This is a genomic window from Hoeflea sp. IMCC20628 (assembly GCF_001011155.1).
Lineage (GTDB): Bacteria > Pseudomonadota > Alphaproteobacteria > Rhizobiales > Rhizobiaceae > Hoeflea.
The window spans coordinates 3,630,807-4,092,179 of record NZ_CP011479.1; the positions used below are offsets into that span (position 1 = coordinate 3,630,807).

Consider the following 461,373-nt stretch of genomic DNA (forward strand, 5'->3'; position numbering starts at 1 on the left):
GGCGGAGTTATCGGCCGCAGAGCTGACCTTGTAGCCCGACGAAATGGCGGACTGAGTGGATTCCATGTCGGAATTGATTGAACGAAGAGTCTGCAGGGCAGACATCGCCGAAGCGTTTGTCATGATACTTGTCATAGGTTAGTCCCTTGTGATTACGCAATACTAGAGAGGGACATACCGGGCTTACTGTTTTACCGGTCACGGCGTTTCGGCATCATGCCTGTTGGAACCCGCCCGCACAACGAAGGGGTTCCGTCCCGTCGTGTTGGCAACATATTCCCAGTTCCGGCTTTCGAATATGTTAATCGACAGCGGAAATTTGATTCAAATTAAGCATGGTTAACAGTGACTTAAGTCGTTCAGACGAAGGACCGAACGAGACTGCCCACGAGCAGATTCCAGCCATCGATCAAGACAAAAAACAATATCTTGAAGGGCAGCGATATGGCTGTGGGCGGGAGCATCATCATGCCCATGGACATGGTGATGGTGGCGACGACCAGGTCAATCACCAGAAATGGCAGAACCACCAGAAAGCCGATTTCAAAGCCGCGCCGGATTTCCGAGATCATGAAGGCAGGCACGAGCACCCGCAAATCGATCTTGCCTGCGGACTCGGTGGTTTGGCCCCGCTCGGTGGCGATATCGATAAACAGAGCGACATCCTTGGGCCGGGCGTTGGCCAGCATGAACTCCCGAAACGGATCGGCGATCAGCGGGATCGCTTCCTTTTCTGTGATCTGGTTTTCGAGAAGCGGGTTGATGCCCTTGTCCCATGCCTGGTCGAAGGTCGGGGCCATGACATAAAAGGTCATGAACAGAGCAAGACTGACCAGGATCATATTGGCGGGCGTCGTCGCCAAGCCCATGCCAGAGCGCAGGATCGCAAAAGCAATGATGAAGCGCGGAAAACTGGTCACCATGATCAGGATTCCAGGCGCCACCGAGAGCACGGTCAGCAGACCGAAAGTCCGGATGATCCAGCTGGCGACAGACCCGTCCACCGGCACTTGCAGCAGGCTCGGGTCGATTGCCTGACTGTGTGCCGCGGTTGCGAATGCCATCACGGCTGCAAAGACTGTGATAAATCGAATCATTCGATTACAAAGGTCCTCAAGAGGATGTCGTTGACGCGGCCTTTCGAGCGTAGTCTCACACGTTCACCCAGGTCTTCACGCAAATACTGGAACCCGCGCGGCCCCTCAATCTGCTGAAGCGATACCGTCCGCAGATAGGCGAGAATATCCTGCTGGATCGCGTCGCCAATTTCATTGTCCGGTTCACCCTCGAAAACAAGCGACACTTCGATTCGAATCCAGTTCTCGGACGGGTATGACAGGTTTGTGGTTATCGGCTCAAGCGGAAGAAGGTTTTCCCGCAGTTTGTTTTCGTCGTTCTCACCCTTCTTTTCCTCATCACCGGCGTGAGGAGCAGCAGCGGCTGTCTCCTCCGGCTCGGCCACCTGCGGTGCAAGGATATCGCCCAGCATCCAGCCGCCGCCTGCGGCGGCGAGGCTGAGAACGGCCACAATCGCAATGGTGACGATCAGGCCTTTCTTGGATTTGCCCTTTTCCCCATCGTCGTCGTCGTCGGTGTCAGCCATGATCAGCTCATCAGATCGGGGAATAGATGTCGACGAGCTGCTGGCCGACCGGAGGCTGCTGCACTTCCGTCAATCGCCCGCGACCGCCATAGGACACCCGCGCTTCAGCGATCTTGTCATAGGCAACGGTATTGTTGTGATCGACGTCCAGTGGCCGCACGATACCGGCAACATTGAGGATCCGGAGTTCGTGGTTCACACGCACTTCCTGGCTGCCACTGATGACCAGATTGCCGTTCTGCAGGATACCGGTGACAACTGCGGCGATGCGCAACTTGAGCTGTTCGGACCGCGCAGTAGTGCCCTGCCCGTTGGTTGAGGTGTTGGAACCGAAGTTGAGATCACCCTCGCCAACCGCACCAATGGTCGGAATGTTGATTCCTGCATTTATGCCGCTCGAATTGGTGCGGCTGCGGTCGGTCTCATTGTCGAAACTCGCCTTGTCGTTGATCGCCAGATCAACGGTCAGAATGTCACCGACACTGACCGCGCGGGCATCCTGGAACAGTTTCGAGCTGCGATCGTCCCACAGCGAAAAGCTGCTGGAGCGCTGCGGCGGCTGCTTTGGATAGGCCGCCATCTGTGGCGTCTCGCCATAGGCCAGACCCGAGCCCACAGGGCTCATCTCCGGCGCCTTGCCGATTTCGTTGAATGTCTGTGAGCCGCATCCGGCCAGGGAAAGGGCGAGAGCGGTTAAGGCGATGGCCCTTATCATGACGGATCCTTTGGTTGGTCAGTTGCCGCAGCACTGGCGATTATGCCGGTCAAACCGGCGGCCTTCTTGGAATCCATCTCAGCGAGGATCGAACTGGCAAGTCGTGGGCTCAGTTTCATGATGATGGCTGCAGCGATCCCGGGCGGGACAATTTCAAGCTGTTCGGCGGCGGCGTCGGGCTTCATGTTCTTGTAGATGCTGACGAGCTGGGTTTCGGCGACGCGCATGAATTCCTCGCGCTTCTGAAGCCAATCCCGGTACTGAACCGAGCGCTCGTCGAGCCGCAAAATGCGCTCGTCAACGCCTGCTTGCAGCTCTTCAAGCTCTTTCTTCTGAATCAGATAGCGCTGATCACGCGCGGCGTCGGCAATATTGCCGCAGAACGCGCGGATCTCGTCTTCCATGGTCGGAAGCGGCGCCTGCTGCGCCAGCGCGCCGGGCGACAGCATCGCCAAAGCTAATGCAGCGACGGCGCCGAGGCCCGGAAACGCCCGTTTTGGACGGCTGGGATAATCAGAGCTCATTGCAGCACCAGTTCAGCATGCAGCGCACCGGCCGACTTGATGCCCTGGAGGATAGCGATGATGCCATCAGGCTTGACGCCAATCGAATTGAGACCGGCAACGAGTGTCCTGAGATCAGGACCATCGATAATGGCGACCTTGCCGCCATCGACACCTGCGGTGATGTCGGTCAGCGGCTCAATTGCGGTCACCCCATTGGAGAACGGGGCTGGTTGCACGACCGTCGGCGTTTCATTGATCTGAACGGTCAGGGTGCCGTGGGTGACTGCTACTCTTGAAACGCGAACATCATTGCCAATCACGATTGTGCCGGTGCGCTCGTTGATGACAACACGTGCCGGCGTATCGGTTTCGACGATCAGGCCTTCGAGCTCGGCCGTCAGGCGCGCAAGGTCGGCGGTTTTGGGTTTGCGAACCGCGACGGTCGTGGAATCCAGGGCTTCGGCGATCGAGCCGCCATAGCGCGCCTCGGCATAGGCGTTGATCACGTCAGCCATGCCAACTGCAGTGGAAAAATCAGGATTGCGAAGCTGAAAGACGAGGCCGCCGACCTCCTTGAATTTCGCAGGAATTTCGCGTTCGATAATGCCTCCGCCCGGCAACCGGCCGGCGGTGGTGATACCCTGCTGAAGGCTCGCGGCATCGCCCGCGGCAGATATCCCAGACACCACTATAGAGCCCTGTGCTACGGCATAAATCTGGCCATCGGCCCCGGACATCGAGGTCATCACCAGCGTTCCGCCGCGCAACGAGGTGGCGTCGCCCAACGACGAAGCGCTGACATCAATGCGGGATCCAAGGCTGGCGAACGGCGGCAAATTGGCAGTGACGATGACGGCCGCGACGTTGTTGGCGCGCGAGGAGCCGCCTTCGGTCGAGATGCCGAGATTTTGCAGCATGGCGCGAAGGGACTGTTCAGTGAAGGGCGAATTGCGCAAGCTGTCTCCGGTGCCCTGCAGACCGACAACCAGGCCATAACCAATCAACTGGTTGTCGCGCCCGGCCTGCAGCGACGCAATGTCCTTGATCCGCGAAGCCGCGTCAGCGCGCTGCACCAGACCTAGCCCATAGCCGGAAGCAGGACCGAAATCAGGTTGAGCCCCAGTCAGGCAGAACAAGGCGATCCAGATACCAAATATCTTTGCGATCCTGCGGATCATTTCGCTGCCACCCGCACGGTGCCGTCGCCCATAACCGTGCCCGATATCACCACTCCGGTCTCGACATTGCGGACGCGAATGAAATCACCGACGGCGGCATTTTCAAGCGGGGTTCCAACAGCGGTTATGGTCAGGCCACCGCCAGCGAAGATCAACGACACGGTGGCGCCGCGCTCAACCGCCCAGGCATCGCGCAAGGCGCCAACGGGAATGGTACGTCCCGGCAGCAGCGTGCGCGTGGTGATCTTTCCCAGAACTTCGTCGGTGACAGCGGCGTAACCGGCGCGCAGGTTCGGATTGGTGACAACCACTTCGCGCACCAGTTCGGCAAGCAGTTCCTCGCCTGGATAAATGGTTCGTTGCGGCACCACTGCGGTGCCCGGTCCGGCCTGTGCCTGGACCATGCCGCAGAGCATGCACGCGATGAAGCCCGCTGTGCGGAGAAGCCCGGGCAAAGGCGATGTGTGGCCAAACGTCATGTTCGCCAATTCCTTTGCTACCTGAGGTTTTTGGAGACGACGGAAGCCATTTCATCGGCCGCCTGGATGATTTTCGAGTTCATCTCGTAAGCACGCTGCGCCGAGATCAGGTCGGTGATTTCCTTGACCGGATCCACATTGGAGGCTTCAAGGTAGCCCTGCTGAATATGCGCGAACCCCGGATCTTCCGGAACGCCCACACTTGCGGGGCCTGAAGCCGGAGTTGCACGGAACAGATTGTCACCCAGCGGCTCAAGGCCCGCCTCGTTGACAAAATTGGCAAGCGTCAGCTGCCCCAGGTCCTGCAATTCGACTTCATTGCCTATCCGGGCAAAAACCTGACCGGTGCGGGAGATGACAACTTCGCTGGCGTCATCGGGAAAGGTCACGCCGGGAACGACGGTGTAGCCATCAATGGTGACGAGCTGGCCATCCGCATTGGTGTTGAAAGCGCCTGCCCTGGTGTACTGGGTTTCGCCATCCGGGGTTTCGATCTGGAACCAGCCGCGACCGACAAGTGCGAGGTCGAGCTTGTTGGACGTCCCCACCAATGTTCCCTGGATATGCAGATTTCGAACCGCTGATGTCTGCACACCAAGTCCGATATGCGCACCCTCAGGCACGATGGCCTGGTTGGAAGCGTTGGCAACGCCTGCGTTGCGCTCGACCTGATACAGCAAGTCGGAGAATTCGGCACGGGCCCGCTTGAAGCCGGTGGTGTTGATGTTCGCCACGTTGTTGGCGATCACTTCGAGATTGAGCTGCTGGGCGTTCATGCCGGTAGCTGCGATGGCCAATGCCTTCATGGCGAGTTCCTTAGATTTGCATACGGGCGATTTCGAGATAGGAGGTGACCAGCTTGTCTCGGATCGAGATTGCGGTCTGCAAAGACTGCTCAGCGGTCATGATGGCGTCGACGACGTCACGGGTCGGCACCTCACCGCGCACAGCCGCCAACGAGTTGGCTTCTGCGGACCGGAGATTTGACACCACACCTTCGCCAAGCGAAGCCATGACATCGGCAAAGGAATTCGAAGTGGCAGGGCCGTTTGCCGCTGGCATCTGCGGCATCGCGACGGCCGTGGCCATATCGGTTTCGCCCGCACCTGAAAGTCGCGACAGCGCCCCGGCTGCACCAATCATATCAATCATTGTGCCCTCAGCAGGTCGATCGTCATGGAGACCAGTTCGCGTGTCTGCTTGACTGTTTGTAGATTGGCTTCGTAGGTCCGGTTGGCTTCGCGCATGTCGGCCAGTTCGATCAGCACATTGACATTCGGCAGTTTGACCATGCCCTTGCTGTCGGCTGCGGGATTCCCCGGATCGTACTCAATGGCGAACTCGCTCGAGTCATAGTCGATCTTGCTGACCTTGGCGCTCGACGCGCCGATGGCGCGATCGAGTTCCCAGGAGAAGCTGATGGTTTTGCGACGATAGGCATCGGAGCCGGGCGTATCGCCCGTCGACTGGGAGTTGGCCAGGTTTTCAGACAGGATACGCATGCGTGTTTCCTGAACATCCAGTCCTGAAGAGGCAATGCGTGATGCCAATGAGAGTGGATCAACTACCATCAACGCCTCACAGTCAGAAGCATCATCTTGTGAAAGGCTTTCACCATTCCCGTGTTGAGCTCGTACATGCGCTTGATTTCTCCTGTCTTGGTCATCTCATCAGGCAGATTTACGGAATTTCCTGACGGCAGGACTTCGACATCATCACCGCTTCCGTCGCGAACCGAGCTGCGCAGTGCATCTTCCTGAATGTGACCAGGATGGGTTACGGCCATCCGTGTCGCGGTCTGATCGAGAACCGCCTGGAAGGCTGCCACTTCACGCGAGGCGTAACCAGGCGTGTTGGCATTTGCAATGTTTCCGGCGACAACGCTTTGGCGCACCGAAAGCCAGTGCGCTTGCTTGGATGTCAGTTCGAAAAGCTGAATCGGTTGCATGGCATGTCCTCGTCCTGTGCAAGATTTGAGGCTATGCGATCAATCTTGTGCGTGCCTTGCGGACGCGGACCACCGCCTGAAGCGGAGCAGGCTTCAGCGCTGGATCACTTCACCATTCGAGGTGATGATCACCCAGTTTCCGTCGCGTTCTTCCAGTGTGGCCAGGCGCGAATTGTCTGGCAGCACCGAACCGATACGGACAAGATACATGCCCGACTTGTCCTCTATGAGAGCCCGGCCGTTGGCAACGTGCAACAACCGGTAGCGTGGCTTGCCCGGGAAGGACTGACTGGCGGCTTGGAGCGCTGGGGATGTATCGCCATTTGCCGCATCACCGGACTCGGGCACGGTCGCGGTCGTGATCGGGTCAAAGGCCGAAGGCTTCGCCAATCCATCTTTTTCAGCAGGAATGGCCAGCGGTGATACATTGACCACTGCCCGGCCGTCGATTTTCGGCAGATCTCTGGTATCCGAATATCCCATTGGGGCGATACCGAAGCTCTCCTGATTGAAGAAAACATACCAAGGAAAAAATGCCGCCCCGGCGACAAGCAAGAAGCCGGTGACAGCGAACACCCGGTCCCCCAGCTTGTAACCCCGAACGGATTCCGGCGCTTCATCTTCAGTATCAGGTATGTCGATCACGGTCGGGGCCTTTCCTTGGCGGCCGGTGTGGCAGGGATACCGGCCGCTGCCTTCATTGCATCGGCAAGTTCGGCAAATGCATCAATACTGGGCGGTTGTTCAGGGGTCTGACGCAAGGTCTCGTAGATGACCGGCGCCTGTTTGATGGCCATGTCGAGCTCGGCATCCGAGCCCGCCCGGTAGCCGCCGATCAAACGCAGATCGCGGGTTTCCTCATAGCGATGGATCAGAGCCTTGAGGCGCATCACCAGTTTTTCCTCGTCGCCGCGCCAGGCCTTCCGGGCAAGGCGCGAGATTGAGGTCAGCGGATTGACAGGGGGGTAGCGTCCCTCGTCGGCCAAAGCGCGATCAAGCACCAGGTGGCCATCAAGGATGCCTCTGGCGGAATCGGCCACCGGGTCATTGTGGTTGTCGCCATCGACCAGGATCGAGACGATGGCGGTGATCGCGCCAGCCCCTTCGGGGCCTGGGCCCGCGCGTTCAAGCAGGCCGGGCAAGGCGGTGAAAACCGAAGCCGGATAACCACGGGCGACCGGAGGCTCACCGGCTGCCATGCCAATCTCACGCAGGGCGTGGGCAAAGCGGGTCAGGCTGTCGACAATCAAAAGCACGTTTTCGCCATTGTCGCGGAAATGCTCGGCGATCGACATTGCCGTCAGTGGCGCCAATTTGCGCAGCATCGGGCTTTCATCGCTGGTGGCGACAACCGCAACGGTTTTGGCCATGTTCGGGCCAAGCGTGTCCTCGATGAATTCGCGGACTTCGCGGCCGCGTTCGCCGACCAGCGCGACAACCGCCCGGTCAAAGTCGGCGGCCTTGGCGAACATCGACAGCAGGGTGGATTTTCCGACACCGGACCCGGCAAACACACCGAGCCGCTGCCCCTGACAGATAGGGGTGAACACGTCGATGACGCGGACGCCGGTTCGCAATGGTGTGCTCACTCTTTGACGCGTCATGGAAGCGGGCGGCGATCCGGTCACCGCGCGCGGGGTGGAGCCTTGTGACAAGGGTCCGAGCCCGTCGACCGGTTCGCCAAGGGAGTTGATGGTGCGGCCGCACCAGGACTTGTCGGGCGCCAACCGGAATGCGCCCTTGCGCCAGACCCGCTCACCGATAGTGGCCTGGGATGATCCATCCACAGGGCAGGCAATCAGTTCCTCCGGGCCGAGACTGATCACTTCAGCCAGTTTCTCCTCGCCGTCACGGCGAAAGGCGAGAAAGTCTCCGATCCTGACATGGCGGGACAGCCCGACAATGACGCAGCGGCCGGTGGACACTGACGTGACGGTGCCCGAAACATCGTAACCACCTTCGCGCGTGGAAAAATCGCGCACCCCTTGAGCCAGCCTGGCCAGACTTTCCCGGCCACTCACAGGGCATCCTCCGAAAGCGCAAAGTGGGTGATGTTCATAAGATCACGCGCGCCTTCAGCTACCGCTGCCCAGGGTCCGGATGGCTTCCTTGAATGTGTCTTCGGTGGCCTTCATCATCGCTGACGCATTCTCAAAGGCGCGCGACACCATGATGAGGTGGCTCATCTCCATTACAGGATTGACGTTGGAGTCCTCAATATAGCCCTGCAGCACACCGGCGCCTGCGGCATCAACCAGCGGCTCTGGCGGGATCACCGGCACAACGCCAAGGGCTGCCTGCCGCTGAAAGCCCTGGCTCAGATCGGCCTGAAACAATCCGATTGCGCCCAGCCTGACGCCGTCCTGGGTCAAGCCGCCGTCCCGTCCTGCCTTTGGCGTTCCGCCTTCCGGGTTGAGCTGGATCGGCGCGCTGCCCGGATCAAGAACCGGATAGCCGTTGATATTGACGAGTTCACCGGTCTGGGTGATCGTGAAACGGCCGTCGCGGGTCAGCATCTGTCCGGTCGGCGTTTCAATCATGAACCAGGCGTCGCCGCGAACAGCGAAATCGAGCTGGTTGCCGGTCGCGCGGAGGCCACCATTGGATGTGTTGAGGAATTCCTGGCCTTCATTGACGAAGGACACATCGGTCGTCCCGGTGTTGGCGAGGACTTCATTGAATTTGATTTCCGTCGCCCGGAAGCCTGTTGTATTGGAATTGGCGACGTTGTCGGCCAGAGTGGTCAGGCGACGCTCGAGCGCAATCTGCGATGACAATGCGACATAGAGCGAGCCCTGCATCAGCGACCTCCGAGTTTGAGTGTGTTTATCGAGATCAACAGATCCGTGGATATTCCGAAACCCGAGGACGAGCTCAGCAACAGACTGGAATCGGACGAACCAAACGATGGATTATCAAGCTCCCACAGAGCCGTAAATCGCTGCATGAACTCATTGAGCTTCACCGGATCCTTGAAGTCATCAAGGTCGAGGCGGGATTTGAGCATATCCGCCTGCTTGTCGATGTCGGATGCAGCGATCTCGGCAGGAATACCGAGCGCGGTTCGCACCACGTCGTAAAGCGCAGTGTCGGCAAGAATAGAATAGACAGAAGTGACTTCCGGCGCGGTTCGCTGGAAATACAGCGCCAGGCGCACCCCGGTGTTGTCTTCGCCGACTTCCTCTTCCAGCGAAAGCCGGAGATATTTGTCGACCGTCCCCTGTTGCGCCTTGGTGAAGATTGTCGCGGTTTCGCCGTTGCGGGCGAAATTGTAGGTCTCGGCGAATTCCTTGTACTTGGAATCTGCAAGCTGGTTGGCGAATGCACTATCGGTTTCGACGCCTTCGGTGAGCACCTTGCGCATGAACGCCTTGGCGTAATTCATGTCCTCAAGGCCATGGGCCTTCATGGCGTAATCGAACACCCGCGTGTCAGCCATGAACTCATCGATGGACTTTATCTCGGATATCCGACTGAGGTAATATTCGCTTTCCCGGGCGATTTGCGGCTGGCTGGCGATCCGCTCAATGGACTTGGGAAGATCCCGTGCGATCAGGTTGTAGCTGGTGTAAGTCGTTGTCACCGGATTTACCCTTCTCGGTCTGTCAGGGCGACTTGCCAAACCGCAATCCGGCGCAATTCTCCTGCATATGTCTCCAAATAGGCCAGCTTGCTTGCGCGAAGCTGGTTGCAGCGGGAAACCATTAATAAGGCAGACAGATTCAGCTTCACACAAGGCTCAAGCCGTAGAACTTGTATAGCGAGCAAATTTCCGCGGCGGGGCATCATGAATATCATTGTTGGTATGGTTATCACACTGGGTTGCGTGCTCGGCGGCTTCATGGCCATGGGCGGGCATATCGAAGTGCTCAACCAGCCATTCGAATTGCTGATCATCGGCGGTGCCGCGATCGGCGGTTTTGTGATGTCGAACCCGGTCAAGACCATCAAGGATACGCTGAAGGCGACCGGCGAGGCGTTCAAGGGCACAGTGCCGAAGGAACGCGAATATCTCGACACCCTGAGCATCCTTTACGCGCTGATGCGCGATTTGCGCACCAAGAGCCGCAACGAGATTGAAAGCCATATCGACAACCCCGAAGAATCCGATCTGTTTCAGTCCGCGCCGACAATCCTGAAGAACAAGGATCTGACCTCCTTCATCTGCGATTACGTGCGTCTGATCATTATCGGCAACGCCCGCCCGCATGAGATCGAGGCGTTGATGGATGAGGAAATCCAGACCATTTCCCACGACCGCCTCAAGTGCTACCACGCCATGAACACCATGTCCGACGCCTGCCCGGCGATCGGGATTATTGCCGCGGTTCTGGGCGTCATCAAAGCAATGGCCGCGATCAATGAATCACCCGCCATCCTGGGCGGGCTGATCGGCGCAGCGCTGGTTGGAACCATGCTGGGAATTTTCCTGTCCTACTGCGTCTTTGGTCCGATCGCGATCAACATCAAGATGGTCCGGACAAAGCAGAACCGGCTTTACACCATCGTCAAGCAGACGCTGCTGGCTTACATGAACGGCTCGGTTCCGCAAGTTGCGCTTGAGCACGGCCGCAAGACCATCTCTTCCTATGAGCGCCCGACCATTGATGCTGTTGAGCAGGAAATGATGAACCCGGGCGGCGGCGGCGAAGCGAAGGCGGCCTGATGCTATGAGCACCGCGACCGAAACCGAACCCACATCCGCCCTAGCGGCATTCGATCCGGGCTTGCTCGATCGCATGACCGGCACCAAGGGCGATCCGTCCGATATCGAAGTCAAGTGCAACACCCTTTTGTCCGTGCTCTGCCCCCTGCTGTCGGCCGCGCTTGAAAAGGTGACCGGCGTCGAGATCGATGTCCGTCCGGGTGCCATCCGGCAGGGACGCCGGCGCGAATTGCTTTCCCAGGTTGGCACCGAAGCGGTGTATTGCGAGGCCTCCATCGCCGGCTGGTCTGCCGACATTCCGGTTCTGTGCGGGTCCAAACTGATTATCGGCCTGGTAGAGTGCTTGCTTGGCGGCTCTGATCCGGCCGATCTGGATATTATTGCGCGGCCGTTGTCGAATATCGAACTCGACATGTCGCTGGTGGTGTTCGAGCAACTCAATGAAAACCTGCGCAAGCTGGTATCCGCGGACCCGAAGGCCAAGACCAGCCTGACCAAGCCGCGATCGGAACTGCCAGTCGAAGATGGCGACCCGGTGCCGGATTACCATGCAGCCGCCATGACGCTGGATATTGGTTTTGGCGCAGTGATGACATCGTTGACCCTGCTGTTGCCGCAGTCGCTGCTGCTCAAATCGACCATCCGGCATGCCCGGGTTGGTGAAAAGGCCGATGCAAACAACAACAGCTGGAGCGAACGGCTAAGCCACCGGGTCTCCCGGTCGGAAATCAACCTGCAGGCCACTGTTGCGCTCGAGCCGCTTCAGCTTGGCGACATCAGCCGGTTGCAAACGGGCGATCTGATTGCCTTTGCTGACAAGGGCGACATCGAGGTTACCCTGAGTGCCAATGGCCGGCCGCTTTACACCTGCGCACTGGGCAAAGCTGGCGCGCGCTACATGGTCAAGGTTGAAGGTCAGGCCGGACCAGACGAAAACTGGAAAACAGACTTTGTATGAAGACGCGCCTGGAGCTGCAAGACAGGCTCCGGGCAAGCTTGGAGCGGGATAAAGGGTCATGGCTAGCGAAGAAGCACTTGATGGCGAAGCTGATCCAATGGCACAAGATGGCGACGCGATCGATGGAGCCGTCGACGGGCTTCGCGGAATGTTGAAAAAAGATGCCGGCGAAGAGCTGGCGACTAATGAAAGCGTGGATTCCATGAGTGGCGCATCAGCCCTAGGCCTTGATACTGGCGCGGACCTCGACGATCTGGGCGGCGCACATGAAGGTGACGACCCACTCAACATGGACGGCTTCTCCGGTCTTGATGGACCAGATTTCCGCGCGGCACCTGCTGACGAGGGATCAGACGGCATGTTTGGCGCCACGGCGGATGCATCTGCCGGGCCCAAGCTTGGTGCGAGCGGAAAGTCCGGACGCATGGACCTTGTGATGAGCATCCCGGTTGACGTTCAGGTCATCCTGGGCACAAGCCGCATGGCAGTTTCCTCGCTGATGAAACTTTCCGAAGGCGCCACAATCGCACTGGATCGCAAAATCGGCGAACCGGTCGAGATCATGGTCAGCGGCAAGCTGATCGGACGCGGCGAAATCACGGTGCTGGAATCAGACGAGACCAAATTTGCCGTTCGCATAATCGAAGTGATTGGCGAACAGCAAAAGAAGGCTGGTTGATATGGCAGCCTATGATCAGACTGGTACTGAAAACTCAGGATACACCAGCAATCTTTCGCCGTCGGAAAAAGCTGCCGCCGTGCTTCTGGCGATGGGTAAACCTGTGGCAGGCAAGCTTCTGAGGTTTTTCGAGTATGAAGAACTGCAGGAAATCATCAAAAAGGCCCAGAACCTTCGGTCGATCAAACCGCAAGAACTGATTGAACTGGTCAACGAATTCGAAGACCTGTTCAGCGAAGGCGCCGGTCTGATGGACAACGCCAAGGCAATGGAAGGGATTCTTGAAGAAGGCCTCACGCCTGACGAAGTCGATGGATTGCTCGGGCGTCGCACGCAGTATCAAGCCTATGAAATGTCGGTTTGGGACCGCCTGCAGGATTCAGATCCCGTTCGGGTCAGCAAGTTCCTTCAAAACGAACACCCGCAGACTGCGGCCTATATCCTGTCGATGCTGCCTTCCGAATTCGGCAGCAAGACATTGATGCTGATGTCGGAGAAAACCCGGGTCGATATCATCCGCCGGGCGGTCGACCTCAAGAGCGTCAATCCGCAAGCGGCCAAAATCATCGAAAACCGGGTCAGGGAACTGATCACCGGCATCGAGGCCGACAAGGCCAATACCGGCTCGATCAAGGTGGCCGAAATCATGAACGAACTGTCCAAGCCGGAAGTCGAATCGCTGCTTGGAGCGCTTGGGACACTTTCCACGTCGGCAATGGAAAAAATTCGACCGCGGATCTTCCTGTTTGATGATGTTGTCCTGATGACCCTGCGCAGTCGCGTTACGCTGTTTAATGACATCTCCGGAGATATCATGACCATGGCTTTGCGTGGCGCGAACGAGGAATTGCGCGAGGCTGTGCTCTCGGCTATCGGCGCTCGCCAGCGCCGCATGATCGAGTCCGATCTCGCCTCCGGTGACGCCGGTATCAGCACACGCGATATTGCAGTCGCCCGCCGCACCATTGCCCAGGAAGCCATCAGACTGGCTGGGCTTGATCAATTGACGCTGCGCGAAACCAGTGCGCCAGCCGATGCCGAAGCGGCATGAGCCTGAGCTGACATGGCCGAAGGCGAAGACAAAGACAGCAAAACCGAAGAGCCTACCGAGAAAAAAATCCGGGATGCCGTGGACAAGGGCAACGTTCCTTTCAGCCGCGAGGTTCCTATTTTTGCCTCCACCCTGGGAATGCTGGTTTTTTTGGTGTTCTTCCTGCCTGACAGCGCTGGACGATTCACCGAATCGCTTCGTGATCTGTTCGAACAATCAGACGGCTGGCGCATCGAAAACGGCGGTGACGCCGTCGCCCTTTTTCGGCTGCTGTTTTACGAGGCAGGTGCTGTCTTGCTGCCGGCCTTTGCACTGTTGATGGGTTTCGGCATTGCAGCCTCGGTTTTGCAGAACATGCCAAGCCCTGTTCTGGACAGGATCCAGCCGAAGCTGGAGCGTATTTCCATAGCCAAGGGTTTTACCCGGATCTACGGCGCCAAGGGCATGGTGGAATTCGCCAAGAACCTGTTCAAGATCGTGGTTGTGTCGACGGTCGTGGCCACGGTGATGAAGACGGAATATTTTCGATCACTCGACTTCATGTTCATGGACCCTTCCCTGATCGCGCCTGACATGGCGCGCCTGGCGGGCAAGGTCGTGGTGGTGGTGCTGATATGCACCGCCATTCTAGCTGTCATTGATGTGCTCTGGACCAGGTACGCCTGGGGTGCTGACCTGCGGATGAGCAAGCAGGACATCAAGGAAGAAATGAAGCAATCGGATGGCGATCCGATCATGAAGGCGCGGCAGAGATCGCTGGCACGGGACCGTGCGCGCCGCCGCATGATCGCCGAGGTGCCCCGCGCCACGCTGATTATCGCCAATCCGACCCATTTTGCGGTGGCGTTGCGCTATGTCCCGGAAGAAGGCGGCGCACCGCTGGTGATCGCCAAAGGTCAGGATCTGATCGCGTTGAAAATTCGTGAAGTGGCAGAAGCCAACGGAATTCCCGTTTTCGAAGATCCGCCGCTCGCCCGCTCCATGTTTGCGCAAGTCTCAGTCGATAATTTCATTCCAGCGGTGTTCTACAAGGCCGTCGCCGAACTGGTGCACAAAATTTACTCCGAGAGATCGAAATCCAAAACTGCGGGCATGCGACAATGAAACCAAACCCACTCTCCGCCGAACGGGAAATAATCGTTGCAGACGCGATCTGTACCGTAGCCAGTGAATTGAGGCTCGTTGACGTCGCCGACCTGATCGCGATGCTCCGCTTTGAGCGTCATGGCGATCTGTCGGATCTGGTTGCCTCTGCAGCCGAGATGTTCTTCCTGCCCGGTGTCGTCAAGCTTGGTATCGGTGGGGATTATTACCTCGACTGGGGCGGGCAGCCACGTGTGGTGCTTGATCTGGAAATCAAACCCCAGGGCGTGACAATCTATGCGCGCTTGATCCTGGAACAGGACTTTGGCGGCGTCGAGATCAACCACATTGCCTTCGATGAACCGCTGGACGATCCGGATCAGAATACCATCCGCCTGAAGGACAGCCTGCGTGCTGCCGCATTTCGGCCATTCGTGCCGGCGATCCAGATTCCTCGCCCGGCAGCCTGATGCATGTCGCGTTCAAATGGGTTCATTTGAACGATGACGCACTGGCAATAGGGCATGGTGTTACAGCGCTGCGCGTCCAATTCGATGCGCGGCGTTTTTACGATGGCGATTTATGAAAGCAATGCGCGAGGGCGCATTTGTCATGCGTGTTGCCGTTGAGATCGATTGATACGGCAGTATGTGCGCAGGAGCACACCGCGCAACGGCAATGATCAGGCGACGAGGCCGAGACGGATTGCCTTGGCGATCGCCTGGATGCGATTGACGGCATTCAATTTTGTGGTCGCTGAACCCAGATAGGCATTTACCGTGTGAACCGAAAGATTGAGCCGCTCGCCGATGGCTTCACTTTTCATTCCATTGCCAACCAGTTGCAGGCATTCGATTTCACGCTCATTCATTTTTTCGGTTTCAGACGTCGATCCGAAAACCACCCGCAACTTTTCCCGCATAATGGTCAGGGATTTGCGGTGAAGATCGATCAGCAATTCATTGTTGATGGCAGTGTGAACCGCAAAGAAGACCACATATCCATTCCCCATGGCGCCGAGTTGGACCGGAAATGCCAGATCGAGTCCGACTTTGTCCACCACGTGAACCGGCTTTGCCGGCGACATTTCAGTTGTACGGTAGCCTTCGGGTGCGAAAATCAACGGACGCGGAGAAGAGTAAAGATGCGACAACAGGAACGCGGACTGCTCTTCAATCAGCTTTGCCACCATCGCATCGCTGCCAGGGCTGTGCATCTTGCATTCGATCCGGCCAGGCGTCAGCAGTGTATGGGCCTGAACCACGAGCATCGCGAACGCTTCACTGCCGCATGTTCTCTGCATGGAAACAAGCTTCGGGAACAGGTCTGCGCTGGACCCGGCATGCCCGCCTGAATCATCCTGTGCGAGCTTTTGATTCCGGTCCTGGGTGGATTGGCCACTTGGAGGTGCTCCGTATTCCATCAATATGGCTCCTTCCATTAGATGATGCGCTGCCTGACGGCAAAAGCAACCGCTTCAGAGCGTGTTTTCGCCCCGGTTTTGTTCATGATGCTGGTGATGTAATTGTTTACAGTGTTGCGCGAGATGCCAATGATCAGTGCGATCTCATCACTGGTTTTGCCTTCGCCTATCCACGACAGACACTCAACTTCACGATCGGTCAAATCCGAGAGCGTATCATTGCTGGAGATTACATCCGGAAAATGGGAGCTGTGATACGCGGCGGCCAGAGCAACGTCCCGCAGCCGGTCATGTGACAGGGATGCGTCCTTGTCAAAAAGCAAAGCGAGAACCATTCGGGCCTGGCCGGCATTGTATGGAATCAGACACACGCGCTGAGAGAAGGATTCAGACAAATTCACCGAGTGTTCGATATCCTGAAATGATGGCTCGAAAGCTTGAAGGCACCGGCGAATCTGGCTTATTCGCGCTTGCGCATCGACCAGCGCCGCGCCGAATGAACGCACCAGATCAAAAGGCCAGTTCGAAGTCACGATGAAATCATGGTGTCTGTCAGAGTAGAGATCAGTGCGGGCCAAAAGATAGCATCGGGCGCCGGCATAGGCGCAGACAAGTTCCATCCCGCTGCTTATGTGGTCGGAACTTCCTTTGGACTCCAGATCATGGATAAAGGCCTCGCGCGCGATCATCCCACGTCCTCTCTCGTGTGACGCACGCCACAGGCTACATGCCTGCAAACAACAGCCCGGCTTCCATGAACCATCAGCACACTTTCAACGCCATACAGTACGCCTCGTCCCGAAGCCACGCCGTCGTGGTCTCTTCCACGCTACGGAAATCGTCGAATCGGTTTCCCTCAATTTTCAGTTTGCCGGAACAGACCCCAAATAAATAGCCCCTCATTTTGGGGATTTACTTTTGGCAGTTCTTGTGAAGCAGTATTTTCACAGAATATCATCTGGCAGGCGCACTCCATGGAGGAAGCCCGCAACAGAAGCCCTTTAACCTTAAAATATCATCCGGCGAGATGGGGAAAATGTCTGGCACCGGCAGCAGCAGTGGAAAATACGCCGCGCACACGATTGAATCCGAACAGAACGTTCAACCTGCCTGCCGATGCAGGTAGCCACACCCGAGCAGCATATTCGTCCCACGGACGTCTATGCCGCTTCGCTTGATGCCCAGCTGCGAAGGATTTTTGCGGCACGCTCTTCGTTGATCTCGACCATTCTGGCAAGACGACGCTCAGGACCTTCCTTGACGCGGCGATTGAACGATCCCGATTCTTCCATTTCAAGTTCGGACTCGCCTTCTTCGCCAAATCCGAAGTCTGCGCCAAACCCTTCCATGGGCATGGAGGCGATATCACCCAAGGCTTCCGCAGAGAAGTCAGGCAGTTCAAGGCCATCTTCCATTGCGTTGTCATTTCGGGCAGCACCACCCACTCCTGCGCTGCGCAGTAACGGACGGAAGCCGAACATGACAATCAAGACTGCCACAGTGATAAAGGCGAGAGCGTTGATGATTGTGCCAAGTTGCGTTCTCACGGCGTCAGCGAAACCGGGCTCAGCTGCATCAGCCGTCAGCAGCTCGCTGGCGAGGAAATCCATCATGGTAACCTTGATCCGGTCACCGCGGTCGACGCTCAAACCTGAAGCCATGGAGACAACCTGCTGCAGTTCGACGAGGTAGGCGTCCACCTCTTCAGGCGTTGGCTCGCCGCCAAGCATGGCATCGATGCGCGCCTTGTTGATCACCACGGCGATCGACAATTCCTCTACATCATAGCTGTTGCGTACAGTCGAGACAGTTTTCGAGTTGATCTCGAAATTGGTCTGCTCTTCTTTTCGCTCAGACAATTCGCTGGACTGCGGGCCATCCGCGCCTGTGCCGTTGGGACCCTGATCGGGAATGTTCTGTTCCACCGTCGCGGGCGCATCGGTTGACGACTGGCTGGAGGTCTGGTTTTCCCGCGTCACCCGGACCGACCGTTCAACCCGTGATTCCGGGTCGTAAACGGTTTCCTGAATCTGCTGACTGTCGGTGTTGACCTTTGCGTTAACGCTGGCCCTGAAATTTTCAACACCCAGGAACGGGGCCAACGCCTTGTTGATGTTGGATTCGACTTCGCCCTGGACCAACTGGACGATCGACAGCGACCGGTTGAGGTTTGAATTGGAGAAATCATCGCCGGCTGCAAGCAATTGGCCGGTTGCGTCAAGAACCGTGACTTCATCAATGTTCAACCCGGGCACGGAGGATGCCACCAGATGCCGGATCGAATTGGCGGTGCGACCAGCCAGATTGTTGCCGGCACGAACCATCACGGAAGCTGATGGATTCTGGTCTCCGCGTCGGAAATTTCCGCGGTCGGGCATGACGATATGAACACGCGCCGCCGAGATTCCGTTGATCGACTGAATGGTACGGGCAATTTCGCCCTCGAGCGCCCGAACACGGGTAACTTCCTGCATGAAACTGGTCAGGCCAAGAGAACCAACCTGATCGAACAATTCGTATCCGGCAGAATTTGACGATGGCAAACCACGTTCAGCCAGAACCATTCGGGCGCGGCTGGTATTGCCTGCCTGGACACTCACCGACGCTCCATCCGCACCGATGGCGAAATTGATGTTGGATTCAGCGAGCACGAGACTGATCTGATTGACGTCATCGCCCGAAAGGCCAATGTACAGCGTTTCGTGTGTCGGCTTGTTGAGGAAAACGGCGGCGGCAATAATGAGAATCACCGACATGACGCCAACGCCGGCAAGCGCCATCAACCTTGCCTGTCCCAGTCCGGACAGGTTTTTCGTCAATTGTGACAGCTGGTTCAACAGACTCATTCTGTATCCGCGCTCAACAGGGCAAGCCGGTCAGGATAACCGGTTAGGTCACCCTAGGCGGCGAAACTTGCGCGAAAGTGGTCTGTGACGACAGGTCCCGTTTCAGAAGAACTCGAGATCCCCGGAGGCTTTCTGATAAATCTCGGTAGATGGAGCGGTGCGGGTTGACGCTTTGAGTTGCCGCTTCATGTCTTCCAGGTTCAACAGATTCAGGGCGGAGGTGATGTTGACCATGAGTTCGGCTTCGAGGCCTTCGCCGACGCTGTCGATGAAGGCTGCCAAACCACGGCTCTTCTGAACCGCAAGATCAATGCCCTGCAAGACCCGCATGTGATCGGGAGATGCGAGAAGTTCGGTGGAACCTCCATTGGACAACAGCGGCTCGAGACGCTCAATCAAATCCGCAACATCGACAAGTTCCGAACTGATCCGCGCCATCACCTCGTGTAGGGGTTCATCAGGGCCTTTGCCGGCCACATAAGGCGGTTGCTTCATGGGACGGCTCCTCAAAAAAACTCTATCGAAGATTCGGCTGGCATCGGTACGATGGTCTTTTCCGGCGCGGTCTCGAGCGCCACAGTTTTCTGCGTCTCCGCTCCGGATAGTGTCGTATGCCGGGCACGGCCGCTGACAGGGTGATACTGCAGCTTGCGCCCGACATCTCCACCTGTGTTGCTGCCAACAATCCTGATGCCCTCATGGCTCAGGAATGTATGAGCGAATTCGGCGTTCATTTCTCCAACATTGGACAAGCCGACAATTGTCTTGGCTCCACCTATGATCTTGGCCTCTAGGCGGTCGCGCCGGGCACCCATCTTCAACAGTCCGTTAATCAGCAATTCCATCAGATGCACACCATAGCGGGTTGCTTCGCCACCGGTTCCAGTGCCATGGCCAGGCAAAAGAAAGTGGTTCATGCCGCCGACCCCGGCAACCGGATCACGCATGCACGCGGCAACACAGGAGCCCAGAATGGTGGAAAGCACCACGTCGGGATCGTCAGTGACCTTGTACTCGCCCTGAATGACGTGGATCTTTCGAAAATTCCAGGCTGTTGTCACAACAACTCCCCGAATACCATTTCGATTGCCGCTTTCAGTTTTTCAATGCTGAAAGGCTTTGCCAGGACGTTGTTTGCGCCAAGTGCGGCGGCCTTTTGCACCAACGCCCTGTTACCCTGACCGGTTACCATGATGAATGCAGCCTTCTTGGTCGCAGGGTTTGTGCGAATCGAATGCAACAGGACCAAGCCATCCATTTTCGGCATGGCGTAGTCCGAAATGACCAGATGGTGGGGTTGTTGCCGCATGATCTTGGCCGCCTGCTCGCCATCGGAAGCAATCGTGATGTTTGTAAAGCCGAGTTGCAGAAGCATGTCATTGATGAGGAGACGGCTGGTCACCTGATCATCAACAACAAGAACCTTGATTTTATGTGCAATGGTCATCAGGCGACTCTATCTTTCCCGGAAGTTTCATTTGTTGCTTTGAGGATTTCCGCCCCAATCAGGCTGAGCGGTAGCTGTCTCTCGACGGCGCCCATTTCCTGGGCCACACGCGGCATCCCGTAAACCACGCAGGACCTCTCGTTCTGGCCGATTGTCACAGCGCCCGCCCGGCGCATCTTCAGAAGACCCGCTGCACCGTCAGCGCCCATTCCGGTCAGAATGACCCCGACGGCCTTGGAACCGGCAAGACTTGCAACGGACTCGAACAAGACATCCACAGACGGACGATGGCCATTGACCGGACCGTCGTCTGCCAGAACACATTGCGGTGCCCGGGCATTGGCGACTTTCATGTGGCGCTCCCCGCCCGGCGCAAGATAAATCCGCCCTATCTCAAGACGATCGCCATTCTCGGCTTCCTTGACTTGCGGCGCGCACAGGCGATGCAGCCGCTGCGCAAAACTCCGTGTAAACGCAGCAGGCATGTGTTGCGTGATCACCGTCGGCGGACAGTTGACCGGGAATCTTGTTAGAATCGAGATCAGGGCTTCGACCCCGCCGGTGGATGCACCAATGGCGATTATCCTGCGCGCCGGCTGATAATCACGCACCAAGGATGCTTCTGGCACGCCGGGCTTTGCTTGCTCAGCCGTTCCCGGATCAGGACGGTGACGCTGTGACCGCACCGCGGCCTTCACCGTCTCGGCAAGCCGGGCAAACGGGGCGGGATCGCCTGGCACCGGTTTGCCGACGCAATCAAAAGCACCGATTTCCAGCGCCGCCAGGGTTGCTTCCGCTCCTCTGTGGGTCAGAGTGGAAACCATGATGACCGGCATCGGCCGGAGCTTCATGATCTTGTCGAGAAACGCGATGCCGTTCATATTCGGCATCTCGACATCAAGGGTGATAACGTCCGGGTTGAGCTCCTTGATTGCGCTGCGGGCCTGGATGGCATCACAGGCTTCACCGACAACACAAATGTCCGGATCACTGCGAAGCACGGCCTTGATCAGGCCACGCATTGTGGGTGAATCGTCGACAACGAGTACGCGCACCGGTTGGGTCATGATCGTCAGATCCTCCCCTTGCAACGGTAGATCGTCACGGCGGTGCTCTCGAAGCGGTCCCGGGCTTCGCCGGACAAACGTTCGGAGTGACCGATGTAGAGGTGCCCGCCTGGCGGCAACAGATCCGCGTACCGGGCCCAGACCCTGTTCTGGGTGGCTTCATCGAAATAGATCACCACATTACGGCAAAAAATCACGTCAAACGGGCCTCGAAAGGGCCACAGCGCCATAAGGTTGAGTTCTCGGAAAGTGACCTGTTTCCTGACTTGATCACTGATCTGCCACCGCTTTTCGGCGGTTTGCGTGAACCATTGCTTCCGCATCCGTGGATCGACGGTTTCGATCGCCTGGGCGTCATAGATCCCGACCTGCGCCTGGGCAATAATTTTCGGATCGATATCGGTGGCGAGGATCCGGACATCCAGGCTTGCCGCATTGGGAGCCATGTCGAGAAGCGTCAAGGCTATCGAATAGGGTTCTTGCCCATCGGAACACCCGGCTGACCAAATGCGGACACGACCACCGGCATTCGCACGGGTCAACAGGCCCGGCAGGACTTCATCGCGGAGATGCTGGAAGTGGTGATTTTCGCGAAAGAAGCGCGTGAAATTTGTGGTCAGGAAGCTGAGCATTTCCCGGCGCTCATCAAAGCCTTCGGGAGAACTGACCAGTGCGCAGTACTGCTTGAAGCTGCCCAGCCCGATTTGACGCAAACGCTTGGAAAGGCGTGAATAGACCAGAGATGCCTTGGTCTCGTTGAGAGCGATTCCGGCATCGGAATAAATCATCCCCGCAATATCGGAAAGATCCTTGCGGGTGAGCGGAAATTCCGCGTTTACAAGACATTCATCCGGGCGACCGGATTGGAGAATGGCAACGGCGCTCACGCTGCCTCACTTTCAGGGGTGTCCCAAGAGGCATCGGGGTGACGCAGGCGCACCCTTGTTCCTCCTGTTGAGACAATGGCGATTGCAGGACCGGACGAACCCGGCACGGACATTACAGGCATCGGTTCGCGGTCCTCTCGCAGGAACGTGAGAACGACACAGGAGGCCTGCTCGCCGAGCGTGAACGCAGTCCGTTCGCACATGTCATGTCCCGAATTCCGCATGAGTGTTCCCGCTCCCCTACCCTGTCGCCGCGAGGGTCAATTCGGAGCCGAGCGCGTGGCCGCGCGAAGCCATGACGACGGCGTCGACATCAAGGATGAGAGCCACTCGGCCGTCGCCAAGAATTGTCGCAGCAGCGATGCCGGGCACATGGCGATAATTGGCCTCCAGGCTTTTGATGACCACTTGCCGCTGGCCCTGGATCGCATCGACCATCAGGGCGCGTTGCCCGCCACCTTCTGCTTCCACGAGGAGCACAACGCCATCGACAGGATCGGCGAGGTCAGAACGGAAATCGAGAATGTGACCGACATCGACCAGCGGGCAGAATACCTCGCGAATGGCAATCAAGCGATGGCTGGAGCCGAAGGCATGAATGTCCTTCTTCTCCGGCTGCAAGGTTTCGATGATGGCGGTGAGCGGCACCACCAGGGTCTGGCCCGCGACGGTGACAACCATGCCATCAAGCACCGCAAGAGTCAGCGGCAGACTCATGGTGAAAACCGTGCCGACGCCGGGCTTGGAATTGATCGACAGGCGCCCGCCGAGCGACTGGATGGAGCGTTTGACCACATCCATTCCGACGCCCCGCCCGGATATGCCGGTCAATTGATCAGCAGTGGAGAAGCCGGGATGGAAAATCAGGTTGTAGATCTCCTCGTCGCTCAGATTTGCATCTGCTGCGATGAGACCTTTTTCCGCGGCCTTGCTGCGGACACGCTCCCGGTTGATGCCGGCGCCATCATCTGCAATTTCGATGACAATACGGCCGGACCGGTGTTTGGCGGTCAGACGCAAATTGCCTTCCGGATCCTTGCCAAGCGCTGTCCGTTCCTCAGACGTCTCCAGACCGTGATCGATGGCGTTGCGGATCAAATGGGTCAGTGGCTCGGCGAGTTTGTCGATGAGGGTCTTGTCGACTTCGGTGTTTTCACCTTCAGTGACAAGACGCACATTCTTGCCGGTCATGTCGGCGGTTTCCCGGACGATCCTGCCCATCCGCTGGAAAACCGGTTTGACCGGCTGAGCGCGAATGGCCATCACGCTGTCCTGGATCTCCCGGGTCAACTGTTGCAGTTCATCAAGCCCGAGATTGATTGCCGAGGAGCCACCGGTGTTTGTTTCCACCACGCTTTGCGCCAGCATGGACTGGTTGATCACGAGTTCGCCGACCAGATTGATAAGCCGGTCGACACGCTCAAGATCGACCCTTATTGTCTGTGGCGCGGCAGGAACAGCGGCAACTGTCTTTTCCGTTTTCGCCACCTCGGCGGCAACCGCCTTTGCAACAGACGACAGCTCTACTGGCACCGGGTCAGGTTCCGGTGTGTCTTGGGCGAGAGCCACTGGCTCATCACCTGCCGCTGCGGGTGTTTGGGCTGCGGGAGTTGGCTGAACCGTCTCGGCGACAGCGGCGGATTGCTCTTGCAGCCCGGAAATATCAAAAGGCATCGGCGCCTTCACCTGATCTTCGGCCACTGCGACCGGGGCCTCAGACGGTTCCTGCTCTTCGCCAGCAATGACCTCCAACGCACAATCCCATTCAGCAAACTCGAACACCTGGCGAATAGCGTCCTCATTCTCGTCGGTCTCGACCCGGATCCGCCATGAAAAATAGGCGCCCTCCGGATCCAGCTGGTCGATCCGGGGCAGCGTTTCGGTTTCGCAGAACACCTGCAGATCGCCGATTTTGGCCAGATCCCGCAACAACAGAACCGCTTCATTTCCCTTTGCGTAAAGATCGGAGCGCGGCTTGAAGTGAACTGTAAACAATTTTCGCCCGGCCTGATCCCGCCTGGATGCAGTTGCCTCTGCATCATCGAACTCATCGAAATCAAACGGAACCGGCTGGAAAACGGGCTCTTCGACGGACGCAGTTTCTACCGGGGGATGAGTTTGAACAGGTTCACTGGGATTCATCACCAACCGGGGCTGGTTATCGGCGAACGCCTCAAGCGCGGCGGCCAGATTCGACGCCCTGGATTTGTCGACACTGCCGCCATCGCGCGAACATGCCGTGAGGTCCGCCAGCACATCAGCGGATTTGAGCATCACGCCGAACATCTCTGCGGATGCGACAATCGTGTTGGACCGAATGCAATCAAGCGCCGTTTCGAAGACGTGGGCGAAGGCGACCAGGTCATCAAGTCCGAAGGCGCCGGCGCCGCCCTTGATCGAATGCACGGCGCGAAAGACCGCATTGACCGTTTCGGGGTCGGTATCGCCATCCTTGAGCCGGAGCAGGCCAAATTCCAGTTCAGCGAGTTGTTCTTCGCACTCCTGGAAAAAGATTTCCCTGATTTCATTCATATCCATAGGACAGGTCCTGTCAGGCGGTTACACGTTCGATTGCCGCGATAAGCTTGGAGGGATCGAACGGCTTGACAATCCAGCCAGTCGCACCGGCTTCACGGGCCTGGTTCTTTTTCTCCGGATCGCTTTCGGTTGTCAGAACCAGAATCGGGATTGCCCGGTAGCGTTCATTTTTGCGCACGCCCGCGATAAAACCGAGACCGTCAAGCCGGGGCATGTTGATGTCGGTGACAATGACGTCCGGATCGGACTCTTCGAGCATTTCCAGCCCCTCAATGCCGTCTTCTGCCTGGACCGTGTCAAAACCCGCATTGTTCAAGGTCACCAGCAACATGTTGCGGATGGTCCGCGAGTCGTCGACCGTGAGGACTTTCTTCTTCATTTCAGCATCTCCTTTGGAAGCAGGTCTTCGTCCGAAATTCCTAATATTTCCAATGTCTTCACGAAGGCGTCCGACGACTTACCGACCCTGAAACACAAATCTTCGGCACGCCAGCTCTTGGCGGCCGACAACAGCACCTGAATGCACTGTGCGCCGACACGACAGACGTCCGATGCATCAATATCGATGTTGGCGCCCCGGTGGGCGAGGACCTGTTCATGCAGCCGACCGGCCGCATTGAGGTCCAGTACTTTCGGCAGCTTCAAAATTGTCCGTGGTGTGTCGTCAGACGGCATTCTGAGTTCCCCCGTTTTCAGCCCGGCCCAGCCAGATTGTCCTGGTCCGGACCAGGATCCGGCTCATCGTGCAAGCCTTTGCTGTGGCGGCTGACCAGCCGCGTGCCGGGCATTTCTTGTCCTGTCGGAAACTTCGACGCTCTCAAACCCGGCGTGACGATGCTCGCGGTGCAGCCTGATCTGTTCGCCAAGTTCAGTGATGACAAGTTGCAGGTCAGACCCGGTCTCGGCAATGTCGGCGATGCGCGCGCCACCGGACGCGATCAAACCGGCTGCCTGTTTGAGCGATGTCGCCGAACCGCAAAGATGGTCAGCATCGTCCTGCGCATGAGCGCCGACGCCGGCGACAGATTGAGAAGCCTTGCCAACCTGGGAAACGAAGCCTGAAATGGCTGTTCGGGTCTGATCGACCAGGTCGACGCCGCGACCGATATGATTCTTCGCGTCAGAAACCAGTTCCTTGATTTCGGCGGCGGCGCCGGCGGATCTTTGAGCCAGCGCGCGAACCTCGGTAGCAACGACGGCAAAGCCGCGGCCAGCATCGCCCGCGCGCGCAGCCTCTATACCGGCATTGAGCGCCAGCAAATTGGTCTGAAAGGCGATTTCATCGATTACCGAAATGATCTTGCCGATCTGTTCAGCCGATTGCTTGACACTGGCCATTGCACCGATGGCGTTTTCAACAACCCGGTCACCGTCTTCCGCACTTTTGCGGACATCGGCAATCAGCGTCTCGGCCGTCCGGGCGGTTTGCGCGGTCATGCGCATTCGGTCAGCCACGGTGGCCAGATTTTCATGTTCGCCGCCGAGGGTCACGCCATGGCTTTCGATCTGTGCGCGAACCGTCTCGATGTCATCGCTGAGGCGCAGAGCAAGCTGTTGGGCGTCCGAAAGCCGCGCGGCAGAACTTGAGACCAACTCATCAAGACGGCTGACTGCACCATTGAAATGGTCCGCCATGTCACGATGCTGCTCGATGCTGCCGGGGTCGACGCGCACCGACAGATCGCCCTCTGCCAATCGAGCCAGGGCCGCGCCGAAGCTGGATTGAACCTGCTCGCGTTCCTGCGCAATCATGTCCTGGTGTTGCTTGTCCAGCGTTCTGGCCTGGCTCCTGAGCCGATGGGACACCTGCATGTCGATGTCTATGAGCGCCGCCTTGACGATGTCGGCCAGGCGATCTGCAAGCAAGTCACGCTTGGCCTTGCCGGAAAATTTCTTGAAAAAGCCTGTGCTGCTCTCGTCGACGAGCCGGCGAATGATCCGGTCGAGCACCAATGCATGACCGCCGATCGACCAACCGGCATCCAAGCCGATGCGCTGACGCACATCGCCGAGAATGACCGAGCGATCCACATAGAGACTGTCAAAGCGACCATCGGACAGGATCGACCAATGGGCGACTTCGAGTTCTTCAAGCCGGTCGATCTGACGGGCCGAACTAAACAGGGAGGCAATTTCGGGAGTGTTTTGCAGACGTTCGAAGAATCCGGACAGAGCAGTTCTGGCTTCTGCCTCGACCATGGGTCGCATCGTGCGCAGGCGTTCACGGCTATCGGTGTCCAGGGCGGTGAGGTCAAGCCGCGCGTGCAGGCCGTCAGTTGCCGCTGCATCCCTCACCCTTGCTTGAACTTGACCCACGCGATCACCCCGACTGACGGCCCAGAGCCGTGTGTTGCAGTTAAGCCTGACTTTGGCCGCGACTTGCCGGTATGGCGCTTGGCATGCCGTTCATGTCTTTGGTGAAGGGCACGGTCAGCCTCTTGATACCGTGGTGCCATCTGGCCAATGAGAATTGGTTATCCGGCTCGAGCCCGGGACGACGGAACAGCTTCATGCCTTTGTGGGAGCCGATTACTGCATGCACGCACAACCCGACGAGTAGAACGATTTTTACGGGCTAATCCTTGATTGAAGGTTAATTTTTCGTATCACCTGTTAAGGAATTCTGCTTTCTGTTCAGCACTTTCCGCCGCAAGCTTCACGCAAGTTGCGTATGCCACTTCTCGCTTCGTCGATGACAATGATGTCACCAGGAAACGAGCAATGATTGTTCTAGGACTAGGCGCGGTCGCGATCGCAACCGCCACTCTCGCAAGCTTCTCTCTGCTGTTGCGCTCAGGCGAAACCCGGCTTCGTCAGAATCCGGTGTTTTAAACCCACCAAATATCGGTTGTCGGAAGTGGATCCGAGGCGCTACAGCGCCGCACTCCCAATCGAATACGCAATGGTCGCGTAATACCTTGATCTGATTGATGTGATTTGTCGTTCAAATGAATCCATTTGAACCCGATACGTATCCGCATGATCATAACCTTCAGACGTGGTCTCACGCGGGCACAAACAATCCAAACCTGTAGTTCGGGATATTTGCGCTCGTCTCCAACTCGGAAAACAGCGGGCTTTCGCGGAACTCGGCCACAATATTGTTGAGCGCGATGACTGCGCACTCCTTTTTAATCTCGCGCGCCAGCCGGTAGACATAGTCCTTGGCGTAACTGCCGAGAAAAGGATTGTTGAGGAACACATGGCTGGCTGTGGCGAGGTCTGTCACCTCTGCGCCCTGATGCCTGACATGCAAATTGCGCATTCCGAGCTGGCCCGACACACGCTCAATATGATCTGCCCGTTTGCGAACGGCCTCGACAGCGATGAATGCAGCCGGGAAAATCGCAGCGCCATAAAGCACAATGGCCCCGTAACCAGCGCCGATATCCAGGAAAATATCATCCTCGGCGAGGGAGATCGCATGGAATATTTCCCGCGCCTCCAAAAGACTTGTTCCTTCATATGTATAATTTGAAACTCCAAAATTTTTATGCAGCAAATAAAGCTCCGAAATATCTATTTCATCCGCATCCGGAATCTCAAATATTCTTGAAATCTCCGAAGCAATGCCATGCTTGTCACTACCATTGTGAAACTCACACAATATGGAAACATCTCTTTTTTCTTGCAAATCAAGCATATTTGAATTACTGTTTCTATAGTCCTAAATAGACTAACTGCGCCAACATGAAGCTAACATTTATTTGGGATACTGTCATGATTATAGTCGCATACGGAACAGCCATTGGGCAAGCTCTTGAAAATCCGAAAACATCACTTGATGAACTCAAGGTGTTGCGCGATCATGCCGTTGCCATCCTTGAGGCACAGGGTGATTTGCAGGGTGCTTTGAAAAAGCTGGAAAGTGAAATTTCCAACCGAGAACGCCGGAAATAACGATCCTCCATACCGCCTTCACCCGTCGGAATGAAAGGCCGGACCCTTGATGGACGCGCCCCTCAGGTATCGCACGCAGGATGACACGGGCTCGACAACCCCAGTTCACGTCGTTTGGGAAATCACCTTGGCCTGCAATCTGTCTTGCGGCCACTGTGGTTCCCGGGCCGGATCCCGACGGCCCAACGAACTGACGACGCTCGAGTGCTTTGATATCATCCATCAATTGCGCGACGCGGGAACACGGGAGATCACCCTGATCGGCGGCGAAGCCTATTTGCGGAAGGATTGGCTTGAAATCGCTGCCGAAATCACCAGATCCGGAATCCTCTGCGGCATGCAAACCGGTGCTCGCGGTTTGACCAGACCTCGAGTACAGGCCGCCTATGACGCCGGCATCAGGGCCATTGGTGTATCCATCGATGGCCCGAAAGACATGCATGACCGTTTGCGAGGCTTTGACGGAAGCTATGACCAGGCGATGCAAGCCATCGGATACATCGCCGAAACCGGAATACGGCCCGGCGTCAACACCCAGATCAACGTGCTGTCGGCACCCTATTTATGGGAGATTTACGGCGAAATCCTCAAAGCAGGCGCCAAATCCTGGCAAACCCAGTTAACGGTGGCGATGGGCAATGCCGTCGACAGCGCCCATATTCTGCTGCAACCATACCAAATCATCGACGTGATCGACGACCTCTACAGCATCTACGAGGACGGGTTGCTCAACGATTTCCGCCTGCTGCCGGGAAACAGCATCGGCTATTTCGGAAAATACGAGGCCCATTGGCGATCCATCACTCGGACTGCGGAAGCATGGCAGGGATGCACGGCAGGAACGACCACCCTCGGGCTCGAGGCCGATGGAACCATCAAAGGATGCCCGTCGCTCTCCAAAGACAGCTACTCTGGAGGCGTCTCGCGCGAAGTCAGCCTTGCGGAGGCGATTTCCAACCTGTCTGGCCGCACCGTCAAGCGCGATGGAAACCCAGGCCGGGGGTTCTGCAAGACCTGCTATTATTACGAATTCTGCCAGGGTGGCTGCACCTGGGTCACGCATTCGCTGACCGGCGAGCGGGGCGACAACCCCTACTGCTACTACCGGGCCAGCAAATTGCGGAAAGCGGGGCTGCGCGAGAGTATCGTCAAAACCGCCGAAGCGGCGCAAACTCCCTTCGCTATCGGCAAATTCGCGATCTTGATCGAAACCCTGGAAGGCAAGCCCGATTCGGTAACAATCGAAGACGATGCCCCGAAGCCGGATCATTCCACGCATCTTGTCATCTGCGAAAATTGCGAAGAATTCATCGGCAACAATGAGCCTGTCTGCGTTCACTGCAACACCGAAGTCAGATCCGCCGCTCAAACGCGGTTGGCTCACACCCAGGAAATCAACAATCTGGTGGCCGAAATTGAAATGCATTCACGGCAGATCCAAAGCGTCATCGATACCATCGGTGACCGGTAGGCTCTCGTGCAACCGGAAACCGGGCAGGCTCAGGCGCCTGATACCAATGTGATGTGGTTGTCCCAGGCGCGGTCATAGGTGCGGTCTGCAAAGCGGCCGGTCTCGCTGGAACTGACAAACCCGTCCGCCCGGGCCTGTATGCCGCACACGCCGCGACCCGGTTCGACATCAATCGGATTGCCCGATTGGGTATCCAGCGTGATCGTCACACCGCTCTTGGGCGAGGTGAAGGCCAGGGTTCGGCCATCCGTGCCGATGGCGACGGAGCCGACATATTTGCCAAGCCTGACGCCGACATCATCGGGCAGTTCCACCGCGTCGATGCCGGTATCCGTCCGCAGTCTTGCAAGGACCGGAACGTCCTCGGTAATGTCGCCTTCATACTGCCCGCCAATCCAGACCTGTTGGCGCGCGTCTACCGCCATATGGCGCAGGGACAGGCGGTGCAGGGCGGGCGGCAATTCGTGCTTTGACAGCAATGCCCCGTCTTCGGAAGACACGAACGCAATCGACGGCTTCATGGTCGCAAGATTGAGCTTTTCGCGACCAAAATCCGGATGGGTCTTGATGCCGCCATTGGCGACACACAGGGTTTTTGCATCGGGCATCATCAGGACCTCGTGCGGACCGACGCCAAAAGAGGCAAATTCGCCAAGTCGGGCAAAACCGTTGGTGGCGTCATAGACGCCGATGATGCCATCGCCTGTGTCAAAGGCGTTTTCGGCGGCATAGAGCAAGCGACCATCGCCGGAAAACGCGCCATGGCCGTAAAAATGCCGGTCTGCGGGGGTGTGAAACAGCACAGGCTCGGACCGACCATCCTTGCTGAATCCGATGGCAAAGTTTCCGGGACGGCGGGCAAAGGCGACGAGCCAGTTCGAATTGCCGGCATTGGCGAAGCCGTGGCCCCTGCCCGGAAGTGGATTTTCCGAGACCAGTCCGCCATCCTTGTCGAGAATGGCAACACCATAGCCGCCCGCATCCTTGTATGCTGCCGCATAGAACAGATCGGAACTGGCGAGCCGCGCCGCCGAAGCCGGCGTCAGGGCGGCAGCCCAGGCAAGACCGGCACCGATCAAAAATGACCGCCGTTCGATGAGCAACATGGTCAGTCCCCGTCGCCAAAGGAGAAGCCGGCGCTCAATCCTGCTGCGGCGGAGACTTCACCGTCGAGCCGCTGAATAACACTTCGAATGGCAACCTGCAGATATTCGAGGCGCTTACGGGTGACATCATCGGCCAGTAGGGCTTCGACGCCAGCATCAAAACTGTTGGCAGTCTTGATTGTCTGCTCGATCTCGAACCGAACTTCGCTGGCAAGCTTGGTGGCGTCATAGGTCAGTGCGCGTTCAATGCCGCTTTCGTTGAACAGACGCTCGATTGACGCCAGATTTGCGGCGATAGAAGCCATGGTGAGCCCGGCGCGCCGGTAGATCGCGGTCTTTGGCAATCCGTTCTTTTTCGCTGTTCCGAGAAAGTTTCCGATGCGCACATCGCGAACGTGTTCAAGACCATGGATCATGGTGCCGAGCAATTGCGACAGAGCCTCGTGAGAATCGCGCAGAACCGGGTTGTCCGGCCCGGGGTTCATCCAGATCGATGCGATGCCCTTGTCATCAGCCCAAGCGGCGTCGAGTTCGGCGCCGATGTTCTGAAGGTTTTGCGCAGCCAGGTCGATGTAGCGGCAGCGCGATTGCCCCTTTTGTGCGTCGGTGAGCACAGCAGAGCCATCGCCATTCAAAGCGAATTCGAGTCCGCCCAGACCCTGGATGGCGACGCTCTTGCCCTGCAAGTCCTCAAGCGTCCACCCAAGCGCCTCATCGCCGGCCAGAACCGCTTGCACCTGGCGCAATCCCGTGCCCTTGCGGTCGGGATAAAACAGCACCCGCTCAAAGCGGTTGTCAGCACTGACCGGTCCAAACCGGACAATCTCGATTGCCGACCAGGACAGGACCGTGTCGGCAAAGGCGTTGCGTGCCGCGTCGAGCGATTCGGAGCCGGGAGACTTGCAAAGCTGTTGCGCCACCTCAACCAGCCTGTCGCTCGAGGCATGGAACGCGGCATAACCGGGACGGACGAAGGAGTTGACGGTACCAGCCATGATCTCCCGCGTCTGTGACAACGGTAGATCACTCTGCGCGGCGGCTGACCCCACCATCAGCGGCGCCACGCAGATAGCTGTAGCCATCGCACATCTGCTCAGAAAGAATTTCGGTGTCATCGGGTATCCATTCTCACCGGCGTCAGCGGCTGGAGTTTCGGGTTGGTCACAACGAGTTGAGAAATGCGACGAGCGCATCCCGGTCCGCCTGCTCAAGTCCGGCAAAACCATCCCGCGCATTCTGCGCCTCGCCACCGTGCCAGAGGATGGCTTCGGTCAGATTGCGGGCGCGTCCGTCATGCAGGAAAAAGGTATGGTCGTTGACGATCTCGGTCAAACCGGTGCCCCAGAGCGGCGGGGTGCGCCATTCAGTGCCATCAGCGATGCCCACCTGCTGACCATCCGCCAGTCCTTCACCCATATCGTGCAGCAGGAAATCGGAATAGGGCCAGATCAACTGGAACCTATGCGCCGGATTGGCCGCCTTGCGCGATGTTACGTATTTCGGCACATGGCAGCTGGTGCAGCCGAGCGAATAGAACACCTGCTTGCCGGCCAGCACCTGAGCATCATCGACGCCACGACGCGCCGGCACAGCCAGATTCTGCGAATAGAAGGTCACCAGCTCCAGCACCGGGTCCGGCGCCTCACTGTCACCGAGATCGAGCTGGATGCCCACCGGCAACTCCATGCATTCGGTCTGCGACGGCATGCAATCGCCATGGCCTGCGGGCACATCGGGGGTGGAAATGCCGATGTCTCCGGCAAACGCGGTGGAAGACTGCTGGCGCACGGTGGCATTCTGCGCCTTCCAGCCGAAGCGCCCGATGGCGATATCGCCGGTGGCAGGATCCCTTGCCAGGGCAACGCGGCCTGAGACGCCATCGCCGTCGCGATCATCCGGATCAGCATGGACCAGAATATCGGCGGGATGAATGGCCTCGATCAGTCCCATGCCGGTCATCGGCGGGGTCATCCGCGCCGACAGGGTGGTTTCCGGATCGAGCGGGCCATAGCCCAGATCGGCAACGCTGTAGGACGGCTTGCGCAGCGAAACGACCGTACCGTCGTCCAGGCTGACCAGCTGTTCTTCATAGTCAATGACCATGCGGCCTTCGGACTTCAGTCCGGGAACCGCCAGGTCCTGCATCTGCCCGCCATAGACAGGGTCGGGCAGCGACGCGGCCAGATAGCTCTCCAGCGCATGGCGCTCTTCATCGGTTCTGGCTGGCCGGGCAAGCCTCAGGAACATCGAGGTGGCGTCTGCCGCCCCTTCGGGAGGATGGCCACGGCCGTCCTTGATGTGGCAGCTTTGGCAGGCGCGCGCATTGAACAATGGCCCCAAACCGTCAGACGCCAGCGTCGAGGAAGGCGAGGATACCCAGAGCTTGCGAAACAGCGCATTGCCGAGCTTGAAGGTCTCTTCTTCCTTGAAGGTCAGATTGGCGTTGAAATGCGACAGCGAATCCCGGTTGACCATTTTGGTCGAGGTACCGGCACCGCCCTGTTTGGCCTCGAATTTTTCTGCAGCTTCAAACGTGGTCGTCGGCTCGACAACCCGCTCCACCCTCTTGCGGTCCTTGCCGGAGAGATCATCACGGGTGTGCGGCAGCCCGGCAAGATCATCGGCCATCGTCGAGCCCACCAGGCTCATGACCAGACCAAGGGCCAGAATGCCACAGACCGCAGGCGGCAGCTTTTGCGCCGCAGGCGCGCCAATTTGCTGTGCCGGAATCACGCTCAATTCCGGCACCTGTCTGTCAACGGTCATTTCAGTCTCTTCGGGTTCAGGTCGCGTCGGCCGATGCGGCGTTGAGCTGACCATATTTCTGCTCCCCGAGATCGCCGAGAAGCTTGAGTTGTGTTTCGAGGAAGTCGATGTGACCTTCCTCCTCGGCAATTAGGGCCTCAAACAGGTTCTTGCTGACATAGTCGCCTTCCTTCTCGCAGACATCGCGCGATTTGGTGTAGGCGGTCCAGGCATCCTGCTCGCCAGCCAGATCACTCTCGAGCACTTCCTTGATATTCTGGCCAATTCTAAGCGGCGCGACGTTCTGCAGATTGGGAAAGCCATCGAGGAATATGATCCGCTCGATAATCTTGTCGGCATGCTGCATCTCCTCGATGCTCTCGGCGCGCTCCTTGGCAGCAAGCTTGGTATAGCCCCAATCGTCAAGAAGCCGGTAGTGAAGCCAGTACTGGTTGACGGCACCCAACTCCATGAATAGCGCTTCGTTGAGGCAATCGATGACTTTCTGACTTCGTTTCATGATCGTGCAGCTTCCTGATGGTGAAAATGACAGTCCATTTTGCACGACTAGGCCGCAACTTGCGACCTCCTTTTTCCAGCATTCTTTCTTGCCGTCTCAACACGCCGGCGTTGGTCGGCGATACGCTTGAGCAAATCGACCACGCGCGGCGCCGGGCTTTCCATCACAGCGTGATAGCGCTCGGTGGTTTCGACGATGATGTCGATGACGCCCGGAAAGCAGCCGCAACACTTGCCGCGGGCGCTGACCGCCTGAAACACCTTTCCCGGTGTAATCAATTGCCATTCATCGACATTGAGGAAATCAGTGACGACTTCCTCAATGTCTTTCCGGGAAACGATGTTGCAACTGCAAACGATCATGGCCTTTGTCTTTCCAAAACGCCGGGGACTACTGGAAGACTGCGTCCGGGCTGTCGAGGCTGTCGGACCCTTCCAGCTCGATGGTTCCCAGATCCAGTGCGGTGATGGCGCGCTCGATCGAGCGGGTCTGCTTGATCAGGCCGTCAATCGCCGCCTGAACCGTGGCGTTACCTTCGTCATTGCCGGTGGCAATCATCTGATCATAGGCCTCGACATTTTCTGCACGGTCGACCATGGCTTCCATCGCCGCGACGGTGGTGTCGAGATCAGCCGACAATTCGCCGGCAATGGCCGGATCCTTTGCCTCGACCAGATCGGCAAGCGACGGGCCGGCCAGTTCCGAACCATCGGGCCGGGTGTAAGTACCGGTGTAGGCGGTCTGGATGCCGACGGCATCATAGCGGTGTGAATTGTGGGTGTTGTCGGAAAAACAGTCATGTTCTTCTTCCGGATCACCCAGCAGCAGGCCGAGCTTCATGCGTTCACCGGCCAGTTCGCCATAAGACAGCGATCCCATGCCGGTAAGAATGGTCGAAAGCCCGCCGGCAGCGCCTTTTTCTTCAAGCGCTGTCCGTGCTGCCCCGCCGGCTTTCCAGTTGGCGGCCATCTCCTCGAGATCAGCAACCAGCAGGTCACTGGCTGAGCCGAGGTAATCACGACGGCGATCGCAATGGCCGTTGGTGCAGTACTCAAGGCTGTAGTCGGTCGCAGGACGGTTGCCCGCGCCCGGACCGTTGCCGTTGAGGTCCTGACCCCAGAGCAGGAATTCGATGGCGTGGTAGCCGGACGCGACATTGGCTTCGATGCCGCCCGCTTCCTGCAAGGTTTCCGAAATCAATTCCGGGGTGATCTTGCTGGCGTCAACCGTCTTGCCGTTGATCTTGATGGAAGGATTGGCGATGACATTGGCTGAATAGAGCGAGTTCTGATCGCTTTCCGCGCCGTAGCTTTCGTCGACATAATCGATCAGGCCCTCGTCAAGCGGCCAGGCGTTGACCCGTCCTTCCCAGTCATCGACGATGGCGTTGCCGAAACGGTAAACCTCTGTCTGCTGATAGGGAACCCGCGATGCCAGCCAGGCTTCCTTGGCTGCTTCAAGCGTTATATCATCGGGATTGGCCAGAAAAGCTTCGATGGCCGCATCCAGATCCTTTGCGGTCATCAGCGCATCATCGAATTTCGCCTCGGCGATATCGGCATAATGCGCGACCACAGCCTCAGGCGTCACATCGGCCACCGCAGCCGTCGTCAAGGCCGTGGAAGCCAAAAGGCCAATTCCGAGCAGATGTGCGAAATTCTTCATGGGTAACAATACTCCTGAGATTACAATTTCATTCAGTGAAGCGACGCACTCATGTGAGCTGCGGTCAAGGTTGAGCGGACATTGATATCGACAATGGCGCTCAGCGGAATCGGTGTGAGTTTGTGACTGTGACCAAGCAGGATCGCTGCATAGGCGCTGGCGCGGTCAACCACGTCGGCGCAGGCGTCGGTGCAGGTCAGCATTCGAGCTGATTGCACCATTGCCTGCTCGTCGCCATTCTGCGCGCCGGCGACCATGCCAAGCACAAGACATTCATCGCGGCACAGATGACCGGCGCCCGGCTTGTAGAATCGCAACGGGCAGGTGGCGCAGGCGCCAAGCTGGCGGACCAATGCCGCCATCACATCAAGCGCATGACCGCCATCAATGGCGCCAAGCGCGCTGGCATGGGCACTCCAGGCTGCGTCCCAGTAACGTGAATCGGAATGAGCCAGACCGGCCACCCAGTTGCGGTATCCGTTGACGACCAGATTTTCCGGCTTCCGGCGCAAATACGCCGCTGCCGGACAGTCACCACACGTGTCTTGTTGCATCCGCGCCATTTCAACTCCACATTCCAAACATGAGGTTTTCGGTAATGTATTTTTAAAGTGGAGTCAAACAGTATAGTTTAGAATGAATCCAAACAACGACCGTCCATTTCATCATCCTCCCAGATCCATTTCAGGCACTGAAATGACGGGACGCTTCAGGACAAAAGGGAAGAATTCCAGCCGTACTTGTCCCGGACGGGATGATCCAGCGTCACCATGTCGCGTTCGGGGTGGCCAACTTGTGCCGCGCAGATGCTACATCGACACGAGCGGCCATTCCGCATCCTGGAGACACCCTTGACTGCAGACATGACCGATCAACCGGATGCGCACCCTCATACTGACCAGCACACGCTGGATCAGTTGATCGGCGTTTCAGCGACCCAAGTGCGCATCGCCTCGGCGCTTTCGGTCGCGTCGTCGCTGATCTGGCCGGTACAGGCCTGGATTGTTGCGATGGCGATTGCCGGCCTGCTGGCGCCCGGAACTGGCCCCGGACCCGTTGGGGCCGCCGCGACTTTCATCGGACTCGGATTGCTGCGGGCACTGCTGAATTATCATGCAGAAGGGCTGCTGTTTGCCGCCGGAACGAAAATCGTGACCAATGCGCGGACCGAGATCGTGCGGCGCGAGATGCGGACAACAGGAAATGGCAACGCCGCCTCCATCGCTGCACTGGCCAGCGAAAAGCTTGATGTGCTTGCGCCCTATATCGCCCGCTACGCGCCGGCGCGTGCCCGGGTAATGAGTGTGCCGCTGGTCATTCTGGCCTTGAGTTTCTGGTTTTCCTGGGCTGTCGGAATTGTGCTGATGATCACCGGGCCGCTGATCCCGGTGTTCATGGCGCTGGTCGGAATGGCAGCCAAAGAAGCAAGTCAGCGGCAGATGGCCGACATTGGCTCACTCAATGATCTGTTGATTGAACGGCTGTCGGCGCTGGTCGACATAAGGTTGCTCGACGCCGGCGCAACAGTGATCGCGGATTTTTCCACTGCAGCTGACGGGCTCAGGGCCCGGACCATGAACGTGTTGCGGATCGCCTTCCTGTCTTCGACCGTGCTGGAACTTTTCGCCGCGATTGGCGTGGCGATGGTCGCCGTCTTTGTCGGCTTTACCTTGCTCGGGTCGCTCTCGTTCGGTTCCTATTCGGCACCGCTGACCCCTGCAGCCGGGATCTTCCTGTTGCTGCTGGCGCCCGATTTCTATCAGCCCTTGCGGGATGTGTCGGCGGCCTGGCACGACAAGGCGGCGGCCCTGGCCGTGGCCGGTGAACTGGGCGCATGGCGATCGCAGGCGCCTGCGACACTTGTCGGCCAGGGAGCAAAGGTTGGGCCACTTGCCGGACCGGTGGAGATCATTCTGCGCGGCGTTGCCGTGCGAGCCGGCAATCATCTGATCCGCTATCCGGACATGACCATCCGGACAGGCGAAACCGTCGCCCTGATGGGGGCTTCGGGTGCGGGCAAGACGACGCTGCTCAAGCTCTTGGCCGGCCTGTCGACACCGGATGAAGGCCAGATCCTCGTCTGCGGCCAAAACCTTGATGCCGGAACTGCCGATGCCTGGCGGGCCCGGTTGGGCTGGATGCCGCAGGCGCCGCATTTTCTCAACACCAGCCTGGCGCAAAATGTCAGCCTGGGCCAGGCGGGTGATCTGGACGAAGCCCTGCGTGCGGCGTCAGTCGATGATGTGGTCGCCGCGCTGCCGGGCGGGCGATCGGCTCGGCTGGGAGAAACCGGCGGCGGGTTGTCGGGCGGCGAGGCGCGGCGCCTCACCCTGGCACGGGCCATCTTTTCCCGGCCCGATGTGTTGCTGGCCGACGAACCGACGGCCGATCTCGACGCCGCCACAGCTCAGACGGTGATGGCCGGGCTGGACACGCTGACGAAGCGCGGAAGCAGCCTGATTGTCGCCACACATGACCCCGTCCTTGCTGCCCGGATGGACCGGACAATCATGATCGGCGACGCAGCATGAAGGCGTTGTGGGGCATTTTCCGCATCATCCTGCGAGACCAGAAAACCGCACTGATACGCGGCGCAGCACTCAGCCTTGTTGTTCTCGTCGCCGGCATTGCGCTTCTGGGCCTGTCGGGATGGTTCATCACCGCCGCGGCGGCCGCAGGGCTCGCCGGCATGGGGGCAACCTTCGATGTCTTCCGCCCCTCCGCCATGGTGCGCTTTCTGGCGCTCGGGCGGACTGTTGCACGCTACGGCGAAAGATTGCTGACCCATGACGCCACATTGAGGGCGCTGACTTCCATCCGGGTCCGCTTGCTGGCCGCCACCTCGTCGGCTCCGCATGACACATTGACGCGGCTGCGCGGCCCGCAGGCGCTGAACCGGCTGATGGCAGATGTCGATGCGCTGGATGGCATTTCCTTGCGACTGGTCCTGCCGATTGCTGCCGGAATTCTGGCGCAATTGCTGACATTCGCAATGCTCTGGTGGCTGGTGGATCTCAACGTCGCCCTCTGGATCGTCATCGGCTTTCTGGCCGCCTCCGGCGTGACACTTTATCGGACGTCTCGGTCCGCAGCTAGCGCATCCCGCAGGGAAGAAGCTGCGGCGCAGACCTTTCGTTCCAAGTTCATTGACCTGATCCGCGCCCGCGAAGACCTTGCGGTCTATGGGCAATTGTCGCAGCAGGGGGACACTGTGCTGGCAACGGACGCCGCGCGGCAAATTGATCGTTCCACCGTGGACCGAATTGAACGGCGTGCAGGGTTTGCGCTCTCGCTCACCGGAACCGGGGTCGCTGCCGGGGCGCTGGTGCTGGGCATGGCATTGGCCGAAACCGGATCCATCACACCGGCGCTCGCGGCGATCGGTTTTTTCGTTTCGCTGGCGCTGATGGAAACCGTCATCCCATTGCGCCGCGCGATTGCGGATCTGGGCCGCATGACGGTTGCCGCCCGGCGGGTTGGCGATAGCCTGTCGTGCACACCCGCACAAAATGTCGGTACAGCATACAGCGAGACTGCGGAATTGCGGATCAAAGCATTGACGTTTCGCCGGCCTCAAGCCGCGCATCCGGTTCTCAGCGGAGTCGGGCTGACGGTCGCCGCCGGGGAAAGCGTGGCACTGACTGGTCCGAGCGGCTCAGGAAAGAGCACGCTGCTGCTGCTGGCTGCCCGGTTGCTGCAACCGGACGGTGGGCAGATCTCTGTGGGCTCGCTGCCACTAAAAAGCTGGGATGAAAGTTGCTTGCGCGCCAAGGTGACGCTGGTTCCGCAACGCAGCACCCTGATGGCCGGCAGCATCGCCGACGCCTTGCGGCTTGGAGCACCCGAGGCCTCCGATCAAGAACTGTGGGAGGTGCTGGAAGCGATGAGACTGGCTTCGGTCATCCGCGCCAAGGGCGGACTGGATTTCTGTCTTGGGCCGATGGGGTCGGGGCTGTCAGGCGGGGAAGCGCGGCGGCTGGTGTTGGCACGCGGAGTGCTGCGGCAGCCGCGTTTGCTGCTGCTGGACGAACCCACCGAAGGGCTGGATGATGCAACCGCATTGGCGGTCCTCACGGGTATTCGCGCATATCTGCCGGAGGCCGCGATCCTCACCGCTTCCCACCGCGAGGTGGAAACATCCTGGGCGGACTGGGTGGTGGCGCTGGACCTGTCTCATTCTGCAGTGATAGGTTGCCGGTGAGCTTATCTGCCGCAGTGCAACAAAGCCGCATTCGGGATACTGACATTATGATGCAGGTCAAGGATGTCGGCTTAGCAATATCCTAGACAAGCAACCACAGGCGTATTTTCGGGGCGGCCTATGTGCCCCTGTTCCAAGGAGCACACCACATGGAATTCGGGATCGTCGAGTTGTCACGGCTGCAGTTTGCCGTGACAGTGATGTATCACTTCCTCTTCGTGCCGTTGACGTTGGGTCTTTCCGTCCTCGTTGCGATCATGGAGACCGTCTATGTCATGACCAACCGCCCGATCTGGCGGCAGATGACAAAGTTCTGGGGCCTGTTGTTCGGTATCAATTTCGCCCTCGGGGTTGCTACCGGCATCACCATGGAATTTCAGTTCGGCATGAACTGGAGCTATTTCAGCCACTATGTCGGAGACATTTTCGGTGCGCCACTGGCGCTTGAAGGCTTGATGGCGTTCTTTCTCGAGGCAACCTTTGTCGGGTTGTTCTTTTTCGGCTGGGACAAGCTGAGCAAGGTCGCGCATCTGACCGTCGCATGGCTGGTGGCGATCGGATCAAATTTCTCGGCTTTGTGGATCCTGATCGCCAATGGCTGGATGCAGAACCCTGTTGGTGCCGAGTTCAACCCGATGACCATGCGCATGGAAATGACCGATTTCTTCGCGGTGCTGTTTAATGATGTGGCGCAGGCGAAATTCGTGCACACGGTATCGGCGGGTTATGTCACGGCTGCGGTCTTCGTGCTCGGCGTTTCGGCCTGGTATCTGCTGCGCGGGCGCCATATCGAGCTGGCCCGGCGGTCAATCACTGTGGCGGCAGCGTTCGGCCTTGCATCGGCGTTTTCGGTGGTACTGCTTGGCGACGAATCCGGCTACAGCGCCACGCACAGCCAGAAAATGAAGCTGGCGGCCATCGAAGGCATGTGGGAAACCGAGCCGGCCCCGGCAGCCTTCACCGCCTTCGGATTTCCCGATCAGGAAGCCCGCGAAACCCACTATGCCATCCATATTCCCTACGTGATGGGGCTGATCGGCACGCGCTCGCTGACCACATCAATTCCGGGCATCGAAGAGCTCGAAAATCAGGCGGAAACCCGCATCCGCTCAGGCATCATCGCCTATGACGCGCTGATGCATATCCGCGAAATGCGCGACAACGCCGACCCCGCTGAACTGGCGAGGTTCGAGGCGCATTCGGCGGATCTTGGTTTCGCATTCTTGTTGCGCAAATATATCGATGATCCGCGGGAAGCCACGCCCGAGCAGATCGTGCAGGCCGCCTATGACACCATCCCGACCGTCTGGCCGTTGTTCTGGGCCTTCCGGATCATGGTAGCGTTGGGCTTCGGCTTCATCGCAACGATGGCCTATTTCTTCTGGCGCGCCTCGTTCAAGGGCATGAACTTTCCACGCCCCGCGCTGCATCTGGCCGTCTGGATGATCCCGGCGCCCTGGATCGCCGCCGAACTGGGCTGGTTTGTCGCCGAATATGGCAGGCAGCCCTGGACTGTGGACGGTGTCTTGCCGACAGCCATGTCGGTCTCGGCGCTGTCAATGACCGAGGTGGCGATGACACTTGCCGGGTTTGTCATTTTCTACACTGTTCTTTTCGTGATCGAGATGGGTCTGATGCTGAAATACATCCGCAAGGGCCCCCACCAGGATGTCGAGGAAACCGACGCCTGGGTGATCAGGCACAATGAACGGCTGACCGGACGGCGTAATGCCGACGCCATCGCCATGCCAGCGGAGTAAGAGCCATGATCCTGCACACGCTTATCGACTACGACATCCTGCGCTTGATCTGGTGGGGGCTGCTCGGCATCCTGCTGATCGGCTTCGCCCTGACTGACGGCTTTGACATGGGCGTCGGCGCGTTGCTGCCCTTCGTAGCCAAAACCGATGTCGAGCGCCGCGTGGCGATCAACACCGTGGGCCCGGTCTGGGAAGGCAACCAGGTCTGGTTCATTCTCGGCGGCGGCGCGATTTTCGCAGCCTGGCCACCACTCTACGCGGTCTCGTTTTCCGGCTTCTATCTGGCGATGTTCGTGATCCTTGCTGCGTTTATCGTACGCCCCGTGGCCTTTAAATACCGCTCCAAGCGTGATGACGTGCGCTGGCGGGCATCATGGGACTGGGCATTGTTTGCCAGTGGCGCAATCCCGGCCCTGCTGTTCGGCGTTGCTGTCGGCAATGTGATCCAGGGCGTGCCGTTCCATTTCACCGATGACCTGCACACCATCTACGAAGGTGCCTGGTACACGAAGTTTTTCGGCCTGCTGGATCCGTTCTCGCTGCTGGCCGGCGTGGTGTCGCTTTCCATGCTGGTGATGCATGGCGGCGCCTGGTTGACGTTGAAGGCCGAAGGCAAGGTTCGTGACCGGGCCCGCCGTTTTGGCTCCATCGCAGCTTTGGTCGCCGTTGCTGTTTACGCACTGGCTGGCGTCTGGATGGCTGTCGGGATCGAAGGCTATCGAATCGTTGGCGAGCATCTGACCGGCGGCCCGTCCAATCCGCTGCATTTTGAGGTTGAGAAAACCGCGAGCTGGCTGACTGCCTATTCGCTGCGTCCGTGGATCGCCATTGCTCCGGTGATGGGCATTGTTGGCGGTCTTCTGACCTTCCTGGGTCTGCGGGCCGGACGTGAAGTCTCGACGCTGCTGTTTTCCAAGATGGCAATCCTCGGGGTGATTTCATCTGTCGGGCTGACGATGTTTCCTTTCATCATGCCATCGTCCTCCGATCCGCGATCATCGCTCACCGTATGGAACAGTTCCTCGTCACACATGACCCTGTTCATCATGCTGGTGTCGACCGCGATCTTCATGCCGCTGATCCTGCTCTACACGGCATGGGTCTACAAGGTGCTGTGGGGCAAGGTCACCGAGGCCGATGTCACCGACAATTCTCACTCCGTCTACTGATCAGGAGGATCAAGATATGTGGTATTTCGCCTGGTTACTTGGCCTTCCTCTCGCTGCAATGTTCGCTGTCGTCAACGCAATGTGGCTCGAGTTGCAGGAAGATCGCCGCACGATAAATGATCGAGGCGAAAACAATCGGGACGCCGCTGCGCGCCACTGACCAGGTGGGTTTGCAGTGACACGAAGCTCGTCCGCCCCCTGCCGACAGTCTTGACAGCATCAACGCTGTCGACCGGAGTGAAGGTTTCTTCACTCCGGTCGCACCCGTTTGGCAGATGTGCCATCAGATTCAACGCCGAATAATGACCTGAATATACAATAGTCGAATGGTAACCAGAGGACGGCCATGTTTGTCTTAAGGCTGCTACTTGCGTAGCTATGAGGGAAGAGGCTGGGAGGCTTCGCCCGTTCCACTTCAGGGAGGACTTTATGTCAAAGTTTCAAATCAATCGTCGTGGGTTGATCAAATCAGGCGCCGCCATCGGCGCTGGCTTGGCCATGCCCACGATCTTTACCAGTTCGGCTCATGCCTATCTCAATGAACCCAAGGGCGGCACCGTCACCCTCGGCTTCAACGTACCGCAGACCGGTCCGTATGCTGACGAAGGCGCCGACGAACTTCGCGCCTACCAGCTTGCTGTCGAGCACCTCAACGGTGAAGGCGACGGCGGTATGCTCGGCTCCTTCACGTCGAAGGCGCTTAAGGGCAACGGCATCCTCGGCAAAAAGGTCGCCTATGTCACTGGCGACACGCAGACCAAGTCTGACGCCGCGCGCGCATCCGCCAAATCGATGATCGAAAAAGACGGCGCCATCATGATCACAGGCGGATCATCATCCGGTGTGGCCGTGGCCGTTCAGGGTCTTTGTCAGGAAGCCGGCATCATCTTCATGGCTGGTCTGACCCACTCCAATGACACCACCGGCAAGGACAAGAAGGCCAATGGCTTCCGCCATTTCTTCAATGCCTACATGTCCGGCGCAGCGCTTGCGCCCGTGCTGTCAAAGGCCTACGGCCAAGATCGTCGCGCATACCACCTGACCGCCGACTACACCTGGGGCTGGACCCAGCAGGAGTCGATTCAGGCAGCAACCGAAGGCGTGGGCTGGGAAACGGTCAACAACGTGCTGACTCCGCTGGCGACCACCGACTTCTCGTCCTACATCGCACCCGTGCTCAATTCCGGCGCAGACGTGCTGATTTTGAACCATTACGGCGGCAACATGGTCAACTCGCTGACCAACGCGGTGCAGTTCGGCCTGCGCGACAAGATGGTCAACGGCAAGCAGTTCGAAATCGTCGTTCCGCTCTACTCCGAGCTGATGGCAAAGGGTGCAGGCGAGAACATCAAGGGCGTGTTCGGCTCGACCAACTGGTCCTGGACGCTGGAAGATGCAGGCACCAAGGCCTTCGTCAAATCCTTCGGTGAAAAATACGGCTTCCCGCCATCCAACGCAGCGCAGACCTGCTACGCGCAGACCCTGCTTTATGCGGATGCGTGCGAGCGTGCCGGAACGTTTGATCCCTGCGGTATCGCTGCGGCGCTTGAGGGCGACGGCGGCGCGCTGGACGGCATCGATTCAGCTGCCAACAGCGGCTTCGTGTTCGACGGCCTTGGCAATGGCAAGACCTTGTATCGCAAGGCTGACCACCAGTGCTTCAAGGACGTGCTGGTCATGAAGGGCAAGGAAAACCCGGCCAACGAATACGACGCCCTCGAAGTCGTCGAGGTGACCCCGGTCGAGCAGGTCTGGTACGAGCCGGATCATCCGATGTTTGCCGGTGGCGATCTTGGAAAGTGCAATTCGGGTGCCTAACACCTGACGTTGCCTATGAGCTTTGTCGCGCTGGCTATCGTGCCGGCGCGACAATCATCTCTGCAGGTACAGATTTTCGCATCTGAAGCCTGAACGATTGGCTGGGACCATGGACGCAATTATCCTTCAATTTCTCAACGGGCTCGACAAGGGCAGCGCCTATGCGCTGATCGCGCTCGGGTTGACGCTTATTTTCGGCACGCTCGGCGTGGTCAACTTCGCGCATGGCGCGATGTTCATGGTCGGTGCCTTTTGCGCGGTGACGATGCAAAAGATACTGAACATCTCCACCATTACACTGGACCCGGAGAAGCTGGATTTTCTCGGCAATCCGGCGAAGATCAAGACACCACTGGTTGAATCGGTGTTTGGTCCGGGTATCGGCGAATCGATCATCAACTGGTCGGTGCCGTTGTCGATCCTGCTTGCCATCCCGGTGATGCTCGCGCTGGGCTTCATCATGGAACGCGGCCTGATCAAGCATTTCTACAAGCGTCCGCATGCCGACCAGATTCTCGTTACCTTCGGCCTGGCGATCGTGCTTCAGGAAATCATCAAATATTTCTACGGCGCCAATCCGATCCCGACCCCTGCACCGGACATGTTCAGGGGATCGATCGATTTCGGCGTGCTGATCGGATATGCCGAGAACGCCATCATCTACCCCGCCTGGCGGCTGGTGTATTTCATGTTCTCCGCGTTGATCATCGGCGCTGTCTTTGCCTTCCTGCAATTCACCACATTCGGACTGGTTGTCCGCGCAGGCATGGCCGATCGCGAGACTGTCGGCCTGCTCGGCATCAACATCGACAAGCGCTTTACCATCATGTTCGGCATTGCTGCGGCCGTCGCCGGTCTTGCGGGCGCCATGTATGCGCCGATCAACTCGCCCAATTATCACATGGGCATGGACTTCTTGGTGTTGTCCTTCGTGGTGGTTGTCGTCGGCGGCATGGGCTCTCTACCGGGCGCGGTGCTGGCCGGCTTCCTGCTTGGCGTTCTCGAGAGCTTTGCCTCGATGAACGAGGTCAAGTCAGTGATCCCCGGCATCGACCAAATCATCATTTATCTTGTTGCAATCATCATCCTTTTGACCCGCCCACGCGGTCTTATGGGTCGTAGAGGCGTGATGGAGGAATAATCCATGCTGGGACTGAGTAAGAAAGATACAAGCTTTCTCGTCATCGTTATCTTCCTGACGCTGGCGACACCGATCCTGCTTCAACCGTTCCCCGAAGGATCGGCTCTGGCGCAGTTCAATGCCGGCTATCCGGACCTGATGCAGCGGTTTGCAATCTTTGGAATATTTGCGATCGGCTTCAACATCCTGTTCGGTCTGACCGGCTACCTCTCCTTCGGCCATGCGGCGTTTCTGGGTGTCGGGTCCTACTCGGTCGTCTGGATGTACAAGCTTCTGAGCTACAATGTGCTGCCGGGCCTGATCCTTGCGGTGATCACGTCGGCGTTGTTCGCGCTGTTGATCGGGTATGTTTCGCTGCGCCGGTCGGGCATCTATTTCTCGATCCTGACGCTGGCTTTCGCGCAAATGTCGTTCAACCTGGCCTATTCGGTGCTGACGCCGCTGACCAATGGTGAAACCGGCCTGCAGGTCTACACCGATGATCCGCAGATCCTGATGGATGCAGCCAGCCCCAACAGCCCGCACTTCTTCGGCATCCTGATGATAGAAAGCACAAAGCTCGAAATCGGCGGCTGGCAGTTCACCTTCAACAATGGCTACTATTTCTGCGCCATCATCGCGATCATCGTGTTCTACCTGTCGATGCGGATCTTCCGGTCGCCCTTTGGCACCATGCTGCGGGCGATCAAGACCAACCAGACCCGGATGAACTACACCGGTCTCAATCCACGGCCCTACACGCTGGCAGCATTCGTGATTTCCGGCATGTATGCCGGCCTGGCCGGCGGTCTGCTGGCCTCAATGGATCCGCTGGCGGGTGCCGAACGCATGCAATGGACGGCATCGGGCGAAGTCGTGCTGATGACCATTCTCGGCGGCGCCGGTACGCTGATGGGGCCGGTTCTGGGCGCAGGCTTCATCAAGTATTTCGAGAACATCTTCTCGAAGATCAATGACAACATCCTGCACAGCTGGTTCTCGGCACTGCCCGACGGGCTCGAAGATTTTGTGGTTTTCGTTTTCCATCCGTTTATCGGCAAGGGCTGGTCGCTGACACTGGGCCTGCTGTTCATGATGGTTGTCATCTTCCTGCCTGGCGGACTGATCGAGGGCGGAACCCGGATCTGGAACATGGTCACCGGCAAAAACAAGAAACGCGCCGCCCCGGGCAAAGATAATGAGCATCACCCGAAGCCGACGGCACACGTCAACTGATCTGCGGAGATATCAGATATGGGAATTCTCGAAGTCTCTAACGTCAACAAGCGCTTCGGCGGCCTTCAAGCACTCGGCAATGTCAATCTCGATATTGCCGAAGGCACCGTGCATGCGATCATCGGGCCGAACGGGGCCGGCAAGTCGACATTGCTGAATGTGCTGGTCGGAAAACTGATCCCCGACACCGGAACAGTCCTGTTCAACGGCGTCTCGGTGCTCGGCCGCAAGCCTTACGAGATCAACCAGATGGGGATATCGCGGGTTTTCCAGACGCCGGAGATCTTTGGCGACCTTACTGTTCTGGAAAACGTGCTGATCCCGTGTTTCGCCAAGCGCGACGGATCATTCCGGATGCATGCGCTGGAATCGATGGCGTCCGAAAGCGGCATCATCGAGAAGGCCGAACAGATGCTTTCCGATGTCGACATGATCGACAAACGCGGCATGACGGCAAGTTCGCTGTCGCGCGGCGACAAGAGACGCCTGGAAATGGCCATGTGCCTGGTACAGGAGCCGAAACTGCTGCTGCTCGACGAACCGACGGCAGGCATGGCGCGCGCAGACACCAACAACACGATCGACCTGCTCAACCAGATTCACGAAAACCGTGACATCACCATGGTGATCATCGAGCACGACATGCATGTGGTGTTCTCGCTGGCCAAGCGGATCACGGTTCTGGCGCAGGGCACGCCGCTTGTCGAGGACACCCCTGAAAACATCAAGGGGCATCCGAAAGTCAAAGAAGCCTATCTGGGAGAGGCCGCAGCATGAGCCAGACCGAACTCGACAAGGGCAAGCCGAAATACGAGCGCCCGGATTTCTCCAAGAACGCCAACCAGGCAGCGACAGCCCCGGCGTTTCTGTCCGTCCACGACATTCACGCCTATTACGGCGAGAGCTACATCGTGCAGGGCGTCAGCTTCAATGTGCACGAAGGCGAGATTCTGGCGCTGCTCGGCCGCAATGGCGCAGGCAAGACCTCGACTCTGCGTGCCATCGCGCAGATCGGCTCGCCGGCAATGACAAGTGGCGAAGTCTGGCTCGACCACCAGCCACTGCACAGGATGAGCTCGCATGAAGCCTCCCGCGCGGGATTGTCTCTGGTTCCTGAAGACCGGAGGATCATTGCAGGGCTGACGGTTGAGGAAAACATCGAGCTTGCGCAGATCGCACCACCGATCGGCTGGTCGCTGGAGCGGATCTATGAGCTGTTTCCGCGCCTGGGCGAGCGGCGCAAACAGGAAGGCATCACGCTTTCAGGTGGTGAGCAGCAGATGCTGGCCATCGGACGGGCTCTCGCGCGCGACATCAAGGTCCTGCTTCTCGACGAGCCCTATGAAGGCCTTGCTCCGGTCATCGTCGACGAGATCGAAAAGACGCTGAACATCATCAAGCAGCAGGGCATCACCACGATCCTGGTCGAGCAGAACGCAGTGCGGGCATTGAAGCTGGCTGATCGGGCCGTGATCATGGAATCAGGCGAGGTTGTTTTCGACGGCACCGCAGAGGAAGTTCTCAACAACGAGCAACTGCGTCACGACTACCTGGCGATCTAAACCAAGCACCGGAGCGGAAATTCCAACCGGTTTCCGCTCCTCTGCCGCTCGGCCAGCGGTTGGATCACCGCTCTTGCGGGAATCTGACGGGGGCATCCCCTTCACCCCATTGCGGGTATTTTTCCATGATGCGCTCAAATCGTTCAGACGCTAGAAACGCCTCGAGCCAGCGCTGCAATTCCGGCCACGGCTGGGCATCGAACCAGTCCTTGTCGATGAAGGCGAACTGACGGACGAATGGCAGAATCGCAAAATCAGCCAGCGTCGGGTGACCAAACATCCATTGATCAATCAACCCATCGAGTTCGGACAGGAATGCGGCGGCCTTGCCGCGCTCCTCGACAGGATCAAGCTCAGGGTAGCGTTGCGCATATTTGGTCCGGTCCAGCGCCTGCTTGAACGGGCCGTCGGCACGGGCAATCCAGTCAAACCCCACATCCGGCATGTTCAGCCAGCCTTCCGGATCATTCTGTTTGAGAGCCCAGATCATTACGTCGAGACTTTCGTCAATCACGGAATCTGTGGTGACGAGACAGGGGACAGTCGCGCTCGGCGAGGCCGCAAGAAATGCCGCAGGCTTGTCGCGCAGCACGACTTCACGCAGGTCAACTTGCAGACCAGCCGACGCGACGGCCAAACGTGCCCTCATTGCGTAAGGGCACCGCCTGAATGAATAGAGAATGGGGTTGGACGTGTCGGGCAATTCAGTCGGTAAAGCCGGAGAGCGAGAGTGAAGGCTGGTCAATATTTGTCCTCGTGTTTTCATCTGCCCGCGCAGGCCTGGCAGCGATGATCCCTCTGCGAAACGTCCGATTGATATCGGTCAAGGTGACCGCTCGGCACAATGCTATTTTGTGGGTCACAGGATGAACCAATCTCATGCGCAAAACCACCCATTCGAAAGCACCCAGAAAAACCGGCGGCCCGGCGCCGATGCCGGTCTCCAAGCCGCAACCATTGCCGGTGGAAAGTGAGCCCGCCCAGCATCCCTATGCGGACATTGACCAGGCCGTGCGCGGCGCGGTGGCGCAGGCGACCGGCGGGGTCTCGCCCTTTGCGCTGGTCGAGACCTGGACCGATTGGGCGCTGCACCTGTCGCGCTCGCCGGGACGGCAACTCGAACTTGCCGAACACGCCAGAGACAACGCACTGAAGCTGATGGATTTTTCCGCCAAGTCCGTCCCCAGCTCGCCACCAGAATCGCCATTCACGCCCAAGGTTTACGATCACCGGTTCACCGATCCCGGCTGGCAAGACATGCCGTTCAGCCTGTGGCAACAAGGTTTTCTGGCAACACAGGATTGGTGGGATCATGCGACCGAGGACCTTCGCGGATTGCGCAAGCAGGATTCCGACCGGACCCGGTTTCTGGTCCGTCAGTTACTCGACACGGTTTCGCCGTCGAATTTCCCCTGGCTCAATCCCGAGATCCTTAAAGAGACAGCAACGACCGGCGGCCGCAATCTGGCCGAAGGTGCTGTGCATGCTGCGGATGACATGCTGCACACACTGAGCCAGGCGCACACTCCACCACCCGAAGGCTACCAGCTTGGCAAGGACCTGGCCTGTACGCCGGGCGAAGTGGTTTACCGCAACGACATTTTCGAACTGCTGCAATACACACCCCAAACCGGCAAGGTGCAGGCCGAGCCGGTGCTGATTGTGCCGGCCTGGATCATGAAATATTACATTCTTGATCTCTCGCCGCACAATTCGCTGATCAATTATCTGGTGGGACAGGGGTTCACCGTCTTCGCGATCTCGTGGTGCAATCCGACCGCCGAACAGCGCGATTTGTCACTTGAAGACTATCGCAAGCGCGGCGTCATGGCAGCACTCGATGCTATCAGCGCCATTGTGCCGGATCAGAAAATTCACGTTAACGGCTATTGTCTGGGTGGCACCATGATGGCCATCGCAGCGGCGACCATGGCCCGCGACGGCGATGACCGGCTTGCCAGCATTACCCTGATGGCAGCGCAGGTGGATTTTACCGAAGCCGGCGAATTGCTGCTGTTCCTCGATGAAAGCCAGGTGGCGTTTCTGGAAGACATGATGTGGGCGCAAGGCTATCTCGACCGTCCGCAAATGGCCCGCGCCTTTGCCTCGATCCGGGCCGAAGACCTGATCTATACCCGCGCGGTGCAGCGCTACTTCCTCGGCAAGGACGACCTGCCGACCGATATCGGAGTCTGGAACGCGGACACAACGCGTATGCCGGCGCGGATGCATTCGGAATATCTCCGCAGTCTGTTCCTGGAAAACCGGCTGTCTGGCGGGCGTTTTTCGGTCGAGGGCAAGGTGATTGCGCTCAAGGATATTGCCGCGCCGTTATTCGTGATCGGCACCGAAACAGACCACATCGCGCCTTGGAAATCGGTCTACAAGACCCGGCTCTTCACCGATGCCGACCTGACCTTCCTGCTGACCAAATCAGGCCATAATGGCGGCATCCTCTCCGAACCGGGTCATCCACGCCGGCACTACCGTGTCGGACACCGGGCAGAAGGCGCGCTTTATGTCGATCCTGACAGCTGGTTTGCACAAACCGAACCAAAAGAAGGGTCCTGGTGGCCGGAATGGATCAACTGGCTGAACGGGAAAAGCAGTGGAATGACGACACCGCCGCCGATGGGTGCGCCGGCAAAAGGCTATCCGCCGCTTGAACCTGCGCCGGGGGCCTACATCCACCAAAGCTAGGTTTTCGCACGTTGCCGGCATACTTACAGCGCTGCGGCAATGAACCCTGTCCCACCCGATCACAGTGCAAACTGGTGGGCCGCCGCTCACTGCTTTCACCAAACCCGAGACCGACGGCCTTGAATTATCCGTAAGGGGCCCCACATTAAGACCAACGCTTCCCCTGACGCCGGATGTACGCGCAGGGTGAGGCATCTAGGCCGGTCATTGACCGGCCTTTTCTATTTTGCCGGCAGTTTCTGCTGGTTACCCGACACAACACCAATGGCTGGCAACCGGTACTGCTCCCAGGATCGCGAGATCAGGGCCGTACCGGCTCGGCGATTTTGCAGTCAGGTTTCAGCGGGCGTCGTGATGTCTTCCTGCTTTGTCTTGCGGCGGCGGGTGACCAGAACGAAGAACAGCGGAACAAAGAGGATGCCGAGAATAGTCCCCGTGAGCGTTCCACCGAGCACGCTGGTGCCGATGGCGTTGCGGCCGCCGGAACCCGCACCCGTGCTGATGACCAGAGGCAACACACCCAGCGAGAAGGCCATCGAGGTCATGATGATCGGGCGGAAGCGCTGGCGCGCCGCCTCGCGGACCGCATCGAATAACGGTTCTCCGGCCTCGTAACGTTCACGCGCGAACTCCACGATCAAGATGGCATTCTTGCCGGTCAATCCGACCACGGTGAGCAGTCCCACCTGGAAGAACACGCCGTTCTGGTAGCCCCCGAACAGGGTCCACAAAAGCGCCCCGAGGACACCGACCGGCATGACAAGCATGACGGCGATCGGGATCGACCAGCTTTCATAAAGAGCTGCGAGGCAGAGAAATACGGCTGCAAGCGACAGCGCGTAGAGCAACGGCGCCTGGTTGCCCGACTGGCGCTCTTCCAAGGACAGGCCTGTCCATGACACGCCGTAGCCCGGCAGTTGTTCGGCCAATCGTTCGATTTCGTCCATGGCTTCGCCGGTGGTGACTCCCGGAGCCGGTGAGCCCTGGATCTGCATGGCGCTGACGGCATTGTAGCGATTGATGCCCTGCGGACCGAAAGTCCAGCTGCCTTCTGCGAAGTTGGCAAAAGGAACGAGCCCGCCGCTGGAATTGCTCACCTTCCATTTCGATAAATCGGATGGCAGCGCACGGGCATCGGCTTCGCCCTGTACGTAGACGCGCTTGATGCGATCACGGTCGATGAAATCATTGACATAGGTGCCGGCCCAGGCGACCTGCAGCAATTGTGCTACATCCGCGGCAGAGACCCCCATCGCACCGGCTGCACGCCAGTCGATGTCGAGATGATACTGGGCGGCATCTTCAAGACCGGAGGGTCGAACCGAACCGATAAGCCCACTTTGCGTGGCCATTCCCAGCAGCTGGCCGCGGGCGGCAAGCAACTGGTCATGCGACTGGCCGTCACGGGCTTCGAGATAGAAGTCGAAGCCGCTCATGATGCCGAGTTCGGGAACCGACGGCGGAACGATCGGAAACACCATGGCGTCCTTGATGCCCATGAAGGCCGGGAAGGCGCGACCAGCGATCGCCTGGGCGCTTTGTCCGGGCAATTGCCGCTCCGACCAGTCCTTCAGGCGAATGAAGGCCAGTCCCATGTTCTGACCCTGGCCGGCAAAAGAGAACCCGACGACGCCGAACATGCTGTCGACAGTGTCCTTCTCGTTCTCCATGAAGTGTTTTTCAACCTGTTGAAGAACTTTCTGGGTGCGCTCGGCGGTGGCGCCGGTCGGCGCCTGGATAAGCGCCAGGAGAATCCCCTGGTCTTCGTCAGGCAGGAAGCCGGTAGGTGTCTGGACGAAACTCCAGGCCATAAGTCCAACCAGCGCGAGATAGATGGCGCCGATGCGCAATGGTCGACGAATGATCCAGCCGACGGTGCTGCCGTAACCACTGCTGATGCCGTCAAAGATGCGGTTGAACCAGCCAGCCGGGCCTCGTTTGGCGTGGTTTGCGGCCTTGGAGGTCAACAGCGTAGCGCAGAGCGCAGGCGTCAGTGTCAGCGCCACAAGCACGGAGAGCCCCATGGCCGAAACGATGGTGATCGAGAATTGTTGGTAAATAACGCCGGTCGAGCCGCCGAAAAACGCCATCGGCACGAACACGGCCGACAGCACCAGCGCAATGCCGATCAGGGCGCCGGTGATCTGGCCCATCGATTTGCGCGTGGCCTCAACCGGACTGAGCCCTTCTTCCTCCATGATGCGCTCGACATTTTCCACCACGACAATCGCGTCATCCACCAGAAGGCCGATGGCGAGCACCATGGCCAGCATGGTCAGCGTGTTGATGGAGAACCCGGCTGCAGCCAGGATGCCGAAAGTGCCGAGCAGTACCACTGGCACTGCAAGCGTCGGAATGAGGGTGGCGCGAAAATTCTGCAGGAACAGCAGCATGACAAAGAAGACGAGCACGATGGCTTCGACCAGCGTCTTGACCACTTCCTCGATCGAGATTTCGACGAAGGGGGTGGTGTCATAGGGAATGACGTAGCTGACACCTTCGGGGAAGAAGGCCGAGGCCTCCTCGATCTTGGATTTCACCAGGTCCGCGGTTGAAAGTGCGTTTGCACCAGCTGCAAGACGGATGGCCATGCCGGTTGACGGACTGCCGTTGTAGCGGGCGATGGTCGAATAGTTCTCCGCGCCTATTTCGACACGCGCCACGTCCTTGAGCAGCACCAGACCGCCATCGGTTGCTGCGCGGATGACGATTCCTTCAAAGTCTTCGGGTGTCGTCAGCAACGATTGCGCGGTGATCGTGGCGTTGAGTTGCTGGCCTTCAACCGTCGGCAAAGTTCCAAATGCGCCTGCCGAGATTTGCGCATTTTCAGTCGATACGGCGGCCACCACATTACTGGGTGTGAGGCCATAGGCGGCAAGCTTGACCGGGTCGAGCCAGATGCGCATGGCGTATTTGGCACCGAACACCTGTACTTCGCCAACACCCTCGAGACGGCTGAACTCATCGACAAGGGTGGTGTTGAGATAGTCCGAAAGGTCGGTCTGGTCGAGCTTGCCGTCATCAGAGATGAGTCCGATAACCATGAGAAAGCTGGCAGACGATTTCTGGACAGTCACGCCCAGGCGCTGCACTGTTTCGGGCAGCAGCGAGGTGGCTTGCGATATCTTGTTCTGCACCTGCACCTGGGCAATGTCCGGATCGATGCCTGTTTCGAACGTCAAGGTAATTGAGGCCGTGCCGGCAGAGGTCGAGCTCGACGAGAAATAGCGGAGCCCGTCGAGGCCGGTCAGCCGCTGCTCGATGACCTGGGTCACCGTGTTGGCAATGGTTTGTGCTGATGCACCCGGATAGCTGGCCGAGATCGAGATCGTCGGCGGTGCGATCTGCGGATATTGCGATATCGGCAGGGTCATGATGGAAAGAACGCCCGCACCCATGATGATGATCGAAATCACCCATGCAAAGATCGGCCGGTCGATAAAGAAACGTGCCATGTCGGTCTCCGCGAGTTCAGTTCTTGGCCGGTTGTTCGGCACGTTCTTCGGGCGCGACGGGGGCGCCGACCGCAATCTTCTGCAGTCCTTCGACGATGACCTTGTCGCCTGCCGCAAGGCCTTCCGTCACGATCCAGTCAGAACCGCGATCACTGACAATCGTCAGAGTACGCTGCTCGACAATATTGTCAGCGCCGATAACCATGGCTGTCGGATTGCCGCGACGGTCGCGCGAGACCCCCTCTTGCGGGACGAGAACTGCGTCATTGATGACGCCCTGCGGCATCTCGACCTGAACATACATGCCAGGCAGCAGCATTTCGTCGGGGTTTGGGAATGTCAGACGCAGGGTTACGACCCCGGTCAATTCATCCACATGCGGTTCCGCTGCTGTGAGTTCACCAGTTTGGTCGTAGGCTGTGCGGTCAGCCAGTGTCAGCTCGACCTTGGTGTCGATATTTGCGCCAGCTGCCTTGGGACCCTTGCGCTTCCAGCGGATCAGGTCTGCAGCTGATTGGGCAACGTCGACATAGACGGGGTCGAGCTTGCGGATCACTGCCAGCGGACTGGTCTGTCCGGAAATGACGAGCGCGCCCTGGGTGGTAAGCGAAAGGCCAATGGCGCCCGAGATCTGGGCACGAATTGTGGTTCGATCCAGGTCGATATTCGCTGAAAGCAGTTGCGCCTTGGCGACCTGCAAGCCGGCATCGGCTGTGTCCCGGGTGGTAAGGGACGTATCAAGCGCCTGCTCACTCGTAACATTGCTCTTGCGCAGGGTTTCCATGCGCTTGAGGTCGCGATTGGCCGAATCGAGACTGACCTGAGCCTGATTAACCGCGGCCTGCGCCGCAACGACCTGCGCCTTGTAGGTGGCTGGATCAATCCGGTAGAGGACGTCGCCCTCCTTCACTGCCGAACCTTCTTCAAAAAGCCGATCGACGATGATGCCGTTTACCTGCGGCCGTACTTCCGCAACACCGGAAGCGACAACGCGTCCCGGAAGTGTGGAAGTGACAGTAACGGTCTGCGCCTGCACCGTGACGACAGTGACAGGTGTGGGCGGACGCTCCTGCTGCTGCGCCGAGGCGGCGGACGCCATCAAAGCCAAGAGCAGGAATGAAACGAGGGAGAAAGGCGCTAACCTCATCAAATAACTCCGTTAATAATGGAGTACCCGCTTGGCGAAGACGACCGCAGCGGGTAATATGGAAACTAGGCGGTTTTATATTTTTTTTTTCGTAGGAAGCAAGCGCAACAGCAAGCACGAAAGTGTGACTGCGAACCCGGGAGATTTGACTTGTTGCCAAAGTGCCGCAATTCCAACCGTGGCCCCGGTAGGCCGCGCCAGCTCGATTCGTCGGAACGTGAAGCAATGATAATCGACGCAGCCGAAAGGGTCATCGTGGCCCAAGGGCTCGCAGGCGCTTCGATGGCGGCGATTGCGCACGAGGCCGGCATGTCAAAGCGCACGCTTTACGAGGTGTTCGAGAGCCGTACCGCACTCTTCGCGTCTATCATCCGGCGCATGCACAACATGTTCACCCGGCCACTGACCAATGCTGAACTCGATCAACCACTCGGGCAGCGCCTGCGCCTGTTGTTGTCGCCGACCGGCAAAGAACTCGCCGATCTCCTGCCGCTGGCAATTCTCCGTGCTGTCATCGCGGAGGGCGAGAGGCAGCCGGATCTCGTGCATGAATTTCTACGGGAAGGACCTTATGCGCTCTACGCCATGATTCGCGTGGAGCTTGACCGCTCTGTTGGCCGTGGCGAGATCCGTATCAGCGACACAGAAGCCGCCGCACGTCTGTTGGCCGACATGGCGCATGAGAGCGTGCTCGAAAACCTCGTGATCGCTCAGCCGGCTCGCCGGCGACAGGAAGCGTCCGAGAGCCGGCTGGAACTCGCCATTCGCGTGTTTCTCGGTGGCATAGCGGAAACCGAATAACCGGCGCCCCGGAGAGTGTCCTGAACTCGGAGTATCGGGCCCGGTCCATGCGCCGTGCGGGTTTTGGAAATAGTCACGCGTTGAAGCGCGATTCAAGCGGTTAAACAGCACCAAGCATTGGTTTCTCTGAGAGAAAAATGGCGCCCGAAGGCAGATTGAACCACCCACACGCGGGTTTTCAATCCTGCTGTCTGGAAACCAAAGCAGGTTGACAAGGCCGGCTGAAACCCCAGTAAAAATGCCACGCACGCATGAGGCCCCCGCTTGGGCTACGCCCTCAAGGCAGTCTCATGCGTGCGAATACCGTGGCCTGGTTTTACGCCACCCATTGGTCGGGTTTTGCTCCACCGTTGACAGGCCGCCGAAAACGGCGGCCCAGTCAGGTTCTATTTGAAATCTGAAGCGGGATAGAATTTTTCCGCCACCCAGGCGCCGTCTTCGGCGCGCAGGATCTGGTAAGACCCTGCAGGCGTACCACTCTTGTCCATCGTCAGCGGCCCGGAAGCGCCTTCGAAATCGATGTCGGTGCCTGCCGCCAGCATTTCCTTTGCCTCGGCAAAGGATGCAACCGGCGTACCGCCTTCACTCACATCCCGAATGACGGAATTGAGCGCCTCGCCGGTGCATCCTTCGGATGCCTCCAGAGAAAGGGCGGCCAGCATGACCATGTCATAGGAGTTCGCAGCGAAGGGTCCTGGTGCCTTGCCGCTCGATGCCTTCATGCGTTCTGCAAAGGCCTTGTATGCAGGCAGCGAGTTATCCGGCTCGGCCAGTTCGACAAACGCCTTGCCATTGAGAATTCGCGGGTCGATCGCTTCAAAGACCTCAGGCACGGCGAGGTCTGCCGTGAGCAGCCATTCACCCTCAAATCCACCGACAGCGGCTTCCTTGAGGACGGTGATGCCCGATTCCTGACCACCCGCCAGATAGATCGCATCGGGATTGTGGGACAGGACTGAAATCAGCTCTGCCTGATAGGACGGCTGGCCCGGATTATAGACGACATAGTCGGTCAGCTCGATTCCTGCACCGGCCAGTGTCTCGCGCGCAACCTGTGCCGGCGAGATGGTGGATTCCTCGTTCTGGACAAGAAACGCCACCGACTTGTAACCGCGGTCGGTCAGCCACAGGCCCGAAGCAGCACCATCACCAAGGTCCGAAGACACCGTGCGATAGACATAATCTCCGCCGATATCATTCAGCGTGATGGTTCCGGCATAGGGCGACATCACGACAGTCTTCTTGCGCTTTGCCAGATCGACCAGAGCAACCATTTCGCCGGACGTCGGTCCGAGGATGGCAACAGCCCCTTCGCTGTCGATCATGTTGGTGGCTTCGCGGATCGCGTGTTCCGGGCTGCCGCCAGTATCAGCGATCACCGTACGCAACATCCCGCAAGATGTGCCGCCGGCTTCATTGATTTCGGTGACGCCCAGCTTGATCGCATCCGCGACGATTTCGCCGAATTCGCCCAGTTCACCGGTCAGAGGCACGAGGATGCCGATGGTGGCGTCGGCTGCCGCGACAGATGGCATAGCTGCAGCAGCGACTGCGACGAGTGCGGTCATGCCGCAAAGTCTATTCTTCAAAAGTTTCATATGGCTGTTCTCCTTGTTTATGTTGGACGGGCTTTGCCCGGTCGGCCCCCTACAGAAGCATCTCTTCGAGACGACCCGGTTGCAGCAGGTCGGCGCTCGGCAGGGTTTCACGGTTGCGCCCGGCATCAATCATCCAGGTGGTCCGCGATATGTTCAGTATTTTTTCAGGGTTCTGTTCCACGACCCAGATAACGCTCATGCCCTTGCGGGACAGTTCGCATACCCAGTCGACGATCCGGTCCACGAAGATCGGGGCCAGTCCGGCTGTCGGTTCGTCGAGGATTAGAAACTTCGGTGCACCAATCAGAGCATTCGCAATGGCCAATGTCTGGCGCTCGCCGCCGGACAATGTCGAGGCCTGCTGATTTGCCCGATCCTTCAGGATCGGAAACCGATCATAGGTATCTTCAATCCGCGGGCCGGTACCGGTAAAATTCAGCGCCGAAGCCAAAAGATTGTCGCGCACAGTCAATTCGGCGAATGTGTTGCCTTCCTGCGGGACATAGGCGATGCCCGCCCGGGTGACCTCAAGCGCGGTGGAGCCGGTGATGGCCTTGCCATCGATAGCGATTTCGCCACTGCTTACTGGAAGACGCCCCGCAATTGTCTTCATCAGCGTGCTTTTACCGGCCCCGTTGGCCCCAAGCACACAGGTGATTTCACCCGACTCAGCACAAAAATCAATTCCGTGCAGAATGGTGACCTTGCCGTAGCCGCTGTGAACCGCTTTGACTTCAAGCTTCATGTTCTGTCCCCAGATAGGCTGAAATAACTACAGGATCACGGCGGACCGCCTCGGGCTCGCCTTCCGCCAGAAGTCCGCCGTTTTGAAGCACGACAATGCGGTCTGCCAGATCGAACAGAAATGTCAGGTTGTGCTCAACCACGATCACGGTCGTTCCCGCTTGGTGCAAATCGCGAAGCAAGCTGGCGAGCTTGACCTGCAGCACAGGGTCGACGCCCGCTGTCGGCTCATCGAGCAGCAGAATGCGCGGGGCCCGATTCAATTGCCGTGCGACCTCCAGCATTCGCAGTTCACCACCCGAAAGATTGGCAACCAGATCATGGCGTCGATCGATCAGTCCGACCCGTTCAAGCGAAGCTTCGGCGCTTTCGCGCAATTCCGCGTCCCCACTGCGCCAACGGCCAAGAAGTGCAGCGATTGGGCCCTCATGCGGGTTGTGTGCACCCACCATGATATTGTCCAGGACACTGAGGGATGGAAACGCACGCGGTGTCTGGAATGTACGCCCCAGTCCCATGCCCGCAATATCCTGCGCCCGGCGCCCCGACAGATCGGTTCCGTTCAACAGGACTTTGCCCTCGGTCGGCGCCAAGACACCGGAAATCAGATTGAACGTTGTGGATTTTCCCGCCCCGTTCGGCCCGATCAATCCGAGGAAATCGCCACGTTGGACCGAAAAACTCAAGCCCTCGGCGCCACCGACAGCACGCAGTCCACTGAATTGCTTGACGACCTTTTCTACGCTCAGGATTGTGTCGGTCATGCCTTCGCCCTCCGCGACAGTTTTTCCCAAGGCTGCCAGCGCAACACGATGATGAACAGGATGCCGGTTACGACCTCTTCGACCGATGCCGCGATCTGCGCGGCACGCACGGATTCGAACGGAATGGAGCCGACCGCCTCCTGGAAGAACACAAGAGCGAGTGTGCCGAGTATGGCGCCCAGGATCGTCTTCTCCCCGCCGAGCGCAAGTGCGATCCAGACAAAGAACGTAATCTCGGCCGTGAACAGCGCCGGCGACACAAGGGTCGTGGTCATGGCGTAGAGCGCACCGGCGAACCCGATCGGGATCGCCGAGATCACGAAGACCTGCAGCCGGATCCGAGCACCGTCCTTGCCAATGGCTTGCGCCGCGATTTCATCGTCATGGATGGCATCAACAGTGCGACCGAACGGCGATTTCAGCAGCCGGTGAAAGAAGAATGCCGTCACCAGCATCAACGCCACAGCCGCCATTGCATAGGTCAGCATGTCGTTGAGTCCGATCAATGTGGGATCAGGACGTTCGACGTTGGACAGGCCGACACTTCCGTTGCCGATCCGACGCTCATTCAGGAGGAAGGAATGCAAGACTTCGGCAAAGGCGAAAGTCGTCAGCGCCAGATACTCGCCCCTCAGCCGCAGCGTCGGCCACCCTGTAACCAGAGCGAAGAGAAGCGACGCGACACCCGCTGCGAGAAAGCCCAGATACCAAGGCAATCCAAAGCCGAAGGCATATTGATCAAGACCGCTTGGCGGCTCTTGCGTGAAGATGGCGTAGGCATAGGCTCCGGCCGCGAAATAGGCGACGGTTCCAAAATTGATCATGCCGCCGCGTGCATATTGAAGGTTCAGCGACAAGGTCAGGACCGAGAACATCGCGCCAAAGGTGAGTGTCGTCAGGATAAGAGAATAGAGGGTCATCGGGATTTCTTTCCTGCTAGTCCTTCGGGACGGAACAGCAACACGAGGATCACCACTGCAAAGGCGATCAACGGCCGATAGCCGGCAGGTATCCAGAACACCGATAGATCCATCGCTACACCTACGATCAGACCTGCAGCAATCACGGCGTAAAGCGACCCAAGCCCGGCAAGAATCGCCACTGCAAGGATCTGAAGGATTTGGTGGAATGCGATATCCGTCGACAGCGTCGCCACGATGGCCAGCATTGTGCCGGAGAGCCCGGCCAGACCGGACGAAATCATCCAGGTGATCCGCGAAGTGGATTTCACGTCAATCCCGCGCGAAGCCGCCAGTTCGGGATTGGCAGAGATTGCCCGGATGGCAAGCCCCATGGATGTCTTGTTCAGGAACAGAGCCAGTGATCCGGTGGCGACAGCGGCAAAAGCCACGACCAGCATCTGGTAATCGGTGATCCGAAGCCCCCAGAAACGGTAGCTGGTGGCGAGCGGGATATCGAGCGTTCGAATACCCGTGCCGACCAGCGCATCCACTGTCCCGCCGATCGCATAGGCGACACCGACAGAGGTGATGAGCAGGACCGATGGCCCCAGCTTGCGAATGGGATCGTAGACAATGCGGCCGATGGCAAGACCCACAAGGGCGGTGAAGACGATGCCTACAACTGCGGCAGGCACGATATGCCACCCGAGAAGATTGTTCAGTCCCCATACGGTAAAAGCAGAAACGCCGAGCAACTCGGCATGGGCGATGTTGAGAAAGCCCTCGACACGGCGGGTGAATGAGAACCCTATGGTCGCCAGTATGAGAAACGATCCGGTCACAATACCGGTGAGAAAAAATTGCAGGAAGAGCGTCACGAAATCAGCCCCCTGCCAAGCGGGCGATCATTGCCCCGAGGCCTCACGCTGAGCGCGCAGTCCGTCATCTGCCATATGGGTATCATGCCGGTTCCGTTCCCCTAATTTTTTTTATACAGTATACCCCTCTTTCCTCGAGGGCAAAGTTTTTTTAATCAGGATTTTAATTAATCGACAAATTATTGATATAACACGGTTTATGCCGTATAATTGCGGCCCTACCAGCACTGAAAAGCAGGTTTCAGCCCCGTAAAGTCAGCACGCAGGGAGGCGGGCAGATCAGGTCATCGGAGCTCGACTAGCCGAATTGTTCGCCTCGATCATCCGGCACAGCGCATCCATGAAAAACCTGCGCTCTTCAGGCTTGAGCGGGGCCATCATGCGGTCCTGCGCCGCCTCCATGGCCGGGCGCATTTCGCGCACCAGCGTTGCGCCTGCAGGAGTAATCGCGACCAGTTTCATGCGCCGGTCATCCGGCGATGCCGTGCGCATCACCAAATCCTGCCGGGCCAACCGCTTGATCACGTCGGCGCCACTGGTGCGGTCGACGCCGACCGCCTTGGACAATGACAACTGATCCATTGCGGTGTGTGCAGCGAGTACCGAGAGCATTGCGTATTGAACGGGAGTCAGTCCACTGTTGGCGAACTCCTCGGCAAACAGACCTACGTGGATCTGGTGCAAACGCCGCACCAGATAGCCCGGGCGGTTCCAGAGGTCATCAAGCCGCTTGTCATCGCCCTCCATTCCCGTACGCAGCAAAGCTGGTTCAGCCGTGTGATCAATCGGTTCAGCCATGATATCGACCTCCCATCCCAAAAGTTCATTCATCCCTGAGCTGCACTGTGCGTGTTGCCAGATCCCAAGATACGAAGTATACCCCCTATTGAGAAATATCAAGTTTCGGGAGCGGTCCGAAAACGCCCCCTCACATCTCCTGACACAAGAGGGCTGAAAGATGAACACCGGCATCGGCGCACGCATTCCCCGTAAGGAAGACAGTCGGCACTTGCGCGGTGCAGCCCAGTTTGTAGGCGATATCAAGATGCACGGCAGCTGGGAGGCCGCATTCGTTCGCAGCCCCCTTGCCCATGCGCGAATTCGCTCCATCACCAAGCCGGCAGGGGCTGAAGGGCGTGTCTTCACGATCGACGACCTGACTGACCTGCTGCCAATCCGGGCAGAATCAAGCCTGCCCAGCTACAAGATTTCCGACCACCCGGCGCTCGCCCGGAACAAGGTTCGTTTTGTCGGTGAATGCATCGCTGTCTGCATCGCTCCTACGCGTGCTGAGGCGGAAGATCTCGCCGAAGCGGTGACTGTCGACCTTGAACCGCTGCCCGTGCATGTCGACGTGGAATCGGCGCTGGCGCCGGATGCCGCGCGACTGCATGAAGAATGGTCCGACAACCTGTTTCTCAGCACCACCTTTGACAGCGACCTGTCGGATGCCCGCGCAAAAGCAACAGTGGTGATCGAGCGCGAATACGCGACCGCACGCCAGTGCATGGTGCCGATGGAAGGCAAGGGTACGCTGGCCTTTTGGGACGGCAAGACCGAACAGCTGGTGGTCTACACCTCGACCCAGGTCCCGCACCTTATCCGGACCGGCATCGCCCAATGCCTGCAGCTTGATCAGGGCGATGTGCGGGTTATCGCGCCCGATGTGGGCGGCGGTTTTGGCTACAAATGCGTGCTTCAGCCCGAAGAGCTGGTCGTGTCATGGCTCGCCCGGTCTACCGGACGCCCTATTCGCTGGACCGAGGACCGGCGCGAGCACCTGACTGCGGGTGCCAACACCCGAGAGCACAAATACAAGATCACCGCCTATGCCGATGACACTGGCAGATTGCTCGGACTGGACGCAGACATTTGGGTCGATATCGGCGCCTATTCGGTCTGGCCCTTTACCGCCTGTCTCGAGGCGGCACAGGCCGGGGGCAATCTGCCCGGCCCCTATGATATCGGCGCCTATTCCTGCCGCACCTACTCGGTTGCAACCAACAAGCCCGGATTCACTCCTTATCGCGGAGTCGCGCGACCGGGGGTCTGTTTCGCCATGGAACTGACAATTGACGCCATCGCCCGCGCTGTCGGCCGCGACCCTCTCGAGGTGCGCGAAATCAACCTCGTCCAGGGCAGCGCCATGCCCTACACCAACATCACCGGCAAATACTACGATACCGGCGACTACCCCGAGGCCGCACGTCAGGCTGCTGCAATGATCGACGCGGCCGGCTTCCGCAAACGCAAGGAGGCGGCGGCAAGGGAAGGCCGTTATCTGGGGATTGGATACTCGTCCTTTACCGAACAGTCGGCACACGGCACCAAGGTCTTTGCTTCCTGGGGACTGGCACTGGTTCCGGGCTATGAGCAGGCAATGGTAAAGCTCGCACCGACCGGGTCGGTGGAGGTCAGGTCGGGCAATCACTCCTTCGGCCAGGGGCTGGAAACCACCCTCGCCCAGGTTGCCAGCGAATGGCTGACGGTGGACATCAGTCAGATCAAGGTGACGATGGGCGACACCGGGACGACGCCCTATTCCACCGGGGCCTATGCTTCGCGCGGAATGGTGATGGCGGGCGGAGCGGTCTCCAAGGCCGCGGAAGAGCTTTCCCGCCGAATCCGCGCGATCGGATCGCACCTTTTGCAATGCAAGCCTGAGGAAACCGAACTGAAGGAAGGCGCGGTGTTCTGCGGTGCAGCCTCGGTGAGTTTGAAGCGGATTGCACAGGCCTGGTATTTGCGGCCCGACATGCTGGCCGACAATGTGAACACAATGGGCCTCGAGGTAACCGAGGGCTACAAGCCCGACATCGACACTGGTGTGTTTACCTACGCAACCCACGCCGCCGTGGTCGAAGTCGACATCGCCACAGGCAAGGTCGACATCAAGGACTATGTTATCTTCGAGGATTGCGGGCGTCGTGTGAACCCGCTGATTCTGGATGGACAATCCTACGGCGGTGCCGCGCAGGGTATCGGCACGGCCCTGTTCGAGGAGGTGATCTATGATGCCGCCGGACAGCCGCTGACATCAACACTGGCCGACTATATCCTGCCTGGCCCGGCCGAACTTCCGTCGTTTCGCCTTGGCCACTCCGAAACTCTTTCGCCCCATACCCGTCACGGCATCAAGGGTGTGGGCGAAGGCGCAGCCATTGCGCCCAGCGGCGCCATTGTGAACGCGATCAACGATGCACTTTCGCCGCTCGGGGCCGAACTGACGCGCATTCCCGCGACGCCGCACCGCATCCTCGAGGCGATCTTCAACGCTCAGGACGCAAGCGGAATGGAGGCCTCGAAATGAAGCCAGCACCTTTCACCCATAATCTGCCCGGGACACTTGCCGCTGCCTCCAAGGCGCTCGGAGCCCATAACTCAAAGGTGATCGCAGGCGGCCAGTCGCTTGGCCCGATGATGAACCTGCGGCTGGCGCGGCCTTCTGCGCTGGTGGGGCTAACGCATCTTGACGAGTTGCGGTTCATCCGCAGGGACGGCGACACCATCATCATTGGCGCAGGAGTGACCCATGCGCGAATCGAAGATGGCGACAGCGATATCGAGCTGCCGCTGATGTTGCGCCACGTCGCGCGCAACATCGCTTATCGTGCAGTGCGCAACAAGGGCACGATCGGTGGATCTCTCGCTCATGCCGATCCTGCTGCCGATTGGGTCACGGCGATGACCGCGATTGATGCGGTATTGGTGATCTCCAAGGCGGGCAGCAAACCACGCCGGGAACCCATGGCGGGCTTCATGCAGGGAGCCTATCGCACGAAACTGCAGCCAGGCGAGATTATCACCAGTGTGGAAATCCCCGCAGCCATGAGCGAAGCGCATTGGGCCTATGAAAAGATCTGCCGCAAGGTCGGCGAGTTCGCCGATGCAATCGGTGCAGTGGTGATCCATCCCGGGCGAAAATACGCACGGGTGGTGGTCGGCGCGACGGAGGGTCCACCGATCCTGCTCAATGACATCGCGCGCGCGATCGCCAGCACCGCGAAGCGCCCCGCACTGGAGGACATCGATGCGGCACTCGCCGCCCATCTGCCCGGTGCGGACCGGGTCAAGCGCCAACTCCTGAAGACCGCGCTCTCGCGGGCCATCGCAAAGGTCATCCCATGAACGCTCCTGTCGCCTCCCCCATCGCCGCGCAGACCGTGACCCTTACCGTGAATGGTCGAAGCGAGACCGTGACCGTGGCGCCCCGTACACAGCTTGCCGACATCCTGCGGGATCATCTCGATCTCACAGCGACCCATCTGGGCTGTGAACAGGGTGTCTGCGGCGCCTGTACCGTGATGGTGGACGGCAAACCGACACGATCCTGCCTGATGTTCGCGGCATCGTGCGAGGGCGCCACGGTCGAAACCCTCGAGGGCTATGAGGGCGACGACCTGATGGACCGGCTTCGTGATGCCTTCAGGACCAACCATGCACTTCAGTGCGGCTTCTGCACACCCGGAATGCTGGCGACGGCGCGCGATCTCGTTGAACGCCTGGAAGAGCCGGACGAGTCGCGCATTCGCCACGAGCTATCGGGCAATCTGTGCCGTTGCACGGGCTATGTCGGGATCGTGGCTGCCATCGCGCAGGTGATCGAAGAGCGCAAGGCGCTCGGAATTGCGTCAACCGGGGCTGCGCGCAGCCCTCGCCCGGAGACTACGGGCTTCACCCCCTTTGATGCAGCCATCACCGACAAGCCTGTTACGGCGGCCGTCTCTTCTGGCACAGTGACTGTCGAGGATGGCTGGTCTGTCGTCAAGCGCGAGGTCACCCTGGTGCATTCACCCATGGCTGTCTGGAAACATTTTTCCGATCTCGGCGCTGTTGCTGCCTGCTTGCCGGGCGCGAGCCTTTCGAAATACGATGACAGCACATTTGCCGGACACGTCAGCGTCGCCTTTGGCCCTATCGCTGCAAAATTCGAGGGCGAAGGTACCTACGATACCAATGATGAGAGCCAAACCGGCAGGGTGACTGGGCGCGGCAAGGACCGTGGCGGTCAGTCAGCTGTCGAGGGCGAACTCAGCTATACAATTCGGCCCGCCTCTCAGGGACCGCAAGCCTCGATCGTGGATGTGAGCTTCCGTTTTCGAATCCAGGGGATGCTGGGCCAGTTCAACAGGCCTGAACTGGTCAACGGTTTCGTCGACTACATCCTGGGCGAGTTCGTCGCCAACTGTGATTCCGTTCTGTCTGGCGGCGAAGTCCGCGAGAGCAAGGGGATCAGCGCCTTTGCAATGATCCGCGCGGTCGTTGGCAGCAAATTGAAGTCGCTTTTTGGCAGGAACTGAGCATCCAATATAAAAAGAGCCCGGACACATTCACGTCCGGGCTCTTTGTTCTATCTGGTCTTCGCCTATCAGACCGGCAACACCAGTGCGTTATGCACCAGAAGCGTATCGTAAATCGCGACCCTTGATTTCAGCAGCAATCTGCCATCTTCCTGCGGTTCAAAGACATCCTGCATCCGCCCTGCCTGATGCAGTCGACCCTCGGGCCATTCAGCCAGAACCTCGATCAAGATATAATTGGCCTCGGCCTTGATCGTCCCGTCCTCGCCAATTTCGATGATGCGGGTGTTGGTCATGTAATGACGCAGGTAGCGCGGGCCAAACATCGAGGTCTTGGCGATCGCCATCGCCCGGTCCTTCATCATGTTCTTGCCTTCGCAATACACCAGGCCCACCGGCAATCCGTAATCGTAATTTTCGCGGCTGACGATGTTGTAGAAGCCATCTTCGGTAAAGAACTCCGGCCAATCCTCGAGATCGCCATCGTCGAGTACCGCGCAATAGATCGAGTTGAAAGCTTCTACTGCGTGTTTCGCTTCGCGGAACGCGGGATCGGCTGCACGGATGAGCGCGCCTTTCACATCCTTCAGCCCCTTGTCGAGCGTCGGTCTCAGTTCCCGGGTCATAGGCCCATCTCCTCACGCCAATGCTGATAGAGAGCACGGATGGCCGCCTCGGAAATCAGCGTTTCAGATGTCCCGGCAGGCACGTCGGGATCAAGCTCCACCATGTGTTGCGAAGGTGTCGAATTGAGCATCCCGTCCTGCACGAACTTGATCGCTTCGTTGTCCTCTATCCCGAGAAAGCCGGCCGGGCCCATCAGATTGCCCTGGCGCAGACGGTGGCGGGTCATCTCATCGTCGTCGTCCTCATAACCGAACATCGTCCAGATCATCGTGAACTCGTCCGGGCCGTTTGGTACAATCTGGCGAACGCCGAGCGTGTTCATCTCGCGCTGAACGATCAGGTTGGGCCAGACCACCTGCATGGTCACGGACCAGGGACTGTCGAATTCCGGGACATAATCCATCAGGCGTGTATCGGCGAGAGTCATACCGTCGCGATAGGCACGCATTTCCTTCTTGTTCTCATCGGAGACAACGTTGTCGCTTTTCGCTGAAGCCATGGTCGAATGGCGTCCCTTGGGATCGCAAATCATCGCAGACTTGTTACCCGCTACAAGCAGTCCGAAGGTGACCAGAAAGGTGTGCAGCAACGTGGCGTGATAAGGATCCTTGAGATTTTCGGGATAAAGCTTCCAGTTGCCCATGATGGTGTGGCGGTAGTGGCCCAGGAGCTTGAGTTTCCGTCCCGAAAAAACGGCATCGTAGTCCTTCAGCATGTCCTCGCCGAGATAGTCTTCGATGCTCTCCACGTCGTTCGAATAGGAAGCGAAGATGACGCCCCCTCGCCGCGCGACGTTCAGCTTGCGGAGCCCGTGATCGGCGGGATTGAAATCGGCGGGCATTCCGCCTGCGCCGTTGGCGCCACGCCGGAAGGGCACGCCGGCGAGGTTGCCTTTAAGGTCGTAGCTCCACTCGTGATAGGGACAAACGAATTCGGTGGCATTGCCTCGAAGCTCCCGGCAAAATTCGGCAGCGCGGTGCGAGCAGCGATTTTCGAAGACATGCACCTCGCCGTCCTCGTCGCGCGACACAACCACCGGCGTGGGGCCGACATATGAGCGAATGAAATCACCGGAGTTCATCACTTCGCAGTCGAGCCCGACGTAATTCCAGGTTTTTCCATGGAAAATCCGTTCGACTTCGCGGTCGTAGATTTCCTTGTTGGTGTAGACCCAGTCGGGCACGCGGACGAGGCCCTCGGTTGGCCAGACGAACCGGCTTTCGATAGGTTGGTGTTTCATGTCATCTTCCTCGTTATCGCTTGCAACCGACCCCTCGGTCGCAAGCGGCTGTCCATTGGCCATCAGCGCCTTGGCCGCACGAAGCGCAGACGGGTCGCCGAAGTCGATCACACAATTGACACGGCCGATTTTGTCCTGCGCCATGAAGACAGGGGCCTTGTCGCCGTCACGGCGGATCACCGGCATATCGGCACTGACCTGACCGAAGATCTGGACTGTGGTGCCAAACAGATCAGACCAGAACCATGGCGCATCTTCTGCTGCCGGGCTGAGCTTGGCGATATGACGCCCGGCACGATCGGCACTGAGGCGGGCGTTCTGCCAGCTTTCCATGCGAAGCGCAGGACCACCGGGACGGTCCTGACGCACGGCGACATCGCCGACCGCATAGACACCCGAAAGGTTTGTGCGGCTGGCCATATCGACAAGGATACCGCCACGTTCCGCCGTCTTGATTCCGGCCGCCTCGGCCAGATCGTCATTGGGGATCGCACCAATGCCTGCGATGATACAGTCAGCCTCGATCATGCGTCCGTCGCTCAGACCGACGCCTTCGTCACTGACGTGAGTAATGTTGGCCTCCAGCTCGATCTCGACTCCGTTTTTACGGGCGATATCGGCGAGGTAATCAGCTGGTTCAGCAGGGAGAAGTCGTGTCATGAGGCGGGACTGCGCCTCGATCACGGTGACCTTCGCGCCGAGCTTGCGCGCCGCCGAGGCCAGTTCCAGCCCGATGAATCCGCCACCAATGATGGCAACATTCTTTGCCTTGCGCAGAGCCGCACCCAGCCGTTCTGCATCGGTCGAATCACGCAGATAATGCATATGCGTCGTGTCCGAGCCGCTGCACTTGAGTTCGCGTGGTCGAGCACCGGTCGCAAGGATCAAGATGTCGTAGGAAAGGCTTTCGCCGTTTTGAAGAGTGATCATCTTCTCGGCAGATTTGATTGAAACGACGGTGGCGCCGAGCTTCAGATCGAGTTGCAGCTCTTCGGCCTGACCAGTCTCGAAAACATGGGCATCCTGAAGCGTCGTTTCGCCCAGGAGCAATCCCTTGGACAGGGGTGGCCTCTCATAGGGCGGATGCGCCTCCGCACCGACGATGACAATCCGCCCGCCAAAGCCGTGCTTGCGCGCCGCGATTGCGGTTTCTGCGCCGGCCTGGCCTGCGCCAATGATGACCATGGTCCGGTCATCCGAGCCAATGACGCTGGTGACGGCTGGCGTGGCGTCGGGCTTGGTACCGGGAGTGTTCACGTCGACCCAGACGTAACCGTCTTCCTGCTTTACCGCATAGGTGGCCAGGTCCTTGGTCACCGGTGCGCAAAGCGCCTTGCCCGAACGTATGTCGAACAGGCCTTGATGCAACGGGCACTCGATGCAGCCGTTCTCGACGTGACCATCGGTCAGATAGGCGAAGGCATGGGTGCAGATGTTGCCAGTGGCGTAAATCTCGCCATCGACTGCCCAGAGCGCAATCCGCAGCCCATCGGCCTCAGTGGACACGGAACCTTCATCCAGAACCTGGGAGGCTTTTACGGTCTTGAACCAATCCATCTCAATTGCCATCCTTTTCCGCCAGTGTAGGCAATCCAAAGAGCCGGGCAGCGTTGTCATGACAGACTTTCGCGCGTGCAACCTCCGACAGCGGTGCGCTTTCGATGAACTCAACGGCCAGATCGGTGTCCTCATAGGGATAGTCGATGGAGAACATGACCGCGTCTTCACCCATCTCGCCGATCGCGCCCATCAATGAGGGATGCGAACAGACACCGGATGTGGTGATCAGAATATTGGATCCGAAATAGGCCGACGGTGCACGCTCAAGCGAGACGCCCATGGGATAGGCCTGAAACCGGCTGTCGTACCGCCAGCGCAGGAAAGGCAGGGCCTCGCCCATGTGGCCAAGCACCAGCTTGACCTTCGGAAAGCGGTCGAACACGCCGCCAAAGAGAATGCGGAGCGCATGAGAACCAGTCTCGACACCCCAACCCCAGGTCGCGCCCTGAAGTACCGGCATGCCGCCCAGGACATGCGGCGTGGCATAGGCATTGGAAGGGTGCAGATAAAACGGCACGCCCAGACGCTCTACCTCTGACCAGAATGGATCATACTCAACGCCTTCATAGTAAGTGCCGTGCGTATGGCTGTTGACGAGACAACCTTGCAGACCAAGCTCGCCGACAGCGCGGTTGAGTTCGCGTGCGGCTGCGTCGGGATCATGCATCGGCAACGTGGCGAGGCCGCCGAGCCGGGCCGGGTTTTTCGATATCTTCCCGGCGAGAAAATCGTTGGCCCCCTTGGCCGCGTCCACGGCATCTTCCGGCGCTTCGCCTTGTGCCCCAGGCCCGGTGAGCGAAATGATGGAGCGAGTGATGCCGCCGCGATCCATGGTTTCGAGCCGCTCGCCGTCAAAATCACCGAGTCGCCGGGTCAGGATTTCTGCTTGGTCGCGGGGGATGAGTTTAAGGAAGGCTGCCGAGTGCTTCTCGAAGCCGGGAGCCATGAAATGCTCTTCGAAAGTGATCTTGGGTGTCATCGGCATCTCCCACAAAATTATTTATACAGTATACTCCCTTTTATCTTTAGCACAACCGCCTGGAGTATGGAAACGGTGTGTTGCGACCGGAAGGAAAATCGTCTTCACTCCGATTCTTCAATCAAATACAATAGGTTACAGCATTGCCGGGAACGGTCAGATACTCTCCAGATAGGCAAGGCCTTCGATGGAATCGATGACGTCGCCATATTTCTGACCTATATCGTAGAGGGCTGCGTCGTGTGGTGGCTGCGCACGGTCTGCGCAAGCGTCCGCGATGACGAGGACATTGAATCCGCTTTGAACAGCGTCGACTGCGGAAGCCCGTACGCAGCCCGACGTCGTGGCCCCGGTCAGGATCACAGTATCAACCCCGGCGCCTGACAGGTGAGCGGCAAGATTGGTCCCGAAGAACGCCGAGGCTCCCTTTTTGACCACAACAGCATCATCGGCCGTCCGGTCCAACCTGTCGTCGATCTCGACAAGCCGACTGCCTTCTTCAAGAGCTTTCATGCCCGTCGCCTTCTTCAACCATGGCAGAACATCCTGCTCGGCCTTGTTGAAGGCGATGACGGTGAAGATCACCGGCACGCGCTTCTTGCGTGCCGATGCGATCAAACGATTGGTCGCCGCGATCTGATCGGTTGCTTCGGAGGCCGTGGGATAGATGAGATCGGTGAAGCCGAAGCTGAAATCGACCACAACCAGCGCCGGCTTCGGCCCGCGGGGGACGCGCGCACCGAAGCCCGCGTCCAGATAGGTTTTTTCCTGGCTCATTGATTGATGCCCCCGACAAACATCTCAGCCACGCTCCATCTGCATTTCCTTGATGACGAGATCGCCGTCGATCACGATCGCCTCATCGTCAAGGAACAGCGAACAATTGCGCATCGGGATATCGAGATGACAGGCGGTGTCGTTCGGGCCGCCAAGCTCGTTGTTCGGGCCTGTCGAGAACATGACATTTCCATAGAAGCTGCGCGGCTCCATGCCCATGCCACCGGGGAATTCGCCCGGCACCATGCGATGCCACTTGGCGTTCGGGTTCATACCCCAACCGACATGGCTCATTCCGTTGCCGCGTTCGTCGTTGAAACTGTCCATGTAGGATTTGACCAGTTCGCAATCGAGGCCGCCGCGTATGTCGGTGACGAAGCCCTTTTCGATGGTGTAGATGATCGGGTCGCGGACATAGATATTCTGCGGCAGCAGAATGTCGCCCGGAGCCACGACGATCTGACCGTCGACGCCGTCATCATCGCCGCCCGTGAACACGAACCCGGATGGCCAGTGGTCCCAGCGGCCCGGTTCGTCGGTGCAGGCGTATTCGGCGACCGTCGGATAGGTGTTGAGCTTGTAGGTCACATCGGTCCCGTGCTTCGATGTGATCCGCATGACCTTGGCCTTCGCCAGATATTCGGCGCCGATCTCGACTTTCTCGCGCAACTCCTTGCTGGGCAACATCCGAGCCAGCAGTTCCGGCGGCTCGACCGCGGTCAGGATGCGGGTGCCGGCGCCCTGAATGGCGAACTGTTCGGGTGAGAACAGAAGGAATATGCAGTCAATCAACATGTCGCAGGCCTTGAGCGCCTCGACGGCATCAGGCATGGCAGCGAGGCCGGTGACACCGACGTTCCAGCCACCCATTGCCGACGGCGCGGGCAACCGCATGTGATACATCGAAGCGCCAAGCCGCGCGCCGGCGGCCATGAAGGCGTCAGCATAATCGAGCCGCTCGTTGCCCTGGGTGAGTACGATGAGCTTTTCGCCCTCGTGGACGCCTGACATCTTCAACTGATGAAGGCAGATCTCTGTGAAGCTAGCCTGATCCATCTACAGTGTTCCTTCATGATTGGTTCGGTCGAGTTCGAAATCCATTACCGCGTCCAAGAACCCCTCGAGATTGTCCCAAGGGATCATGTGGCCCGCACCTTCGACCGTGCGCGTTTCAATATGTGGGGCGAGGTTACGAATTTCGGCCTCGTCGTCGTCGCTGATGACAGGCCCTCCCCCCGCCACGACGAGCCGCATCGGCAGGGTCAGGTGCGGCAGATCGACGTGTATGTCGTCGGTGTGAAAACCATCAAAGGCGATCTTGATGGCATCAGGCTGGCAGGTGTGAAGCCACTCAGCCCGCAACGCCACCTGCTCGTCCGTCCAGGTCGGGCAGAATTCACGCATATCCTGCGCTGAACATCCCTTGATCGCGATTGCAATCGAGTCGCGGTACCACGCCCATTTGGACGGATACTCACGGCGCCCCGGCCCGCTAACCGGCGGGTCCGCCAGAATCAGGCCACCGAGGCCCGAGGAATCCTTGCGCGCGGCACGAATTGCTGTGCGCGCGCCCATTGAATGACCGAGGATGACGGGTTTACTCAGATCTGCAGCCGCGATCACTGCCAGTGCGTCATCAGCCATCGCATCCAGCGAATAGTCCAAATCACCCGCCTGGCTCAGACCTCGCCCCCGCACGTCAAGGACATGCACATCAAACCGCTCGGCCAGACGTTCTGCGACGAACCCCCAAGTGACAGCAGGGCTGGTGATCCCGGGGATCAAGAGCATCTGAGGTCCCGGTCCAGGATACCGGATCAAGTGCTGGCGAATGCCGTTGGCGTGCACGTTGTATCCATATGACATGATGTCTCCTTCAGTATTTTCCCGACAGCAGCGCGCCGCCACCGGGAACCAGCGTGTCGAGGTCGAGAGCCTTCAGCATCGCCCAAGTGGTCGCGATGGCTGCGGTGACGACCGGTTTGCCGGTCACTGCCTCGGCCATAGGCACGGCGCGCAGCGATGGCATCTGAACACAGGCGGAGAGCACCACGACGTCCACGTCGGAAGTGTCCATCCCAGCCACGATGCCGGGAAGGTTCATCGGATCATGCGCGGCGACGGCGAGATTGTCCTGGATTTCCAGCGCTTTCCAGACCTTGACCTCAATCCCTTCAGCCCGGATGTACTCGACAACCATCTCGGTCAGCGGCTTCATATAGGGGGCGACAAGTGCAATCCGCTTCGCGCCCATTGCATGCAGCCCATCGACCAGCGCACCGGCCGATGTGATCACGGGCGCCGCCGCGTCATTGCTCTTGGTCACGCCACTTAACCGTTCGGCGGATTTGCGGTGATAGCCGTGGCCCATGGACATGATCGCCACCAGACAGGCGTAGCCGAGAACGTCGACGCGCGCATCGCTCAGCTCAAGCGCGCAACGGTCGCTGTCGGCATCCATCGCTTTCAGTTCTTCGCTGGTGACCTTCTTCATTCGCATGCGCGATGAATGAAAGGTGAAGCGTTCGGGATGGACCTGGCCGCGCGAAGTCAGCAGCGCCGGAATCTCGGTCTCCATGGTAACGTTGGAACTTGGGACAATCTGGCCCACACGAAAGGTTTTCATCACGAATCTCCGCTTTTTGTCGCGAACATCCATAATTAAAATTTTGATTAATTACAAGTCGGGGTTTAACCCGCAGTAACGATCTGCATCCGCTATCGCGTCGAGTTGCCGATGGGAGCCTGCATGCCCGCGCTCAGAAACAGCACCAAATTGTCCATCATCTCTGCCTTGCCGACCTCCGAAACACGGTTGTCGCTCAAATCATCAACACGCCCCAGATCATTCAGCATGAAGAGATAGGTTCCGATCATGAACGCCATGCGCAGGCTGACGGTCCGCTCTCGCAGATGTGGAAGCGCCAGGCAGAAAGCCTGAAGATAGCGCTTCGTCGAGCGGTCGTAGACCTCGCGTCGCAGCCGGATCGATTGTTCTTCCGGTTCGGCATGCAACCTTCCCTGCAGTTTGACGAAGGCTTCACCGCTCGGACCGCTATATTTCATGTCCCACTGAGGCTTGAGATAGGCCGTTACCAGCTCGGTGACATTAGGTTGCTCTTCGCGCGCCAACAATGCGTCGAGCAGTTTCTCACGCTGTTCCGTAATCATGAAGCCGTGGCGTCTGAACACTTGGTCGAACAGCTGCTGCTTGGATTGGAAATAGTAATTAACGAGAGCCTGATTGACCTCACAGAGTTCGGCAATATCGCGCAGCCGCGCACCGGCAAAGCCGTTCTCGGCAAAGACAATCTCTGCGCTGTCAAGGATTGCGACACGCATGTCCTTGTCATCTGAAGGGCGGCCTGGTTTCCGTCTACCCGCTTTTTTGCGCGGCCCGCCGGCTTCAGGATGGCCAGATTCGCTGGCCGGAGGGGAATGATCTGTCATAATACCGACTATGGATGCTCAAGGACTGGAATGTCCAGTTATCACGTAAACCGCCTCCAACTGCAGGTGCTGCCAAGCTGGCGCAGTTCGGGCTATGTCATCGTCACTTATCAGAGGTAACGGACGACAATCTTTGGTGGATCTCCGCTGCGCTAACCAACGCGCCTGCTGCAGAAGCTGAAGAAGATCGCGAGATGCCACCGTTCGCACGCGCTTCGGCTCACAATCCACATCAGTTGGTCAGGTTGGTACAGGGCGACCACAGAATCGATTACGCGCTGCGTGATACCATAAGGTGTCCGTCGTCAGATAAAATGGGACATCAGAGCGGCTTGAGTATTGGAGGCTCTGGTTCGTTTGTGTGACTGATTATGCCGCTTGTTTTTGATGGTGCAAGCGACGTTGGCGGATTGTCAGCTTCTTGATCTCTTTCCTTTCTCTCAAGATGGCTTTGTCGCGCCCAAAGTAGACGTCGGCGGGTGTGACGTTCTTCAAGCTCTCGTGGTAGCGCCTGTTGTTATAGTAGTCGACGAAGGCCTCGATCTGGCGTTCAAGATCGCCTGGCAGATAGTAATTTTCCAGCAGGACCCGGTTCTTCATCGTCTGATGCCATCGCTCGATCTTTCCCTGGGTTTGCGGGTGGAACGGGGCTCCACGAACGTGATCCATCTTCTTGTCCTCCAGCCATTCAGCCAAATCGCCAGAGATGTAACATGACCCGTTATCGCTGAGCAGGCGCGGTTTGTGGCGCACGACGGCCTGGTCGCAGCCCGATGCCTGAAGCGCCAGTTCAATGGTGTCTGTCACGTCCTCGGCCCGCATGTTTGTGCAAAGCTTCCAGGCGATGATGTAGCGGCTGTAATCGTCCAGGATCGTGCTGAGGTAATACCAGCCCCACCCGATGATCTTGAAGTAGGTGAAGTCGGTCTGCCACATCTCATTGATGGCGATAGTTTTGTCTTTGAACTCATTGGCTGCCTTGATCACCACATAGGCCGGTGCGGTGATTAAATCGGCTTCCTTCAGGATACGATAAGCCGATGATTCAGAGACAAAATACCGCTTCTCATCAGTGTATTTGACTGCCAGCTCCCGGGTCGTCAGCGCCTCGTGTTCCAGCGCGAACTCAATCAGGTCATCACGCCGGTCTTGGGGGATACGGTTCCAGACCGACTTCGGCCGTGGAGACCGATCATCCAAGGCAACAACCCCACCGTCGAGGTAAAGATCATACCATCTGTAAAAAGTGGTGCGCGGTATGCCCAGCATATCGAGGGTCTGCTTGGTTGGCAGGTGCGATCCTTCGACCGTGCGAATGATCTCAAGCTTCTCGGTCGCAGGGTATCTCATGCCTCGTCCTCCCCAGCACCTGTCATGCTTTTTTTGAGCAGGCGGTTCTCCAGGGTCAGATCGGCGACGCATTCCTTCAACGCCAAGGCTTCAGAGCGAAGGTCCTTTACTTCCGGCGACGTCGCTTGCCGTGCTGTGTCACCCGAGAGCCGGCGCTTGCCTGCTTCCAGGAACTCCTTCGACCAGCTGTAATACAGGCTTTCGGCGATACCTTCGCGGCGGCACAGCACCGAGATGCTTTCCTCTCCACGCAAACCCGCCAAAACGATACGGATTTTTTCCTCCGCTGAATAGGTCTGGCGGGTCTTGCGGCGGATGTTCTTGACCAGCTTGTCAGCTGCGTTCTTCGATGTTTCAGGCTTCTGTCTCATCTCGATCTCCCAATCGGTAAGATGAACCAGAAATCCTCCGTTGTTCAAATCCTCAAATCTGTCCCACGGGCGCTGACGTCAGACAGGCACAGCGATTAATGGCTGCTTCCTGCCCCAAACGAGCCGGACGGGAATGCGCCCAAACCGGCCACTGGGGCCAGCTTCACCGCTCCTCAAAGCAGACATTGCAAAAGATATCACCAGAGGTATCAGTTCCTTAGGTTTGAGCCGCTCGTCTTATAGCTCTATCCTGACCAGAAAGGGCGGCATATGGCGAGTGAGGTCTGGCTCAGAGGAAGCCCATGGCGACTGCGATCCTTTTTTTCGCAGTCTTGATAAACGCAGGCCAGCGATTATGAGCATCGTGCAATTAGCGGATGAGCGCGCATTCATTTCGAAAGTTCCATCAGTTTCTTGTCAAACCCGGATGCGGCAATGCTTTTCTCGCCGCATGCAATTGCCTTGTCCGACATATCCGCCTTTTTGAATTCTGTTGCTGCTTTGGTATTCTTCAGGATGATCCCGTCGCCATTCTCATTCAGCGCCTGAATGTATGCTTGAATGGTCTCGTCAGAGAGAATTTGAAAAGCCGCCGTGACGGTGCAGTCGCACCGCTGTTTCGTCGCATCAAAATTGTAAGGGTCAAGTTGCTTTAGCTGGGGCGCGGTGAGGTAATTCAGGGTGTCCTTCTCGCTCTTTTTCCACTTTGTGTTTTGATAACCGATACAGGCTGCGTATAAATCGCCCCTGTTGACGGTCTCGGCTTTGGCGGCAGACGTCGCAACCAGACATAGAAACAATGCAGATAAAGTGGTTTTCATTCTGAAATAGGTCCTTTGTTTATCGACTTGATAAACCCTGCTTTTGGAAGGCAGGGCAAGCCACTCAATTGTCTGACTGTATATATCCCAGCGTCTATCAAGCAAATGGAGTGATTGGATAGGAGAGAGGGGGTGACCGCCCCTGTCAAATCGGGTTTACTCGGCTGTACAATCTTGCAAACTTGGAATAATCGCCGGGCAGTGTCTCATATTCATCCATTGCCAATGCGGCAAGGATCACCCATACCAAGACGAATCCCCGTATAATGCCTGTATTTTCAATTGGCTATGGCGCGGGTTTCGGCACGCCCGGGCAATTGGGCCCGATTTGGCAACGCCGCATGCAAACTTGGAAGAAGCTGCCGGATCCCCGCTTAGGCGGAACGCAAATATCGACTTCTCTACGACGGCAAATTTTCCGTTGAGAATGGCACCTGCGTAAAGAACGAAAAGGTTACGAAGCAGTGAGAGCGATAATACTCCAATTTGTTTTTTCAGCACGGCACCGCTTGGTTTCTGGTTGCCTGGCGCTTCTTCTGCTGGCTGGATGCAGCGATCACCGGAACAGTTTCCTCGATCCGGGCGGGCCGATTGCCGCCGCGCAGCGTACACACATGCTCGAAGTCGTGGCCTGGACAATGATTGCGATCCTGCCGGTCTTCATTCTGGTGCCATTGATGTTCTGGCGTTACCGATATCGCAACAAGAAGGCGCGCTATACGCCGGACTGGGAGTTCTCCGGCTGGCTCGACCTGGTCATGTGGGGAGGGCCGTTTGTGATCGTCGCCGTGTTGTCGACCCAGCTTTGGAAAAGCACACACGCGCTTGATCCTTACAAACCCATCGCATCTGCTGAAGCACCGGTAAATGTGCAGGTGGTGGGGCTCGACTGGAAATGGCTGTTCATCTACCCCGATCTTGGCATCGCCACGGTCAACGAACTGGCTTTCCCTGTCGGCGCGTCGGTGGCGATGGACCTGACCACGGATACGGTGATGCAGTCCCTGATGATCCCGGCGCTGGCGGGGCAGATTTATGCCATGCCCGGCATGCGAACCAAGCTGCATATCATGGCGGATGAAACCGGCCGTTTCGAGGGTGAGAACACGCAGTTCAACGGCACGGGCTTTACCAAGCAGAAATTCGAGGCGCTTGCGATGACCTCCGCGGACTTTGCCGTCTGGGTGGCGAAGGTGAAGGCCAATGGCGTCAAGCTGGACGCGGCAATCTATGACCGTCTGGCCGCAGCGTCGACGGGCGCCCAGGCGCATGACACGCTCGGCTCGGCGGAGATGCCGGACGGCGTGCTCTATTTCGGTGAGGTCGAACCGGCGTTCTTTGCCACGGTGCTTGATAGGTATACCCAAGGCACTGCCGTACCTTCCGCCTTACAGCCCGGCGCCCCGGGATATAATCCGGCAGCAGCAGGAGCGGACCAATGACCCCCGATCAGCCCGTACACTGGCTTTTGGGCCGACTTGGCGTTTCTTCATTGCCGATTTTGCCGGCCCTTGAAAATCCAACGGTCAGCGAAATGGTCGGCGCAGGCGCGGCGATGGTTGTCATCATCGGCGCGATTGCGGTGATTGCGCTCATCACCTGGCTTGGTGCCTGGCGCGCGCTGTGGCGTGACTGGCTGACCAGCGTCGATCACAAGCGCATCGGCATTATGTATATTGTTCTGGCGCTGGTGATGCTGGCGCGCGGGGTGCTTGAGGGTGCGGTGATGCGAACCCAGCAGGCGTTCGGATTGAATGGCGGCTTCCTTACGCCGGAACACTTCTCCGAATTGTTCAGCACCCACGGCACGATCATGATCTTTTTCGTGGCCATGCCGCTGATCGTCGGTCTCGCCAACTACATCATGCCGCTGCAGATCGGTGCGCGTGACATGTCGTTCCCGGTTATGAACCAGATCTCTCTGGGGCTGACGGCGACTGGCGCGGCTCTGGTGATGATCAGTCTTCTTCTCGGGCAGTTTTCGACCGGCGGCTGGTCCGCATATCCCCCCTATACAGGCTATGATTTCAATCCTGGTCCGGGGCCGGATTACTGGATCTGGTCGGTTGCTCTCGCCGGAATTGGGACCACGCTGTCGGGGATCAACTTCGCGGTCACGATTTTTAAGGAACGTGCGCCGGGAATGAGCATGTTCCGGATGCCGCTGTTTACCTGGACGATACTTTGTGCGGCGATCATCATGATTTATGCATTGCCGCCGCTGACCGTGGCTGCGCTAATGCTGGCTGCAGACCGCTACCTTGATTTCCACTTCTTCACCAATGACCTTGGTGGAAACATGATGAACTACGTCAACCTGTTCTGGTTGTTTGGTCATCCGGAGGTCTACCTGCTGGTGATCCCCGCCTATGGCGTGTTTTCCGAGACCATCTCGACGTTTTCAGGCAAGCGGCTCTACGGCTACAATTCGCTGGTCTATGCAACGATGGCAATTGCCGTGTTGAGCTTCACAGTCTGGCTGCATCACTTCTTCACCATGGGGCAAAGCGCAAATGTGAACATCGTCTTTGGCATTGCGTCCATGTTCATTGCGGTGCCGACCGGCGTCAAGATCTATGACTGGATGGCGACCATTTTCCGTGGTCGTATCCGGATGACTGTGCCGATGATCTATGCTCTCGGTTTTTTCTACCTGTTCGTGATTGGAGGACTGACGGGCGTCATGCTTGCCAATCCGACGATCAGTTTTCAGGTCCACAACACCCTGTTCCTCGTGGCTCATTTCCACAACGTCATCATTCCTGGCGTCGTTTTTGGTCTGATGTCGGGATATCATTACTGGTTCCCAAAAGCTTTCGGGTTTCGCCTGCATGAAGGATGGGGTCGGGCGACTGCCTTGTTCTGGATTTTCGGCTTCTCCTTCACGTTTTTCCCGCTCTATGCCCTGGGGTTTATGGGAATGCCGCGCCGTTCGGCGAGTTTCACCGACCCGGCCTTTACGCCGCTGATGCTTGTTGCACTGTTCGGGGCAGTGTTGATCGTGTCGGCCCTCGGATCGCTGCTGATCCAGCTCCGGGTCAGCGTCCGGGAAAAGCAAAGCCTGGCGGTGCCGTTGGGCGATCCGTGGAACGGCCGCACTCTGGAATGGGCGACCGCATCGCCGCCGCCGCATTACAATTTTGCCGTCCTGCCGCAAGTCGAGGACCGGGACGATTTCGCCGATGCCAAAGCCAAGGGGCGTGCCTATCAGGAGCCTGATGCCTACGAAGACATCGAGATGCCGAACAACACTTCACTTGGCATGATTGTCTGTGTCGCATCGACGCTTCTGGGGCTGGCGCTGGTGTTCTACATCTGGTGGCTGGCAATCCTTGCCACGGGGGTTATCGTCGTCGCTTTCCTCGCCCGCACATTTGTCTTGTCGACCACCCATGTCATCCCTGCGGACAAAATAGCGGCCGAGCATCGGGCCTGGCTTGCGCAGGTTCACGCCGCAGCGCCGATCACGCGCGACGCGGAGACAAGCAGTGCAAATCGAGGGCTAGCCAGGCTTGAACCACCGACATTCGTGGGAGCCGGACAATGAAAACGCCAGTCCTTCACCCTGGTCTTAACCTCGGGCCGCGTCACGGCGAAGCGCACGAACGTGCAGAAAAACTGGCCTTCGGCTTTTGGGTCTTTCTGATGAGCGATCTCATCATCTTTGGCCTTATGTTCGCGACCTACGTTACAATGGCCAACCCGATGGGGATGGCTGGTGGTCCGGGACCAAAAGAAGCCTATGACCTGACCAGTATTTTCATTCAAACGATGGTCTTGCTCACCAGCAGCCTGACATTTGGCATGGCGTCACTGGCGATGCGATTTGAGCGAGGAAAGGCGGCGATTACTGTTTGGCTTTCCGTCACGCTCCTGCTTGGTATCGGATTCTTGTCGCTTGAAGTGCGGGATTTCGCGCACATGATCGATATCGGTGCCGTGCCATCGCGCAGCGGATTTCTGTCTGCGTTCTGGGGGCTGGTGCCGCTTCATGGTGCGCATGTCGCCATCGGATGCCTCTGGATCATGATCATGCTGATTCAGATGCGCGTCTTCGGGCTGGTCCCGCTAGTCAAGACACGGATTTTGCGTCTCGGCCTGTTCTGGCACTTTCTTGACCTGATCTGGATCGGGATTTTTACAATCGTCTATCTGGGAGCGCAGGCGTCATGAGTGAACCGAGCTATCAACAGGAAGTGCGCGGCTATCTGACCGGCTTCGGACTGGCGCTTGTGCTGACGCTTGTGCCGTTTGCCCTGGTCGTGAAGGGCGAGCTTTCCGCTCTTGCAACCCTCATCGTTCTGGGAGGCTGTGGTCTCGCGCAATTTGTGGTGCAACTGCGGTTCTTTCTGCATATCGATTTGCGCCGTCAGAAGCGCGAGGATTTGCAGCTGATTTTGTTTTCCGTACTGCTTCTCGTGATCATGGCGGGCGGTACGATCTGGATTATCGGCAATCTTGGCATGCGGATGTAGGTCGTGCTCCAGGCTGGGCACCCCTGCTTTCAGGCGAGCCCCGGAAGAACAGCCTTCGTCCCGACCATGATCATCTCCACAGCGATCGCCAACAGGATCATGCCCATAAGACGCGACATGATCACCCGCATCGTGTCGCTGAGGGCTTTGCCGAAAAAGGCCGCAAAAAAGAAGACGACAAACAGCATTGCCAGAATGCCGCCGACGATCCCGCCGATGGCGATCAGGTCTTCAAATCCCTTGGCGTGTCCAGTGTAGATGATCAGCGTTGCGATGGTTCCCGGACCGACAATCATTGGAAACGTAATGGGATAGAAGGCAAGCCCGGACAGTTCCTGCATGTGGTCCTGCTCTTTTTCAGTGCCATGATGCGAGGAAACGCTATTACCGTTCAACATCGTCCAGGCGATATGTGCCAGCACCACGCCACCGGCGATGCGAAACTGATCGACACTAATGCCGAAAAAATCAATGATCTGTTGGCCTGCGAAAAGAATTACCACGCACATGGCGGCAGAGAAAAGTGCAACTTTCGCAGCCAGCTCGCGCTGTTGAGTTACCGTAAAACCTGCCGTGAGCGCCAGAAACATCGGCAGGTTTACAAAAGGATTCATGATTGCAAAGAATGCCCCAAAGGCTTTCGTCAGTTCAGCGTAGTCCATGTAGGCTCCTCGCCTTATAATTCTTTCGGCCTTGGCTTGTCCTTCCCATGAGGCGCTCTCAGGTGAAATCGGCAGAGTGGTACCGATCGCGCAATGAGCAGCGGAATCCGGTATAGCCTCTAGGTCATACCAGATCGTTAGCAAACCACTTTGCTTCTGGGCTCGGCTGCAAACTGGCCGGTTTCCGGTTTGCAAGGCGGTTACACCCAGCGAGCCCCCAACGCCGGTTTACTCAACAAATCGATCCCTCCCTGATCCTGGCTATGATCAGCAAATTGGCTCAACCATCCTCACACGCTCGACCCACGTACATTCCGGATCGTGTCCGGAGGAGGCAAAGTATACCGCCCCGATCCCCAACGTTTATGAGAAAGCCGTATTATTGAAGGGATCAGGATGTTAGGTTCTTGAAATTATTCGAACATATGATGATTCCAGATCAAGGTATTTCCTATGACATCCGAGCAGATGAAACCACACTGGGCCTTGCGTGCTCTGGGTGCCGTTGCGCTTTTGGCTGGCCTCTATTTGCTGGTGGGCGGCGCCTATCTGATGTCTCTGGGGGGCTCCTGGTATTACGTCATTGCCGGTTTGGGGCTTGTGGCCAGTGGCGCTCTGATCTTTTTGGGCAGGATTCTGGGCGTCGTCATCTACCTCGCCACCTTTATCTTCACGGTCTGCTGGACCTATTACGACACCGGCTTGAATTTCTGGGGCTGGGTCCCCCGGACCGCAGCGCCGCTGGTGATTGCCATTGCCGTTCTGCTGTCGGTGCCGCTGTTCCGAGGCCGGACGGTCACGCCGCTGCGATCACGCCTGTCGGTGACCGGTGGTCTGGCGCTGATTGCGGTCTTTGCCGTATTTTTTGCGCAGATGCTCGAACCGCATGGCATCGTTCGAAATGATATTTCCATAACCCCCGGCAAAGAGACCGAAACCACCGCGGAAATGGGTGGCGAGTGGCGCGAATGGGGCAGAACCGGCGAAGGCGTCAGATATTCGCCGCTTGACCAGATCACCAAGGATAATGTCGGCGATCTCGAAGTTGTCTGGACGGCTCATCACGGGCAAATTCCAGACGCCGCTCTGGCGAACGAGGACCAGAACACCCCGCTTTATGTTGATGGGACGCTGTTTCACTGTGCGTATAATAATGTGGTCACCGCATTCGACGGGACGACGGGCAAAGAAAAATGGGTCTTCAATCCCCATGCGTCTGCGCCGTTGTGGTTGCGGTGCCGCTCGATCGCGTATGTCGATCCGGCTGTTGTTAGCGGCACTGCGGGCAACGCAAAAGTCGGGGGCACCTCTGGCACCGCAAACCGGAAGACTGCCGGATCAAGCTTCGCGCCTGACGTGAAGATCCTGACCGAGGGGGCGACTGATGGCTCAAACACTAAGGAGATTGATGCCAATCTGGCTGCAAATGCCGGCGACACTGTTGCCGAGCAATCAATCGAGGCAGGCAAGCGCGACAACGGAGAAGAAGAAACCGCCGACGCGAATGCCAGCACCACCAATGCCGCGGTTGCGGACTCCAATGAAACTGCCGATGTCGGCGAAGATTGCGGCCCACGCATTGTTGTGGCCACGGTTGATGGCCGCTTGATGAGCATTCGCGCCAGCGACGGCAAATTGTGCACAAGCTTTGGTGAGGACGGCGTTGTCGATCTGCACGAGGGTATGGGCAGTTATTTCGCCGGCGAATACATGCCAACGACGGGCGCTATCCTTGCCGGCAACAAGATTATTATCGGTGGCTGGGTGATGGACAACCGCGCCGTAGGTGAAGCCCCGGGTGTTGTGCGCGCTTATAATGCCATCACGGGCGCTCTGGAATGGGCCTGGGATTCAGGCAACTCAAAGATCGATACATACCCGCCAAGGGGCGAGAGCTACACACGCGGCACGCCAAATGTCTGGGCGCCGATGTCCTATGATCTCGAGCTCAACATGGTCTACCTGCCCACCGGCAATGCAACACCGGATTATTGGGGTGGTGAGCGTAGCGATAGCGATAACAAGTATTCTTCGTCAGTTGTTGCGCTCAATCTGGATACCGGCAAAGACGTCTGGCACTTCCAGACAACGCACCATGATCTTTGGGATTATGACCTGGCATCGCAACCGGCGCTGGTCGACTTCCCCAAAGATGACGGAACCACAATTCCTGCAGTTGTGCAGCTGACAAAGCGTGGCGAAATCTTCGTGCTTGACCGGCGTGACGGGACGCCGCTGACCAAGGTGACAGAACAGCCTGTTCCGCAGGGAAGCGCCCGAGGCGAGTATTATTCGCCAACACAGCCGTTCTCGACCGGGATGCCGTCGATCGGGTCGGACGATTCCGTTCTCAGTGAAAACAAGTCCTGGGGCATGACGCCGTTTGATCATCTTTACTGCCGCATCCGGACCATGAAGACCCGTTGGGACGGGCTGATGACGCCACCTTCCACCGATGTCTATTACGAATTTCCCGGCAATGGCGGCGGCTTCAACTGGGGCAGCGCATCCTTCGACCAATCGCGAAACCTGCTGGTTTTGAACAACATGATCTGGCCGAACCGGACCCATCTGATTGAGACGGACACCACCGGCGGCAAGGATTTGAGCGGCGGTAGCGAGGGTGGCCCGATGGCCGGCACGCCCTATCAGGTCTTCATTGGCTACAATATCCTGGAATTCTTCGCGACCCCGTGCTTCGAGCCGCCCTTTGGCACCGTGACGGCCATCGATCTGGCGACGCAGAAGATCAAATGGCAGATCCCCATGGGAACGACCGAAGACACCGGCCCCTTCGGACTGAGGACCTACATGCCGATCAACACCGGCATGCCTACGCTGGGCGGGTTGTTGACCACCAAACCGGGGCTCAGCTTCTTTGCCGGCACGCAGGACTATTATCTGCGCGCCATCGACACCGAGACGGGTGATATTGTCTGGAAAAGCCGCCTGCCTGTCGGCAGCCAATCAGTTCCGATCACCTACACCGACGAGAACAATCGGCAAATAATCGTTGTTCAGGCCGCCGGCGCGCGCCACAGCCCCAATCGTGGCGATTACCTGATCGCGTATGCGTTGAAAGAGAAATAGGGGCGCTCTGGACCTTTTGCACTGCTGAGGAGCTGACGGAAATCTGCCGTGCCCATGTGTACAGTCGGCATCGCCCTCTGGGGCGGCATAAACTCCAAACCAGTCATCAGTCGCCTCGGTCACTGACTGCGTACAATCTGCTGAAGCCCCACACCTAAGGTATCCGTCTTTATCAAGCTGTTTTGATGTCCAGTTTCGATTCTGTTTGATGAGGGTGTTGGCCAGTTTGATCAGCTTCCTCACATACACATGATCGTACCAGGCGGCGGCATTGCCACTGATGGGTCGCGCTGGATATCGTCACGTCCAGTGTTCCTCCTGCCGGTGCGTGTGCTCGGCAAGCTGTTCCGCCGCCTGTTCCTCACGAAGCTGCTCCAGCTCCACGGCGCCGACGGCTCGCTTTCTTCGGATCGGCCGCACATCTCACTGATCGCCGGGCATTATTGCGGCATCTGTCGCCGGTCCGCAAGAAACGCTGGGTCGTCTACGCCAAGCCGCCCTTCGCGGGGCCGGAAGCCGTGCTTGCCTATCTGTCGCGCAATACCCACCGGGGGGCCATCTCGAACAGTCGTCTCATCTCTTTCGACAAGACCGGCGTCACCTTCCGCTACAAGGACTACCGCCGCGACGGCTCCGACCGGCAACAGATCATGACGTTTGCCACCGGTGAGTTCATCCACCGCTTTCTGCTACATGTCCTGCCGCGCGGCTTCCACCGCATCTGGCATTACGGGCTGCTCGCCGGCAGCTCCCGAAGACTGGAGTTGCCCCCTGAAAGTGGTCCACCAACTGGGATAGATTATCCCTCAAATTGGAGGATCAGCGATGGCTGGAAAACGAGAGAAGCCGGAAGAAATTGTATCGAAGCTTCGGCAGGTTGAAGTTCTGCAAGGGCAAGGTGCGACGATTGCTGACGCGGTGCGCCAGATCGGCGTGACACAGCAGACGTTTTATCGATGGCGGAAGCTCTATGGCGGGATGCAGCGATCTCAACTCACTCGGCTGAAAGAGCTGGAGAAGGAGAACCAGCGGCTTCGGCGGGCGGTGTCTGACCTGACACTGGACAAACTCATCCTGACCGAGGCGGCAAAGGGAAACTTCTAAGCCCTTCGCGTCGTCGCAAGTGCATCGACCATGTGCGGCGGGAGCTTGGCGTATCGGAACGCCGCGCCTGCCGTACGCTCGGACAACACCGATCCACACAGCGCAAGGTGCCACAGGGCCGGGCAGATGAAGAACGGCTGACCGATGATATCATCGAACTGGCCGACAAGTATGGGCGCTATGGGTATCGCATGGTCACCGGTCTGCTGAACAACGCGGGCTGGCAGGTAAACCATAAGCGGGTTGAGCGCATCTGGCGGCGTGAAGGGCTGAAAGTGCCACAAAAGCAGAAGAAAAAGGGGCGGCTTTGGCTGAACGACGGATCATGTGTGCGTCTCAGACCGGAACGGCCAAACCACGTCTGGTCCTACGACTTCGTCCAGGATCGAACCGCTGACGGCCGCGTCTATCGGACGCTGAATATCATCGACGAATACACCAGGGAGGCACTCATGATCCGCGTGGACCGCAAGCTCAACTCAACGGACGTGCTGGATGCTCTGACAGACCTATTCATCCTGCGCGGCCCGCCGGAATACATTCGGTCGGACAATGGGCCGGAATTTATCGCCCAGAAAGTGCGGGATTGGATTGCAGCTGTCGGAGCCAAGACGGCCTACATAGAGCCAGGCTCACCATGGGAGAACGGATACTGCGAAAGCTTCAACGCCCGGTTCCGCGACGAGCTGCTGAACGGCGAAATCTTCTACAGCCTAAGGGAGGCGCAAATCCTGATCGAGCAATGGCGTATCCACTACAACACCGTCAGGCCGCATAGCGCTCTGGGGTGCCGCCCGCCCGCGCCGGAAAGCATTGTCCCGATGGACCAGACGCCCATGATGCACTAACAATCAAACCGGACCACCTGATGGGGGCACGTCACGTCTGCTTTCCTGACTTCGTTCCCACAAGCTGCCTGACAAGTCACGGCCCCATAACGGGCATCACGCATTTTCATTCAGGATCCGATAAACCTGCATCCGCGAACAACCAATATCACGGGCTATGGCAGACGGCTTTTCGCCACCGCCTGCCAACCGCAGTACTTCATCTCGATCAATTCGCTGTTTGCCACCCTTGTACCGGCCAAGCGATTTGGCGCGCTCGATCCCTTCGCGCTGGCGCTCCTTGATGAACCGCCGCTCCATCTGAGCAACCATCCCCAGCACCGTCATAACGATCTGGCCCATATCACCCTTGGTCGAAACATATGGATCCAGCACAGTCACAAAGGCCTGCTTCTGCTCGCACTCATGTATGATGTTCAACACGTCACGGGTATCGCGGCCAAGGCGATCAAGCCGCGTGACGATCAGTTCGTCCTGTGGGCGCAGGAAGCTGAGGATGGTTGCCAGCTCATCCCGTTCATCGCGGCTCTTGCCAGATGCCTTCTCTGAGCGAATGAGGCTGCATCCCTCGGCCGTCAATCGTTCTGTCTGTATGTGCAGGTCTTGGTCAGCTGTGCTGACGCGTGCGTATCCGATGCGTGCCATGTGTAACTCCAGCTTCTAGACCGGAGTCTACGGTGTCACAAATAGACCAAGTCAAGGCTGTTGTTACGGGTTTCCGGCGCTTTCGATACGTAACGCCAGCGTATACTTTGATGTAACATTCCAATTGAAAGCGAAAAGTGCAGAAAACAGAATTTCATTCAACGGCGGCTGAAGGCTAGACTTTGACGGCAGGTGCAAAAATGGAGCTTCCGGCCCTGAGCCGACCTTCGCCTTACAAGAGCACGCTGCGATGCAACTTTTCGATAGCTGCCCCCCCGCTTATTCAGCGACAGTGCGAAGGTCCAAATGTCGGCTTTTGGTTTGAATTCGTCACACATCGTCGGCGAACAGTGCGTCAAGGTAAGGGGCGCTTTCTGGTCTATTCATAATTCCAAATCTGGAAAGATGCGGCAGGCCAACAAAGATTCCGCTGTTGAATCGGCCTTTGCATGCCGTGATACTTCCCCAGCCAACTTCGGTTTTACGAACATCTCGAACTTGCAGCAGGCGGCAAACGCTATCGATAGCGAGCGACCCCATAGTCACGACTAGGGACGGTTTTGCATCGCGTAAGACCGACAACCATAGATCCTCACCAAACTTTAACGCAGACCGTGGCCTTTTCAGACTGTTCCAATCGGGCGATCGGAACGGGACCAAATTGCCTGATAGAACATTCTCTGGCTTTTCACCTAACCGATCAAAGAGAGACAAAATCTGCTTTTGCAACTTACTTTCTCCAGGAGGATTGTCCGCCCAACTTTCGTCTCGGTAGGCACTGCCTTCCTTCATTGCAAATTTGCCATGGCTGGAATCCTCTTTAGAACCGCCCGGATTTAGTCCGATAAATGCAACACGCGCTTCCTGAAGGGTTTGGACAGGGCTACTCAAAAACCGCCAGCCCATCGTATTCCCGGACTCTTCATATGCCCGACTAATTCGCGCCTCGATATCGTGCATCGAATTTTTCCCAACATGGTTTCACTCTAAGGGATCTTTATGCGTTGAAAACGCCTGATACAACCGACGCCTTAGCAGCTTCGGTCCGGAACGTTTCGGGTCGGTCTGTTCCGGTGGCCTGATTTGTTTAATATAGCTCGTAGTTGCCTGCTGCGGTGCAGATAACATTCTGCCGTCGTAATCGCCGGAATGTCCGCTCCGTGTAGAATCGTCGCTCTGTTTCGCAATTGCGGCGAAAAGACACTTCCTACCCGAAGCTTCCTAACCTTCATTGGCACTTTCGGCCCTTTGCTGACCTCGGTCCCTTTGTCAAATGCTGCACCGCAGCTACCGCATTGCTGCCATTGGTCAAGCGCCGTGACAACCGATGTAATCCGCCATCAATTGGTTACGGCGTGTCGCACGCAGACGCCGAGCTATGCCCAAATCCGTGGCCAGTACGCGAAACCCCACCCAAATTGCTTCAAATCCAGGGAAGATAGGCCGTATGCCGCGCCAAACCGAAAGAAATTAACAAAAAGGGAGCCGCCTATGCCACTGTCTCGCTAAGAAGCGCCCCATCTGGGGATGTCGGGAAAAGGAGCCTCACATCAATCGACACAAATAGGCCTAAAGTTTTGCCATCAATTGCTCGTTCAGCGCATCTGCTCAATACTGAAACTTGCAGCCCCCAAACCCCCGAAAGACCCTCGTCATGACGAAACTCATCCAAGCAAGCATTGCTGCTATTATTTCGCTAAGCTTTTCCAATGCAGCTATGGCCGCGTGCTCTGATCCGTTGGGTCCAAAGGTTGACTGGAGTGGATGTGACAAGAACCACGCGTACCTGACCAGCGCGGACCTGACCGGCGCGGACCTGACCGGCGCAAACCTGTACGCCGCGAACCTGTACAACGCGGACTTGGGCGGCGCGGACCTAAGAAGAGCGGACCTGACCTACGCGAACCTGATGGACGCGTACCTGTACGGCGCGGACATGACCGACGCGATTTGGACGGACGGACGGCTCTGTGCAGCTAATTCCATTGGTGTCTGCAAGTAGAGCTTTCGGCAATACCTTGGCGAAATCGTTGTTGCACTGAAGCTAAGCGACTTTCGTTAGTCAAAAAATGATTGCCTTCGGAGCCGCTGTAACAAGTGAAAGACGGGGCGTGGTGCTTGGTAAACATGGCTGAGATGTTCTGGCACCGTGACCGTCCGGCGGACCCGCACTGGCGACAAGTTGTGTTATCGGCAGCATCCAGTATCAATAACAGCTAAATTTGGAGTTCTACTATGAGAATACGTTCATTTCTGGTTTTCGTGGCGCTGTTCGCAACTGCGTCACCTTCAATGGCTTGGGATCAAGTCGACATCGATCGATTGAACAACCGTGAAGGTTGCCCGGATTGCGATTTGGCCGGCGCAAACCTGAGTGGGATGGATCTCTCCAGTCAGGATTTGAGCGGTGCGAACCTCTCCAATGCAGACATGACAGGAGTAGGGCTTTACAACAGCAATTTCAGTGGTGCCAACCTCTTCAACGCAAACTTGAGATCCGCGAATCTGACCGGCACAAATTTTTCAGGCGCCGATCTGACAGGTGCCATTTTTACGGGTGTGCATGAATTGAATATCGAGAACCTCAACCTGACCAACGCCAAAATGTGCAGCACGACCTGGATCGACGGTACTGTCGACAACACCAATTGTTAGCTCGCCGGCGGCGGCCGCCATCGCCCACGCGGTCCAGGAGTTTGACCACATGAAACCCATTTATGCGGATCGTGGCATCTTATGTGACCTCCTCTAAGCCTCTCTATGGTGGGTTCCACTAGTAGGAAAAAGTTCTCATCGGAAGAGGGGTAAAGGGAAAAATCTGAGGGAACCAACGGTTGGGTATTAGCAAATATAAATCCAACATAACGACCGGGACCTAGGCTCAGGCGGTGGGAAGTCAGTACAACAAAGACATCCAGCAGCAAGATTTAATTAATTAGTAAAATAGGTATACAATGAAGAGTTCCATAAAATGCAGCCCGATGATGCTAATATCATCGGCGTGCCTGTTTGTGTTAGTTGGCGGATCGGGAGTTCAGTCGAGGTCGGACGAACCACAAGGCGATAATGAAAACAAAAGGATAAATGACAAAATCGAAAGTATTGAAAAAGCCAAAAAGATGCAGAAATATACAATATGCGTTGAGGGTTGTAGATATGTAGATTCAAGTGCTGAATACATTAGTGATGCAGAGGACGAATTAACCCTGGCTATTTGTCGGGCAAAATGCTGACTGAAAGCGCCCGTTATGCGAATTCTCTCTAGAGAGGTGAAGGATTTGCCAGTTACGCTGCTTGAGAAGCGTAACTCCAGTGCAGCAATTCGTCGATACGAGTGATCTTATGATCGGCGATACGGCCAAGGACCCAGGTGAGCCATGCCTGTGGATCGCCACGCCAGAGAAACACCATGTTGGCGTTTAGCCCATGTCGCCTCGCGACCTCCGCGACCGACGCACCCGGCTCCATCGTCTCGGTCACGACCCGACGCTTGAAGGCTGTCGTATAACTCCGCCGCTTGCGTTTGGAAAGCGCCGCTGACCCTGCCCTGCCATGAGTTGGTTGCGGGAGCTAATGTCCATTCGCGATTAGGACGTTTCCGCTTCATGGTGAGCGTGCCTTGTCTGATTTGCTATCTGCGGGGGTTTGTGCGCAGTGTGCGCCATCGGCTTTTGAAAAGATGTCGACTACGACCAACATTAAATAGGGAGAAGTCGATGAAATATTTGAATTTTATTGCTGCAGTTATTGTTTCGCTCGGGACCACGTCCAGTGCTGTTATGGCCTGTGGTTTTCCGGTCGTGGACGCTAATGATTTTCATGAATGCGATTGGAGCGGTAAGGTACTGAAGTCGCGGGACCTGTCGGGAACGAACCTGTCCGGAGCAAACCTCTCCAACTCGGACCTACGAGATGCGAACCTGTCCGGGGCCAATCTCTCCGGGGCCAAACTAGGGGATGCAGACTTGGAAAGCGCAAACCTGTCCGGGGCGAAGCTGAATGGGGCGACCCTGGAAGGGGCGACGCTGGATGGGGCGACCCTGGAAGGGGCAAACCTGACCGAGGCGAACCTCTACGGGGCAAGTCTGCAACAGGTGCGGATGGCCGGGGCAAACCTGTCCCGGGCTGTATGGATGGATGGCTCGGTGTGCGCTGATGTGTCCATCGGCGAGTGCACGCCGCGATAATCCGGCAGCCGGTGTGTAATTACCCACCCCCTTGCCATGCACCACAATGTCTGAATCCATGATGATATGGATCGGACTGATTTGCAGCAGCTGAGCAAGGACGAATTGATCGAGATGGTGCTTCGGCTCCAACGGCCTGCCAAGGATTCTCGGACGTCTTCCAAGCCGCCCTCTACGGACAAGAAAGAGAAACGCGTCAACTCACGACCGGGTGGAGCCAAGCCCGGGCATGAACCCCACAATAGGGTGCTGGCGGATTTTGCCGACATGTTTCGCGATCATGAACCGACCGCCTGCAAGAGATGCGGCCATGCGTTTTCCGGTGATGATACGATGGTGCTGGCCGGGGCCTATGACGAGATCGATATTCCTGCGATCCGTCCTCATGTCACCCGGCATCGGCGTTTTTCCTGTCATTGCCCGCAATGCGGCACGACGACAAAAGCCACCGCACCTGCCGTGGCAACCGCAACGCCGTTCGGGCCAGGCATTCACGCGCTGGCGATCTACCTCAAGAGTTTCCATGCATTGTCTTACGAACGCCTGAGCGGTGTGTTCATGGATATCTTCGGCCTCCATGCGAGCGAGGGCGCGATCATGAACATGTTTGCCCGCTCCCGTCCGAGCTTCCAGGCCACAGCACAGGCCGCCAAGGCCAGCCTTCGAGCCGCCCGCGTTGTCGCCAGCGACGAAACCGGTGTGCGTATTGAGGGCACAAATGCCCAACACTGGGTTTTTCATTGCAAGGATGCCGTTGTCCACCAGCCCGATTACTCCCGTGCAGCACGGGTCGTTCACGAGACCATGGGCGGCCATGTCCCCGAGGTATGGATATCTGATCGGTATTCAGCCCAGCAATCTCACGGCCATCGACATCAAACCTGCCTTGCACATTTGGCGCGTGATACAGCCTTTGCGCTGGAACATGGCGAGGATGATCTCCCTCTTCGCTTCCAGCTTTGGTTTGGCCGTGTGTTTGATTTCGCCAGAGCCATAAGCACATTCGCTGCGTCTACCGTCGCAAGCAAGAAGCGCAAATTCGATAAACAGCTTGCCGGGCTTCTATGCGCCCCGACTTCATGCGACCTGGCCCAAAAGCTCCAGGCCAAGATCGGGCGGGCCCGCGATCAGCTGCTGACGTTTTGCGACTATCCCGGAGAAGTCGATGTCACCAACAACACATCTGAGCGAAAGCTCCGTCCATGGGTCATTCAGCGAAAGGTGACAAACGGATATCGCGCCATGTGGGCCGCCCAAGCCGAAGCGAACATACGCACGACAGTCGATACCGCACGCCTCAAAGGCGCAAACCCCTTCCAGGTCATCGCATCCGTCCTGGCATAGGCCGGTAGAAGAACCGGAAATCACGAATTCAGGGGTGGGTAATTACGCCGGTGTCATTGGGGAAGCCTGTGACCTGAACCAGAATCCGTTTTTCGCTCTGAAATGTACCTATTCGACGTTACTGGGAATCTGAAGTTGTGCGGAAATATATATTCTCACGTGTAAATATTTTTATACCAATCATGAGGTATACGACATGTTTTCCACAATTCATAATTCTCCGACGGTTCTAAAACACTTGCCAATCGCTGGGCTTCCCGCATTTATGGCCGCGTTTGCCATCGCGATGGTTGCAGGTTCTGCGTCAGCTTATGCCCATTGCGAGCGGCATGTTTATAATAATTCGCAGTATGTTTGGCGTATGCAGATTCAAAATCAGCCGAGCAATAACTTGGTAGATTATACTCTCCAGCCGGGCGAGAGCAAAGGATATTGGATCATCACCGATGGGACCTCGCGTGTGGTCAAACTGACGTCCCGCCAGGGTGGCGACTATGAAAGGTCCTGGGTTGCCTCCTCAGGGGGCCATAGGTGTTACTTTAACCACGATATGACGGAGTTTAATGCTGAAGGTAGAGGTTTACATAAGCCACAGGCCTCAGAAAATAATTTAAACCCCCTCAGCTGGAACGAGCCAGCGGATGGCGACGTTACTATTTGTGCGTACGGGTTATGTTAAACGGCATCCCCATTTGGATCGCCTTCTGACACAGCAAGATCATCCAAGGTGGAACGCCAAGTCCTTTTCGACTTTGGTTCGCTCTGACTGTGGCACAATTGGCGCGTGAGGCCGCCAAATCGATCGTCTTGGCGGCCGGAGTCGTGATTTGGCCATGCGCCGTCAGTTACGCTGCTCGAGCAGCGTAACGCCAGGGAGAAGTCCGTCGAACTGGTGATCATTCGAAGCCACTCACGCAGATCGCTGGCCCACCAAGGTCTGGTTTGGTTCATCACACGCTTGCCATAAAGCCGATATGCTTTTCCTTTCTTCAGGTCTGCAAAGGATTCGGAGCGAGTCATGCGGCCACGCGACATCACAGAGTGAATTTCCGTCGCACGGATGTCCGCTTTCGCAAACTGACATAACCTCTGCGCAGCTGCGGCGAATTCACACTTCCCGCCCAAAGTGATCGCAGCTTGCGTTGCGGTGGAGACCGAATTTAGCTCGACGCCAAAAGTAGCCCGACGCATTCCAACCGGTGATGCCCACTTGCGTGTTCGCCAAATGTTCCTATTCTGCGCACCCATGCCAGAGCAGTATCGCAAGTTCCATAGACATCCCGCAAAGCCGATTCGAACGCTGCAGGACGCCGCCGATGATGCTCAGATAATTGTTGTTCGCTGTGGCCTCTGCAGACGTCTGATCAATTACCTTGCGACCGATCTTGTCCAGGTGCTCAATCCATCTCGGCCCGTCGATGCGCCACCCTTTGCCTGCTCTAAGTGCGGCACCGGCGATTACATGAGCGTCCGAGTGAAGACAGCTTCCATGGCAGAATATGGGCACCTCACCGTCAGGCGGCTCTTGGGCATCCGAAGCGTCTCCGAATGGGGAAACCGCCAACTGGGTGACGAACTGAAAGGCGACAAGGGGAGCAATCGACGGTAACGCGTCAGGGAGCTTCAACGAGTAGGAGCTGATCGTCCGACAGCGGTCGCTGGAGCGCCTTTGCTTCGTCCCATGGCGCTGATAGCCATGTGTCGACCTCCTCACGCGTAGTGAGGATTACAGGCATCGCCTTCTTGTGGATCGGCTCGACGACGCTATTGGGCTGCGTCGTCAAGAAAGCATAGAGATCCGTCTCGATCTCACCCTCTTTCAATTTGCGGACGCTGGTCCAGCGGGTCCAGATGCCCGCGAAGAAGAATAGCGGACGGTCTTCGCTCACCGCAAACCATGCATTCGGCGTGCGCTCCCCTTCCTGTTTGTTTGCAGGATCTGGTTCCGCGAAATCGGTTGCAGGAACCACGCAACGGTTCTCGACCCCGAGCCAGCGCTGCCAGTGAGGCGATGACGCATTGCGCACGTTGGTGACACCTTTGTCCGTCTTTTTGCCTTCAAGAAACTTCGACGGTGTAGGCATACCCCAGCGCGCTTTTGCGATTTCGCGCTTGTGGTCCTTGTTCATCCGGACAATCGGGGCCTCATAGTCGGGGTACACCTTCCCCGGCTCAAGATTGCCTGCATGGTTCACTACCGCGCTGGTGAACTCGATGATCGCCTGCGGCCCGATGGTGATATTGTAGAGGTTGCACATCAGCGGATCTCCTTCGCGGCCAGCCAAGCTCAAATGCGAAAAATGCGCAAGCAATGTCTGACAGCGACCTCAGCTGCGCCGCAGAGTCCTTCATCTGACAAACAATCCGATTGCTACTTATTTGCTACTTGAAGAAAATATGAGCCTTAGGGGCTCGACACCTAAAACTACACCAAACTATTGAACTCATTGAGAAAATAGTGGTGCCCGGAGGCGGATTTGAACCACCGACACGCGGATTTTCAATCCGCTGCTCTACCAACTGAGCTATCCGGGCATCTGGTTCCTGTGCCCGAAGACCGGGGACCAGAAGCTTGCCGACGAAGGGTTTTTCCAACGTCGAAAGCGAGCGCGTTATACCATCTTGAAAGGCACTGTCCAGCACCCTTTTTCGGCTTTTTTGCAGTGATGGCAAAATCATTTACTTGCATCAGCCGCGGTCGTCGAAATCCTCGTCCTGATTGTCCTCTTCTTCGGTGACCGGAATGGCATAGCCACCCACCAGCCAGCGATTGAGATCGACCGCACGGCAGCGATCGGAACAGAAAGGATAGTTCTCGCGCGTCGATGGCCGTCCGCATTCCGGGCACGGCTGGGCCTTTCGCAACGGGGTCACTTTGCCATCAGTCATGGTTCAGCCTTCAAGCCATTTGAAATGAACGTCATAGCCTTCGCCGGTCAGCAGCGCCGTGGTCTCATAGAGCGGCAGGCCGACCACATTGGTGTAGGAGCCGACCAGCTTGACCACGAAGGTGCCTGCCAGTCCCTGGATGGCATAGCCGCCAGCCTTGCCGCGCCACTGGCCCGAGGCCAGATAGCTTTCGATCTCGATCTTGGAGAGACGCTTGAAGCGCACACGGGTTTCGACGATCTTCTGGCGGATGGTGCGATCGGGCGTCACCAGGCAAATGCCGGTGAAGACACGGTGATTGCGGCCCGACAGCAGATAGAGCGCGTTGGACGCCTCATCGATCTGCTCGGCCTTGGGCAGAATCCGGCGGCCAACGGCGACAACCGTGTCGGCGGCCAGGATGTAGGCGCCAGTCCAGGCGGGATCAAGCCGCGTCTCGGCAAGAGCTGCTTCCGCCTTCTCGCGCGAAAGCCGCCGCGCCAGCGAACGCGGGTGTTCGGACCGCTGCGGGGCCTCGTCGAGATCCATCGGCATCAGCCTGTCGGGGGCGATGCCTGCCTGGTCAAGCAGTTCAACCCGGCGCGGCGAACCGGATGCGAGGATGAGTTTTTGCGATCGTGCCATGGTCTGGCCTCACACCTGTCGCCTATTTGAAGCGATAGGTGATGCGGCCTTTCGTCAGGTCGTAAGGCGTCATCTCGACCAGCACCTTGTCGCCAGCCAGCACACGAATACGGTTCTTGCGCATCCGGCCTGCGGTGTGAGCAATGATCTCGTGCTCGTTTTCGAGCTTTACCCGGAAAGTTGCGTTCGGCAGCAGTTCAGTGACCACGCCCGGGAATTCTAGAATTTCTTCTTTCGCCATTCAGTGTCTGTCTTTCTTGTAGTAAAGGCGGCGCAGCATGCGCGGGCCTCAAATTTGGGCGGAACCTACACAATGACGAGCGGTTTGTGAACCAAATTGATTCAACCGCCCGCAGGCCCGCGTGACCAGCCCTTGCCGGAGGTGATACGCAGTTTCAGCATGTCGCGAACCTCGCGATAGGCATCGAGAATGCGTTCCCGGGTTCCTGTTGCCACTGTCGGGTCGGGCGTCGGCCAGTAGATCACCTCGACGGCATTGCCGCGGGTCATTTCCAGCGCCCGGTGATGGGCCTCGGGCGCCAGGGTGACGATGACGTCGAAATAGTCATCCTCGAGCTCATCTAGTGTTTGCGGCTGCCGCGCGCCAAGGTCAAGCCCGATTTCGCCCAGAACCGTATCGACAAAGGGATCGCGTTCGCCCGGGCGGACCCCGGCAGAGGCGACATAGGTGCCCGCCGGCAACACCGACCGGGCGATGACTTCGGCCATTGGCGAGCGGATGGCGTTCATGCCACAGACAAACAGCACCGCGCCGAGTCCTGTTTTGGACCCCGAATCGGGCGGCGTCTTGACGGGATCGATGCCGGTGTCCGCCATCGCGGTCTCTATCCGCGCCAGTGCAGCACGCAGACGAGCGTGAACAGACGCCTGGCAGTATCGAAATCCATGCCGATCTTGCCGTCCAGCCGGTCCATGAGGGTCTGCGAGCCTTCATTGTGAATGCCGCGCCGTCCCATGTCGATCGCCTCGATCTGAGACGGTGTCGATGAGCGAATCGCCTCGTAATAGCTCTCGCAGATCATGAAATAGTCTTTGACGATGCGACGGAACGGCGTGAGCGAGAGAATATGGGTGGCCACAGGCTCATCGGACCGGGTGGAAATGGAGAACACAAGCTTAGAATCAACCAGCGAGAGCTTCAGCTTGTAGGGTCCGCCCGCATGGCCGACGGGCGCGAAGCTGTTTTCCTCGATCAGGTCAAAAATGGCGACGGCACGCTCATGCTCGACATCCGGCGTGGCGCGGCCGATGGTTTCATCGAGCACAACATCGCAGAGCCGTTGAGTGTCCGCCTCTGTCATTCCTGCCCAAGCCCCCCGTCGCGGCTGTTCATCCTGATCGACACCGAGCGGGCATGGGCATCAAGCCCCTCCGCCCGTGCCAAGGTTATGGCAGCAGGACCGAGCGACTGCAACTGCTCTGCGCCCAGCCTGAGAATCGAGGTGCGCTTGACGTAATCAAGCACCGAAAGGCCGGAGGAGAACCGCGCCGAGCGCGCTGTTGGCAGAACGTGATTGGAGCCGCCGACATAATCGCCGATCACTTCGGGCGTATGGCGGCCGATGAAGATGGCGCCGGCATTGCGGATCCGGCCAGCAAGCGCCTCGGCGTCATCGGTGGCGATTTCCAGATGCTCGGCGGCAATCCGGTCGGCAAGCGGAACCGCCACATCCCAATCCGGCACCAGAATGACAGCGCCGAAATCGGCCCAGCTCTTGCGCGCCGTTTCGGCACGGCTGAGCATCGGGATCTGGCGTTCAACCGCCTCGATCACCGCTTCGCCGAAGCCCGCGTCACGGGTCATCAGAATCGATTGCGCGCCGACATCATGCTCGGCCTGGGCCAGAAGATCGGCGGCGATCCAGTCGGGATTGTTGTCGGGATCGGCCATCACCAGCACTTCCGACGGGCCGGCGATCATGTCGATGCCGACGGTACCAAAAACCTGGCGCTTGGCGGCTGCGACCCAGGCATTGCCGGGCCCCATGATCTTGGCCACCGGGCGGATAGTCTCGGTGCCATAGGCGAGTGCGGCAATCGCCTGGGCGCCGCCGATGCGGTAGATCTCGGTAACGCCGGCGATCCGAGCTGCAGCCAGCACCACCGGGTTTAGCACGCCGTCGCGCGCCGGAACCACCATGACGATGCGTTCGACGCCTGCCACCTTGGCCGGCACCGCGTTCATCAGCACTGAACTGGGGTAACTTGCAGTGCCACCGGGCACATAGAGCCCGACGGCCTCGATGGCAGTCCAGCGCGAACCAAGCTCGACGCCAGCGGCATCGACATAGCGGTCGTCTTTGGGCATCTGCCGCTGGTGGTGGCTGAAAATACGGGCGTGGGCGAATTCAAGTGCTGCTATGATGTCGGGATCGGTGGCCTGATAGCCCGCCTCAATGTCGGCCGCACTGACGGCGAGACCAAGCTTGCGGGTGTCGATGCCGTCAAACCGCTGGCTGAAATCGTGCAGGGCCTCGTCGCCGCGTGCGCGGACTTCACTGACAATGGCGCACACATCCGCCTCGACGTCTGCCGAAACCTCGCGCTTGGTTGTCAGGAAGGCAGCGAAACGGCTCTCGAAATCCGGCTGCCGGTAATCAAGCCTCAATACCAATACCCTGTCCCCATTTCATGCGTTGTCTCTTGCACAATCCGCGTCACACCAATCCGGATCCGGGTGGCATGCATTGGATCCTTGTCTTTACATGTCGTTACCGAAAAACCGCCGCACAGTCTTGCGCGGCATGCATCAGTCGCCGAGCGGATGGCGCGGCTTGAACTTTGTTTCCCAGCCACCGCCAATATCGGCAAACTGGGCTTCAACACAATCGACTTCCAGGCGGATCACCGCGCCGCCGGACAACACCAGTTCGATCGCGCCTGCGGGCGCTTCATCGCCTGGAACAAATGTTACCGCCAGCAGCGCATGCACGGTGTCGGCATCCTTGAGATTGATGCCGCGCGATTTGACCGCCTGAACCTGTTTGATCGCAAGCACCGCACGGCGGCGTTCAAAAGTCTTGCGGTCTTTTCCCTCTTCCCAGACAAACCGGTTTGCCTCCAGAGTGAAGGTCTGCTCCTTCCCCAGAAACGCAGTATCTCCGGTTTTGAAAACAGCATCTTGCAGATAGGCGGAAATCACAGCCAGGTCTGCGTCGTCAAGCGCGATCAGTTTCAGACTGTCCATGGAATCCTCGATATATTTTCATTTACGGCGCGACCCGCCGCACGGTGTGTGCTGCACTGCAAGGTAGGTACGCGCAGTGGAAAGCGCAATGAGCAGAAGGTTGCGGTTTCGGCGGCTAGCAAGGCTTTATTCGCTGACACGCTCGACCACAGCCCCGCAGTTGGTGAGCTTTTCTTCGAGCCGTTCAAATCCGCGATCGAGATGGTAGACCCGGTTGACGATGGTTTCGCCTTCCGCAGCCAGACCGGCGATGACCAGCGACACCGAAGCGCGCAAATCAGTCGCCATCACCGGCGCTCCCCGCAAGGTCGGCACACCGGTGACCGTCGCTGTCTGACCGGAAAGCGATATGTTGGCGCCGAGGCGAGCCAGTTCCTGCACATGCATGAAGCGGTTTTCGAAGATCGTTTCGGTGATATGGGACACGCCGTTGGCGCGGCTCATCAAGGCCATGAATTGCGCCTGAAGGTCGGTCGGAAAGCCGGGAAACGGATCAGTCGTCACATCGACCGGCAAAATGTCGCCGCCATTGCGGCGAACCCGAATGCCGCCCTCTTCCTGGATGATCCCGGTTCCGGTCCGGCGCAGCGCCAAAAGGGCGTTTTCCAGCAATGATGAAGAGGTGTTTTCGAGCAGGACATCGCCACCGGTCATGGCCACGGCCATGGCGTAGGTGCCGGTTTCGATGCGATCGGGCAGAACCCGGTGGCGCGCACCCGACAGCGAGGTGACGCCGTCGATTGTAATGGTCGAGGTGCCCGCGCCGGAAATCTTTGCGCCCATGGCAATCAGGCAATTGGCAAGATCGACGACTTCGGGTTCGCGCGCGGCGTTCTCGATCACCGTCTGGCCCTTGGCCAGCGTCGCCGCCATCAGCATCACATGGGTGGCGCCAACCGAAACCTTCGGGAACACGTAGCGGCCGCCGATCAGGCCCTTGGGGGCGCGGGCATCGACATAGCCGTTCTCGATGTTGATCTCGGCGCCGAGATGGCGAAGACCGTCGATGAACAGGTCGACCGGCCGTGTGCCGATGGCGCAGCCACCCGGCAGCGAGACCTTGGCCACGCCCATGCGGGCCAGCAACGGCCCGATGACCCAGAAACTGGCGCGCATCTTCGAGACAAGCTCATAGGGCGCGGTGGTGTCGACGATGGTGCGGGCGGTGAAATGCACCGTGCGGGCGTAGGCCGTGTCCTGCCGCTCGCGGCGCCCGACGACGGCAATATCGACACCGTGATTGCCGAGAATGCGCTGCAGCTGCTCGACATCGGCCAGATGCGGCAGATTCTCCAGCGTCAGCGTGTCATCGGTAAGCAGCGAAGCTATCATCAGCGGCAGCGCTGCGTTTTTCGCGCCGGAAATCGGAATGACGCCATTGAGCGGGTTTCCGCCAACGATCCTGATGCGATCCATGCTGTCCTCTTGGGGTTTCAGACCACGCCTTTGATGCGGCGGCGGCTTGCTTCTAAATATCTGCGGCGGTGTTTAAACCATCCGGGAGAATGCGGCAACATGAGGACAGGATTGCCGTCAATCGGAATCGTCGCTGTCCACTGCACCAGTTTTGGAGGCTGCAGGCAGGCCCTCGGCCTCGTCTGCCCGGCCCTCGCGGCGGGCCCGCGTCTGGGCCTTGCGGCGTTGCAGATTGGCGCGCAGTTGCTCGGCGCTTCGCTCGGCGCGTTTGGCGGCCTGGCGCTCAGCCTCGGTGATCCGGTCTTGGGGAGATTTCTGGGTCATGTCAAAGCTTCGATAGCCTAAAACTCTCTCGAGGTGAAGATGCAGCTGTCCGGTTGGGGCCTGCCCTTTATCAAGGCATACGGATATGGCCGCGATGGCACGCATGTAAATTGGACCATGTCATGCGGCTTGAACGTCAGTCTCTCGAGCAACCGTATTTCATCAGCCAAAGCGCGGTTTTTCAGCATGCTCAGCCAACCCTGCGCAGGCAATGTCGAAGTTGCCACAACATTCGCCCGTTTGGGCTTGCGCTCCTGTCCAAGCTGTGGCAATAGCGGGCCGCTTCAGTCGTTTACAGCCTCTCGATATTTGAGCGAGAGTACATGGACAGCAACTGACGGAGACAATCCTCCGATCTGGTCGCCACTCCGGCACTGAAGCAAAGGGCTGCCGTAGCTCAGGGGTAGAGCACTCCCTTGGTAAGGGAGAGGTCGAGAGTTCGAATCTCTCCGGCAGCACCAGTTTCAAGCATTAGAAATCAATAACTTGTTGGTTTTGAAAGGCTAATCCTTCTCACTGTTCCATCACACTGTTACAGTGGAGCAATGGAATCGATGCCTGGACATCCCCGCCTCTTTCGTCGTGGAGCGACCTTCTATCATCGCGCCGCTATCCCTGCTGACATCAAGGCGACCTACCCCAAAACCGAAGAAACCTTCTCGCTCAAGACGAAGGATTACCGGGAGGCCGTGCGGAGGGTTCGGATACAAGCTGCAAGGATTGATCGCCTATTTGAAGCTCATCGACAGGAGCTGAAACGCGAGGCAGAACCAGCACTTGCCGAGCTTACTCCAGCGCAAATCGAATATATTGGCGAGGTTTATTATGCCCATATCCTTGACGAAGACGAGGAGATAAGGCTGTCGGGTTTCGAAGGAAGCTCATTTGAAGAACGTGCTGAGCTAACCGACACGCTTGACGGCGTAAACCGCGAGTATCTGGCTCGCGGTATTCAAGACGAGTTTTTCTCTGACGAAGCAGCCGAAATCCTGACATGGACTAACGTGAATCTGAAGCTCGCCCCTGATTCTCCAAGCTGGCCGCGGCTCATTCGTGAGCTCCAATCAGCCAGAATAAAAGCAACCGATGCGATACGTGCCCGGAACAAGGGAGACGTCGTTAAGACACCTGTCGTCAAATCTGACACTCAAATTTCCAGCGTTGATACTCCACTATTGTCCGAGACGATAACCCGCTGGGTGGAAGAGAAAAGGCGGACTTCATGGGAACAGAAGACAGCAGACGCGTACCGGATATGGGCGGACCGTTTTGTGACCTTGGCGGGTGACAAAGCACTTGAAGCATACGGCAAGGCTGACGCGCGAACCTTCAAAGAAGCCTTGGTGGCTCTTCCCGCAAACTGGTCCAATCATCCCGACTTGAAAAACATGCAGTTTGATAAAGCTGCAAAGAAGGCCAGCGCCCTTGGGCTGCCCCCCATGTCGGTTTCCAACGTCAACAAGATCATCGGGTTTGTCGGAGCCTTCTGGAATTGGGCGAAGGCGCATTACGATGGAGTCACCGGCAACCCGTTTGATGGCATGAAGCTGAAGAAGAGTGGTAAGGCCCGAGATGAGCGCCACCCGTTCACCCCGGATGAACTCAAGTCTATTTTTAACGCACCTCTCTATACTGGCTGCCGAAGCGCCAGAGCGTGGCGAACCCCCGGTGACTTCATTCCTAGGAACTCCGGCCTCTACTGGGTTCCCCTGATTGCGCTGTTTACGGGAGCAAGATCGGGCGAGATCATTCAGCTCTACACATCTGACGTTGTCGAAAAAGATGGCATACTTCGCTTTGAATTGACCGACGACGGGGATGATCAACGGCTCAAGACTTCGACATCGCACCGGTTCATTCCCGTTCATCGCACCTTAAAAGAACTGGGACTACCTGAGTTCGTTCAGAAACGCCGAAACGAAGGCCAGCTTCGGCTCTTCCCTGAGATGTCCAAGGGGTCAGACGGTTACTATTCGTCCCCGTATTCACGCCAGTTCCGCCGCTTGCTGGAAAGCGTTGGCGCCAAACACGCCAAAAATGCGTTTCACAGCTTCCGTCACAGCTTCGAGGATGCCTGTCGCAACAATGGGATCTCTTCTGAGATCATGAATGCCCTGCAGGGTCATTCCGAGCGTGGCATGGGGGATAGGTACGGAAGCGGCTTCCACTTGAAACGCCTTGCCGAAGCGATTGAGAAGCTCGATTATGAAGGCTTGGATCTGTCACATCTGAAACCCGACTAGCGTCCGGTTGTATGTTCAGCGTGTATGCCTTAGCAATTGTAGAGATATTTCATTTTATGATTTGGCAGCGTCATGCGCTCTACGAATTTTGACCATCTCAAACCTCTCAGCAGCGAGTTGCATCGCCTTGGCGTTTTGGCAGAGCGGTTCTTCGCAGAGGACGCCAACACATCGCTGATCAAGAGTCGGCAGTTCTCGGAATATATGGTCAAGGAGATCGCGGCGATCACCGGCAGCTATGACCCGGCGAAACGCGAAGGGACTAACGATCTCCTGCGCCGATTGTCTGCCGAGCAGGTTCTCCCCCGTGAGGTTGTGGATGTATTCCACGCTGTTCGCAAGAAAGGCAACGAAGCAACTCACGACTTCACCGGAACGCCATCGGATGCCCTCGCTGCACTGAAGTTCTGCCGGACCCTTGGCGTCTGGTATCGCCGGACCTATGGGCGTGACCCCAATTTCAAACCCGGCCCCTTCGTTCCACCGAAAGCTCCGGATCAGGTCGATGAAACGACCCGAGTGGAACTCGAAGCTTTGCGCACAGATGTGCGTGAAAAAGAGGCGCAGTTGTCTGCTGCTCAAGCCTCCGCCGAAGAACAAGCCACGGCCCGAGAAGCAGCTGAAGAACTTGCGCGGCAGTCAGTTGAGGAAAGCGCCATCTGGGAGCAGTCAGCTCTTGAGCTGGAAGCCAACCAGGCCGAGCTTGCCAAGAAGCTTGCCGAACTTCAGAAACAGGCTCAGTCGGAACCCGAACAACAGAAGCTTGAGTTCAAACAGGCAGCCAGAGATGCCGCCAGCCGGTTGGAACTGGACGAAGCTGATACGCGGCTTCTGATCGATGTCCAACTGATGGATATGGGCTGGGAAGCTGACACCAAGGAGCTTCTGCATTCCAAGGGCACTCGTCCCGAGATCGGGCGCAACCTGGCAATCGCGGAATGGCCGACCGAAACCGGCCCGGTCGACTACGCGCTGTTTATCGGGCTGACTTGCGTTGGCGTTATTGAAGCAAAACGGGAGTCGGTGGATGTCCCATCAACCCTGATACAGGCTGAGCGCTATGCTCAGTCCATCCGGTTGACCGACGAAGAGGCCCACCCTGATGCCTCGTGGAAGCACGGGCTGGATGATCCGTACCGGGTTCCGTTTGTCTTCGCCACCAATGGCCGACCCTTCGTCCGTCAGTGGAAAACCAAGTCCGGCATCTGGTATCGCGATGTGCGGCGCTCAACCAACCAAGCGCTGGCTCTGCTGCAATGGTTCTCACCCAAGGATCTTCTGGACAAGCTGGAAACAGATGTCGACGCGGCGGCGCAGGGTCTTGCGGAAGAAAGCTTCGGCAGGGGTAAATTGCGGCCCTACCAGGAAGACGCGGTTGAAGCCATTGAGACCGCAATCGAGGCCGGGCAGCGGGACGTTCTGATCTCGATGGCCACCGGCACCGGCAAGACCCGGACCAGCATTGCGCTGATGTACCGGTTGCTCAAGCACAAGCGCTTCAGACGCATCCTCTTTCTGGTGGACCGCAAGGCGCTGGGCAAACAAACCGAGGACGCGCTGGACACTACGGAGCTGGAAGGGCTTTTGAACTTCGCCCAGATCTACAAGGTCGCCGGGCTTGGTCAGAAGATGCCGGAGCCCGAGGATCAGGTACAGGTCGCAACGGTGCAGTCGCTCATCGCGCGGATCCTTAATGAACCCGATGTCTCCAAGCGGCCCACGCCAGGCACTTTTGATTGCATCATCGTAGATGAGGCGCACCGGGGTTACACGCTGGATGCGGAACTCAGGGAAACCGACATCGGCTTTCGAAACCTGGATGATTACCAATCAGCCTACCGGCAAATCCTCGACTACTTCGATGCAGTCAAGGTCGCGCTGACGGCAACCCCTGCCCTACACACGCGGGAGATCTTCGGTCACCCGGTGTATCACTACGGCTATCGTCAGGCCGTCGTCGAAGGCTATCTCAATGATCACCTGCCGCCCCGGCGCATCACCACGGCGCTGGCGGAAGCCGGGATCCACTTCGAGGGCGGTGAGGAAGTCGAGATTGCCGACCGCAAGACCGGTCAGATTGATCTCTTCGCGCTGCCGGACGATGTCGAGCTCGATTATGATCTCGCGGCCTTCAATAAGAAGGTCTATTCAGAGGCCTTCAATCAGGTGGTCTGTCGGGCATTGGCCACCGAGATCCCACCGGACAGTCCGGGCAAGACACTGATTTTTGCTGCGCGGGATACCCATGCGGATGATGTGGTTCGGCTTCTGAACGAGGAACTCCGGGACGAATACGGCGCTAACGCCATCCCGCACAACATGGTGATGAAGATCACTGGTAGCGTAGACAACAATCAGGACTGGATACTGAAATTCAAGAATGATCCCTATCCCAAATATGTAGTGACGGTCGATTTGCTCACCACCGGTGTGGATGTGCCCTCGATCTGCAATCTGGTTTTCCTGCGCCGGATCAAAAGCCGCATTCTTTATGACCAGATGATCGGACGAGCCACCCGCCTGTGCCCGGAGATCGGCAAGGAGTACTTCCGGATCTTCGACGCTGTCGATCTCTACGCCGAACTGCAGGAGATGTCGGACATGCGTCCGGTAGTGGTCAAACCAAACATCTCGCTTGGGCAACTGGTGGCAGACCTCACCCAGGCCGTGGACACTGACGACAAGGACTGGGTTGCCGGTCAGGTGGTGGTTCGGATGCGCAGCCTTGCCAGAAACATGGACGAGGAAACCCGCGAGAGTTTCGAACGGCACACCGGGCACACACCGGAAGCTGTCATCCAGTCCCTTGCCACCAAGTCCGGAGCCGAACTCGAAGCATGGATGACGGAGCATCCGCGTTCTGTCGAATTGCTCGAACGCAAGCCGGTCGCGGTGAAGAGGCCGGGGGATGGCGTGGTCATCTCCAACCATGAAGACGAACTTCTCCGGATCGAGGAGATCTTCGGCAAGAACACCACGCCCGAGGATTATATCGAGGGCTTTGAGCGCTATGTGCGTGATAACATGAACTCGGTCCCGGCCCTCATCGCTGTCACCCAGCGCCCCCGCGAGTTGACCCGCAAGGAGCTGTCGGAACTTGCGGGCTTGCTGGACGAGAAAAACTTCTCCGAATCCATGCTCCGGGCAGCCTATGGCAAGGCGCGGAATGCAGACATCGCGGCCCACATCATCGGCTTTGTCCGTCAGGCTGCTCTTGGTGATCCTCTGGTGCCCTATGCGACGCGGGTGGAGGACGCGATCCGGAAGATCGAGAGCTCGAGAGCCTGGACAAAGAAACAGAAGGACTGGCTCCGGCGGATTGGCAGGGCGCTGAAGGATAAGCCTGTGGCTGATCCCTCGCTGCTGGACCAGGGTGTCTTCGCCGACAAGGGTGGCTTTGTCCGCATCGCAGAAGAGTTTGACGGCGAGCTGGATGCGGTGCTCATGCAATTCAACGAAGCCATCTGGGGAACGCCAGCCGCTTGAGCAATTCAGGTGGAATCAGGCTAGACACACAACACACGTACTCGATCAGGAAATGACCCGCTCATGAATGCCAATGCCATCGTCCAGAAACTCTGGCGTCTCTGCACCGTTCTGCGCAAGGACGGCATCACCTATCAACAATATGTCACCGAACTGACCTATCTGCTGTTCCTCAAGATGATGGCGGAGCGGAACCGCGAGGAAGGCAACATTCCCCCGGAGTACCGCTGGGCGGCGCTGGTCAAGGCCGAGCCGCTGCACAAGCTCAAGCTCTACCGCAATGCGCTGACAGCGCTGGGAGATCCCGAGGGTTCCCTTCCGCGCATGGTTCAGGCGATCTTCGACAATGCCTCCACGTTCATCCGCGAACCGCAAAACCTGACGACGCTGGTCACGGCCATTGATGAACTCGACTGGTTCTCCGAGGAGCGCGACCAGTTCGGTGATCTCTACGAAGGTCTGCTGCAGAAGAACGCCGAGGAAACCAAGCGTGGCGCGGGACAGTATTTCACCCCACGTGTACTGATCGAGGTTCTGGTGCGGCTGATGAAACCCAAGCCCGGCGAGGTGATCCAGGATCCGGCGGCGGGAACCGGCGGCTTCCTGATCGCTGCCGACAAGGTGATGCGCGAGGCTACGGACGACTATTTCACGCTTGGCACAAAAGAGCAGGAGTTCCAGAAGCATCAGGCCATCCACGGCATGGAGAATGTTCCGGGCACCCTGCGGCTGTTGCTGATGAACCTGTACCTGCACGATCTCGACAGCGACCATGTCGACCTAGGCGATACCCTGTCGGACAAGGGCAAGACACTTGGCAAGGCCGACCTGATCCTGACCAATCCGCCCTTCGGCCCGGCGGGTGGTGCGCCGACGCGGGATGACCTGTCGGTGACGGCAACCGTCTCATCCTACCAGTTGCCTTTTGTCGAGCATTGCATCCGGGCGCTGAAGCCCGGCGGACGGGCGGCGATTGTCTTGCCGGACAATGTGCTGTTCGAGGACGGGCGCGGCAAGGAACTGCGGCGAATGATGATGGACTGGTGCGATCTGCACACCATCCTCAGGCTGCCCACCGGCATCTTTTATGCGCAAGGGGTGAAGACCAATGTCATCTTCCTGACCCGTGGCAAGACCGAGACCGGCAACACCGATGACGTGTGGATCTATGACCTTCGCGCCCAGATGCCTAAATTCGGCAAGACCAATCATTTGACGGATGCCCACTTTACCGCCTTCGAGGAGGCCTTCGGGAGTGACGAGAATGGCACTGAACGGGGCGAGGAGCAGGGCGTAGAGGGCCGGTGGCGCTGCTTCACCCGCGAGGAGATCTCAGCGCGGGGAGACAATCTCGACATCTCATGGCTGCGAGAACTGGAGGAAGAGGCAGAGGAAGGCTTGATCGAGCCGGAAGACATCGCGGCGGCGATCCAAGCGCACCTCCAGGCGGCCATGCTGGAGATCGAGGCGCTCAGTGCGGAGCTTGAAGAGACGACGCTCGCGGAAGCACCGGAGGCAGGGGAATGAGTGAGCTGCCGAGGGGGTGGGCTGAACTCCAACTGAAGGAAATCACGAAGATAGGTGGAGGCTCTGTCAATCCCAAAGATTATCCAAATGAAATCTTCGAGCTTTACAGCGTCCCGTCGTTCTCAGAGGGTCAGCCCGATACAGTATCCGGTGCCGAGATTGGCTCCACTAAACAGATCGTGCAAAACGATGACGTCCTTCTATGCAAAATCGTCCCGCATATCAGACGAGTTTGGACCGTTGGAAAACAAGGTGAACATCGGCAGATCGCGTCAGGCGAGTGGATTGTTTATCGCAACCATTGTTGCGAACCGAGGTTTCTGAAGTTCGCACTGTCAGAAAATAATTTTCGACAGAAATTCCTCGGAACAGTTTCGGGAGTTGGCGGCTCGCTTATGCGAGCAAGCCCAAAATCCGTAGCTGAGTTCCATATCCCCCTCCCTCCCCTCGCCGAGCAGAAGCGCATTGTCGCCAAGCTGGACGCACTGGCCACGAAGTCCGCCCGCGCCCGCACCGACCTCGCCCGCATCGACACCCTCGTCACCCGCTACAAAAAGGCGATGCTCTCCAAGGTGTTCTCGGGGGAGCTGACGAAAAATTGGCCATCTCTGCCGCTTGAAAATGCCTGCATACGGGTGTTCGACGGCCCATTCGGCTCCAACCTGAAATCTGCGGACTACACTGACGATGGACCCAGAGTTGTCCGATTAGAGAACATCGGCGTTCGAACTTTTATAGAGGATAAGAGAACGTATATTAGCGCGGAGAAATTCGCGGCTCTTGCCAAGCACACGCTCCAGGCAAACGATCTTCTTTTCTCTTCATTCGTTAGTGAAGAGGTGCGGGCCTGCCTTTTTCCGGAGAATGCAAAGTACAATGCGATTAATAAAGCGGACTGTTTTTGTGTTCGCCTCGAGCCTGACAAGGCAAATCCGCAGTTCGTTTTGCTCCAGTTAACTTCAGAAGCAACATATCTGTTTTTTGCTCAGCAGGTCCATGGAGCGACCCGGCCGCGCATCAACCTTACCCAGTTAAGAGCCTACGAGATCATACTTCCAAGCCTCGGAAAACAACAGGAAATCGTCAGCCGTGTCGAGTCTGCCTTCCATAAGATCGACCGGCTGGCAGCGGAGGCAAAGCGGGCGCTAGAGCTGGTGGGCAAGCTGGACGAGGCCATCCTCGCCAAGGCCTTCAAGGGCCAGCTCGTGCCCCAGGATCTCAATGATGAACACGCCAGTGCCTTGCTGGAGCGCATCAAGGCCGAACGGGCGGCGGCACCGAAGATGAAGCAAAAACGGATAATGAAAGCATGAGCAGCGCAAAACGCCGTATGGCGGTACAACAAGGGTCTCTCGATGGTCTGTGTGGCATCTATTCCATCGTCAACAGCATTGGTTTGATCGAGCCGAAAGGCATGGACCACGAAGAACGGGTCGCCCTTTTTATCTACCTAACCAATCTTCTCGATGACGGCAGAGGCATTGGCGAAATCATACACAACGGCACCGGCTTTCGAAAGTTGGGAGAGTTGATTGACGTCGCCAGCCAGAGGTGGACATCCAAAAATGACACCGAGAATCCAAGCAAGAACAAAAAAACCATCTCGCGCCGAACAGCAATGAAACGGCGTCCCGACGACTTTGACGAGTTCTGGTCTGTGCTGAAAGAACACGTCGACCTCGACGAAGGCCGGACGGCCATCCTCGGCCTGACCGGCACCCACAATCATTGGTCGGTTGTTCAGAAGGTCACTCCAAACCGCATCGACTTGTTTGATTCTAACGGTCTGCAACATCTCGACAAGAGGCGCTGTGGCCTAGCTGTCGGAGGTGAAATCAAACATAAGCTCTGGTCGACGCAGACCTTCTTGCTGAGTGCCCAGGACTGGGAAGAGCCTGAGGAATGATATTCGGGCAGCGAGACATTTCAGGGCACGTAACCAAGGGGGCTATTATGCGACAAGAGGAAGAGCACAAGGGCTACCAAATCATTGGCGATGTTCGCAATGGGAAGGCTCAGGCTGTCATCTTGTCCAGTGGCAAACCGGTAGGCCCGCGCCGGTTCGAAGCAGACACGGTAGACGCAGCACTGGCCGAAGCCAAAGCATGGGTGGATGCTTCCAGAGGCCAAACAGCCCAAGCACGGCGGAGCCCGAACATCGCCACTGCTGCGGAGTATGAAGAATACTTCAGGTCAGTTGAATTGGCGGATCATGAACGCTCGATGCTTGCCGCCCATGCCGCAAACACAATCCTGACCGCCGGAAAGTTATCCGACGCGGTCGGCTGGCAGGATTACCGGGGCGCCAATCGTTATTACGGCGAACTCGGCATGAAGATCGCCAAGCATTTCGGACTGACGCCACTTTCCGGCAACCATGCAGACAACGTCTGGACCACGGTTCTTGCTGAAGGTCAGGAAGGCGAAGGCGGTGAGTTCTATCGCTGGACGATCCACCCGGAGGTTGTTGAAGGACTGGCCGCAGCCGGTGTCATCTCAAGGCCAACGGTAGCCTCTATAATAGGCAAAGTGTTCCCAGATCCTTTCGATACTGCGAACCCGAATATCTGGCTAACCTCCATGTGGGGATTTGATGCGCTAAACTGGGGGTTCGTCGGCTTCACCAATGAAGCGGACCGAAAGTGGCTTCTCGATCAAATATCACCTGGGTGCCTTCTCGCTGTATACGTCACGGACGACAGCAAGAGAGCGCCAGCTCTACACGGCAAACTAGCTGGATTTCTCCAGCTCAATGAGCAAATCGGTTTTGCCAAGGATTTCATGCCTGGTGACGCTTATGCCCGAATTGAAGCAAATAGTGAAGAATCTGGCCGCTGGAACTACGCAATCGGTGCATCCAGAGCATGGCAAATTGTTGATGGTGCGCAGCCCAGGATAGACCTTATTGCACCGGAGACAGTTGGCCCTTCTTCTGGGCCTGGAAATATGCGCCAACTAATTGGCAGACGTGGCGTTCGTTTCGCTGCTTCAGAAATTGCCAATATTCGTGAGCTGCCGGTTATAGAGGTCCCGTGCTTCGGTGGCCGGAGAACGTTTAATACCACTCCACAGCCACTTGTTCGGAGCGTTCAGACATCTTCAGCGGTGCCCCGCTCTTCTGAGCCATATACCGTGCAAGAGGACGATGGCCCCAAGCACCTCTACATGCTTCAGTTGGACGGTGATCTCTCACATTTTCTGGGAAGACCAGCAGCTGCAGTCCACAGCCTATCGATCATTAAAGTTGGCTACTCGGGAGAACCCACCGCTAGATGTTACGCCTTCAACAAGGCGCTTCCTGCTTGTGCGTTTCATTGGCATTTGCTGAGGATTGAAGATGGCAATCCGCCTTGGGCAAACTGGAAAGTCGCGCAAGTTGGTGAGGATGCAATGAAGTATCAGCTTCAGAGACTTGATGCAGAACCTCTCGGCGGTGAGTTTTTCCTCGCCACCTCGGGCCAAATTGAGCATGCTTGGATGCGGGGGCGAAACGCTGCGATGGCAGCAAATGGAATTGTCATCTCGCATCCCGATCTGTCTCTCCAGGAAATAGCTCAAAGGCTGCGAACGGCCTAAGCTGGCCTCCTGACTATTTTTACGAAAAATCTGTGATGGCATATTGATACTACGCTGTTTGCCAGTTCCCCCCGTGGGGTGCCCATAGGTTGGCCATTCGACATAACCGGCGGCAACCCTTCGCTTCACCCGGCACTAAAGCCGTTCATCAAACTATACGTTCCTGAACCTCGCCTCACCCTGTTGACAGCGCGGTCATTTTCCGTTCATAAATTATCGGTCATCAATGTTTAAGGAGAATTTGAACGATGTCTTTGGTTGGTTATGCTCGGGTGTCCTCCGTTGGACAGTCTCTGGAAGTGCAGCGGGACAAACTGACTGCGGCTGGTTGTGAGGAGATCTTCGCCGAGAAGAGATCCGGCCTGGAGACCGACCGCCCCAAGCTCGTGGAGTGCCTTCGCTATATTCGCAAGGGTGACACACTGGTGATCTCGCGGATCGACCGATTGGCCCGGTCGGCTGAAAACCTGTTGTCACTTGCCCGTCAACTTGAAGACAAGGGCGTGGCGCTCAAGGTGCTGGATCAGAACATCGATACCACCGACGCCGCTGGCCGAGCCTTCCTCGGGATGCTCGCCGTGTTTGCCCAGTTCGAAGCGGACATCCGCAAGGAACGGCAGATGGACGGGATTGCCAAGGCGAAAACAAACGGCGTGAAGTTCGGACGCAGACCGCGCCTGACTGCCGAGCAGGAAACGGAAGCCGTCCGGCTTAGGACGGAAGAAGGCTGGTCAATCCAGAAAGTCGCAGATCACTTGGGGATCTCCAAGGGGCTGGCCCACAAGGTGACAAGCAGGGGGTACACCTGAAGCCAACAGCAGCAAGGAAGGCTACCTGCTCCTTGCGGCGCTAAACATATGCCATATGGCACATAGAACGGCACAAGCTGCTCTTGCGACCGGCATCCCTACTTTTTCGAGGGGATGTCCCATGGATGCGTTGATCGATCAGTCGACAAATGACTGCTCCAGCGCCCAGCAATCGGAACGACGCTTCCGATCCCCCTACCGAAAATAATTCGACGAAAAGGAGTTCAGCACATGAACTCATCACGATCAGTGACGATCTATACCGACGGCTCTTGCTCAGGAAATCCTGGCCGAGGCGGTTGGGCCGCCATCCTGACAGGCAGAAAAACAATCAAAACCATCTCCGACGGAGCACCTGACACAACCAACAACCGCATGGAACTCATGGCAGCCATAGAAGGCCTGAAGGCTCTCACCAGACCTTCAGTGGTTCTCGTCATTTCGGATAGCGAGTATCTCGTGAAAGGAGCCTCCGAACGCATTCCTAACTGGTGCGCCAGAGGATGGAAAAATGTTAAAAACCAAGATCTGTGGAAACAGTTGATCTGCGAAATGTCCAAACACACAGTCCACTGGGAGTGGGTCAGAGGGCACTCCGGTAATCAATTCAATGAACTTGCCGACAGGCTCGCCAAACAAGCGCTTATGCGCCAGACGCGACTTGTCCGAAGGCACAGACCGCTGGTGGAACTTCGGGTGCCCCTTAATTCACATGAGGTACCCAACTGATGAGACGCGGATACAGACCGACCGCTGTCGGCAAAGGCACAGTTACACCGGAACGCCTGTTAGAACTGGAACAGCTCAGACAAGGCACCAGCATCTCTGATCTTCGCAGCAGATCGCTTACACTTGATCAGATCCGAACCATGCCAGAGGTTTTCCAGCCCCGGATGTCAGTTCCTTCCGAAAAGCACGTCAGCGATCTCAGGAGCAGCCTGAAATCGGTGCGCGATCTCACGCCTGTTCTGGTTTTGCCTCTGGGAGAACACGCAGTGGTCATTGACGGGCACCACCGACTGGAAGCCTACCGGATGGAGGACCGCGACGAGATCCCCGTCGAGTTCTTTGGCGGCACCGTTCAGGAAGCTATCCTCCAGTCCGGCGCGGAAAACAGCAAGACGGTCATGCCATTGAACCTCTCACAGAGAACCAACTGGGCCTGGAAACTTGTTAGGATGGTCAAACCCGGTGATGCCATGGGGTACCTGTTCAGCAAGCGCCAAATAACTGTTTCTGCTGCTGTCTCCAGCGGAACGGTCGCTGCCATGCGGCTAGCGGCAAAAGCGCTTGGCGAGGACGCCGACGAATATCCATCATGGGACCTGGCGCGGCAAGCGTGGCAGGACCAGGAAACACCGGAAGCATATCAGCCATATGGAGAAGAGGAATTGGAAGAACAAGCACAACTTATCGCAGATCGCATTGCCAGATCGATAGGCACACACAGGGCGAACAACCCCGAAATCATGGCTCGAGGTCTCACCAAGTTCCTCGGTCGGAACACGCCCGACGTGATCTCGGAAATGATCGTCAGGTGTGAAGAGGATCCCGCCTTGGCGCACATTGTTGAACAAATACGTGAAAGGCATGGCTGGGAAGATGAAGATGCTGATTACTGAGCGCCTTCCGGATGTCTTCAGCGAGATCCACAGGACGGGGCTTCGGGCGATGATATGCCTGAGATGTACATTCCCTAGGGTGTGCATTTTGTACACTTGCTGGTTTGCAGGTGCAGCACTCTGGCCACGCAACCTGGTAGGAACCTCTTCGGCTAAGTCGCGATCTGTGCTCCAATCTTGAGCACCCCACCTATACCGTTAGCTTGACACTGAGCCTCGCCGCATCTTCGGCGGGGCTTGCACTACCCTCGACGAATACGGTCAGTCGTGAATCTGGAACCCTACCCCTGTCAGCACACCTTTTTTGCTCTCAAGCGTACGGTTGAAACTGTTACAGTGAACTGCTACATTCGCGTCTAGAACAGTGCCATCAAGTCATTGAATTTGCTTGACTTAGCGCTTTCGGAGCGAGTTTTCGAATCTCTCCGGCAGCACCAGTTTCAAGCATTGAAAATGCTAGGAATCCCGGTTCTCAACGATTCTGTAACCGCCTTTGGGTACACAAGGTGGGTCCACAGCTATGGTTTTGAGAATGTCACAGCCCTCCAAAGATAACCGCACTGGCATGTACAAATTTCGCAAGCGCGTGCCTCAAGACCTGCAGCCGATCCTGAAGCAGAAGGAGATCGTGAAAAGCCTCGGCACAAAAGATGTCAGCGAGGCGAGGCTCCTTTTCGCGAGGGTCGCAGCTGAGATCGAGGAGCGTTTTGCCACTTTGCGCGCAGGCATCACAACCCTGAGCGAACGCGAAGCATCGTCGATGGCTGGCGAGATTTATCGGCTGAAAGTGGCAGTCAATATCGACGACCCAGGCAAGCTGTCTGAACCAGAAGTTTACCGCATGCTGGACGCGATCGAATTCAAGGATCATCCCGACCATTCGAAGACCAAGCTCACCTACATTTCTAAACGGACCGATATCACCGACCGGATTGTCGCCCGCAGAAATGATCGCGAGATAAAAGCGTACATGGAAGAAAAAGGCATACGGCTTCATCCGGACAGCATGGAGCTGGTGAGGTCCAAGGTCAGGAAAGCAGTGCATCGTGCTCGAACATACCTGCATGATCTGAGCAATGATGATGCGAACCCAAACGTTGATCCTTATGCTGACTTTTACCCCAGAGCGGAAGCTGGGTCAGTGGTCACCGCGGAGGAGCAAAAACTAACGCCTACCTCTGCGGCCCCCTTGCTATCAGAGGCAATCGAAGGGTGGGCAACAGAAAAGAAAACCTCGTGGGATGGGAAATCCGCAACAGCAAACGTCCTGGCGGCTCAGCGGTTTCTGGAGTTGGCTCGCGACAGACCTCTGGATCAGTACAACAAGAAAGACGCCCGCGCATATAAGAACGCCCTCAAAGCGCTTCCGAAAAACTACACGAAGCATCCTGATTTGAAAGGCTGCACGTTCGCTGAAGCAGCAATAAAGGCTGCTGAATTATCGTTGCCGCCGATGTCCGACAAGAACGTGAACAAGAACCTGGGTTTTGTCCGAGCCATGTGGAACTGGTCAGATGCCAATTTCGACGATGTTCCCCCCAACCCCTTTAATGGTCTAAACCTGCGAATTAAAGAGAGCGGTCGCGACGATCGCAACCCGTTCACTGCGAGCGAGCTGCAGGCGATTTTCAACGCTCCCCTCTACACAGGCTGCAAATCTGCAAAGTCCTGGCGAACCAAAGGGGATCACGTCCCTTCGGACAGGGGCAATTATTGGGTGCCGCTCATCGGCCTGTTTACGGGCGCAAGATCGGGCGAAATCATTCAGATGAATGTGAGCGATGTGGCAACGGATGGCGGTATCGCGTATTTCAAGATAACCGACGAAGGCGAGGAGCAGGGTTTAAAAACCAAGAGTTCTTTGCGTGAGATTCCGATCCATCCCAAGCTGCTTGAGCTTGGCATTCTGGATTTTGCTTCCGAACAACGCAGCAAGGGACATACGCGACTTTTCCCGGAAATGCGTAAATCGGATGACGGGCATTATTCATCCGCCTACTCACGACCTTTTGGACATTTTCTCACGAGCATCGCTGTGAAGACTGGCAGAAATTCGTTCCACTCATTCAGGCACAATTTCGAAGACGCTGCCTTGGACTGCCTGATACCTCAGGACATCGTTGATGCCTTGCAGGGCCATAGTGCAGCGGGCATGGCGAAACGCTATGGAACTGGGTTGCGTAAACTTCGCGTCCTTGACGAGCAGATGCAGAAATTGCGGTATGAAGGCCTCGACCTATCTCATTTGCCGAAACTTGGAGCTTAAAGCTAACTGGTTTGGTTGTGTCAGGCGTATGGTTGCGAATACGGTTGACGGGTTCTTGTGGGCTCGTTGAGATATGAGTCAGACCTATGATTTGTAATCAGGGGGTCACGGGTTCGAATCCTGTCGGGGGCACCATCAATCGCCTGCAAACGCTGCATTCTCCAACATAGGAGAGTGCAGCGTTTTTGATTCAGGGGCACCCAGGAGGCACCCGGAAAAATATCCTTCGCTATCCACAGAAGCTATCGAGTCGACTTCCCGCTATCAAAAGCCGATTGATCTCGTATCGGCCTGCCTTCCACATCCAAATCACCGTTTGCAACCAATGACAGCAATGCAAACAAAGTGACCAAAACATCGATCTTGATCGACGGCAAAAATGGGTGGGAAGCGGAAATTCGATGCACCGCAGAATAGTTGACCATTATGGGGATGAGCTTCTGTGGAGGTGCGATTAACCGTGAAACTGAAGGCAATAATATTTTAACCCGTTACGCCCTGTTATTCATCAGCCAGCTCGAACCATTTTTTGGGCAAAACATTCGGATTCCCGATTCTAATGCGTATTAAAGCTACCGTCGGATATTAACATACCTACAGTATTTTGTGACACGTTCAGCGCGATCAGCGACTATGAAGTCGCAATTCAAAATCCAGGTCTGCAGTTGTTCCAAGAAGGGTCGCTTTTTGATCCCCTGGCCATTGTTCGAGAATGGCGATATCTGCTCGCTGTCCGGCATGCCGGATCGCGCGGACAGCGAGCTCAAGCGCTCGGATCGACGGTTGGTCACTTAGCCATTGTTCCAAGGTTGGTGCAAGCAAGTGCCAAGGGACGTCTGCTTTTTGAAAATTATCAATATCATGGTCTATGAAACCCGTGTGGCCGCGCATAAGGGTTTCGTCAAGTATGTGGCGGAAGCGTTCGGGGGTCTCAATTCGCGCTGTTTCTCTGTGCGGATCAAGCAGTTTCCTCCGCAAACTGTACCAGCCGTTATCATTGCAAACGTCAGCGAGCTGCTCGATATCTTCTGGGCGTAGTAATTCAATGTAAAGGGCAATGGCGTTTAACTGCGACTCTCGGGAAAGGCCGACTTCGCCCTTAGTTCGAATGCCAAAGTGCATAGTGAAATGAGTAAATAGCTTGGCTGGATCAGGATCAGAACGAATTGCACTATCGGCGAGGGAAAGAAGTTCTGGGGTGGCAACAAAGAGTGCCGCCTGAACAAAATGCATGGTATGCCCAAAATTACCCCAATAACTCAATAGCAGATTTTCCGCATCTGGTGCTGTGAGCCGCATTAGTACGCGGGTGAGGGTCGAGCCGATATCATACATTCTGTTTTCATCGGGAAGCGACTTGGCAGCCTCGCGAGCAAACGCTCGATCGAGTACCTTATACATCTCTGCCGACCAAACGTATCGTGCATAGAACCACCAGTGCAATCCATCTTCGCCATCCAACTGCTCAATCAGTGCTGGAACGGCCTTTGTGTCTCCGCGACTAAGACGTTCACGAAGCACGCTATTGTACAAGAATGCGTCTCTGGCCGATGCTTGCAATACTGATAGATCGGCCTCGTAGCGGCAAGCTGCCCAAAGGTCGAACGCTGCTTTTCGGCGCTCCTCATTTTCTTCTGTGTCATTCCACAAAACAAGCAGTGACTCCCGGATTGAAGGAGACATCGGACTGCCGAAACCTTCTTGCGTTCGCCGCCAGAACTCCCGCGCATGGTTCTTATATGAATAGATGTGACCGCTATCCCGCAGCCGATCGGCTCCAAGCTTAACCTGAAAGAAAACCGCGCTACTGTGATCGACGCCGTGCAACATGTATTCGATCTGCCATCCAAGGTCGGGTTTTTTGGCGCGATCGATTAGATAGCTAAGTGCTCCGACTGGGGGCATCCGCTCAAATGCAAACCGGACAGAATACGCTGCAAGTTCGTCACGTGGCGAGGGTCCATTGCCTTCACGGGATTCGGGGAGCGCACCCCAGAGAGCGCAAACGGGAGCAAGTAATTGTGCAGCCGTCTCTGGTGTTGAGCAACGCGCCATCGCCCAAAGGTATGATCCAAGACGAACGCCGCGCTCCTCATCACGGACCCACAGCCGCTTGAGTGCTAATGCTAGATCAGGATCGCCAAGCGCCCCAGAAAACTCGATTATAGCATCGACTTGCTCATCCGTTTGGACGTTGGTGGCATCCATCAAGCTGCTAAGTTCGGTAGCCATCCTGGAACCCCAAAGCGGTCGCACTGAATCTAGCGTTTGTGCTGTCCAGTGCGCAACATTAGTGAGATCGTAACGGGCCGCTAAATCGATCCCACCACGTACATCCCCGTTACGTAGCAGCGCGATCATCCCCATCGGGGATTGCTGTGGGAACAGTGAGATCAGTTCCTGCATGAACTCTCCCGAGACTCGCTCAATCATTGCCATAGCTTGCCAACGCAGCGTTGCCATCGAAGCTCCGCGATTTTTGGGATTACGAAGCCATTTGGATGCTATTTCCGCGAGCCTTGTGGCACCTGGATCGCCAGTCGGCAAAAGACGGAGTGCATGAAAGAGTGCGAGCGGGCCATGGGTCTGGATGCGCGTAGTCAACTCTTCTGGCACCGCAGCACGAACCAGCGCCTCGCCGATGATTTCGGCGAATGAGGGGTCTGCTAGAAGTTCATTATCAAGCTGGCCTTTTTCCCAGAGCTTGAAAGCCACTTCGGCTAGCAGCCAGACACGCACCCTATCATGGCGAAAGAGAAGCCTTGCGTCAGACGACACCCCGTCGATCCGAAACACTTCGCCCTCGCGAGCGATGGCGCGAACATGATTTACAACTTCCGGATCAATATCCCATTCGAGAACGTCACTCCAGGTTGGTGCCAAGCACCTTTTGTGAAGCATTGACTTTCCAAGATCGAGCAAAGCTGAACGCAATTCTGATGCGATCTGACCGCTTATCTGCGCTACCCGTGCCAACGCATCATTGGCAAAACTATCGATGACTTGGTTGGCACGCGGGGAATGCCAATCGCGATTCAGTGCAATCAACAGCGCATCGTCACCGAGCGCAGTGGCCATCGCTTCTGCTTCTTCGCGATTTAGCGCAATAGATTCAGTCGACGCTTTGGTCAGGACTGCTGTCACACACTCCGCATGTGACATAGGCTCGGGTCGGAGCGACATCATTTCCACACGGTCTTTGGTTTGGGACCTAACCGCGCTGAGCAAGTGTGGCCAGACTGGGCAGATAATCCGCCATGGTGGGCGGTTGGTGCTTTTTGTATCCGGGGCCCAGCCCGCTATTTTTTCTATAAGCCGCTGCGGCTGCGCGGACCTGCTTACATCCTCAATAAGAATAAAAAGTGGGTCTTCTTCGCTGAAGAGCGTTAATGGATTTTGGCTGGGGGCAAGGCTTGGTTGTAGCTGCAGCAGTGTTTCCGTGACGGCCTGCTGAAGTGTCAGTGCTTGCTCAATTTTTGTGTGTGCGATTACAAGCGCACCCCCCCCGTTTGCAAGTTGTCTCAGGAGGGCCTTATGGGCGGCGACTGTCTTACCTGAACCAGAAGGGCCAACTAGGAAGTTTATTGGGCCTAGACCTAGTCCAAGCTGAGCATCGAGTGTGCGTGACACTCGTGCCGAGGTGTTATCGCCAGCATCGAAAGCCGATATGCATTCTTCGGACAACTTAGCAAACAATTCACGCGAAAGAAGCTCCTCTTTCATGCCGAGTAGCTTGTTCCTAATAACTTGCCCACGCGGGTCAATGTCAAGTCGTGCAGCAATGCGGGATCGGGTCCAAAAATCAATTGTCACTTTTTCTTGGCGACCAATCGCGGTTACCTTCCGTAATAGCTCTTCGTCAGGTTCCTGATTGGTTGTGAGTATGAGCGTCGCAGATAAGTTCGGTGTGACCGCCCGCTCTTTGCGGATAATTGCAAAAGCCTTGATGACATCGCCTGGTTCAGGTGACGCTGACTTGCTTGTTTTTCGGTGCTTCACCTTGACGGGGTCCAACAACCATTTCCGCTCCAGAGCCGTCGTGGCCGTGATGGTGTGGTGGACCATAATCAGTCGATTACCTCCCTCACCTGTGAAACGCAGTCCATCTACGGGGGATTTACGGGTCTTTCCGTCGGCATTTATGCCAGTGTGGACTAGTCCTTCATAATCGGGAACGAGCCTAAGGACCGCAGTTGCGATTCTTTCAAACAAGCCAACATCGGTGATCGCCGAAATCTTTTGTATCGTCTGCGTTTCCATGAACGACTTATATCTGCCTCTTCAGCTACGCATTGTCTTTTTTGTCCAGTTTGAGCGTCTCTTTCTATCACCGTTATGATGGAAGTTGGTAGAGTTCAGGTAAAGTGTGCAGCTTTGAATACATGCGCCGCGAGTATGCGGGTGGTCGATGTCCGCTTCGGGCCGAAAGTGCCAATCATGACCTGGCAACTTCGGGCGGGAAGCGGACGTTCGTTGCGGATGCGAGCCCAGGTTGCCCTTCCTTCGAGAGCCGACATTCAGGAACAGGCAAAACGAATTACTTCGCTGCGCTGCCGCAAGTCCGCTCCGAGCCGTCACCTCGCCATTCGCAACCTGTCGCAATCAGATATCTCGAAATCAATCAGTGGTGAATTTTACCCACTCTAGGTTTCATTGATCGATCGCTTTGGCGTATGATATTTCATGGCGCGGTCGATGGCTGCATCTCCATATTTATGTCTAAGACGATCAATAAACTGCGGCTCGACTGCTGCGCAAAAACCTAAAAAACCTTTCAATTGACCTCTGCTATCAACATCCAACTTCCGCAACGTATCTCGATGGAGCATCGATGAAATATTACGCTTACGATCTCGACCAATTGAAACATCTTTTGCTGGGGTAATTATAAGACCCGTAACCATTCTACGTTGCCCTTTGGTGTAGAGACCCCGTTTCTCTTCGTTGAACGTAAGTCTTGGCGATTTCATACTGCGAACCAATTTTTGAATATCTCTTTCAAGTGTGGTGATCTTCAACGTGCTATCACCTGAGATGGTAATGTCATCCGCATATCTGCTGTAGTTAAGTCCATGCTCTATGGCTTTTTCTGCGACAATAGAATCAAAATCAAACATAAGAAGGTTCGACATCTTCGGAGAAGTAGGCGCGCCTATGGAAAGACATCTCGGAAATTTTGATCCTTTTTGCTGCCCCCAAAACAGAATTTTTGAGTACAGCTTTATGTCCGAAATATTTATAGCGTTTGGCTTTAACTTAGAGACCAACATTTCCCAGTCCGCCACCTTCAGCGACGGAAAAAACTCTTGAAAATCGAGTTTCAGAATTGCTCTTGTGTTTTTATGCATCTGAGCATTGGCATAAATGCTCCTGTGCTCTTCGTAAGCCATCGCGCAGTGGTGAACAGGGAAGGAAGAAAGTTTTTCTCGCAATATAAATCGTTGAATCGCCTTTAATTCACGAGAGGGTTGCGCAATCATTCGCTCACCGCCGCTCCGTTTTTCGATTGGGTAGACGCGATATCTTGCTGGAGCTGTATCAATAACATGATTGATATCTGCGACACTCAAGCCAATTGCTTCAACGAGCTCCAAGACAAGACTCATGGTTTTCTGAGCCTCGCAGTTGCAGCTTCTTTCAAGATATATTTAGGGATATTCTCGGCGTTCTTTAGACCATTGGCTACAGCGAGTTTGCGTCTGATTGTTGAATTGTCGACCCCCTCATTATAACTGTAATCAAAAGGATCGCCATCAACTAGTGTATAAAAATAATCTTTTCCAGAATAGGATTCTCTTTTTATCCATCTAGCAATCTGTAAACAATATAACTTATTTCGGATATCATTCTTGTTTGCCTTGGGCAATATTGATATTACGCATTCATATAAAACAGTTCGCGAAATCGCCATTGATAGATGTATTATCCAATATGTTATATAGAATAGTTCTTTTCCATCTAGGTCTTTATAAAAATAAGAATTTTGCGCACTATCTAGATGACCTTTAATAAAATTCACAATTTCAGTGTAATGTGGTTTGACAGAGCTAACGTTCAACCCGCCCTTGGCATGCTCCTTCCACGGATACACTCCTAAATGTGAACGGTCTTCATTCGTCACTCTTTTAATTGGGCCATAGCGGACAAACGACTCATTAACTTCGTGATGGCTTGGAATAACAACGCGTAAGGCAAACCTGATGGTATCGTTCGAACTGAAAGCGCCTAACTCCGCAAGCGAGCCCGCGCTCTCAGCGATCACCAGCACAACGGCGGCGATGCGAGCAATATCTTCTTCAAATGTTATCAAATCATCGTAGTGTGTATCACGATAGAGCTGGGTAGCCTCTTCGGCCAAAACAATATCGTATTTTGTTTTAATTGGACGAACACGCAACAAATAGTCACGTAAATTGGCCGCTTTGGCCGCCTCGTCTATTTTGCGTTCCCCGCCGCATAAAAACAAAAATTTGGAAGGCCGCGAAACTCGGGTCTTTTCCAAATTCAGGTCTTTGTACCAATCGACAACTTCCGCAACCAAAAGCTCTTTACCCTTAAAGGTATGAGCATGGCCAAGAAGGACATCGCTCGTAGACGAGGAGCGAAGCGACGAGAGATGGCCTTCTTGGCCATGCTCATGCCGATAAACGCTCACAATAACAGAATGTCTGGCTAAGCGCCCGACAAGAGAAGGAACAGAATTTCTGAACCACTCTCATACGCGTAAAGAGAGCAAAGCATTGTCAAAAAAATTGCAATCAGTCAACAGTCATGCACAAATACTTCCTCAACCTCCACAATCCTTAGTAGAAAATTTTGTTCAAAGTCGGGATGTCGAATATTTGCAGAGAAACGGATTAGCGCGCATTTCGTGCGCTGAACAATTATCAAATTCAACAAAGGTCACATTATCCGCGTTGCAGACCTTCTCGGGCTCTCAATGCTGCGGATCGATCCAATAACGGCTTTCCGGAGCGCGCGCGCAAAATCCGAACCCCGGCGACAATGTCGGCTCCGGGCCGAAAACGCCGATGTGACAGAATTCAGCAAAGGCCCCAGAGGGCGGTAGGCTGGCTTTCGCTGCTTCGGGATTGAATAAATCAAAAGGGACCGCTTCCGGAAAGTCTGGTTGTGGGGGGATTAGCCACGCGCTGCCGGTTCTGGCTGGTTTACTACCTCGCAGTTATCGGTCTATTGGACAGTACATAATTTCAACAGTGTGTAGCAACGGAGCTGAAAATGTCGGATGTGCCTCAAATAATCCGGTCCTCTATCGAGAGTCTGCTGGAGCTCGGCGTCAATTTCCGTCTGCACCGACACTTATTTGATAGGCATGGAGCAGAGTTCCGTAACCTCTTGGCAGAGCTTCACATCAATTACCCAGTCCATTCACTCGGCATCATCGCCACGCCTACAAATATAGAGAAATACCACTTCCTCCATGATCAGGAGATGGTTGCTCCAGAGCAAATCGTCCACATGGTGGGTGACCCGATCTACGATGCCGCAATGGCTGCATATGCCTTTACGATCGTCGAGATGTGCGGTGATGAGGTTGCTGCTCGTGTAAAGCCGAAGGCTACGAAACAGAGGGCATGGCATACTGGGATTAGGCAGAAGGAAGAGCTTCCGCTCGGCGAGGCAATCAGCCAGAGGGCAAAGTTCGCCAAGCCCTTCGATGGCGACGTCAACCTAGTGAATGCAACGTCGGTCATTCGATTGGCGAGGATGAAGGCAGCCCGCAATGAGTTCGCGCACCAAGGCAATCCAACGTTGGGTTTTGGGCAGTTTTTAGAAGACGCGTTGGCCGTCCTTAGCCAAATCTATTTCTTATGTCTGCCTGAGGAAACTCACTTAAAAATTTACCCGTGGGAGGTCCTCATTGACAAGTGGGAAGATGGGAACTTTGAGCATACAGAAGAACCAGATTAAGAGGGGCAGCGGCGACACTTGAGTGGGGTGACCAAAGGTTAGTTCTGCGAACGTCGGCTCTAGTGATCAGCGGCGCATGTATGCGACGGTCGAGATGGCAGTCCAAAGTAGCCGTTCCCGGGGCCCGATCGAAAGGCAGCAATGGGCCTATTCCGTTGAAAAACTCGGGGCACAGATTTTCCCTGCAGTTTTCTAGAAAACGGTTCCGAGAATGGCCAATTCGCGCAATAGAATTTCACATGGATTAGCTGGTTGGAAACAGGTTCTACGATTTCAGCTGTGACGCGTGAAACGCCGAGTTTTTCAACGGAATAAGCCGTTAGTGATGGTCGCCTTGAAAGGTGGAAGACCTCAAGAGTGTTCGAAGCAGCCATTGCACCGAGCGCCGCGTGACTTACGAACGCGGTGCTTCATTCGAGAAGAACAATCGATTAGCGGGTGCATAATTTGGGTGCACGATAGATGCGCAAATTTTCTAGGGTTCGTTCGCCACGAGTACGTGCGCTGCATGTACTCTAAGCCACCAACATACGAGCGTATCGGAGAAGTCAGCATAGCGCCGCCAGTGTAGCGGGACTTCGGGAATTCGCGCATGCGAAAATCGGAAGAGAGACAGCCGCAGGAGAACCGCGATCGAAGAATCTTGCGGGACGGGACCGACTGTCGCTGATTTTGCATTCAACTTTGGGGCTCTCCCATCATAACCGCAGTCGATCGGGATCGGGGTTTGGTCTGGCAACTGGAGGCGGCGCGCCGCCATCACCACCGTTTGCCACAAGCGCAGGGTCATTCAGAACAAATGCCCTTTCCTCTTCCCATCGCGCCGCCGCCCGGAGCATTTTCAGTTCCGTTTGCTCGTCACCATCAAGCCCACGGCACAAGCTTAGCCTTGCCCAGTCTTCATCCCGCTCGATGTCGGTCAGCCAGTCAAGACACACCGCTGGCATGCGGTTTCGAAGCTCGACAAGCGCATCTTTCCTAGTTGCTGCACCCCGAAGATGATCTAGCAGCAGCGAATATGGGACTGTCCCACTCTTTAGGAAAATGTCGACATATCGCGGCGCAATGCCCAATGCTACGGAAAACTGTTTCCTCTCATCTGAAGACCTTTGGAAAGGCGAGCTGGACCTTGAGGAATTGGTGGGCATGGGAATTGAAAGCGTTATGAGCCCGAAAATTGCGAGTAGTTGGTGTGCCGCCGAAAAAGCTGGATCAACTTGCCGTCTCCTTCTTGCGAGCATGACGCGGTTGCGAAAGGCATCGTAGCAATTTCTTCTTGATTTTCGTTCCTCCATTTTTCCTCCGTTGGTTTTCATGGCCGCAGCATCGTGCCATTAGGGTTACGTATATTAGCATCTGAAATAACCCCGCTTCGTGCCTCGTGAATTCTTGCTGACAGCAGCTGCCGAGGTCCCATAATGATCTTCATGAGTGAGGCAGTAAATTCCTCGGCCCAACGCAAGAGCTCGTCTAAATCAACTGTTGTCAGGCTTTGCTGCAATAGCCTTCTATTAGCCCAGCGTTGGGCTACCGGGGTGTAATACGCCCGACGCGTTCTGAGAGACCTCGGAGAAGATCGATCTGCTGTGTTTGGAGCCGCAGGATGGATGTCAGGAGCGACCCGAGCTTGTCGATTTCTCCTGTTCCGCTTTCCGTGGTCGAAACTTCTGCTTTCAAAATGCTGTGTATCTCCTGCAGCATCTCCATCGAAGTAAGGTCTTTTGGTTTCATTGCGGTATGCCTCCCAAATTTTCTTGAATTCATTTTTCCTGAGGCCAGTAGCCCGATGAGCTGCAGCGACGAATTGCCCGTCAAGGGTGACCAGAATGAACCCTTTGTCCCCACTTGCTATGGAAAGGCCTTGCCGCTGCAGTTCTGCCTGGAGTTCAATTACGCCATTGGCGCGAGCAGCCTTTAATCGGGTGCGGTCAAATGCGGGTGAATTGCGCTCGGCTTTATGACGGGCCTTGGACGAAAACCCCTCAATCCTCTCCATAGCCCGCTCGGCTCGTGACAGTTGAATCGTTTCGCCACTCGCGGCTTCGTACTCACGAGCCAATCTTTCAAGACGTGCATAGTCGTGTCGGCTGTTCAAGACGCGGTTTGTCGCAGGATCAATTTCGGCAACTGCCACATGGAAATGAGTTCGGCCGTATTTTTCGTGGAGAACCACAAGACGCGGCCGCTGATCGCCGATCCCGAATTCGGCATCCACTGATCTGACGAAATCGGACAGCTGCCTCGGAGACATGTCTCTGTCGGGACTGATCGACAGATGCCGTATTGAGTACTTGCACCCTTTCGCATCGGCCAGAGCTTGCGCATCTGCAAAAACGTGCCGATCGCCAGCCAGAATCTTGATGCGTTCGTTCTCGTCGTGCTTGTCCAGCAGATGCCGTTCAAGGTTCTGATAGCCGCCCTTTCGAGCTATCCGCGTGACCTGCACGATCACTCTAGCAGCTCCCTGACTTGCATACGCAGACGATCAATTTCACCGAGTGTGAACGACAATTCTTCGCTATGTCCTGTTAGGCGATGCGCATTAACGGCTCGTGTGATCTGATTCAGGTTGCTGCCAATTTTGGCCAGCTGCCCGAGTAGTTTGGTCAACATGCGGACCTGCCGTTGATCAAATCGGACAGAAGGCAATCGAACACCGAGCCCAGAGCGCCTGACGAGCTCGGAAAGGGTCAACCCGCGAGCACTAGCACGAGCCAGCAGATCGTTGCGCTCTTCGTCTGATGCACGAACTCGTATGATAGTTTGGCGCATTCTTCCTCCAAGGGGTCCACGGGGAATTTCCCCTGGCAAGCGGCGTGTGTGTCCACACGCCATTGCTGGCTCCCCTTCTGGTATCTTTAGAAAGTATGAGCTCAGGATTCTGCCGGCGCAAACTGCCTGGAACGGCGAGCATTCAGAATCAGCCAATTGCAGCCCTGAGAAGACATTTGTTAAAACGGTGACAACTGCAGCATGCCCCTTCGATCTCGTCATTCGCTGCTGCTGAAAGATGTCATTGCCAGTGGAATTGCACTGAACGGAAATCATGGAACTGCAGCGCTGCCTGTGGCAGTTTCAATATATGATCGAATTCCGCACTCACGCCGATGACCATCCCGACCTCGCGCTTTCTCCCCTCCTTCGGGGCGCTCTCCTGACCCTGCAATATGCGCAGAAGCACGGATCAATCGGTGTCACCAAAACCAAGGCCTTTAAGCGCGTTTTCGTCCATTGGGCCGTCGAGAATTTCGACTGGCCGGGGAAAAGCGCAGAAGATATGTTCCGCTACAACAAGGTAATCAATGAATACGAGTTCCCACCCGTTGAGGTTCTTCATTTTCTGCTGATTTCCATGCGCCTGGGTCGCCACATCAAGGGTGAGTTTCGGTTGACCAAGCGTGGCACAAAGCTGGCGCAAGCCCCTGGTCACCTGTTTGCCGAGTTGATCCCATACTTTGTGCTCCAGATCGATCACGCTTCTTATGCGCGCTTCAACAACCGACCCTTCGGAACGTGGGACGTCTGGATGAACGTGATTAACGTCGAAGCCGATCATGGCACGACTGAGGCTGCCTTGTTCGAAACCTTCTACGGTGAGCCGCAAGACTGGCACACCGCAGGGTGGCGTGAGATGGCCGCGTTCTCAGCTTGCGTGCTTCGGCCGCTCGAATGGGCTGGATTGCTGATGGAGACTCGCAAAGACGACGGCGGCAAGCATGTATGTCATGTTTTCAAGACCCCGCTCTGGCGCAGCGTGATCAAACTTGACACAGACGACATGCTTCGGCCGATGTCCGTTCAGTGAAAGATTTTTTCACTGCTCCCGATGCATGACTCTGGTGGTGCATAATCGGCGATCAATTGAATCTACCGCCCTAAATTGCCAAACCCTCATAGTTGCTTTCACCGCCCTTTGCAGACATTGGTGTCGTCGGCAGTGAACGGAAGGTCTGCTATCCAAATCAACCGTGCCAGTGAGATATACGAAAAGGTGTTGCGACAGCGAAAGAAGGACCGCGGACTTGCGCTTGAAGCGGACCAATGTGATTCTGTCTCATCAGCGGACATCGCAATAGTTGTCCTAGATCGCATCTAGAGCCTTGAGGTGCCGACCGTAGGCATATGCGTCAGGGCTTCCGAGTGTATATAGGGCTCCGGGTCTGCCGCAGAGCCAGAACTTGTGACCCATCCATTCTGCCTGCTGTGGCATCATATCGATGCCTCGGCATCCAGTCACGCCTTCCCAATACCCTATCGGTCTCAAAGCATGTGCAAAAACAACCTTTGGCCTTAATTCGTTAAATAGGAAGGGAAGGAGACTGTTCTGCCAATCTCTTTCCGTGAGTTCCTTCGCTTTGCGAGATGGTCTCATGCAAACATTCGTCTCTAAAGCGCCGCCGTAGCCATCAGAGATTGCTTCGATTGGCCGCCTGTTACCTTCTTTCTTTCTAGTGTTTTTGTAGTCTTCTTTAAATTTACCCCAAACAAATCCACTTTGGTCAGACCAATAGTCTAGAAATGGCCCTAAAGGGGTAGCCGCATTAATACCAACAATGAACGCCTTGCAGTTATAAGGCGACCCCCTACACACAAATGGACGCGCCAATGGATCGTCCATTTTCTCTGACAAACGCTCGCGAAATGATTGCAGACTGGGCACCACCTGACCGCCTCCCGATCACCAACTTTTCACATATTTGCTGTCGCATCAAACGGTTAGTTGAGACGCCTTGAAACAGAAATAGCTATTTTATTTCATTCAGACGGGATTCAAACGGCGGAAACAACCGCTATGCAATCCTTGGTGGGCACCACCACGAAGGTCTGTAAACCGCCATCTCCGCGACTTCGTCAAGATGTAGCGACACAGAACATCCCAGATTTCTTAGTACCTCTGCAGTCAATTTCTGCATGTACTGGAACTTCTTCCCATCTTTGACGAAGCTTGTTACGATCCAGATACTTAATGAAATCGCTGCGCCTATTATTAGAAATGAAATGTGGTGTTATTTGAAAAACAGGATTGAATAATGCTTCATATCCAAATACTGAAAAAATAATTGGATCGAGTTTTCGATTACTTGTAATGCCAATTGCGCTTACGGTAGTGGGAAATTTTGACATCGCGTCGATAACGCTTGAGTATCTCTCCTCCGAATTGAATGAATGCATCCTTGCCTGATTTCTAACTCGAAATGGCAACCCAGACGTTCTTTGAAGATCGCTCTCTATCTCCCAATCTGTTTCAGGTGATGTGTCTTTCCCGTCAAAATAGATAAGGTCAATGTCTCGCGGAGTTATTGAACGGCTCAATAATTTCCCCCAAGCAAAATCTCGAATTAAACCGCCTACGATGCACCAATTTGGCAAATCAGCTTTGATCGATGTCTCGATAGACGCAGCCACCATGGGCTGCTCATTGAGTAACGCTAGCGCTTTGAGATAGTTTTTCATTCCAGGCGCTTCTTTGCCGCTAAATGTTCCTTATCAGTAATTCTGGGTATATCCCTAGCTGCGCTTTCATATGATGAAGTGATCTCCTTCGCCCAATATGTCGCTGCTGCGTCATCAAACGAGACTCCGCTAGTAATGTATTCAATTCTATTTGATAAAGTTGCAAAATCTTGAATGCTTCTATAGTTTTGAAACGTAGTCATCCGATCAGCCGAAAGCTGCCAGATAGAAGAGGCTAGAAGTAGAAAAGTCGCTGAACTTATGGTAATGGTCGCGACGTTCTGAGTTATTTCTAGTGCCGACGCCAGCTGAGTATTCCCGAAAAAAGTCAATACCAAGAATAGCGCAGACGCTGTGACCGTAAGGAAGTCCCTGACAAAGGAGACCTTTAAGGACTTGTCGTGGCGGCGATCACAAATTTCCTTCATCACAGCAGACTTACGTTGATATCGTTTGCAAAGCGACCGTAAACGCTCTTCGTTATATTTTGGATCGATCTCGCTCAATTTTCAATTCCTAGCTCGTAGCAGATATCAATTATTGGTGCGCACGCACAGGGGCGAGGCCAACAATTAGAGCATTGTCCGCCTCTGGTCCATTGAGAACATACCAACTAGTTCGGTCGAGCAGCCTCCTACCCCACGCGGTCATTTCCTCGCGCTTACAGCCAAGGTCAGGTCCCCGCCCCGTAAGGATTTTTGACCTGGTTTTTCGCATTGGTGATTTCGGCTCTGAGCAGACATCGAACCCCTCTTAGCTCCGAGACTGATTTGCGCGTCCATCTCGGTTATTGAGGTCGGGGGCTATCGAGCATAGGAAGTGACCGTAAATCCGCTATACTCTTCACATCTCGAATAGGGTCGTTGGCGGATTGGCTGCTTTCTGGCTGAACCAGATTAGAGCCGACGTTTCACAGAGAGGCCGTAAGCTCGCTATCGCCATGTTGTCCCAGTTCGCGAAATCAGGGAGTATTTATGATGATGCAGCCACACTTCCATCACTAGGCAACAGCGGATAGGTCAGCAATTATCGATTGTGAAACGGTACATGCGAAAGTAGATATTATACCATAGACATCATCGCAAATCTCCTAGAACAGACGGAAAATAGCTATGAAGAACTTTAGTGCACGAAATCCACTTGGGATCATCGCGCTATTCATATCTCTCATATACGGGATTTCCGCCCTGCTTTTGGGGGCATCCGTTGATATGCTTACACCCGACAATCAAGAGCGCTTGGTATGGTTTATCATCTGCTTTCCAGTCGGAATCCTGTTGGCGTTTCTGTACTTGGTAACATGGCACCACCGGAAACTTTATAGTCCCTGGATTTTAGGACCGACGAAAGTTTCCTGACTTCAGGTGATCCTGCTGCGATTGGTAGAAAGTACATCGCAGAAGGTGAAACTGCGGAAGGTAACACAGACCTCGCGCTCGGTGACGATGAGGTCTCGTCTGGAAAAGGTGCCACCAATGGCCCACTTACTGGGTCAGCGGGTGTGGAGGAAGAAAGCGAACCGAGCAGCGAACAGGAGTTGTCCGCTTTTCAATTAAAGAGAAAATCTCAATTCAGTTCAAAAAATTTCGCTGCTTATGCCTATATGATTGAAGGGCTTGTAATGCAGGAATTGCAGAACGAATACAAAAGCTCAATTCGAAGAGATGCTGCATTCCCCATGCCCAATGGTCGCACGGCTCGCGTTGATGGACTGATCGAGGGCTCCTCAGGCCCGATTATTGCGGAGATAAAGTTAGTTCGCCCACAAGTTGATTTCTCACGACGGCTCCGAGACGGGTTTATACAGTTGCGCTCTTACATCTCGTCCGCTCGCGAAATCGTGCATCCTAAAACTTCTGGCATTTTGGTCCTCGTACTAGACGGTCATTTCAAAGAGGATCAGTTAGAGCGGATCGAAGAGGCTGTAAGAAAATCTCAGAAAAGCGACATTTCAGTTCGGATTCTGAAGTCCGACGATCTTATGATTAAGTATGGTCTTGCCTCACCGCCATCGTGAAGCTTGGCTACCTCATTAAAGACTGCCAATATCTGGTCGGTGGATTACAATCGCAGTCGGGTTTTGCGAAGTTGTTGTCGAACGACTAAACTGGGGTTAGTTGCTGTCCCTAGCCGATTTACCACTGAATGGCAGCTATCGTAGGTCAGGTCCTAAAAGTGGACGGACCACTGTCGGCCCCGATGCCTACATAATCCCGCCAAGCACAGCGACCGTCACCCATAGGGCCGAAACAAAGTGAAGGGCGGTTACGCCGTTTACAAAGTGCGCATTGCGGTACGACTGCGACTGACAACGAATAGATCACTCAGACGATGTGGGCATCTGAAAAGCCAAACGTGCTGTACGTGCTTCCCTGCGAGCCTTTTCAGCCACTATAAACTTCAAATGGGCTGCTGGCCCATTCGAGCACGGACATCGCGTTTGGCTTTGAAGTTTTCGGGCGTAATCATGTGCTTTTTCCGATATCCCCGCTCTATTGAGTTCTCGGGAAAAATATCAGAGAATTGTAAAAGTAAAGTTGTGTTGGAAAGAGCCGTCCGAATGGCTTGAAATCTCGAAATTGCTTTGCTGCACTCGCGTCTCCCAAACCGCTAGGTTTGAAGGCTGGACGACCGTGCCAGAGCTGGTGATGATGTGGACCCGCGTCCAGGCCAAAACGTAGCCCTCCACCGCCCCCCCTAAACAGCCTAATAATATACTCTATATAAGGAAAACGGGACAAAAAATACTTAAGCTATTAGTTTTTATCGTTTTATTGGCTGTCCGTTTCGTTCCGAATTGGCAGATACTGGGCAAGTGTTTCCCGGTCTGGGGCTATCCACTCGCCTGATTTTTCCAAATCAAGCATGCGTGCAAGCGCCTCCTGGGATTCATCATAATAACCCTCCATCGACTCAAACCAATCTCGAACGTATGCAAGCCTCGCATAGCTCTCTGGGGCTTTTTCGGCAACTTTGTCCATAACGTTGAGCGCATAATCGACTGTAACGAAAACATCATAGCAAGCGGGGTAACTCGCCATGAATTTGTCGAGTTCGACCATTTTGAGCGCAATTATGTATGTCGCCTCCCGGACAGTCGGATCAGTGATATCTGCTGCAAGAAACTGCAGCCGCTCGCACATGTCACCGGGCAAATTTGATTCATAGGCGCGTACGATCCAAGGCAACACAGGGCTCATATCCAACAAGGGCTTCTCAAATCGAAACAGAGCGTCCAACCGATCGAGAGGGAGAAAAACGCCGCTGTAGCCCATATCCATCAGCGTCATGACATCCTGCACAATTGGGTCCGCCCAAAAGTATTTGATTTTCTGATCTCGGGGCCGTGATGGCTGCTGTATCGAAACATAGACATTGAGGCGCGCTTGTTCATCAATCCATGTTGCGGCTTCTGAAAGTGATCCAAATCGGCGCTCCCGGAAGACCGCGCATAAATCATCTTTCGTGACAATATTGTGCCCGATCTTGGCGATCACCACCTCGCTTATCAGCGCTCGGAGCTTGGCAACCCTGGAAGTCTGGGTTGATTTCGGAACGATCCGCTCCTCATCTCGTTCCCATAAGGCGTTTGCCAGATCGACCAATTTCATCAGTCCAGCGTCAGTTCGATCAAACGTCGCATCCAGAATCCCAACAAGTTTTTGGGCTGGCTTTGAAAGCTTGCTTATCTTTGCCATTCGGCGCGGTGCAATACCCTGTCGCTTCAGGTGTCTTGCTACTGTGCTTTTTGATTGACCTGTGAGTTTGGCGGCGTTCCTGACCGTTGCCTTTCCATAGATTTCACCAGCCATCTCGAAAGCCTCTGGGGTCATTAGGAATGCTGCAGCACGTTCTTCTCGACTTCGCTCAGGCCTCCATTTTGGTGGGTTGTATCGCCGCATCGTCCAGTTGACGACATCGTTGATAACTCGCTTGTCTTCCTCTTCGCTGACGCCTTCGGAGCCAAATTCCCGCCGCCGATGTTGGAGAGCAGCTTGACACGCCCGCCGCAAGCCTTCGGCATTTTTTCCGCTCTTGTTCGCATACGCGTATGCTGCCTGACGGACGGCATTGAATGTGCCTTGGCTGCCACTCATGATTTTTTCAGGCTCCGTTACTCGAATGAATTATCAAGGAAGCAGCCGCCGCAACAGATGTCTGTAATTCGCGATCCCGCGTGATACACCACTGGCTGCTTACTGGCCCGCAGCTAAGAAGCTGACTCTTTCCCGGACCCCATTTCACTCTTGGCACCCAGAAATTGGGCAAGGCTTTGCGCATCCATCGGCCTTGCATAATAATAACCCTGACCAAAGTGACTGCCAAGCGCCGAGACGAATTCAAGCTGACCCTGTGTCTCTATACCCTCGGCGATCACTTCAAGGTCCATTGACCTCCCCAGCCCCACGAGAGCCTGAACAATTGCCGTATTGCTGCTGTTTTGACCAAGGCCCAGAACAAAGGATTTATCAATCTTGATGCAATTAATCGGGTAATCCCGAAGATGACTAAGCGAGGCGAAGCCCGTACCGAAATCATCAAGTGCGATCCGGATGCCCTCCGTAGAGAGACGCTCAAGTACGTTGCGAACGCCCAGACTCTCATTCCCCAGAAAGACGCTTTCAACAACTTCGATTTTGAGGTCGCTTGGCGATAGGCCATGCCTGGTCAGTCCTTTCAGGACCCTATCCGCGTAGGCATCTGACTGAATACATGAGGAGGAGGCATTGATGCTGACAAAATCAATATCGAGACCACAACTCTTCCAGAGCGAAAAATCCCGCAGCGCAAGATCGAGCATCACCTCATCGATTTCCCTGGCCGATTGTGGTTCGCATAACGCATGCCAGAAGTCCGCAGGCCCCGATACCGTACCGTCATTGTTGCGAATGCGGGCAAGGGCTTCCACACCGCTAATCTCTTGTGTTTTGAGGTCTATGATCGGCTGATAATGCGGCTCCAGCCGTTCCTTTGTAATAGCTGACCTGACAAGCAGCACAGACTGCCGCTTTTCTTCAAAAGCATCGGTGATCGCAGGGTCATACACTTTTACACTGCATCGCCCATTCTGCTTGACATGATACAAAGCCAAATCCGATTTCAGAAACAGGTCGTCTTCAGTGGCAGTACTAGTATCGTGTGTCGATACGCCAATCGAAGCGCCTACGCGAATTTCATGCTGTTCGTACTTTATCGGCAGATTAATCTTATCAACCAGTTTGGTCGCAAGCTCTTCTGCGATCTGAGTGTCAGGCAGCGTAGTCAGCAGTACAGCAAATTCGTCGCCACCGAGGCGCGCACAAAATGCATTTCCGGGGATCGATTGGTCAATTCTCCGAGCGACGGTGCGAAGGACTTGATCACCTGCCAAATGGCCGAGATTGTCATTGATGTTTTTGAAATTATCGAGATCAATCATCAACAAAGCTATCTGATCGTTTTCAGCGACATCGGCATTAAGCCGCTTCTCGATCTCGCTGTGAAAATAGTGCCGATTGGCAATTCCCGTCATACTGTCCAAGTTTGCGGCATGCCATAGCTTTTGTTCTTGTTCGTGTTGATCGGTAATGTCCTTGATAATACCAATGAGGAATTTAGTGCCATCTTCGCCGTGTTCTATTTCTGCTATTGAGCGGACGCGCCGCTTGTTTCCCTTCGCTGTGATGAAGTCGCACTCGATCTCGTATGATGTGCCGTATTCAATGCACGCATTGATCTTCTGAGTTAGCCTTTCCCTCTCGTCTTCCGGATAAAAGGCTATTGCCTCCTCAAGACTAGGCGGTTGAGTACCAGCGAGTTCGTGTATGGCAAATACTTGCGGTGACCATATGGTCACGAAGCTCCCTGTGTCTAATGACCAGGCACCAATTTCAGACATTCTTTCAACTTGAGAAAGCAATTTGCGACGCTGACGAGCGTTCCGCTCAGCGGACTTGGCTTCGATCGCCGTCACGTGTGCGCGGACAAGACCAACTACAATATCCCGAAGCTGCGTCAACTGGTTCAGTTGGGCTTTTGTAACTCTTCTGGGTTTTGTGTCGACAACGCAAAGCGACCCGATATTAATTTTCCCGTCTAACGACAACGGAATTCCGGCATAAAAACGGACAAATGGTTCGCCTGTGACTAAAGGGTTGTCGCGAAATCGTTCATCCTGCGTTGCATCCTCAACAACATGGGCTCCGCTATCAACGAGCGTGTAGTTGCAGAAAGCATTGTCTCTACAGGTCTCGTTTCCGTCAAATCCGAACTTTGCCTTGAACCATTGAACATCACGATCCACAAAGGAAATAAATGCCATTGGGACTTCAAAGGCTGCAGCTGCTAAAGCTACGATGGCATCGAATTCTGGCGTAGATTCCGTATCCAGTATTTTCAGTTTATGAAGCGCTTCAAGTCGCTCGGCTTCATTATGTGGAACGGGATAATCCATTTGGGTACCTACTGCATTCAACTCAAACCAAACTCGAATGATAATCCTCCAATGCGTCTTAACATTCTGACAATTCAGCCCCCTGTTATTGATGCTCACGCAGATGTGCTGGCTAGAATTGACGGCTTCTTGTTCCGTTGAATTTGATGAAATTCCCCCAACTCTGGAACAAAGTGCCCGTGATCGCATCTACTTGTATTTGATGCGCACTAAGTCCTACATCTGAGCTCTCTCTGACCCGCGAACAATGCCAAGCCTTGCAGTTCGTATGGGTCCACGCTATGGGTACACATCGTTTAATTTCGGCGGTTAAGAATCCTTGTTTTCCGGGCGTTTGCGAGCATATTTGACAGAGTTCGAATCTCTCCGGCAGCACCAGTTTCAAGCATTAGAAATCAATAACTTGTTGGTTTTGAAGGGCTAATCCTTCTCACTGTTCCATCACACTGTTACAGTGGAGCAATGGAATCGATGCCTGGACATCCCCGCCTCTTTCGTCGTGGAGCGACCTTCTATCATCGCGCCGCTATCCCTGCTGACATCAAGGCGACCTACCCCAAAACCGAAGAAACCTTCTCGCTCAAGACGAAGGATTACCGGGAGGCCGTGCGGAGGGTTCGGATACAAGCTGCAAGGATTGATCGCCTATTTGAAGCTCATCGACAGGAGCTGAAACGCGAGGCAGAACCAGCACTTGCCGAGCTTACTCCAGCGCAAATCGAATATATTGGCGAGGTTTATTATGCCCATATCCTTGACGAAGACGAGGAGATCAGGCTGTCGGGTTTCGAAGGAAGCTCATTTGAAGAACGTGCTGAGCTAACCGACACGCTTGACGGCGTAAACCGCGAGTATCTGGCTCGCGGTATTCAAGACGAGTTTTTCTCTGACGAAGCAGCCGAAATCCTGACATGGACTAACGTGAATCTGAAGCTCGCCCCTGATTCTCCAAGCTGGCCGCGGCTCATTCGTGAGCTCCAATCAGCCAGAATAAAAGCAACCGATGCGATACGTGCCTGGAACAAGGGAGACGTCGTTAAGACACCTGTCGTCAAATCTGACACTCAAATTTCCAGCGTTGATACTCCACTATTGTCCGAGACGATAACCCGCTGGGTGGAAGAGAAAAGGCGGACTTGTCTGACGTCAGCGCCCGTGGGACAGATTTGAGGATTTGAACAACGGAGGATTTCTGGTTCATCTTACCGATTGGGAGATCGAGATGAGACAGAAGCCTGAAACATCGAAGAACGCAGCTGACAAGCTGGTCAAGAACATCCGCCGCAAGACCCGCCAGACCTATTCAGCGGAGGAAAAAATCCGTATCGTTTTGGCGGGTTTGCGTGGAGAGGAAAGCATCTCGGTGCTGTGCCGCCGCGAAGGTATCGCCGAAAGCCTGTATTACAGCTGGTCGAAGGAGTTCCTGGAAGCAGGCAAGCGCCGGCTCTCGGGTGACACAGCACGGCAAGCGACGTCGCCGGAAGTAAAGGACCTTCGCTCTGAAGCCTTGGCGTTGAAGGAATGCGTCGCCGATCTGACCCTGGAGAACCGCCTGCTCAAAAAAAGCATGACAGGTGCTGGGGAGGACGAGGCATGAGATACCCTGCGACCGAGAAGCTTGAGATCATTCGCACGGTCGAAGGATCGCACCTGCCAACCAAGCAGACCCTCGATATGCTGGGCATACCGCGCACCACTTTTTACAGATGGTATGATCTTTACCTCGACGGTGGGGTTGTTGCCTTGGATGATCGGTCTCCACGGCCGAAGTCGGTCTGGAACCGTATCCCCCAAGACCGGCGTGATGACCTGATTGAGTTCGCGCTGGAACACGAGGCGCTGACGACCCGGGAGCTGGCAGTCAAATACACTGATGAGAAGCGGTATTTTGTCTCTGAATCATCGGCTTATCGTATCCTGAAGGAAGCCGATTTAATCACCGCACCGGCCTATGTGGTGATCAAGGCAGCCAATGAGTTCAAAGACAAAACTATCGCCATCAATGAGATGTGGCAGACCGACTTCACCTACTTCAAGATCATCGGGTGGGGCTGGTATTACCTCAGCACGATCCTGGACGATTACAGCCGCTACATCATCGCCTGGAAGCTTTGCACAAACATGCGGGCCGAGGACGTGACAGACACCATTGAACTGGCGCTTCAGGCATCGGGCTGCGACCAGGCCGTCGTGCGCCACAAACCGCGCCTGCTCAGCGATAACGGGTCATGTTACATCTCTGGCGATTTGGCTGAATGGCTGGAGGACAAGAAGATGGATCACGTTCGTGGAGCCCCGTTCCACCCGCAAACCCAGGGAAAGATCGAGCGATGGCATCAGACGATGAAGAACCGGGTCCTGCTGGAAAATTACTATCTGCCAGGCGATCTTGAACGCCAGATCGAGGCCTTCGTCGACTACTATAACAACAGGCGCTACCACGAGAGCTTGAAGAACGTCACACCCGCCGACGTCTACTTTGGGCGCGACAAAGCCATCTTGAGAGAAAGGAAAGAGATCAAGAAGCTGACAATCCGCCAACGTCGCTTGCACCATCAAAAACAAGCGGCATAATCAGTCACACAAACGAACCAGAGCCTCCAATACTCAAGCCGCTCTGATGTCCCATTTTATCTGACGACGGACAGTCAACATTGGCAGCATTGAAACCGATGGTGTGGCCGGGTTCGGAATTCTTGCGGTCAACAACAACACGGTGAGGAATTCTGGCACTATCGCCACCAGCGGTTTGGCTTTTTATGGCATCCTGGTGGTAGATGGAAATTTCGTAGACAATTCCGGGCGTGTCACCACCACCGGGGACAACGCTCATGGCATTTTGGCGAGAAACGGCAATCTGCTCGTCAATTCCGGTACCCTCCTTGCCGGCGGCATCGGCGCGGCTGGCATAACGGCCGGTGATAATAATTTGATCAGGAACAACGGTCGTATTGTCAGCGCACAATCCGATGCGATTGCACTGGGAGCCAACAACGAACTGGCTCTGTCTGCACCAGCCTTTATTGGCGGTCGCTTGGCGCTGGGTGCAAACACACGCGTCACGATCACCACCGGTCGCTCGCACTCGATTCTTTGGGACTTGTCGTCGGGCACCTTGGCCGGTGGGGCGCCGGTGCTGATTGGCAACCGGGTACCGGTCTTCTACGATCCGGGCACGATGCTTGTGGCGACCTACGATCCGACCTTGCTGGATGTCTCCCAAGATGCGCTCGGGGATGTTTCCGACGCGCTCGCTTCGACCGCATCGCGCGGACTGCAAACCGGTGACGGCTGGTGGGTGTCGGCTTTCGGTGCGGCTGCGGATCATTCCGGTGACATTGCAACGCTCGACCGCACCGTAAAGATCGGCGGCCTCGCCACCGGGCACAATTTCGGGGCCGGGAGTCAATTTTCCGCCGGGCTGCTCGCAGGCATCTTTACCACGCAAGCCGGTGCCAAATCCCCGTTCCTCCAATCTTTCAAATCGGACGGAACCGGCTTTTTCGCCGGTTTTCAGGGCCATGCAAGACAGTGGGGGGGCTGGCTTGACTTCGGCGTCATCGGTGGCGGCATTTCTCACGACGATCGCCGCTTCGTGAACCACAACCTCGCCGTTGCAGGCGTGTCCTGGACCGACAATGCGCACGGTAGCTGGTTTGCCATACCGCATGCCGCGATTGGTGCCGATTTCGCCGGCCGTAGCGCCTGGACAATCACGCCCTCGGCGCAACTGCGTTATGCCGCCGGCTGGATCGAAGGATATGGCGAGAACGGTGCTTATGCCAACGCGACTGTCGGAGTGCGGTCAATCGGGGTTCTCAATGCAGCTGTCGAGATCGCCGCGCGAAAGATGACCGTCATCGGTCCCGTCAGCCTGCGGGCGGGCTATTCCCACCGGTCGTTCGTTGGCGATCGGGCGGCAGAGGTTTCACTGCTCGGCGTCACGCGGTTTGTTGAATCGGGGAATGAGGATACGGGCGCTTTCTATGCCGGAGCAGGCGCCATTGTTGCTGTCGGCGCAAGAGGCTGGCTTGATCTGGATATGCGCGCTGACCATGGCGAGGGGCGGAAATCGTTCAGTGGCAACGCGACACTGAAAATTCAATTCTGAGTTCACCTTCAGCCGGGCCGCCCGAAACCACAGCGCCTGTCTGTCAATCGATGGTGAAAGCAATGACAGCTGAACTCAAACTCGTCTCAGTATTCCAGTAACAGCAATCTATTGGGCTGCTCAGAGATCGCCTCACTCGGCCAGAGTGGCGGCACGGTGGCACCGTAAAGTTAAAGGGCTACTGCCCAAAGCTGGCACTCGCCGCTTCCTCTCACGCGGCCTGCAGGCGCGCGACCTCACCTCACATTTGCATCGCTGCGGTTCTCATTTCACGGTGATGGTGGGACGGGATATCGTGGCGTGGAATGTGGAAGAGGTTTGCGACCGGGTGATGGATGGAGACGAAACGCTGGAGATGTCGAGCTGATTTGAAGCCCTTCATGATGCGCTCTCGCCTTCGTGTCGGCTGATGGGACTTCTCCGCCCGGTTATTCAATCCCTTGTGCGAACGGTGTTCGACGCCGGGCATGATGTCGCGTTTGGCCGCGCCGTAGGATCCGGGTTTGTCGGGGATCATCACACGGGGTGCTTGACCCTGTACTTTCAGAAGCTTTCGCATCAGACGTTTGGCGGCCTTGGTATAACGGCGGGTCTGCACCAGAACATCAAGAACGAAGCCATCCTGATCGCCGGCCCGCCACAGCCAGTGCTTCTTGCCGCCTATGGTGATGACGACTTCATCGAGATACCATTTGTCGCCAAGCTTTCCGGCTGAACGTCGCCGGATTTCATTGGCAAAGTGGCGACCGAATTTCTCGGCCCAAAGGCGGACTGTCCGGTGCGAGACAATGATTCCGCGCGCCGCCAGTAAGTCTTCGACCATCCGCAAGCTGAGCGGGAAACGAAGATAAAGCCAGACAGCATGAGCAATCACTTCAGCTGGAAACCGGTGGCGGCGATAAAGGGGATCACGAACGGTTTGGGTCGTGCCGCAAAATCGCACAGGCCGATCGCCGCGGGGTTAACGTTACGATGCTCATTGCCGACAGGAAGGGCGGCGGCCAAGCTGGTCTGCTTGGCAATCCGCAAATTCGAGAAAAATGTTCGCATTATCCGGGAATGGTATGCAGCCAGAAAGCAGTCCGCTATCACGGTCGGGGAGCGCTTCAATGCGTGACTGCATCTCAGAGCTTCATGGACCGGGCCAGACACACAGATTTCATGATGTCGCCAGCAGCGTCAAACGCCCAGAAAGAATGTGATGTTTCACGCCCTGTATTATATTTTTGGACTGGTGCTCCTGGTGACAGCGACGGTGATTGTCTGCCGCCTTGTCTTTGCACTGCCAACCCCCAGAGGACGCTCTGATACGATCGCGAAGCGGCCGGCAGGGTCTGGTCCGTTGGCTGTCGCTCTTTCCAAGTTAAGCGTAGACCATGCGGGACTGACAGGCATCGCCCCGCTCCAGGAAAGTGCACATGCTTTTGCCGCACGGGTCTCTCTCGCCGATGCAGCCATATCATCCATCGATGCCCAATATTATATCTGGCACAATGATCTGACCGGATACCTGCTGCTGGACGCATTGTTGCGCGCAGCGGACCGTGGTGTGCGGGTGCGGTTGTTGCTCGACGACAACGGCGTATCCGGCCTTGATTGCGAACTGGCATATCTGGATGCCCACCCCAATATCGAGGTCCGGCTTTACAATCCGTTCAACCTGCGGCGCCTGAAGATGCTGTCCTATGGCTTCGACTTCTTTCGGCTGAACCGCCGGATGCACAACAAGTCGTTCACGGTAGATGGCCACGCGACGATCCTCGGCGGACGCAATGTGGGTGATGAGTATTTCGGGGCAGGACAAGCAGCGCTTTTTATCGATCTGGACGTTCTCGCCGTGGGCAAAGCTGTATCCGACGTTTCAGCAGAATTCGATCGTTACTGGGCAGCCCCATCGGTGCATCCCGCAGGCGCGATCCTTGGCAAAACCAAGGCAGAAAATCCTATTTGCGAGGGACTGGCCAGACGTCAGAAGAGTCCGCGACTGAATGCTCATCGCGCACTACACGAAACACCTGACATCGTCGAAGCCCTGGCCCAGGGCGATCTGAAACTGGAGTGGACAACCGCTATTCTGGTCAGCGACGACCCGGTCAAGGGCGAAGGCGCCGTGCCGCGTGAGGATCTGCTTGCCGTGCGTTTGATGCAGGCTGTCGGAAAGATTGAATCCCGCTTCGACGGGATATCACCCTATCTGGTGCCGGGCATCGCCGGGGTCAAAGCCTTTAATGCACTGAAGGCGCGGGGTGTCGCATTGCGCATGCTGACAAACTCGCTGGAAGCGACCGACGTGCTGCCGGTCCATGCGGGCTACACCAAATACAGAAAAAGAATGCTTCGCTCCGGGGTAAGGCTTTTCGAACTGCGGAGGCAAGCCGCACCCGAACCACCAAGCAAGATGTTCGGACACTTTGGTTCTTCAGGGTCAAGCCTGCACGCCAAAACATTCGCTGTCGATGGCAAGCGCATCTTCGTGGGATCATTCAATTTCGACCCCCGGTCGACAACGCTCAACACTGAAATGGGCCTGTTGATCAACAGTGAACAAATGGCCAGGGGAATACATGAAGCCTTCGATCGTGAACTGGCTGGATTGGCCTGGCGCGTTGAACTGAACAAGGGGCATACTGTGTGGGTTGATCTCACGACAGGCGCAAAAACAAGAAACGAACCCGGCTCAAATATGCTCAAGCGGATGGCCCTGGCGGTCATCGGATGGCTGCCGGTTGAGTGGCTTCTCTGAGAGGACTATAGCCGTTCATGACCAAACGACAGCTTGCCGCATTTGCATGCCTGTTATTGCCTCGGCTTTGCTCGAATACAGCACAATCTGCCGTCTTCCGACACACTGGCAATTGCTCAAATCATTCCCATATTTATTTGGGTGGCGGAACAACTAGTCCGTTTGAAGCAATGTCTGCGTCGCGGGACGACTGGATAGCTCCGTCACGTGGACCGAGTTGCGCCATTGCCACCTGTATTTGATGATGCATCGAACAAGGGAATATGACAATTTTTGACATGGCTCAAAATATGAAACCGGTCACCGAAACAGCCACGTCGCTAAGCATTGCAACTTACAATGTTCGCAAAGCGATCGGCCGTGATTATCGGCGCGATCCGAAACGTATTCTTGAATCCGTATCAGATCTGGATGTTGACGTCGTCGCCCTGCAGGAAGCCGATTATCGCTTCAAGCAGCGCCAACCCATTTTCAATTCAGAGCAAGTTCGACATCTGACGTCCATGCACACTGTCGCTTTGGATCATAATCAGAATGGGCTTGGATGGCATGGCAACATTCTTCTGGTGAACCCGAAGATGACTATTCTGGACGCCCGTATCATTGAACTGCCCGGTCTTGAGCCCCGCGGAGGTCTGCTTGTCGATCTTGCACATGGCGGGACTGAAATCCGGATCATCTCTGCCCATCTCGGAATCCTGGCGCCCTATCGCCGGCGCCAGGTTGAGGTCTTGATGGAAGCGGCAGATATAGAATCGGGACGCACTACATTTATATTGGGCGATTTCAATTGCTGGGGAAAGTCACGGTGGAGCCTGAAGCCGTTTCGAGACTTCCTGCATGAGGCCGCCTGCGGAAAGACATTTCCCGCTGGCAATCCGATCGCCTCACTCGACCGGATTTTCTACACTGACCATGCGCATCTGAAATCCTGTGGCCCAGTGTTGAACGGTTTGACTCGCATTGCGTCAGACCACTTGCCCGTGCGTGCGCAGTTTGTCATTGCTACCCCACAGCCTTGATCACGGTTGTTTCTGACCGAATGCCCCCCATGTCGAAGATCTTCCTCCAGCGACAGGAAAACCAGCCATTGCGGAGGACCGCCGGTTTTCGGAAACGATGAAGGCGCGGCGCCGCAATAAACCCGCGAGAGTCAAGTTTACACGGGCGCCGGAGGCGACAACTCATTGGGGGGAATTGCTCGATCCACGGTTTCTCAAACCGGGATTGGAGGATAAAAGGAGGCAAAGGGAGTCCATCATGACCTATGCCTGCTTCGCGCTCGAGATTGCCGACCACATCGCCCATATCCGCTTCAACAGGCCGGATAAAGCCAACTCGATGACGATGGAGTTCTGGAAAGAACTGCCGGAGGCGATTGACCGGATTTCCAACGACGCAGAAGCGCGGGTCATCGTGATTTCGTCGGAAGGCAAGCATTTCACCTCGGGCATGGATGTTTCGGTGTTCATGAGCGGCGCGCTTGATGCGGATGGGCCCAATAAGCATGTTTCGGCGGAGGCATTCCGGCACAAGATCAAGGCGTTGCAGCAAACATTTTCCTGCATCGAACGCGCCCGCCAGCCGGTGCTTGCCGCCATCCAAGGTGGCGCCATCGGCGCCGGTGTCGATCTGGTCACTGCCTGTGATTGCCGGTACGCGTCTGAGGACGCATTTTTCGCAGTTCAGGAGACTGCTATCGGCATGACCGCCGATGTCGGTACATTTCCACGTCTGGTGCGGTTGATCCCCGAAGGATGGGCACGGCAGATGGCCTATACGGCCGAGCGGCTTCCGGCAGCCAAGGCCAAGGAAATCGGGCTGATCAACGAGGTGTATGAGACCCATGAGGCGTTGCTCGATGGAGTGATGGCGATCGCGCGCAAGATTGCCGCGCACTCACCTCTCGCCGTGTCCGGATGCAAGACGATGGCGAATTATGCCCGCGATCACTCGACTGCGGATGCGCTGGACTATGTCTCGGTGTGGAACGCCGCGATGTTGCGTCCCGATGACATCAAGGAGGCATTCATCGCGCGCGGCGAAAAGCGTATGCCGGAATTCAGCAACCTAAAACCGATTGCGAACTGACCCGAAACAGAAATCCGGCGGAGTTTGAGCATCGCTCGTTTCTAACGCCTCGCCAGAGCGGCTTGTGGCACCCCGGCATTGCGCGAATCCTCATCCAGGGCATCATGAGGCGGCGACCAATCGAGCACTGTTCGAGCCGATTGCTCGCCTTCAGACTGCAGACCTGCATGATTGCTGCGCAACAAGGCTGCCTCCCAGGCCAAGGCACTGCTGACAATCTTGTCGATATCATCATGCTGCGGCCGCCAACCAAGAACGGTTCTGGCTCTGGTTGAATCGGCGACCGACGTGACAATATCGCCATCCCGCCGGGGTCCGAGACGGATATCGAAGTCCCGTCCGCTGATGCGTCGCACCGAGTCGAGAACCTCGCGCACGGTGTAGCCGCGGCCGTAGCCGCAATTGGCAATCAGGCTGTCGCCGCCAGCCCGCAGGTAGGACAGCGCATCCAGATGCGCGGCGACCAGATCGGTGACGTGAATGAAATCGCGCACGCAGGTGCCGTCACGGGTGGGGTAATCGGTGCCGAAGATTTCAATGCCATCACGCTTGCCCATAGCGGCTTCGGTCGCCACCTTGATCAGATTGATGGCGCCACGCGTCGATTGGCCGGTCCGTCCCATGGGATCAGCGCCGGACACATTGAAATAACGCAACGCCGCATAGCGGAAATCATGCGCGGCGGCTGCATCGGCCAACATGGTTTCGGTCATCAGTTTGGACAGGCCATAAGGCGATTGCGGCAATGTTGGCGTGGCTTCGGCAATGGGTTGGTTGCCTTCCGTCCTGCCATAGACAGCTGCGGTCGACGAGAAGACAAATTTGCCGACGCCGTTTTCGATGGCCGTGCGGATCAGCGCCAGAGAATTGGCGGTGTTGTTCTGGTAATAACCGAGCGGATCGGCCATGGATTCCGGCACGGAAATCGAGCCGGCGAAATGAACGATCGCCTCGATGCCATGCGCCTGAATGAGCTCGGCAATGGCGCCGGTATCAGACACATCAGCACAGACGAGTTTCGCCTCAGGCGCTACGGCCCAATCGAAACCGGTTGACAACCGGTCGACCACAACCACGTCCTCGCCAGCATCCAGCAAGGCCCAAACCATATGGCTGCCGATATATCCTGCTCCCCCGGTTACCAGAACTGTCATGGTCAATCCCTCGATGGTGTCTTTACCATGCAAGGATGCACATCAAAATTCAAGAAACGATGAACGATGGCAGTGCTGCCGGGGAACAGACTGGTCGGAGACGGACGCTACAACGAGGAAATGTACCTTGCCAACCGGCCAGCGGCTTCCTCGATGTGATCGAGGCGGCGCAGGAAACAGGCGCGCAGAAACGTAGCCCCGCCCTGATCAAAAGCCGTGCCGGGAGCCAGCCCCACCCCGGCGCGATCTACAATATCGATTGCCGCAGCTTTGGTATCGGTGACGCCATCGATGCGGAAGAATGCGTAAAAAGCGCCGTCAGGTTTCTGGGTCACAACCCGGTTCGTGCCGGTCAGCGCATCGCAGAACAGATCTCGCGCTGCAGCCGCCTTGGCTATCTGTGCATCAACATAGCCATCGCCATGCTCAAGTGCTGCCAAGGCACCCTTCTGCATGAACTGGGGAACGCCGGATGTCTGGTACTGGACGCTGTTTTCAAGAACCTGGATGATCGAAGGCGGCGCCACGATCCAGCCGACCCGCCAACCCGTCATCGACCAGTTCTTGGAGAAAGTGTTGACGAACATGATCCGGTCATCGTCATCCATGATGTCGAGGAACGAAGGCGCGCGTCCTCCGGCGTAGAAAAACCGGGTGTAGATTTCGTCGGCAATGATCCAGAGGCCGTGCTTGCGGGCCAACTCAAGGATTGCCACCAGATCGTCCCGTGTCGCCGTCCAGCCTGTCGGATTGGATGGAGTGTTGATGAACAGCGCGCGGGTTTTGGGTGTGATCACGCTGGCGATCCGGTCCGGATCGATGCTCCAGCGACCGTCGGCGTAATCAAGCGGCGCTGCAACCGAAACACCGCCCGACATTCCCAGCGCCGCGGCAAAATTGGGCCAGGCGGGGGTGATCTGGATGACTTCGTCGCCGGGATTGGTCACCGCCTCGATGGCGATCTTGATCGCCTGCATGCCCGAGCCCGTGACGCAAAAGGCATCGAGAGGCAGTGTCCGGTCGAAATGGCGGGCATAATAGTCTGACAGCGCCTGCCTGAGTTCGGGAATGCCGCGTTGCCAAGTGTAGAAGGTTTCACCAGCAAGAAGCGCATCGGCAGCTGGCCGGGCGATGAAATCAGGTGTCGACTCGTCACCCTCGCCTGCCCACAGCGGGATCAGCCCGGGCTTGAGGCGGCCGTGATTGACGACCGTGACGATACCGCTTTCAGGGGCTTCGATGGCCCGGCGGCTCAGACTGTCAAACTGATTCATGGCAAACTCCGTTTGCCTCTCATAGCTGTTCGGACTGATGACTGCATCCCTCCTGGCCTTATCAATCCATGGAAATTTCTGATGCGCCAGACATCCGCAATGAAAATGGCCCCGGCATTGTCAAGCCGGGGCCATTTTCATTTTCGTACCCAGCCCGCCATACGCAGACTGATGTCCAAACCCGAAGGTTTACTTTTTCAGGAGATCACGGATCTCGCTGAGCAGTGCGATGTCAGCAGGCGGCGCAACGGGAGCAGCCGGAGCCACTTCTTGTTCCTTGCGCATCGAATTGACCGCCCTGACCATCAGGAAGATGATCCAGGCCAGGATCAGGAAGTTGATCAGAACCGTGAGGAAATTGCCGTAGGCAAGCACAGCGCCCTGTTCCTTGGCAGCTTCCAGCGTTGTTGCCGTCACACCGCTCGCAAGCGGGATGAAGAAATTGGAAAAATCCATGCCGCCGAAAATGGCGCCGACGATTGGCATGATGATGTCATCCACCAGGGATGAGACAATCAGACCGAAAGCACCGCCGATGATAACACCGACAGCCAGATCCATGACATTGCCCTTGGCGATAAATGCCTTGAACTCGTTTAACATAGTCAGTCACTCCGTTGAGCGCGCGTTGTCCCTGTGGGAATAAACCGCTCGACCCGCGCGCAAAGCCAGTCCGGTTTAAGCATCTATTAACATAAACACGCAATTGGGAAATGAGCGTATGCTCATTACCTGGGCAAAAGTCAAATATAAGATGCAACCTGAACCAAAGGCTGCCTTGTTTGACCGTCTTTACAGACTATGCTGCTGGCTGGTGGACAGGTGGGAGTGAGAAACAATGATGCCCGGCTGGCTGGTTTTTGGATCAGCCCTCTTTTATCTGCTGATGCTGTTTGCGATAGCCACCTATGGCGACCGTTCAGCCAGACAGCGGCGAAGGCGGATGGCTGGCCGCCCGATCATCTATTCTCTCAGTCTGGCAATCTACTGCACGTCCTGGACATATTTTGGCGGGGTTGGATTGGCCGCGTCGCGCGGTCTGGAGTTCACCGCGATCTATATCGGCCCGATCTTGATGTTCACGCTTGGCATGCCGATCCTGAAGCGGATCGTGACTCTGGCCAAGGCCGAAAAATTGACATCGATCGCCGACTTCATGGCGGCGCGCTATGGCAAGAGCCCGACGGTGGCGGCGCTGGTCGCCCTGATTGCCGTGATCGGAACCATTCCCTACATTGCATTGCAGCTGAAAGCAGTCTCGTCATCCGTGGCGGTGATGGTCGATGTCGAACAATTGCACCGGGTCACCGAAACATTCTTTCTCTCTGACATCTCCTTCTTCGTCACTCTGGTGCTCGCGGCTTTCGCGGCGATTTTCGGCACCCGCCATACGGACGCGACCGAGCACCAAGATGGCCTGATTTTGGCGATCGCCATGGAGTCGCTGGTCAAACTGCTGGCGTTTACGCTGATCGGATTGTCGGTCGTTTTCGTGATGTATGACGGTCCCTGGGATTTGCTCCGGGCAGCCACCGCGCAGGCTGACGTAATGGCGGCGCTAAGCTATGAGACGCCGCCGTTGCGCTGGGGCTTGCTGGTCGTGCTATCGTCGTTCGCCATCATCCTGCTGCCGCGCCAATTTCACGTGGCGGTGGTGGAGAACCGGACGCCGGGCGAACTCCGGCTGGCCGGGTGGCTGCTACCGCTCTACCTCGTTGCGATCAATATTTTTGTCCTGCCGGTTGCGATTGCCGGGGTTCTGCAATTCGGCTCGGGCGGCGCCAGCGATCTGTTTGTGCTTGCCCTGCCGATGACCAACGACATGCCGGTCATTGCACTTCTGACATTCATCGGCGGCTTTTCGGCAGCAACAGCGATGGTGATTGTCGCATCCGTGGCCGTCGCCATCATGGTCTCCAATGACATCATCGTTCCGGTGGTGCTCCGGCGGCGCGACAGGCGTGGCCAGAGCGGCGATTTTTCGCGTCTGATCCTGGTCATACGGCGCACCGCGATTGTCGGCATTCTGTTGCTCGGCTTTGCCTATTATCGCGCTGCCGACATCAATGCCGGGCTGGCCTCCATCGGCCTTTTGTCGTTCGCGGCGATCGCACAGCTGGCGCCGGCCTTTTTCGGCGGGCTGTTCTGGCGCCAGGCCAACGCCCGCGGCGCGGTTGCCGGCCTTTCCAGCGGAATTGCCATCTGGGCCTATATGCTGATGGTTCCAAGTCTGGGCGGGCCGGATAACAGCCATGTGGCGGCGGCCATTCTCGATTTCGTCATCCCGGGCACCAGCAGCTTTACCGGGCCGGGCTCGGATCCGCTGTTTAATGCCGTTGTACTGAGCCTGGCGGTCAACTGTCTGTTTTACGTGATCGGGTCGCTTTCGCGCCGCCCGAAATCCATCGAGCGGATCCAGTCGGCAGTGTTCATACCGCAGAGCCGCAGACTGGCGACTTCGGGCCGCAGCTGGAAGACCAAGGTAACCGTCGCCGACCTGAAACAGACGATCAGCCGGTATCTTGGCCATGAGCGGACCGAACGGTCGTTTCATTCGCACGAACGCGCCATCGGGCGATGGATCAAACCCGATGACCCTGCGGATATGGGCATGTTGCGGTTTGCAGAGCAATTGCTGGGCAGCGCCATCGGCTCGGCATCGGCACGTCTGGTGCTGTCATTGTTGTTCGAACGGGCCGACGATATTCCCGGCGATACAGCACGCTTGCTCGACGAGGCGTCAGAAGCGCTGCAATATAATCGCGACCTGTTGCAGACAGCGCTTGGACAGATGAACCAGGGCATCACGGTTTTTGACAGTACCAACCGGCTGACGGTGTGGAACAAGCGGTTCCGCTCATTGCTGGAACTACCTGAAAATGTCGGGCAGGTCGGGTTTTCGCTGGAGAGTATCATCTCGATCCTGGCTGATCGGGGCGACATCAGGGACAGTGAAAAACAAGATACACTGGACCAGTTCCAGATCATGGACACTGCTTTTGCGCTGACCATCGGAGCGGAAAAGAGAATTGTCGAAATCCGCTCGAACCCGATGCCGGACAGCGGCATCGTGACCACCTATGCCGACATCACCGAGCGCGTGGCCGCCGACATGGCGCTCAAACAGGCCAATGAAACGCTTGAGCAGAGGGTGACACACCGCACCGCCGAATTGACCCGGGTGAACCGCGAGCTTGAGAAAGCCCAATTGACCGCTGAAGAAGCAAACATCGGCAAGACGCGGTTTCTCGCCGCTGCCGGCCATGACATCCTGCAACCGCTCAACGCCGCCCGGCTCTACTCGTCCACACTGGTTGAACGGCTGGGCAATTCTCCCAACCAGAAACTGGTGCAGAATATCGATTCCTCGCTGGAATCAGTGGAAGCCATTTTGGGTGCCGTGCTGGATATCTCCCGGCTCGACACCGGCGCCATGAAACCGCAATTGGCAAGCTTCCCACTCAATGATTTGTTGCAACGGGTGGTCACCGATTTCGCGCCGGTGGCACGTGAGAGAAACCTCAAATTCACGGTGATGCCGACCAGCGTTTATGTACGATCCGACCCCAACCTGTTGCGGCGGCTAATCCAGAATCTGGTTTCCAACGCCATCAAATACACCCGTGAAGGCCGGGTGCTGGTGGGTGTGCGACGGCGCGGTGACACGGTTCTCATTCAGGTCATTGATACCGGCATCGGAATCCCCTCAAGCAAGTTCCGAACCGTTTTCCGTGAATTTGCCAGGCTTGAGGAAGGCGCGCGCACGGCATCGGGGCTCGGATTGGGGCTTTCGATCGTCGATCGCATCGCTCGGGTGCTCAAGCATCCGGTCGACATCGCCTCGCAAGCCGGAAAAGGCACTGAATTCCGGGTGGAGCTGCCGCTTGAAACCAACATCAAGCGCATCCAGGCACAGCCCAAACGCGCCGGTGCGGAACAGGCAAGCACCAACCTGAAGGGACTTCGGGTTCTGTGCATCGACAATGAACCCAAAATTCTGGAGGGCATGACACTGTTGCTTGGCGGGTGGGGATGCACGGTGCTGGCTTCCGGCTCGCTGAATGAAAGCCTGACAATCGCCGAAACAGAGGACGCGCCCGACGTTATTTTCGCCGATTACCATCTCGATGACGGGACCGGAATCGAGACCATCATCGCGCTTCGCAAATTGTGGAGAATGGATATTCCTGCACTTCTGGTCACCGCTGACCGCACGCCGGAAGTCCGAGCTACCGCTGCGGTTGACCGCATCTCGGTTCAAAACAAGCCGATCAAGCCAGCAGCGCTTCGCGCCTTTCTCAATCATGTGACTGTCACCCGACGCAAAGCGGCAGAATAGAGCATCGCACGATGCTCCAAGCAGCGTGCCACGCACTCATGCCGGATCGCCTCTGATCAATCGTTCTGGGTGAGAACCTCCGCGCCGATCTTGGAGAGTTGAATGACGGCCTGGGTCCGACTGTCGACGCCAAGCTTCTGCAACACCGCAGAAACATGCGCCTTGATCGTGGCTTCGGAGACGCTGAGCTCATAGGCGATCTGCTTGTTGAGCAGGCCTTCGGCCAGCATTCCGAGCACTCGGCCCTGCTGCGGGGTCAGGGTCTGAATGCGGGCAATCAGGCTGGCAATTTCCGGATCGTGCTCGGATCCCAGGTCCACCCCCGGTGGTGTCCAGATGCCCCCGTCCAGGACGGTTTGAACGCCCTGGCGAATTTCGTCGATACTGGCGGATTTTGGAATGAATCCCGAAGCGCCCAGTTCCAGCGCGCGGCGCATGGTTGGCGGATCGTCGGACGCCGACACCACCACCACTGGCAGGCTGGAAAATTCGGCGCGGAACGCAATCAGCCCGGACAGCCCCGATACACCCGGCATGGTCAGATCCAGAAGAATCAGATCCGCTTCCGGATGGTCACCTGCTTTCTTGCGCGCGGCCTCGAGATCGCCAGCCTCCAGAATATCGATGCTGGCGCCCATGCCCTCCAGGGCTTGCCGCATCGCTCCGCGAAACAATGGATGATCGTCTGCTATGATAAGTGTCAATTGCGCCATGCGCTCTGCCCCCCGATCGCGCTCCCGCGATAAACCAGGCACTAGGCCTGATTTGTGAAGCGCACTCTAGCGGCGCAGCAAGGCTTCGCGCAAGGGCGGCAATCCGATGAGGCGCCAAAGTGGCGATTCAGTCAGGGCGAAGACTGACCTTGCAGCCTGCCGCCCGATCGGGGCTCTCTGTCAAAGCAGTATCAAGTCCTGTCCGGCACCGGCTCTGGCGGGATTTTTGGCTTGTCGTCAAAATCCTTCTGCAGTTCTTCAACCATGCCGAAAAACCGGCGCATCATTTTTTCCATGGCACTGATGGCCTTATCCAGTTCGGCCTCATCCGGAAGCTCATTGCCACGTCCGTCCGGTTCGAGCGAATCAAGCCGGTCTTCCAGATCCGTGACGCGAGCCGAGAGCTCCGACAGGGTTTCCTCAAAGGCGTGACGCTCGTCGGCGGCAAGCCTGCAGACAAGTTGACCGGATTTTTCGGTGCAGATTGACATCTCACCGGTCAACTTATCCATGCGGACAAAGCCATCCTCTGTCTTTTCCATGGTAAAGCGGCTTGCCAGCGGTTCCTGGGCAAAAGCCTGAGCGGATATGATCAACGCCAGGGCTGAAGCTGGAAGAATTGCAAAACGGGTCATGACGGCACACTCCTGCTTGTATATGTGATGACACGCAATGAAGACAAAATCGAGAATGGATCCTAAAAAGCTGTCAATGGAACGCATAGCCGTGGGCGGCAGCAGGAAAGCGAGACAATCAATCATGCATGCGACAATTTACAAGATTACACCTGAAGCCCTCTGGCGCGTTGCAGAAGCCGAAGGCCGCTTTACCGGCGCACCGGTGGATCTGGCCGATGGTTTCATTCATTTTTCAACCCGTGATCAGGCAATCGAGACAGCGCAAAAGCACTTTGGCGGACAGGGTGATTTGTTGCTGGTGGCTATTGATGCGGGTGCGCTCGGCGAAAAACTGGTGTTCGAAACCTCGCGGGGCGGCGCATTGTTTCCGCATCTTTACGCAGACATGCCCCTGTCCGTGGTCAAATGGGTCAAACCATTGCCAATCGGTCCAGACGGCGCGCATGTGTTTCCGGATATGGAGGCATGAAGAGCCTGCTTGACGGGATTGCCCGGAGCGCGCTTTTCAGGCTCGATCCGGAAACAGCGCACGGGCTTTCTATCAGCGCGCTGAAAAGCGGACTGGTGCCCGCTTGCCGCACCAGCGACCCGCGTCTCTCTGTCAATATCGCCGGGCTGGCGTTTCCCAATCCGCTGGGGATGGCTGCAGGCTATGACAAGAACGCCGAAGTTGCCCCGGAACTGTCGCGTCTCGGGTTTGGCTTTGTCGAAGTCGGCACGCTGACTCCCAAGCCGCAATCGGGCAATCCAAAACCCCGCGTATTCCGTCTGGTCAAGGATCACGCGGTCATCAACCGTCTGGGGTTCAACAATCAGGGCCACGCCGAAGCCCATGCCCGGATTTCGGGCCGCCGCCGCGATGGAATTCTCGGGGTCAATATCGGCGCCAACAAGGATACGGCAGACCGGGTCGGCGATTATGTCGCTGGAATTTTACGTTTTGCCGATGTGGCGGATTATTTCACCGTCAATATTTCCTCACCGAACACGCCTGGCCTGCGCAATCTGCAAAGCCGCGAAGCCCTGTCGGACCTGTTGAGCCAGGTTCTTGCCGAACGCGACGCGAAGGCCAAGCGCATACCGGTGTTTCTCAAGATCGCACCAGATCTGACTGAGGCCGATCTCTATGACATCGCTGCGGAATGCCTGGCGCAAAAGCTTGACGGCGTCATTGTCTCCAACACCACGTTGTCGCGCACCGGACTTGTCCCTGATCCGAAGGTGAACGAAGCGGGCGGGCTGTCCGGACGGCCAATGTTCGAGCGCTCGACGATTGTGCTGGCCAAGATGCGGCAACGGCTCGGCGCCGATATGCCTCTGATCGGGGTGGGCGGCATCGACAGCGCCGAGACGGCTGCTGAAAAAATCCGCGCCGGCGCGGATCTGGTGCAACTCTATACCGGGTTCATCTATGGCGGACCGCTGCTTCCGGGCCGGATCGTCCGTGATCTGTCGCGGCTCTGCGATCGTGAAAATCTGGCACGGCTGTCAGATCTGCGTGACACCAGAACAGCGCATTACGCGGGTTTGACCATTCCTGAATAGGTTCAAGCTGCGCCAAAAGCCCTGTCCATGCGGCGGGGCAATATGGCGAGCAAGGTGAAGCCACGCGCCGCAAGGAAGATATTCAGCGATATCCAAAGCCCCTGATTACCCCATATTTCGGTGAGGCCGACTGACAGGCCGATGAACAGGGCGAGCGACATCAACATCATGTTGCGCATGTCACGTGACCATGTCGCGCCGATATAGACACCGTCCATCTCGAAGGCGAGCACGCCGGATAGCGCAGTCAGCGCCGCCCAGAACAGATATGCCCCAGCTTCGGTGCGGACCGTTTCGAGAGTCGTCATCAGCTCGACAACCGTCGTGCCGAAGATCAGAAAAAAGGTGGTTGTGAAGGCGGCGAGGCCAAAGCCCCAGATGACGGTCAGTCGAACGGCCTTGCCGAAAGCCTGCCGGTTGCGTGCGCCAATGGCCCGTCCGGCGATCTGTTCGGCCGCAGTGGCGAAACCGTCAAGATAGTAGCCGGCGACCATGAAAAAATTCATCAGGATGGCATTGGCGGCCAAGGTGGTCTCGCCAAAGCCGGTGCCCATGCGGGTGAACCAGGCAAAGGCGATGATCAGCGCAAAGGAGCGGATCATGATGTCACCATTGAGCGCCATCAGCTTCAGGATTGAAGGGCGGTTGATGATCCGCTGCCAGGACGGGCCATGGGCGCGATCAAATTTGCGATGAATGATCAAAAGCCCCGTGGCGCAACCAACCACCTCGGCAATCACCGTTGCAAACGCGACGCCTTCAAGACCGTAGCCAAGCCCCAGGCCCAGCCAGATCGACAGCACGATATTGGTGCCATTGATGATGGTTTGCAGAAACAGCCCGGTTCCACCCATCCCCCGGCCGAGCACATATCCAAGGATGGCATAATTGGACAGCGCGGCTGGCGCGGAAAGCGCCCGGATCACCAGATAGGTCGAAGCTGCCGCTGCGACCTCACCTTCAGCTCCCATGAATGCCAACCCGCCTGCCAGAAGCAGTGGAATGGCGGCAATGACAACGACACCTGCGACCACCGCGATCATCAGCGATCGCCAGAACACAGCCTGCTCTTCAGTCGGATCGTCACGGCCCATGGCTTGCGCAACCAGACCCGTGGTCGATGAACGCAGGAAATTGAACGTGGTGAAGACAAGATCGAAGAGGATCGCCGCAATCGCCAACCCGCCAATCAGTGCTGCATCGCCCAAGCGGCCAACCACCGCGGTATCGACCAGCCCGAGCAACGGCGTGGTCAAGAACGCCAGCGTCATCGGCACCGCGATGGCGAGCACCATGCGGTTGTTGACGTCAAAATCACGCCCGGCAGGCGGCAGCACATCAGGCGTCAGGGACAAATTGGTCACGTGGCAAATCCAGCAAGGAAGACTGTTTCTTTCCTGTTCGAGTTTGCGGCTCGTGTAAAGGGGCCGGCATCAGGGTTCGGGCCATCAACCCAAGCAATATCTGGTGCTGATTTCGCTACTGGCATGAGTACGTGAATTGGGCCTTTTTTAACCTCCATGGCATACTGGAAGGGCCTTGCCGTCAGGCTGAGAGGCGTTCGCTTGGAATCATCATACATCTTATCGACCATCAATCCTGTCGTGGGACTGCTGTTCGCTTTGACATTCTTCCTGATATGGAAACAGCAGCCAGACAGGATACATATTCTGAACTGGGCTTTGGCTTTTTCTCTTGGCAGTATCGGGTTCGCCTTCGAATTCCTCAATTACTTCAATCCGATGTTCAGGCTCATGGACGGAGTCAATATCTTCGTGCCCATCTGTGTGCTGCTGGTCGCCAGGGGCGTGTGTCTGCGCTACACAGGCAATGCACCGACCCGCCTGTTGCTTTTCATCCTTGCCGTTGCCGACCTCACCGCATGCTGGATCAATTTTGTTCATCAAAATGCGTTCGGGCGTGGCCTGTCCATCAGCGTCGGGATCGTCCTCCTGCTGTCCACCGGGATATGGGCGATATTGAAAACCCGGACACGTGACAAAATCGATCTCGGAATTCTTGTTGCCCTGATGTCGGCGGCAATATTGGTGCTTGGACGGCCTGTGCTTTCATTCTTCATCGAAGGCGCACCAAAAATCGGCGTTATCGAAGACACATCGTTCTGGGCTGTCTCGCTCAAGGTGGCAGGGCTTTACAGCCTGCTGGTGTTGGCCATTCTGTTCATGCTGCGCATTGCCGCTGACCTGTTTGCGGAGCTCAATCAGCAATCGATCACCGATTCATTGAGCGGCCTGCTCAACCGGCGCGGTTTTTTTGCTGCTGCGGAGGCCGTCGCGCTTCAGGCAACCCCAACACTTCCGATTTCGGTTCTGCTACTCGACATTGACCATTTCAAGAAGGTCAACGACAGCTACGGTCACCAGACCGGCGACAAGGTGATTCAGACCATTGCGGGTTTGATGCAAGCGAGTGTGCCGGACAATGCGGTGGTCGGCCGATTGGGCGGAGAGGAATTTGGCATTTTCCTTCCCAACACCGGCAGCATGGCGGCGCTGGCCTTTGCCGAGTCACTCCGCGCGTCCATTCACCTGCAATACCACGCCTGTGTTCCTGCAACTCATCCAATTACCGTCAGCATTGGACTGTCGGAGGGTACCGGTGAGAACCTGGAACTGTTGCTGCACCTTGCAGATATCGGACTATACAACGCCAAAGACAGCGGGCGCGATCAGGTTAGAATGGCGGGCAGCGAGGTGCTTGGAAGAGACGGAAGACGAAGGCCGGGCAAGCTGGTTCTATCCGGAAGCTAAAGCGCGCGACGCACGGATACGCTTTTGATGGACGCCCGGGATCGGTCGGGGCATAAATCGCCGATGTCATCTTTGCCCATTATCCATGCCCCTGCCTATGATGCCGGTTTTGACCCGGGCCACCGCTTTCCGATGGGCAAATACACGCGGCTGATGCAGTTGATCAGCGAAACCGGCTTGAATTCGGTGGCGGAGTTTCACGCGCCCGCGCCGGCGCCCGCTGAATGGCTGACGCTCGCGCACCATCGGACCTATGTGGATCAGGTGCTTGCCTGCAAGGTGCCCGCTCTCATCGAACGCGAGATCGGATTTCCAGTCGATGTCCGGGTAAGCATGCGGGCGCGGCTGGCAACCGCCGGCACCGTGATGGCGGCACGGCTGGCGCTCAGCCAGGGCATTGCCTGCAACACCGCTGGTGGCAGCCACCATGCCCGGCGCGCACAAGGGGCCGGGTTCTGCACCTTCAATGATGTGACGGTAGCCGCGCTCTTGCTCCTTGCCGATGGCGAGGTTGGCCGCGTTCTGGTTATTGATCTCGATGTCCACCAGGGCGATGGGACCGCCGAGATCTGTGCGGATGTAGCTGCTATCCGCACCGTGTCGATGCACAGCGAGAAAAACTACCCGGTGCGCAAGCAGCCATCGACAATCGATGTCGGTCTGCCCGACGGGGTGCGCGACGCGGCCTATCTTGAATCACTTGACTGGCTGCTGCCACGAACGATTGACGGCTTTGCGCCGGACCTGGTGTTTTACAATGCCGGCGTCGACCCGCATGAAAATGACCGCCTCGGGCGCTTGTCACTTACCGACAAAGGCCTCGAAGACCGCGACCGGCGGGTGTTCTCGTTCTTCAGGCAACGCGGCGTTCCGGTCGCCTCGGTTCTGGGCGGTGGATACAGCCGTGACATCGACGCAGTCGCCAGACGTCACCTGCTGACCTTCGAAGCCGCGTCCGGGTTTGTCTGAGCCTATTTCCGCAGACTGAACAGCCGCACAAGGATGAAGACGGGAATCACTACGCCGGCGCCGAGCAGGAAATAGGTGCCGAAGCGGCCCAATGCGGCAAAGCCGGTTTCCCAGAGATTGACCAGAAAATCTCGGACGATGTACAGGATATCGAGCGGATACCAGTTAAACGCAGCCATGATCACGCCGACTACGAAGGAAGCAACCAGCAACTTGAGTGCTGTTCTGCCGGGCGTGTCGCCCAGAAAGCGTGTCAGACCATTGCTCATGCTGGCAGTTCCCGTTTTGCGTTGCCCCTCACATAGTCATGCACGGCCCTCCGGGCAAGAGTGTCATGCAGCACCGTCAATCATCCGCTCAAGCGTGTCCAACCGGTCCGCTTCGCCCGGCGGCTTGTCCCAGCGCAGCCGGTTGATGCGCGGAAATCGCATGGCGACACCGGATTTGTGACGGCTTGAGCGATTGATGCCTTCAAAAGCAACTTCGAATACCAGCCCCTTGTCGAGACCGGCACGCACCGACCGCACCGGGCCGAAGCGCTCGATGGTGTTGTTGCGGACATATTTGTCGATCTCGACAAGCTCGTCATCGGTGAAGCCGAAATAGGCCTTGCCGACCGGGACCAGTTCCCCCGGCTCGCGCCAGACCCCGAAAGTGTAGTCGGAGTAAAAACCCGACCGTTTGCCATGACCACGCTGCGCATACATCAGCACCGCGTCGATCAGGAAGGGATCGCGTTTCCACTTGAACCACTCGCCCTTGGGACGGCCCGGAAGATAGGGTGCCGCCCTGCGCTTGATCATCACGCCCTCGATCACCGCAAATGGCGGATCAGCACGTAGCGCAGCAAGTTCATCCCAGCTTCCGAATGGAAGCATTTCAGAACAATCGAACCGCATCGGGTCAAGCTCTCCGACAAAGGCCTCAAGCTTCTGCCGTCGGTCAAGAAAGGGTTGGGCGCGCAGGTCTTCGTCGCCGGCCTGAAGCAAATCATAGGCACGGAAGAAGGCCGGATGATCGCGCAATTGTTTGGCGCTGACGGTCTTGCGGTTGAGGCGTTGCTGAAGATCGGAAAAACCGCCGGTTTCGATGCCGCTGCCTGATGGCCGGGCCACCAGCAATTCACCGTCCAGCGCACCGTCAAAGGAAATCGCGTCAACCAGGTCCGGGAAGGCTGCGGAAATGTCGTCGCCGGTGCGGGTGTAGAGCCGGCTGATGCCGCGCTCGGATGTCGCCTGCACGCGGATGCCGTCCCATTTCCATTCGGCAACGAAATCCGCCGGGTCGAGCCTTTCAAAGTCTTTCACGTCGATGGCGTGTGACAGCATCACCGGGCGGAACGGGGCTGCGCTCGCATTCACCGGCTTCTCGCCGGTCCCCTCGAGCCAGGCAAACAGATCGGTATAAGGCGGTGTCAGTCCGTGCCAGAGTTCCTCGATCTGATTGACATCGACATCGCCAAAAGCGGCTAGCGCCTGCTTGATCAGCCGGCCCGAGAGCCCCATTCGAAATCCGCCGGTGACCAGCTTGAGCAATGCGTACCGGCCCGGCGCATCGAGCCGGTCAAGCCAGTCCTCGACAAGACCGGGACCATCCCGGCGTGAGGATGCGATCAGTGTTTCGACCACTTCGGTCAATCCCGGCGCATCATTGCGGCCGGCAAGTGCCTCGCCCTTCTCTGGCCAGGCGAGCGCGATGGTTTCGGCCAGATCGCCGACATAATCATAGGAATAGCCGAACAGTTCGGGATCCATGCGGGCGGAAATCAGTTCGCGCAATTGCGCCGGCTTGACCGCAGGTATGTCAAGATCGCGGGCGATTGCCGCCAGCGCGTAACCGCGCTCAGGATCGGGTACAATACGGAAGTAATCCTGCAACAGCGTTAGCTTGGCATTGCGCGAGGGTGTGAACGCCAGCATGTCGAGAAGGTCAGCGAAACGGTTCACGGATCAGTCTCCCTCATCTTCATAGCCGACGAGATGCAGCGGCTTGGCCGGAATGCCCTGCATTTCGCACCAGCGCACCAGCGCTTCCTCGCGGCCATGGGTGACCCAGACCTCGCCCGGTGCGACTGCCTGGATGGTATCGGCGAGTTCATCCCAGTCGGCATGATCGGAAATTATCAACGGCAACTCCACCCCTCGCTGACGTGCACGCGCCCTCACCTGCATCCAGCCCGAAGCGAAGCTGACCAGCGGATCGGGAAAGCGGCGGGCCCATTTGTCACCGAAGGCTGACGGCGGACCAAGCACGATGGCGCCGGCGAAATCGCCCTTGGCGCCATTTTCGATCGTGGCCGGGCGCAAGTCGCCCAGCGCAATGCCCTGGGTTTCATAATAATCACAAAGCTTTTGCAGCGCGCCATGAATGTACAGTGGCTGATGATAACCGGCATCGCGGATCAGCCGGATCACCCGCTGCGCCTTGCCCAGCGAATAGACCCCGATCAGATGGGCCCGATCAGGGTTGCGGCTGACGGATCGCAGCAAGCGGTTGATTTCATGGCCCGCGTCAGGATGGCGGAACACCGGCAAGGCAAAGGTCGCCTCGGTGATGAAGACATCGCAAGCCACCGGCTCGAAGGTGGCGCAGGTCGGGTCCGGCCTCGGTTTATAGTCTCCTGAGGCGACGATGCGCAGACCGTTCATCTCGACGGAAATCTGCGCCGAGCCCAACACGTGGCCCGCAGGGTGAAACCTGACCGTTACATCCTTGATGCGGGTGGTTTCACCCCAACCAGCGGCTTGCGTTTCCCGGGCGTGGTCGGCACCGTAGCGGATTGCCATGATGTCGAGCGTTTCCGGTGTCGCCAGAACATGGTCGTGACCGGCTCGGGCATGATCTGCATGGCCATGGGTTATCAGCGCCCGGTCGACATTGCGCACCGGATCTATGAAAAAATCGCCCGGCGGGCAGTAGAGGCCTTCTCGGCGGGGGATAAGCAGGTCTTCGGGTCTCATGGTCATGACATCAAGTTAGGGCGGTGCCGGGCCAAGTAAAAGGGCTTGCCTTTACCGCGCGACGGCACCATAGGCAGGGTCCCTCTTACGCTTCCGGCTCCCATTGACATCTCACCAGCTTTCCTCGGGCGATCTGACTGCCGATCGCCGCGCCCACTATGCTCACCTGTATGCCGAGGCCGACGATCTGGGTGCGGCTGTGGATTTGCAGGTTCAGGCGCTGGAACTCGCGCCCAACTGGGCTGCAGGCTGGCACGGGCTTGGCGGCTACCGGGAAAAGGCCGGCGATCTGGCGGGCGCTGCCGTAGCCTGGCGCAAGGTGCTGACGCTTGCACCGGTCGACATTTTCGGCGCCGGCCTGAAACTGTCGCTGACCGGTCAGGCTGCGGCACCGTCGATCCCGCCAGCCGAATATGTCGAAGCGCTGTTTGATGGCTATTCAGACCGTTTTGACACAGCACTGCTTGAAGACCTCGGCTATTGCGTGCCGGAGCGGCTGACAATGCTGCTTGGTGACGTCGCAGGTGCAGAGACGCAATTTGCCAAGGTGATCGATCTTGGGTGCGGCACCGGGCTGTTCGGAGAGCGTATCCGCAGCAGAACCTCCTGGCTCGAAGGTTACGACCTGTCGCAGGGCATGTTGAGCAAGGCCTTCGACAAAGGCGTTTATGATCGCCTTGGGCAGGCTGACATTCTCCATGGCATCGCCGCTGCACGCCTGAAGAATGCAAAACCAGCAGATCTGGTCGCCGCAGCCGATGTTTTTGCCTATTTTGGCGATCTTGATGGCGTGCTCGGCATTGCCTCGGGCCTGACCACCCCTGGCGGGTTGATGGCCTTTTCCTGCGAGGCAGGGGTGGATGGGGTCGACTGGCTGCTGCAGTCCTCCTTGCGCTATTGCCACAGCGAAAGCTATCTGCGGTTGCTTGCCGAGCGGCACGGCCTCAGCATCGAGCGGCTCGATCGGGAAGCAATCCGGCGTGATGGCGCAAACGTCATCACCGGACTCCTTGTGATCGCTCGCAAACAGTCTGACGCCGGCCTTCGGTCGGTCGTCCCGCCTGCGCTGGCGAAGACAAGCACTGCGGGTGCTGAGAAGCACTGAGAGACGCTCAACTCTCTTCGGCTGTCGCCAGACGGTATTTTGGATGACTGGCTCGGCCTGCTTGGAGAGTGACCGCGGCTGCACTACATTGACGAATGTGAAAGCTGAATCCATACCTGACATCGACAATCCGGGATTTATATTGCCCGAGCCGTTTCTCGGCTGGTTCGCCAGCCGTGGCTGGCAGCCGCGCGCGCATCAGCTGGAGCTGCTGGCGGAGACTGGCAATGGAGGATCAATGCTGCTGATTGCACCGACGGGCGCAGGCAAGACATTGGCCGGCTTTCTGCCGAGCCTGACTGAACTCACCACGCGCGGCAAACCCAAACCCGGTGCTGCCGGCTTCAGATCGCTGCACACGCTTTACATCTCGCCGCTCAAAGCGCTGGCAGTCGACATTGAGCGTAACCTGGCGCGGCCGGTCGAGGAAATGGGTCTGCCGGTGCGGATCGAAACCCGGACCGGCGACACGCCGCAGTCCAAACGTGCCCGGCAGCGCAGTGATCCACCCGATATTCTGCTGACCACGCCGGAGCAGGTGTCCCTGTTGATCGCCAATCAACACGCAGAGAGGCTGTTTGCCGGTCTGCGCTATGTGATCTTTGATGAGCTGCATTCGCTGATCGCCTCCAAACGCGGGCATCTGCTGTCACTGGCGCTGGCCCGACTGCGCAAGCTGGCTCCCGGATTGCGCACCATTGGGCTGTCGGCGACAGTGGCTGATCCGGAAGAGCTGCAGCGCTGGCTGGTGCCGCAATCAAACGTCATGGACGAGCTTGCCGGACGCATCACAGTCACCGGCGGGGCGAGCCCGGTGATCACCATTCTCGAAAGCGCCGAGCGCATTCCCTGGTCGGGTCATTCGGCGCGCTACGCCATTCCCGACGTATACAAAACCATCAAGGACCACCGCACCACGCTGGTCTTCGTCAACACCCGTAGTCAGGCTGAACTTCTGTTTCAGGAGTTGTGGCGGATCAATGACGACAGCCTGCCGATCGCCCTGCATCACGGTTCGCTAGATGCGGCGCAGCGGCGGCGGGTGGAAGCGGCGATGGGTCGAAATGAGCTGCGCGCCGTTGTCGCCACCTCGACACTGGATCTGGGGATCGACTGGGGGGATGTCGATCTGGTCGTGCATGTCGGCGCGCCCAAGGGCGCCAGCCGGCTGGCGCAGCGGATCGGTCGCGCCAACCACCGCATGGACGAACCGAGCCGGGCGATCCTGACACCGGCCAACCGGTTTGAAGTGCTCGAATGCCAGGCGGCGATTGACGCCAATTATGTCGGCGCCCAGGACACGCCGTCGGGGGGAGATGGCGGACTCGACGTGCTGGCCCAGCATGTGCTCGGCATGGCGGCAGCCGCGCCCTTTGATGCGGACGAACTCTTTGCGGAAGTGACCAGCGCCTCACCCTATGCCTGGCTCGACCGCGAGACCTTCGACAAGGTGATCGAGTTTGTCGCCACCGGCGGCTATGCGCTCAAAAGCTATGACCGCTACGCCCGGATCCGCAAGCGCGCCGACGGGCTGTGGCGGATCTCCAATCCGCAGGTAGCGCAGCAATACCGGCTCAATATCGGCACCATCATCGAGGCGCCGATGCTCAATGTGCGGATGACCAGCCGCAAGAACGGGGCGCTGTCAGGGCGCGGTGGCCCGCCGCTGGGCAAGGTCGAGGAGTACTTTCTCGAAACCCTGGCGCCGGGCGACACGTTCCTGTTTTCGGGAAAAATTCTCAGATTTGAGGGCATCCGCGAAAACGAATGCCTGGTCTCCAAGGCCTGGGATCAGGATCCGAAGGTGCCTGCCTATGCCGGCGGCAAATTTCCGCTGTCGACCTATCTGGCCGAAGGCGTACGCGCCATGATCGCCGATCCGGACAAATGGGGTGCACTTCCCGATCAGGTGTCGGACTGGCTGCGGATGCAACAGCAGGTTTCGCAACTGCCAGCCAAGGACAGCCTGCTGATCGAAACCTTTCCGCGGGCCGAGCCGCACTACATGGTGCTTTACCCGTTTGAAGGCCGGGTCGCGCACCAGACGCTGGGCATGCTGTTGACGCGGCGGCTGGAGCGGATGGGGGCGCAGCCACTGGGATTTGTGGCGACTGATTATTCGCTGGCCGTCTGGGGGCTGGAAGACATGGGCGCGATGATTTCCAACGGGCGGCTGGATCTCGGCCAATTGTTTGACGAGGACATGCTCGGCGACGATCTTGATGCGTGGCTGAACGAATCCTGGCTGCTCAAGCGCACCTTCCGGGCTTGCGCGGTGATCTCCGGGCTGATCGAGCGGCGTCATCCCGGCAAGGAAAAAACCGGCCGCCAGGTCACGGTCTCTGCCGACCTGATCTACGACGTTCTCAGAAGCCATGAACCCGATCATATTCTGCTGCAGGCAACCCGCGCGGATGCGGCACAAGGGCTTTTGGATATTCACCGGCTCGGTATTATGCTGAAGCGAATCAAAGGCCATATCCGGCACCGGCCGCTTGATCGGATCTCGCCGCTGGCGGTTCCGATCATGCTGGAAATCGGCCGTGAACCGGTCACCGGCGAGGCGCATGAGAGCATTTTGGCTGAAGCCGCGGAAGACCTGCTTGCCGAGGCGCAACCCCCTGGGTCCTGACCCTATTTGAAGGAAGCAGCCATGCACGGCGCGACTGCGGCGCTCGGAACAGATCCGGGAAAGACCGGATCATCGACGATCGAATTCGACGTCCACGGCACCGCAGTGAGCTGCGACTGCGCCGGCGTGCTGTGGCTGCCTGACAGCGGTGCGCTGGTGGTCTCCGATCTGCATCTGGAAAAGGGCGCCGCCTTTGCCCGCCGCGGCATGTTGTTGCCACCCTATGATACCGCCGCCACCCTGGCCCGGCTTGGCGAGGTGGTTGCGCGCTACAATCCACGCCTTGTGATCAGCCTGGGCGACAGCTTTCATGACCGGAGCGGCTCGCGGCACCTGCCCGATTGCTACCGTGACGACTTGAAGGCACTTCAGCAAGGCAGGGAATGGATCTGGATCGAGGGCAATCATGACCCCGATCGTCCGGAAGAACTCAGCGGCGCATGGTGCAGCGAACTCCACATTGAAACCCTGGTGTTTCGCCACGAGCCCAAATACGGCATCGCGGACGGAGAAATAGCCGGACACCTGCATCCGGCAGCGCGCGTGGTGCGACGCGGCAAGGGCGTGCGCCGGCCGTGTTTTGCAAGCGATGGAAAACGTCTTTTGATGCCGGCCTTTGGATCGACCACCGGCGGGCTGGAACTGCGCCACCCGGCCATGCGTGGCTTGTTTGCCCAGAGCGAGCTGATCGCTCATCTGATCGGCCGCGACCGGATCTATTCCGTCGCCTTCAACCGCATGAATGGCTGATTACTGCCGTTCCGGCTCGCACGCTTTGCGGATTCTTGAAGCCTGCCATCAATCCCTACGGAATATCACGCTTCCCAACCATCCGGTCAGGGTGGCGAGAAGAACGGCAAGGATGCCGTAGACCAGCGGATAAACATGCGCCAGATTGTAGATGAACTGCTCAGCACCAGTTTTGACAACCCGAAGCGGTATGATTTTTTCCATGACGAACTGGTCGTTCTTGAAAAGCACAGCGCGGACCTTGTGATGACCAACCGGGATGTTGGCCGGAAGTCGCACGGTGGCGCGAAACAGCGCCTTGGAAATAAACTGAACGCCCGTCGGAGCGCGCTGATACAGCCCGCTGGCCTGCTTGATGCGGCGGAGCGCATCGCGAAAATCAGTCAGCCGGGACCCGTCACCGACAGCGCCTGTCGGAACAAGACGAATATTGTTGATGCCGATATCACGGGAAGCAAGCTCCATCAGATTGGCAATGTCTGCCAAAGGCCGGGTGCTTGACATGGAATAGGACGCCGGGATCGGCTCAAAGCGGATCGAATGCCGGTTCATCCAAATCCCTGCGACGCGTTCCTTGCGCCGGACGGTGGTCGGCTTGCGCGGCCCCTCAAGTGCTACCACAACATCATAGGCAAATGTCGCCAGCAGCAATTCGTCAGCACCATCTATCGCGCCGAAAACAGTGATGTCGGCACCCGAAAAATCAGACGTGATGGCAATTTCGTTGGTCGAAATGCCGATATTGATCCGCTCGGAAAATTTGTCGTTGATCGTCACCGTGTGATCGGCCAACTGGGCCGTGACCGGAAAGCCGGAGAGCAGGAACGCAAAAATCGTCGACACAAACGTGCGCATCAGAACCCGAAGCTCCCGCTGATCACCGAATAGACTTCGTCAGGCGGCAATATCAATCCGAACCCCAGGCGAATGCCGACACCCAGAACCAGCAGCGCCAGGCCGGCACGAAGTTGCTCGCCACGCATTTTCTGGCCAACGCGGACGCCGTATTGCGCGCCGATCACGCCGGCGAACATCAGCAGCCAGGCCAGTACGATATCAACCGAAAAGTTGGTTGCCGCCTGGACGACGGTGGTAAACGCGGTGACGAAAATGATCTGAAACAACGATGTCCCGATCACCACATTGGTCGGAATGCGCAGCAGATAGATCATGGCCGGCACCATGATGAAGCCGCCGCCGACCCCCATGACGGAAGTCAGGATACCAATTGCAAACCCCAGCAGGACAACAGGAATGGCGCTGAGATAAAGTTTGGAGCGCTTGAACCGCATCTTGAACGGCAGGCGGTGCACCCAATTGTGCTGTCCAGGCTTGCGCATCGATATCGGTTGGTTCTTGGACGCACGCCGCATGGAATTGACGCTCTCCCACAGCATCAGCCCACCAATCGATCCGAGGAATACCACGTAGAGCAGCGAAATGATCAGATCGAGCTGACCAAGCCGGCGCAGCATCGAAAATATCTGAATGCCGACCGTCGCGCCGACAAGACCGCCGGCAAGAAGAACAAGCCCGAGCTTGATATCGAGCGTGCCGCGCCGGAAATGCGCCAGCGCTCCTGAAACCGAGGAGGCGACAACCTGATTGGCGCCGGTGGCGACAGCCACGGCCGGCGGGATATTGTAGAAAATCAAGAGCGGTGTGATCAGGAACCCGCCGCCAACCCCGAACATGCCGGACAAGAACCCCACCGCCGCGCCCATCCCGAGGATGACGAAAACGTTGACCGACAATTCAGCGATCGGAAGGTAGATACTCACCTGGCGCCCCCGGGCGGGAAAGGCTGGGAAGGGTTAAGCCGGAACAGACCCGACAAGGCGGTATTGCGCGTTTCGATCGCGCGAGTCAAATCGGTTGGTATGTTCTTGAAACAGTAGCTGATTGCGGAACCGCCTTTTCATCCGCAGCAATGTTCGATTGCTGCGGCGAGAGAGCATTTTGTGGTCAGACACTTCGGCACGTCCCGTCTGAAATCGCGCTGACAGTCTAGCCGTTGCGTTCAAGCAATTCCTTGACCAGCTCGTCGTCGATTTCTCCGGTGGCTTCCATCCCGACCGAGGATTGGAAAGCCTTGATCGCCGCCGTGGTCTTTTTGCCCATGAGGCCGTCAGGCTTGCCGGCATCAAAGCCATTGTTGTTGAGGATGGCCTGGATGTTGCGAATTGCCTTGCTCATGTCAACGGCGGCGGTTTCGCCTGATTCAGCGCCCCATGACACAGGAACTTCAACGCCGTTCACCTCCGGGGCGATTGGCTTGGCGGTCCAGTTGGCGACAGCGGCGCGAGCCGATTCGGCCTGTTCGGGCCGCAGCGCATTGAACACTTCGTCGCGCTTGACCGCAGCATCCTTGTCGCCGTCATTGGCTGCAATGGCGAACCATTTGTAGGACTGTTCAAGATCCCTGGTTACACCGTCACCGCGGGCATAGAGAATGGCCAGATTGACCTGGCTGTCGCGGACACCAACCTCGGCCGCGCGATCAAACCATTGTGCCGCGTTGTCGAAGTCGGGAGCCGGCCCTGCCGTGGCATAGAGCACGGCGAGATTGTGCATGGCACTTGCGTTGCCCTGCTCGGCTGCCATCTGATACCATTTCTTGGCGGCACCAAGGTCGCGGTCAAGACCGCTTCCCTTCTCGTAGAAATTGGCGATCCGGTACTGCGATGGCGCATGTCCGAGATCGGCTGCGCGCTGGTACCAGTTGGCAGCCTTATCGAGATCGACGGGAACACCGCGCCCCTCGGTGAAGCGTGCGCCGATTTCGTAAAGGGCCAGTGGATTGCTGGCAGCGGCTGCAGCTTTGAGTGCGCCGTTTGCCGCGCCTTCTGGCAGCGCTTCCAGATCGGCGGCAAGCGCGGTGTCTAGCGTTGACGCCTGCATTTCAACCGGAGCAATTGCCGCGGTTTGCTGCTGCGACGTGGCGATCGGCTCCATCTCAGACATTGCGGTCGGCGCTTCGCTCATCAGTGTTTCGGCACCGGGTTCGATCACTCTGACCTCAGGCAAACGAGGCAAGCTGTCCCCTGCTTCACTTTGTGCTGCGGCATTGATGGTCTCGGTGGCCTCAGACTCAACTGATTGCGCGTCGACACCAGCTGGCTCGATAATTGCCGGTTCGACGATTGCGGGTTCGACGGCAGCGACATCCTCATTGTCACCTGACACCAGTCCCGAAACTATCGGGAATGACATGATCGCGAGCAGCACCGCTCCGGCGGCCATCATGATTGGACGCCGGCGCGATTTCAGCACCTCGAGCAGCCCGCCGCCGCCGCCAATCTTGCGGCTCTTGCCAATGGTTTCGACTTCGGCCGCTGCTGCCATCGCAGCGCGGCGTGCCGAGGCTAGGAATTCAGTCTTTTCCGAACCGTCTTCAGCCGGTTTGCCGCCACGCTGGCGTTCAGCCGCCTGAGCCTGGCGAACTTTTTGCAGGATCCGGTTGATGTCGGGAGCGCCGGAGCCTGGTTCAAGCGGCATGTTGGCGATAGCCTGATCCATCTCCATGGAAGGATCCAGCGGCGGTGAATCATCTTCGGTGAACTGCGGCTCGGCCGGTGTTTTGGCGCTCTCCTTGCCTGGACGAATTCGAGCGGCCAGTCCAGAGAGGAACGACTTGTCACCTGATGCGTCAGGCTGCGACAGAGCTTCGGTATCTCCGGCTTCGGCCTCGTGGCTTGTCGCAAAGGCTGCGGCAAGGGCAGCGGCCTCGGAGGGGGACCGGGCCGGCTGGCCATTCTGGTTGCGTCCCAGATCCGGATTATCCTGCTGATGCGTACTGTCCGGCTGCATTGCGTCATCAAGTGCTGTCGTCGATGCCTGTGGCATGGACGTGCGGTTGCCGGTGCGCGCATCGGCAAAGCTCTGGCGCATGTCGTTGTGCGCAGCCGGGTCGTGCGGCGGTGGCGCTACATCGAGCCGCTCCAGACGGCCCGCAATCTTCAAAAGTGTTTCCTGCACTGCCTCAAAGGCGCGTATGGTCCGGTCATCCGTCTTGCGGCTGAGAATTTCAAGCGCCTTGAGATCGTCGGCGAGCGCGGTGATGACTTCAATGTTGGCAATCGACTGAGGCGATTGCGCACCACCCAATTGGCCGGAATAGGCTATCAGCGCTGCCTCGGCAGCCTGACGCGCGGCTTCGATGACAAATTCATCACTTGTCGCCAGATGTTCTTCAATCGAGGCGAAGCGCTCGTCAAATGCATCGGACCCAGCACCGGCGGGTGCGGAACTGACCAGCCGCGACAGGTTTGCAATCTGGTCCTCAAGCGCGCGCAATGCTTCGTCGCTTGCGCCGGAATTCGCATTGCTCGACATGTCCAGGCGATCGGCGATATCGGCAAGCCTGGCTTCAAGGTTTTCAATGCCCGGGATTGTCAATGGTGGCTGGTCTGCCGCCGAGCGATCGAGTCTCGCGGCAATCTCGGCCAGTTGGGATTCGACATTCTCCAGTCCGCTACTCGGTTGCATGGCCATGCCGGCAGCGCTGACTTCAGCCTGCTGAAGCTTGGACGCTATTTCGGCAAGCCTGGCGTCGAGTGTTTCCAGTCCGGGGGGCGGATCAACCGTGCGTGAGGCAGAGTCTTCGGCCCGTCCGATCAGTGCTTCCAGCCGGCCGATGACCGCTTCCGGGATCGCTGTCTGCGGAGCCGGAATCGAAATGCTTTCGATCTGATGCGCCAGATGGTCAAGCCGCGAGATCAATGTTTCATCGATGCCGCGCGCGTCGAGAGCCGCAATCCTGCCTGAGATATCACTCAGATGGTCGGTCAGTTCCGGCATCCGGTCTTCACGGACACCGTCCTCGATAAATGCCTGCAGGCGTTCAATCCGGGCATCCAGCCGCGCGACAGCTTCTTCGTCAGCCAGTTGCGCAACGCGGGCAGCCAGATGTTCGATGCGATCACCAATGCCGGTCTCGGCCGGAACAGGTGCCAGTTCATCCAATTTCTGGGCGACCGATGCCAACCGCGCTTCCAACCGCTCAAATGGCGCCGGGTCAACCGGAGGAGCCACTGGGGCCGGCATCGCGGCAATGCCACGTGTGATTTCATCAAGGCGGGCGCCAAGCAGGTCAAACTGTTCGGGGAAGTCGACGTCGGACGTGGCCGACTGGCGTGACATCGCCTCGATCGAATGGGACAGTTCAGCGATCTTGTCTTCAATCGCCCGTGCCTGGGCGTTAGCAGGCAGCGTGGACAGGACTTCGCGGATATCATCGACGCGGTAAGCCAAATTCACCAGTTCTTCGCGAAGCGCGCCCATGTCCAGACCGGAGACCTGTTCCTCCATCGACTGCCAGCGAGATTCGAGCGAACGAACGCTGTCTTCGCGCGCCAACCGGTCAACCATGGTGCGCATCGAATCAAGTTCGAGCCGGAGTGAGTCAGCACCGCCATCGTGCGAACCCAGCGCATCAATCGAAGCTGAAATGCCGGCCAGATCCCGGCGCAATTCCTGGGGCAGCGACTGGTCGCGGGCTTCCGCGCGCAATTCGCTCATTTCCTGGCGCAAAGCCGCCATTTCCCGAATGAGAACCTGGCTGAGGTCCGGCTTGGGCTCCTGGCGCGGGGCGGCATAGGTCTCAGCGACAGCAGATCGCGCCACTGTTGCCTTGGGCTCTGGCCGTCGACTTTGGGGATCGGAAACGGGTGCATGCGCCGTGGAGGAAGGTGCGGGAGCGCGGCGACTGCCCTCAAGCGCTCGTTGGCGGGCGCGAATGCCTTCAAGCAAATCGGCACCAGAACCCGATTGCTGCGATGCGGGAGACGGAGACCGACCGGCGGCGGGATTGCCGGTGCGACCGAGGATATCCTCAATTCGCGCTTCCAATCCCTCAATCGTGCGATTTAGCGCATCCAGTGAGGTTTCACCCGTTCCTGGCTGGCTGGTATAAGATCGCGATCCGTTCATAATCGTTTCCGCTTCGCGTTGTTGTCGGGAGCCTGCTGCTCCACCCCCATCCGCAGCAAACCCGTTTCGCTCGTCCGTGTACCGGTGACTATCCCGAACTCCGGAGAGCCAGACTTCGAACCGGTATAAACAAGATACTAAGAATCCGGGCTTGCTGCTCTTCCAGCGCACATTCCGCGAAACGTGGTAAACAACCCGTTAACCAAGGTTACTTTTCTTACATATATGAGCTTAAAAGTGGCGCGACTTGACGGTTTGGAGCGTTTAATGTCAAACCGCGATGCTCGTATCGCGTACAACATATGAATGGCAGCGCTGGTCAAACATGAACGACATGACGGACAACAGCATGGACCAGGATGACGCGGTCTACAAAATCGGTGATCTCGCCGAGGAGTTTGGCGTAACACTCCGCACATTGCGTTTTTACGAAGACAAAGGCTTGCTCAAGCCGGCCCGGGTCGGCGTGACCCGGCTGTTCACCAAACGCGACCGCGCCCGGCTCAAACTCATCCTGCTTGGTAAGCGGGTCGGGTTCTCGCTGACCGAGGTCAAGCGGATGATCGATCTGTATGATCCGCGCGGCAAGAATGTCGCGCAGCTCAAAGTGGCGCTGACCAAGGGCGAGGCACAGATGCGGGTGCTCGAGGAACAGCGCAGCAGCATTCATACCGCCATTGAAGAACTGGATCGCACAATCTCGGTGGTTCGGGGCATGCTCGCCGATTCAGAATAAGCACCACCGAACTTTTGTTGTCAGAGCCCGCCCCTATGGCGGGTTTTTTTGTGATTTTTGGCCTGACGAGATCCGCAGAATCGGCGCTTCGACTCTCATCTCATCAAATTTTGTTTCCGATTTATTTCGGTTTTTTCCGAGAAAATGTGCGAAAAATGCTGGTTTTCGGCTAGTTTTTGAGTCACGATGTCGCATCCACCCCGGAACACGCTATTTTTTACGTTTACGCGAACGTCAAAATTTAGTAAGTGAGTCCGCGAGGATCGCCGGGCTATTGTGTCCGATGCGACGACCGCAAAAGGGATGAGGATCCATGCCAGTCTTCAAGGCTCCAGTCGACGACACGCTTTTCATTCTCAATGATGTGCTCGGATATGAGCGCTATATGAACTTGCCCGGCTTTGCGGATGCAAGTCCGGACATTGTCGAAGCCATACTGCAGGAAGCCGCGCGGATTTCCGAAGAAGTGATGCTGCCGCTCAATCAGGTTGGCGATCGCGAAGGTTGCACCCGTCATGACGACGCGACAGTTTCGACGCCGAAAGGCTTCAAGCAGGCCTACAAGCAGTATTGCGAAGGTGGCTGGCTCGGACTTGCGGCATCTGCCGAATATGGCGGTCAGGGCCTGCCCTACATTCTTCATACCGCCGTTTCCGAGTACATGATCTCTGCAAACCTGTCGCTGATGATGTATCCCGGCCTGACCCAGGGTGCGGTCGCGGCGATTAACGAGCACGGCACCGACGAGCTGAAAGCCAAGTTCCTGCCGAAGATGATCGAAGGCACCTGGACCGGCACCATGAACCTGACCGAGCCGCATTGCGGCACCGATCTGGGTCTGTTGCGCACCAAGGCGGTGCTGCAGGACGATGGCAGCTACAAGATTTCCGGCCAGAAGATCTTCATCTCGGCCGGCGAACACGACATGTCCGACAACATCATCCATCTGGTTCTGGCCCGCATTGAAGGCGCACCGGAAGGGGTGAAGGGTATCTCGCTGTTCATCGTGCCGAAATTCATGGTCGGTGATGATGGCGCGCTGGGTGATCGCAATCCGGTGACCTGCGGATCGCTCGAAGAGAAAATGGGCATCCACGGCAATGCCACCTGCGTGATGAATTATGACGACGCCACCGGCTATCTGATCGGCAAGGAGAATGCCGGCCTCAAGGCCATGTTCGTGATGATGAACGAGGCTCGCCTCGGCGTTGGCCTGCAAGGTCAGGCGATGGGCGAAATCGCCTATCAGAATGCGGTTGCCTATGCACGTGAACGGCTGCAGGGCCGCTCGCTGTCCGGGGCGAAGTTCCCCGACAAGAAGGCCGATCCGATCATCGTGCATCCCGATGTACGCCGGACGCTGCTGACCATCCGCGCCTTCAACGAAGCCGGCCGCGCCTTCATGCTGTGGACCGCGCTGAAATCCGATGTGGCGCACAAGTCAGACGTCGAAAGCGATATTCAGGAAGCCGACGACCTGCTCACCCTGGTCACTCCGGTGGTCAAGGGCGTGCTCACCGACAAGGGCTTTGATCACGCGGTGATGGCGCAGCAGATGTTTGGCGGCCATGGCTATATCGAAGAATGGGGCATGAGCCAGTATGTCCGTGATGCCCGTATCGCCATGATCTATGAAGGCGCCAACGGCATTCAGGCGCTCGATCTGGTCGGACGCAAGCTCGGCCTCAATGGCGGCCGCGCGGTCATGGCGTTCTTCAAGGAAGTCGGCGATTTCTGCGAGGAAAATCGCGGCAATGACGAACTGGCGCTCTACACCAAGGGCCTGAAGAAGGGCCTCAACGATCTGCAGGCCTCGACCATGTGGCTGATGGAAAATGCCATGGCCAAGCCGGACAATGCGGGAGCTGCCTCGACCGATTACATGCATCTCTTCGGTCTCGTGTCACTTGGCTACATGTGGGCTCTGATGGCCAAGGCCGCAGTGGAAAAACGCGCCAGCGGTGCCGATGGCAAGGAAGAGTTCCTTGCCTCCAAACTGCTCGTCGGCAAGTTCTACATGGAACGTATCATGCCGGAAACGAGTTTGCGCAAGACCCGTATCGAGACCGGTTGCGAGACCATGATGGAGCTGGACGCAGAGGCTTTTTGAGCCTCATCGGCCAATGAGGAGAGATAACTGACGGGCAGGCTGATCTGCCCGTCAGAACATTCAGGAGGAAGACATGGCAACCTTGCCATCAGAAGTGCTTGGCGTACCGCGTCCGGACTGGATGGAAGACGACGTCGCGATGCTCGCGGACATGGCTGTTCGCTGGCTTGAGGCAGAGGTTGCTCCGCATTACGACCGCTACGAGAAACAGGAAATGGTCGACCGCAGCGCCTGGGAAGGTGCGGGCGCGGCAGGCCTGCTCTGCGCCGCGATGCCGGAAGAATATGGCGGCTCTGGCGGCACCTATGCTCATGAAGCGGTGATCGCCGAAGCGCTTGGGCGCACTGGCACCGACGGTTTCGGCATCGCGCTGCACAACGCCATCGTCGCCCCCTACATCCTGCATTTCGGATCGGAAGAGCAGAAGAAAAACTGGCTGCCGAAGATGGCTTCGGGCGAGATGATCGGTGCCATCGCCATGACCGAGCCGGGCGCGGGTTCGGATCTGCAAGGCGTCAAGACGACGGCCAAGAAGGATGGCAATCATTATGTCATCAACGGCTCGAAAACATTCATCACCAATGGCCAGCACGCCAATCTGATCATCGTGGTGACCAAGACCGACACAACCAGGGGCGCCAAGGGCGTCTCGCTGATGGTGGTCGAGACTGACGAGGTCGAAGGCTTCCGCCGCGGCCGCAATCTCGACAAGATCGGGCTGAAATCCAATGACACGTCGGAACTGTTTTTCGACGATGTGCGGATTCCGACGGCCAACATGCTTGGCACCGAGGAAGGCCAAGGCTTTGCCCAGTTGATGACCGAATTGCCGCAGGAGAGGCTGTTGATTGCCAATCAGGGAATCTCGATGATCGAGCGGGCGCTGGCGATCACCATTGATTACGTCAAGGACCGCCGCGCCTTCGGCAAGGCGATCATTGAATTCCAGAACACCCAGTTCAAGCTGGCCGAGCTGAAATCGGAAGCGGTGATGGCGCGGGTGTTCGTCAATCATTGCATCAGCGAGCATCTGAAGGGCAACTTGACTTCAACCACCGCATCGATGGCCAAATATCTGGTCTCGGATCTGCAGTGCAGGATCGTGGATGAATGCGTGCAACTGCATGGCGGCTATGGCTACATGAATGAATATCCGGTGGCGCGGATGTTCCGCGATGCCCGGGTGCAGCGGATTTATGGCGGCACCAACGAAATCATGAAACTGCTGATCGCAAGGAGCCTGTAATCTTATGACCGATTTTACGCTTGATTGCTTTTGGGAAAGTGGCAACGCCTACAAGGCAGCGCTGATGCTGGAACTGTGCGGCGCTGACTGGGTACCGCGCCGTGTGGCGTTTTTCGCAGGCCAGACCCGCACTCCCGACTTCCGCGCCTTGAACATCATGGGCGAGGTGCCGGTGATGACGCATCACAAGGTGGATGGCGATGTGGTGCTGAGCCAGTCCGGAACCATCCTGGATTATCTATCGCGGGAGTTCGATCGCTTCGGCCCCGCCAATGAAGAAGAGCGCCGCGAAATCCTACGCTGGCTGTTGTGGGACAACCACAAACTGACCAGCTACACGGGAACCGCCCGTTTCATGGGTCACTTCCAGAAGAAGACCGACGATCCGGTGACGCAATTCCTGCACGCCCGCGCCGTCAATGCCTGGAAAGTGCTGGAAGACCATCTCGAAGGGCGTGATTTCGTCGCTACCGGCCATCCGACAATCGCCGATCTGTCGCTCTGCGGCTACCTGTTCTGGCCCGATCAGATCGGCATGGACCAGACCGACTACCCGAACATCGCCGCCTGGCTGGATCGCATCGCCGCCCTGCCCGGCTACAAGAGACCCGAAGAGCTGATGCCGAGCGGGATGGATCCCGCGACAGCAACTGCCTGACCCGAACACGAAAACCTGGAGATCACCGCAATGGTTGATGTATTTGTCTATGATCACGTCCGCACCCCGCGGGGCCGCGGCAAGAAAGACGGAAGCCTGCATGAGGTTCCTTCCGTGCGGCTGGCCTCTCACATGCTCGAGGCCCTGCGCGACCGCAACGGGCTCGACACCAGCACTGTCGACGACATCATCATGGGCTGCGTCGACGCCATAGGCGAAGCCGGCGGCGATATTGCCCGCGCGGCGACTTTTGAAGCCGGATACGCCACAGAGGCGCCCGGGATCCAGATCAACCGCTTCTGTGCCTCCGGCCTCGACGCGATCAATCTCGCCTCCGGCAAGATTGCCTATGGCGCAGACGATATCGTCATTGCCGGTGGCGTGGAATCGATGTCGCGCATCGGCATCGGCGCCCAGGGCGGTGCCTGGTTCATGGATCCTTCGGTCAACATCCCGGCCTATTTCATGCCGCAGGGCATTTCAGCCGACCTGATCGCCACCAAATACGGCTTCTCCCGCGACGATGTCGACGCCTATGCGGTGGAGAGCCAGAAGCGTGCGGCGCATGCCTGGGAGAAGGGCTACTTCAAAAAATCGGTGGTCCCGGTCAAGGACATCAACGGCCTGAATATCCTCGACCATGACGAGCATATGCGGCCCGGCACCGACATGCAGACGCTTGCCAGCCTCAACGCTTCATTCGGCATGATGGCCCAGATGGGCGGCTTTGACGCCGTCGCCATCCAGGCGCATCCGGAAATCGAAACCATCAACCACATCCATCATGCAGGCAACTCGTCGGGCATCGTTGATGGCGCCAGCCTGGTGCTGCTTGGCTCGAAGAAGGGCGGCAAGTCGATGGGCCTCGAGCCGCGCGCCAAGATCCGCGCCTTCGCCAATATCGGTTCCGACCCGGCGATGATGCTGACCGGTCCGGTTGATGTGACCGAGAAGCTTCTCAAGCGCGCCAAGATGAAGATCGAAGACATTGATCTGTTCGAGCTCAACGAGGCTTTCGCATCCGTTGTGCTGCGCTTCCAGCAGGCCTTCGACATTCCGTCCGACAAGATCAACGTCAATGGCGGCGCGATTGCCATGGGGCACCCGCTGGGCGCCACCGGCGCGATGATCCTCGGCACTGTGCTTGATGAACTCGAGCGCCGTGATCTCAACACCGCCCTTGTCACTCTGTGCATCGGCGCGGGCATGGGCACCGCGACGATCATCGAACGCGTCTGATTTCGGAGAACCACAATGAGCAATGAGATTTTCACAGTAGACGTCGACAATGACGGCATCGCGCTGGTGACCTGGGACATGGTCGGCCGGTCGATGAACGTGTTCACGCAAGAGGCGCTTGAGCAGCTCGATGGGCTGGTTGACCGATTTGTCGCCGATGACAGCGTCAAGGGCGTGGTGTTCACCTCCGGCAAATCATCGTTTTCCGGCGGCGCCGACCTGACCATGATGAAGACCATGCTGGCCAGCATGGCGGACGAAAAGCGCAACAACCCGGAAAAAGCCCAGCAGATGCTGTTCGAGCAGGTTGGCAAGATGAGCGGGCTGTTCCGCAAGATCGAAACCTGCGGCAAACCGTGGGTGTCGGCGATCAACGGCGTTTGCATGGGGGGCGCGTTCGAGCTGTCTCTGGCCTGCCATGGCCGCGTTGCCGCGGATTCACCCTCGGTCAAGATGGCGTTGCCCGAGGTCAAGGTCGGCATCTTTCCGGGCGCCGGTGGCACCCAGCGCGTGCCACGCCTGACCAATGCGCAGGATGCGCTGCAGATGATGACGACCGGCCAGTCACTGACACCGGCACGTGCCAAGGCCATGGGTCTGATCCACGAGGTGGTCGAACCCAAGAAGCTGGTTGCTGCTGCCAAGGCGATGATCAAGGGCGGGTTGTCGGCGGTTGCTCCCTGGGACGTCAAGGGCTTCAAGCTTCCGGGCGGCCAGATCTGGTCGGCCCAGGGCGCGCAGCTCTGGCCGGCAGCTTCTGCCATTCTGCGGCGCGAGACGCAGGACAATTATCCTGCCGCCAAGGCGATCCTGCAAAGTGTGTTTGAAGGCTTGCAGGTTCCCTTCGACACCGGTCTGCGGATCGAGCAGCGCTATTTCAGCCATATCCTGCAGACTCCCGAAGCCCAGTCGATGATCCGCTCGCTGTTTGTCTCGCTGCAGGAGATCAACAAGGGCGCACGCCGTCCCGAAGGCATCAAGCCGACCAAGTTCCGCAAGATCGGCGTTGTCGGCGCTGGTTTCATGGGAGCAGGCATTGCCTATGTGACGGCCAAGGCCGGTATTCCGGTGGTTCTGATCGACCGCGATCTGGAAGTTGCCGGTAAGGGCAAGGCTTATTCGGAAGACCTGGTCAAAAAGGGTATCCAGAAGGGCAAGACCACCAAGGAAGAAGGCGAAAAGCTGCTGTCGCTGATCACCACGTCAGCCGATCACGCAGATCTCGCCGACGCCGATCTGGTGATTGAAGCGGTGTTTGAGGACCGGGACGTCAAGAAGGCGGTGACCGAATCCATCGAAGCGCAGATCCGGCCGACGACGGTTTATGCATCCAACACCTCGACACTGCCGATCACCGGGCTTGCCAAGAACTCGAAGCGCCCGAAAAACTTTATCGGCATCCACTTCTTCTCGCCTGTCGACAAGATGCTGCTGGTCGAGATCATTCTGGGCCGCAAGACCTCGGACAAGGCGCTGGCAGTGGCGCTCGACTATGTCGCCGCGATCAAGAAGACACCGATCGTGGTCAACGACACACGCGGCTTCTTCGTCAACCGCTGCGTGCTTCGCTACATGAACGAGAGCTACAACATGCTGGCCGAAGGCGTGCCGCCGGCGATGATCGAGAATGCCGCCAAGATGGCCGGCATGCCGGTCGGACCGCTGTCGCTCAACGATGAGGTGGCGATCGACCTGTCGCTGAAGATCCTGCGCGCAACAGTGGTGGATCTGGGCGAGAAGGCCGTCGATCCGCGTCATCTGGCGCTGGTTGAACGGATGGTCGAAAAAGAGGGCCGGCTGGGCCGCAAGAACGGCAAGGGCTTTTATGACTACCCGGCCAAGCCTGCCAAGAAGCATCTCTGGCCTGAGCTGAAGACGCTGTATCCACAGCTCGATCCGGCCAAGGTTGATGTGCAGGAACTCAAGAGCCGCTATCTGGCGGTGATTGCATTGGAAGCCGCCCGCACGGTGGAAGAAGGCATTGTCACTGATCCACGGGAAGCTGATCTCGGCACCATCCTCGGGTTCGGGTTCGCACCTTACACTGGTGGCGCGCTGAGCTACATCGACAGCATGGGTGCCAAAGCCTTTGTCGACATGTGCAAGGTGCTGGCGCGCAAATACGGGCGTCAGTTCCGCGCACCAAAACTGCTGGTCGAGATGGCGGAGAACGGCGAGACCTTCTACGGACGCTTCAATCCATACGGCGAGAGCAAGGCCGCCGCATAAATCGGCCGCTTTATAACCAAATGATCAAACGGGCCTTCGGGCCCGTTTTATTTTGTCAGGATCTGGACGCAACCAGCGTGTAGCACAGCGGTAGTTGCGCCGGGTTGTCGACATAGACATCGTACTCCACCTCGCGGTTGGAATGCGGGTATTCGGTCAACTCCGTGATTTCCAGACCGGCCTGAACGCACCCGGTGATGATCGTGCCCATGGTGTGGAACTGCCAATAGGACGGCGGCGCTTTCCGCGTTGCCGATCCGTCGTAAACAATTTCATCATCACTGACGAAGGGGTCGGCCCGGAAGTAGGAATATTTCGGGGTGTGAGGGTCATCGCCAGCCGGTTCGAACATGTCGAGCACGGGATGCGTCTCATAAATCACCAACCGACCGCCCGGCGCCAGCAGCGAAGCGACGATCTGCAGGAACCGCACCACGTCAGGCATCCAGTTGAGCACCCCAATGGTGATAAGCGCCAGATCGAACTGCCCGGCGAGGCCATCAGGCAAGTCATAGACATTGGCGCAGACAAAACGTGCGCTGTCGCGGTGCGGTGATACTCCGCGCAATTCTTCGGCCTGGGCGATGAAGGCGTCCGACTGGTCAATGCCGGTCACCATGGATGCCCCCAGCGCCATCATGGACAGGGTCTCGCGGCCATTGTTGCAGCCGATCTGCACCGCGCGTGCACCCCTGACACCTTTTCCGGCAAGAACCCGTGTGATGACCGGATCAAAGGTCGAGAAGCTGGCGCTGGCGAAACCCGCCAGTTGACGGCGCCATTCGTCGCTTTGGCGGTGACTAATGGCGGAAGCGTTCCAGGCAAGCCGGTTGGCTTCAATGGTGGTGTTGATGTCCAGTGTCATCAGCGTTGTCTCCATGGTGGCGCTCACATCCAACCTCACCCGAGCGGGTCAGGTCAAATACGAAGATAACAGCGAATATACCACTCCGTGATGCAGGCGCCGGCAAGACAGGACGAAAGGGCCTTGCCGCGTGACAGCCGATTGGGCACTGTCGGCAAAAGGGAGGACCATCCAATGACAGTTATCGACTACTACTTCTACTGTGCGTCGCCGTTCACCTATCTTGGCCACAACAAGATCTGCGAAGTGGCAGAGCGCCACAAGGCCAAGCTCAATTACAAGCCGGTCAACCTGTTCGCACTCTGGGATGTGTCTGGCGCGGTGCCCCCGGGCCAGCGGCCGCCTGTACGGCAGAGGCAGCGGCTGATCGAACTGCAGCGCCTTGCCGCCTGGCGTGGATTGCCGATCAAGACCGCGCCAAAGCACTGGCCGGTCGACGCAGCCCTTGCTGACCGGGTGATCATCGCACTGGCCGAAGACGGCCATGATCCGCGCTACTTCATGGGCAAGGTTTTATCCGGCGTCTGGGCTTACGACGACGACATTGCCGATGAAGCGGTCCTCAAATCCTATCTGTCGCAGGTGGGCCTGGATGCCATGCCGGCACTCAAGGACGCCAAGACCGACGCGATCGCGGCAATCCGGGAGCGAAATTCACAGGACGCCATTGCCGCCGACGCCGTGGGTGTTCCCACCTATGTGCTCAATGGCGAGGCGTTCTGGGGCCAAGACCGGATCGAATTGCTCGACGAGGCGCTGACCACCGGCCGCGCGCCCTATCATCCGCACTGAACCACGATGTTTGGAGGCAATTCACCCTAAAATGTAAGGATATTTTTCCTATGTCCCTTTACTTGCGGACCGCCGATCATGTAAAAAGGAAACACTTGGGTCGTGATTGGGCGGCCCCGGGCTTGTCTTGAAACAGCGGGACTCTCGCCATGCTCTCGCATGATCGCATCTGGTCAGCGCTCGACGCGCTTGCAGAACGTCACGGGCTTACGGCCTCGGGGCTGGCCAGGCGTGCCGGGTTGGATCCCACCGCTTTCAACAAATCCAAGCGTTGCGGCGCCGATGGCCGTGATCGCTGGCCTTCGACAGAATCGCTTGCCAAGGTTCTTGGCGCCACCGGCGCGTCTCTCGACGAGTTCATGAAACTTGTGCGTGGCGACCAGCCAATGGCAGACATCGGCTTTCCCGACGGCGCATTCCCGCCGCAGACCGGATCAATTCCCTTGCTCGGGTTCGCGCAGGCCGGGTCTGGCGGGTTCTTTGATGATGGCGGCTTTCCCGCCGGCCAGGGCTGGGATGTGGTAGAATTTCCCGCAGGCCCCGCCAACCGGCCCGGCGTCTATGCGCTCGAAGTTCAGGGCGACAGCATGACGCCGCTCTATCGCGATGGCGATATCCTGGTTGTCGAGCCGGGCGCTCAGATCCGCCGCGGTGACCGGGTGGTTGTGCGCTCGCGCGACGGCGAGGTGATGGCCAAAGTGCTCAACCGGCAAAGTGCGAAGTCAATTGAACTTGTCTCGCTCAATCCCGACCATCCCAATCGCAGCTTCGACCTGAGCGAAGTCGACTGGATGGCGCGCATCATCTGGGCAAGCCAGTAGCAAGGCCCGCCGGGTCTGCGACGGATTGGCCAAATCCACCGCGTGCGCTTGTGCAGCGTGCCGGGGTTTCTTATCTATGAAAAACATTGAAGAGAGAGATTGCCGATGACCGACCGTATTACCACCCACGACGCCCTGATCTATCTGATGGTCACCATGTCAGCTGTCGACAAGGCGATGAATGACGCCGAATTGGCTCGCATCGGCCGTCTGGTTACCTTCCTGCCGGTGTTTGACGGGTTTGACGAAGACATACTGATCGATGTGACCCGCGCCGCAGCGGAAATTTTGAAGGGCCCTGAAGGGCTCGACATCGTGCTTGAAGTCTTGCGCGACGCCGTTCCGCATAAATTCTACGACACGGCCTACGCACTGGCTGTCGAGATTGCTTCGGCTGACTACAATATCCAGCAGGAGGAAATTCGGTTGTTGCAGATGGTACGCGATCGGCTCGGCCTGGACAAACTCACCTGCGCGGCGATCGAACGCGGCGCTATTGCGCGGTTCAGGAGCGCCTGATACCTGGCCAAATTCGGGAAACCCGTGCAGCTTTTCACCAAAACGTGGTTCGCCAACGATATCAGGCTGTGGCACGAAGGTGCCAATCTACGTGACGGAGACACGACATGACGCTGTTCGGACTGTCCGAGCCGGTGATCCGGCTCCTTGCATTTTCCACGATCTTCATCACGCTGGCGGTCATCGAACTGCTTGCCCCAAGACTTGAGCGCGAGGAAATGCGCGGTGCGCTGAAATCGCGCCGCTGGGTGACCAATCTGGCAATGGTGGTCCTGTCCTCGGTGGCACTGCGGATCGTGTTTCCACTGGCCGCCGTGGGAACCGCTCTGTGGGCGCAATCACAAGGAATTGGTCTGTTTCCACTGCTCGGGCTGCCACTCTGGCTGGTCGCCATACTGGCCTTTGTCATTCTCGATTTCTCTGTCTGGCTTGAGCATGTGGTCAGCCACAAATGGCCCTGGCTTTGGCGCATTCACCGCATGCACCATGCCGATACCGGCTTCGATCTGACCACGGCGCTCAGGTTTCATCCGCTTGAAATCGTGCTGTCGATGGTGTGGAAAGCCGCCGTCATCATCGCGCTCGGCGCGCCGCCTGTGGCAGTTCTGATTTTCGAAATCGTGCTCAATGGTGCGGCGATGTTCAACCACGCCAACATCCGGCTCCCCAAAGCGGTGGACGCGGTCTTGCGCCTGCTTGTGGTGACCCCGGACATGCACCGCATTCACCACTCCACCGACCCGCGCGAAACGGATTCCAACTACGGATTCAACCTGGCAATATGGGACCGGATGTTTTCGACCTACACCCCGTCTCCTCGTCGCGGCAACACCGGTATCGAGATCGGGCTGTCCGAGTGGCGCGACGGCCGCACGGCCAATCTTGGCTGGGCGCTGGCTTTGCCGTTCAGGTTTGCGCCGAAAGCGAGACCCGCCCCCAAGCCGGATCAATAGAGTCCGTTGGGGAACCAGCGCAAATAGAGTTCGGTGAAGCGCCCATTCCGGGTGAGTGCTGCCAGCGCATGGTCAAATGCCATGGCCAGCGGCGCGTTGCGGGGGGAAACAGCAATGGCCAGACCTTCGCCCAGATGCGCCTGTGAAAAATAGGGTCCGTCGAAAAACCGGCAACAGGCTTCGGCTGTCTTGCTTGAAAGCCAGAATGACAATTGCAGTCCGTCGCCAAAGACGGCATCGATCTTGTTTGCCCTGAGCGCATCGAACATCCATTCAGAGCGGGAAAATGTGACCGTTTTGATGTCGGGAAACCAGTCCCGCAACATCGCCTCATGCGCAGTGCCGTCCATCACCCCAACACGCCGTGCTGCCAACGCGTCGGCGCCAGTGCCACCCGGATTGGCATCTATGCGCAGAGCGAACCGCGCCGGCAAAGCCAGATAGGGACGCGTGAACCGGTGGCTGGCCCGGCTCTCGGCGGTGATCGCCAGACCGGAAATCAGCGCCTCGGCCTGACCGGTCTTGAGCGCGCCCTCAAGCTCGGCCCAGGGAAGCCCCTGAATCTGGCATTGAGGCAGCACACCCAGTTCATCGCAGATCGCGCGCGCGAGATCGATATGAAAACCGGCAATCCGACCGGTCTGGTCAAGAAAACTGAAGGGGGGAAAATCCACCGTGGTGACAAAGCGAATGCGGCCATAGGCCTTCAAATCGGGCACCGGTATGCGTTCTCGCGCATCCATATAATTGGGTACGAGAATCTCTTTGGCATCGGCCACCGGCATTGCGACGGCAAAAAAAACAACCAAAGCATGCAAAATGCGCAATACCCCCTTGAATTTTAGGGGTGCAATCATGCGCGCTTTCACTACCATAAATTTAGTATCCTATCGCAACCGGCATGTGTTTATCAGAGTCATGGCCCCAAGCAATACCACCGATCTTGGCATACCGGGCATAACCCATCCTCATTTGCGGCTGATCGACGACACTGATTGCCGTGTAGAGAAAACATCCGGACCTCATTTAACAACCCAGGCCCCGGGCGACGAAGCAAGGTTCTTTCTTGATTGTGGCATCGGCAAACCGCATGTTCGCGCCGCCGCCAGGGCCGCACGCGCCAACGCCACCAAGATCGAAACCGAACTCCTGGCCGAGGGGCTGATCGACCCTGAGCTTTACTACCGCTGGCTGGCGAGCGAAATCGGCCTCAGCTATATCGATCACATCGACCCTGAAGAGGTGATCAAGCTTCCCTCCATGGATGTGCTGTTGCAGCGCGATGGACCACTGAGAGTGTCGCGCGACCACGGACAAGTGACAGTGATCGTCCCGGAGGCCCGGCAGTTGGAGGCTCACAAGGCACGACTTCAAGCGCAGCCCGCGTTGCGTGACACTCTGGCTTTCTCATCGCCCGCCACCATCCGCAAAGCGGTGTGGCAGGCAGGCGCCGATGACCGTGTGCGAAAAACAACATTCCAACTCGATCAGGATGACCGCGATGTCAGCGCGAGACGGGTGATGACCGGATCGCAAGGCTTCATGCTGGCAATGGCGCTGTACTTTGGCATGACCGGGTTGGCGCTCTGGCCGTTCATTGCCCTTGCCGCGCTGCACGTAATGCTGACACTGTTTTTCTGTGGCGGCATCCTGCTGAGAATAGCGGCTCTGGCCGCTTCCATTCTCCGGCCCGTCCAGCGACTGCCCCGGAATGAGAAACAGGACACCGGACTCCCCGTCTATACTGTGCTGATTGCCTTGCGCAACGAAGCCGCTATGGCGCCCGCCATCGTTTCACGGATATCGGCACTGCATTGGCCCAAAAGCCTTCTGGACATCAAATATGTGTGCGAAGCTGACGACGAAGCGACGATTTCCGCCCTGCTGGCCCAAAAGCTCGGACCGGAATGCGAGATTGTTCGCACGCCCGATTTCGGACCCAAAACAAAGCCCAAGGCACTTCAATACGCACTGCAAGGCGCGCGTGGTTCACTGATCGCGGTTTATGATGCCGAGGACAAGCCGGCGCCGGGACAATTGCAGGAAGCCTGGATTGCATTTTGCAATGGTGGCTCCCGTCTGGGCTGCCTGCAGGCACCGCTGGCAATTGCCAATCTGCGTTCAAGCTGGACTGCAGGATTGTTTGCCCTCGAATACAGCGGCCTGTTCCGTATTCTGGTTCCTTTTCTCGCCCGGACCGGCATGCCGATTCCGCTAGGCGGAACCTCCAATCATTTCCGGCGCTTCGCACTGGAAGAAGTAGGAGGGTGGGATCCACACAATGTCACCGAGGATGCAGATCTCGGCATGCGGCTTTATGCTCATGGCTACCGTACAGGCACGCTGCAAAGCGCCACTGTCGAAGCCGCGCCGGTTTCGCTTGATGTCTGGATCCGGCAACGGACAAGATGGCTCAAGGGGTGGGCTCAAACATGGCTGGTGGCGATGCGCCGCCCGGTTCGCACCTGCCAGTCCCTGGGCACCTGCGGATTTATCGTTTTCCAATTGATGATTGCGGGCATGCTTGTCTCGGCTCTTGCCCATCCGCTGATGTTTGTGTTCATCGGGCTAACTGTGGCCTGGCTTGCCAGCGGCGCGCAGTCGGAGATCTCGGCATTGCATAGCGCACTGATGTGGACAGACATTGCCAATATCGGCGGCAGCTATCTGACCTTCGTCGCGATGGGTTGGCGTGGCTTCACGCGGCATGAAAGGACGAAGCTTAAAAAGCGATGGCTGTTTCTAACGCCGGCTTATTGGCTTTTGATGTCGTATGCTGGCTGGCGTGCGCTCAGCCAATTGGCGACAAACACGCATTTGTGGGAGAAAACGCCACATCCCATCGCTCCCGAATGGGCGAACGTGATCAGGTCTGAAGGGCAGGCAGAAGAGGTGGAGCGGGTGAAGGGAATCGAACCCTCGTCGTAAGCTTGGGAAGCTTCTGCTCTGCCATTGAGCTACACCCGCGAAAGCCGGGCGATTTTTGGCGCTGAACTCTTGCCGTGTCAAGCTGCATTGATCCGTGATGGCGCTTGACTGGGTGGCGAGCCAACCACATATGAGGGGCGCTTCGCTCCAACCCAGATCGCTCCATGCTCCATCTCAAAGCCCTGCTCACGTCCCGGCGTTTCGAATTTGCCATCACCGCGCTGATTATCCTCAATGCGATCACGCTCGGTCTCGAGACCGTGCCTGCAGCGGTCGACCGGTTCGGCTGGCTGCTGAGCCTGCTCGACCGGACCATCCTTGGCATCTTCGTGCTGGAAGTGACGGCGCGGCTTGTGGTCTGGCGGCTCGATTTCTTCCGTGATCCCTGGCGCGTGTTCGACTTTCTGGTCGTCGGGGTGGCGCTGGTGCCGGCAACCGGCGCTCTGTCTGTACTCAGGGCACTGCGCATCCTCAGGGTGCTCAGGCTCATCAGCATGGTGCCGTCGCTGAAACGGGTCGTGGGCGGGCTTGTCGGCGCCTTGCCGGGCATGGGATCGATCATGCTGCTGCTGACGCTGGTGTTCTATGTCTTCTCGGTGATGGCGACCAAGCTTTACGGCGACAGCTTTCCCGAATGGTTCGGCTCGATTCCGGCTTCGGCCTATTCGCTGTTCCAGGTGATGACGCTGGAAAGCTGGTCGATGGGGATCGTGCGGCCGGTGATGGAAGTTCATCCGATGGCCTGGGCGTTCTTCATTCCATTCATCGCCTGCACCACATTTACAGTGCTCAACCTGTTCATCGGCATCATCGTGTCGGCAATGCAGGAAGAACATGAAGCCGAGGCCACGGCAGACCGTGAAGCCATGGCATCAGACCAGAGCGCGATGCTCAAGGAACTCAAGGCCATCCGCAAGGAGCTTGCCGCCTTGCGGACTGAAACCGGGGCGCGGGTCAACTGACGGCGAACTCCGACGGGTCAAGACTAGCGCGCTTCAGGCGCGAAAATGTTTGGACAGTTTCAGGCCTTGCGCCTGATAATTTGATCCCAGCCCCGACCCGTAGAGTGCTGCGGGGCGCTCCAGCATCCGTTCATAGATCAGCCGGCCAACAATCTGGCCGTGCTCGAGGATGAAGGGCACTTCGTGGCTGCGCACTTCAAGCACCGCACGGCTGCCAGCACCGCCGGCTTCGGTATGGCCGAACCCGGGATCGAAGAAACCGGCATAATGCACCCGGAACTCGCCCACCAGCGGATCGAACGGGGTCATTTCGGCCGCATAGAGCGGCGGTACATGCACCGATTCGCGGCTGACAAGAATGTAGAACTCATCCGGATCAAGGATCAAATCGGCCGAACCCCGATTGTGCAGCGGTTCCCAGAAATCGAAGACATCATGGGCCGCGCGCTTGTCGACATCGATGACAGCGGTGTGGTGCTTGCCGCGATAGCCGATCAAACGGTCAGGCCCCTGCCCCATCAGATCAATCGACAGCGCGATGCCGCCGCCCGACACATTGGGTGTGTCGGAGGCAACCAGCGTTTCCTCGCTGTGCAGCTTTGACAGCTCGTCCTCGTCCAGCACCGCGTGGCCCTGGCGAAAGCGGATCTGCGACAGTCGCGAGCCGGTGCGCGCCACGATCGGGAAGGTGCGCGGGCTGACTTCCAGCCAAAGCGGACCATTGTAACCGGCGGCGATCTTGTCGAATTCCTGACCGTGGTCGGTCATCACCCGGGTGAAAATATCGAGCCTACCGGTCGAGCTCTTCGGGTTGGCCGAAGCCGAAATCTCAGGTGGAAGTGCCAGGCTTTCAAGAAGCTGAACCATGTAAACACAGCCGGTTTCAAGCACCGCACCATCAGACAGATCGATCTCGTGCATGCTCAGCCGCTGAAGCTTGTCTTCGACCCTGGCTGACGGGCCAGGAAGAAAGCTGGCGCGAACCCGGTAAGCCCGTGCACCGAGTCGAAGGTCGAGGCTGGCGGGCTGAATCTGGTCGGCATCAAGGGCACGACCGGAGGTAAGCTTTCCAGCGTCAAAAAGCGCCTGAATTGCGCGGTCCGAAAGAATGCCAGCTGCCACTGTCTGCCCGCTCCAGTTTGTAAGATGTCTTGATGGCAAGGCATGGCGATTGACGCAAGCGCCGCAAGCCATTAAAAGCAGGGTTATCCCGTGGTGATTTGGCCGACCGGCTTGCAGCCACGTTAAACAAGTCGCTAAAAAGGTCGGGTTGCAAAACCGGCTGGCGACTTCGCAAGCCGGTTTTTTTGTGTGTTGGACGAAGATATGACAAGCAACCGAGAATTCCGCCCCGCCACTCAACTTGTGCACGGCGGCACCGCCCGCTCCGGGTTTGGCGAAACATCCGAGGCAATTTTTCTGACGCAAGGCTTTGTCTATGACAGCGCCGAGGCCGCGGAGGCACGCTTCAAAGGCGAAGACCCCGGCTTTATCTACTCCCGCTATGCCAACCCGACCAATGACATGTTCGAGAAGCGCATGTGCCTGATGGAAGGTGCAGAAGATGCCCGCGCCACCGCGTCGGGCATGGCGGCGATCTCGGCCGCGCTTTTGTGCCAGCTTCGCGCTGGCGACCATGTTGTTTCGGCGCGAGCGCTGTTTGGATCCTGCCGATGGGTGGTGGAGGTGCTGCTGCCTCAATATGGCATCGAGTCGACCCTGGTCGATGGCCGCGATCTCGCCAATTTCGAGGCTGCTATCAGGCCCAACACCAAGGTGTTCTTCCTCGAAAGCCCGACCAACCCGACGCTTGAAGTAGTCGACATCGCCGGTGTTGCCAAGCTCGCCAACCAGATCGGCGCCAAGCTGGTTGTCGACAATGTCTTCGCGACACCGCTGTTGCAGAAGCCACTCGAGCTCGGGGCTCATATCGTGGCCTATTCGGCAACCAAGCACATTGACGGCCAGGGCCGCTGCCTGGGCGGTGTGATCCTGTCGGACAAGGACTGGATCGACGAAAACCTGCATGATTTCTTCCGTCATACCGGTCCGTCGCTATCCCCGTTCAATGCCTGGACCCTGCTCAAGGGCCTGGAGACCCTGCCGCTCAGAGTGAAACAGCAGAGCGAAAATGCCGGCCGGGTTGCCGATTTTCTGGCGGATCACCCGGCGGTCGCCCAGGTGATCTATCCGGGGCGCGCCGATCATCCGCAAGCAGAGATCTGCGCGCGGCAAATGAAAGGCGGCTCAACGCTTGTGGCCGTCGATCTGAAGGGCGGAAAATCAGCAGCGTTCGCGATGCAGAACCGCCTTGAGGTGATCAGGATCTCCAACAATCTCGGCGACACCAAGAGCCTGGTCACGCATCCGGCGACCACCACGCACAAGAATCTTTCGGAAGAAGCCCGTAATGAACTGGGCATCAATCCCGGCATGCTGCGACTTTCTCTCGGCATCGAGGATGTCGAGGATCTGATCGAGGATCTCGATCACGCGCTCTCAGGCCTCTGAGGGCTCATTGGGGAACTCGGCCCGCGCCTGCATGATCCGCGACAGCGCCGTGTAAAGGCAGATGGCAGTGAACACCCAGGCCACCGGCACAAACCATGCCGGCCACAGGCAGAACACCCCGAACACGAAAAAGGTCTCGCTGGCTTCAGCGAGACCGGTGGTGAAATAGATCGACTTGACCCCGCGCGCGGTCGTGCTGAGGCCGCGCTTTTCGGCCACAACCGCATAGGCCAGAAAACTCGCGCCATTGACATAAAACGCAAATATCAGCGCCGCTCCGGCCAGCCCGTTGGCGACCGGATCCAAAACCACAAACCCTAGCGGTACAGCGCCATAGAAAACAAAATCCAGGGTGATATCCAGATAGCCGCCAAAATCGGTTTTCTGGGATGCACGCGCCACCGAACCATCCAGACCGTCACAAATCCGGCTGACAACGATCAGCGCCAGTGCGGTGATGAGATAGCCAAAGGCTATCAGCCCGGCAGCGGCTAGCCCAAGCAGGCAGGCAAGGACCGTCACATGGTCTGCGCTGACGCCCCGACGAGCCAACCATATCCCTGTATGATCGAGGCCTGGCTGGATCAATTTGCGTGCAGTTCCGTCCATCATGGCGGGATCTCCCTTGTGATGCCGATGTGATAGCGCGATCACCTTGATGGGTCACTGTCCCTTGACGATCAGGTTCATCACAATCAGGTCAACACAAACGGGGATACCGGCGCTCCGCAAGTGCCGAAATGCTTGACGCAAGCAGCCTGCTGTACAATGAGTGTGGCAAGGAGTGGCAGATGTACCGCGCACTAACCCGTGAGATAGAAGTCACCGTTGAGCCGTATTATCTCGAGGACCAGTCGGACCCCGAGGACGGGCGCTATGTGTGGGGTTACCGCATCGTGATCGCCAACCTTTCCGACCAGATTGTCCAGCTTCGAAGCAGGCATTGGCGGATCACCGACGAGTACGGGATTGTCGATGAGGTTCGTGGCCCTGGCGTCGTTGGCGAACAGCCGATACTCGGCCCTGGCGACACTTATGAGTATTCCTCCGGCTGCCCGCTGGATGCGCCCTCAGGTGTCATGGTCGGCTCCTACCAGATGCAATCAGCCGAAGGCGAACTTTTTGATGTCGAGATCCCGGCATTCTCTCTGGATCTGCCCGGCATGGCAAGAACGCTGAATTGACGGCCCTTTCCGATCTTCGTCCGGTCATGCTGGTCACCGGCGTGCTCGTGGCCGCCCTGGGGGCCGCGATGCTTTTGCCGGCACTGGTCGATCTGGCAGCAAACAATGACGACTGGATCATATTCGTCAGTGCCGCGATGGTGACGATGCTGTTTGGTCTGGGCCTGTTTGTTGCCAGCAGAGGTGCACCGAAAGGGCTATCGACCCGGCAGGCCATGCTGATGACGGTGTTTTCCTGGGTGATGCTGGTCACGTTCGGCGCCCTGCCGTTTCTCTGGTCAGGCATTGTGCCGAGCTATACCGACGCATTCTTTGAATCCATGTCCGGGCTGACCACCACCGGCGCGACAGTAATCACCGGGCTCGACACCACGCCGCCGGGGCTGCTGTTCTGGCGCGGCCTGCTGCAATGGCTCGGCGGTCTCGGTATCATCGTCATGGCGATTGCGGTGTTACCGATGCTGCAGATCGGCGGGATGCAATTGTTCAAGGCGGAAGCCTTTGACACGGCTGAGAAAATTCTGCCGCGCGCCACTCAGATCTCGACATCGATCACGCTGGTGTTCATTGCCATGACCGGGATCTGCGCCGTCGCCTATATGGCTGTCGGCATGGCGGCGGACGATGCGGTAATCCACGCCATGACTACGGTGGCGACGGGTGGTTTTTCCACCAAGGATGCTTCGATCGGCTATTTCAACAATCCCGCGGTCGAGTGGATCGCGATTGTGTTCATGGTGCTCGGGTCGATTCCGTTCATTCTCTATGTGCAGATGCTGCAGGGCCGGTTCCGTCCGTTCCTGGTCGATGACCAGGTCAAGGGCTTCATGGGCTTTCTCGTCGGCGCGGTGATCGCCGGCTGGATGATGGCGCATTTCAGCGAGAACCATATTGGGGTCGAAGGATTGCGGCACTCCGCCTTCAACGTGGTCTCAATTGTCACCGGAACCGGTTACTCCTCCACGGATTACGGCCTTTGGGGGCCGCATGCGGTGGCGTTTTTCTTCATCATCATGTTTGTCGGCGGCTGTGCAGGCTCGACCTCCTGCGGCATCAAGATTTTCCGTTTTCAGGTGCTGCTCGAGGCGATCCGGCAGCATATATCGCAAGTGATGTACCCCAACGGTGTGTTCCGCGCCCACTTCAACGGCAAGCCGATCGAGCAGCGGGTCATCGCTTCGGTGATGAGCTTCTTCTTCCTGTTCATGGCCACTTTCATCCTGCTGGCGATTTTGCTCAGGCTGACCGGACTGGATACGACGACAGCGCTTTCGGGTGCGGGAACCGCCCTGTCCAATGTCGGCCCCGGCCTGGGCGAAATCATCGGTCCGTCCGGCAATTTCAAATCCCTGAGCGATCTGCAGAAATGGCTGTTGGCTGGCGGCATGTTGCTCGGCCGGCTGGAACTGTTCACCGTTCTGGTGCTGTTCTTGCCGCGGTTCTGGCGCTCCTGATCCGCTAAATACCAAGCTGCATTGGTATCATACGCGTCCCGCCGCCGGACGGCGGCCATAGAGGAACGACAGAGCGCGGGCAAAATCGTCACCAATGCCAACCAGCGCCGGCACCAGGAACAGCACCAGCAGCGTGGTCGTGGCGAGGCCGAAGACAATTGTGATTGCCATAGGCAGCAGGAACTGAGCCTGCAGACTGGTCTCATATAGCAGTGGCAGCAGCCCGCCGATGGTGGTCAGCGAGGTCAACAACACGGCGCGCAAGCGGTCGCGGCTGGCACCGACCGCGGCCTCGGCAAGACTGTCGCCTGAGGCGCGACGCTCCTCAAGCCGGTCGACCAGGATGATGGAATCATTGACCAGAATACCCGCCAGTCCCAGCAGGCCGATGAAGGACAGGATTGTCAGTTGGTAGCCCAGTACCCAATGGCCGAAAATCGCGCCGACGATGCCGAAGGGAATGATCAGCAAAACCGCGATTGGCCGCCAGTAGCTGGCAAACACCCAGGCCAGAATGATGTAGATGACACTGAGCGCCACAGCGACGCCGATCTTGAGGTCAGCGAAGGCGTTTTCCTGTTCCTCCGACCGTCCGCCAAAGGAATAGCTGACGCCGTGCCGGGCCGCGACCAGATCGAGGCTGCCGCTGGAGGTCAGTTGTTCGACCACTGCGCCGGTGGTTGTCAGCGCCGTATCGATGTCACCGGTGACCGAAATGGTGCTCTTGCCATCACGACGCTGGATCGCGGAAAACCCCTGCCTGTCGGTCATCTCGACAACTTCCGATAAAGGTACGAAGGTGCCACCGGGACTTCTGAGTTCAAAGTCACGCAGAGCCTGGGCACCCGGCGACGCCGGCACTTGGACAAGGCGCACGGTGACCTCGTCACTGCCGCGCGGGAAGCGGAACGGAACCGCGCCATCAAAGGCATTGCGGATCTGCCGGCCGACATCTTCGATCGAAAACCCCAGCGCGGCCCCCTGCGGGGTCAATTGCATGACAAGTTCCGGCTTGCCCCAAGGCAGATTGTCATCAAGACCGGTGACGCCCGCAACGCCTGACAGAAGCGCGATGACATCGGCCGCGGCAGTTTTCAACGCTGCCACGCGGTCTCCCTGCAGCCGCACCTCGATGTCCCTGCCCGGAGGTCCGCCGCGGGATTGCGCAACGGTAAAGCGGCTCACGCCGGCGATGTCAGGCGCTGCCTTGCGCCAGGCGTTGACAATGTCCGGCGTGCGGACGTCGCGCTCCTCCGACGTGGTCAGTTGCACCTGGATGCGCGCCGTGGCGCTGCCGCTGCGGCTTGACGCCCCGAAGGTAGTGAAAACAGCGCGGATGGAAGACGGCCCGTCGCCCGCCAAAGCGACGTCGGCCTGGCGCAGGGCTTGCTCGTGCGCCGCAATTGCCTTGAGGGCTGTTTCTTCGGGCAAGCCGGCGTTGAATATGAGTGTGCCATTGATATTTTCGGCTTCCGGCGACGGGAAGAAGACGAACTCGACACGTCCAGACCGAACCAGGCCGATGGCGAGAACCATCACCATAGCGAGAGCGATGGAGAGCGTCACGTAACGCCAGTCCCAGGCCAGTTGCACCAGCCACGAGAAAGGTCCGTTGCGGAACCGGTCGAAGCCGGCGTCAAAGGCGCGCCGGAACCGACTTTCACCGGCAGCTTCAACGCGGCCATTCTTGTGGGCTTTTCGCCGCCGCAGGGCCAGCAAAGCCCATTCCATCAGTGTGGCGAGAGCCAGCGACACCGCCACCACGATGGCCATGCGCGCAGCCGCGGGCAATCCGGCATAGTCACGCGCCGCAGATCGCAAGCCGGAATCGCTCGCACCCAGCGCCAGATCTACGGCCAGGCGTCCGGACACGCCGATAAAAAACACCATCAGCACAAGTGCAATCAGGAACTGGCGCCACCAGGACCAGCCCGGTGCCTTGCGCCCGGCCAGCGAATTGGCCAGATGCCCAGGCAGGATCAGGAAGCACTCAAGCAAGCTTGAAACCAGAACGGCAATCACCACCATCGGCAGGACGGCCATCATCTGGCCGATGGTGTCGCCGATCAGCAGGATCGGCGCGAAGGCCGCCAGCGTGGTCGACATCGCCGCAATCACCGGGGTGAACATCATGCTGACGCCGTTTTCCGCCGCCGTTTGCGGATCATCGCCCATCTCGAGCCGGGTGGCGGTGTGTTCGCCCACGACAATGGCGTCATCGACAATGATGCCGAGCATCATGATCAGTGAAAACAGCGACATCATGTTGATGGTCTGCCCGGAGGCATACATGAAGCCGATGGTGGCGAGCATCGCCACCGGGATGCCGGCGGCGACCCAGAAGGCGATGCGGGCGTTGAGGAACGCGAACAGGATCACCACCACCACCAGCAGGCCGCCAAGCCCGTTCTTGACCAGCAGCCAGATCCGGGCGGCGAGTGCATCGGAGGCAACTTCATAGGTCGCCAGCTCGACGCCGGGCGGCAGTTGCGGGGTGATCTCGTCGACATAGCCCGACAGGATAGATGCGGTCTTGAGCGTGTCGGCAGTGGGCGCACGCCGGACATCAAGCTCGATTGCCGGCGATCCGCTGGCCAGACCACGGGTGTCGTCAGCGTCAAAACCATCAGTGATCTCGGCAATATCGCCCAGCAGCACTTTTTCGCCGCCTGTGAAGGATTTGACTTCGACATCGGCGAGTTCGCGCGCGCCCTGGGCGTCCGCCAGGGTTCGCAACTGACGATCAACGGCCCCCTCGACGGTCCCCGAGGGCAGGTCGCGGCTGTTGGCGGCAATCGCGGTCGAGACATCGGAGATCTTCATATCGAGTCGCCGAAGCTCGATCTCCGGCACCTCGATACGGATTTCGGCGCTACGCAGGCCGGTGAAATTGATCTTGTCGATGCCACGATCAATCAGGTCATCGCGAATGCGCTTGGCCCAGGCGCGTTTGACCACTTCATCGGCACTGCCAAACACCGCAAGCTTGGCAACGCTGTCGAAAAACACCGACCTCGATATGGTGGGGTCTTCTGCATCCTCAGGCAGGTTGCCCACCGCCTTGACCGCGGTTTCGACATCCGTCATGGCCTGGGTCATGTCAGTGGCGTCGGTAAACTCAAGCCGCACCGTGGCGGACCCTTCTGCTGCGGTTGACGTCATCCGGTCGACGCCGGATACGTAGCGCACCTCCGGCTCGATCAGTGCCAGGATGTTGGTCTCGACGTCTTCGGCGCTGGCGCCGGACCAGGCAACGCCGATGCTGATGGTCGGCCTGTCGATGGTGGGGAAAAACTGGGTGTTGATGCGGGCAATCGAGAATGCGCCGAACAGGATCATCAGCACCATCAGCAGATTGGCCGCATTGGGGTGCCGGATGAAAGTGCTGACCAGACCGCGACTGGCAACCAGCCCCCGGCCGGACGCCTCGCCGACGCTCATTGGTCGCTGTCCGTTTCCGCTTCGGGCGATGGCGCAGTTGGTGGGCTGCCTGCGGACGGTTCACGCACGCGCACGCCCTCGGTCGCTTCGGTCAGCCGTGTGACCAGCACGATGTCGCCGTCCTCAAGCTCGCCATCGAGGATGGCATCTTCGCCGTCCCAGGCAATCAGCCGGACCTCGCGGCGCAACAATTTGCCGTCCACCACGATGAAGACGTGGTCGGAATTGCGCAGCGCGGTTTCGGGCAGGCGAAAGGTTTGCGGCCAGATGCGGTCAGGCACCACCAGCGAGACAAAGGCGCCGGGGCGCAGTTTCACCGGATTGTCGGCTTCAGCGATGCGGGCAAAAACCTCGACACCACCGCGCTCGGCCGTGACCCGCGCGCCGATACGGTCAATAAGTGCCGGCCATGTGTAATCGGTGCCGCCGACACTCCAGCTGACCTTGACCTCGCGGCCGATCAGCGGATCGGCATCGGTCGCCATGCGGCCATACTGGGCATTGGTCAGGGTGAAGCGCACATCGAGCGCTGTATCATCATAGATCGAAACCAGAGCTTCGTTGGCGTTCACCGACCGGCCAGTCTCGACCGACTCTTCGGAAATGATGCCATCAAACGGCGCTACAAGCGCTGTGTCAGCCAACTTGCGCTCAGCTTCGCGGACTTTCCATTCCAGCCGCTCGGCATTTGCTTCCTGCTGAGTGCGCTGCGCTTCGGCGATGAGGATATTGCTGCGGCGCTGACCTGAAGCCTGTTCGCGTTGAGACAGGATCAGCCGCCGCGCATCCACTTCCTTGTCGGTCAGGGCGCCGGAGCCGGCCAGCGACAGCGCGCGTTCGAGATCGGCGCTGCCCAGTTGCAGTTGCGCGTCGGCCGCCTCCAGTTGCTCCCGCTCGGCGGCGAGCCGCGCGTCAATCTCGGCGATGGCGCCGCGGACAGAGGCAAGATTGGTGCGGGCTTCAAGCAAGGCGCCTTCATAGGCAAAAGCATCGACACGCAGCAAAACCGTGCCCTTGGCGACGCGACGGCCAGCCACCAGATCCGGATGTATCTCGACCACGTCGCCGCTGACTGCCGTGCGCAATTCGACATTGCGACCGGCATCAACCTGGCCATAAAGCCTTATATCGGGACGATTGTCGGCGCGCGCGGCGGGCATTGTGTCGACGGTGTAGACCAGAGGGGTGAATTCGCGCGGCGAGCGCTCCGGCTTGGACGCAGCCATGCGTTCCATCACCACCCAGCCGCCGGCCAGAACCAGCGCCATCAGCGCGAACTGCGCCACAGGCCGCAAGACCCCGGAACGGGCAGACGCCGTTTTTTTGGCGTCAGCATCGGTTGGCAGGTTTGTACGCGTCTCTGTCCTTTCGGGCAGGGGCCTGTCGAGCATGGATCTCCTCCGTTGACCTTGAACAGGTAACGCAATGCCGCAACATGGCAAATTAAAGTTTTGTCATGTTACGGCAAAGTCAGGATCAGCCGCCAAACTCGGACGGATCGAAACGGTAGGCTGTCGAGCAGAACTCGCATTGCACCGTGATTTCACCATCTTCAACGCTGTTGGAGATTTCCTCGGCGGTAAAGCCGCGCAGAACCTCGCCCAGCCGCTCGCGGGAGCAACTGCAGCGGTCAAACACCGGCACAGGCGGATAGACCTTGGCGCCACGCTCATGAAACAGCCGGTAGAGCAGACGTTCGGCGCCCACTTCCGGATCCGTCAATTCACCCGGCTGCACGGTACTGACAAGCGCCTTGGCTTCGGCCCAGCCGTCATCATCATTGTGAAGCAGCTCTTCGACACCCTCCGGCGCATCACCACCTGGAAGGTCGGGATGCCGCATCCGGTCGGGTGACTGGGGCAGGAACTGCACCACGATTCCACCGGCGCGCCAACTCTGGCGCGGGTTGCCGTCGCTGTCGCGATCAAACAGTTCGGCAACGGCCAGCCGGACGAGTGTCGGGATCTGCTCGGACTGACGGAAATAGGTTTCCGCCATGGCTTCCAGCGTTTCGCCCTTCATTTCGACGATGCCCTGATAGCGCTGCATGTACTCGCCCTGGTCAATGGTGAAGGCCAGCACACCGGTGCCGAGCAGTTCGGCAGGGCTCGTGGTTCCGGCAGCCTGCGCGGCAGCAAGGCGCTCTTCGTCAAAGCGAGCATAGGCACGCAGGTTTCCCGGCGTGGAGAAGTCCGCCACGAGGAGATCCACAGGCCCGTCGCCCTTGGTCTGGACGATCAGCTTGCCTTCAAACTTGAGCGACGTTCCGAGCAGCACCGTCAGGGCGATGGCTTCGGCAAGCAGCCGTGCCACCGGCTCCGGATAGGAATGCCGCGCGAGGATCGTGTCGATCATCGGCCCAAGCTGAACGGTGCGTCCGCGCACATCCAGGCCATCCACATCGAAGGGCAGAACTTTGTCATCTCCGGCGAAGCCAGGCTCGCCGAGGGTTTGGATATCGGTTTCCATCATCATTCCCGAGTGTTGAGCATGGCGCGTCCTGCCTCGGGTCGGCCAGGCATGATCCGCGTCCAAATTACCAACAGCGCATATAGGTACTGACCGGCGACAGTGCCAGAGGCGCTACAAAACGCCCATGCACCAGCGCATCACCGCCTTTTGCGCATGAAGCCGGTTTTCGGCTTCGTCAAACACCACCGATTGCGGTCCATCCATCACCCCGTCCGTGACTTCCTCACCACGGTGGGCAGGCAGGCAATGCATGAACAGGGCATCCGGATTGGCCTTGGCCATCAAATCCTCATTGACCTGATAGGGCAGGAAAACATTGTGGCCGCGGGCCTTGTGTTCCTGGTTCATAGACACCCAGGTGTCGGTGATGACGCAGTCGGCCCCCTTGATGGCGCGGTCCGGATCGGTGCTGATGTCGATTTCGGCACCAAGCTTGCGGGCATAGTCGACATATTTCATTTCGGGCCCGGATCCGGCCGGGGTTGCAATCTGCATGCGGTAGCCGAATTGCCCCGCACCTTCGATCAGCGAATGAAGCACATTGTTGCCATCACCGGTCCAGGCCAGCGTCTTTCCCTTCACCGGGCCACGATGTTCCTCGAAAGTGAGGATGTCAGCCATGATCTGGCAGGGATGGGTGTCATCGGTCAGCGCGTTGATAACCGGCACGGTGGCGTGCTCGGCCAGTTCCAGCATGCGGGAATGGTCAAGCGTGCGGATCATGATCATGTCGACATAGCGCGACAGGACTTTGGCCGTGTCGGCAATGGTTTCGGCGCGGCCAAGCTGCATCTCGGTTCCCGACAGGAACAGGGTTTCGCCGCCGAGTTGGCGCATGCCGACGTCAAATGACACCCGGGTGCGCGTCGACGGCTTTTCAAAAATCATCGCCAGCATCTTGCCAGCTAGCGGACGGTCAACCTCGGTGGTTGTCTTGGCTGATCGCGCCGCATCAAGCATGGCGCGCAGATCGGCAGAGCTGACAGCTGCGAGATCAAGAAAATGGCGAGTTCCGTCGGATTTGGTCTGCGTCATGGGATCCAGTCCGGTTAAGAGGATTTGTGAGACAGCATATCGAGCGCCGCCTCTATTCTGGAGAGGGCTTCACGGGCTTCTTCGGCGGTCACAATCAAAGGCGGAAGCAAACGGACAACATTGTCACCAGCCGGGACGGCCAGCAGATTTTCATTGCGCATGGCCAAGACAAGATCGGCATTGGATTTGGCGCATTGAATGCCGAGCAACAGGCCTGCCCCGCGAACGCCCGTGATCAGATCAGGATAGCGATCCTTGAGTGAGGCAAGTCCTTGCCGCAACACCAGCGCGATATCGTTGACATGCGGCAGGAAATTCTCTTCCAGAATGACATCCAGCACAGCGTTGCCAACTGCCATGGCAAGCGGATTGCCGCCATAGGTGGTGCCATGGGTGCCCAGCGTCATGCCGTCAGCAGCATCTGCCGTGGCTAGACAGGCACCAAACGGGAAGCCGCCGCCGATGCCTTTGGCAATCGCCATGATGTCGGGTTCGATCCCGGCCCATTCATGGGCAAACAGCTTGCCGGTCCGCCCGACACCGGACTGGACCTCATCCAGAACCAGCAGGATTCCCTGCTCGTCGCACAGATCGCGCAGCGCCCGCAGGGTTTCGTTGGACAGCGGCCGGACGCCGCCCTCGCCCTGTACCGGCTCAACAAGAATGGCTGCAGTGTTTTCAGTGATGGCCGCCTTGATGGCTTCAAGATCATCGAACGGCACCTGATCGAAGCCCTCGACCTTGGGACCAAAACCCTCAAGATATTTGGCCTGGCCGCCGGCCGCGATGGTTGCCAGCGTCCGGCCGTGAAACGCACCTTCCATGGTGATGATGCGGTAGCGCTCCGGCTGGCCGTTGACATAGAAATGCCGGCGCGCGGTCTTGATGGCGCATTCGAGCGCTTCTGCACCCGAATTGGTAAAGAACACCTTGTCGGCGAAAGTCACCTCGGTGAGCCGTTCGGCCATCCGGGTCTGACCCGGAATTTCATGGACGTTGGAGAGATGCCACAATTTGTCGGCCTGCGCTTTCAGCGCTTCGACAAGATGCGGATGGGTATGGCCGAGCGAATTGACCGCGATGCCGGCGGCAAAATCGAGATAGCGTTCGCCAGTGTTCGTCTCCAGCCACACGCCATGCCCGCGTTCAAAGACCAAGGGAACGCGATTGTAAGTATCATAAAGCGGCTTGACATCAGCCATGGCGCTCATCTCCCATTGGACACCGGGCATCGGTGCATTGACCGAAGCTTGGCGGAGGTTGTTGCGTTCCGCCCAGTCACCCAGTGCCGGAAAACCAAAAATGCCGCCCATTCCGGGGCGGCGTGGGCACTATTTACATTTCGGTATGGACTGTCAATGAGACAAGCTGTGCGCCTGGTCCAGCGCCGGTTTGCACTTTATCTTATGCGGGAGCATATCGGGATGGCTGTCTGGAAGTGCGGCACGGCCTTCAGCCAGTCTCAACCTGTAAGTTGGGGAAAACCGAAAAAAGGAATCGGCATGATTCGCCTGACTCTTGTCATAGAGTCATGCAACCACTAAGTTGAATTTATGAATTAGACGTTCGCGGCGGACACTATTCACCTCACAGTAACCGAGCGCTTGAGCTCCGGTCATCCGGAGCGGCGGTGAGGGATTCTGCCATCCCGGAACACGGGATAAACGGAGACCAAGGCATGAACTGGACTGATGATCGGGTTGAAAGACTCAAGAAACTCTGGGCAGACGGGCTGAGCGCCAGTCAGATTGCGGCACAGTTGGGCGGCGTCAGCCGCAATGCTGTGATCGGCAAGGTGCATCGCCTCAACCTTCCCGGCAGAGCCAAAAGCGGCGGTCAGGCGGCCGTGCGGACCAAACGCACAACCGCAGCACCGCGCGCACCGAATTATGCCGGACGCACGGCGACACAGACAACACGCACCGTCAGCCGTTCAAGCGGCGGCGCAGCTTTGAAAGATGATCTCGACGTCGTAGCCGTGGAGAACATCGATACGCGGCCGGTCGATGACGTTGTGGTGCCTATTTCACGGCGCCTTACGCTGATCGAGCTTTCAGAGCGGACCTGCAAATGGCCACTTGGCGATCCTCTGCAAGAGGGCTTTCATTTCTGCGGCAATGATTCAGGCGAGGCGTCTCCCTATTGCGGCTACCACGCCAAACTGGCGTTCCAGCCGTCCAGCGAGCGCAAGCGCGCCCGCTGAACCAATTTCGATTGAAGACAGCAAAGCCCGGATCCATCAATCCGGGCTTTTTTTTGCGCTCGTGTGGCCGTGACGGTTGAGATCATGGATGGTGACGCGGAGACCGCAATCAATGTAAGTTGTCGGTCGCGACACACTCAAAATCAGGCAAAGAGGATCGGCCGATGCGCCATTTGATGACTGCACTTCTGCTTTTGCCGATGTCCATCGCACCTGCCGCAGCCTCCTCGGATGACGCCTGGGCTGAATTTGCCGCCGAGGTGCGCAGCAAATGCCTTGAGGCGGCCGCGCCTATGCTCGACGACGGCAAGGCCGCCGTCGATCCTTTCGGCAGCGAAAGCTTCGGTCTCGCTGTGGTGACCGGCAAGGCCAAAGGCGGCGACGCCTTTGTGAGCTACATCTGCGTCATCGACAAGCAGGACCGGAGTGTCGAGCTCGGCAGTGAACTCACGGCCGAAACGTTGACTGTCACCATCCCCTGAGGTCCCCGGTCAGCTCTCGATCGAATAGCCGGCGCCACGCACGGTGCGGATGGTGTCGCGCATACCCGACAGATTGACCGCCTTGCGCAACCTGCCGACATGCACATCGACGGTTCGTTCATCGACATAGACATCGTGACCCCAGACGCCATCGAGCAGTTGCGCCCGCGAGTAAACCCGGCCGGGTGAGCTCATCAGATATTCAAGAAGCTTGAACTCGGTCGGCCCCAGCTTGACGTCGCGGCCGCGGCGGCGCACCCGGTGCGTTTCCCGGTCCAGCTCGATGTCGCCAACCTTGAGCAGTGTGGAAATGCTTTCCGGCCTTGCACGGCGCAACATCGCCCTGACCCGGGCCAGCAATTCTGGCGTGGAGAACGGTTTGACAACATAATCGTCGGCACCCGTTGCGAGCCCGCGAACCCTTTCACTTTCCTCGCCGCGCGCCGTCAGCATGATGATCGGCAAGCGTTCGGTTTCAGGCCGTGCGCGCAGGCGCCGGCACAATTCGATGCCGGAAATACCGGGCAGCATCCAATCCAGGATCAGCAGATCCGGGACACGTTCCTGCAGCCGGATCTCGGCCTCGTCGCCGCGGAGAACGGTGTCGACGTCGTAGCCTTCTGCTTCCAGGTTGTAGCGAAGCAGCACCGAGAGTGCTTCCTCGTCCTCAACCACTGTAATGCGCGGGCTTATCGCCATGATCTGTAAACTCCCCGCATTGTCACGCCGAACCCGGATCGGATACGATCATGCTGGCGGTGTCATCGTCCTTGGGGCGGTCAGCGGACAGTTGCTCGCCGGTGGCAACGTAATAGACCGTTTCGGCAATGTTGGTGGCGTGATCGCCAATGCGCTCGATGTTCTTGGCACAGAACAGCAGATGGGTGCAGGCAGTGATGTTGCGCGGGTCTTCCATCATGTAAGTCAGCAATTCGCGGAACAGCGAGGTGTAGATCGCGTCAATCTCCTCGTCACGCTCGCGAATGGTGTGTGCGAGCTCCGGCGAGCGTGTGGCAAAGGCGTCGAGCACCTCCTTGAGCTGGGTCAGGGCCAGTTCGGCCAGATGCTCGAGTCCGCGCACCAGCTTGCGCGGCTGCGCCATGGTGTGGACGGCGATCACCCGCTTGGCGATGTTCTTACCCAGATCACCGACGCGCTCGAGGTCCGACGCGATGCGGATCGAGCCGATGATTTCGCGCAGATCCGACGCCATCGGCTGGCGCTTGGCGATGATCAGAACCGCCTTGTCGTAAATCTCGCGTTCGCCCTCATCGAGCAGCAAGTCTTCGGAGATGACCCGCTGCGCGGACGCCGTGTCGGCGTTGACGAGCGCCGCGACCGCGTCGGCGACCATGCGCTCGGCGATGCCGCCCATTTCCGACAAGCGGCGCACGAGGAAGCGGAGTTCGTCATCATAGGCTGTGACGGTATGAGCTTCGGGCATTTTGTGATCCTTCAATTCTGTATTCGTGATGCGCGTGGCGGGCGCATTAGCCGAAGCGGCCGGTGATGTAATCCTGGGTCAGCTTTGTGTCCGGATTGGTGAACATCTTGTCGGTCGGGCCTTCCTCGACGAGCTTACCCAGGTGGAACATCGCCGTGCGTTGCGACACACGGGCCGCCTGCTGCATCGAGTGGGTGACGATGACGATGGTGTAGTTCTCGCGCAATTCGTCGATCAGCTCCTCGACCTTGGCCGTGGCGATCGGGTCAAGCGCCGAACAGGGCTCGTCCATCAGGATCACTTCGGGGCTAACGGCGATGGCGCGGGCGATGCAAAGCCGTTGCTGCTGGCCGCCGGACAGGCCTGTTCCGGGCTCGTGCAGACGGTCCTTGACCTCGTTGAACAGGCCGGCCTTGATCAGGCTGCGCTCGACGATCTCGTCCATCTCGGCGCGGGTGGAGACCTGGCCATGAATGCGCGGTCCATAGACGACGTTTTCATAGATCGATTTGGGGAACGGATTGGGCTTTTGAAACACCATGCCGACGCGGGCGCGCAGCTCGACGACATCAATCATCGGTGCGTAGATGTTCTCGCCGTCGAAGGTGATCTCGCCGGTGATCCGGCAGATGTCGATGGTGTCGTTCATCCGGTTCAGGCAGCGCAGAAATGTCGACTTGCCGCAGCCGGACGGGCCGATCAGCGCGGTGACGCTGTTCTTGCGAACCTCCAGATTGACGTCAAACAGCGCCTGTTTCTCACCGTAGTAGACGCAGACATCGGTGCCGCGCATCTTGATCTCGAACTGATCAACCGATGCGTTGACCGCTCTTTCCGTAGCCGCTTCCGACATGATGTTCATCTCCGTCTTCCCTTCAACAATTCCAGTATACTCAGGGCGTGGTCGTTTGTGCGATTGCATCTTTTGCATCTACCAGCGGCGCTCAAAGCGGCGGCGCAGCAGAATGGCTATGGCGTTCATGATCAGGAGAAACACCAGCAGCACAATAATGGCGCCCGATGCCCTCTCGACAAAGGCCGGATCGCCACGCTGGGTCCAGTTGTAGACCTGAACCGGGAGCGCCGATGCCGGATCAAAGAATCCCTCCGGCGGCGCTCCGGGATATTCGCGCACGAAGGCCACCATGCCGATCAGCAACAGAGGTGCCGTTTCACCCAGCGCCTGGGCAAGCCCGAGGATCGTGCCGGTGAGAATGCCCGGTGCTGCGAGCGGCAGGACGTGGTGAAAGATTGCCTGCATTTTCGAGGCACCTATGCCGAGAGCAGCATCATTGATCGATGGCGGCACAGCCTTTAGCGCCGCGCGGGTGGCTATGATGATGGTCGGCAGCGTCATCAGTGTCAGCACAAGACCGCCGACAACCGGCGCAGATTGCGGCAAGCCGACAAAATTGATGAAGATCGCCAGGCCGAGAATGCCGAAGACAATGGAGGGAACCGCGGCCAGATTCGCGATGTTGACCTCGATGAGGTCGGTCCAGCGATTTTGCGGGGCAAATTCCTCAAGATAGATCGAAGCCGCGACGCCAATCGGCAGCGCCAGCACCAGCACGATCAGCATCATGTAGGCCGAGCCGATAATGGCGACGCCCAGACCGGCAGCTTCCGGCCGTGTGTCGGAGGCATCGGGTGCAGTGAAAAACGACCAGTTGAAGCGGGCCTCCAGAATGCCTGCCTGTTTCAGCTTGTCAGCCAGTTGCAATTGTCCGGGCGAGATATTGCGGTCGAGCGCCGCGGAGTCCATCGTCACGCGGCCCTTGTAGTAGCCATCAATGCGGCCTGACGCGAGCATGTCGAAGGAGACAGTCTTGCCGATCTGCGTCGGATCATTGAGCACGAAATGGCGCAGTTGCGCAGGCGCTTCCTTGGAAATGAGCTCGAATGCCTGTTTGGCATCAACCCCTTCGACAGCAATGCCACGCTCCTGCATCATGGTCTTCAGCGACGCCTGGATGAGTGGCTGGATGGTGAATGTGGTTATCTTCTGGATATCCGCCGGATCGAGGTTTCCCTTTTTATCCAGCTTGGCAGGATCGAGATAGACATCCATCGTCACATAGGTCTGACGGAACGACGACAGCCCGTTCGACAGGATGGAGGTCATCAGGCCGACCAGCGCCAGCAGGCCGAAGACGACAGCCGCCAGACCCATCAGCCGGAAACGACGTTCTGTCCTGTGGCGTTTGCGGGTCCGAGCGCCAACTTCGAAAAGCGATCCGCTCTTGACGCCGCCGGCGGTCACGGCGGTATTGGCTGTGACTTCGGTCATTCGTACTGCTCCCGGTATGTGCGCACGATATAAAGCGCCAGAATGTTCAGGCAGAGGGTGAAGACAAACAGCGTCAGGCCGAGCGCGAAGGCGACCAGCGTTTCCGGACTGGCAAATTCGGTATCGCCGGTGAGCTGGCTGACAATCTTGACGGTGATCGTGGTCATGGCTTCGAACGGATTGAGATCGAGCCGCGCCGAGGCGCCTGCCCCCATGACAACGATCATGGTTTCCCCAATGGCGCGACTGGCGGCGAGAAGAAAGGCGCCGACAATGCCCGGAAGCGCTGCAGGCAGGATCACCTGCTTGATGGTTTCCGACTTTGTCGCGCCCAAACCGTAGGAGCCATCGCGCATCGCCTGCGGCACGGCATTGATGATGTCGTCCGACAGCGAGGAAATGAACGGGATCAGCATGATGCCCATGACCAGACCGGCCGTCATCACCGATGAGGACGAGGTTCCCAGACCGAACGGCTGAGATATCCAGTCGCGCAGGAACGGTCCCACCGTGATCAGCGCGAAGAGACCGTAAACGATGGTGGGGATCCCGGCCAGAACCTCGATGGCGGGCTTGGCGAAACTGCGCAGCGTAGGGCCGGCATATTCGGCCAGGTAGATGGCGATCATCAGGCCAATCGGAACCGCAAACACCAGAGCGACAAACGAGACATAAAGAGTGCCCCAGAGCAGCGGCAGAAAACCAAGATCGGATCCGCCGCGAAATTGCGGGTTCCAGGTTGTCGACAGGAAGAAATCCTCGGCGGGATACATTTTGAAGAATTCGATGGATTCAAACAGCAGCGAGCCGACAATGCCGACGGTGGTCAGAATCGCGACCAGCGACGATCCCATCAACAGCGCCTTGACGAAGGTCTCGCTGATATTGCGCGCCCGCAATTTCGGCTGGATCCGCGCCCAGGCCCAGTAACCGAAGCCGAGCGCCACGACGAGAACTGCAATGTTGCGGACGAAATCGGCGGCAAGTTCGATATCTCGATAGTCCTTGGCCACCTCGAATACAGCCGGCGACACATCAGAGCCGAGCGCCACGCCGACCGTGGCAAGCCGCGCGCGAACATCGGTGACATCAGCCCGCATCAGGGCGAGATCATCTTCCGACATCTCGCCTTCGGCAATGATATCGCTCAGTCCGCCTGCTATGCGGCGCACATCGACCATGACCAGACTTTTGGCACCGCCATCGGGGATGGCGCTGTCAGGAATTTTACCACTGATGCTGCTCTCGATGAGAACCGGCTGCAAAAACAGCCACGCACCCAGCAGGAAAAGCGCGGGTACGGCCAGAAACAGGGCGACAGACTGGCCATAATATCCCGGCAGGGAATGCAGTTTCGTGCCATCGCGCGCAGCAGACTTCAGCGCACGTTGCCGGCCAAGGACATAGCCAGCAACGGCCAATCCAAGCACGATGAGAATGAGAACACTGGGTGTCATGTCGGTTCGCCCTGCTTGCGAGGAAAGGGGCGGCGCTGAACGCGCCGCCCCTTTAGGCGTCAAAGGGTTTAGTTGAGCGCAGCCATCGGGGTGCGGTTCTTGATCATTTCCTGGGTCTTGGCCAGTTCAGGATCGGAGACCAGGCCATAGGCAGCCAGCGGACCGTCAGGACCGGCAATTTCGTCAGACAGGAAGAACTCGATATATTCCTGCAGACCGGGGATCACGTCGAGATGCGCGTTCTTGACGTAGAAGTAGAGTGGCCGGGAAACCGGATACTCGCCCGAAGCGATGGTCTCTGTCGACGGGTTGACGCCCGACATGGTGCCAACCTGAAGCTTGTCTGTGTTGTTTTCATAAAACGACAGCCCAAAGACGCCGATTGCGTTCTTGTTGGCGTCGATGCGCGACAGGGTTTCGGTGTAGTCACCGTCGATGTCGACCGACACGCCGTCGGTGCGCAGAACGGTGCAGCCCTTTGCCTTTTCATCGCCTGCGGCCTTGAAGGCTTCTTCAGCGCCGGTTGCTTCGCAGCCAGCTTCGAGAACCTTGACGTCGAAGACTTCGCGGGTGCCGTGCTTGGTGCCCGGGATGAAGGCGAGAATATCCTGAGCCGGCAGGTCGGGATTGACGTCAGCCCATATCTTGGCAGTGTTGTCGACCAGTGCGCCGTCCTTCACAACCTTGGCGGCGAGAGCATTGTACCAGTCGGCCGGAGTGAAGGCGAACTCGACGCCGTTGATGTCGGAGGCGAAAACGATGCCGTCATACCCGATGCGGACTTCCTGGATATCCGACACACCATTGGATGCGCAGAGGTCGATATCGGACTGCTTGATGCGGGAAGAGGAATTGGCAATGTCGATGGTGTTTTCGCCAACGCCTTCGCAAAGCTTCTTGCGGCCTGCTCCCGAACCACCGGATTCGACAACCGGTGTCGGGAAGCTGAAGTTTTCACCGAAGGCTTCGGCAACGATCGAGGCGTAAGGCAGGACAGTGGAGGAACCAGCGATCTGGATCTGGTCGCGGGCGATAGCGGCGCCGGCGAAGGCCGTGGAGGCCACAAGTGCGGCAGCGGCGAATTTGAGTGCGTTCATAAGAATCTCCCGTCGTGGGTCAGGGTGGCATGGCTCTTTGCTAGAACCGTTTGTCAGCCATCTAAGGCTGGCCCTTTCTAGGCCCCGCGAGATTCCGTTTTATGACACTTCCATCACTGTTTTATGACAGTCTATCCATCTGATTTAACTTATGAATTTCTTTGGTCACGACCAAATCGCCCTATTCAGCGGGGTTGAATTTGACAATAAAGGTCGATCCCTCGCCCGGTGTGGAGCGGATGATCAGCCGGGCCCGGTGCCGTGTGAGAATGTGCTTGACGATCGCCAGGCCCAATCCGGTCCCCTTCTTGGTCCTGCTTGTCTCCACATCGACCCGGTAAAACCGCTCGGTGAGACGGGGAACATGTTCCTTGGCAATTCCGGGGCCGAAATCCTGGATAGTGACCTGAGCGCCTTCGCTGTCCGTGTCAGCGACAGTGACCTCCACGCGCTTGCCAGCCTGACCATATTTGCAGGCATTCTCGACCAGGTTGGAAAAAACCTGGATCAGTTCGTCCACATCGCCGCTGATCGTCACTGCTTTGTCGGGCAGGGAAAGCTGAATTTCGACGCCGAGATCGTTGGCCATCGGTCGCAGGCTATCAACCACGTGGGTGATGGTGCGACCGAGATCAACCTGACCATCGGGGGCGACATGGGCCCGCATCTCAAGCCGTGACAGGGACAAGAGATCATCAATCAGCCGGGCCATGCGCTGCGCCTGATCCAGCATGATGGCGAAAAACCGGATGCGCGCGGCTTCGTCATCACGCGCCGGCCCCTGCATGGTCTCGATGAATCCCATCAGCGAGGCGAGCGGCGTTCTGAGTTCATGGCTGGCATTGGCGACAAAATCGGTCCGCATCCGGTCCATGCGCCGGGCCTCGGTCAGGTCGCGAAACGTCAGTACATAAAGCTGGCTACCGCTTACCGGGTTTCCGGCAACAGGCGCGACCCGAACCTCATGCCAGCGCTCGGACGGGACCCGTTCCGCGTGCTCCACGCTCTCCGGCACGCCGCGCGCCATCACCCGGGCAACGAGATCGAGAATGGCCGGCGAGCGTATCCGCGCCGACAATGACGCGCGTTCGGGATAGGCGCCGACCAGCGAACGCGCGGCGGCGTTCTGGCGCAGCACCAATGTGTCCGCATCAAACACGACAGTCGGCAGATCAAGGGCTTCGACCACGGCAAAATCAGTCTGAGCCACCTTGTCTGACTGGCCGGCAGCCCGCGACTGCTTCGCCGCTTTTCCCGAAGGCCAGGCCAGCAAGCCTGCGGCAAAGGCGGCATAGCCAACAATTGCCTGCCAGGGCTCCAGTCCTGCGGGAACCGCGGCAACAGCCATCACCGATCCGACCCCAAGCGGCCGGGCAAGGTGCTTGACCCGGGCGGTCAGAGTGTTGTCGGCCTCAGCTTCGGTGGTCACGTCCCGCCTGGTTTCAACCATGTGCCTCTATGCTCCCGGAGTTCAATAATGGCTGATTCTGTCACTTGTTTACCTGCACTGCTTGAAATCACAATGACGATGTGGCCCTTTCATGAATGAGGGCTCGCGCCCATGACTGGCTGAAACAGGGTAACCATGATGTCCAACACGCGCACCGAAACCGACAGCTTTGGCCCGATCGAAGTGCCATCCGATAAATATTGGGGTGCACAGGCCCAGCGCTCGCTTGGCAATTTCAAGATCGGCTGGGAGAAACAACCGCTGTCGATCGTGCGGGCGCTCGGCATTGTCAAACACGCCGCAGCAGAAGCCAACATGGATTTGAAGCGGCTTGATCCGAAGCTCGCCGCAGCGATTTTGGACGCCGCCCAGGAGGTGATCGACGGCAAGCTCGACGCGCATTTCCCGCTGGTGGTCTGGCAGACCGGGTCGGGCACCCAGTCCAACATGAATGCCAATGAGGTGATCTCCAACCGCGCCATCGAGATGATGGGCGGCGAGATGGGCTCGAAGAAGCCGGTCCACCCCAACGATCACGTCAATATGAGCCAATCGTCCAACGACACCTATCCGACGGCGATGCACATCGCCTGCGCAGAGCAGATCGTTCACGTGCTGCTGCCGGCATTCAAGCACCTGCACGAGGCTCTTAACGCAAAGGCAAAATCCTTTGCCAAGATCATCAAGATCGGCCGGACCCATACCCAGGACGCGACACCGCTGACACTGGGCCAGGAATTCGGCGGGTACGCTGCACAGGTGGCGTCCTCGATCAAACGCATCGAGATGACGCTGCCCGGCCTGTATGAACTGGCGCAAGGCGGCACGGCGGTCGGCACCGGCCTGAATGCGCCGGTCGGTTTTGCCGAAAAGGTTGCCAAACAGATCGCCGAGATCACCAAGCTTCCGTTTGTGACTGCGCCGAACAAGTTCGAGGCGCTGGCGGCGCATGATGCGATGGTGTTCTCGCATGGCGCAATCAATGCAGCAGCCGCAGCACTGTTCAAGATTGCCAACGACATCCGCTTCCTCGGTTCGGGTCCGCGATCCGGGTTGGGCGAACTGTCGCTGCCGGAAAACGAACCCGGTTCCTCAATCATGCCGGGCAAGGTCAATCCGACCCAGTGCGAAGCGATGACGCAGGTGTGCGTGCAGGTGTTCGGCAACAATGCGGCGCTGACATTCGCCGGAAGCCAGGGGCATTTCGAGCTCAATGTCTACAATCCGGTGATGGCCTATAATTTTCTGCAGTCGGTGCAATTGCTGGCGGACGCCTCGGTTTCCTTCACCGACAATTGCGTCACCGGCATCGAGGCGCGTGAAGACAATATCAAGGCGGCGCTCGATCGTTCGCTGATGCTCGTCACCGCACTGGCGCCGACCATCGGTTATGACAATGCCGCCAAGATTGCCAAGGCCGCCCACATCAACGGAACCACCTTGCGCGAGGAAGCATTGAAGACGGGCCTCGTGACAGAAGAGGACTACGACCGTATTGTCCGCCCGGAAGACATGACCCATCCGGGCTAGCGATTTCCCGTTCCGCTCTCGTTTTGCAGATCAAGACAGCACTCAAAGGAAAGACCATGACCAAGAAGGACAACAGCCGGGCTGTCGAGCTAGACATTGACGGCAAGAAGCGGGTTTTCGACATTGACGATCCGAAGCTGCCGGACTGGGTGGATGACAATACATTCTCCTCAGATGGTTATCCCTACAAAAAGAAACTGGACAGGGATGAGTATGAGGACACGCTGGAGGCGCTGCAGATCGAACTGGTCAAGGTCCAGACCTGGCTCGGCGAGACCGGCAACCGGGTTATTTCGGTGTTTGAAGGTCGCGACGCCGCCGGCAAGGGTGGATCGATCGGTGCGACACGCGCTTATATGAACCCACGCTCGGCGCGCATCGTGGCGCTGCCCAAGCCCACGGAGACGGAACGCGGGCAATGGTATTACCAGCGCTATGTCGATCACTTTCCCACCTCCGGCGAATTCGTGATGTTTGACCGCTCCTGGTACAACAGGGCTGGCGTCGAGCCGGTGATGGGCTTTTGCACGCCTGAGGAACACGCACACTTCCTCGAGGAAACCCCGCATTTCGAGCGCATGCCGGTGAAAGCCGGAATCCATTTGTTCAAGTTCTGGCTCAATATCGGCCGCGAGATGCAACTCAAGCGGTTTCACGACCGCCGACACAGCAAGCTCAAGGCCTGGAAACTGTCACCGATGGACATTGCCAGCCTGAACAAATGGGATGAATACACCGAGATGCGCGATCTGATGCTGAAGGAGACCCACACCGATCATGCCCCCTGGACGGTGGTGCGTGCCAATGACAAACGCCGGGCCCGCATCAACGTCATCCGCACAATTTTGACCCAGCTTCCCTATGCCGGCAAGGACAAGGGCGCGATCGGAGATCTGGACGAAAACATCGTCGGAGAAGGCGTTGATGCAGTTAAAGGCTGACACGGAGGAGCGCCCGCGGGATCGGTGAAAAAAAGCGGTACGGCGCATGTAAGTGGTCAAACGGACCTAAACAGCGCTTGCGAGGCGTCCAGTCGCCCGAAATCCCTCGTTTTTGCATCCAACTTGAGGATTATCCCGGAAAATAGTGACGTTTACGTCAAGGGAAGGCATTGCAACCAAGGCAGCACCACTCTAAATCTTTTAGTCAAGACGGATGCAGGGTGGGGGCCCGATAGCGAGCCAGAAGGTAACGCGCATCCGAACAGATGAGGGAGTGAGAGACATGACAAACACTGCTGCCGCCGACCGTATTTGGCTTCCATCCTATCCACCCAACACGCCCGCTGAAATTGCGCCATTGGCCCATGCCTCGGTTGCGGCGCTGATTGAAGATTCGTTCAAGCGGTTCGCTGATCGTCCGGCCTATACCTGCATGGGCAAGACCATCACCTATTCACAAATGGAGCAACTGACGACGTCACTGGGCGCCTGGCTGCAATCCCTGGGCCTTGAAAAGGGCGACCGGGTTGCGCTGATGATGCCGAACATTCTGCAGATGCCGGTGGCGATGGCAGCGGTGCTGCGCGCTGGATATACGGTGGTCAACGTCAACCCGCTCTACACGCCGCGCGAACTCGAGCACCAGCTCAAGGATTCCGGCGCCAAGGCGATCATCATTCTCGAGAATTTTGCCATTACCCTGCAACAGGTCATTGCCCGTACCGACGTCAAGCATGTCTGCGTAGCGACAATGGGCGATCTTCTCGGACTGAAGGGCCATCTGGTCAATTTCGTTGTCCGCAAGGTCAAGAAAATGGTGCCCGAATGGTCGCTTCCAGGTCACGTCGGATTCAAGGCAGCGGTGGCCGCTGGTCAGGGCAAAAAACTGAGGCCAGCCGACATAAAGCCGACCGACGTGGCGTTTCTGCAATATACCGGCGGCACTACGGGTGTGTCGAAGGGCGCCACACTTCTCAATTCAAATGTGCTGGCAAACGCGGCACAAAATGACCTGTGGCTTCCAGCTGCCTTCATCAAGAAGCCGAAGCCCGACGTGCTGGTCTATGTCTGCGCGCTGCCGCTTTATCACATCTTCGCACTGACTGTGAACGCGCTGATGGGCATGGCACAAGGTGCCCACAACATCCTGATCCCGAACCCGCGCGACATTCCGGGCTTCGTCAAGGAACTCGGTAAATACGAATTCCACGTGTTCCCCGGTCTCAATACGCTGTTCAATGCGCTGCTCAACAATGATGACTTCCAGAAGCTGAATTTCAAGCCGCTGCTGCTGTCACTGGGTGGCGGCATGGCCGTGCAGCGTCCGGTTGCTGATCGCTGGAAGGCATTGACCGGCTGTGTCATCTCTGAGGGCTATGGTCTCTCCGAAACATCACCGGTGGCGACGGCCAACCGGTTTGATGCCGATGATTTCTCCGGCACCATCGGCCTTCCCCTGCCCTCGACCTTTATCGACATTCGCGACGAGGATGGCAAAGCTGTACCGCTCGGAGAGGTCGGTGAGATTTGCATCAGGGGGCCGCAGGTAATGGCGGGCTACTGGAACCGTGACGACGAGACCGAAAAGGTGATGACCAGCGATGGCTATTTCCGCTCGGGCGACATGGGCATCATGGACGACAAGGGCTACACCAAGATCGTCGACCGCAAGAAGGACATGATCCTGGTGTCGGGATTCAATGTCTATCCCAACGAGATCGAGGAGTTTGCGGTATCGCATCCGGGTATTCTCGAGGCAGCAGCAATCGCGGTGCCGGATGAGCATTCCGGTGAAGCGGTGAAGCTGTTCATCGTCCGCAAGGATGCGAGCCTCACCGAAGCCGATGTCAAAGCCCATTGCGCTACCGGTCTGACCAACTACAAGCGGCCCAAGATCGTCGTGTTCAAGGATGAGCTGCCAAAGACAAATGTCGGCAAGATCCTGCGCCGCGAGCTGCGCGACTAGCAGTCCGAACGGTCCGACCTGCATCGACAAGACTGCCGAAACACACAATGAGGCCCGCTGAAAACTTGATTTTCAGCGGGCCTCGCCGCATAGGTGGGCGATCTAAATGGAGGTCCTTTCTGTGTCGCGAAACATTTCCCTGGCTCTGTCTCACCTCAAGTCCCACCGCGACAGCGGCGCTGTCACGGATATGCGGGCAGTCTTTTTGGCCGATCCGGACCGCGCCCGGCGATATACCGTCGGACTTGATGATCTGCGGATGGACTTTTCCAAATGCGCCATCGATGACACCACGCTGACACTGCTGAATGACCTTGCCCGGGCAGCAGATGTTGGAGCCCAGCGCGACCGGATGTTTGCGGGCGACGCGATCAACCTGACCGAAGGCCGCGCCGTGCTGCACACGGCCTTGCGCGCCGGCCCGGATGAAGACATCCGGGTTGACGGCGAAAATATTGTGCCGCAGGTCCATGCGGTGCTCGGCGCGATGGGAGACTTCACCGACGGCGTTCGCAATGGATCGATTTGCGGCGCAACCGGCAAGGCCTTCACCGATGTGATCAATATCGGCATCGGCGGCTCCGATCTCGGGCCTGTGATGGCGACACTGGCGCTGGCGCCCTATCATGACGGGCCGCGGGTGCATTTTGTTTCCAATGTCGACGGCGCCCATATCGCCGACACGCTGCCCGGTCTCGACCCGGAGACAACGCTGGTCATCGTCGCCTCCAAGACCTTCACCACCATCGAGACCATGACCAATGCCGCAACTGCACGCGAGTTCATTGTCTCAAAGCTGGGTGAAGATGCGGTGGCAAAGCACTTTGCCGCCGTCTCCACAGCACTCGACAAAGTGGCCAAATTCGGTCTCGACGAGACCCGGGTGTTCGGATTCTGGGATTGGGTCGGCGGCCGCTATTCGCTGTGGTCGGCCATCGGACTGCCGCTGATGCTTGCCATCGGCCGCGACGATTTCAGTGCATTTCTGGCCGGCGCGCGCGCCATGGACGCGCATTTCAAGACAGCACCCGTGGACGAGAACCTGCCCATGCTTCTAGGCTTGCTCGGTGTCTGGCATCGTCTGGCCTGCCAGTATCCCAGCCGGGCAATCATCCCCTATGAGCAGCGGCTGTCGCGCTTTCCGGCCTATCTGCAGCAGCTCGACATGGAATCAAACGGCAAATCCGTGGACATTGACGGCAAGGCGCTTGAGACCGCCTCCGGACCGACCGTCTGGGGTGAACCGGGCACCAATGGCCAGCATGCATTTTTCCAGCTTCTGCATCAGGGCACCGACGTCATTCCGGTGGAGTTCATGATCGCCGCCAATGGCCATGAACCGCAGCTCAAGCATCAGCACCAGTTGTTGATCGCCAATTGCCTAGCGCAATCGGAAGCGCTGATGCGTGGCCGGACCCGTGAGGAGGCCCGCAGCCAGCTGATCGCCAGTGGTGTCTCAGAGACTGAAGCCGACCGGCTTGCGCCACACAAGACATTCCCGGGCAACCGGCCTTCGATCACGCTGGTGCATGACCGACTGACGCCATTTTCGCTTGGCCGGCTGATCGCGCTTTATGAACACCGGGTGTTCGTGGAAGCGCAGATCTTCGGCATCAACGCTTTTGACCAATGGGGCGTGGAACTGGGCAAGGAACTGGCGACCGGGCTGCTGCCCGTGGTCAAGGGCGAAAGCTCCGGCGAGGGCCATGACGCCTCGACGCTGATGCTGGCGGCAACCATTCGCAAGATGCGCGAATAGAGCCGATCAGAACCCGATTTCGCTGGCCCAGGGCGGATTGGCGCCGGGCCGCGAGACCGTGACGGCGGCAGCCTTGGCGCCGAGGCTGAGCGCGTTGGAGATGGCCTCGGCAGACAGTGAGCTGATCGCCTGTTTGGTCAGAAGATTGTCCCGCTTCAAGGACGCCAGGATGCCTGCATTGAAGGTATCGCCAGCGCCCACCGTATCGGCGACGGTGACAGGCACTCCGTCAACTTCAACCGTGTGATCATTGCTAAACCCGATGGCGCCATTGGGACCGCGGGTGAAAACCACCAGGCTGGGGCCCTGCGCCAACCAGGTCCTGGCGGCAGTCTCCATGTCGGGCTGGCCGAACCATTCGAGATCTTCGTCCGACATCTTGACGATATCGCTCATCGCCATCATCCGGTCGATGCGGGCCCGGTGCTTGGCGGTATCGGTGATGAAGCCGGGGCGGATGTTGGGATCAAGCGAGATCACCCGCGATCCGTGCTCGCGCCGCATCAGGCTTTCATAGGTCGAACCGCAGGGCTCCGGGATCAGGCTGATCGCGCCGAAATGTAACGCTTCCACATCACCGCCAAGAGCCGGCAAATGGGCTTCGGTAATCATCCGGCCTGCGGTGTTCTCGTCGAAAAAGGCATAGCTCGCCTGACCGTTGACGAGCCGCACAAAGGCCAGCGTCGTGTTCAGGTCAAGCGTCGCGCAAGGGCTGTGGTCAACGCCGCTCGCGGTCAGCGCTTCGCGCAGGATATCGCCGAACATGTCGCTCGACAGTCCGGTGAAAAAGCTTGTGTCGAGCCCGAGACGGCCAAGCGCCAACGCCGTATTGAACACCGCGCCACCGGCATAGGGCGAAAACGCATCCTCGCCTGCGGTCGTGGTCCGAGGCAGCATGTCGATGAGGGCCTCACCACAGCAAATGATCATCGATTAACTCCCCCTGACCGGTCAGTGCGGCCTGTTGTTGTCACTGTCCCGGCAATTCGGAAACGCCGCCATGCTTGCCCGACCAGTCAAGTGGTGCATCGAGAAAGGCCCCGACAGAGGCCAGCGTCGCCGGATCAAAAGCCTGCTTCTTCGTCGCCGCGGCGAGCACATCGCGCCAGGTGGCGAGGTAATGCAGCTTGACCTTGCCAGAGGCAAAGCGCTGCTCTGCTTCGGCAAAAATTCCATAGTAGAAAAGCGCAATGCCGTGATCGACAGTGCAGCCCGCCTCGCGGATGGCGTCGATGAAGGTGAACATCGAGCCGCCGGCCGTGGTCAGATCCTCGATTACCAGAACCCGCGAGCCCTCCCGCAATTCGCCCTCGATCTGCGCATTGCGGCCATGACCCTTGGGCTTCTTGCGAACATAGATCATCGGCAGCGCCAGGCGCTCGGCCAGGAAGGCTGCGAAGGGAATGCCTGCCGTCTCGCCGCCGGCGATGCAGTCGAACTGCTCGAAGCCGGCTTCTGACAGAACCGTTGCTGCGGCGAAATCCATCACAGCCGAGCGGATTCGCGGATAGGAAATCAGCTTGCGGCAGTCAATGTAGACCGGGCTCTTCATTCCGGAAGCCAGTGTGTATGGCTCGGTGGAATTGAAATGTACCGCGCCGATTTCCAGCAACTGATGGGCGACGAGGTCAGCGATCTTGGCCTTGTCAGGAAATGTATTGGAAAACATCGGTATCACCCCAGTTCGTGATCGGTCACTCTCCACCGGCAAGTCTCAGTCCGATGCTGGCGCTGCAAATATCAGCTAGGTGCGGCTGATGAAAGCATTTTAGGCAACTTCCCAGTGGATGGGCAAAAGCGGATCGAAAACCGTGACCGGCCCGTCGCCGGTTTCAATCTTGTCCGGCCAGACCACCGGCGCCTCGCGCCGCACCAGCCGAACCATCTCCTGATTGACCGGAAGGCCATACCAGGCGGGGCCGTTGAGGCTGGCAAATCCGGCCAGCTTGTCGAGTGCCTTGTCCTCCTCAAAGATGTGAGCGAGGCAGGACAGAGTGTTGATCGAGGTGAAGATGCCGGCGCAACCGCAGGCGCATTCCTTCAGCGGATCGACATGCGGGGCCGAATCGGTGCCGAGGAAAAAGCGGCTGTCGCCCGAGGTTGCGGCCTTGCGCAGCGCCAGACGATGACTCTCGCGCTTGGCCACCGGCAGGCAATAGTAATGCGGCTTGATGCCACCGGCGAGAATGGCGTTGCGGTTGATGATCAGATGATGGGTGGTGATGCTGGCGGCCAGATTGGTGTCCGCTCCCATCACATAGTCCACACCATTGGATGTGGTGACGTGCTCGAGCGTGATCTTCAGTTCCGGCAACTTGCTGCGCAGTGGATCGAGCACAGTTTCGATGAAGACAGCCTCGCGGTCAAAAATATCGACCGTTGCATCGGTGACTTCGCCATGAATGCACAGTGGCATGCCGATCTCCGCCATCTTTTCCAGCACCGGCATGACCTTGCCCAGATCCCGCACACCGGAACTGGAATTGGTGGTCGCACCCGCCGGATAGAGTTTGACGGCGGTCACAAGACCCGAGGCATGGGCGCTGGCGACATCGGCGGCATCGGTACCCTCGGTCAGATAGAGCGTCATCAACGGGGTGAAATCCATCCCCTTCGGCAAGGCGGCCAGAATGCGGTCGCGATAGGCCAGCGCATCCGCGCTGGTGACTACCGGCGGCATCAGATTGGGCATGATGATGGCGCGGGCGAAATCGCGAGCCGAATAGGGCAGCACGCCTTCCATCATGGCGCCGTCACGCAAATGCAGGTGCCAGTCATCGGGCCTGGGGATGGTGATTTCGTCCATGGTTCTGTTTACTCCATCGCCGCGTCAAATTGATGTGAGGCGGGTTGACCTTTCGCGCCCCGACGGGGACATATAACCCAAGCCTTTAGCAGGCAACAGGCAAGCAGGGAAAGAGAACATGGATCTTGGATTGACAGGAAAACGGGCCTTGGTGCTGGCCTCATCACGCGGACTCGGGCTCGGCATCGCCGAGGCACTCGCGGCGGAAGGCGCCAATGTGCTGATTACCGGACGTGACGCCGCCCGGTTGGGAGCCGCTGTCGACGCCATCAATGCGCGTGGCGCGGGGACCGCACGGTTTGTGGTTTCGGACCTGTCAGACAAGGGCACACCGGCACTGCTGGAAGAGGCCGTTGACAAGGAATTCGGCGGGCTCGACATTCTGGTTAACAACACCGGTGGTCCGCCTCCCGGCTCCATGAGCGACGCCGATCTTTCCGTGGTGCACCGGCAGTTCGAAATCATGGTGCTGAGCGTGATGGACATCACCGCGCGGTTCTTGCCCGGCATGCGCGCGCAGGGCTGGGGCCGGGTGCTGACCGTAGCCTCCTCCGGCGTGATCCAGCCGATCCCCAATCTCGGTCTGTCCAATGCGCTGAGATCGACGCTGGGCGGCTGGTCGAAATCCATGGCCAACGAGACCGCCGGCGACGGCGTGACCTTCAATATGCTTCTGCCTGGACGGATTAACACCGACCGGCTGAAAGAACTCGATACCGCAAACGCAAAGCGCTCCGGCAAGAGCATTGAAGATGTGTCGAAGGCCGCACAGGGGCAAATACCGGTCGGACGTTATGGCGCGGTGGAAGAGTTTGCCTCCACGGCTGCGTTCCTGGTCAGCGCGCGGGCTAGCTACATCAACGGATCGATGATCCGCTGCGATGGCGGCGCGATCAAGTCGATCTGATTCGACATGACAACCGGGCCAGGATGGCCCGGTTGTTTTTCCTCAGGCGTCGGGTCAAACGGCGCGCGTGAGGCTTTCCTCGATATAGGTTTTTCGCAGATCCAGCGTCACGGGACCGGGCTTGCCGCCCGAGAGTTCAACACCGTCGATAGAAATCACCGGACCGACAAAGACAGACGCCGAGGTGATGAAAGCCTCGGCGGCGTTCCTGGCTTCCTCGATGCTGAACTCACGCTCTTCGATCTTTGTACCGCTCTTGGCGGCATAGGTCATCAATGCGGAGCGGGTGATGCCGGGCAGAATCGAATGCGACAGCGGCCGGGTCACGATCGTGCCTTCGCGGGTGACGATGAAGGCGTTGTTCGACGTGCCCTCGGTCACCATTCCGTCGCGAACCATCCAGGCATCGTCGGCGCCTCGGGATTTGGCTTCCATCTTGCCCAGCGAGGGATAGAGCAGTTGCACGGTCTTGATATCGCAGCGACCCCAGCGCAGGTCCGGGATCGAGATGATCTTCAAGCCGTTTTTCGCCGTCGCCGTGTCGATCAACGGGCGGCTCTGGGTAAACAGGACCAGCGTCGGCGTCAGTTTTTCGGTATCAAACAGAAAATCGCGGTCAATAGCGCCGCGGGTCATCTGCAGATAGACCATGCCTTCGTCGACGCTGTTGCGGCTGACCAGCTCGCGGTGGATCGTCAGCAAATCATCATCGCTGACGGTAAAGCGCATGCCGAGTTCGTCGGCGGAGCGGTGCAGCCGCGCCATATGCGCCGGGAAATCGATGAGCTTCGAGCCGAGCACAGCTGCCACTTCATAGATGCCGTCGCCAAACAGGAAACCGCGGTCAAACACGGAGACTTTTGCCTCGTTCTCGGGCACATAGGCTCCGTTGACATAAACTGTGCGCATCTCGATCCCCTTGTCTGTGGCTGCGTCCTGTCTTGCCAGAATTTCCGGCCCGCCGCCAACCGGTTTTTTCTTTAAAACACGGCGCAATCTCCGCGCAGGTTCGAAACGCTAGACCGGGGGCCTCCCGATTACCGGAACCCGCCCATGACCCAACGCATCGCCTATACAAAACCATCGATCACAGAGCTCGAGGTCGACTATGCAACCGATGCGGCGCGCAACGGCTGGGGCGCGCAGTGCTACGATTACATCCACCGGCTCGAACGGGATTTTGCCGCCCATCTTGGTGTCGCCCACGCTGTCGCAACATCGAGCTGCACCGGCGCGATGCATCTGGGCCTAGCGGCCCTTGGCGTCGGAGCGGGCGATGAGGTGATACTGGCTGACAGCAACTGGATCGCCTCGGTGGCACCCGTGGTGCATCTGGGCGCGACGCCGGTGCTGGTCGATATTCTGGAAGACACCTGGTGCCTTGATCCGGCGCTGGTTGAAGCGGCGATCACGCCCAGGACCAAGGCGATCATCGCGGTTCACCTATATGGATCGATGGGTGACATGGACCGGCTTCTGGAGATCGGCGCCCGCCACGGCGTGGCGGTGATCGAGGATGCGGCGGAAGCCATCGGCTCGAGCTGGTGGGGCCGGCGTGCCGGATCGATGGGCGCATTCGGCACGTTTTCGTTTCACGGCACCAAGACCATGACCACCGGCGAAGGCGGTATGTTCGTCACCAATGATGCAGCACTTTTTGCGCAAGTGACGACGCTCTCCAATCACGGCAGGGACCCGAGCGAACCGCGGCAGTTCTTCCCGACCGTGACCGGTTACAAGTTCAAGATGGCCAATGTGTCCGCGGCGATCGGCTGCGCCCAGGTCGAGCGGATCGACGATCTGATCGCCGGCAAGCGGCGCATCATGGAGCTCTACCGTGCACTTCTGTCGGGCGTGGACGGGCTTTCGCTCAATGCCGAACCAGACGGCACCGTCAACGGCTACTGGATGCCGACCGTGGTATTTGACCGGGACACCGGCGTCAGCCGCGAGAGGCTGATCAGCGCCTTTCAGGAGGCCGATATCGATGCGCGGGTGTTCTTCTGGCCGCTGTCGGAGTTGCCGATGTTTGATACCCGCCCCGGCAATGTCATCGCCCACGACATCGCCTCACGCGCCATCAACCTGCCGAGCTATCACGACATGGATGAAGCAGCCCAAACGCGCGTCGCTGCGGTGATCACCGGGATGCTGACTGCATAACCAGGCTTTCCTGGGCGTGGATCACAGCGCGCGTTTGCGTGGTTTTGACGCCTCGGTGGGCTCTGCCTGCCCGGTCCGTTCAATCGTGTCCAGCCCGTTCAACTCCGGATCGCCAGTTTCGGAATCGCGGTCACGAACTGCCCACCCCAATCGCTGATACAGGAAAGCTGGGTCCTGATTTCTGTCTCGATGTTCCATGGCAGTATCACTACCCTGTCTGGTTGCTCTGAGATGAGATGCGCCTCGTCGACAATCGGAATCTGCGAGCCGGGCATGAAGCGTCCCTGCTTGGCCGGATTGCGGTCGACGACAAACGCAATGTCGCGCGCTGTGCTGCCTGCGAAATTCAACAGCGTGTTGCCCTTGGCGGCCGCGCCATAGGCCGCCACTTTGAGCCCGGCGGTGCTCGCTTCCGCGAGAAAGCCGCGAAATGAGTCCCGGGCGGCTTCAGCGCTGGCCTGGAAGCCTGAATAGAACGCCGCGCCACCAAGTCCGGCATCGCGCTCGGCCTCGATCATCGCCGCCACCGTCGGCGTTAGCGCATGGGCGTGATGATCCGAGCGGCAGGCATAAACCCTGAGGCTGCCGCCGTGATGCGGCGTGACATCGACATCAAAAACCGTAAGCCCGTTCTGGGCAAAGATCCGCTCGACTGAAAGCAGCGACAGATAGGAATAATGTTCGTGATAGGCAGTATCGAACTGGTTGCCGCAGACCATTTCCAGAATATGCGGAAATTCGAATGTCGCCACGCCCGCAGGCTTGAGCAGCCCGGCAAAACCGGCGACGAAATCATTGATGTCGGGCACATGTGCCAGCACATTGTTGGCGGCGATCAGATCCGCCTGTCGCCCCTCGCCTGCCAGCTGTCTGGCCAGCGCGAAGCCAAAAAACTCCTCGACAATTTCAATGCCCTTGGCGCGCGCGGCTTGGGCCGTGTTGTGCGTCGGCTCTACGCCATAGCAGGGGATACCGAGCGCTTTGACATATTGCAGCAGATAGCCGTCATTGGCGGCGATCTCGGCGACAAGGCTGTGTTGCCCGAGACCGAACCGGTCGCGCATGTCCTCGACATAGGTCTTGGCATGATCAAGCCAGGTGCCGGAGAACGACGAGAAATAGGCATAGTCGCCGGAAAAGAACTCCTCCCGGTCGGCGAAATCCTCGGTCTGGGTCAACCAGCACTCGGTGCAGGTGCGGATGACCAGCGGATAGCTTTTTTCCGGACGCGCAAGGTCTTCAGCCTCAAGATAAGAATTGGATGGCGGCGCCAGCCCCAGGTCGAGAAACGGGATGAAATCAGCGCCGCCGCAATGCCTGCAGTACATCACAACGCAATCTCTGCATCTGCAATCAACGGGAACGATGCATCGCGCGTCGACATCCCAGTAACCGGCAAAGGCCAGGCAATCGCGAGCTTCGGATCATCGTGGCGAAGACCTGCTTCCGCTGCTGCGATATAGGGGGCAGAGTGAACATAGATCAGCTCGACATCGTCGCTGAGTGCCTGAAAGCCATGCGCGAAGCCCTCGGGTACATACATCGCGGTTGCGGTTTCCGCTGACAGTTCGGCAGCAACATGGGTATACCGGGTCGGACTGCCGGCGCGAATATCGACGGCAATGTCATGTACCGCGCCGCGAATGCAGATGACCAGCTTGGCCTCGGCATGGGGCGGAAGCTGAAAATGCAGCCCACGAACCGTACCGCGACGGGTGGTGCGGCTGTGATTGACCTGGGAAACAGCTCCCGGCCAGCCAATCTCTGCCAGAGCCTCGGCGCAGAAAATCCGGGCAAAGGCGCCGCGGTCGTCAAACAGCGGCGTGCGGCGCACAAGCGCTGGACCAATACCTGCTTCGCCTTCCGCCGCTTGCATGAGCGGCGTTATGGTGAACGGCGATGCGCTCATCGGCGCACCCCGCTCGATGCACGGCTTGCTGCCTCGAAATAGGTGCTGCAATCCTCTTCGCATAGATCCCTGCCCGACCTCCCGCCCAGAAGTTCGCGATACCAGCGCGCGGTCAGCGCCACGGTCTGGTCCAGTCCCCAGAGCCCGGAGATGGCCAGATCGCTTGCTGCAAGCGATGGATCGAGCGCCAATGCTTCGGCCTCCGCCGGACCCTCCAGGATTTCGGCATATTCAATCCCGGCGCCGCCGAAATGGCATGCGGCAAGCGTCAGCACGTCACGCACCGTGGCGCTGTCTTCAGTGGGACCAAAATTGTAGGCCGGAGCGAGATCAGCGCCGGATGCGAGCCTTTCGGCCAGTACCAGATAGCCCCTTAACGGCTCGAGCACATGCTGCCAGGGCCGGGTGGCGAGCGGCCTTCGCACCGAGAGAATCTCGCCTTTGGACCAGGACCGGACCGCATCGGGAAACAGCCGGTCCTCGGCCCAGTCGCCGCCGCCAATTACGTTGCCGGCGCGCGCGGTAGCGATGCCGCAACGGCTGTCTTCAAAATGTGCACGCCAGCCGGCCACCACCATCTCGCAAGCTGCCTTGCTGGCCGAGTAGGGATCTTCACCGCCCAGCGGATCGTTTTCACGAAACCGGTGACCGTCGCCTGAATTCTTGTAGACCTTGTCGGTCGTGGTGACGACGATGGCCCGCGCTGTTCCTGTCTTTGCCAGCGCCTGCAGCAGATTGTTGGTGCCTGTCACATTGGTGGCGAAGGTGCCTACGGGATCGGCATAGCTGCGGCGGACAAGTGACTGGGCGGCGAGGTGGAGGACAATTTCGGGCTGTGCGCGCTCGACAAGACTGGTCAGTTGCTGCGCATCGCGGATATCGGCAATTTCGCCGGACAGCCGGCCTTCCGAGTGCAGCAGCGGGAACAGTGCCGAAGGTTGCTCAGGCGGCAGTGAGCAGCCGGTCACGTCCGCGCCCATCGCTTCCAGCCAGTACAGCAGCCACGAACCCTTGAAGCCGGTGTGCCCGGTCAGAAGCACTTTGCGACCGCGCCAGAAATCCGGATCGGGCAAGGCCTGATTTACCGCCTTTGCCTCGCTTGCAAGCTTTTCCGCTGTCACCAGCTTTTCCATGGTGCGTTCCCTTCGGTCCAGAGCGCCTCAAGCATGGTCTTGTCGCGCAACGTGTCCATCGGCTGCCAGAAACCGCGGTGGAAGTGGGCGCGCAACTGGTCTTCCTGTGCCAACGTGGCCAGCGGTTCGTCTTCGAAACTGGTCCGGTCTCCCTCGATACGATCGAGAACCGGATTGGAGAGGACGAAAAAGCCGCCATTGATAAAGCCACCCTCGCCTTCAGGTTTCTCGACAAAGCCCTGAACCGCATTGCCATCCAGTTTGAGCGCACCAAAACGGGCTGGCGGACGCACCGCAGTCACCGTGGCCAGACGGCCATGAGATTTATGGAAAGCCATGGTCGCGGCAATGTCGACATCGGACAGACCATCGCCATAGGTGAAGCAAAAACTCTCTTCACTTTCAAGATAGGAGGCAACCCGCTTCAGCCGGCCACCGGTGAGCGTGGTTTCGCCGGTATCAACGAGCGTGACCCGCCAATCCTCGGCGCTCTGGCGATGGAAATGGACGGTGTTGTCAGACATGTCGAAGGTCATGTCCGACATGTGCAGCGCATAATTGGCGAAATATTCCTTGATCACATAGCCGCGAAACCCGCAGCAGATGATGAAATCTCTCAAGCCATGGCCGTGATAAAGCTTCATGATGTGCCACAAGATCGGTCGTCCACCAATCTCCACCATGGGTTTTGGCTTGAGATGGGTTTCTTCCGATAGCCTGGAGCCGAGGCCGCCGGCCAGGATGACAACCTTCATGATCTGGCTCCCGGAAATCGCCAGGCGCCGTGACGCGGGACGTACCTGCTCCCACAAGCCAGACCAGTTGGCCAGCACGTGTGTTCAGGCTTGGTTGTTGGCCCATGGTCCATGGCGCCTGTTTTTCCCCTGACATTAAGGCTTTAGAGGTTAGCCGATCAAACTGTCCCGAGGCTGGCGCGGAAAGGAGCCGGGCCGATGGCATCAACCATTGTTCCGGCGGCTCTGCTTGCCTATAAGTGGCCGAGGAAGCCTGCGCGCGGCGCTGGCGAAAGCCCAATCGCCATGGCCGGCGCAAGACGAGGACAATATGCTCGAAGAAGGCAAGCTCTATGTCGGCACCAGCCGCAATCCTGACGACAGCATCAACAAGGGCGAATATCTCGACCTCAAATATGCCAACCGGCACGGGCTGATCACTGGCGCCACAGGCACCGGCAAGACCGTGACGCTGCAGATCCTGACTGAGAGCTTCTCCAATGCCGGCGTTCCGGTCTTCTGCGCCGATGTCAAAGGCGACCTTTCGGGCATTGCCATGATCGGCGAGCACAAGGATTTCCTGGAAAAGCGCGCCAAGACCATCGGGTTGGATCCTTACGAATTTCAGGAATTCCCGGTGATCTTCTGGGACCTGTTCGGTGAGAAGGGCCACCGCGTCCGCACCACCATTTCGGAAATGGGGCCGCTTTTGCTAGCCCGCCTGATGGATATGTCGGATGCGCAGGAGGGCGTGCTCAACATTGCCTTCAAGCTGGCGGACGAGAACGGCCTGCCGCTTCTGGACCTCAAGGATCTGCGCTCGCTGCTGGCCTATATGGCAGGCGCGACCGAGAAACTCTCGGCCATGTATGGCAATATCACCAAGCAGTCATTGTCGACGATCCAGCGCGGATTGCTGGTGCTGGAGCAGCAGGGTGCGGAGAATTTCTTCGGTGAACCGGCACTGAAAATTTCCGATATCATGCGGACCACCAACGACGGCCGCGGGGCGATCTCGGTGCTGGCCGCCGACAAGCTGATGATGAATCCGCGGCTTTACGGCACCTTCCTGCTGTGGCTTCTGTCGGAACTGTTCGAGGAGCTTCCCGAGGTTGGAGATTCCGACAAACCACGGCTGGTTTTCTTTTTCGACGAGGCCCATTTGCTGTTTGATGAGGCGCCAAAAATCCTGATCGATCGCGTCGAACAGGTGGTCCGGCTTATTCGCTCCAAGGGCGTAGGTGTGTATTTCGTCACCCAGAACCCGCTTGATGTGCCCGAAACCGTTCTCTCGCAGCTCGGCAACCGGGTCCAGCATGCGCTCAGGGCCTATACGCCGCGCGAGCAGAAGGCTGTGAAGGTGGCGGCGGAGACCTTTCGGCCCAACCCGGCGTTCGATTGCTTTGAGGCGATCACGCAACTGGGCGTCGGCGAAGCGCTGGTATCAACACTGGGGGCCAAGGGCGTGCCCTCGATGGTCGAACGGACACTCATTCGCCCGCCATCATCCCGGCTTGGTCCGATCACCGAGCCTGAGCGGCAGAAAGTGATGTCAGTCAGTCCGGTGGCCGGTCAATATGACGTCGATCTTGACCGTGACAGCGCCTTCGAAATGCTGCAGCGTCGCGCCGCGGAGGCGGCCACGGCGGAGGAGAAAGAGCGCGCGCGGGAAGAGGAAAAGGAAGAGAAACGGCCAGAAAGCCGCCGCTGGACCCTGCCCGGCTATGGCGACGAAGACGATGAAGATGATCGCGGTCGCAGCAAATCATCCCGCCGGCGCAAGAGTTCAAAGCGACCCGGCTATCAGCGTCAGACAGTGACTGAAGCGGTGATCAAATCAGTGGCGCGATCAGCCGCAACATCGCTTGGGCGCGCTTTGGTGCGGGGCATTTTGGGATCGCTGAAGAAGGGTTTCTAAATCTGCGCCCTTCATGCATTGCACAGGACTCACCTGATTGGGTTGGAATCGAGCCTTAATCGGCTCAGTCCAGACATGCCTGTCAATTGCCGCGGCAACGGACCGGATAGGTCATTCGGAAGCTGGAAAAATCGTAGACGGCGGCCGGGTCGAAGCAGGTCACCTGGCCAACGCCGTCAACCCAGTAAAGATGCGGATCTGCCGACACTTCACCCTGCCCGCCGGCCTGGCGGAAAAGTTCGAAATGCAGATGCGGAATGCCGCCACCGAGCAGGCCGGTGGTGCCAAGTGTCGCGATCTGCTGACCGCGCGCCACCATTGCACCCTCAGTGACCAGACGATCCTTGAGATGCTTGTAAACTGTGACAGTGCGTTTGCCGTTGGCGTCCGGTCCGTGCTCGATTACCACGCGATTGCCATACATCGGCTCCGAGTAGGACCTTGCCACCCAGCCTGCCGCGACGACGATGACCGGGTCTCCGACCTTGCCAATGACATCGATGCCAAGATGCTTGGCATCGTTGGTGGTAAACAAAAATTCCTGCGAGATTGACGGCGCATTAGCCGGCATTTTTACACTGATTTTCGGAAACTGGGCGGGTTTGTAGACCGACGCCCATCCGTGTTCCTGCGGCACGCAGCCGGAGACCAGCAGAACTGACGTCAGCACGGCAGGTAACGCTAAACGGCGTTTGGATAATTTCATGTGCGAGCCCGCGCCCCGTACCAGCCGGCGCCGGAAAGCATGTTTCCGACGCGATAGATGCTCGTAGCATGAAGCTGCGCGCCGCCTCAAGCAGGTATAGGCTTTGCCTCTAGATAACCAGAATCGGCGTTCGCGTCGGCACGCGGTCATAAAGGTCGCAGATATCCTGGTTGAGCAACCGCACACAGCCTGAAGAAACTGCCTTGCCGATTGACTTATATTCGGGGCTGCCATGCAGGCGGTAGAGTGTGTCCTCGCCGTTCTGGAAAATGTAGAGCGCGCGTGCACCGAGCGGGTTGTCCAGGCCGGGCGGCATGCCGCCATTTGCGGCTGAATAGCGCTCGAGTTCCGGCTGGCGCCCGATCATCTCCGTTGGCGGCGTCCATTTGGGCCATTTCTGTTTCCACTGGACAACAGCCCGGCCGGACCAGGAAAATCCATCCCGGCCGATACCGACGCCATAGCGCATGGCCCTGCCGTTTTCACGAACCAGAAAGAGGAAGCGCTGGGAGGTGTCTACAACCAGGGTTCCGGGGCGTTCACCGGTCGGATCGGCCACTTCCTGGCGAAGGAATGTTGGATCAATCTCCTGGTAGGGGATAGCCGGCAACGGAAACGGCTCGTCGAGCTTGGGGCCATACATGCTGTCGTAATAGTTCGACGTTCCCGTCAGCCCGGAATCAGGTGTACCCGGAGTACGATAAAGCGGCCGGGTTTCTTCCGTAAAGCGACCGGTCGTCGGACCTGCACAGCCGGCAAGCGCTGCAGTCGCACCCATGCCCAGCGCAAGAAACCCGCGACGGGAGGTGGTGTGATTGATAATCTGTTTCCCGCCGCCGCCAAGCATCGTTGCATTCTCGTTTTTCGGTCCGGTCATATCGCGGAAAATCCTTTGGTGTCAGAATAGGAAGCGGTCATCAAAATCCGGCCATAGGCTAGCCTCATTCGCATCAACGCGCTGAACACATTTGAGTTCCAATTGTGACTATCCGACGCCCGGCTTGTGGCGAACTTGCCACAGCGAATGCCTATGAACTGACAATTACGTGATGGCATAGGGCAGAAAACTGCTTAGCCGGCCGCAGCCCATGGCTCAAGGCCGGGAAAATGCGCCACCCCATCCACGCCGATCCGTTCGACTGACAAGAGCCGCTTCAGGAACGCAGCGCTCCAATGATCGACGTCATGGATTCGCAAATGGCTGTAGAGTGCGCCGTGCCGTTCGACGCGTTCAGCCAATGGCATTTCAAGCGCGGCCTTGATAGCCCGGGCAATGTCTTGCGGGTCGTGCGGATTAACGATCAGCGCCTCGGGCATTTCTTCCGCCGCACCTGCGAACTGAGACAGGATCAACACGCCCGGATCTGCTTCGTCCTGAGCGGCGACATACTCCTTGGCCACAAGATTCATGCCGTCAAACAGCGGTGTAACCAGGCCTACCCTGGAAAGGCGAAACAGCACCGCCAGTTGGTCGCGTGGCAGGGCACGATGAATATATTGCACAGGCGTCCAATCGACAGTGCCGAAGCGGCCGTTGATATGCCCGGCAAGATGCTCGAGTTCAGAACGAATCTCCTTGTAGGCATCGACATCGTCCCGCGTCGGCGGAGCGACCTGCAAAAGTCCCACTTGGCTGTGAAATTCGGGATTACTTTCCAGGAAGACCTCATACCCGGCCAGCCGTTGCGGCAGGCCCTTGGAATAATCGAGCCGGTCCACACCGATCAATCTGGGCAATGGCGGCGGCGGCGTGTCCGCGGCACCTTCATCGGCCAGGCGGCGAAACCCGTCGACATTGATTGAAATCGGGAAACAACCCAGAGCTATTTCGCGCCCGTCGATCCCCATATTGCCGTTGGCGCGCAGCTCACCGCGCAGGGTGTGACGGAAGATATTGATCATGTGGCCAAGGTCACGCTGGGTCTGAAACCCGACCAGATCGTAATCTGCCAACCACCTCGCCAGATCGCGCCAGTCGGGGATGGCCTTGAAAGTCTGCAAGTCGGGCAGCGGAATGTGCAGGAAGAAGCCGATGCGGCTTTTCACGCCGAGCGCCTTGAGTTCATGAGCCAGCGGGATCAGTTGATAATCATGCACCCAGATCAGATCGTCCTCGGCTACTGCCTCCGCGATCGTTCGGGCCAGTCGTCTGGCAACCTCGCGGTAGGCGGCAGCATAGCGGGGCTGGACGTCGATGAGATCCAACCGGCCATGCAGTGCCGGCCAGAGAACCGAATTGGAATAACCCAGATAATAGTCCTGGTAGAGTCCAGACTCCATCTCGCACAGGCCGATGTCGAAATCGGCGCGATGATGCAGAACAAGCGACGCGGATGGTCGCTCAGTCTGTTGCGCCGCACCACCGATCCAGAGCCCGCCGTCTTTGGCCAGCGCATCCTTGAGCGCCACAACCAGTCCGCCCGAATCGTCGGATCCGTCCACCGAAGGCGCCCGATTTGATACGATCACCAAACGTCCCATGATCAGGCACCGGCCGTAGCGGACTGAGTCCGCAGCCATGTCTTGAAGGTAGCAGGGCTTGGTGTTCGATAGTGGGCGCGTGTGGGGCCTTGGCCAATCTTCACGCTCGTTCCGCCCTGCTCATTGACCCAGGCGAATGCGACCTCATCAGTGTCGTCATCGCCTGCAAACAGGATATCGCGACCGGCGAATTCCTCGAACAGCATGACCCGCTCTATGGCCCCGGCCTTGGAAATGCCCTTCGGCTTGACCTCGACGGCCATCTTGGCGGACTGAAGTTCGAATTCTTCGTCTCCGTCAATCAGACTGGTGAGAAAATTACATACCTTGTTTCCGAGCTCGGGATATTGGCGGTAATGCAGCACGATTCCGAAGCTCTTGTCTTCGACGAGCACGCGGGTTTCGATACTGGCAAATTCCATCGCCGCCTTCTTGATGTGCTCAAGACGTTCGAGGTCACATGCGATGCCTTCGACACGTCCGGAGCTGTGGCGCAGTTCAGCGCCGTGACCACCGGAGATGACCCCTGAAAAGCCTGGGAGGTGGTGATCGATTTCCTTCAGATTGCGGCCTGAAATGATTGATACGGCACCGTTGTGACGCTTGCTCAAGTTATCGAGCAACAGCTTGTCGCCCAAGCCCACCTTGATCGAATCCGGCGTCGGCGCGATATCGACCAGAGTTCCATCGAAGTCGAGAAACAGCGCTGTCTCATCTGCATTGATGGTGAGAAGGTTCAGATCTTCAGGAGGGCTGCATTCGGACGCAAACCCAACCAGACTGTAATAGTCCAATCGTTGTTCCATGGCTAGCAAACTCGCGTTGATTCTTCTCTCAACTGCCTAACACCGGAATCGTTCCAAAATTTGACATAAATTCCGAACCGCAAACTCCAGTCCGAAATGGATGAACCACATCTGTCAGTCGCGTAAATCAACGGCGCTTTCGGCTGTCAGGCAACGCCGATGAGATCGGGGAGGATCAACGACGGGGACAGGTCGAGATACTCATCTGGCATCTTGGCCCGGTTGATCCAGACCGTGCGAAAGCCGAATTTCGTAGCGCCGGCGACATCCCAGCGATTGGAGGACTGAAACGACACAGCGTCAGGATAAAGACGGTAGGCGGTGGTAACCAAGTCATAGACCGCCGGGTCGGTCTTGAAGGTGCGAAGCGGATCAACAGAGAAAACATCGTCAATGACGGTATCCAGCGCTGCATTGCGAACGGCCGATTCAAGCATCTGCACCGAGCCGTTTGACAGGATCGCCACCCGCGCGCCGGTGGCCTTGAGCGCCTTCAAAACGGCGGGGACTTCCGGATAGCAGTCGAGTTTGAAATAGGCATCCAGCAAATCCGCACGCAGGCTCTTGTCAGCACTCGGAACCCGTTCAAATGCCTGATCGAGCGCTTCGCCAGTCAACGTCCAGAAATCTCGCCATTCGCCCATGAGCGCCCGGGTCCAGGAATATTCGAGTTGCTTGGCCCGCCAGATCTCTGACAACAGCTGCCCGTCCGGCCCAACGGCTTCGGCGTGACGACGGACCGCCGCGTGCACGTCGAACAAAGTTCCATAGGCGTCAAAGACATAGGCGGCATAGGCCATCGGTCAATCCTCGTGTTGTTGGCATGACGATGCCCTTGTTGCACTGCAACAGTCAAGCTGCGCCGCGAAATCGGACCTGGAATTGCTGGTTTGTGTGCTCGGCAGTTCCAAAAACCAGGCCCCGCCACCGGCATGGAATTGTGTCCTGAAATGGTCGAATGGCGCAAGGATCGTGCGATTGATCGACTTCCCAGACGCGGCAAGCAGCGTATGGCTTGACGGCGATGGCGAGCCCGTCCGATTGTCATTCCAGCAAATTCGGTTTCCACAGGAGGACAGCATGGCCGTCAACACTCAAGCCCGCACCAAGACCTGGACCTATGTCGACGGCGAATGGCTGGAAGGCAATCCGCCGCTGATCGGCCCGGTAAGCCACGCCATGTGGCTCGGCTCGACAGTGTTTGACGGCGCGCGCTGGTTTGACGGGGTGGCGCCGGATCTCGATCAGCATTGCCAGCGCGTCAACCGCTCGGCAAACGCGCTTGGACTGCAGGCGACCATGGAAGCGACGGCAATAGAGGCGCTGGCGCGCGAAGGATTGAAGAAATTCGACGGCAAGACCGCTGTCTACATCAAGCCGATGTACTGGGCCGAGCACGGCGGCTACATGTCGGTGCCGGCTGATCCGGACTCGACCCGCTTCTGCCTGTGCCTGTTTGAAAGCCCAATGATCCCCTCTTCCGGGTTTTCGGTCAGCGTCTCGCCATTCCGGCGTCCGACTTATGAAACCGCGCCGACCAATGCAAAAGCCGGCTGCCTTTATCCCAACAATGGCCGGGCGATCATGGAAGCCAAATCACGCGGCTTCGACAATGCGCTGGTGCTCGACATGCTGGGCAATGTCGCCGAGACCGGCACATCGAACATCTTCATCGTCAAGGATGGCGTGGTGTTCACACCGGCGCCGAACGGCACCTTCCTGACCGGCATCACCCGGTCGCGGACGATGCAATTGTTGCGCGAGGCCGGCACCGAAGTGATCGAAAAATCGCTCTCGGTCGCTGATTTCATGGATGCCGACGAAATTTTCACGACCGGAAACCACTCAAAGGTGGTTCCGGTAATCCGTATCGAGGACCGCGAATTGCAGGCGGGACCGACCGGCCGCAAGGCGCGCGAACTCTACATGGACTGGGCGCACGGCTAGTCCCGGATCAAACGACAGGATTGTAGAGATGAGCGACAGACGCAAACATTCCACCGGCTCGCCGTTCGAGAAGGCTGCGGCCTATTCACGCGCGGTGCGGCAAGGACCATTCGTGCATGTCTCGGGCACCACCGGCTATGATTACACCGCAATGGAAATGCCCGCCGATGTCGCCGATCAGGCGCGCAATTGCTTCACTACCATCGCGGCATCGCTGGCGGCTCTCGACGCCAGTCTGAGCGATGTCGTGCGGGTGAGATATTACGTCACGAAGCCGGAATATTTCGAAGCGGTGGCGCCTGTGCTGGCTGAACATCTGGGCGGTATCGACCCGGCTGCAACCATGATCGTCTGCCAGCTGATCCGTCCGGAAATGCTGATCGAGATCGAGGTCACCGCGCAGGTAGCGTGAACTTCGTTTGATCTGTCAGAGTTCGCCGCCCATTTCATCTTCGATGTGAATGCGGATGATCTCATCAAACGAGTTCTCAGCCCGGAATCCAAGTTCGAGAGCGCGGTTTGCTGCAAATCCGCGTGGCCAGTTCGAAACGATACGGATGATTTCGGGATCAGGTTCATGCCGGATCAGCGCCACGGCCTTGTCGCCGGCAATCGCACGCAGTGCTTCAATCTGCTCTGCCACTGTAGCCTGGACTCCCGGCATGGTCAGCGCGCGTCGATGTCCAACGGGGCCCGTATCCATGGTTGCCGCATGGGTCAGAAACCCTACCGCCGCGCGTGGACTGGCATGCCAGTGGCTTACCGTATCGGCGACCGGCAGAATCGCTGACTTGCCAGCCAAAGGCTCGCGCAGAATGCCGGAGAAGAAGCCCGACGCTGCCTTGTTGGGCAGGCCGGGCCGAATGCAGATGGTCGGCAAGCGGAGCGCCATCCCGTCGAAAAATCCGCGACGGGTGTAGTCCTGCAACAGCAATTCGCAGATGGCTTTCTGCGTGCCGTAGCTGGTCATCGGGGCGGCGAGAAATGTATCCCCGATTGCGTCGGGCATCGGCGCACCAAAAACCGCGATCGAGGAGGCGAACACCAGGCGCGGGCAATAGTCGTGCACTGGAGAAAGCTGCCGTACTGCGTCGAACAGATACCGGGTGCCATCCAGGTTGATTCGGTAGCCCTTGTCGAAATCCTGCTCCGCCTCGCCTGACACGATGGATGCCAGATGCACAATCACATCGGGCAGTTCAGCGAGCATTTGCTGCGCTGAACGCGGATCGGAAATATCCAGCGCCAAACGTGTGACAGCTCCCGGGAAAACAGCGGGAGCTTCGGGCTTGATAGCATCGGACAAGGTCAATTTGGTCACTGTGTGTGAACCCAACTTGCCTGTTCGGGAAATCGCCCCAACAAGTTTGCGGCCGATCATGCCGGCCGCTCCAATGATCAACAGATGCATCGCACCCCCCCTTCGAGTTGGCAACGATGGTAGATGGATGCCGCCTCGCGCGCAAACAGGCAGCGAGGAAATCTTGCTGGTTCAGCTTTCATCCTATGCTCCAGCAGGGCAAGCCGGACGCTACTTTGACCACAGAGAGAATATGCGGCAAGTCCTAAAAACATGAAAACACCACTCAGCATCACAAGGTGAAACTTACAGTTTTATACTCAAATTGGGCAAAAGACATTATAAATTCTCCAGAATTATGTCCATCTTCTCGAATAAATTTTTATCATTTTTGCATATAAATATTTCTTTAAATGGATTCCCTCAATCGAATTGCTTCGACAATACAACCCTGAATATGAGATTTATTTTGCACTACATGATATATATACATCTTCGCAGGCAATTTTGCGTGCGACTACACGACACTGATTGGACGTAAACATGCAAATTCCAGAATCGACAAAGCCCGCCCTGCTGGGCGCGTGCGCAGGCGCTATTGTCCTGGCTATCGTCGGATTCAACTGGGGCGGCTGGATGACCAGCACCTCTGCTGCAGATATGTCGAGCGAAGAATCCAAAGCCGCTGTCGCTATGGTTTTGACACCCTATTGTGTCCGGAAATCCGAAACCGATCCTCTCTCAGCTTCCGTGCTGGCGGAACTCAAGGATGCCAAGGGCTATAAACGCCGCGGGATCGTCGAGAAGGCAGGCTGGGCAACCCCATTGGGTTCCGAAAAGCCGGACCGCGACCTTGCCGAGGCGTGCCAGATCGCTCTGGACGAATCAGCCTAAGGAAAACACACCCCGATCGGTCTGCGCACTTTTCGTGCACAACAGGTTGTTGACCGATTGGGGTGCCCCTCCACCGTACTATATGCGGGTTTCCTGCTGGGAGGCCGGGCATCAAAAGTGGCGCTTCCCAGAGTCAGCCGCATCCAGCGATTACGCGATACTGAACTCTCATATCTGCCAACCATCCCCCAGACATCAGACAAGAGCCTGCCGAGGTGGAGATAAGCACCCGGGCAATTGCTTTGTCGCCGCGAATCCCGTTGACTGGAAGTCTGGACTGACGGTGACCCCGAGCCGGGTCACGTTATCCCGGTCCGCCATCTGATGATCCCCGTGCAGAACTCATGCTGCGGAAGCCGTGGAGACCCGGTTCATGCCTCAAACCTACCGGCCATTTCGGGCCGTGCTGTGGATGTCCGGATCAATCGTGTCGTTCTCCCTGATGGCAATTGCCGGAAGATATGCCTCATCTGTGCACAGCACCTTTGAGATCATGACCTTCCGCTCGCTTGTCGGCCTCGCCATCGTCCTCATTCTCGGATCTGCATATAATCGGCTTGGCGAAATCCGCATCGCGCGGCTGAAGCAGCACCTACTCAGAAACCTGCTTCATTTTATCGGCCAGAACCTATGGTTCTTTGCCCTGGCCAGCATTCCGCTGGCGCAGGTTTTCGCACTTGAGTTCACCTCACCGATCTGGGCAATCATCTTGAGCTTTGTCTTTCTGGGCGAACGGCTGACCGGTTCCAAGGTGATCGCGGCGATCCTCGGGTTCCTCGGCATTCTTGTCGCCGCAAGGCCGGACTTCGGTACCATCGAGCCCGGGTTGATCACGGCGGCTGCGTCAGCAATTTTCTTTGCCGCAACGATCATCATGACCAAGGCTCTGACCCGTCATGAAAGCATCGTTTCAATCCTGTTCTGGTTGACCGGAATCCAGCTGTGTCTGGGTGTGGGCGCATTGGCGTTGCAGGAAACCGTGTCCTGGCCGACGATGGCGACACTCCCCTGGCTGCTGGTGATAGGCGCCACCGGGCTGATGGCGCATTATTGCCTGACAACGGCGCTTTCACTGGCGCCGGCAAGCTTCGTCGTCCCAATCGACTTCATCCGGCTGCCGTTGATCGCGCTCGTCGGCATGCTGCTGTTTGACGAGAAAGCCGATGTTCTGATCCTGCTTGGTGGCGGCATCATCCTGCTTGCCAACTGGATCAATATCCGTGGCGAAAATCGCATAGCGCGCCTGCCCGTCCTCTAAACTGCCCTGCGCCGACGTCCACCAGCGAAGCACCCCATAATCAGGCCGTTTCCGGTCCTTCGGTGGCTATCAGCAGGCAGCGAGCGTCCGGACCGGGATCGAATTCCTTGAGAGCTGCAAGCGGAGCTGCGCCACTGGGCGTGGTCTGAATGTCATGGCTCGCATACTGCCGTGCCGCGCTCTCTGCGTCTTGATCTGTCACGGTCATGAAGACATCCGCGTCACGACGCAGCGCTTCGAAGGCGATCAGCGAGGCGTCCTTGCAGTCAAGCCGGCCCATGCTGGATTCCGGGCCCTCGGCGCGTGTCAGTATTCCGGCCTGGACACTTTGCAACAGGCAAGGTGCTGCGTCCGGCTCGACCACAATGATCTGCGGCTGGGTGAGCCAATACTCCCGACTATGCGCGGCAACTGCGGCAGCAAGCCCGCCCACGCCGGCCTGCACGAAAATATGCGTCGGCCAGTTGCCACTTTTTTCGAATTCGGCCCGGCATTCCTCGGCAAGCACTGTATAGCCTTCCATGATGAGGGCGGGCCGTTCTGTGTAATCGTCCCATGAACCATCGGCGAGAAGCAGCCATTTGTTCTGTTCGGCCGCGTCAATCGCGTAGCGGACGCTGTCCTCATAGGATCCATCGACCCGGACGACCTCGGATCCGGTCTTGCGGATTCGCTCGGCAAAGCTTTCGGGAACAGCGCTGGACAGGACAATGACCCCGCGGGCGCCGAATATTTGCGCGCCGGCGGCGACCGACAGGCCGTGATTGCCTGCGCTTGCGGTAATGAAGGTCATGCCTGCCGCCGTGGCACGGGCTTGCTCGCTGTTCAGATCTGCCGCACCTGAGGCGTCGACAATCATCTGGGCTACAGCGAACACACCGCCCAGCGCCTTGAAACTGCCCAGCCGCATCCGCCGGGTCTCGTCCTTGACCATGAGCGCACCAATGCCGAGTTCCGCAGCAAATACCGGCATCAGATGCAACGGCGTCGGTTCATAGACCGGGCACAACTGCAACATCGCCATGGGGCGATCCGGTCGGGTGCGGAAAAGACGTTTGACGCCCGGCGAGTTCGATCTTGAGTTTTCAAATTTCATGGCACCACGATACGCCAGCCATTCGACCGCGAAATATCAAAATTTCGATGGATTTGAGAAAATCAGATAAAATTCTCCGAATTTCTGAACTTACAAAGTCAAGTCAAAGCAGCATAATCGGGGTGATTGCCGTCAACAGCATCGCCTGGCAAAGCGGCTGACAGAAGCGGCGAACCGGCACGTGATCGAAAACCGACTTCCTGCTTGAATGCGAGCGTCATGAGCAACTCTCCGAATGAAGCCCCTGCAGGCGAAAATGGTCCGAAGCGCGGCTTTGCCATTTCCGAATTCGAGGCGCGTCTTACCCGGGCGCAAACGGCGATGGCGACAGCCGGGCTGGACGGGCTGCTGCTGACCACCGAGCCGGAAATCCGTTACTTCACCGGTTTCCTCACCCGCTTCTGGCTAAGCCCGACCCGTCCCTGGTTCCTGCTGGTGCCATCCGCCGGCAAGCCGGTCGCGGTCGTGCCATCGATCGGCCGCGAATGCCTTGTGGCCACCTGGCTTGACGATGTGCGGAGCTGGGATTCTCCGCAGCCGGAAGATGAAGGCGTCTCTCTGCTTGCCAGCACCATGCGCGAGATCTTCGGACCCAAGGCCCGCATCGGCATCCCGGAGGGACCGGAGACCCATCTGCGCATGTCGCTGGGTGACTTTCGTCGCCTGCGCGCACTGGTGCAGGGTATCGAGTTCTCAGATGCCACCGGCGTGATCAAAAACCTGCGGATGATCAAGTCTTCGGCCGAACTGGAAAAAATCGCCCATGCCTGCACCATCGTCTCAGATGTGTTCGAGGCATTCCCCGGCATGCTGGCTGCGGGAATGAGCGAGGTCGAGATCTTCCGGAGCTTCAAGATCACCTGTCTGGAGCGCGGGATCGACGACGTCGATTACCTTGTCGGTGGCACCGGACCGGGCGGTTACTCGGATATCATCTCGCCGCCATCGCAGCGTCGTGTCGGCGACGGAGACATCCTGATGCTCGATACCGGCGCGGTCTTTGACGGCTATTTCTGCGATTTTGACCGTAATTTCGCCTTTGGCCATGTGTCGCCGGAGTCCGAGAAGGCCTATTCGGCGCTGCTCGATGCCACCAAGGTCGGGCTTCATGCTGCACGGCCCGGTGCCACCTGCGCCGATATCTACCGGGCCATGCAGCGTGTTCTCGACAAGGATTTTGAAGGCGGCAGCGGCGTCGGACGAATGGGCCATGGCCTCGGCATGCAACTGACCGAGTGGCCGTCGATCACATCGAGCGACCAAACCGTGCTGCAGCCGGGCATGGTGCTGACGCTTGAGCCGTCAATCGATCTCGGTGGCGGCCGGATGATGGTGCACGAAGAAAATCTGGTGGTGACCGACAATGGCGCTCAGTTGCTGACCCGGGCGGCGCCGATATCCTTGCCGGTCATCACCGCCTGAGGCAGGCCGGGACAATCCGGCCATTCATCCCAGCGGCACATCCATGCCGACCTTGGTGCGGTCCATGACCACCGATGTCCTGAAGCGCTTGACGTTGGAGTCATTGAAGAACAGCCGGTGCGTGAGTTGTTCGTAATCCTCCATGTTCCTGGCCAGCGCGATGAGCGCAAAGTCGGATTCTCCGGTGACGTAATAGCACTGTTGCACCTGTGACTCGGCTTTGGCCTTCCGGCGAAACGCATCGATCTGGTCGATACGTTCATGCTCCAGCTCGACAAAAATCAGGAAGGTCATCGCGTAACCGACCGACTTTGGATTGATCAGCGCAGTCTCGGCCATGATCGTGCCATTGGCCTTCATGTTGCGAATGCGGCGTTGCACGGTGGCTACCGACAGGCCGGTATCCATTGCGATGGTCTCCAGCCGTTCGCGTGAATTTGCCTGCAACATGCGCAGGATTGTCCGGTCAGAATCTGAAACTTTCATGGTGCTTTCACCCGGTCAATTTCATCGGAATATTGATTGAAATTCTCATAGCACGCCGGCATTGCGAATTTTTCCGTCAGATACCTTTGCTAGCATGACATTTAGCATCACCAGGCAAAGATTTGTCAAAAGCCCATGTTGCTGGTCTCGATCCCGCGGGCCTATGCTGCAACCTGGCTCGAAACCAGACACCGGCAATGATCCGCACCGGGCAGATGGCAAGCTTCGAAAGGCATCCGAAGATGGGACTGGCATTTGAAACCGAAGGCCGTGACGAAGCCCGGTTGGGTCTGATCGTTTTGCAAGCCGACGAAACCATCGAGAACGAATTCCGCCGGATCATTCCGTCCAGTGCAACCCTGCATGTTTCGCGGGTGCCCAGCGGCCGGGAAGTGACGACGGACAGCTTGTCCGAAATGGAAAATCATATCGGAGACAGTGCAAAGCTGTTCCCGGCTGCCATATCCTTTGACGCGGTTGGCTATGGCTGCACCTCCGGCACCTCGGTGATCGGTATCGAGCGGGTCGGCGAGCTTGTCCGTTCGGGCACCTCGGCAACAGCAGTCACCGAGCCGATCTCGGCTTTGATTGCCGCATGCCAGCATCTCGGCGTGACCCGGCTCGCATTTCTCTCACCTTATATCGAGGATGTATCTTCCGGCATGCGCACGGTTCTGGCTGAAAACGGAATCCAAACGCCTGTGTTCGGCTCATTCGAGACCCGTGAGGAGGCGGTTGTTGCACGGATTGCTCCCGCTTCCATCCTGCAGGCGGCGGTTCAACTCGGTACCAATCCGGACGCAGAGGCGATCTTCATTTCGTGCACTAATCTCCGCACACTGGATGTCATTTCGGCGATTGAAGACCGGGTGGGAAAGCCGGTCTTTTCCAGCAATCAGGTTCTGGGATGGCATATGTGCCAGCTTGCCGGAATCGAGCCCGCAACAGCCGGCCTTGGCAAGCTTTTGTCTGTCCGGTGATCGTCAAAACAATGGAACGCAGAGGCCGAATTCTGGCGTGGTGTGGTTCGTGAGGAAAAAGGCCCGATCAAGGCGCCTACCATGACGTCATCACTGACAAAAGCCGCTCAACGATTGAGATCGCCGGGCAAGGGTATGGCCGGTGCCTTGTATATCGCTGTTGCCTCGGGCGCGGTGTTGGCGACCAAGACGGTAGCCTTTGCCTGCGCCTGGGCATAGCCTGCCAGCTCTCCCGGCTTGAGCACACGCGGCGCGTTGCGCACCGGCATGGCGACATCATCGGGATCTTTTTTCCGGCTCGCTGTGACCGCCACCTTCGCCGGTTCGACAACCGGGCGGGCCTGCACCGTTTCGGTCGCATAGGTGGCGCGGGCGGCGACACCGGAGCCTTCGGCAAAGCGCAACATCTCGATGGTCGAGCCAGACACTTCCTTGATCCGCAGACCGCTCATCAACGACACCAGTCCGCCTTCGCTCATGGAGGGGTGACAGTAACGCAACCTGACTTTGGCAGCGTAGCGTGCACGGGTGAACCTGCCGAAACCGGTCTGATCGGCGCGGCTGATGTCCTCCGCCGTCTGCCAGGCGAAAATGCACGAGCCGCCACTGGCGCGCTGGCCGATCGCATAGCCAAACGGGCCGTGCAAATTCTGGCCGACCGCGGTCGAGACCTGCATCTTCACACCAGGCAATGCGGCGCGCATTTCGCGCGTGACCTGACCCTGGGTAGGAGCCTGAAAGTATGATGTTCCTTTTGACGGCGGCGCGATGTCGACAGAGAGCTCGTTCTCGCCGTCGCCATATCCCGGATTGGGATACAGAACGCTTTGGAAAATCTGATCGGTTTTGGAAGATTGCCGCACGGCCTCAACCCGGCCAGCAACCTGTGGCAGATAAGCTGCAGCATAGTCGGGCGAAACATCTGCGATCAATGTCGGAGCGACGGGTTTTATCGCACCGGTGACCATGAGGGGATCATCTCCAGTGGCGCAGCCTGAAGCAGTAAGCGCCAAGGCCATCATGGCCATGATATGCAGCTTCATGAGGTTTATCTTCCCTGTTTGGAGTTGATCAGTTCAATGGCCGCCAGAGAACTGGTGTCACGCATGACCATATTGAGCTGGCGGAACACCGCCTTGGCGCGCTCTGATTGCCCCGTATGGTAGTAAGCCCAGGCCCGCATCTGCGTGAGGTCCCGTGGTTCAGCAATCAGGCTGGCGCGGGCGTCGAGCGCGTGAATCGTGCGGTCGTATTGCTGGTGATCGAATGACGATCTGGCCCGCTGGAAATAGATCTCGGACTTGAGCTCCCGCTCCCGCGTGCTCGACAGCGGCCAGGCAGAGATCAACGCCTCTGCTTCATCTGTCAGCCGCGCGCCCAAAAGCGCAAGCCCGGCGCCATAGACTGCGTCGGAGCGGGTCTTCCCGGAGCCTGCCATGGCTGCTTCGAAGGACGCCCGCGCATCGCTGAACCGCTTCAGACCAAGCTCGCACCAGCCGCGCATCACCGCAACGGACGGTTTGGATCCGGCCGCGCCGAGACGATCGATTTCGCGCAGGCATGCAGGATAGTTCTTCGCCTCGAACTGTTTGATATAGCTGGACTTGACCCCGGACGCAGGCCCGCCGACCGAAGCTGCCTTGAGCCCCTTGGGAGCTGGAGCCGCAACGATTTCTGGCCAGATGTCCGGATATGCTCCAACGTATTCAGCCTTCAAGGCGGCATAATCGCTCTTCTTCTTGAGCCTCACCAAAGTCAGCGCCAACCCCTTGAGCCGGTCAGCGGACGCCTCCCAGTCATAGGACTGCCGAAACCAGGCTTCGGCGGCTTCAAACTGGCGGGAATTATAGGCATACCAGCCAAGGATTTCGGCGTGTCCGGCAGAGCTTGTTTCCAGAATGGCGGTTGAATAGGCAAGTACGGAATCCGCACCGACAACACCCTGATCCGGATTGCCGAACCGCGGCGACAGGACGTTCATCAGGAAAACCGGATCGTCCGAAAGATCCGGCAGATGGGCCACCGCGAATTCATAGGCCTTCTTGTCGAGTTTTTGACGCGCAAGGCTGAGATACATCCCCTTGGCGTTTTCCGGATCAGGCGCGACCTCCATGGCGGCCGAAAACCAGCCTTCCGCCGTTTGAGGGGTCTCCATCTTGAGATCATGCCATCCAAGCATCGACAGATCTTCCGGTGTGCGGCTCTTTCTGGTTTCGACGGACAAAAGCCGCAGGGTCTCCGGGGACACCGGAGCAGCGTCCTTCTCGGCATTGAATTCGGCGACTTCCTTGCGTGCCAGATCAATCCGCAGTGCGGAAGGCAGATAGATCCCCGAATTTTCCGGCCAGAGCGTGGCTGCCACCAACCGTATCTCGGAAGCGGGAAAATCTCTCAATGCTTTCTGCAGGGTGACGATCAGATCCGCATCGGCCAACCGCTCCTTGCCCTGGCGTGCCAGAAGGCCGCGAATCGAGCGCGCGAGGTCATCCGTGTCACCTGCCGCCGACAATGCATCGATACGCATCCAGACCAGATCGACATCCGTTTCAGTTGCCGGATCGATCCGCGCCGCAACATCCACCAGCGCCAGCCAGTCCTGGGCCTCGGTCAGTTCCTTCATGCGGACCCGCAGTTTCTTGCGCACCAGCTTCGTTTGAAAATCAGCAGTCGGTTCCCACGCGGAATCTTCAGCATTGCGACGCATGATTTCGGCGTCGATCCCGGTGAAATCGTCGCGCGCAAACATGTCCCACAGATTTGTCTCGTCAGGCACAATCCTGTCGGCCGCGATGTAGAGGTCCTGAGGCGGCACGAAACCCGGATGCATGGCCTGCAAACGTTCGATTTCCGCCTCGACCCGGTCGATCTGCCGTTCCTTGGCATAGTAGTAAAGTGCCGCTGTCTGGACCGGATCGAGCAGCAGCCCTGAAGCTGCCGTCGGCTGCGGAACCGCCAACTTGGCAGTTTCAGGCGGAACGGATTGCCCGGCCAGATCAACGGTGAAAGGCTGTCGGGCACTGGCGATCAAGAGCTGCGCGGAAACCTCCGCCATAACCGGTGTCACGCTGGACAGCGCCAACACGCCGACGCCCATCAGAACCGCTACCCAGCCGATTGCTCCGCGTCGGATCAACCTGCAATCAACCTCACACAGTTTGTCCTGTCGGGTCGAACCCATGGCATGATTGCTCGGTTTCATCGGTCGGTCCTCACACCTGCTCCGGGAACAACCCGACCCAGCCAGATCGCGAATACAGCCATCAGTGCAATGACCAGCGCGACATAGATGCGGAAGTGATCGGAGAACCACGCCGCCGCGATCCGGCGCAGGTTGCCCGGATCATAATTCTTGATCTCATGGGCGAAGTACGCCTGCGGCCGGGTACTACGGATCGAACCCGTATCGAGGTCGAGAACCAGGTTCTCGCCTTCGAGGCGGTTCCACACTGCAGGATCGGCAAGCAGGTTGGAGGCATCGCGCATATCGGGCGCAGAGTCCGCAGTGAGCCAGGTCACGACACCCGTGCCCGAAGCGCGCGGGCGCTGCGAAAGCACAGCCTTGCGTCGAGGTTCAACCAACGGCACGGCATCCGAGGAAGTCTCATATTTGAGCCACGACCGCAGCGTCCGGAATGCATCGGTGACGCCAACGCTGAGGCTGTGCATCGACGTGCTCTCTTCGCCAAGGTTGCGCGTGGACTGCCGAAACGCATCAAGCAACGCGACCGGGTCAGTCGTCATGGCACGCGGAATTGCGGCCCCTGGCAGATGGATCGATGAGGTTGAAATCGGATCGACAAATCTCTCGGCAAGGGCAAAATCAATCTGTTGCGGTGTCGCGATAAATCCACCTGCACCCTGTTCCACCAACTCCTCGACAGCGCGCTTTGACGCGATCACGATGGCATTCCCGCCACCCGTCGCATCCGGCGGACCGAAGACCACCTGCGCCGGAGCCGGCGCGCGCGCGACAAGGCTCAATTTGGCGATCATGGTCATGGCTGCCGAAACCGAATTGACATCAGGCTTGAGCGCATGAACCGTGAACCCCGCGGAACCGGCATAGGGGTAGGCTGATCCCGCCATGGCCGCCAGTTCGGGCGATCGCGCAACCCGCGCCAAGGCGGGAACCCTGATTTCGGTTGTGTCGAGAAGGATAAACCGGGGAATCGAATCGTCCCGCTCGGCGAAGATGCAACTGTCGTCGGCCCCGCGTTCGAGTTCGGCCAGCAACTCGATCTGGTTGCGGCCAGGCCGGAAAGCTCGAAGCGGCAATTCCAGCTTGCGGCCGGAAAATGTTTGCCCATTTGTGTCCCGCATCGGCAGGCTCTTGACGACGCGGTCATTGACCCGAACGAGTAGTTGCGAAGTCGGCTTGAGACCGGGCGAAGTTGCGGCGTTCAATGCCAGATCCAGGGTTGCGTAGTCTGCCGGATAGAAGTCGGCAGGCAGGACCATGTCAAAGCGCGTGGTGAACAGACGACCGCTGAACGGAGTCGCCACATAGCCGGCATCGGCAAGGGTGTAGACACTTGATGCCTCAGTGCGGATCTCGCCCTTGCGTCCGGCGCGAATGCCGGTATCGAGCACTGTCTTGAGTTGCCCCTGAATGGCCGATAGCAGCATGCCCGGAATTTCACCGTCCGTGGCAGCGTGAAGCACGACACGGGCGCGTGCGGGATCAGCGCTGTCGGCGACCGACAAGCCATAAGGTTCATTACCAACCAACACACTTGCTGAGTCGGGATCGGTATCTGTGACAACAACCAGATCTATGCCTGGACCATGCCCCTCGCTTTCGGCAACCGTGACTGAGATGTCATCGCGATTGAGAACCAGTGCCAATGTCTGAACCAAGGACGCCGCCCGGTTGAGCGCGTTGGCACCCGCGCCATCGCGCAAGACCAGCCGCACATCCGTCAGCCCCTGGTCGTTGCGGCCCACGCTACGCAAGCCTGAAAAACCATTCAATCCGCGCTGGGTCTGAGTCCGAAAGCCAGATGACTGATAGTCGATCTCTGTCCACAATTCGTAGGTGGCTTCCATCGAGCAATCGACCCGATGACGCTGAACAGCGCGCAGACGGACTTCATTGACGCCTGTGCGCAGCAGCGCTGGTGAAACATTGAGAACCTGCTTGTCAAAACCGGATGGCGAGCGGATCGGAAATTCGCCCGCTGGCGAGCCGTTGACCATGACCGATACCACGGAGGTTTCGGGCATCACGGAGACTGCATTGCGATAGGCGATCACGAGATCGCCGCCGGCTGCGATATTCTGGGCATCGAGAACGAAGGTCAGGTTGATAACATCATCTTCGCCGGTGAACCTGAGTGCCGATTTCGGTTGTTCGAATGCGGTCAGGCTTGCATCGTGATGCATGATCGCATTGGCCATAGCCACCGGGCGGGTCGACAGGATGGTGCTTTGTCCAAGGCCCTTTAGGGAAACAACAGGATTTGCGACCGGGGCTTCTGTCAGCAGACTTTGCGCCTTCGCAGTTTGCGCACCGACTGTTGCCAACAAGGCTGCCGTCGCCAGTGAGGAGAGCAGTTTAAGCATGGGACCGTTCTCCATTCACTGTCATCATTTGCTGCACTTTACCCGGGATCTGGGCGTTGTTTTCCTTGACCACAATCGGCGCGTCGGCATGGGACTCGGTCTTGTCCAGCCGGGTGAAACCAAGCAGATAGCCTGTTGCCCGGAATGATTCGACCATGCTCCAGCGCAGGAAACGCAGCGTTCCGCGGATGATGTCGATGCGTATCTGGCGGCGTGAAATACGATCCTGAAGCACCCCCTGATCCGAGTACATGATCTCGGCGATCGCCATGAATGTCTCCGGCATCCGCTCGGGATAGGCGAAACCAAACACGTTGGTACCGTCGAAGTCTCGCACGGAGCGTATGGTGACGGGGAAGGAAACCGCCCTGCCGCCGCGGCGCACTTCAATGACTCCGGACCAATCGGTGTCGGGATCGATATCAGGCTCGTGCTCGGGGAACTGAACCGAAACGCCACCGCTTGAGGCGTCCAGCAGGATGATGTTCCAGGTGCGGTCGCCCTGTCGCAGCAAGCCGTGACGCCGGATCGGCAGACGCTGATTGCGGCGCAACTCCTTGCGTTCGGCAACAACGCCCAGCCCTGCCCCGGCGAGAATGAGATTGAGCAGGTTCCACATCGCAACAATCAGCAGAAGGTCTGAAGCAACCGGTTCGGTCGCAAGCCGCCAGAACGAATAGGCCGCAGCCGCCAAAAGCACATAAAACATGATGAAATATGGAATTGCGATTGGCGAAAGCCCATCCGAATTCAGCGTCTGTCCTTTGGCGGTGACATTGAAGGTCGGTTTGCGTGGATTGCGGATCACACTGACAATTGATCCGATCAGCATGAGTGACTGGACATATTCGTACAATTCGGACACCCAGGGCCACCGGACTTTGCCATAAAGGTAACTCTGCATGGCGAAGGAGGCGATCAGGTAGGTCAAGGCGTAGACGCCGAACTCCTGGATGTTGGCCTGGTAGATCTCCAGCGAAAAGAAGATGTAGAGCAGCGGCGACACCATGAAAGCCAGCCGCGACAGCGGAAACAGCCAGAACAGATTGATGCCGGCATAACAAATGCGCTGTCCGACAGTCAGACCTTTGGCGAGAAACGGTCGGTTCAGGATCAGAATTTGCAACATGCCCTGACACCAGCGAGCGCGCTGACCGATGAAGGCGACGAAAGTTTCGGGCTGCAGGCCGGCGATCAGCGGCTTGTCAACATAATGCGAATGCCACCCCTTGGCGTGAAGGCTCAGCGCGGTCTCGCAATCCTCGGTGATCGTCTGACCGGAAAACCCGCCAACCGATTCCAGAGCCTTCCGGCGTAGAACCGCCGCTGAGCCGCAAAAGAACGACGCATTCCATTTGTCCAGGCCGCTTTGCAGCACGGAGTAAAACATCTCGTTTTCCGACGGCATCGAACCGAACGTGCGCAGGTTTTTCTCAAGCGGATCTGGATTGAGAAAATAATGTGGAGTCTGAACCAGGAAGAGTTTGGCATCTTCCATAAAGAAGCTGACGGTCTCCTTGAGAAACTCACGCACCGGCGCATGATCGGCGTCAAACACGACCACGAGGTCGGCCTTGGAGATCCGCAGACCATCATTCAGGTTGCCGGCCTTGGCATGATCGTTTTTCTTGCGTGCGTGATAGTTCACGCCCATTGCCTTGCAAAGCGCTTTGAGTTGCTCGTGCCGCCGTGTTGCGGCGAGCGCCAGAATCGGATCCTTTTGCGACCGCTTGGCTTCGGTTCCGCCATCGTCAAGCAGCCAGATCGACATCTTGTCACGCGGGTAAATCATGGATTTGGCCGCGGCCAGCGTCGCAGCCAGAAGTTCCGGATCCTCATTGTAGGTAGGAATGAACACGTCGATGCTCGGGAGGGCATCGAGCGAACGAACCTTCGGCGCAACGCGCTTGATTGGATCGGCCAGCATGAAGAAGCTGACAGCCAGCATTACCAGGCAATACATCTCGGCAATGTAAAGCAGCAATCCGGGAATGAAGTTTTGCGGCTCCGAGATGGACGGCAAGGTTTCAGTCGTCCGCCAGAATGCGTAGCGCATCGCCAACACGCCGCAAAAAACAAAGGTGATCATTCGAAAAACGGTGTTCTTTGGCCGAGTCATGCCGAAAAACATCACACCAAGGGCAGCCAGACTTAAAACCAGCTGAGCCTGAAGGCTCAGGGGGAGCCATAATAATGTCACCCCGAGAAAGCCGGCCAGCAGCGCCGGCCATTTAGTGCACATCATGTGCATGATTACCTCACATCTTTCATAGGCTCTGCATCATGCAGAGAACACGCGCTTTGCGCAGAGTGCTTTTAGAGCCAGAATGGTTCACGCATTCCTAATAATCTGACGCAAAATGATTTTAGGTAATATGCGCCTGGTCAGTTGCTGGATAGAAGCCATGAAGAGCCAGCCGGTGGCATTGAGTGCAAGGTCAACTCGCTGAAACCGATGACACATCCACTGGCCCTCCTACGAACCAGCAAGAACGCCCTTTCAAACAGCAGCAAAGCTGAATCAGAGCCAGTTCTGAGCAGGAAAAGGGCGACATGTTGCGCCGATCCCAAAGAAAAACGGGGTGGCCCATGCCACTCCCTGGCTGCGATGAAGCCATCTGGGGTATGCCGATTAAGGCTTTGTTCACGGCGAGAGTCTAATTTTCAAATGATGCAACACGGCCAACAGGGTCGTCATTCCCGACCACGGAAACAGCCATGACGCACCCAAAGGCCATGATCGGCCTCTTTGCAATGCTGGCGGCACACGCCATGTCTTCCCATGCCAAGGCAACAGAAATGATGCCCGATCCGGCGTTTGTGAAATCAACGCTTGTTGGCGAATGGTGGGCCACACCAAACATCAAGTTTGACTACCGGCCGGGTGAACTTTGTGGCTCGGTGGCTGGTGGCACAGACCAGCCCTGGGACGCAATTCTCGGCTTTAACGGGCTCCGGTTGACCAAGGGAGAGCATTATCGCCTGTCGATCATTGCCTCCGGAGATCCGGATGGGCCGATGAGGGCGATTGCTCAAAAGGTAGCAGAGCCATGGACGCCTGAAGGCGAGATCAAGCGTCGCGTGTCGACGGACAAGCAGACGCTGAGCGAGAGTTTTACTGCAGGAGAAACCCACGCACCGGCGCAGCTTGTTTTCCAGCTCGGCGGATCGGACACGTCCTGGCGGTTTTGTCTGCATTCGGCATCACTGATGACCGGCGAAAAGATATCTCCGGTCGCTGCGACCAGCGGCATATCTGCGATCCGGGTCAATCAGCTGGCTTATTTCCCTGATGGTCCAAAGCGCGCCACGCTGGTGCGCAAGGGAAACTCCCGATTGGACTGGAAGCTCGTTTCGTCCACCGGAAAGCTAATGACGAGTGGAAAAACCAATGCGAACGGGCATGACAAATCCTCCGGGCTTGAGGTTCAAACCATTGATTTCAGCAGTTTCGACAGGGTTGGTGATGGTTACCGATTGATCGCCGGTTCCGAAACCAGTCCCCCATTCTCGATCTCCCGCGATGCATATGGCGCCTTGCGCAATGATGCGCTGTCCTATTTTTACAAGGTGCGCAGTGGCATCGAAATCAAGCAGGACCTGGCAGGCAAAGGCTATGGGCGCCCTGCCGGACATCTCGGCAAGAAGCCCAACCGCGGCGATACATCGGTCGGCTGTCTCGACACCAAAACGGCCCGCAAGGTCTATGGCAAAGACTGGAGTTGCAGCTACAGGCTCAATGTCTCCGGCGGCTGGTATGACGCCGGAGACTTTGGAAAATATGTGGTCAATGGCGGAATTGCCACCGCACAGTTGCTCGGTGTTTATGAGAGGGCACTCAACCATGGTGGCGGCGCGTCGCCGGCACTGTCTGACCGCCTGGTGCGGATACCGGAGGCTGGCAATGGTGTTGCCGATATACTCGACGAAGCCCGTTGGGAGCTTGATTTCCTGATTTCGATGACTGTTCCCGAGGGCCAACCCTATGCCGGCATGGCGCATCACAAGGTTCATGGCAAAGGTTGGCCATCCGGACCGCTGCTCCCGCACAATGATAAAGAAGAGCGTGTTCTGCATCGCCCCTCGACAGCAGCAACGCTCAATCTGGCCGCCGCTGCGGCGCAGGGAGCCCGGCTTTTCGCGCGAACCAACAAAGACTATGCACAATGGCTGCTGACTGCAGCCATTCATGCCTATCACGCAGCGGAAGCCAATCCGAAGCTCTATGCGCCTTCCACCGATGGCAGTTTCGGCGGCGGCGATTATCAGGATGACGATGTCTCGGATGAATTTTACTGGGCGGCGTCCGAGCTTTATCTGACAACCGGTGATCCGCTCTGGCTCAAGCGCGCCAAGGCTTCGCCGCACTGGTCTGGTCCGGTGTTTTATCCCGATGGTTTCAGTTGGCGTGCTGTGGCGGCTTTGGCACGTATCCAACTCGCCTCGGTGCCATCGAACCTGTCAAAAAAGGATCTGAGGGCTATCCGTAGTTCGGTCAAAAAGGCTGCCGACGCCTATCTGCACCTGCAGAAGAAGGAAGCTTTCGGTTTGATGTACAATCCGAAGGACGGTTTTGGCTGGGGATCGAACCAATCCCTGATCCAGAACATGATCGTTGTCGCCACCGCTTTTGACGTGACCGGCGAGCGGCGTTACCTGCAGTCGGTGCGTGAGAGCATGGATTATCTGCTGGGGCGCAATGCGCTTGGAAACTCCTATGTCACCGGTTACGGCACCAGCTATTCGCATCAGCAGTTTTCCTACATGTTTGCCGCCAGCGCCGATCCGTCCTATCCACCGCCGCCCAAGGGCGCGCTGGCAGGTGGCCCCAACAGTGGGCTAGCCGATGATTACGCCATCAAGACCCTGAAGGGATGTGCGCCGCAAACGTGTTATGTAGATGATTCACGTTCGTTTTCGACCAATGAGATTGCCATCAACTGGAACGCGCCGCTGACCTGGATCGCGTCGTTCCTTGCCGATACCCGGTAGCCTCAATCGATACTCAGCCCGCAGGGCAATCGCAGGCGAGGCGACATGAGTGCAGCGGCATCGACTTTCAGGTTGGAATAGCCGTCCGAGACATCAATGACGACCTTCCCGTGGAATGATAGCGGCCCGTGCCGTGTCACCAGCCAGGCGGCGTCTGCCCGCCTGCTCCGGAGCCTGTGACGTTGACCCGGTAGATCCTTGCTGGTTTGTGCCCTTGTTGGGCCCACCGTCCTTGCCCACCAGTTTCCTTGATGCGTTCAACACGGCATTCCATCGACGCTCGGAAGGCGATCCATAGGGGGAATAAAAACAGGTTTTATAATAAATCGCATCAAAACATCGTGTCGATGCGATAATCTGGTGCCGCTTGCAGGACTCGAACCTGCGACCCCATCATTACGAATGATGTGCTCTACCACCTGAGCTAAAGCGGCGTACCAGTTCATGCGCAGGATTGGCGGCCAAAGCCGCACCCGCGGGATGGAGGGCAAATACCGTGATTGCCCCCCGATTTCAAGCGGCCATGCAAAGCCGCCGTGTTTTTTTAGAGCCGGTGTTAATGGCAGCCCAGCAATGTACCCCGGCTTTTGACGGCATTGCCCTGTTTTACAACGCCAGCCGTGCCCGGGTTGCCTTGTATTCGCTTTCCAGCCGGTCGACGAGATCGGCGACAGGACCAATCTTCTTCACAGCGCCGATGCCCTGGCCACAGCCCCAGATCTCTTTCCAGGCTTTGGGGCCGGACGTGGCGCTATCGAAATCCATTTTGGTCGCGTCGGCTTCAGGCAGATTGTCCGGATCCATGCCGGATGCGGAAATCGACGGCTTGAGATAATTGCCTGGAATGCCGGTAAAATAGTTGGAATAGACAATGTCCTTGGCGGTGCTGTCGACAATCATCTGCTTGTATTCATCAACCGCGCGGGCTTCATCGGTGGCGATGAAGGGTGAACCGATATAGGCCATGTCGGCGCCCATGGCCTGGGCAGCAAGAACCGCCCCGCCGGTGGAGATAGCGCCCGAGAGCAGCAGCGGGCCGTCAAACCATTCGCGGATCTCCTGAATCAGCGCGAAGGGGGAGAGCGGACCGGCATGGCCGCCGGCGCCGGCGGCAACGGCGATCAGGCCATCAGCGCCCTTTTTGATGGCCGAATGAGCATGGCGGTTGTTGATGATGTCATGCAGCACGATGCCGCCATAGGAATGAATCGCGGCATTGACCTCGGGCACTGCGCCAAGCGAGGAAATCACCACCGGCACCTTGTATTTGACGCACATGCTCAGATCATGCTCGAGCCGGGTGTTGGAGCGGTGAACGATCTGGTTGACGGCAAAGGGCGCCGCCGGGCGGTCCGGATTCTTGGCGTTGTGATCGGCAAGACCTTCGGTGATTTCGGCCAGCCATTCATCGAGCTGGGCTTCCGGACGGGCGTTGAGCGCAGGAAACGACCCCATCACCCCTGCCTTGCACTGGGCCATGACCAGCGCCGGATGCGAAATAATGAACAGGGGCGCGGCAACCACGGGCAGCCGGAAATTGTCCTTGAGGATGGCGGGAAGTGTCATGAAGCCTCGCAAATTACAGTGACGTTTACGCAAACGTCAATTTTCATAGCAGAGCCAGCCGGCGCTGAAAAGACGGTTATCAGCGACAGCACTTCCACAGGTGGATGGACCAGGAAGCCGCTGCGCGCTTGAGTTTTACCGGGTTAGCGGATACGCACAAGAAAAAGGCACGAGCCGACGGGCGGCGACTGCCGGGCCTTGGCCATTTTGCAGCGACTGGCAATGACCAGACCACGCGGCACGGAGACAGATCATTGAGCGGCATGGAAGCGGCAATTCGCACAGCACTGGACAAGGCAGGGATTCCCGGCGCGCAGGCGCGCCGTCATATCTATGATTCTGCCCGTGCTGCTCTCGACAGAAGCCTCGAACGGCAGGATATCATCGACCCGGAACGGATTACCGAGCACCGGCAGCGGCTGGAGATCCTGATCGCCGAAATCGAGACTGAATGGACCCCTCCCGGTGAAGCGCCTGCTGCGCCCACTGTGTCGTCCGCGTTTGACCCGCCGCCCGTTTCCGTAGAGACAGCCGCGCCCGACCGTCCGGTTTATGACACCTCGAAAGCTCTCGGACCGGAACACGACGGCCTGGAGCAAGATATCCACTCCCGGGATGATATGGAAACATCCGCAGGAATCGCGCACCAGCCAGCGCCGCTTGTTGCGCCAGTCCTGCAAAACACCCAGGGCCGGGCGACGCCTCGTGGCGACGCCGCTCTCGATTTCGCACCCGATGCCAATGACCATGCGACAGCGGGAACAGCTTTCGCCGGGCTGGACGCCGAGCGCCCGCCACATATCGAGGCTCCGGTCGCTGGTGCAGCAAAGCCTGCCAAATCAGCCAAGCCAGCCAAAAAGGTCAAGGTTCCCAAACCGCGCAAGGAAAAACGCCAGCGGGGAGCCTTTGCATCGTTCTTCTCAGCGGCAGTGATGCTGTCATTCCTTGGCATTGGCGTCTGGTGGCTGGTCGAAGTTGGCGCGTTGAAGAGTGCGTCGGAGCGCGATACCAGCGTGCCCAACCCGCCGCCATCTCTCAGTCGTGACGACTTTGCCGGCGGGCCGCAACAGCTCAACCCCGGCGCCGGTTTCTCGGGAGAGTGGGCCAATGTATTCACACCCGGCCGCGATGGCGCACCGCAGGTTCGCGGCAACGCCAGCGCCGAACTGCTTGAACTCGACGGCGGCAACGTGCTTCGGATCATATCCCTCACGGGCGGTGAAGGCGGAGAAGTTCTGATACCTCTCGGCACCGAGGTAATGCAGGCTCTGGCCGGACGACAATCGGTGTTGGCGCTCACCGTGCGCACGGCTTCTCCCGAGCCGACCCAGATATATGTCAAATGCGAATTTTCGGTACTGGGCGATTGCGGCCGCCGCCGGTTCGACGTGACCTACGAGACCACGGACATCCTGTTCAGCCTTGATTACGATCGAGCTCTGGCACCCAACGAGGGCGGCAACCTGGTGATCAACAGCGATATTTCAGGCGGCGGCAAGGGCATCGACCTGCTGGCTGTCCGGATCAAGCCGCTGAACTGATTGAGCCGGATATCCCCTCCGTCAAAACCTTTCGGACATAAAAAACGCCCGCTTCACAGCGGGCGTTTTCGTTTTGTGCAGACCGGGTCAGCTTACGTCGGTCACGCGCAGGTAGGGACGGATCTCTTCCCAGCCCTGCGGGAAGATGCCCTTTGCCTCTTCATTGGAGATCGACGGCGGGATGATCACCTTGCCGCCCGGACGCCAGTCTGCCGGGGTGGCGACTTTCTTGGCGTCAGCCAGCTGCAGCGCATCGATAACCCGCAAAATCTCATCGAAATTGCGGCCGACATTCATCGGGTAAGTCAGCATCAGGCGAACCTTCTTGTTCGGATCGATGATGAAGACCGAGCGTACCGCTGCGGTGGTGCTCTCATTGGGGTGGATCATGTCATAAAGCTGAGCCACCTTGAGATCCTTGTCAGCGACAATTGGAAAGGTCAGCGTGGTGTTCTGTGTGTCGTTGACATCCTTGATCCAGGCCATGTGCTCTTCGACGCCGTCTGTCGACAGACCGATCGGCTTGACGTTGCGGGCTGCGAACTGATCGGACAGCTGCGAGGTGCGGCCCATCTCGGTGGTGCAGACCGGCGTGAAATCGGCCGGATGACTGAAGAAAAAGGCCCAGGATGAGCCGATCCACTCGTGAAAATCAATCGGGCCGTTGGTGGTGTCGGCTTTGAAATTAGGGGCGGTATCGCCAATACGTACTGTCATTGTGATGTCCTTTCTTGGGCGGGGGAACTTGTAACTTTTATGTGTGGTTTATCTCCGGTGAGTTCAACCATCGCCTGGTGCTGGCTCAGGAAAACCTTGCCGCTGAGATGATTGAGAAAGTCGCCGCGGCGAAGCCTGTCCATCACCGGACCTTTGACCTCGGAGAGATTGAAGGTGACGTCCAACGCTTTGAGACGTTCATTGATCGCTTCGAGCGATTCCAGCGCACTCATGTCGATCTCGTTGACCGCCGGACACATCAGCACAACGTGCTTGAGCTTAGGCCGGGCGGCAACCATGTCGTAGAGGCTGTCTTCCAGATAACGCGCATTGGCAAAGTAGAGGCTTTCATCGACACGCAGCGTGAGTACCGTGTCATCCATCTCGACCTTGTGCCGCTTGACATTGCGGTAATGCTCGGTGCCCGGCACCCGGCCAACAACGGCCATATGCGGGCGGGAAGATTTGTAAAGATGGATCAGGATCGAGATCAGTACGCCGGCGGTCACGCCAACCTCGACCCCAAAGCCGAGCGTCAGCAAAATAGTGACACTGACAGCAATGAAATCGGCGCGGGAATAGACCCAGGTCTTCTTCAGGATCGAGAAATCCACCAGCGAGAGAACCGCGACAATGATGGTGGCGGCAAGCGTCGCCTGGGGCAGATGATAAATCAGCGGCGTCAGCAGCATCGCCGCCAGCATCAGGCCGACTGCGGTGTAGGCGCCTGCTGCCGGGGTTTCCGCTCCGGCGTCGAAATTGACCACGGAACGGGCAAAACCGCCGGTGACCGGATAGCCGCCGGTAAAGGCTGCGCCGACATTGGCAGCACCCAGGCCGATCAGTTCCTGATCGGGCACAATGCGCTGGCGTTTGCGCGCAGCAAGGGTCTGGGCGACCGACACGGATTCGACAAAGCCGATGATCGAGATCAGCACCGCAGAGCCGATCAGCGTGCCCCACAGATCGGGTGAGAAGGACGGCATGGTCAGCGGCGGCAGGCCTTGCGGCACATCGCCGACGACCCGCACCCCGGCGGTTTCGCTCAGATTGAAAAGCCAGGTGACGAAGATGGTGACGACCACGGCTGCCACCGGTCCGGCCTTGGCCAGCACGCCGGCCAGTTTCGGCTTCACCCCGGACGACAGCAACAGCGGCTTCAGCCCCTTGCGCACCCAGAACAAAAAGGCGGTGGCGCCCACGCCAATGGCAAAGGTGGTCCAGTTGATTTCGCCCAAGTGCTCATACAGTGACCCGAGCAGTTCCGGCAGATTTGCGCCGCCGGAAGAAATCCCGAGGATGTGACGCAACTGGCTGGTGGCGATGAGAATTCCCGACGCGGTGATGAAACCGGCGATGACTGGGTGCGACAAGAAGTTGGCGAGAAAGCCTAACCGGAAAACGCCGAGGAGAATCAGGAAAATACCTGACATGAAGGCCAGCGTGATCGCGGCGGTCAGCAGTTCGGGGGATCCGGGTGCCGCCAGGTTTCCTATCGCCGCCGCGGTCATCAGCGACACCACCGCGACCGGCCCGACGGCCAGCGCCCGGCTGGTGCCGAAGATCGCGTAAAGGATGATCGGCGCGATCGAGGCGTAGATCCCGGTCTCGGCGGGAAGACCGGCCAGCAGCGCATAGGCCAGCGACTGCGGGATCAGCATGATGGTGACGATCACGGCTGCGACAAGGTCATTGCTCAGCGCGTCGCGGTTGTAGCGGCGACCCCAGTCAAAGACCGGCATGATGCGCGCAAGGCGATTGATGAGGACGGAGTCTTTCAGCATGTCGATGTCCTTACTGCGCAAACAGCGTCAGCGTCTTGATATACCGCAAACCGCGAACGCGCATGGCGGCCCACCGGACCGATCAAGTCTCACAAAGAGTCCGGCAGCTCAGCCGACGACTTCAGGCTTGGTCATCCAGCGGCTGGATGTTCCCTGCCCTTCCCCGGCAAATGCCTGAGGGCAATCCACGGACGCTCAAAGCCCGTTGATGGGCACCTTCAGCATTGCGCGTCCGTCCTTGTCGGTCGGGATATCGCCGGCGCGCATGTTGACCTGCAATGACGGGATGATCAGCCTTGGCATGGCCAGCTGGTTGTCACGCTCGGTGCGGAACTTGATGAAGTCCTCGCGGCTCTTGCCGCCGCCGACATGGATGTTGTTGGCCTTCTCGTCACCAACCGTGGTTTCCCACGCGATGTCGCGACCGTTGGGGCCGTAATCGTGGCACATGAACAGGCGCATATCGTCGGGCAGAGACAGGACTTTCTGGATCGAATCGTAGAGCTGACCCGCATCGCCACCGGGGAAATCGGCGCGGGCCGACCCGCCATCGGGCATGAACAGCGTATCACCGGTGAAGGCGGCATTGCCCATCACATGCACCATGCATGCAGGTGTGTGGCCGGGCGTGTACATGGCAAATGCCTGCATTCTTCCGATGTGGTAGGTGTCGCCATCCTTGAACAGGGCGTCGAACTGCGAGCCGTCACGCTGGAACTCGGTGCCTTCATTGAATATCTTGCCGAAGGTGTCCTGGACGACCATGATCTTGTTACCGATGCCGATCTTGCCGCCAAGCTTGTCCTGAATGTAGGGCGCTGCGGAAAGGTGGTCGGCATGGACGTGGGTCTCGATGATCCATTCGAGCGTGAGCCCGTTGTCCTTGATCCAGGCAATCATCTTGTCGGCATGGCCATAGGTGATGCGGCCAGCGGCATAATCGATGTCCATGACGGAATCGACGACAGCGCAAGACTTCGAGGCGGGGTCCTTGACCACATAGCTGATGGTGTTGGTGTCGGGGTCAAAAAAGGCTTTCACCTCGGGTGTGACCGACATGTCCACTGGGTAATTCGACATTGCAGCATCTCCTCTGTTCATATCGTCTGTTCGTCTCGCCGCTTTACGGAGCGCGTAGCCCGGGTCGCCGCCGGAGCGACCCGGGTTTTCGTTAAAATGCCTTGGCTGGCTTATGACGCAGAGTGTCGGCAGCGCGCGCCAGCACGATGCCAATGACCATGGCGCCGACAAAGGCTATGACGTCCAAGCCGCCGAAACCGAGCGCAGGAATTGCGCCACCCGGGCAGAACCCGGCGATGCCCCAACCGATCCCGAAGGTCGCCGATCCGGCGACAAGCCGTGCATCAATTGTCTTGTTACTTGGTAAATGAAACTCAGCATCGAACACCGGTTTCTTGCGGGCGCCGAACACCGCCACATAGCCGATCGCGGTGGTGATCAACGCTCCGCCCATGACAAAGATCAAGCTTGGATCAAAAGTTCCCGCAACGTCGAAGAAATTGAGAACCTTGGCCGGGTTGGCCATGCCGGAAATGGCGATGCCAAGACCGAAGATCGCGCCGATGAGGCCGGAGAAAATCAGTTTCTGCATGGTTCAGATCCCCGCAATATGACGAACAACGTAGACCGTAATACCGGTCGCGATCATGAATGTGACGGTGGCGGCAATCGACCGCGGGGAAAGCCTCGCCATGCCGCAGACGCCATGGCCGGAAGTGCAACCGGCGCCGTAGTAAACGCCAACACCAACGATCAGGCCGCCAAACGCCAGCAACGGCAGCGACACGGGGACCGCATAGGGAATCGCTCCGCCTGCAGCCAGGAAGACCATCGGGCCGATGACCGCGCCTGCGAGAAAGGCAATGCGCCAGGCCCAATCCGTCGAAACCGGTGGAATGATGCCTGTCAAAATGCCGGTCATGCCAGCAATGCGACCATTGAACATCATCAGCAGAATCGCCGAAATGCCGATCAGGATACCGCCGGCCAGCGATAACCATGGTGTGAATTCTGTTTCCATCATTGCTTCCCTCTTGTCCGAGGCCTCATGTCGACCCGGCGTCGTTGCGCCTGGGCCTCATATATATAAGCGATACTCCATATTCAAGAGGATACATATGTTGGATACGATTATTCACCGAGACCAAGCGCCACCATGACGGCGCTTGCTCAGACCGGACTTTGCCCTAGCCTTCCGCTCAGACCGTCGGCATCTTCGGCTTGCGGATATCCGGATGCAGGGTCTTGCCCAGAATGTGATCGTCGGTGCCGATGACGTGGTTGCTCGAACCGACAATCAACCGGTCCGGGTGATGCACTACCAGGTGATCCTTGTTCGGGTAAGGCAGGCTGGACAGAAAATGCTTCATGCAATTGAGCCGGGCGCGCTTCTTGCAATCCGATTTGACAACCGTCCAAGGCGCGTCGGCGGTATCGGTGTAAAAGAACATTGCCTCCTTGGCTTCGGTGTAATCGTCCCATTTGTCGAGCGAAGCCTTGTCGATAGGCGACAGCTTCCACTGCTTGAGCGGGTCCTTCTCGCGCTGGCCGAAACGTCTGAGCTGTTCGGCCTGGGTGACAGAAAACCAGTATTTGAACAGCAACACGCCGGAGCGGGAGAGCATGCGCTCGATTTCGGGCGCCTCGCGCATGAATTCGAGATATTCGGTCGGCGAACAAAATCCCATGACCCGCTCGACACCGGCGCGATTGTACCAAGAGCGGTCAAACAGGACCATTTCACCCGATGACGGCAGATGCTCGATATAGCGCTGGAAGTACCATTGCGAGCGTTCACGGTCGGTTGGCTTGTTGAGTGCGACGACGCGGGCCATGCGCGGATTGAGATGCTCCGTGAAACGCTTGATGGTGCCGCCCTTGCCGGCCGCATCACGGCCCTCAAACAGCATCACCACTTTCTGGCCGGTGTCCTCGATCCAGCGCTGGGCCTTCAAGAGCTCGACCTGCAGCTTGGCTTTCTCCTTTTCATAGGCAACACGGCGCATCTTACTCTTGTAGGGGTAGACACCCTGCTCGAACAGTTGCGCGATCGCCGCCTCATCCCTGCGGATTTCCGCTGTGTTCAGCTTCGCCGGCTTTACCCCGGCAGCACCTTCGTCGTCAGCGACAGGCGCCTCGACACCCGTGTCTTCAGAAAGCTTTTCATCAACCGCTTCATGCCCTGTGCCAGCGCCATTGGGTTTTGTGTCCAGTTCGCTTTTGAACTCTGTCATGCCTGCCCCTTTCCGATCAAAAAGCCATTCTGACTCCAAAACCTCCTGGTGGCCTTGACCCGCGTCAAACCGGTGCAAACAAATATCAACGGCCCGGAGACAGCATTGATCAGCGTGACTTGAGGTGATCCAGGAGATGGACAATGAGGCCCGCAAGCAGGCCCCAGAAAGCGGCACCGATGCCAAAGGCGGCGACACCGGAAGCGGTGACAGCAAACGTCGCGGCGGCCGCGAAACGGGTCGCCGGCAGCTCAAAGGCAGAGACCAGTGCGCCGATCAGCGGCGGGATCAGGGCCAGGCCAGCGACCACGGCGATGATTTCCGGCGGCATCGCCAGAATGGCCGGGACAATGACCGGACCGAACAGGCCGAGCAAGAGCCAGACCAGGGCATAGATAAGCCCGACCTTCCAGCGCTGGGCCTTGTCCGGATGGACATCGTCGCCGAGGCAGATCGCGGCAGTGATGGCGGCCATGCTGATGGTGTGGGCGCCGAACAAAGCGAAGAACGCGGACAGAATACCCGTAACGCCAAGCGCTTCGGTTACCGGCGGTTCATAGCCATTGGCGCGCAGCACGGCAAAGCCGGGCAGGTTCTGCGACGCCATGGTGACAAGGTAAAGCGGAACCCCAAGGCCCAGCAGAACAGCGGGATTAAACTCCGGCATGATGAAGTTCAGTGACGTCCAATCGACGTCGGTGGAGGGAAACGATGCTCCGCCGAGAGTGAAGGCGATCACCAGACCAGCGATGAGTGCGGCCAGAACGGCCATCAGCGGGTTGATCAGCCGGACCAGCAGAAACACCGCGATAAAGGGCAGAACGAGTGCGGCCTGATTGGCTGCATGCAAAGCCACTGCCATGGTGAAAGGCAGCAGAACACCAGCCAGCATGCCCGAGGCGACACCTGTCGGGATCGCGTTGACGGCGCGGTTGAGCGGGCGAATGGCAGCGGTCAGCGCAATCAGCAAGCCGGCGAAGACAAACGCGCCAACCGCCTGATGGATATCAACCCCGGTGGAGGCGGCAATCAGCGCGGCACCTGGTGTTGACCAGGCCAGCACTATCGGCACCTTTTTCCAACTGCTTAGCAGAGCCGAGCCGATGGCCTTGGAAAAGCAGATCGCCGCCACCCAGGAGGCGGTCTGGCTGGCATCCGCGCCAACAGCTGCTGCAGCAGCCAGAACTAGCGCGATGGTCGAGCCGTAACCCACGAGGGCTGCCACCAGTGCCGCGGAGATCATCGAAACAGGCAAGGGAGTGCTCCAGAAAGACAGAGACGAATGCTTGATTCAGGCCGGTGAAGCGGAACCGGTCAGTTCAGTTGGCGGCAGCAACCAGACGAGCGACGCGATCGATTGCCAGCAGGTAGCCTTGCGTACCGCAGCCGGCGATGACGCCATCGGCCCTGAGCGAGACAAAAGAATGCTGACGGAATTCCTCACGCTTGTGCACGTTGGAAATATGAACTTCGATCACCGGGCCATCAAACGTATTGAGCGCGTCAAGTATCGCCACTGACGTATGGGTGTAGGCAGCAGGATTGATGACAATCGCCACGGCCTGTTCGCGCGCTTCATGGATCCAGTCGATCAGCTGATGCTCGGCATTGGATTGCAGGAAAAGCACAGTCAGACCATGGGTCTTGGCCTGGCTTTTGGATGCGGCTTCGACATCATCCAGGGTCTCGCTGCCATAGATTTCAGGCTGGCGCTTGCCCAGAAGATTGAGGTTCGGTCCGTTGAGGACATAGATCGTTCCGGTCACCGGGGCTGCCTTTCGATTGATCCCCATTTCGGGGTGGTGCAAATTCCTAGCCTGACAGACTGCTTGCGGCAAGTCTTGCCGAGATTGCCGGCTTTTGGCGAGCCCGTTCACTCGAGTCCGTAAGGCACCGTCCTGCGCATGTTGGGATCGACGATCAGACGGCGCTTGAGCGGCGGGACGGCGCGTTGGTGACAGTTGCGGCGCTCGCAGATCCTGCAAGATACGCCAATCGGCTCGAAGGCCTCGGCGCGGGCGATATCCAGAGCATCGGCATAGACAAGTTCGCCGGCATGGGCGACTTCGCAACCGAGCGCCAGCGCATAAGACTGCACCGGATCGCGCCAGCCGCCGGAAGGTTTGGAGACCGCAGTGGCGAGGCAAAGATAACGCACGCCGTCGGGCGTTTCAGCCAATTGCCTTATGATGCGGTTGGGCGTCTCAAACGCGCTGTGGGCATTCCATAGGGGGCAGGCCGAGCCGAAACGGGCAAATTGCAGCTTGGTGGCCGAGTGGCGCTTGGTGATATTGCCGGCCTTGTCGACGCGGGCGAAGAAAAACGGCACGCCCTTCTGGCCGGGCCGCTGCAGGGTCGAGAGACGGTGCGCCACCTGCTCGAGGCTGGTCGAGAAGCGGTCGGCCAAGAGCACCAGATCATGGCGAAGTTCCCGCGCAGTAGCGCTGAAGGCGCCGTAGGGCAGGATCGCGGCCCCGGCAAAATAATTGGCCAGTCCGATGCGACAGATACCGGCAGCATCAGCCGAGCGAAAGCGCGCCTCCTCGATGATTTTTGTCATCGCGGCATCATGCTCGATCAGCGCTATCTGGCAGGCGATCTGGAAGGCCTGTGTCGAGACGGGGGTGCGCGGATTGAGCCAGAGCACGCGGGAGACCGGATCGAAACGGCGCAGACTGCCGGCATCGCTTTGTCCTGCTCCCGGCTCGCCGCCACTGCCGATTACAATCCGCACCCGGTGGCGGCGCTCGATGTGATCGGCCAGCGCCTTGAGGCTGACGCCGCGGCTTTTCGCCAGCTCCTGGCTCAGCGCTTCGCCGGCGAGATCGAGCTCGTGGATGTAATTGTCGACATAATGGAAGAAATCCCGCACCTCCTCGTAAGGGGTGGGATCAGTCAGCGCGCCGGAACGCTCCAGCGTTTCATCAAGTTCGGCCAGTTGATCGCCGGAGCGCCGCATTGCCTGATGCAGCGACAGGAAAGCGCGGGCAAAGGACGGGGCGTTCTGCACCACCAGCTTGACGTCGGTCAACGATGGCTGCGCCCCGCCCGACACCGGATCGGCCAGTGCTTCGGCGACGTCGGCGAGCAACCGGTCGGTGTCCTGATCCGACAGCGTCGTGATGTCGATCGAGAATGCTTCGGCGAGCGCCAGAAGCACCGAGGCGCTGACATGGCGCTGGTTGTTTTCGATCTGGTTGAGATAGCTGGTCGAGATGCCGAGCTTGGTCGCAAAGCCGGCTTGAGTGAGGCCGTGCTCGCCACGGATGGCGCGGATCTTGCCGCCGACGAAGAGTTTGCGTGCTCGCATGAATGTTCGCAACTTTGCAAAATTGCAGTTGCAAACATTGCTAGTGCAACATGCTTACCTTTTCAACCCTGTTGCGGCCGCTGCATTCACGCTATCACCATGCATTCAACGCCCGAAAACCAGTTTGGTTGACTGCGGGCGATGTGACCAAAGCAGCATTGGCAGCGGCCGTATTTCCGGCAACATGAGCAAGTGGTGCGAAAAAGGAGGCCTGTGATGCGGGAAATTATCGAAGAGGTTGAACACCGGCGCGAACAGGCCCGGCTCGGCGGTGGCCAGCATCGCATCGACGCGCAGCATGGCAAAGGCAAGCTGACAGCGCGCGAGCGGCTCGACGTGCTGCTCGACGAGGGGTCGTTCGAAGAATACGACATGTACAAGACCCATCGCTGCACGGACTTCGGCATGGAGGCCCAGGTTTTTCCCGGCGACGGCGTGATCACCGGCTGGGGCACGATCAATGGCCGTCCAGTCTATGTATTCTCCCAGGATTTCACCGTGTTCGGCGGTTCGCTGTCGGAGACGCATGCGGAGAAAATCTGCAAGGTGATGGATCTGGCCGTGCAGAACGGCGCGCCGCTGATCGGGCTGAATGATTCCGGCGGCGCACGGATCCAGGAAGGCGTGGCCTCGCTCGGCGGCTATGCCGAAGTGTTCTGGCGCAATGTGCAGGCCTCGGGCGTAATCCCGCAAATCTCGGTGATCATGGGGCCATGTGCGGGCGGCGCGGTCTACTCGCCGGCGATGACTGACTTCATCTTCATGGTGAAAGACACGAGCTACATGTTCGTGACCGGCCCGGACGTGGTCAAGACCGTGACTAACGAGATCGTCACCGCTGAAGAACTCGGCGGTGCCTCGACCCACACGAAGAAATCCTCCGTCGCCGATGGTGCTTACGACAATGACGTCGAGGCGCTGATCGAAATCCGCCGGATGTTCGATTTCCTGCCGCTCTCGAGCCGCGAAACACCGCCTGTCATTCCGACGGCGGACGCGCCCGACCGGATCGAGAACGCACTCGACACGCTGATCCCCGACAACGCCAACAAGCCTTACGACATGCGCGAAGTCATTGCCCGGGTTGGCGATGAGGGTGACTTCTTCGAGATCCAGGCCAACCACGCCAGGAACATTCTGTGCGGCTTCATCCGTCTGAACGGTTCGACCGTCGGCGTTGTGGCCAACCAGCCGATGGTGCTGGCCGGCTGTCTCGACATCGATTCCTCGAAGAAGGCTGCGCGTTTCGTCCGCTTCTGCGATGCCTTCAACATTCCGATCCTGACGCTGGTCGACGTTCCGGGCTTCCTGCCGGGAACCAGCCAGGAATATAACGGCATCATCAAACATGGCGCCAAGCTGCTGTTCGCCTATGCCGAGGCCACAGTGCCGAAGGTTACCGTGATCACCCGCAAGGCCTATGGCGGCGCTTACGACGTGATGGCGTCCAAGCACATCCGTGCCGACGTCAACTATGCCTGGCCAACGGCGCAGATTGCGGTGATGGGCGCCAAGGGCGCGACCGAGATCCTCTACCGCTCCGAGCTTGGCGATCCGGACAAGATCGCGCAACGCACCGCCGATTACGAAGACCGCTTCGCCAATCCGTTCGTCGCCGCCCAGCGCGGCTTCATCGACGAGGTGATCATGCCGCACTCAACCCGGCGCCGTGTGGTGCGAGCCTTTGAAATGCTGAAGACCAAGAAGGTGACGCAGCCGCTGCGCAAGCACAACAACATTCCGTTGTGAGGCGATATTGAGCGAGGGCGTCGGGTTCCCCTGTGTCGTGAATCCGGCGCACGGCAGGCACTCACGTCTTTTTGACCGGAGATAGGGTACGCCCGCTGGCTGCAATTTTCCGTTTTTCGGCCTATATGCTCTGGTGAGATATTTCTCGCCAACAAGGACCAGATTTCATGACTGAAGAAAACAAGTTCCCGCCAGAAAACAATTTGCCTGCCGGCTATGAACCAGCCAAGGTTTGGGAATGGAAGCAAGGCAATGGCGGACGCTTCGCCAATATCAATCGTCCTGTCTCCGGCCCGACCCAAGACAAGGAACTGCAGATCGGCAAGCACCCGCTGCAGCTTTACTCGCTGGCGACACCAAATGGCGTCAAGGTGACGGTGATGCTCGAGGAGCTGCTGGCTGCCGGTCATGAGGGTGCAGAATATGACGCCTGGCTGATCAATATCGGTGAAGGCGACCAGTTCGGTTCGGGCTTTGTCGACATCAATCCGAACTCGAAGATCCCGGCACTGGTCGACCATTCGACACCGGAGCCGACACGGCTGTTTGAAAGTGGCTCGATCCTCTTGTATCTCGCCGAGAGATTTGGCGCGTTCCTGCCCGAGGAGCACCATGCGCGCACCGAAGCGCTCAACTGGCTGTTCTGGCAGATGGGCTCGGGCCCGTTCCTCGGCGGCGGCTTCGGGCACTTCTATGCCTATGCGCCGATGAAGATCGAATACGCCATCGACCGCTTCGCCATGGAGGTCAAGCGCCAGCTCGACGTGCTCGACAAGCGCCTTGCCAACAATGAGTTCATCGCCGGAAGCGAGTATTCGATTGCCGACATGGCGATCTGGCCCTGGTATGGCACGCTGCTGCAGGGGAATGTCTATGGCGACGCTGCAACCTATCTCGAAACAGACAGCTACACCAATCTGAAGCGCTGGACCGACCAGATTGCCGCGCGTCCCGCGGTCAAGCGTGGACGCATGGTTAACCGCGCCTTCGGCGAGCCGTCCGAGCAGTTGCACGAACGCCATGACGCAAGCGATTTCGAGCTGCGCACCCAGGACAAGCTGGACGCACTAACCGAAGGCAAGAACTGATGGCAAAACTGCCGGAAATGACCAAGCACCGCGGAATCCCCTCCGGCCTGCCCGGCACAGGCTTCCAGTTCACCATTCGCCGCGCCAATCCGCGCGGCGTGACGGCGATCATCAGCCGGCGCCGCATGGCCGACCGGACGCCGACGGAGAAACTGGCTGATGTCGCATTTCTGCACGCGCTCTGGCACAAGTTCGGCGATGAGCCGTTCGAGCGCGGCAATCTTGATGCGGGCCGGATCAGCTGGCTGTTCGGTCGCGAGATCGTGGCCGCAGAAGACCCCTTCGATGCGCAATCCTACACGGCCATGCTGCAAATTGACGAGCGCGCGGGGCGGGCAAGCTACCCCGATGCGTTCGAGGACGTGCTGATCGTTTAGAAGGCATTTGAGAAACCTCTCCCCTCATGAGGGGAGAGGTTCGGGCGGAAAACCGGGCTCCGGACCACCCGATGACACATCGGGAATGGCCCGAACGAGACGACTGGAAGTCATGGGCCGCAGGCCCATCAGCGGGGGTAAAGTACATGTTTTCCAAGATCCTGATCGCCAATCGCGGTGAAATTGCCTGCCGGGTGATCAAGTCCGCACGGGCTATGGGCATCAAGACGGTTGCGGTTTATTCCGACGCCGACCGCGATGCTGTGCATGTGGCGATGGCCGACGAGGCCGTGCATATTGGTCCCCCGCCGGCCAACCAGTCCTACCTGATCCCCGAGAAGATCATCGCCGCGTGCAAGCAAACCGGCGCGCAGGCCGTGCATCCGGGCTACGGGTTCCTGTCCGAGCGAGCCTCGTTCTGCGAGGCGCTCGAGAAAGAAGGCATCGCCTTCATCGGCCCGAAGGTCAAAGCCATCGAGGCGATGGGTGACAAGATCACCTCCAAGAAGATTGCGGCGGAAGCCGGCGTGTCGACAGTGCCGGGCCATATGGGGCTGATCGACGACGAGGCGCATGCGGCCAAGATTGCAGCCGAAATCGGCTATCCAGTGATGATCAAGGCGTCGGCCGGCGGCGGTGGAAAGGGTATGCGCATTGCCTGGAATGACGCCGAGGCGCGCGAGGGCTTCACGCGCTCGAAATCGGAAGCGGCGAGCTCTTTTGGTGACGACCGGATCTTCATCGAGAAATTCATCGAGGAACCGCGCCATATCGAGATCCAGCTGATCGGCGACAGCCACGGCAATGTCATTTATCTCGGCGAACGCGAATGTTCGATCCAGCGGCGGAACCAGAAGGTGGTGGAGGAAGCCCCCTCACCTTTCCTTGATGCCGCAACCCGCAAGGCCATGGGCGAGCAGTCGGTGGCTCTGGCCAAGGCGGTTGACTACCAGTCGGCCGGCACGGTCGAATTCATCGTCGACAAGAACCTCAAGTTCTTCTTCCTCGAGATGAACACACGGCTGCAGGTCGAGCATCCGGTGACCGAGTTGATCACCGGCGTTGATCTGGTCGAACAAATGATCCGCGTTGCTGCCGGCGAGAAGCTCGCCTTCTCGCAGGCTGATGTGAAGCTCACAGGCTGGGCGGTCGAAAGCCGGCTCTATGCCGAGGATCCCTACCGCAATTTTCTGCCCTCGATCGGCCGACTGACGCGCTACCGGCCGCCGGAAGAAGGCACGACCGACGGCATCACCATCCGCAACGATACCGGTGTCACCGAAGGCTCCGAGATCTCGATGTTCTACGACCCGATGGTCGCCAAACTCTGCACCCATGCGCCGACGCGGCTTGAGGCGATCGACGCCATGGCCGACGCGCTGGACCGGTTCGAGGTCGAAGGCATCGGCCACAATCTGCCGTTCCTGTCAGCATTGATGCAGCATCCGCGCTGGCGCGAGGGGCGGTTGTCGACCGGCTTCATCGCCGAGGAATATCCCGACGGCTTCGGCCCGGTGCCGCCGAACGAGGCGACCGTTGAACGTTTCGCCATCGCGGCATTGCTGCTCAGCCACATTCTTGGCGAGCGCAATGCGCAGATTTCCGGTGCGCGCTTCAGCCAGGTCGAAAAACGCGCCCACGAGGACAAGGTGGTGCGGGTCGCCGGTCAGGAGATCACCGGGCATATCGACGACACCGATGACGTCTATCTGGTGCGGCTGCCCGGCCGTGAACCGATGGCGGTGGCGACCGACTGGATGCCGGGCGCGCGGCTGGCGATTTTTGACATCGATGGTGACCTCCATGCGATCAAGGTCGAACCCGCCGACGCTGGCTGGCGGCTCAGGCAATTGGGTGTCGACGTCCGGGCGCAGGTGTTCAGCCCGCGTGTGGCGGAGCTTGCCCGGCTGATGAAAGCGAAGGTCGCGCCGGACACCTCGGGCCTGCTGCTGTGCCCGATGCCGGGGCTGATCGTCTCGATCGCTGTCAACGAGGGCGACGAAGTTCAGGAAGGCCAGACGCTGGCCATCGTCGAAGCGATGAAGATGGAGAACGTGCTGAAAGCCGAGCGCAAGGGCATTGTCTCGCGCATTCCGGTGAAAGCCGGCGACAGCCTCGCCGTCGACGAGATCATCATGGAGTTCGCAAAATGAGCAAGACCACCCGCGACTGGCTCGATCTCGCCACCAAGGATCTCAAGGGCAAGCCGATTGAAAGCCTGAACACCGCAACGCCGGAAGGCATCACGCTGAAGCCGCTCTATACAGCTGAAGACCTGCCCGAAAGAGCAGCGTCGGAGCTGCCGGGCTTCGCGCCGTTCACCCGCGGCGTGCGCGCCACGATGTATACCGGCCAACCCTGGACCATCCGGCAATATGCCGGGTTTTCGACGGCGGAGGACTCCAACGCGTTCTACCGCAAAAACCTCGCCGCCGGGCAAAAGGGCCTGTCGGTGGCGTTCGATCTCGCCACCCACCGGGGCTATGATTCCGATCATCCGCGGGTGACCGGCGATGTCGGCAAGGCCGGCGTGGCGATCGACTCGGTCGAGGACATGAAGATCCTGTTCGATGGAATTCCGCTGGGCGAAATGAGCGTGTCGATGACCATGAACGGGGCGATCATTCCCGTGCTGGCAATGTTCATCGTTGCAGGCGAGGAACAGGGCGTCGAGCGCGCGGCACTCACAGGCACGGTGCAGAACGACATCCTCAAGGAGTTCATGGTCCGCAACACCTATATCTATTCGCCCGAACCCTCGATGCGGATTGTCGCCGACATCATCGAGTTCACGTCGAAGGAAATGCCGAAGTTCAACTCGATCTCGATTTCCGGCTACCACATGCAGGAAGCCGGCGCGACGCTGGCGCAGGAGCTGGCCTACACGCTGGCCGACGGCATGGAATATGTCCGCGCCGCCCAGACCAAGGGGCTCGATGTCGACGCCTTTGCCGGACGGCTGTCGTTCTTCTTCTGCATCGGCATGAATGTGTTCATGGAAGCGGCGAAACTGCGCGCGGCCCGCGCCATGTGGTCAAAGATCATGACCGATTTCGGTGCCAAGTCCGAGCGTTCGAAGATGCTGCGCACCCATTGCCAGACATCGGGCGTGTCGCTGACCGAGCAGGATCCTTACAACAATGTGGTCCGCACCGCCTTTGAAGCCATGGCCGCGGTGCTGGGCGGCACCCAGTCGCTGCACACCAATTCATTCGATGAGGCGATCGCGCTGCCGACGGAATTCTCCGCCCGCATCGCCCGCAACACCCAGCTCATTCTGGCGCATGAGACCGGCATCACCAATGTCGTCGATCCGCTCGGTGGCTCCTATTATGTCGAGAAGCTGACGGCTGATCTGGCCGAAAAAGCCTGGGAGCTGATCGCCGAGGTCGAGTCGCTCGGCGGCATGACCAAGGCGGTCGAGCAGGGCCTGCCGAAGATGCGCATCGAGGAAGCCGCTGCCCGGCGGCAGGCGCGGATCGACCGTGGCGAGGACGTGATCGTCGGGGTCAACCGCTTCCGGCTTGCCGACGAGCCCCAGGTCGACATTCTCAATATCGACACCGACAAGGTGCGCGCCGGTCAGGTGGCGCGGCTCAACAAGATGCGCGCCAACCGCGACCCGAAGGCGCAGGAAGCGGCAATTGCAGCGCTGGAGCAGGTGGCGAAGTCAGGCAAGGGCAACCTGTTGTCCGCCGCCGTCGACGCGGCACGGGCGCGGGCCTCGCTGGGTGAGATTTCCGACGCAATGGAGCGTGGCTTCGGTGGCCGTCACCACGCGGTGACCAAGGTGATTGGCGGTGTCTATGAGGACGTCTATCACGACGATCCGGAATACCAGGCAATCCGCTCGCGCATCGCCGACTATGCGGCGGACAAGGGCCGCGCACCGCACGTGCTTGTGGCCAAGATGGGCCAGGACGGCCACGACCGCGGCGCCAAGGTGATCGCCACGGCGTTTGCCGACATGGGCTTCAAGGTGGATCTCACCGACATGTTCGAAACACCGGCGGAAGTCACCGACAAGGCCATCGCGCTAGGCGTTGACGTGGTCGGCGTCTCATCACTCGCGGCTGGTCACAAATCGCTGGTGCCCGAGCTTATCAACCGACTGAAAGACAAGGACCGTGCTGACATCCAGGTCGTCGTCGGCGGCGTCATCCCGGAACAGGATTACGGGTTCCTGCGCGAAGCCGGCGTGGCCGAAATTTTTGGTCCCGGCTCGAACGTGCTCGATGCCGCGAATGCCGTGCTGGCACGGATTTCGGGCGTGAGACGGAACGTGTGAGGCCGCTGCAAGCGCCCCTCATCCGTCAGCTTTGCTGACACCTTCTCCCACGAGGGGAGAAGGGAGATCGGGCATTTTCCCAGCTTACCCCCTTCCTTCTCCCCTGGTGGGAGAAGGTGGATACGGGCGTTCCGTGAACGCCCGTAGACGGATGAGGGGAAATTCTCAGTGGACACTACCGCCAGTCCTGCCTGAGCGACACATCCCGGGCAAAGGCCAGGATCGTCGCGCAGGTGCTGTCGAGATCGCGCATGACGTCGTCATTCCAGAACCGCAGCACCCGGAAGCCGTACTCTTCAAGCTTTGAATCACGGGTCACGTCCCGCGCGCTTTCCGCATGCTGACTGCCATCCAGCTCGACGATCAGTTTCGCTTCCATGCAGACGAAGTCGGCAATATAGGACCCAATCGGCACCTGCCGCCGGAACTTCAGCTTGTCGAGCCGACGGTTGCGCAAGGCGCCCCACAGCCGCTGTTCCGCTTCTGTCGGAGCTCTGCGCATATCGCGCGCGAAACCGCGCAGCCGGTCGATGTTCTTGCTCATCAAGCGACCCTCATCAAAAATGACAAGACCCCTCATCCGTCTGCGCCGGTTCACGGAACCGACGCATCCACCTTCTCCCACGAGGGGAGAAGGGAGGTCCAGCACAAGTCTCTATTACGATCTCCCGCGAACAGGAACGCTGATAGATCTTTTCTCTTGCACTCTGCAATTTTGCCTAGGTTACCGCCAAAGCTGGAGCAATCAAGCTGTTCCGTGCAGCCCCTTCCTTCTCCCCCCGTGGGAGAAGGTGGATCCGGGCGTTCCGTGAACGACCGGAGACGGATGAGGGGACGGATGCAAAGGCTGATTCAGTGACCCCACGTCCTCCCCAGCAACGCCATCCAGTTCTTGCTGGCGATCTTTTCGATCAGCGCTTCGCTATATTGATGCTCGCGCATCTGACCGATCAACGCCTGCACGCCCGTGACATCTCCAATCACATCAGGCAGTTCGGCGCCGTCGAAATCGGAACCGAAGCCGACGTGGTCCTCGCCCAACTTGTCGACCAGATGATCGAGGTGGCGCATGACCGGGTCCCAGCCGCAATCGGTTGCCTTGCGGCCGTCGTCGCGCAGGAACACGGTGGCGTAGTTGAGGCCGACCATGCCGTTGCTCTCACGGATCAGGGCAAGCTGCCGATCGGTGAGGTTGCGGGTTGAAGGCGTGACCGCGTGGGCATTGGAATGGGTGGCGACCAGCGGCGCATCCGAGAGCCGGGCGACATCGTCAAAGCCCTTCTCGTTGAGATGCGACAGGTCGATCATGATCTTGAGCTCGTTGCAGGCCTTGACCAGTTGCTTGCCGGCTTCGGTCAGGCCCGGTCCTGTGTCGGGGTCGCCGGGAAAGCGGAACGGCACGCCGTGGCCGAACACCGTCGGGCGGCTCCATACCGGGCCGAGCGAGCGCAGCCCCATGGCGTGAAAGGCGTAGAGCGCGTCGAGATCCGGCCCGATCGCTTCGGCACCTTCCATGTGCATGATCGCGGCGATGGTGCCGTCGGCCATACAGGCGCGCAGATCGGCACTGGTGCGGCAGATCTTCAGCGCGCCTTTCGATGCCCGTTCCATCCACATCAGATGCGCTGCCATTTGCAGCGCTGTCGCCTGAGTTTCATCGGCATTCATCAGATCGGGCAAAGGCAGATCATAGGGCGGCGCGTCCATCATCGCCTGGTAATCGGGCGCATTTTCCTCATGCGGCGATGGAATGTAGATGGCGAAAAAACCGCCGGCGAAACCGGCCTTTTGCATCCGCGGCAGGTCGAGGTGCCCCTCCTGACCCGCTTCAAGCCACATGGCTTCGCGGCGCTCGGGCTCGCGCAGCAATCGCAACAGAAAATCATTGTGGCCGTCGAAGAAAGGCATATTGGCCATGGCTGGATCCTTCAGCGCTGAAGAGCGGGGTCGCGGGTAAAGCCCTCGCTCGCTGTCAGCAGGTTGCGTGTGTAGTCTTGTTTTGTGGCGTGGTTCTGAAGGTCGCTGCGGGTCAGGTGCTCGACCACCCGGCCCTGCTGCATCACCATAAGCCGGTCGCACATATGCGACACGACAGCAAGGTCATGGCTGACCAGCACATAAGTCAGGCCGCGCTCGTCGCGCAGCCGGTCAAGCAGATTGAGCACTTCAGCCTGGATCGAGGCGTCCAATGCCGAGGTCGGCTCATCAAGCAGGATGATCTTGGGCTCCAGAATCAAAGCCCGTGCGATGGCGACACGCTGCCGCTGGCCACCGGACAACTGGTGCGGGTAGCGGAAGCGGAAACCCGATCCGAGGCCGACTTCATCCAGTGCCCGCGCGACACGTTTCTCGCGCTGGTCAAAGCCATGAATGGCAAGCGGTTCGGACAACACCCTGTCCACAGTATGGCGCGGGTGCAGCGAGGCGTAAGGATCCTGAAACACCATCTGGACGCGGCGATAAAACGCCGGATCGCGCGGTGTGGATACGGGAGTTCCATCTATTGCAATGGTTCCGCCGGTGACGGGCGCCAGGCCACAAATCGCGCGCAACACCGTCGACTTGCCGGAACCGCTTTCGCCGACAATGCCGAAACTTTCCTCTTCGTCGACCGAAAATGACACCCCCCTGAGGGCGTGAACCAATTGGCCGCTGTTTCCGAAGGTGACTTCAAGGTTTTCAATGTCGATGAACGCCATTCCCGTCCTCAATCCAGCCATGCATCGTCGCGCGTCAGCACTGGCAGCGGACGGACATCACTTGAAATCTTTGGCAAGCAGTTGAGCAAGCCTCTTGTATAGGGGTGCTGCGCCTCATGCATTTTGCTTGCAGCAAGCTCTTCTACCACCTGGCCCGCATACATGACCAGCACACGGTCACAGAAGGTCGAAACCAGCTTTAGATCATGGCTGATGAAAATCAGGCTCATGCCGCGCTCGGTGACGAGATTGTCGAGAATACGCAGCACCTCGATCTGCACGGTCACATCGAGTGCCGAGGTTGGCTCGTCAGCGATCAGCAGATCAGGTTCGGTGACCAGCATCATGGCGATCATGGCGCGCTGGCCCATGCCGCCGGAGAGTTCATGCGGGTAGGCCGCCATCACCCGATCCGGATCACGGATCTGCACGGCTTCAAGCATGGCAATGGACTTGTCGCGCGCTTCCGACTTGCCGCCATGCAGCTTGACCGCCTCCATGATTTGCTTGCCGATGGTCATCACCGGATTGAGCGAGAATTTCGGATCCTGCATCACCATCGACATGCGCGCACCACGCAAGCCTCGCCACTGCTTTGGTGTGGCGTTGCGCAGATCAATGCCGTCAAATTCCAGCCTGCCGGCGGTCGCAGTGCCGGTCACCGGCGTCAGTCCTAGAATGGCGCGGCCTGTCTGGGACTTGCCCGACCCGCTCTCGCCGACAATGCCGAGCCGCTCGCGGCCCAGCTCGAAGCTGACACCGCGCACCACTTCCACCGGCCCCTGGCGCGAAGGAAAGGAAATGCGCAAATTCTCGACCGACAGCAGTGAACTCATTTCACCGCCTTCGGATCGAGCACGTCACGCAGACCATCGCCAAGCAGGTTGAAGCCAAGCGAGACCAGAAAAATTGCAGCGCCGGGCATGGTGGCGACCCACCAGTAATCAATGATGAAGCGGCGTCCGCCGGCAATCATGGCACCCCATTCAGGTTGCGGCGGCTGCGCGCCCAAACCGAGGAAACCCAGCCCGGCGGCCGTGAGGATAATGCCGGCCATGTCGAGCGTCACCCGGATGATCACCGATGACAGGCAGAGCGGTGTGACATGCCCCCATATGATGCGCGCGGACGAGGCGCCCTGCAGGCGGATCGCGTCAATATGTTCGGCGTTGCGAATGGTCAGCGTTTCGGCGCGGGCCAGCCGGGCATAGGGCGGCCATGAGGTGATGGCGATGGCAATGATGGCGTTCTCGATCCCCGGCCCAAGGGCAGCGACAAAGGCCAGCGCCAGGATCAATCTGGGAAAAGCCAGGAAAATGTCGGTGATCCGCATCAGCACGACATCGAGCCAGCCACCGAAATAACCGGACGTGGTGCCGACCAGCAACCCGATCGGTGTCGCGATGATCGCCACCAGCGCCACCACCATGAGCGTCAACCGCGCGCCATGAACAACCCGGCTGAAGATGTCGCGGGCGAGGTCATCGGTGCCCATCCAATGGTCCATCGAAGGGGGCAGCAGCCGCGCTGTTCGCAAATCACCGCCAAGCACAGGATCATAAGGCGCGATCACATTGGCGAAGATGGCGACAAGTATCAGCAGCAGGACGATGCCCAGACCAACCATGCCGAGCCGGTTCCTGGTGAAGGCCAGCCAGGTTCGCCATATCTGTCCCAGACGCGCCTGATTGCGGGAACCGGGTTGTTCGGTCAGCAGCCACTCGGAGAGCCCCGTGGGCGGTGGGGTGGCTGTCATGAGCGCCTCCTGACCCGTGGATCGAGCAAGGTGTAGAGAAAATCGGACAACAGGTTGAGGCCGACAAAGATGATGCCGATCAGCAGAGTTCCGCCGAGCACGGCGTTCATGTCGGCGTTTTGCAGCGAATTGGTCAGGTATTGCCCGAGGCCGGGCCAGGCAAAAACAGTTTCGGTCAGCACCGAACCTTCGAGCAGCCCCGCATAGGACAGCGCGATCACCGTGACCAGTGGAACGGCAGCATTCCGGAGCGCATGCACCCAGATGATGCGCCATTCGGCCACGCCCTTGACCCGCGCGGTGACGACATATTCCTGCGCCAGCTCATTGAGCATGAAGCTGCGGGTCATGCGTGCGATGTAGGCCATGGAAAAATAACCCAGCAACGCCGCAGGCAAGGCTAAGTGGGACACTACGTTGCGAAATGCGCCCCACTGCCCCTGCATCGCGGTATCGATGAGAAACAGCCCGGTTTTCGGCGTGAATGCATATTCGTAGGAAATGTCGATGCGGCCGGGGCCGGCGACGAGGCCCCATTTGGCATAAAACAGCAAAAGCCCAAGCAGGCCGAGCCAGAAGATCGGCGCGGAGTAACCGACTAGGCCGAGTATCCGGACCACCTGGTCGACCAGCTTGCCTTGCCGGACAGCGGCCCAGACCCCTATCGGGATGCCGAACATGGTTCCGATGACAATTCCGACGGTGGCAAGTTCCAGTGTGGCGGGAAATACCCGAATGAGGTCGTCGATGATGGGTTTCTTGGTCAGCAGGCTCTCGCCAAAATCACCGGTGACTGCCTTTTCGACATAGAGTCCAAATTGCACATAGAGCGGACGGTCAAGCCCCAGTTCTACAAACATCTTGTCATAGGTGGATTGCGATGCACGGTCGCCAACAACGGACAGAACCGGATCCACCGGGACGACCCGGCCGATCAGGAAGGTGACGATCAGCAACCCGAATATGGTGACGGCAACAGTTGCACTCAGCCGCAAGGCCTTGCCGAACAGAGCAGGAAGGGCGCTCGTGCGCCCTTCCGAAGAGACAGACAGGTCTGACAATTACTTGGTCACCGCCTTGAACGAGTTGTCGTTGAACGACGGGCCAACGATGAAGCCCTCGACGTTCTTGCGGCGGGCCAGAACTTCAATCTCCTGGAACATGATGACAAACGGTGAAGTCTGCTGATGTTCAGTCTGGAGATCGACATACATCTGAGCGCGCTTCTTGGCGTCGCCTTCGAGAATCGCTGCGTCAGCCTTCAGGGTCATTTCCGGGATGTCCCAGGCATTGCGCCAGGCCAGGGGCTTGGAAGCGGCATCGTCGGAGTTGTCCGGGTTGCGGGCAAAGGTATCGGCATTGGTGTGCGGATCCTGATAGTCTGGCCCCCAACGACCGATATAGATGTCGTGGTTGCGGGCGCGGTATTTGGTCAGCGTCTGCTGTCCATCGCCCGGGATCAGCTCCATCTTGATGCCGGCCAACGCCATGGTCTGCTGGATAGTCTGACCCATAGCGGTGATTTCATTGGTGTTGCGGGTGTCCATGGTGACGGTGAAGCCGTCCGGCAGCCCCGCTTCAGCCAACAATTCCTTGGCCTTTTCAACATTGAGCGAGAACGGAGTGTCTTCCAGAGCACCGAGGAAGCCGCGCGGCAGGAAGGCCTGATGCGGGATGACCTTGCCCTTCATGATGGTGTCAGAGATTGTCGCATAGTCGATCAGGTATTTCATCGCCTGACGAACCTCAGGCTTGGCCAGGTTTTCGTTTTTCTGGTTGAGGCCGAGATAGTAGATCGAGCCCTTCACACCGCTCTCGATGACAATGTCGGCATTGGTCGACATTGCAGTGATTTCCTCGGCGCTGACATTGCGGGCTATATCGATATCACCCTGCTCGAGCAGCAGCCGCTGGGTCGCGGTTTCAGGAATATGGCGGTAGATGGCGCGGGCCATTGGCGGAGCTTTGCCAGAGTAATTGTCGTTGCGTTCAAGCACAACAGCTTCGTTGGCGCGCCAATCGCGAATGGTGAAGGCGCCGGAACCGGCATAATTGGTCTTGAGCCAGTCGTAACCGAAATCGCCGTCAACTTCGTGGCTCGTCACCACTTCCTTGTCAACGATGAAGCCCACCGTTGCGGTCAGGCAATAGAGCACCAGCGTCGGCGCATAGGGCTTGTCCATCTCGAATTCGAAGGTCATGTCGCCGGTCTTGCGGATCATGGCGTCGACATTGTCGGCGTTGAAGCCGAACTGCGTGAGAATGAATGCCGGCGATTTGTCGAGCTTGATGACTCGCTGCAGCGTGTAGACCGCATCTTCAGCGGTGATCGGATTGCCGGAGGCAAACTTCATGTCCGGACGGATGGTGAATGTGAAGGTTTTGCCGTCTTCGGAGACATCCCATTTCTCGGCAATAACACCGAAAATTTCGGACACGTCCTTGACGTTGTAGCCGACCAGCCCCTGGTAGGAGTTGCCGAGGATTTCCGACGCGCTGAATTCGAAGACTTCAGCCGGATCAAGCGTAATGATGTCGTCAATCGCCCAAGCTTGAATGAGTGTGTCAGCCGGTGTTTCGGCTTGCACCGTGACCGGTGAGAAGGCAGCTACTGTGCACATAAGCGCCACAGCCACGAATTTTTGAACGTGTTTCACGATACGGCTCCCAGTTATTATGTTCCCTATTGCGGACTCGCGGGCGCGGGATAATTGTCCCTTCTCACCCTACGTAATGTTCATTGAGGCCACAGCCCCAAGGGCCTGTCAAGCAGGCCTCGCTTTATGCTGAATGATGATCGTCCTGCTATGCGGCCTTGGCCAAGCGCAAAAAGCCCGCAGTTCCGGCCTGCTTCCCGAATTCAGCCACATCACTCCGACAAATATTTTTATGCCTAAAATTTATTGCGCCCGGAACCGTTCCCCGCATAGGTTGCTAGACGCCTGCAACTCCAGTCGAAATTGCGGCCCAGGCAAGCCCCAGCAGGAAAATTGTTTCCAAGACGATAATGGCGACATGCCGCCAACCGAGATCAAGCATGGCCTTCATGTTGGTGCGTACGCCAAGTGCCGAAATCGCCACCACCAGCAACCAGGAAGAGCCGTTGACGGCTGCTGCAGCGACGACTGCTGGAATGAGTCCCGTGCTGTTGGCGAGGGTTACGGCACCAAAGCCTATCACGAAAAGCGGCAGGCGCACCTGAGAAAATCCGCTGCCGCGTTGCATGGTGGAAAGCGCCACAATGATCAGCACCACAGGCAGCAAGGTGACGCGCAGCAATTTGACGATTGTCGCCATATCGCCGGCTTCGGTCGAAATCGAATAGCCCGCGCCCACCACTTGCGCCACATCATGCACCGTTGCGCCAATCAGAAAGCCGCTTTGTGCATCGCTCAGCCCGGCGAGACCGAAAAGCACCGGATAGATGATCATGGCAATGGTCGACAGAGTGGTGACTGCGACGACCGTAAAAAGCACATTGCGCTCGGTCTTGTCGTTGACTGGAATCACCGCCGCCAATGCCAGCGCCGCTGAAGCCCCGCAGATTGCCACCGCGCCACCGGTGAGGATCGCAAACCGCCAGCCGCGCGAAAACAGCTTTGCGCAAATGAAACCAAAACCGATGGTCAGAGCCATCAGTCCCGCAACCGTGACCAATCCGGAGGTTCCGATACCTGTGATATCGCCCAGGGTGATGCGCGCGCCGAGCAAGACGATCCCTAACCGCAGAAGTGACTTCGAGGCAAACACCACGCCTTCGGAAGTCCGCTCCTGGTCGGCCATGAAATTGAATGCCATGCCGATCAGAAGCGCAAACAGCATGACCGGTGCTGCGTAATGATCGGACAGGAACCGCGCCGCCACGGCTATGGTGATTGCCAGCAGCAGACCGGGAAACAGGATGCGGGCACGCGCCTGTAAATCAGACAAGGAGGTCATGTATACGGGCATCCCTGCACATGAATGGAGAACCGTTGCAACGTTCGTGCCGGGAACGGCGCAGCGGCCCGCCGGAGCCCGGGACCTGCCCCTGCCACCAGCGCAGCGCGGTCTCTCAGGCTGAACAATTTTTCCTGTTTCAAGTCAATCATTTGCCATCTTTCCCGACGCATGCAGTCTTTGAGACTTCCCCGCCCTTTGGCCTTGATACATTTGGCTGCCTGTAGACGCAAACGGCCTCGCTGTCAGTGAAAGTTCCTTCCCTTCGGCAAGGCCCGACTTGCCGCCCTGGCGGTTGCCAGTTCCTCATAGTCCTGACGCAGTTCCGGCGCGTCACGGATCAGCTTGATGATTTGCGCTGCGGGTTTGGTGCGCGCGCGCATGTCCTCGATCGGGCGGCGCACCTCGTCGGCATTGGCAAGCCCGCCCATCTCGCTCGCCATGTCGGAAATCTGCGCCATCATCGGGGTCAGATCCTCGAGATATTCGGCCACCACATGAATGACGCCCTCCTCGTTCTGCAGCTTGCCGCGCACGCCGACGCAGCGGCTGCCGAGCACGATGGCACGGAATTTCTCGAACACTTTTGGCCAGACGATGATGTTGGCGACGCCGGTCTCATCCTCGATGGTCTCGAACACAACGCCCTTGGCCGAACCCGGCCGCTGCCGGACCAGTACGAGGCCCGAGACCTTGACCACCCTGCCGCTGCGGATGTCCTGCAGGTCCGAATTGGCCCGGCAGCCCTTGCCCGCAAGCCGCTCACGCAGGAACGACATCGGGTGCGCCTTGAGAGAAAATGACAGCGACTGGTAATCATTGATCACCTGCTCGCCCAGCGGCATCGGCGGCAAATCGACATCGGGTTCCTTTTGCAGATCCTGGGTGTCGACCAAGGCAAACAGCGGCAGCCGTTCGGCGCTCGAGAGCGGGTCGAGCGCCTTGACCGCCCACAGCGCATCACGGCGATCCAGACCGATCGAGCGGAAGCAATCAGCCTCGGCCAGCTGTTCGATCGAGCGGCGCGGCAGGCCGGAGCGCATCCACAGATCACGGACGCTGTCATAGCCGCGGCCACGCCGGGCCATCAGTTGTTCAGCTTCGGCTTCGCCAAATCCCTTGACGTGCCGCAACCCCAGCCGCACCGCGTGGCTATGTTTCATGATGTTCTTCATCTCGCGATGCCGGGCTGACAGCGGCTGCAGGTCGGCATCCCGCTCCAGTGTACAGTCCTGGTCCGAGCAATTGATATCAACCGGGCGGATCTCGACGCCATGCTCACGGGCGTCGCGGATGAGCTGCGCCGAGGCATAAAACCCCATCGGCTGAGAGTTGAGAATGGCAGCGCAGAAGACATCCGGATAATGGCATTTGAGCCAGCAGGAGACATAGACCAAGAGCGCGAAACTGGCGGCATGGCTTTCGGGAAAGCCATATTCGCCAAAGCCCTCGATCTGGCGGAAACAGTGCTCGGCGAAGGCGCGTTCATAGCCATTACCGACCATGCCCTCGACCATCTTGGTCTGAAACGAGCCGATGGTGCCGACCCGGCGGAAGGTGGCCATGGCGCGGCGCAGCTTGTCGGCCTCTCCGGGCGAGAAGCCGCCGGCAACGATGGCGATGTTCATCGCCTGCTCCTGAAACAGCGGCACGCCGAGCGTCTTGCCGAGCACGGCGCGCAATTCCTCCTTGGGAAAACTGACCTGCTCCTTGCCCTGCCGGCGGCGCAGGTAAGGATGGACCATGTCGCCCTGAATCGGACCGGGCCGGACAATCGCCACCTCGATCACCAGATCGTAATAGCAGCGCGGCTTGAGGCGCGGCAGCATCGACATCTGCGCCCGGCTTTCGATCTGAAACACACCGATGGTGTCGGCGCGGCAGATCATGTCATAGGTCGGGGTATCGTTGTCCGGCAGCGAGGCCAGGGTTTCGTGGCGGCCGTAATGGCTGTCCAGCAGGCCGAACGCCTTGCGGATGCAGGTCAGCATGCCGAGCGCCAGTACGTCGATCTTGAGCATGCCGAGGCTTTCGAGATCATCCTTATCCCACTCGACAATGGTGCGGTCCTCCATCGCCGCATTCTCGATCGGGATCAGCGAAGAGAGCTTGTCCCGGGTGATGACGAAGCCACCGACATGCTGGGAAAGATGGCGCGGAAAACCGACGATCTGGGAGGCAAGATCGAGCATCTGGGCCAGATGCTTATCAGTCGGATCAAGCCCGGCGCGGCGTGCATCCTCGGCGTCAACCTCGCGCGACCAGCCACCCCATTTGGTGCCGGAAATCGCACTGATCGCATCATCGGAGAGGCCGAACACCTTGCCGACCTCGCGAATGGCGGAGCGGGCGCGGTAGGTGATGACGGTGGCGGCGAGCCCTGCCCGTTCGCGTCCGTATTTGGCATAGATGTACTGGATCACTTCCTCGCGCCGCTCATGCTCGAAATCGACATCGATGTCGGGCGGCTCGTTGCGTTCCTCGGAGATGAAGCGCTCGAACAGAAGATCGACCTTGCCAGGATCGACCTCAGTGATCTCGAGGCAATAGCAGACGGCCGAATTGGCCGCCGAACCGCGGCCCTGACACAGTATTTTCTGCGAGCGAGCAAAGCGGACGATGTCATAGACGGTGAGAAAATAGGGCGCGTAATCGAGCTTCTTGATCAGCTTGGTTTCATGCGCAATGGCCTTGAGCACCTTCTCGGGCGTGCCTTCGGGATAACGCTTCTTGAGGCCGATGGCGGTGAGCTTTTCGAGCGCCTCCTGCGAGGGCAGCGGATCGGGTCCGAGCTCTTCGAACATCGGAGCGTCAGGATATTGGTAGCGCAATTCATCCAGCGAAAAGCGGATGCGCCTGAACAACGTGGCCGCTTGCGCCACTGCTGCCTCGAACCCCTTGAACAGATGCATCATGTCGATGTGCGAGCGCAAATGCCGTTCGGCATTGGCTTGCAGCCGGGTACCGACCGTGGCCAGCGTCTTTCCCTCGCGGATGCAGGTCAGCACATCTTGCAGCGGACGCCGCCCGGGCGCGTGATAGAGCACGTCGCCAATCGCCACCAGCGGCAGGCGATGCTTGCGCGCCAGCCGGACGAGCATCGCCATGTGACGCTGGTCCGCGCTGCCATGAGCCCGTGACAAGGCAAGATGGAGATGATCAGGGAAGGCTTCGCGCAGCCGGTCCAATGCGGCGTTCAACCCTGATCCGGCTGCTCCGGCAGGTGTGACGACAGCCATCAGCAGCCCTCCGCCGTGGGTGAGCAGATCCTCAAGCATCAGATGGCATTCGCCCTTCGACGCGCGGCGCTTGCCGGTGGTCAACAACTCGCACAGATGGGCATAAGCCGCACGGTCCTCGGGCCAGACCAGAATATCAGGTGTCGCGTCCATGAACACCAGCCGGCAGCCCGGCGCGAAGGCCAGTCCCGCCTCCTTGGCCGCCATGTGAGCGCGGACAACGCCTGCCAATGAATTGCGGTCGGTGATGGCGATGCCGCCAAGCCCGAGCCTTGAGGCCTGCACCACCAGTTCCTCGGCATGCGACGCGCCGCGCAGAAAGGAAAAATTGCTGGCGGCGGCAAGCTCGACATAGGTCAGGCCGGATAGAACCGGCGGGTTCATGCGAAAAGCCCGTGCATGTACCAGCACGGATCATCGGTCTCACGACCATAGAGACCGTGGCGGAACAGCCAGAAACGGTACCCCTGATGGTCCTCGACGCGAAAATAATCGCGGGTGCGGGCGCCGCGGCCGTCGCGCCACCATTCGCAGGCAATGCGCTCGGGCCCTTCCGAACGGACCACCTCATGGGAGACGCCACGCCAGCGGAAGCGGAACGGCGGGCCGTCGGGCACCTCGGCAATGGTCTGCAACAGTTCGGGCCGGTCGAACAGGATCAGCGGACGGGTGGTGACCCCATCGGAAATCTCCGAATACGGTGCCGATGCCAGCATCGCATTGCCCATGGCTGATCTTCGAGTGCCCGAGCCTGCCCCGCCAAGATGGGCAACCGGCTGCCGGCCAAAGCTGCGCTCGGGAATGTGGGTGTCGGCGAGCACGAAACGCTGGACGCGCTCCAGGCCAAGCCTTGCCCCGAGCCGGTCGACCAGGGCATCATGGCCTTGCCCGGCAGCCTGGCCCGCCATCATTTCCGCCTGCGCAGCCTCGAACGGATCGGCATGGACCACATCAAGCCGGATCAGATCGAAGCCGAAACCCGCATCAAGATCATCATGCAGGCCGGCGATACGTTCCTCAAACAGCCGGCTGATCATTCGGGCATCCCGCAAGGGCCTGGCCGTTTGCACGCTGAGTTGGCTGACATGGCCATCGACGCGGAACAGTTTGAGCCGGCAGTGGCGCAGGCCGAGCCCGCGCCGCTCCAGCGGTTCGAGAATCCCTGCCGCCAGCGCCGCGATCACATGACTGATCTCATCCTGGTGGGTGACCGGCTCGGCGAAACGGCGCTCGGTCGAGAGGTCAGCCACCGGCATGATCGGAGAGATCGACTCGGTCTCGCGACCGAGAGCCTGATCAAGCCGCTGCATCAACCGGGCGCCGAAGCGGGCAGCCAATGGCGCACGCGGCAGGTTGGCTATGCAGCCGATGGTCTTGAGACCGACACGGCCAAGTGAGGCGACCATGGCAGACGGAAGCCGCAACCCGCTCAAACTCAGCGGAAGGATAGCCTCGGCGTGAGCGTCCTCGGCAATAATCCGCGCCTGCCCGTAGCGCGCCATCGCCCAGCCTGCACCCGGCGTGTCGGCCAGACACAACCGGACGTGAAAGCCTTGGGCGCGCAGCCTTGCCTCCAGATCGGCAATCACCGCTGCCTCACCGCCAAGCAGATGGGCGCAGCCGGTGATGTCCATGAACAGCCCATGGTCGTGGCCGTCCTCGGGGTCAGAGCCAAGGGCAACCAGTGGCGTGTAGCGCTCGCACCAGCCGGCAATTTTCAACAACAGCGCCTGGGTCTGTTCGTCATCGGCGGGATGACAATCGAGATCAGGCACCAGCGCACGCGCATCGCTCAAGGTCTGATTCAGCCGCACGCCGCGGGCATGGGCACGCTGATCAAGTGCGACAATGCGGATGGCGTTCTTGAGCGTATCGGTGACAACGACAGGCGGAGCCTCAGGATGCGCGTCCAAAATCCCGTCTGTGATCCAGGACTTGCCCCATCTTGACCGGTGAATCCTGTCTGTTGGCAGCCGCGGGAAGGCGATCGAGAGAATGCGCTGGCGGGTTGGCGCCGGAGACGCGCTCGTGGGCTGGGTTTGGAGCGGCATGGGTGAAACTTCTTACTTTGGGGTTCCAGGCTAAAAGCCATTGGCCGGTCCGTCCGGCGCGGTTGCGTTCAAGTGTCAGGGACAGCCGCATTGCCCCGACACCGCGTTCCAAGATCTCGTCCGTCCCGGACATTTCAGTGTTCACACGCCAGCGCGTTGCTGCAGCGCTGGCCTCCTCCTCGCCGCTCTGGCGCAGGATCAAGGCCAGCACACCGCTCTGCCGCGCGCGCAACATCAGCCGCCGCGTCGCGGTGATGTCGAAGCGCGCCGGATTGCCCTTGATCTGAAAGATCAGCGCCGCCAGCCCTGCGCAGCCCGCCGCCTCGTCAGCCGCCCACATGGCGCCCTGCAGATCGCCCGGCTCGACAATCGTCAGGCAGGACGGATCCAGCCCGTACTGGGCGAGGCCAGCGGGGAAAAGTCCGCCGCCATCGACGCGTGTGCCGGGATCGCTGACCCAGACCACGCCGCGGCGTCCACCACGATCCCCCTGCATGGCACGGCCCGCGAGCCCGAGCGCAAACCCGGTAGCCGAGCCGATGTCACGTGCCAGGGCGGCCCGCACTTCATGCAGACCTCCGCAGGCAAGCCCGCCTTCGAGATGGCGGTCAACCGCGCTCGCGCCCAAGGACAAGGGCGGTGACACTGCGGTGTCGCCAAGCCCGATCCCCCGGTGCGCTTGATAGGCCTGGGCCTCATAGGCACGGGTGCGCGCCTTGAGAATATCCGTCGCGGTCTGCAGCCTCGAGAGACTCATGGTTGATCCACATTGTTCCTGTTATGTTCCATTTAACGCCAGAGTCGAGCCGAGAGTCAATCAGCAGATTTCGGGATCCAGCCCTGCCGGAGTTCACCATCATAACTCTGCGTTGTACCGAAAAAGGAAGTCGTCTTGTTTGCGCAATTGCACTCTATTTCACTTAGTCGCATAAGTTTATATCTTGCATTACTACAGAGCGAAAATGCCATTTTCGTCATAATCAATTTATTCGCTCAAATTACTGCATAAAAACTTGACACATAAAATGTTCTTGCAGTTATTGAATTCATACTACGTAGATTTTTCGATTCAGGGGCGGATTGATCAATCATATTACATTCGTCCAGGCGAATTCAGAAAGTGGATTGAGCAGGGTGAATTGCGACCCGAACCTCAGGACACATTGCCAGATGCTGAATTTGGCACATTGTATGGGGCAAAGCCGATTTCCAAAATTTTCTGTATCAGTGTAGCGATTTTCCTCGCATCATCCTGCAATCAGGCAGCAGCTCTTGATTTCGGTGACTTGAATCCCTTTCCAGAGCCGAAAGAGCTGACAGCCCTGCAACAATGTAATGCCGAGGCGAACCAGAGATACTTCTCTCTGGGTCAACTGCCATCGGTTGAGGCAGAGCATGCAGCCCTGATAGCCTACTCGGAAAGCAGCAATGCCCTGAGTTATGCGCAAGATGCTTACTACAAAGCTTCCAGGCTGGTGCGGCATCCAGGCTACACAAAGAAAGCACAGAGCCAGATCGTAATTACCCACCCCTGAATTCGTGATTTCCGGTTCTTCTACCGGCCTATGCCAGGACGGATGCGATGACCTGGAAGGGGTTTGCGCCTTTGAGGCGTGCGGTATCGACTGTCGTGCGTATGTTCGCTTCGGCTTGGGCGGCCCACATGGCGCGATATCCGTTTGTCACCTTTCGCTGAATGACCCATGGACGGAGCTTTCGCTCAGATGTGTTGTTGGTGACATCGACTTCTCCGGGATAGTCGCAAAACGTCAGCAGCTGATCGCGGGCCCGCCCGATCTTGGCCTGGAGCTTTTGGGCCAGGTCGCATGAAGTCGGGGCGCATAGAAGCCCGGCAAGCTGTTTATCGAATTTGCGCTTCTTGCTTGCGACGGTAGACGCAGCGAATGTGCTTATGGCTCTGGCGAAATCAAACACACGGCCAAACCAAAGCTGGAAGCGAAGAGGGAGATCATCCTCGCCATGTTCCAGCGCAAAGGCTGTATCACGCGCCAAATGTGCAAGGCAGGTTTGATGTCGATGGCCGTGAGATTGCTGGGCTGAATACCGATCAGATATCCATACCTCGGGGACATGGCCGCCCATGGTCTCGTGAACGACCCGTGCTGCACGGGAGTAATCGGGCTGGTGGACAACGGCATCCTTGCAATGAAAAACCCAGTGTTGGGCATTTGTGCCCTCAATACGCACACCGGTTTCGTCGCTGGCGACAACGCGGGCGGCTCGAAGGCTGGCCTTGGCGGCCTGTGCTGTGGCCTGGAAGCTCGGACGGGAGCGGGCAAACATGTTCATGATCGCGCCCTCGCTCGCATGGAGGCCGAAGATATCCATGAACACACCGCTCAGGCGTTCGTAAGACAATGCATGGAAACTCTTGAGGTAGATCGCCAGCGCGTGAATGCCTGGCCCGAACGGCGTTGCGGTTGCCACGGCAGGTGCGGTGGCTTTTGTCGTCGTGCCGCATTGCGGGCAATGACAGGAAAAACGCCGATGCCGGGTGACATGAGGACGGATCGCAGGAATATCGATCTCGTCATAGGCCCCGGCCAGCACCATCGTATCATCACCGGAAAACGCATGGCCGCATCTCTTGCAGGCGGTCGGTTCATGATCGCGAAACATGTCGGCAAAATCCGCCAGCACCCTATTGTGGGGTTCATGCCCGGGCTTGGCTCCACCCGGTCGTGAGTTGACGCGTTTCTCTTTCTTGTCCGTAGAGGGCGGCTTGGAAGACGTCCGAGAATCCTTGGCAGGCCGTTGGAGCCGAAGCACCATCTCGATCAATTCGTCCTTGCTCAGCTGCTGCAAATCAGTCCGATCCATATCATCATGGATTCAGACATTGTGGTGCATGGCAAGGGGGTGGGTAATTACGCCAGATCAACTTCGATCGAGCATATTATGCGTCCATGCTTGCCGTCAGAGTTGCTGCTGAAAACGGTCTGCGCGCCATGAAAATTTACCGAAGCTATCTCCAGTCTCAGATCGGAGTGGACGCCCTGCCGAGCGGCAACATCGAAACCGGAAACGAATGGGCCGACAAACTGGTTGGCAAAGCGACAAACAAATACAACCCGGTCAAGAAAGCAGCCAGCGCGGCCGATGCGCTCGACCCGTTCGGGGCATCGAAAAAGTCGGGCCAGGAGTTCGCAATCTTCATCCTTGGGCATGCCATTGCCGAAGGGGAAGGTCTGCTGACCGAGGCGAAGGCTGCAGAGGCCGAAGCCAAGGCGGAGATGGAAAACATCGTCATCGTCCACCAGCCAACCCAGGCGCAAACCGATGCCTACCTGCTGGCGACCCAGACGCTGGACACATACAAGGCAAAACGGGATGCAGACCTGTTGGTCTGGGAGACCTATCGCGGCGCGCTGGAGCGCGCAAAACAGGAAAATCGCATCGAATTCGAGAGATGCTCCGCAGCAGCAAAGCTGCAGCAGCCAGCGGATACGGACGAACCCGAGACAAGTGATACGCCGGACGAGCCAGAGACATCTTCCGGCACTGATGACCAGGCACCTTCTACAGTCGGATCAGACCCCAACGTCACAGACATCGACGTCTCAGGCCCGGAAACACCGGGATTCGGCACCATCGGCTTCTCCGGCTTCGATTTTGATTTTTCCGGCCTGGAATTCGATCTCGATTTCGATGCTGATTTTGATCTGAATCTTGATTTCGATTTTGGTTTTCCAGAGATTGCCGAGGGCGTGAACCCCTACTCCACATCCAAACAGGACGTCACGCCTCCATCGGTCACCCAGATCGATGCCCCGGCGAATTTCACCGGGGTCTTGCCTTTCGAAATCTCGGTCACCTATTCCGAACTCGTCGGGAATGCGACGGATCCGGGCGACATCATCGTGACACAGGCGACAATCGGCGCCATCACGACCATCAACAACATCACCTACAGGGCGACGGTCACTCCTCTGGGATCAGGCGACATCAGCATCACAGTCCCTGCCGGAGCCGCACGCGACATTGCCGGCAATCTCAACATCGCTTCGCAAAGTGTTTCCGTGGCCAACATGACTGCGGAAAGCACGCAGCAAACAATCAGCAGTTTCAGCTCGAGCCGGACCACCAGTATTCTGAGCCTTCAACCCGATCTGGTCGCCTATCTGGACGGCAGCTCCGGCCATGGCATCGGGCCACTCGGATTTACCGCTTTTGAGGACGACACCAATTCAATGCAACTGGCTTTCTCCACCAGTCTGCGCCGGGTTGAAAACGACGCGTCCAGACGCCTGGCTCTTTCTTACGGGAAAACGCCCGGCTCGACCTCGGCCCACAAGCAACCCGACCGCCGCTACGATGTCTGGGCGGAAGTCTATGGCTCCAGAACGAAGTCCGGCCTGTTCTCCAACACGCTGTGGGTTGGCTATGTCGGGTCGCATATTTTTGTAACGCCGGACCTTATCGTTGGCGGCATGGCGCAGCTTGACTGGGCCGATCAATCCAACAAGATCGCCGGCAGCACCACTGATGGCTTCGGCTGGATGGCTGGCCCCTACATCGCGGGCCGCATCCCCAATACGAAGCTCAAATTTTCGGCAAATGCAGCCTGGGGCCAGTCCAACAACACAGTCAGCCCGGTTGGCACCTACAGCGACACATTCGACACCGAACGCTGGATGCTGGCCGGAACCATCAACGGATCTTTCGATATGGCCGCCCTGACCGTCAAGCCGTCCGTCAGCGTCTCCTATTTCAGCGAGACGCAGAAAGCCTATACCGACAACCTCGGCAATGTGGTCAGTGCGCAAACCAGTTCGCAAGGCGCGGTCCGGTTCGGGCCCGAGGTCTCGAGACAATACGAGATCGGCGAGGGTGTCATCGTTGAACCAAGCCTTGGGGTCTCGGGGATATGGAACTTCGGAATGTCGGACGGCGCCGGAGTTACCGCCGCACCACTGGGCAACAGGCAGCTTCGAGCGCGCGTCGACAGCGGCCTGACTATCCTCACCCCGAAAGGGTGGATCTACATGATGAACGGCTTTTATGACGGCATCGGCGTGACAGGCTACCAGTCGGTCGGCGGTCGTGTTCGCCTGACCGTTCCACTGAACTAGGGCGCCTGAGAGCTACATCACCGCGCCCATCTGCCAGGGCACGAATTCGGCGCCGCCGAAACCCAGTTCCTCGCTCTTGGTTTCCTCGCCGGAGGCGACGCGCAGGAACAGTTCGAAAATCTCGCGGCCCTTGACCTCGAGGCTGACGCCATCGGTGATGATGTCACCGCAATTGATGTCCATGTCTTCTGACATGCGGCCATACATTTCCGAATTTGTCGCCAGCTTGATGCAGGGCGTCGGCTTGTAGCCCGACACCGATCCGCGCCCGGTGGTAAAGGCAATCAGATTGGCGCCGGAGGCAATTTGCCCGGTCACCGAACAGGGATCGTAGCCAGGCGAATCCATGAACACAAAACCGCGCTCGGTTATGGGCTCGGCGAACTTGTAAACCTGCGTCAGCGGCGCCGTGCCGCCCTTGGCCACAGCACCGAGGGATTTTTCAAGGATGGTGGTCAACCCGCCCTTCTTGTTGCCGGGCGAGGGATTGTTATCCATCTTGCCGCCGTTGCGGGCAGCGTAATCCTCCCACCAATGAATCCGCTCGACGATCTTGGCGCCAACTTCGGGCGTCACCGCCCGGCGGGTCAGCAGGTGTTCGGCGCCATAGATTTCCGAGGTTTCGGACAGGATGGTGGTGCCGCCATGAGCGACCAGAAGATCCGACGCAGCTCCCAGCGCCGGATTGGCAGTGATACCGGAATAGCCATCCGAGCCACCGCATTGCATGCCGATCATCAGATGCTCGAGACCCGCAGGCGCGCGGGGGATCCTGTTGGCGACTTCCGCCATTTCCTTGAGTTGTTCGATGCCGCGCTCGATGGTCTTGCGGGTGCCGCCGGATTGCTGGATGGTCATGTAGCGAATATTGCCATCGGCGCGCATACGGCCGCGTCCGACCAGATCCGGCACCTGCATGACCTCGCAGCCGAGCCCCAGCAGCAGGATGCCGCCGAAATTGGGATTGCGGGCATAGCCCTGCAAGGTGCGGAACAACGTGTCGTAGCCCTCGTCATTGCCTGACATGCCGCAGCCGGTGCCATGGACGATCGGCACGATACCGTCGACATTCTCGAACGCATCGAGCCAACCCTGCTTCTCCACCGCCTCGGCAATGAAGCGGGCCACCGACCCGGAGCAGTTCACCGAGGTCAGAATGCCGAGATAGTTGCGGGTCCCGACGCTGCCGTCAGTGCGGTGATAGCCCATGAAATGGCGTTGTTCAGAAGGCTCAGGAAGCGGCCGGACCTTGGTCGAAAATTCCTGCGCCTCGGCGTGGCCACCCATACCCAGATTGTGCACATGCACATGTTCTCCGGGCGCGATCGGGCGGGTCGCCACACCAATGGTCTGGCCGTAACGGAGAACCTTTTCACCTTCGGCAATCGGCCGCGTGGCGATCTTGTGGCCGCGCGCCACAGCCTCTATTAACGGAACACCGAGGCCCGGCACTGTTGCGCCCGGCGCAAGGTCTTTCAAGGCAATGATGACATTGTCTTGCGGATTGAGGCGAATTGTCTGGTTCAGGTCGGTTGTCATAATTCGGACAGATCTCCAATTGGTGCGTCGTCGCGCATCAGGCCCTCGGCCTTCAACTCCACCCAGAGCTCTGGCGGAATCTCGACCATTGCGGCAACAGAATTGGCTTCCATCTCTACCACACCCTGCCCACCGGGAATAACCGACACGATAGCAGGATGCCGCAGTGGAAACTGGAAGGCCGCATCGACCATGCGCACGCCGTGGCGTTTGCAAATGGCTTCAATCTTCTTCACCTGATCAAGTATGTGCTGCGGCGCGGGATCGTAATTGTAAAACGCGCCCGGCTTCGGTCCGGTGGCCAGGATGCCCGAATTGTAGGGGCCGCCGATGACGATGCCGATGCCGCGTTGCTCGGCCATCGGCAGGAAACTATCGAGCGCCTCCTGTTCCAGCAGCGTGTAGCGACCGGCCAGCAGAAACAGGTCGAAATCACCGCGTTCGGTGAGCCACTGGCAGGCCTGCCATTCATTGAGACCGGCGCCAAAAGCCTTGATCACGCCCTGCTCGCGCAAGGACTGCAGTGCCTTGTATCCGCCCGCCATGAACTCCTCGAGTTTTGCATCACGCGCCGCTTCGCTGCCGTGGGTGAATATGTCGAGGTCATGGGCATACAGGATATCGATGCTGTCGACGCCGAGCCGCTCAAATGAAAATTCGAGTGATCGCATGACGCCGTCATAGCTGTAGTCGAAAACTTCCCGGCGCGCGGGCACATCGAAGAACTTGCCCTCACCAGTGCGTTCTTCGCCCGGTTCGCAGCGGCGCATCAGCCGTCCGATCTTGGTCGACAACACATAATCGTTGCGCGGCTTGCCACGCAGGAACCGGTTGAGACGGGTTTCAGCGAGCCCCAATCCATAAAGCGGCGCGGTATCGAAATAGCGCACGCCCAGATCCCATGCGTGGGTCAGAACCGCGTGCGCGTCATCATCAGAGATCGCGCGGTAGAGATTGCCGAGCGGCGCTGTGCCAAATCCGAGTTCGGTGAAGGTCAGCCCGCCATTGCTGATCCGGTCCCAATGTCTTGTCTTCAATTGCATCCGGGCCTCCATGCCTGGACGGCAAGCTAATCCATATTGACCTCAATCGCATCCCCCGATGCAGTTGCATCCGATCAAATTATCACACCCAGAACTGGCCGCTACGGATAGTGCTTGAAAGATCCTCCAGCCGGCTGCACGATAAACCGGTCACGGGATGCAAAGCTCACACATCAAGAGCGGGGAGGAAAGCCGGGATGCTCAAGGGACTGGATCCACGATTGAATGCGGAGGTGCTTTATGCGCTTCGCGCCATGGGCCACGGCGATACGCTGATCATCGCCGACAGCAATTTTCCCTCCGAGGCGATTGCACGGCAAACCGTGTTTGGCGAATTGCTGCGGATGGACAATCTGACGTCGGCCCAGGCAGCCGAAGCGGTTTTATCGGTGCTGCCGCTCGACACATTCGTCGATGATTTCGCCGGACGCATGGAGATCGTCGGCAACGCAACCGAAATCGCACCAGTGCAATCGGAAGTGCAGATGGTGATTGATGTGGCGGAAGGCAAATCACGGCCGATGATCAGCATTGAGCGCTTCGCCTTTTATGATCTGGCGAAACAGGCCTTTGCAGTCATCCAGACCGGCGAACGGCGGTTCTATGGCTGCTTCATGCTGCGCAAGGGCGTTATTGCGCCGGAAGAATAGCGCGCCCGTGCCGCCAAACCCGGCAAAGCGGCGGCTGCATCTTGAAAAAACGCGCAAAAACGCTCAGGAACTGCTGACATCGAAACAGCGGGTTTGTGTCCGCGCTTTGGAGCATGGGCAATCCGCGGCATGACTGACAGTTCTTTCCACAAGGATACCCCGGCGGTGGCGTTGCTGCCCTATGGTACGCGGATCACCCTGCGGCTTTCCAAAATGCCGCTGGATGCGCTGATCTGGCCGTTGGGGCGGCCTGCGCGCCTGTTGGCCGGCACCATTTCCGACCTCGGGCCTGACGACCATTTGCTGGCCTACCTCAATTCGCGGCTGCTTTACATGCCACGTCCCGGCGTCCGCGCGCGGGTTTCGGTCATGGTGGTCGAACCTCAGGCGGTGCATGGCCGCAAGATGGCCTGGCTGAAACTGCTGTGGCGCCGTTTCCATCTGGTTCTGAGTTCCAATGCCGGGCTTCTGGCTGCCGTGCCAAACAGCACGCGGTTTCTGTTCGGGTCCACATGGGTGCCGGACTGGCGCAATCTGACAATCGAGAAAACTCGTCTGGTCTCGTTGATCGCATCTGCGAAAGATTATTATCCCGGTCACAAATTGCGCCATCAGGTGGTTGCCCGGCTGCGCGAGCGCGGCACCGATGTGGACATTCTCGGGCGCGGCTATGCGCCATTTGACAAGAAATCCGACGGATTGGCGCCCTATTGCTATTCGATCATCATCGAGAACGTCCGCGAGCCGGGTTACTTCACCGAGAAACTGATCGATTGCCTGTTGTGCGAGACCATTCCCATCTACTGGGGCGCGCCGGATATCGGTGACGTTTTTGACATGCGCGGCATGATCATCGCGAATGATCTTGCTGCGATCACCGCCGCCATCGGAGGTCTGTCCGATGAGGATTATCAGGCGAGGCTTGAATTTGTCCGGCTAAACAGGGACAAGGCCTCACGCTACGCTGATCAGGAAAAGGCTGCCGCCAGCATTGTCATGCGGGAAGGCACCGGAAGCAGAAAGACCACACCATGACTGAGGTACACTCGCCAAAGAAAGCCCTGATCACCGGCGTGACCGGTCAGGATGGCGCCTATCTTTCCGAATTCCTGCTTGCCAAGGGATATGAGGTTCATGGTGTCAAACGCCGGACTTCGCTGTTCAACACGGCGCGTATCGACCATCTGATGGAAGGCGAACCGGGGCGTTCCGGCCAGTTCGTGCTGCATCATGGCGACATGACCGATTCCTCATCGCTGACCCATATCCTGCAGCAGACCAAGCCCGACGAGGTTTACAATCTCGCGGCCCAGAGCCATGTCGCAGTTTCGTTCGAGGAACCGGAATACACCGCGAACTCGGATGCGCTGGGCACGCTGCGCATGCTCGAGGCAATCCGGATTCTGGGCCTGAAGGACAAGAGCAGGTTCTACCAGGCCTCAACCTCCGAACTCTACGGTCTGGTTCAGGAAACCCCGCAGACCGAACGGACGCCGTTTTATCCGCGCTCACCCTATGCCGTCGCCAAGCTTTACGCCTACTGGATCACCATCAATTACCGCGAGGCCTATGGGCTTTATGCCTGCAACGGCATCCTGTTCAATCACGAAAGCCCGCTGCGCGGCGAGACCTTCGTCACCCGCAAGATCACCCGCGCGCTGGCGCGGATCAAGCTTGGTCAGCAGGACGAGCTTCGGCTCGGCAACCTCAATGCGCTGCGCGACTGGGGTCACGCGCGCGATTATGTCGAGATGCAATGGCTGATGCTGCAGCAGGACGCGCCGGATGATTTCGTCATCGCCACCGGGGTGCAGTATTCGGTGCGCGATTTCGTGTTGGCGGCGGCGGATGCGCTCGGCATGGTGATCCATTTCGAAGGCGAAGGCATCGACGAGATCGGCCGCGATCCGTCCGGCAAGGTGATAGTCAAAGTCGATCCGCGCTACTTCCGCCCGACCGAAGTCGAGACCCTGCTCGGCGATGCCTCCAAGGCCAAGCAGAAGCTTGGCTGGACACCACAAACCTCGTTCGCAGATCTCGTCGCCGAGATGGCCGAGAGCGATCTGGCGGAGGCCAAGCGCAATGGGTGACGTGCCTTACGCGCTTTCAGGCAAGCGGGTCTATGTCGCGGGACATCGCGGCATGGTCGGCTCGGCCATCGTCCGCCGGATTGCGGCGGAAAACTGCACGGTGCTGCAAGCGACACGCCAGGAACTGGACCTGACCAACCAGCAGGCGGTAAATGCGTGGTTTGCACAAAACCGCCCGGAAGCGGTTTTCCTTGCCGCAGCCAAGGTCGGCGGCATTCTGGCCAATGACACCCAGCCCGCGGATTTTCTCTACGAGAACCTGATGATCGAGGCCAACATCATTCATGCGGCCTATCTCAACGGTGTCGAAAAGCTGGTCTTCCTTGGCTCCTCCTGCATCTACCCCAAATTCGCCGCGCAGCCGATTGCCGAGAGCGCGTTGCTGGAAGGCCAGCTTGAGCCGACCAATGAATGGTACGCGATTGCCAAGATCGCCGGCATCAAACTGTGCCAGGCCTACCGCAAACAGCACGGCGCCGATTTCATCTCCGCAATGCCGACCAATCTGTACGGAACCGGCGACAATTATGCTCCCGCCAGCAGCCATGTACTGCCGGCGCTGGTCCGCAAGGTGCATCAGGCCAAGGCGGAAAATGCGCCATCGATCACGTTGTGGGGCAGCGGAACGCCGTTGCGCGAATTCATGCATGCCGATGACTGCGCCGATGCACTGGTTTTCCTGATGCAGCACTATTCGGATCATGAGCACGTCAATGTCGGCAGCGGTCAGGAAGTGACCATCCGGGATCTGGCGCTGATGATCGGCGCGGCGTCAGGCTATCAGGGCTCGATTGATCTCGATCCATCAAAGCCCGATGGTACGCCGCGAAAGCTGATGAATTCGGCAAAGCTCACGGCCATGGGCTGGCAGCCGACAATTGATCTCGAAGCGGGCATCGCCCGCACGGTGGCTGAATTCGGGGAGATCGCCGCATGAATATTCTGAGATATCTGCTGATGCGCGGGCGCACCTTGCGCAACAAAACAGTTGTGCATGTCGGCGCTCACTACGGTGAAGAAGCCGCGCGTTATCAGGACTGGGGCGCCAAAACGGTTGTGTGGTTCGAGGCCGCGCCGGACATTTTTCCGGCGCTTCAGAAGCACATCGAAACAATGGCCAGCCACCCGCCAAGCCTGTTTTGCCGACTGACAGGCCAGAAGCGAACCCGACATATCGCTGTCCAGGCACTTGTCGGTGGCGAGGATGGCGGCTCGGCCGAATTCCATCTGTTTGACAATGACGGCGCGTCAAACTCGATGTTCAAGATGAAACGTGGCGAGGACGACAAATTCGCACAGGTGCGCGAGACCGGTGAAGTGCTCGAGCTGCCGATGCGAACGCTGGATGCGGCACTGGACGATGTCGGCATACCGCCCGAGACCGTTGATGTGCTGGTGCTGGATGTGCAGGGCGCCGAGCTGATGTGTCTGCAGGGCGCCGCGCGCACCCTGGCCGCTATCAAATATCTGGAAAGCGAAGTGTCGCGCGAACCGGTCTATGAGGGGGGCGTGCTGCTGTCCGAACTGGAACCGTGGCTCGCCGGCCACGACTTCAAGCGCAAGACCATGATCCGCAAGAGCCACATGAACGCTATCTACAAGAAGGTGCGATAGGGCGAGGCCTCAGACGGGAAGCTCGACGCGGCCTTCGATATACCAGTCGTCAAACAGCGACACCTCTGGCAACACGCGCCGGTAACCGGCGGCAACGAGCAGATCATGTATGACCTTGCGGTTGGCGGTGTAGTTGTGCTCGACGGTGATCACCGCCGGACGCCAGCGGGTCATGTCAAAAGCCTTGAGGATGTCGAGCTCGCTGCCCTCCGTGTCAATTGACAGGTAATCGAACTGCTCGGGCGCGCCGTGCTGTTCCAGCATGTCGTTGAGCGAGATGGTTTCGACCTGATAATTCTTGGCGCCGCGACGCCTACGGGCATGGCTGTCGGAATCTTCGAACTGGGTCAGCGTCGACAATTCCCTTGATGCACTTTCAGAGAAAGTCAGCTTCTCGCCGCTGCGCGCCCAGACACATCGTGTTTCTATCTTGGCGTTGGGCCTGTTGCGGTGCAAATCCTCGTGCCAGCTCGTCGCCGGCTCGGCGCAGATTCCGCTCCAGCCAAAATGTGATTCCAGCGCATGGCTGTTGGACAGGAACTCGCCATTGGTCGCGCCAAAATCGCAAAAGAAGCCATCCCGCTTTCCGTTCAACGCCCATTGCACAAACGCGTCCTGAAAAATCTGCGACTTGGAGATTGCGCCAAAGGAAAAGGCAAAAAGAAGAAATGCCTTGATCTGCGGATCGGGTTCGGCGAGCACCTTGTTGCGGACCCGCGCCAGATCGAGCGCCAGTTCAAAATGGCCCGGCGACACCGGTCCATGACGTTTCTTGCCCCGCAAGCGGTTAAGGAAATCCTTGAAGGCGTATTTGAAATGCATGACGGGGATGACCCTGTTCTTCGGTTGCCGCGGTTCTATGCTTTAGTGAGGTCCGCGGTCAATCGCCAAGCCGCAGCCAGTTGTCCGGTGTGATGTCGGGATTTGACAGTTTCGGGCTGGCAAACCACTGAGCCGGCGCCGTGACGATCTTGTTATGCGACGGATTAAGCCATGCGCCCCACCAGGAGAAGGTGGAATTGGCAATGATATTGTGGTCACACAGGCTCATCAACCGCAGATCCTCATGCGCTGTTTTGCCATCATTGATGGCGACCGGCACCAGCTCGGCATCGAGCTTGATATTGTCGCGTACCCAGTCGGGATCGTTGGAGAACAGATAGACCACCGGGTCCTGACCCGACCGCGATCTGACTTCCTTGAGCGCCCGCTGATAATAGGCAAGGTCCGCAGACCCGTGAACGGACATAGCCTTTGCATCGGTGATGTAATCACCCCGGCGAATGTGCATGGAAACCGATGGCCGGCTTTGTATGCGCTCACCCATTTGGGCGTTCTCGCCGCTTATGGCTTCCTTGAAAGCCAAATCGGTCCACAACGTCGGCGCGATGTCGGCAAAGTAGCGTTGAGACTGAAAATAGCCGTGCAGATAGCAATCAGCCTCAATGGTCGCGATCGTTTCATTGTAACCCAGTCCCTGCTCCCGAACGAAGCGCGGCGAGCGGCCAAACTTGCGCCACCAGGCATAGGCCAAGGGCCTGTTCTTTGCCGGAGGCAATTCAGCTTCCGTGGCGACCTTCGCCTGAATGGCAAAGTGTCCGAGATCATACTGAAACGGGTTTTTAGCCGTGTATTGCCGGGTATCGAGCAGCAATTCGGCGCCGGTCCTCAGCGCCACTGCCCGTCCAACGGCATATTGAAACAGCTGGTTGCCCATGCCTCCGTGCAGGCGCGTGATCACACGTGTCATACCGATCTACTTTCCGCGCCGGATGGCGATGTAATTCGTGGTTGAGAATTGTTCGTTGAACTCACGATAGCGCCGCACCGGGTTGAGCTGTCCGCCCGGTCCGATGATGAAGAGCGCATAGCCGCGATGATCAAAAAAATCAAAAAAGTCGCGGAAGAAGGTGCGGGTGTCGACGTTGCATCCGCCGAATTCGAACTGAACCGCGGCGATCTTGCGCTGGTCCAGCATCGTGACACCGCCCTTGAGAACGTCAAGCTCATGGCCTTCGACATCGATCTTCAGCATATCGATCGCCGCAATGCCGTGGCGGGCGCAATACTGGTCGAGCGTGTCGACCCGGATCGTCTCGCTCAGGTCCATCGACAGCCCGATATGGCCAAGATCACGTTTGGTCATCGAGGCGAGCCCGGTGATCTCGGTATCCTTGTAGAGCGTCGCCTCGCCTGCTTCAGCGCCCAGGGCAACGGGATTGACGCTAATATCATCAAGACCCGCAAACGCCGTTCCGAGTTTTTCAAGGTGGCTGGCGGAGGGCTCGAACAGGTGAATTTTGGAGTCAGGCCACATCTGCTTGGCCGCCAGGGTCCATTCGCCGATATTGCCGCCGACATCAAACAGCAAAGGTGTTTTGGTTTGCACTCCGGCACGGGAAAGGGCTGCAGCTGCGGCTTTCATTTCACCGGACTTGGCCACGATACCACCGTGGCCAAGCCCTGCCGATTTCATCAGGCGCCGGGCAAGCGAGAGCGCGAGACCGGACGGCAAAATGGCGGCGATGACTGTATCGAAAACTGACATGACCGGCTGGATAGCCCATTCCAATTGGCTGGTCCAGCCATCGGTTCGACAGATCAGACAGCTCAGCCAGACGGCTGATCATTGCCCCGGGACAGTGCAGCGATGCGGTAGCGGTAGATCGGGCGCAGCAGTTCACGGCGGATGCGCCGGAGCAAAGGCACATTGCGGGCCTGGATGGTGGTGCCGCCGATGGTGGCGCCCTTGTCGCGCACGCCAGAGGGGATGACGATCAGCGGCCGCAAACCGGTCACCCAATGCAGTTGCACATGGCCGTCGATCGGACGATCAAACCGGGTGGTCTGGGCGAGCAGCAGTTCAAGCGCAGCTCTTGAATAGAGTGTGCAGGAGGCGCGCAGCGGGATGATCACGGGCCGGGTGAGGACTATATCGCCCGCAGACGCGATCACCGGCCCCGGCTCAGCAATCTGGCGGACCTGGAACTGGACAATGCCATGGCTGGCGACATGGGCGCGGGCCAACTCCAATGCGCGAGCGAACTCCGCAGCATCCATCTCGACATCATCCTCGATCACCAGGCCGACATCGAGACCTGCGTCCAGAATAGCCTGCCAGGCCTTGCGGTGGCTTAGAAAGCAGCCGACTTCACCCACCGTCATGTCGAAAGGATAGGACGGTGCATGAAGGCTTTTGCGCGTATAGACGGTGTCGATCTCCTGGACCGGCAACGCCCGGCCGTCCACTGCGTCGACAATGCGGGCCGGCACGGGGCATGCCGCGAGCAGGTGATCCACCTGTGGCCGCCGCGCCTCGGCACGCGCCAAATGGATGATGAAGGCCTCGACCGGTGTGCTCATACTGCGCCTGCCTGTCTTTCACACCCGGTCGCGAACCATGGCGCCGGAGGGGTGCCCCGTTCTAGACGAGAGGCATCGCTGGCAGCAAGAGGCAGAAGGTCTCAGGCATCGAGCAGGGTCTTGTAGGCGTCACGGAGCACGTTCTTCTGGACCTTGCCCATGGTGTTGCGTGGCAGCTCGTCGAGTACGACGACCCGCTTGGGCTGCTTGAAGCGGGCGATCTTCGGCTTGATCGACTCAAGGATCGTCGCTTCATCAAGCTTCGCGCCCGGCTTGGGCACCAGAACAGCGACGACGCCTTCGCCGAAATCGGCATGCGGCACGCCGATGACGGCGGATTCGAGCACGCCGTCTTCCTCGTCGAGCAGCAATTCGAGCTCCTTGGGATAGATGTTGTAGCCGCCGGAGATGATCAGGTCCTTGGAGCGGCCGACGATCTGGACATAGCCGTCCGCATCGATGACGCCGACATCGCCGGTGATGAAGAAGCCGTCATCGCGGAATTCTTCCTTTGTCTTTTCGGGCATCTGCCAGTAGCCGGCAAAGACGTTGGGGCCCTTGACCTCGATGATGCCGATCTCGCCTTGCGGCAGGGTCTTGCCGGTCTCGGCATCGACAATGCGCAGATCGACGCCGGGCAGCGGGAAGCCGACGGTGCCGGCGCGGCGCTCGCCCTCATAGGGGTTGGAGGTGTTCATGTTGGTCTCGGTCATGCCGTAGCGCTCGAGAATGCGGTGGCCGGTGCGCTGTTCGAACAGCACATGGGTTTCGGCCAAGAGCGGCGCGCTGCCGGAGACGAACAACCGCATATCCTTGACCAGATCGCCGGTAAACGCCGGATCATCGAGCAGACGGGTGTAGAAGGTCGGCACGCCCATCAGGGCTGTGGCGCCGGGGATGTTTTCGATGATGGCTTCGGCGGAGAAGGCCGGAAGGAAGATCAGCGATGCGCCGGCGCTCAGCGTCACATTGGTGGCGACGAACAGGCCGTGGGTGTGAAAGATTGGCAGCGCGTGCAAGAGCACATCGTCGGCGGTGAATTGCCAGACCTGCACCAGTGTTTCGGCATTGGACAAGAGGTTGGCATGGGTGAGCATGGCGCCCTTCGAGCGCCCGGTAGTGCCCGACGTGTAGAGAATGGCGGCGAGTTCATCGGCTGCGCGGGCGACTGTGTCGAACGCGGTGGGGGCTGCAAGTCCGGCGTCGTTGAGCGAGCCGGCGCTGGTGTCGTGGTTTTGCCAGACGCCCATGGTCTCAAGCCCGATACCGAGACTGGCTGTCAGCGCCTCGTAGTCGGCGCGTTTTTTCGGATCGCAGACAAAGATGCGCGGCGTCGCGTTGCCAAGGAAATATTCGATCTCCGCCGGGGTGTAGCCGGTGTTGAGCGGCAGGAAGACGGCGCCGGCGCGGACCACGGCGAGATAGAGCATGATGGCTTCGATGGATTTGGGCACCTGCACCGCCACCCGGTCGCCGGGCTGGACGCCGAGGTCCACGAGCACATTGGCGAAGCGACCGGAGACGTCTTCGACATCGCCGTAGCTGAAATGGCGCCCGTCCTCGGGCAGTGTGGCGAAAGTGGCCTTGCGGGCTTCATCCGTGGAGAGCTTGTCAGCGAGCAATCCGTCGAAGAGAAAATTACGAGCCATTTTTCGGTTTCCTGCCATTGCTGTTTGCGGCCGCTGCGTCGGCCAGTGTCTTGACGTCCTTGGAGGTGAACACCGTGTGGGCCTCGGCAAACCCCTCGTGGAACTGGCTGATCTTTTTCAGATCATAGAGATAGTTGACCATCAGGCCGCTGGACTGGCGCACGCCGTTGGGCGAGAGATCTGCGCTTGCGTGGATATCATGCAGCATGGCGCCGTTGCCAAGATGGAAACGGGCCACCGGATCGAGCGGCATGCCGCTGCTGTTCTTCTGGTGGACCAGGTAGTGTGCAGCCTGGCGGCGCAGCCATTGCGGCTGCTCTGCGAGCTTGCCCAGTTCGCCGGACTGGATGGCCAACTCGATGTCCTCGACGGCTACAAGGGTGTTGGGCTCGTCCGTGATGGACTGGCGCAGCCAGCGATTGAAGCCTGGAAGCGGCGACAGCGTGACGAAACTGGTGATCGACTTCACCTCGGCCTGCAGATCCTCGACCACCTGCTTGATCAGCGAGTTGCCGAAGGAGACGCCGCGCAGGCCTGCCTGACAGTTGGAAATCGAATAGAACACCGCGGTGTCGGCGCTTTCGGGGCTGAGGATCTCGCGGTTTTCGGCAAGAATGGCCTGCACCGAGCCGGGGATCCCCTTGACCAGCGCCACCTCGACGAAGATCAGCGGATCATCGGGCATTGCGGGATGAAAAAAGGCGTAGCAGCGGCGGTCGGAGGGCTCGACGCGGCGGCGCAGATCATCCCAGTCATCGATGGCATGCACCGCTTCGTATTTGATGATCTTTTCGAGAATGTTGGCCGGGCTCTGCCAGTGGATGCGGCGTGGCAACAGAAAGCCACGGTTGAACCAGGAGGCAAACAGGTGCTGGAAGTCGACATCGGTGCGGCCGAAGGCGGGGTGCTCCTTGAGCAGCTTGAGCAGCCGCGCGCGCATCTTGACCAGATCGCCAGTGGCGCCGGGCACCCGGTTGATGCGGCGCAGCAGCTCCTGCCGCTCGGGCTCGGCAGCTTCGAGCAGATCGGCGAAATTCTCCGGCGAGCGGTCTATCTGGTAAGCGGTGGTGGCCGCCATCAGCCGCTCGGTATCGATGTCCATCTGTTCGGTGAGATATTCGAAGAACTCGATTTCCGCTTCCGGCGTCAGCTCGCTGAAACGTGACAGGATCTGCTGGCCCATATTGTGGCCGGAGACCTCGCCTTCACTGGCAATCAGATCCTTGCAGAGCGCCGTGATCGAGCGCCCGTCACCCTTGATGCGGGCGAAGCCCGGCCGCTCGAACAGCGTCGACAGCAGATCATAGAAGAAGCCGGACCTGTTCAAAGCGCGACCCCCATGACCAGTTCAGGCAGGAAGGTGACGATCGACGGAAAGATGCACAGGATCACGATGGCCAGAATCATGCACATCACATAGGGCAGCGAGCCGCGCAGGATGGTGCCGAGCGAAATGTCCGGCGCGATGGAGTTGATGACATACAGATTGAGGCCGACCGGCGGGGTGATCAGGCCGATCTCCATGTTGATGGTCAGGATGACGGCAAACCAGTAGGGATCAAACCCGGCGCTGGTGATGATCGGCAGCAGGATCGGCGCGGTCATCAGGATCACTGCCACCGGCGGCAGGAAGAAGCCGGCGATCAGCAGGAAGACATTGATGATGCCCATCAGCACCCAGCGGTTGACTTCGAGATCGGAAATCCAGTTGGCGATGCTCTGGGTGACGAAGGTCGAGGACAGGGTGAAGGCGAAGAGTTCGGACGCCGCGATGATCATCATGATCATCACCGATTCCTTGGTCGAATCGCGGAACATCGAGATGAACGGCTTGGCCGAGAACATCTTGTAGACCACGACCACCAGCACCAGGCAGAACAGTGCGCCGACGCCGGCGGCTTCCGATGGTGTGGCGACGCCGCCATACAGCACGAACAGGATACCGGCGACGATGGCCAGGAACGGCAGCACGCGGGGCAGGATCTCGAGCTTCTGCTTCAATGAATAATGCTGCGTCACATCCGACAATGTCAGGCCGCTGCGCCAGCAGGAAAACAACGTCCAGGCCATGAAGATAGTGGTCAGCATCATGCCTGGAAGCACGCCGGCCAGAAACAGCCGGCCGATCGAGGTTTCGGTGGCGATGCCGTAGACGATCATGGTGATCGACGGCGGAATGAGAATGCCGAGCGTGCCGCCGGCGGCTATTGATCCGGCGGAGATCTCATCGGGATAGCCGCGCTTGCGCATTTCCGGAATGCCCATCTTGCCGATGGCAGCACAGGTGGCGGGCGAGGAACCCGACAGCGCCGAAAAAAGCGAGCAGGCCCCGAGATTGGACAGCACCAATCCGCCGGGCACGCGGTTGAGCCAGCGGTCGAGCGCCTCGTAGAGATCCTTGCCTGCCGGGCTGTTGGAGACCGCAGCCCCCATCAGGATAAACATCGGGATCGACACCAGCGTGAAGGAATTGAGCCCGGAGAAAAAGGTTTCGCCGAGAATATCGAGCGAGCGGAAGCCATCAATCAGCAGCAGGGTGCCGATGGAGACGGCGCCGAGGGCGAATGCGATCGGCATGCCGATGGCAAACAGCGCGATCAGCACAACGAGGATGAGAAGGCCGATTTCCAGCGGGCTCATGCGGGGCTCTCCTCGGTGGCAGTCCAATTCTTGTAGATTTCGGCGATGTATTGCAGGCACAGGATGCCAACACCGAGCGGCAGCGGCAGCAGCGGGATCCACAGCGGCAGTGCCCAGACCGTGTCGGTGGTCCAGCCTTTCGACAGCGCCTCATAGAAAAAGTGCCAGCCCGACCAGCCGAGCAGCGCGCAAAACGCCAGGCTCAAAGTAGCGGCGAGCACATCAAGCAGACGCTTGCCATTGCCGCCGAGCAGAGTGGGCAGCAGATCGACCGAAACATGACCCTTGAGCATCAGCACATAGGGTGCGCCGATGAAGGTGGAGGCGATCATGGCGTAGACGACAAACTCGGTCTGCCAGACGGTCGAGGCGCCCAGGAAATAGCGTATGAACACCATCTGGGAGACCACAAGCGTGGAGGCGGCGATCAGCAGCATGGACGACAGTCCGCACAGCCGTGACAGCGTCTCGACGATCGAAACAAAGCGTTTCATTTCAGGCAATCCTCGGATCGAAAAAGGGACAGGCCGGGCGGGAAAAGGGGAGGCGAACCTCCCCCGATCCGATGCTTATTCGACGGCGAGAGCCTGGTCGATCAGCTGCTGGCCACCAGGAACCTTTTCGGCAAATTCCTTGTAAGCAGTCTCCTTGGCGATCGCCAGCCAGGCGTCATAATCGTCCTTCGACATGGAGACGATTTCAACGCCGGCCTTCTTGAAGGTGTCGACCATCTTGTCGTCGAGACCGGCGGCTTCCTTGTCGAAATACTCCTCGGCCTTCTTGCCGGCTGCCATGACGGCGGCCTGCTGCTCGGGCGTCAGACGATCGTAGGTTTCCTTCGAGATCAGCATCGGCTCATACATGAACCAGAGCGAGTTTTCGCCCGGCTCTGTCAGGCAGGTGACCTGCTCGTAGATGCGGTAGGAAACGAATGATCCCGACGAGGTGTTGGTGGCATCAAGCACGCCTGTCTGCATGCCGGTGTAGATTTCCGATGACGCCATCGAGGAGATCGATGCGCCGGCGCCAACCAGCATCTGCTCGAATGCAGGGCCTGCGGCGCGGGTGACCTGACCCTTGATGGTGTCCGGCGAGGTGATGCAGGTCTTTTTCGAGGCGAAGGCGCCGCCGAGCCAGGCGTCGGCAATGACGATGGCGCCGTTGTCTTCGACCAGTTTCTTGATCTCGGTCATGAACGGCGAGGCGTTGAGCCGCTTGGCGCGGTCATGGTTGCGCACCAGGCCGGGCATCAGGGTTGCCGAAAACTGCGGCACACGACCGGATGCATAGTCGAGCGGGAACGAGGTGATGTCGAGCTGACCCTTGGTCAGTGCGCCCCACTGTTCTTTCGCCTTGTAGAGCGACTGGCCCGGATAGACCTGAACATCGAGACCGACATCGGCGGCTGCCAGTTCCTTGGCGAAAAGCTGAACCATTTCGTCGCGCGCGTCGCCCTTTCCGCCCGGAAACTGGTGCGATGCTTTCAGGGTTTCGGCCTGCGCAAGGCCAGTCAAAGCGATGGATGCGGCGAGTACGCCTGCAAACGCTGATAATCCTAGTTTCATATCTACCTCCCAGAAGAATGTGCTCGCAGAACCTCCTCCGGTTCCGGCAACGTCCAAACGGACCATCTTTGGGATGCAATGTCAAACCGCTTGTATACAAAAAGAATGAATTTGCATTTTAACTTGGATCGGCGATGATATGTTCATGGGCACACGCATTGCAGATACCATTCGCGAACGCATCGAGCAGATGATTGTCACTGGTGAATTCGCCGATGGCGAGCGTCTCGATGAAGTCAAGCTCGCCGAACAGTTCGGCGTGTCGAGGACGCCATTGCGCGAGGCTTTCCAATCGCTGGCAGCTTCCGGTCTGGTCACGCTCGAAGCCCGCCGCGGCGCCTTCATCCGGCATCCGGATTTTGCCGAACTGGTGGAGATGTTCGAAGTCATGGCCGAAATCGAGGCTATGTGCGGATTTCGCGCCGCACGGCAGGTGACCGAGCAACAGATGGTTGCCATCGCCCTGACCATAGAGGCCTGCGAAGCGGCCATCACAGTCGGCGATTTCGACGAATATTACCGCGAGAACGAGAAATTCCACCATCTGGTTTACGAGGCCAGCGGCAACCGCTTCCTGGCCCGCGAGGCGGCAAGACTGCACAAGCGGCTCAAACCCTACCGGCGGCTGCAATTGCGCGCCAATGGCCGCATGCCGCAGTCAATGCGCGAGCACCGGGCGGTGTATGCGGCGCTGGGCCGCGCCGACCCCAAGGCCACCGCCGCCGCCCTGCGCCAGCACGTCGCCATCCAGGGCGAACGTTTCAACGACCTGATGGCCAGTTACCGGCAATTGGCCTCGCTCAAAACCGGTTAAGCAGCGCGCCCGGTGAGAGATTCACCTGCCCATGGCATGAATCAACGCATCCTGCGTTTTGGGCATTGCCGCCCTGCGCCGGGTGAATTCTGTCTTCTAAAGAAAGAGAATGGCGCGCCCGAAAGGATTCGAACCTCTGACCCCCAGATTCGTAGTCTGGTGCTCTATCCAGCTGAGCTACGGGCGCGCGTTGCAGGCATCAATCTTGCCCGCGAGGCGTTCTCCTAAAACGGACAGCGGGGGATTGCAAGCGTATTTGACGAAAAAAGCGTTTGCCGCAGAATTCATCCGAAAGAGTCAGGCGCGTGCACGGAAAGTATCGAGCGGAACCGGCTGATCCGGCAGTTCAATGCGGAAGGTGGTACCCTGGGCAACGGTCTCGTCAAGTGTGATCGAGCCGCCATGGGCCGTGACCAGTTCACGGGCAATGGCGAGACCGAGGCCGGTTCCGCCCGAGCGGGCCGAACCGCGAAACGGCAGGAACAGGTTCTCGCGCGCCTTGGCGGGCAGTCCGGGTCCGGTGTCGGATACCAGAATCTCCACGACCGTGCCTGAACGCCGTGCCGATACGGTAATGCGTTGAATCAGCGCCGTGTCGTCCGCCGGGTCGGCATCGAACGCCTGCACGGCGTTGCGGACAAGATTGTAAATCACACGGAACATCTGTTCGCTGTCGGCCTCAACCTCCAGTGCCTCATCGATATCGACCACATAATGGATGTCGGTCGCGGTTTCCTCGGAAACGATATCGCAGACTTCGCTCGCCAGCATCGCCAGGTTGATGAACCGGCGCCGTGGCAAGGCCTCAAGCGCTTTGCCATAGGCAAGCACTTCGCTCGAATAGCTGACGGCCCTGTCAATGCTGCGCAACAGTTTGGGGGCGAAGCGCTTGACCATCGGATCGTCGCTCATCGCCAGCCTGTCGGACATCAATTGCGCCGAGGTGAGAATGTTGCGCATGTCGTGATTGATCTTGGACACAGCAAGACCGAGGTCGGCCAGATGGCGTTGCTCCTTCAGCGTCTGCTGCAGGCGCGTCTGCATGGCTGCAAGGTGGCCTTCGGCTGCGGTCAGCTCGTCAACGGCCGGAGTGGGCACAATGATGTTGTTGGGGTTTTCCGGATCCTCGGAAAAGGCCTGCATGTTCGCAGTTACCCTTTGTACCGGCCGAAGCAACAGACGGTTGATGGTGAAGAACAGCAAACTTGCGGTGATGAAAGAGATCAGAACCGACAGCAGGAACACGTTGCGGCCGTAAATCAGCATATCGTGACGGAGTTGATTGTCCTCGAAGACAAGGTCGATCTGCATGTCCGGATCATCGCCGATCGGGCCATAGACTCGGATCACCCGGTCGCCGCCAAACAGGATGGTGTCGAAAGCATCGATGATAGCGCGGACCGGTGTGGCGTCGGCAAGATTGTATTGATGCGTGACAAGCGGCGGCATGTTGGCGCTGGCAATGATGCGGGAGGTACCGTCCTTGCGCAGCACGATGGATTTTGTACCGGTCGCCATCAGGGTATCATTCTGGATGTCTTGCGGAAGTTCCATGGCATTGACGCCGTCGACCACGATCGCCGCGGCGGCGGCCGTGTTGAGGCGGTTTTCGAGCAGCCGCAGCCGGGTGTTGGCTACAGAGGGCACGAAAATCAGCACTTCGGCAATCATCACGAACAGCACCGTCAGCCACAACAGCTTGGACGTAAGGCTTCTCGCCCTCGGCCTCCACCACGGTATTGCCGTCTTGGTATGTGTGTCCGCCATGGTCCGCCCTCCCCCGCCCAGCCGTTACCCGAACCGTCTCAGGAACCGGACAATCCAGCGCACGAACGGCTTGCGTGTCATAGGAGTATAATAGGAAACCGCAGCGCGTTTTCCAATCTCCGCCATGGTCGGATAGGGCGGCACATAACCACGCACGTCCTTGAGCTTCATGCCATTGGTCACCGCCAGCGCCCATATGTTGATCATTTCGCCGGCACCTGCGCCGGCAATCGACACACCCAGAATGCGTGCCTTGCGGTCGACCACCATCTTGATAAGGCCCGTGGTCTTGCGCTCCGTCTGGGCGCGGTCGTTCTCGGCATAGGGCCAGCGCAGAACCGAGATCCGCCCTCCATGGCGCTTGCCCGCCTCTTCTTCGGTCAGGCCGACATGGGCCAGTTCGGGATCGGTATAGGTGGCCCAGGGAATGATATCGCGGTTTTCCTTGGCCGGAGCACGAAACAGGATCTGCTGCACCACCAGGCCGGCGTGATAGCCGGCGACATGGGTGAACTGCAGCCCGCCGGCGACATCGCCAATGGCGTAGACGCGTTTGTTGGATGACCTGAGATTGGCGCCGACCTTGATGCCGCGCCGGTCATGATCGACACCGGCCTCGCTTAGTCCGAGGCCTTCGACATTGGCGAGACGACCGACAGCGACAAGCACATCACTGCCATCGACAGAGCCCGCGCCAGTCTCGCCTTCGTAATTGACCCGCACTCCGGTCTTGCCGCGCTTCTCGACGGAGGTCACCTTGGATCCCTCGAGAATGCTCACGCCTTCGGCGCGAATGTTTTCGAGTACTATGGCCGCCAGTTCCGGATCGTCCTTGCCGAGCGCCTTGGCGCCCTCGATCACCGCGACCTCGGCGCCAAGCCTGCGGTGCGCCTGAGCCATCTCCATACCTATCGGGCCGCCGCCGATGACAATGAGATGCTTGGGCGCGCGGGTGCGTTCAAACAGCGTCTCATTGGTCAGGTAATCGACCGTATCGAGCCCCGGGATCGGCGGCACGAAGGCCGAGGATCCGGTGGCGACAACATAGCGTCTGGCACGAATTTCGGTATCACCGGCCATGACTGTGTTTTTGTCGATGAACCGTGCTTCGGCCTCAATCACATTGACGCCCATGGCTCGGTAACGCTCGACCGAATCATTGGGTGCGATCGCAGCGATGACCGAATGGATATGGTCATGAACCTTGCGGAAATTGATCTTGACCTCGCCTGCGCTGACGCCAAAGTCCGGCGCCTCGGCAATGGCGTGGGCGTGCTTGCCTGCGGCGATCATCGCCTTGGAGGGCACGCAGCCATAATTGAGGCAATCGCCGCCCATCTTGCCTTTCTCGACAAGAACCACATCAACGCCAAATGCGGCGGCGGCGGCGGCGACCGAAAGACCGCCGGAGCCGCCGCCGATAACGCAGATGTCTGGTGTCAATCGGGTGGTCATGGTCAAGTCTCTCCGTAGAATGGATCCGCTGGTGGATATCGTTTCTGGCCTGAATTACGAGCGTTGGCGAAACTTGCCCACTATGGTGGGGATAGCAGCGACGATTGCAAGCCCGAGAAAAGCAATGGTGATTTCCGGTGTCACCAGATCCGAGATCGAAATCTCGCGTCCGGCAGCGGCGGCAATGACACTGTCGAGCCCCTGCCCCAGCCAGGCATAGGCGAAGGTGCCGGGAATGATACCCAGGAATGTCGCGGCAACATAAGTGCGCAGCCTGATGTCGAAGAAGGCAGGCGCGATGTTGATGATGAGGAACGGAAACACCGGCGCCAGGCGCAGCACCAGAAGATAACCGAATGCATCCTTGGCAAAGCCGTCGGCAAGCTTGGCCACAAACGGCCCGGCTCGCTTGCGCAGCACATCGCCAAATGCCGATCGGGCGGCCAGGAAGATCGCCGCGGCCCCGGTGGTGGCGGCAAAGACGGTCAACGTACCACCAATGAACCACCCGAACACGAAGCCGGCGAAAATCGTCAGGATCGAGGCCGCAGGAAAGGCAAATGCCACGGCAAGCGTGTAAAGCACAAAATAGCCGAGGATCGAGGCAATGCGGTGCTCGGCGACGAACTCCTTGAGCACTTCACGCTGCTCGGTGAGAACCGTGAGCGCAAGATATTCCTGAAGTCCGGCAGCGTATGCGGCAGCAATGCCGGCGGCGATAATGGCCAGCGGCAAGAACCGGCGCCATGGCGCGGCACGGCTCGGAGCTGGTGTGGTCTCGGGAGTTTTATCCACTGCTGTGTCCATCTGCCTTATCGGCGATTGCATGGTCATGTGCTGTCTCCGCTGTCATTTCGGCCAGATACCGACCCTGTCTGATTTCGAAGAAGCAATAGATGCTTGCGTCTTGCGGCGCCAATGACAATCCCTCGCATATTCCCAAACCCGCGTGAGCCACGGCTGCACCAAATTCACGGTGGCGTGAGAACGGCGTCATCAGAACCTTACTGAGAGTTGATGCTCCAGTCGTAATCATAACCGGAAATCGACGCTGCCTGGATCTCGGCGGCCTTTTGCGCATTTGCCAAGGACTGCCAATGCGGCTTGAGCTTGCCCTTGCCGCCAAAGTCGCCTGCATACCAGGAATAGATTTTTGAGGCGGTGATACGATCGTTTTCAACCGCCACGCCGCGTGGATGATTGACATAAGCCACGGCATTTTCGCGCAACAATGCATCCACATTGGCGCCGGTGTAGGTCCGGGCCGCCAGATTAGGGCAGGAATAGGAAGCGCAGTTAAGGCCGTAATGGGACATCTCGTCCTTGAACAGCGCACGGACGATTTCGTGCTCGATATCGTCGAGCGAAAGCGCCGTACCGTTGACAGTGATGAACTTGGCTTTCCATGGACCCGAGCCGAACAGGCCCGAACCGCCGAGATTGATCTTCTTGATCGATTTCACCGGAAAGGCATCGGCGACAACCTCGAGCGTCTTGGCGTTGTAGAGGTTGATCCAGTAGGCATGGGCTTCGTTTCGCGACAGCGATACCGGATCAACCGATTCCAGTGCGGCAATATAGTCTCTCAAAACAGGCAAATTGGCTTTCACGCCACCATAATCCACCCGATTGTAGGCGTTGGCGTCGGATCTGACATAGGACTTGAGCAGGGTGTCGTATCGGGAGTGATCAACTTTCGCCTGGCCCTTGGGGCGGAAACCGGTCAATGCGGCCATTGCCGGTAGCGGGTTCAAGGCGGTGCTGGCGATCAGGGCTGATAGTCCTGCGACAACAGCGCGGCGGTCCGGATGCATAGCAATTCCTGTTCTGTTCTGAGACATTGTGGCGCGGCAGCTCAATTACTTGGCGCAGTCAATCGCAGGAGGCAACCCGCAGGCAGGCGGCCTCACCGGCTTGTGAAGGAACGTGACCTCGGAGTATGAGTAGCCACCAGCCTCGGCAGCGCCCAGACAGAGGCCCTGCTCATTGACTTTTGGACGTGAACGCGCTTATAAGCCGCTCGTCCGTGGAGACTTCCGGTTTCCGGGAGGTGTCTTGACGGACTGAACACCCAAACCAAGTTGTTCCAAGAAGGGCCGCACACCGCGGTATTAAAATAATGCCAAAGCGTACTTACCAACCATCCAAACTTGTTCGCAAGCGTCGCCACGGCTTTCGCTCGCGTATGGCCACCAAGGGCGGCCGCAAGGTCATCCAGGCTCGTCGCGCCCGCGGACGTGCAAGCCTGTCGGCCTGATCGCTGACAACGGCCCGCGAAGAAAGATCGTCGCGTGGCACAAGACAAAACCATCATGAAACCCGGACGGCTTAAAACCCGGCCGGAATTTCTTGCTGTGCAAAAAGGCAAGCGTCTGCGCGGACCCTATTTTTTGCTGGAGAGCCTCGACAGGGGCAAACCTGACCAAGCCCCCCGAATCGGCTTTACGGTTACCAAAAAACAGGGCAACTCGGTGGAGCGCAACAGAATGCGCCGCCGGCTAAGGGAGGCCGTCCGTCTCATGGCGGGGGTTCCATTCAAGCCTGGACATGACTATGTGGTGGTCGCACGCCGGGATACGCTGGCCGCGCCGTTTGACAAGCTCGTCGCCGCGCTGACCGAACGGGTCGGTGAAAGCGGCAGCCTGACACGGCCCCGACAAGCCCGCGCCGGGCAAAGTTCCGGCGCACAGGACAACATCAGAACGCCAGGCACTCCGAGCCCGGCCATCAGGAATGAGTGATGGAAACCAATCGCAACTATTTCGTCGCAATCCTCATGTCGGTGCTTGTCCTTGTCGGCTGGCAATTCCTCTATGTGAGCCCAAAAATCGAACGGGAACGCGTGGCTGCCGAAGCCGTGCAGGCCCAGCAGGCTGCCCAGGCGCCAGCAACCACAACTGACAGCGGAACCCCGGGCACAGTCAGCGGATCAGCGCCCGGTGGCGATGTCGCGGCGGCCGTAGCGCCTGCTGCCGGCTTGTCGCGCGAACAAACGATCGCACAGACGGCACGGATCAGTATCGATACACCGTCCCTACGAGGATCGATCAACCTCACCGGAGCGCGGATCGACGATCTGCTGCTCAATGAATATCGTGAGACGATCGATGATTCGAGCCCGAACATCACCTTGTTCAGCCCGGCAGCCCTCGCCAATGGCTATTTCGCCGAGGTCGGCTTCATCGCAGACGCGCAGTCGGGTCCCGCGCCCGGACCTGATACTGTTTGGACCGCGGCATCGGGCCAGGTTCTGACACCTTCCAGTCCGGTAACTCTGACCTATGACAATGGCGCCGGCCTTCTGTTTACCCGCATCATCTCGGTCGATGAACATTATCTGTTCAGCTTCGAAGACACGATCGCCAACTCCGGCGATGCCACTGCTTCGGTTGCCGGATACGGCAGGGTCACGCGGTTCTTCAAGCCCAAGACCCAAGGCATCTATGTGCTGCATGAGGGCCTGATCGGCGTCATCGGCGAAGAAGGCCTGCAGGAAGTCGATTATTCCGATGTCGAGGACACCCCGATCATCGCCCATGGCAAGGCAACCGCGGGCTGGATGGGAATCACCGACAAATACTGGGCAGCAGCAGTTGTGCCGCCGCAGGATGCAGGATTTGAAACCCGTTTTGCCCATTTCACCGATGGCCGCGCCCGCTATCAGTCGGACTTCAAGACCGATGCCCAGGCGATCGCGCCCGGCAGCAGCGTGACCTCGAAGACGCTGGTATTTGCCGGCGCCAAGGAAGTGCCGGTCATCGCCGGCTACCAGGAAGAGCACAACATTCTCAATTTCGATCTGATGATCGACTGGGGTTGGTTCTACTTCCTGACCAAGCCGATGTTCTGGCTGATCGATTCGCTGTTCAAGGTGTTCGGCAATTTCGGAGTCGCGATTCTGGTCACCACGGTGATCGTCAAGCTGATCTTCTTCCCGCTGGCCAACAAGTCCTATGTGTCGATGGCCAACATGAAGAAGGTTCAGCCCAAGCTCGAAGAGCTCAAGGCCAAGCATGCCGACGACAAGATGGCGCTGCAGCAGGGCATGATGGAGCTCTACAAGAAAGAGAAGATCAACCCGGTCGCCGGCTGCTGGCCGGTGCTGTTGCAGATCCCGGTGTTCTTCTCGCTCTACAAGGTGCTCTACGTCACCATCGAAATGCGGCATGCGCCGTTCTTCGGCTGGATCCAGGATCTGTCGGCACCCGACCCGACCTCGCTGTTCAACCTGTTCGGCCTGTTGCCCTATGATGTGCCGTCGTTCCTGATGATCGGCGTCTGGCCATTGATCATGGGCATCACAATGTTCCTGCAGATGCGCATGAACCCGACGCCTCCGGACCCGACCCAGGCGATGATCTTCACCTGGATGCCGGTGGTCTTCACCTTCATGCTGGCGACGTTCCCGGCCGGTCTGGTGATCTACTGGGCCTGGAACAACACGCTTTCTGTGACCCAGCAGGGTATCATCATGAAGCGCCAGGGCGCCAAGATCGAACTTTGGGACAATCTCGTCGCATTGTTCAAACCCAAGCCCACAAAGACCTGAGCGGCCGGAGGCCGGAGCGATGAGCACACTGTCCGCAGACCCGGCAATGCAGGCCGCAAGAGAACTTTCGGCGACGCTGTTTACCAAGCCGTTCGTGTTCATCCGTGGCGTTCCGTCGCTCAAGTTCCTGCCGCCGGAAGGTCCGCCGGAGATCGCCTTTGCCGGCCGCTCCAATGTTGGCAAATCCTCGTTGATCAACGCGCTTGTCGGCGTCAATGGATTGGCGCGGACATCGAATACACCTGGCCGAACCCAGGAACTGAACTATTTCGTGCCTGAAGGCTATGCCGGTGATGAAGCTGACATGCCGCCAATGGCGTTTGTCGACATGCCCGGTTACGGCTACGCCAAGGCGCCCAAGGATCAGGTCGACCTGTGGACCGCGCTGGTGTTTGATTACATGCGCGGCCGGTCAACGCTGAAGCGGGTCTATCTGCTGATTGACAGCCGCCACGGCGTTAAAAAGAATGATGAAGCGGTGATGGATCTGCTCGACAAGGCAGCCATGTCCTACCAGTTGGTGCTGACCAAGACCGACAAGATCAAGGAAGCCGGCGTGCCCCGGCTGATCAGCGAAACGCTGGCAGCGATCAAAAAGCGGCCAGCGGCTTTCCCGGAAGTGCTGGCCACTTCATCGGAAAAGCGCGAGGGCATTGCCGAACTCAGAATCGCGATCGCGCTGGCCATTACGCTGTAATGGCCCACTGTCTGCTCAGGCGTTTTCGGCGGGTTTGAAGTCGAGCGCCAGGCCGTTGAGACAATGGCGTTTTCCGGTCGGTGCCGGCCCATCATCGAAAATGTGACCAAAGTGACCGCCGCAGCGGCGGCAATGGACTTCGGTGCGGGTCGAAAACAGCGATCTGTCTTCCTTGGTCCGCACAGCATCTTCTTCGGATTTCCAGAAGCTCGGCCAACCGGTACCGCTGTCATATTTGGCTTCGGACGAATAGGCGGGCAGATCGCAACCGGCACAGTGGAACATGCCCTTGCGCTTTTCCTCGTTGAGCGGGCTTGAGAACGCCCGTTCCGTGTCCTCTTCACGCAATACGTCAAACTGCCTTGGCGTCAGTTTCGCCTTCCATTCCGCATCACTCAGCGTGAATTCGAACGTGCCCTCAGAGGCCCTTGCCGGCGTGCGGCGTCCAAACACGGTCAGGGCGACACCGGCAACTCCGGCAGTCAAAAGCGCGCGGCGGCTGATTTCTGTTTTCGTTGACATGACGTGTCTCCTTGCGTTGATTGAAATCTAGGCGGGCCAGCGTGAAAAGACCAAGCACATGTTTTCAATTGCCCGTGAGCAGTCCCCCGCCAAAGAAGAGGGCGGGGGACTGTCAAGGCGCGCCGTGTATGGTGCTCTTGGAGGCATCGGCGCGACCGAACCCGGTTAAGGTTCAGATTTTTTCGGTTCAGCCCTTGGGCAGAAGAACCTTGTCGATGACGTGAATGACGCCGTTGGACTGATCGACATCGGCGATGGTGACATTGGCCACTGCGCCGGTTTCGTCGGTGACCATCACCTTGTCGCCTTCGTAGGAGATGTTGAGCATGCAGCCGCCAACGGTCTTGACCGGGTGGACGCCGCCGTCATCGTCAACCATCTTCATGATCGCATCCGACATGGCGTCAGCTGCGACAACATGGCAGGTCAGGATCTTGGTCAGCTGGCCCTTGTTTTCTGGCTTCAGCAGAGTGTCGACTGTGCCTTCCGGCAGAGCGGCAAAGGCATCGTTGGTCGGGGCGAAAACCGTGAACGGCCCTTCACCCGACAGTGTATCGACAAGGCCTGCTGCCTTGACGGCTGCAACCAGAGTGGTGTGATCAGCGGAATTCACGGCGTTTTCGACGATGTTCTTGTCGGGGAACATTTCGGCGCCGCCGACCATCTTGTTTCCGCCGTGGCTTGCGGCATGGGACAGGCTGACGCCTGCAAGAAGAACAGCAGTGGCGGCGATGGAACGAAGAACGGTTTTCATGGGACAACCTCTTGTTTGTGGTTTCAGGCCGGATCATCCGGACCTTTGATCACCCGCCGCAATTGTTTTGCGGCGGTTAAAGAGGAAGACGAGAACTTTTCGGAATAAGTTTCAGACAATCGGATTATTTTTTTGACAGTGCACCAGAGAGCACCACAGGACCGGTTGCCACTCCGGTGGGTGACCCACCAAGCGGCTCAAGACTGACGGCGAGCAAGGCCCCGTCAGATATCTGCTGGACCAATCCCTGGTCGAGCACCAGCCGTCCGCCATCAGCGGGAACCAGTCCGAGAGACACCGCAGCACCCTCGCCCGGCACAAGCCACAATTCAAGCGACTTGCCATCATCGGGAGAAAATGCCGCCGGTGTGATGGTAAAGGCGCCATCGGATGGATCAAGCGCGGCGATCAGGCCGATGGCGCTGCCGGGGGCGCCAAGCTCGGCGACCAGCGCCGGCCCCGTGGCCGGGACAGTGCCGCCTGGAAGGTCCGTACCGAAGATTCCCACTGCCGCAGCCACGGCAACCGCCGCGAAGGCCAAGCCACGCCAGAACACAAGTGACCCCCAAAGACCGCTGCCCGGTTTGGCAGTGTCGGCAAACAGGCGGGCGTCGATTCGGGCCTTGACGCCCTGGGGCGCGGGTTCAGGTTGGTACGCATCATCAAGATGTGAAAGATCCGCCTGCCAGGAGGTCACAAGCGTGGCGAAATCGCTGTCGCGGGCCATACGCTCTTCGACCTTGCGACGCTCGGCAAGCGGCAGCACGCCAAGCACGTATTCGCCCGCCAGGGCAACGTCGTCAGAATGGTGAGGACCAGTGGTCATCGGTTCAGGCACTCTCTCAGTTTCAACAGGCTGCGCCGCAGCCAGGTTCGCATGGTGTTGAGCGGGACGGCATTGTGCTCCGCCAGCTCCTGATAACTCAACCCTTCCATATAGGCCGCAACAACCGCAGCAGCCTTGTTCGCTTCAAGCTCCCCGAGGCAGCCCTCGATACGCCGGCTTTCGCCACCCAGCACCGCACTGGCCTCTGGATCCATCCCGGGATCGGCGACTTCAGGTGCGTCGTCATACTCCAGCGTCGCGGGCTGGCGGACGCGGATCATATCAATCGCCTGGTTGCGGGCAATCGTCACCAGCCACGCCATGGCGGAGGCCTGGCCTACCCGAAAACTGCCGGCACGGCGCCATATGCGGACATAAACCTCTTGAACCGCGTCTTCTGCCTGGGCCCTGTCTTTAAGGATACGTAGGGAAACGCCAAAAAGTTTCGCGCTTGTCTGCGAATAAAGCATCGAAAACGCGGCGCTGTCACCGAGCGCGGTGCGCGCGATCAGTCCGGGTAGATCATCTTGGCTCATGGCGGGGTCGGCTTCTCTGCTCATCCGGTCTCGATATCAGTTTTTGCGCTGTTCAACCCCTATACGGCAAAATCCGCCAATTGGATGTCGTCGTCATTGATGCCGGGACCGATTGCCGCTAAACAGCGCCGGACCTTTTGCTTCCAGCGCTTACGCCAAACCGGGACGCCACGCCAATGCCTGATACCACAAGCAACGACGCTGCAACACAGGCGCGCCTGCTCGCCGAGGCGCTGCCCTATATGCAGCGCTACGAGAACAAGACCGTGGTGGTCAAATACGGCGGCCACGCCATGGGCGACGCGGCACTCGGCAAGGCGTTTGCCCAGGACATTGCGCTGCTCAAGCAATCGGGCGTCAACCCGATCGTGGTGCATGGCGGCGGCCCGCAGATTGGCGCCATGCTGGCCAAGATGGGCATTGAGTCCAAGTTCGAAGGCGGTTTGCGGGTTACCGACGAACAAACCGTCGAGATTGTCGAGATGGTTCTGGCCGGGTCGATCAACAAGGAAATCGTTGCGCTGATCAATGCCGAGGGCGAATGGGCCATCGGGTTGTGCGGCAAGGACGGCAACATGGTCTATGCCGAAAAGGCGCACAAGACCTTCACCGATCCGGATTCCAACATCGAACGCGTGCTCGATCTGGGCTTTGTCGGCGAACCGGTGGAGGTAGATCGCACGCTTCTCGATCTTCTTGCCAAATCCGAAATGATTCCGGTGCTGGCGCCGGTGGCGCCGGGGCGCGACGGCCACACCTACAACATCAATGCCGACACATTTGCCGGCGCCATTGCCGGCGCTGTGGAAGCCTCACGGCTGTTGTTCCTGACCGACGTGCCGGGAGTGCTCGACAAGGACAAGAAGCTGATTGATGAGCTCACCGTAAGCCAGGCGCGCGCGCTGATTGCCGACGGGACGATCTCGGGCGGCATGATCCCGAAAGTCGAAACCTGCATCGAAGCGATCGATCGCGGCGTCAAGGGCGTGGTCATCCTCAACGGCAAGACACCGCACGCGGTGCTTCTGGAGCTGTTCACGGCGCATGGCGCGGGAACCTTGCTGGTTCCCTGAGGCGACCCGACGGCAAGCATTTCCGGCTCAGAGCGCGAACAGCCCCACCGGCCGCATCCGGCCCTCATGCCGCAAAAGCCATTTCTTGCGCCACAACCCACCGCCGAAGCCGGTCAACGATCCGTCAGAGCCGATGCAGCGGTGACAGGGAATGACCACCGGGATCGGATTGGTGCCGCAATATCTGGCAACCACGCGCACCGCATCAATGCTGCCAGTGTCGCGGGCGATATCACCATAGGAACAGGTTTCGCCGAGCGGCACCTGCATCAGCCGCGTCCAGACCTTGCGCTCGAGCTCATTGCCGCCTGTTCTCAACGGCGTGCGAAACTCAGCGCTGTCGCCGGCGAAATAAGCCTTCAGCTCGGCCTCGATCTGGACCAGCGGCGGGCTAAGACCGGTGTCGCCCGACTGTTCAGGGTCCGGACGCTGATCGTGAAATTCCAGGCCAAGCAGATGGGTCTCATCGGCGACCGCCCGCATCGGGCCTATCGGCGTGTCGAGCCACAGCACGGATTGTTGCGGGCACTGTTCGGACACTGCTGACCCTCCCGAAGTCATGCGAATCCGTCAGCAGTCTTCGCGCGTCGGGTTGCACCGCCGCGGGCGTGTAGATATGCCGACCAAACCAGGCGCAACACCCAGGATGCTGTCGCCAAGGCCCTTGCCAAACCGCCTGGACTGGGCATCAAATGTACCGCGTGCCTTGGGGTCAAGAATGGCGATCGGCGCGGAGATCGCCATGCCGGCGGCCGAGCCGACAGTGTTTGAAACCGACATCGCCGTGGCGCCCAGTTCAGCGCCAAGACCCAGGTCCTGATCGGTGACTTCCTGACCATCGATCAGCCGCTGGCCCAGCAGTTTCACGACTTCCGGACTTTCGGCGAATTTTGAATGGTTGAGGCGATCGCCAACCTGCAACGCGGAAAGATCAAGGATGGTGATCCCGCCCCGCTCGAACTCGTCGCGATAGGCCGGATTGCTGATGTCGATCTGGCCGAGCCGGTCGACATTGCCGGAAATCCGGCGCGACAGCGTCAGTGCGCGATCATCCTTGGACACAAACACGGTGAATTTCGGTCGCTTCGGCCCCATGTCGGCCAATTGCTGCCGGAAGACATCGATATCAAGATCTGGTGACGCCAGGATGACGTTGCTGATCTTGGAAGCTACGCCATCGTTGCGGATTGCCATCTGGCGCAGCGACTCCATTGTCAGCCAGGTGCCCATCGAATGTGCCAGTATGGTGACATCCTTGATTTCCGGGGCCGATGACGCGCCTGTCAACAGCGCCTCCAGTGCCGAGCGGGAATAGTTTGTGCTTTCCTTGTCATAGCCGTAGTCGAACACAGAGCCACGCGACGGCCAGGTGAACATCACCGGCGTGGCGTCGGTCTTGCTGTCGTGGGCAATCTGGGCAAACCGGTAGACCGCACTTTCATAGCGCGTATTGAAACCATGCACGAAAATCAGCAACCGCCCGGTTGGCGACTTGTGCTGCAGATACCACGCCCTCACATCCTCGACGGAGGTAAACCGGTGTGCCGACAGCGTGGCGAACTCGCGGGTTGGATCGGGCGGCAGTTTCTTCGGCCATTGCACTTCGCCGATCTTGCGCCCGACGTCCGGCGGAATGGAAACCACCAATTCGTTGAAGTCGATGACATCGCCGCGCTCACCACTATAGAGCAGACCCGGGTTATCCGCCGGCGCTCGCGTTGTCGCGACCATGATCGAAATCTCTGTCGCATTCGGTGCAGTCTGGGTGACCGGGGTGAGCACCCCTTCAGGCGCGCTGCCGAGGCAACCGGACAGCACCAGACCAAGCGAAACCATTCCGGCATGCACCACGATCGGTCGCGTCCTATGCAGAAATCTGGTCATTGAGAGGGGCCAAACAGGCATAGGCATTCCGTTCGGGTTGGCGTTTCGGGAACGGCTTCGAGGCGCCGGCAAACTTGCCCGGGTCAGACCAACAATAGCACAATTATGCCCGCCACGATGAAGACACAGCCGAAAATTTCGAGCTTGTTGACGTGTTCGCGGAAAATCAGCACCGACGATGCGAAGGTGAATATCATTTCCACTTGCGCCAAAGCCTTGACCGCGGCCGCGGTTTGAAGCGTCATCGCCATGAACCAGCCGAATGAAGCGGTGGCGCCAACCAGCCCGACCAAAGCGGCAATTTTCCAGGCCGCGCGGATGCGGGCCAGTTCTCCCGGCGACCTGAACCACATCCAGATAAGCATGATCACGGTTTGCAGCAGGATCGCCGACAGCAGCGTGACAGCCGCCTGCATCATGAAATTCGGACCGTTCAGCGAAAGCGATGCAGCGCGATAACTCACCGCAGAGACACCGAAGATGGCGCCTGATGCCAGACCAAGCCCGGCTGTTCGGGAGAACACCGATCGCAGCAGTGCTGATGCGCCGGAGGCAGAGCGGGCGACAGATATCAGCACCACGCCGACGAGGCTGATGGCGATGGCTATCAGGGTGCCACCGCTGACCCGGTCACCAAGGAAAATCAGACCGAACAGGGCCGCCTGCGCCGGTTCGGTGCGCGAATAGGCGGTGCCGACGGTGAAATTGCGATGGCTGAACATCTGGATCAGCAATGCCTGGGCTGTAATCTGCGCCAGCGCCGCAAGCGTTACCCAACCGGCGAAATGCATGTTGAGCCGGGGCACAGGATAGTCCATGCCAAAGGCAAGCAGAGCCACGAAAAGAAGCGCGAAAGGAACACCGAATCCGAAGCGCACGAAGGTGGCTCCGGTAGTCCCCATCACCCCCTTGAGGTGCTTTTGCAAAACTGAACGGATGTTTTGCAAGAACGCCGCGGCAATGGTGATGAGGATCCAGGTTTCCATGCTGGCCGGGTAGCATGCGGCAGGGTGCATTTGCCACAGATTATTCCGGGTTGAGTTATCAGCGCCCTTTTTTTCCTGCCCGCGCGTGCCATAACGTTGTCATGACAGAAAAATCAAGATTGCCCGATCCAGCCGAATTCGCCCATGTCACCGAATGGGTGTTTGACCTCGACAACACGCTGTACCCGCGTCACACCGACCTGTTTTCGCAGATCGACAAGAAGATGACCGAGTATGTCCGCACCCTGCTGGCGCTCGACCATGACGCCGCGCGTGGCATCCAGAAAAAATATTACCGGGAGCACGGCACCACGCTGCAAGGCCTGATGTTGCATCATGGCGTTGACCCCAACGATTTTCTCGAAAAGGTGCATGACATCGATTATTCCTGGGTGAAGCCCGATCTGGCGCTTGGCGAAGCGATCAGGGCTTTGCCGGGCCGCAAGTTCATTTTCACCAATGGAGATACGCCGCATGCCGAGCGGACAGCACGAGCACTCGGCATCCTCGATCATTTCGACGATATCTTTGACATTGTCGCGGCAGACCTAATGCCTAAGCCGGCGGCCGAAACCTATGACCGGTTCTTGAGCAAACATGGCGTGCACAAGGACAAGGCGGCGATGTTTGAGGACCTGCCGCGCAATTTGCTGGCGCCGCATGCACTGGGTATGCGGACGGTGCTGATCGTGCCCAACAATCTCGATGTTGTTCTCGACGAGGTCTGGGAGCATGAGGGCAAGGACGGCGATCATATCGACCACATCACCGATGATCTCACGGGGTTTCTGGCAAGGGCGGTGGCCTGACCAGGCTTTCGGGCAGGTTCGCAACCTTTCCAAATTTTAATCTACATTACAGGGCTTTAAGTGGTGATCAGCAACCGGAGTGGCCACATTGGGGAGGAAGGCAACGCAACCCCAAGAAAAGGACTACCCCATGAAAAAGACAATTCTCGCCACACTCACTGCCGCCCTGATCGCCTCCGTCGCCTTTCCGGCCATGGCTGCCTCGCAGCGCGAAGGTCATGAACGCGGCCCGCGCATTGAGCGCCTGATGGAACGTTTTGACGCCAATCGTGACGGCGCCGTCGATCTCGAAGAGGTTTCCGCCCACCGCCAGGCAATGTTCGAAAGCGCCGACACCGACAGTTCCGGCTCGCTGAGCCAGGACGAGCTCAAGGCTTTTGGCGACATGCGCAAGGAAATGCGCGACCAGAACCGCGAAGAGCGCCGCGCCGAACGCAAGGACATGAAAGACGGCGACCGTGACGGCAAGATGGCCAAGCATGGTGACCGCGACGGCAAGATGGGCAAGCATGGCGACCGTGATGGACGGATGGCCGGCAAGCATGACGGAAAAGGCCACGGCAACAAGGACGGCAAGCGCCATGGCGAAGGCAAGGGCGACCACCGCGGCGGCATGAAGCTTGAGCGCCTCGACACCGACAAGAACGGCGAAATCAGCCTCGAGGAGTTCGCCTCCGTCGACAGCAAGATGTTCGAACGCTTTGACCGTAATGGCGACAAGAAGATCGACGTGACCGATTTTTATCGCGCCGGCGCCGATAACAACTGAACCTGCAGATGACTGTGTAAAGCAAACCAGGCCGTGATGTCCCCGGCCTGGTTTTTTATGTCAAAGGGGTGATTTCGTAATGGTTGGCGATGATCGACCAGGCTTCATCGGCGGTGTCGACAAAATTGAGCAGCCCCAGATCATCCGGCGATATGGTGCCGAAATCGGCCAAGGCCTGAAAATCGACGATGGAGTTCCAGAACTCCGACCCGAACAGGATCAGCGGAACATGCTCCATGCGGCCGGTCTGGATCAAGGTCAGCGATTCGAACAGTTCATCCATGGTTCCGAAGCCGCCGGGAAAAATGGCGATGGCCTTGGCACGCATCAAAAAATGCATCTTGCGAATGGCAAAGTAGTGAAAATTCAGACTCAGTTCCGGCGTTACATAGGCGTTGGGCGCCTGTTCATGCGGCAGCACGACGTTGAGACCGATCGAGGCTGCGCCGACATCGTGGGCGCCACGGTTTCCGGCTTCCATCACTCCCGGTCCGCCGCCTGTGCAGACGACATATTCCTGCCCCTTGGTCGCCAGCGAGTGGGTTGAGCACAGCCGTGCAAACGCGCGCGCTTCCTCGTAGTAGCGGGCGGCGGCCGTCAGATTCTTGGCCTGGATCTCGTTCTTGGCAGCCCAGGGTTCCTTGCCCGGTTCGGGAATGCGGGCACCACCGAACATCACCACAGTCGACCGGATCCCCGCCTCCATCAGCAGCATTTCCGGCTTGAGCAATTCAAGCTGCAGACGAATCGGCCGCAGCTCTTCGCGGCACAGAAAATCCTCGTCGGCATAGGCTAACCGATAGGCTGGTGATGCGCTTTGCGGGGTCTTGGGTTGACGATCTGCGCGGAGCTTGTCCTGTCGGCTATCGGCCAGCGGATCCCATACCTGGTCGGTTCGTTTCGCATTCATATTCAAAGTCCCGTTCTGATGTTGGCTACCGCTGCGGAATTGACCCCGCGCCCCGCCTCGCTTAGGAGATGTGCAACGGCGCTGGCGGACCGGCTCCTTATGCTGATGTCCGCCCACACTAGACGTTGAACCTTAAGGAATCGCCACGATGAACCATGACTTGGTAGCCCTCGCCAGCACGATCGAAGCCGCATTTGACGACCGTGACACCATCTCCACCGCAACCCGTGGCGCAGTTCGCGATGCGGTCAACGAGTCGCTCAACCTGCTTGACCGCGGAACGGCACGGGTCGCGGAACGAAGCGAGGATGGCACATGGACCGTCAACCAGTGGCTCAAGAAAGCCGTGTTGTTGTCATTCCGGCTCAACCCGATGGAAGTGATCAAGGGCGGCCCCGGAGATGCGGTCTGGTGGGACAAGGTATCCTCAAAGTTCGACGGCTGGACAGCCAATGAATTCGAACGCGCAGGCTTTCGCGCGGTTCCCGGTTCGATCGTGCGGCGCGGCGCGTTCATCGGCAAGAACGTCGTGCTGATGCCGTCCTTCGTCAATCTCGGCGCCTATGTCGATGAAGGCACGATGGTTGACGGCTGGGCCACTGTCGGCTCCTGCGCCCAGATCGGCAAGAATGTGCATCTGTCGGGCGGCGTCGGTATCGGCGGCGTACTTGAGCCTTTGCAGGCCGGACCGACAATCATCGAGGATAATTGCTTCATCGGGGCGCGTTCGGAAGTGGTCGAAGGCTGCATCGTGCGCGAAGGCTCGGTTCTCGGCATGGGCGTCTACATCGGAAAGTCGACCCGCATCGTCAACCGGATGACCGGTGAGATCAGCTATGGCGAGATCCCGCCCTACTCCGTGGTCGTGGCCGGTTCGATGCCGACAGCGGGCACCATGGGCAATGGTGCAGCCGCGCCCAATCTCTATTGCGCAGTGATCGTCAAGACCGTGGATGCACAGACACGCTCGAAGACCGGCATCAACGAACTGCTCAGGGACTAGCTCAACCATGGCGCGGCGGCCAGGATCAGGCATGCGCTGGCTTCTGTTCAGCGTTTCCGGACGGCTGTCGCGCCGCACCTATGCCTGGGCCATGCTGTTCTGGGTCTTCGTACTGGCCATTCCGGTGACAGCAGCCGTTCGGGCCGTTCCCGACAGCGGCGCCATGACCATTGCCGGCTTCGGCATCATCTTCACTTTTTTGCCGGCGGCCTGGTCGATCGCGGTGATGAGCATCAAACGGCTGCACGACGCTGGCCTGCCGGCCATTCTGGTCGCAGTTCTGGTCATTCCTGCAGCGTCGTTCTTCATTCTGCTCGTGATCATGCTTTGGCCGTCCAACAAGGGACCGAACCGGCATGGACCGGTACCTGATCGTCCGGGGTACTGACCGGTGCGTTTTCGGCTGCCGTAGACAGTCGACAGTATCGGGCCAATCGTCTAATCACGAAGCATGAAACTCACTGATCCGACACACACACTTGCCGCCCTGATCCGATGTCCCTCGGTGACGCCCGAAGATGGCGGCGCCCTGGCAGCTCTCAGCACCATGCTGATCGAACTCGGTTTTTCCAATGAACGGGTGACATTCACCGACGCCGGCACGCCGGATGTGGACAATCTCTATTCCCGGCTGGGAACTCAAGGACCGCATCTGATGTTTGCCGGGCACACTGATGTTGTGCCGGTGGGTGACGCAGGAGCCTGGACGCAGGACCCGTTTGCAGCGCAGATCATTGATGGCGAAATGTATGGCCGCGGCGCGGTCGACATGAAAGGTGGCATTGCCTGCTTCGTCTCGGCCTTGGCGCGGCTGATCGAGCGAAAGGGCGTGCCGAATGGCTCCGTGTCATTGCTGATTACCGGTGATGAAGAAGGCCCCTCGATCAATGGCACGGAAAAGCTTCTGGCCTATGCCAAAGCGAAGGGCGAGCAATGGGATGCGGCCATCGTCGGCGAGCCGACCAATCCGGACCAGATGGGCGACATGATCAAGATCGGGCGACGGGGCTCGCTGTCGGGAACGCTGACCGTCGAGGGTGTGCAGGGCCATGTCGCCTATCCGCATCTGGCCGACAATCCTGTGCGCGGCATGCTGACGCTGGCGGGTGCACTGATGGCACCACCGCTTGATGCCGGCAATGAGCGGTTTCCCCCGTCCAACCTGGAAATCACCAGCATCGACACAGGCAACAAGGCGACCAATGTCATTCCTTCACGGGCAAGCGCACGGTTCAACATCCGTTTCAATGACATGTGGAGTGCTGAAAGCCTGGCTGCCGAACTCGTCGGGCGACTGGAGCAGGCTTGCAAGGATGATGGATTGCGGCCCGGACGCGATCCGGTGCGCTACACAGTCGAGTTCGATGGCCGGTCCTCGCCCTCGTTCCTAACGCGCGACACTGCACTGATCGATGCGCTCTCGGCAGCGGTGACGGAGGCGACAGGCCGGACGCCCAGACTATCGACCACCGGTGGCACCTCGGATGCCCGGTTCATCAAGAATTATTGCCCGGTCGTCGAGTTCGGGCTTGTCGGGAAAACCATGCATATGGTCGATGAACGTGTCGCGCTTAACGATCTCGAGAGCCTGACCGGCATTTACGAGCTGTTCCTCGATCGCTGGTTCTCCAGGCCCGCGGAGCGCTGATCTTGGCCAGTGACATCGTCCCCTCGCGTCAGGAAGCCGGCAGGTCGCTTGCCGGATTGTTCTACCTGATCCTCGGGCGTCCGGAAGGGTTGCGGCTGTTCGATGCGTCTCCGGACGGGTTCTGGCGGTCGTTCGGTGCTTTTTTCTGGACCTGGCCGGTCCAGTGCTTTTTGTGGACGGGCCTGTGGCGCGCAATGCCGGAAACCCGGCCCGAGGGTCTGGGCGAGATTCTCAGATTCTTTTTCATCTCGACAAGTTTCGACGTGTTTGCGTGGGTGCTTCCCGCTATTCTGCTGTTGGCAGTCTGCCAGGTCTTCGGACTTTCCGGCAAATTCTCCAGGCTGGTGGTGGTCAACAACTGGTTCGGGCTGATGTCTGCCTATATCGGTTTTTTCCCCGCAGCACTGCGCTATCTGACCCCTGTGTCCGATACTGCCAACGCCTTTATTTCGCTGGCGGTCTATGTGGCGGTTATCTGGCTCTATTTCCGGGTGATCAGGATCAGTCTGGGTGGCGATTTGATGATCTCGATTTTCATTTCCCTGATGATGGTGATGACCGGACTGACCATTTCCGAACTGGCCTTCACCGCGCTCGAAAACTGATCCCGACGGCGTCATCTACATATGACAGCCTGAATATAGCCAGGCCGCTCGTTGTGTTTCGCCTGAGAGCAAAACGTCCAGATCGGGATAGCAGATCTGATTGTCGACAGGAATGATCTCAAGCCGTTCCGAACCAGTTGCGCAGCCAGCACTATCTGGATCAAAACTCCTCCCAATCGTCTTGTGACGCCACCTGTGCATTGGCGAAGCTGCCTGCGCCAAAGGCATGGGCAACAGTTTTGACCAAATGGCGGGCGGGCGAACCGGAAGGGGTTGATTGCACGGTTGAAGCCTCTGGACGCCACGTCGGTCTGCCGGCTGCAGTGACCGGGCCGGATCGTGTTGCCAGTGGGCTCTGTGCCGCAACGAAAGCTGGTGGTGCGCCGCGCTGCATAAATTGACGCACAAGCCCGTCGAGCGACGCCGCGCCGCTGGAAAGCCTGAGAGTGAGTGCGTTGGTTTGTTCCACCATCGCTGCATTTTGCTGGGTCATGCAGTCCATCTGGTTGACGGCGGAGTTGACCTCGGACAATCCACCCGACTGTTCGCGCGCGGCGGTGGCGATAGAATTGATCTGGTGGTTGATATCGCAGACATGATCTGCGATCGAGCCAAGTGCATTCCCGGCCTGACGGACCAGCGAGACGCCGGTCTTGACCTCATCTCCGGACTTCCGGATCAGCACCTTGATTTCCTTGGCAGACGAAGCCGCACGCTTGGCGAGTTCCCTCACCTCATGGGCGACTACCGCAAATCCGCGACCCGCATCTCCGGCCCGGGCAGCCTCAACTCCGGCGTTGAGCGCCAGCAAATTGGTCTGGAATGCAATCTCGTCAATGACATTGATGATCTGGGAGATCTCGTCAGAGGCATCTTCGATCCGCACCATGGCGTTGAGCGCTTCGGTCACCACCTCGCCGGACTTGTCGGTGGACAGCTTGGCTTCGCTGGCCTTGTTTTTTGCTTCGTCCGCCCGCTCGGATGTATTCCTGACCGTGGCGGTGATCTCGTCGAGCGCGGCCGAAGCCTGTTCAAGCGTCGCAGCCTGTGAACTGGTGCGCTGCGACAGATCGTCGGCCGCTGCGCGCAGCTCGGCGGTATCTTCATTGATCGACACCACATTGGCGTTCACCTCGGACAGTGTACCGGCAAACCGATCCACCAATGCATTGAAATCCATCCGCAGGCTCTCAAGTTCCGGGGAAAACGGCTTATCGAGACTGCAGGAAAAGTTGCCTTCGGTCACACGCCGCAAACCGAGGGCCAAGGCATCAACCGCCGCCAGCTTGCGCCGGGTTTCCTCGGCGGCGGCAGTGTCCTGCTGCTCCAGCATGCGCGCGCTCTGCGCCCGGCTCTCGTCGGCCTGAAGCTGCTGGTGATTGCTCTCAATGGCTGCATCGCGGCAGGCTGTAACCGAACGCGCCAGATCGCCGATCTCGTCAGTTCGGTTTTCACCGTCGGGATCGAAGCTTGTGTCGCCTTCAGCCAGTTGGCGCATGTTGGCGGCGAGCGCGGCCATCTTTCTGGTCATCGCGCGGGAAGCCCAGAACCCCGCCACCAGCACGGCCAGCAGCAGCATCCCCAGGCCCATAAATATGCCGCGCATGATCTCACGACTTACATCAGTTCCGGCACCTATCTGACGGCTGGCAATGCCGGCTGCGCCAATCGATAGGATCGTCAGCAGGATTGCAGCAATTGGCCATCTTTTGAAAAGCAACATGGAAGGTCCTGAACTCAAAACAATATCGTGCCGTCATGGCCCCGAAACACACGGGACTTCCGGAACCGGCTTCATGGAAGCCATGAAAAACCACGGTTTCTGGCAACCTGAGAAGTCGTATGTTTGAGTTGCATTTGAGTTAAAAACGGACGACCAGTTCTTGGGTAAAAACACTCACCCGGTGCATTTAGCCAGCAACCTGAACTCATCTCCTCTGAGTTTTTCCGAGGGAACCGCCGATGTTGCTTTGCTTGAACCTGGACCGTTCACGACACAACCGATGTTCACCAGTCGTGCTGCCTCAGGCCTGTACATTCACGACAACAAAGGTTCCGGCTTGTGGAGATGGAACCCTTGGGCGTAGTCGACACCGATTTCCGCGAGCTTCGACAACACCGCGTCATTGCCGACATATTCGGCGACGGTCTTGATCCCCAGAACGCGGGCAACCTCCACAAAGCAACGCACCGTTGCGTCATTCAACGGGTCATCGATGAGATCCCGTATGAACTGGCCGTCGATCTTCAGATAGTCGACGGGAAAACGCTTGAGGTAACCAAAGGAAGAGGCTCCGGCGCCGAAATCATCGAGAGCCACGCGCACCTTTATCTTTCTGACCTGGTCGATGAAGGACGTCGCATCGGCAAGATTGGTTATCGCGGCCGTCTCGGTTATTTCGAAACAAAGCCGGCTGCAGACCTCCTCCCCGGCCGCCTCGAGCATGGCAATCGCATTGACGTGAAACGATCTATCTCCGACCGATTGGCCCGAGAGATTTATGCTGATCACCTCAAGTCCCGGCGCGTTCGCCCTGCTGGCGACCCAGTCGATCGCATGGGAAAGAACCCACCGGTCGATGCGGGATGCGAGGTTGAATCGCTCGGCCGCAGGAAGGAAAGCACCAGGCTGGATCAGACTTCCATCGTCATTTTTCATTCTGATCAGCAATTCAGCGTGGCGCCCGGCAACCGGACCGGAAACCGGCCGGATATCCTGCACGAAGAGCACGAATCCGTCCTCGTCCAACGCGCGCTCGATACGCGACGCCCAGCGCATTTGGCCCGATCTGGCAGCCATGGCCTTGTCGCTGTCGGCCCAAACCTGCACGCGATTGCGGCCTGCCTCCTTTGCCGCATAACAAGCGCTGTCGGCAGCCTGAAGGATGGAGGCAACACTCGGCATCGTCGCGTCCACGGGAACCAGGCCGATACTGGTGCCGACACGAAACCTCTTCCCGTCATGGACAAACCGGAAGTCGCTCATCCTGTCGCACATCTTCTGGGCGATCCTGGTGGCGTTCTCGATCGAGCACTGCTCCAGGAGAACCGCGAATTCATCGCCCCCCAACCGGGCGAGCGTGTCGCCGGAGCGGACGGTTTCGGAAATCAGTTTGCTGACCTGCTTGAGAAGGATATCGCCGACGGCATGTCCACAGGAATCATTGACGATCTTGAACTGGTCCAGATCGATATAGAGAAGCGCATTGGGGGCGTCCTCAAGCTGCGCTTTTTCAAACACGTTGGTCAGACGTCTGTCGAATTCGGCCCGGTTGATAAGGCCCGTCAGGGGATCATGGGTGGCGCGATGCCGCATCTCGCGCGACATGCGGCGTTGCTCGCTGACATCATGGAAAACGAGAACCACACCAAGAATGCCGCCGTCGGAATTGCGGATCGGGGCAGCGGAATCCTCAATACTGAACTCCCGTCCGTCACGCGCGATCAGCATCGTATCGTGATCAAGGCCCACAACATCGGTCACTTGAAGGCAACCCTTGATCGGGTCCTGGGCGCTTTGGCCTGTTTCTTCGTGGACGATATTGAAAACGATGTGGCTTGGCCGCCCCTTCGCTTCAGCAGTGGTCCAGCCAGTCATCCTTTCTGCCACGGGGTTAAGCCATTCCACGTTGCCGTCAGCGTCTGTCGTCATCACCGCGTCACCGATCGAATGCAGGGTCACACGCAACAACTCGTGCTGTTCCTGCAGCTCAAGCGCCATCTGGCGGGTGTGCGTGACATCCCAGACGGCGCCGATCAATCGGGTGGATTTGCCAGCCGGATCGACAACCACCTTGGCTGATATCCTGATGTGATGGACGGATTGATCAGGATGGATAATCCTGTGTTCTTCTTCCAGAGGCACGCCTTCCACAATCGCCTGTCGAAGCGCGCGCTCGACACGGTCTATATCGTCGGGGTGAACGTGCTGGCGCCAGATTTCCGACGCCCTTTCGCCTTCGCGCTCAGGGACAGCATAAAGGCGATACATCCATTCATCCCAGATCAGCACGTCTTCGGCGAGATCATAATCCCAGATGCCGATACCGCCGCTGTCGGTTGCCACCTTGATCCTCTCGGCAAGCAGGAATTGCTGCTGTTCGGCCTGCTTCTGCTTGGTGATGTCGATATGGGTCCCGATCATGCGCGTCGGCTTGCCATCCTCATCTCTGGCAATCACCCTGCCGCGATCAAGGATCCATATCCAGCTTCCGTCCTTGTGAAGCATCCGGAACTGCTCCTCGAAAAACGGCGTCTTGTCTGCGATGTGATCGTGATCTGCGGTTCTCAATCTCTCCTTGTCGGTCGGATGGACAAATTCAAGCCAGATTTCCGGAGAATCGCCAACCTCCTCTCGGGTGTAGCCGAGAAGACCGCACCACATGTCCGAATAGTGCGTTGTCGCGGTTGTCAGATCAGCATCCCATATGCCGATCTGACCGTTTTCGGTCGCTGCTAGTTGCCGGTCCCTGAGGCGTTCGAGCGCTATGCGTTGCTCCACCTGATCGGATATATCCTGAAACGCGCCGCTGAGACGAACAGGCCTGTCACCTTCGAACTCGGCGGTCCCCACCGCACGAACCCAGATGCGCTCCCCCCCGGCCTTAATGAACGGAAGTTCGAAATCCCAGCCTTCGCCGGTTTCCATGCTCTTTTGCACCGCCGCCTGAACGGATGGCCGGGCTTCCGGCGCATAGAAATTGATCGCTTCATCGAGGTGTGGAACATAGCTAGGCTCGACACCATGAATGCGGCAAGTCTCGTCAGAAAAGACGATCTTGCCGCTTGCCAGGTCAATCTGCCAACCGCCAACGCCGACGGCTCGCCCGGTCCGGTCGAGAAACGTCTCGCTCGCGCGCAGTTGATCTTGCTGCAGTTTGCGCTCGGTAATGTCCTGCTGGGTGCCGAACATCCACTCGGGCTTGCCGTCATCGGTGCGGGTGAAGACCTTGCCACGATCAAGCAGCCACACCCAATGGCCATCCTTGTGGCGGGCGCGGACTTCGATCTTGTAAACCCCGATCTTGCCGTCAAAGTGCTCATGAAGCATCCTGTTGGCCTTCTCGAGGTCATCAGGATGAACGAGATCCTTCCAGGTCTGCATCGAAACCGGCGCCAGCTCTTCAAGCGTGTAACCCATGATCTCGGCCCAGCGTTCGTTGAAACGCGCTTCACCGGTCTGGAAATTCCACTCCCATGTGCCGGCCTCCGTCGCCTCGATTATATATTGAAACCGTTGACGCTCTTGGATCAGTTTGCGTTTGACTGACACGCTATCGCTGATGTCGCGTATGATCTCTGTCCTGCCAATGATCTCACCGGTTTCCGAAAAAACCGGGCCGGAGGAAACGGAAACAGGAAGGATCGTTCCGCGCCTGGTCTGCCTGCAGGTTTCGTGGGTGCCTCCTTGACGCCAGTCTTCGCCGGTTCCGGGGACCAGAACAAGACTGTGTGGCTGGCCTATCGCCTGCTCTGTCCGATAGCCAAACATCTCTTCCGCGGCTGCGTTCCACAGCTGGATGATGCCATCCAGACCAACGGTTACAATCGCATCAACGCTGTTGTTTATGATCGAGGCGGCTCTGGACTGGACCACGAGCAGATCATGTTCACGGGCCAGTGCTATCCGGGATTCAAGGGCACGTGTCGCCGCACAGGCCAGATGCGTCAGGATTTCACGTTGATGCGGCGTCAGTGTGCGCGGCTTGTCGTCAATGACACAGAGTGTGCCGACATTCTGGCCACTGGCAAGCGACAGGGGAACCCCCGCATAGAACCTGACCTCGGGACCTCCAGTTACCATCGGGTTGCCGGCAAATCGGGCGTCGAGGCTGGCGTCCTCGACTTCCATCAGCCCTTCAACATAGATCGCATGGGCGCAAAACGATATGTCTCTGGATGTCTCGGTAACGCCGGACAGGCCATAGTTCGCCTTGAACCATTGCCGGTCCTGTTCTACCAGGGTTATAAGCGAAATCGGTGTACCGCAGACCAGCGCCGCCGCGCGCACCAGAGCATCAAACTCAACCTCCGGCGCGGTATCGAGAACGCCTAGGTTTCGAAGCGCCTTGAGCCGTTTATCCTCGGCGAGTGCCTTATCCGTCGGAGCCAATTCCAGTATATCCACCAATTCCAACGTCCTCGAATTCAATTTGGGGAAAAGCCGCCGGGAGGGCGGCGCCGGGCCAGCGAGGCGTTCGTGCAAGGTTGCGGTCAAGTGTCCGTGCCGCGTCTATCCGGCACATCCGCAACAGTCCTCGCTAGACCATAGTGCGTTCATGCACCCTGGCATCGTGATGCCATCCTAGTGGACAGGGAAAACGAGAATAGTACTAAATCTACTAGAAATTGTCGGGTTACGACCCTGCAATACCCAATCACGGCAAACATCCCGCTTGCCATATCCTGCACTGGCTGCCTTTCATCTCGCTGGTAGACCGCTGAACTGTTGCAAATATGGCAGAGAAATTCGATTTCTAGGCTTACCGCTGGAATTCTGTCGGATCCGTGGACTATGCGTCTGTCTCAGGGTAGTCGACCGCGCGAAAATACAATCCCTCCGGGGCCGCCACCGGGCCGCAGGCCTTGCGGTCCCTCGCCTCGAGCGCCGCCGCGACATCGGCGGTGGACCATTTGCCCGCTCCCACCAGTCGCAGGGTACCGGCGAAAGAGCGAATCTGGTTGTGCAGGAAACTGCGTGCCGAGGCATGAATTTCGATCAGGCCTTCGGTCGCGCCGGTGACCACATCGAGACTGTCAAGATTGCGCACCGGCGAGTTCGCCTGGCAATTTGTTGACCGGAAGGTGGTGAAATCATGCCGCCCGACCAGGCATTGCGCCGCCTCATGCATGGCCGCGGCATCAAGGCTCTTGGACGACCACAGTGCCCGGTTCCGCTCGATCACCAGCGGCGTGCGGCGGCAGATGATGCGGTAGATATAATGCCGTTTGATGGCGGAGAACCGGGCATCGAAGCCATCATCTACCTTACGTGCGGCAAGGATCGCCACCCGTTCCCCGGCCGCCAGCAAATAGGCGTTGACGGCATCGCGCACGGTGTCATCGGGCCAAAGCTTTTCGAGATCTACATGGCCGACCTGTCCCAGCGCATGCACGCCTGCATCGGTTCGTCCGGCGCCGCGCACGACGACGGTTTCACCGCAGAATTTCTTGAAGGCGGTTTCAAGTGCCTGCTGGATCGAGTGGTGATTGTCCTGCCGCTGCCATCCGGCATAGCCGGTGCCGTCATATTCGATCTCGAGCCGGTAGCGTGGCATCAGCCGATCACCGTGCCGGAGGCAATTGCAGTTCCGCGCAAAAAGTCGTCGGCCTGAAGCAGCTTGCCACCGGCCTTCTGTAGGGTGAGAAGCCGCAACGTGCCCTTGCCACAGGCAATTTTCAGCTGGTCATCGAGCACTGTTCCGGGGGAGGCGCCCGATGAGGCATCATCCAAATAGCCAGTCGCCAGCAGTTTGATGCGCTCAGCGCGATCATCGGTCTTCAACTCGAACCAGGCCCCCGGCGACGGCGCCAGTCCACGCACATGATTGTGAACCTTTTCCGCAGTTTGGGTAAAATCGACCCTGGTTTCCGCCTTGCTGATCATGGCCGCATAGGTCACGCCAACGTCTGCTTGCTGCGTGACCGGCAGGCCTTCGGTTTGCAGGCGCGCCATTGCCTCCACCATCATCTGTGCGGTCACATCGGCGAGGCAATCGTGCAGTTCGCCGGTGGTCATGGTGGGCGTGATCTTTACGGTTTGGGTCAGCGCCACCGCGCCGGTGTCGAGGCCTTCGTCCATTTTCATGATCATCACGCCGGTCTCTGTGTCGCCGGCCATGATGGCGCGCTGGATCGGCGCCGCACCACGCCAGCGCGGCAACAGCGACGCATGGCCGTTCCAGGCGCCAAGCCGCGGCGCGTCAAGAATGGCTTTGGGCAGGATCAGACCATAGGCGACAACAACCGCCGCATCGGCATTGAGCGCCCGGAAAGCCAGTTGCTCTTCTTCACTCTTGAGGCTCTTGGGCGTGAACACCGGAATGCCCAGCCCGTCGGCGGTGCGATGCACCGGCGACGGCAACACTTCCAGCCCGCGCCGTCCGGCAGGTCGCGGCGGTTGCGAATAGACCGCGACGATCTCGTGCCCAGCCGCGTGCAGCGCCTCAAGTGTCGGCGCCGCATAATCCGGCGTTCCCATAAAGATAATGCGCATGACAGTTCCTCAAACACGTAGGCAGCGGGCGTACTGCAGCGTTGCGGTTACCTTACCGGATAAACTCAGGCGGTGACGCGCGTTTTGGCGAGCTTGGTGAACTTGCGCACCACCATATCGCGTTTGAGCTTGGAGATATGGTCGATGAACAGCACGCCGTTGAGATGGTCGATCTCGTGCTGCAGGCAGGTGGCGAGCAGGCCATCGGCCTCGGTCACGCGCTGCTTGCCCTGGCGGTCGAGATGCTTGACCGTGACCTTCTCGGGCCGTTCGACCTCGGCGTAGAAATCCGGGATCGACAGGCAGCCCTCTTCATAGACGCTGATGCCATCGCCGCTTGCCACCAGTTCAGGGTTGATGAACACCTGCGGGTTGGGCTCTTCGTCCTTGCCGGCAACATCGATCACCAGCATGCGCCGCGGCACGCCGACCTGGATCGCGGCCAGGCCAATGCCCGGCGCGTCATACATGGTCTCGATCATGTCCTCGACAAAGTTTTCGAGCTCGGCGTCAAAGCGCTCCACCGCCAGGCTTTGCTGGCGCAGAATGGGATCGGGCAGATAAATGATAGGCTTGATGGTCATGGCGTTGAAATAGTCATTGATACGCGCGGCGTCAATCAGTCCCGCGCAACAGCCGAGCACCATGTTCCCGTTTTGATCTGACAAATGACTGAGAATCAGCTAGGCGTTGGTCATGCAGACAGGTGCCGCGCTCTTTTCGACCCCGTTTTTTGAGTTCAATGGCCAGATGGTCACGCTGGGCCAAACCCTGCTGGCGGCCCTTGTGCTGGTGCTGCTGCTTGGCATCTGGCTGGCTTTGGGACTTATGCGCGCCGGCCGCAGGCGCGCCCAGGCGGAAGCTGATGCCTCGGCGCGTGCGGTGCAGGCCGAGGCACGGCTGGCTGACATCCTCAAGGCGCAATCGGAAATGCAGGGCCGCATGGGCACGATGGCCGAGTTGTTCGGCGCCCGTCAGGCCGAGCTCAACCAGTCGATCGGCCAGCGTCTTGACGGCATGACCCAGCGGCTGGGCAGTTCGATCACCGAGCAGACCAAATCGACCCACGAAAACCTGACAAAATTGCAGGAACGGCTGGCGGTGATCGACACGGCGCAAAACAATATCCAGTCGCTGGCCCGCGATGTCGTCGGGCTTCAGGCGATCCTGTCCAACAAGCAGACCCGCGGCGCCTTCGGGCAATCGCGGATGGAAACCATCATTCAGGACGGGCTGCCGTTCGGCGCCTTCAGCTTTCAGCCGACACTGTCAAACGGCATGCGGCCCGATTGCACCATCGCCATGCCGAATGGTGCGCCGGATCTGGTCATCGACGCTAAATTTCCGCTGGAAGCCTGGAATGCCATCCGCGAGGCAGAGGCCAGTTCCGACGGCGACCCGGCCGCCCTGCAAAACGCGCAGCAGCGTTTCCGCCGCGATATCGAGGTGCATATCCGCGACATTTCGGAAAAATACCTGATCGTCGGGGAAACCCAGGATACGGCGTTCCTGTTCGTGCCGTCGGAATCGATTTTCGCCGAAATCCACGAGAAATTCGAGGCCATCGTGCACAAGGCACAGCGGGCCCGCGTGGTGATCGTTTCGCCCTCGCTGCTGATGCTGTCGATCCAGGTGATCCAGGCGCTGCTCAAGGATGCCCGCATGCGCGAGCAGGCGCATCTGATCCAGGGCGAGGTGCTGCGGCTGATGGAAGACCTATCGCGACTGGATGACCGGACCCGCAAATTGCAGGCGCACTTCTCCATGGCGCAGAAGGATGTGGACCTGATCCTGACTTCGTCGGACAAGCTGACCCGGCGCGGCGCCAAGATCGAGGCGCTGGAATTCGCCCAGTTGGCCGATGATGCCAAACAGGCGGTCGCAGATCAGCCGTCCGGTGAAAAGGCCTCCACAGCGCAGCAGAACCCGAAATTTGAACCGCGATCCTCGACACTGAAGCTCAGGGTGGTCGACGACGATGCGCCCCAAGGCTGATCGGTCCGATTGAAGGTAAACTCAATTTTTGCGTTGCGCTGCCTCCACTTGTCGTGTGACGTGAGTCCAGGAGAGCCGATCCACACGGTTGGTTCGCAGCGAGAGGAAACCTGATGACCATTAAAGCCCGAATTGCATCCCTGCCGGTGATTTCCAAAGCGATCAACGGCGGTCTGATGCTCGCGGCCGTTTTTGGTCTCTCCCTGGCCATACCCGCCTCGGCCATTGCCCAGGATGATTGCGGGCTTTCCATACAGCGAACCTGGCTGAAGGGTCTTGTTGCCACAGCGACCGTCAGCGGTCCGTGCAACAGCGCTAAAATTGACCTGGCAGTGCGCAACAGTGCTGGCGACTTGATGTGGAGCACTTCGCACGCAGCAGAGGGCCTTTTCGGCTTTGACGGCATTGAAGATACCGATTCAATGGGCGTTGCCTTGGCTGACTGGCTTGGCGATTACGCCGACGATTCCACTTCCAGCCAACTGCCGGAATGGCCAACAGGCGTTTCGATGCCGAACGGCGGCGAGTTTCCCTTCTACGTCGCTGACGGGATCGATCAGCCAACCTATGAAGCGATCCGCATCGGCAATTATCCCATGCTCTGCTACATTCAGGGCCAGGAGAGCACCTTGTGTCTGATCAGGCAGCCGCGCCTCAAAACTCTCATCAATGTCGGCGCGCAATCCTTCCCGGGATAATGCCCCGGCGCGGACACTGGCACATTCACTCTCATAATTGCGACACTTCAATTGCGCGGCTCGTAATGCGATGACCTTTTCCCTGGCGTGTGAACCTGTCACAAGGGCTTGGAGCCGGAATTCTGCAACAGGGAAAACGCCATGATCACCGTCATCGGATCAGTCAACATGGACCTGATCGCCACCACGCCGCGATTGCCTGAACCGGGCGAAACCGTCCGCGGTGCGGATTTTGCTACAGCACAAGGCGGCAAGGGTGCCAATCAGGCACTGGCAGCGCAGCGTGCGGGCGCATCGGTGACCATGTGCGGTGCGGTTGGCGATGACGCCTATGGCACCGAGGCGCTGGCCTTGCTTGACCGGGCTGGGGCGGATCTGAGCTCGGTTCGCCGCATGAAAGGCGCCACCGGCATTGCGGTGATCCTGGTGGGCGGCGACGGCGAAAACATGATCGTCGTCATTCCCGGCGCCAACGCACAGGTCAGCGAGCAAAACGCCCAGCAGGCGGTTGCCCGCATGGCCAGTGGCGACACGCTGCTGCTGCAACTGGAAATTCCGGAGGCGAGCATCGAAGCCGCGCTCAAGGTCGCACGCAGCAAGGGTGTCAGAAGCATTCTCAACATAGCACCGCTGACCGACGCCGTTGAACACCTGGCGCCACTTGCCGATATCGTGATTGCCAACGAGACCGAATTTGCCCGGCTGTCAGGCCGGTCAGCCGAAACGGTTGATGCCGCGAAGGCGGAACTCACAGCGCTGCACGCCAGAACCGGTCAGTGCATGATCGTGACGCTTGGTGGCGACGGCGTGCTCTGGGCCAGGGACGGCACGATCGAGCATGTCGCATCGCTCGAGATCAAGCCTGTCGACACCGTTGGCGCCGGCGATACATTCTGTGGCTACCTTGCACAGAGTCTCGACGCAGGAATGGATTTTGCGGCGGCAATTCGCCGTGCCGCGGCGGCGGGCGCGCTGGCCTGCCTGAAGCCCGGCGCCCAGCCCTCGATTCCGCTGTCAGCCGAGGTCGACGCCAGGCTCTGAGACCTGCTCTATAGCCGGCCGACCCTTTCGATGAACAGACCGAAGAAGCGGTCCGCATCGACGTCGCGGACAACGAAGGCGTTCTCCGCCCGTCCAGTCACCTTCCACCAGTCAACCACGGTGGCGCCAAGGGTGAGCTCAGACCCGGTCTCGATCTCGACATTGCATTGACGGCCTGAAAACATGTCGGGATCAATGAGCCAGGCAATGACTGTCGGGTCATGCAGCGGTCCGCCATCGGTGCCGTATTTTTCCTCATCAAACCGCTCGAAGAATTCCAGCATATCAGCCATGGCCAGCGATGCCCGATTGCCGTTGGCGCGCAGACGCTCAACTCGTACTCTGGTGGTCAGCACCTTGTGGGTGACATCCAGCGGCATCATGGTGATCGGAACACCCGCCTTGAACACGATGTCGGCGGCTTCGGGATCGACATAGATGTTGAACTCGGCCGAGGGGGTGATGTTGCCGCCTTCAAAGAAACCGCCGCCCATCAGCACGATCTCCTTGATCCGGACCACGACATCGGGCGCGCGCTCGATCACGGTGGCGATATTGGTGAGCGGCCCCAGCGCGCACAGCGTGATCTCTCCCGCAGGCTGTCGGCGCAGCGTCTCGATAATGAAATCGACAGCGTGCACCGGCTCAAGTGGCCGCTCCGCCTCGAACGGCTCAACACCATCGAGACCGGTCTTGCCATGGACATGTTCGGCGGTGACAAGCTTGCGGGTCAGTGGTCTGTCCGCACCGGCATAGACAGGGACTTCGCTGCGGCCGCAGATCTCGGTGATCATCCGGGCATTGCGCGCCGTCAGCACCAGCGGCACGTTGCCGGCTACGGCGGTGATGCCCAGCACCTTGAGTTCCGGACTGGCCAGCGCCAGCATGATGGCGGCTGCGTCGTCCTGGCCAGGGTCGGTGTCGATGATGATCTTGCGCGGTGACATGGCAGGTCCTTGGGAAGCGATTCGTTGGCGGCGACACTACGAGTCCACTGCGCCCTCGGGCAAGGTTCTTGCGAAGCCGCATGGAAGTTCCCATATTGGGTCCATGCCGGATGCCGATTGCGGGTCTGGCGCCTGTCGCTTGAGAACGAGGACAAGCCATGTCACGAATGACGCCCTTTTCGAGCCCGCTGCTGCTGGGCTTTGACACGATGGAAAAGACCCTGGAGCGGATCGCCAAGGGGTCCGAGGGCTATCCACCCTACAACATTGAACGGATTCGCGCCTCCGCCGACGGCTCCAATGCCGAGCGGCTCAGGATCACGCTGGCGGTTGCCGGATTCTGTGATGACGACCTTGAAGTCACCACGGAAGAAAACCAGTTGGTCATCCGCGGCCGGCAGGCTGACGCCGATGGGCGGGAATATCTGCATCGCGGCATCGCGGCCCGGCAATTCCAGCGGATGTTCGTGCTGGCTGACGGGATGCAGGTGACCAGTGCGGAACTGAAAAACGGATTGCTTTCGGTGGATCTAATTCGACCCGAACCGGAGCGTATGGTGCGGAAAATTAACATTTCCGTCAGAGACTGAACATCAAGGTTCATACCGCCAGGATGTTTCCTGCCACTCACCGGAGGAAATCTGCATGATTGCCAAATCTGGAAAAAACCAACTGTCCGCCAACGATCTGGCGCTGCTCGGCGCAGGCAAGGTCGGCTACATCCGCAAGATGCGTTCGGAAGACGTCATTGCCCGGTTCCCCGATGCGCCGGAGCTCAATCCCGGCCTCGAACTCTGGGCCTTGTTTGGCGCCGATGGCACACCGATTCTTTTGACCGACAACCGCTCAAGCACGTTCTACCGTGCCGCTGAGGACGAACTGAAGACCGTCGCGCTGCACTAACGGCAGAGCGCCATTTCGCCAGCGAATTTTGGAGACCGCATCAGGCCAGCCTGATGCGGTCTTTCGCGTTCAAGGCTGTATCATTTGCGCAGGTTCGAGAACATCACCGCAAGCGGGTTGGCTTCACAACCATATCCAGCAGATTGAAGCGCGGCGCGATGCGGGCGGCAAAGTTGGTGCCGCCACTGCATTTGCGCCAGGCTCAGGCCGCGTTGGAGGTGGGTTCCTGGGTCAGAAAGGCGTAAAGCGAAGCGGCGCTGTCAGTGGCGCGCAACTTGGCCACCATCTCGCTGTCACGCATGACCCGGGCAATCCGCGACAGGGCCTTGAGATGATCAGCGCCAGCGCCTTCGGGAGCCAGCAGCAGAAACACCAGATCAACCGGCTGATCGTCCAGAGCTTCGAACTCAACCGGATGATCAAGGCGTGCGAACACGCCGACGATGTGATCCAGCGTCGACAGTTTGCCATGCGGGATGGCGATACCATTGCCCACGCCGGTAGAGCCAAGCCGTTCGCGCTGGAGAATGACGTCAAACACCTCACGCTCGGAAAGTCCGGTGACTTCCGAGGCCTTGGCCGCCAATTCCTGCAACAACTGCTTCTTGGAGTTTGCCTTGAGCGCAGGCAGAACAGAGTTCTGCGCAATCAGATCAGCAAGCGCCATGTTACGCTCCTTGTTTCGGGTCCGCGTCGCGGGCCGCATAGTTCGCGTCTTGTCGAAGGCTGCAGACCGTGGCGGCCTGGATCGTCCCGGCCGTTACGGCCTGCGAGCCCTTTAGTCTATATAAGTCAAAGCTGTCAGGATTTGTTCCCGCCAGCATCGATCCAGCCGATGTTGCCATCGTCACGGCGATACACGACGTTGAGCGCATCATTGCCCGCATTGCGGAACATCAGGATCCGCTCATCAGTCATGTCCAGCGCCATCACGGCATTGGCCACGCTCATGGTGACCAGTTGTTTGGTGCTTTCGGCAATAATCGCCGGAGCGTAATCATCCGGTACTTCACCAGCATCGTCGCCTTCTGAATCCACCACTGCATAGGACAGTTCAGCCTGCGCCTGCTGGCTATTGGCATGGTGATCCTTGAGGCGGCGTTTGTAACGGCGCAGCCGTTTTTCCACACGTTCGGCTGAGGCATCAAAGGCTGGCTGCGGATCCTGGGCTTCCCCGGTCGCATGCAGAATGACACCGGTATCCAGGTGAATCTTGCAATCAGCCTTGAAGCGGGATCCGGATTTCTCGACGACGACCTGACTTGTGAAGCCGCCATCGTAATATTTGCGGACTGCTCCCGTGATTTGGTCTTCAATGCGGGTCCGGAAAGACTCGCCGATTTCCATATGTTTTCCCGACACTCGAACGCTCATGGATCGTCCCTTCTTTTTATGACTTGGGGATTTAGTCTATGCCATGCGGCACGCTCATCCAAGCGTCCGGTGCTGGTCATTTGTCCCGGTCCAAGCAATTTTTCACTTGACAGAACCGCCTTCTCGGGCCCGCATTTCTTTCTTGCCCGATGCGGGGCGGCTTCTACGCCGATGAACCCATGCTGTCAAGTTTGACCCGGGTCTTGTCTGAATCCAATGTGATTTCAAATGTTTGCCTGGTGGCGCCTAAAGCGCCGCGGCACGGGCCCGCGCGCGCTTTTCCCTGCGGCGCTGAACCGAAGACGGAATGGCCATCGCCTCGCGGTACTTCGCCACTGTGCGCCGGGCAATCTCAATGCCTGATTGTTTGAGCAGGCCAACCAGATCATCGTCGGAAAGGACCGCCCCGGGCTCCTCCTGATCGACCAGTACACGGATGCGGTGACGCACCGATTCGGCCGAATGGGCATCACCGCCGGCCTCCGCCGAGGCAATGGAAACGGTGAAGAAGTATTTCAGCTCAAAGACTCCGCGCGGCGTGATCATGTATTTATTCGAGGTGACGCGGCTGACGGTTGATTCATGCATGCCGATCGCTTCGGCCACCGCCTTGAGGTTGAGCGGACGCAAATGATCGACGCCATGCAGCAAGAAGGCATCCTGCTGGCGGACGATTTCGCTCGCCACTTTCATGATGGTGCGGGCACGCTGATCGAGCGAGCGCGCCAGCCAGTTTGCGGTCTGTAGGCACTCGCTGAGGAAATCCTGGCCTGCGACGTTCTTGGGCATTTTGCCGGACACCGTGGCAAAGTAAGTCTGGTTGACCAGCACCCGCGGCAAGGTGTCGGGGTTGAGCTCGACATTCCACCCCCCATCAGACGACGGCCGCACAGAGACATCGGGCACCACCATTTCGCTCGACCCGGTTTCAAACCGTGTTCCCGGCTTGGGATCCAGCGCACGGATTTCCGCCATCATGTCGAGCAGATCTTCCTCATCAACGCCGCATAGCCGTGTCAGCGAAGCGAAATCGCGACGGGCGAGCAATTCGAGATTGTCGAGCAGTGCTGCCATTGCCGGGTCCAGCCTGTTCTTGCGCGCCAGTTGCAATCCCAGGCATTCGGCAAGCGAACGGGCAAAAAGCCCGGCGGGTTCGGACTCCTGAAGACGGGCCAGAACCGCCTCGACCTGAACCGGGTCGGCGCCAAGCCGTTCAACGGTTTCGGTGAGATCGCCAACCATGTAACCGGCAGCATCGAGCAGATCGGCAAGCTCGGTGGCGATCAACCGCTCTGCCGGGTCGGCGAATGTAAAGGCGATTTGTTCGGTGACATGGTCTCGCAAGGTTGGCGCCCGGGCGGCGAAGTCATCAAGATCGTAGCCTTCGCTGGCGTGTCCGCCATCACTGCCCGGCATCGATTTCCAGTTGTCGATGAACTCGGGCGCGTCGACCCGCTCGACCCCGTGATCATCCGGAAACACATTCTCATAACGGGAATCTATCTCGGACATGCGCTCAGCCTGGCTTTCGGCAGATCCTTCCCAGGTCGCTTCCTCACCGGTTGCTGCTACCGCTCCGGCTGATGCCTGCTCTGCCGGCTGCTCGTGCAAGGAATCGGAAGCTGCCTCGGCCCTGTCGGTTTCCTCGGTGACGAGTTCGAGCAGCGGATTGCGCTCCACCTCCTGTTCGATGAAGCGGGTCAGCTCGACGTGACTGAATTGCAGCAGCCGGATCGACTGCATCAACTGAGGCGTCATCACCAGAGACTGGTTTTGACGCATTTGAAGACCGGCGGACAAGGCCATGGCTACGCACAACTCCCCGCTACGGTGCGCGCCGCGTCCAATGTGACGCGCCATGGCTGCCGTAACAACTTGAAACACGGCATGACTTTCACCCTGGCGCGATTGCGGCCGAGGAAATCATGTATCATGCCACCTCAAAATTCGGTTGACGACAAAGCCGCTTCACGTCTCTTGAGTAACCAGGGCGCGCACAAAGACATTCATCCGGCCCAACTGGCCCGAAAATTGCTTTTTTCTTCCTTCGGGTCAAGTGCGAGCTGATGACAGGGTAAAAATGCCCGCTCGGCGAACTGGTCTGCTGTTCGGGCTCGGCTACCGATTCAGAGCGAGAATTGCTCGCCAAGATAGAGCCGCCGCACTTCAGGGTGGGCCACAATCTCGGAGGGTCGTCCATGGGTCAGCAACACCCCGGCATTCATGATGTAGGCGCGATCGATCAGGCCGAGGGTTTCGCGCACATTGTGATCGGTGATCAGCACGCCGATGCCGCGGCGGGTAAGATGCCGGACAAGGTCCTGAATATCGGAGACTGCAATCGGGTCAACACCGGCGAAAGGCTCATCGAGCAGCATGAAGGTCGGATCAGAGGCCAGCGCCCGGGCGATTTCCAACCTGCGTCGCTCGCCGCCGGACAAGGAAATCGACGGCGCCTTGCGCAAATGCGAAATGTGGAATTCCTCAAGCAGACTGTCGAGTTTTTCTTCACGCTTGGTCCGGTTTTTTTCAACCACTTCCAGAACAGCGCGAATATTGGCCTCGACGCTGAGGCCGCGAAAAATCGAGGCTTCCTGCGGCAGGTAGCCAACGCCGAGCCGGGCACGGCGATACATCGGAAGATCCGAAACATCGTGACCATCGATTTCAATCGAGCCGGCATCCACCGGCACCAGTCCGGTAATCATGTAAAAACAGGTGGTTTTGCCAGCACCGTTGGGGCCCAGAAGCCCGACAGCCTCGCCACGGCGAACACCCAGCGAGACGCCATCGACCACCCGGCGCGACTTGTAGGACTTGGTCAGATTGCGGGCGATCAGAGTTCCGTCATAGCGCGATTCTACGGCCTGAGGCGGCATGTTGGCATCGTCCCCGGTCTTGCCACCGAGAAATGTAAAGGGAGAGCGGGTCACTGCTTGGGTCGCGACTTTGGATCCAGCTGGATCATCACGCGGCCGCCACAACTGTCGAGCTTGGCCTGGCCATTTTTCATCTGTACCGTCAGCTTGCAGCCGATGAAGACGTTCTCCCCATCGGTGAGAACAACCTTGTCGCCGGTCAGCACCAGTATCTCGTCAGCCATGTTGAAATTGCCAGTGTCGGCCGTGGCTGTCTGCGTGCCCGATACGATCAGCACCTTGCGATACAATTCAATCTCGCGGATTTCAGCGGCGCCTGAGGACACCGAGCCGCCGTTCTTGGCGTAGTTGACGATCATTTCGCCAGCCTGAAGGGTCATCTCACCCTGCACCACCTTGACGTTACCGGTGAAGGTGGCCTTGCTGGTTTCCTCGTCGATCATCAGCGCGTCACTTTCGATCTGGATTGGCTCGTCATTGGACAGGGCCAGTCCGGACATCTTGCTTTCGGTGGTTTGAGCCGAAGCGCCGGACAACGGAACAAGCAGCCCGGCGGCGAGAACAAGCCAGGCAATGGTCATGAAACAAATCGGGCTTTTCGCCATGTCAGTTCGCTGCTCCATCCCTCGACTTCAACGCCGAGGGTTTTATTGTCATGCGGACCTTGTCCTGAAAAATGATGACGCGGCCCTTATCCTGCATCTCCATGGATTGCGCAACCACAGAGGCCTCTGGCGAACTGATAGAAACCCGCTCCTTGGTGACCAAGCCACCACTGGCCAAATCAATGTCCGCCGACTGCATTTCCGCCGACATGCCTTCTTCGCTGGTGATCGTGAAAGCCTTGTCGAATTTGAGCGTCTGCGCCGTCCGGTTGTAGATGCCGCTGGCGGCATTGAGTACAGCCGTGTCGCCGTTGGTGATGGGCAGATCGGCAACGATTTCCTCAAGCACGATGACATCGGTGGTGGTCAGATCCTGGACCGCCCGCAAGGCGCGCATCGTATAGGGCCGGGCGTCCGAACTCTGGCCGCTCATCACCGGATTTTGCATGATCAGCTTGCCATCCTTGAAGGCGACGGATTCGATCCCTACGCCCTCAATGGAAAACGAGTCGATCCAGGAGACCGCGACAAACGCCACCACCACAAGCGCTGCGGAAAGCGGCAGCAGGATCTTGAGCAGCCTGACGTTCCGCGAATGCACCAAGGCGCGCCGATACTCGGCATGCGACCGGCCGGTGTAACTGCGGTCAACTGGCAATTCTGACATCGTCGAAGTTGTCATTCGCTCCTGCTATTCCAAAGGGCTTGAGCCCCGCGTCGGCTGTGGCCTGGTTGGCAAGCCGCGTGACTGTTGCGGTCGGCTTCGCATGCCAATATGGTGATTTTGCGAAGCAGGCGCTATGTTTGCCATGCCTCAGCCTCAAAGGCAAAACAAGACTTGATCCGGATCACCCGCGGGTTCACTGCCAAAGACATGCGACATATCGAATTGGAGACTGCTTCGTGACTGACCCGGAAACCCTTGCCGACCGCCGCCGGATCCGGCGCAAACTTCGTTTCTGGCGAATCACTGCCGTTATCGTCGCAATCGCGCTGGTGGCTGGCCTGGCATTGCGCTTTGACGGCGTCAGCCGGCGCGCCGATCATATCGCACGCATCGACATCAGTGGCGTCATTACCGATGATCAAAAGATGCTCGACCTGATTGACGAGGCTGCGGACAATGACTCGGCAAAAGCGCTGGTAATCCGCATCTCCTCACCCGGCGGCACGACCTATGGCGGCGAGCGCATCCACAAGGCGCTTTTGCGGGCCGGCAAGTCAAAACCGGTGGTCGCCGACATTCACACACTGGCGGCTTCGGCCGGCTACATGATCGCCGTCTCCACCGACCATATTGTCGCGGGCGAAAGTTCGATCGTCGGTTCCATCGGCGTGATCTTCCAATATCCCCAGCTGCGTGAATTGCTCGACAAGATCGGCGTCCGGATGGAGGAAATCAAATCCTCTCCGATGAAGGCCGAGCCCTCGCCGTTCCACGATACCAGCGAGGAAGCCAAGGCAATGATCCGCTCCATGGTGCTCGACAGCTATGACTGGTTTGTCGATTTGGTCGCCACCCAGCGCCAGATGGACCGGGCGCAAGTGCTCGCCCTTGCCGACGGCTCGATCTTCACCGGACGTCAGGGCCTGAAGAACGGGCTTGTCGACGCGCTGGGCGGTGACGCGGAAATCCGCGCTTACCTGAAGACCCGTGACATTGATGAAAAACTGGAAATTGTTGACTGGGAACCGGAAACAAACTCGCCCGGCCTGCTGTTGGGCAGCGGTGCCACGAGCTTGCTGCAACAGTTTCTGGGCATACCGACAACGATCTCAACCGAGATCGACCGGCTTTCTGGCGGCAAGTTGTTCCTTGACGGTCTTGTGTCGGTTTGGCAGGTTGGAGGGCAACCCAGGCGTGACTGAGAGAGGCGCGCCCAGGTGGAACTTATTGGGCAGAACAGGCATTTAGCATCCAAGAAATATCAGCGGCCTTTGCGTGTTCAGTTGAGCTCGCGGCGCGACTGGAGGGGAACTCGAATGATAAAATCAGAACTGGTTCAGGCGATTGCCGCACGCAACCCGCATCTCTATCACCGGGATGTCGAAAATATCGTCAACGCCGTGCTTGACGAGATCACCGAAGCGCTGTCTGAAGGCAACCGGGTCGAATTGCGCGGATTTGGGGCATTTTCGGTGAAGAACCGTCCACCGCGCTCGGGCCGCAATCCGCGCACCGGCGAGCCGGTGTTCGTTGAAGAGAAATGGGTGCCGTTCTTCAAGACCGGCAAGGAATTGCGCGAGCGCCTCAATCCGGATAACCCCGGCGGCGATGACTGACATCGCCGTGGTTGCGGAGCAGAATCGGGGCTGAACCGGCCTGAACGGGTTTGAGACCGCATCGCCACATCAGAAAGAATGGAAACATGATCAAGCGCATCATCGCACTGGCAATCCTTGTCCCCCTGGGCATCATCCTCATCATGCTGTCGGTGGCTAACCGCACAGCGGTGACGCTGGCGCTCAATCCGTTTGATCCGGCGGATACGGTGCTGTCGCTGACGCTGCCATTTTTTGTGTTTTTGTTTGCCGCCCTGATCATCGGCATGATCATCGGATCTCTGGCGACCTGGTTCAAGCAAGGCAAGTACCGCCAGACGGCGCGCATCAATGCCAATGAAGCAGTCAAATGGCATTCGGAAGCAGACAAACAGAAAGCCAAGGCCCAGGAAATCGCGGCAGCCCTGCCCGCACCGAACAAACGCAACGCTGCCTGAGCGCGGGCCAAATGGCGCAGCAGAGACTTTCTGCGCCCCGGCTCCGGACATGTCCTGCTGCCCCACCCCATCATTGCTGGCGCCCATGACTGCTGACAGGTCCTGACCTGGCACCATGCTGTGGGGACGGTCTGGACAATGAGGCCGGCATGAGAACGTCACTGCAGCAGAAAGCCATTGCGGTCTGCGATGAAAAGATCGCTCGAAAAGGCGACAGCGTCGGCCTGTCCTTCTATGCGTTCTTCTCCAACAAAAACGACACTCCGGACCTGCTGATGGAAGCAGCGACATGGTGGATCGCGACCCACAAGTTCGACCATTTCGAAAAAGCTGCCAAGGTCAGGAAAATCATTGAGGCCGAACTCAACAGCGGAACGCCTTGAAGGCATGGGTGCACAGTGCCGTTCAGAGAAATCCATTTGACCGCGACATGCGTCCGTTTTTTTGACCTGCCAGCACATCACTCCCCGTCACCACAATGTCCGATCCGGCATGAGCTTGGCTCCTTTCCAAGTCAGCGAGCATGGTCATGACCGTGGCTTCCCAGAGCTCCCAGATCATCGCCGGAGCGATATTCCTTCCAGGCCTGAACGAGAATGAGTTGGGCCGAGCGCAGGAACAGGCCGGCCATGAGAATTGCGACGATCAAGTCAGGCCATGCCGATGCGGTGAGCCAGACTGCAGCGCTTGCGATCATGACGGCGACGTTGCCGATGGCGTCATTGCGCGAGCAGAGCCACACGGAGCGCACATTCGCATCGCCGTCCTTGTAGCGCATCAGCAGAAACACGCTGGCCAGATTTGCCATTAGCGCGAGCAGGCCGATAGATCCCATGATCTCGGCGCTGGGGACGCCGAGAATGAGGATCTGATAGACGGTAGACCCGAAAACCCAGAGCCCCATTGCCAGCAGACTGAAGCCTTTCAGCAAGGCCGCCGTGGAGCGAATTTTGAGGCTCATGCCGATCACCGCGAGGCTCAGACCGTAGGTCAACGCATCGCCGAGAAAGTCGAGCGCATCGGCTTGCAAGGCTTGCGAGCCCGCCAAGCGGCCTGCCGACATTTCGACAAAGAACATTGCGGCGTTGATGAAGATCACCGTCCACAAGACGCGTTTGTAGGAGGCGTCCATACCGTCAAACCTCGGATTGCCGGAGCAGCCGCAGGCTTGCGTTTCAGCGCCACATGCGGGGATCTCCAATGAAGGTCTGTCTGTCATGTCATAGTCCTTGCCTAATCAGTGGCACGACATATAACCCCTCTAGTCGCTATAGGTTCAAGAGGTAAATTCAATGTTTTCCATCGGAGAACTTTCCAAGCGCACCGGCGTGAAAATTCCCACCATTCGCTATTATGAGCAGATGGGGTTGATCGAAGCCCCGGAACGCTCTGAGGGCAATCAGCGGCGATATTCGAAAGACGGGCTGAAACGCCTGTCCTTCATCCGCCACTCGCGCGAACTGGGCTTTTCCATCGAGAACATCAAAGGCTTGCTGGAGCTCAGCCAGCATCCGGAGAAGCCATGCCACGATGCGCACAACATGGCTGCCCGGCGGCTCGAGGATGTTCGGGCAAGAATAGCAAAACTGCGGCGGCTGGAACGGGAATTGAAACGCATTTCAGCCTGTGACGCGAATACCATCGCGCATTGCGCGGTGATCGAAACGCTCGCGGATCACAGCTTATGCGAGGCGGACCACTGAGCGGGAAGTCGCACAACGGGCTTTGTGATGAAGCCGGATCCCTACGATGGTTTTCAGCCTTAGCCAATCTCCGCCGGGCCTAAACTCCCGCGGCCTTGGCGCTAACCACCTCGTTGAATTTGGTAAAGAACTGGCCTGCGAGTTTTTTGGATGTTGAATCAATCAACCGCGACCCGAGCTGAGCGACCTTGCCCCCGACCTGGGCATTGACGGCATAGGAGAGCACGGTTTCAACGCCATCCTCGACAAGCTTCACATCGGCGCCACCCTTGGCGAAGCCGGCGATACCGCCCTTGCCTTCACCGGCGATGGTGTAGCTTTCCGGCGCGTTGATATTTTCCAGCGTCACTTCTCCGGCAAATTTGGCCGATACCGGGCCGATCTTGACCTTGACGGTGGCTGACATCTCGGTATCGGAGCTTTTTTCCAGCGACTGACACCCCGGAATGCATTCACGCAATACATCGGGATCATTGAGCGCCTCCCAGACCAGCTGACGCGGCGCGGCAATGCGTTCTTCGCCGTTCATTTCCATGGATATGTCTCCTCGTTTGTGCTTCACCTATGTATGCAAAGCGAAAACGGCTTTGCCAAGTGGATATCGGGTTGCTATGTCCAGATCACAGTGAAACCGCAGGCTCCAGTGCCCGTTTAGGCCCGGCCTCATCCAGATCGATCAGGATTCTTCCACTTTGGCGGACAAGCGCTCCCAACAGTCCCGACGCGGCAGTTCCCCCAGATCCGGGGATGGCAAACCCAAGGACAGCAGGCAGAGAGACGGTAGACCCGAGCAGGCAGGCAATGCGACGCGCCCGCAGGCCGCGCCGGCAGGCAAACCGTCTGCCAAATCACGGCCGAAATCGAGCCGCGCAAAAGCGCCGCATGAGGCGGCTGCAGCACCGCACAAACCGGTATCGAGCAAACAGTCCCCGTCCAAGCCGATCTACAATGCACCGGTGTTTGACAAACGCGAACCGGCCCAGCCACAGGCGCCGATCCGGCCGCTCAACACACGCACCGGAGCATTGCCCAAGCAATCCACGCCGGTGATCCTCGAGACCGGCGATGAAGACGGCTACAAACTTCTCGACACCGGCGTCAACGCCACGGGACAGGGCGAAAAGCTCGAGCAATATGGCGATCTGCGCATTGTCCGCCCCGAAGCCCAGGCGCTGTGGGCGCGCGGCTTGCCGGACGGGGTCTGGGACAGGGCCGACGCGCTGTTTACCGGCGACACCGACGAGGACGGCATCGGCCGCTGGGCGTTTCCCAATGTGCCGCTGGGGGAGACCTGGCCGATGCAATTGCTCGGCGTCGATTTCTACGGCCGGCTGACCTCGTTCCGCCATGTTGGGGTGTTTCCCGAACAGATCGCCCACTGGCGCTGGATGGCGGAGCAGATCGAGGCGGCCCAACGGCCGCTGAAAGTGCTCAACCTGTTTGGCTATACCGGCGTTGCCTCGCTGGTGGCAGCCAAGGCGGGAGCCGAAGTCACCCATGTCGATGCCTCGAAGAAGGCGATCGGCTGGGCCCGGGAAAACCAGGCACTGGCCGGGCTGGACAAGAAGCCGATCCGCTGGATTTGCGAGGATGCGATGAAATTCATTGCCCGCGAGGAGCGCCGCGGCAACCGCTACGACATCATCTTGACCGACCCGCCCAAATTCGGACGCGGTCCGAATGGCGAAGTCTGGCAATTGTTCGAGCACCTGCCGCTGATGCTAGATATCTGTCGCGAGCTTTTGAGCCCTAAACCGGTCGGACTGGTGCTGACCGCCTATTCGATCCGGGCCTCGTTCTACGCCATCCACGAATTGATGCGCGAGACCATGCGCGGCGCCGGCGGCCGGGTCGAATCCGGTGAACTGATCATCCGCGAGAGCGGCAAGGCCGATCCGGACGACTGCCGGGCGCTGTCGACCTCCCTGTTTGCAAGGTGGCTGCCGCAATGAGTGATCACGAAAACACCACGCGGGTTGGCCAGGTCAAGGACATCACCAGCCTGTCCAATCCGATCATCAAGGACATCCGCGCACTTTCGATGAAGAAGCATCGCGACGAGACCGGGACGTTTTTGGCCGAAGGGCTGAAGCTGGTCATCGACGCGATTGATCTGGGCTGGAGCATCCGTACGCTGATCTATGCCAAGGCGCAGCGCGGCAAGGACCAGGTCGAAAAGATCGCCGCGCTGACGATTGCGCGCGGCGGGCTGGTGCTGGAAGTCAGCGAGAAAGTGCTGACTGCAATCACAAGGCGCGACAATCCGCAGGCCGTCATTGCCGTGTTCGAGCAACAGGTTATGGCGCTCTGTGCAGTCAAGATCAAACCCGACGACACCTGGGTGGCGCTCGACAGAGTTCGCGATCCGGGCAATCTTGGCACCATCATCCGCACAGCAGATGCAGCCGGCGCGTCTGGCGTCATGTTGATCGGCGACACTGTCGATCCGTTTTCGACCGAAACCGTGCGCGCCACAATGGGATCGATTTTCGCCGTGCCGCTGGTCCGAATCTCGGAGAAGGATTTTCTGGCCTGGTCGGGCAAGACGAAGCCGCTGGTGGTAGGCAGCCATCTCAAGGGCAGCGTCGATTACCGCACCATCGGTTATCAAAACCAGCCGGTGGTGCTGTTGATGGGCAATGAGCAACAAGGTTTGCCGGATACATTGGCTGAGGCCTGCGGCAAGCTCGCCCGTATCCCACAGAGCGGTCGGGCGGATTCGCTCAATCTGGCGATTGCCACCGGGGTCATGCTGTTTGAGGCGCGCCGGCATCTTCTCGATCTGGGAGACGCGACGCCGTGACGATTTCACCACTGAGCCGGGTTGGCCCGATGTTGACACTGGTCGCAGTCACAGTTGGTCTCGACCAGGTGATCAAATGGCTGGTGGAAACCCGGCTTCCGTTGCACGAGTCGGTGCCGGTGATTCCGATGTTCGCACTCTACCGCACTTGGAACGAGGGCATCGCCTTCTCGTTTCTGCGCGGAATGCCCGATACCGCACTGATTGCGCTGACCGCGCTGGTGATTGTCTTCGTCACATATCTCTGGCGCAAAACCCCGCCCGAGCGCACCATTTCCCATCTCGGCTATGCCCTGATCATCGGCGGCGCGGTGGGCAATCTTATCGATCGGGCGGTTTACGGCCATGTTGTCGACTATATCCAGTTTCACACCGCAACCTGGTCCTTTGCCATCTTCAATCTCGCCGACAGCTTCATCAGCGTCGGCGCGGGCCTGATCGTACTTGATGAGCTGATCGCCACGGTAAGAGACCGCAAATCCCAGAAATGAAACCGCACCGGTCCTGCATCACCCTTGATCTTCCGGGGCAGCAGGGCCAGTCTGAGCCAACATAGAATGAGGAATTTCCATGCAAGACCGTTTCAAGGGCATTTTGCTCACGCGCGATGAAAACAAGGTCATGTCGGTCAATGTGACAGAACTAGGCCTCGATGATCTGATGGACGGCGACGTTGTCGTCGAGGTCGAGTGGACCACCGTCAATTACAAGGACGGACTGGCCATCACCGGCAAGGGTCCGGTGGTGCGGCGCTGGCCGATGATACCGGGCATCGACTGCGCCGGAACGGTTGTGAGTTCAGAGAACGAACGCTTCAACCCCGGCGACAAGGTGATCCTCAACGGCTTTGGCGTCGGCGAAGTCCACACCGGAGCCTATGCCACTTATGCGCGGCTGAAAGGCGATTGGCTGATCCCGATGCCCGAAGGCATGGATGGCCGCTCGGCGATGGCGATCGGCACAGCCGGATACACGGCAATGCTGTCGGTGATGGCGCTCGAACGTCACGGCATTACCCCTGGACGTGGTCCTGTGGTGGTCACCGGCGCCAATGGCGGCGTCGGCACCGTGGCGATCGCGGTGCTCGGCAAGCTCGGCTACGAGGTCATCGCCTCGACCGGACGCACCGATGAGGCCGACTTCCTCAAGAGCCTTGGCGCGTCCGAAGTCATTCACCGTGATGAACTCTCTGGTCCGGCCAAGCCGCTGGCCAAGGAACGCTGGATCGGTGCGGTTGACGCTGTCGGCAGTCACACGCTGGCCAACGTGCTGTCGATGACCTCCTATGGCGGCGCGGTCACGGCCTGCGGCCTGGCGCAGGGCATGGACCTGCCCGGATCGGTGGCGCCGTTCATTCTGCGCGGCGTGTCGCTGCTCGGCATCGATTCGGTGATGGCGCCGCTGGCGCTGCGGCAGGAAGCCTGGTCGCGGCTGGTCAAGGATCTCGACATTGCCAAGCTCGAAGCACTGTCGACCGAAATCGGCTTTGACGGCATTGTCGATGCGGCGCATTCGATCATCGACGGCAAGGTTCGCGGTCGCGTCGTGGTCAATATGAAACAGTGAGACGTCTGATCGTTAAAATTTGAAGCTTTGGATGAAGCCTTTGCTCACTGGGTCCGTGGTAATGACGGACCTATGAGCACTGAACCGAGACGACTCCAATCCGCACTGCACCAGGCCCTCAACCGGCCATCAGCGGGGCATTCTGACTCTCCGCAGGTCATTCCGGCGGTGAGATACCCCGTGCCGCGGCCTTCGGTAACCAGCGTTGAAGGCCACGCAATGGCTCGAAATTCGGCTTCGCGCGCGCTGTTTACCGCGTCGGCTGCAATGGCAGCCGCAGCAATATCTGTTGCTTTCAACGCGCCTGCGATGTTGCTCGCCTCGGTCGCTGGCATCGCGGTGTTTGCCGCTGTGCCCTTGCTGCGACGGTCACTTGCAAAGCCCGTCTCGCCCCATCCGGCGCGCGCCATGGCCGAGAAGGCCGCTCTTGCCGAGCGCGATATCGATCGCAATTGGGAACTGGGTGAGTTTTCCGGTCACCTGGCCACCGTCTTCGATGCGCTGGGCGACATGGTGACTGCCTGCAATCTGGACGGCCGCATCGTCTATGCCAATCAGACATTCCGCAAAGCGACAGGCTGCGACAATCCGGTCGGACTGACGCTGGACATGGCCGGTATCAAGCTCACAGCAACCAATGAGACCGGCGGTCGCGAGCTGGTGCTGGGTGGCGGAGATGAGCAAACCATCTGGACCTGGCACGAAACCGCGTCCCGCGACCCGTCCTCCGGTGATCTGTTCATCAATTGCATCGGCCGCAATGTGACGGCCGCGCGCCGGGCCGAAACCGAGCTTGTTGAAGCGCGGAAAAAGGCCGAGGCCGCCAACCACGCCAAATCCCGTTTTCTGGCCACCGTCAGCCATGAAATCCGTACGCCGCTCAATGGCATACTCGGCATGACCCATTTGCTGGAACAGACCGAGACGACACCGGAACAGGCGAGCTACCTGAAGACTGCGCGCGAATCCGGCCATTCACTGCTGTCGCTGATCGAGGACCTTCTCGATGTGACCTCGATCGAGGCCGGCCGGCTGCATCTGCGCCATGAAGAGGGTGACCTTGAAGACCTGGTGAACGGCGTCAGCGAGTTGATGGCGTCGCGCGCTCATGAAAAGGACATCGAGATCGCCGTCCACATTGCTGCCGAAGCGCCAGTCCGGATCACATCCGATATCGGCCGGCTTCGCCAGGTGCTGTTCAATCTTGTCGGAAACGCGATCAAGTTTACCGAGACAGGCGGAGTGCTTGTCGAGGTGGTGCGTGAAGATACCCATCTTGCCTTCATCGTCTCCGACACCGGTCCCGGCCTGAAGGATGCCGACAAGTCCCGCATCTTCAGCGAATTCGAGCGCGCCGACAACGGCCCGACCCGCAAGCAGGGCGGAGCCGGTCTGGGACTGTCGATTTCCGCGCGCATTGTCGAAGCGCTGGGCGGCGAGATCGGCGTCACGTCCGCACCCGGCCAGGGCAGCACGTTCAAGTTTACCGTGCCGATCAGGGAACTTGCCACTCCGGAAGCCAGCAAGCCGGTTTGCGGGACGCTTGAAGATCGCGCCGTGCTGGTGATCGCGCCCAGAGGCCCGGTCTCGACAGCACTTTTGTGGACCATTCGGGATCTTGGCGGCATTGCCGAGACAGCCGACGATGCCGAGACCATGATGACGGCGTTGACGCGGCTCTACCGCTCCGGCGCGACGCTGAGCGACATTGTCGTCGACCGCCGGATTGCCGACCGTGCGGACAGTCTGCTGGCCGCAGCGCCGGTCGACCTGCCCGACACCATCGAACGCACGCTGGTGATTGCGCCGGAAGACAGCCGTGATCTCGACAGTCACTCCGGACACGCCGCTGATGCATGGCTCGTGCGGCCGGTGCGCCGAGCTTCGCTGATCAATGTCCTGACCCGCCGCGATGACCGCGACGACCGGGACCGGTTGAGCTGCAAGATGCGGCCGGTGGTGCTCGAACGCGCTTCGGACAATCCGACGCTGGATATTCTTCTGGCCGAAGACGACCCGGTCAACGCACTGGTGGTGCGCTCGATCCTGGCCCGGCAGGGCCACCGCGTCACTGTTGTCGACAATGGCCGAAAGCTAGTTGACGAAGCGATGGAACGCCCCGGTGGCGCAGCCGGCTATGATCTCGTCATCACCGACCTGTCGATGCCGGAACTTGATGGCCGCAGCGCCATATTGCAGATCCGCGCCGAGGAAGCCGCGAGCCAGCTCTCCCGGTTGCCAATCATCGTGCTGTCAGCCGACGGCCATGCCTCAACCAGCGATGACCTGCTGGCCGCGGGCGCAGACGGGCACGCTGAAAAGCCGGTCGACCCGCAATGGCTGTTGCAGCTTGCAGCCGTCACCGCGCGCAAGAGACAGACCGCTACCGGATAGAACCGATTCGGGTTATGGTGCTCAAATGATCGACCGGGCAGCATGATAGTTGCGGATTTTCGAGGAGGTGCAGGTAGCCTTGGGGCCCTGGGCGGTTGCGCTGCGAATGACGGCGACACATAATTACCTTGGAATGAGCACAAGCTGGATGGCAAATGTCACCGGGATGTCGCAGAATCATGGTTGAACCCGGTCATCATCCAGCGGGAGAGTATCCATGCACACGCAAGTACAACGATCGATGACCAGCCCCTTCCTTGCACCGATTGCCAAATTCCAGCCTGAAGACCGGATCCTCGGTCGCATCGGCTCGCTCGAAGTCAGGCTTGCCGCCACACGCAGCGAAATCGAAGCGGCGCAAGCGCTGCGCTACCGTGTCTTCGTCGAAGAGATGGGCGCGCAGCTTCCGGCTGAGGCCATGCTGCAGAAACGCGATTTCGACAGCGTCGACCGGTACTGCGATCATCTGCTGGTGCTCGATACGGCGCTGACCGGTTCGACAGAAGAACAGATCGTCGGTACCTACCGTCTGCTCAGACAGGAGGTGGCGGCGCGCCATGACGGGTTTTACTCGCAGAACGAGTTTGACGTGATGGATCTCGTCAGCCGCACGCCAGACAAGCGGTTTCTGGAACTCGGCCGCTCCTGCGTGCTGAGCACCTACCGTATCCGCCGCACGCTTGAAGCGCTGTGGCAAGGCACCTGGGCCTATGCGCTTGGCCACGGCATCGATGCAATGTTCGGCTGTGCCTCCTTTCCTGGCGCCCGGCCCTATGCGCATGCACTGGCGTTGTCCTTCCTCAACCAGACGGCGGCAGCCAATGACGAGTGGAACGTGCGCGCCATCGCCGGACGCGGCTTGTCGATGGACATGATGCCCGCCGAAGCGATCAACCCGCGCGCCGCCATTGCCGCCATGCCGCCACTGGTCAAGGGCTATCTCCGGGTCGGCGCGGTGGTCTCCGGAGAAGCAGTGGTCGACACCGCATTTCAAACCACCGATGTGCTGGTGATGCTGCCGGTCAAACAGATCAACGGCCGCTATCTCAACCACTATGGCGCCGACGCCTCGCGGTTCGCCGCCTGACAGCTGAAAGACCGGGGGTCAGCAAAGCTGAGCCCCGGGACATTTGCGCAGCGTTCGGCTGCCGCCGTCAGCTCGCCGCGTTGTAGGCAGCAATGGCCGCCATGTTGACGATGTCGGAATCCTTGGCGCCCATCGAGACGATCTGGATCGACTTGTCGAGGCCGACCAGCAGCGGGCCGATGACGGTGGAGCCGCCGAGTTCCTGCAGCATCTTGGTCGAGATCGAGGCCGAGTGAAATGCCGGCATCACAAGCACATTGGCGGTGCCTGACAGACGACAGAACGGGTATTGCTCCAACACCTTGGAGTTGAGCGCCACGTCGGCGGCCATCTCGCCATCATACTCGAAATCGACCCGGCGCTTGTCGAGAATCTTGACCGCGTCCCGCACCCGCTCGGAGCGTTCGCCGGTCGGGTGGCCAAATGTGGAATAGGCCAGCATCGCCACCCGCGGCTCATAGCCCAGACGCCGCGCCATGCCGGCGGCCTCTTCGGCGATGTCGGCCAGTTCCTCGGAATTGGGCATGTCGATAACGGCGGTGTCGGCGACAAACACGGTGCGGCCACGGCACAGCGCCAGGGAAACGCCGATCATCCGGTGGCCGGGTTTGACGTCGACGCAGCGGCGAATGTCTTCAAGTGCTGTGGAATAATTGCGGGTGGTGCCGGTGACCATAGCATCCGCATCACCCAACGCCACCATGCAGGCGCCAAAATGGTTGCGGTCGGTGTTGATCAAGCGCTGGCAATCGCGATGCAGGTAGCCTTTGCGCTGCAGCCGCGCATAGAGATAATCGGTGTAGGCCTCGACCCGGCGTGAGACGCGGGCATTGACCAGTTCGATGCCGGAGCGGTCGAGATCGATACCTGCCAGCCTGGCGGTTTCGCGCATTTGCTCCTCCCTGCCCAGAAGGCAGGCGGTGCCGAGCCGCTGGTTCACATAGGACACAGCGGCGCGCATCACCTGTTCTTCCTCACCCTCGGCAAAGACCACCCGCTTGGGATGGCGGCGGACCCGCTCATAGAGCCGTTGCAGGGTGGAGGCGATCGGATCGCGCCGGGCTGAGAGTTCCTGCGCATAGAGCTCGAGATTGAGGATCGGCTTCTGCGCCACGCCCGAATCCATCGCCGCCTTGGCGACGGCGACCGGAATGGCCGTGATCAGACGCGGGTCAAATGGTACCGGAATGATGTATTGCGGGCCAAAGCGCGGCCGGACACCTTGGTAGGCAGCTGCCACATCGTCGGGAACGTCTTCACGAGCAAGCTCAGCCAGCGCGTTGGCGGCGGCGATCTTCATGTCCTCATTGATGGTCGATGCCCGGACATCCAGCGCGCCGCGAAATATATAGGGAAAGCACAAAACATTGTTGACCTGGTTGGGATGGTCCGACCGGCCCGTCGCCATGATCGCATCATTGCGGATCGCTGCGACTTCCTCGGGCGTGATTTCCGGATCCGGATTGGCCATGGCAAAAATGATCGGATTTTTCGCCATCGATGCGACCATCTCCGGCGTCAACGCGCCTTTGGCGGAGAGACCCAGGACAATATCTGCGCCATCCATGGCGTCAGCCAGCGTGCGCGCCTTGGTCTCTATCGCATGGCCTGATTTCCACTGGTTCATACCTTCGGTGCGGCCCTTGTAAATCACGCCCTTGGTGTCGCACAGGGTGATATTCTGGGGTGTGAACCCCATCGCCTTGACCAGTTCAACACAGGCGATTGCCGCAGCACCGGCACCATTGCAGACCAGCCTGGTGGTCTTGAGATCGCGGCCGGTCAGGTGCAGCGCATTGATCAGACCGGCAACAGCGATGATGGCGGTGCCGTGCTGGTCGTCATGAAACACCGGGATGTCCATGATTTCGCGCAGCCGTTGCTCGATGATGAAGCAATCCGGCGCCTTGATATCCTCGAGATTGATGCCGCCGAAGCTGGGGCCGAGAAACCGCACGCAGTTGATGAATTCGTCGACATTTTCGGTGTCGACTTCCAGATCAATGGAATCAACATCGGCGAAGCGCTTGAACAGCACCGCCTTGCCTTCCATCACCGGCTTGGAGGCAAGTGCGCCGAGATTGCCCATTCCCAAAATGGCGGTGCCATTGGTGATCACCGCCACCATGTTGCCCTTGGCCGTGTAATCATAGGCGCGGGAGGGATCCTCGGCGATTGCCTTGACCGGCACCGCTACGCCGGGCGAATAGGCCAGCGACAGGTCGCGCTGCGTCGCCATCGGTTTCGTCGGGTTGATTTCAAGCTTGCCTGGCCGTCCGCGGGCGTGGAAATCCAGCGCCTCCTGATCGGTCACAGCTGAAATCGAGCGATCTGTCTTGTCCGTCCCTGGCATATTATCCATCCCGTTGTGGGCGACCTTGTGTATGGCGCCTCGTACCTGTTGTCTTTGTCCTCATCCCACCGTTAGGGTGGTTGGCACGGCCTTTAAAGCCGGGCATCCGGTGGAGCTTACATCGCAAACGATTGAAAACAAGGCAGGCATTTCCTCTTGAACGCCGAATCTCCGTTAAACCCCGCCATACTGACGACCGCCCAACTCGCGACAGCCGAAAGCCGCGCTACGGCGACGCCGATGATGGAGCAATTCATCGAGATCAAGGCCAACAATCCGGATTCGCTGCTGTTTTACCGGATGGGCGATTTCTACGAGCTGTTCTTCGAGGATGCCGCTGACGCGTCGCGCGCGCTCGGCATCACGCTGACCAAGCGTGGCCAGCATCTGGGGCAGGATATTCCGATGTGCGGCGTGCCTGTCCACGCGGCCGACGACTATCTGCAGAAACTGATTTCGCTGGGATTCCGGGTGGCCGTCTGCGAGCAGACCGAGGACCCGGCGGAAGCCAAGAAACGCGGCGCCAAATCGGTTGTGCGGCGCGACGTCACCCGGCTGGTGACGCCGGGAACGCTGACCGAGGACAAGCTGCTCGATCCGTCGCAATCAAATTTCCTGATGGCTCTGGCGCGGATCAAGGGATCAGCGGAAGCCCAATATGGCTTGGCCTGGATCGACATCTCCACCGGCGCCTTTCATGTCGCTGAAAGCCGTGCGGCGCGGCTGCTGGCCGACATAGCCCAGGTTGAACCGAGTGAACTGATCCTTGCGGAGAACGTCTTCCATGACCCGGAACTCCGGCCATTGATCGACCAGATCGGCCGGGTGGCGGTGCCGCAACCGGCCGTGCTGTTTGACAGCGCCACAGCCGAAGGCCGGATCAGCCGGTTTTTCGAAGTTGGCTCGCTCGATGGTTTTGGCAGCTACAGCCGGGCAGAGCTTGCGGCAGCGGCGGCAGTGATCGCCTATGTGGAAAAAACCCAGATTTCCGAGCGGCCACCGCTGGGCCGGCCCGAGCGCGAGCGCGACGGCGCGCGGATGTTCATCGATCCGGCAACACGGGCCAATCTCGAACTGGTGCGCACGCTGTCGGGCGACCGGCAGGGCAGCCTGATCAAATCCATCGACCGAACTGTTACCGGCGGCGGCGGCCGCAAGCTCGGCGAATGGCTGATGGCGCCGCTGACCGATCCGGACGCCATCAACGCCCGTCTCGACGGCGTTTCCCATCTGATCGCCAACCAGACACTGACCGACACGCTGCGCCGCGCGCTCAAGGGTGTCTCCGACATGCCGCGCGCGCTGTCGCGGCTGGCGCTCAACCGCGGCGGCCCGCGGGATCTGGGCGCAATCCTGACCGGTGTGAAGGCAGCAAGGGATATCGCCGCGCTGTTTGCCTCCGGCGATGCGCCCGAGCAGCTTTCCACAGCACTCGAAACCCTGCGCGCGCTTCCCGGCGAGATCGGTGAACGGCTGACACAAACGCTGCATGATGAACTGCCGCTGCTCAAGCGCGATGGCGGTTTTGTCCGGGCGGGATTTTCCGCCGAGCTTGATGAGCTGAGGGCCTTGCGCGACCAGTCGCGCCGAGTGATTGCCGGCTTGCAACTGTCCTACGCCGAAGAGACCGGCGTGCGCTCGCTGAAAATCAAGCACAACAACATGCTTGGCTATTTCATCGAGGTGACGGCACTGAATGCTGGTCCGCTGACCGACAGCCCCGAAGCCAAATCGCGGTTCATTCATCGCCAGACCATGGCCAATGCCATGCGCTTCACCACAACCGAACTGGCTGATCTTGAAACAAGGATCGCCAATGCCGCCGGCGAAGCGCTGACCATTGAACTTGCAGCATTCGAGGATCTGGTGGCGCTCGTCGTCACCCATGCCGATGCGATCAAGGCCGCGGCGGATGCGCTGTCGGTGATCGATGTGACCGCAGCGCTGGCCGAACTCGCCAGCGAGCAGGGCTATGCGCGGCCGCGGGTCGATGACAGTCTTGCCTTCGAGATCGTAGCCGGGCGGCATCCGGTGGTCGAGCAGGCACTGCGGCGCCAGGCTGCACAGCCGTTTGTCGCCAATGATTGCGACCTGTCGCCCCCCGGCGACAGCGACGACGGCGGATCGATCTGGCTGCTGACCGGTCCCAACATGGGTGGTAAATCGACATTCCTGCGGCAGAATGCGTTGATCGCGATTCTTGCGCAGATGGGGTCCTTTGTGCCGGCGGGCAGCGCCCATATCGGTGCGGTTGACCGGTTGTTTTCCCGGGTCGGCGCGTCTGACGATCTGGCGCGCGGGCGCTCGACCTTCATGGTCGAGATGGTCGAGACGGCAGCGATCCTCAACCAGGCCAGCCCGCGTTCGCTGGTCATTCTCGATGAGATCGGCCGTGGCACAGCGACATTCGACGGCTTGTCGATCGCCTGGGCAGCGGTCGAGCATCTGCATGCGGAGAACCGCAGTCGCGGTCTGTTCGCCACCCATTTTCACGAGCTGACTGCGCTGTCGGAAAAACTGCCGCGGCTTTCCAACGCCACCATGAAGGTCAAGGAATGGCAGGGCGAAGTGGTGTTCCTGCATGAGGTCGGCCCCGGTGCTGCCGACCGCTCCTACGGCATCCAGGTGGCGCGGCTCGCCGGCCTGCCCGATGCGGTGGTGGCGCGCGCCCGCGAAGTGCTGCAGCTGCTGGAAACCAGCGAACGCGAAAACCCGGCAGCGCGGCTGGTCGACGATCTGCCGCTGTTTGCGGTGCCTGCGCGCAAGGAACCGGCCAAACCGGCCAAGGGACCATCGGAATCCGATGCCCTTCTGAGCACGCTCAACCCCGACGAGATGACGCCGCGCGATGCGCTGGAAGCGCTTTACGAACTAAAACGGCGGGTGTCGGAACAGCGGAAAAACTGAAAGGCCGGGATCGCCTTCAACCGATGATGTGAGGCAGGCCTCCGGCCACCGCGCAATATTTTGAGACCGGGAACTCTCATGCCGAAATTCGTCATCACCGGCGCATCCGGCGGCGGCAAGTCGACGCTGATCTCAGCCCTTGGCGCTAAGAGCTACGCCACCGTGCCGGAGGTGGGACGCCGATCGTAGCCGAGCAACTGGCCGCGCAAGGCACGGCGCTTCCCTGGCTGGATCAGGCTGCCTTCATGGATCTGCTGTTTGTCCGGTCGGTCGCGACATTCGACCAGGCTGGGGATGCCACGGATGCAATCGTGTTTTTTGACCGGAGCTTTCTCGAAGCCATTGCCTATGGCGCAGTGATCGGGCGACCCGTGCCAAAGGCAATGGCCGCGGCTGCAGCAGCGCGGAGATTTGAAACGCCGGTGTTCGTCTGCCCGCCATGGCAAGAAATTTTTACGACCGACGCCGACCGACGGCATGGTTTCGAGTTCGCGCTTCGTGACCATGCGGCCAATGTGGCTGCCTATGAGGCCGCTGGCTACACGCTCGTCGAGGTTCCGCGCGCTCCGGTGACGGACAGGGTGGCCTTTATCCAGCGAACACTGGCCGATTTGTCCCGGTCTCAGCCTTTCAATCCGGGCGAAAACCTTTAGAAAGGCCGTGAACCCTTCTATCGCAACTGACAAGAGTCCTCATGAGCAAGTTTGACGTCCTTTGCATCGGCAATGCCATTGTCGATATCATCGCCCGCTGCGACGACGCGTTTCTCGTCGACAACGACATCATCAAGGGCGCAATGAACCTGATCGACGCCGATCGTGCCGAACTGCTGTATTCGCAGATGGGACCGGCAATCGAGAGCTCGGGCGGCAGCGCCGGCAACACAGCCGCCGGAATTGCCGGCTTTGGCAGTCGCTCGGCCTATTTCGGTAAAGTTGCGGAAGACCAGCTCGGCAAGATCTTCAGCCATGATATCCGCGCCCAGGGCGTGCATTTCGAAACCAGGCCGCTGGAAAGCACCCCGCCGACCGCACGTTCGATGATCTTCGTGACGCCCGATGGCGAACGCTCGATGAACACCTATCTGGGTGCCTGCGTCGAACTTGGTCCCGAGGATATTGAATCCGATGTGGTGGCTGACGCGAAGGTCACCTATTTCGAAGGCTATCTGTGGGACCCGCCCCGCGCCAAGGATGCCATCCGGCTCTGCGCCGAGATCGGTCACAAGCATGGCCGCGAAATGTCGATGACGCTGTCGGATCCATTCTGCGTCGGACGCTACCGCGAAGAGTTTCTCGAGCTGATGCGCTCGGGCACCATCGACATCGTGTTCGCCAATTCCGATGAAGTGAAATCGCTCTACGAGACCGACAATTTCGAGCACGCCGTGTCGCAGCTGCGCAAGGACTGCAAGCTTGCTGCCATCACCCGTTCCGAGCATGGTTCGGTGATTGTCCGTGGCGACGAGCGCCATGACATTGATGCGATCGACATCGACGAAGTGGTCGACACCACCGGTGCCGGCGATCTCTATGCCGCGGGCTTCCTGCATGGCTATGCCAATGGCAAATCGCTGGAAACATGCGGCAAGCTCGGCAGTCTCGCAGCCGGGCTGGTGATCCAGCAGATCGGCCCGAGGCTGCAGCTTTCACTGGCTGACGCGGCACGCGACGCCGGGATCATCTGATCCCGGCCCAGCGGCTGGTGCTACATCACATCTTCAGGTGGACGGCCGGCGCGTGAGCGGTAGGGCGAGAATGCCCAGTTGTAGCGGATGGCGCCGCCACGCACGGCAAAAGCCAAGATGACGCCCGCAGCGGACGCGGCAAGTAGCGGCGCTCCGAGCAGGCTGGCGGCAACAAAGCCGCCGGCGCCGACAAGGGCTGCGGAGACATAGATTTCCGGACGCATCAGCACCGAAGGTTCGCCCGCGAGAAGATCGCGCAGGATGCCGCCCATGGTCGCAGTCATCATGCCGGTGACAAGTGCCACGACCGGCGATCCGGAAACAGCCAGCCCCTTGGCAGCGCCCATCACCGAATAGGCCGACATGCCGACGGCATCAAACCACAGCAACAGCCGGTAGCGCGACTCGACCAGATGGGCGGTGAAGTAGACAATCACCGCCACTCCGGCACAGACCAGCAGATAGGCAGGCTTTTCAACCCAGAACACCGGGGTCGCTCCGAGCACCAGATCGCGAAAAGTGCCGCCGCCAATGCCGGTCACGGCCGCCAGAAACACAAAGCCGATCATGTCGAGCTGCTTGCGCGAGGCGGCCAGCGCGCCGGTGGCGGCAAAAACCGCAACACCGGCGTAATCAAGACCTTCAAGCGGGGTCATCGGCGTTTTCTCCGGTCCGCCACTGAGCCCAACAGCCCGGCAGGATTGATCTCAGGCGTCTTTTTCAGCTTGGGCCGGGGCGCCAGGCTCAGGTGCGAGCTCTTTCGGGCCACCCTTGGCGACGCCGACCATGGCCGGACGCAGCATACGCTCGCCGATCACATAGCCCGGCTGCACCACCTCGACGACGGTGTTGTTGGCAACGCTCGGGTCCGGAACTTCATACATCGCCTGATGATAATTCGGGTCGAACTTCTGACCCTTCGGCTCCAGCTTGCTAACGCCATGGCGCTCAAGCGCTGCCAGCATGGCGCGTTCGGTCAATTCAACGCCTTCGACCAGGCTGTTCAAGCCATTGTCGGCAGCACCCTCGACCTGTTCGGGCACCGCTTCCAGCGCGCGCTGAAGATTGTCGGAAACCTGAAGCATATCGCGGGCAAAACCGGAAATGGCGTAGCTTTTCGCATCCCGGACGTCGCGGGCCGTCCGGCGGCGCAGGTTTTCCATCTCGGCCGCCATGCGCAGCCGCTGGTCCCTGAGTTCCAGGATTTCGGCCTTGAGCACCTCTACCGGGTCAAGCTCCTGTGCCTGCGCTGGATTGACGGCCTCTTCACCCTTCGGGGCGGCGTCTGCCTGTGGCTTGTTGTATTCGTGGCCCTGGCTTTCATCGCTCATGGTGTGCGTGTCCTGACTGTTCTTTATCATATTGAGAAGGTGCACCGCATATGAAAGTTCGGGCAGCAAAAATCAAGGCCTGCGCCGCCGCGAGGGTGATCTAACCCGCAATAGCGCGGTTATTTTGCTGCATTTTTGCACGGAGCTATTTGCGCGTCAGCCGCGACACCAGTTGCGCGGTATAATCGACCATCGGGACGATACGCGCATAGTTGAGCCGGGTTGGCCCGATGATGCCGACCGCGCCGACCACCTTGTCGTCGCCATCACGCCAGGGCGCGACGATCAGTGACGAGCCCGACAACGAGAACAGCTTGTTCTCGGAACCGATGAATATGCGGACGCCGGACCCCTCTTCGGCAAGCGTCATCAGCTCTATCAGGCTCTCCTTGCGCTCCAGTTCGTCAAACAGCAGCCGGAGCCGGTCGAGTTCTTCGCCCGCTGACAGACCTTCAAGCAGATTGCCGCGTCCACGTACGATCAGCCGCGCAGCACCGGCGCCCTCACGGGTTCCGGCCCAGACAGCCAGGCCGCGCTCGACCAGATCACGCGACAAGACATCAAGCGCGGAGCGCACCTCGTCGGTGATCCGCTCCAGTTCGCTGCGCACTTCGCCGATGGTGCGGCCAACGAGATGGGCGTTGAGAAAATTCGACGCTTCGGTCAATTGCCCGGCGGTGACCCCGTCCGGCAGCTCCATGACCCGGTTTTCGACCTGGTCATTGCCGCCGACCAGCACCACAAGCGCCCGCTTCGGATCAAGCCGGATGAACTCGATGTGGCGGATGGTGGCATCCTGCTTGGCAGCAATCACCAGGCCAGCGCCGCGGGTCATGCCCGACAGCATCTGGCTCGCCTCGGTGAGAAGTGTTTCCACCGGTCTGCTCGTGTCTTCAGAGCGCACCTGACGCTCGATCGTCTCGCGCATGTCAGGCTGCAGGTCGCCAACCTGCATGAAGGCATCGACAAAAAAACGCAGGCCCTTATGCGTTGGCAACCGTCCGGCGCTGATATGCGGCGCATAAATCAGCCCGAGATCCTCAAGATCACTCATGACATTGCGGATTGATGCCGGGGACAGGGCCATCGGCAGCATCCGCGACAGGCTGCGTGAGCCGAGCGGATCACCCGATTCCATATAGCTTTCCACAAGCGCGCGAAAAATCTCCCGCGAGCGCTCATCAAGCGCTCCGGAAAGGTCCGTCGATATGGATGGCGTGTTCATGGTCATAACCGTGTCCTCAAGGCTGCCTCTGGCGCTGCCTTTACGTAGAACATAGGGGGTTGAGCGCCCGCACGAAAGGGGTAATGCAAAGCGAGAGCCTGAGCCGGGGGCGCACGCAGCCTCTGTTGCAGGCGGTTTTTCTTTGCATGATGGCGTCCGCGCCGATAGAAGGCGGCAATATTGGAATCAGGAGAGACATGATGCGTCCATCAGGCCGGAAGTTAGACAAGATGCGGGCAGTCAGCTTTGACCGCAACGTATCCAAGCATGCCGAGGGCTCCTGCCTGGTCAAATTCGGCGACACCCATGTGCTGTGCACCGCCAGTCTCGAAGAGCGGGTTCCACCGTGGTTGCGCAATGGCGGCAAGGGCTGGGTCACAGCCGAATACGGCATGTTGCCGCGCTCGACCGGCGACCGCATGCGCCGCGAAGCCACCTCGGGCAAGCAGGGTGGCCGGACGCTCGAAATCCAGCGCCTGATCGGACGCTCGCTGCGTGCTGTCGTCAATCTCGAAGCGCTCGGCGAACGCCAGATCACAGTCGATTGCGATGTCATCCAGGCCGATGGCGGCACCAGAACGGCAGCCATCACCGGCGCATGGATTGCGCTGCATGATTGCCTGAAGTGGATGGAAGAACGCTCGATGATCAAGGTCGAACGGGTGCTCAAGGATCATGTCGCCGCCGTGTCTTGCGGCATCTTCGCCTCGCAGCCGGTGATTGATCTTGACTATCTCGAGGATTCGGCAGCCGAGACCGACGCCAATTTCGTCATGACCGGCTCTGGCGGCATTGTCGAAATCCAGGGCACGGCCGAGGCCGAACCGTTTACGCAGGACCAGCTTCTGGAACTGCTGGAACTGGCCAAGAACGGCATTGCCGATCTGGTCGCCATGCAGAAGGCGACGGTCTCCGGACCGCTGTAATTCACCATGTCCAACCTGACGCTCACCAAGATCCTGGTCGCCAGCCACAACGCCGGCAAGATCTCCGAATTCCGCGATCTGTGCGGCCCGTTTGGCGTCGAGGTCACCTCGGCGGCTGAACTGGGCCTGGCCGAGCCTGAGGAAACCGGCGACACGTTTGAGGCCAATGCCGCGACCAAGGCGCTTGCTTCGGCAAAAGCCTCGGGCCTGATCGCGCTGTCGGATGATTCCGGGCTGATGGTGGATGCACTGGACGGCGCCCCTGGCGTCTACACCGCCGACTGGGCGACGCTTGATGATGGCAGCCGCGATTTCATGGTCGCCATGCAAAAGGTCGAAGATGCACTCAAGGCCCGCGGTGCCGACACTGAGGCAAAACGCACCGGGCGGTTTGTCAGTGTGCTGTGCCTGGCCACGCCCGAAGGCGAAGTCAGCTTCTATCGTGGCGAAGCACCGGGCGTTCTGGTCTGGCCGCCACGCGGCAGCCTCGGTTTCGGCTACGATCCTGTGTTCCGTCCTGATGGCCACACACGGACATTCGGCGAGATGCCGGCCGAGGAAAAGCACGGCTGGAAGCCCGGTCAGGCGACCGCGCTTTCACACCGCGCGAAGGCGTTTAAACTGTTTGCGGAGCAATGCCTCGGCGTACCGGCCACGTGAGCGCGGCTTCCCTGCTCACCGACGCAATCGCTCCCGACACCGGCAAGCCCGGTTTCGGGGTTTATCTGCATTGGCCGTTCTGCGCCGCAAAATGCCCCTATTGCGATTTCAACAGCCATGTCCGCCATGCCGGCGTCGACCAGCAGGCCTATATCCGGGCATTCAGCCAGGAGATCGCGGCGATGCGCGAGATTTCCGGGCCGCGCGTAGTCACAAGCATGTTTTTCGGCGGCGGCACACCATCGCTGATGGCGCCTGACACAGTGGCAGCCATTCTGGACGCGGTGCGCGCAGCTTGGATGGTGCCCGACGGGATCGAGATCACGCTGGAAGCCAATCCGTCGAGCGTCGAGGCGGGCCGCTTCCGTGGCTACCGCGAAGCCGGCGTCAACCGCGTGTCGATGGGCGTGCAGGCGCTCAATGATCCCGATCTCAAGCGACTGGGTCGGCTGCATGACCGCGCCGACGCGCTGAAAGCCATTGGTCTGGCGCGCGACATCTTTCCGCGCATGTCGTTTGACCTGATCTACGCCCGACCCGACCAAACGGCGCAGACCTGGGCGCTGGAGCTCAAGGAAGCCATATCGCTCGCCGCCGATCATTTGTCGCTGTATCAGCTGACGATCGAGGAAGGCACGCCGTTTTACGGGTTGCACAAGGCCGGCAAGCTGATCGTGCCGGATGGCGAATTGTCTGCGGAACTCTATGAGCTGACCCGCAGCGTCTGCGAAGACCACGGCATGCCTGCCTATGAAGTCTCAAACCATGCCCAGCCCGGCGCCGAAAGCCGGCATAACCTGACCTATTGGCGCTATGGCGATTATGTCGGGATTGGTCCCGGTGCGCATGGACGGCTGACAACGAGCGCCGGTAAGATCGCCACGGCCACCGAACGCATGCCGGAAAAATGGCTGGAGCTGGTGGCGCAAAATGGGCACGGCATGGTCGAGACCAGCGAACTCAGCCTGTCCGAACAGGCCGATGAATTGCTGCTGATGGGGCTGAGATTGCGCGAAGGCATTGATCTCAAGCGCTGGCAGGCATTGTCAGGCCGCGGGCTTGATCCGGACCGCACTGAATTCCTCATTCACCACGGCATGATCGAAAAGATGACGCCCGACCGTATCCGCTGCACGCCGCAGGGCATGCTGGTGCTTGACGCGGTGGTCGCCGACCTGGCGTTCTGAGGAGGGTTACGGAGTCCTTTGCGCATCCAATTGGATGCGCGGCGCTGTAAGTAGCCTATCCGGCTTTTTGCACCCGGCTGGGATCGGGAAGAAATTTCTCGGCTTCGATTTGAGATACCGGGGGCGAAAAATAGTACCCCTGTACCAACCGTCCGCCGAGCTGTTTCACCGCAGCCAGTTCCTGCTTGGTTTCAACCCCTTCAATGACGCAGCCCAGCCCCATGTCGGAGCTGAGCGCAAGCAGGGATTTGACGATCTTGTAGCTTGCTGGATTCTGATCCAGATCGGTCACAAAGCTGCGGTCAATCTTGATTTTGGTCAAAGGCAAAGCGTGAAGCTGGCTCAGGTTGGAATAACCGGTTCCGAAATCATCAAGCGCTATGCCGCAACCGAGCCGTTTGAATATTTCAATTCCCGCCTTGGCCTGGTTGAAATCATACATCACCGCGGTCTCGGTGATCTCCAGATCAAGGCGCCTGGGGTCGACGCCGCTCGACATGATGATCCCGACAATGATTGCAATGCTGTCGGATGAACTGATGTCATGAGTCGACAGATTGAAGGAAAGCCCGATGTTCTCCGGCCAACTGGCGGCGGCAGTGAGCGCCTTTCTGAGCAACACACATGTGAGTGTGTTCACCAGGCCGATCCGCTCTGCAACCGGAATGAAGAGCCCCGGTGACACATTGCCGACCTCCGGGCTGGTCCAGCGCGCCAGTGCCTCGAAAGCGCGCGTCTGCTGAGTTTGCACGTCAATGATTGGCTGGAAAACCACCGTCATCTCGGCCTCGAGATCAGCCTGGCTCAACGCCTGTTCGATCTGGACGTTTTTCTCGATTTCGACAATATGGAAATCGGAAAACAGCAATGCATGGCCACGGCTGGAGCGCTTGCTTTGATAGAGTGCATAGTCTGCGCGCTCGTAGAGCTGCTTGGCACTGCATGCCAGCTCGGGGAAGACTGCAAAGCCTATCGATCCGGAAATCTGCACTGTCGCATCGGCAAGATTGAACGGGATGCGCAAGGCGGCACAAACCCGTTCACCCAACGCCAGCAACTCGTCGTCGCCGGGGCAATCCATTACGGTCAGGGCAAATTCATCCCCGCCAAGCCGGGAGACATGGATTGTCTCATCGGCAAGTGCCGCCAGTCGCAATCCAACTTCGACAAGAAGCTCGTCGCCAACCATGTGTCCATAAAGGTCATTGATTGGCTTGAAGCCATCGAGGTCGAGGACGCCGACAGCGAGGCGCCTGCTTTCCGCTTTTGAAAATGTCTCTTCAAGGTGAGCAAAGAACTGGCGGCGATTGGCAAGCCCGGTCAGACTGTCGATTTTGGCCAGACGGGCATTTTCCATGTTCACCGCTTCCAGTCTGGATCGAGCGCTGACAGCGCCGGAAAAATAGCGGAACTGCACTCGCACCACCATCAACATGGCGATTGATACGAGCAGGGAATTGACCGCCATGCCGACAAAAGACGTGATGCCCGAGAGGCAGAAACAGGCGATGAAGGCGGCATTGATGGCAAAGGCGGCGATAAAGGCAGCCGACGGCATCTGCTGCAAACAGACAATGACGCCAACTCCCGTTATGGCGATGAAAAAGGCGATGTTGCCTTGCATATAGGCATCGCCGTAGGGATACAGCGACGTAGCCCAGGATGTCAGGATGACGCAGAGCAAAAATGCGAATCCGTTGGTGCGCATCAGCGCCTTGCGGGCAGATTCGGCTGTTGGAACAATGTGTCTTGATCGCCACCAGCTGGCAATGCGCGCACCACAGACCACTGAAAACCCGACCGGGACATAGATCGAAAGCCATAGCGGTGCGGTGGCGTAAAATGTGATTGCCAGCACCCAGGAATTTATCAGTACAATGCAATACATCAACGGGACCTGATTTGAGAACACCTCAAACTGGGCCTTGAGCAGGTCATCGTTGCCACCGGGAACGGACACGAGATGCTTGATGCGGGAATACAATGGTATCAACACTTTGATCAGCCGTTGTCTTGATTTTCGCAGGAATCTATCGCGTTCTTTGGGCGACTTTACGAAGTGAGTGTTAAATTACTGTTCCAGTGCATGTATTCAGAGTTTCAATCAGGCCGATCAAGTCCAGCGGATAACGGCGATTTCGGAACGGGCCAAATCATCGTGCGATCAACAGGACAATGTTACGGTCAGAGGCCGTCTGGCCAAACAGGAGACAACGAAACTTGCTCTCTGCATTGACGTAATGACGAACCATCCAGGACGCAGAGCTATTCCTGCTTTCCCTCTCACATCTTTCCAGACTTTGAAAACTGCGCGCGGACAGGTTCAAGAGCCTGGATCGGGCAGACGGATAGAGGTCAGGGCGCCTGTCTATGCCATTTCCCGGCCCCGCCCCGTCGCTTGTCTTTCGGTGTGAACTGAAAATGAACCGGGCGTTCAGGCTGGGTTGAAATGCGGTTGCCTAGGTTGGGTCATCGAACAACAGACAGACCCGACCAACGCACCCAAGGAAACAAGATCATGTTCAACAAAGCACTCATCGCCGCCGCCGCCGTCAGCATTCTGGCCTCCGGCTTTGCCAGCTCAGCCGAAGCCGCTTCCAGCACGCAACGGGACCACCGCAGCAAGGTGATTGCGCGTGATCACCGGGCTCCGGATGTTCGCGACCACAGAACCAAGGATGAGCTTCGCGATCACCGCAGCCAGCGCCGCAACGAGGTGGTCAAGGTCAACCGTGCCAAGCAGTCTTGCAACGTGGGAAAGCAGAAACTGCGGTGGAGTGGCTACAAATCGGTCAAGGCCTTTGATTGCAAGGGCACCTCCTACAGCTACCGCGCCAAAAAGGGCCACGGCATCTTCCAGGCAACGATGAATGCCTATAGCGGCAAGATGCACGTCAAATTCGTCGGCATCGCGCACTAAACCGCAGGTCAGGCTTGCAGAGACAAAGGTGGTGGCCAGCAGGCTGCCACCTTCTTCGTTTCCCAAGATCGGCGCAGACCTGCATGGTGACGGCTCCCGCCGATTTTCAGCCGTTCCTGTCAGGATCGCACCACTGGTGTGGCCAACAGGCAAGTTTCTGCCTAAACACATTCTGGCCAACGGGTGGTACTTCCGGATGCCCCGATCCGAGCGGAGCGAAAATGACGCGCAAGACATCAAAAGCTTCAAGCAATGCCGAAAGCCAGCAAGTTGCTGCCGCCGAGCCCGTGCGGACATTTCGCATCGGTGTGCACGACATCGCGGCGCGGCCGGTGGCGCCGGGGCTTTATCTGGTCTCCACACCCATCGGCAATCTGGGCGACATGACCATCCGCGGTCTGGAAACGCTGGCCGGCGCTGACCTCATCGCCTGTGAGGATACGCGTGTCAGCCGGGTGCTACTCACTCGCTACGGCATCGCCACCCGTCCTTACGCCTATCACGAACACAATGCGGAGCGTGTCGGACCGAAGCTGATGGAAGCGCTGGAAGCCGGGAAAAGCGTTGCGCTGATTTCCGATGCGGGCACACCGCTGATCTCCGACCCGGGCTACAGGCTCTCACAGACCGCGATCGAGGCAGGCGTGCCGGTGATCCCGATCCCTGGCGCCTCGGCGCCGATGGCCGCACTTGTAGCCTCGGGCCTGCCCAGTGATGCGTTCCTGTTTGCCGGATTCCTGCCATCCAAGGACAAGGCGCGGCGCGACCGGCTGGCAAGTTTCGCCACGACCGAAGCGACGATGATGTTCTTCGAAAGCCCGAACCGGCTGGCGGCCTGCCTGAAATCCGCAGCCGACGTTCTCGGCACGGACCGGCCCGCTGCCGTGTGCCGGGAACTGACCAAGGCCTATGAAGAGATCCGGCGCGGTACGCTGGGCGAGCTTGCCGCACAGTATGAAGACGAGAATGTGCGCGGCGAGATCGTGCTGGCGATCGGCCCCGGCTCGACGCCCTTGCCGTCTGAAGACGATGTCGATGTGCTGCTGGCCAAGCTTGCAGCCGATCTGCCTGCCGGCAAGGCGGCGACCGAAGCCGCCCGTTTGACCGGGGTGCCGCGCAAGGATCTGTATCAGCGGCTGCTCGACATGAAGGATCTCGCTGCAAAAAATCCGGATTGAAAGGATGAGGCGTGAGTTCGGATGACAGACTCAACAGCAAGCGCCGCTCCGAGCGCAAGGGCCGCCGCGCCGAGTGGTTTGCGGCGCTTGCCCTGATGCTCAAGGGCTACCGGATAGCCGCCATGCGCTACCGCACTCCGGTGGGCGAAATCGATCTGGTGGCGCGCAAGGGCGATCTGATTGCCTTCGTCGAAGTCAAGGCGCGCCGCGAGCTGGCCTTGGGCGTTGATGCCGTGAGCTATCCGGCACAAAGGCGCATCGCGGCGGCCGGAGAATTGTTCATCAGCCGGCAAAAGGACTCCGCCCGGCTCTCATGGCGGCATGATATTGTGGTGGTGAGCCCGTGGAGGTGGCCGGTGCATCTTGAGGATGCGTTTTAGGTCTGCCTGTTGGCGAGGGATCTGCGCTTGGACGTCAGGCTGTTGCTGCCAGGGGGACATGCGATAAAACGTCCTTCCTGCCGCACCGATACCGGATGCCACCCAGTCCACAATCAGGTAAATCAGCCGGGCGCCTGCTCCGCCATGCAGCTCCATGAAGGCGTCCTCTTCTCGCAGCGCTTGGGCCGGTCTGGCCTGCGGAAACGGACACTCGCCGGTTCTTCTGGTGTTCCTGAGTATCAGCATGATCCGCCTCCCCTGAAAGGATGTGGCCACGCGACGGGCTTGACCTGCTGCCAACTTAGTGGCTGGTTGGACCGCACGGAATGAAACAGTTTGAACGGATCTTTTCATGAATGAAACGAACGCAGACTGGGGCGACCTTCGTCTGTTTCTCGCGGTGGCGCGCGAAGGCGGGCTGTCGCCGGCAGCGCGAGCGACCGGGCGCAGCGCCGCGACACTAGGGCGGCGCATGTTGGCGCTAGAACGGTCTCTCGGTCGGGAATTGTTCATCCGGCACGAGCGCGGCTACGAGATGACGGCCGAAGCGCGCCAACTGGTTGAGGAACTGAGCCAGATAGAGACCCGCATCACCAGGCTGACGGCCACACCGGGCGAGGCCGAGCGGCCGTTGATCAAGGTTTCAGCCGGCACATGGACCACGCTGGTCCTGCTCGACAATCTGGACGAGATCACCGGCGCCCCGGCAGATATCCGGCTCCGTTTCATCTCGGCCGAATCCGCCTTGAACATAGCCCGCCGCGAGGTTGCCATCGGAATCCGCAACGCGCGCCCGACCGATACCAGCCTTGCCGGGCGCGCGCTGTCGCGTGTCGAATTTGCGCCTTATGCGAAGGCCGGCGCCCCGGACCGCTGGATCAAGGTGATGGCCGACACACCCTCGGCGCGATGGCTCGACAAGATGATCGGCACCGACGCCGTCTGTGAGGTCAACGCCCCGCGCAACAGCCTCGATCTAGCGCTTGCCGGCAAGGGCATCGCCCTGCTGCCGACATTCATCGGCGACCGCCAGAAAACGCTCAGGCAGACGGGCGGCACCATCCCCGAACTGTCGCACGACCGCTGGATCGTCACGCATCAGGATGATCGCCACCTGCCCGAAGTCAGAAGCACCATCGACCGGCTTTGCAAGGTGCTTGGGCGGCGTTAGCGCCAGAAGGCGGCAAGTGCAGGCTGGTCATGTGTCTGCGATCCAACGGTAGAGACCTGGCCCAACTGTGCGGGGTTCATTCTCGAGACAGAAATCCACGGTTCGCTGCCATTTGGCAGCATCCAGGGCGCCAACCTCTAGCATGTGTTTTAGCGGCGGTGTCGTGGCGGCCTACTTCAAGGCCCACCGCCCGGCCTGCCCGTCCCCCCAAATAAACTCGGCAAAAATGCATATTGAAACTTTTTATCGATTATTTCTTCCGCATAGGTAAAATTAGCCTGTCCGGCACTTCATCCGGTCGAACGAATGGGAGGAATATGATGTTGTTACCTAGGCATATCTTGGGCGTAGTCGGCGTGTGGGTTGAACTGATGGCAGGCGGGATCGGGGCAAATGCGGCTCCATGTCTCGAGGTCACTCTGACCGGCACGCAGGGCGGCCCTCCGGTGTTCAATGGACAGGCAGGCGCAGGCACGCTTGTCCGCTATGGCGATGATGCCAACAAATGTTCGGACGTGATGCTGCAGTTTGATGCCGGGCGCGGCACCCTTCAGCAATTGTCGAAGCTCAACGTGCCCGTCGGCAAGATCAACGCCGTATTCCTGACCCATATCCATTCCGATCACACCGACGGACTTGCCGATCTGGTGCAGGTCCGATGGCATTTCGGATCGGCGGGACCGAAAGTCGATCTCGTCTGCAGTGCGGATGTCGAGGCCAAGCCGGGCCACGTGGCCAGTTGCGCCAATCTCGCAACGCATCTGGGAGATTCCTACATAGCCTCGGGCGAGATAGCCCAGCGTCTGGCCGAAAATCCGAAGCGACTGCCGGGCGGACCTGCCGAATTGCTGAACGTCAGCACCTTTGATGGAACGGCAGAAGGCCAGGAGGTCTGGCGTTCGGGCGACGTGGTCGTCTCAGCGGTCACCTCACGCCATATCGCCGGGCATGCGTCCTACCGGGTCGACACGCCTGCAGGCAGCGTCGTCATCGGCGGAGACGCCGGCAATGATCTGCCCGCCCCACCGCGGGACTCGTCCACATCGGCCTCAGTCGAAACTCTGGCCAAGGACGCTGATGTGGTGGTGCACTCGACCATCCATCCGGTGATGGGACCGGACAAGGACAGCGGCTTTCCGCCGCCGGTATTTTACCGTCAGGCCACGGCCTCCGATCTCGGCGCGATGTCGCAGCGCGCAGGCGTCAAGCATTTGATGCTGACCCATCTGATCCCGCCTCTGGGCGCCAAGAACCAGGGGCCCTACAAAGTTCCGGGCGGCGGACTGACACAGGCCGACTATGCCGATGCTGCAAAGGGTGCCGGCTTTGAAGGGAATATCGTCGTCGGAACCGATCTGGCAACGCTCCGGCTTCCAGCTGAATAATGTGTTGAGAATGACAATTGCAGGCGGGGCATCAGATACCCCGCCTGCTTTGCAGAAAGACCGTTGAGGCGCGTCTTTCGTGGTGCTGCGAGATCCCTGTCAGTCCCTTACGCAGCCGGTGCATTGCGGCGGCGGGATACCCCTTCGTCAGCCGGAAAATCAGGTCCAGCACGACAGTCCTGATGTTCGCCGGGGCACTTCCCGGATGCGTTTGAGATGGAACCCGCTTCGAACCACGCCGTACGAAATGGCGTAATCACCTTCAGCCCAAGCAGGCAGGGTACGAGCGGCAAAATGGCCGAGTTCTGCTCCTCCCAATCGAAGATTTTTCCGACGCTGCAGACATCTCGGAGGTGGATGAAGCCGATGCACCGGACTCAGCTCAAATCCCATTTTGGTTTCATTTATTTTCGTTTGACATTCGGTTAAGGTTCCTTTTATCTTCATCGAATTCGGGAATGCGGGTGCATACTCACCTGCGGCGAGCATTGTGGACGGCCAGACAATTGTGGTGGCTCTGCAATCTGGAGGCGAGGCTTGGGAGGGCTTCTTCTACATGCTGGAACTGGACAACGTCTCCAAGGTTTACAACGGGGAAGCGCATATCAGTGACGTTTCGCTGCGGCTGGAAAGTGGTACGCTGAACGTGCTGCTGGGCCCAACCTTGTCGGGCAAGACCAGCCTTATGCGGATCATGGCCGGCCTCGACCGCCCGACACGCGGACGCGTGCTGAGTGATGGACAGGATGTGACCGGTCAGGCGGTGCAAAAGCGCAACGTCGCCATGGTCTACCAGCAATTCATCAATTACCCGGCGATGACGGTCTATGAAAACATCGCCTCGCCGCTTCGCATCTCCGGCGCCGACAAGGCGACGATCGAGCGCGAAGTGGCCCGCGCCTCGGACCTGTTGCGGCTGGGCCCCTATCTGCAACGCATGCCACTCAATCTGTCGGGCGGGCAACAGCAGCGCACGGCGCTGGCGCGGGCCATCGTCAAGAAGGCTGGCCTGGTGCTGCTCGATGAGCCGTTGGCCAATCTCGATTACAAGTTGCGCGAGGAATTGCGCGCCGAACTGCCGAAGATTTTCTCGGAATCGGGCGCGATCTTCGTTTACGCCACCACCGAACCGTCCGAGGCATTGCTGCTGGGCGGCGACACGGCGACGTTGAGCGAAGGCCGTATCACCCAGTTCGGGCCGACGGTCGATGTGTTCCGCGATCCGGTGGATCTGGTGACGGCGCAGACATTCTCCGATCCGCCGATGAACCTGCTTCCAATGGAGAAGAAACAGGGCAATTTCATCAAGCAGGGCGTGCGCGACATCCCGGTTCCGGCCGCACTTTCGCATCTTGCCGACGGCCCCTGCACGCTGGGTTTCCGTCCGCACAATCTCTCGCCTGTTGCCGGTGCAGGCACGACACCGCTGTCAGCTGAAGTGATGGTGACCGAAATCACCGGATCGGAAAGCTATGTTCATCTTATTCATGAAGACCAGCGATGGGTGATGCTGACCAAGGGCATCCACGACATCGACGCGGGCGAGATGATGGACGTGCATCTCGATACGGCTCACCTGCTGGTGTTTGATCGCGACGGGCGCACGGTTCGCGCCCAACCAGCGGGAGCATGAGGAAACACCATGGCCCGCATTGATCTCGACCATATCCGCCACGCCTACATGGCAAACCCGACGCGCGACGAAGACTATGCGCTGCGCGAAGTGCATCACTCCTGGGATGACGGCGGTGCCTATGCGCTGCTCGGGCCCTCGGGCTGCGGCAAGACCACGCTGCTCAATATCATTTCAGGCCTGCTGACACCGTCCGAAGGCAAGATCCTGTTCGATGGCAAGGACGTCACCGGGCTGCAGCCGGAAGAACGCAACATCGCCCAGGTGTTTCAGTTCCCGGTCGTCTACGACACCATGACCGTGGCCGACAATCTGGCCTTCCCCTTACGCAATCGCGGCATGGCCGAAGCCGACGTCCAGCGCCGGGTCGCCGAAGTGCTGGAGATGATCGATCTCGGCGACATCGCCAATCGCAAGGCGCGCGGCCTGACAGCCGATCTCAAGCAGAAGATCTCGCTCGGTCGCGGCCTGGTACGCGCCGATGTCAACGCCATCCTGTTTGATGAGCCGCTGACGGTGATCGATCCGCACATGAAATGGCAGCTGCGCTCGCAGCTCAAGCTTCTGCATCGCCGCTTCGGCCACACCATGGTCTATGTCACCCACGACCAGACCGAGGCACTGACCTTCGCCGACAAGGTGGTGGTGATGTATGGCGGCGAGATCGTCCAGATCGGCACGCCGCAGGAATTGTTCGAATACCCGAGCCACACCTTCGTCGGCTACTTCATCGGCTCGCCGGGCATGAATGTGCTGCCGGTCGCACTCGACGGTGCGCGTGCACAGCTGGGGCAGCAATCGATCACTCTGCCCGGCGCAGCTAGCCTGACCGACGGCAAGCGCACCGAGTTAGGCATCCGTCCTGAGTTTGTGCAGCTCGGCACCACAGGCATGCCAATCAGCGTGCGGATGGTCGAGGACATCGGGCGGCACAAGATCGTGCGCGCCATGATCGAGGGCCACGAGCTTGCGATCGTACTGGATGAGGATTCGTCGGTGCCCGCCGATCCGCATGTCACTTTCGACCCCGCCGGAATCAACATTTACGCCGACGACTGGCGCGTAAAGCTGGGAGGCTGAGATGGACAAGACCTGGAACAACAAGGCCTGGTTCATGGTACTGCCGATGCTGCTGCTGGTGGCATTTTCGGCGGTGATCCCGCTGATGACCGTGGTCAATTATTCGGTGCAGGACACGTTTGGCAACAACCAGTTCTTCTGGGCCGGCACCGAGTGGTTTTCCGATGTGCTGTCGTCGTCCCGCTTTCATGACGCGCTTTTACGCAACCTTTTATTCTCCGGCATCATCCTGTTGATCGAAGTCCCGCTCGGCATCTTCATCGCGCTCAACATGCCGCGCAAGGGGCTGGGCGTGCCGTTCTGCCTGGTGTTCATGTCGCTGCCGCTGCTGATTCCGTGGAACGTCGTCGGTACCATCTGGCAGGTGTTCGGCCGGGTCGACATCGGCCTGCTCGGCTACACGCTCAACGCGCTCGGTTTTGACTACAATTACGTCAGCGATCCGTTCGATGCCTGGGTTACGGTGATCACCATGGATGTCTGGCACTGGACCAGCCTGGTGGTGCTGCTGTGCTATGCCGGACTGGTGTCGATCCCGGACGCCTATTACCAGGCAGCCAAGATCGACGGTGCCTCGCGCTGGTCGGTGTTCCGCTATATCCAGCTGCCGAAAATGAACCGGGTGCTGCTGATCGCCGTGCTGCTCCGCTTCATGGACAGCTTCATGATCTACACCGAGCCCTTCGTCGTCACCGGCGGTGGTCCGGGCAACGCCACCACCTTCCTGTCGATCGATCTGGTCAAGACCGCCATCGGCCAGTTCGATGTCGGGCCGGCAGCGGCGATGTCGCTGATCTACTTCCTCATCATCCTGCTGCTGTCATGGGTTTTCTACACCGTGATGATCACCAACGACGCCAAGGGCTGAGGGAGAGCGAACCATGACAATTTCCAGCAACGCCACCTCGCAGACCAGTCTCGACGCCACAGCCGCCATGGCGCGGCGGACGCAACGCTCCAACGCGATTGCGCGCTTCTCTTTCCTGGTTCCGGTGATCTACATCTTCCTGTTGATGTTGCCGATCTACTGGCTCATGAACATGAGCTTCAAGACCAACACCGAGATCCTCGGCGCCTTTTCGCTGTGGCCGCGGGATCCGACGATTGCCAATTACAAGGTCATCTTCACCGATCCGGCCTGGTACAATGGCTACATCAATTCGATCATCTATGTGGTGATGAACATGGTGATCTCGGTCGCGGTGGCGCTGCCTGCAGCCTATGCGTTCTCGCGCTACCGGTTCCTGGGCGACAAGCACCTGTTCTTCTGGCTGCTGACCAACCGCATGGCGCCGCCGGCTGTGTTCGCACTGCCGTTCTTCCAGCTCTATTCCGCTTTCGGACTGATCGACACTCATATCGCGGTGGCCATTGCCCACTGCCTGTTCAATGTACCACTGGCGATCTGGATTCTTGAAGGCTTCATGTCGGGCGTGCCCAAGGAAATCGACGAGACCGCCTATATCGACGGCTATTCGTTCCCGCGCTTCTTCATCAAGATATTCACCCCGCTGATTGCGAGCGGCATCGGCGTGGCGGCGTTCTTCTGCTTCATGTTCTCCTGGGTCGAACTGCTGATCGCCCGCACGCTGACTGTCACCGACGCCAAGCCGATCGCCGCCACCATGACCCGCACGGTCTCTGCCTCAGGCATGGACTGGGGTGTGCTGGCCGCAGCCGGTGTACTGACCATCATTCCGGGCGCGCTGGTGATCTGGTTTGTCCGCAACTACATCGCCAAGGGCTTTGCCCTGGGCCGGGTCTGAGGAGGTTACGTCATGGATCTTTCCTGGATGGCCTGGACCGGGCCTACGGCAACCTTCTTCATCGTCATCTTCCTGCTGCTCGCCGGCATGGGCGTGTGGGAATACTTTGTGCCCGGCGGTTCGCCGCGGGTTGGAATTTTGCGCTTTGAGACCACCCGCGGCGACCGTCTGTTCGTTTCGCTGCTTGGTTCGGCGTTCATCAATCTCGCCTGGCTCGGACTTGTCGGTCCGAACCTGTGGTGGGCTCTTGCCCTGTCCGTGGTCTACGCCGTCGGCGTGTTCCGCTGGGTCTAGGGTTTGAATACCGGAAGCGGCAATTCCGCCGTTTCCGTTTTCGCAAGTCGGGAGGAAACTGCAATGCGGAAACATCTTTTACTTTCATCCGTGGCCATGGCGCTGGTGCTCAGCGCTGGTGCGGCACAAGCAGGCATGGAGGAGGCCAAGAGCTTCCTTGATGCTGAAATCGGCGACGTCTCGACGCTTGATCGTGCTGCCCAGGAAGCCGAAATGCAGTGGTTCATCGATGCTGCACAGCCGTTTGCCGGCATGGAGATCAAGGTCGCATCCGAGACGCTCACCACCCATGAATATGAATCCAAGACGCTGGCTGCAGCGTTCGAGGCAATTACCGGCATCAAGGTCACGCACGACCTGATCGGCGAAGGCGATGTGGTTGAAAAGCTGCAGACCCAGATGCAGACCGGCGAGAACATCTACGACGCCTATGTCAACGATTCCGATCTCATCGGCACGCACTGGCGCTACCAGCAGGTTCGCAACCTGACCGACTGGATGGCCGGTGAAGGCAAGGATGTCACCAATCCGGATCTCGACATCGAGGACTTCATCGGAACTTCGTTCACCACGGCTCCGGACGGCAAGCTCTACCAGCTTCCCGACCAGCAGTTCGCCAATCTTTACTGGTTCCGGTATGACTGGTTCAACGACGAAAAGAACATGGCCGATTTCAAGGAAAAATACGGCTACGATCTTGGCGTTCCGGTGAACTGGTCTGCCTATGAGGACATCGCCGAATTCTTCACCGGTCGCGAAATCGACGGCAAGAAGGTCTATGGCCACATGGACTACGGCAAGAAGGACCCGTCACTCGGCTGGCGCTTCACCGATGCCTGGCTGTCGATGGCCGGCAATGGCGACAAGGGCATCCCGAACGGCGTTCCTGTTGATGAATGGGGCATCAAGGTGGACGAGAATTCGCGTCCGGTCGGCTCCTGCGTTGCGCGCGGTGGCGACACCAACGGCCCTGCTTCTGTCTATTCGATCCAGAAGTACCTCGACTGGCTCGCAGCCTATGCACCGCCGGAAGCCCAGGGCATGACCTTCGGCGAAGCCGGTCCGGTTCCTGCCCAGGGCAATATCGCCCAGCAGATCTTCTGGTACACCGCCTTTACCGCGGATTCGGTCAAGCCCGGCCTGCCGGTGGTCAACGAGGATGGCACGCCGAAATGGCGTATGGCACCCTCCCCGCATGGCGTTTACTGGAAAGACGGCATGAAGCTCGGCTATCAGGACGTGGGCTCATGGACGCTGATGAAGTCCACCCCCGAAGACCGCGCCAAGGCCGCATGGCTCTATGCGCAGTTCGTCACCTCCAAGACCGTCGATGTGAAGAAGAGCCAGGTTGGCCTGACCTTCGCGCGTGAATCGACGATCCAGGACCAGAGCTTCACCGATCGCGCCAAGGATCTTGGCGGTCTGGTCGAGTTCTACCGGTCTCCGGCCCGGGTCCAGTGGTCGCCGACCGGCACCAACGTGCCTGACTATCCGAAGCTGGCTCAGCTCTGGTGGCAGGCAATCGGTGACGCTTCGTCAGGCGCCAAGACTGCCCAGGCAGCTATGGATTCGCTGTGCGAAGAGCAGGAAAAGGTCATGTCCCGCATCGAACGCTCCGGCGTTCAGGGCGACATCGGTCCCAAGCTCGCCGAAGAGCACGATCTGGAATACTGGAACGCGGATGCCGTCTCGAAGGGCAACCTCGCTCCACAGCTGAAGATCGAAAACGAAAAAGAACAGCCGATGACTGTCAACTACGACGAACTGGTCAAGAGCTGGCAGTAAGATCGGCCAACGCCGAAACGACTGAAATACAATCGGGGCCTTCGGGCCCCGATCTGTTGGTGGAGACTGCGATGCTCTAACGGCCGCTTCCCGCCCGCTGCGACCAAGTCCCATCTCCAAATCTGCCACTCCCCCGTTGCAATCCCCCCCACCCACGCCCTATGTGAGAGCCATCAGATTGGCGGAGACACCCTATCCATGAGCAAGATCAAGAATGTCGCGGTTCAGATGGACCATGTGCGCTCGATCAAGATTGCCGGCGATTCCACCTTCGCCATGTCGCTGGAGGCACAAAACCGCGGCTATAAGCTGTTTCACTACACGCCGGACCAGCTGTCGATGCGCGACGGCAAGATCGAGGCGGTAGCAGAGCCGATGATCCTGCGTGATGTCGAGGGCGACCATTTCGACCTCGGGCCGCAGGAAAAGATCAATCTGGCCGACATGGATGTGGTGCTCTTGCGGCAGGATCCGCCATTCGACATGGCCTACATCACGTCGACGCATCTGCTGGAGCGGGTTCACCCCAGGACACTGGTGGTCAATGATCCGGCCTGGGTGCGCAATTCGCCAGAGAAGATCTTCGTCACCGAATTTCCCGACCTGATGCCAAAGACCCTGATTTCCCGCGACCCGGCGACGATCAACGCCTTCCGCGCCGAGGTCGGCGACATGATCCTCAAGCCGCTTTACGGCAATGGCGGCGCCGGCGTGTTCCACATCAAGCCCGACGACCGCAATCTCGCCTCGCTTCTGGAAATGTTTGCCCAGATGTACCGCGAGCCGTTCATCGCGCAGGAATACCTGCCGTCGGTGCGGGCAGGAGACAAGCGCATCATCCTGATTGACGGCGAGCCCGTCGGCGCGATCAACCGAGTGCCGGCGGAGACGGATGCGCGCTCCAACATGCACGCGGGCGGCCGCGCCGAGCATAGCGAACTAACACCGCGCGAGCAGGAAATCTGCGCCCGCATCGGCCCTTCGCTGAAGGAACGCGGCTTCATCCTGGTCGGCATCGACATCATCGGCGACCTGATGACCGAGATCAACGTCACCTCGCCGACCGGCCTTCGCGAAATCAAGAACTTTGGCGGACCGGATGTGGCGGCATTGTTCTGGGATGCCGTGGAATCCAAACGCTCATAGCAGGACGCAGCCCGGAACGCCGGATCACTTCAGTGCGGCCGCCACATTGCCGGGGCGGAATTCGGTGATCTTGTAATCCGCCACTCCGGCTGAGTGGAAGGGATCGTCCTTGATCAACACTTCGATGTCGTCAATCGACCGGCCGCGAGCAATGATGACTCCACCGGTGCGCGGAACTTTTGCGCCTGACGTCAGCAACCGGCCTGATGCGTAAACGCGCTCGATGAAAGCAAAATGCGGCGCGACCAGCGGATCGAAGTTTTCAAGCGGCGTCATGTAGGTGAGATCGATGACGAAGAGATGCTCTCCGTCTTCCAAAAAGGCCATTCTGGTGGTCCTGCCAAACAACGGCATGGCAATCCTCGTCTGTCGCGGTGAAAAAATGACAGGAGCGGGGGTGCCCGGCAATGTTCCTGTCGCACAACTCGATACAACTATGCTCGCCTTAATGGTGTAATTGTTTCCTTATTGTTCTTGTTTTATTCTGCATATCATGTTTCACTTCAGCCGTGATTGCGCATGACGGGCATGCACTGAAGCCCGCCACGCAGATTGGAAGGGGCAGGAGCATGGTTGCGCGGGTCAGCACGGTTTCATTCCAGGGTATCGAAGCGGTGCCGGTCGACGTTCAGGTGATGATCGCGCCGGGCAAGGTCAACATGCATATCGTCGGGCTGCCCGACAAGGCAGTTGCCGAAAGCCGCGAGCGGGTACAGGCCGCACTTCATGCCTCCGGTCTGGCGCTGCCCGCCAAGAAAGTCACCGTCAATCTGGCGCCTGCAGATCTGCCCAAGGAAGGGTCGCATTTCGATTTGCCGATCGCGCTCGGACTCATGGCAGCGCTGGGTGCTATCCCCGGCGATGCGCTTGACGGCTATGTGGTGCTGGGTGAACTCTCGCTTGATGGCACCATCGCCAGCGTCGCAGGCGCCCTGCCCGCGGCAATCGGCGCCAATGCGCTTGGCAAGGGCCTGATCTGTCCGGCAGATAGCGGACCGGAAGCGGCCTGGGCCGGCGAAGAGATCGACATTCTGGCACCCCGCTCGCTGATTGCCATCGCCAATCATTTCCGCGGCACGCAAGTGCTCTCACGCCCGGTGCCGGCAATGCGGGCAGCACCCGCCAACATGCCGGACCTGTCAGATATCAAGGGACAGGAAACCGCCAAGCGGGCGATCGAGGTGGCTGCGGCCGGCGGGCACAATCTGATCATGGTTGGACCTCCGGGGTCCGGCAAATCGATGCTGGCAGCGCGATTGCCGTCGATCCTGCCACCACTGTCCCCGCCCGAACTTCTCGAAGTCTCGATGATCCATTCTATCGCCGGGCAACTGGCGGGCGGCAAATTGTCCGACCGGCGGCCGTTCCGCGCGCCGCATCATTCGGCCTCGATGGCGGCGATGGTCGGCGGCGGCTTGCGCGCCCGGCCCGGCGAGGTGTCGCTGGCGCACAACGGCATCCTGTTTCTCGACGAGTTCCCCGAGTTCACGCCGCAGGTGCTCGATTCGCTGAGGCAGCCGCTGGAAAACGGCGAGAGCGTCATTGCCCGGGCCAATCACCGGGTCAGCTACCCCGCCAATATTCAGCTGATCGCGGCGATGAACCCGTGCCGCTGCGGCATGGCCGGCGAACCGGGACATTCCTGCGCCCGCGGGCCACGCTGCCAGGCGGATTATCAGGGCCGCATTTCCGGTCCGCTGATGGACCGGATCGATATCCGCATCGATGTGCCTGCGGTGACTGCCCAAGACCTGATCCGGCCGCAGCCGGCAGAGCAAAGCGCCGACGTGGCGGCCCGTGTCGCGGCGGCGCAGACTATGCAGCAGACCCGCTACCGCGAGCTTGGCCGGCCCGATATCCGCACCAATTCGCAATGCTCGACATCGCTGGTCGAACAGGTGGCCCAGCCCGATGCCGGCGGACAGGCGCTGCTCAGCGACGCGGCGGAAAAGATGCGGTTTTCGGCCCGCGCCTATCGCCGCATTCTCAAGGTGGCCCGGACTCTGGCCGACCTCGACGCTGCCGAAACGGTCGGACGGATCCACCTCGCAGAGGCGATCTCCTACCGGATTTCAGCAGAACGGGTGTCGCAGGCAGCGTAAACTGACAATGGTGAGCAACCCGCCATGCAGCCGCCCGCTCACAACACGAAAGCGCGATTAATCCCAGTGCCGTCAGAATTGCGCCTCAGCCCAGACCGTCAAACAATGCCGTCGAGAGATAGCGTTCAGCAAAGGACGGGATGATGACGACGATCTGTTTGCCTGAATTCTCGCTGCGCTGACCAATCTTGACGGCGGCAGCAAGTGCTGCGCCTGAGGATATGCCGACAGGAAGGCCTTCCAGTTTCGCCACCCGGCGGGCCATCTCGAAAGCATCGTCATTGGTCACCTTGACGACCTCGTCATAGATCTTGGTATCAAGAACAGCCGGGGCAAACCCCGCGCCGATGCCCTGGATCTTGTGCGGTCCGGGATTGCCGCCCGACAGCACCGGGGAATCGGCCGGTTCGACGGCGACGATCTGCACCCCGGGTTTCCTGACTTTGAGCACCTGGCCGACGCCGGTGATGGTGCCGCCTGTGCCGATGCCGGAGACCAGAATATCGATGCCGCCCTTGGTGTCGTTCCAGATTTCCTCTGCGGTGGTCTTGCGGTGGATCTCCGGATTGGCAGCGTTTTCGAATTGCTGCGGCATCACCGAGTCAGCGATTTCGCCGAGCAGTTCTTCGGCCTTGGCGATGGCGCCCTTCATGCCCTTGGGGCCTTCGGTCAACACCAACTCAGCGCCGAGAAGGGCGAGCATTTTGCGGCGTTCGACCGACATGGTTTCCGGCATGGTCAGGATCAAGCGGTAGCCCTTGGCGGCGGCGGCGAAGGCCAGCGCGATGCCGGTGTTGCCCGATGTCGGCTCGATCAATGTGGTCTTGCCCGGCGCAATCCGGCCTTCGGCTTCCAGCGTCTCGATCATGGCGACGCCGATCCGGTCCTTGACCGAGGCGAGCGGATTGAAAAATTCGAGCTTGGCCAGAAGCTCGGCTTTGACGCCATCGGCCGCCGCCAGCTTGGAGAGCCGGACAATCGGCGTGTTGCCGACGGTGTCGATGATCGAATCGTAGATCCGGCCGCGACCGGGCGTTTCAGCTGAATGTTCGGACATCACAGAACTCCTTGTTGGTTGCCGTGACTGTAGACGCGGCACGGCAACCAGGCCAGTCATTGCGCTCAGCGGCGCTGACCGCAGACGCAAAATAATACCTCGGCCGGATCAGGGTGTGGAAATTCTTTTCGGTAAAAACCATTGACAGGTTCAGCGCACCAGAAATCCGGCAGCCAGCGGGTCGTCATCCTCGACAGTGAACTCGGCCTTGCCGGAATAAAACGCCCGGCCCGAGACGCGCGCGGTGATGGCGGCGTGCGCGCCACAGCTCGTCACCGAGGCCACCGCGCCTGAAAACCGGCTGCCGATGGTGCTTTGAAATGTCCGCTCCTGGCCGATGCCGATCTGGCCGCGGGCATGCATGGCGGCAAGCCGGGCGGTAACGCCGGAGCCGGTGGGCGAGCGATCGACCTGGCGATCGGCAAAGACGCAAACATTGCGGGTCGGCTGGTCCGTCCAGGCATCGCGGCCATCGGTGAGGATGGTTCCGTAGAGAAAAGCCAGATCATCGGCGTCGGGATGGCTGAGCCGAATTGTTTTCTGGATCTCCCGGGTCAGCGCATCAGCGGCGTCGACAAAGCCTGCCACCGGGTCCCGGCCGAATTTCAGCCCGAACTGGCGGGCGTCGGCCAGCGCGTAAAACGCACCGCCATAGGCGATATCGAAACTGACCTTGCCCCAATTGCCAAGAGTGAGCGCCTTGTCGCGGGCAAACAGGAACGACGGCACGCTTTCGAAGCTGACCTCGGTGGCTTTGCCGTCGCGCATGGCAACTTCAGCACGGACCAGACCGCAGGGGCATTCGATGTTGACGACGGTCACATGTTTGCCGGGCGGCACCAGGCCCTGATCCACCGCGTAGCGGCCAAGCGCCACGATGGCGTGGCCGCACATGGTGGAATAGCCCTCATTGTGCATGAACAGCACCGCCAGATCGGCGCCGGGCAGATCCGGCTCGACCAGCAGCGCGCCATACATGTCCGCGTGGCCGCGCGGCTCGAACATCAGGATCTTGCGCAAATGATCGAGATTGTCTCGGACAAAAGCACGCTTTTCGAGGATCGTGCCCTTGGGCAAATCCGGGTAACCACCAGTGACAATACGCAACGGCTCGCCGCCGGTGTGCATGTCAATGACGGTGAGAACGTTGCTCATTTGGCGCCGGTCGAGCCAAAACCACCGGCGCCGCGGGCGGTCTGGCTGAGAGTGTCTTCGAGAACCAGCCGGGCCTGCACCACCGGGGCGATGACCAGCTGGGCGATGCGCATGCCGCGGCTGACGGTGAAGGGCTCGGCGCCGAGATTGGCGAGGATCACCTTGACCTCGCCGCGGTAATCGCTGTCGATGGTGCCTGGCGTGTTGAGGCAGGTGATGCCGGATTTGAGCGCCAGCCCGGAGCGCGGCCGGACCTGGCCTTCAAAGCCAAAAGGGATTTCCATGATCAGGCCGGTGGGCACGGCAAAACGGCCGCCGGGTGCAAGCGTCAGCGGCGCGTTGTCCTCGACGGCGGCGCGCAGATCCATGCCGGCGGAACCCGGGGTCTCATAGGCCGGCAAATCGAGGCCTTGGCCATGCGGCAGGCGCACAATCTTGAGCTCCGGGGCGGACTCTGGGGCGGGCGCTAGAGGGGAAACGGGCTTTATCATAGCGCGAGCTTTTACCCTTGGCAGGCCAAGGTCAATTGCATGGCGGGCGGCAAGCGGTTAGAAGGCAGCGCCATCAACAGGAATTCGCCACCGATGCCCGATACACTTGCCGAGGAGGTCGGCCGCCGTCGCACCTTCGCCATCATCTCGCACCCGGACGCCGGCAAGACGACGCTGACCGAGAAGCTTTTGCTGTTCGGCGGCGCCATCCAGCTCGCGGGCGAGGTGAAAGCCAAGAAGGACCGGATCCAGACCCGCTCCGACTGGATGAAGATCGAGCGCGAGCGGGGCATCTCGGTGGTCACCTCGGTGATGACGTTCGAGTATGGCGGGCATGTGTTCAATCTGCTCGATACGCCGGGGCATGAGGACTTTGCCGATGACACCTACCGGACGCTGACGGCGGTGGATGCGGCGGTGATGGTGATCGATGCGGCCAAGGGCATCGAGCCACGGACGCTGAAGCTGTTCGAGGTCTGCCGGCTCCGCGACATTCCGATCATCACCTTCATCAACAAGATGGACCGCGAGGCGCTCAATCCGTTCGAGCTGCTTGATGAGGTCGAGCAGAAGCTGGCGCTGGATTGCGCGCCGATGACCTGGCCGATCGGTCAGGGCAGATCGTTTTCGGGAACCTATCATCTGGCGAAATCGGCGATCCGCGGATCGGACAAGGAAACCGAGCTGACGCCGGTGAACGGGCCGGAATCGGACCAGGTGGCAGGGCTGTTGCCGGAGAACGAGCGGGCGACATTCATCGAGGAGGCGAGCCTGGCGGTGGAAGCCTGCAAGCCGTTTGATCTCGAAAGTTTTCGCGAGGGACATCTGACGCCGGTCTATTTCGGCTCGGCGCTGAAAAATTTCGGCGTGCGCGACCTGATCAATGCGCTGGGCGAACTGGCGCCGCCGCCGCGGGCGCAGGTTGCCGACACGCGGACGGTGGAAGCCACCGATCCGAAGATGACGGCCTTCGTGTTCAAGATCCAGGCAAACATGGACCCCAATCACCGAGACCGGATCGCCTTCGTGCGGGTCTGTTCGGGCACGCTGGAGCGCGGCATGAAGGCGCGTCTGGCGCGCACCGGCAAGCCGCTGAGCCTGTCGGCCCCGCAGTTCTTCTTTGCCTCGCAGCGGCAGATTGCCGACACGGCCTATGCCGGCGACGTGGTCGGCATTCCCAATCACGGCACGCTTCGAATCGGCGACACGCTGACCGAGGGCGAGGCCTTGGTGTTTCAGGGGGTGCCTAACTTTGCGCCGGAAATCCTGCGCCGGGTCAGGCTCGAGGATGCGATGAAGGCGAAAAAGCTGAAGGAAGCGCTGCAGCAGATGGCCGAGGAAGGCGTGGTGCAGTTGTTCTCGCCCGAAGACGGCTCGCCGGCGATTGTCGGCGTGGTCGGCGCGCTGCAGCTTGACGTGCTGAAGGAACGGTTGTCGGCGGAATACGGCCTGCCGGTGAGTTTTGAAATGGCGCGGTTTTCGGTCTGCCGCTGGATTTCGGCTGCGGACAAGAACGAACTCGAACGCTTTGTCACCAGCCATCGCGGCGACATTGCCCGCGATCTTGACGGCGACCCGGTGTTTCTGGCCGCCGACCAGTTTTCACTGGGCTATGAATCGGACCGCTGGAAGCAGATCGACATGGTGGCGATCAAGGAATATCACGTCAACAAGGCGGCCTGACCGGCTGAGCCGGACCGAGGCGGCCTAGGCGCTTCCCGCCGCTGACGAACAGACACGCAAAAACCTCCGCGCGCGGAGCTTGGCCGCCGAGGGTTTGGGGTGTCGGTCATCCGGGTCGAAAAAACCGGATTGCGGGGCACGGGCGACAGGCCCGTGAGGAAGAGGTGGTGGATTGGCGCAGTCGCCCGCGCCCCGCCAGTGATGGAGCCCCTGCCTTCCGGGCAAGGGCCGGCATCCGAATGACGGAGGTCTTACGACAGTCCCTGGCGGTTTCGTCTCGTTCGGCCGTACCGCCGGCCGAACCCGCCTGTGCCCGAACTGCTCCCGGTCTCAATTCCGTCCAGCGCATAAGGGCCTTGTCAGGACCGGCGTCAAAGCTGACGCCGCCGGTGCTGGCGCGGACCAGCAGGCTCCGGTTCCGGCGGTTGTCTGTGCGGCTCCACGTGCAGATCCCTGTGATCTGCCCCGCGAAAACGCCCGCCGGGGTGTTTCCTCCGCAAGCTTTTGACAACGCGATTCGGCTCCGCGCCGCAAAACTCACCGCCCTCCGCCAACCAGGGTTCCGTAGTCCCCGGCCATCCGTGTGAACGGAAGGTGGAGCCAGTATCGCATGGGGGCAAAGGGTGGGGAAAATTTTGGGGGACTTTTTGTGGGGGGGTGTGGAGAGTACGAACAAACTCCAAACCTTGCCGATTAAATGGAACTTTGTGGTGAATGTCCATAATGGGCGAAAGCGCCTTTTGCTCCGCATTCCCGGCCGGCTCGTTTGGGGCCGCATGCTGACTGGCGTCTCTCAATTTGTGGGTGCTGGAAAGCTGCCATACGATTGGCTGTGGGTGAAACGAGAACTCGGGGCCAATAGCCGAGCGTTCACTGCGGGGACATCAGGCACATAAAGGGGACATCAGAGATCAGGCCACCGACGGTCAAGCTCAGGCCCCTACACCCTACTTCAAGGCGGGGTTGGTAAGGTAGCGGATATTTTCCAAAGCTGAAGTATCGCGGGGAGACTAGCCTTATTCTATCCTTACCTTCAGCAATTACATCGGTTTAATGACCCTTGAGCCAACTTCTGGCCCCTACGAACTTGACCAGTTCAGCCGCCGGCATCGGACAAGCGAAATGAAAGCCTTGCAGGGAGTCGCAGCCGATATCGCGAAGGATTTCAGCATGACGGGCGCTTTCCACGCCCTCGGCGCACACTTCGATGCCCTGCGACTTTCCGATATCAACGATGGAGCGGATCAGCCGCTGCTGCTGTTCGCTGTGTACAATCGGCGCTACCAGCTGGCGGTCGATCTTCAGGCGCTGGGGGCTGAGTCTAAGGAGACTGACAATGGAGGCATGGCCCGAGCCAAAATCGTCGATATCAATGTCGATGCCCATTTTTCTGATGCCATCGATGTTGCGTGAAATAATGTCGTCGCTTTCGTCGAGGAAGATCGACTCCAGCAGTTCAAACGAGACCCGGCCGGGCTGTATCGGCAGCGATTTCAAGGTTTCGATCAGCTTCTCGTCGCTCAGCCTGCGGGCTGACACATTGACTGAAAGCTTCGCTATGCCGAGCATAATCCTGTCCCAACCAGCAAGATCGACCAGCGCCCGTTCAAGTATTGCCCGGTCAATACTGCCAACGGCGTTCAAATCCTCGGCGACGGGCAAGAACTTATCCGGGGTCAAAAGCCCGCGTTGCGGATGGTTCCAGCGCGCCAGCGCCTCAACGCCGATGAGATCAAGGCTGCTTGCGTCGAATTGCGGTTGGTAGAAAGGTACGAATTCGCCCCGTTCAAGCCCATTGAGAATGTCGTCGGCGCACTGCTTGCTAAAGATGACTTCGGCTTGCAACTCGTCAGTGAAATAGGCCGCACAGTTGCGCCCGTTGCGTTTGGCGCGGTAGAGCGCAATATCGGCGTTGATCAGCAACTGTCCTGGATCGATCCCGGCGCTGGCCTTGGCGATGCCGATACTTGCGCCGGTCCGGCATTCCTTGCCGTTCCAGTGCATTGGCCTGCCAGCGCCGCTGATGATCCGCTTGATCAAGCGCTGGAGTTGGTCGTTGCTCAGGGCAGATGGCAAGACAACGACGAACTCGTCACCGCCTATCCGTGCCACCATATCGGTATTGCGCACCGTGGCGGTCAGCAGATCGGCGATATGGCAGAGCATCGCGTCGCCGGCGGCGTGCCCCATCGTATCGTTGATCTGCTTGAAGCGGTCGAGGTCGATGTGCAGTATTATGAGGCTGTCGGCTGCGGCGGCGTTGCCTGAATATTGCGACAGCTTTTCGTCAAGGCAGCGCCGGTTTGGCAAACCGGTGAGCGAATCGTGCAATGAGGCGAACTCCATATTCGCCCTGGCGATTTCCAGATCGCAGTTGCGTTCCTCGGCAAGCTGGTTGGCGAATCTGAGCGCATCGGCGCGTTGCACGTCAACTGTGATATCCCAATTGACCCCCATGATGGTCTCGCGTCCATCGGCATTGGTGACGAAGCGTCCGTAGCTGCGGATATGGCGGCATTCGCCCGCCTGGGTCACAATCCGGTACTCGCATGTATAATCGGAGCGGCTGGTAAATGCCGCCTCGCATGTTTCCAGTACCGCCTCGCGGTCATCAGGATGCACCAGATCCACCCAAGCAGTGGCGGACTGCCTTGTCATCGGGCTGCTGGTAACGCCAAAAATCTCACAGGTGCGCGCGTCCCATGTCGGCTGCATGGTTTCAATGTCTGTTTCCCAGACGCCGACTCTAGAGGTGGTCAGTGCCAATTCCAGCCGCCGCGACACGGCGGCGAATTCCATCTCGCGTTGTTTGATGTCGGTTATGTCGGTGTCAGTGCCGATTATGCGCTTCGGCGTGCCATCAGCCTGCCACTCGATGCAGCGGCCGCGCGCCAGAATCCAGATCCATTCGCCGGTCCGGTTTTTTTCCCGATAGACATAGGTTACATCTTCCAGTTCGCCGGAGTTCTGCTTGCGGACGGTCTCGCTCACATGCTCCACGTCCTCAGGATGGATCACCTTCAGCCATTGGTCATAGTCTCCGGTGACATGCTCGGTCTCCGGAATGCCGCGCATCCGTTTCCAGGTCGATGAAAAGAACCAGATGGAATTCTCATAGTCGAAATCCCACACGCCTTGACCGGCACTCTCGAGGGCAAAATTCCACCGCTCCAACGCTTCGGTCGCTGCTGCTTCCGCATGTTTCTGCTTGTCAATAGCGGTTATCTGGACAGCGAAGGCAGGTTTGCCTGGGCCTCGCAGGCCTGGGAGCATCGACACCGAGCCTATGATCCAGACCGTGTCGCCGTCGCGGTGCAAGTAGCGACGTTCTGCGGTGTAGGAGCGTTCGCCCGCAGTAATCAGCGACAACAGTGTCCTTTTCGCGACGGGTCTGTCATCGAAGTGGATAAGGCAGTCAACGCTGCGGCCGATGAGTTCGAAGCGGTCATAGCCAAGCAAATCACACAATCCGCGACCGACATCGACGATCTTCAGCTCCAGATCGAGCAGTAGAATGCCCACAGCGGCATTGCTCATGACCGCTTCCATAAGGTTCTCGGTAGTCGGGCCTGCCGGAACAGGTACTAATTTGGGCAGTGCTGCGGACTTTCTCATGGCCCCACGTATAGCCCCAAAAAGGTAAATATTGCTTCCACCTCGGCGTGGGGCGGTGCGGTTTGTCCTGATAAGTGGTCGGACGCGGTGGGAGATCGCGGAAGGTCTGGGTATCGGGCTTTCGACTCCGACGCTATGGCTGAGTCGAGAGCAGGATGCAGCCGGGTCCCAAACAGAAGCGCGCCAGACAACTCGCGTGTGGGACTTCAATGCCCTTTGCAGCGAACGGCTGCATAGAGGAGCTTAATCCAAGACCGCCAACGGCCGGCTTGGGGGCGCATTGTTGTCATAGATCAGAGAACGCCACATACTGCTCTGACCGCAAATTACGCAACTAACACGCTATTCCCCCCTCACCCCCACAAAAATCCCGCGCCACCACCTCCGCCAGTTCGGCAACATTCACCAACCCCTGCGCAAACGGGTGGCGGTCGAGCAGTTGGGGCATGGCGAGGCAATAGATATTTGTGGGATTTTGCGTTTTGAGGTCGAGCTTGAAGGGGGCGCGGAAGGTTTTTTTTGGGGGGGGGCAGGTCTTGAAGGGCAGGTCGTCGAGGCTGGCCGCGGCGTCGATCATGATGTCGCATGTGTGGGTGGCATCGGGGGTGTCGTCCTGTTCGGCCATGCCGACTGCTGAACCGCCCTTGCCCACATCGCTTCCCGCCTCCAGACCGTCCGCGTATCAAGAGAGCAGCGTCAATCTGCCTGAGCAAAAGCTGATCCGATTTCGATCTTGCGCTTGACAGATTTATATTTTTGAACAATCGTTAGAAAATATGCGTGCCTTGTGGCACATCACGAGTTGGAGGAGTTAGAATTGGTTATGAGGAAAGCACTTACAAGGAATCACAAGGGGCTTTTGAGCGCCCTCATGGTGTTTGGATGCGTGTTGGCAACCGGTGCGCAGGCAGAAACAAGTTTGCGGTACGACAACGGGGTTGCCAAAAGTCACGCCGTCAATACAGGCGTCATCAAATTTCTCGAGGCGCTTTCGAACGAAGAATCACTCGACATGTCCGGCACGCACTATTACGGCGCACTTCAGTCGGCCGTCGAAGCAAGTTCCGGCTTGCGGGACTCAATCCTGGATATGGGCGCCATTTTTCCGCAATATCTGCCTGCTGATTTCCCCGTCAACAGCTACATTACGGAACTTCCCGGCATAGTGAAGACGTCTGTTGCGATGTCGGGCGCCAACACGGAATTCGTCTTGTTGCATTGCCAGCCCTGCCTTGACGAATTCACGAATCAGAACCAGTTTCCGCTGATAATGTACGCCAACCCGACCTACAATCTGATCTCCGGAGTCAATTCGCGCATTGCCTCGCCGGATGACATCGTCGGCAAGAAAATGCGCGCCGGCGGCAACTATTTCCGTGCCTGGATCGAGCATTTCGGCGGTGTCGCGGTCAGCCTCAATGGCGCCGAGATCTACGAAGGCATGAACTCTGGCATCGTGGACGGCACGGTTGGCGTTCTCAACGACATCAGTGGCTTTGGCATCGAGGAACTTGTCGGATCGGTGACATTGCTGGATGTCGGCGCTTTCCACAATGCGTCGATGTTCGGCGTGCGCAGCGATTTCTGGAAGCAGCTTCCGGTCGAAACGCGGAAGCGGATGATCGAGCTGGCGATTGATGGACAGGCGGAAACCTCGGTCGCCATCGACAAGGAAGTCATAAACGTTCTCGATGTGGTCATTCCCGAAAACGACATTGAAGTCATCACTCCCTCGCAGGACTTCGTTGATGCCCAGGCGGAATTTGTGACGCAGCAGCTTGCTGATGCAAGCAGCCGGGCCACGGAGAAAAACCAGATTTCGGGTGCCGAGGAAATGGCGCAGAAGTTCATGGAGGTCACGGCGAAATGGAACGATCTCGTCAGCGGCATAGACGCAACAGACCCAGCTGAGGTTTCCAAACTCTATCGCGAGCAGATATACTCGAAACTCAACATGGATGAACTCGGAATGTGAGCCTGACTGTCCGCTGCCCTGTGTTGGATCAACACAGGGCAGCGGCCTGCAGGGCGGCGCGGCGAGCCCGCGATTGAGTCACGCTGACTGTTCGTGACTTCGAAAAAGAGGAAAATTTCGCGTTGTCAATCCAAGGCTTTCTGGCCCGTATAACAACACTTGTATCCATGGTTGCCGTCGCTGCATGTGCCTTGATGGTGGTGCATATCTGCGCAGAGGTGGTCAGCCGCAAGCTGTTGAACATGCCTCTGCCCGGAACCGTCACCGTTGTCTCGTACTACTACATGATTGCAATCACCTTCATGCCGCTTGCCCTGGTGGAACAACGCGACGCCAACGTGTCGGTCGAGGTGGTGACGCAATTCTTTTCAATCGGCTTGCAACGGATCGTTGAAGCCTTTGGATGGCTGCTGTCCTCCGGCGTCTACGCGCTTCTTGCCTGGGTTTCATGGACTGACGCCGTGCGGCAGCAGAAGGTGGGTACCTATGTGATGGAAAGCGGCTATCAGCTGGTGCTCTGGCCGACGCGCTACATGTTGCCAATCGGCTTCGGTCTCGTGGCACTGGTGCTGCTGTTCAAGATCGTCGCTCGCCTGACGGGCACAGAAACGCTGCGCCCCGGACAAGCCCCTGATCAACCGCCGGCCAAGGCTGCACATACTCCTTCCGGGAGCAACGACCACTCGATAGGGTCTCCTGAATGACGTCGATTGAAATTGGACTTGCCGGACTCGCCATCCTCTTCCTCCTGATTGCTGCGCGCGTTCCCATCGGAATATCGCTGATCGCCGTATCGTTCGGAGGTCTCTGGGCGCTGGCGGGACCTGACGTGGCCCTCGCGCTGCTTGGCTCCACGCCCTATAATTTCTCTGCCTCGTGGTCGCTGAGTTCAGTGCCGATGTTCCTGCTTATGGGCTTTTTCTGCTTCCATGCCGGGCTGACCATGAGCCTGTTCAATGCCGCCCGGATCTGGTTTTCGCGGGTTCCAGGGGCACTGGCAGTGGCAAGCGTTGTCGGCGCTTCGGGCTTCGCTGCGGTCAGCGGATCTTCGGTCGCGACTGCTGCGGCGATGGGCAAGATTGCCGTCCCGGAAATGCTTCGCTGGCGATATGATCCCTCGCTGGCGACCGGAACCGTGGCGGCCGCGGGTACGATCGGTGCCCTTATTCCGCCATCGATCATCATGATCCTTTTCGGCGTCTTTGCCGAAGTTCCTGTCTCCCGTCTGTTCATGGGAGGCATCGTTGTCGGCCTGATGACCGGACTCTCCTATGTCGCGGTAATCGTCATTCGCGTTCTGCTCAATCCCGCGCTTGCGCCTTCCTTGCCGGAACGGCCCAGCATGGGCGAAAAGATGGCGGCGCTGCGTTCGACCTGGCCGATCCTGCTGATCATGTTCTGCGTGTTTGGCGGCATGTTTGGAGGCTTGTTTTCCGCGACGGAAGCCGGCGCAGTCGGCGCGTTCCTGTCTGCAATCGTGGCAGCGATGTATGGCAAACTCACCTGGAAGAATTTGAAGTCATCTCTCTATGAAACGATTGTGACAACTTCGGCGCTTTTCATCATCGCCATTGGCGCAAGTCTTCTCACGCGCTTCCTGGCAATCAGCGGAGCCGGCGCCTTCCTGTCTGACATGCTCGTCTATGCGGGCTCCGACCCCATCGTCCTGATGCTGATCATCACGGTTATCTATCTATTGCTCGGAATGTTTCTCGAGCCATTGGGGGCAATGCTGCTGACACTGCCGGTTATCCTGCCTGCGGTGGAAGCTGGCCACCTGGACCTGATCTGGTTCGGAGTGCTTTTGGTCAAGTATCTCGAAGTGGGCATGATCACGCCACCCATTGGCATGAACGTGTTCATCATCAAGGGAGTCGTCGGTGACACGGTCAAGACCTGGGATATTTTCCGAGGCGTCGCCTGGTTCCTGGTCGCTGATGTTGTCGTGATCTCACTCCTGATCCTCTTTCCCGATATCGTTCTGTTCCTGCCCAATCTCATGAAATAGGCTGTCATAAAGCGGAGTTCACAGTTTTTTTTTGCGGGGCTCGTGATGCCGCGGGCTGTGTTGCCACGGCTGCCTTCGAGGTCAGAGGTGTCTGTGAAATCAGGCTGCTATGGTGATCTGACGCATCTCGTTTTCCGGCATGGACAGGACCCCGGACGGCAGAGTATGTGTTTGTCGCAAGGGTGTCGGTAAAGTTGCAAGACACGCTTTTTTCGCAAAGCTTTTCCGTTATGGAGGAAACACAATGGATCGTCGTTCTTTTATTCGCAACGCAGGGATTGTGGGCGCGGGTGCCGTTGCCACGGGGCTGGCTGCTCCTGCAATTGCCCAGGGCAATATCACCTGGCGCATGGTCACAACCTGGCCGAAGAATTTCCCCGGCCTCGGCGTTGGCGCACAGCGGCTGGCAGACCGCATCACGGCTGCATCAGGCGGCCGCCTGACCATTCAGGTCTACTCCGCAGGCGAACTGGTTCCGCCGCTTCAGTCGCTGGATGCGGTGATCGACGGCACCGCCGAAATGAGCCATGGCGCAGCCTATTACTGGCAGAACAAGTCGCCTGCGCTGTCTTTTTTCACCGGCGTTCCCTATGGCATGACCACGCCTGAATTGACGGCCTGGGTCCGCTATATGGGCGGTCAGGAAATCTGGGACGAGATCTATGACCAGTTCGGCGTGCAAGGCTTCCTGTCCGGCAACACCGGCACGCAGACCGGCGGCTGGTTCCGCGACGAGTTGAAAAGCCTCGAGGACGTCAAGGGCATTCGTTTCCGCACACCGGGTCTGGGCGGTCAGGTCTGGGAGAAACTGGGCGCAACGGTCACCAACATGGCCGCTGGCGAGATTTTCCAGGCGCTGCAGTCCGGCACGCTTGATGCTGCTGAATTTGTCGGCCCCTACAACGATCTCGCACTCGGCTTCTACCAGGTCGCCAAGAACTACTACATGCCGTCCTTCGTGGAATCGGGTCTGGCGACCGAACTGGTTGTGGACAAGAAGAAGTATCAGGAGCTGCCGGCCGATCTGCAGGCGATCATCCGTGACATATCCCAAGCGGAATATGACCAGGTCTCTGCCGACTTCATCGCCAACGATCCGCGCGCACTCAAGACGCTGGTCGAGGATCACGGCGTGATCGTTCGCAACTTCCCGGACGATATCATGGAAGCCGGCGCCAAGGCGTCGATCGAAGTGGTTGAGGAACTGCGCAACAGCTCTGACCCGCTGGTCAAGAAGACCACCGAGAGCTTCATCGAGGCGCTGAACCTTGTGCGCACCCGCACCGAGAAGATCGATTCGCCTTATGTGGCGGCACGCGAAAAGTACCTCAAGTACTAAAACCGCATTCAATCGAGATGAAAGGCCCGGTGGAAACGCCGGGCCTTTTTCGTTGCTGAGAGCCGTTCACCTTGAAATGGAATCGTTTGAGCGCCGGGATTTCTTGATCTGGCAAGGAGCATGCGGCGAGGCGGCGTGAGTGCTGTTTAGCCGTGCGCGACACAGTCCAGAGTGCGAAAGAGCAAGCTCACACGATTACCTCTTGGCCTGTCGCTGCGATCACCGGAATATCTCACTGCCTCGCCTGGATGTCTTTTCCGCGCCAGCGTCGTCACAATCCTCGCACGATGCGCTGCATCGTGGCTGCGGTGTTTTCCTAGCTGACGCGAAAAACCCCTTCCGTCAAACGGCTTCCATTTAAAAGCTGAACGGCTCTACCCCGCCACCAGACGGGGCAACCAGGTGACGATTTCGGGGAAGATGAACAGGATGGCAATCGCCACGATCTGCAACACCACGAAAGGCACGACACCGCGGTAGATTGCACTGGTGGGCAGACCGGCAGGCGCCACCCCGCGCAGGTAAAACAGGGCAAAGCCGAACGGAGGTGTCAGGAACGATGTCTGCAGGTTCACACCGACCATAACGCCCAGCCAGACCGGATCGACATCCAGCGCCAGTAGCACCGGAGCGGTGATCGGAATGACGATGAAGATGATCTCGAAGGTGTCCAGGATGAAGCCCAGAAAGAACATGATCAGCATCACCATGGCAACCGCAGCCATGGGCCCGCCGGGCAGATTGGTCAGGAATTCATGAACCAGATTGTCGCCGCCCATCATCCGGAACACCACCGAGAAGACCGACGCTCCGAGCAGGATGACAAAGACCATGCTGGTGATGGTCGCAGTGGTAACAACCGTTTCCTTGAGGATGGAAAAGGACAGACGCCAGCGTAAGGCTGCCAGAACCATCGCCCCGACAGCCCCGACAGAGGCAGCCTCGGTCGGGGTGGCAATTCCCCCCAGGATTGACCCCAGAACGGCAAGGATCAGCAGCAGCGGCGGAACCAGTGCCACGAGAACCTCTTTGAACAGGTCAGCGCGTTCTTCCGGCGGCACCGGTGTGGCCGGGCAGGAGGCAGGATCGGTGACCGCCTTGAAAATGACCCAGAGCAGGTAAAGCGAAACAAGCAGCATCCCGGGCAGCAGCGCCCCGGCGAACAGATCGCCGACCGAAACCGGAACCGGGGCGAAATTGCCCTTGGCCATCTGCACCTGGCTGTTGATGCCCGAGAGCATGTCGCCCATGAAGATCAGCACGGTTGACGGCGGGATGATCTGGCCCAACGTGCCGCTGGCGCAGATCACGCCGGTGGCCAACTTCGGATCGTAGCCGGCGCGCAGCATTGCCGGCAGCGAGATCAAACCCATGGTCACCACTGTCGCGCCGACCACGCCGGTGGAGGCGGCGAGCATCGCACCGACAATGATCACCGAAAATCCGAGCCCGCCGCGAAGGTTGCCGAAAAGTTTGCTCATGGTCAGCAAAAGCTGTTCTGCAATCTGGCTACGTTCCAGCATCACCCCCATGAAGATGAACAGCGGCACGGCCACCAGAACCTCATTTGTCATGAAGCCGATATAGCGGTTGGGGAGGGATCCGAAATTGGAAGGATCAAAGACACCAAGGGCCATGCCGACGCCGCCGAACAACAGCGAGACACCGGCCAGCGTGAAGGCAACAGGAAAGCCGATCAGCAGGAATCCGATCACGCCAAAAAACATCAGTGCAGCGAGGATTTCGCCCATCATCACCGGATCCATCAGGCGTCTCCCTTGGCCAGATCAGTCAGCCGCTGGTCAGACTTGTATTGGATTGAAGTGGGCACCATTTGCTCATTGCCCGAAAGAACGAGGATCGAGCGGATGGCCATGGCCAATCCCTGAAGCGCGATCAGTGCCGCAAAGGCGATGATGAAGGTCTTGAGAATGAAAAGGCCGGGCATTCCGCCAACATTCGCCGATGCCTCACGATAGCTCCAGGCACGAACCACAAACGGCATCGAGTACTGGTAAACCACCCAGGTAAACGGCAGCAGAAAGAGAAACACGCCAATCAGATCGGCCAGCGCCCGGGTTCGCGCACGTGCCGGACGGTAGAAGATATCAACCCGGACATGATCGTCGCGAAGCAGGGCAAACCCTGCCACTGCGGTAAACATCGCGCCGTTCAGCCAAATATAAAGATCCTGCATCCAGAGATAGCTGACCGAGAACAAATAACGTTGAACGACAACGGTGAAGCAGACGACGACGATAGCCAGCGACAGCCAGGCGAAAGTTCGCCCGATGAACAAATTGACCGCGCATATCAATGAGGCAATTCCGGCAAGAAAATGCATTTTCCCCGTCCCGATTTTTGTCGTTCTGTTTTTTGTCTGGCCTTCAATCAAAGTGCAGGGCGCAAAAGTCAAGAACCAGATCATGGAGACAAACCAAACGGCGGCTCGCTTTTGCCGGGATGTGGTTGGAATGACGAGAGGGGTAACCTGCAATTGCAACCCAGTAAAGTGCACCCATGCCCATAAAGGCTACCGTTTCTCCGGCTGCCGTTCGCCCAAGGGCAGCGAAGACGCGTCAAAATACCGGAATATTGACCTTTCACCGGCAACCGATTTGCCTGCATTCCGGAAAAGGCAAATCTGGCCTCCGGGCTGACTTGGGCGCTATCCTCCGATGATCAAAGCGCCAAACCCTGTTCCGGGCCGCAATACGTAATCAACAAGCTAGCCTCTTCCCTCTCCGCAAAAATCCTGCGCCACCACCTCGGCCAATTCCGCGACATTGACCAGACCTTGCGCAAACGGATGACGCTCCAGAAGCTGCGGCATGGCGAGGCAGTAGATCTTTGCGGCATTTTGCGGTTGGAGCTTCAGCTTGAAGGGGGCGCGCAGGTCTTGGGTGGTCAGCGTTTGGGACAGGGATTTGAAGGGCAGATCCGCAAGGCTGGCCGGCGGCTGTCCGCGGGCATCGATCATGATGTCGAACTGCAGGGTGGCGTCGGCGGTGGTGACGGTGACCGGGCCGGGCGTTTTGGCGCCGGAGCTGTTTTCGAAGCTGGCGTCGTCGCCGGTGGCGACGAGTTTGAGGATTCCGGCCTGGTGCAGGGCGATGATGCGACTGAGCGACAGATGCGGCACGGCGGCGTAGCAATCGGCAAAGACCGGCATCAGCTCGTCGTGAAACAGTTCCCAGTCGGCGTCATCAAGGCGGCGCAGGATGGCGTCGAAATTCTCGTGACCACGCAGCAGCGCATAGCGGTGGGCAATGGTCTGCCGCTTTCGCATCGACTGGCGTGTTTCGGCAAAATCGCGCTCCACCGCCTCGAGCCCGCCGAGTTCTTGCCGGTGGCGGAAATAGCCCTGACTGAAGCCGGGAATGGTTCTGGCGTCGGGGCCGAGATGCTCGAGATAGGACGGGTCGGCGTGATCGAGCTCCTGGCAGAGCAGATCGAAGACGCGTGCGAGCAGGCCGTCGGTACGTTGTTCGATTTCGCGGGCAACGGCGGCTTTGGTGATGCAGGTGAGCGGCTGATAGGGGAAGGGATAGTAGAAATCGCCCTCGGGCATGATGCCCATGCGCGAGACCATGGTGATGCGCAGGCCGCTCGCCGCATCATTGGGGGTCCAGCGGACATGATCGCCGGATTCATCGAAGGTGCCGTGGGCGTGGCCAAGGGCTGCGACGACATCGATGGCCGAGAGCGAAGAGCCCAGAATGCCGATATGCTGCGGAGCGAGGCTTTCGAGCCGCGTGGCAGGCCAGGGCGAGAGCAGATCAGCCTCATCAATGTGCGGGTTTTCCGGCCAGGAATGGCCGGTGGCGATGATGACCGCATCAAACTCGGCATCGGCTGCGGCATCGCGGGTGAGCAGCAGCGCCTGGCCCGGCTTGCTTGTGACATCGATGTCGGTGACCGGGGTGGAGGTATGCAGGCTGATCTTGTGGCCCGAGGCGCGGGCCTGGTCGATCAGTGCGTGGAATTCGTCATGCAAAAATTCGCCGATCAGCACGCGGGGATAAAAGGCGCGGGCGCTGATGTCGTGCTCGGAGAGTTCCCATTGGCTGAGCTCGTATTTGGGGCGGGTCTCGAGCCAGTCGATCAACTGGCGGGTGAGTTCGGGGATTTCGCGGCTGAAGGCGTTGCAGAGCATGTAATCGGCGTTGATCTCCTCGCGATAGGGCATGCCCTTGCCGGCCTCGGGGCCCGCTTCATAGATGGTGATGTCGAGTTTCTGGCCGCGGCCAATCAAATGCTTGAGCAGATAGACGGTGGTGGGGCCGGCGCCGATGATGGCGAGTGTTGCTGGGGTCACGGGGTCAGGCCTTGGCTCGGGTGGGACGCAATCGGGGTCGTGGATAACGCGCAGGCGAGACAACGGTTCCGGGGCGTGCATGCGAGGCCGGGCTGACTGGCCGGGCTGACTGGCGGGGAGGCTCTGGATGGCGCGGTGCTGTCGTGTCAGTCGGAGCGGGCGGCTTCGGATGCCGCGAGAGAGATGTGCAAAGCCGTGAGCAAAGCGTGCGGCTGCGCCGGCTTGGCGATCCATGTGCCCCGCAGAAACACCGAATCAGCCTCGGCCTTGAGGTTGCCGGAGTGGATGATGAAGGGAATGGAGCGCGCCGCGAGGATGTGAGCCACTTCGGTGCATTCGCCGTCGCGCAGATTGATGTCGAGGATTGCCGCGTCAGGCCGGTTGGACTTGAGCCAGGATTCGGCCTCGGCGCAGGACGACAGCAGCGTCAGGTTGTCGAAACCGGCACCTGACAGCAGCTCTTCAAGGTCGAGCGCAATCAGCGGCTGATCTTCCAAGACCAGGATGGAGCCGGTTTGGTGGTGCATGAACGCGTCTCTGGTTTAAAACACGGATATTGTACGCTTATTCCGGGCAGCCGGGATTTCGGTCCGCTGCCGTACCAAGCACCGCCCGTGGGTTGTACCGTTTTTTTTAAGACCATAAATGGAACATCTTTTGAGAGTAGGTCGACACCATCGTTCGGTATTTTGCGAACGCTTGGGAGTCACCTTTGCTCTTTCCTCACTAGGACGAGCATTGCCCCAGATTCAGCAAAGCCACATTCGCAATCGACTTCTGGCGCATTTCTCGCCGGAGGATTTTGCGCGCATTGCGCCGCATCTGGAATTTGTCGAGCTGCCCTGGCGCCATGCCTTCACCCAGCCCAACGAAGTCAGCGAGTACAGCTATTTTCTCGAATCGGGCATCGGCTCGATTGTGGCGCCGTCGGCGGAAGGCCACAGCGCCGAAATCGGCATATTCGGCCGGGATGGCATGACGCCGATCGCGATGGCGCTGAAGGCTGCGTCCGACCCCTATTCGACCTTCATGCAGGTGGCCGGCAGCGGCTACCGGATCCGCAGTTCCGAGCTCGTGGCGGTGATCGACGAGTGCGAGGCGGTGAAGACGCTGATGGGGCGCTATGCGCAGACCCAGGCAGTGCAATCGGCCTATACGGCGCTGTCGAATGCGGTGCACCAGATCGACGAGCGGCTGGCCCGCTGGATCCTGATGTGCCACGACCGCACCGACGGCAACGACATTTCGCTGACCCATGAGTTCCTGTCGATCATGCTGGCGGTGCGGCGGCCATCGGTCACCACCGCGCTGCATGTGCTGGAAGGCAATCTGCTGATCCGGGCCGAGCGCGGGGTGATCATCGTGCGCGACCGGCCGGCACTGGAATCCTTTGCCCGCGATGCCTATGGCACGCCGGAACGGGAATATGAGCGGCTTATCGGCCGTATGAATTAGCCCGGCATCGAACTGACGGGTCACCGGCGCAGAACAACATTGACGAAACCCGGCAGACGACCGATCCGCCCCCCGCCCATGCGAATATGAGCGGGCGGGAACGGCTAATCGACTGGCTGACCAGCTACCGCGCCCTTTGAATTGATGCATGTCGCGTTCAAATGAACCCATTTGAGCGCGACAAGCATCAGTGCCAGGCGATCGCCGGAAACACGATCAGCATGGCGAGGGCGAGCATCTGCATGGCGATGAACGGCACCAGTGACCGGAAGATGGTGGCGAGCGTGATATCCGGCGGAGCGACGCTTTTGAGATAGAACGCGGCCGGGCCGAAGGGTGGCGACAGGAACGACACCTGCATGTTCATGCAGAACAGCACGCCAAACCAGACCGGATCATAGCCGAGGCTGACGATGATCGGCACGAAGATCGGCATGGTGAGAAGCGCGATGCCGACCCAATCGAGAAACATGCCGAGGACGAACAGAATCAACATCATGAACAACAGGATGATGGTCGGGTTGTCGGAAATGCCGGTGATCAGATCGGAGACGAACTTGATGCCGCCCATCAGGTTGAAGACACCGACCAGCGCGCTGGCGCCGATGCCGATCCAGACGATCATGCCGACGGTGCGCAACGTCTGAAGGGCGGCGCCCTTGAGCAGAGCAAATGTGAACTCGCCGCGGACGATGGTTGAGAGCATGACACCGGCGACGCCGACGGCGGAAGCTTCGGTGACGCTGGCGATGCCGCCATAGATCGAGCCCAGGACACCGGTGACCACCAGCAAGGGCAGGATAAGGCCCTTGAGCAGCCTGATCTTCTCGGCCGTGGGGACCGGCGGCCCTTCCTGCACCGGGGCCATGGCCGGATTGAGATGGGCGCGGATCAGAACGTAGATGACATAGAAAGAGGCGAGCATCAGGCCCGGGAGGAAGGCTGCGGTGAAAAGGTCGCCGACCGAGACATTGGCGGTCAGGCCATAGATGATCAGCACGATCGACGGTGGCACCATGGTTCCAAGCGCGCCGCCTGCGCAGACCACGCCGATTGCGAGATGCTTGTCATAGCCCAGGCGCAGCATCTGCGGCAGGGCGACCAGACCCAAGAGCACGATCTCGCCACCGATGATGCCGCTCATTGCGGCCAGGATGACGGCGACCGCGATGGTCTGGATCGCCACGCCGCCGCGCAGGCGTCCGGCCAGCAGCTTCATGGCATCAAACAGATCACGTGCAATGCCTGAGCGGTCGAGGATTGCCGCCATCAGCACGAACATCGGCACGGAGACGAAAACGAAGGAGGAGACGAAGGAATAGACCCGGCTGGTGATCAGCGGCACCACCATCGGCCCGAACCAGCCAAGCGCGAAGACAAGTGCTACCAGCAGAGTGACATAGGCCAGGGGAATGCCCGAGACCAGGAGCGCCAGCAACATGACGAGCATGACGAAGGTGCCGCCCTCAATGCCGAGCGACTGCAGCGAACCGAAGATTTCCATCAGCGCTTACCCCGGGCATAATTGACGGCGAGAATGACAAACTGGACGGCCATCACCGCCAGCACGACGAGCATGAAGACCTTGAGCAGTCCGGGATAGACCGGATCCCAGGCGCTGCCGGAGCGTTCGAGCCGGAAGGAACCGTCAGGGCGGAAGGCGGCGCGCTGGACCATGATCCAGGCCGCCCATGCAAAAATGGCGCTGGCTGCGGCGCAGATCAGCGAGATGACGATATCGAAGACGCGACGAATGCGCGGCGGCACCACGTCATAGATCAGCACCACCCGGATGTGCTGGTCGTGAGCCGAGCAATAGAGTCCGCCATAGATGAAAGCGATGCCGCAGAGAAAAATGGTCGTCTCGTGGGCCCAGATGGTGGGAGCGTTGAAGACGTAGCGCAGGACGACTTCGTTGATTAGGATGACCATCGAGACGACGATACCTGCGGCAAACACCAGCCCTATACGGTCGATGAGACGGCCCAGCGCGCCTGCTTCAGTGATAGGGCCCCCGGCTCTTTCGACGGCGGGTGCTGTTGTGTCGTCGGTCATGTCGTCCTCCTCAATAGATGCCGGCTCAATAGATGCCCGGGAGGCGAACCGCCGCGCAGGCTCCTTAAGAAAATGCCGGGCGGCGAACCGCCCGGCAGGGATTGAGCAGATAGGTTACCGGAAAACCGGCTTACTTCATCAGGCCGTTTTCCTTGAGGTAGGTGGTCAGCACTTCGTAGACCTTCTTGGCATTGTCGGAGCGCTCGGCGACCTTGGCCCATTCGCCGGTAGCGATGGTACGGAACTTGGCGCGTTCCTCGGCCGACCAGTCATGGACGGTGATCTTGCCGCCGGCCTTGTCTTCGGCGACCGCTGCCAGATCGAGCGCAGCAAGGGCTGCCACCTGGCTCTGGGCGAACTCGACGACGCTTTCTTCAAGTGCTGTCTTGACGTCGTCGTCAAGCGCATCCCACTTGGCCTTGTTCATCGAGATCTCGACGAGCGGCATGGAGTGGAAGCCGGGATAGACCGGGTGCATGGCCACATCATGCATGCCCTGCGACTTGTTGGACGAATAGACCGTGTAGTCGGCGGCATCGATGACGCCCTTGTCGAGCGAGGTGAAGACTTCCGAGCCGGGCAGATTGACCGGAGCGGCACCTGCGGCTGCAAACACCTGCTGGACAAGGCCTTCCGGCGCGCGCAGCTTGAGACCCTTGAGATCAGCGACGCCATCCAGCGGCACTTTCGAGACGAAGGCTTCGAGGCCCGGCGTGGTGGCGCCGATGAAGTGCAGACCGTAGGGTTCGACGAGCTCGTTCATCAGCTCCTTGCCGCCGCCATTGGCCATGAAATCAAACATTTCCTGCGGAGACGACCAGGCACCAACCGGATTGGCGATCAAGCCGAACGCCGGATCCTTGCCGGAAAAATAGGAGGTGTCGGTGATGTGGCCGTCGAGAATGCCGCCGGCGATGGCGTCCTGGGTCTCGTTGTGAGCAACGATGGATTCCACCGGCAACAGTTCGATGGCGAGCTTGCCGCCGGTCTTTTCCATGATGCTTTTGGCCCAGCCCTGCTGCAGCACGAAATTGGGGTTGCCGGCCGGATCAGACGACTGGAATTTCATCGTCATTTCCTGTGCCAGCGCGGATGCGCCAAGGGCAGCGCCGATGACCGAAGCCAGGGCGAGTGTGGTCAGGGATTTCAACATAGCAAATACCTCCCGGGTATGCGTTTCAGTTTTGCCGAGTCTCGATCGTGTCGGGACCCGGACCGGTTTCGAGAGATGCGGCAGCCGCATCCCCCATCTTGCGAAGCACCGCTTCGGAAAGCAATTCGATTGATGCCGTGACATCGACGGTCATGCCATTTTCATCCGTGCCTAGCGGCTCGAGCGTGGCGAGCTGGCTGTCAAGCAGCGGCAGACCGACAAAGTGATCTCGGCGGGCGGCGAGCCGGCTGGCGATCAGGTCGCGCTCGCCGCTGAGATGGATGAAGCAGGCTGAAGGCAAATGGCTGCGCAGCCGGTCGCGGTAGATGCGGCGCAGCGCCGAACAGGCGATGACTACGCCGCCGCGGGCTTGCGCGGCAGCTTCAGCCGCAGCGGCAACCCGGTCAAGCCAGGGCAGCCGCTCGGCATCGCTCAAAGCGTCACCGCGCGACATGGCGGCACGGGCTGTTTCGGAATGGTGATCATCGGCATCGACCAGGGCCAGATCCAGACGTGCAGACAGGGTACGGGCCAGCGCGGATTTTCCCGCACCGCAGACTCCCATCGCAATCAAGACCTTGCCGGTGCTCTGACCTGCCATCACCATCCTCCTCTTGCCTTTGCTCTATTGGTAGCGCTAACATTTGTCAAGCAAGAGAACTATGCTATAAATCGGCACCCGTAACATTGATCAAGCAGCCCTTTGAAAAACAAACGAAATAGTGGAATTACAATTGCCGATGTCGCACGCGAAGCCAATGTTAGCGCTATGACTGTATCGCGCGCCTTGCGCGAACCGGAGCGGGTCTCGGCGAAATCGCTGGAACGCATCCGCGCGGTGATCGCGCGGCTGGGATACCTGCCCGACCCGGCGGCTCAGGCGCTGGCCGCCGGACGCACCAACGTGATCGGGGTGATCGTCCCGTCGGTGACGAACAATGTTTTTGCCGATGTCATGCGCGGCGTCTACACGGCGGCGGAAGGCAGCAAATGGCAGGTGCAATTGGGCAATTCGCGCTACTCGGCACTGGAGGAAGAGCGGCTGGTCAAGACATTCCTCAGCCAGCGGCCGGCAGGGCTGATCATCTCGGGCATTGACCAATCGGAGGTGACGCGGGCGCTGTTGCAAGCCGCCCCCTGCCGCATCGTGCAGATCATGGAGATCTCGGACCAGCCGCTCGACATGATGATCGGTTTCTCGCATCTGGAAGGCGCGCGCGCCGCGGCCCGGCACTTGCTGGAGATGGGCTACAAGAGGCCAGGCTTTCTCGGCGCCCGGCTCGATCCGCGCACGCAACGGCGGTTGCAAGGGTTTCGTGATGTGATGGGTGCAGCCGGCCTGATTGACGCGCGCCGCATCGTCACCACGCCGCAGGCCTCGACAGTGACGCTCGGCGGCATGCTGATGGCGGATCTTTTGTCACGGGCGCCCGACACCGACGCGATCCTGTGCAACAATGACGATCTGGCGCTGGGCGCGCTGTTTGAGTGCCAGCGCCGCGGCCTTGCGGTGCCCGGCGAGATCGGCATTTGCGGCTTCAACGATCTGGAGATGATGGCCGCCGCCTATCCGGCGATCACAAGCGTGCGCACCCACCGCTACGAGATGGGCGAACGCGCCATGCGGATGCTTGCCGACGCGCTGGACGGACACGAACCGGAAGAGCCGGTAATCGATCTCGGCTTCGAAATGGTTGCCCGGCAAAGCACGCTGCGCGGCTAGCAGCTGTTCGCTGGAGGGCTGGGGCGGCGGCACACCAAAACCCCGCGCGCGAAATTTTTTTCGCCGGCGGTTTGGGGCAGTTCGGGGTCCGGGTTTGAGACCGGAGTGCGGGGCGCGGGCGGCTGGCCCGTGGTGGTGGCGAAGAAGGGCTTGGCGCAGTCTCCCGCGCCCCGCCGGTGACGGATGCCCATGCCTTCCGGGCACGGGCGGGCAACTCCTCCTGCGAACGCATCACCTCAAGCCCTGGCGCGGTTTCGTCTTGTTCGGCTTGGTCAGGGCCGAACCCGCCCTCTCCCCAGGCAACAGGCGAGGCAACCCGCCACATGCGCCCGGGGACTTGTCAGGCCGGCGCTGCAAGTGGGACGCGCGCCGCGCAGACCGGCCAGCCCGCCGGGCAGTGCGACACACAGCAAACGCCGCCGGGGCCGGCCAGGCCGGGCCACCGGTTGCGGCCTTCGCACGACCACCTTTCTGTCAGCTCCACTTTTTGCTGACGGGCGTCCATGCTGGCCGGGATGATGTTTCGCAAGCGTCTGACCCGCGATGCGGCCCCGCGCGCCAAACCTCACCGCCTTCCGCCGGCCAAAGCTCCGTGGGCTCCAGCCATCCGTTGCGACGGAAGGTTTTGGCAGTATCGCATGGGCGGAAAGGGTGGGGAAAATATTGGGGATAGAACATCCGCGGAACAGGGGAGTTTCACAATCAATGCGGTAGGCATTTTGCGATTCCGGATCACTGGTTTCCCAATCAAAATGCATAAACGGGTGTGTTGGCTGTACAAAACAGGAGGGATGCGCGCGCAGCACTAGCCATGCATGCAATTGCCGTAATTACCCACCCCCTTGCCATGCACCACAATGTCTGAATCCATGATGATATGGATCGGACTGATTTGCAGCAGCTGAGCAAGGACGAATTGATCGAGATGGTGCTTCGGCTCCAACGGCCTGCCAAGGATTCTCGGACGTCTTCCAAGCCGCCCTCTACGGACAAGAAAGAGAAACGCGTCAACTCACGACCGGGTGGAGCCAAGCCCGGGCATGAACCCCACAATAGGGTGCTGGCGGATTTTGCCGACATGTTTCGCGATCATGAACCGACCGCCTGCAAGAGATGCGGCCATGCGTTTTCCGGTGATGATACGATGGTGCTGGCCGGGGCCTATGACGAGATCGATATTCCTGCGATCCGTCCTCATGTCACCCGGCATCGGCGTTTTTCCTGTCATTGCCCGCAATGCGGCACGACGACAAAAGCCACCGCACCTGCCGTGGCAACCGCAACGCCGTTCGGGCCAGGCATTCACGCGCTGGCGATCTACCTCAAGAGTTTCCATGCATTGTCTTACGAACGCCTGAGCGGTGTGTTCATGGATATCTTCGGCCTCCATGCGAGCGAGGGCGCGATCATGAACATGTTTGCCCGCTCCCGTCCGAGCTTCCAGGCCACAGCACAGGCCGCCAAGGCCAGCCTTCGAGCCGCCCGCGTTGTCGCCAGCGACGAAACCGGTGTGCGTATTGAGGGCACAAATGCCCAACACTGGGTTTTTCATTGCAAGGATGCCGTTGTCCACCAGCCCGATTACTCCCGTGCAGCACGGGTCGTTCACGAGACCATGGGCGGCCATGTCCCCGAGGTATGGATATCTGATCGGTATTCAGCCCAGCAATCTCACGGCCATCGACATCAAACCTGCCTTGCACATTTGGCGCGTGATACAGCCTTTGCGCTGGAACATGGCGAGGATGATCTCCCTCTTCGCTTCCAGCTTTGGTTTGGCCGTGTGTTTGATTTCGCCAGAGCCATAAGCACATTCGCTGCGTCTACCGTCGCAAGCAAGAAGCGCAAATTCGATAAACAGCTTGCCGGGCTTCTATGCGCCCCGACTTCATGCGACCTGGCCCAAAAGCTCCAGGCCAAGATCGGGCGGGCCCGCGATCAGCTGCTGACGTTTTGCGACTATCCCGGAGAAGTCGATGTCACCAACAACACATCTGAGCGAAAGCTCCGTCCATGGGTCATTCAGCGAAAGGTGACAAACGGATATCGCGCCATGTGGGCCGCCCAAGCCGAAGCGAACATACGCACGACAGTCGATACCGCACGCCTCAAAGGCGCAAACCCCTTCCAGGTCATCGCATCCGTCCTGGCATAGGCCGGTAGAAGAACCGGAAATCACGAATTCAGGGGTGGGTAATTACCAATTGCCCCGCAGAAAACAGATGTTACTCTTCAATACCTAGCAACAACCGACTCGACAGCCAGCCATTGCGCAATTCGCGCTAAATAACACCAACTTCATGACCGACCACGTAATTACCCACCCCCTTGCCATGCACCACAATGTCTGAATCCATGATGATATGGATCGGACTGATTTGCAGCAGCTGAGCAAGGACGAATTGATCGAGATGGTGCTTCGGCTCCAACGGCCTGCCAAGGATTCTCGGACGTCTTCCAAGCCGCCCTCTACGGACAAGAAAGAGAAACGCGTCAACTCACGACCGGGTGGAGCCAAGCCCGGGCATGAACCCCACAATAGGGTGCTGGCGGATTTTGCCGACATGTTTCGCGATCATGAACCGACCGCCTGCAAGAGATGCGGCCATGCGTTTTCCGGTGATGATACGATGGTGCTGGCCGGGGCCTATGACGAGATCGATATTCCTGCGATCCGTCCTCATGTCACCCGGCATCGGCGTTTTTCCTGTCATTGCCCGCAATGCGGCACGACGACAAAAGCCACCGCACCTGCCGTGGCAACCGCAACGCCGTTCGGGCCAGGCATTCACGCGCTGGCGATCTACCTCAAGAGTTTCCATGCATTGTCTTACGAACGCCTGAGCGGTGTGTTCATGGATATTTTCGGCCTCCATGCGAGCGAGGGCGCGATCATGAACATGTTTGCCCGCTCCCGTCCGAGCTTCCAGGCCACAGCACAGGCCGCCAAGGCCAGCCTTCGAGCCGCCCGCGTTGTCGCCAGCGACGAAACCGGTGTGCGTATTGAGGGCACAAATGCCCAACACTGGGTTTTTCATTGCAAGGATGCCGTTGTCCACCAGCCCGATTACTCCCGTGCAGCACGGGTCGTTCACGAGACCATGGGCGGCCATGTCCCCGAGGTATGGATATCTGATCGGTATTCAGCCCAGCAATCTCACGGCCATCGACATCAAACCTGCCTTGCACATTTGGCGCGTGATACAGCCTTTGCGCTGGAACATGGCGAGGATGATCTCCCTCTTCGCTTCCAGCTTTGGTTTGGCCGTGTGTTTGATTTCGCGTAATTACCCACCCCCTTGCCATGCACCACAATGTCTGAATCCATGATGATATGGATCGGACTGATTTGCAGCAGCTGAGCAAGGACGAATTGATCGAGATGGTGCTTCGGCTCCAACGGCCTGCCAAGGATTCTCGGACGTCTTCCAAGCCGCCCTCTACGGACAAGAAAGAGAAACGCGTCAACTCACGACCGGGTGGAGCCAAGCCCGGGCATGAACCCCACAATAGGGTGCTGGCGGATTTTGCCGACATGTTTCGCGATCATGAACCGACCGCCTGCAAGAGATGCGGCCATGCGTTTTCCGGTGATGATACGATGGTGCTGGCCGGGGCCTATGACGAGATCGATATTCCTGCGATCCGTCCTCATGTCACCCGGCATCGGCGTTTTTCCTGTCATTGCCCGCAATGCGGCACGACGACAAAAGCCACCGCACCTGCCGTGGCAACCGCAACGCCGTTCGGGCCAGGCATTCACGCGCTGGCGATCTACCTCAAGAGTTTCCATGCATTGTCTTACGAACGCCTGAGCGGTGTGTTCATGGATATCTTCGGCCTCCATGCGAGCGAGGGCGCGATCATGAACATGTTTGCCCGCTCCCGTCCGAGCTTCCAGGCCACAGCACAGGCCGCCAAGGCCAGCCTTCGAGCCGCCCGCGTTGTCGCCAGCGACGAAACCGGTGTGCGTATTGAGGGCACAAATGCCCAACACTGGGTTTTTCATTGCAAGGATGCCGTTGTCCACCAGCCCGATTACTCCCGTGCAGCACGGGTCGTTCACGAGACCATGGGCGGCCATGTCCCCGAGGTATGGATATCTGATCGGTATTCAGCCCAGCAATCTCACGGCCATCGACATCAAACCTGCCTTGCACATTTGGCGCGTGATACAGCCTTTGCGCTGGAACATGGCGAGGATGATCTCCCTCTTCGCTTCCAGCTTTGGTTTGGCCGTGTGTTTGATTTCGCCAGAGCCATAAGCACATTCGCTGCGTCTACCGTCGCAAGCAAGAAGCGCAAATTCGATAAACAGCTTGCCGGGCTTCTATGCGCCCCGACTTCATGCGACCTGGCCCAAAAGCTCCAGGCCAAGATCGGGCGGGCCCGCGATCAGCTGCTGACGTTTTGCGACTATCCCGGAGAAGTCGATGTCACCAACAACACATCTGAGCGAAAGCTCCGTCCATGGGTCATTCAGCGAAAGGTGACAAACGGATATCGCGCCATGTGGGCCGCCCAAGCCGAAGCGAACATACGCACGACAGTCGATACCGCACGCCTCAAAGGCGCAAACCCCTTCCAGGTCATCGCATCCGTCCTGGCATAGGCCGGTAGAAGAACCGGAAATCACGAATTCAGGGGTGGGTAATTACTGAACATGTTTGCCCGCTCCCGTCCGAGCTTCCAGGCCACAGCACAGGCCGCCAAGGCCAGCCTTCGAGCCGCCCGCGTTGTCGCCAGCGACGAAACCGGTGTGCGTATTGAGGGCACAAATGCCCAACACTGGGTTTTTCATTGCAAGGATGCCGTTGTCCACCAGCCCGATTACTCCCGTGCAGCACGGGTCGTTCACGAGACCATGGGCGGCCATGTCCCCGAGGTATGGATATCTGATCGGTATTCAGCCCAGCAATCTCACGGCCATCGACATCAAACCTGCCTTGCACATTTGGCGCGTGATACAGCCTTTGCGCTGGAACATGGCGAGGATGATCTCCCTCTTCGCTTCCAGCTTTGGTTTGGCCGTGTGTTTGATTTCGCCAGAGCCATAAGCACATTCGCTGCGTCTACCGTCGCAAGCAAGAAGCGCAAATTCGATAAACAGCTTGCGGGGCTTCTATGCGCCCCGACTTCATGCGACCTGGCCCAAAAGCTCCAGGCCAAGATCGGGCGGGCCCGCGATCAGCTGCTGACGTTTTGCGACTATCCCGGAGAAGTCGATGTCACCAACAACACATCTGAGCGAAAGCTCCGTCCATGGGTCATTCAGAGAAAGGTGACAAACGGATATCGCGCCATGTGGGCCGCCCAAGCCGAGGCGGATGTACGCACAACCGTCGATACCGCCCGCCTTAAAGGCGCAAATCCCTTCCAGGTTATCGCATCCGTCTTGGCGTAGGCCGACATCAAGGCCCGAAATCATAAATTCAGGGGTGGGTAATTACGATTTCGCCAGAGCCATAAGCACATTCGCTGCGTCTACCGTCGCAAGCAAGAAGCGCAAATTCGATAAACAGCTTGCCGGGCTTCTATGCGCCCCGACTTCATGCGACCTGGCCCAAAAGCTCCAGGCCAAGATCGGGCGGGCCCGCGATCAGCTGCTGACGTTTTGCGACTATCCCGGAGAAGTCGATGTCACCAACAACACATCTGAGCGAAAGCTCCGTCCATGGGTCATTCAGCGAAAGGTGACAAACGGATATCGCGCCATGTGGGCCGCCCAAGCCGAAGCGAACATACGCACGACAGTCGATACCGCACGCCTCAAAGGCGCAAACCCCTTCCAGGTCATCGCATCCGTCCTGGCATAGGCCGGTAGAAGAACCGGAAATCACGAATTCAGGGGTGGGTAATTACCCGACCACGCATAATACACGGGTAGTAAACGTAAATCCGGGAACAGAAAGGAGCAGAAAACCTAATGCATAAAACAACAATATAAAATATACTACATAGCGTAAAGTATGCCTGTCTTGCACGCTATAGAAACTGCGCAACACATCAACCCTCAACTGCCCATCAGTATCTTGCCGAAGTCCGTCAGAGGCCGCTTTTAGGCTCTTCTTGCGCTCTAGCCACGGAGCGCGCTGTATGAAACTCGACGCGATTTCAGGTCTGCGCGAATGGATCGTTGCGTACATAGATCGAAGGTTTCGAGCTGAGACGTTATCAACAGAACTAACAACATAATCTGTAATATTTCGTGCGTCTTTAATCGCTTCCGGCGAAAAAAATCTATATGCAATGGTGCCAATACCAAGAAGCAAGAGACCACAATAAACGAAATTCAGACGCATAGAAAAATCAATCCACGGCAGACATTGGCCGGGTTGAGCTTGGATATCAAGCAAACCACCTAATCCACCCAAATAGTTCTCAATTTTCTCATGATATAAAATCATGTAGCCGACAAATGGCGTAGACATTGTGATAGCTGCGGGAATACTCTGGCCGAAACCTCGCAACATATGCCAGTTCAACACCCTAAAGCGCCACGCCTCAGCCTTCCAATTATTAATCTGAACAAGGTTCGCACCCACCTGATCACCGCTAGACATTTGCAAAACGCAATGTACGGTTCTGGTGGGTGTAAAACGCCCCAACGGTCACATCAGGATTATCAAGCTCTGGGGCAATCATAGAAGTTGCTATAATCATTTGATTTTTGGAAATAGCAGTAGATGACTTTTCATACAGAATACGCTGAAAATTCTTGCTTCGCTCCGGCTCCATACCCTTATCCTCGATCGTATCCATTAGCATGAATCGTGGATGAGAAAACGATTTCTCGTTCGCAGCAGCGATCGTCATCGAGGCGATAAAACTGTTCCGAAGGTAAACCATTGAACTCGCTGAGAAGAAGGACTCACCATTCACGTTTATTCTATCTCCATCAAACTCAAAATTCACAGACTCCGCATTCTTGAATGTCGACTGCCGTTCCAGATCTCTTCTCAAAAAATCTAAGATTTCCAGTTCAATAAAATGTCTGGCCTGCGATATCTGGCTCTGATTTCTCTTCTCCGAAGCCTTAATGACCGCTTGTACCGTATCAATTTCTCTTTGAAGATCATCACGACGAAGCTGCGCCTCGCGCAACTCGGCGACTATTGATTTTCTCGTTGCAAGCTCTTCCAGCGCTCGCTGGGCATATCCGGCCTCACGATTCAGCGATCGCAATTTTGTTCGTAATTCAGTCGTTGGACTACGTAGTGATACCGTATAGTGACGACCAGCCTGCTCCCAAAGCTCCGTTGTTTTCGTCAGCTTAGCCTTCAAATCAGAGATTTTGCGTTGCCTGCTAGCTTGAAGGTCAAGCGAGTTTTGACGTTGCCTAGCGTATTCTGTCCATTTCTTCTCTGATTTTTCCAATCTCAATTTGAAGCTTTTGCAGCTTTGTGTAAGTTTCCTCTTGGTCATTCAGAGATAACCTGTCATCAAACTGCACAGAAAAAACCCTCGCTTCAATCTCTTCAATGCTCGTATTTAGTGTAAGTATTGCCTCTTCAAGTCTGCGCTGCTCTCCGATTAACCAATCCTCTGTCAATGGATGCCCGTCGCGGCCATGCGTCCTGATCAGCGATGCAATCCTAGCAATTACGTCCTTAATCTCGGCCTCAAAAGCTTTTAGATTCAGCTTCGCGACATAGTACTGCTCGCTAAAAGCTCCTAGCAGGAGGTGGCCCACTGTTTGACGCGTGATCGCATCGTCAAAAGGCTGACTTCTGAAAAGCTTTTCAACAGAACTAAGCTGATCCGAATAGAGCAATCTTAGAAGCTGATTCATAGTGATTTTGGTGTTCGCTTCGCCATACTGCACCTCAGGGAGGCCAAGAAGGCGAAACATCACCTGCGAGAAGCTCTCTGAATTGCCTCGCCTAAACGAATAACGCTCCCACCCTTCATGACTACTTTGGGCCGCCTCCGAAGAAGGCCCAAAATAGATTTTCATTGGTTGAGAGGACTTTTTTTCAATATCCCTTTGAAGAGTAATTTCTTTCCCGTTGAGCTTTACACCCATCATGACAGAATCGCACATAAGTGCAGACTCCCGCCATTGATGCTCCAACAAATCGCCACCCAAGCCATAGAAAATGAAATCCATGATGGTTGATTTTCCGGAGCTGTTTTCACCTCGAATGATGTTCAATCCAGAATGAAATTTCTCGTCAAATACACATTTTCCGCGACGAAAAACCGTCAGGGATGTAACTTCCAAATTCGGATCAAATAACGTCATAACTAAACTCACCTAGACCACTTCTGGCGTAAATTCCGTCTTTACCGAGGTCACCGATTTTGGGAAAAATGCTCGCAAGAAACTGAACTAAATCAGGTTTGCTAGCTCTGAAAGACTCGACTTTTGATTGCAGATCAGTCGACAAGCTATCAACGATCAGCGATACTTTTTCTGTCTGCAACGCGATCGGGTCGATCATATCAGCTCCGGCCAATGCGCTGACCGCCGTGGCTTGGATCAGCTCCATTCTTTCAAATACGATTCTAGAACTAGGAAAACGATCATAGTCCGATTGCGGGTATTTCTTGACGAGACTATTCCGGCTTTTTGCAAACCCAGGAACGTTCTGTGGCGCTCGCACATCTTTCAGAGCCCACGGAAAACAAAGGAAAAAATCTGCTGACCTTGCCGCTTTATAGGACAACGACAAATCCTCCGCTGATGTAAGAAGCACCAAATACCGAAAAACAGTATGATAGGGGTCATAAGCAGGAGTGTACGAGAGCGAGAACATTAGCTCCACCTCACGTAACATCGATCAGCGAGCCAATAAATCATACCGCGAACATGTGCATGATTTATTGTGAAATGCTCAAATCCAGTGCCCATGTCGCTAATAGTGGGTTGGATTATTCTCTCATATATTATTTCATCGATTTCCCGTCGGTTCAATGTGGAAGCGTGGGGGGAAATGTGATTTTCGAAAACATCGTTGATCCTCGCCAAAAACAGCGCAAAAATTTTCTGTGCCGAGGGATAGTGCTGCATCTTGGCGAGTAGCTTTGCAAAAAGCTCTTTCTTCCCCTGTGCTCCTTCAATTTGATCATCGCGCTCGGCGTCTATCAGCTTTGCCTCGAGCCCAACGAGACTCCCAGAACTACGTCGATCTTGAAACATTTGGAGATCATCAATGAACCCTTCTATGAAGGCATCACCATCAGATATCTCTTTGCCTAGGCGCTCCAATAGTCCGGGAATTTGCGAAATGTTTGTCAAACAAGTCATCCAAAATGGATTTACGGGAAAGGGGCGATTTGGTTTCAAATTTTAGCTTAAAGTTGCAGAATAGCACGTCTACTTCAAGCTATTAACTCAGCTTAACTGCGGTCAATATCTAAAATTGCTCTGCAACAAGTGACTTGGCGGTAGAGAACGAACACCTTTGAAATCCAGTAGAACGAAGCTCTTTTTGGACAATCGTCCGCAAAGGGCCGAAAACTGCCTCTCTTCCAAGGCACGCCCACGACCTTCCCCCCTCCCCATCCCCCATCCCCCGGTGTAAACCTCTCCCCCTGCCTCCCTCTCACACCACCGGACCACGATCATGAAAGCCATTCTCTACGAAGCCTTTTCTCAGCCGCCGAAGCTGGTCAATCTGCCCGATCCCGTGCCTGAACCGCATGGGGTGGTGATCGAGGTGATGGCGACCGGAGTTTGCAGGTCGGACTGGCATGGCTGGGTGGGGCATGATTCGGATATCGCCTTGCCGCATGTGCCCGGGCACGAGCTTGCCGGGGTGATTGCTTCGGTGGGGCGGGATGTGACGCGGTGGCGGGTTGGTGACCGGGTGACTGTGCCGTTTGTCGGCGGCTGCGGGCATTGCCCCGAATGCCATGCCGGGCATCAGCAGGTGTGCGACAACCAGTTTCAGCCCGGGTTCACGCATTGGGGATCATTCGCGGAATTTGTGTCGATCCACCGCGCCGATCTGAACCTCGTGGCTTTGCCCGAAACAATCGATTTTGCCACGGCGGCGAGCCTTGGCTGCCGGTTTGTCACCTCGTTTCGCGCCGTCGTCGACCAGGGCCGTGTGTCTGCGGGGCAATGGGTTGCAGTGCATGGCTGCGGCGGGGTCGGGTTGTCTGCGATCATGATCGCGGTGGTTGCAGGCGCGCAGGTGGTGGCGGTGGATATTTCACCTGCGGCGCTGGAGCTGGCGCGTTCGCTTGGTGCTGCGGCTGTGATCAACGCGCGCGAGGTGGACGATGTGGCGGGCGCAGTGCGCGAGATCACCAAGGGCGGAGCGCATGTGTCGATTGATGCGCTTGGAGCGGTCAGCACCTGCGTGAATTCGATCAATTGCCTGCGCAAGCGCGGGCGGCACATCCAGGTGGGGCTGATGGCGGGGGAACACAGTTTTCCGCCGGTGCCGATGGGGCGGGTGATTTCCCATGAGCTGGAAATTCTCGGCAGCCACGGCATGCAGGCGCACCGCTATGGCGCGATGCTGGAAATGATTTTGACCGGGCTGCTGAAACCCGAACTGCTGGTGGGGCGGAAGATCAGCCTCGAACAATCGATCGAGGCGCTGATGGGCATGGACCGGTTCGAGGGCGTTGGCGTGACTGTGGTCACCGAGTTCTGAGGGTTCGTTCGAACCGGCGGCGGGAGTCCTGAACAGGTTGCGGGTATGGGCGCGAAACGGCGTCGCGATTGAGCCGGGCGCCGATCAGGGTTAGGCTCACCGCGGGGAGGATCACTGATGTTGAAAGTGACGATCTGTGCCGCACTGCTGCTGTGTGGACTGGGTGCCGGCAGCGCACCGGCAGCCGAGATTTCGGCATCTGGAAAATTCAGCTTCAAGCCGTTGTCGATTGAAGGGCTGGTGCTGCGCGACCGGGTGGTTGTCGGCCCGGCATTTGCCGAAAAGCATTCTATCGCGGTGGCGGCGCCGTTCGAATTCAAGGCGCCGCGGATCGAAGGCATCTTGCGGATGGCGAAATTTCCGGCGCAGCTCGGCCAGGCCTATATCAAGATCATCTACGGGACGCCGGACGAAAAATTCATCGAGAGCATCCAGTTCAACCCGTTCACACTCGATCCCGGGCCGCTTGAGCAGCGGCAGCAGAAACTGGCCGGGTTTTTGAAGACCACCGTATGGGCGCAGATCACCGACGGCCAGGGCGAGCGCAAGATCGACGCGTTGCGCGGCAAGCGGATTGGCGATTTCGATGCGGTCGAACTGATCGGCCGTTATGTCGATGTCAAGGAAAGCGGCAATGGCACGGTTCTGGCCCGCGTGGTGGGGCTGATGCAGCCAGACAGCCGCCACGGCCTGATTGCCACCATCAACATCGCCACAGGCATGGTCGAGGTGACCAATGACGCGCAAATGGCCGACACGGTTAGCGCCGACATTCTGGCAAGCGTCGCGTTTCAATAATGCGGCAACGGTGGCCACGAAACACAAACAGGCGCGCCCATGGATGTATGGGCGCGCCTGCCAGAGCGGATCATGCTTACTTGCTTCTGTCCGGCCCGCCGGTATGGCTGCTCCGGGTGATCGACACCGGGTCGCTGGCCGGGAATGTATCTTCCAGGCCCTCTTCCAGTTCGTCATCAAGTTCCTGGTCAAACGTGTTGGGTTTTGTGTCGCCCTTGGCCGCTTCGGTCGCCGCCTCGCGGGTGGCATAGACAGGCGAATGGCGGCCGTCGATCACATAGGCCCAGCCACCGTCGCGCTGCTCGAGTTGATAATCCTGATTTGTCATGACGTACTCCTTCTGCTGCCCAACGCCGCAAGGCGGATATCGTTCCGCCAAACAGCCTGCAGCGCCCCACCGATACAGCCAAACTTCCGTCTTGACATTGATTTGAGGCAATCAGCGCGGCGCAGATGAACATAGCCCGTTTGGTGACACGTTTTCAGGGGGCCCGGAAAACTGCCACCAGACCAGCATGGCCGCCAGCCGCGACTGCGGAACCAAGCTGCAGTGGCTGCGTTTTGTTTGCGTCAAAGGAGAAAAACCATGCTGACCCGGACACGAATTGCACTCCTGATCGCATTGCCTGTCAACGCCGTGCTGTTTGGCGCTGGCGCCATCGCCGTTCTGTCGATTCCGGCACTGGCCGACCACGCCAAATATCTGCTGCCAGCCGTCGTTGTCACAGGCTTGCTGGCGACCGCTCCGGTTGCCTGGTTGCTGGCGCCGCGGCTGCGTGCCCGGCATCAGTATCCCGGCGCCCGGCGCAGCAGCTGATCAGGCGGCGGCTGCAGCCGATACGGTGGCGTTGAGTTTTCCGAGGCCGCATTTCAGGGCCGCTATACAGGCCGGATCGAAGGCCGTGCCGGCGTCATTGTCGAGAATCGCAAATGCCTTGGAAATCGGCATCGCGGCGCGATAGGGACGCTCGGCTGTGAGCGCATCAAACACATCGGCAACCGTGAGAATACGGGCTTCCAGACAGATCTCGTCGCCTTGCAGCCCGTGCGGATAGCCCTTGCCGTCGAGCCGCTCATGGTGGGCAACGGCGATCGGGGCGATGTCGGCAAAAGCGCTGACGCGGAGCAGGATGGCTTCGCTCTGGCCCGGATGGCGTTTGATCGCAGCCCATTCGTCGGCATCGAGCTTGCCGGGCTTGTCGAGAATCTGGTTGGACACAGCGAGCTTGCCCAGATCATGCAGCAGTGCTGCGCGGCGCAGCCAGCGCCGGTGCGCCTGCCCCAGACCGAGTTCCTCGGCGATCATGTCGGTGTAGAGCGTGACCCGGTTGGAATGGTCTGCCGTAAACGGGCTTTTGGCGTCGACCACATCCGCAAAAGCCGCAGTGATGTCGTCGAGAAAGTCCTCATCGACCGGCTCGGACTGCATCGCCGGCTTCATGGAAAAAACCTTTGCCTCGATATCGTGTGATGTCAGCGCCGGCCAGAAATCGGCAGAAGCCTGCGCGGTCATGAAGGCTGCGACCAGGTCAGGATCGAACCAGACACCAGAGCGCGCGGCAACTTCGCTGACCGCCGCTTCGGCACCGTTTTCAACATGGAACACGTCGATGACCTGAGCCATCAGTGCGATGTTGGAGATCTGCGGGATCTGCGCTCGCTTGAGGCCTTGCGGCTGGCCGGAGCCGTCCCAATGTTCATCGAGCGACAGGATGCCCTCCTGCACGGCCTGTGAAAACCGCATCCGCGCGGCAATGTCAGCTCCGCGATGGCAGCGGGTTTCCATCAACTCGCGGGCGATCTTGCCACTTTTCTGGATGACATTGACCAGCGCACGGATGCGTTCGCTGAGACCGGCTTCAAGCCCTGTCCTGGCAAAGACAAAGCGCAAGGCAGCGCTGAGGCTGGGATCAATGGTCTTGAAATCGCGTTTGAAGGCAATGTCGTCGGCCAGATACAATTCACAGATCCGCGCCGCATTGCTGGAGCAGCCCACATCCTTGAGCAGCAATGTGTAGAAAATATCGGTAAGCGCCTCGTCGGGCAGGTCGAGCGCCTCGCCGATGCGTGTCCCGATCCAGCAACAGCGCATGCAATGGCCGGCCGGCTGCCCCTCGGTCAGGTCCAGCGCATAGCTGAGCGCGCCCAACAGTTCCGCAAGTTTGAATTCCTGCGGACGGTGGCGCGATGCATTGGTGAGATAAAGGCTCGTGCTCAATTCGGCGGCTCCATGTGTGGCCTGCTGAATATCAGATGTGGCTTAAGAAGCTTTTGACCACCTCGGCGCCGCCAGTTGATTTGCGTTCATGGTGAATCAATGGTGTTGCCACGCACGGGCCTGATCGCGCGCATGGCTTGCAGTTTTCTTCAATTCGATATAACTAGTTTTATCGAATTGAAGAGGCGCGATATCATGAATGCAATCGAAGCGGCACAGGGTTTTTCGGCGATGGGCTCGGAATCACGGCTGGAGGTGCTGCAGGCGCTGGTCCGGGCCGGGGAAGATGGCCTGCGGGTCGGCGACATTCAGGAGCGCACCGGCATTGCCGCCTCGACACTGGCGCATCACCTGAAATTTCTCAGCGCGGCCAATCTGATCGTTCAGCGCAAACAGGGGCGGATCATCATGAGCACCGCGAATTTCGACTATCTGACCGCGCTGGCGGGCTTCATTCTGGAAAACTGCTGCAGCGAAGCGGGAGCAAAGCCATGAGCCTGGTTACCGAGACAAGCCGCCCGACCGGTCAGGAGATCAAGGCCTGGATCGCCACGCCTTGGGCCTTTATCTTGCTGATGCTGGTTGCCGTGGCCGTGCTGGACGGCGGCCGGTTCACCACCATTTTGAGCTTCGCAGTCGCTGCCCTTGGCAGCACCCTGCCCTATATCGTCTTTGCGGTGTTGCTGATTGCCGGCTTGAAGGCGGCGGGCGCGGAAGCGGTGATTGCCAATGCGTTCAAGGGCCGGGAAACCAGGATGATCCTGATGGCGGCACTGTTTGGCGGACTGGCGCCGTTCTGCTCCTGCGAAGTGATCCCGTTCATTGCCGGCCTGCTGGCACTGGGCGCGCCGCTGTCTGCGGTGATGGCGTTCTGGCTGTCCTCGCCGCTGATCGACCCGCCGACGCTGCTGATCACCGCGGCAGCACTGGGCTGGCCGTTTGCCATCGGCAAGGCGGTGGCCGCGGTGGCGCTTGGCCTGTTCGGCGGCTTTGCCATCAAGGTGGCGATGGGGGCGGGCTGGTTTTCAGAGCCACTAAGAGCGATCAAGCAATCGCGCTGCGGCTGCGGCCCGGATCCGTTTACCGGCAAGCCGGCCTGGCGGTTCTGGCAAGAACCTGAACGGCGCGAGACGTTCAGGAGCGAATTCACTGCCAATGCCATCTTCCTGATCAAATGGCTGGCGCTGGCCTATGTGCTGGAGGCGCTGCTGGTCACTTATGTTCCGGCGACAATGATTGCAGGCCTGGTCGGCGGCGAAGGCATCGTGCCGATCGGTATCGCCGCGCTGGTCGGCATGCCGGCCTATCTCAATTCCTACGTGGCGCCGCCACTGCTTGCGGGACTGATGGAGCAGGGTATGAGCAACGGGGCAGCGATGTCGTTCGTGATCGCCGGCGCGGTCAGCTCGGTGCCAGCGATGGCGGCGGTGTGGTCACTGGTCAAAAAGCCTGTGTTTGCCGCCTATATCGGCCTCGGGGTTTCCGGCGCGATCGCCTCCGGGATCATTTTCCAGATGCTGGTGTGAAGCAGAATGGCCACAATCGAGCCTGTCCGCTGCGACGGCAATCGGCTTGAAACCCGAAACCTGTTTTCAACATCTGCTTTTTCATCTAGGATCAGGATCCTATTTGGAGATTTTATGTCCCGTTGATCCCGGGGAGCCAAACGGCTCCCCTTCGCACACATCCTGACTGTTACCGCGCAACTTCGTTTCGCGGTCCAGGGTTTTGTGCGCCCGCAATTCAAATCAACGTAATACGGACCGACAGGCTGGCCTGATCAATCGCCAGATGCGCGGTCTGTGGATGAAAGCAAAATCACAATGATCAGAGAATTCGAATCCCGGGACACCGACGCGGTTGTGGCCATCTGGCGCAAGGCAAGTGAACTGGCTCACCCGTTTTTGACAGGGGAGTTTCTCGACACGGAGGCGGATGCGTTGCGCAACGTCTATCTGGCGCACGCCAAAACCCAGGTGCTTGAAATGGATGGCCGGGTGGTCGGCTTCATTGCCATGGCCGGCAATGAAGTGGCGGGACTGTTCCTCGATCCGGCCTATCACCGGCGCGGCCTCGGCAAAGCCCTTGTCGACAAGATTGCATCGGAAGAGGGCACACTGACTGTCGACGTATTCAAGCACAACGCGATTGGCAGGCGGTTCTACGACGGATACGGTTTTCAACCGGTCGGAGAATATGTTCACGAAGCTTCTGGCCAGGTCACGCTTCGGATGAAGCTGGAAGGGTAATTCCATCAAGCGAAAGGGCGCTCGTGACGGGCGCCCTTTCTGCATTGCGGGCTGCAGCTTGATCAGTGTTTTAACTTGTGATACCCATTTACGGGACATTCTCTCATAAGCGGGATTATTCGCAATGGCGTTGAACGATAGGCTGGCAGAGCGAATCAAACAGGTGCGGATAGCGCGAAGCTGGTCCCTGCAGGATCTGGCTGACAAAAGCGCGGTCAGCCGCTCGACATTATCACGCATCGAAAACGCGGAAGTCAGCCCCACGGCGGAAACACTTGGCAGCCTGTCGTCGGCCTTCCAGATGAGCATCTCGCAATTACTGGCGCCAGTCGAGACCCCTTTTGCTGCCATTGTGCGGAGCAACGAGCAGGCGATGTGGGAAGATCCGGATAACGGATTTGTCCGCAGACTGGTGTCTCCACCCAGCGGAGGGCTGTCTGCAGAAGTCGTGCGTTGCGATCTGGCGCCGGACCAGAAGATTTCCTATGAAACGCCGTCGGTCAACGGACATGAACACCACCTGGTGATGCTGTCCGGTGTGTTGGCTGTAACGCTGGGCGACGAGACCCATGTGCTCGAGGCCGGCGATTGTCTGCGCTATCAGCTCCATGGTGCGTCGCGCTTTCAAACCGGAGATCAGCCGGCCTCCTATCTGATCGTTCTGGTGTGAGATCCGCCATGACCGGAATTGCCATTCATTCACTTACCCCTGACGAATTGGACGCCGAGGCTGAGGCGCTCGCCCGGATCATGGCCGACACTGTCGAGACCGGGGCGGCCATCGGCTACATGCAGCCGTTCACCGAAGCTGACGGGCTCGCATTTTTCACGGACCAGGTGTTTCCCGAAATTCGTGCCGGGCGGCGCAAATTACTGATCGCCATGCTGGATGGCGAGACGGCGGGATCGGTACAGCTGATCATCGCGCTGCCGCCGAACCAGCCGCACCGCTGCGAGGTTGCCAAGATGATGGTGTCGCCCGCGGCACGGCGCAAGGGCATCGGCGCAGCACTGATGCGGGCGCTCGACGCCCAAGCCCGCGCGGCGGGAAAGACCCTGATCACGCTCGACACCAGGACCGGCGACGCCGCCGAACCGCTGTACCGGGCAGCGGGATTTGTCTCAGCCGGTGTCATTCCCGGATTTGCGCTTGATCCGGACGGTACTGCGCTGCACGCGACGACCTACATGTACAAGGCGTTGTGAGGCACGGTGTCAGCGCCGACGGAGGTTGGCAGACAATTCGAAAGATCGGGCATTGTGTTGGCTTCAGGGCGGGTAGGAATAATGCAGCAATCACTTAGACAAGTAACCTGGTAGTCACTGAAAGGTGAATGAAGAACGGCTGATTGAGGACGACATTGCGGAATCTTTTCCGTATCCAGAGGGTGGAGTAGCGAATTAAGACCGCAACATGGTCCCGTTTGCTGCAATGGCCGAGAAGACAACAAGCACAATCTTGCTCCGTGTTGGTAGTTGAGCTTAACGGGTTGATAACTCGCCATGTCCCCCCGCTGCACTGCAGCGTCTTGCAAGGGAAAGGAACCATCATGCCTCTGAGTTCCAAACAGAGCCGGCTTTGCGCCGAAAACACCATCGATTTTTCAGGCCTCTCGGCCTTGTTCATCAATACGTCGCTCAAGCGAAAGTCCGGCGACAGCCACACCCGGCTTCTGCTCGGCGTCTCAGGCGACATGATGGAGCGCGCCGGGGTGGCGGTCGAGCACATCCACATGCTCGACCATACAATTCCTCCGGGTGTGCAACCAGACTTGACGGAACAGGGTTGGGACCGTGACGACTGGCCCATGCTTTGGGACAAGGTGAAAGCAGCAGACATTCTGGTCGTCGGGACGCCGCTTTGGCTTGGCGAGGAGAGTTCTGTCTGCCGCGTGCTGATCGAGCGGCTCTACGGCATGTCAGGCCTGCTCAATGACAAGGGGCAGTCGATCTATTATGGCAAGGTCGCAGGCAGCGTCATCACCGGCAACGAGGACGGAATCAAGCATGCTGCGATGACCATCAGCTACGCGCTGTCGCACCTTGGCTATACCATCCCGCCTCAGGCTGACTGCGGCTGGATCGGGGAGGCCGGTCCGGGCCCATCCTACGGCGACGAAAAAGACGATGGAGGCCGCGTCGGCTTCGACAATGACTTCACCCAGCGCAACACGACGATCATGACGTGGAACCTGATGCATCTGGCGCGGTTGTTAAAGGCAGCCGGCGGCTACGACAATCATGGAAACGATCGCAATGCCTGGAAGGCAGGGTGCCATTTCGGCTTCGAAAACCCGGAATATCGATCCTAGGACCACAGCTCCTGTCGCCACCCTGAAACGCACATAATCGAGCAGGGCTGCCCTGCTTGGAAAAGGATTTAAGACATGAACAATATTACTTCAGGCCTTCTGGCCGGATTTGTCGCTACCGTGGTGCTGTCGGTGCTGATGGCGGGGAAGTCGATGATGGGCGTGATGCCTGAACTCGACGTCATCGCCATGTTGAGTGGCATGATGGGCGCGTCGCTCGCCGTGGGCTGGATCGCGCATTTCGTGATCGGGACAGTGGTTTGGGGCGCGGGCTTCTCGATCCTCTACGATATGATCCCCGGTGGCAGCGCGATACAGAAAGGCATCGTATTCGGTATCGCCGACTGGCTGCTGATGATGATCCTGATCATGCCGATGGCAGGTGCGGGCTTTTTCGGCATGTCGCTCGGAATCATGGCCCCGGTGATGACGCTGGTGTTGCATATCATTTTCGGTGCGGTGCTCGGTGGAGTCTACGCCGCGCGCACTCGCACAGCTTCGGTCTGAGCATTATCTCAGCTGCCCGGTGACACGCTGACCGTTCGGTTCGATCTGTTAGACCGATGAATTCAGGTCAGAGTGTCCCCCTTGCTTTGTGAAAGGTATAGCCGCCATTGGCAGGTGGCGCGGCGAAAGGTTGCAGGGTCCGTTGCGCATCCAATTGGATGCACGGCGCTGTAGGCCCGTAATTCCGGACGCAGCACCTGTTGTGCTGCTCAACCGGGCGTGGCGTCACGGTGTTCGTCGAGCAGCTTGCGGATGGCTGCAAGACCAGGCAGAGACTCGGCCATGATCTTGCGATCGCCCTCGCCCAGTATCCGCTGAAACGCCAGCGTTGCGGCGCTGACCGCCTCGATCTGAAACGCGCGGCCTGGCTGGGTGAGAAAAACCTGCTTGGAGCGCGCGTCCGTTGCAGACGGCCGGGTCTCGATGAAGCCGCGCTTTTCCAGCACGGCCAACGAGTGGCTCATGGTTGCCTTGGTAACCTGCATGGCAGCGGCAATGCTGAGCGGCGTCTTGCCGTCGCCCATCCGGACCAGATGGTTAAGAATGAAGAAATGCGACGGGTGCACCCCATCAGGCAGAACCCTGGCAAGCAAGGCCCCCGATAGCTGGGCGATGATGCCAATCTCGTTGAAATAGGCGAAGACCTTTCCCGCATCGGCATTGGCGCCCAAGGAGCGTTCGGAGGGGCGATCAGCATCCATTCGCGTTCATACCTTTTTCATACGGGCCTTTTTCAAACGGGCCTCAGCTTGGCCTCGAGCGGCCAGCGCGGACTGACCGCGAGTTCCGGACCATAACCGAGCCTTGCCAGCATTTGAACCGTACCATTATCGGGCGCAAGCCGGGCATGGACATTTTCGTAGATCCCGGCCATTTCAGGATATTCCTGCAGCGCCTGTGACAATGGCTGAAAGCTCACCCCCTGAGCCGTCGCCACCAGATTGACGCGAAGCCAGTCGCGTCCTGCGGCGATCTGATCGGCGCGGCTGTTACCCGGCGTGACCATCCAGACATGGGCCATCGCGGTGCGGGTGTTCTCAAGCACCGCCGAAATGCCCTGCTGATAGGCCGAGGAAGAGCGATCCAGCGCAATCTCCCGGTCAAACTGGCCAATGAGCGCCAAAGTCTCAAACATTGGACCGGAGAAATCGATACCATCGGGATTGGCATTGATTTCCGCCTTGCCGATGCGGAACAGATCGACGCTCTCCTTGTAGGTTCGGGGCGTGTCGATCTCAAGTCGCATGGCCTCCTCTGTAAGCGCACGCCAGGCTTCGACCTCTGCCGGCGCGTTGGTGCCGCCGAGCCTGCCGCCATGGCGGGCCGAGGCAAGCACCGCCTGAAGCGCGGTGTCAGGCACGGCGCGATCCAGATCAAATGGCTCCTTGTTTGAGCGACGGGCCATGACATGGGCAAACAGCGGGTCGGACCTGACAGCCGGATCATCGATGAACCGGGCTATCGCCACAGGCGCTGCGGTGAGCCCCGCCGGATTAGAGCCTTGCGGGAACAGGTCGAAATCTACGCGGTGGCCGGTTTCGGCGGCAGCCATGGTCATCAGCTCGAGAAAACACCCCAGCCCGATGGTGATCTGGCGGTTAAACGGATCGGTGTGCGGCAATAACCGATCAAGATCGACGCTGAGGATGACGGTGTCATCGTTCTGCAACTCGACCTGCCAGGGCTGGCGGTTGTGCGGATTGGGCGCCAGGATCGCATAGGACAAGGCCCGCATCCGCGGCTCGGCATAGCCGCTTGCTCCGGCCTTCCCCCAGGGGGCCTGAGCCTTGGTCGGGGTGCGGGTCATGGCAAAGCCGGCGCCAGAACCCGCTGCCAGAATGATGCCGCCGCCAAGGATTTTGATAAAACTTCTGCGCTGCATGACAATCTCCTTTAGTTCGATATCCACCTATATATGGTTAGATATCGAACTTTTAAAGCTCAAAAAGCGCTGAGGCAGCTCGGGCTTGCTCCATGACTCCTGACGCCGGTTCGTTGTTGCCCTGCGAGCGAACACAAAAATGCCGGGACGAAGCCCGGCATTCTCCAAAAGCAGTGGTCGAGAGACGGGATCTAGTGCGAAGGCTTGATGAAGGTGCCGTTTTGCAGTTCGGTCACCGCCTGAATCAGCTCGGAGCGCGTGTTCATGACGATGGGGCCGTGCCAGGCCACCGGTTCCTTGATCGGCTTGCCCGACACCAGCAGGAAGCGAATGCCTTCGTCGCCCGCTTGCACGGTAATCTCGTCGCCAGTGTCAAACACCACCAATGTGCGGTCACCCGACATGTCGCGGATCTGGATCTCTTCGCCTTCGACTTCCTTTTCGACCAGCACGCCAAAGGGTTTTGACGCATCGCGAAAGCTGCCCGATCCGGCGAAGATATAGGCGAAAGCCGAGCGGTAGGCGTCAACCTTGAAGGTCTTCCTCTTGCCCGGTGGCACCGAGATATCGACATAGGACGGTTCGGCGGCAATGCCGTCGACCGGGCCGCGCTTGCCCCAGAACTCGCCGCAGATAATGCGCGCGGCAGTGCCGTCGTCATCGATCTCGACCGGAATGTCGGCAGAGGTGACGTCCTGATAGCGTGGTGCAGTCATCTTCATCGAGGACGGCAGGTTGGCCCAGAGCTGGAAGCCGTGCATGCGGCCATTGGCATCGCCCTTGGGCATTTCCTGGTGCATGATGCCGCTGCCTGCGGTCATCCACTGAACGTCGCCGGCGCCGAGTATGCCGGTGTTGCCGAGGCTGTCGCCGTGATCGACGGTACCGGCCAGAACATAGGTAATGGTCTCGATGCCGCGATGCGGATGCCAGGGAAATCCCTTGAGATAGTTTTCCGGGCGCTCGTTGCGGAAATCGTCAAACAGCAGGAACGGATCGGTCAGCGACGGATCGTCGAAGCCGAAAGCGCGCTGCAGCTGCACGCCGGCACCTTCGAGATGCGGCACGGCTGTGGATTGATGGCGGACTGGTCTGATGGACATGGCAGTCTCCTCGATGTCGAACCCGGCAACTCAGGCCGGTGGTGTTGAAGTTATCCCATAGATAGCTGCTTGTGGCGTTCACAAAAAGTGGGCCAGATCGAACGCACTGTTCATTTTTTGAACGTAAGCCGGGATTCAGCTGTCACGGAACCCCAACCCGCCTGGCCGCGTTGGCTCCTTACCAACAAAGGAGAATTCAATGACCAACATGACAGCACTAACCCCCGAAGACGTGTCTGCGCATCAGACGCTGACGCAGAAAGAAAAGATCAACCGGTTGAGCGACATGAAATTCGAGCTGGAACGACAGACTCGCCGCGGCACCGCGGATCTGGATCAGGTGGAGGCGCGCATGGCGTCGATCAATCTGGCGATGGACCGGGTGAAGAAGGGCTGAAGAGCAATTCGGGGATAGTTTAATTATCGTCCCCCGAATTTCACGCCGTCGCGCCGCGCCCCAATGCGGACAGGGGAATGGCCGTCGTTTCCTTGATCTCCTCCATGACGAAGGAGGCGGAGACGTCGGCCAGCTGCACCTTTGCGATCAGCCGTTGATAGAGCCGGTCATAGGCTTTCACGTCGGAGACGCGGGCGCGCAGCACATAATCGAGGTCGCCGGAGGTGCGGTAGACGCCGACAATTTCCGGAAACGCGCCGACGGCGTCGCGGAATGTCTTCAGCCAGTCGGCATCATGGCTGGCGGCGCGGACAAAGATGAACACCGACAACCCGCAGCCGGCAGCTTCGGCGTCGAGGATGGCGACGCGATCCTTGATCAGCCCGCGCTCCTCCATCAGCTTGACCCGGCGCCAGCAGGCGTTGCGTGACAGGTTCACCCGCTCCGACAGCGCGTCGACCGACAGAGTGCCGTCCCGCTGCAGCTGGCTAAGGATTCGAACATCCATATCGTCTATCTGGTGCATACTGGGTCATATATCCCAATTTTCAAAACATTTAAAGGACATTCGGGACACAACTCCCTTTTGAACGGGCTATCCTCACACACTCAAGACACAAATGAGGGAACCCAGCCGATGTCCAGCCAGATTGCCCGCCTGTTCACCACCCACCCGCACTCGGTCGACGAGAGCTATTTCGAGCACCTGCTGTTTGCCGGGACATTCTCGGGCAAACTGTTCATCGCGGGCCTCGCTGCGCTGTGTCATGCGGTGCTGCCGTTTACCTTTGAGAAAACTGCAAGCCGTATGATCAACGAGCTGCATCACCGGATGCACAACCGGAGCAAATAGAACCGCATGTGCAGATGGGCCGCCTACCGAGGAACGCCGATCCCGCTGGAGCAGATTGTCTCCGCACCCGGCCATTCGCTGATCGAGCAATCGCATCACGCCACACAAGCCAAGACGGCGACCAATGGCGACGGCTTCGGCATCGCCTGGTATGGCGAGCACTCCGAGCCGGGGCTTTACCGCGACGTGCTGCCGGCCTGGTCGGACTGCAATCTGAAATCGCTGGCAAGGCAGATCCGCTCGCCGCTGTTTCTGGCGCATGTACGCGCCTCGACCGGAGGTGCGACCAGCCGCGACAATTGCCACCCCTTCGTGCACGGCAAATGGTCGTTCATGCACAATGGCCAGATCGCCGGTTTCGATGCGATCCGGCGGCCAATGGAAGCGGCGCTTTCGGACCGGCTTTATCGGGCACGGCACGGCACCACTGATTCGGAACTGCTGTTCCTTCTGGCAATTGAATTCGGACTTGAGACAGATCCGGCCGCCGCATTCAGCGAAGCCATCCGCTTTGCGCTGGCTCAATCGGCACGTGCCGGGATGCGCGAGTTGGTGCGCTTTACCGCCGCGTTCTCCGACGGCGAGACGCTCTATGCAATCCGCTATGCCACCGACGCCTATGCACCGACACTCTATTCGGCGCCGACCTGCGGCAACCAGGGGCATTGCCTGGTATCAGAGCCGTTCACCGACACCGAGACCAGGTGGCATGAAATCCCGGCTGGCAGCATCGTGACGCTGACAGCAGGCGGGATTTCTTCGGCACGGTTTGCGCCGCTGCAGGTGGAAGCGGTGAAGATTGCTGCGGTGGCGTGACGGGCCTGAGATCCGGCGGTCCGGCCCGGAAGAATTGTTCACTCCGATCCTGAGACGGTTCTGCCCTCAAGCCGGGCAAGGACCTGCGCGGCAGCGAAGCGGCCCGACCAGATCGCACCCTCAATGTAACCCGAGAAGGCATCGGCGAGATCGGTTCCGGCAAAGCTTATGCGCCCAGATCCCTGCTGCAGGATGGCGACCGCATCCCGCGCCGCCGGATCGGTCACCACCGCACTGTAGCCGCCGAGCCCCAACGCATCGCTGCCCCAGTCGCGTTCAAGATAATCCAGCGGTGCCAACGCCTCCGGCCCGAAGGCGCGGGCCAGTTCTTCAAGCACAAGACTGCGGCGCCCGGCTTCCGTCCTGGCGCGGAACGCCGCGGCTGACGGGCCGCCCATGAAGCCCACCAGCATCGGCCGCGCCGGATCGTGGCTTGCATCGCCAAACCAGATCCCCGACGGTTCGGACCACTGGCACATTCCGCTCCAGCCCCGCTGGTTCCAGAACGCGCGCTCGTAGCGGATCAGGAACTTGACCACATCGCCGCGGGAAAAGGCGGAGCCGGCCTTGGCCGTGGCTGCCGGCAGTGGCGGATCAAAGCCGATCTCCGGCCAATGGATCGGAGAGATGGCCAGCACCATCTGGCGCGCGGCAATGCGACCGGTTGCGGTCTGGATGACAATTCCGCCATCGCTTTGCTCAATTGCACTGAGTTTTTGCGACAAACGGATATGGCCCTCAAGGCCGTCAGCCAAGGTCGCTGCGACGGCATGCATGGTTCCCTCGACAAAATGCTGCATTTCAGAGACTTCGCGCGGCCCGTTGCGATGCATCGCGATCAAGGTCCAGAGCGGCTGGCGGGCGGCCGCAATGCAGTTGGCGCATTCGGCAATCGAGACAAATGCAGTGCGGATTGCCGGATCGGGCGTGCGTTGCGCAATCCACCCGGCGACAGTGATATCGGCCATATCCGGGGTGAGCTCGACATGCCGGAGTTCATCGTAATAGATCTCGTTGGCCCGCGCGAAGGCTTCTGCCTCCGGATGCGGATGAGCCTGTTCCGGCACTGATGCGGCAGGCAGGGCTCGCGGCAAACCCCGCTCGGCCGGCGTAATCAGGCGACGGTTCTGGCGGCGGATCAGATCGAGGATCAACGGCATTTCGTCACAGACGAACTGACCACCGGTATCGATCTTTTCACCCAGGCCATTGAGCATGGCTTCGCTGCAGCCGCCGACCCGGTCGCGGGCCTCAAGAACAATCACGTGCCGCCCGGCCTTGATCAGTGTTTCCGCAGCACTCAAACCGGCAAAGCCCGCACCGGCCACCACAACATCACACGATTGCATCCGCATTCCCGTCTTCCATCTGCATTCTCTGTGCCTCGCTGACTTCAATCAGCCTGCACTCAATGCTTATTGTTTCAGCTGTTGGGCGATGCGCTGAGCCAGCCTGTCGGCGACCTCGGCCTTGGAAAGATCCGGCCAGTCCTCGACGCCTTCCTTCGAGACAATGCGAACGCGGTTGCGGTCGCCGCCCATGATGCCGGTGGCGGGGGAGACGTCGTTGGCGACGATGAAGTCGGCGCCCTTGCGGACGAGCTTGGCCTGGGCATTGGAGACCACATCGGCGGTTTCGGCGGCGAAGCCGACAACGAGGTGCGGACGCTCAGCGTGGTGGCCGATGGTCTTGAGGATGTCCGGGTTTTCTGTCAACTCCAGAGGCGCGGGGCCCTCGCCCGGCTTTTTCTTGATCTTTTCGCCCGAGGCTGCGGCAACGCGCCAATCGGCGACGGCGGCAACGAAGACGGCGATGTCGGCGGGCAAGGCTGAAGTGACAGCTTCAAGCATGTTGGCGGCGCTCTCGACGCGGATGACATTGACGCCGGCCGGATCAGGGATTGTCACCGGGCCGGAGACCAGCGTGACCTCGGCGCCGAGCCGGGCGAGGCTGGCGGCGATGGCGTGGCCCTGCTTGCCGGACGAGCGGTTGGCGATGTAGCGGACCGGGTCGATCGGCTCGTGGGTCGGGCCGGAGGTGACGATGGCGCGCTTGCCGGCGAGCGGCTTGGGACTGTTGTCGAGCAACGCCTCGATGCTGGCAACAATCTGCAGCGGTTCGGCCATGCGGCCCTCGCCGGCCTCATTGGATTCGGCCATTTCGCCGGCCATCGGGCCGATGAAACGGATGCCATCTTTCCGCAGCATCTCGACGTTGCGGCGGGTTGCCTTGTGCGCCCACATCGCCGGGTTCATCGCCGGCGCTATCAGCACCGACTGGTTGGTGGCGAGCAACACGGTGGAGGCGAGATCATTGGCAAGGCCATTGGCCATCCTGGCCATCAGATCGGCGGTGGCGGGGGCGACGCAGATGAGGCCGCAGTCGCGCGCCAGCCTTATATGGCCGACATCCTGCTCGTCCTCGCGGGAAAACAGATCGGTGTAGACGTGATCGGCGGCGAGTGCGCCGACGGCCAGCGGGGTGATAAATTCCTGCGCAGCGGCGGTCATCAGCGGTCGGACCTCAGCACCGCGCTCGCGCAGACGGCGGATCAGATCGAGAGATTTATAGGCGGCAATGCCGCCGGAGATAATCAGCAGGATACGTTTACCGGCAAGCGTCTGCTGGACGGGTTCACTTGGTGCTAACGATACAGGCGCGGCAACCGGCGGCGATGCTGCCGTGTCGGCAACTGTATCCAGCCCGGCGAGGATGAAGCGCATCTCCTCCTCCATCGAGCGGCCGTTTCTGGCGGCACGCTCGCGCAGCGCCTGCTTGGCCGACTCGTCGAGATTGCGGATTGTCAACGTTGCCATGAAAACTCCATTGCGCATCCATGCGCAGTTCCAACGCAGTGTATGCATTGCAATCATTGCAGTCAAACGAAGCTGTGACGGATAGGTTCGAGCGTCTGCCCGGGCGACTTGTCGCCACAGGAGCGTATCCCGAAGGGAAACGACAACCCGGCAGCGGGCCGGGTTGTCCAAGCCTCGTGCGGTCAGGCCGCCTTGAGGATCTCGATCATCTCGATTTCGAAAATCAGATCCTTGCCAGCCAGCGGATGGTTGGCATCGACGGTGATTTCCTGTTCGGCAACGGCGGTCACGATGAGTGTCATCTGCGCGCCCTCTGGCGTCTGGGCCTGCAACTGCATACCCTCCTGCGGCTCGATTTCCGGCGGCAGGGCTTCGCGCGGAACGCTCTGAACCTTCGCCGCATCGTGGGGACCGTAGGCCTCTTCGGCCGGAACGGTGACCGTCTGCTTGTCACCGACCTTCATGCCCTCGACTCCGCGGTCAAGACCGCTGATGATCTGGCCGGAACCCAACTGGAATTCAAGCGGCTCGCGTCCCTCGGAACTGTCGAACTTGGTGCCGTCTGTCAGTTTGCCGGTGTAGTTTATCCGTACGGTGTCGCCGGATTTGGCCTCGCTCATATGTATATCCAATGCTTGTGTATTTCCCGGGGCGTCCGTGGGTGTACGGATCTCGTGCGCGATGCGCTGCCGGGTTTCCTGCCCTGACGGCGGCTATGGTGCCGTCGGCGAATGTTGGTTCGGCGCTCTATGGCCCATCCAATGTCCCAGTTTGCGGGAAATGGACCGGAATTGCAAATCTGGCGACGCGCTCCGGAATCAACACCACGCCGGATTCAGGAGGTCGCCCCTTCACCTCAACCGCAACGCATGCGTCGCTTCGGGCTCATCGACCGGCTCAAACCCCAGCAATTCATAAAATCTTCGCGAGGCGGGCGTGGCGCGCAGGCGAATGCGAGAGAACAGGCTCGCGGTGCCGTCGAGCGTCCGGGCCACCAGTTCGCGGGCGATGCCGCGGTGTCGGTGGTCGAGGCTGACATAGATATGGCGGATACGACCGGCGTTCTCGGTGGTGTAAGGATCGCGGTTGAGACCACAAAAACCGATCAGCTTGCCGTCATCGAAGGCGCCGACCAGGCGCTCGCCGGGGCCGTCGAAACGGTTGGTGCCGGACTCCCAGTCATGGATCATGCGCTCCACATAGGCGTAGCCATCGCTCCAGGCTTCATCAGACAGGGGCTGAACGTCGTGGTCGTCGAGCGACACCTGGCGATAGGTGATCATTCCGCTACCATAGCGGATGAATCGCCAAAGCCCCCCATACTGATGCGGCAGCAATGATCCATAGCGCCACGCGGCCCGAACGGGTGTGGCGGGCTTCGGCCTTGCCGATGGCTTCCGAGGTGGCGGCATCAAAGCGCAGGCCGTTCTCCGCCATGTCGCCAACTTCAGTGGCGAAGCGTTCGGTGCGGGCAGCGAGATCGGGCAATTGCTCGGCCAGCTTCAGCGCCGCAATGGCGCCGGCCTTGATATCGACGGCGATGCGCTGGGGTCCGAGATTGTCGCGGATCCAGTCGCCGACCACCGGCTCGGCGGCCTTCCACATGTTGAATTTGGGATTGAGCGTGCGGGCAACACCCTCGACCACCACCATGGTCTTTTGCAGCATCACCAGTTCTGGACGGGTCTCCATGTCGAACAATTCGGTGACCTCGAACAGCAGCGTCAGCAATCTCGCCATCGAGATGGTTTCGGCAGGCTGGCCATGGATCGGCTCGCCGATGGCGCGGATGGCCTGGGCGAAGCTCGCCGGGTCGTGGCGGGCGCTGACATAACCGGCCTCGAAATGGACATCGGCGACGCGCTGGTAATCGCCGGTGATGAAGCCATAGAGGATTTCGGCGAGGAAACGGCGTTCCTTTTTGCCGAGCCGGCCGACAATGCCCATGTCGACGGCGACGATCATGCCTGCCGGGTCGACGAAGAGATTGCCCTGGTGCATATCGGCATGGAAAAAGCCGTCGCGCAACGTGTGACGCAGGAAGGACTGGATCAGCGTGTCGGCGATAAGATCGAGATCGTGGCCGGCCGCCTTGAGGCCTGCGACATCGCTCATCTTGACGCCGTCGATCCATTCCATGGTGACGCAATCGCGGCCAGTGCGTTCCCAGTCGACCGCGGGCACCCGGAAACCCGGATCGTTTTTGGTGTTCTCGGCCATTTCCGAGAGCGCTGCTGCCTCGAGCCTGAGATCCATCTCGATGCGGGTGGTCTGTTCCAGCGTTTTGGTGATCTCGACCGGGCGCAGCCGACGCGACGACGGGATGTAGCGCTCCTGCAGTTCCGAAACCAGATAGAAAGCCTCGAGATCATGCTTGAAGCGCTGGCGCACGCCGGGGCGGATGACCTTGACGGCGACCTGGCGGGCGCCGGTCTCATCGGTGACTTCAGCCGGATGCACCTGGGCAATGGAGGCTGCGGCAATCGGCGGGTCAAAGCGCGAATAGAGCTCCGAAATCGGCCGACCGAGCGAGGCTTCAATGGCCGTGCGGGCCAGGGCCTCCGGAAAGGTCGCCATCCGGTCCTGCAGGCCAGACAGATCATCGGCGATATCGGCGCCGACCACATCGGGCCGGGTGGCGAGGAACTGGCCGAGCTTGACCCAGGAGGGACCGAGCCGTTCGACTGCGCGGGCCAGTCTGTCGGTGCGCTCGGCGCTTTTGGCCTGACGCTTGGCCAGCAGACCGGCAACCCGGTGGCCGAACTTGAGCGGGCCGGGTAATTCGTCAGCAGGAAGCGAGGAGACCACGCCTTCGCGCACGAGAATGAAGCCCGCGCGCATCAGGCGCAGATAGGTGCCGAGACTTGCCATGCCGCTCAGATCTTCCAGGCCGAATGCAGCGCTGCAATGCCGCCGGTGTAATTGGTGTAGCCGACGCGGGAGAAACCGGCGCGCTCGATCATCGCCGCAAAATCCTTCTGACGCGGGAACTTGCGGATTGATTCGACCAGATACTGGTAGGGCTCGGCCTCGCCGGCGATGGCCTTGCCCATGGCCGGAATGCCGTTAAACGACCAGGCGTCATAGATACGATCAAGGATCGGCATCTCGACCTCGGAGAATTCAAGGCAGAGGAAGCGCCCGCCCCGGCGCAGCACCCGGTAGGCTTCGCGCAAGGCCTTGTCGATGTCGGGCACGTTGCGAATGCCGAAGGCGATTGTGTAGGCGTCGAAGCTCGAATCCTCGAAGGGCAGTTCCTCGGCATTGGCCTCGACGAAATCGAGATTGCCGGCATAGCCCTTCTTTTCGGCGCGCTCGGCACCAACGCCAAGCATCGAGCCGTTGATGTCGAGAACGGTACCCTGCGCCTGACCGTCTGACGCTGCGACGATACGGAAGGCGATGTCGCCGGTGCCGCCGGCCACATCGAGAAAACGGAAGCCCGGGCGACGCGGCGGATTGAGGCTTGCAACAAGCGCATCTTTCCAGACCCGGTGCATCCCGGCAGACATGACATCATTCATGATGTCGTAGCGCTTGGCGACCTTGTGAAAGACGTCGTTGACCAGGGTCTGTTTCTCGCCATCCTCGACGGTGCGAAACCCATAGCTGGTCTGCATTCCGCCATCCGTGGCGACGCGCTGTTCTGACATCACTTCATCCCGTATTTCTTCAACTTGCGTCAAATTGACCGGAACCCCGCACGGGAACCGGCTAAAGCTGACGCGACCATAGCGGATCACTCATCAGCGCGCTATCTACGCATGACGTATCCCGCCTGCGGCATAGCGCTCCGCCTTATAAGCCAGCCGCCGGCATATTGAAACCAGCCCGAGGAGTTCGCGTTGCCCGAATTGCCAGAAGTCGAAACGGTCCGCCGTGGTCTGCAGCCGGTGATGGAGGGCGCCAGGATCATCCGCGTCGAACAACGCCGCGCCGATCTGCGTTTTGCGTTTCCTGTTGATTTCGTGGCCCGGCTGGAAGGTCGACAGATCACCTCGCTTGGCCGCCGGGCAAAATACCTGATTGCCGACCTCGATGATGGCGCAGTGCTGGTCAGTCATCTGGGCATGTCGGGATCGTTCAGGATCGAGGCGGATGGCGACGGATCGCTGATTCCCGGGGTGTTTCATCAGGCACGCTCAAAGGACGGCAAGCACGATCATGTGGTGTTTCATATGGAAGGTCCGGCGGGCAAGGCCCGGGTGATCTACAATGACCCGCGACGCTTCGGCTACATGGACCTGATGGCACGCGCCGCCCTTGCCGATCACCCTTGGTTCAAAAGCCTCGGCGTGGAGCCGACCGGCAACTCTCTCGACGCCGGTGAACTGGCCGGACGGCTTGCGGGCAAGAAAGCCCCGTTGAAGGCGGCGCTGCTCGACCAGCGCATCATTGCCGGCCTGGGCAATATCTATGTCTGCGAAGCAATGTGGCGGGCAGAGCTGTCGCCGGTCAAACCTTCAGGGCGGCTGGTGCGCAAGAGCGGCAAACCGACCGAAGCTCTCGAACGGCTAACCCAGTGCATTCGCACAGTGATTGACGAGGCTATTGCGGCTGGCGGCTCATCTCTCAGGGATCACATCCGCACAGACGGCACACTGGGTTATTTCCAGCATGGATTTTCCGTTTATGACCGTGAGGGAAAGGCTTGCCCCCGGCCCGGCTGTGGCGATACGGTCCGCCGCATGGTGCAAAGCGGGCGCTCGACTTTCTATTGCCCGCGCTGCCAGACACATTGATTCCGCCAGGATACCTGCCCCTCAGAGGCCAGGCCTGACAGGCTGCAACAAGGAGAGATATGATGGCGCTGAAGACATTGAAAACTGAAACACACGGCCGGGTGGCCATCATCACGCTCAATCGGCCCGACGCGCTCAATGCGCTGAATTCGGAACTGCTCGGCGAGTTGCGCGCCACGCTGGCGCAATATGGCGCCGACGACAAGATCGGCGCGATCGTGCTGACCGGCTCGGAAAAGGCCTTCGCCGCCGGCGCCGACATTAAGGAAATGCAGTCGCTCGACTTTGTCGGCGCCTATATGGATGATTTCTTCGAAGGCTGGAGCGCGGTTGCCGCGACTCGCAAGCCGGTGATTGCTGCAGTAGCAGGCTATGCGCTGGGCGGTGGCTGCGAACTGGCGATGATGTGCGATTTCATCATTGCCGCCGACACGGCCAAATTCGGCCAACCGGAAATCACGCTGGGCGTGCTGCCGGGCATGGGCGGCACCCAGCGACTGACCCGCGCGATCGGCAAGGCGAAGGCGATGGATCTGTGCCTGACCGGCCGAATGATGGACGCCGAGGAGGCCGAGCGGTCGGGTCTGGTCGCTCGCGTCGTGCCGGCAGCCGAGCTTCTGGCGACAGCCACCAAGGCGGCGGAGAAGATTGCCGGGTTCTCGTTGCCGGTGGCGATGATGGTCAAGGAGTCGGTCAACCGGACTGATGAAATGACGCTGGCCGAAGGTTTGCGCTTCGAACGGCGGATGTTCCATTCGCTGTTTGCCACCGAAGACCAGTCGGAAGGCATGAGTGCCTTCGTTGAAAAGCGCAAGGCGCAGTTCAAGCATCGCTGATCAAATCCGGTGGTTGGCGGGCATAAAGCCGATTTTCGCGTTGACGCAAGTCGCGATACCCGGTATAGGCCCGCCATCGAATGGCAGCTTTTAAGGCTCGCCGTGGTTTCTCGCATTCCGCATGTTTAAGCGATCTTCCTCGCAAGAGGCGCTTTCCGGTCGGAATAGAGCATGTGACAATTTGAGAGGCATTCATGGCCAATACAACTTCGGCGAAAAAAGCAACTCGCAAGATTGCCCGCCGCACAGACGTTAACAAGGCACGCCGTTCGCGTGTCCGCGGTTTCCTGCGCACCGTTGAGGAAGCCATCAGCTCCGGCGACCAGACTGCTGCAGCTGCAGCACTCCGGGCAGCACAGCCTGAACTGATGCGCGCCGCCAGCAAGGGCGTGGTTCACGCCAATACGGCATCGCGGAAGATTTCCCGGTTGTCCAACCGGGTCAAGGCGCTCAGCGCCTGATCCGATTAAAATTGGTTAGTCGACTAAAGGCCCGCCTCGTGCGGGCCTTTTTCTTTTGACTCCAATAGTTTGCGGTGACCGGCAAAAAGCCTCAACACGCCACCGTCACAGTGCTGTCGCAGACGCATTTTTTTTCTTTTATTTTCATGCAGTTACACGAGGTGCCGGATTCAACACCCGATGAAGGGGCGAGATTTTGCGGATATCCTGTCAAGCCCTGAAATTTAATATCCAAGGCTTCCTGAGCGGTTAAAAAATCGTGAAGCCGCGAAAAGGCAATGAATCCAATCGCCTGTTCCAGAGGCCCTCCGGAAGCTTTTTTCAACCATTCCGAGTCAAGCCCCAAAGTGCTAACAAAACGTAAATATGCTGCTTGATCTGGTCCCTCCATCCTGCCTAAATGCATCCAACAGAGAGCACGGGGCCGGACGGTCCCAGGGAAAACTTGCAGCCAATCTGGCGAGCGTTTTTCAACCTGCTTCCTGGGGCGCGGCATTCTTGCCGGGCCGCATCATACATAACCTTCGGTTGCATTGGCGCTCTTTCGCCTTGCAGTGGAGTATTAGCCGCCGGAACTCATGTTTTGGCGGAGCGTTGAAGGTTTGTTCAGTGCAGCGATACGAGGTCGCGGCACAGGACCAGACAGGGGGACGATCAAGGCGAGCACGACCGCCGGGAAAGAATGCGACTGCGCGGACGATATCCGCGAAAGACTGAGGTCAGAGCAATCTGACCATTATGCGGCAACAGGGGTGACGGCGACGATGCAAATTCAGATGACAACAGCGCGTAAAGCAGCAGAATGGACCACGGCGGATACCGTGACCCAAAAGTTGAGCGCAGATATTTGCCCGTCGACTGACAAAGGGGCGGACATGAATAGAAGCAATCAGGTTTTTGATCGGGTGACCGCGCGTCTCAAAGCGCAGGTTGGGCCGGAAGTTTTCACCAGCTGGTTCGGCCGGCTGAAACTTCAATCGGCCTCCAAGAGCGTTGTGCGCCTGTCGGTACCGACGGCTTTCCTGAAGTCATGGATCAACAACAAGTATCTCGACCAGATCACCGCGCTGTTTGGCGAAGAGGATGCAGACATCCTCAAGGTCGAAATCGTTGTCAGGTCGGCAACGCGGGCCAGCCCCGGCGTGATCACCACAGCCAGCACATCGGATGCGGCAAACTCCGGTCATCCTCCGGCTGTCTCCAAGCGCCGGGAACCACCGGTGATGGTCAAGGGCGCGGGTGCCCACTTCACTGCGTTTCCAAAGGGACACCAGGCGGCCAATTCGGTCATCGGTTCGCCGCTTGACCCACGCTACACATTCGAGAGCTATGTCGAAGGAACCTCCAACCGGGTAGCGCTTGCGGCGGCAAAGACCATTGCCGAGGCAGGCACCGGATCGGTGCGGTTCAACCCGCTGTTCATTCACTCCAATGTCGGCTTGGGCAAAACCCACCTGCTGCAGGCCATCGCCGCAGCGGCGAGCCGCCATGCCCGCAATCCGCGGGTGGTCTATCTGACGGCGGAATATTTCATGTGGCGCTTTGCCACCGCCATTCGCGACAACGACGCCCTGTCGTTCAAGGAATCGCTGCGCAATATCGACCTGCTGGTCATCGACGACATGCAGTTTTTGCAGGGCAAGTCGATCCAGCATGAATTCTGCCATTTGCTCAACATGCTGCTCGATTCGGCCCGTCAGGTGGTGGTTGCCGCCGACCGTGCGCCCTGGGAGCTGGAATCGCTGGATCCGCGTGTCCGGTCACGGCTGCAGGGTGGCGTCGCCATTGAGATCGAAGCGCCTGACTACGAGATGCGGCTGAACATGCTGCGGCAGCGACTGGCCGCGGCGCAGATCGAAGACGGCACGCTGGATATTGGCGAGGACATTCTGGCCCATGTGGCCCAGAACATCACCGCCAGCGGCCGTGAACTTGAAGGCGCGTTCAATCAGCTGCTGTTCCGCCGCAGTTTCGAGCCGAACCTGACGCTGGAGCGGGTCGACCAGTTGCTTGGTCATCTGGTCAATGCGGGCGAACCGAAACGAGTTCGCATCGAAGACATCCAACGAGTGGTTTCACGGCACTACAATGTGTCGCGGCAGGAACTGGTGTCGGACCGGCGCACCCGGGTCATCGTCAAGCCACGGCAGATTGCCATGTATCTGGCCAAGACCATGACGCCGCGCTCGTTTCCCGAGATCGGCCGCCGATTCGGCGGACGCGATCACACCACCGTGCTGCATGCGGTGCGCAAGATCGAGGGTCTGATCAACGGGGACACCAAACTTGGCCACGAGATCGAGCTGCTGAAGCGCTTGATCATCGAATAGGCGGCAATCGTCACGCTTATCCCCAGAATCCCGGTCCGGCCCGAAAGGCCCGGGCCGGATTTTGTTTGCATGTCAGGGGCATAATCTGCCATTTTGCTGACCCGGGCCCGGCGCGGCATGCGCCATCTTGTGGGCCGGCCAAGGCAGAAGCCTGACAAGACAGAATTGAAAGGTCCTTGCCTTCCCGGCGCGGGCCCCCAGCCAAGCGGTAGCCAGATCATGCGTGTCACCCTCGAGCGTTCCAATCTTCTCAAGTCGCTGAACCATGTGCATCGCGTGGTCGAGCGTCGCAACACCATCCCGATCCTGTCCAACGTGCTGCTCAAGGCCGAGGGCGCGACGCTTGACATGAAAGCGACCGATCTGGATCTGGAAATCACCGAGGCGACGCCGGCGATGGTCGAACAGGCTGGCGCCACAACGGTGCCGGCGCATCTGCTCTATGACATCGTGCGCAAGCTCTCGGACGGCTCAGAAGTGTCGTTGTCGAGCAGTGAAGACGGCGCGTCGATGACGGTGGCTTCCGGGCGGTCGAAATTTTCGCTGCAGTGCCTGCCCCAGTCGGACTTTCCGGACCTGACCGCCGGCGCCTTCAGCCACACCTTCCGGCTGCCCGCAACCCAGCTCAAGATGCTGATCGACCGGACCCAGTTTGCGATCTCGACTGAAGAGACTCGCTACTATCTCAACGGGATTTTCGTGCACACGATCGAGAGCGAGGGCGCGCTGAAACTGCGTGCAGTCGCCACCGACGGACACCGTCTGGCCCGCGCCGATGTCGACGCGCCATCCGGCTCTGAGGGGATGCCCGGCATCATCATTCCGCGCAAGACCGTCGGCGAATTGCAAAAGCTTGTCGACAATCCGGACGTCACCGTGACGGTGGAAGTCTCGGACGCCAAGATCCGTTTCTCCATCGGCTCGATTGTGCTGACCTCGAAGCTGATCGACGGTACCTTTCCGGATTACCAGCGGGTGATCCCGACCGGCAACGACAAGGAACTGACCGTCGACTGCCAATCCTTCGCACAGGCCGTGGACCGGGTGTCGACGATCTCGTCGGAACGCGGCCGCGCAGTCAAGCTGGCCATTGCCGACGGACAGCTGACGCTAACGGTCAACAACCCTGATTCAGGCAGTGCCACCGAAGAACTGGCCGTGGGCTATGACCGCGATCCGCTGGAAATCGGTTTCAACGCCAAATATCTGCTCGACATCACCAACCAGCTCTCGGGCAGCAATGCAGTGTTCATGCTGGCCGATCCCGGCTCGCCGACACTGGTGCGTGACACAGCCGGCGATGACGCGCTCTATGTGCTGATGCCGATGCGGGTCTAGAGGCTTTTGCCCTCCTGCACCGGGACTGGCTGCCGGTCGCAACGCGGCTGAGCGGAGACAGGCATGGTGCATATCCAACGACTGAAGCTTGCCGGGTTTCGCAATTATGCAAGCCTGTCGCTTGAACTCGACCAGCGCCACGTGGTGCTGGCGGGAGACAATGGCGCAGGCAAGACCAATCTGATGGAAGCGCTGTCGCTGCTCACCCCCGGCCGCGGCATGCGGCGGAGTTCCTATGGCGACATGATCAAGGCCGGGTCCAGCCCGCAGGCCGGCTTCAGCGTCTTTGCCAGTCTTGAAGGCATGGCCGGTCCTGTCGATATCGGCACCGGCGTCGAAGGCGGTGAGGACGGCGGCGGCCGCCGGGTGCGGATCAATGGGGCGCCTGCCCGCTCGACCGATGAACTTCTCGAACATCTCAGACTGTTGTGGCTGACACCGGCGATGGACGGGTTGTTTACCGGACCGGCGGGCGACCGGCGGCGGTTTCTCGACCGGCTGGTGCTGTCGGTGGACCCGGCGCATGGCGGACGAGCGCTGAATTACGAGCGCGCCATGCGCAGCCGCAACCGGCTGCTGTCGGAAGGACGGCCCGACCCGGCCTGGCTCGACGGGCTGGAGGGGCAGATGGTGGAACTCGGCGTAGCCATGGCGATGGCCCGTAACGAAGTGGTGAGCTTGCTGTCGGGCCTGATCGAATCACAGACCGCGCAAAGCGCCTTTCCGGCGGCGACGCTGCGGCTTGAAGGATTTCTGGAAGATGCGGCGCATCCGTCAGCCAGCGACATGGAAGCAGATTTTGCCGGCATGCTGAAAACCGGACGCGGCCGGGACTCGGCTGCCGGACGCACATTGTCGGGACCGCACCGCTCCGACCTGATCGTGCATCACCGTGCCAAGGCCATGCCTGCGGCGCTTTCCTCGACTGGCGAACAGAAAGCATTGCTGATCGGCATAGTACTCGGCCACGCGCAACTGGTGCGCGGCATGACCGGGCATGCGCCGGTGCTGCTGCTTGACGAGATCGCCGCCCATCTTGACGAAGGACGCCGGGCGGCGTTGTTTGACCTGATCGAAGCGCTCGAGTGTCAGGCGTTCATGACCGGAACCGACGCGCAGATGTTTGCAAGCCTTGGCGCGCGCGGGCAGATCCTGACGGTGACTGACGGCAAGGTGACGCCGCACCAGGATGCCACCGGCGCCTGAGCCGAACCAACAAGCTAGCGCCCCCCGCGCCTCTGGAGACTGGCCATGGATGATCCGCATCTCAACCCCGACGAAGTAGCGCGCTATGCAAGGCATATCGTGCTCAAGGAAATCGGCGGCGCCGGGCAGCAGAAACTGAAGGCTGCGCGCGTGCTGGTGCTCGGCGCCGGCGGCCTCGGTTCACCGGTGTTGAGCTATCTGGCTGCCGCAGGCGTCGGGCTGCTCGGCATTATCGATGACGACATCGTGTCGCTGTCCAATCTGCAACGGCAGATCCTGCACGACACCGCCCATGTCGGCATGGCCAAGACAGAAAGTGCGGCCCGTGCGCTGAAACGGCTCAACCCGCACAGCCGCGTGGTGACGCATGAATTGCGGCTGACTGCCGACAACGCCGTCGATATCCTGACCAGCTATGACATGGTGGTGGATGGATCGGACACGATCGAAACCCGTTATCTGCTGGCCGATACCTGCGAAACGCTGAAGATCCCGCTGGTGACGGCGGCCGTGGGGCGGTTTGACGGCTCGGTGACGGTGCTGACGCCCTATGAGCATGACGCCAAGGGGCAGCTCTATCCACGCTACCGGGATCTGTTTCCAGAGGCACCACCGCCCGGCATGATGCCAAGCTGCGCCGAGGCCGGCGTCGTCGGCGCGCTGACCGGGGTGATCGGCACGCTGGAAGCAATGGAAGTTATCAAGCTGATCACCGGCGCGGGCGAACCTCTGATCGGACGGCTGTTGCTCTATGACGGGCTCAATGCCAGCTTCCAGACCGTGCGCTACAGCCGTAAGGGCTGACGGCCCAATACCTTTTTTCCAAAGCCTCAGTTTCTGAGCGGCAGCACCCGGTCGGGCGGACGGTGGCCGTCGAAGAAGGTGCGGATGTTGATGATCACCTTGTCACCCATGTCGATGCGGCCTTCGATGGTGGCCGATCCCATGTGCGGCAGCAATACCACCTTGCCTTCGGAAGCGAGCTTGACCAGCCGCTTGTCCACCGCAGGTTCGTGCTCGAACACATCAAGCCCGGCGCCAGACAGGCGGCCATCCTTGAGTGATTTGATCAGAGCGTCTTCGTCGATGATGCCGCCTCGGGCGGAGTTGACGATGTAAGCGCCGGGTTTCATCAGGTTGAGCCTGCGGGCCGAAAGCAGGTGGAAGGTTGCCGGCGTTGACGGGCAATGGACCGAAACAATATCGACCCGGGCCAGCATCTGGTCGAGGCTGTCCCAATAGGTCGCCTCAAGCTGATCCTCGGTGGCGGGATCGACGCGGCGGCGATTGTGGTAATGGATCGACAGACCGAATGCCTTGGCGCGTCGGGCGACCGCTGTGCCGATCCGGCCCATGCCGATGATGCCGAGTCGCTTGCCGCCGATGCGATGACCAAGCATCCAGGTCGGCGACCAGCCTTTCCAGGTGCCGCCGGCTCCGACGATGACATTGGCGCCCTCGGTCAGCCGCCGCGGTACGGCCAGCATCAGCGCCATGGTCATGTCGGCAGTATCTTCAGACAGGACATTGGGGGTGTTGGTGACGGTGATGCCCTTTTTCTGCGCTGCATCGATATCGATATTGTCGACGCCATTGCCGAAATTGGCGATCAGCTTCATCTGCGGTCCGGCCTGCTCGATCAGCGCCGCATCGATCTTGTCTGTCACGGTCGGCACCAGCACATCGGCCGAGCGCATGGCAGCGACCAGTTCGGGCTGGGTGCGGGCTTCGTCGGTGATGTTGAGCTCGGCGTCAAACAATTCGCGCATGCGGGTTTCGACCGCATCGGGCAAACGGCGGGTGATGTAGACCTTGGGTTTTTTTATAGAGGGCATTTTTCAGGTCCGGGTGTTGAGAGCTCTTTAACCAAACTCGGCGATAGTGACAAATACGTTATGCTTTTTCTAACAGACCCACCGGCGATGACAATCCAAAGCGCCGGGATTGATGTTTAAAAAGCACTGCAAGCCGGCGCGCCGGGTCCGGTCCGCGTCGCTTCGACGTGACGCGCCTTTCCGCAAGCCGCCCGTCCGACGGGCGCTACAGGGCCGGACATCACAGATCAGCGCCACATTGTTGGCGCCAACCCAAAAGGTGTAAGTCATGCGTCGCCTTTCCTTACTCACCGCAGTCTGCCTGGCCCTGGCGGGCCTGGTCACCAGCCCGATGCTGGATACCGCCGGCACTGCGGCTTATGCGCAGGGTGCTGCCAAGGGGCCTAGCGGACTGCCCTTGCCGCGGTTTGTCAGCCTCAAGGCCAAGCGGGTCAATTTGCGCGTCGGTCCCGGCCGCGATTACGCGGTATCGTGGCTCTACACCAAATCGGGCGTGCCGATGGAAGTCATCCAGGAATATGACAACTGGCGCCGGGTACGCGACGCCGAGGGCACCGAGGGCTGGGTCTATCAGTCTCTGCTTTCAGGCGATCGCACGGCGATCACCGCGCCGTGGAAGAAGAGCGAAGACGAGGACAACTTCATCAATATGCACCGCGAAGCCCGCATCAACGCCAATATCGTGGCGCGGCTCGAGCCCGGCGTGATGGTCGAGATCAAAGCCTGCGACGGCGACTGGTGCGAAGCAAGCGCCGACGGAACCAGCGGATGGGTGCCACAAAGCGAAATCTGGGGCGCCTATCCCGGCGAAGCCTTCAGGTAGATTATATGACAAGCGTTTGAACGTCGTCAGATCAAGCCAGGTTGATCCGAAACGTCTGCGACTCAGGATCAAGGGTGTCGGGAGCCTCGACAAAGCCGGACTTGAGCAAAACCCGTGATGAAGCGGGATTGGCACGGTTAACACCAGCCAGGACTTGTCCGGACCACCCGGCTTCGCCAAGCGCCTTGATCAAGCCCGTCACCAGTTCACTGGCATAGCCCTGCCCCCAGACGGGCTGGGCCAACAGATAGCCCAGTCGAAGCGTCGGCGTGGCGTCACACTCTGACGTATCCGCCAGTATCATCAGCCCGATGATCATGTCCGTGCTGACCTGACGCACCGCATACAGGATGCTTTCGGCCTGTCGCGCGGTCACCCAGCTTTCAACCGGGTCTGGACCATCCGGCATTTGCAACGGTCCCGGCAGATGTTGGAGCACCGCTGGCACCAGAATATCCGCAATGTCTCTTGCATAACCCGCCTGACCCGAATTCCCGGTCCTGATGGTCAGGGAATTGACCACCAGACGCCGTGTTCGGAATTGCAGGTTGTCAGCGGCTTTCGAGCTCAGCATGAGCCGGTCAAACCATGACGCAGCGCCCGCATCCTCACAGGATGCGAACAGCGCCCTTTGATGCACTGCTGGTCATGGCCGCATAGGCTTTGAGCGCGGTCGAAACGGCGCGTTTGCGCGGCTTGGACGGCTTCCAGCCTTCCGCTTCGCGCTCGGCGCGACGTTCGGCAAGCGTGGCCTCGTCCACGGCCAGATGAATGCTGCGATTTGGAATATCTATTTCAATAAGATCGCCATCTTCTACCAGACCGATGGTTCCGCCTTCAGCCGCTTCCGGCGACACATGGCCGATCGACAGCCCCGAAGACCCGCCGGAAAAGCGGCCATCGGTGACCAGCGCACAGGCTTTGCCAAGTCCCTTGGATTTGAGATAGCTGGTCGGATAGAGCATTTCCTGCATGCCGGGGCCGCCGCGCGGTCCCTCATAGCGAATCAGCACAACCTGGCCAGGCTTGACCTTGCCGGTGAGGATGTCGGAGACCGCGTCATCCTGGCTTTCAAAGATCTTGGCAGGCCCTGAGAATTTCAGGATCGATTCGTCGACGCCTGCGGTTTTGACGATGCAGCCATCCTCGGCCAGATTGCCGAACAGCACGGCCAGTCCACCGTCCTTGGAAAAGGCATGCTCAGCATTGCGGATCACGCCATTTTCCCGGTCGGTGTCAACGCTGGCATAGCGGCGGGACTGCGAAAAGGCGGTCTGGGTCGGCACGCCGCCCGGTGCTGCGCGGTAAAACTCATGCACCGCTTCGTCAGTCGACTGTACCACATCCCATTTTTTCAGCGCATCCTCGAGGGTCTTTTCATGAATGGTGCTGACGGATGTGTCGAGCAGGCCTGCCCGGTTCAACTCCCCGAGAATCGCCATGATGCCGCCGGCGCGGTGAATGTCTTCCATGTGCACATCGGCCTTGGCGGGTGCGACCTTGCACAGCACCGGAACGCCGCGCGACAGCCGGTCGATATCGGCCATGGTGAAATCCACTTCGCCTTCATGGGCGATGGCCAGCAGATGCAGCACCGTGTTGGTGGATCCGCCCATGGCGATGTCCAGCGTCATGGCATTCTCGAAGGCTGCAAATGAGGCTATCGAGCGCGGCAGCACGCTGGCGTCATCGCCTGTATAGTATTGCTTGGCCAGACCGACGATCCTGCGTCCGGCTTCGCGAAACAGGTATTCCCGATCGGAGTGGGTGGCGAGCGTGGAGCCATTGCCCGGCAGTGCCAGACCCATCGCCTCGGCGAGGCAGTTCATCGAATTGGCGGTGAACATGCCCGAGCAGGAGCCGCAGGTGGGACAGGCCGAGCGTTCGATCGAGGCCACATCGGCATCGCTGATGCTGTCATCGGCGGCGGCGACCATGGCATCGACCAGATCCAGTGCCTTCTCGGTGCCGTCTTCGAGAATCACCTTGCCGGCTTCCATCGGGCCGCCGGAGACAAAGACCACCGGAATGTTGAGCCGCATGGCCGCCATCAGCATGCCCGGAGTGATCTTGTCACAATTGGAGATGCAGACCATCGCATCGGCGCAGTGGGCGTTGACCATGTATTCGACCGAATCGGCGATCAATTCGCGCGAGGGCAGCGAATACAACATGCCGTCATGGCCCATGGCGATGCCGTCATCGACCGCGATTGTGTTGAATTCCTTGGCAACGCCGCCGGCCTTTTCGATTTCACCGGCAACCAGCTGTCCGAGATCCTTGAGGTGGACGTGACCGGGCACGAACTGGGTGAAGGAATTGACCACCGCGATGATCGGCTTGCCGAAATCGCCGTCCTTCATGCCCGTTGCGCGCCAGAGGCCACGGGCGCCTGCCATGTTGCGGCCATGGGTGGATGTTCTCGAACGAAAAGGCGGCATTGAATTTTCCTCATAGTAATACCGGCTCAAGGGCGATCAGACGCGCTTGCCGGGGCATAACAGTCTCATAATGCTAGTAATCGGAAATCGTCAGCATTTCCAGAGCGATCAGACCAGAACACGCGCCGGCTCGATAAACGGCGCAATCCGGTGTCATGAAAAGGCGGCGCGGGGACTGATGGCGTGACGTCAGCGCTTGGGGCGGACGCGGATCACCACATCGACATGGGTGATTTCCATACCGTCGGGGGCTTCGGGCAGGTCGGTGACCGATATATTGCCGACCGGAATGTCGAGCACCCGGTTACAGCCCTCGACCACGAAATGGTGGTGGTCGGAGACATTGGTGTCGAAATAGGTCTTGGCGGTTTCCAGCGACAGCACCCTGAGCAGACCAGCCTCGGTGAACTGATGCAGCGTGTTGTAGACTGTCGCCAGCGAACAGGAGCAGCCGATGCAGGACGCTTCTTCGTGCAGTTCCTCGGCTGTCAGGTGCCGGTCGCCCTTGGCGAACAGCAGATCGGCCAGAGCCACGCGTTGACGCGTCGGACGAAGCCCGGCGCCGCGCAGGCGTGCAGCCGCATCGCGGTCGGCGGATTTTGATCTCTGTTCAACAGGCATGGTCTACGGCGTCCAATCGATGGATGTCATGGGTTTCATATATCTTTTGTGGGCAGCGCTTTCAATAGACCCCATGAAAGCCACTTTCCGTCCCCTCAGCTCTTTCCCTTGAAGGCCTCATCCTTTATTCGGGCTTTATCCGGGAATGCCGCGACGGGTGGTTTCGCCGCGACACGGGCCTGTGCTAGCGTGCACAGCAGAATTTGAAGCCGCGCGGTGAGGCGGCGAACGAGGAGATGCATTTTACATGGTCGACAGGCAATCGAGCTATTCATACGAAGAAATCCTGACCTGCGCGGAAGGCGAGCTTTTCGGGCCCGGCAATGCACAGCTGCCGCTGCCGCCGATGCTGATGGTGCACCGGATCACCGATATTTCGGAAACCGGCGGCGAATTCGACAAGGGCTATCTGCGCGCCGAATTCGACATCACCCCGGACCTCTGGTTCTTCCCCTGCCATTTCAAGGGCAATCCGGTAATGCCAGGCTGTCTCGGACTTGACGGCATGTGGCAATTGACCGGGTTCTATCTCGGCTGGCTTGGCGAACAGGGCCGCGGCATGGCGCTGTCGACCGGCGAAGTGAAGTTCAAGGGCATGGTGACGCCGGACGTCAAGAAGCTCGAATACGGCATCGATTTCAAGCGCGTCATGCGCGGTCGTCTGGTGCTCGGCATCGCCAATGGCTGGCTCAAGGCCGATGGCGAAACCATTTATAACGCGTCGGATTTGAAGGTCGGCCTTGCAAAAGACAAAACTGGCTGACACATCCGGAAACCGGGCGACCGCAACGGGCGTCAGGACACATCAGGACCCTCTACTCGAAAGGGCAGACATATGAGACGAGTCGTTGTGACAGGCATGGGGATTGTATCCTCGATCGGCAACACAGCCAGCGAAGTGACCGACTCACTGCGCCAGGCCAGATCCGGCATCAGTTTCAGCCAGGATTTCGCCGACCATGGCTTCCGCAGCCAGGTCTGGGGCGCACCGACGCTGGACCCGACCGACATGGTCGACCGCCGCGCCATGCGTTTCCTGTCGCGCGGCGGCGCCTGGAACCATGTCGCCATGAAGCAGGCGATCGAGGATGCAGGGCTTGAAGAGGCCGAGATCAGCCACGAGCGCACCGGCATTGTCATGGGCTCGGGCGGACCGTCGACACGGACGCTGATCGATGCAGCCGACATCACCCGCAAGAACGGCAGCCCGAAGCGCATCGGCCCGTTCGCGGTGCCGAAAGCCATGTCCTCGACCGCATCGGCGACGCTTGCGACCTGGTTCAAGATCCACGGCGTCAATTATTCGATCTCGTCGGCCTGCTCGACTTCGGCGCATTGCATCGGCAATGCGGCGGAGCTGATCCAGTGGGGCAAGCAGGACATGATGTTTGCCGGCGGTCACGAAGACCTCGACTGGTCGATGTCGAACCTGTTTGACGCCATGGGCGCGATGAGCTCGAAATACAACGAGACCTCGCCGACCACGGCAAGCCGTGCCTATGACATCACCCGCGACGGCTTTGTCATCGCCGGCGGTGCCGGCGTGGTGGTGCTGGAAGAGCTCGAGCACGCCAAGGCGCGCGGTGCCAAGATCTATGGCGAACTGGCCGGCTATGGTGCGACGTCCGACGGTTACGACATGGTTGCCCCATCGGGCGAAGGTGCTATCCGCTGCATGCGGCAGGCGCTGGCTGACGTCAAAGGCCGTGTCGATTACATCAACACCCACGGCACCTCGACGCCGGTGGGCGATTCCAAGGAAATCGGCGCGATCCGCGAAGTGTTCGGCACCGACATGCCGCATGTGCAGTCGACCAAATCGCTGACCGGGCATTCGCTCGGCGCCACCGGCGTGCAGGAGGCGATCTACTCGCTGTTGATGATGAAGGAAAACTTCATCGGCGAAAGCGCGCACATCACCGAGCTGGATCCGGAATTTGACGGCGTGCCGATCGTGCGCAAGCGCATCGATGACGCCAAGATTGACACCGTACTGTCGAACTCCTTCGGCTTTGGCGGAACCAACGCGACGCTCGTGTTCCAGCGTTATAACGGGTGAACTCCATGACCGGAATAATGCAGGGCAAGCGGGGCCTCATCATGGGCGTCGCCAACAGCCATTCGATTGCCTGGGGCATCGCCAAGCAGCTTTCAGAGGCCGGCGCCGAACTGGCGTTCACCTATCAGGGCGAAGCTTTTGGGCGGCGGGTAAAACCACTGGCCGATTCGCTCGGCTCGACGCTGCTGCTGCCGTGCGATGTCGAGGATGTCAGCACCGTCGACGCAGTGTTTGACCGTTTGAAGGAAGAATGGGGCACGATCGACTTTGTCGTCCATGCCATCGGGTTTTCTGACAAGACCGAGCTCAAGGGCCGTTATGCCGATGTGACCACGCGGGCGAATTTCTCCCGCACCATGGTTATCTCGGCCTATTCCTTCACCGAAGTGGCGCAACGCGCGGCCCCTCTGATGAGCGATGGCGGCTCCATCCTGACGCTGACCTATGGCGGCTCAATGCGGGTTATGCCGAACTACAATGTGATGGGCATCGCCAAGGCAGCGCTTGAAGCCATGGTGCGCTATCTGGCCGCCGATTACGGTCAGGACGGCATCCGCGTCAACGCCATCTCGGCAGGCCCGGTGCGGACGCTGGCGGGTGCCGGCATCGGCGACGCGCGCGCCATGTTCAGCTACCAGAAGAAGAACGCACCGCTCAGACGCACCGTCGACATCGACGACGTCGGCAAATCGGCGCTCTATCTGCTGTCCGACCTGTCGTCGGGCGTCACCGGCGAAATCCACTACGTCGATTCCGGCTTCAATATCACCTCGATGCCGATCGTCGAGGAACTGACCAAAGCCGACACGGAATAACATTCAAGCCGCAAGGTTTGGTGGAAACGGGAAGCCTCGGGCCGGA

General features: G+C 58.7%; 415 protein-coding genes, 5 tRNA genes, 5 pseudogenes and 1 riboswitch (1 of these 426 cut by a window edge). Of the genes and pseudogenes, 190 read left to right on the plus strand and 235 right to left on the minus strand.

Annotation, left to right across the window (positions count from 1 at the left end; all coding sequences use genetic code 11):
• From IMCC20628_RS17090 to IMCC20628_RS17160, 15 genes are all read right to left on the minus strand, one after another.
• Positions 1-135, minus strand: partial view of a flagellin gene (locus IMCC20628_RS17090; protein WP_047031221.1) — the start only. Its footprint begins 837 nt before the window's first position; only the first 135 of its 972 coding nucleotides appear in the window; its start codon is at positions 133-135; its stop codon lies off the left edge, out of view.
• 224 nt (positions 136-359) lie between these two features.
• Entirely contained in the window at positions 360-1,097 is a 738-nt protein-coding gene (fliP, locus tag IMCC20628_RS17095) for a flagellar type III secretion system pore protein FliP (protein WP_047031222.1), read from the minus strand.
• Positions 1,094-1,603, minus strand: a complete 510-nt coding sequence (locus tag IMCC20628_RS17100; protein ID WP_047031223.1) for a flagellar basal body-associated FliL family protein — start codon at positions 1,601-1,603, stop codon at positions 1,094-1,096. The genes fliP and IMCC20628_RS17100 overlap by 4 nt, the downstream gene beginning before the upstream one ends.
• A 10-nt stretch (positions 1,604-1,613) precedes the next feature.
• Entirely contained in the window at positions 1,614-2,318 is a 705-nt protein-coding gene (gene flgH, locus IMCC20628_RS17105) for a flagellar basal body L-ring protein FlgH (RefSeq protein ID WP_047031224.1), read from the minus strand.
• Positions 2,315-2,842 carry a MotE family protein gene (locus tag IMCC20628_RS17110; protein WP_047031225.1) on the minus strand — a complete coding sequence of 176 codons (528 nt, stop codon included), beginning with the start codon at positions 2,840-2,842 and terminating at the stop codon, positions 2,315-2,317. Before IMCC20628_RS17110 ends, flgH begins: the two co-directional genes overlap by 4 nt.
• Complete coding sequence (locus tag IMCC20628_RS17115) at positions 2,839-4,002, minus strand: flagellar basal body P-ring protein FlgI (RefSeq protein WP_082128191.1); 1,164 nt, start codon at positions 4,000-4,002, stop codon at positions 2,839-2,841. The genes IMCC20628_RS17110 and IMCC20628_RS17115 overlap by 4 nt, the downstream gene beginning before the upstream one ends.
• Entirely contained in the window at positions 3,999-4,418 is a 420-nt protein-coding gene (gene flgA, locus IMCC20628_RS17120; RefSeq protein ID WP_245307955.1) for a flagellar basal body P-ring formation chaperone FlgA, read from the minus strand. Before flgA ends, IMCC20628_RS17115 begins: the two co-directional genes overlap by 4 nt.
• A gap of 80 nt (positions 4,419-4,498) precedes the next feature.
• A complete protein-coding gene (gene flgG / locus IMCC20628_RS17125) occupies positions 4,499-5,287 on the minus strand; it encodes a flagellar basal-body rod protein FlgG (protein WP_047031227.1) in 789 nt (262 codons plus the stop codon).
• Between the two features lie 10 nt (positions 5,288-5,297).
• Entirely contained in the window at positions 5,298-5,633 is a 336-nt protein-coding gene (locus IMCC20628_RS17130) for a flagellar hook-basal body complex protein FliE (protein ID WP_052766486.1), read from the minus strand.
• Positions 5,630-6,052 carry a flagellar basal body rod protein FlgC gene (flgC, locus tag IMCC20628_RS17135; RefSeq protein ID WP_047031228.1) on the minus strand — a complete coding sequence of 141 codons (423 nt, stop codon included), beginning with the start codon at positions 6,050-6,052 and terminating at the stop codon, positions 5,630-5,632. Before flgC ends, IMCC20628_RS17130 begins: the two co-directional genes overlap by 4 nt.
• Positions 6,052-6,429, minus strand: coding sequence for a flagellar basal body rod protein FlgB (gene flgB / locus IMCC20628_RS17140; RefSeq protein WP_047031229.1), 378 nt, complete (start codon positions 6,427-6,429; stop codon positions 6,052-6,054). Before flgB ends, flgC begins: the two co-directional genes overlap by 1 nt.
• A gap of 93 nt (positions 6,430-6,522) precedes the next feature.
• Entirely contained in the window at positions 6,523-7,074 is a 552-nt protein-coding gene (locus IMCC20628_RS17145; RefSeq protein WP_245307809.1) for a flagellar protein, read from the minus strand.
• Positions 7,071-8,423, minus strand: coding sequence for a flagellar protein export ATPase FliI (fliI, locus tag IMCC20628_RS17150; protein WP_343123262.1), 1,353 nt, complete (start codon positions 8,421-8,423; stop codon positions 7,071-7,073). Before fliI ends, IMCC20628_RS17145 begins: the two co-directional genes overlap by 4 nt.
• Positions 8,424-8,504: 81 nt before the next feature.
• Positions 8,505-9,230, minus strand: coding sequence for a flagellar basal-body rod protein FlgF (gene flgF, locus IMCC20628_RS17155; protein ID WP_047031231.1), 726 nt, complete (start codon positions 9,228-9,230; stop codon positions 8,505-8,507).
• A complete protein-coding gene (locus IMCC20628_RS17160) occupies positions 9,230-10,012 on the minus strand; it encodes a DUF1217 domain-containing protein (protein ID WP_047031232.1) in 783 nt (260 codons plus the stop codon). The genes flgF and IMCC20628_RS17160 overlap by 1 nt, the downstream gene beginning before the upstream one ends.
• Before the next feature lie 204 nt (positions 10,013-10,216).
• Between IMCC20628_RS17160 and motA the strand changes: the two genes are divergently transcribed.
• The 6 genes from motA to IMCC20628_RS17195 are packed head-to-tail and all read left to right on the plus strand — an operon-like array spanning position 10,217 to position 15,336.
• Positions 10,217-11,095 (plus strand): flagellar motor stator protein MotA, encoded by an 879-nt coding sequence (motA, locus tag IMCC20628_RS17170; RefSeq protein ID WP_047031234.1) that lies wholly within the window; start codon positions 10,217-10,219, stop codon positions 11,093-11,095.
• A 4-nt stretch (positions 11,096-11,099) separates the two neighbouring features.
• On the plus strand, positions 11,100-12,053 hold the full coding sequence (locus IMCC20628_RS17175) for a FliM/FliN family flagellar motor switch protein (RefSeq protein WP_047031235.1): 954 nt from the start codon (positions 11,100-11,102) through the stop codon (positions 12,051-12,053).
• A 58-nt stretch (positions 12,054-12,111) separates the two neighbouring features.
• On the plus strand, positions 12,112-12,732 hold the full coding sequence (gene fliN / locus IMCC20628_RS17180) for a flagellar motor switch protein FliN (protein WP_047031236.1): 621 nt from the start codon (positions 12,112-12,114) through the stop codon (positions 12,730-12,732).
• Between the two features lies 1 nt (position 12,733).
• Complete coding sequence (locus tag IMCC20628_RS17185; RefSeq protein WP_047031237.1) at positions 12,734-13,783, plus strand: flagellar motor switch protein FliG; 1,050 nt, start codon at positions 12,734-12,736, stop codon at positions 13,781-13,783.
• Between the two features lie 12 nt (positions 13,784-13,795).
• Positions 13,796-14,887, plus strand: coding sequence for a flagellar biosynthesis protein FlhB (gene flhB, locus IMCC20628_RS17190; RefSeq protein ID WP_047031238.1), 1,092 nt, complete (start codon positions 13,796-13,798; stop codon positions 14,885-14,887).
• Positions 14,884-15,336 (plus strand): hypothetical protein, encoded by a 453-nt coding sequence (locus tag IMCC20628_RS17195; protein ID WP_047031239.1) that lies wholly within the window; start codon positions 14,884-14,886, stop codon positions 15,334-15,336. Before flhB ends, IMCC20628_RS17195 begins: the two co-directional genes overlap by 4 nt.
• A 212-nt stretch (positions 15,337-15,548) precedes the next feature.
• Here the strand turns inward: IMCC20628_RS17195 and IMCC20628_RS17200 are convergent, their stop codons facing one another.
• The 13 genes from IMCC20628_RS17200 to IMCC20628_RS17260 form a co-directional block, all read right to left on the minus strand.
• Positions 15,549-16,289 carry a LuxR C-terminal-related transcriptional regulator gene (locus IMCC20628_RS17200; RefSeq protein ID WP_197078325.1) on the minus strand — a complete coding sequence of 247 codons (741 nt, stop codon included), beginning with the start codon at positions 16,287-16,289 and terminating at the stop codon, positions 15,549-15,551.
• Between the two features lie 17 nt (positions 16,290-16,306).
• The gene (locus IMCC20628_RS17205; RefSeq protein WP_052766490.1) at positions 16,307-16,978 is read right to left on the minus strand and encodes a helix-turn-helix transcriptional regulator; all 672 of its coding nucleotides are present in this window, start codon (positions 16,976-16,978) and stop codon (positions 16,307-16,309) included.
• A gap of 471 nt (positions 16,979-17,449) precedes the next feature.
• Entirely contained in the window at positions 17,450-19,135 is a 1,686-nt protein-coding gene (gene fliF, locus IMCC20628_RS17210; RefSeq protein ID WP_047031241.1) for a flagellar basal-body MS-ring/collar protein FliF, read from the minus strand.
• Positions 19,136-19,237: 102 nt separating this feature from the next.
• On the minus strand, positions 19,238-19,630 hold the full coding sequence (locus IMCC20628_RS17215; protein WP_047031242.1) for a hypothetical protein: 393 nt from the start codon (positions 19,628-19,630) through the stop codon (positions 19,238-19,240).
• Between the two features lie 11 nt (positions 19,631-19,641).
• Entirely contained in the window at positions 19,642-20,196 is a 555-nt protein-coding gene (locus IMCC20628_RS17220; RefSeq protein WP_047031243.1) for a chemotaxis protein CheD, read from the minus strand.
• On the minus strand, positions 20,193-20,582 hold the full coding sequence (locus tag IMCC20628_RS17225) for a response regulator (RefSeq protein WP_047031244.1): 390 nt from the start codon (positions 20,580-20,582) through the stop codon (positions 20,193-20,195). Before IMCC20628_RS17225 ends, IMCC20628_RS17220 begins: the two co-directional genes overlap by 4 nt.
• Entirely contained in the window at positions 20,582-21,649 is a 1,068-nt protein-coding gene (locus IMCC20628_RS17230; protein WP_047031245.1) for a chemotaxis response regulator protein-glutamate methylesterase, read from the minus strand. Before IMCC20628_RS17230 ends, IMCC20628_RS17225 begins: the two co-directional genes overlap by 1 nt.
• A 5-nt stretch (positions 21,650-21,654) precedes the next feature.
• Positions 21,655-22,536 (minus strand): protein-glutamate O-methyltransferase, encoded by an 882-nt coding sequence (locus tag IMCC20628_RS17235; protein ID WP_047031246.1) that lies wholly within the window; start codon positions 22,534-22,536, stop codon positions 21,655-21,657.
• Between the two features lie 240 nt (positions 22,537-22,776).
• Positions 22,777-25,074: a chemotaxis protein CheA gene (locus IMCC20628_RS17240; protein ID WP_047031247.1), complete on the minus strand. Its 2,298-nt coding sequence runs from the start codon at positions 25,072-25,074 to the stop codon at positions 22,777-22,779.
• A gap of 13 nt (positions 25,075-25,087) precedes the next feature.
• Positions 25,088-25,453, minus strand: a complete 366-nt coding sequence (locus tag IMCC20628_RS17245; protein WP_047031248.1) for a response regulator — start codon at positions 25,451-25,453, stop codon at positions 25,088-25,090.
• Positions 25,450-25,749 carry an STAS domain-containing protein gene (locus tag IMCC20628_RS17250; RefSeq protein WP_047031249.1) on the minus strand — a complete coding sequence of 100 codons (300 nt, stop codon included), beginning with the start codon at positions 25,747-25,749 and terminating at the stop codon, positions 25,450-25,452. Before IMCC20628_RS17250 ends, IMCC20628_RS17245 begins: the two co-directional genes overlap by 4 nt.
• Before the next feature lie 63 nt (positions 25,750-25,812).
• Entirely contained in the window at positions 25,813-27,390 is a 1,578-nt protein-coding gene (locus IMCC20628_RS17255) for a methyl-accepting chemotaxis protein (protein WP_082128192.1), read from the minus strand.
• A gap of 688 nt (positions 27,391-28,078) precedes the next feature.
• Complete coding sequence (locus IMCC20628_RS17260) at positions 28,079-28,717, minus strand: hypothetical protein (RefSeq protein WP_047031250.1); 639 nt, start codon at positions 28,715-28,717, stop codon at positions 28,079-28,081.
• Between the two features lie 77 nt (positions 28,718-28,794).
• On the opposite strand from IMCC20628_RS17260, the gene IMCC20628_RS17265 reads away from it, so the two are divergent.
• Both IMCC20628_RS17265 and IMCC20628_RS17270 read left to right on the plus strand, forming a co-directional pair.
• Positions 28,795-28,974, plus strand: coding sequence for a DUF1843 domain-containing protein (locus IMCC20628_RS17265; protein WP_047031251.1), 180 nt, complete (start codon positions 28,795-28,797; stop codon positions 28,972-28,974).
• Between the two features lie 49 nt (positions 28,975-29,023).
• Positions 29,024-30,445: a radical SAM protein gene (locus tag IMCC20628_RS17270; RefSeq protein WP_082128193.1), complete on the plus strand. Its 1,422-nt coding sequence runs from the start codon at positions 29,024-29,026 to the stop codon at positions 30,443-30,445.
• 29 nt (positions 30,446-30,474) lie between these two features.
• Here IMCC20628_RS17270 and IMCC20628_RS17275 read toward each other — a convergent pair whose 3' ends face one another.
• From IMCC20628_RS17275 to IMCC20628_RS24350, 7 genes are all read right to left on the minus strand, one after another.
• Positions 30,475-31,551, minus strand: a complete 1,077-nt coding sequence (locus IMCC20628_RS17275) for a DUF1513 domain-containing protein (protein ID WP_047031252.1) — start codon at positions 31,549-31,551, stop codon at positions 30,475-30,477.
• A gap of 2 nt (positions 31,552-31,553) precedes the next feature.
• The gene (locus IMCC20628_RS17280) at positions 31,554-32,633 is read right to left on the minus strand and encodes an imelysin family protein (RefSeq protein WP_197078326.1); all 1,080 of its coding nucleotides are present in this window, start codon (positions 32,631-32,633) and stop codon (positions 31,554-31,556) included.
• Positions 32,634-32,712: 79 nt separating this feature from the next.
• Positions 32,713-34,200, minus strand: coding sequence for a di-heme oxidoredictase family protein (locus tag IMCC20628_RS17285; protein WP_047032697.1), 1,488 nt, complete (start codon positions 34,198-34,200; stop codon positions 32,713-32,715).
• A gap of 133 nt (positions 34,201-34,333) precedes the next feature.
• On the minus strand, positions 34,334-34,816 hold the full coding sequence (gene bfr, locus IMCC20628_RS17290; protein ID WP_047031253.1) for a bacterioferritin: 483 nt from the start codon (positions 34,814-34,816) through the stop codon (positions 34,334-34,336).
• A gap of 47 nt (positions 34,817-34,863) precedes the next feature.
• Positions 34,864-35,178, minus strand: a complete 315-nt coding sequence (locus IMCC20628_RS17295; protein WP_047031254.1) for a (2Fe-2S)-binding protein — start codon at positions 35,176-35,178, stop codon at positions 34,864-34,866.
• Between the two features lie 28 nt (positions 35,179-35,206).
• A complete protein-coding gene (locus IMCC20628_RS17300; RefSeq protein WP_047031255.1) occupies positions 35,207-36,481 on the minus strand; it encodes an imelysin family protein in 1,275 nt (424 codons plus the stop codon).
• Between the two features lie 32 nt (positions 36,482-36,513).
• Positions 36,514-37,044: a hypothetical protein gene (locus IMCC20628_RS24350; RefSeq protein WP_052766498.1), complete on the minus strand. Its 531-nt coding sequence runs from the start codon at positions 37,042-37,044 to the stop codon at positions 36,514-36,516.
• Between the two features lie 288 nt (positions 37,045-37,332).
• On the opposite strand from IMCC20628_RS24350, the gene cydD reads away from it, so the two are divergent.
• The 10 genes from cydD (at position 37,333) to IMCC20628_RS17350 (ending at position 49,347) form a co-directional block, all read left to right on the plus strand.
• Positions 37,333-39,012 (plus strand): thiol reductant ABC exporter subunit CydD, encoded by a 1,680-nt coding sequence (gene cydD, locus IMCC20628_RS17310; protein WP_245307810.1) that lies wholly within the window; start codon positions 37,333-37,335, stop codon positions 39,010-39,012.
• A complete protein-coding gene (gene cydC / locus IMCC20628_RS17315; RefSeq protein ID WP_047031257.1) occupies positions 39,009-40,682 on the plus strand; it encodes a thiol reductant ABC exporter subunit CydC in 1,674 nt (557 codons plus the stop codon). Before cydD ends, cydC begins: the two co-directional genes overlap by 4 nt.
• A 149-nt stretch (positions 40,683-40,831) precedes the next feature.
• On the plus strand, positions 40,832-42,442 hold the full coding sequence (locus IMCC20628_RS17320; protein WP_047031258.1) for a cytochrome ubiquinol oxidase subunit I: 1,611 nt from the start codon (positions 40,832-40,834) through the stop codon (positions 42,440-42,442).
• 5 nt (positions 42,443-42,447) lie between these two features.
• On the plus strand, positions 42,448-43,611 hold the full coding sequence (cydB, locus tag IMCC20628_RS17325) for a cytochrome d ubiquinol oxidase subunit II (protein WP_047031259.1): 1,164 nt from the start codon (positions 42,448-42,450) through the stop codon (positions 43,609-43,611).
• Between the two features lie 16 nt (positions 43,612-43,627).
• The gene (cydX, locus tag IMCC20628_RS24775) at positions 43,628-43,771 is read left to right on the plus strand and encodes a cytochrome bd-I oxidase subunit CydX (RefSeq protein ID WP_082128195.1); all 144 of its coding nucleotides are present in this window, start codon (positions 43,628-43,630) and stop codon (positions 43,769-43,771) included.
• Between the two features lie 269 nt (positions 43,772-44,040).
• Positions 44,041-45,429: a substrate-binding protein gene (locus IMCC20628_RS17330; RefSeq protein ID WP_047031260.1), complete on the plus strand. Its 1,389-nt coding sequence runs from the start codon at positions 44,041-44,043 to the stop codon at positions 45,427-45,429.
• Between the two features lie 109 nt (positions 45,430-45,538).
• Positions 45,539-46,570 (plus strand): branched-chain amino acid ABC transporter permease, encoded by a 1,032-nt coding sequence (locus tag IMCC20628_RS17335; RefSeq protein ID WP_047031261.1) that lies wholly within the window; start codon positions 45,539-45,541, stop codon positions 46,568-46,570.
• Positions 46,571-46,573: 3 nt separating this feature from the next.
• Positions 46,574-47,785 (plus strand): branched-chain amino acid ABC transporter permease, encoded by a 1,212-nt coding sequence (locus tag IMCC20628_RS17340; protein WP_047031262.1) that lies wholly within the window; start codon positions 46,574-46,576, stop codon positions 47,783-47,785.
• An 18-nt stretch (positions 47,786-47,803) separates the two neighbouring features.
• Positions 47,804-48,562: an ABC transporter ATP-binding protein gene (locus IMCC20628_RS17345; protein WP_047031263.1), complete on the plus strand. Its 759-nt coding sequence runs from the start codon at positions 47,804-47,806 to the stop codon at positions 48,560-48,562.
• A complete protein-coding gene (locus IMCC20628_RS17350; protein ID WP_047031264.1) occupies positions 48,559-49,347 on the plus strand; it encodes an ABC transporter ATP-binding protein in 789 nt (262 codons plus the stop codon). The genes IMCC20628_RS17345 and IMCC20628_RS17350 overlap by 4 nt, the downstream gene beginning before the upstream one ends.
• Positions 49,348-49,411: 64 nt before the next feature.
• Here IMCC20628_RS17350 and IMCC20628_RS17355 read toward each other — a convergent pair whose 3' ends face one another.
• Entirely contained in the window at positions 49,412-50,092 is a 681-nt protein-coding gene (locus tag IMCC20628_RS17355) for a glutathione S-transferase (protein WP_343123243.1), read from the minus strand.
• A gap of 134 nt (positions 50,093-50,226) precedes the next feature.
• Between IMCC20628_RS17355 and IMCC20628_RS17360 the strand changes: the two genes are divergently transcribed.
• Positions 50,227-52,047, plus strand: coding sequence for an alpha/beta fold hydrolase (locus IMCC20628_RS17360; RefSeq protein ID WP_052766500.1), 1,821 nt, complete (start codon positions 50,227-50,229; stop codon positions 52,045-52,047).
• 332 nt (positions 52,048-52,379) lie between these two features.
• Here IMCC20628_RS17360 and IMCC20628_RS17365 read toward each other — a convergent pair whose 3' ends face one another.
• The gene (locus tag IMCC20628_RS17365) at positions 52,380-55,502 is read right to left on the minus strand and encodes an efflux RND transporter permease subunit (RefSeq protein ID WP_047031266.1); all 3,123 of its coding nucleotides are present in this window, start codon (positions 55,500-55,502) and stop codon (positions 52,380-52,382) included.
• 16 nt (positions 55,503-55,518) lie between these two features.
• On the minus strand, positions 55,519-56,649 hold the full coding sequence (locus IMCC20628_RS17370; RefSeq protein ID WP_047031267.1) for an efflux RND transporter periplasmic adaptor subunit: 1,131 nt from the start codon (positions 56,647-56,649) through the stop codon (positions 55,519-55,521).
• A gap of 225 nt (positions 56,650-56,874) precedes the next feature.
• On the opposite strand from IMCC20628_RS17370, the gene IMCC20628_RS17375 reads away from it, so the two are divergent.
• Entirely contained in the window at positions 56,875-57,450 is a 576-nt protein-coding gene (locus IMCC20628_RS17375) for a TetR/AcrR family transcriptional regulator (protein WP_052766502.1), read from the plus strand.
• 386 nt (positions 57,451-57,836) lie between these two features.
• On the opposite strand, the gene IMCC20628_RS17380 is transcribed toward IMCC20628_RS17375, so the two are convergent.
• From IMCC20628_RS17380 to IMCC20628_RS17405, 6 genes are all read right to left on the minus strand, one after another.
• A complete protein-coding gene (locus IMCC20628_RS17380; protein WP_047031269.1) occupies positions 57,837-59,048 on the minus strand; it encodes an ABC transporter substrate-binding protein in 1,212 nt (403 codons plus the stop codon).
• Positions 59,049-59,097: 49 nt separating this feature from the next.
• Positions 59,098-59,793, minus strand: coding sequence for an ABC transporter ATP-binding protein (locus tag IMCC20628_RS17385; protein ID WP_047031270.1), 696 nt, complete (start codon positions 59,791-59,793; stop codon positions 59,098-59,100).
• A complete protein-coding gene (locus IMCC20628_RS17390; RefSeq protein ID WP_047031271.1) occupies positions 59,783-60,556 on the minus strand; it encodes an ABC transporter ATP-binding protein in 774 nt (257 codons plus the stop codon). Before IMCC20628_RS17390 ends, IMCC20628_RS17385 begins: the two co-directional genes overlap by 11 nt.
• Positions 60,553-61,476, minus strand: coding sequence for a branched-chain amino acid ABC transporter permease (locus IMCC20628_RS17395; RefSeq protein ID WP_047031272.1), 924 nt, complete (start codon positions 61,474-61,476; stop codon positions 60,553-60,555). Before IMCC20628_RS17395 ends, IMCC20628_RS17390 begins: the two co-directional genes overlap by 4 nt.
• Entirely contained in the window at positions 61,473-62,336 is an 864-nt protein-coding gene (locus IMCC20628_RS17400) for a branched-chain amino acid ABC transporter permease (RefSeq protein ID WP_047031273.1), read from the minus strand. Before IMCC20628_RS17400 ends, IMCC20628_RS17395 begins: the two co-directional genes overlap by 4 nt.
• A 279-nt stretch (positions 62,337-62,615) precedes the next feature.
• Positions 62,616-63,134 carry a MarR family transcriptional regulator gene (locus IMCC20628_RS17405; RefSeq protein ID WP_197078327.1) on the minus strand — a complete coding sequence of 173 codons (519 nt, stop codon included), beginning with the start codon at positions 63,132-63,134 and terminating at the stop codon, positions 62,616-62,618.
• Between the two features lie 160 nt (positions 63,135-63,294).
• Between IMCC20628_RS17405 and IMCC20628_RS17410 the strand changes: the two genes are divergently transcribed.
• The 3 genes from IMCC20628_RS17410 to IMCC20628_RS17420 are packed head-to-tail and all read left to right on the plus strand — an operon-like array spanning position 63,295 to position 67,636.
• On the plus strand, positions 63,295-65,646 hold the full coding sequence (locus IMCC20628_RS17410) for a xanthine dehydrogenase family protein molybdopterin-binding subunit (protein ID WP_047031274.1): 2,352 nt from the start codon (positions 63,295-63,297) through the stop codon (positions 65,644-65,646).
• Positions 65,643-66,464, plus strand: a complete 822-nt coding sequence (locus IMCC20628_RS17415; protein ID WP_047031275.1) for an FAD binding domain-containing protein — start codon at positions 65,643-65,645, stop codon at positions 66,462-66,464. The genes IMCC20628_RS17410 and IMCC20628_RS17415 overlap by 4 nt, the downstream gene beginning before the upstream one ends.
• On the plus strand, positions 66,461-67,636 hold the full coding sequence (locus IMCC20628_RS17420; protein ID WP_047031276.1) for a 2Fe-2S iron-sulfur cluster-binding protein: 1,176 nt from the start codon (positions 66,461-66,463) through the stop codon (positions 67,634-67,636). The genes IMCC20628_RS17415 and IMCC20628_RS17420 overlap by 4 nt, the downstream gene beginning before the upstream one ends.
• 68 nt (positions 67,637-67,704) lie before the next feature.
• Here the strand turns inward: IMCC20628_RS17420 and IMCC20628_RS17425 are convergent, their stop codons facing one another.
• From IMCC20628_RS17425 to IMCC20628_RS17475, 10 genes are all read right to left on the minus strand, one after another.
• The gene (locus IMCC20628_RS17425) at positions 67,705-68,262 is read right to left on the minus strand and encodes an aromatic-ring-hydroxylating dioxygenase subunit beta (RefSeq protein WP_082128198.1); all 558 of its coding nucleotides are present in this window, start codon (positions 68,260-68,262) and stop codon (positions 67,705-67,707) included.
• A complete protein-coding gene (locus tag IMCC20628_RS24780; RefSeq protein WP_082128352.1) occupies positions 68,259-71,060 on the minus strand; it encodes an FAD-dependent oxidoreductase in 2,802 nt (933 codons plus the stop codon). The genes IMCC20628_RS17425 and IMCC20628_RS24780 overlap by 4 nt, the downstream gene beginning before the upstream one ends.
• A gap of 1 nt (position 71,061) precedes the next feature.
• Positions 71,062-72,042 (minus strand): amidohydrolase family protein, encoded by a 981-nt coding sequence (locus IMCC20628_RS17435; protein ID WP_156174555.1) that lies wholly within the window; start codon positions 72,040-72,042, stop codon positions 71,062-71,064.
• Between the two features lie 156 nt (positions 72,043-72,198).
• Positions 72,199-72,819: an isochorismatase family protein gene (locus tag IMCC20628_RS17440; RefSeq protein WP_047031278.1), complete on the minus strand. Its 621-nt coding sequence runs from the start codon at positions 72,817-72,819 to the stop codon at positions 72,199-72,201.
• 24 nt (positions 72,820-72,843) lie between these two features.
• Positions 72,844-73,875, minus strand: a complete 1,032-nt coding sequence (locus IMCC20628_RS17445) for a leucyl aminopeptidase (RefSeq protein WP_047031279.1) — start codon at positions 73,873-73,875, stop codon at positions 72,844-72,846.
• Positions 73,876-74,685 (minus strand): alpha/beta hydrolase, encoded by an 810-nt coding sequence (locus IMCC20628_RS17450; protein WP_047031280.1) that lies wholly within the window; start codon positions 74,683-74,685, stop codon positions 73,876-73,878.
• 10 nt (positions 74,686-74,695) lie between these two features.
• Positions 74,696-75,397: an Asp/Glu racemase gene (locus IMCC20628_RS17455; protein ID WP_156174694.1), complete on the minus strand. Its 702-nt coding sequence runs from the start codon at positions 75,395-75,397 to the stop codon at positions 74,696-74,698.
• A 140-nt stretch (positions 75,398-75,537) separates the two neighbouring features.
• Positions 75,538-76,161 carry a TetR/AcrR family transcriptional regulator gene (locus tag IMCC20628_RS17460; RefSeq protein ID WP_245307811.1) on the minus strand — a complete coding sequence of 208 codons (624 nt, stop codon included), beginning with the start codon at positions 76,159-76,161 and terminating at the stop codon, positions 75,538-75,540.
• A 477-nt stretch (positions 76,162-76,638) separates the two neighbouring features.
• A protein-coding gene (locus tag IMCC20628_RS17465; protein WP_156174385.1) for an IS3 family transposase occupies positions 76,639-77,990 on the minus strand; the annotation gives its coding sequence in 2 pieces (ribosomal slippage) (positions 76,639-77,654 and positions 77,654-77,990; 1,353 coding nt in all).
• Between the two features lie 389 nt (positions 77,991-78,379).
• Positions 78,380-78,811: a hypothetical protein gene (locus IMCC20628_RS17475; protein WP_156174556.1), complete on the minus strand. Its 432-nt coding sequence runs from the start codon at positions 78,809-78,811 to the stop codon at positions 78,380-78,382.
• Between the two features lie 614 nt (positions 78,812-79,425).
• Here IMCC20628_RS17475 and IMCC20628_RS17480 point away from each other — a divergent pair.
• The 4 genes from IMCC20628_RS17480 to cyoD are packed head-to-tail and all read left to right on the plus strand — an operon-like array spanning position 79,426 to position 83,286.
• Positions 79,426-80,253, plus strand: coding sequence for a cytochrome ubiquinol oxidase subunit II (locus IMCC20628_RS17480; protein WP_156174557.1), 828 nt, complete (start codon positions 79,426-79,428; stop codon positions 80,251-80,253).
• Positions 80,250-82,358, plus strand: a complete 2,109-nt coding sequence (locus tag IMCC20628_RS17485; protein WP_082128199.1) for a cbb3-type cytochrome c oxidase subunit I — start codon at positions 80,250-80,252, stop codon at positions 82,356-82,358. The genes IMCC20628_RS17480 and IMCC20628_RS17485 overlap by 4 nt, the downstream gene beginning before the upstream one ends.
• Positions 82,355-82,984: a cytochrome c oxidase subunit 3 gene (locus tag IMCC20628_RS17490; protein ID WP_047031283.1), complete on the plus strand. Its 630-nt coding sequence runs from the start codon at positions 82,355-82,357 to the stop codon at positions 82,982-82,984. The genes IMCC20628_RS17485 and IMCC20628_RS17490 overlap by 4 nt, the downstream gene beginning before the upstream one ends.
• Positions 82,981-83,286 (plus strand): cytochrome o ubiquinol oxidase subunit IV, encoded by a 306-nt coding sequence (cyoD, locus tag IMCC20628_RS17495; RefSeq protein ID WP_047031284.1) that lies wholly within the window; start codon positions 82,981-82,983, stop codon positions 83,284-83,286. The genes IMCC20628_RS17490 and cyoD overlap by 4 nt, the downstream gene beginning before the upstream one ends.
• A gap of 29 nt (positions 83,287-83,315) precedes the next feature.
• Here cyoD and IMCC20628_RS17500 read toward each other — a convergent pair whose 3' ends face one another.
• Entirely contained in the window at positions 83,316-84,143 is an 828-nt protein-coding gene (locus IMCC20628_RS17500; RefSeq protein ID WP_245307812.1) for a MarC family protein, read from the minus strand.
• Between the two features lie 273 nt (positions 84,144-84,416).
• Between IMCC20628_RS17500 and IMCC20628_RS17505 the strand changes: the two genes are divergently transcribed.
• The 3 genes and pseudogenes from IMCC20628_RS17505 (at position 84,417) to IMCC20628_RS17520 (ending at position 88,990) form a co-directional block, all read left to right on the plus strand.
• The gene (locus IMCC20628_RS17505; protein ID WP_047032706.1) at positions 84,417-87,038 is read left to right on the plus strand and encodes a PQQ-binding-like beta-propeller repeat protein; all 2,622 of its coding nucleotides are present in this window, start codon (positions 84,417-84,419) and stop codon (positions 87,036-87,038) included.
• A 237-nt stretch (positions 87,039-87,275) separates the two neighbouring features.
• Positions 87,276-87,793: pseudogene (locus IMCC20628_RS17510) on the plus strand (transposase); the annotation flags it as partial.
• Positions 87,794-87,863: 70 nt separating this feature from the next.
• A protein-coding gene (locus IMCC20628_RS17520; protein ID WP_156174558.1) for an IS3 family transposase occupies positions 87,864-88,990 on the plus strand; the annotation gives its coding sequence in 2 pieces (ribosomal slippage) (positions 87,864-88,128 and positions 88,128-88,990; 1,128 coding nt in all).
• 96 nt (positions 88,991-89,086) lie between these two features.
• Here IMCC20628_RS17520 and IMCC20628_RS17525 read toward each other — a convergent pair.
• A complete protein-coding gene (locus tag IMCC20628_RS17525; protein ID WP_047031287.1) occupies positions 89,087-89,635 on the minus strand; it encodes a recombinase family protein in 549 nt (182 codons plus the stop codon).
• 330 nt (positions 89,636-89,965) lie between these two features.
• Positions 89,966-90,595: a uracil-DNA glycosylase family protein gene (locus IMCC20628_RS17530; RefSeq protein WP_047031288.1), complete on the minus strand. Its 630-nt coding sequence runs from the start codon at positions 90,593-90,595 to the stop codon at positions 89,966-89,968.
• A 694-nt stretch (positions 90,596-91,289) separates the two neighbouring features.
• Here IMCC20628_RS17530 and IMCC20628_RS17535 point away from each other — a divergent pair.
• Both IMCC20628_RS17535 and IMCC20628_RS17540 read left to right on the plus strand, forming a co-directional pair.
• A complete protein-coding gene (locus IMCC20628_RS17535; RefSeq protein ID WP_052766507.1) occupies positions 91,290-91,637 on the plus strand; it encodes a pentapeptide repeat-containing protein in 348 nt (115 codons plus the stop codon).
• A 233-nt stretch (positions 91,638-91,870) separates the two neighbouring features.
• Positions 91,871-92,290: a pentapeptide repeat-containing protein gene (locus IMCC20628_RS17540; RefSeq protein WP_052766509.1), complete on the plus strand. Its 420-nt coding sequence runs from the start codon at positions 91,871-91,873 to the stop codon at positions 92,288-92,290.
• 630 nt (positions 92,291-92,920) lie between these two features.
• Here the strand turns inward: IMCC20628_RS17540 and IMCC20628_RS25705 are convergent.
• Together IMCC20628_RS25705 and IMCC20628_RS25710 are read right to left on the minus strand one after the other, a co-directional pair.
• Positions 92,921-93,046, minus strand: coding sequence for a transposase domain-containing protein (locus IMCC20628_RS25705; protein ID WP_245307957.1), 126 nt, complete (start codon positions 93,044-93,046; stop codon positions 92,921-92,923).
• Positions 93,029-93,160: pseudogene (locus IMCC20628_RS25710) on the minus strand (transposase); the annotation flags it as partial. The gene IMCC20628_RS25705 and the pseudogene IMCC20628_RS25710, both read right to left, overlap by 18 nt.
• Before the next feature lie 191 nt (positions 93,161-93,351).
• Here IMCC20628_RS25710 and IMCC20628_RS17550 point away from each other — a divergent pair.
• The 3 genes from IMCC20628_RS17550 (at position 93,352) to IMCC20628_RS25185 (ending at position 95,845) form a co-directional block, all read left to right on the plus strand.
• Positions 93,352-93,822, plus strand: a complete 471-nt coding sequence (locus IMCC20628_RS17550) for a pentapeptide repeat-containing protein (protein WP_052766511.1) — start codon at positions 93,352-93,354, stop codon at positions 93,820-93,822.
• Between the two features lie 66 nt (positions 93,823-93,888).
• Complete coding sequence (locus IMCC20628_RS17555; protein ID WP_047029005.1) at positions 93,889-95,166, plus strand: IS66 family transposase; 1,278 nt, start codon at positions 93,889-93,891, stop codon at positions 95,164-95,166.
• Between the two features lie 196 nt (positions 95,167-95,362).
• Positions 95,363-95,845, plus strand: coding sequence for a hypothetical protein (locus tag IMCC20628_RS25185; RefSeq protein ID WP_156174559.1), 483 nt, complete (start codon positions 95,363-95,365; stop codon positions 95,843-95,845).
• Positions 95,846-96,779: 934 nt separating this feature from the next.
• Here IMCC20628_RS25185 and IMCC20628_RS17570 read toward each other — a convergent pair.
• From IMCC20628_RS17570 to IMCC20628_RS17620, 11 genes are all read right to left on the minus strand, one after another.
• The gene (locus IMCC20628_RS17570) at positions 96,780-97,424 is read right to left on the minus strand and encodes an SOS response-associated peptidase (protein ID WP_047031291.1); all 645 of its coding nucleotides are present in this window, start codon (positions 97,422-97,424) and stop codon (positions 96,780-96,782) included.
• 201 nt (positions 97,425-97,625) lie between these two features.
• Positions 97,626-97,701, minus strand: a tRNA-Phe gene (locus IMCC20628_RS17575).
• A 153-nt stretch (positions 97,702-97,854) separates the two neighbouring features.
• Complete coding sequence (gene yacG / locus IMCC20628_RS17580; RefSeq protein WP_047031292.1) at positions 97,855-98,055, minus strand: DNA gyrase inhibitor YacG; 201 nt, start codon at positions 98,053-98,055, stop codon at positions 97,855-97,857.
• A gap of 3 nt (positions 98,056-98,058) precedes the next feature.
• A complete protein-coding gene (locus tag IMCC20628_RS17585) occupies positions 98,059-98,679 on the minus strand; it encodes a Maf-like protein (protein WP_047031293.1) in 621 nt (206 codons plus the stop codon).
• A gap of 22 nt (positions 98,680-98,701) precedes the next feature.
• Positions 98,702-98,920: a translation initiation factor IF-1 gene (gene infA, locus IMCC20628_RS17590; protein ID WP_047031294.1), complete on the minus strand. Its 219-nt coding sequence runs from the start codon at positions 98,918-98,920 to the stop codon at positions 98,702-98,704.
• A gap of 101 nt (positions 98,921-99,021) precedes the next feature.
• On the minus strand, positions 99,022-99,516 hold the full coding sequence (locus IMCC20628_RS17595; RefSeq protein WP_082128201.1) for a low molecular weight phosphatase family protein: 495 nt from the start codon (positions 99,514-99,516) through the stop codon (positions 99,022-99,024).
• Positions 99,517-99,524: 8 nt separating this feature from the next.
• A complete protein-coding gene (locus tag IMCC20628_RS17600; RefSeq protein WP_047031295.1) occupies positions 99,525-100,001 on the minus strand; it encodes a UPF0262 family protein in 477 nt (158 codons plus the stop codon).
• On the minus strand, positions 99,998-101,314 hold the full coding sequence (gene hisD, locus IMCC20628_RS17605; protein WP_047031296.1) for a histidinol dehydrogenase: 1,317 nt from the start codon (positions 101,312-101,314) through the stop codon (positions 99,998-100,000). The genes IMCC20628_RS17600 and hisD overlap by 4 nt, the downstream gene beginning before the upstream one ends.
• Before the next feature lie 135 nt (positions 101,315-101,449).
• The gene (locus IMCC20628_RS17610) at positions 101,450-101,887 is read right to left on the minus strand and encodes a DUF2948 family protein (RefSeq protein WP_047031297.1); all 438 of its coding nucleotides are present in this window, start codon (positions 101,885-101,887) and stop codon (positions 101,450-101,452) included.
• Positions 101,888-102,013: 126 nt separating this feature from the next.
• Positions 102,014-103,303, minus strand: coding sequence for a UDP-N-acetylglucosamine 1-carboxyvinyltransferase (murA, locus tag IMCC20628_RS17615; RefSeq protein WP_047031298.1), 1,290 nt, complete (start codon positions 103,301-103,303; stop codon positions 102,014-102,016).
• A gap of 117 nt (positions 103,304-103,420) precedes the next feature.
• Positions 103,421-103,627 carry a hypothetical protein gene (locus IMCC20628_RS17620; protein ID WP_047031299.1) on the minus strand — a complete coding sequence of 69 codons (207 nt, stop codon included), beginning with the start codon at positions 103,625-103,627 and terminating at the stop codon, positions 103,421-103,423.
• Positions 103,628-104,013: 386 nt separating this feature from the next.
• Between IMCC20628_RS17620 and IMCC20628_RS17625 the strand changes: the two genes are divergently transcribed.
• From IMCC20628_RS17625 to IMCC20628_RS24355, 11 genes are all read left to right on the plus strand, one after another.
• Positions 104,014-104,088, plus strand: a tRNA-Thr gene (locus tag IMCC20628_RS17625).
• 84 nt (positions 104,089-104,172) lie between these two features.
• Positions 104,173-105,870: a site-specific integrase gene (locus IMCC20628_RS17630; protein ID WP_082128202.1), complete on the plus strand. Its 1,698-nt coding sequence runs from the start codon at positions 104,173-104,175 to the stop codon at positions 105,868-105,870.
• A gap of 72 nt (positions 105,871-105,942) precedes the next feature.
• The gene (gene hsdR / locus IMCC20628_RS17635) at positions 105,943-109,356 is read left to right on the plus strand and encodes a type I restriction-modification system endonuclease (RefSeq protein ID WP_047031300.1); all 3,414 of its coding nucleotides are present in this window, start codon (positions 105,943-105,945) and stop codon (positions 109,354-109,356) included.
• Between the two features lie 63 nt (positions 109,357-109,419).
• Entirely contained in the window at positions 109,420-110,883 is a 1,464-nt protein-coding gene (locus tag IMCC20628_RS17640; protein WP_047031301.1) for an N-6 DNA methylase, read from the plus strand.
• Positions 110,880-112,196, plus strand: a complete 1,317-nt coding sequence (locus IMCC20628_RS17645) for a restriction endonuclease subunit S (protein WP_047031302.1) — start codon at positions 110,880-110,882, stop codon at positions 112,194-112,196. The genes IMCC20628_RS17640 and IMCC20628_RS17645 overlap by 4 nt, the downstream gene beginning before the upstream one ends.
• On the plus strand, positions 112,193-112,789 hold the full coding sequence (locus IMCC20628_RS17650; RefSeq protein WP_047031303.1) for a hypothetical protein: 597 nt from the start codon (positions 112,193-112,195) through the stop codon (positions 112,787-112,789). The genes IMCC20628_RS17645 and IMCC20628_RS17650 overlap by 4 nt, the downstream gene beginning before the upstream one ends.
• A 47-nt stretch (positions 112,790-112,836) precedes the next feature.
• Positions 112,837-114,459: a hypothetical protein gene (locus tag IMCC20628_RS17655; RefSeq protein ID WP_156174560.1), complete on the plus strand. Its 1,623-nt coding sequence runs from the start codon at positions 112,837-112,839 to the stop codon at positions 114,457-114,459.
• A gap of 248 nt (positions 114,460-114,707) precedes the next feature.
• Positions 114,708-115,268 carry a recombinase family protein gene (locus IMCC20628_RS17660; RefSeq protein ID WP_047031305.1) on the plus strand — a complete coding sequence of 187 codons (561 nt, stop codon included), beginning with the start codon at positions 114,708-114,710 and terminating at the stop codon, positions 115,266-115,268.
• A gap of 231 nt (positions 115,269-115,499) precedes the next feature.
• A complete protein-coding gene (rnhA, locus tag IMCC20628_RS17665; protein ID WP_047031306.1) occupies positions 115,500-115,997 on the plus strand; it encodes a ribonuclease HI in 498 nt (165 codons plus the stop codon).
• Positions 115,997-116,890 carry a ParB/RepB/Spo0J family partition protein gene (locus tag IMCC20628_RS17670; RefSeq protein ID WP_047031307.1) on the plus strand — a complete coding sequence of 298 codons (894 nt, stop codon included), beginning with the start codon at positions 115,997-115,999 and terminating at the stop codon, positions 116,888-116,890. The genes rnhA and IMCC20628_RS17670 overlap by 1 nt, the downstream gene beginning before the upstream one ends.
• Before the next feature lie 532 nt (positions 116,891-117,422).
• Positions 117,423-119,156 carry a site-specific integrase gene (locus IMCC20628_RS24355; RefSeq protein ID WP_197078329.1) on the plus strand — a complete coding sequence of 578 codons (1,734 nt, stop codon included), beginning with the start codon at positions 117,423-117,425 and terminating at the stop codon, positions 119,154-119,156.
• A gap of 624 nt (positions 119,157-119,780) precedes the next feature.
• On the opposite strand, the gene IMCC20628_RS17680 is transcribed toward IMCC20628_RS24355, so the two are convergent.
• The 3 genes from IMCC20628_RS17680 to IMCC20628_RS24360 form a co-directional block, all read right to left on the minus strand.
• A complete protein-coding gene (locus IMCC20628_RS17680) occupies positions 119,781-123,416 on the minus strand; it encodes a hypothetical protein (protein WP_047031308.1) in 3,636 nt (1,211 codons plus the stop codon).
• 383 nt (positions 123,417-123,799) lie between these two features.
• Positions 123,800-124,750: a retron St85 family RNA-directed DNA polymerase gene (locus tag IMCC20628_RS17685; RefSeq protein WP_197078330.1), complete on the minus strand. Its 951-nt coding sequence runs from the start codon at positions 124,748-124,750 to the stop codon at positions 123,800-123,802.
• 8 nt (positions 124,751-124,758) lie between these two features.
• The gene (locus IMCC20628_RS24360; RefSeq protein WP_156174562.1) at positions 124,759-125,811 is read right to left on the minus strand and encodes a retron St85 family effector protein; all 1,053 of its coding nucleotides are present in this window, start codon (positions 125,809-125,811) and stop codon (positions 124,759-124,761) included.
• Positions 125,812-126,395: 584 nt separating this feature from the next.
• Between IMCC20628_RS24360 and IMCC20628_RS17695 the strand changes: the two genes are divergently transcribed.
• The gene (locus IMCC20628_RS17695) at positions 126,396-127,088 is read left to right on the plus strand and encodes a hypothetical protein (protein WP_047031310.1); all 693 of its coding nucleotides are present in this window, start codon (positions 126,396-126,398) and stop codon (positions 127,086-127,088) included.
• Positions 127,089-127,786: 698 nt separating this feature from the next.
• Here the strand turns inward: IMCC20628_RS17695 and IMCC20628_RS25190 are convergent.
• Together IMCC20628_RS25190 and IMCC20628_RS17710 are read right to left on the minus strand one after the other, a co-directional pair.
• Positions 127,787-128,404, minus strand: coding sequence for a hypothetical protein (locus IMCC20628_RS25190; RefSeq protein ID WP_156174563.1), 618 nt, complete (start codon positions 128,402-128,404; stop codon positions 127,787-127,789).
• Positions 128,401-129,540: a relaxase/mobilization nuclease domain-containing protein gene (locus tag IMCC20628_RS17710; RefSeq protein ID WP_047031313.1), complete on the minus strand. Its 1,140-nt coding sequence runs from the start codon at positions 129,538-129,540 to the stop codon at positions 128,401-128,403. Before IMCC20628_RS17710 ends, IMCC20628_RS25190 begins: the two co-directional genes overlap by 4 nt.
• A 594-nt stretch (positions 129,541-130,134) precedes the next feature.
• Here IMCC20628_RS17710 and IMCC20628_RS17720 point away from each other — a divergent pair.
• Positions 130,135-130,893 carry a hypothetical protein gene (locus IMCC20628_RS17720; protein WP_082128205.1) on the plus strand — a complete coding sequence of 253 codons (759 nt, stop codon included), beginning with the start codon at positions 130,135-130,137 and terminating at the stop codon, positions 130,891-130,893.
• Between the two features lie 1,046 nt (positions 130,894-131,939).
• On the opposite strand, the gene IMCC20628_RS24795 is transcribed toward IMCC20628_RS17720, so the two are convergent.
• On the minus strand, positions 131,940-132,542 hold the full coding sequence (locus IMCC20628_RS24795; protein WP_082128206.1) for a nucleotidyltransferase family protein: 603 nt from the start codon (positions 132,540-132,542) through the stop codon (positions 131,940-131,942).
• A complete protein-coding gene (locus IMCC20628_RS17725; protein ID WP_156174564.1) occupies positions 132,539-133,048 on the minus strand; it encodes a hypothetical protein in 510 nt (169 codons plus the stop codon). The genes IMCC20628_RS24795 and IMCC20628_RS17725 overlap by 4 nt, the downstream gene beginning before the upstream one ends.
• 995 nt (positions 133,049-134,043) lie before the next feature.
• On the opposite strand from IMCC20628_RS17725, the gene IMCC20628_RS17735 reads away from it, so the two are divergent.
• Positions 134,044-134,559: a hypothetical protein gene (locus IMCC20628_RS17735; RefSeq protein ID WP_156174565.1), complete on the plus strand. Its 516-nt coding sequence runs from the start codon at positions 134,044-134,046 to the stop codon at positions 134,557-134,559.
• Between the two features lie 754 nt (positions 134,560-135,313).
• On the opposite strand, the gene IMCC20628_RS17740 is transcribed toward IMCC20628_RS17735, so the two are convergent.
• Both IMCC20628_RS17740 and IMCC20628_RS17745 read right to left on the minus strand, forming a co-directional pair.
• Positions 135,314-136,639 (minus strand): hypothetical protein, encoded by a 1,326-nt coding sequence (locus IMCC20628_RS17740; protein ID WP_047031318.1) that lies wholly within the window; start codon positions 136,637-136,639, stop codon positions 135,314-135,316.
• 113 nt (positions 136,640-136,752) lie between these two features.
• The gene (locus IMCC20628_RS17745) at positions 136,753-138,975 is read right to left on the minus strand and encodes an EAL domain-containing protein (protein WP_197078332.1); all 2,223 of its coding nucleotides are present in this window, start codon (positions 138,973-138,975) and stop codon (positions 136,753-136,755) included.
• A 462-nt stretch (positions 138,976-139,437) separates the two neighbouring features.
• Here IMCC20628_RS17745 and IMCC20628_RS17750 point away from each other — a divergent pair, with 462 nt between their 5' ends.
• Positions 139,438-140,145, plus strand: a complete 708-nt coding sequence (locus IMCC20628_RS17750; RefSeq protein WP_052766517.1) for a DUF6538 domain-containing protein — start codon at positions 139,438-139,440, stop codon at positions 140,143-140,145.
• Positions 140,146-140,197: 52 nt separating this feature from the next.
• Positions 140,198-141,549 (plus strand): IS3 family transposase gene (locus IMCC20628_RS17760; protein WP_156174385.1). Its coding sequence is split into 2 segments (ribosomal slippage): positions 140,198-140,534 and positions 140,534-141,549, totalling 1,353 coding nucleotides; the frame shifts between segments, so codons are not numbered across the junction.
• 4 nt (positions 141,550-141,553) lie between these two features.
• Here the strand turns inward: IMCC20628_RS17760 and IMCC20628_RS25195 are convergent.
• Positions 141,554-141,940, minus strand: coding sequence for a hypothetical protein (locus IMCC20628_RS25195; RefSeq protein ID WP_156174566.1), 387 nt, complete (start codon positions 141,938-141,940; stop codon positions 141,554-141,556).
• Here IMCC20628_RS25195 and IMCC20628_RS17765 point away from each other — a divergent pair.
• Positions 141,905-143,086, plus strand: coding sequence for an autotransporter outer membrane beta-barrel domain-containing protein (locus IMCC20628_RS17765; protein ID WP_156174567.1), 1,182 nt, complete (start codon positions 141,905-141,907; stop codon positions 143,084-143,086). The genes IMCC20628_RS25195 and IMCC20628_RS17765 overlap by 36 nt on opposite strands.
• 241 nt (positions 143,087-143,327) lie before the next feature.
• On the opposite strand, the gene IMCC20628_RS17770 is transcribed toward IMCC20628_RS17765, so the two are convergent.
• Both IMCC20628_RS17770 and IMCC20628_RS25830 read right to left on the minus strand, forming a co-directional pair.
• Positions 143,328-143,960, minus strand: a complete 633-nt coding sequence (locus IMCC20628_RS17770) for an IS6 family transposase (RefSeq protein ID WP_245307813.1) — start codon at positions 143,958-143,960, stop codon at positions 143,328-143,330.
• Complete coding sequence (locus IMCC20628_RS25830; protein WP_280949421.1) at positions 143,957-144,091, minus strand: hypothetical protein; 135 nt, start codon at positions 144,089-144,091, stop codon at positions 143,957-143,959. Before IMCC20628_RS25830 ends, IMCC20628_RS17770 begins: the two co-directional genes overlap by 4 nt.
• A gap of 196 nt (positions 144,092-144,287) precedes the next feature.
• Here IMCC20628_RS25830 and IMCC20628_RS17775 point away from each other — a divergent pair, with 196 nt between their 5' ends.
• From IMCC20628_RS17775 to IMCC20628_RS17785, 3 genes are all read left to right on the plus strand, one after another.
• Positions 144,288-145,829, plus strand: a complete 1,542-nt coding sequence (locus IMCC20628_RS17775; RefSeq protein WP_082128208.1) for a phospholipase D family protein — start codon at positions 144,288-144,290, stop codon at positions 145,827-145,829.
• A gap of 263 nt (positions 145,830-146,092) precedes the next feature.
• Positions 146,093-146,851, plus strand: coding sequence for an endonuclease/exonuclease/phosphatase family protein (locus tag IMCC20628_RS17780; protein WP_082128209.1), 759 nt, complete (start codon positions 146,093-146,095; stop codon positions 146,849-146,851).
• A gap of 238 nt (positions 146,852-147,089) precedes the next feature.
• Positions 147,090-147,920 carry a crotonase/enoyl-CoA hydratase family protein gene (locus IMCC20628_RS17785; protein WP_047031323.1) on the plus strand — a complete coding sequence of 277 codons (831 nt, stop codon included), beginning with the start codon at positions 147,090-147,092 and terminating at the stop codon, positions 147,918-147,920.
• A 41-nt stretch (positions 147,921-147,961) separates the two neighbouring features.
• On the opposite strand, the gene galE is transcribed toward IMCC20628_RS17785, so the two are convergent.
• The 3 genes from galE to mscL all read right to left on the minus strand — a co-directional run bounded on the left by galE (position 147,962) and on the right by mscL (position 150,951).
• On the minus strand, positions 147,962-149,074 hold the full coding sequence (gene galE, locus IMCC20628_RS17790; protein ID WP_082128211.1) for a UDP-glucose 4-epimerase GalE: 1,113 nt from the start codon (positions 149,072-149,074) through the stop codon (positions 147,962-147,964).
• A gap of 107 nt (positions 149,075-149,181) precedes the next feature.
• Positions 149,182-150,348 carry a pyridoxal phosphate-dependent aminotransferase gene (locus IMCC20628_RS17795; protein WP_047031324.1) on the minus strand — a complete coding sequence of 389 codons (1,167 nt, stop codon included), beginning with the start codon at positions 150,346-150,348 and terminating at the stop codon, positions 149,182-149,184.
• A gap of 189 nt (positions 150,349-150,537) precedes the next feature.
• A complete protein-coding gene (mscL, locus tag IMCC20628_RS17800; protein WP_047031325.1) occupies positions 150,538-150,951 on the minus strand; it encodes a large conductance mechanosensitive channel protein MscL in 414 nt (137 codons plus the stop codon).
• Positions 150,952-151,186: 235 nt separating this feature from the next.
• Here mscL and IMCC20628_RS17805 point away from each other — a divergent pair, with 235 nt between their 5' ends.
• Positions 151,187-154,687, plus strand: a complete 3,501-nt coding sequence (locus IMCC20628_RS17805; RefSeq protein ID WP_047031326.1) for a PAS domain-containing hybrid sensor histidine kinase/response regulator — start codon at positions 151,187-151,189, stop codon at positions 154,685-154,687.
• A gap of 56 nt (positions 154,688-154,743) precedes the next feature.
• Here the strand turns inward: IMCC20628_RS17805 and IMCC20628_RS17810 are convergent, their stop codons facing one another.
• On the minus strand, positions 154,744-155,400 hold the full coding sequence (locus IMCC20628_RS17810) for a response regulator transcription factor (protein WP_047031327.1): 657 nt from the start codon (positions 155,398-155,400) through the stop codon (positions 154,744-154,746).
• A 191-nt stretch (positions 155,401-155,591) separates the two neighbouring features.
• A complete protein-coding gene (locus IMCC20628_RS17815) occupies positions 155,592-156,035 on the minus strand; it encodes a hypothetical protein (protein WP_047032719.1) in 444 nt (147 codons plus the stop codon).
• A gap of 124 nt (positions 156,036-156,159) precedes the next feature.
• On the opposite strand from IMCC20628_RS17815, the gene IMCC20628_RS17820 reads away from it, so the two are divergent.
• Together IMCC20628_RS17820 and IMCC20628_RS17825 are read left to right on the plus strand one after the other, a co-directional pair.
• Positions 156,160-156,507, plus strand: a complete 348-nt coding sequence (locus IMCC20628_RS17820; RefSeq protein WP_047031328.1) for a DUF952 domain-containing protein — start codon at positions 156,160-156,162, stop codon at positions 156,505-156,507.
• Positions 156,504-157,583 carry a quinone-dependent dihydroorotate dehydrogenase gene (locus IMCC20628_RS17825; RefSeq protein ID WP_047031329.1) on the plus strand — a complete coding sequence of 360 codons (1,080 nt, stop codon included), beginning with the start codon at positions 156,504-156,506 and terminating at the stop codon, positions 157,581-157,583. The genes IMCC20628_RS17820 and IMCC20628_RS17825 overlap by 4 nt, the downstream gene beginning before the upstream one ends.
• A 2-nt stretch (positions 157,584-157,585) precedes the next feature.
• Here the strand turns inward: IMCC20628_RS17825 and IMCC20628_RS17830 are convergent, their stop codons facing one another.
• Positions 157,586-158,878, minus strand: a complete 1,293-nt coding sequence (locus tag IMCC20628_RS17830) for an MATE family efflux transporter (protein WP_047032720.1) — start codon at positions 158,876-158,878, stop codon at positions 157,586-157,588.
• Positions 158,879-158,943: 65 nt separating this feature from the next.
• A complete protein-coding gene (locus IMCC20628_RS25465; protein ID WP_197078333.1) occupies positions 158,944-159,177 on the minus strand; it encodes a hypothetical protein in 234 nt (77 codons plus the stop codon).
• Between the two features lie 88 nt (positions 159,178-159,265).
• Between IMCC20628_RS25465 and IMCC20628_RS24365 the strand changes: the two genes are divergently transcribed.
• Together IMCC20628_RS24365 and IMCC20628_RS17840 are read left to right on the plus strand one after the other, a co-directional pair.
• On the plus strand, positions 159,266-160,354 hold the full coding sequence (locus IMCC20628_RS24365; protein ID WP_197078334.1) for a GGDEF domain-containing protein: 1,089 nt from the start codon (positions 159,266-159,268) through the stop codon (positions 160,352-160,354).
• 63 nt (positions 160,355-160,417) lie between these two features.
• Positions 160,418-161,323: a histone deacetylase gene (locus tag IMCC20628_RS17840; protein ID WP_047032722.1), complete on the plus strand. Its 906-nt coding sequence runs from the start codon at positions 160,418-160,420 to the stop codon at positions 161,321-161,323.
• A gap of 2 nt (positions 161,324-161,325) precedes the next feature.
• Here IMCC20628_RS17840 and IMCC20628_RS17845 read toward each other — a convergent pair whose 3' ends face one another.
• The 3 genes from IMCC20628_RS17845 to IMCC20628_RS17855 form a co-directional block, all read right to left on the minus strand.
• Positions 161,326-161,592 carry a DUF6460 domain-containing protein gene (locus IMCC20628_RS17845; RefSeq protein WP_047031330.1) on the minus strand — a complete coding sequence of 89 codons (267 nt, stop codon included), beginning with the start codon at positions 161,590-161,592 and terminating at the stop codon, positions 161,326-161,328.
• 63 nt (positions 161,593-161,655) lie between these two features.
• Positions 161,656-163,269 (minus strand): cisplatin damage response ATP-dependent DNA ligase, encoded by a 1,614-nt coding sequence (locus tag IMCC20628_RS17850; RefSeq protein ID WP_082128213.1) that lies wholly within the window; start codon positions 163,267-163,269, stop codon positions 161,656-161,658.
• Between the two features lie 3 nt (positions 163,270-163,272).
• Positions 163,273-164,283, minus strand: a complete 1,011-nt coding sequence (locus tag IMCC20628_RS17855; RefSeq protein ID WP_047031331.1) for a ligase-associated DNA damage response exonuclease — start codon at positions 164,281-164,283, stop codon at positions 163,273-163,275.
• Positions 164,284-164,386: 103 nt separating this feature from the next.
• On the opposite strand from IMCC20628_RS17855, the gene IMCC20628_RS17860 reads away from it, so the two are divergent.
• The 3 genes from IMCC20628_RS17860 to pdeM all read left to right on the plus strand — a co-directional run bounded on the left by IMCC20628_RS17860 (position 164,387) and on the right by pdeM (position 168,770).
• Entirely contained in the window at positions 164,387-165,388 is a 1,002-nt protein-coding gene (locus IMCC20628_RS17860) for a methyltransferase (protein WP_082128214.1), read from the plus strand.
• 121 nt (positions 165,389-165,509) lie between these two features.
• Positions 165,510-168,020 carry a ligase-associated DNA damage response DEXH box helicase gene (locus IMCC20628_RS17865; protein WP_245307958.1) on the plus strand — a complete coding sequence of 837 codons (2,511 nt, stop codon included), beginning with the start codon at positions 165,510-165,512 and terminating at the stop codon, positions 168,018-168,020.
• A gap of 21 nt (positions 168,021-168,041) precedes the next feature.
• Positions 168,042-168,770, plus strand: a complete 729-nt coding sequence (gene pdeM / locus IMCC20628_RS17870; RefSeq protein ID WP_047031332.1) for a ligase-associated DNA damage response endonuclease PdeM — start codon at positions 168,042-168,044, stop codon at positions 168,768-168,770.
• A 48-nt stretch (positions 168,771-168,818) separates the two neighbouring features.
• Here pdeM and IMCC20628_RS17875 read toward each other — a convergent pair whose 3' ends face one another.
• The 3 genes from IMCC20628_RS17875 to IMCC20628_RS17885 form a co-directional block, all read right to left on the minus strand.
• Positions 168,819-169,625: a TIGR02186 family protein gene (locus IMCC20628_RS17875; RefSeq protein WP_052766523.1), complete on the minus strand. Its 807-nt coding sequence runs from the start codon at positions 169,623-169,625 to the stop codon at positions 168,819-168,821.
• Complete coding sequence (locus IMCC20628_RS17880) at positions 169,625-170,551, minus strand: sulfite exporter TauE/SafE family protein (protein WP_047031333.1); 927 nt, start codon at positions 170,549-170,551, stop codon at positions 169,625-169,627. The genes IMCC20628_RS17875 and IMCC20628_RS17880 overlap by 1 nt, the downstream gene beginning before the upstream one ends.
• A gap of 226 nt (positions 170,552-170,777) precedes the next feature.
• Positions 170,778-174,701 (minus strand): peptidoglycan-binding protein, encoded by a 3,924-nt coding sequence (locus IMCC20628_RS17885; protein WP_047031334.1) that lies wholly within the window; start codon positions 174,699-174,701, stop codon positions 170,778-170,780.
• A 349-nt stretch (positions 174,702-175,050) separates the two neighbouring features.
• On the opposite strand from IMCC20628_RS17885, the gene IMCC20628_RS17890 reads away from it, so the two are divergent.
• The 6 genes from IMCC20628_RS17890 (at position 175,051) to IMCC20628_RS17915 (ending at position 182,919) form a co-directional block, all read left to right on the plus strand.
• Positions 175,051-175,437, plus strand: coding sequence for a MerR family DNA-binding transcriptional regulator (locus IMCC20628_RS17890; protein ID WP_245307814.1), 387 nt, complete (start codon positions 175,051-175,053; stop codon positions 175,435-175,437).
• A gap of 313 nt (positions 175,438-175,750) precedes the next feature.
• Positions 175,751-177,547 (plus strand): acyl-CoA dehydrogenase C-terminal domain-containing protein, encoded by a 1,797-nt coding sequence (locus IMCC20628_RS17895; protein ID WP_047031335.1) that lies wholly within the window; start codon positions 175,751-175,753, stop codon positions 177,545-177,547.
• A 73-nt stretch (positions 177,548-177,620) separates the two neighbouring features.
• Positions 177,621-178,793 (plus strand): acyl-CoA dehydrogenase family protein, encoded by a 1,173-nt coding sequence (locus IMCC20628_RS17900; RefSeq protein ID WP_047031336.1) that lies wholly within the window; start codon positions 177,621-177,623, stop codon positions 178,791-178,793.
• A 4-nt stretch (positions 178,794-178,797) separates the two neighbouring features.
• Positions 178,798-179,451, plus strand: coding sequence for a glutathione S-transferase family protein (locus IMCC20628_RS17905; protein WP_047031337.1), 654 nt, complete (start codon positions 178,798-178,800; stop codon positions 179,449-179,451).
• Positions 179,452-179,481: 30 nt separating this feature from the next.
• Complete coding sequence (locus IMCC20628_RS17910; RefSeq protein ID WP_047031338.1) at positions 179,482-180,690, plus strand: acetyl-CoA C-acetyltransferase; 1,209 nt, start codon at positions 179,482-179,484, stop codon at positions 180,688-180,690.
• Positions 180,691-180,705: 15 nt separating this feature from the next.
• Positions 180,706-182,919: a 3-hydroxyacyl-CoA dehydrogenase NAD-binding domain-containing protein gene (locus tag IMCC20628_RS17915; RefSeq protein ID WP_047031339.1), complete on the plus strand. Its 2,214-nt coding sequence runs from the start codon at positions 180,706-180,708 to the stop codon at positions 182,917-182,919.
• Positions 182,920-182,974: 55 nt separating this feature from the next.
• Here the strand turns inward: IMCC20628_RS17915 and IMCC20628_RS17920 are convergent, their stop codons facing one another.
• Complete coding sequence (locus IMCC20628_RS17920; RefSeq protein WP_156174568.1) at positions 182,975-183,784, minus strand: class I SAM-dependent methyltransferase; 810 nt, start codon at positions 183,782-183,784, stop codon at positions 182,975-182,977.
• A gap of 174 nt (positions 183,785-183,958) precedes the next feature.
• Here IMCC20628_RS17920 and IMCC20628_RS17925 point away from each other — a divergent pair, with 174 nt between their 5' ends.
• The 4 genes from IMCC20628_RS17925 (at position 183,959) to IMCC20628_RS17940 (ending at position 186,869) form a co-directional block, all read left to right on the plus strand.
• Complete coding sequence (locus tag IMCC20628_RS17925) at positions 183,959-184,576, plus strand: 2-hydroxychromene-2-carboxylate isomerase (protein WP_047031340.1); 618 nt, start codon at positions 183,959-183,961, stop codon at positions 184,574-184,576.
• A 149-nt stretch (positions 184,577-184,725) separates the two neighbouring features.
• Entirely contained in the window at positions 184,726-185,397 is a 672-nt protein-coding gene (locus IMCC20628_RS17930; protein WP_047031341.1) for a helix-turn-helix transcriptional regulator, read from the plus strand.
• A 105-nt stretch (positions 185,398-185,502) separates the two neighbouring features.
• The gene (locus IMCC20628_RS17935) at positions 185,503-185,916 is read left to right on the plus strand and encodes a tellurite resistance TerB family protein (RefSeq protein WP_047031342.1); all 414 of its coding nucleotides are present in this window, start codon (positions 185,503-185,505) and stop codon (positions 185,914-185,916) included.
• 107 nt (positions 185,917-186,023) lie between these two features.
• Complete coding sequence (locus IMCC20628_RS17940; RefSeq protein WP_047031343.1) at positions 186,024-186,869, plus strand: sterol desaturase family protein; 846 nt, start codon at positions 186,024-186,026, stop codon at positions 186,867-186,869.
• Here IMCC20628_RS17940 and IMCC20628_RS17945 read toward each other — a convergent pair.
• The gene (locus tag IMCC20628_RS17945) at positions 186,863-187,726 is read right to left on the minus strand and encodes a transporter substrate-binding domain-containing protein (RefSeq protein ID WP_047031344.1); all 864 of its coding nucleotides are present in this window, start codon (positions 187,724-187,726) and stop codon (positions 186,863-186,865) included. The genes IMCC20628_RS17940 and IMCC20628_RS17945 overlap by 7 nt on opposite strands.
• A gap of 61 nt (positions 187,727-187,787) precedes the next feature.
• Between IMCC20628_RS17945 and IMCC20628_RS24805 the strand changes: the two genes are divergently transcribed.
• Positions 187,788-189,797, plus strand: coding sequence for a glycosyltransferase family 2 protein (locus tag IMCC20628_RS24805; RefSeq protein ID WP_197078335.1), 2,010 nt, complete (start codon positions 187,788-187,790; stop codon positions 189,795-189,797).
• Here the strand turns inward: IMCC20628_RS24805 and IMCC20628_RS17955 are convergent.
• A tRNA-Gly gene (locus tag IMCC20628_RS17955) sits at positions 189,763-189,836 on the minus strand. The genes IMCC20628_RS24805 and IMCC20628_RS17955 overlap by 35 nt on opposite strands.
• Positions 189,837-189,961: 125 nt before the next feature.
• On the opposite strand from IMCC20628_RS17955, the gene IMCC20628_RS17960 reads away from it, so the two are divergent.
• Positions 189,962-190,759 (plus strand): ion transporter, encoded by a 798-nt coding sequence (locus IMCC20628_RS17960; protein WP_047031345.1) that lies wholly within the window; start codon positions 189,962-189,964, stop codon positions 190,757-190,759.
• 33 nt (positions 190,760-190,792) lie between these two features.
• On the opposite strand, the gene IMCC20628_RS17965 is transcribed toward IMCC20628_RS17960, so the two are convergent.
• Complete coding sequence (locus IMCC20628_RS17965; protein WP_047031346.1) at positions 190,793-191,881, minus strand: 2'-deoxycytidine 5'-triphosphate deaminase; 1,089 nt, start codon at positions 191,879-191,881, stop codon at positions 190,793-190,795.
• A gap of 80 nt (positions 191,882-191,961) precedes the next feature.
• A riboswitch (SAM riboswitch) is annotated at positions 191,962-192,040 on the plus strand.
• 45 nt (positions 192,041-192,085) lie between these two features.
• Here IMCC20628_RS17965 and IMCC20628_RS17970 point away from each other — a divergent pair.
• Positions 192,086-193,270, plus strand: a complete 1,185-nt coding sequence (locus IMCC20628_RS17970) for an O-succinylhomoserine sulfhydrylase (RefSeq protein WP_047031347.1) — start codon at positions 192,086-192,088, stop codon at positions 193,268-193,270.
• Here the strand turns inward: IMCC20628_RS17970 and IMCC20628_RS17975 are convergent.
• Positions 193,259-193,882, minus strand: coding sequence for a CDP-alcohol phosphatidyltransferase family protein (locus IMCC20628_RS17975; RefSeq protein WP_047031348.1), 624 nt, complete (start codon positions 193,880-193,882; stop codon positions 193,259-193,261). The two genes, IMCC20628_RS17970 and IMCC20628_RS17975, sit on opposite strands and share 12 nt — an antisense overlap.
• A 179-nt stretch (positions 193,883-194,061) precedes the next feature.
• Here IMCC20628_RS17975 and apaG point away from each other — a divergent pair, with 179 nt between their 5' ends.
• A complete protein-coding gene (gene apaG / locus IMCC20628_RS17980) occupies positions 194,062-194,454 on the plus strand; it encodes a Co2+/Mg2+ efflux protein ApaG (RefSeq protein ID WP_047032730.1) in 393 nt (130 codons plus the stop codon).
• A complete protein-coding gene (locus IMCC20628_RS17985) occupies positions 194,451-195,908 on the plus strand; it encodes a TrkH family potassium uptake protein (RefSeq protein ID WP_245307815.1) in 1,458 nt (485 codons plus the stop codon). Before apaG ends, IMCC20628_RS17985 begins: the two co-directional genes overlap by 4 nt.
• A gap of 27 nt (positions 195,909-195,935) precedes the next feature.
• Here IMCC20628_RS17985 and IMCC20628_RS17990 read toward each other — a convergent pair whose 3' ends face one another.
• The 5 genes from IMCC20628_RS17990 to IMCC20628_RS18010 all read right to left on the minus strand — a co-directional run bounded on the left by IMCC20628_RS17990 (position 195,936) and on the right by IMCC20628_RS18010 (position 204,058).
• Entirely contained in the window at positions 195,936-199,349 is a 3,414-nt protein-coding gene (locus IMCC20628_RS17990) for an efflux RND transporter permease subunit (protein ID WP_047031349.1), read from the minus strand.
• A complete protein-coding gene (locus IMCC20628_RS17995) occupies positions 199,346-200,740 on the minus strand; it encodes an efflux RND transporter periplasmic adaptor subunit (protein WP_047031350.1) in 1,395 nt (464 codons plus the stop codon). The genes IMCC20628_RS17990 and IMCC20628_RS17995 overlap by 4 nt, the downstream gene beginning before the upstream one ends.
• Before the next feature lie 85 nt (positions 200,741-200,825).
• Positions 200,826-201,818 (minus strand): Hsp33 family molecular chaperone, encoded by a 993-nt coding sequence (locus IMCC20628_RS18000; RefSeq protein WP_047031351.1) that lies wholly within the window; start codon positions 201,816-201,818, stop codon positions 200,826-200,828.
• A 114-nt stretch (positions 201,819-201,932) separates the two neighbouring features.
• A complete protein-coding gene (argF, locus tag IMCC20628_RS18005) occupies positions 201,933-202,856 on the minus strand; it encodes an ornithine carbamoyltransferase (protein ID WP_047031352.1) in 924 nt (307 codons plus the stop codon).
• Between the two features lie 14 nt (positions 202,857-202,870).
• Entirely contained in the window at positions 202,871-204,058 is a 1,188-nt protein-coding gene (locus IMCC20628_RS18010; RefSeq protein WP_047032732.1) for an aspartate aminotransferase family protein, read from the minus strand.
• Positions 204,059-204,534: 476 nt separating this feature from the next.
• Here IMCC20628_RS18010 and IMCC20628_RS18015 point away from each other — a divergent pair, with 476 nt between their 5' ends.
• Positions 204,535-205,059 carry a GcrA family cell cycle regulator gene (locus IMCC20628_RS18015; protein WP_047031353.1) on the plus strand — a complete coding sequence of 175 codons (525 nt, stop codon included), beginning with the start codon at positions 204,535-204,537 and terminating at the stop codon, positions 205,057-205,059.
• 164 nt (positions 205,060-205,223) lie between these two features.
• On the plus strand, positions 205,224-205,541 hold the full coding sequence (locus IMCC20628_RS18020) for a hypothetical protein (RefSeq protein ID WP_047031354.1): 318 nt from the start codon (positions 205,224-205,226) through the stop codon (positions 205,539-205,541).
• A gap of 9 nt (positions 205,542-205,550) precedes the next feature.
• Here IMCC20628_RS18020 and phoB read toward each other — a convergent pair whose 3' ends face one another.
• The 7 genes from phoB to phoR all read right to left on the minus strand — a co-directional run bounded on the left by phoB (position 205,551) and on the right by phoR (position 213,279).
• The gene (gene phoB / locus IMCC20628_RS18025) at positions 205,551-206,234 is read right to left on the minus strand and encodes a phosphate regulon transcriptional regulator PhoB (RefSeq protein ID WP_047032733.1); all 684 of its coding nucleotides are present in this window, start codon (positions 206,232-206,234) and stop codon (positions 205,551-205,553) included.
• Between the two features lie 28 nt (positions 206,235-206,262).
• Positions 206,263-206,985 (minus strand): phosphate signaling complex protein PhoU, encoded by a 723-nt coding sequence (gene phoU / locus IMCC20628_RS18030; RefSeq protein ID WP_047031355.1) that lies wholly within the window; start codon positions 206,983-206,985, stop codon positions 206,263-206,265.
• A 46-nt stretch (positions 206,986-207,031) separates the two neighbouring features.
• Positions 207,032-207,847 (minus strand): phosphate ABC transporter ATP-binding protein PstB, encoded by an 816-nt coding sequence (gene pstB, locus IMCC20628_RS18035; protein WP_047031356.1) that lies wholly within the window; start codon positions 207,845-207,847, stop codon positions 207,032-207,034.
• 69 nt (positions 207,848-207,916) lie between these two features.
• Positions 207,917-209,275: a phosphate ABC transporter permease PstA gene (pstA, locus tag IMCC20628_RS18040; RefSeq protein ID WP_047031357.1), complete on the minus strand. Its 1,359-nt coding sequence runs from the start codon at positions 209,273-209,275 to the stop codon at positions 207,917-207,919.
• The gene (gene pstC, locus IMCC20628_RS18045) at positions 209,272-210,732 is read right to left on the minus strand and encodes a phosphate ABC transporter permease subunit PstC (RefSeq protein WP_047031358.1); all 1,461 of its coding nucleotides are present in this window, start codon (positions 210,730-210,732) and stop codon (positions 209,272-209,274) included. The genes pstA and pstC overlap by 4 nt, the downstream gene beginning before the upstream one ends.
• A 68-nt stretch (positions 210,733-210,800) precedes the next feature.
• The gene (locus IMCC20628_RS18050; protein ID WP_047031359.1) at positions 210,801-211,829 is read right to left on the minus strand and encodes a substrate-binding domain-containing protein; all 1,029 of its coding nucleotides are present in this window, start codon (positions 211,827-211,829) and stop codon (positions 210,801-210,803) included.
• A gap of 181 nt (positions 211,830-212,010) precedes the next feature.
• Positions 212,011-213,279: a phosphate regulon sensor histidine kinase PhoR gene (phoR, locus tag IMCC20628_RS18055; protein ID WP_052766529.1), complete on the minus strand. Its 1,269-nt coding sequence runs from the start codon at positions 213,277-213,279 to the stop codon at positions 212,011-212,013.
• Positions 213,280-213,417: 138 nt separating this feature from the next.
• Here phoR and fumC point away from each other — a divergent pair, with 138 nt between their 5' ends.
• The 4 genes from fumC (at position 213,418) to pgi (ending at position 219,475) form a co-directional block, all read left to right on the plus strand.
• Entirely contained in the window at positions 213,418-214,809 is a 1,392-nt protein-coding gene (gene fumC, locus IMCC20628_RS18060) for a class II fumarate hydratase (protein ID WP_047032735.1), read from the plus strand.
• A gap of 56 nt (positions 214,810-214,865) precedes the next feature.
• Complete coding sequence (ppk2, locus tag IMCC20628_RS18065) at positions 214,866-215,750, plus strand: polyphosphate kinase 2 (protein WP_047031360.1); 885 nt, start codon at positions 214,866-214,868, stop codon at positions 215,748-215,750.
• Positions 215,751-216,033: 283 nt separating this feature from the next.
• Complete coding sequence (locus IMCC20628_RS18070) at positions 216,034-217,716, plus strand: long-chain fatty acid--CoA ligase (RefSeq protein WP_047031361.1); 1,683 nt, start codon at positions 216,034-216,036, stop codon at positions 217,714-217,716.
• A gap of 106 nt (positions 217,717-217,822) precedes the next feature.
• Positions 217,823-219,475: a glucose-6-phosphate isomerase gene (pgi, locus tag IMCC20628_RS18075; RefSeq protein ID WP_082128217.1), complete on the plus strand. Its 1,653-nt coding sequence runs from the start codon at positions 217,823-217,825 to the stop codon at positions 219,473-219,475.
• A gap of 6 nt (positions 219,476-219,481) precedes the next feature.
• Here the strand turns inward: pgi and IMCC20628_RS18080 are convergent, their stop codons facing one another.
• The 3 genes from IMCC20628_RS18080 to pyrC form a co-directional block, all read right to left on the minus strand.
• Positions 219,482-220,405, minus strand: coding sequence for a carbohydrate kinase (locus IMCC20628_RS18080; protein WP_047031362.1), 924 nt, complete (start codon positions 220,403-220,405; stop codon positions 219,482-219,484).
• A gap of 40 nt (positions 220,406-220,445) precedes the next feature.
• Complete coding sequence (locus IMCC20628_RS18085; protein ID WP_047031363.1) at positions 220,446-221,144, minus strand: orotate phosphoribosyltransferase; 699 nt, start codon at positions 221,142-221,144, stop codon at positions 220,446-220,448.
• Positions 221,145-221,243: 99 nt separating this feature from the next.
• Complete coding sequence (gene pyrC, locus IMCC20628_RS18090; protein WP_047031364.1) at positions 221,244-222,281, minus strand: dihydroorotase; 1,038 nt, start codon at positions 222,279-222,281, stop codon at positions 221,244-221,246.
• Between the two features lie 118 nt (positions 222,282-222,399).
• On the opposite strand from pyrC, the gene IMCC20628_RS18095 reads away from it, so the two are divergent.
• A complete protein-coding gene (locus IMCC20628_RS18095) occupies positions 222,400-223,188 on the plus strand; it encodes an SDR family oxidoreductase (protein WP_047031365.1) in 789 nt (262 codons plus the stop codon).
• A gap of 54 nt (positions 223,189-223,242) precedes the next feature.
• Here IMCC20628_RS18095 and IMCC20628_RS18100 read toward each other — a convergent pair whose 3' ends face one another.
• Complete coding sequence (locus IMCC20628_RS18100; protein WP_197078336.1) at positions 223,243-224,097, minus strand: D-amino-acid transaminase; 855 nt, start codon at positions 224,095-224,097, stop codon at positions 223,243-223,245.
• A gap of 144 nt (positions 224,098-224,241) precedes the next feature.
• On the opposite strand from IMCC20628_RS18100, the gene IMCC20628_RS18105 reads away from it, so the two are divergent.
• Positions 224,242-225,351: a DegT/DnrJ/EryC1/StrS family aminotransferase gene (locus IMCC20628_RS18105; protein ID WP_047031366.1), complete on the plus strand. Its 1,110-nt coding sequence runs from the start codon at positions 224,242-224,244 to the stop codon at positions 225,349-225,351.
• 98 nt (positions 225,352-225,449) lie between these two features.
• Here IMCC20628_RS18105 and IMCC20628_RS18110 read toward each other — a convergent pair whose 3' ends face one another.
• From IMCC20628_RS18110 to rfbF, 4 genes are read right to left on the minus strand one after another with little or no spacing between them, the layout of a single operon-like run.
• Positions 225,450-226,679, minus strand: coding sequence for a class I SAM-dependent methyltransferase (locus tag IMCC20628_RS18110; protein WP_047031367.1), 1,230 nt, complete (start codon positions 226,677-226,679; stop codon positions 225,450-225,452).
• Positions 226,679-227,260 (minus strand): dTDP-4-dehydrorhamnose 3,5-epimerase, encoded by a 582-nt coding sequence (gene rfbC / locus IMCC20628_RS18115; RefSeq protein WP_343123244.1) that lies wholly within the window; start codon positions 227,258-227,260, stop codon positions 226,679-226,681. The genes IMCC20628_RS18110 and rfbC overlap by 1 nt, the downstream gene beginning before the upstream one ends.
• Complete coding sequence (rfbG, locus tag IMCC20628_RS18120) at positions 227,257-228,393, minus strand: CDP-glucose 4,6-dehydratase (RefSeq protein WP_082128218.1); 1,137 nt, start codon at positions 228,391-228,393, stop codon at positions 227,257-227,259. Before rfbG ends, rfbC begins: the two co-directional genes overlap by 4 nt.
• The gene (gene rfbF, locus IMCC20628_RS18125) at positions 228,378-229,148 is read right to left on the minus strand and encodes a glucose-1-phosphate cytidylyltransferase (RefSeq protein ID WP_047031368.1); all 771 of its coding nucleotides are present in this window, start codon (positions 229,146-229,148) and stop codon (positions 228,378-228,380) included. Before rfbF ends, rfbG begins: the two co-directional genes overlap by 16 nt.
• Positions 229,149-229,458: 310 nt before the next feature.
• On the opposite strand from rfbF, the gene IMCC20628_RS18130 reads away from it, so the two are divergent.
• The gene (locus IMCC20628_RS18130; RefSeq protein ID WP_047031369.1) at positions 229,459-231,045 is read left to right on the plus strand and encodes a helicase HerA-like C-terminal domain-containing protein; all 1,587 of its coding nucleotides are present in this window, start codon (positions 229,459-229,461) and stop codon (positions 231,043-231,045) included.
• 82 nt (positions 231,046-231,127) lie between these two features.
• On the opposite strand, the gene IMCC20628_RS24380 is transcribed toward IMCC20628_RS18130, so the two are convergent.
• From IMCC20628_RS24380 to IMCC20628_RS18155, 5 genes are all read right to left on the minus strand, one after another.
• Complete coding sequence (locus IMCC20628_RS24380) at positions 231,128-231,751, minus strand: M23 family metallopeptidase (RefSeq protein WP_197078337.1); 624 nt, start codon at positions 231,749-231,751, stop codon at positions 231,128-231,130.
• Between the two features lie 109 nt (positions 231,752-231,860).
• Positions 231,861-232,598 (minus strand): L,D-transpeptidase, encoded by a 738-nt coding sequence (locus IMCC20628_RS18140; RefSeq protein WP_047032741.1) that lies wholly within the window; start codon positions 232,596-232,598, stop codon positions 231,861-231,863.
• 224 nt (positions 232,599-232,822) lie between these two features.
• The gene (locus tag IMCC20628_RS18145) at positions 232,823-234,220 is read right to left on the minus strand and encodes a trehalose-6-phosphate synthase (RefSeq protein ID WP_245307816.1); all 1,398 of its coding nucleotides are present in this window, start codon (positions 234,218-234,220) and stop codon (positions 232,823-232,825) included.
• Positions 234,221-234,234: 14 nt separating this feature from the next.
• The gene (otsB, locus tag IMCC20628_RS18150) at positions 234,235-235,038 is read right to left on the minus strand and encodes a trehalose-phosphatase (RefSeq protein ID WP_082128220.1); all 804 of its coding nucleotides are present in this window, start codon (positions 235,036-235,038) and stop codon (positions 234,235-234,237) included.
• 146 nt (positions 235,039-235,184) lie between these two features.
• The gene (locus IMCC20628_RS18155) at positions 235,185-235,838 is read right to left on the minus strand and encodes a haloacid dehalogenase type II (protein WP_047031371.1); all 654 of its coding nucleotides are present in this window, start codon (positions 235,836-235,838) and stop codon (positions 235,185-235,187) included.
• A 280-nt stretch (positions 235,839-236,118) separates the two neighbouring features.
• Between IMCC20628_RS18155 and IMCC20628_RS18160 the strand changes: the two genes are divergently transcribed.
• Together IMCC20628_RS18160 and IMCC20628_RS18165 are read left to right on the plus strand one after the other, a co-directional pair.
• Positions 236,119-236,985: a branched-chain amino acid aminotransferase gene (locus IMCC20628_RS18160; protein WP_047031372.1), complete on the plus strand. Its 867-nt coding sequence runs from the start codon at positions 236,119-236,121 to the stop codon at positions 236,983-236,985.
• Positions 236,986-237,013: 28 nt separating this feature from the next.
• On the plus strand, positions 237,014-237,397 hold the full coding sequence (locus IMCC20628_RS18165; protein WP_047031373.1) for a RidA family protein: 384 nt from the start codon (positions 237,014-237,016) through the stop codon (positions 237,395-237,397).
• 15 nt (positions 237,398-237,412) lie between these two features.
• Here IMCC20628_RS18165 and denD read toward each other — a convergent pair whose 3' ends face one another.
• The gene (denD, locus tag IMCC20628_RS18170) at positions 237,413-238,396 is read right to left on the minus strand and encodes a D-erythronate dehydrogenase (RefSeq protein ID WP_047031374.1); all 984 of its coding nucleotides are present in this window, start codon (positions 238,394-238,396) and stop codon (positions 237,413-237,415) included.
• 432 nt (positions 238,397-238,828) lie between these two features.
• Here denD and IMCC20628_RS18175 point away from each other — a divergent pair, with 432 nt between their 5' ends.
• Together IMCC20628_RS18175 and IMCC20628_RS18180 are read left to right on the plus strand one after the other, a co-directional pair.
• A complete protein-coding gene (locus IMCC20628_RS18175; RefSeq protein ID WP_047031375.1) occupies positions 238,829-239,179 on the plus strand; it encodes a hypothetical protein in 351 nt (116 codons plus the stop codon).
• Positions 239,180-239,552: 373 nt separating this feature from the next.
• Positions 239,553-240,437 carry a DMT family transporter gene (locus tag IMCC20628_RS18180; protein WP_047031376.1) on the plus strand — a complete coding sequence of 295 codons (885 nt, stop codon included), beginning with the start codon at positions 239,553-239,555 and terminating at the stop codon, positions 240,435-240,437.
• Positions 240,438-240,477: 40 nt separating this feature from the next.
• On the opposite strand, the gene IMCC20628_RS18185 is transcribed toward IMCC20628_RS18180, so the two are convergent.
• The gene (locus IMCC20628_RS18185) at positions 240,478-241,461 is read right to left on the minus strand and encodes a diaminopropionate ammonia-lyase (protein WP_245307817.1); all 984 of its coding nucleotides are present in this window, start codon (positions 241,459-241,461) and stop codon (positions 240,478-240,480) included.
• 170 nt (positions 241,462-241,631) lie between these two features.
• Positions 241,632-241,754: a hypothetical protein gene (locus tag IMCC20628_RS25835; RefSeq protein ID WP_280949422.1), complete on the minus strand. Its 123-nt coding sequence runs from the start codon at positions 241,752-241,754 to the stop codon at positions 241,632-241,634.
• Between IMCC20628_RS25835 and IMCC20628_RS18190 the strand changes: the two genes are divergently transcribed.
• A complete protein-coding gene (locus IMCC20628_RS18190; protein WP_047031378.1) occupies positions 241,753-242,955 on the plus strand; it encodes a Xaa-Pro peptidase family protein in 1,203 nt (400 codons plus the stop codon). The genes IMCC20628_RS25835 and IMCC20628_RS18190 overlap by 2 nt on opposite strands.
• A gap of 24 nt (positions 242,956-242,979) precedes the next feature.
• Here IMCC20628_RS18190 and IMCC20628_RS18195 read toward each other — a convergent pair whose 3' ends face one another.
• Positions 242,980-243,441 (minus strand): Lrp/AsnC family transcriptional regulator, encoded by a 462-nt coding sequence (locus IMCC20628_RS18195; protein WP_047031379.1) that lies wholly within the window; start codon positions 243,439-243,441, stop codon positions 242,980-242,982.
• Between the two features lie 122 nt (positions 243,442-243,563).
• Between IMCC20628_RS18195 and IMCC20628_RS18200 the strand changes: the two genes are divergently transcribed.
• The gene (locus IMCC20628_RS18200) at positions 243,564-244,421 is read left to right on the plus strand and encodes an Asp/Glu racemase (RefSeq protein ID WP_245307818.1); all 858 of its coding nucleotides are present in this window, start codon (positions 243,564-243,566) and stop codon (positions 244,419-244,421) included.
• A gap of 107 nt (positions 244,422-244,528) precedes the next feature.
• Here IMCC20628_RS18200 and bcsN read toward each other — a convergent pair whose 3' ends face one another.
• The 4 genes from bcsN to bcsA are packed head-to-tail and all read right to left on the minus strand — an operon-like array spanning position 244,529 to position 252,234.
• The gene (gene bcsN, locus IMCC20628_RS18205) at positions 244,529-245,464 is read right to left on the minus strand and encodes a cellulose biosynthesis protein BcsN (RefSeq protein WP_047031380.1); all 936 of its coding nucleotides are present in this window, start codon (positions 245,462-245,464) and stop codon (positions 244,529-244,531) included.
• Positions 245,465-245,469: 5 nt separating this feature from the next.
• Positions 245,470-247,620 carry a hypothetical protein gene (locus tag IMCC20628_RS18210; protein WP_047031381.1) on the minus strand — a complete coding sequence of 717 codons (2,151 nt, stop codon included), beginning with the start codon at positions 247,618-247,620 and terminating at the stop codon, positions 245,470-245,472.
• A complete protein-coding gene (locus IMCC20628_RS18215) occupies positions 247,617-249,983 on the minus strand; it encodes a cellulose biosynthesis cyclic di-GMP-binding regulatory protein BcsB (RefSeq protein WP_047031382.1) in 2,367 nt (788 codons plus the stop codon). Before IMCC20628_RS18215 ends, IMCC20628_RS18210 begins: the two co-directional genes overlap by 4 nt.
• Positions 249,976-252,234 (minus strand): UDP-forming cellulose synthase catalytic subunit, encoded by a 2,259-nt coding sequence (gene bcsA, locus IMCC20628_RS18220; protein ID WP_245307819.1) that lies wholly within the window; start codon positions 252,232-252,234, stop codon positions 249,976-249,978. The genes IMCC20628_RS18215 and bcsA overlap by 8 nt, the downstream gene beginning before the upstream one ends.
• Before the next feature lie 467 nt (positions 252,235-252,701).
• Between bcsA and IMCC20628_RS18225 the strand changes: the two genes are divergently transcribed.
• Positions 252,702-254,975 (plus strand): glycoside hydrolase family 9 protein, encoded by a 2,274-nt coding sequence (locus IMCC20628_RS18225; RefSeq protein WP_047031383.1) that lies wholly within the window; start codon positions 252,702-252,704, stop codon positions 254,973-254,975.
• Positions 254,976-255,333: 358 nt separating this feature from the next.
• Here IMCC20628_RS18225 and IMCC20628_RS18230 read toward each other — a convergent pair.
• Positions 255,334-255,409, minus strand: a tRNA-Thr gene (locus tag IMCC20628_RS18230).
• A 172-nt stretch (positions 255,410-255,581) separates the two neighbouring features.
• The gene (locus IMCC20628_RS18235; RefSeq protein WP_047031384.1) at positions 255,582-256,541 is read right to left on the minus strand and encodes a nitronate monooxygenase family protein; all 960 of its coding nucleotides are present in this window, start codon (positions 256,539-256,541) and stop codon (positions 255,582-255,584) included.
• Positions 256,542-256,795: 254 nt separating this feature from the next.
• Here IMCC20628_RS18235 and IMCC20628_RS18240 point away from each other — a divergent pair, with 254 nt between their 5' ends.
• Positions 256,796-258,082 (plus strand): hypothetical protein, encoded by a 1,287-nt coding sequence (locus IMCC20628_RS18240; RefSeq protein WP_156174571.1) that lies wholly within the window; start codon positions 256,796-256,798, stop codon positions 258,080-258,082.
• Between the two features lie 87 nt (positions 258,083-258,169).
• Here IMCC20628_RS18240 and IMCC20628_RS18245 read toward each other — a convergent pair whose 3' ends face one another.
• From IMCC20628_RS18245 to IMCC20628_RS18285, 9 genes are all read right to left on the minus strand, one after another.
• Complete coding sequence (locus IMCC20628_RS18245) at positions 258,170-258,799, minus strand: peroxiredoxin (RefSeq protein ID WP_047031386.1); 630 nt, start codon at positions 258,797-258,799, stop codon at positions 258,170-258,172.
• Positions 258,796-260,583, minus strand: coding sequence for a sulfate permease (sulP, locus tag IMCC20628_RS18250; protein ID WP_197078338.1), 1,788 nt, complete (start codon positions 260,581-260,583; stop codon positions 258,796-258,798). The genes IMCC20628_RS18245 and sulP overlap by 4 nt, the downstream gene beginning before the upstream one ends.
• A gap of 195 nt (positions 260,584-260,778) precedes the next feature.
• Entirely contained in the window at positions 260,779-261,663 is an 885-nt protein-coding gene (locus tag IMCC20628_RS18255; RefSeq protein ID WP_082128222.1) for an MBL fold metallo-hydrolase, read from the minus strand.
• Positions 261,664-261,754: 91 nt separating this feature from the next.
• Positions 261,755-262,195 (minus strand): DUF6691 family protein, encoded by a 441-nt coding sequence (locus IMCC20628_RS18260; RefSeq protein WP_047031387.1) that lies wholly within the window; start codon positions 262,193-262,195, stop codon positions 261,755-261,757.
• Between the two features lie 3 nt (positions 262,196-262,198).
• Positions 262,199-262,624, minus strand: a complete 426-nt coding sequence (locus IMCC20628_RS18265) for a YeeE/YedE family protein (protein WP_197078493.1) — start codon at positions 262,622-262,624, stop codon at positions 262,199-262,201.
• 178 nt (positions 262,625-262,802) lie between these two features.
• Positions 262,803-263,837: a polyphosphate kinase 2 gene (gene ppk2, locus IMCC20628_RS18270; RefSeq protein WP_047031389.1), complete on the minus strand. Its 1,035-nt coding sequence runs from the start codon at positions 263,835-263,837 to the stop codon at positions 262,803-262,805.
• Positions 263,838-263,946: 109 nt separating this feature from the next.
• Positions 263,947-265,113, minus strand: a complete 1,167-nt coding sequence (locus IMCC20628_RS18275; protein WP_280949442.1) for a benzoate/H(+) symporter BenE family transporter — start codon at positions 265,111-265,113, stop codon at positions 263,947-263,949.
• A 43-nt stretch (positions 265,114-265,156) separates the two neighbouring features.
• Complete coding sequence (gene aroQ / locus IMCC20628_RS18280) at positions 265,157-265,603, minus strand: type II 3-dehydroquinate dehydratase (protein WP_047032747.1); 447 nt, start codon at positions 265,601-265,603, stop codon at positions 265,157-265,159.
• 107 nt (positions 265,604-265,710) lie between these two features.
• Complete coding sequence (locus IMCC20628_RS18285) at positions 265,711-267,147, minus strand: helix-turn-helix transcriptional regulator (protein WP_047031391.1); 1,437 nt, start codon at positions 267,145-267,147, stop codon at positions 265,711-265,713.
• Between the two features lie 216 nt (positions 267,148-267,363).
• Between IMCC20628_RS18285 and IMCC20628_RS18290 the strand changes: the two genes are divergently transcribed.
• The 5 genes from IMCC20628_RS18290 (at position 267,364) to scpA (ending at position 274,649) form a co-directional block, all read left to right on the plus strand.
• Positions 267,364-268,896, plus strand: coding sequence for an acyl-CoA carboxylase subunit beta (locus IMCC20628_RS18290; RefSeq protein WP_047031392.1), 1,533 nt, complete (start codon positions 267,364-267,366; stop codon positions 268,894-268,896).
• 167 nt (positions 268,897-269,063) lie between these two features.
• Positions 269,064-269,984 carry a glutathione-dependent disulfide-bond oxidoreductase gene (gene yghU / locus IMCC20628_RS18295; protein ID WP_047031393.1) on the plus strand — a complete coding sequence of 307 codons (921 nt, stop codon included), beginning with the start codon at positions 269,064-269,066 and terminating at the stop codon, positions 269,982-269,984.
• Positions 269,984-270,361, plus strand: a complete 378-nt coding sequence (locus tag IMCC20628_RS18300) for a hypothetical protein (protein WP_082128224.1) — start codon at positions 269,984-269,986, stop codon at positions 270,359-270,361. The genes yghU and IMCC20628_RS18300 overlap by 1 nt, the downstream gene beginning before the upstream one ends.
• A gap of 146 nt (positions 270,362-270,507) precedes the next feature.
• Positions 270,508-272,514, plus strand: coding sequence for an acetyl/propionyl/methylcrotonyl-CoA carboxylase subunit alpha (locus IMCC20628_RS18305; RefSeq protein ID WP_047031394.1), 2,007 nt, complete (start codon positions 270,508-270,510; stop codon positions 272,512-272,514).
• Positions 272,511-274,649, plus strand: coding sequence for a methylmalonyl-CoA mutase (gene scpA / locus IMCC20628_RS18310; RefSeq protein WP_047031395.1), 2,139 nt, complete (start codon positions 272,511-272,513; stop codon positions 274,647-274,649). The genes IMCC20628_RS18305 and scpA overlap by 4 nt, the downstream gene beginning before the upstream one ends.
• Before the next feature lie 175 nt (positions 274,650-274,824).
• Here scpA and IMCC20628_RS18315 read toward each other — a convergent pair whose 3' ends face one another.
• The 11 genes from IMCC20628_RS18315 to IMCC20628_RS25470 form a co-directional block, all read right to left on the minus strand.
• On the minus strand, positions 274,825-275,193 hold the full coding sequence (locus tag IMCC20628_RS18315) for a DUF559 domain-containing protein (protein ID WP_047032749.1): 369 nt from the start codon (positions 275,191-275,193) through the stop codon (positions 274,825-274,827).
• A gap of 308 nt (positions 275,194-275,501) precedes the next feature.
• The gene (locus IMCC20628_RS18320) at positions 275,502-276,566 is read right to left on the minus strand and encodes a dipeptidase (RefSeq protein ID WP_047031396.1); all 1,065 of its coding nucleotides are present in this window, start codon (positions 276,564-276,566) and stop codon (positions 275,502-275,504) included.
• Positions 276,567-276,577: 11 nt separating this feature from the next.
• Entirely contained in the window at positions 276,578-277,348 is a 771-nt protein-coding gene (locus tag IMCC20628_RS18325; protein ID WP_047031397.1) for an ABC transporter ATP-binding protein, read from the minus strand.
• Between the two features lie 8 nt (positions 277,349-277,356).
• Positions 277,357-278,184 carry an ABC transporter ATP-binding protein gene (locus IMCC20628_RS18330; RefSeq protein ID WP_047031398.1) on the minus strand — a complete coding sequence of 276 codons (828 nt, stop codon included), beginning with the start codon at positions 278,182-278,184 and terminating at the stop codon, positions 277,357-277,359.
• Positions 278,181-279,104, minus strand: coding sequence for an ABC transporter permease (locus IMCC20628_RS18335; RefSeq protein WP_047031399.1), 924 nt, complete (start codon positions 279,102-279,104; stop codon positions 278,181-278,183). The genes IMCC20628_RS18330 and IMCC20628_RS18335 overlap by 4 nt, the downstream gene beginning before the upstream one ends.
• Positions 279,101-280,114: an ABC transporter permease gene (locus tag IMCC20628_RS18340; protein WP_245307959.1), complete on the minus strand. Its 1,014-nt coding sequence runs from the start codon at positions 280,112-280,114 to the stop codon at positions 279,101-279,103. Before IMCC20628_RS18340 ends, IMCC20628_RS18335 begins: the two co-directional genes overlap by 4 nt.
• 51 nt (positions 280,115-280,165) lie before the next feature.
• Positions 280,166-281,761, minus strand: a complete 1,596-nt coding sequence (locus IMCC20628_RS18345; protein ID WP_245307820.1) for an ABC transporter substrate-binding protein — start codon at positions 281,759-281,761, stop codon at positions 280,166-280,168.
• A 277-nt stretch (positions 281,762-282,038) separates the two neighbouring features.
• The gene (locus tag IMCC20628_RS18350; protein WP_047031401.1) at positions 282,039-283,043 is read right to left on the minus strand and encodes a putative sulfate exporter family transporter; all 1,005 of its coding nucleotides are present in this window, start codon (positions 283,041-283,043) and stop codon (positions 282,039-282,041) included.
• A 245-nt stretch (positions 283,044-283,288) separates the two neighbouring features.
• Complete coding sequence (locus IMCC20628_RS18355; protein WP_047031402.1) at positions 283,289-286,666, minus strand: error-prone DNA polymerase; 3,378 nt, start codon at positions 286,664-286,666, stop codon at positions 283,289-283,291.
• Positions 286,663-288,195: a DNA polymerase Y family protein gene (locus IMCC20628_RS18360; RefSeq protein ID WP_052766534.1), complete on the minus strand. Its 1,533-nt coding sequence runs from the start codon at positions 288,193-288,195 to the stop codon at positions 286,663-286,665. The genes IMCC20628_RS18355 and IMCC20628_RS18360 overlap by 4 nt, the downstream gene beginning before the upstream one ends.
• A complete protein-coding gene (locus IMCC20628_RS25470) occupies positions 288,179-289,090 on the minus strand; it encodes a hypothetical protein (protein ID WP_052766536.1) in 912 nt (303 codons plus the stop codon). The genes IMCC20628_RS18360 and IMCC20628_RS25470 overlap by 17 nt, the downstream gene beginning before the upstream one ends.
• A 256-nt stretch (positions 289,091-289,346) precedes the next feature.
• Between IMCC20628_RS25470 and IMCC20628_RS18365 the strand changes: the two genes are divergently transcribed.
• On the plus strand, positions 289,347-289,868 hold the full coding sequence (locus IMCC20628_RS18365; protein WP_156174572.1) for a hypothetical protein: 522 nt from the start codon (positions 289,347-289,349) through the stop codon (positions 289,866-289,868).
• A 28-nt stretch (positions 289,869-289,896) separates the two neighbouring features.
• Here IMCC20628_RS18365 and IMCC20628_RS18370 read toward each other — a convergent pair whose 3' ends face one another.
• The gene (locus IMCC20628_RS18370; protein WP_047029005.1) at positions 289,897-291,174 is read right to left on the minus strand and encodes an IS66 family transposase; all 1,278 of its coding nucleotides are present in this window, start codon (positions 291,172-291,174) and stop codon (positions 289,897-289,899) included.
• 86 nt (positions 291,175-291,260) lie between these two features.
• Between IMCC20628_RS18370 and IMCC20628_RS18375 the strand changes: the two genes are divergently transcribed.
• Positions 291,261-293,426, plus strand: a complete 2,166-nt coding sequence (locus IMCC20628_RS18375; protein WP_156174573.1) for an autotransporter outer membrane beta-barrel domain-containing protein — start codon at positions 291,261-291,263, stop codon at positions 293,424-293,426.
• A 12-nt stretch (positions 293,427-293,438) separates the two neighbouring features.
• On the opposite strand, the gene IMCC20628_RS18380 is transcribed toward IMCC20628_RS18375, so the two are convergent.
• Together IMCC20628_RS18380 and IMCC20628_RS18385 are read right to left on the minus strand one after the other, a co-directional pair.
• Positions 293,439-294,965, minus strand: a complete 1,527-nt coding sequence (locus tag IMCC20628_RS18380; RefSeq protein WP_047031406.1) for an altronate dehydratase family protein — start codon at positions 294,963-294,965, stop codon at positions 293,439-293,441.
• The gene (locus tag IMCC20628_RS18385) at positions 294,962-296,002 is read right to left on the minus strand and encodes an aldo/keto reductase (protein ID WP_047032751.1); all 1,041 of its coding nucleotides are present in this window, start codon (positions 296,000-296,002) and stop codon (positions 294,962-294,964) included. Before IMCC20628_RS18385 ends, IMCC20628_RS18380 begins: the two co-directional genes overlap by 4 nt.
• A gap of 203 nt (positions 296,003-296,205) precedes the next feature.
• Between IMCC20628_RS18385 and IMCC20628_RS18390 the strand changes: the two genes are divergently transcribed.
• From IMCC20628_RS18390 to IMCC20628_RS18410, 5 genes are all read left to right on the plus strand, one after another.
• Complete coding sequence (locus IMCC20628_RS18390; RefSeq protein WP_047031407.1) at positions 296,206-296,658, plus strand: RbsD/FucU family protein; 453 nt, start codon at positions 296,206-296,208, stop codon at positions 296,656-296,658.
• 129 nt (positions 296,659-296,787) lie between these two features.
• Positions 296,788-297,693 (plus strand): glycosyltransferase family 10, encoded by a 906-nt coding sequence (locus tag IMCC20628_RS18395; protein ID WP_047031408.1) that lies wholly within the window; start codon positions 296,788-296,790, stop codon positions 297,691-297,693.
• On the plus strand, positions 297,690-298,748 hold the full coding sequence (gene gmd / locus IMCC20628_RS18400; RefSeq protein WP_047031409.1) for a GDP-mannose 4,6-dehydratase: 1,059 nt from the start codon (positions 297,690-297,692) through the stop codon (positions 298,746-298,748). The genes IMCC20628_RS18395 and gmd overlap by 4 nt, the downstream gene beginning before the upstream one ends.
• On the plus strand, positions 298,741-299,685 hold the full coding sequence (locus IMCC20628_RS18405; protein ID WP_047031410.1) for a GDP-L-fucose synthase: 945 nt from the start codon (positions 298,741-298,743) through the stop codon (positions 299,683-299,685). Before gmd ends, IMCC20628_RS18405 begins: the two co-directional genes overlap by 8 nt.
• A complete protein-coding gene (locus tag IMCC20628_RS18410; protein ID WP_047031411.1) occupies positions 299,682-300,362 on the plus strand; it encodes an FkbM family methyltransferase in 681 nt (226 codons plus the stop codon). Before IMCC20628_RS18405 ends, IMCC20628_RS18410 begins: the two co-directional genes overlap by 4 nt.
• Before the next feature lie 9 nt (positions 300,363-300,371).
• On the opposite strand, the gene IMCC20628_RS18415 is transcribed toward IMCC20628_RS18410, so the two are convergent.
• From IMCC20628_RS18415 to dctP, 9 genes are all read right to left on the minus strand, one after another.
• On the minus strand, positions 300,372-301,184 hold the full coding sequence (locus tag IMCC20628_RS18415) for an FkbM family methyltransferase (protein WP_047031412.1): 813 nt from the start codon (positions 301,182-301,184) through the stop codon (positions 300,372-300,374).
• Positions 301,185-301,242: 58 nt separating this feature from the next.
• Positions 301,243-302,112 carry an alpha-1,2-fucosyltransferase gene (locus IMCC20628_RS18420; RefSeq protein ID WP_047031413.1) on the minus strand — a complete coding sequence of 290 codons (870 nt, stop codon included), beginning with the start codon at positions 302,110-302,112 and terminating at the stop codon, positions 301,243-301,245.
• Positions 302,113-302,118: 6 nt separating this feature from the next.
• Positions 302,119-302,910, minus strand: coding sequence for an FkbM family methyltransferase (locus IMCC20628_RS18425; RefSeq protein WP_052766538.1), 792 nt, complete (start codon positions 302,908-302,910; stop codon positions 302,119-302,121).
• A gap of 62 nt (positions 302,911-302,972) precedes the next feature.
• Positions 302,973-303,725 (minus strand): glycosyltransferase family 25 protein, encoded by a 753-nt coding sequence (locus tag IMCC20628_RS18430; protein WP_047031414.1) that lies wholly within the window; start codon positions 303,723-303,725, stop codon positions 302,973-302,975.
• A gap of 101 nt (positions 303,726-303,826) precedes the next feature.
• Positions 303,827-305,374, minus strand: coding sequence for a malonyl-CoA synthase (locus IMCC20628_RS18435; protein ID WP_047031415.1), 1,548 nt, complete (start codon positions 305,372-305,374; stop codon positions 303,827-303,829).
• A complete protein-coding gene (locus IMCC20628_RS18440; protein WP_047031416.1) occupies positions 305,364-306,701 on the minus strand; it encodes a malonyl-CoA decarboxylase in 1,338 nt (445 codons plus the stop codon). Before IMCC20628_RS18440 ends, IMCC20628_RS18435 begins: the two co-directional genes overlap by 11 nt.
• The gene (locus tag IMCC20628_RS18445) at positions 306,698-308,014 is read right to left on the minus strand and encodes a TRAP transporter large permease (protein WP_047031417.1); all 1,317 of its coding nucleotides are present in this window, start codon (positions 308,012-308,014) and stop codon (positions 306,698-306,700) included. Before IMCC20628_RS18445 ends, IMCC20628_RS18440 begins: the two co-directional genes overlap by 4 nt.
• Positions 308,011-308,508 (minus strand): TRAP transporter small permease, encoded by a 498-nt coding sequence (locus tag IMCC20628_RS18450; protein WP_047031418.1) that lies wholly within the window; start codon positions 308,506-308,508, stop codon positions 308,011-308,013. The genes IMCC20628_RS18445 and IMCC20628_RS18450 overlap by 4 nt, the downstream gene beginning before the upstream one ends.
• A 75-nt stretch (positions 308,509-308,583) precedes the next feature.
• Positions 308,584-309,579, minus strand: a complete 996-nt coding sequence (dctP, locus tag IMCC20628_RS18455) for a TRAP transporter substrate-binding protein DctP (protein WP_047031419.1) — start codon at positions 309,577-309,579, stop codon at positions 308,584-308,586.
• Between the two features lie 145 nt (positions 309,580-309,724).
• Here dctP and IMCC20628_RS18460 point away from each other — a divergent pair, with 145 nt between their 5' ends.
• Positions 309,725-310,393 (plus strand): GntR family transcriptional regulator, encoded by a 669-nt coding sequence (locus IMCC20628_RS18460; RefSeq protein ID WP_047032753.1) that lies wholly within the window; start codon positions 309,725-309,727, stop codon positions 310,391-310,393.
• Positions 310,394-310,503: 110 nt separating this feature from the next.
• On the opposite strand, the gene IMCC20628_RS18465 is transcribed toward IMCC20628_RS18460, so the two are convergent.
• The 5 genes from IMCC20628_RS18465 to IMCC20628_RS18485 form a co-directional block, all read right to left on the minus strand.
• Positions 310,504-310,580 (minus strand) — tRNA-Arg (locus IMCC20628_RS18465).
• Between the two features lie 110 nt (positions 310,581-310,690).
• Positions 310,691-312,160, minus strand: a complete 1,470-nt coding sequence (locus IMCC20628_RS18470) for a HAMP domain-containing sensor histidine kinase (protein WP_047031420.1) — start codon at positions 312,158-312,160, stop codon at positions 310,691-310,693.
• Between the two features lie 24 nt (positions 312,161-312,184).
• Positions 312,185-313,615 carry an FAD-dependent oxidoreductase gene (locus IMCC20628_RS18475; RefSeq protein ID WP_047031421.1) on the minus strand — a complete coding sequence of 477 codons (1,431 nt, stop codon included), beginning with the start codon at positions 313,613-313,615 and terminating at the stop codon, positions 312,185-312,187.
• Positions 313,616-313,669: 54 nt separating this feature from the next.
• The gene (locus IMCC20628_RS18480; RefSeq protein WP_245307821.1) at positions 313,670-314,449 is read right to left on the minus strand and encodes a TVP38/TMEM64 family protein; all 780 of its coding nucleotides are present in this window, start codon (positions 314,447-314,449) and stop codon (positions 313,670-313,672) included.
• Between the two features lie 170 nt (positions 314,450-314,619).
• A complete protein-coding gene (locus tag IMCC20628_RS18485; protein WP_052766540.1) occupies positions 314,620-315,429 on the minus strand; it encodes a DUF547 domain-containing protein in 810 nt (269 codons plus the stop codon).
• A gap of 305 nt (positions 315,430-315,734) precedes the next feature.
• Here IMCC20628_RS18485 and rpmH point away from each other — a divergent pair, with 305 nt between their 5' ends.
• Genes rpmH through yihA form a run of 4 tightly spaced genes read left to right on the plus strand, consistent with a single transcriptional unit; the run spans position 315,735 to position 318,861 of the window.
• Positions 315,735-315,872 (plus strand): 50S ribosomal protein L34, encoded by a 138-nt coding sequence (gene rpmH / locus IMCC20628_RS24810; RefSeq protein ID WP_082128227.1) that lies wholly within the window; start codon positions 315,735-315,737, stop codon positions 315,870-315,872.
• Positions 315,873-315,927: 55 nt separating this feature from the next.
• Entirely contained in the window at positions 315,928-316,356 is a 429-nt protein-coding gene (rnpA, locus tag IMCC20628_RS18490; protein ID WP_047032756.1) for a ribonuclease P protein component, read from the plus strand.
• Positions 316,356-318,164 carry a membrane protein insertase YidC gene (yidC, locus tag IMCC20628_RS18495; protein ID WP_047031422.1) on the plus strand — a complete coding sequence of 603 codons (1,809 nt, stop codon included), beginning with the start codon at positions 316,356-316,358 and terminating at the stop codon, positions 318,162-318,164. Before rnpA ends, yidC begins: the two co-directional genes overlap by 1 nt.
• Before the next feature lie 19 nt (positions 318,165-318,183).
• Entirely contained in the window at positions 318,184-318,861 is a 678-nt protein-coding gene (yihA, locus tag IMCC20628_RS18500) for a ribosome biogenesis GTP-binding protein YihA/YsxC (RefSeq protein WP_197078340.1), read from the plus strand.
• Between the two features lie 15 nt (positions 318,862-318,876).
• Here the strand turns inward: yihA and msrB are convergent, their stop codons facing one another.
• The 4 genes from msrB to IMCC20628_RS18520 form a co-directional block, all read right to left on the minus strand.
• Positions 318,877-319,383, minus strand: a complete 507-nt coding sequence (msrB, locus tag IMCC20628_RS18505; protein ID WP_047031423.1) for a peptide-methionine (R)-S-oxide reductase MsrB — start codon at positions 319,381-319,383, stop codon at positions 318,877-318,879.
• Positions 319,384-319,570: 187 nt separating this feature from the next.
• Positions 319,571-320,137 carry a fasciclin domain-containing protein gene (locus IMCC20628_RS18510; protein WP_047031424.1) on the minus strand — a complete coding sequence of 189 codons (567 nt, stop codon included), beginning with the start codon at positions 320,135-320,137 and terminating at the stop codon, positions 319,571-319,573.
• A 124-nt stretch (positions 320,138-320,261) separates the two neighbouring features.
• A complete protein-coding gene (locus IMCC20628_RS18515; RefSeq protein WP_047031425.1) occupies positions 320,262-320,963 on the minus strand; it encodes an anti-sigma factor in 702 nt (233 codons plus the stop codon).
• Positions 320,960-321,499: a sigma-70 family RNA polymerase sigma factor gene (locus tag IMCC20628_RS18520; RefSeq protein WP_047032758.1), complete on the minus strand. Its 540-nt coding sequence runs from the start codon at positions 321,497-321,499 to the stop codon at positions 320,960-320,962. The genes IMCC20628_RS18515 and IMCC20628_RS18520 overlap by 4 nt, the downstream gene beginning before the upstream one ends.
• Positions 321,500-321,675: 176 nt before the next feature.
• On the opposite strand from IMCC20628_RS18520, the gene argB reads away from it, so the two are divergent.
• Positions 321,676-322,572: an acetylglutamate kinase gene (gene argB / locus IMCC20628_RS18525; protein ID WP_047031426.1), complete on the plus strand. Its 897-nt coding sequence runs from the start codon at positions 321,676-321,678 to the stop codon at positions 322,570-322,572.
• Positions 322,573-322,599: 27 nt separating this feature from the next.
• On the opposite strand, the gene IMCC20628_RS18530 is transcribed toward argB, so the two are convergent.
• From IMCC20628_RS18530 to IMCC20628_RS18540, 3 genes are all read right to left on the minus strand, one after another.
• Positions 322,600-323,112, minus strand: a complete 513-nt coding sequence (locus IMCC20628_RS18530; RefSeq protein WP_245307822.1) for a methylated-DNA--[protein]-cysteine S-methyltransferase — start codon at positions 323,110-323,112, stop codon at positions 322,600-322,602.
• Between the two features lie 30 nt (positions 323,113-323,142).
• Positions 323,143-324,456, minus strand: coding sequence for an alpha/beta hydrolase (locus IMCC20628_RS18535; RefSeq protein ID WP_047031427.1), 1,314 nt, complete (start codon positions 324,454-324,456; stop codon positions 323,143-323,145).
• Between the two features lie 83 nt (positions 324,457-324,539).
• Positions 324,540-325,442 (minus strand): DMT family transporter, encoded by a 903-nt coding sequence (locus IMCC20628_RS18540; RefSeq protein ID WP_047031428.1) that lies wholly within the window; start codon positions 325,440-325,442, stop codon positions 324,540-324,542.
• A gap of 101 nt (positions 325,443-325,543) precedes the next feature.
• Between IMCC20628_RS18540 and IMCC20628_RS18545 the strand changes: the two genes are divergently transcribed.
• Both IMCC20628_RS18545 and IMCC20628_RS18550 read left to right on the plus strand, forming a co-directional pair.
• Positions 325,544-326,251: a pyrimidine 5'-nucleotidase gene (locus IMCC20628_RS18545; protein ID WP_047032760.1), complete on the plus strand. Its 708-nt coding sequence runs from the start codon at positions 325,544-325,546 to the stop codon at positions 326,249-326,251.
• A 130-nt stretch (positions 326,252-326,381) separates the two neighbouring features.
• Positions 326,382-327,020 carry a hypothetical protein gene (locus tag IMCC20628_RS18550; protein WP_047031429.1) on the plus strand — a complete coding sequence of 213 codons (639 nt, stop codon included), beginning with the start codon at positions 326,382-326,384 and terminating at the stop codon, positions 327,018-327,020.
• Between the two features lie 55 nt (positions 327,021-327,075).
• On the opposite strand, the gene IMCC20628_RS18555 is transcribed toward IMCC20628_RS18550, so the two are convergent.
• Positions 327,076-327,930, minus strand: a complete 855-nt coding sequence (locus IMCC20628_RS18555) for an LOG family protein (protein ID WP_047031430.1) — start codon at positions 327,928-327,930, stop codon at positions 327,076-327,078.
• Positions 327,931-328,078: 148 nt separating this feature from the next.
• On the opposite strand from IMCC20628_RS18555, the gene dapD reads away from it, so the two are divergent.
• From dapD to IMCC20628_RS18575, 4 genes are all read left to right on the plus strand, one after another.
• A complete protein-coding gene (dapD, locus tag IMCC20628_RS18560) occupies positions 328,079-328,933 on the plus strand; it encodes a 2,3,4,5-tetrahydropyridine-2,6-dicarboxylate N-succinyltransferase (protein WP_047031431.1) in 855 nt (284 codons plus the stop codon).
• A gap of 31 nt (positions 328,934-328,964) precedes the next feature.
• Positions 328,965-329,321, plus strand: a complete 357-nt coding sequence (locus IMCC20628_RS24390) for a DUF805 domain-containing protein (RefSeq protein ID WP_052766543.1) — start codon at positions 328,965-328,967, stop codon at positions 329,319-329,321.
• Positions 329,322-329,384: 63 nt separating this feature from the next.
• The gene (dapE, locus tag IMCC20628_RS18570; protein WP_047031432.1) at positions 329,385-330,581 is read left to right on the plus strand and encodes a succinyl-diaminopimelate desuccinylase; all 1,197 of its coding nucleotides are present in this window, start codon (positions 329,385-329,387) and stop codon (positions 330,579-330,581) included.
• A 2-nt stretch (positions 330,582-330,583) separates the two neighbouring features.
• Positions 330,584-331,186, plus strand: coding sequence for a hypothetical protein (locus IMCC20628_RS18575; protein WP_047031433.1), 603 nt, complete (start codon positions 330,584-330,586; stop codon positions 331,184-331,186).
• Positions 331,187-331,346: 160 nt separating this feature from the next.
• On the opposite strand, the gene IMCC20628_RS18580 is transcribed toward IMCC20628_RS18575, so the two are convergent.
• The 5 genes from IMCC20628_RS18580 to def form a co-directional block, all read right to left on the minus strand.
• Entirely contained in the window at positions 331,347-332,909 is a 1,563-nt protein-coding gene (locus IMCC20628_RS18580; RefSeq protein WP_052766544.1) for a HAMP domain-containing methyl-accepting chemotaxis protein, read from the minus strand.
• A 315-nt stretch (positions 332,910-333,224) separates the two neighbouring features.
• A complete protein-coding gene (locus IMCC20628_RS24395) occupies positions 333,225-337,298 on the minus strand; it encodes a PAS domain-containing protein (RefSeq protein ID WP_156174575.1) in 4,074 nt (1,357 codons plus the stop codon).
• Positions 337,299-337,698: 400 nt separating this feature from the next.
• On the minus strand, positions 337,699-338,463 hold the full coding sequence (gene truA, locus IMCC20628_RS18590; protein ID WP_047031434.1) for a tRNA pseudouridine(38-40) synthase TruA: 765 nt from the start codon (positions 338,461-338,463) through the stop codon (positions 337,699-337,701).
• Positions 338,463-339,401, minus strand: coding sequence for a methionyl-tRNA formyltransferase (gene fmt, locus IMCC20628_RS18595; protein WP_047031435.1), 939 nt, complete (start codon positions 339,399-339,401; stop codon positions 338,463-338,465). The genes truA and fmt overlap by 1 nt, the downstream gene beginning before the upstream one ends.
• A gap of 65 nt (positions 339,402-339,466) precedes the next feature.
• Positions 339,467-339,985, minus strand: a complete 519-nt coding sequence (def, locus tag IMCC20628_RS18600; protein WP_047032764.1) for a peptide deformylase — start codon at positions 339,983-339,985, stop codon at positions 339,467-339,469.
• Positions 339,986-340,151: 166 nt separating this feature from the next.
• Here def and rmuC point away from each other — a divergent pair, with 166 nt between their 5' ends.
• The 3 genes from rmuC to IMCC20628_RS18615 all read left to right on the plus strand — a co-directional run bounded on the left by rmuC (position 340,152) and on the right by IMCC20628_RS18615 (position 343,135).
• Positions 340,152-341,396 carry a DNA recombination protein RmuC gene (gene rmuC, locus IMCC20628_RS18605; protein ID WP_047032765.1) on the plus strand — a complete coding sequence of 415 codons (1,245 nt, stop codon included), beginning with the start codon at positions 340,152-340,154 and terminating at the stop codon, positions 341,394-341,396.
• 113 nt (positions 341,397-341,509) lie between these two features.
• Positions 341,510-342,094, plus strand: a complete 585-nt coding sequence (locus tag IMCC20628_RS18610) for a hypothetical protein (RefSeq protein WP_047031436.1) — start codon at positions 341,510-341,512, stop codon at positions 342,092-342,094.
• Positions 342,095-342,235: 141 nt separating this feature from the next.
• Entirely contained in the window at positions 342,236-343,135 is a 900-nt protein-coding gene (locus IMCC20628_RS18615) for a ribokinase (RefSeq protein ID WP_047031437.1), read from the plus strand.
• Positions 343,136-343,143: 8 nt separating this feature from the next.
• Here the strand turns inward: IMCC20628_RS18615 and IMCC20628_RS18620 are convergent, their stop codons facing one another.
• A complete protein-coding gene (locus tag IMCC20628_RS18620; protein ID WP_047031438.1) occupies positions 343,144-344,082 on the minus strand; it encodes a nucleoside hydrolase in 939 nt (312 codons plus the stop codon).
• Positions 344,083-344,240: 158 nt separating this feature from the next.
• On the opposite strand from IMCC20628_RS18620, the gene IMCC20628_RS18625 reads away from it, so the two are divergent.
• Positions 344,241-344,672 (plus strand): Hsp20 family protein, encoded by a 432-nt coding sequence (locus tag IMCC20628_RS18625; protein WP_047031439.1) that lies wholly within the window; start codon positions 344,241-344,243, stop codon positions 344,670-344,672.
• A gap of 55 nt (positions 344,673-344,727) precedes the next feature.
• On the plus strand, positions 344,728-344,985 hold the full coding sequence (locus IMCC20628_RS18630) for a DUF1150 family protein (protein WP_047031440.1): 258 nt from the start codon (positions 344,728-344,730) through the stop codon (positions 344,983-344,985).
• Between the two features lie 202 nt (positions 344,986-345,187).
• Here the strand turns inward: IMCC20628_RS18630 and ptsN are convergent, their stop codons facing one another.
• From ptsN to lptC, 6 genes are all read right to left on the minus strand, one after another.
• Positions 345,188-345,652, minus strand: a complete 465-nt coding sequence (ptsN, locus tag IMCC20628_RS18635; RefSeq protein ID WP_047031441.1) for a PTS IIA-like nitrogen regulatory protein PtsN — start codon at positions 345,650-345,652, stop codon at positions 345,188-345,190.
• 134 nt (positions 345,653-345,786) lie between these two features.
• Complete coding sequence (raiA, locus tag IMCC20628_RS18640; protein WP_047031442.1) at positions 345,787-346,359, minus strand: ribosome-associated translation inhibitor RaiA; 573 nt, start codon at positions 346,357-346,359, stop codon at positions 345,787-345,789.
• 246 nt (positions 346,360-346,605) lie between these two features.
• A complete protein-coding gene (rpoN, locus tag IMCC20628_RS18645) occupies positions 346,606-348,165 on the minus strand; it encodes an RNA polymerase factor sigma-54 (RefSeq protein ID WP_047031443.1) in 1,560 nt (519 codons plus the stop codon).
• A 320-nt stretch (positions 348,166-348,485) separates the two neighbouring features.
• Positions 348,486-349,238: an LPS export ABC transporter ATP-binding protein gene (gene lptB, locus IMCC20628_RS18650; protein WP_245307960.1), complete on the minus strand. Its 753-nt coding sequence runs from the start codon at positions 349,236-349,238 to the stop codon at positions 348,486-348,488.
• 50 nt (positions 349,239-349,288) lie between these two features.
• A complete protein-coding gene (locus IMCC20628_RS18655) occupies positions 349,289-349,819 on the minus strand; it encodes an LptA/OstA family protein (protein ID WP_245307961.1) in 531 nt (176 codons plus the stop codon).
• Positions 349,820-349,844: 25 nt separating this feature from the next.
• A complete protein-coding gene (gene lptC / locus IMCC20628_RS18660; RefSeq protein WP_052766546.1) occupies positions 349,845-350,525 on the minus strand; it encodes an LPS export ABC transporter periplasmic protein LptC in 681 nt (226 codons plus the stop codon).
• 221 nt (positions 350,526-350,746) lie between these two features.
• Between lptC and sppA the strand changes: the two genes are divergently transcribed.
• The 4 genes from sppA (at position 350,747) to IMCC20628_RS18680 (ending at position 352,946) form a co-directional block, all read left to right on the plus strand.
• Positions 350,747-351,712 (plus strand): signal peptide peptidase SppA, encoded by a 966-nt coding sequence (gene sppA, locus IMCC20628_RS18665; RefSeq protein ID WP_052766547.1) that lies wholly within the window; start codon positions 350,747-350,749, stop codon positions 351,710-351,712.
• Positions 351,713-351,826: 114 nt separating this feature from the next.
• Positions 351,827-352,126 (plus strand): integration host factor subunit beta, encoded by a 300-nt coding sequence (locus IMCC20628_RS18670; protein ID WP_047031446.1) that lies wholly within the window; start codon positions 351,827-351,829, stop codon positions 352,124-352,126.
• Positions 352,127-352,212: 86 nt separating this feature from the next.
• A complete protein-coding gene (locus IMCC20628_RS18675) occupies positions 352,213-352,563 on the plus strand; it encodes a membrane protein (RefSeq protein ID WP_047031447.1) in 351 nt (116 codons plus the stop codon).
• Positions 352,564-352,712: 149 nt separating this feature from the next.
• Positions 352,713-352,946, plus strand: coding sequence for a DUF6500 family protein (locus IMCC20628_RS18680; protein ID WP_047031448.1), 234 nt, complete (start codon positions 352,713-352,715; stop codon positions 352,944-352,946).
• 131 nt (positions 352,947-353,077) lie between these two features.
• Here IMCC20628_RS18680 and IMCC20628_RS18685 read toward each other — a convergent pair whose 3' ends face one another.
• The gene (locus IMCC20628_RS18685) at positions 353,078-353,782 is read right to left on the minus strand and encodes a cation transporter (RefSeq protein ID WP_047031449.1); all 705 of its coding nucleotides are present in this window, start codon (positions 353,780-353,782) and stop codon (positions 353,078-353,080) included.
• Positions 353,783-353,855: 73 nt separating this feature from the next.
• Here IMCC20628_RS18685 and IMCC20628_RS18690 point away from each other — a divergent pair, with 73 nt between their 5' ends.
• Entirely contained in the window at positions 353,856-354,266 is a 411-nt protein-coding gene (locus IMCC20628_RS18690) for a helix-turn-helix domain-containing protein (RefSeq protein WP_047031450.1), read from the plus strand.
• Between the two features lie 79 nt (positions 354,267-354,345).
• Here IMCC20628_RS18690 and IMCC20628_RS18695 read toward each other — a convergent pair whose 3' ends face one another.
• Entirely contained in the window at positions 354,346-354,801 is a 456-nt protein-coding gene (locus IMCC20628_RS18695) for a carbon monoxide dehydrogenase subunit G (RefSeq protein ID WP_047031451.1), read from the minus strand.
• A gap of 157 nt (positions 354,802-354,958) precedes the next feature.
• On the opposite strand from IMCC20628_RS18695, the gene IMCC20628_RS18700 reads away from it, so the two are divergent.
• The 6 genes from IMCC20628_RS18700 (at position 354,959) to IMCC20628_RS18725 (ending at position 362,116) form a co-directional block, all read left to right on the plus strand.
• Positions 354,959-356,218, plus strand: a complete 1,260-nt coding sequence (locus tag IMCC20628_RS18700; protein WP_047031452.1) for a class I SAM-dependent rRNA methyltransferase — start codon at positions 354,959-354,961, stop codon at positions 356,216-356,218.
• Positions 356,215-357,069, plus strand: a complete 855-nt coding sequence (locus tag IMCC20628_RS18705; RefSeq protein WP_047031453.1) for an RNA methyltransferase — start codon at positions 356,215-356,217, stop codon at positions 357,067-357,069. Before IMCC20628_RS18700 ends, IMCC20628_RS18705 begins: the two co-directional genes overlap by 4 nt.
• A 29-nt stretch (positions 357,070-357,098) precedes the next feature.
• Complete coding sequence (gene lspA / locus IMCC20628_RS18710; protein ID WP_082128357.1) at positions 357,099-357,560, plus strand: signal peptidase II; 462 nt, start codon at positions 357,099-357,101, stop codon at positions 357,558-357,560.
• 79 nt (positions 357,561-357,639) lie between these two features.
• Positions 357,640-358,635 carry an MDR family oxidoreductase gene (locus IMCC20628_RS18715; RefSeq protein ID WP_047031455.1) on the plus strand — a complete coding sequence of 332 codons (996 nt, stop codon included), beginning with the start codon at positions 357,640-357,642 and terminating at the stop codon, positions 358,633-358,635.
• A 219-nt stretch (positions 358,636-358,854) separates the two neighbouring features.
• Positions 358,855-361,029: an ATP-binding protein gene (locus IMCC20628_RS18720; RefSeq protein WP_052766548.1), complete on the plus strand. Its 2,175-nt coding sequence runs from the start codon at positions 358,855-358,857 to the stop codon at positions 361,027-361,029.
• Positions 361,030-361,270: 241 nt separating this feature from the next.
• Positions 361,271-362,116, plus strand: coding sequence for a GNAT family N-acetyltransferase (locus IMCC20628_RS18725; RefSeq protein WP_047031456.1), 846 nt, complete (start codon positions 361,271-361,273; stop codon positions 362,114-362,116).
• 67 nt (positions 362,117-362,183) lie between these two features.
• Here IMCC20628_RS18725 and IMCC20628_RS18730 read toward each other — a convergent pair whose 3' ends face one another.
• Complete coding sequence (locus IMCC20628_RS18730) at positions 362,184-364,469, minus strand: NADP-dependent malic enzyme (protein ID WP_047031457.1); 2,286 nt, start codon at positions 364,467-364,469, stop codon at positions 362,184-362,186.
• Positions 364,470-364,625: 156 nt separating this feature from the next.
• On the opposite strand from IMCC20628_RS18730, the gene mutS reads away from it, so the two are divergent.
• From mutS to IMCC20628_RS18745, 3 genes and pseudogenes are all read left to right on the plus strand, one after another.
• Positions 364,626-367,376, plus strand: coding sequence for a DNA mismatch repair protein MutS (gene mutS / locus IMCC20628_RS18735; RefSeq protein ID WP_047031458.1), 2,751 nt, complete (start codon positions 364,626-364,628; stop codon positions 367,374-367,376).
• A gap of 78 nt (positions 367,377-367,454) precedes the next feature.
• Positions 367,455-368,029: pseudogene (locus tag IMCC20628_RS18740) on the plus strand (AAA family ATPase).
• 41 nt (positions 368,030-368,070) lie between these two features.
• On the plus strand, positions 368,071-369,063 hold the full coding sequence (locus IMCC20628_RS18745; protein WP_047031459.1) for an adenosine kinase: 993 nt from the start codon (positions 368,071-368,073) through the stop codon (positions 369,061-369,063).
• Positions 369,064-369,083: 20 nt separating this feature from the next.
• Here the strand turns inward: IMCC20628_RS18745 and IMCC20628_RS18750 are convergent, their stop codons facing one another.
• The 3 genes from IMCC20628_RS18750 to hrcA form a co-directional block, all read right to left on the minus strand.
• Complete coding sequence (locus tag IMCC20628_RS18750; protein ID WP_047031460.1) at positions 369,084-369,719, minus strand: trimeric intracellular cation channel family protein; 636 nt, start codon at positions 369,717-369,719, stop codon at positions 369,084-369,086.
• A 51-nt stretch (positions 369,720-369,770) separates the two neighbouring features.
• Positions 369,771-370,424, minus strand: a complete 654-nt coding sequence (gene grpE, locus IMCC20628_RS18755) for a nucleotide exchange factor GrpE (RefSeq protein WP_156174576.1) — start codon at positions 370,422-370,424, stop codon at positions 369,771-369,773.
• A gap of 115 nt (positions 370,425-370,539) precedes the next feature.
• Positions 370,540-371,625 (minus strand): heat-inducible transcriptional repressor HrcA, encoded by a 1,086-nt coding sequence (gene hrcA, locus IMCC20628_RS18760; RefSeq protein ID WP_047031462.1) that lies wholly within the window; start codon positions 371,623-371,625, stop codon positions 370,540-370,542.
• Positions 371,626-371,819: 194 nt separating this feature from the next.
• On the opposite strand from hrcA, the gene rph reads away from it, so the two are divergent.
• From rph to hemW, 3 genes are read left to right on the plus strand one after another with little or no spacing between them, the layout of a single operon-like run.
• Entirely contained in the window at positions 371,820-372,545 is a 726-nt protein-coding gene (gene rph / locus IMCC20628_RS18765; RefSeq protein ID WP_047031463.1) for a ribonuclease PH, read from the plus strand.
• 6 nt (positions 372,546-372,551) lie between these two features.
• The gene (locus IMCC20628_RS18770; RefSeq protein WP_047031464.1) at positions 372,552-373,205 is read left to right on the plus strand and encodes a non-canonical purine NTP pyrophosphatase; all 654 of its coding nucleotides are present in this window, start codon (positions 372,552-372,554) and stop codon (positions 373,203-373,205) included.
• Positions 373,181-374,392, plus strand: coding sequence for a radical SAM family heme chaperone HemW (hemW, locus tag IMCC20628_RS18775; RefSeq protein WP_047031465.1), 1,212 nt, complete (start codon positions 373,181-373,183; stop codon positions 374,390-374,392). The genes IMCC20628_RS18770 and hemW overlap by 25 nt, the downstream gene beginning before the upstream one ends.
• A gap of 55 nt (positions 374,393-374,447) precedes the next feature.
• Here hemW and IMCC20628_RS18780 read toward each other — a convergent pair whose 3' ends face one another.
• On the minus strand, positions 374,448-376,388 hold the full coding sequence (locus tag IMCC20628_RS18780; protein WP_245307823.1) for an EAL domain-containing protein: 1,941 nt from the start codon (positions 376,386-376,388) through the stop codon (positions 374,448-374,450).
• A 522-nt stretch (positions 376,389-376,910) separates the two neighbouring features.
• Here IMCC20628_RS18780 and IMCC20628_RS18785 point away from each other — a divergent pair.
• From IMCC20628_RS18785 to gshB, 12 genes are all read left to right on the plus strand, one after another.
• Positions 376,911-377,312, plus strand: coding sequence for a hypothetical protein (locus IMCC20628_RS18785; protein WP_047031466.1), 402 nt, complete (start codon positions 376,911-376,913; stop codon positions 377,310-377,312).
• Between the two features lie 221 nt (positions 377,313-377,533).
• Positions 377,534-378,490 (plus strand): 16S rRNA (cytidine(1402)-2'-O)-methyltransferase, encoded by a 957-nt coding sequence (gene rsmI, locus IMCC20628_RS18790; RefSeq protein WP_047031467.1) that lies wholly within the window; start codon positions 377,534-377,536, stop codon positions 378,488-378,490.
• Positions 378,491-378,501: 11 nt separating this feature from the next.
• Positions 378,502-378,870, plus strand: coding sequence for a YraN family protein (locus tag IMCC20628_RS18795; RefSeq protein WP_047031468.1), 369 nt, complete (start codon positions 378,502-378,504; stop codon positions 378,868-378,870).
• Positions 378,871-379,222: 352 nt separating this feature from the next.
• A complete protein-coding gene (locus IMCC20628_RS18800) occupies positions 379,223-380,041 on the plus strand; it encodes a LysR family transcriptional regulator (protein ID WP_047031469.1) in 819 nt (272 codons plus the stop codon).
• Positions 380,042-380,358: 317 nt separating this feature from the next.
• Positions 380,359-381,426: an MBL fold metallo-hydrolase gene (locus IMCC20628_RS18805; protein ID WP_082128233.1), complete on the plus strand. Its 1,068-nt coding sequence runs from the start codon at positions 380,359-380,361 to the stop codon at positions 381,424-381,426.
• Positions 381,427-381,982: 556 nt separating this feature from the next.
• Positions 381,983-383,059, plus strand: a complete 1,077-nt coding sequence (locus IMCC20628_RS18810; protein WP_047032770.1) for an ABC transporter ATP-binding protein — start codon at positions 381,983-381,985, stop codon at positions 383,057-383,059.
• 9 nt (positions 383,060-383,068) lie between these two features.
• The gene (locus IMCC20628_RS18815) at positions 383,069-384,139 is read left to right on the plus strand and encodes an ABC transporter ATP-binding protein (RefSeq protein WP_047031471.1); all 1,071 of its coding nucleotides are present in this window, start codon (positions 383,069-383,071) and stop codon (positions 384,137-384,139) included.
• A gap of 1 nt (position 384,140) precedes the next feature.
• Positions 384,141-385,007, plus strand: coding sequence for a sugar ABC transporter permease (locus IMCC20628_RS18820; RefSeq protein WP_047031472.1), 867 nt, complete (start codon positions 384,141-384,143; stop codon positions 385,005-385,007).
• 67 nt (positions 385,008-385,074) lie between these two features.
• Positions 385,075-385,905, plus strand: coding sequence for a carbohydrate ABC transporter permease (locus IMCC20628_RS18825; RefSeq protein WP_047032771.1), 831 nt, complete (start codon positions 385,075-385,077; stop codon positions 385,903-385,905).
• A 12-nt stretch (positions 385,906-385,917) separates the two neighbouring features.
• Positions 385,918-386,199 (plus strand): DUF2160 domain-containing protein, encoded by a 282-nt coding sequence (locus tag IMCC20628_RS18830; RefSeq protein WP_047031473.1) that lies wholly within the window; start codon positions 385,918-385,920, stop codon positions 386,197-386,199.
• 63 nt (positions 386,200-386,262) lie between these two features.
• Positions 386,263-387,984 carry an ABC transporter substrate-binding protein gene (locus IMCC20628_RS18835; RefSeq protein ID WP_047031474.1) on the plus strand — a complete coding sequence of 574 codons (1,722 nt, stop codon included), beginning with the start codon at positions 386,263-386,265 and terminating at the stop codon, positions 387,982-387,984.
• A 198-nt stretch (positions 387,985-388,182) separates the two neighbouring features.
• Positions 388,183-389,130: a glutathione synthase gene (gene gshB / locus IMCC20628_RS18840; protein WP_047031475.1), complete on the plus strand. Its 948-nt coding sequence runs from the start codon at positions 388,183-388,185 to the stop codon at positions 389,128-389,130.
• Between the two features lie 24 nt (positions 389,131-389,154).
• On the opposite strand, the gene IMCC20628_RS18845 is transcribed toward gshB, so the two are convergent.
• Entirely contained in the window at positions 389,155-389,457 is a 303-nt protein-coding gene (locus tag IMCC20628_RS18845; RefSeq protein WP_047031476.1) for a YciI family protein, read from the minus strand.
• A gap of 242 nt (positions 389,458-389,699) precedes the next feature.
• Here IMCC20628_RS18845 and IMCC20628_RS18850 point away from each other — a divergent pair, with 242 nt between their 5' ends.
• A complete protein-coding gene (locus tag IMCC20628_RS18850; RefSeq protein WP_047031477.1) occupies positions 389,700-391,232 on the plus strand; it encodes a YifB family Mg chelatase-like AAA ATPase in 1,533 nt (510 codons plus the stop codon).
• Positions 391,233-391,317: 85 nt separating this feature from the next.
• Here the strand turns inward: IMCC20628_RS18850 and cysK are convergent, their stop codons facing one another.
• The 3 genes from cysK to dut form a co-directional block, all read right to left on the minus strand.
• Positions 391,318-392,289, minus strand: coding sequence for a cysteine synthase A (gene cysK, locus IMCC20628_RS18855; RefSeq protein WP_047031478.1), 972 nt, complete (start codon positions 392,287-392,289; stop codon positions 391,318-391,320).
• A 150-nt stretch (positions 392,290-392,439) separates the two neighbouring features.
• Positions 392,440-393,444, minus strand: a complete 1,005-nt coding sequence (locus tag IMCC20628_RS18860; protein WP_047031479.1) for a proline racemase family protein — start codon at positions 393,442-393,444, stop codon at positions 392,440-392,442.
• Complete coding sequence (gene dut, locus IMCC20628_RS18865; RefSeq protein ID WP_047031480.1) at positions 393,441-393,935, minus strand: dUTP diphosphatase; 495 nt, start codon at positions 393,933-393,935, stop codon at positions 393,441-393,443. The genes IMCC20628_RS18860 and dut overlap by 4 nt, the downstream gene beginning before the upstream one ends.
• 93 nt (positions 393,936-394,028) lie before the next feature.
• Between dut and IMCC20628_RS18870 the strand changes: the two genes are divergently transcribed.
• Positions 394,029-395,618, plus strand: a complete 1,590-nt coding sequence (locus IMCC20628_RS18870; protein ID WP_047032772.1) for a peptide chain release factor 3 — start codon at positions 394,029-394,031, stop codon at positions 395,616-395,618.
• A gap of 1,050 nt (positions 395,619-396,668) precedes the next feature.
• Here IMCC20628_RS18870 and IMCC20628_RS18880 read toward each other — a convergent pair.
• Complete coding sequence (locus tag IMCC20628_RS18880) at positions 396,669-399,443, minus strand: EAL domain-containing protein (RefSeq protein ID WP_156174577.1); 2,775 nt, start codon at positions 399,441-399,443, stop codon at positions 396,669-396,671.
• Positions 399,444-399,567: 124 nt separating this feature from the next.
• Positions 399,568-399,858: a hypothetical protein gene (locus IMCC20628_RS18885; RefSeq protein ID WP_047031482.1), complete on the minus strand. Its 291-nt coding sequence runs from the start codon at positions 399,856-399,858 to the stop codon at positions 399,568-399,570.
• Positions 399,859-400,152: 294 nt separating this feature from the next.
• Here IMCC20628_RS18885 and IMCC20628_RS18890 point away from each other — a divergent pair, with 294 nt between their 5' ends.
• From IMCC20628_RS18890 to IMCC20628_RS18905, 4 genes are all read left to right on the plus strand, one after another.
• Entirely contained in the window at positions 400,153-401,208 is a 1,056-nt protein-coding gene (locus tag IMCC20628_RS18890) for a hypothetical protein (RefSeq protein WP_197078342.1), read from the plus strand.
• A gap of 167 nt (positions 401,209-401,375) precedes the next feature.
• Positions 401,376-401,912 (plus strand): TRAP transporter small permease, encoded by a 537-nt coding sequence (locus IMCC20628_RS18895; RefSeq protein WP_156174578.1) that lies wholly within the window; start codon positions 401,376-401,378, stop codon positions 401,910-401,912.
• Complete coding sequence (locus IMCC20628_RS18900) at positions 401,909-403,216, plus strand: TRAP transporter large permease (protein ID WP_047031485.1); 1,308 nt, start codon at positions 401,909-401,911, stop codon at positions 403,214-403,216. The genes IMCC20628_RS18895 and IMCC20628_RS18900 overlap by 4 nt, the downstream gene beginning before the upstream one ends.
• Positions 403,217-403,460: 244 nt before the next feature.
• A complete protein-coding gene (locus IMCC20628_RS18905) occupies positions 403,461-404,555 on the plus strand; it encodes a TRAP transporter substrate-binding protein (protein WP_047031486.1) in 1,095 nt (364 codons plus the stop codon).
• A gap of 374 nt (positions 404,556-404,929) precedes the next feature.
• Here IMCC20628_RS18905 and IMCC20628_RS18910 read toward each other — a convergent pair whose 3' ends face one another.
• The 4 genes from IMCC20628_RS18910 to IMCC20628_RS18925 all read right to left on the minus strand — a co-directional run bounded on the left by IMCC20628_RS18910 (position 404,930) and on the right by IMCC20628_RS18925 (position 409,400).
• Positions 404,930-406,321 (minus strand): TRAP transporter large permease subunit, encoded by a 1,392-nt coding sequence (locus IMCC20628_RS18910; RefSeq protein WP_047031487.1) that lies wholly within the window; start codon positions 406,319-406,321, stop codon positions 404,930-404,932.
• Entirely contained in the window at positions 406,321-406,899 is a 579-nt protein-coding gene (locus IMCC20628_RS18915; protein WP_047032774.1) for a TRAP transporter small permease subunit, read from the minus strand. The genes IMCC20628_RS18910 and IMCC20628_RS18915 overlap by 1 nt, the downstream gene beginning before the upstream one ends.
• Before the next feature lie 384 nt (positions 406,900-407,283).
• Positions 407,284-408,873 carry an FAD/NAD(P)-binding protein gene (locus IMCC20628_RS18920; RefSeq protein ID WP_047031488.1) on the minus strand — a complete coding sequence of 530 codons (1,590 nt, stop codon included), beginning with the start codon at positions 408,871-408,873 and terminating at the stop codon, positions 407,284-407,286.
• A gap of 146 nt (positions 408,874-409,019) precedes the next feature.
• A complete protein-coding gene (locus tag IMCC20628_RS18925; RefSeq protein WP_047031489.1) occupies positions 409,020-409,400 on the minus strand; it encodes a response regulator in 381 nt (126 codons plus the stop codon).
• A gap of 211 nt (positions 409,401-409,611) precedes the next feature.
• On the opposite strand from IMCC20628_RS18925, the gene IMCC20628_RS18930 reads away from it, so the two are divergent.
• Positions 409,612-410,328 carry a Crp/Fnr family transcriptional regulator gene (locus IMCC20628_RS18930; RefSeq protein ID WP_047031490.1) on the plus strand — a complete coding sequence of 239 codons (717 nt, stop codon included), beginning with the start codon at positions 409,612-409,614 and terminating at the stop codon, positions 410,326-410,328.
• A 187-nt stretch (positions 410,329-410,515) separates the two neighbouring features.
• Here IMCC20628_RS18930 and IMCC20628_RS18935 read toward each other — a convergent pair whose 3' ends face one another.
• The 4 genes from IMCC20628_RS18935 to IMCC20628_RS18950 all read right to left on the minus strand — a co-directional run bounded on the left by IMCC20628_RS18935 (position 410,516) and on the right by IMCC20628_RS18950 (position 414,137).
• Positions 410,516-411,832, minus strand: coding sequence for a TRAP transporter large permease subunit (locus IMCC20628_RS18935; RefSeq protein WP_047031491.1), 1,317 nt, complete (start codon positions 411,830-411,832; stop codon positions 410,516-410,518).
• On the minus strand, positions 411,832-412,383 hold the full coding sequence (locus IMCC20628_RS18940) for a TRAP transporter small permease (RefSeq protein ID WP_047031492.1): 552 nt from the start codon (positions 412,381-412,383) through the stop codon (positions 411,832-411,834). The genes IMCC20628_RS18935 and IMCC20628_RS18940 overlap by 1 nt, the downstream gene beginning before the upstream one ends.
• A 130-nt stretch (positions 412,384-412,513) precedes the next feature.
• Positions 412,514-413,536 (minus strand): TRAP transporter substrate-binding protein, encoded by a 1,023-nt coding sequence (locus tag IMCC20628_RS18945; protein WP_047031493.1) that lies wholly within the window; start codon positions 413,534-413,536, stop codon positions 412,514-412,516.
• A gap of 25 nt (positions 413,537-413,561) precedes the next feature.
• Complete coding sequence (locus IMCC20628_RS18950) at positions 413,562-414,137, minus strand: gluconokinase, GntK/IdnK-type (RefSeq protein ID WP_156174579.1); 576 nt, start codon at positions 414,135-414,137, stop codon at positions 413,562-413,564.
• Between the two features lie 102 nt (positions 414,138-414,239).
• Between IMCC20628_RS18950 and IMCC20628_RS18955 the strand changes: the two genes are divergently transcribed.
• The 6 genes and pseudogenes from IMCC20628_RS18955 to IMCC20628_RS18980 all read left to right on the plus strand — a co-directional run.
• Complete coding sequence (locus IMCC20628_RS18955; protein WP_047031495.1) at positions 414,240-415,259, plus strand: LacI family DNA-binding transcriptional regulator; 1,020 nt, start codon at positions 414,240-414,242, stop codon at positions 415,257-415,259.
• A gap of 877 nt (positions 415,260-416,136) precedes the next feature.
• On the plus strand, positions 416,137-417,414 hold the full coding sequence (locus IMCC20628_RS18960; RefSeq protein WP_047029005.1) for an IS66 family transposase: 1,278 nt from the start codon (positions 416,137-416,139) through the stop codon (positions 417,412-417,414).
• Between the two features lie 208 nt (positions 417,415-417,622).
• Positions 417,623-418,546 carry a transposase gene (locus tag IMCC20628_RS18965; protein WP_052766551.1) on the plus strand — a complete coding sequence of 308 codons (924 nt, stop codon included), beginning with the start codon at positions 417,623-417,625 and terminating at the stop codon, positions 418,544-418,546.
• Between the two features lie 47 nt (positions 418,547-418,593).
• Positions 418,594-419,871: an IS66 family transposase gene (locus IMCC20628_RS18970; protein WP_047029005.1), complete on the plus strand. Its 1,278-nt coding sequence runs from the start codon at positions 418,594-418,596 to the stop codon at positions 419,869-419,871.
• A 30-nt stretch (positions 419,872-419,901) separates the two neighbouring features.
• Positions 419,902-420,663, plus strand: a pseudogene (locus tag IMCC20628_RS18975) (transposase); the annotation flags it as partial.
• 61 nt (positions 420,664-420,724) lie between these two features.
• Positions 420,725-421,075, plus strand: a pseudogene (locus tag IMCC20628_RS18980) (transposase); the annotation flags it as partial.
• Between the two features lie 42 nt (positions 421,076-421,117).
• Here the strand turns inward: IMCC20628_RS18980 and IMCC20628_RS18985 are convergent.
• Genes IMCC20628_RS18985 through IMCC20628_RS19005 form a run of 5 tightly spaced genes read right to left on the minus strand, consistent with a single transcriptional unit; the run spans position 421,118 to position 424,500 of the window.
• Positions 421,118-421,804 carry a hypothetical protein gene (locus tag IMCC20628_RS18985; RefSeq protein ID WP_156174580.1) on the minus strand — a complete coding sequence of 229 codons (687 nt, stop codon included), beginning with the start codon at positions 421,802-421,804 and terminating at the stop codon, positions 421,118-421,120.
• A 10-nt stretch (positions 421,805-421,814) separates the two neighbouring features.
• Positions 421,815-422,636: a hypothetical protein gene (locus IMCC20628_RS18990; RefSeq protein WP_197078344.1), complete on the minus strand. Its 822-nt coding sequence runs from the start codon at positions 422,634-422,636 to the stop codon at positions 421,815-421,817.
• Complete coding sequence (locus IMCC20628_RS18995) at positions 422,599-423,504, minus strand: AAA family ATPase (RefSeq protein ID WP_082128238.1); 906 nt, start codon at positions 423,502-423,504, stop codon at positions 422,599-422,601. The genes IMCC20628_RS18990 and IMCC20628_RS18995 overlap by 38 nt, the downstream gene beginning before the upstream one ends.
• The gene (locus tag IMCC20628_RS19000) at positions 423,491-424,039 is read right to left on the minus strand and encodes an ABC-three component system middle component 5 (RefSeq protein WP_343123245.1); all 549 of its coding nucleotides are present in this window, start codon (positions 424,037-424,039) and stop codon (positions 423,491-423,493) included. The genes IMCC20628_RS18995 and IMCC20628_RS19000 overlap by 14 nt, the downstream gene beginning before the upstream one ends.
• On the minus strand, positions 424,018-424,500 hold the full coding sequence (locus IMCC20628_RS19005) for an ABC-three component system protein (protein WP_156174583.1): 483 nt from the start codon (positions 424,498-424,500) through the stop codon (positions 424,018-424,020). Before IMCC20628_RS19005 ends, IMCC20628_RS19000 begins: the two co-directional genes overlap by 22 nt.
• A gap of 328 nt (positions 424,501-424,828) precedes the next feature.
• On the opposite strand from IMCC20628_RS19005, the gene IMCC20628_RS19010 reads away from it, so the two are divergent.
• Together IMCC20628_RS19010 and IMCC20628_RS19015 are read left to right on the plus strand one after the other, a co-directional pair.
• The gene (locus tag IMCC20628_RS19010) at positions 424,829-425,869 is read left to right on the plus strand and encodes a zinc-dependent alcohol dehydrogenase family protein (RefSeq protein ID WP_047031500.1); all 1,041 of its coding nucleotides are present in this window, start codon (positions 424,829-424,831) and stop codon (positions 425,867-425,869) included.
• Positions 425,870-425,986: 117 nt separating this feature from the next.
• Positions 425,987-426,667, plus strand: coding sequence for a hypothetical protein (locus IMCC20628_RS19015; RefSeq protein WP_047031501.1), 681 nt, complete (start codon positions 425,987-425,989; stop codon positions 426,665-426,667).
• Between the two features lie 76 nt (positions 426,668-426,743).
• On the opposite strand, the gene IMCC20628_RS19020 is transcribed toward IMCC20628_RS19015, so the two are convergent.
• The gene (locus tag IMCC20628_RS19020; protein ID WP_047031502.1) at positions 426,744-426,995 is read right to left on the minus strand and encodes a hypothetical protein; all 252 of its coding nucleotides are present in this window, start codon (positions 426,993-426,995) and stop codon (positions 426,744-426,746) included.
• 258 nt (positions 426,996-427,253) lie between these two features.
• On the opposite strand from IMCC20628_RS19020, the gene IMCC20628_RS19025 reads away from it, so the two are divergent.
• Positions 427,254-427,484, plus strand: coding sequence for a hypothetical protein (locus tag IMCC20628_RS19025; RefSeq protein ID WP_047031503.1), 231 nt, complete (start codon positions 427,254-427,256; stop codon positions 427,482-427,484).
• Here the strand turns inward: IMCC20628_RS19025 and IMCC20628_RS19030 are convergent, their stop codons facing one another.
• Positions 427,485-428,885: an HD domain-containing protein gene (locus tag IMCC20628_RS19030; RefSeq protein WP_047031504.1), complete on the minus strand. Its 1,401-nt coding sequence runs from the start codon at positions 428,883-428,885 to the stop codon at positions 427,485-427,487.
• 195 nt (positions 428,886-429,080) lie between these two features.
• On the opposite strand from IMCC20628_RS19030, the gene IMCC20628_RS19035 reads away from it, so the two are divergent.
• From IMCC20628_RS19035 to IMCC20628_RS19065, 7 genes are all read left to right on the plus strand, one after another.
• Positions 429,081-429,380 (plus strand): metalloregulator ArsR/SmtB family transcription factor, encoded by a 300-nt coding sequence (locus tag IMCC20628_RS19035; protein ID WP_047032778.1) that lies wholly within the window; start codon positions 429,081-429,083, stop codon positions 429,378-429,380.
• On the plus strand, positions 429,377-430,411 hold the full coding sequence (locus tag IMCC20628_RS19040) for a permease (RefSeq protein ID WP_047031505.1): 1,035 nt from the start codon (positions 429,377-429,379) through the stop codon (positions 430,409-430,411). The genes IMCC20628_RS19035 and IMCC20628_RS19040 overlap by 4 nt, the downstream gene beginning before the upstream one ends.
• A 297-nt stretch (positions 430,412-430,708) precedes the next feature.
• Positions 430,709-431,134, plus strand: coding sequence for a GNAT family N-acetyltransferase (locus IMCC20628_RS19045; protein ID WP_047031506.1), 426 nt, complete (start codon positions 430,709-430,711; stop codon positions 431,132-431,134).
• Positions 431,135-431,258: 124 nt separating this feature from the next.
• Positions 431,259-431,804 carry an XRE family transcriptional regulator gene (locus IMCC20628_RS19050; RefSeq protein WP_047031507.1) on the plus strand — a complete coding sequence of 182 codons (546 nt, stop codon included), beginning with the start codon at positions 431,259-431,261 and terminating at the stop codon, positions 431,802-431,804.
• 8 nt (positions 431,805-431,812) lie between these two features.
• Complete coding sequence (locus IMCC20628_RS19055) at positions 431,813-432,340, plus strand: GNAT family N-acetyltransferase (RefSeq protein ID WP_047031508.1); 528 nt, start codon at positions 431,813-431,815, stop codon at positions 432,338-432,340.
• Between the two features lie 344 nt (positions 432,341-432,684).
• Positions 432,685-433,446, plus strand: coding sequence for an NAD(P)H-dependent oxidoreductase (locus tag IMCC20628_RS19060; protein WP_047031509.1), 762 nt, complete (start codon positions 432,685-432,687; stop codon positions 433,444-433,446).
• Positions 433,447-433,521: 75 nt separating this feature from the next.
• The gene (locus tag IMCC20628_RS19065) at positions 433,522-433,953 is read left to right on the plus strand and encodes a DUF6789 family protein (protein ID WP_047031510.1); all 432 of its coding nucleotides are present in this window, start codon (positions 433,522-433,524) and stop codon (positions 433,951-433,953) included.
• A 209-nt stretch (positions 433,954-434,162) separates the two neighbouring features.
• Here IMCC20628_RS19065 and IMCC20628_RS19070 read toward each other — a convergent pair whose 3' ends face one another.
• The 3 genes from IMCC20628_RS19070 to IMCC20628_RS19080 all read right to left on the minus strand — a co-directional run bounded on the left by IMCC20628_RS19070 (position 434,163) and on the right by IMCC20628_RS19080 (position 436,938).
• Positions 434,163-434,654 carry a MarR family transcriptional regulator gene (locus IMCC20628_RS19070; protein ID WP_047031511.1) on the minus strand — a complete coding sequence of 164 codons (492 nt, stop codon included), beginning with the start codon at positions 434,652-434,654 and terminating at the stop codon, positions 434,163-434,165.
• A 32-nt stretch (positions 434,655-434,686) separates the two neighbouring features.
• Entirely contained in the window at positions 434,687-435,835 is a 1,149-nt protein-coding gene (locus tag IMCC20628_RS19075; RefSeq protein ID WP_047031512.1) for a hypothetical protein, read from the minus strand.
• A gap of 191 nt (positions 435,836-436,026) precedes the next feature.
• Positions 436,027-436,938, minus strand: a complete 912-nt coding sequence (locus tag IMCC20628_RS19080) for a pirin family protein (RefSeq protein ID WP_047031513.1) — start codon at positions 436,936-436,938, stop codon at positions 436,027-436,029.
• A 199-nt stretch (positions 436,939-437,137) separates the two neighbouring features.
• On the opposite strand from IMCC20628_RS19080, the gene IMCC20628_RS19085 reads away from it, so the two are divergent.
• Positions 437,138-437,335 (plus strand): hypothetical protein, encoded by a 198-nt coding sequence (locus tag IMCC20628_RS19085; protein WP_047031514.1) that lies wholly within the window; start codon positions 437,138-437,140, stop codon positions 437,333-437,335.
• Between the two features lie 40 nt (positions 437,336-437,375).
• On the opposite strand, the gene IMCC20628_RS19090 is transcribed toward IMCC20628_RS19085, so the two are convergent.
• Positions 437,376-437,861, minus strand: a complete 486-nt coding sequence (locus IMCC20628_RS19090) for an Lrp/AsnC family transcriptional regulator (RefSeq protein ID WP_047031515.1) — start codon at positions 437,859-437,861, stop codon at positions 437,376-437,378.
• Positions 437,862-437,972: 111 nt separating this feature from the next.
• On the opposite strand from IMCC20628_RS19090, the gene IMCC20628_RS19095 reads away from it, so the two are divergent.
• Together IMCC20628_RS19095 and IMCC20628_RS19100 are read left to right on the plus strand one after the other, a co-directional pair.
• Positions 437,973-438,188: a DUF6356 family protein gene (locus tag IMCC20628_RS19095; RefSeq protein WP_047031516.1), complete on the plus strand. Its 216-nt coding sequence runs from the start codon at positions 437,973-437,975 to the stop codon at positions 438,186-438,188.
• A 6-nt stretch (positions 438,189-438,194) separates the two neighbouring features.
• A complete protein-coding gene (locus tag IMCC20628_RS19100) occupies positions 438,195-439,004 on the plus strand; it encodes a class II glutamine amidotransferase (RefSeq protein WP_047031517.1) in 810 nt (269 codons plus the stop codon).
• A gap of 38 nt (positions 439,005-439,042) precedes the next feature.
• Here the strand turns inward: IMCC20628_RS19100 and IMCC20628_RS19105 are convergent, their stop codons facing one another.
• The 6 genes from IMCC20628_RS19105 to ubiE form a co-directional block, all read right to left on the minus strand.
• Positions 439,043-440,359, minus strand: coding sequence for an FAD-dependent oxidoreductase (locus tag IMCC20628_RS19105; protein WP_047031518.1), 1,317 nt, complete (start codon positions 440,357-440,359; stop codon positions 439,043-439,045).
• 60 nt (positions 440,360-440,419) lie between these two features.
• Positions 440,420-441,820, minus strand: coding sequence for a bifunctional phosphopantothenoylcysteine decarboxylase/phosphopantothenate--cysteine ligase CoaBC (gene coaBC, locus IMCC20628_RS19110; protein ID WP_245307824.1), 1,401 nt, complete (start codon positions 441,818-441,820; stop codon positions 440,420-440,422).
• Positions 441,821-442,002: 182 nt separating this feature from the next.
• Positions 442,003-442,440, minus strand: coding sequence for a peptidylprolyl isomerase (locus tag IMCC20628_RS19115; protein WP_047031519.1), 438 nt, complete (start codon positions 442,438-442,440; stop codon positions 442,003-442,005).
• 231 nt (positions 442,441-442,671) lie between these two features.
• Positions 442,672-443,103: a GNAT family N-acetyltransferase gene (locus tag IMCC20628_RS19120; RefSeq protein WP_052766554.1), complete on the minus strand. Its 432-nt coding sequence runs from the start codon at positions 443,101-443,103 to the stop codon at positions 442,672-442,674.
• A 4-nt stretch (positions 443,104-443,107) separates the two neighbouring features.
• Positions 443,108-444,691, minus strand: coding sequence for a 2-polyprenylphenol 6-hydroxylase (ubiB, locus tag IMCC20628_RS19125; protein ID WP_047031520.1), 1,584 nt, complete (start codon positions 444,689-444,691; stop codon positions 443,108-443,110).
• A 5-nt stretch (positions 444,692-444,696) separates the two neighbouring features.
• Positions 444,697-445,473, minus strand: a complete 777-nt coding sequence (gene ubiE, locus IMCC20628_RS19130; protein WP_047031521.1) for a bifunctional demethylmenaquinone methyltransferase/2-methoxy-6-polyprenyl-1,4-benzoquinol methylase UbiE — start codon at positions 445,471-445,473, stop codon at positions 444,697-444,699.
• Positions 445,474-445,665: 192 nt separating this feature from the next.
• Between ubiE and mutM the strand changes: the two genes are divergently transcribed.
• From mutM to rpsT, 3 genes are all read left to right on the plus strand, one after another.
• Positions 445,666-446,562 (plus strand): bifunctional DNA-formamidopyrimidine glycosylase/DNA-(apurinic or apyrimidinic site) lyase, encoded by an 897-nt coding sequence (mutM, locus tag IMCC20628_RS19135; protein ID WP_047031522.1) that lies wholly within the window; start codon positions 445,666-445,668, stop codon positions 446,560-446,562.
• A 62-nt stretch (positions 446,563-446,624) separates the two neighbouring features.
• Positions 446,625-447,398: an enoyl-CoA hydratase gene (locus tag IMCC20628_RS19140; protein ID WP_047031523.1), complete on the plus strand. Its 774-nt coding sequence runs from the start codon at positions 446,625-446,627 to the stop codon at positions 447,396-447,398.
• A 194-nt stretch (positions 447,399-447,592) separates the two neighbouring features.
• Entirely contained in the window at positions 447,593-447,859 is a 267-nt protein-coding gene (gene rpsT / locus IMCC20628_RS19145) for a 30S ribosomal protein S20 (RefSeq protein WP_047031524.1), read from the plus strand.
• 91 nt (positions 447,860-447,950) lie between these two features.
• Here rpsT and IMCC20628_RS25200 read toward each other — a convergent pair whose 3' ends face one another.
• The gene (locus IMCC20628_RS25200; protein WP_156174584.1) at positions 447,951-448,250 is read right to left on the minus strand and encodes a hypothetical protein; all 300 of its coding nucleotides are present in this window, start codon (positions 448,248-448,250) and stop codon (positions 447,951-447,953) included.
• Between the two features lie 484 nt (positions 448,251-448,734).
• Here IMCC20628_RS25200 and dnaA point away from each other — a divergent pair, with 484 nt between their 5' ends.
• The 4 genes from dnaA to IMCC20628_RS19165 all read left to right on the plus strand — a co-directional run bounded on the left by dnaA (position 448,735) and on the right by IMCC20628_RS19165 (position 453,537).
• Positions 448,735-450,189, plus strand: a complete 1,455-nt coding sequence (gene dnaA / locus IMCC20628_RS19150; RefSeq protein ID WP_156174585.1) for a chromosomal replication initiator protein DnaA — start codon at positions 448,735-448,737, stop codon at positions 450,187-450,189.
• A gap of 219 nt (positions 450,190-450,408) precedes the next feature.
• Positions 450,409-451,527, plus strand: a complete 1,119-nt coding sequence (gene dnaN, locus IMCC20628_RS19155; protein WP_047032781.1) for a DNA polymerase III subunit beta — start codon at positions 450,409-450,411, stop codon at positions 451,525-451,527.
• A gap of 63 nt (positions 451,528-451,590) precedes the next feature.
• Positions 451,591-452,733: a DNA replication/repair protein RecF gene (gene recF / locus IMCC20628_RS19160; RefSeq protein WP_047031526.1), complete on the plus strand. Its 1,143-nt coding sequence runs from the start codon at positions 451,591-451,593 to the stop codon at positions 452,731-452,733.
• Between the two features lie 45 nt (positions 452,734-452,778).
• Complete coding sequence (locus tag IMCC20628_RS19165) at positions 452,779-453,537, plus strand: molybdopterin-synthase adenylyltransferase MoeB (RefSeq protein ID WP_047031527.1); 759 nt, start codon at positions 452,779-452,781, stop codon at positions 453,535-453,537.
• A 26-nt stretch (positions 453,538-453,563) separates the two neighbouring features.
• On the opposite strand, the gene IMCC20628_RS19170 is transcribed toward IMCC20628_RS19165, so the two are convergent.
• Positions 453,564-454,568: a D-glycerate dehydrogenase gene (locus tag IMCC20628_RS19170; RefSeq protein WP_047031528.1), complete on the minus strand. Its 1,005-nt coding sequence runs from the start codon at positions 454,566-454,568 to the stop codon at positions 453,564-453,566.
• Positions 454,569-454,836: 268 nt separating this feature from the next.
• On the opposite strand from IMCC20628_RS19170, the gene IMCC20628_RS19175 reads away from it, so the two are divergent.
• Positions 454,837-455,391: an SH3 domain-containing protein gene (locus tag IMCC20628_RS19175; RefSeq protein WP_047031529.1), complete on the plus strand. Its 555-nt coding sequence runs from the start codon at positions 454,837-454,839 to the stop codon at positions 455,389-455,391.
• A 31-nt stretch (positions 455,392-455,422) separates the two neighbouring features.
• Here the strand turns inward: IMCC20628_RS19175 and IMCC20628_RS24400 are convergent, their stop codons facing one another.
• The 3 genes from IMCC20628_RS24400 to irrA form a co-directional block, all read right to left on the minus strand.
• Entirely contained in the window at positions 455,423-455,965 is a 543-nt protein-coding gene (locus IMCC20628_RS24400; protein ID WP_052766555.1) for a GNAT family N-acetyltransferase, read from the minus strand.
• A 34-nt stretch (positions 455,966-455,999) separates the two neighbouring features.
• Complete coding sequence (gene ilvD / locus IMCC20628_RS19185; RefSeq protein WP_047031530.1) at positions 456,000-457,832, minus strand: dihydroxy-acid dehydratase; 1,833 nt, start codon at positions 457,830-457,832, stop codon at positions 456,000-456,002.
• A 189-nt stretch (positions 457,833-458,021) separates the two neighbouring features.
• On the minus strand, positions 458,022-458,453 hold the full coding sequence (gene irrA, locus IMCC20628_RS19190) for an iron response transcriptional regulator IrrA (protein ID WP_047031531.1): 432 nt from the start codon (positions 458,451-458,453) through the stop codon (positions 458,022-458,024).
• 247 nt (positions 458,454-458,700) lie between these two features.
• Between irrA and fabA the strand changes: the two genes are divergently transcribed.
• The 3 genes from fabA to fabI all read left to right on the plus strand — a co-directional run bounded on the left by fabA (position 458,701) and on the right by fabI (position 461,327).
• Entirely contained in the window at positions 458,701-459,216 is a 516-nt protein-coding gene (fabA, locus tag IMCC20628_RS19195) for a 3-hydroxyacyl-[acyl-carrier-protein] dehydratase FabA (RefSeq protein ID WP_047031532.1), read from the plus strand.
• Between the two features lie 72 nt (positions 459,217-459,288).
• Entirely contained in the window at positions 459,289-460,512 is a 1,224-nt protein-coding gene (gene fabB, locus IMCC20628_RS19200) for a beta-ketoacyl-ACP synthase I (protein WP_047031533.1), read from the plus strand.
• A 5-nt stretch (positions 460,513-460,517) separates the two neighbouring features.
• Complete coding sequence (gene fabI / locus IMCC20628_RS19205; RefSeq protein ID WP_047031534.1) at positions 460,518-461,327, plus strand: enoyl-ACP reductase FabI; 810 nt, start codon at positions 460,518-460,520, stop codon at positions 461,325-461,327.
• Positions 461,328-461,373: the final 46 nt, after the last annotated feature.

Bases quoted from the DNA above. Each gene is read 5' to 3' on its own strand.
- IMCC20628_RS18140 (WP_047032741.1), bottom strand. From the start codon at position 232,598: ATGCTTGGCGGCGGCGGGAAACAGATTATCAATCACACCACCTCCCGT.
- IMCC20628_RS17130 (WP_052766486.1), bottom strand. From the start codon at position 5,633: ATGATTGATATGATTGGTGCAGCCGGGGCGCTGTCGCGACTTTCAGGT.
- IMCC20628_RS18245 (WP_047031386.1), bottom strand. From the start codon at position 258,799: ATGACAGTACGTATTGGCGATACCGCCCCTAATTTCAAAGCCGACACC.
- cyoD (WP_047031284.1), top strand. From the start codon at position 82,981: ATGAGTGAACCGAGCTATCAACAGGAAGTGCGCGGCTATCTGACCGGC.
- IMCC20628_RS18620 (WP_047031438.1), bottom strand. From the start codon at position 344,082: ATGTCACCGCGCAAGATCATCATCGACACCGACCCTGGCCAGGACGAC.
- IMCC20628_RS17230 (WP_047031245.1), bottom strand. From the start codon at position 21,649: ATGACCCAACCGGTGCGCGTACTCGTTGTCGACGATTCACCCACAATG.
- IMCC20628_RS17530 (WP_047031288.1), bottom strand. From the start codon at position 90,595: ATGCACGATATCGAGGCGCGAATTAGTCGGGCATATGAAGAGTCCGGG.
- IMCC20628_RS19095 (WP_047031516.1), top strand. From the start codon at position 437,973: ATGTCCAGCCAGATTGCCCGCCTGTTCACCACCCACCCGCACTCGGTC.
- argB (WP_047031426.1), top strand. From the start codon at position 321,676: ATGCCTGATACCACAAGCAACGACGCTGCAACACAGGCGCGCCTGCTC.
- flgB (WP_047031229.1), bottom strand. From the start codon at position 6,429: ATGCAACCGATTCAGCTTTTCGAACTGACATCCAAGCAAGCGCACTGG.
- IMCC20628_RS17110 (WP_047031225.1), bottom strand. From the start codon at position 2,842: ATGAGCTCTGATTATCCCAGCCGTCCAAAACGGGCGTTTCCGGGCCTC.
- IMCC20628_RS19045 (WP_047031506.1), top strand. From the start codon at position 430,709: ATGATCAGAGAATTCGAATCCCGGGACACCGACGCGGTTGTGGCCATC.
- IMCC20628_RS19175 (WP_047031529.1), top strand. From the start codon at position 454,837: ATGCGTCGCCTTTCCTTACTCACCGCAGTCTGCCTGGCCCTGGCGGGC.
- IMCC20628_RS17455 (WP_156174694.1), bottom strand. From the start codon at position 75,397: ATGGAGACCGAGATTCCGGCGCTGCTGACTTCGCGCGGCCAGGTCCAT.
- IMCC20628_RS25200 (WP_156174584.1), bottom strand. From the start codon at position 448,250: ATGGAGGGACCAGATCAAGCAGCATATTTACGTTTTGTTAGCACTTTG.
- IMCC20628_RS18405 (WP_047031410.1), top strand. From the start codon at position 298,741: ATGGGTGACGTGCCTTACGCGCTTTCAGGCAAGCGGGTCTATGTCGCG.
- dnaN (WP_047032781.1), top strand. From the start codon at position 450,409: ATGCGTGTCACCCTCGAGCGTTCCAATCTTCTCAAGTCGCTGAACCAT.
- IMCC20628_RS18380 (WP_047031406.1), bottom strand. From the start codon at position 294,965: ATGACAACCGACCTGAACCAGACAATTCGCCTCAATCCGCAAGACAAT.
- sulP (WP_197078338.1), bottom strand. From the start codon at position 260,583: ATGCTGAAAGACTCCGTCCTCATCAATCGCCTTGCGCGCATCATGCCG.
- gmd (WP_047031409.1), top strand. From the start codon at position 297,690: ATGACTGAGGTACACTCGCCAAAGAAAGCCCTGATCACCGGCGTGACC.
- IMCC20628_RS18285 (WP_047031391.1), bottom strand. From the start codon at position 267,147: ATGCGAGCACGCAAACTCTTCGTCGGCGGCAAGATCCGCGCCATCCGT.
- IMCC20628_RS17890 (WP_245307814.1), top strand. From the start codon at position 175,051: ATGGACCAGGATGACGCGGTCTACAAAATCGGTGATCTCGCCGAGGAG.
- cydX (WP_082128195.1), top strand. From the start codon at position 43,628: ATGTGGTATTTCGCCTGGTTACTTGGCCTTCCTCTCGCTGCAATGTTC.
- IMCC20628_RS18895 (WP_156174578.1), top strand. From the start codon at position 401,376: ATGGTTGCCGTCGCTGCATGTGCCTTGATGGTGGTGCATATCTGCGCA.
- IMCC20628_RS17660 (WP_047031305.1), top strand. From the start codon at position 114,708: ATGTCTTTGGTTGGTTATGCTCGGGTGTCCTCCGTTGGACAGTCTCTG.
- IMCC20628_RS18520 (WP_047032758.1), bottom strand. From the start codon at position 321,499: ATGAGCCAAGATGATCTACCCGGACTGATCGCGCGCACCGCGCTCGGT.
- yidC (WP_047031422.1), top strand. From the start codon at position 316,356: ATGGAAACCAATCGCAACTATTTCGTCGCAATCCTCATGTCGGTGCTT.
- IMCC20628_RS17200 (WP_197078325.1), bottom strand. From the start codon at position 16,289: ATGGAATACGGAGCACCTCCAAGTGGCCAATCCACCCAGGACCGGAAT.
- IMCC20628_RS18110 (WP_047031367.1), bottom strand. From the start codon at position 226,679: ATGTACTGCAGGCATTGCGGCGGCGCTGATTTCATCCCGTTTCTCGAC.
- IMCC20628_RS18355 (WP_047031402.1), bottom strand. From the start codon at position 286,666: ATGAACCCGCCGGTTCTATCCGGCCTGACCTATGTCGAGCTTGCCGCC.
- IMCC20628_RS18805 (WP_082128233.1), top strand. From the start codon at position 380,359: ATGATGTTGTTACCTAGGCATATCTTGGGCGTAGTCGGCGTGTGGGTT.
- coaBC (WP_245307824.1), bottom strand. From the start codon at position 441,820: ATGGCAACGTTGACAATCCGCAATCTCGACGAGTCGGCCAAGCAGGCG.
- IMCC20628_RS18720 (WP_052766548.1), top strand. From the start codon at position 358,855: ATGGCTCGAAATTCGGCTTCGCGCGCGCTGTTTACCGCGTCGGCTGCA.
- IMCC20628_RS17930 (WP_047031341.1), top strand. From the start codon at position 184,726: ATGCTCTCGCATGATCGCATCTGGTCAGCGCTCGACGCGCTTGCAGAA.
- IMCC20628_RS17935 (WP_047031342.1), top strand. From the start codon at position 185,503: ATGACCGACCGTATTACCACCCACGACGCCCTGATCTATCTGATGGTC.
- IMCC20628_RS18815 (WP_047031471.1), top strand. From the start codon at position 383,069: ATGGCCCGCATTGATCTCGACCATATCCGCCACGCCTACATGGCAAAC.
- IMCC20628_RS18100 (WP_197078336.1), bottom strand. From the start codon at position 224,097: ATGCGCACAGTTTATGTCAACGGAGCCTATGTGCCCGAGAACGAGGCA.
- cydB (WP_047031259.1), top strand. From the start codon at position 42,448: ATGATCCTGCACACGCTTATCGACTACGACATCCTGCGCTTGATCTGG.
- flgH (WP_047031224.1), bottom strand. From the start codon at position 2,318: ATGATAAGGGCCATCGCCTTAACCGCTCTCGCCCTTTCCCTGGCCGGA.
- IMCC20628_RS18420 (WP_047031413.1), bottom strand. From the start codon at position 302,112: ATGACACGTGTGATCACGCGCCTGCACGGAGGCATGGGCAACCAGCTG.
- infA (WP_047031294.1), bottom strand. From the start codon at position 98,920: ATGGCGAAAGAAGAAATTCTAGAATTCCCGGGCGTGGTCACTGAACTG.
- IMCC20628_RS18630 (WP_047031440.1), top strand. From the start codon at position 344,728: ATGATTGCCAAATCTGGAAAAAACCAACTGTCCGCCAACGATCTGGCG.
- IMCC20628_RS18225 (WP_047031383.1), top strand. From the start codon at position 252,702: ATGACGCACCCAAAGGCCATGATCGGCCTCTTTGCAATGCTGGCGGCA.
- rpmH (WP_082128227.1), top strand. From the start codon at position 315,735: ATGCCAAAGCGTACTTACCAACCATCCAAACTTGTTCGCAAGCGTCGC.
- IMCC20628_RS17810 (WP_047031327.1), bottom strand. From the start codon at position 155,400: ATGGCGCAATTGACACTTATCATAGCAGACGATCATCCATTGTTTCGC.
- cydC (WP_047031257.1), top strand. From the start codon at position 39,009: ATGAAGGCGTTGTGGGGCATTTTCCGCATCATCCTGCGAGACCAGAAA.
- IMCC20628_RS17920 (WP_156174568.1), bottom strand. From the start codon at position 183,784: ATGACACTGGACATCAACACCACCATTGAAGCCAACCGGCTTGCCTGG.
- rnhA (WP_047031306.1), top strand. From the start codon at position 115,500: ATGAACTCATCACGATCAGTGACGATCTATACCGACGGCTCTTGCTCA.
- IMCC20628_RS18845 (WP_047031476.1), bottom strand. From the start codon at position 389,457: ATGGCCTTTTTGGAAGACGGAGAGCATCTCTTCGTCATCGATCTCACC.
- denD (WP_047031374.1), bottom strand. From the start codon at position 238,396: ATGCATCTGTTGATCATTGGAGCGGCCGGCATGATCGGCCGCAAACTT.
- raiA (WP_047031442.1), bottom strand. From the start codon at position 346,359: ATGAGCGTTCGAGTGTCGGGAAAACATATGGAAATCGGCGAGTCTTTC.
- IMCC20628_RS17460 (WP_245307811.1), bottom strand. From the start codon at position 76,161: ATGCGTGTCGCAATCCTTGACAGCGCAGAGATTGTCTTTGCCGAGAAC.
- IMCC20628_RS17900 (WP_047031336.1), top strand. From the start codon at position 177,621: ATGGCAACCTTGCCATCAGAAGTGCTTGGCGTACCGCGTCCGGACTGG.
- IMCC20628_RS24380 (WP_197078337.1), bottom strand. From the start codon at position 231,751: ATGAAATTATCCAAACGCCGTTTAGCGTTACCTGCCGTGCTGACGTCA.
- IMCC20628_RS17415 (WP_047031275.1), top strand. From the start codon at position 65,643: ATGAAGCCAGCACCTTTCACCCATAATCTGCCCGGGACACTTGCCGCT.
- rfbF (WP_047031368.1), bottom strand. From the start codon at position 229,148: ATGAAGGTTGTCATCCTGGCCGGCGGCCTCGGCTCCAGGCTATCGGAA.
- cysK (WP_047031478.1), bottom strand. From the start codon at position 392,289: ATGTCCGAACATTCAGCTGAAACGCCCGGTCGCGGCCGGATCTACGAT.
- ptsN (WP_047031441.1), bottom strand. From the start codon at position 345,652: ATGGCGCTTGCTGATCTGATTGCGCAGAACTCTGTTCTGCCTGCGCTC.
- yacG (WP_047031292.1), bottom strand. From the start codon at position 98,055: ATGACTGATGGCAAAGTGACCCCGTTGCGAAAGGCCCAGCCGTGCCCG.
- IMCC20628_RS19105 (WP_047031518.1), bottom strand. From the start codon at position 440,359: ATGCGGATGCAATCGTGTGATGTTGTGGTGGCCGGTGCGGGCTTTGCC.
- IMCC20628_RS18535 (WP_047031427.1), bottom strand. From the start codon at position 324,456: ATGACCAGATTTCTGCATAGGACGCGACCGATCGTGGTGCATGCCGGA.
- pstC (WP_047031358.1), bottom strand. From the start codon at position 210,732: ATGACACCCAGTGTTCTCATTCTCATCGTGCTTGGATTGGCCGTTGCT.
- IMCC20628_RS18615 (WP_047031437.1), top strand. From the start codon at position 342,236: ATGATCACCGTCATCGGATCAGTCAACATGGACCTGATCGCCACCACG.
- dut (WP_047031480.1), bottom strand. From the start codon at position 393,935: ATGATAAAGCCCGTTTCCCCTCTAGCGCCCGCCCCAGAGTCCGCCCCG.
- IMCC20628_RS17995 (WP_047031350.1), bottom strand. From the start codon at position 200,740: ATGCTCGACAGGCCCCTGCCCGAAAGGACAGAGACGCGTACAAACCTG.
- IMCC20628_RS18050 (WP_047031359.1), bottom strand. From the start codon at position 211,829: ATGAACGCACTCAAATTCGCCGCTGCCGCACTTGTGGCCTCCACGGCC.
- IMCC20628_RS18195 (WP_047031379.1), bottom strand. From the start codon at position 243,441: ATGAAAGTTTCAGATTCTGACCGGACAATCCTGCGCATGTTGCAGGCA.
- hrcA (WP_047031462.1), bottom strand. From the start codon at position 371,625: ATGACCATGAACACGCCATCCATATCGACGGACCTTTCCGGAGCGCTT.
- dapE (WP_047031432.1), top strand. From the start codon at position 329,385: ATGAAACTCACTGATCCGACACACACACTTGCCGCCCTGATCCGATGT.
- IMCC20628_RS18715 (WP_047031455.1), top strand. From the start codon at position 357,640: ATGCAAGACCGTTTCAAGGGCATTTTGCTCACGCGCGATGAAAACAAG.
- fliF (WP_047031241.1), bottom strand. From the start codon at position 19,135: ATGAGTCTGTTGAACCAGCTGTCACAATTGACGAAAAACCTGTCCGGA.
- IMCC20628_RS18305 (WP_047031394.1), top strand. From the start codon at position 270,508: ATGTTTTCCAAGATCCTGATCGCCAATCGCGGTGAAATTGCCTGCCGG.
- IMCC20628_RS17975 (WP_047031348.1), bottom strand. From the start codon at position 193,882: ATGATGGACGGAACTGCACGCAAATTGATCCAGCCAGGCCTCGATCAT.
- IMCC20628_RS17275 (WP_047031252.1), bottom strand. From the start codon at position 31,551: ATGTTGCTCATCGAACGGCGGTCATTTTTGATCGGTGCCGGTCTTGCC.
- IMCC20628_RS18745 (WP_047031459.1), top strand. From the start codon at position 368,071: ATGAGCAAGTTTGACGTCCTTTGCATCGGCAATGCCATTGTCGATATC.
- IMCC20628_RS19035 (WP_047032778.1), top strand. From the start codon at position 429,081: ATGAATGCAATCGAAGCGGCACAGGGTTTTTCGGCGATGGGCTCGGAA.
- IMCC20628_RS24390 (WP_052766543.1), top strand. From the start codon at position 328,965: ATGCGCTGGCTTCTGTTCAGCGTTTCCGGACGGCTGTCGCGCCGCACC.
- flgF (WP_047031231.1), bottom strand. From the start codon at position 9,230: ATGCAGGGCTCGCTCTATGTCGCATTGTCATCGCAGATTGCGCTCGAG.
- IMCC20628_RS17395 (WP_047031272.1), bottom strand. From the start codon at position 61,476: ATGACCCTCTATTCTCTTATCCTGACGACACTCACCTTTGGCGCGATG.
- IMCC20628_RS18800 (WP_047031469.1), top strand. From the start codon at position 379,223: ATGAATGAAACGAACGCAGACTGGGGCGACCTTCGTCTGTTTCTCGCG.
- IMCC20628_RS18545 (WP_047032760.1), top strand. From the start codon at position 325,544: ATGACAGAAAAATCAAGATTGCCCGATCCAGCCGAATTCGCCCATGTC.
- IMCC20628_RS18960 (WP_047029005.1), top strand. From the start codon at position 416,137: ATGGATCGGACTGATTTGCAGCAGCTGAGCAAGGACGAATTGATCGAG.
- IMCC20628_RS18235 (WP_047031384.1), bottom strand. From the start codon at position 256,541: ATGACACTTCCCGCCATCCTCAAGGACAATTTCCGGCTGCCCGTGGTT.
- IMCC20628_RS17525 (WP_047031287.1), bottom strand. From the start codon at position 89,635: ATGGCACGCATCGGATACGCACGCGTCAGCACAGCTGACCAAGACCTG.
- rnpA (WP_047032756.1), top strand. From the start codon at position 315,928: ATGAAACCCGGACGGCTTAAAACCCGGCCGGAATTTCTTGCTGTGCAA.
- IMCC20628_RS17450 (WP_047031280.1), bottom strand. From the start codon at position 74,685: ATGTCATATGGATACAACGTGCACGCCAACGGCATTCGCCAGCACTTG.
- IMCC20628_RS17295 (WP_047031254.1), bottom strand. From the start codon at position 35,178: ATGATCGTTTGCAGTTGCAACATCGTTTCCCGGAAAGACATTGAGGAA.
- pdeM (WP_047031332.1), top strand. From the start codon at position 168,042: ATGCACGGCGCGACTGCGGCGCTCGGAACAGATCCGGGAAAGACCGGA.
- IMCC20628_RS18335 (WP_047031399.1), bottom strand. From the start codon at position 279,104: ATGACAGCCACCCCACCGCCCACGGGGCTCTCCGAGTGGCTGCTGACC.
- IMCC20628_RS18970 (WP_047029005.1), top strand. From the start codon at position 418,594: ATGGATCGGACTGATTTGCAGCAGCTGAGCAAGGACGAATTGATCGAG.
- IMCC20628_RS17805 (WP_047031326.1), top strand. From the start codon at position 151,187: ATGATGCCCGGCTGGCTGGTTTTTGGATCAGCCCTCTTTTATCTGCTG.
- phoR (WP_052766529.1), bottom strand. From the start codon at position 213,279: ATGGTTGAAACCAGGCGGGACGTGACCACCGAAGCTGAGGCCGACAAC.
- truA (WP_047031434.1), bottom strand. From the start codon at position 338,463: ATGCCACGCTACCGGCTCGAGATCGAATATGACGGCACCGGCTATGCC.
- IMCC20628_RS18435 (WP_047031415.1), bottom strand. From the start codon at position 305,374: ATGGCTCGTAATTTTCTCTTCGACGGATTGCTCGCTGACAAGCTCTCC.
- IMCC20628_RS17335 (WP_047031261.1), top strand. From the start codon at position 45,539: ATGGACGCAATTATCCTTCAATTTCTCAACGGGCTCGACAAGGGCAGC.
- IMCC20628_RS17420 (WP_047031276.1), top strand. From the start codon at position 66,461: ATGAACGCTCCTGTCGCCTCCCCCATCGCCGCGCAGACCGTGACCCTT.
- IMCC20628_RS18265 (WP_197078493.1), bottom strand. From the start codon at position 262,624: ATGGAAACAGAATTCACACCATGGTTATCGCTGGCCGGCGGTATCCTG.
- IMCC20628_RS18080 (WP_047031362.1), bottom strand. From the start codon at position 220,405: ATGATCATTTGCTGTGGTGAGGCCCTCATCGACATGCTGCCTCGGACC.
- IMCC20628_RS19015 (WP_047031501.1), top strand. From the start codon at position 425,987: ATGTTGAAAGTGACGATCTGTGCCGCACTGCTGCTGTGTGGACTGGGT.
- fmt (WP_047031435.1), bottom strand. From the start codon at position 339,401: ATGCGCATTATCTTTATGGGAACGCCGGATTATGCGGCGCCGACACTT.
- IMCC20628_RS18260 (WP_047031387.1), bottom strand. From the start codon at position 262,195: ATGCAGAAACTGATTTTCTCCGGCCTCATCGGCGCGATCTTCGGTCTT.
- IMCC20628_RS18540 (WP_047031428.1), bottom strand. From the start codon at position 325,442: ATGGAAACCTGGATCCTCATCACCATTGCCGCGGCGTTCTTGCAAAAC.
- IMCC20628_RS19025 (WP_047031503.1), top strand. From the start codon at position 427,254: ATGCTGACCCGGACACGAATTGCACTCCTGATCGCATTGCCTGTCAAC.
- IMCC20628_RS19100 (WP_047031517.1), top strand. From the start codon at position 438,195: ATGTGCAGATGGGCCGCCTACCGAGGAACGCCGATCCCGCTGGAGCAG.
- IMCC20628_RS19075 (WP_047031512.1), bottom strand. From the start codon at position 435,835: ATGCAGCGCAGAAGTTTTATCAAAATCCTTGGCGGCGGCATCATTCTG.
- IMCC20628_RS18945 (WP_047031493.1), bottom strand. From the start codon at position 413,536: ATGTTGAAATCCCTGACCACACTCGCCCTGGCTTCGGTCATCGGCGCT.
- hemW (WP_047031465.1), top strand. From the start codon at position 373,181: ATGCCTCGGCGTACCGGCCACGTGAGCGCGGCTTCCCTGCTCACCGAC.
- IMCC20628_RS18370 (WP_047029005.1), bottom strand. From the start codon at position 291,174: ATGGATCGGACTGATTTGCAGCAGCTGAGCAAGGACGAATTGATCGAG.
- def (WP_047032764.1), bottom strand. From the start codon at position 339,985: ATGACCATCAAGCCTATCATTTATCTGCCCGATCCCATTCTGCGCCAG.
- IMCC20628_RS18550 (WP_047031429.1), top strand. From the start codon at position 326,382: ATGAAAAAGACAATTCTCGCCACACTCACTGCCGCCCTGATCGCCTCC.
- rsmI (WP_047031467.1), top strand. From the start codon at position 377,534: ATGACGCGCAAGACATCAAAAGCTTCAAGCAATGCCGAAAGCCAGCAA.
- IMCC20628_RS17300 (WP_047031255.1), bottom strand. From the start codon at position 36,481: ATGAAGAATTTCGCACATCTGCTCGGAATTGGCCTTTTGGCTTCCACG.
- ppk2 (WP_047031360.1), top strand. From the start codon at position 214,866: ATGACCAAGAAGGACAACAGCCGGGCTGTCGAGCTAGACATTGACGGC.
- IMCC20628_RS19040 (WP_047031505.1), top strand. From the start codon at position 429,377: ATGAGCCTGGTTACCGAGACAAGCCGCCCGACCGGTCAGGAGATCAAG.
- IMCC20628_RS19140 (WP_047031523.1), top strand. From the start codon at position 446,625: ATGGCGCTGAAGACATTGAAAACTGAAACACACGGCCGGGTGGCCATC.
- IMCC20628_RS17270 (WP_082128193.1), top strand. From the start codon at position 29,024: ATGGACGCGCCCCTCAGGTATCGCACGCAGGATGACACGGGCTCGACA.
- IMCC20628_RS18190 (WP_047031378.1), top strand. From the start codon at position 241,753: ATGAGCAACTCTCCGAATGAAGCCCCTGCAGGCGAAAATGGTCCGAAG.
- msrB (WP_047031423.1), bottom strand. From the start codon at position 319,383: ATGTCAACGAAAACAGAAATCAGCCGCCGCGCGCTTTTGACTGCCGGA.
- IMCC20628_RS18180 (WP_047031376.1), top strand. From the start codon at position 239,553: ATGCCTCAAACCTACCGGCCATTTCGGGCCGTGCTGTGGATGTCCGGA.
- IMCC20628_RS19115 (WP_047031519.1), bottom strand. From the start codon at position 442,440: ATGAGCGAGGCCAAATCCGGCGACACCGTACGGATAAACTACACCGGC.
- IMCC20628_RS17840 (WP_047032722.1), top strand. From the start codon at position 160,418: ATGTCATCTTTGCCCATTATCCATGCCCCTGCCTATGATGCCGGTTTT.
- IMCC20628_RS17435 (WP_156174555.1), bottom strand. From the start codon at position 72,042: ATGACACCCAAGATCACTTTCGAAGAGCATTTCATGGCTCCCGGCTTC.
- IMCC20628_RS17775 (WP_082128208.1), top strand. From the start codon at position 144,288: ATGTTTCACGCCCTGTATTATATTTTTGGACTGGTGCTCCTGGTGACA.
- IMCC20628_RS24795 (WP_082128206.1), bottom strand. From the start codon at position 132,542: ATGAAAAACTATCTCAAAGCGCTAGCGTTACTCAATGAGCAGCCCATG.
- IMCC20628_RS17610 (WP_047031297.1), bottom strand. From the start codon at position 101,887: ATGGACAGTCTGAAACTGATCGCGCTTGACGACGCAGACCTGGCTGTG.
- IMCC20628_RS18175 (WP_047031375.1), top strand. From the start codon at position 238,829: ATGCAAATTCCAGAATCGACAAAGCCCGCCCTGCTGGGCGCGTGCGCA.
- IMCC20628_RS18810 (WP_047032770.1), top strand. From the start codon at position 381,983: ATGCTGGAACTGGACAACGTCTCCAAGGTTTACAACGGGGAAGCGCAT.
- dctP (WP_047031419.1), bottom strand. From the start codon at position 309,579: ATGAAACTAGGATTATCAGCGTTTGCAGGCGTACTCGCCGCATCCATC.
- IMCC20628_RS17410 (WP_047031274.1), top strand. From the start codon at position 63,295: ATGAACACCGGCATCGGCGCACGCATTCCCCGTAAGGAAGACAGTCGG.
- IMCC20628_RS17650 (WP_047031303.1), top strand. From the start codon at position 112,193: ATGAGCAGCGCAAAACGCCGTATGGCGGTACAACAAGGGTCTCTCGAT.
- IMCC20628_RS18885 (WP_047031482.1), bottom strand. From the start codon at position 399,858: ATGGCCGAACAGGACGACACCCCCGATGCCACCCACACATGCGACATC.
- IMCC20628_RS17830 (WP_047032720.1), bottom strand. From the start codon at position 158,878: ATGGTGCTCGCCATCGCGGTGCCGATGACGCTGGCGTTCTTGACCACG.
- IMCC20628_RS17550 (WP_052766511.1), top strand. From the start codon at position 93,352: ATGAAATATTTGAATTTTATTGCTGCAGTTATTGTTTCGCTCGGGACC.
- IMCC20628_RS18940 (WP_047031492.1), bottom strand. From the start codon at position 412,383: ATGACCGACGACACAACAGCACCCGCCGTCGAAAGAGCCGGGGGCCCT.
- IMCC20628_RS18625 (WP_047031439.1), top strand. From the start codon at position 344,241: ATGTCACGAATGACGCCCTTTTCGAGCCCGCTGCTGCTGGGCTTTGAC.
- IMCC20628_RS17320 (WP_047031258.1), top strand. From the start codon at position 40,832: ATGGAATTCGGGATCGTCGAGTTGTCACGGCTGCAGTTTGCCGTGACA.
- IMCC20628_RS18185 (WP_245307817.1), bottom strand. From the start codon at position 241,461: ATGGCGATGTTGCAGTTGTGCCCGGTCTATGAACCGACGCCGTTGCAT.
- phoU (WP_047031355.1), bottom strand. From the start codon at position 206,985: ATGCCCGAAGCTCATACCGTCACAGCCTATGATGACGAACTCCGCTTC.
- IMCC20628_RS17695 (WP_047031310.1), top strand. From the start codon at position 126,396: ATGTCGGATGTGCCTCAAATAATCCGGTCCTCTATCGAGAGTCTGCTG.
- fabI (WP_047031534.1), top strand. From the start codon at position 460,518: ATGACCGGAATAATGCAGGGCAAGCGGGGCCTCATCATGGGCGTCGCC.
- IMCC20628_RS18825 (WP_047032771.1), top strand. From the start codon at position 385,075: ATGGCGCGGCGGACGCAACGCTCCAACGCGATTGCGCGCTTCTCTTTC.
- IMCC20628_RS24350 (WP_052766498.1), bottom strand. From the start codon at position 37,044: ATGGCGCGGATGCAACAAGACACGTGTGGTGACTGTCCGGCAGCGGCG.
- pstA (WP_047031357.1), bottom strand. From the start codon at position 209,275: ATGACCGAAGTCACAGCCAATACCGCCGTGACCGCCGGCGGCGTCAAG.
- IMCC20628_RS18325 (WP_047031397.1), bottom strand. From the start codon at position 277,348: ATGGCGTTCATCGACATTGAAAACCTTGAAGTCACCTTCGGAAACAGC.
- IMCC20628_RS19090 (WP_047031515.1), bottom strand. From the start codon at position 437,861: ATGCACCAGATAGACGATATGGATGTTCGAATCCTTAGCCAGCTGCAG.
- IMCC20628_RS17875 (WP_052766523.1), bottom strand. From the start codon at position 169,625: ATGCGCACGTTTGTGTCGACGATTTTTGCGTTCCTGCTCTCCGGCTTT.
- IMCC20628_RS18290 (WP_047031392.1), top strand. From the start codon at position 267,364: ATGCGGGAAATTATCGAAGAGGTTGAACACCGGCGCGAACAGGCCCGG.
- lptC (WP_052766546.1), bottom strand. From the start codon at position 350,525: ATGACAACTTCGACGATGTCAGAATTGCCAGTTGACCGCAGTTACACC.
- IMCC20628_RS17885 (WP_047031334.1), bottom strand. From the start codon at position 174,701: ATGAACGGATCGCGATCTTATACCAGCCAGCCAGGAACGGGTGAAACC.
- IMCC20628_RS18010 (WP_047032732.1), bottom strand. From the start codon at position 204,058: ATGGCTGATGTCAAGCCGCTTTATGATACTTACAATCGCGTTCCCTTG.
- IMCC20628_RS19020 (WP_047031502.1), bottom strand. From the start codon at position 426,995: ATGACAAATCAGGATTATCAACTCGAGCAGCGCGACGGTGGCTGGGCC.
- IMCC20628_RS17570 (WP_047031291.1), bottom strand. From the start codon at position 97,424: ATGTGCAACCTCTACAATATCACCATCGGGCCGCAGGCGATCATCGAG.
- IMCC20628_RS18485 (WP_052766540.1), bottom strand. From the start codon at position 315,429: ATGCATCCGGACCGCCGCGCTGTTGTCGCAGGACTATCAGCCCTGATC.
- IMCC20628_RS18300 (WP_082128224.1), top strand. From the start codon at position 269,984: ATGGCAAAACTGCCGGAAATGACCAAGCACCGCGGAATCCCCTCCGGC.
- IMCC20628_RS18510 (WP_047031424.1), bottom strand. From the start codon at position 320,137: ATGAAAACCGTTCTTCGTTCCATCGCCGCCACTGCTGTTCTTCTTGCA.
- fliP (WP_047031222.1), bottom strand. From the start codon at position 1,097: ATGATTCGATTTATCACAGTCTTTGCAGCCGTGATGGCATTCGCAACC.
- rfbG (WP_082128218.1), bottom strand. From the start codon at position 228,393: ATGGAAAAGCTGGTGACAGCGGAAAAGCTTGCAAGCGAGGCAAAGGCG.
- flgA (WP_245307955.1), bottom strand. From the start codon at position 4,418: ATGCTCTGCGGCATGGTCCAGGCACAGGCCGGACCGGGCACCGCAGTG.
- IMCC20628_RS17485 (WP_082128199.1), top strand. From the start codon at position 80,250: ATGACCCCCGATCAGCCCGTACACTGGCTTTTGGGCCGACTTGGCGTT.
- IMCC20628_RS17370 (WP_047031267.1), bottom strand. From the start codon at position 56,649: ATGAGGTTAGCGCCTTTCTCCCTCGTTTCATTCCTGCTCTTGGCTTTG.
- IMCC20628_RS17475 (WP_156174556.1), bottom strand. From the start codon at position 78,811: ATGAAAACCACTTTATCTGCATTGTTTCTATGTCTGGTTGCGACGTCT.
- IMCC20628_RS17780 (WP_082128209.1), top strand. From the start codon at position 146,093: ATGACAATTTTTGACATGGCTCAAAATATGAAACCGGTCACCGAAACA.
- IMCC20628_RS17195 (WP_047031239.1), top strand. From the start codon at position 14,884: ATGAAACCAAACCCACTCTCCGCCGAACGGGAAATAATCGTTGCAGAC.
- IMCC20628_RS18425 (WP_052766538.1), bottom strand. From the start codon at position 302,910: ATGTCAGTTTTCGATACAGTCATCGCCGCCATTTTGCCGTCCGGTCTC.
- IMCC20628_RS18470 (WP_047031420.1), bottom strand. From the start codon at position 312,160: ATGGCGGACACACATACCAAGACGGCAATACCGTGGTGGAGGCCGAGG.
- IMCC20628_RS18105 (WP_047031366.1), top strand. From the start codon at position 224,242: ATGACCCAACGCATCGCCTATACAAAACCATCGATCACAGAGCTCGAG.
- IMCC20628_RS24355 (WP_197078329.1), top strand. From the start codon at position 117,423: ATGTCACAGCCCTCCAAAGATAACCGCACTGGCATGTACAAATTTCGC.
- IMCC20628_RS17585 (WP_047031293.1), bottom strand. From the start codon at position 98,679: ATGGCACGATCGCAAAAACTCATCCTCGCATCCGGTTCGCCGCGCCGG.
- IMCC20628_RS24400 (WP_052766555.1), bottom strand. From the start codon at position 455,965: ATGCTGAGCTCGAAAGCCGCTGACAACCTGCAATTCCGAACACGGCGT.
- IMCC20628_RS24780 (WP_082128352.1), bottom strand. From the start codon at position 71,060: ATGGATTGGTTCAAGACCGTAAAAGCCTCCCAGGTTCTGGATGAAGGT.
- lptB (WP_245307960.1), bottom strand. From the start codon at position 349,238: ATGCCGCCTCAGGCCGTAGAATCGCGCTATGACGGAACTCTGATCGCC.
- ubiB (WP_047031520.1), bottom strand. From the start codon at position 444,691: ATGGCAAGTCTCGGCACCTATCTGCGCCTGATGCGCGCGGGCTTCATT.
- IMCC20628_RS18315 (WP_047032749.1), bottom strand. From the start codon at position 275,193: ATGAGCAAGAACATCGACCGGCTGCGCGGTTTCGCGCGCGATATGCGC.
- IMCC20628_RS18070 (WP_047031361.1), top strand. From the start codon at position 216,034: ATGACAAACACTGCTGCCGCCGACCGTATTTGGCTTCCATCCTATCCA.
- IMCC20628_RS17925 (WP_047031340.1), top strand. From the start codon at position 183,959: ATGACAGTTATCGACTACTACTTCTACTGTGCGTCGCCGTTCACCTAT.
- gshB (WP_047031475.1), top strand. From the start codon at position 388,183: ATGAGCAAGATCAAGAATGTCGCGGTTCAGATGGACCATGTGCGCTCG.
- IMCC20628_RS18160 (WP_047031372.1), top strand. From the start codon at position 236,119: ATGGCCGTCAACACTCAAGCCCGCACCAAGACCTGGACCTATGTCGAC.
- IMCC20628_RS17655 (WP_156174560.1), top strand. From the start codon at position 112,837: ATGCGACAAGAGGAAGAGCACAAGGGCTACCAAATCATTGGCGATGTT.
- IMCC20628_RS18555 (WP_047031430.1), bottom strand. From the start codon at position 327,930: ATGAATGCGAAACGAACCGACCAGGTATGGGATCCGCTGGCCGATAGC.
- IMCC20628_RS17970 (WP_047031347.1), top strand. From the start codon at position 192,086: ATGACAAGCAACCGAGAATTCCGCCCCGCCACTCAACTTGTGCACGGC.
- IMCC20628_RS17645 (WP_047031302.1), top strand. From the start codon at position 110,880: ATGAGTGAGCTGCCGAGGGGGTGGGCTGAACTCCAACTGAAGGAAATC.
- argF (WP_047031352.1), bottom strand. From the start codon at position 202,856: ATGACGCAGACCAAATCCGACGGAACTCGCCATTTTCTTGATCTCGCA.
- IMCC20628_RS17740 (WP_047031318.1), bottom strand. From the start codon at position 136,639: ATGAGTGGCAGCCAAGGCACATTCAATGCCGTCCGTCAGGCAGCATAC.
- hsdR (WP_047031300.1), top strand. From the start codon at position 105,943: ATGCGCTCTACGAATTTTGACCATCTCAAACCTCTCAGCAGCGAGTTG.
- IMCC20628_RS18850 (WP_047031477.1), top strand. From the start codon at position 389,700: ATGGTTGCGCGGGTCAGCACGGTTTCATTCCAGGGTATCGAAGCGGTG.
- IMCC20628_RS17630 (WP_082128202.1), top strand. From the start codon at position 104,173: ATGGAATCGATGCCTGGACATCCCCGCCTCTTTCGTCGTGGAGCGACC.
- IMCC20628_RS17185 (WP_047031237.1), top strand. From the start codon at position 12,734: ATGGCAGCCTATGATCAGACTGGTACTGAAAACTCAGGATACACCAGC.
- IMCC20628_RS17215 (WP_047031242.1), bottom strand. From the start codon at position 19,630: ATGAAGCAACCGCCTTATGTGGCCGGCAAAGGCCCTGATGAACCCCTA.
- IMCC20628_RS17390 (WP_047031271.1), bottom strand. From the start codon at position 60,556: ATGACCGACACAATCCTGAGCGTAGAAAAGGTCGTCAAGCAATTCAGT.
- IMCC20628_RS25190 (WP_156174563.1), bottom strand. From the start codon at position 128,404: ATGAAAACCAACGGAGGAAAAATGGAGGAACGAAAATCAAGAAGAAAT.
- ilvD (WP_047031530.1), bottom strand. From the start codon at position 457,832: ATGCCGCCTTTTCGTTCGAGAACATCCACCCATGGCCGCAACATGGCA.
- bcsA (WP_245307819.1), bottom strand. From the start codon at position 252,234: ATGCACATGATGTGCACTAAATGGCCGGCGCTGCTGGCCGGCTTTCTC.
- IMCC20628_RS17720 (WP_082128205.1), top strand. From the start codon at position 130,135: ATGGAACTGCAGCGCTGCCTGTGGCAGTTTCAATATATGATCGAATTC.
- recF (WP_047031526.1), top strand. From the start codon at position 451,591: ATGGTGCATATCCAACGACTGAAGCTTGCCGGGTTTCGCAATTATGCA.
- IMCC20628_RS18015 (WP_047031353.1), top strand. From the start codon at position 204,535: ATGAACTGGACTGATGATCGGGTTGAAAGACTCAAGAAACTCTGGGCA.
- IMCC20628_RS18515 (WP_047031425.1), bottom strand. From the start codon at position 320,963: ATGACCACTGGTCCTCACCATTCTGACGACGTTGCCCTGGCGGGCGAA.
- IMCC20628_RS17595 (WP_082128201.1), bottom strand. From the start codon at position 99,516: ATGGCGGACACCGGCATCGATCCCGTCAAGACGCCGCCCGATTCGGGG.
- IMCC20628_RS18415 (WP_047031412.1), bottom strand. From the start codon at position 301,184: ATGCATTTCAAATACGCCTTCAAGGATTTCCTTAACCGCTTGCGGGGC.
- motA (WP_047031234.1), top strand. From the start codon at position 10,217: ATGAATATCATTGTTGGTATGGTTATCACACTGGGTTGCGTGCTCGGC.
- IMCC20628_RS17350 (WP_047031264.1), top strand. From the start codon at position 48,559: ATGAGCCAGACCGAACTCGACAAGGGCAAGCCGAAATACGAGCGCCCG.
- IMCC20628_RS18785 (WP_047031466.1), top strand. From the start codon at position 376,911: ATGTTCAACAAAGCACTCATCGCCGCCGCCGCCGTCAGCATTCTGGCC.
- IMCC20628_RS19080 (WP_047031513.1), bottom strand. From the start codon at position 436,938: ATGTCCATCAGACCAGTCCGCCATCAATCCACAGCCGTGCCGCATCTC.
- IMCC20628_RS18020 (WP_047031354.1), top strand. From the start codon at position 205,224: ATGCGCCATTTGATGACTGCACTTCTGCTTTTGCCGATGTCCATCGCA.
- IMCC20628_RS17205 (WP_052766490.1), bottom strand. From the start codon at position 16,978: ATGATCGCGCGCGAGGCCTTTATCCATGATCTGGAGTCCAAAGGAAGT.
- IMCC20628_RS19165 (WP_047031527.1), top strand. From the start codon at position 452,779: ATGGATGATCCGCATCTCAACCCCGACGAAGTAGCGCGCTATGCAAGG.
- IMCC20628_RS25185 (WP_156174559.1), top strand. From the start codon at position 95,363: ATGTTTTCCACAATTCATAATTCTCCGACGGTTCTAAAACACTTGCCA.
- fumC (WP_047032735.1), top strand. From the start codon at position 213,418: ATGTCCAACACGCGCACCGAAACCGACAGCTTTGGCCCGATCGAAGTG.
- IMCC20628_RS18695 (WP_047031451.1), bottom strand. From the start codon at position 354,801: ATGGAAATGAACGGCGAAGAACGCATTGCCGCGCCGCGTCAGCTGGTC.
- IMCC20628_RS17375 (WP_052766502.1), top strand. From the start codon at position 56,875: ATGATAATCGACGCAGCCGAAAGGGTCATCGTGGCCCAAGGGCTCGCA.
- IMCC20628_RS17640 (WP_047031301.1), top strand. From the start codon at position 109,420: ATGAATGCCAATGCCATCGTCCAGAAACTCTGGCGTCTCTGCACCGTT.
- IMCC20628_RS17855 (WP_047031331.1), bottom strand. From the start codon at position 164,283: ATGAGACCCGAAGACCTGCTTATCCCCCGCCGAGAAGGCCTCTACTGC.
- apaG (WP_047032730.1), top strand. From the start codon at position 194,062: ATGTACCGCGCACTAACCCGTGAGATAGAAGTCACCGTTGAGCCGTAT.
- galE (WP_082128211.1), bottom strand. From the start codon at position 149,074: ATGACAGTTCTGGTAACCGGGGGAGCAGGATATATCGGCAGCCATATG.
- IMCC20628_RS18215 (WP_047031382.1), bottom strand. From the start codon at position 249,983: ATGCTTAAACTGCTCTCCTCACTGGCGACGGCAGCCTTGTTGGCAACA.
- IMCC20628_RS18395 (WP_047031408.1), top strand. From the start codon at position 296,788: ATGACTGACAGTTCTTTCCACAAGGATACCCCGGCGGTGGCGTTGCTG.
- fabB (WP_047031533.1), top strand. From the start codon at position 459,289: ATGAGACGAGTCGTTGTGACAGGCATGGGGATTGTATCCTCGATCGGC.
- IMCC20628_RS19055 (WP_047031508.1), top strand. From the start codon at position 431,813: ATGACCGGAATTGCCATTCATTCACTTACCCCTGACGAATTGGACGCC.
- IMCC20628_RS17845 (WP_047031330.1), bottom strand. From the start codon at position 161,592: ATGAGCAATGGTCTGACACGCTTTCTGGGCGACACGCCCGGCAGAACA.
- IMCC20628_RS18905 (WP_047031486.1), top strand. From the start codon at position 403,461: ATGGATCGTCGTTCTTTTATTCGCAACGCAGGGATTGTGGGCGCGGGT.
- IMCC20628_RS19085 (WP_047031514.1), top strand. From the start codon at position 437,138: ATGACCAACATGACAGCACTAACCCCCGAAGACGTGTCTGCGCATCAG.
- IMCC20628_RS17670 (WP_047031307.1), top strand. From the start codon at position 115,997: ATGAGACGCGGATACAGACCGACCGCTGTCGGCAAAGGCACAGTTACA.
- IMCC20628_RS18445 (WP_047031417.1), bottom strand. From the start codon at position 308,014: ATGAGCCCGCTGGAAATCGGCCTTCTCATCCTCGTTGTGCTGATCGCG.
- irrA (WP_047031531.1), bottom strand. From the start codon at position 458,453: ATGCCTGTTGAACAGAGATCAAAATCCGCCGACCGCGATGCGGCTGCA.
- IMCC20628_RS18725 (WP_047031456.1), top strand. From the start codon at position 361,271: ATGACCAGCCCCTTCCTTGCACCGATTGCCAAATTCCAGCCTGAAGAC.
- IMCC20628_RS17345 (WP_047031263.1), top strand. From the start codon at position 47,804: ATGGGAATTCTCGAAGTCTCTAACGTCAACAAGCGCTTCGGCGGCCTT.
- IMCC20628_RS19050 (WP_047031507.1), top strand. From the start codon at position 431,259: ATGGCGTTGAACGATAGGCTGGCAGAGCGAATCAAACAGGTGCGGATA.
- IMCC20628_RS19065 (WP_047031510.1), top strand. From the start codon at position 433,522: ATGAACAATATTACTTCAGGCCTTCTGGCCGGATTTGTCGCTACCGTG.
- IMCC20628_RS17990 (WP_047031349.1), bottom strand. From the start codon at position 199,349: ATGAGCGTCGGCGAGGCGTCCGGCCGGGGGCTGGTTGCCAGTCGCGGT.
- rpoN (WP_047031443.1), bottom strand. From the start codon at position 348,165: ATGGCCTTGTCCGCCGGTCTTCAAATGCGTCAAAACCAGTCTCTGGTG.
- IMCC20628_RS18210 (WP_047031381.1), bottom strand. From the start codon at position 247,620: ATGAAACCGAGCAATCATGCCATGGGTTCGACCCGACAGGACAAACTG.
- IMCC20628_RS18475 (WP_047031421.1), bottom strand. From the start codon at position 313,615: ATGACCACCCGATTGACACCAGACATCTGCGTTATCGGCGGCGGCTCC.
- IMCC20628_RS19170 (WP_047031528.1), bottom strand. From the start codon at position 454,568: ATGCCCTCTATAAAAAAACCCAAGGTCTACATCACCCGCCGTTTGCCC.
- grpE (WP_156174576.1), bottom strand. From the start codon at position 370,424: ATGATAAAGAACAGTCAGGACACGCACACCATGAGCGATGAAAGCCAG.
- pyrC (WP_047031364.1), bottom strand. From the start codon at position 222,281: ATGGACGAAATCACCATCCCCAGGCCCGATGACTGGCACCTGCATTTG.
- IMCC20628_RS17895 (WP_047031335.1), top strand. From the start codon at position 175,751: ATGCCAGTCTTCAAGGCTCCAGTCGACGACACGCTTTTCATTCTCAAT.
- ppk2 (WP_047031389.1), bottom strand. From the start codon at position 263,837: ATGACAGAGTTCAAAAGCGAACTGGACACAAAACCCAATGGCGCTGGC.
- otsB (WP_082128220.1), bottom strand. From the start codon at position 235,038: ATGGAACAACGATTGGACTATTACAGTCTGGTTGGGTTTGCGTCCGAA.
- lspA (WP_082128357.1), top strand. From the start codon at position 357,099: ATGTTGACACTGGTCGCAGTCACAGTTGGTCTCGACCAGGTGATCAAA.
- IMCC20628_RS18915 (WP_047032774.1), bottom strand. From the start codon at position 406,899: ATGCATTTTCTTGCCGGAATTGCCTCATTGATATGCGCGGTCAATTTG.
- IMCC20628_RS17440 (WP_047031278.1), bottom strand. From the start codon at position 72,819: ATGAGCCAGGAAAAAACCTATCTGGACGCGGGCTTCGGTGCGCGCGTC.
- IMCC20628_RS17910 (WP_047031338.1), top strand. From the start codon at position 179,482: ATGGTTGATGTATTTGTCTATGATCACGTCCGCACCCCGCGGGGCCGC.
- IMCC20628_RS17490 (WP_047031283.1), top strand. From the start codon at position 82,355: ATGAAAACGCCAGTCCTTCACCCTGGTCTTAACCTCGGGCCGCGTCAC.
- IMCC20628_RS18655 (WP_245307961.1), bottom strand. From the start codon at position 349,819: ATGACCATTGCCTGGCTTGTTCTCGCCGCCGGGCTGCTTGTTCCGTTG.
- IMCC20628_RS19120 (WP_052766554.1), bottom strand. From the start codon at position 443,103: ATGATCACCTATCGCCAGGTGTCGCTCGACGACCACGACGTTCAGCCC.
- IMCC20628_RS17915 (WP_047031339.1), top strand. From the start codon at position 180,706: ATGAGCAATGAGATTTTCACAGTAGACGTCGACAATGACGGCATCGCG.
- IMCC20628_RS18750 (WP_047031460.1), bottom strand. From the start codon at position 369,719: ATGACCCCGCTTGAAGGTCTTGATTACGCCGGTGTTGCGGTTTTTGCC.
- IMCC20628_RS18165 (WP_047031373.1), top strand. From the start codon at position 237,014: ATGAGCGACAGACGCAAACATTCCACCGGCTCGCCGTTCGAGAAGGCT.
- pgi (WP_082128217.1), top strand. From the start codon at position 217,823: ATGGAGGTCCTTTCTGTGTCGCGAAACATTTCCCTGGCTCTGTCTCAC.
- IMCC20628_RS25470 (WP_052766536.1), bottom strand. From the start codon at position 289,090: ATGAGTCTCTCGAGGCTGCAGACCGCGACGGATATTCTCAAGGCGCGC.
- pstB (WP_047031356.1), bottom strand. From the start codon at position 207,847: ATGAACATCATGTCGGAAGCGGCTACGGAAAGAGCGGTCAACGCATCG.
- IMCC20628_RS18900 (WP_047031485.1), top strand. From the start codon at position 401,909: ATGACGTCGATTGAAATTGGACTTGCCGGACTCGCCATCCTCTTCCTC.
- IMCC20628_RS17100 (WP_047031223.1), bottom strand. From the start codon at position 1,603: ATGGCTGACACCGACGACGACGACGATGGGGAAAAGGGCAAATCCAAG.
- IMCC20628_RS17620 (WP_047031299.1), bottom strand. From the start codon at position 103,627: ATGACCCAGAAATCTCCCCAAGACCGGATCACCGAGGCTGAGCGCCAG.
- IMCC20628_RS17785 (WP_047031323.1), top strand. From the start codon at position 147,090: ATGACCTATGCCTGCTTCGCGCTCGAGATTGCCGACCACATCGCCCAT.
- ubiE (WP_047031521.1), bottom strand. From the start codon at position 445,473: ATGTCAGAACAGCGCGTCGCCACGGATGGCGGAATGCAGACCAGCTAT.
- IMCC20628_RS18375 (WP_156174573.1), top strand. From the start codon at position 291,261: ATGCTTGCCGTCAGAGTTGCTGCTGAAAACGGTCTGCGCGCCATGAAA.
- rfbC (WP_343123244.1), bottom strand. From the start codon at position 227,260: ATGAGCGCATCGCCGTTCACCATAACGCCGCTCATGCAAGCGGCGGAA.
- flgC (WP_047031228.1), bottom strand. From the start codon at position 6,052: ATGGTAGTTGATCCACTCTCATTGGCATCACGCATTGCCTCTTCAGGA.
- rpsT (WP_047031524.1), top strand. From the start codon at position 447,593: ATGGCCAATACAACTTCGGCGAAAAAAGCAACTCGCAAGATTGCCCGC.
- rph (WP_047031463.1), top strand. From the start codon at position 371,820: ATGCGTCCATCAGGCCGGAAGTTAGACAAGATGCGGGCAGTCAGCTTT.
- IMCC20628_RS17365 (WP_047031266.1), bottom strand. From the start codon at position 55,502: ATGGCACGTTTCTTTATCGACCGGCCGATCTTTGCATGGGTGATTTCG.
- flgG (WP_047031227.1), bottom strand. From the start codon at position 5,287: ATGAAGGCATTGGCCATCGCAGCTACCGGCATGAACGCCCAGCAGCTC.
- IMCC20628_RS17340 (WP_047031262.1), top strand. From the start codon at position 46,574: ATGCTGGGACTGAGTAAGAAAGATACAAGCTTTCTCGTCATCGTTATC.
- IMCC20628_RS17600 (WP_047031295.1), bottom strand. From the start codon at position 100,001: ATGACAGAGGCGGACACTCAACGGCTCTGCGATGTTGTGCTCGATGAA.
- IMCC20628_RS17535 (WP_052766507.1), top strand. From the start codon at position 91,290: ATGACGAAACTCATCCAAGCAAGCATTGCTGCTATTATTTCGCTAAGC.
- IMCC20628_RS18580 (WP_052766544.1), bottom strand. From the start codon at position 332,909: ATGTTGCTTTTCAAAAGATGGCCAATTGCTGCAATCCTGCTGACGATC.
- flhB (WP_047031238.1), top strand. From the start codon at position 13,796: ATGGCCGAAGGCGAAGACAAAGACAGCAAAACCGAAGAGCCTACCGAG.
- IMCC20628_RS18690 (WP_047031450.1), top strand. From the start codon at position 353,856: ATGTTTTCCATCGGAGAACTTTCCAAGCGCACCGGCGTGAAAATTCCC.
- IMCC20628_RS25835 (WP_280949422.1), bottom strand. From the start codon at position 241,754: ATGACGCTCGCATTCAAGCAGGAAGTCGGTTTTCGATCACGTGCCGGT.
- rmuC (WP_047032765.1), top strand. From the start codon at position 340,152: ATGGTCACGCTGGGCCAAACCCTGCTGGCGGCCCTTGTGCTGGTGCTG.
- IMCC20628_RS18330 (WP_047031398.1), bottom strand. From the start codon at position 278,184: ATGAGTTCACTGCTGTCGGTCGAGAATTTGCGCATTTCCTTTCCTTCG.
- IMCC20628_RS18910 (WP_047031487.1), bottom strand. From the start codon at position 406,321: ATGGATCCGGTGATGATGGGCGAAATCCTCGCTGCACTGATGTTTTTT.
- IMCC20628_RS17540 (WP_052766509.1), top strand. From the start codon at position 91,871: ATGAGAATACGTTCATTTCTGGTTTTCGTGGCGCTGTTCGCAACTGCG.
- IMCC20628_RS18965 (WP_052766551.1), top strand. From the start codon at position 417,623: ATGGATCGGACTGATTTGCAGCAGCTGAGCAAGGACGAATTGATCGAG.
- IMCC20628_RS17945 (WP_047031344.1), bottom strand. From the start codon at position 187,726: ATGATTGCACCCCTAAAATTCAAGGGGGTATTGCGCATTTTGCATGCT.
- IMCC20628_RS18000 (WP_047031351.1), bottom strand. From the start codon at position 201,818: ATGGAAACCGATATCCAAACCCTCGGCGAGCCTGGCTTCGCCGGAGAT.
- IMCC20628_RS17480 (WP_156174557.1), top strand. From the start codon at position 79,426: ATGCTCGAAGTCGTGGCCTGGACAATGATTGCGATCCTGCCGGTCTTC.
- IMCC20628_RS18610 (WP_047031436.1), top strand. From the start codon at position 341,510: ATGACCATTAAAGCCCGAATTGCATCCCTGCCGGTGATTTCCAAAGCG.
- bfr (WP_047031253.1), bottom strand. From the start codon at position 34,816: ATGAAACGAAGTCAGAAAGTCATCGATTGCCTCAACGAAGCGCTATTC.
- IMCC20628_RS17505 (WP_047032706.1), top strand. From the start codon at position 84,417: ATGAAACCACACTGGGCCTTGCGTGCTCTGGGTGCCGTTGCGCTTTTG.
- yihA (WP_197078340.1), top strand. From the start codon at position 318,184: ATGAGCACACTGTCCGCAGACCCGGCAATGCAGGCCGCAAGAGAACTT.
- IMCC20628_RS18770 (WP_047031464.1), top strand. From the start codon at position 372,552: ATGTCCAACCTGACGCTCACCAAGATCCTGGTCGCCAGCCACAACGCC.
- IMCC20628_RS17745 (WP_197078332.1), bottom strand. From the start codon at position 138,975: ATGGATTATCCCGTTCCACATAATGAAGCCGAGCGACTTGAAGCGCTT.
- IMCC20628_RS24805 (WP_197078335.1), top strand. From the start codon at position 187,788: ATGGCCCCAAGCAATACCACCGATCTTGGCATACCGGGCATAACCCAT.
- IMCC20628_RS18925 (WP_047031489.1), bottom strand. From the start codon at position 409,400: ATGCACCACCAAACCGGCTCCATCCTGGTCTTGGAAGATCAGCCGCTG.
- IMCC20628_RS17815 (WP_047032719.1), bottom strand. From the start codon at position 156,035: ATGACCCGTTTTGCAATTCTTCCAGCTTCAGCCCTGGCGTTGATCATA.
- IMCC20628_RS18130 (WP_047031369.1), top strand. From the start codon at position 229,459: ATGCTCGAAGAAGGCAAGCTCTATGTCGGCACCAGCCGCAATCCTGAC.
- IMCC20628_RS19000 (WP_343123245.1), bottom strand. From the start codon at position 424,039: ATGTTACGTGAGGTGGAGCTAATGTTCTCGCTCTCGTACACTCCTGCT.
- IMCC20628_RS18860 (WP_047031479.1), bottom strand. From the start codon at position 393,444: ATGAGCAACGTTCTCACCGTCATTGACATGCACACCGGCGGCGAGCCG.
- IMCC20628_RS17425 (WP_082128198.1), bottom strand. From the start codon at position 68,262: ATGACCCGGGAACTGAGACCGACGCTCGACAAGGGGCTGAAGGATGTG.
- bcsN (WP_047031380.1), bottom strand. From the start codon at position 245,464: ATGAAGCTGCATATCATGGCCATGATGGCCTTGGCGCTTACTGCTTCA.
- murA (WP_047031298.1), bottom strand. From the start codon at position 103,303: ATGGATCGCATCAGGATCGTTGGCGGAAACCCGCTCAATGGCGTCATT.
- IMCC20628_RS17940 (WP_047031343.1), top strand. From the start codon at position 186,024: ATGACGCTGTTCGGACTGTCCGAGCCGGTGATCCGGCTCCTTGCATTT.
- IMCC20628_RS18155 (WP_047031371.1), bottom strand. From the start codon at position 235,838: ATGGCCTATGCCGCCTATGTCTTTGACGCCTATGGAACTTTGTTCGAC.
- IMCC20628_RS17555 (WP_047029005.1), top strand. From the start codon at position 93,889: ATGGATCGGACTGATTTGCAGCAGCTGAGCAAGGACGAATTGATCGAG.
- fabA (WP_047031532.1), top strand. From the start codon at position 458,701: ATGGTCGACAGGCAATCGAGCTATTCATACGAAGAAATCCTGACCTGC.
- IMCC20628_RS18870 (WP_047032772.1), top strand. From the start codon at position 394,029: ATGCCCGATACACTTGCCGAGGAGGTCGGCCGCCGTCGCACCTTCGCC.
- IMCC20628_RS17405 (WP_197078327.1), bottom strand. From the start codon at position 63,134: ATGGCTGAACCGATTGATCACACGGCTGAACCAGCTTTGCTGCGTACG.
- IMCC20628_RS17285 (WP_047032697.1), bottom strand. From the start codon at position 34,200: ATGAGCCTGGTGGGCTCGACGATGGCCGATGATCTTGCCGGGCTGCCG.
- IMCC20628_RS17385 (WP_047031270.1), bottom strand. From the start codon at position 59,793: ATGAAGCTTGAAGTCAAAGCGGTTCACAGCGGCTACGGCAAGGTCACC.
- IMCC20628_RS17750 (WP_052766517.1), top strand. From the start codon at position 139,438: ATGGAATCGATGCCTGGACATCCCCGCCTCTTTCGTCGTGGAGCGACC.
- IMCC20628_RS18410 (WP_047031411.1), top strand. From the start codon at position 299,682: ATGAATATTCTGAGATATCTGCTGATGCGCGGGCGCACCTTGCGCAAC.
- dnaA (WP_156174585.1), top strand. From the start codon at position 448,735: ATGAATAGAAGCAATCAGGTTTTTGATCGGGTGACCGCGCGTCTCAAA.
- IMCC20628_RS18460 (WP_047032753.1), top strand. From the start codon at position 309,725: ATGGGCACACGCATTGCAGATACCATTCGCGAACGCATCGAGCAGATG.
- IMCC20628_RS18670 (WP_047031446.1), top strand. From the start codon at position 351,827: ATGATAAAATCAGAACTGGTTCAGGCGATTGCCGCACGCAACCCGCAT.
- IMCC20628_RS18935 (WP_047031491.1), bottom strand. From the start codon at position 411,832: ATGGAAATCTTCGGTTCGCTGCAGTCGCTCGGCATTGAGGGCGGCACC.
- IMCC20628_RS18680 (WP_047031448.1), top strand. From the start codon at position 352,713: ATGAGAACGTCACTGCAGCAGAAAGCCATTGCGGTCTGCGATGAAAAG.
- IMCC20628_RS17225 (WP_047031244.1), bottom strand. From the start codon at position 20,582: ATGACCATTGCACATAAAATCAAGGTTCTTGTTGTTGATGATCAGGTG.
- IMCC20628_RS18950 (WP_156174579.1), bottom strand. From the start codon at position 414,137: ATGGCAGGTCAGAGCACCGGCAAGGTCTTGATTGCGATGGGAGTCTGC.
- IMCC20628_RS17260 (WP_047031250.1), bottom strand. From the start codon at position 28,717: ATGCTTGATTTGCAAGAAAAAAGAGATGTTTCCATATTGTGTGAGTTT.
- IMCC20628_RS18820 (WP_047031472.1), top strand. From the start codon at position 384,141: ATGGACAAGACCTGGAACAACAAGGCCTGGTTCATGGTACTGCCGATG.
- dapD (WP_047031431.1), top strand. From the start codon at position 328,079: ATGAACCATGACTTGGTAGCCCTCGCCAGCACGATCGAAGCCGCATTT.
- IMCC20628_RS17240 (WP_047031247.1), bottom strand. From the start codon at position 25,074: ATGGATATGAATGAAATCAGGGAAATCTTTTTCCAGGAGTGCGAAGAA.
- IMCC20628_RS18675 (WP_047031447.1), top strand. From the start codon at position 352,213: ATGATCAAGCGCATCATCGCACTGGCAATCCTTGTCCCCCTGGGCATC.
- scpA (WP_047031395.1), top strand. From the start codon at position 272,511: ATGAGCAAGACCACCCGCGACTGGCTCGATCTCGCCACCAAGGATCTC.
- IMCC20628_RS19010 (WP_047031500.1), top strand. From the start codon at position 424,829: ATGAAAGCCATTCTCTACGAAGCCTTTTCTCAGCCGCCGAAGCTGGTC.
- IMCC20628_RS17280 (WP_197078326.1), bottom strand. From the start codon at position 32,633: ATGGCTACAGCTATCTGCGTGGCGCCGCTGATGGTGGGGTCAGCCGCC.
- IMCC20628_RS25465 (WP_197078333.1), bottom strand. From the start codon at position 159,177: ATGGTCGATAAGATGTATGATGATTCCAAGCGAACGCCTCTCAGCCTG.
- IMCC20628_RS25705 (WP_245307957.1), bottom strand. From the start codon at position 93,046: ATGGTGTTTCTCTGGCGTGGCGATCCACAGGCATGGCTCACCTGGGTC.
- IMCC20628_RS17245 (WP_047031248.1), bottom strand. From the start codon at position 25,453: ATGAAGAAGAAAGTCCTCACGGTCGACGACTCGCGGACCATCCGCAAC.
- IMCC20628_RS17330 (WP_047031260.1), top strand. From the start codon at position 44,041: ATGTCAAAGTTTCAAATCAATCGTCGTGGGTTGATCAAATCAGGCGCC.
- IMCC20628_RS18085 (WP_047031363.1), bottom strand. From the start codon at position 221,144: ATGTTTTCCAATACATTTCCTGACAAGGCCAAGATCGCTGACCTCGTC.
- IMCC20628_RS18320 (WP_047031396.1), bottom strand. From the start codon at position 276,566: ATGGCCAATATGCCTTTCTTCGACGGCCACAATGATTTTCTGTTGCGA.
- IMCC20628_RS17445 (WP_047031279.1), bottom strand. From the start codon at position 73,875: ATGGATCAGGCTAGCTTCACAGAGATCTGCCTTCATCAGTTGAAGATG.
- IMCC20628_RS18705 (WP_047031453.1), top strand. From the start codon at position 356,215: ATGAGTGATCACGAAAACACCACGCGGGTTGGCCAGGTCAAGGACATC.
- fliN (WP_047031236.1), top strand. From the start codon at position 12,112: ATGGCTAGCGAAGAAGCACTTGATGGCGAAGCTGATCCAATGGCACAA.
- IMCC20628_RS18685 (WP_047031449.1), bottom strand. From the start codon at position 353,782: ATGACAGACAGACCTTCATTGGAGATCCCCGCATGTGGCGCTGAAACG.
- IMCC20628_RS18995 (WP_082128238.1), bottom strand. From the start codon at position 423,504: ATGACGTTATTTGATCCGAATTTGGAAGTTACATCCCTGACGGTTTTT.
- IMCC20628_RS17250 (WP_047031249.1), bottom strand. From the start codon at position 25,749: ATGCCGTCTGACGACACACCACGGACAATTTTGAAGCTGCCGAAAGTA.
- IMCC20628_RS18835 (WP_047031474.1), top strand. From the start codon at position 386,263: ATGCGGAAACATCTTTTACTTTCATCCGTGGCCATGGCGCTGGTGCTC.
- IMCC20628_RS17825 (WP_047031329.1), top strand. From the start codon at position 156,504: ATGAAGAGCCTGCTTGACGGGATTGCCCGGAGCGCGCTTTTCAGGCTC.
- IMCC20628_RS18450 (WP_047031418.1), bottom strand. From the start codon at position 308,508: ATGAAACGCTTTGTTTCGATCGTCGAGACGCTGTCACGGCTGTGCGGA.
- IMCC20628_RS18350 (WP_047031401.1), bottom strand. From the start codon at position 283,043: ATGACCTCCTTGTCTGATTTACAGGCGCGTGCCCGCATCCTGTTTCCC.
- IMCC20628_RS17820 (WP_047031328.1), top strand. From the start codon at position 156,160: ATGCATGCGACAATTTACAAGATTACACCTGAAGCCCTCTGGCGCGTT.
- IMCC20628_RS17795 (WP_047031324.1), bottom strand. From the start codon at position 150,348: ATGAATCAGTTTGACAGTCTGAGCCGCCGGGCCATCGAAGCCCCTGAA.
- yghU (WP_047031393.1), top strand. From the start codon at position 269,064: ATGACTGAAGAAAACAAGTTCCCGCCAGAAAACAATTTGCCTGCCGGC.
- IMCC20628_RS18095 (WP_047031365.1), top strand. From the start codon at position 222,400: ATGGATCTTGGATTGACAGGAAAACGGGCCTTGGTGCTGGCCTCATCA.
- IMCC20628_RS19070 (WP_047031511.1), bottom strand. From the start codon at position 434,654: ATGGATGCTGATCGCCCCTCCGAACGCTCCTTGGGCGCCAATGCCGAT.
- mscL (WP_047031325.1), bottom strand. From the start codon at position 150,951: ATGTTAAACGAGTTCAAGGCATTTATCGCCAAGGGCAATGTCATGGAT.
- IMCC20628_RS17960 (WP_047031345.1), top strand. From the start codon at position 189,962: ATGCTCCATCTCAAAGCCCTGCTCACGTCCCGGCGTTTCGAATTTGCC.
- IMCC20628_RS18830 (WP_047031473.1), top strand. From the start codon at position 385,918: ATGGATCTTTCCTGGATGGCCTGGACCGGGCCTACGGCAACCTTCTTC.
- IMCC20628_RS18255 (WP_082128222.1), bottom strand. From the start codon at position 261,663: ATGTCGAATTACCCAGTGGACATGTCGGTCACACCCGAGGTGAAAGCC.
- IMCC20628_RS17115 (WP_082128191.1), bottom strand. From the start codon at position 4,002: ATGATCCGCAGGATCGCAAAGATATTTGGTATCTGGATCGCCTTGTTC.
- IMCC20628_RS18730 (WP_047031457.1), bottom strand. From the start codon at position 364,469: ATGCCAGGGACGGACAAGACAGATCGCTCGATTTCAGCTGTGACCGAT.
- IMCC20628_RS17360 (WP_052766500.1), top strand. From the start codon at position 50,227: ATGCGCAAAACCACCCATTCGAAAGCACCCAGAAAAACCGGCGGCCCG.
- IMCC20628_RS18430 (WP_047031414.1), bottom strand. From the start codon at position 303,725: ATGAGCACACCGGTCGAGGCCTTCATCATCCATTTGGCGCGTGCCGAG.
- IMCC20628_RS17265 (WP_047031251.1), top strand. From the start codon at position 28,795: ATGATTATAGTCGCATACGGAACAGCCATTGGGCAAGCTCTTGAAAAT.
- IMCC20628_RS17905 (WP_047031337.1), top strand. From the start codon at position 178,798: ATGACCGATTTTACGCTTGATTGCTTTTGGGAAAGTGGCAACGCCTAC.
- IMCC20628_RS18480 (WP_245307821.1), bottom strand. From the start codon at position 314,449: ATGACCATGCAATCGCCGATAAGGCAGATGGACACAGCAGTGGATAAA.
- IMCC20628_RS17380 (WP_047031269.1), bottom strand. From the start codon at position 59,048: ATGAAACTTTTGAAGAATAGACTTTGCGGCATGACCGCACTCGTCGCA.
- IMCC20628_RS19060 (WP_047031509.1), top strand. From the start codon at position 432,685: ATGCCTCTGAGTTCCAAACAGAGCCGGCTTTGCGCCGAAAACACCATC.
- IMCC20628_RS17175 (WP_047031235.1), top strand. From the start codon at position 11,100: ATGAGCACCGCGACCGAAACCGAACCCACATCCGCCCTAGCGGCATTC.
- IMCC20628_RS17680 (WP_047031308.1), bottom strand. From the start codon at position 123,416: ATGGAAACGCAGACGATACAAAAGATTTCGGCGATCACCGATGTTGGC.
- IMCC20628_RS18390 (WP_047031407.1), top strand. From the start codon at position 296,206: ATGCTCAAGGGACTGGATCCACGATTGAATGCGGAGGTGCTTTATGCG.